393 protein-coding genes, 3 tRNA genes and 9 pseudogenes (2 of these 405 cut by a window edge) are annotated in these 452775 nt (G+C 73.6%); 173 read left to right on the plus strand and 232 right to left on the minus strand.

Going from position 1 to position 452775, the window contains the following annotated elements; genetic code table 11:
* The 3 genes from AMK16_RS02640 to AMK16_RS02650 form a co-directional block, all read left to right on the plus strand.
* Nucleotides 1–922, plus strand: partial view of a sulfite oxidase gene (locus tag AMK16_RS02640; protein WP_073907991.1) — the 3' portion only. Its footprint begins 197 nt before the window's first position; only the last 922 of its 1119 coding nucleotides appear in the window; the start codon falls outside the window, past its left edge; the stop codon is at nt 920–922.
* A gap of 90 nt (nt 923–1012) precedes the next feature.
* Nucleotides 1013–1086, plus strand: a tRNA-Met gene (locus AMK16_RS02645).
* A 133-nt stretch (nt 1087–1219) separates the two neighbouring features.
* On the plus strand, nt 1220–1630 hold the full coding sequence (locus AMK16_RS02650) for a VOC family protein (RefSeq protein ID WP_073907994.1): 411 nt from the start codon (nt 1220–1222) through the stop codon (nt 1628–1630).
* Here the strand turns inward: AMK16_RS02650 and AMK16_RS02655 are convergent.
* Nucleotides 1627–2604 carry an ArsR/SmtB family transcription factor gene (locus tag AMK16_RS02655; protein WP_079191278.1) on the minus strand — a complete coding sequence of 326 codons (978 nt, stop codon included), beginning with the start codon at nt 2602–2604 and terminating at the stop codon, nt 1627–1629. The genes AMK16_RS02650 and AMK16_RS02655 overlap by 4 nt on opposite strands.
* 170 nt (nt 2605–2774) lie before the next feature.
* Here AMK16_RS02655 and AMK16_RS02660 point away from each other — a divergent pair, with 170 nt between their 5' ends.
* The 3 genes and pseudogenes from AMK16_RS02660 to AMK16_RS38470 all read left to right on the plus strand — a co-directional run.
* Nucleotides 2775–3716, plus strand: coding sequence for an aldo/keto reductase (locus AMK16_RS02660; RefSeq protein ID WP_242438532.1), 942 nt, complete (start codon nt 2775–2777; stop codon nt 3714–3716).
* Nucleotides 3717–3811: 95 nt separating this feature from the next.
* Nucleotides 3812–4118, plus strand: a pseudogene (locus AMK16_RS38280) (sigma factor); the annotation flags it as partial.
* A 39-nt stretch (nt 4119–4157) separates the two neighbouring features.
* Nucleotides 4158–4253: pseudogene (locus AMK16_RS38470) on the plus strand (hypothetical protein); the annotation flags it as partial.
* A gap of 136 nt (nt 4254–4389) precedes the next feature.
* Here the strand turns inward: AMK16_RS38470 and AMK16_RS36945 are convergent.
* The 3 genes from AMK16_RS36945 to AMK16_RS02685 all read right to left on the minus strand — a co-directional run bounded on the left by AMK16_RS36945 (nt 4390) and on the right by AMK16_RS02685 (nt 7246).
* Nucleotides 4390–4770, minus strand: a complete 381-nt coding sequence (locus AMK16_RS36945; RefSeq protein WP_073908003.1) for a PRC-barrel domain-containing protein — start codon at nt 4768–4770, stop codon at nt 4390–4392.
* A 132-nt stretch (nt 4771–4902) separates the two neighbouring features.
* Nucleotides 4903–5880, minus strand: coding sequence for a hydroxyacid dehydrogenase (locus AMK16_RS02680; protein ID WP_073910289.1), 978 nt, complete (start codon nt 5878–5880; stop codon nt 4903–4905).
* Nucleotides 5881–6286: 406 nt separating this feature from the next.
* Nucleotides 6287–7246, minus strand: coding sequence for a LysR family transcriptional regulator (locus AMK16_RS02685; protein WP_073908006.1), 960 nt, complete (start codon nt 7244–7246; stop codon nt 6287–6289).
* Nucleotides 7247–7426: 180 nt separating this feature from the next.
* Between AMK16_RS02685 and AMK16_RS02690 the strand changes: the two genes are divergently transcribed.
* Nucleotides 7427–10912: a M28 family peptidase gene (locus AMK16_RS02690; RefSeq protein WP_073908009.1), complete on the plus strand. Its 3486-nt coding sequence runs from the start codon at nt 7427–7429 to the stop codon at nt 10910–10912.
* Between the two features lie 242 nt (nt 10913–11154).
* Here the strand turns inward: AMK16_RS02690 and AMK16_RS02695 are convergent, their stop codons facing one another.
* The gene (locus AMK16_RS02695) at nt 11155–11442 is read right to left on the minus strand and encodes a hypothetical protein (RefSeq protein ID WP_073908012.1); all 288 of its coding nucleotides are present in this window, start codon (nt 11440–11442) and stop codon (nt 11155–11157) included.
* 113 nt (nt 11443–11555) lie between these two features.
* Between AMK16_RS02695 and AMK16_RS02700 the strand changes: the two genes are divergently transcribed.
* Nucleotides 11556–11984, plus strand: a complete 429-nt coding sequence (locus tag AMK16_RS02700) for a response regulator (protein ID WP_073908015.1) — start codon at nt 11556–11558, stop codon at nt 11982–11984.
* A gap of 199 nt (nt 11985–12183) precedes the next feature.
* Here AMK16_RS02700 and AMK16_RS02705 read toward each other — a convergent pair whose 3' ends face one another.
* From AMK16_RS02705 to AMK16_RS02720, 4 genes are all read right to left on the minus strand, one after another.
* Nucleotides 12184–12594 (minus strand): rodlin, encoded by a 411-nt coding sequence (locus AMK16_RS02705; protein WP_073910292.1) that lies wholly within the window; start codon nt 12592–12594, stop codon nt 12184–12186.
* A gap of 131 nt (nt 12595–12725) precedes the next feature.
* Complete coding sequence (locus AMK16_RS02710) at nt 12726–13880, minus strand: serine hydrolase domain-containing protein (RefSeq protein WP_073908018.1); 1155 nt, start codon at nt 13878–13880, stop codon at nt 12726–12728.
* Between the two features lie 172 nt (nt 13881–14052).
* The gene (locus AMK16_RS02715) at nt 14053–14247 is read right to left on the minus strand and encodes a hypothetical protein (protein ID WP_338014402.1); all 195 of its coding nucleotides are present in this window, start codon (nt 14245–14247) and stop codon (nt 14053–14055) included.
* A 224-nt stretch (nt 14248–14471) separates the two neighbouring features.
* A complete protein-coding gene (locus AMK16_RS02720; RefSeq protein ID WP_143196784.1) occupies nt 14472–14672 on the minus strand; it encodes a hypothetical protein in 201 nt (66 codons plus the stop codon).
* 179 nt (nt 14673–14851) lie between these two features.
* On the opposite strand from AMK16_RS02720, the gene AMK16_RS02725 reads away from it, so the two are divergent.
* The 3 genes from AMK16_RS02725 (at nt 14852) to AMK16_RS02735 (ending at nt 17224) form a co-directional block, all read left to right on the plus strand.
* Entirely contained in the window at nt 14852–15283 is a 432-nt protein-coding gene (locus AMK16_RS02725; RefSeq protein ID WP_073908024.1) for a GNAT family N-acetyltransferase, read from the plus strand.
* 197 nt (nt 15284–15480) lie between these two features.
* Nucleotides 15481–16311: a PhzF family phenazine biosynthesis protein gene (locus tag AMK16_RS02730; RefSeq protein WP_073908027.1), complete on the plus strand. Its 831-nt coding sequence runs from the start codon at nt 15481–15483 to the stop codon at nt 16309–16311.
* Nucleotides 16312–16723: 412 nt separating this feature from the next.
* Nucleotides 16724–17224, plus strand: coding sequence for a hypothetical protein (locus AMK16_RS02735; protein ID WP_073908030.1), 501 nt, complete (start codon nt 16724–16726; stop codon nt 17222–17224).
* A 156-nt stretch (nt 17225–17380) separates the two neighbouring features.
* Here AMK16_RS02735 and AMK16_RS02740 read toward each other — a convergent pair whose 3' ends face one another.
* Nucleotides 17381–18136 carry a lysophospholipid acyltransferase family protein gene (locus AMK16_RS02740; protein WP_073908033.1) on the minus strand — a complete coding sequence of 252 codons (756 nt, stop codon included), beginning with the start codon at nt 18134–18136 and terminating at the stop codon, nt 17381–17383.
* Nucleotides 18137–18710: 574 nt separating this feature from the next.
* Here AMK16_RS02740 and AMK16_RS38020 point away from each other — a divergent pair.
* Together AMK16_RS38020 and AMK16_RS35680 are read left to right on the plus strand one after the other, a co-directional pair.
* A complete protein-coding gene (locus AMK16_RS38020) occupies nt 18711–21320 on the plus strand; it encodes a D-alanyl-D-alanine carboxypeptidase family protein (RefSeq protein ID WP_274535329.1) in 2610 nt (869 codons plus the stop codon).
* A 62-nt stretch (nt 21321–21382) separates the two neighbouring features.
* Nucleotides 21383–21565: a hypothetical protein gene (locus tag AMK16_RS35680; RefSeq protein WP_143196785.1), complete on the plus strand. Its 183-nt coding sequence runs from the start codon at nt 21383–21385 to the stop codon at nt 21563–21565.
* Between the two features lie 347 nt (nt 21566–21912).
* Here AMK16_RS35680 and AMK16_RS02750 read toward each other — a convergent pair whose 3' ends face one another.
* Together AMK16_RS02750 and AMK16_RS02755 are read right to left on the minus strand one after the other, a co-directional pair.
* The gene (locus tag AMK16_RS02750) at nt 21913–22713 is read right to left on the minus strand and encodes a hypothetical protein (RefSeq protein WP_073908036.1); all 801 of its coding nucleotides are present in this window, start codon (nt 22711–22713) and stop codon (nt 21913–21915) included.
* Nucleotides 22713–23990 carry a VWA domain-containing protein gene (locus AMK16_RS02755; protein WP_073908039.1) on the minus strand — a complete coding sequence of 426 codons (1278 nt, stop codon included), beginning with the start codon at nt 23988–23990 and terminating at the stop codon, nt 22713–22715. Before AMK16_RS02755 ends, AMK16_RS02750 begins: the two co-directional genes overlap by 1 nt.
* A gap of 152 nt (nt 23991–24142) precedes the next feature.
* Here AMK16_RS02755 and AMK16_RS02760 point away from each other — a divergent pair, with 152 nt between their 5' ends.
* Nucleotides 24143–24517 carry a DUF6204 family protein gene (locus AMK16_RS02760; RefSeq protein ID WP_073908042.1) on the plus strand — a complete coding sequence of 125 codons (375 nt, stop codon included), beginning with the start codon at nt 24143–24145 and terminating at the stop codon, nt 24515–24517.
* Between the two features lie 57 nt (nt 24518–24574).
* Here AMK16_RS02760 and AMK16_RS02765 read toward each other — a convergent pair whose 3' ends face one another.
* Nucleotides 24575–26329: an FAD-dependent monooxygenase gene (locus tag AMK16_RS02765; protein WP_073908045.1), complete on the minus strand. Its 1755-nt coding sequence runs from the start codon at nt 26327–26329 to the stop codon at nt 24575–24577.
* Between the two features lie 76 nt (nt 26330–26405).
* Nucleotides 26406–26816, minus strand: a complete 411-nt coding sequence (locus tag AMK16_RS02770) for an organic hydroperoxide resistance protein (RefSeq protein WP_073908049.1) — start codon at nt 26814–26816, stop codon at nt 26406–26408.
* A gap of 132 nt (nt 26817–26948) precedes the next feature.
* Between AMK16_RS02770 and AMK16_RS02775 the strand changes: the two genes are divergently transcribed.
* Entirely contained in the window at nt 26949–27425 is a 477-nt protein-coding gene (locus AMK16_RS02775) for a MarR family winged helix-turn-helix transcriptional regulator (RefSeq protein WP_073908051.1), read from the plus strand.
* Here AMK16_RS02775 and AMK16_RS36535 read toward each other — a convergent pair.
* Complete coding sequence (locus AMK16_RS36535) at nt 27385–27744, minus strand: hypothetical protein (RefSeq protein ID WP_199885331.1); 360 nt, start codon at nt 27742–27744, stop codon at nt 27385–27387. The two genes, AMK16_RS02775 and AMK16_RS36535, sit on opposite strands and share 41 nt — an antisense overlap.
* Nucleotides 27745–27909: 165 nt before the next feature.
* Between AMK16_RS36535 and AMK16_RS02785 the strand changes: the two genes are divergently transcribed.
* On the plus strand, nt 27910–28941 hold the full coding sequence (locus tag AMK16_RS02785) for a PHP domain-containing protein (RefSeq protein ID WP_073908054.1): 1032 nt from the start codon (nt 27910–27912) through the stop codon (nt 28939–28941).
* Here AMK16_RS02785 and AMK16_RS02790 read toward each other — a convergent pair.
* Nucleotides 28928–29797 carry a UbiA family prenyltransferase gene (locus AMK16_RS02790; RefSeq protein ID WP_242438534.1) on the minus strand — a complete coding sequence of 290 codons (870 nt, stop codon included), beginning with the start codon at nt 29795–29797 and terminating at the stop codon, nt 28928–28930. The genes AMK16_RS02785 and AMK16_RS02790 overlap by 14 nt on opposite strands.
* Nucleotides 29798–29873: 76 nt before the next feature.
* Between AMK16_RS02790 and AMK16_RS02795 the strand changes: the two genes are divergently transcribed.
* The 3 genes from AMK16_RS02795 to AMK16_RS02805 all read left to right on the plus strand — a co-directional run bounded on the left by AMK16_RS02795 (nt 29874) and on the right by AMK16_RS02805 (nt 32621).
* Nucleotides 29874–30935, plus strand: a complete 1062-nt coding sequence (locus tag AMK16_RS02795; protein WP_073908057.1) for a type III polyketide synthase — start codon at nt 29874–29876, stop codon at nt 30933–30935.
* Between the two features lie 85 nt (nt 30936–31020).
* A complete protein-coding gene (locus AMK16_RS02800) occupies nt 31021–31599 on the plus strand; it encodes an isoprenylcysteine carboxyl methyltransferase family protein (RefSeq protein ID WP_079191374.1) in 579 nt (192 codons plus the stop codon).
* Entirely contained in the window at nt 31596–32621 is a 1026-nt protein-coding gene (locus AMK16_RS02805) for an NAD(P)/FAD-dependent oxidoreductase (protein ID WP_073908060.1), read from the plus strand. Before AMK16_RS02800 ends, AMK16_RS02805 begins: the two co-directional genes overlap by 4 nt.
* A gap of 259 nt (nt 32622–32880) precedes the next feature.
* On the opposite strand, the gene AMK16_RS02810 is transcribed toward AMK16_RS02805, so the two are convergent.
* Nucleotides 32881–33888 (minus strand): hypothetical protein, encoded by a 1008-nt coding sequence (locus AMK16_RS02810; protein WP_073908062.1) that lies wholly within the window; start codon nt 33886–33888, stop codon nt 32881–32883.
* 380 nt (nt 33889–34268) lie between these two features.
* Here AMK16_RS02810 and AMK16_RS02815 point away from each other — a divergent pair, with 380 nt between their 5' ends.
* Nucleotides 34269–34982: an HNH endonuclease family protein gene (locus tag AMK16_RS02815; protein ID WP_242438536.1), complete on the plus strand. Its 714-nt coding sequence runs from the start codon at nt 34269–34271 to the stop codon at nt 34980–34982.
* A gap of 64 nt (nt 34983–35046) precedes the next feature.
* Here AMK16_RS02815 and AMK16_RS02820 read toward each other — a convergent pair whose 3' ends face one another.
* Nucleotides 35047–35580 (minus strand): GNAT family N-acetyltransferase, encoded by a 534-nt coding sequence (locus AMK16_RS02820; RefSeq protein WP_073908066.1) that lies wholly within the window; start codon nt 35578–35580, stop codon nt 35047–35049.
* A gap of 229 nt (nt 35581–35809) precedes the next feature.
* Here AMK16_RS02820 and AMK16_RS02825 point away from each other — a divergent pair, with 229 nt between their 5' ends.
* A complete protein-coding gene (locus AMK16_RS02825) occupies nt 35810–36556 on the plus strand; it encodes a VOC family protein (RefSeq protein ID WP_073910309.1) in 747 nt (248 codons plus the stop codon).
* Nucleotides 36557–36694: 138 nt separating this feature from the next.
* Here the strand turns inward: AMK16_RS02825 and AMK16_RS02830 are convergent, their stop codons facing one another.
* On the minus strand, nt 36695–37540 hold the full coding sequence (locus AMK16_RS02830) for a class II glutamine amidotransferase (protein ID WP_073908069.1): 846 nt from the start codon (nt 37538–37540) through the stop codon (nt 36695–36697).
* A gap of 164 nt (nt 37541–37704) precedes the next feature.
* Between AMK16_RS02830 and AMK16_RS02835 the strand changes: the two genes are divergently transcribed.
* The 3 genes from AMK16_RS02835 (at nt 37705) to AMK16_RS02845 (ending at nt 39381) form a co-directional block, all read left to right on the plus strand.
* Complete coding sequence (locus AMK16_RS02835) at nt 37705–37893, plus strand: DUF6381 family protein (RefSeq protein ID WP_073908072.1); 189 nt, start codon at nt 37705–37707, stop codon at nt 37891–37893.
* A gap of 209 nt (nt 37894–38102) precedes the next feature.
* Complete coding sequence (locus tag AMK16_RS02840) at nt 38103–38552, plus strand: SRPBCC family protein (protein WP_073908101.1); 450 nt, start codon at nt 38103–38105, stop codon at nt 38550–38552.
* 4 nt (nt 38553–38556) lie between these two features.
* The gene (locus tag AMK16_RS02845) at nt 38557–39381 is read left to right on the plus strand and encodes a DUF1206 domain-containing protein (protein ID WP_073908104.1); all 825 of its coding nucleotides are present in this window, start codon (nt 38557–38559) and stop codon (nt 39379–39381) included.
* A gap of 127 nt (nt 39382–39508) precedes the next feature.
* Here the strand turns inward: AMK16_RS02845 and AMK16_RS02850 are convergent, their stop codons facing one another.
* Nucleotides 39509–40888, minus strand: a complete 1380-nt coding sequence (locus tag AMK16_RS02850; RefSeq protein ID WP_073908106.1) for a M64 family metallopeptidase — start codon at nt 40886–40888, stop codon at nt 39509–39511.
* 139 nt (nt 40889–41027) lie between these two features.
* Between AMK16_RS02850 and AMK16_RS02855 the strand changes: the two genes are divergently transcribed.
* Nucleotides 41028–42407 carry a helix-turn-helix domain-containing protein gene (locus tag AMK16_RS02855; RefSeq protein ID WP_073908108.1) on the plus strand — a complete coding sequence of 460 codons (1380 nt, stop codon included), beginning with the start codon at nt 41028–41030 and terminating at the stop codon, nt 42405–42407.
* A gap of 238 nt (nt 42408–42645) precedes the next feature.
* Nucleotides 42646–43143: a DUF6328 family protein gene (locus AMK16_RS02860; RefSeq protein ID WP_073908110.1), complete on the plus strand. Its 498-nt coding sequence runs from the start codon at nt 42646–42648 to the stop codon at nt 43141–43143.
* Nucleotides 43144–43173: 30 nt separating this feature from the next.
* Here the strand turns inward: AMK16_RS02860 and AMK16_RS02865 are convergent, their stop codons facing one another.
* From AMK16_RS02865 to AMK16_RS02940, 17 genes are all read right to left on the minus strand, one after another.
* Nucleotides 43174–43425, minus strand: a complete 252-nt coding sequence (locus AMK16_RS02865) for a DUF6158 family protein (RefSeq protein WP_073908111.1) — start codon at nt 43423–43425, stop codon at nt 43174–43176.
* Between the two features lie 98 nt (nt 43426–43523).
* Nucleotides 43524–44585 (minus strand): hydrogenase expression/formation protein HypE, encoded by a 1062-nt coding sequence (gene hypE, locus AMK16_RS02870; protein ID WP_073908113.1) that lies wholly within the window; start codon nt 44583–44585, stop codon nt 43524–43526.
* Nucleotides 44578–45723, minus strand: coding sequence for a hydrogenase formation protein HypD (hypD, locus tag AMK16_RS02875; RefSeq protein ID WP_073908115.1), 1146 nt, complete (start codon nt 45721–45723; stop codon nt 44578–44580). Before hypD ends, hypE begins: the two co-directional genes overlap by 8 nt.
* Nucleotides 45720–46070 carry a HypC/HybG/HupF family hydrogenase formation chaperone gene (locus tag AMK16_RS02880; RefSeq protein ID WP_073908117.1) on the minus strand — a complete coding sequence of 117 codons (351 nt, stop codon included), beginning with the start codon at nt 46068–46070 and terminating at the stop codon, nt 45720–45722. The genes hypD and AMK16_RS02880 overlap by 4 nt, the downstream gene beginning before the upstream one ends.
* The gene (gene hypF, locus AMK16_RS02885) at nt 46039–48462 is read right to left on the minus strand and encodes a carbamoyltransferase HypF (RefSeq protein ID WP_073908119.1); all 2424 of its coding nucleotides are present in this window, start codon (nt 48460–48462) and stop codon (nt 46039–46041) included. The genes AMK16_RS02880 and hypF overlap by 32 nt, the downstream gene beginning before the upstream one ends.
* Nucleotides 48462–49298: a hydrogenase nickel incorporation protein HypB gene (hypB, locus tag AMK16_RS02890; RefSeq protein ID WP_079191280.1), complete on the minus strand. Its 837-nt coding sequence runs from the start codon at nt 49296–49298 to the stop codon at nt 48462–48464. Before hypB ends, hypF begins: the two co-directional genes overlap by 1 nt.
* A 3-nt stretch (nt 49299–49301) precedes the next feature.
* On the minus strand, nt 49302–49697 hold the full coding sequence (locus AMK16_RS02895) for a hydrogenase maturation nickel metallochaperone HypA/HybF (protein WP_073908121.1): 396 nt from the start codon (nt 49695–49697) through the stop codon (nt 49302–49304).
* A gap of 111 nt (nt 49698–49808) precedes the next feature.
* Nucleotides 49809–49916, minus strand: a complete 108-nt coding sequence (locus AMK16_RS38475; protein WP_443333526.1) for a DUF6893 family small protein — start codon at nt 49914–49916, stop codon at nt 49809–49811.
* Nucleotides 49913–50431, minus strand: coding sequence for a hydrogenase maturation protease (locus tag AMK16_RS02900; protein WP_073908123.1), 519 nt, complete (start codon nt 50429–50431; stop codon nt 49913–49915). Before AMK16_RS02900 ends, AMK16_RS38475 begins: the two co-directional genes overlap by 4 nt.
* Nucleotides 50428–51942 carry a hypothetical protein gene (locus tag AMK16_RS02905; RefSeq protein ID WP_242438538.1) on the minus strand — a complete coding sequence of 505 codons (1515 nt, stop codon included), beginning with the start codon at nt 51940–51942 and terminating at the stop codon, nt 50428–50430. The genes AMK16_RS02900 and AMK16_RS02905 overlap by 4 nt, the downstream gene beginning before the upstream one ends.
* On the minus strand, nt 51939–52646 hold the full coding sequence (locus tag AMK16_RS02910; protein WP_073908125.1) for a DUF6084 family protein: 708 nt from the start codon (nt 52644–52646) through the stop codon (nt 51939–51941). The genes AMK16_RS02905 and AMK16_RS02910 overlap by 4 nt, the downstream gene beginning before the upstream one ends.
* A complete protein-coding gene (locus AMK16_RS02915; RefSeq protein WP_073908127.1) occupies nt 52643–53323 on the minus strand; it encodes a DUF5947 family protein in 681 nt (226 codons plus the stop codon). Before AMK16_RS02915 ends, AMK16_RS02910 begins: the two co-directional genes overlap by 4 nt.
* Nucleotides 53320–53838 (minus strand): hypothetical protein, encoded by a 519-nt coding sequence (locus AMK16_RS02920; protein ID WP_073908129.1) that lies wholly within the window; start codon nt 53836–53838, stop codon nt 53320–53322. Before AMK16_RS02920 ends, AMK16_RS02915 begins: the two co-directional genes overlap by 4 nt.
* Complete coding sequence (locus tag AMK16_RS02925; RefSeq protein ID WP_073908132.1) at nt 53835–55619, minus strand: nickel-dependent hydrogenase large subunit; 1785 nt, start codon at nt 55617–55619, stop codon at nt 53835–53837. The genes AMK16_RS02920 and AMK16_RS02925 overlap by 4 nt, the downstream gene beginning before the upstream one ends.
* A gap of 63 nt (nt 55620–55682) precedes the next feature.
* Nucleotides 55683–56738, minus strand: coding sequence for a hydrogenase expression protein HypE (locus AMK16_RS02930; protein WP_073908135.1), 1056 nt, complete (start codon nt 56736–56738; stop codon nt 55683–55685).
* A 76-nt stretch (nt 56739–56814) separates the two neighbouring features.
* On the minus strand, nt 56815–58608 hold the full coding sequence (locus AMK16_RS02935; RefSeq protein ID WP_073908138.1) for a hydrogenase maturation protein: 1794 nt from the start codon (nt 58606–58608) through the stop codon (nt 56815–56817).
* A 252-nt stretch (nt 58609–58860) separates the two neighbouring features.
* A complete protein-coding gene (locus AMK16_RS02940; RefSeq protein ID WP_073908141.1) occupies nt 58861–59466 on the minus strand; it encodes a TetR/AcrR family transcriptional regulator in 606 nt (201 codons plus the stop codon).
* 287 nt (nt 59467–59753) lie between these two features.
* Between AMK16_RS02940 and ligA the strand changes: the two genes are divergently transcribed.
* Nucleotides 59754–61865, plus strand: coding sequence for an NAD-dependent DNA ligase LigA (gene ligA, locus AMK16_RS02945; RefSeq protein WP_073908144.1), 2112 nt, complete (start codon nt 59754–59756; stop codon nt 61863–61865).
* 648 nt (nt 61866–62513) lie between these two features.
* On the opposite strand, the gene AMK16_RS02950 is transcribed toward ligA, so the two are convergent.
* A complete protein-coding gene (locus tag AMK16_RS02950) occupies nt 62514–64307 on the minus strand; it encodes an ABC transporter permease/substrate binding protein (protein WP_073908147.1) in 1794 nt (597 codons plus the stop codon).
* Nucleotides 64307–65359, minus strand: a complete 1053-nt coding sequence (locus tag AMK16_RS02955) for a quaternary amine ABC transporter ATP-binding protein (protein ID WP_073908150.1) — start codon at nt 65357–65359, stop codon at nt 64307–64309. The genes AMK16_RS02950 and AMK16_RS02955 overlap by 1 nt, the downstream gene beginning before the upstream one ends.
* A gap of 251 nt (nt 65360–65610) precedes the next feature.
* Here AMK16_RS02955 and AMK16_RS36955 point away from each other — a divergent pair, with 251 nt between their 5' ends.
* Nucleotides 65611–66348, plus strand: a complete 738-nt coding sequence (locus AMK16_RS36955; RefSeq protein WP_242438540.1) for a VanZ family protein — start codon at nt 65611–65613, stop codon at nt 66346–66348.
* Between the two features lie 16 nt (nt 66349–66364).
* Here AMK16_RS36955 and AMK16_RS02965 read toward each other — a convergent pair whose 3' ends face one another.
* Complete coding sequence (locus AMK16_RS02965; RefSeq protein ID WP_073908153.1) at nt 66365–67330, minus strand: SigB/SigF/SigG family RNA polymerase sigma factor; 966 nt, start codon at nt 67328–67330, stop codon at nt 66365–66367.
* Between the two features lie 145 nt (nt 67331–67475).
* On the opposite strand from AMK16_RS02965, the gene AMK16_RS02970 reads away from it, so the two are divergent.
* Nucleotides 67476–67904 (plus strand): MarR family transcriptional regulator, encoded by a 429-nt coding sequence (locus AMK16_RS02970; protein WP_079191281.1) that lies wholly within the window; start codon nt 67476–67478, stop codon nt 67902–67904.
* Nucleotides 67905–68045: 141 nt separating this feature from the next.
* Here AMK16_RS02970 and AMK16_RS36960 read toward each other — a convergent pair whose 3' ends face one another.
* On the minus strand, nt 68046–68963 hold the full coding sequence (locus AMK16_RS36960) for a winged helix-turn-helix domain-containing protein (RefSeq protein WP_073908156.1): 918 nt from the start codon (nt 68961–68963) through the stop codon (nt 68046–68048).
* A 115-nt stretch (nt 68964–69078) separates the two neighbouring features.
* Nucleotides 69079–70704, minus strand: a complete 1626-nt coding sequence (locus AMK16_RS02980) for an IucA/IucC family protein (RefSeq protein ID WP_073908159.1) — start codon at nt 70702–70704, stop codon at nt 69079–69081.
* A 109-nt stretch (nt 70705–70813) separates the two neighbouring features.
* On the opposite strand from AMK16_RS02980, the gene AMK16_RS02985 reads away from it, so the two are divergent.
* The 4 genes from AMK16_RS02985 (at nt 70814) to AMK16_RS38025 (ending at nt 76139) form a co-directional block, all read left to right on the plus strand.
* On the plus strand, nt 70814–72328 hold the full coding sequence (locus AMK16_RS02985) for an IucA/IucC family protein (RefSeq protein ID WP_073908162.1): 1515 nt from the start codon (nt 70814–70816) through the stop codon (nt 72326–72328).
* Between the two features lie 33 nt (nt 72329–72361).
* Nucleotides 72362–73057, plus strand: coding sequence for a class I SAM-dependent DNA methyltransferase (locus tag AMK16_RS02990; RefSeq protein ID WP_073908165.1), 696 nt, complete (start codon nt 72362–72364; stop codon nt 73055–73057).
* 329 nt (nt 73058–73386) lie between these two features.
* Entirely contained in the window at nt 73387–74901 is a 1515-nt protein-coding gene (locus tag AMK16_RS02995) for an FAD-binding oxidoreductase (protein ID WP_073908168.1), read from the plus strand.
* 38 nt (nt 74902–74939) lie between these two features.
* Complete coding sequence (locus tag AMK16_RS38025) at nt 74940–76139, plus strand: trypsin-like peptidase domain-containing protein (protein WP_143196786.1); 1200 nt, start codon at nt 74940–74942, stop codon at nt 76137–76139.
* On the opposite strand, the gene AMK16_RS03005 is transcribed toward AMK16_RS38025, so the two are convergent.
* Complete coding sequence (locus tag AMK16_RS03005; RefSeq protein WP_073908174.1) at nt 76093–76485, minus strand: hypothetical protein; 393 nt, start codon at nt 76483–76485, stop codon at nt 76093–76095. The two genes, AMK16_RS38025 and AMK16_RS03005, sit on opposite strands and share 47 nt — an antisense overlap.
* Nucleotides 76486–76831: 346 nt before the next feature.
* On the opposite strand from AMK16_RS03005, the pseudogene AMK16_RS36970 reads away from it, so the two are divergent.
* Nucleotides 76832–77231 (plus strand): annotated as a pseudogene (locus tag AMK16_RS36970) (acyltransferase family protein); the annotation flags it as partial.
* Nucleotides 77232–77350: 119 nt separating this feature from the next.
* Here the strand turns inward: AMK16_RS36970 and AMK16_RS03010 are convergent.
* Nucleotides 77351–77773, minus strand: a complete 423-nt coding sequence (locus tag AMK16_RS03010; RefSeq protein ID WP_073908177.1) for a DUF350 domain-containing protein — start codon at nt 77771–77773, stop codon at nt 77351–77353.
* A 96-nt stretch (nt 77774–77869) separates the two neighbouring features.
* Between AMK16_RS03010 and AMK16_RS36975 the strand changes: the two genes are divergently transcribed.
* Nucleotides 77870–79876, plus strand: a complete 2007-nt coding sequence (locus AMK16_RS36975; protein WP_073908180.1) for a GNAT family N-acetyltransferase — start codon at nt 77870–77872, stop codon at nt 79874–79876.
* Here the strand turns inward: AMK16_RS36975 and AMK16_RS03020 are convergent.
* Nucleotides 79831–81966 carry an AMP-binding protein gene (locus AMK16_RS03020; RefSeq protein WP_073908183.1) on the minus strand — a complete coding sequence of 712 codons (2136 nt, stop codon included), beginning with the start codon at nt 81964–81966 and terminating at the stop codon, nt 79831–79833. The two genes, AMK16_RS36975 and AMK16_RS03020, sit on opposite strands and share 46 nt — an antisense overlap.
* Before the next feature lie 138 nt (nt 81967–82104).
* On the opposite strand from AMK16_RS03020, the gene AMK16_RS03025 reads away from it, so the two are divergent.
* Together AMK16_RS03025 and AMK16_RS03030 are read left to right on the plus strand one after the other, a co-directional pair.
* Nucleotides 82105–84042: an ABC transporter ATP-binding protein gene (locus AMK16_RS03025; protein ID WP_073908186.1), complete on the plus strand. Its 1938-nt coding sequence runs from the start codon at nt 82105–82107 to the stop codon at nt 84040–84042.
* A gap of 74 nt (nt 84043–84116) precedes the next feature.
* Nucleotides 84117–84503: a VOC family protein gene (locus AMK16_RS03030; protein ID WP_073910319.1), complete on the plus strand. Its 387-nt coding sequence runs from the start codon at nt 84117–84119 to the stop codon at nt 84501–84503.
* A 157-nt stretch (nt 84504–84660) separates the two neighbouring features.
* Here AMK16_RS03030 and AMK16_RS03035 read toward each other — a convergent pair whose 3' ends face one another.
* Entirely contained in the window at nt 84661–85044 is a 384-nt protein-coding gene (locus tag AMK16_RS03035; RefSeq protein ID WP_073908189.1) for a hypothetical protein, read from the minus strand.
* A 262-nt stretch (nt 85045–85306) separates the two neighbouring features.
* Between AMK16_RS03035 and AMK16_RS03040 the strand changes: the two genes are divergently transcribed.
* On the plus strand, nt 85307–86191 hold the full coding sequence (locus AMK16_RS03040) for a sigma-70 family RNA polymerase sigma factor (protein WP_242438542.1): 885 nt from the start codon (nt 85307–85309) through the stop codon (nt 86189–86191).
* 191 nt (nt 86192–86382) lie between these two features.
* Here AMK16_RS03040 and AMK16_RS03045 read toward each other — a convergent pair whose 3' ends face one another.
* Nucleotides 86383–87093 carry a FadR/GntR family transcriptional regulator gene (locus AMK16_RS03045; protein ID WP_073908195.1) on the minus strand — a complete coding sequence of 237 codons (711 nt, stop codon included), beginning with the start codon at nt 87091–87093 and terminating at the stop codon, nt 86383–86385.
* A 160-nt stretch (nt 87094–87253) separates the two neighbouring features.
* Between AMK16_RS03045 and AMK16_RS03050 the strand changes: the two genes are divergently transcribed.
* Together AMK16_RS03050 and AMK16_RS03055 are read left to right on the plus strand one after the other, a co-directional pair.
* Nucleotides 87254–87748 carry a gluconokinase gene (locus AMK16_RS03050; RefSeq protein ID WP_443333536.1) on the plus strand — a complete coding sequence of 165 codons (495 nt, stop codon included), beginning with the start codon at nt 87254–87256 and terminating at the stop codon, nt 87746–87748.
* A gap of 12 nt (nt 87749–87760) precedes the next feature.
* Nucleotides 87761–89158, plus strand: coding sequence for a GntT/GntP/DsdX family permease (locus tag AMK16_RS03055; protein ID WP_073908201.1), 1398 nt, complete (start codon nt 87761–87763; stop codon nt 89156–89158).
* Between the two features lie 38 nt (nt 89159–89196).
* Here the strand turns inward: AMK16_RS03055 and AMK16_RS34790 are convergent, their stop codons facing one another.
* From AMK16_RS34790 to AMK16_RS38030, 4 genes are all read right to left on the minus strand, one after another.
* Entirely contained in the window at nt 89197–90216 is a 1020-nt protein-coding gene (locus AMK16_RS34790) for a hypothetical protein (protein WP_073908204.1), read from the minus strand.
* A gap of 265 nt (nt 90217–90481) precedes the next feature.
* Nucleotides 90482–91918, minus strand: coding sequence for a cytochrome P450 (locus tag AMK16_RS03065; protein WP_158071200.1), 1437 nt, complete (start codon nt 91916–91918; stop codon nt 90482–90484).
* A 577-nt stretch (nt 91919–92495) separates the two neighbouring features.
* A complete protein-coding gene (locus tag AMK16_RS03070; protein WP_073908209.1) occupies nt 92496–93545 on the minus strand; it encodes a hypothetical protein in 1050 nt (349 codons plus the stop codon).
* 124 nt (nt 93546–93669) lie between these two features.
* Nucleotides 93670–97233: a S8 family serine peptidase gene (locus AMK16_RS38030; RefSeq protein WP_073908212.1), complete on the minus strand. Its 3564-nt coding sequence runs from the start codon at nt 97231–97233 to the stop codon at nt 93670–93672.
* Between the two features lie 368 nt (nt 97234–97601).
* On the opposite strand from AMK16_RS38030, the gene AMK16_RS03080 reads away from it, so the two are divergent.
* Together AMK16_RS03080 and AMK16_RS03085 are read left to right on the plus strand one after the other, a co-directional pair.
* The gene (locus AMK16_RS03080) at nt 97602–98993 is read left to right on the plus strand and encodes an MFS transporter (protein ID WP_443333527.1); all 1392 of its coding nucleotides are present in this window, start codon (nt 97602–97604) and stop codon (nt 98991–98993) included.
* A 287-nt stretch (nt 98994–99280) separates the two neighbouring features.
* A complete protein-coding gene (locus AMK16_RS03085; RefSeq protein ID WP_073908215.1) occupies nt 99281–100933 on the plus strand; it encodes a GMC oxidoreductase in 1653 nt (550 codons plus the stop codon).
* A gap of 65 nt (nt 100934–100998) precedes the next feature.
* Here the strand turns inward: AMK16_RS03085 and AMK16_RS03090 are convergent, their stop codons facing one another.
* The 5 genes from AMK16_RS03090 to AMK16_RS03105 are packed head-to-tail and all read right to left on the minus strand — an operon-like array spanning nt 100999 to nt 105168.
* Nucleotides 100999–101478: a carboxymuconolactone decarboxylase family protein gene (locus tag AMK16_RS03090; RefSeq protein WP_073908218.1), complete on the minus strand. Its 480-nt coding sequence runs from the start codon at nt 101476–101478 to the stop codon at nt 100999–101001.
* The gene (locus tag AMK16_RS03095) at nt 101475–102557 is read right to left on the minus strand and encodes an NAD(P)H-dependent amine dehydrogenase family protein (RefSeq protein WP_073908221.1); all 1083 of its coding nucleotides are present in this window, start codon (nt 102555–102557) and stop codon (nt 101475–101477) included. Before AMK16_RS03095 ends, AMK16_RS03090 begins: the two co-directional genes overlap by 4 nt.
* A gap of 56 nt (nt 102558–102613) precedes the next feature.
* Nucleotides 102614–102877, minus strand: coding sequence for a DUF6126 family protein (locus tag AMK16_RS38480; RefSeq protein ID WP_143196787.1), 264 nt, complete (start codon nt 102875–102877; stop codon nt 102614–102616).
* A 22-nt stretch (nt 102878–102899) separates the two neighbouring features.
* Nucleotides 102900–103562 (minus strand): helix-turn-helix domain-containing protein, encoded by a 663-nt coding sequence (locus AMK16_RS03100; RefSeq protein ID WP_073908224.1) that lies wholly within the window; start codon nt 103560–103562, stop codon nt 102900–102902.
* Between the two features lie 58 nt (nt 103563–103620).
* Entirely contained in the window at nt 103621–105168 is a 1548-nt protein-coding gene (locus AMK16_RS03105; protein WP_073908227.1) for an ATP-dependent DNA ligase, read from the minus strand.
* A 207-nt stretch (nt 105169–105375) separates the two neighbouring features.
* Between AMK16_RS03105 and AMK16_RS03110 the strand changes: the two genes are divergently transcribed.
* Entirely contained in the window at nt 105376–108114 is a 2739-nt protein-coding gene (locus AMK16_RS03110) for an alpha/beta fold hydrolase (RefSeq protein WP_073908230.1), read from the plus strand.
* Nucleotides 108111–108983, plus strand: a complete 873-nt coding sequence (locus AMK16_RS03115; RefSeq protein WP_073908233.1) for an ABC transporter permease — start codon at nt 108111–108113, stop codon at nt 108981–108983. Before AMK16_RS03110 ends, AMK16_RS03115 begins: the two co-directional genes overlap by 4 nt.
* 35 nt (nt 108984–109018) lie before the next feature.
* Here AMK16_RS03115 and AMK16_RS03120 read toward each other — a convergent pair whose 3' ends face one another.
* The 5 genes from AMK16_RS03120 to AMK16_RS03140 form a co-directional block, all read right to left on the minus strand.
* Complete coding sequence (locus tag AMK16_RS03120) at nt 109019–110014, minus strand: D-2-hydroxyacid dehydrogenase family protein (protein WP_073908235.1); 996 nt, start codon at nt 110012–110014, stop codon at nt 109019–109021.
* A 5-nt stretch (nt 110015–110019) separates the two neighbouring features.
* Nucleotides 110020–110970, minus strand: a complete 951-nt coding sequence (locus tag AMK16_RS03125) for an aldo/keto reductase (RefSeq protein WP_073908238.1) — start codon at nt 110968–110970, stop codon at nt 110020–110022.
* Between the two features lie 256 nt (nt 110971–111226).
* Complete coding sequence (galK, locus tag AMK16_RS03130; RefSeq protein ID WP_073908241.1) at nt 111227–112384, minus strand: galactokinase; 1158 nt, start codon at nt 112382–112384, stop codon at nt 111227–111229.
* Complete coding sequence (gene galT, locus AMK16_RS03135; RefSeq protein ID WP_073908244.1) at nt 112381–113418, minus strand: galactose-1-phosphate uridylyltransferase; 1038 nt, start codon at nt 113416–113418, stop codon at nt 112381–112383. Before galT ends, galK begins: the two co-directional genes overlap by 4 nt.
* A 14-nt stretch (nt 113419–113432) precedes the next feature.
* The gene (locus AMK16_RS03140) at nt 113433–115232 is read right to left on the minus strand and encodes a glycoside hydrolase family 35 protein (RefSeq protein ID WP_073908247.1); all 1800 of its coding nucleotides are present in this window, start codon (nt 115230–115232) and stop codon (nt 113433–113435) included.
* A 244-nt stretch (nt 115233–115476) separates the two neighbouring features.
* Here AMK16_RS03140 and AMK16_RS03145 point away from each other — a divergent pair, with 244 nt between their 5' ends.
* Nucleotides 115477–116604, plus strand: a complete 1128-nt coding sequence (locus AMK16_RS03145; protein ID WP_073908250.1) for a substrate-binding domain-containing protein — start codon at nt 115477–115479, stop codon at nt 116602–116604.
* Nucleotides 116605–116741: 137 nt separating this feature from the next.
* On the opposite strand, the gene AMK16_RS03150 is transcribed toward AMK16_RS03145, so the two are convergent.
* Genes AMK16_RS03150 through AMK16_RS03160 form a run of 3 tightly spaced genes read right to left on the minus strand, consistent with a single transcriptional unit; the run spans nt 116742 to nt 118470 of the window.
* Nucleotides 116742–117548, minus strand: a complete 807-nt coding sequence (locus AMK16_RS03150; RefSeq protein ID WP_073908253.1) for a sugar phosphate isomerase/epimerase family protein — start codon at nt 117546–117548, stop codon at nt 116742–116744.
* Complete coding sequence (locus AMK16_RS03155) at nt 117545–118120, minus strand: substrate-binding domain-containing protein (RefSeq protein ID WP_073908256.1); 576 nt, start codon at nt 118118–118120, stop codon at nt 117545–117547. Before AMK16_RS03155 ends, AMK16_RS03150 begins: the two co-directional genes overlap by 4 nt.
* Before the next feature lie 44 nt (nt 118121–118164).
* Nucleotides 118165–118470, minus strand: coding sequence for a hypothetical protein (locus AMK16_RS03160; RefSeq protein ID WP_073908259.1), 306 nt, complete (start codon nt 118468–118470; stop codon nt 118165–118167).
* Nucleotides 118471–118481: 11 nt separating this feature from the next.
* Here AMK16_RS03160 and AMK16_RS03165 point away from each other — a divergent pair, with 11 nt between their 5' ends.
* Both AMK16_RS03165 and AMK16_RS03175 read left to right on the plus strand, forming a co-directional pair.
* Entirely contained in the window at nt 118482–120119 is a 1638-nt protein-coding gene (locus AMK16_RS03165) for a N,N-dimethylformamidase beta subunit family domain-containing protein (protein WP_242438544.1), read from the plus strand.
* A gap of 412 nt (nt 120120–120531) precedes the next feature.
* Nucleotides 120532–120756: a hypothetical protein gene (locus AMK16_RS03175; protein ID WP_143196788.1), complete on the plus strand. Its 225-nt coding sequence runs from the start codon at nt 120532–120534 to the stop codon at nt 120754–120756.
* A gap of 145 nt (nt 120757–120901) precedes the next feature.
* On the opposite strand, the gene AMK16_RS03180 is transcribed toward AMK16_RS03175, so the two are convergent.
* Nucleotides 120902–120975, minus strand: a tRNA-Trp gene (locus AMK16_RS03180).
* 585 nt (nt 120976–121560) lie between these two features.
* Between AMK16_RS03180 and AMK16_RS03185 the strand changes: the two genes are divergently transcribed.
* The 3 genes from AMK16_RS03185 (at nt 121561) to AMK16_RS03195 (ending at nt 126435) form a co-directional block, all read left to right on the plus strand.
* Nucleotides 121561–123204 (plus strand): sigma-70 family RNA polymerase sigma factor, encoded by a 1644-nt coding sequence (locus tag AMK16_RS03185; RefSeq protein ID WP_073908268.1) that lies wholly within the window; start codon nt 121561–121563, stop codon nt 123202–123204.
* Between the two features lie 107 nt (nt 123205–123311).
* Entirely contained in the window at nt 123312–123989 is a 678-nt protein-coding gene (locus AMK16_RS35690) for a hypothetical protein (RefSeq protein ID WP_143196789.1), read from the plus strand.
* A 22-nt stretch (nt 123990–124011) separates the two neighbouring features.
* Entirely contained in the window at nt 124012–126435 is a 2424-nt protein-coding gene (locus tag AMK16_RS03195) for a DEAD/DEAH box helicase (protein WP_073908272.1), read from the plus strand.
* On the opposite strand, the gene AMK16_RS03200 is transcribed toward AMK16_RS03195, so the two are convergent.
* On the minus strand, nt 126432–127823 hold the full coding sequence (locus tag AMK16_RS03200; RefSeq protein ID WP_073908275.1) for a glutamate decarboxylase: 1392 nt from the start codon (nt 127821–127823) through the stop codon (nt 126432–126434). The genes AMK16_RS03195 and AMK16_RS03200 overlap by 4 nt on opposite strands.
* A 285-nt stretch (nt 127824–128108) precedes the next feature.
* Here AMK16_RS03200 and melC1 point away from each other — a divergent pair, with 285 nt between their 5' ends.
* Both melC1 and melC2 read left to right on the plus strand, forming a co-directional pair.
* The gene (melC1, locus tag AMK16_RS03205) at nt 128109–128513 is read left to right on the plus strand and encodes an apotyrosinase chaperone MelC1 (protein ID WP_073908278.1); all 405 of its coding nucleotides are present in this window, start codon (nt 128109–128111) and stop codon (nt 128511–128513) included.
* A complete protein-coding gene (melC2, locus tag AMK16_RS03210) occupies nt 128510–129355 on the plus strand; it encodes a tyrosinase MelC2 (RefSeq protein WP_073908281.1) in 846 nt (281 codons plus the stop codon). Before melC1 ends, melC2 begins: the two co-directional genes overlap by 4 nt.
* Here the strand turns inward: melC2 and AMK16_RS03215 are convergent.
* Nucleotides 129313–130014 carry a response regulator gene (locus tag AMK16_RS03215; RefSeq protein ID WP_073908284.1) on the minus strand — a complete coding sequence of 234 codons (702 nt, stop codon included), beginning with the start codon at nt 130012–130014 and terminating at the stop codon, nt 129313–129315. The genes melC2 and AMK16_RS03215 overlap by 43 nt on opposite strands.
* Nucleotides 130011–131651: a sensor histidine kinase gene (locus AMK16_RS03220; protein ID WP_073908288.1), complete on the minus strand. Its 1641-nt coding sequence runs from the start codon at nt 131649–131651 to the stop codon at nt 130011–130013. The genes AMK16_RS03215 and AMK16_RS03220 overlap by 4 nt, the downstream gene beginning before the upstream one ends.
* A 105-nt stretch (nt 131652–131756) precedes the next feature.
* On the opposite strand from AMK16_RS03220, the gene AMK16_RS03225 reads away from it, so the two are divergent.
* Both AMK16_RS03225 and AMK16_RS03230 read left to right on the plus strand, forming a co-directional pair.
* Nucleotides 131757–133112, plus strand: a complete 1356-nt coding sequence (locus AMK16_RS03225) for a cation:dicarboxylate symporter family transporter (protein ID WP_199885333.1) — start codon at nt 131757–131759, stop codon at nt 133110–133112.
* Between the two features lie 273 nt (nt 133113–133385).
* Nucleotides 133386–135158: a S8 family serine peptidase gene (locus AMK16_RS03230; protein WP_073908294.1), complete on the plus strand. Its 1773-nt coding sequence runs from the start codon at nt 133386–133388 to the stop codon at nt 135156–135158.
* Between the two features lie 65 nt (nt 135159–135223).
* Here the strand turns inward: AMK16_RS03230 and AMK16_RS03235 are convergent, their stop codons facing one another.
* Nucleotides 135224–135892, minus strand: a complete 669-nt coding sequence (locus tag AMK16_RS03235) for a (2Fe-2S)-binding protein (RefSeq protein ID WP_073908297.1) — start codon at nt 135890–135892, stop codon at nt 135224–135226.
* 56 nt (nt 135893–135948) lie between these two features.
* Nucleotides 135949–136851, minus strand: coding sequence for an MFS transporter (locus AMK16_RS03240; protein ID WP_338014406.1), 903 nt, complete (start codon nt 136849–136851; stop codon nt 135949–135951).
* Nucleotides 136852–137640: 789 nt separating this feature from the next.
* Here AMK16_RS03240 and AMK16_RS03245 point away from each other — a divergent pair.
* Nucleotides 137641–138327, plus strand: a complete 687-nt coding sequence (locus tag AMK16_RS03245; RefSeq protein WP_073908300.1) for a GNAT family N-acetyltransferase — start codon at nt 137641–137643, stop codon at nt 138325–138327.
* Nucleotides 138328–138372: 45 nt separating this feature from the next.
* On the opposite strand, the gene AMK16_RS03250 is transcribed toward AMK16_RS03245, so the two are convergent.
* The 3 genes from AMK16_RS03250 to AMK16_RS03260 all read right to left on the minus strand — a co-directional run bounded on the left by AMK16_RS03250 (nt 138373) and on the right by AMK16_RS03260 (nt 141708).
* On the minus strand, nt 138373–139401 hold the full coding sequence (locus AMK16_RS03250; protein ID WP_073908303.1) for a TolB family protein: 1029 nt from the start codon (nt 139399–139401) through the stop codon (nt 138373–138375).
* A gap of 106 nt (nt 139402–139507) precedes the next feature.
* Complete coding sequence (locus tag AMK16_RS03255) at nt 139508–140836, minus strand: MFS transporter (RefSeq protein WP_073908306.1); 1329 nt, start codon at nt 140834–140836, stop codon at nt 139508–139510.
* A gap of 2 nt (nt 140837–140838) precedes the next feature.
* A complete protein-coding gene (locus AMK16_RS03260) occupies nt 140839–141708 on the minus strand; it encodes an alkaline phosphatase family protein (RefSeq protein WP_073908309.1) in 870 nt (289 codons plus the stop codon).
* Between the two features lie 289 nt (nt 141709–141997).
* Between AMK16_RS03260 and AMK16_RS03265 the strand changes: the two genes are divergently transcribed.
* On the plus strand, nt 141998–143377 hold the full coding sequence (locus tag AMK16_RS03265) for an alpha/beta hydrolase-fold protein (RefSeq protein ID WP_079191284.1): 1380 nt from the start codon (nt 141998–142000) through the stop codon (nt 143375–143377).
* 22 nt (nt 143378–143399) lie between these two features.
* Here the strand turns inward: AMK16_RS03265 and AMK16_RS03270 are convergent.
* Nucleotides 143400–144882: pseudogene (locus AMK16_RS03270) on the minus strand (carboxylesterase/lipase family protein).
* Nucleotides 144883–145014: 132 nt separating this feature from the next.
* On the opposite strand from AMK16_RS03270, the gene AMK16_RS03275 reads away from it, so the two are divergent.
* Nucleotides 145015–145356, plus strand: a complete 342-nt coding sequence (locus tag AMK16_RS03275) for a hypothetical protein (RefSeq protein WP_073908312.1) — start codon at nt 145015–145017, stop codon at nt 145354–145356.
* Between the two features lie 98 nt (nt 145357–145454).
* Nucleotides 145455–145736 carry a chaplin gene (locus tag AMK16_RS03280; protein ID WP_073908315.1) on the plus strand — a complete coding sequence of 94 codons (282 nt, stop codon included), beginning with the start codon at nt 145455–145457 and terminating at the stop codon, nt 145734–145736.
* 128 nt (nt 145737–145864) lie between these two features.
* On the opposite strand, the gene AMK16_RS03285 is transcribed toward AMK16_RS03280, so the two are convergent.
* The 5 genes from AMK16_RS03285 to AMK16_RS03305 all read right to left on the minus strand — a co-directional run bounded on the left by AMK16_RS03285 (nt 145865) and on the right by AMK16_RS03305 (nt 150837).
* Nucleotides 145865–146728 carry a tyrosinase family protein gene (locus AMK16_RS03285; RefSeq protein WP_073908318.1) on the minus strand — a complete coding sequence of 288 codons (864 nt, stop codon included), beginning with the start codon at nt 146726–146728 and terminating at the stop codon, nt 145865–145867.
* 16 nt (nt 146729–146744) lie between these two features.
* On the minus strand, nt 146745–147116 hold the full coding sequence (locus AMK16_RS03290; protein WP_073908321.1) for a tyrosinase family oxidase copper chaperone: 372 nt from the start codon (nt 147114–147116) through the stop codon (nt 146745–146747).
* A 339-nt stretch (nt 147117–147455) separates the two neighbouring features.
* Complete coding sequence (locus AMK16_RS03295; RefSeq protein ID WP_073908323.1) at nt 147456–148589, minus strand: acyl-CoA dehydrogenase family protein; 1134 nt, start codon at nt 148587–148589, stop codon at nt 147456–147458.
* Nucleotides 148586–149866, minus strand: a complete 1281-nt coding sequence (locus AMK16_RS03300; protein WP_079191285.1) for an acyl-CoA dehydrogenase family protein — start codon at nt 149864–149866, stop codon at nt 148586–148588. Before AMK16_RS03300 ends, AMK16_RS03295 begins: the two co-directional genes overlap by 4 nt.
* On the minus strand, nt 149863–150837 hold the full coding sequence (locus tag AMK16_RS03305) for an NADPH:quinone oxidoreductase family protein (protein ID WP_073910337.1): 975 nt from the start codon (nt 150835–150837) through the stop codon (nt 149863–149865). Before AMK16_RS03305 ends, AMK16_RS03300 begins: the two co-directional genes overlap by 4 nt.
* A 118-nt stretch (nt 150838–150955) precedes the next feature.
* Between AMK16_RS03305 and AMK16_RS03310 the strand changes: the two genes are divergently transcribed.
* On the plus strand, nt 150956–151201 hold the full coding sequence (locus AMK16_RS03310) for an SDR family oxidoreductase (RefSeq protein ID WP_443333528.1): 246 nt from the start codon (nt 150956–150958) through the stop codon (nt 151199–151201).
* Here AMK16_RS03310 and AMK16_RS03315 read toward each other — a convergent pair.
* The 4 genes from AMK16_RS03315 to AMK16_RS03330 form a co-directional block, all read right to left on the minus strand.
* Nucleotides 151188–152021 carry an enoyl-CoA hydratase/isomerase family protein gene (locus tag AMK16_RS03315; protein ID WP_079191286.1) on the minus strand — a complete coding sequence of 278 codons (834 nt, stop codon included), beginning with the start codon at nt 152019–152021 and terminating at the stop codon, nt 151188–151190. The two genes, AMK16_RS03310 and AMK16_RS03315, sit on opposite strands and share 14 nt — an antisense overlap.
* 66 nt (nt 152022–152087) lie before the next feature.
* Nucleotides 152088–152852: a PIG-L deacetylase family protein gene (locus AMK16_RS03320; protein WP_073908325.1), complete on the minus strand. Its 765-nt coding sequence runs from the start codon at nt 152850–152852 to the stop codon at nt 152088–152090.
* Nucleotides 152853–152966: 114 nt separating this feature from the next.
* The gene (locus tag AMK16_RS03325; RefSeq protein ID WP_073910344.1) at nt 152967–154271 is read right to left on the minus strand and encodes an alpha/beta fold hydrolase; all 1305 of its coding nucleotides are present in this window, start codon (nt 154269–154271) and stop codon (nt 152967–152969) included.
* A gap of 125 nt (nt 154272–154396) precedes the next feature.
* Complete coding sequence (locus tag AMK16_RS03330; protein ID WP_073908328.1) at nt 154397–155485, minus strand: S-(hydroxymethyl)mycothiol dehydrogenase; 1089 nt, start codon at nt 155483–155485, stop codon at nt 154397–154399.
* Between the two features lie 578 nt (nt 155486–156063).
* Between AMK16_RS03330 and AMK16_RS03335 the strand changes: the two genes are divergently transcribed.
* Nucleotides 156064–156723, plus strand: a complete 660-nt coding sequence (locus AMK16_RS03335) for a transglycosylase SLT domain-containing protein (RefSeq protein ID WP_073908330.1) — start codon at nt 156064–156066, stop codon at nt 156721–156723.
* Between the two features lie 39 nt (nt 156724–156762).
* Here the strand turns inward: AMK16_RS03335 and AMK16_RS03340 are convergent, their stop codons facing one another.
* The 9 genes and pseudogenes from AMK16_RS03340 to AMK16_RS03380 all read right to left on the minus strand — a co-directional run bounded on the left by AMK16_RS03340 (nt 156763) and on the right by AMK16_RS03380 (nt 166061).
* Nucleotides 156763–157362, minus strand: a complete 600-nt coding sequence (locus tag AMK16_RS03340; protein ID WP_073908333.1) for a response regulator transcription factor — start codon at nt 157360–157362, stop codon at nt 156763–156765.
* Complete coding sequence (locus AMK16_RS03345) at nt 157359–158558, minus strand: sensor histidine kinase (protein WP_079191375.1); 1200 nt, start codon at nt 158556–158558, stop codon at nt 157359–157361. The genes AMK16_RS03340 and AMK16_RS03345 overlap by 4 nt, the downstream gene beginning before the upstream one ends.
* Before the next feature lie 69 nt (nt 158559–158627).
* A complete protein-coding gene (locus tag AMK16_RS03350; protein WP_073908335.1) occupies nt 158628–159560 on the minus strand; it encodes a phytoene/squalene synthase family protein in 933 nt (310 codons plus the stop codon).
* 180 nt (nt 159561–159740) lie between these two features.
* Entirely contained in the window at nt 159741–161480 is a 1740-nt protein-coding gene (locus AMK16_RS03355) for a serine/threonine-protein kinase (protein ID WP_073908337.1), read from the minus strand.
* Nucleotides 161481–161507: 27 nt separating this feature from the next.
* Nucleotides 161508–163025: pseudogene (locus AMK16_RS03360) on the minus strand (peptide-N4-asparagine amidase); the annotation flags it as partial.
* A gap of 444 nt (nt 163026–163469) precedes the next feature.
* The gene (locus AMK16_RS03365; protein ID WP_073908339.1) at nt 163470–163736 is read right to left on the minus strand and encodes a GlsB/YeaQ/YmgE family stress response membrane protein; all 267 of its coding nucleotides are present in this window, start codon (nt 163734–163736) and stop codon (nt 163470–163472) included.
* A gap of 77 nt (nt 163737–163813) precedes the next feature.
* Complete coding sequence (locus AMK16_RS03370) at nt 163814–164137, minus strand: hypothetical protein (RefSeq protein WP_242438546.1); 324 nt, start codon at nt 164135–164137, stop codon at nt 163814–163816.
* A 5-nt stretch (nt 164138–164142) separates the two neighbouring features.
* Nucleotides 164143–165150: a hypothetical protein gene (locus AMK16_RS03375; RefSeq protein ID WP_073908344.1), complete on the minus strand. Its 1008-nt coding sequence runs from the start codon at nt 165148–165150 to the stop codon at nt 164143–164145.
* Nucleotides 165147–166061, minus strand: coding sequence for a phosphatase PAP2 family protein (locus AMK16_RS03380; RefSeq protein ID WP_079191288.1), 915 nt, complete (start codon nt 166059–166061; stop codon nt 165147–165149). The genes AMK16_RS03375 and AMK16_RS03380 overlap by 4 nt, the downstream gene beginning before the upstream one ends.
* Nucleotides 166062–166213: 152 nt before the next feature.
* Here AMK16_RS03380 and AMK16_RS03385 point away from each other — a divergent pair, with 152 nt between their 5' ends.
* Complete coding sequence (locus tag AMK16_RS03385) at nt 166214–166822, plus strand: TetR/AcrR family transcriptional regulator (RefSeq protein ID WP_073908346.1); 609 nt, start codon at nt 166214–166216, stop codon at nt 166820–166822.
* 240 nt (nt 166823–167062) lie between these two features.
* Here AMK16_RS03385 and AMK16_RS03390 read toward each other — a convergent pair whose 3' ends face one another.
* Together AMK16_RS03390 and AMK16_RS03395 are read right to left on the minus strand one after the other, a co-directional pair.
* On the minus strand, nt 167063–167602 hold the full coding sequence (locus AMK16_RS03390; RefSeq protein ID WP_079191289.1) for a TerD family protein: 540 nt from the start codon (nt 167600–167602) through the stop codon (nt 167063–167065).
* 232 nt (nt 167603–167834) lie between these two features.
* Nucleotides 167835–168959 carry a hypothetical protein gene (locus tag AMK16_RS03395; protein WP_073908348.1) on the minus strand — a complete coding sequence of 375 codons (1125 nt, stop codon included), beginning with the start codon at nt 168957–168959 and terminating at the stop codon, nt 167835–167837.
* A 213-nt stretch (nt 168960–169172) separates the two neighbouring features.
* Between AMK16_RS03395 and AMK16_RS03400 the strand changes: the two genes are divergently transcribed.
* A complete protein-coding gene (locus tag AMK16_RS03400) occupies nt 169173–169985 on the plus strand; it encodes a glutamate ABC transporter substrate-binding protein (protein WP_073908350.1) in 813 nt (270 codons plus the stop codon).
* Nucleotides 169986–170094: 109 nt separating this feature from the next.
* Here the strand turns inward: AMK16_RS03400 and AMK16_RS03405 are convergent, their stop codons facing one another.
* The gene (locus AMK16_RS03405; protein WP_073908352.1) at nt 170095–170661 is read right to left on the minus strand and encodes a DJ-1/PfpI family protein; all 567 of its coding nucleotides are present in this window, start codon (nt 170659–170661) and stop codon (nt 170095–170097) included.
* A 214-nt stretch (nt 170662–170875) separates the two neighbouring features.
* Here AMK16_RS03405 and AMK16_RS03410 point away from each other — a divergent pair, with 214 nt between their 5' ends.
* Nucleotides 170876–171715, plus strand: coding sequence for an endonuclease I family protein (locus AMK16_RS03410; RefSeq protein ID WP_242438548.1), 840 nt, complete (start codon nt 170876–170878; stop codon nt 171713–171715).
* A 120-nt stretch (nt 171716–171835) separates the two neighbouring features.
* Here the strand turns inward: AMK16_RS03410 and AMK16_RS03415 are convergent, their stop codons facing one another.
* Nucleotides 171836–172906: an alkene reductase gene (locus AMK16_RS03415; RefSeq protein ID WP_073908354.1), complete on the minus strand. Its 1071-nt coding sequence runs from the start codon at nt 172904–172906 to the stop codon at nt 171836–171838.
* 235 nt (nt 172907–173141) lie between these two features.
* On the opposite strand from AMK16_RS03415, the gene AMK16_RS03420 reads away from it, so the two are divergent.
* Nucleotides 173142–173681, plus strand: a complete 540-nt coding sequence (locus AMK16_RS03420) for a MarR family winged helix-turn-helix transcriptional regulator (protein WP_073908356.1) — start codon at nt 173142–173144, stop codon at nt 173679–173681.
* Here AMK16_RS03420 and AMK16_RS03425 read toward each other — a convergent pair.
* The 3 genes and pseudogenes from AMK16_RS03425 to AMK16_RS03430 form a co-directional block, all read right to left on the minus strand.
* On the minus strand, nt 173678–175342 hold the full coding sequence (locus AMK16_RS03425) for a beta-N-acetylhexosaminidase (RefSeq protein ID WP_443333529.1): 1665 nt from the start codon (nt 175340–175342) through the stop codon (nt 173678–173680). The genes AMK16_RS03420 and AMK16_RS03425 overlap by 4 nt on opposite strands.
* A gap of 118 nt (nt 175343–175460) precedes the next feature.
* Nucleotides 175461–175611: pseudogene (locus AMK16_RS36995) on the minus strand (heme-binding protein); the annotation flags it as partial.
* Between the two features lie 4 nt (nt 175612–175615).
* On the minus strand, nt 175616–176863 hold the full coding sequence (locus AMK16_RS03430; RefSeq protein ID WP_073908359.1) for an MFS transporter: 1248 nt from the start codon (nt 176861–176863) through the stop codon (nt 175616–175618).
* A gap of 188 nt (nt 176864–177051) precedes the next feature.
* On the opposite strand from AMK16_RS03430, the gene AMK16_RS03435 reads away from it, so the two are divergent.
* Together AMK16_RS03435 and AMK16_RS03440 are read left to right on the plus strand one after the other, a co-directional pair.
* Nucleotides 177052–177513 carry a MarR family winged helix-turn-helix transcriptional regulator gene (locus AMK16_RS03435; RefSeq protein WP_073908361.1) on the plus strand — a complete coding sequence of 154 codons (462 nt, stop codon included), beginning with the start codon at nt 177052–177054 and terminating at the stop codon, nt 177511–177513.
* A gap of 89 nt (nt 177514–177602) precedes the next feature.
* Nucleotides 177603–177902, plus strand: a complete 300-nt coding sequence (locus AMK16_RS03440; RefSeq protein ID WP_073908363.1) for a hypothetical protein — start codon at nt 177603–177605, stop codon at nt 177900–177902.
* Nucleotides 177903–178113: 211 nt separating this feature from the next.
* Here the strand turns inward: AMK16_RS03440 and AMK16_RS37000 are convergent, their stop codons facing one another.
* Both AMK16_RS37000 and AMK16_RS03450 read right to left on the minus strand, forming a co-directional pair.
* Entirely contained in the window at nt 178114–178878 is a 765-nt protein-coding gene (locus AMK16_RS37000; protein ID WP_242438549.1) for a SigE family RNA polymerase sigma factor, read from the minus strand.
* A gap of 7 nt (nt 178879–178885) precedes the next feature.
* Nucleotides 178886–179350 carry an LAETG motif-containing sortase-dependent surface protein gene (locus AMK16_RS03450; RefSeq protein ID WP_073908364.1) on the minus strand — a complete coding sequence of 155 codons (465 nt, stop codon included), beginning with the start codon at nt 179348–179350 and terminating at the stop codon, nt 178886–178888.
* Between the two features lie 602 nt (nt 179351–179952).
* Between AMK16_RS03450 and AMK16_RS03455 the strand changes: the two genes are divergently transcribed.
* Nucleotides 179953–180144, plus strand: coding sequence for a hypothetical protein (locus tag AMK16_RS03455; RefSeq protein WP_073908365.1), 192 nt, complete (start codon nt 179953–179955; stop codon nt 180142–180144).
* A 483-nt stretch (nt 180145–180627) separates the two neighbouring features.
* On the opposite strand, the gene AMK16_RS03460 is transcribed toward AMK16_RS03455, so the two are convergent.
* On the minus strand, nt 180628–181254 hold the full coding sequence (locus tag AMK16_RS03460) for a class I SAM-dependent methyltransferase (protein ID WP_073908367.1): 627 nt from the start codon (nt 181252–181254) through the stop codon (nt 180628–180630).
* A 371-nt stretch (nt 181255–181625) separates the two neighbouring features.
* Nucleotides 181626–182000, minus strand: a complete 375-nt coding sequence (locus AMK16_RS03465; RefSeq protein ID WP_073908368.1) for a YbjQ family protein — start codon at nt 181998–182000, stop codon at nt 181626–181628.
* A gap of 346 nt (nt 182001–182346) precedes the next feature.
* Here AMK16_RS03465 and AMK16_RS03470 point away from each other — a divergent pair, with 346 nt between their 5' ends.
* The gene (locus tag AMK16_RS03470) at nt 182347–182940 is read left to right on the plus strand and encodes an SH3 domain-containing protein (protein WP_073908370.1); all 594 of its coding nucleotides are present in this window, start codon (nt 182347–182349) and stop codon (nt 182938–182940) included.
* 10 nt (nt 182941–182950) lie between these two features.
* On the opposite strand, the gene AMK16_RS03475 is transcribed toward AMK16_RS03470, so the two are convergent.
* From AMK16_RS03475 to AMK16_RS03500, 5 genes are all read right to left on the minus strand, one after another.
* A complete protein-coding gene (locus AMK16_RS03475; protein WP_073908371.1) occupies nt 182951–183304 on the minus strand; it encodes an NTP pyrophosphohydrolase in 354 nt (117 codons plus the stop codon).
* A 3-nt stretch (nt 183305–183307) separates the two neighbouring features.
* Nucleotides 183308–185683, minus strand: coding sequence for a phosphatase domain-containing protein (locus tag AMK16_RS37005; protein WP_242438550.1), 2376 nt, complete (start codon nt 185681–185683; stop codon nt 183308–183310).
* 94 nt (nt 185684–185777) lie between these two features.
* Nucleotides 185778–186212: a VOC family protein gene (locus tag AMK16_RS03490; protein WP_073908372.1), complete on the minus strand. Its 435-nt coding sequence runs from the start codon at nt 186210–186212 to the stop codon at nt 185778–185780.
* Between the two features lie 70 nt (nt 186213–186282).
* Nucleotides 186283–187236, minus strand: a complete 954-nt coding sequence (locus AMK16_RS03495) for a tellurite resistance/C4-dicarboxylate transporter family protein (protein WP_073908374.1) — start codon at nt 187234–187236, stop codon at nt 186283–186285.
* 317 nt (nt 187237–187553) lie between these two features.
* Nucleotides 187554–187961, minus strand: coding sequence for a hypothetical protein (locus tag AMK16_RS03500; protein ID WP_073908375.1), 408 nt, complete (start codon nt 187959–187961; stop codon nt 187554–187556).
* Nucleotides 187962–188468: 507 nt separating this feature from the next.
* On the opposite strand from AMK16_RS03500, the gene AMK16_RS03505 reads away from it, so the two are divergent.
* Nucleotides 188469–188921: a DoxX family protein gene (locus AMK16_RS03505; RefSeq protein ID WP_073908377.1), complete on the plus strand. Its 453-nt coding sequence runs from the start codon at nt 188469–188471 to the stop codon at nt 188919–188921.
* A gap of 40 nt (nt 188922–188961) precedes the next feature.
* Here AMK16_RS03505 and AMK16_RS03510 read toward each other — a convergent pair whose 3' ends face one another.
* The 3 genes from AMK16_RS03510 to AMK16_RS03520 form a co-directional block, all read right to left on the minus strand.
* Entirely contained in the window at nt 188962–189678 is a 717-nt protein-coding gene (locus tag AMK16_RS03510; RefSeq protein WP_073908378.1) for a response regulator, read from the minus strand.
* Nucleotides 189675–190865 carry a sensor histidine kinase gene (locus tag AMK16_RS03515; protein WP_073908380.1) on the minus strand — a complete coding sequence of 397 codons (1191 nt, stop codon included), beginning with the start codon at nt 190863–190865 and terminating at the stop codon, nt 189675–189677. The genes AMK16_RS03510 and AMK16_RS03515 overlap by 4 nt, the downstream gene beginning before the upstream one ends.
* A gap of 757 nt (nt 190866–191622) precedes the next feature.
* A complete protein-coding gene (locus tag AMK16_RS03520) occupies nt 191623–192039 on the minus strand; it encodes a DUF5997 family protein (RefSeq protein ID WP_199885334.1) in 417 nt (138 codons plus the stop codon).
* A gap of 58 nt (nt 192040–192097) precedes the next feature.
* Here AMK16_RS03520 and AMK16_RS03525 point away from each other — a divergent pair, with 58 nt between their 5' ends.
* The 6 genes from AMK16_RS03525 (at nt 192098) to AMK16_RS03550 (ending at nt 198391) form a co-directional block, all read left to right on the plus strand.
* Nucleotides 192098–192898 (plus strand): LysR family substrate-binding domain-containing protein, encoded by an 801-nt coding sequence (locus tag AMK16_RS03525; RefSeq protein WP_073908383.1) that lies wholly within the window; start codon nt 192098–192100, stop codon nt 192896–192898.
* Nucleotides 192899–193115: 217 nt separating this feature from the next.
* Nucleotides 193116–194216, plus strand: coding sequence for a PP2C family protein-serine/threonine phosphatase (locus AMK16_RS03530; RefSeq protein WP_073908384.1), 1101 nt, complete (start codon nt 193116–193118; stop codon nt 194214–194216).
* Between the two features lie 154 nt (nt 194217–194370).
* Entirely contained in the window at nt 194371–194625 is a 255-nt protein-coding gene (locus AMK16_RS03535; protein ID WP_073908386.1) for a hypothetical protein, read from the plus strand.
* A 252-nt stretch (nt 194626–194877) separates the two neighbouring features.
* Nucleotides 194878–195663 (plus strand): tRNA(His) guanylyltransferase Thg1 family protein, encoded by a 786-nt coding sequence (locus AMK16_RS03540; RefSeq protein ID WP_073908387.1) that lies wholly within the window; start codon nt 194878–194880, stop codon nt 195661–195663.
* Nucleotides 195664–195796: 133 nt separating this feature from the next.
* Nucleotides 195797–197290 (plus strand): glycoside hydrolase family 18 protein, encoded by a 1494-nt coding sequence (locus AMK16_RS03545; RefSeq protein ID WP_073908389.1) that lies wholly within the window; start codon nt 195797–195799, stop codon nt 197288–197290.
* 213 nt (nt 197291–197503) lie between these two features.
* Complete coding sequence (locus AMK16_RS03550; protein ID WP_073908390.1) at nt 197504–198391, plus strand: isocitrate lyase/PEP mutase family protein; 888 nt, start codon at nt 197504–197506, stop codon at nt 198389–198391.
* Between the two features lie 295 nt (nt 198392–198686).
* Here AMK16_RS03550 and AMK16_RS03555 read toward each other — a convergent pair whose 3' ends face one another.
* On the minus strand, nt 198687–200798 hold the full coding sequence (locus AMK16_RS03555) for a SpoIIE family protein phosphatase (RefSeq protein WP_073908392.1): 2112 nt from the start codon (nt 200796–200798) through the stop codon (nt 198687–198689).
* Nucleotides 200799–201002: 204 nt separating this feature from the next.
* On the opposite strand from AMK16_RS03555, the gene AMK16_RS03560 reads away from it, so the two are divergent.
* On the plus strand, nt 201003–202646 hold the full coding sequence (locus AMK16_RS03560) for an AMP-binding protein (protein ID WP_274535332.1): 1644 nt from the start codon (nt 201003–201005) through the stop codon (nt 202644–202646).
* Between the two features lie 194 nt (nt 202647–202840).
* On the opposite strand, the gene AMK16_RS03565 is transcribed toward AMK16_RS03560, so the two are convergent.
* A complete protein-coding gene (locus tag AMK16_RS03565) occupies nt 202841–203467 on the minus strand; it encodes an endonuclease (protein WP_073908395.1) in 627 nt (208 codons plus the stop codon).
* A 513-nt stretch (nt 203468–203980) separates the two neighbouring features.
* Here AMK16_RS03565 and AMK16_RS03570 point away from each other — a divergent pair.
* The gene (locus AMK16_RS03570) at nt 203981–204832 is read left to right on the plus strand and encodes a class I SAM-dependent methyltransferase (RefSeq protein WP_073908397.1); all 852 of its coding nucleotides are present in this window, start codon (nt 203981–203983) and stop codon (nt 204830–204832) included.
* 217 nt (nt 204833–205049) lie between these two features.
* Here the strand turns inward: AMK16_RS03570 and AMK16_RS03575 are convergent, their stop codons facing one another.
* The 3 genes from AMK16_RS03575 to sigK all read right to left on the minus strand — a co-directional run bounded on the left by AMK16_RS03575 (nt 205050) and on the right by sigK (nt 206936).
* Nucleotides 205050–205535 carry a peroxiredoxin gene (locus AMK16_RS03575; RefSeq protein ID WP_073908398.1) on the minus strand — a complete coding sequence of 162 codons (486 nt, stop codon included), beginning with the start codon at nt 205533–205535 and terminating at the stop codon, nt 205050–205052.
* A 73-nt stretch (nt 205536–205608) separates the two neighbouring features.
* Nucleotides 205609–206355 carry an anti-sigma factor gene (locus AMK16_RS03580; protein WP_073908400.1) on the minus strand — a complete coding sequence of 249 codons (747 nt, stop codon included), beginning with the start codon at nt 206353–206355 and terminating at the stop codon, nt 205609–205611.
* On the minus strand, nt 206352–206936 hold the full coding sequence (gene sigK / locus AMK16_RS03585) for an ECF RNA polymerase sigma factor SigK (protein ID WP_073908401.1): 585 nt from the start codon (nt 206934–206936) through the stop codon (nt 206352–206354). The genes AMK16_RS03580 and sigK overlap by 4 nt, the downstream gene beginning before the upstream one ends.
* 404 nt (nt 206937–207340) lie before the next feature.
* Here sigK and AMK16_RS03590 point away from each other — a divergent pair, with 404 nt between their 5' ends.
* Nucleotides 207341–207742: an SHOCT domain-containing protein gene (locus AMK16_RS03590; RefSeq protein ID WP_073908403.1), complete on the plus strand. Its 402-nt coding sequence runs from the start codon at nt 207341–207343 to the stop codon at nt 207740–207742.
* A gap of 11 nt (nt 207743–207753) precedes the next feature.
* Here AMK16_RS03590 and AMK16_RS03595 read toward each other — a convergent pair whose 3' ends face one another.
* A complete protein-coding gene (locus AMK16_RS03595) occupies nt 207754–209031 on the minus strand; it encodes a DUF2254 family protein (protein ID WP_073908405.1) in 1278 nt (425 codons plus the stop codon).
* 406 nt (nt 209032–209437) lie between these two features.
* On the opposite strand from AMK16_RS03595, the gene AMK16_RS03600 reads away from it, so the two are divergent.
* The 8 genes from AMK16_RS03600 (at nt 209438) to AMK16_RS03635 (ending at nt 220825) form a co-directional block, all read left to right on the plus strand.
* A complete protein-coding gene (locus AMK16_RS03600) occupies nt 209438–209989 on the plus strand; it encodes a YceI family protein (protein WP_073908407.1) in 552 nt (183 codons plus the stop codon).
* A gap of 466 nt (nt 209990–210455) precedes the next feature.
* Nucleotides 210456–211793: a ClC family H(+)/Cl(-) exchange transporter gene (locus AMK16_RS03605; RefSeq protein WP_073908409.1), complete on the plus strand. Its 1338-nt coding sequence runs from the start codon at nt 210456–210458 to the stop codon at nt 211791–211793.
* Between the two features lie 226 nt (nt 211794–212019).
* Nucleotides 212020–213327 carry an ion channel protein gene (locus tag AMK16_RS03610; RefSeq protein ID WP_073908411.1) on the plus strand — a complete coding sequence of 436 codons (1308 nt, stop codon included), beginning with the start codon at nt 212020–212022 and terminating at the stop codon, nt 213325–213327.
* A gap of 185 nt (nt 213328–213512) precedes the next feature.
* Complete coding sequence (locus tag AMK16_RS03615; RefSeq protein WP_073908413.1) at nt 213513–214997, plus strand: aldehyde dehydrogenase family protein; 1485 nt, start codon at nt 213513–213515, stop codon at nt 214995–214997.
* Between the two features lie 13 nt (nt 214998–215010).
* The gene (locus AMK16_RS03620) at nt 215011–216600 is read left to right on the plus strand and encodes a GMC family oxidoreductase (protein ID WP_079191292.1); all 1590 of its coding nucleotides are present in this window, start codon (nt 215011–215013) and stop codon (nt 216598–216600) included.
* Nucleotides 216597–217709 (plus strand): quaternary amine ABC transporter ATP-binding protein, encoded by a 1113-nt coding sequence (locus AMK16_RS03625; protein WP_073908414.1) that lies wholly within the window; start codon nt 216597–216599, stop codon nt 217707–217709. Before AMK16_RS03620 ends, AMK16_RS03625 begins: the two co-directional genes overlap by 4 nt.
* A 52-nt stretch (nt 217710–217761) precedes the next feature.
* Entirely contained in the window at nt 217762–219822 is a 2061-nt protein-coding gene (locus AMK16_RS03630; protein ID WP_079191377.1) for an ABC transporter permease subunit, read from the plus strand.
* Between the two features lie 121 nt (nt 219823–219943).
* Nucleotides 219944–220825 (plus strand): ABC transporter substrate-binding protein, encoded by an 882-nt coding sequence (locus AMK16_RS03635; protein ID WP_242438643.1) that lies wholly within the window; start codon nt 219944–219946, stop codon nt 220823–220825.
* Nucleotides 220826–221008: 183 nt separating this feature from the next.
* On the opposite strand, the gene AMK16_RS03640 is transcribed toward AMK16_RS03635, so the two are convergent.
* Nucleotides 221009–222223, minus strand: a complete 1215-nt coding sequence (locus tag AMK16_RS03640) for a S8 family peptidase (protein WP_073908417.1) — start codon at nt 222221–222223, stop codon at nt 221009–221011.
* 374 nt (nt 222224–222597) lie between these two features.
* On the opposite strand from AMK16_RS03640, the gene AMK16_RS03645 reads away from it, so the two are divergent.
* The 3 genes from AMK16_RS03645 to AMK16_RS03655 are packed head-to-tail and all read left to right on the plus strand — an operon-like array spanning nt 222598 to nt 224851.
* Nucleotides 222598–223233, plus strand: a complete 636-nt coding sequence (locus AMK16_RS03645) for an ABC transporter ATP-binding protein (protein WP_073908419.1) — start codon at nt 222598–222600, stop codon at nt 223231–223233.
* Nucleotides 223230–224096 (plus strand): metal ABC transporter permease, encoded by an 867-nt coding sequence (locus AMK16_RS03650; RefSeq protein WP_073908420.1) that lies wholly within the window; start codon nt 223230–223232, stop codon nt 224094–224096. The genes AMK16_RS03645 and AMK16_RS03650 overlap by 4 nt, the downstream gene beginning before the upstream one ends.
* The gene (locus tag AMK16_RS03655) at nt 224054–224851 is read left to right on the plus strand and encodes a metal ABC transporter solute-binding protein, Zn/Mn family (RefSeq protein WP_073908422.1); all 798 of its coding nucleotides are present in this window, start codon (nt 224054–224056) and stop codon (nt 224849–224851) included. Before AMK16_RS03650 ends, AMK16_RS03655 begins: the two co-directional genes overlap by 43 nt.
* Before the next feature lie 111 nt (nt 224852–224962).
* Here the strand turns inward: AMK16_RS03655 and AMK16_RS03660 are convergent, their stop codons facing one another.
* On the minus strand, nt 224963–226642 hold the full coding sequence (locus AMK16_RS03660) for a class I adenylate-forming enzyme family protein (RefSeq protein ID WP_073908423.1): 1680 nt from the start codon (nt 226640–226642) through the stop codon (nt 224963–224965).
* Nucleotides 226639–228600: a CoA transferase gene (locus AMK16_RS03665; RefSeq protein ID WP_073908425.1), complete on the minus strand. Its 1962-nt coding sequence runs from the start codon at nt 228598–228600 to the stop codon at nt 226639–226641. Before AMK16_RS03665 ends, AMK16_RS03660 begins: the two co-directional genes overlap by 4 nt.
* Before the next feature lie 204 nt (nt 228601–228804).
* Between AMK16_RS03665 and AMK16_RS03670 the strand changes: the two genes are divergently transcribed.
* Complete coding sequence (locus AMK16_RS03670) at nt 228805–229956, plus strand: acyl-CoA dehydrogenase family protein (protein ID WP_242438555.1); 1152 nt, start codon at nt 228805–228807, stop codon at nt 229954–229956.
* 9 nt (nt 229957–229965) lie between these two features.
* Here the strand turns inward: AMK16_RS03670 and AMK16_RS03675 are convergent, their stop codons facing one another.
* Entirely contained in the window at nt 229966–231231 is a 1266-nt protein-coding gene (locus AMK16_RS03675; protein ID WP_073910375.1) for a sugar ABC transporter permease, read from the minus strand.
* Nucleotides 231228–232448: an MFS transporter gene (locus AMK16_RS03680; RefSeq protein WP_073910372.1), complete on the minus strand. Its 1221-nt coding sequence runs from the start codon at nt 232446–232448 to the stop codon at nt 231228–231230. The genes AMK16_RS03675 and AMK16_RS03680 overlap by 4 nt, the downstream gene beginning before the upstream one ends.
* Before the next feature lie 397 nt (nt 232449–232845).
* On the opposite strand from AMK16_RS03680, the gene AMK16_RS03685 reads away from it, so the two are divergent.
* Together AMK16_RS03685 and AMK16_RS03690 are read left to right on the plus strand one after the other, a co-directional pair.
* On the plus strand, nt 232846–233667 hold the full coding sequence (locus tag AMK16_RS03685) for a hypothetical protein (RefSeq protein WP_073908428.1): 822 nt from the start codon (nt 232846–232848) through the stop codon (nt 233665–233667).
* 137 nt (nt 233668–233804) lie between these two features.
* The gene (locus AMK16_RS03690; RefSeq protein ID WP_079191293.1) at nt 233805–234512 is read left to right on the plus strand and encodes a sigma-70 family RNA polymerase sigma factor; all 708 of its coding nucleotides are present in this window, start codon (nt 233805–233807) and stop codon (nt 234510–234512) included.
* Nucleotides 234513–234811: 299 nt separating this feature from the next.
* Here the strand turns inward: AMK16_RS03690 and AMK16_RS03695 are convergent, their stop codons facing one another.
* Both AMK16_RS03695 and AMK16_RS03700 read right to left on the minus strand, forming a co-directional pair.
* On the minus strand, nt 234812–235357 hold the full coding sequence (locus tag AMK16_RS03695; protein ID WP_073910379.1) for a GNAT family N-acetyltransferase: 546 nt from the start codon (nt 235355–235357) through the stop codon (nt 234812–234814).
* 321 nt (nt 235358–235678) lie between these two features.
* A complete protein-coding gene (locus tag AMK16_RS03700; protein ID WP_073908434.1) occupies nt 235679–236515 on the minus strand; it encodes an alpha/beta fold hydrolase in 837 nt (278 codons plus the stop codon).
* Between the two features lie 330 nt (nt 236516–236845).
* On the opposite strand from AMK16_RS03700, the gene AMK16_RS03705 reads away from it, so the two are divergent.
* The 5 genes from AMK16_RS03705 (at nt 236846) to AMK16_RS03725 (ending at nt 243771) form a co-directional block, all read left to right on the plus strand.
* On the plus strand, nt 236846–237841 hold the full coding sequence (locus AMK16_RS03705) for a LacI family DNA-binding transcriptional regulator (protein ID WP_073908437.1): 996 nt from the start codon (nt 236846–236848) through the stop codon (nt 237839–237841).
* Between the two features lie 345 nt (nt 237842–238186).
* Nucleotides 238187–239956: a ribulokinase gene (locus AMK16_RS03710; RefSeq protein ID WP_079191294.1), complete on the plus strand. Its 1770-nt coding sequence runs from the start codon at nt 238187–238189 to the stop codon at nt 239954–239956.
* Nucleotides 239957–239963: 7 nt separating this feature from the next.
* Nucleotides 239964–240626 carry an L-ribulose-5-phosphate 4-epimerase gene (locus AMK16_RS03715; protein WP_073908439.1) on the plus strand — a complete coding sequence of 221 codons (663 nt, stop codon included), beginning with the start codon at nt 239964–239966 and terminating at the stop codon, nt 240624–240626.
* A gap of 18 nt (nt 240627–240644) precedes the next feature.
* Nucleotides 240645–242153, plus strand: coding sequence for an L-arabinose isomerase (gene araA, locus AMK16_RS03720; protein WP_073908442.1), 1509 nt, complete (start codon nt 240645–240647; stop codon nt 242151–242153).
* A 130-nt stretch (nt 242154–242283) separates the two neighbouring features.
* Nucleotides 242284–243771: a family 43 glycosylhydrolase gene (locus tag AMK16_RS03725; protein WP_073908444.1), complete on the plus strand. Its 1488-nt coding sequence runs from the start codon at nt 242284–242286 to the stop codon at nt 243769–243771.
* Between the two features lie 124 nt (nt 243772–243895).
* On the opposite strand, the gene AMK16_RS03730 is transcribed toward AMK16_RS03725, so the two are convergent.
* The 4 genes from AMK16_RS03730 to chvE form a co-directional block, all read right to left on the minus strand.
* Nucleotides 243896–245992, minus strand: a complete 2097-nt coding sequence (locus AMK16_RS03730) for an ATP-binding SpoIIE family protein phosphatase (RefSeq protein WP_073908447.1) — start codon at nt 245990–245992, stop codon at nt 243896–243898.
* Nucleotides 245993–246223: 231 nt separating this feature from the next.
* Nucleotides 246224–247468: a multiple monosaccharide ABC transporter permease gene (gene mmsB / locus AMK16_RS03735; protein WP_073908450.1), complete on the minus strand. Its 1245-nt coding sequence runs from the start codon at nt 247466–247468 to the stop codon at nt 246224–246226.
* Nucleotides 247469–247471: 3 nt separating this feature from the next.
* Nucleotides 247472–249019 carry a multiple monosaccharide ABC transporter ATP-binding protein gene (gene mmsA / locus AMK16_RS03740; protein WP_073908452.1) on the minus strand — a complete coding sequence of 516 codons (1548 nt, stop codon included), beginning with the start codon at nt 249017–249019 and terminating at the stop codon, nt 247472–247474.
* Between the two features lie 98 nt (nt 249020–249117).
* A complete protein-coding gene (gene chvE / locus AMK16_RS03745) occupies nt 249118–250170 on the minus strand; it encodes a multiple monosaccharide ABC transporter substrate-binding protein (RefSeq protein WP_199885370.1) in 1053 nt (350 codons plus the stop codon).
* A 493-nt stretch (nt 250171–250663) separates the two neighbouring features.
* Between chvE and AMK16_RS38035 the strand changes: the two genes are divergently transcribed.
* Together AMK16_RS38035 and AMK16_RS36120 are read left to right on the plus strand one after the other, a co-directional pair.
* Nucleotides 250664–253117: a protein kinase domain-containing protein gene (locus AMK16_RS38035; RefSeq protein ID WP_073908458.1), complete on the plus strand. Its 2454-nt coding sequence runs from the start codon at nt 250664–250666 to the stop codon at nt 253115–253117.
* A 425-nt stretch (nt 253118–253542) separates the two neighbouring features.
* Nucleotides 253543–255003, plus strand: coding sequence for a hypothetical protein (locus AMK16_RS36120; protein ID WP_073908460.1), 1461 nt, complete (start codon nt 253543–253545; stop codon nt 255001–255003).
* Between the two features lie 60 nt (nt 255004–255063).
* On the opposite strand, the gene AMK16_RS03760 is transcribed toward AMK16_RS36120, so the two are convergent.
* Nucleotides 255064–255588: a hypothetical protein gene (locus AMK16_RS03760; protein ID WP_073908463.1), complete on the minus strand. Its 525-nt coding sequence runs from the start codon at nt 255586–255588 to the stop codon at nt 255064–255066.
* A gap of 158 nt (nt 255589–255746) precedes the next feature.
* Nucleotides 255747–256097 carry a hypothetical protein gene (locus AMK16_RS03765; protein WP_073908465.1) on the minus strand — a complete coding sequence of 117 codons (351 nt, stop codon included), beginning with the start codon at nt 256095–256097 and terminating at the stop codon, nt 255747–255749.
* Between the two features lie 207 nt (nt 256098–256304).
* On the opposite strand from AMK16_RS03765, the gene AMK16_RS03770 reads away from it, so the two are divergent.
* Complete coding sequence (locus AMK16_RS03770; protein ID WP_073908467.1) at nt 256305–257102, plus strand: SDR family NAD(P)-dependent oxidoreductase; 798 nt, start codon at nt 256305–256307, stop codon at nt 257100–257102.
* 139 nt (nt 257103–257241) lie between these two features.
* Here AMK16_RS03770 and AMK16_RS03775 read toward each other — a convergent pair whose 3' ends face one another.
* Nucleotides 257242–258735 carry an aminotransferase class I/II-fold pyridoxal phosphate-dependent enzyme gene (locus tag AMK16_RS03775; protein WP_073910382.1) on the minus strand — a complete coding sequence of 498 codons (1494 nt, stop codon included), beginning with the start codon at nt 258733–258735 and terminating at the stop codon, nt 257242–257244.
* Nucleotides 258736–258868: 133 nt separating this feature from the next.
* Between AMK16_RS03775 and AMK16_RS03780 the strand changes: the two genes are divergently transcribed.
* The 3 genes from AMK16_RS03780 (at nt 258869) to AMK16_RS03790 (ending at nt 261726) form a co-directional block, all read left to right on the plus strand.
* A complete protein-coding gene (locus tag AMK16_RS03780) occupies nt 258869–260062 on the plus strand; it encodes an amidohydrolase (RefSeq protein WP_242438557.1) in 1194 nt (397 codons plus the stop codon).
* Nucleotides 260063–260150: 88 nt separating this feature from the next.
* Nucleotides 260151–261431 (plus strand): cytochrome P450, encoded by a 1281-nt coding sequence (locus AMK16_RS03785; RefSeq protein WP_073908470.1) that lies wholly within the window; start codon nt 260151–260153, stop codon nt 261429–261431.
* A 103-nt stretch (nt 261432–261534) separates the two neighbouring features.
* Nucleotides 261535–261726 carry a hypothetical protein gene (locus AMK16_RS03790; protein ID WP_073908472.1) on the plus strand — a complete coding sequence of 64 codons (192 nt, stop codon included), beginning with the start codon at nt 261535–261537 and terminating at the stop codon, nt 261724–261726.
* A gap of 67 nt (nt 261727–261793) precedes the next feature.
* On the opposite strand, the gene AMK16_RS03795 is transcribed toward AMK16_RS03790, so the two are convergent.
* From AMK16_RS03795 to AMK16_RS03855, 13 genes are all read right to left on the minus strand, one after another.
* The gene (locus tag AMK16_RS03795; protein ID WP_242438559.1) at nt 261794–263959 is read right to left on the minus strand and encodes a S9 family peptidase; all 2166 of its coding nucleotides are present in this window, start codon (nt 263957–263959) and stop codon (nt 261794–261796) included.
* 935 nt (nt 263960–264894) lie between these two features.
* On the minus strand, nt 264895–266676 hold the full coding sequence (locus AMK16_RS03800; protein WP_073908477.1) for an N-acetylglutaminylglutamine amidotransferase: 1782 nt from the start codon (nt 266674–266676) through the stop codon (nt 264895–264897).
* Nucleotides 266677–267290: 614 nt separating this feature from the next.
* On the minus strand, nt 267291–268574 hold the full coding sequence (locus AMK16_RS03805; protein WP_073908480.1) for a peptide ligase PGM1-related protein: 1284 nt from the start codon (nt 268572–268574) through the stop codon (nt 267291–267293).
* Between the two features lie 82 nt (nt 268575–268656).
* Nucleotides 268657–268893 (minus strand): DUF3072 domain-containing protein, encoded by a 237-nt coding sequence (locus tag AMK16_RS03810; protein ID WP_073908483.1) that lies wholly within the window; start codon nt 268891–268893, stop codon nt 268657–268659.
* 89 nt (nt 268894–268982) lie between these two features.
* Nucleotides 268983–269579 (minus strand): Rv1733c family protein, encoded by a 597-nt coding sequence (locus tag AMK16_RS03815; RefSeq protein ID WP_073908486.1) that lies wholly within the window; start codon nt 269577–269579, stop codon nt 268983–268985.
* Between the two features lie 111 nt (nt 269580–269690).
* On the minus strand, nt 269691–270377 hold the full coding sequence (locus AMK16_RS03820; RefSeq protein WP_242438560.1) for a helix-turn-helix domain-containing protein: 687 nt from the start codon (nt 270375–270377) through the stop codon (nt 269691–269693).
* A 5-nt stretch (nt 270378–270382) separates the two neighbouring features.
* Nucleotides 270383–271459 carry a zinc-dependent alcohol dehydrogenase family protein gene (locus tag AMK16_RS03825; RefSeq protein WP_073908490.1) on the minus strand — a complete coding sequence of 359 codons (1077 nt, stop codon included), beginning with the start codon at nt 271457–271459 and terminating at the stop codon, nt 270383–270385.
* Nucleotides 271460–271897: 438 nt separating this feature from the next.
* Nucleotides 271898–272650 (minus strand): class F sortase, encoded by a 753-nt coding sequence (locus tag AMK16_RS03830; protein WP_079191296.1) that lies wholly within the window; start codon nt 272648–272650, stop codon nt 271898–271900.
* Complete coding sequence (locus AMK16_RS03835; protein WP_073908492.1) at nt 272647–273474, minus strand: hypothetical protein; 828 nt, start codon at nt 273472–273474, stop codon at nt 272647–272649. Before AMK16_RS03835 ends, AMK16_RS03830 begins: the two co-directional genes overlap by 4 nt.
* Before the next feature lie 71 nt (nt 273475–273545).
* Complete coding sequence (locus AMK16_RS03840) at nt 273546–274283, minus strand: ribosome-inactivating family protein (RefSeq protein ID WP_107417040.1); 738 nt, start codon at nt 274281–274283, stop codon at nt 273546–273548.
* A 243-nt stretch (nt 274284–274526) separates the two neighbouring features.
* Nucleotides 274527–276065, minus strand: coding sequence for an alpha/beta fold hydrolase (locus AMK16_RS03845; protein WP_242438561.1), 1539 nt, complete (start codon nt 276063–276065; stop codon nt 274527–274529).
* A 78-nt stretch (nt 276066–276143) separates the two neighbouring features.
* Nucleotides 276144–277439, minus strand: a complete 1296-nt coding sequence (locus AMK16_RS03850) for an alpha/beta fold hydrolase (RefSeq protein ID WP_073910395.1) — start codon at nt 277437–277439, stop codon at nt 276144–276146.
* A gap of 489 nt (nt 277440–277928) precedes the next feature.
* Nucleotides 277929–278894, minus strand: a complete 966-nt coding sequence (locus AMK16_RS03855; RefSeq protein ID WP_073908497.1) for a pirin family protein — start codon at nt 278892–278894, stop codon at nt 277929–277931.
* Between the two features lie 152 nt (nt 278895–279046).
* Here AMK16_RS03855 and AMK16_RS03860 point away from each other — a divergent pair, with 152 nt between their 5' ends.
* The 6 genes from AMK16_RS03860 to AMK16_RS03885 all read left to right on the plus strand — a co-directional run bounded on the left by AMK16_RS03860 (nt 279047) and on the right by AMK16_RS03885 (nt 283369).
* A complete protein-coding gene (locus tag AMK16_RS03860) occupies nt 279047–279397 on the plus strand; it encodes a tetratricopeptide repeat protein (RefSeq protein ID WP_073908499.1) in 351 nt (116 codons plus the stop codon).
* Between the two features lie 112 nt (nt 279398–279509).
* Nucleotides 279510–280703 (plus strand): methyltransferase, encoded by a 1194-nt coding sequence (locus tag AMK16_RS03865; RefSeq protein ID WP_073910398.1) that lies wholly within the window; start codon nt 279510–279512, stop codon nt 280701–280703.
* Nucleotides 280704–280731: 28 nt separating this feature from the next.
* Nucleotides 280732–281490: a MerR family transcriptional regulator gene (locus tag AMK16_RS03870; RefSeq protein ID WP_073908502.1), complete on the plus strand. Its 759-nt coding sequence runs from the start codon at nt 280732–280734 to the stop codon at nt 281488–281490.
* Between the two features lie 108 nt (nt 281491–281598).
* Nucleotides 281599–282240, plus strand: a complete 642-nt coding sequence (locus tag AMK16_RS03875; RefSeq protein WP_073908505.1) for a DUF6230 family protein — start codon at nt 281599–281601, stop codon at nt 282238–282240.
* The gene (locus AMK16_RS03880; RefSeq protein WP_073908508.1) at nt 282231–282722 is read left to right on the plus strand and encodes a DUF6114 domain-containing protein; all 492 of its coding nucleotides are present in this window, start codon (nt 282231–282233) and stop codon (nt 282720–282722) included. The genes AMK16_RS03875 and AMK16_RS03880 overlap by 10 nt, the downstream gene beginning before the upstream one ends.
* A complete protein-coding gene (locus AMK16_RS03885; RefSeq protein ID WP_073908511.1) occupies nt 282719–283369 on the plus strand; it encodes a hypothetical protein in 651 nt (216 codons plus the stop codon). The genes AMK16_RS03880 and AMK16_RS03885 overlap by 4 nt, the downstream gene beginning before the upstream one ends.
* Before the next feature lie 149 nt (nt 283370–283518).
* Here AMK16_RS03885 and AMK16_RS03890 read toward each other — a convergent pair whose 3' ends face one another.
* A complete protein-coding gene (locus tag AMK16_RS03890; RefSeq protein WP_073908514.1) occupies nt 283519–286263 on the minus strand; it encodes a penicillin acylase family protein in 2745 nt (914 codons plus the stop codon).
* 212 nt (nt 286264–286475) lie between these two features.
* On the opposite strand from AMK16_RS03890, the gene AMK16_RS03895 reads away from it, so the two are divergent.
* Nucleotides 286476–286844, plus strand: a complete 369-nt coding sequence (locus tag AMK16_RS03895; protein WP_079191298.1) for a DUF2087 domain-containing protein — start codon at nt 286476–286478, stop codon at nt 286842–286844.
* A 6-nt stretch (nt 286845–286850) separates the two neighbouring features.
* Here AMK16_RS03895 and AMK16_RS03900 read toward each other — a convergent pair whose 3' ends face one another.
* From AMK16_RS03900 to AMK16_RS03920, 5 genes are all read right to left on the minus strand, one after another.
* The gene (locus AMK16_RS03900; protein WP_073908517.1) at nt 286851–288293 is read right to left on the minus strand and encodes a dihydrolipoyl dehydrogenase family protein; all 1443 of its coding nucleotides are present in this window, start codon (nt 288291–288293) and stop codon (nt 286851–286853) included.
* Nucleotides 288294–288334: 41 nt separating this feature from the next.
* Nucleotides 288335–288754 carry a thioredoxin family protein gene (locus tag AMK16_RS03905; RefSeq protein ID WP_073908520.1) on the minus strand — a complete coding sequence of 140 codons (420 nt, stop codon included), beginning with the start codon at nt 288752–288754 and terminating at the stop codon, nt 288335–288337.
* A 93-nt stretch (nt 288755–288847) separates the two neighbouring features.
* The gene (locus tag AMK16_RS03910; RefSeq protein WP_073908523.1) at nt 288848–290287 is read right to left on the minus strand and encodes an aldehyde dehydrogenase family protein; all 1440 of its coding nucleotides are present in this window, start codon (nt 290285–290287) and stop codon (nt 288848–288850) included.
* 209 nt (nt 290288–290496) lie between these two features.
* Nucleotides 290497–291693, minus strand: a complete 1197-nt coding sequence (locus tag AMK16_RS03915) for a thiolase family protein (protein WP_073908526.1) — start codon at nt 291691–291693, stop codon at nt 290497–290499.
* Nucleotides 291694–292050: 357 nt separating this feature from the next.
* The gene (locus AMK16_RS03920; RefSeq protein WP_073908529.1) at nt 292051–293265 is read right to left on the minus strand and encodes an amidohydrolase family protein; all 1215 of its coding nucleotides are present in this window, start codon (nt 293263–293265) and stop codon (nt 292051–292053) included.
* A gap of 101 nt (nt 293266–293366) precedes the next feature.
* On the opposite strand from AMK16_RS03920, the gene AMK16_RS03925 reads away from it, so the two are divergent.
* Nucleotides 293367–293834 (plus strand): MarR family winged helix-turn-helix transcriptional regulator, encoded by a 468-nt coding sequence (locus AMK16_RS03925; protein WP_073908532.1) that lies wholly within the window; start codon nt 293367–293369, stop codon nt 293832–293834.
* A 159-nt stretch (nt 293835–293993) separates the two neighbouring features.
* Here the strand turns inward: AMK16_RS03925 and AMK16_RS38485 are convergent, their stop codons facing one another.
* Nucleotides 293994–294167 carry a hypothetical protein gene (locus AMK16_RS38485; RefSeq protein ID WP_158071201.1) on the minus strand — a complete coding sequence of 58 codons (174 nt, stop codon included), beginning with the start codon at nt 294165–294167 and terminating at the stop codon, nt 293994–293996.
* 275 nt (nt 294168–294442) lie between these two features.
* Between AMK16_RS38485 and AMK16_RS03935 the strand changes: the two genes are divergently transcribed.
* Nucleotides 294443–294910: a type II toxin-antitoxin system PemK/MazF family toxin gene (locus tag AMK16_RS03935; RefSeq protein ID WP_073908534.1), complete on the plus strand. Its 468-nt coding sequence runs from the start codon at nt 294443–294445 to the stop codon at nt 294908–294910.
* 108 nt (nt 294911–295018) lie between these two features.
* Here AMK16_RS03935 and AMK16_RS03940 read toward each other — a convergent pair whose 3' ends face one another.
* Nucleotides 295019–295879, minus strand: coding sequence for a TIGR02452 family protein (locus AMK16_RS03940; protein WP_073908537.1), 861 nt, complete (start codon nt 295877–295879; stop codon nt 295019–295021).
* Between the two features lie 106 nt (nt 295880–295985).
* Between AMK16_RS03940 and egtA the strand changes: the two genes are divergently transcribed.
* Genes egtA through egtD form a run of 4 tightly spaced genes read left to right on the plus strand, consistent with a single transcriptional unit; the run spans nt 295986 to nt 300329 of the window.
* The gene (egtA, locus tag AMK16_RS03945; protein ID WP_073908540.1) at nt 295986–297281 is read left to right on the plus strand and encodes an ergothioneine biosynthesis glutamate--cysteine ligase EgtA; all 1296 of its coding nucleotides are present in this window, start codon (nt 295986–295988) and stop codon (nt 297279–297281) included.
* A 20-nt stretch (nt 297282–297301) separates the two neighbouring features.
* Nucleotides 297302–298582, plus strand: a complete 1281-nt coding sequence (egtB, locus tag AMK16_RS03950) for an ergothioneine biosynthesis protein EgtB (RefSeq protein ID WP_073910404.1) — start codon at nt 297302–297304, stop codon at nt 298580–298582.
* Nucleotides 298582–299358: an ergothioneine biosynthesis protein EgtC gene (gene egtC / locus AMK16_RS03955; RefSeq protein ID WP_073908543.1), complete on the plus strand. Its 777-nt coding sequence runs from the start codon at nt 298582–298584 to the stop codon at nt 299356–299358. Before egtB ends, egtC begins: the two co-directional genes overlap by 1 nt.
* Nucleotides 299355–300329 carry an L-histidine N(alpha)-methyltransferase gene (gene egtD, locus AMK16_RS03960; protein ID WP_073908546.1) on the plus strand — a complete coding sequence of 325 codons (975 nt, stop codon included), beginning with the start codon at nt 299355–299357 and terminating at the stop codon, nt 300327–300329. The genes egtC and egtD overlap by 4 nt, the downstream gene beginning before the upstream one ends.
* Here egtD and AMK16_RS03965 read toward each other — a convergent pair.
* From AMK16_RS03965 to AMK16_RS03975, 3 genes are all read right to left on the minus strand, one after another.
* Nucleotides 300212–301150: a lysophospholipid acyltransferase family protein gene (locus AMK16_RS03965; RefSeq protein WP_073908549.1), complete on the minus strand. Its 939-nt coding sequence runs from the start codon at nt 301148–301150 to the stop codon at nt 300212–300214. The two genes, egtD and AMK16_RS03965, sit on opposite strands and share 118 nt — an antisense overlap.
* Nucleotides 301147–301962 (minus strand): GNAT family N-acetyltransferase, encoded by an 816-nt coding sequence (locus AMK16_RS03970; protein WP_073908551.1) that lies wholly within the window; start codon nt 301960–301962, stop codon nt 301147–301149. The genes AMK16_RS03965 and AMK16_RS03970 overlap by 4 nt, the downstream gene beginning before the upstream one ends.
* A 168-nt stretch (nt 301963–302130) precedes the next feature.
* Nucleotides 302131–303393, minus strand: coding sequence for an extracellular solute-binding protein (locus AMK16_RS03975; protein WP_443333530.1), 1263 nt, complete (start codon nt 303391–303393; stop codon nt 302131–302133).
* Nucleotides 303394–303559: 166 nt separating this feature from the next.
* Here AMK16_RS03975 and AMK16_RS03980 point away from each other — a divergent pair, with 166 nt between their 5' ends.
* The gene (locus AMK16_RS03980) at nt 303560–303775 is read left to right on the plus strand and encodes a dodecin (RefSeq protein ID WP_073908555.1); all 216 of its coding nucleotides are present in this window, start codon (nt 303560–303562) and stop codon (nt 303773–303775) included.
* A gap of 135 nt (nt 303776–303910) precedes the next feature.
* Here AMK16_RS03980 and AMK16_RS03985 read toward each other — a convergent pair whose 3' ends face one another.
* Nucleotides 303911–304402 (minus strand): phosphatase domain-containing protein, encoded by a 492-nt coding sequence (locus AMK16_RS03985; protein ID WP_073908558.1) that lies wholly within the window; start codon nt 304400–304402, stop codon nt 303911–303913.
* A 103-nt stretch (nt 304403–304505) separates the two neighbouring features.
* On the opposite strand from AMK16_RS03985, the gene AMK16_RS03990 reads away from it, so the two are divergent.
* Both AMK16_RS03990 and AMK16_RS03995 read left to right on the plus strand, forming a co-directional pair.
* A complete protein-coding gene (locus tag AMK16_RS03990; protein WP_073908561.1) occupies nt 304506–305495 on the plus strand; it encodes an LLM class flavin-dependent oxidoreductase in 990 nt (329 codons plus the stop codon).
* A gap of 10 nt (nt 305496–305505) precedes the next feature.
* On the plus strand, nt 305506–307953 hold the full coding sequence (locus tag AMK16_RS03995) for an excinuclease ABC subunit UvrA (protein ID WP_073908563.1): 2448 nt from the start codon (nt 305506–305508) through the stop codon (nt 307951–307953).
* A gap of 7 nt (nt 307954–307960) precedes the next feature.
* Here AMK16_RS03995 and AMK16_RS04000 read toward each other — a convergent pair whose 3' ends face one another.
* The 4 genes from AMK16_RS04000 to AMK16_RS04015 all read right to left on the minus strand — a co-directional run bounded on the left by AMK16_RS04000 (nt 307961) and on the right by AMK16_RS04015 (nt 312450).
* Nucleotides 307961–308608: a hypothetical protein gene (locus AMK16_RS04000; RefSeq protein WP_242438563.1), complete on the minus strand. Its 648-nt coding sequence runs from the start codon at nt 308606–308608 to the stop codon at nt 307961–307963.
* Between the two features lie 400 nt (nt 308609–309008).
* Nucleotides 309009–309749 carry a succinate dehydrogenase/fumarate reductase iron-sulfur subunit gene (locus tag AMK16_RS04005; RefSeq protein WP_073908566.1) on the minus strand — a complete coding sequence of 247 codons (741 nt, stop codon included), beginning with the start codon at nt 309747–309749 and terminating at the stop codon, nt 309009–309011.
* A complete protein-coding gene (locus tag AMK16_RS04010; RefSeq protein ID WP_073908569.1) occupies nt 309746–311743 on the minus strand; it encodes a fumarate reductase/succinate dehydrogenase flavoprotein subunit in 1998 nt (665 codons plus the stop codon). The genes AMK16_RS04005 and AMK16_RS04010 overlap by 4 nt, the downstream gene beginning before the upstream one ends.
* 2 nt (nt 311744–311745) lie before the next feature.
* The gene (locus AMK16_RS04015; protein WP_073908572.1) at nt 311746–312450 is read right to left on the minus strand and encodes a succinate dehydrogenase cytochrome b subunit; all 705 of its coding nucleotides are present in this window, start codon (nt 312448–312450) and stop codon (nt 311746–311748) included.
* 92 nt (nt 312451–312542) lie between these two features.
* On the opposite strand from AMK16_RS04015, the gene AMK16_RS04020 reads away from it, so the two are divergent.
* Nucleotides 312543–313421 (plus strand): LysR family transcriptional regulator, encoded by an 879-nt coding sequence (locus AMK16_RS04020; protein ID WP_073908575.1) that lies wholly within the window; start codon nt 312543–312545, stop codon nt 313419–313421.
* A 60-nt stretch (nt 313422–313481) separates the two neighbouring features.
* Here AMK16_RS04020 and AMK16_RS04025 read toward each other — a convergent pair whose 3' ends face one another.
* Nucleotides 313482–314126, minus strand: a complete 645-nt coding sequence (locus tag AMK16_RS04025; RefSeq protein ID WP_073908579.1) for a TetR/AcrR family transcriptional regulator — start codon at nt 314124–314126, stop codon at nt 313482–313484.
* A 111-nt stretch (nt 314127–314237) separates the two neighbouring features.
* Here AMK16_RS04025 and AMK16_RS04030 point away from each other — a divergent pair, with 111 nt between their 5' ends.
* Nucleotides 314238–315314, plus strand: coding sequence for an FAD-dependent monooxygenase (locus AMK16_RS04030; RefSeq protein WP_073908582.1), 1077 nt, complete (start codon nt 314238–314240; stop codon nt 315312–315314).
* 194 nt (nt 315315–315508) lie between these two features.
* On the opposite strand, the gene AMK16_RS04035 is transcribed toward AMK16_RS04030, so the two are convergent.
* Both AMK16_RS04035 and AMK16_RS04040 read right to left on the minus strand, forming a co-directional pair.
* Nucleotides 315509–317728, minus strand: coding sequence for a putative bifunctional diguanylate cyclase/phosphodiesterase (locus AMK16_RS04035; protein ID WP_073910414.1), 2220 nt, complete (start codon nt 317726–317728; stop codon nt 315509–315511).
* Between the two features lie 137 nt (nt 317729–317865).
* Entirely contained in the window at nt 317866–318699 is an 834-nt protein-coding gene (locus AMK16_RS04040; RefSeq protein WP_073910418.1) for an SAM-dependent methyltransferase, read from the minus strand.
* Between the two features lie 962 nt (nt 318700–319661).
* On the opposite strand from AMK16_RS04040, the gene AMK16_RS38040 reads away from it, so the two are divergent.
* From AMK16_RS38040 to AMK16_RS04055, 3 genes are all read left to right on the plus strand, one after another.
* Entirely contained in the window at nt 319662–319787 is a 126-nt protein-coding gene (locus AMK16_RS38040; protein ID WP_274535333.1) for a hypothetical protein, read from the plus strand.
* Between the two features lie 36 nt (nt 319788–319823).
* Entirely contained in the window at nt 319824–320594 is a 771-nt protein-coding gene (locus tag AMK16_RS04050) for a bestrophin-like domain (protein ID WP_073908587.1), read from the plus strand.
* 245 nt (nt 320595–320839) lie between these two features.
* The gene (locus tag AMK16_RS04055; protein ID WP_073908590.1) at nt 320840–321412 is read left to right on the plus strand and encodes a hypothetical protein; all 573 of its coding nucleotides are present in this window, start codon (nt 320840–320842) and stop codon (nt 321410–321412) included.
* A gap of 81 nt (nt 321413–321493) precedes the next feature.
* Here AMK16_RS04055 and AMK16_RS04060 read toward each other — a convergent pair whose 3' ends face one another.
* Nucleotides 321494–321994 (minus strand): hypothetical protein, encoded by a 501-nt coding sequence (locus tag AMK16_RS04060; RefSeq protein ID WP_073908593.1) that lies wholly within the window; start codon nt 321992–321994, stop codon nt 321494–321496.
* A 396-nt stretch (nt 321995–322390) separates the two neighbouring features.
* On the opposite strand from AMK16_RS04060, the gene AMK16_RS04065 reads away from it, so the two are divergent.
* On the plus strand, nt 322391–323053 hold the full coding sequence (locus tag AMK16_RS04065; RefSeq protein ID WP_073908596.1) for a class F sortase: 663 nt from the start codon (nt 322391–322393) through the stop codon (nt 323051–323053).
* Nucleotides 323054–323084: 31 nt separating this feature from the next.
* Here AMK16_RS04065 and AMK16_RS04070 read toward each other — a convergent pair whose 3' ends face one another.
* Together AMK16_RS04070 and lysX are read right to left on the minus strand one after the other, a co-directional pair.
* Nucleotides 323085–323996, minus strand: coding sequence for a polysaccharide deacetylase family protein (locus AMK16_RS04070; RefSeq protein ID WP_073908599.1), 912 nt, complete (start codon nt 323994–323996; stop codon nt 323085–323087).
* A 105-nt stretch (nt 323997–324101) separates the two neighbouring features.
* Nucleotides 324102–327401 (minus strand): bifunctional lysylphosphatidylglycerol synthetase/lysine--tRNA ligase LysX, encoded by a 3300-nt coding sequence (gene lysX / locus AMK16_RS04075; protein WP_073908602.1) that lies wholly within the window; start codon nt 327399–327401, stop codon nt 324102–324104.
* A 60-nt stretch (nt 327402–327461) separates the two neighbouring features.
* Here lysX and AMK16_RS04080 point away from each other — a divergent pair, with 60 nt between their 5' ends.
* Complete coding sequence (locus tag AMK16_RS04080; protein WP_073908605.1) at nt 327462–327923, plus strand: universal stress protein; 462 nt, start codon at nt 327462–327464, stop codon at nt 327921–327923.
* 31 nt (nt 327924–327954) lie between these two features.
* On the opposite strand, the gene AMK16_RS04085 is transcribed toward AMK16_RS04080, so the two are convergent.
* A complete protein-coding gene (locus AMK16_RS04085) occupies nt 327955–329172 on the minus strand; it encodes a CapA family protein (protein ID WP_073908607.1) in 1218 nt (405 codons plus the stop codon).
* A 292-nt stretch (nt 329173–329464) separates the two neighbouring features.
* Here AMK16_RS04085 and AMK16_RS04090 point away from each other — a divergent pair, with 292 nt between their 5' ends.
* Both AMK16_RS04090 and AMK16_RS04095 read left to right on the plus strand, forming a co-directional pair.
* Nucleotides 329465–330004 (plus strand): sigma-70 family RNA polymerase sigma factor, encoded by a 540-nt coding sequence (locus AMK16_RS04090; RefSeq protein WP_073908609.1) that lies wholly within the window; start codon nt 329465–329467, stop codon nt 330002–330004.
* A gap of 228 nt (nt 330005–330232) precedes the next feature.
* The gene (locus AMK16_RS04095; RefSeq protein ID WP_073910421.1) at nt 330233–330697 is read left to right on the plus strand and encodes a hypothetical protein; all 465 of its coding nucleotides are present in this window, start codon (nt 330233–330235) and stop codon (nt 330695–330697) included.
* Between the two features lie 86 nt (nt 330698–330783).
* Here AMK16_RS04095 and AMK16_RS04100 read toward each other — a convergent pair whose 3' ends face one another.
* The 4 genes from AMK16_RS04100 to AMK16_RS04115 all read right to left on the minus strand — a co-directional run bounded on the left by AMK16_RS04100 (nt 330784) and on the right by AMK16_RS04115 (nt 335679).
* Entirely contained in the window at nt 330784–331215 is a 432-nt protein-coding gene (locus AMK16_RS04100) for a hypothetical protein (protein WP_073908612.1), read from the minus strand.
* Between the two features lie 50 nt (nt 331216–331265).
* Nucleotides 331266–332126 (minus strand): Fpg/Nei family DNA glycosylase, encoded by an 861-nt coding sequence (locus AMK16_RS04105; RefSeq protein ID WP_073908615.1) that lies wholly within the window; start codon nt 332124–332126, stop codon nt 331266–331268.
* 186 nt (nt 332127–332312) lie between these two features.
* Complete coding sequence (locus AMK16_RS04110) at nt 332313–334376, minus strand: SpoIIE family protein phosphatase (RefSeq protein ID WP_073908618.1); 2064 nt, start codon at nt 334374–334376, stop codon at nt 332313–332315.
* A 7-nt stretch (nt 334377–334383) separates the two neighbouring features.
* Complete coding sequence (locus AMK16_RS04115) at nt 334384–335679, minus strand: DUF6777 domain-containing protein (protein ID WP_199885336.1); 1296 nt, start codon at nt 335677–335679, stop codon at nt 334384–334386.
* A gap of 160 nt (nt 335680–335839) precedes the next feature.
* Here AMK16_RS04115 and AMK16_RS04120 point away from each other — a divergent pair, with 160 nt between their 5' ends.
* Genes AMK16_RS04120 through AMK16_RS04130 form a run of 3 tightly spaced genes read left to right on the plus strand, consistent with a single transcriptional unit; the run spans nt 335840 to nt 338852 of the window.
* Nucleotides 335840–336862 (plus strand): YndJ family protein, encoded by a 1023-nt coding sequence (locus tag AMK16_RS04120; protein WP_079191303.1) that lies wholly within the window; start codon nt 335840–335842, stop codon nt 336860–336862.
* Nucleotides 336859–337392 carry a DUF1990 family protein gene (locus AMK16_RS04125; protein WP_073908621.1) on the plus strand — a complete coding sequence of 178 codons (534 nt, stop codon included), beginning with the start codon at nt 336859–336861 and terminating at the stop codon, nt 337390–337392. The genes AMK16_RS04120 and AMK16_RS04125 overlap by 4 nt, the downstream gene beginning before the upstream one ends.
* Nucleotides 337393–337412: 20 nt before the next feature.
* Entirely contained in the window at nt 337413–338852 is a 1440-nt protein-coding gene (locus AMK16_RS04130) for a lipase maturation factor family protein (RefSeq protein ID WP_073908624.1), read from the plus strand.
* Here AMK16_RS04130 and AMK16_RS04135 read toward each other — a convergent pair.
* The 3 genes from AMK16_RS04135 to AMK16_RS04140 all read right to left on the minus strand — a co-directional run bounded on the left by AMK16_RS04135 (nt 338838) and on the right by AMK16_RS04140 (nt 342553).
* A complete protein-coding gene (locus AMK16_RS04135) occupies nt 338838–339821 on the minus strand; it encodes an NAD-dependent epimerase/dehydratase family protein (protein ID WP_073908627.1) in 984 nt (327 codons plus the stop codon). The two genes, AMK16_RS04130 and AMK16_RS04135, sit on opposite strands and share 15 nt — an antisense overlap.
* A 215-nt stretch (nt 339822–340036) precedes the next feature.
* On the minus strand, nt 340037–340210 hold the full coding sequence (locus tag AMK16_RS36130) for a hypothetical protein (protein WP_158071202.1): 174 nt from the start codon (nt 340208–340210) through the stop codon (nt 340037–340039).
* A gap of 867 nt (nt 340211–341077) precedes the next feature.
* Nucleotides 341078–342553: an SDR family oxidoreductase gene (locus AMK16_RS04140; protein WP_073908630.1), complete on the minus strand. Its 1476-nt coding sequence runs from the start codon at nt 342551–342553 to the stop codon at nt 341078–341080.
* A 317-nt stretch (nt 342554–342870) separates the two neighbouring features.
* Between AMK16_RS04140 and AMK16_RS36545 the strand changes: the two are divergent.
* A pseudogene (locus tag AMK16_RS36545) lies at nt 342871–343683 on the plus strand (DMT family transporter); the annotation flags it as partial.
* A gap of 24 nt (nt 343684–343707) precedes the next feature.
* Here AMK16_RS36545 and AMK16_RS04145 read toward each other — a convergent pair.
* Nucleotides 343708–345027, minus strand: coding sequence for a transglycosylase family protein (locus tag AMK16_RS04145; RefSeq protein ID WP_073908633.1), 1320 nt, complete (start codon nt 345025–345027; stop codon nt 343708–343710).
* Between the two features lie 185 nt (nt 345028–345212).
* On the opposite strand from AMK16_RS04145, the gene gndA reads away from it, so the two are divergent.
* Nucleotides 345213–346658: an NADP-dependent phosphogluconate dehydrogenase gene (gene gndA, locus AMK16_RS04150; RefSeq protein ID WP_073908636.1), complete on the plus strand. Its 1446-nt coding sequence runs from the start codon at nt 345213–345215 to the stop codon at nt 346656–346658.
* 474 nt (nt 346659–347132) lie between these two features.
* Here gndA and AMK16_RS04160 read toward each other — a convergent pair whose 3' ends face one another.
* The 3 genes from AMK16_RS04160 to panD are packed head-to-tail and all read right to left on the minus strand — an operon-like array spanning nt 347133 to nt 348558.
* Nucleotides 347133–347762: an aspartate/glutamate racemase family protein gene (locus AMK16_RS04160; RefSeq protein WP_073908642.1), complete on the minus strand. Its 630-nt coding sequence runs from the start codon at nt 347760–347762 to the stop codon at nt 347133–347135.
* Nucleotides 347759–348124: a GNAT family N-acetyltransferase gene (locus tag AMK16_RS04165; RefSeq protein WP_073908645.1), complete on the minus strand. Its 366-nt coding sequence runs from the start codon at nt 348122–348124 to the stop codon at nt 347759–347761. The genes AMK16_RS04160 and AMK16_RS04165 overlap by 4 nt, the downstream gene beginning before the upstream one ends.
* Before the next feature lie 14 nt (nt 348125–348138).
* Nucleotides 348139–348558 carry an aspartate 1-decarboxylase gene (gene panD / locus AMK16_RS04170; RefSeq protein ID WP_073908649.1) on the minus strand — a complete coding sequence of 140 codons (420 nt, stop codon included), beginning with the start codon at nt 348556–348558 and terminating at the stop codon, nt 348139–348141.
* A gap of 499 nt (nt 348559–349057) precedes the next feature.
* On the opposite strand from panD, the gene AMK16_RS04175 reads away from it, so the two are divergent.
* On the plus strand, nt 349058–349390 hold the full coding sequence (locus AMK16_RS04175; RefSeq protein WP_073908652.1) for a hypothetical protein: 333 nt from the start codon (nt 349058–349060) through the stop codon (nt 349388–349390).
* 391 nt (nt 349391–349781) lie between these two features.
* Nucleotides 349782–350867 (plus strand): DNA polymerase III subunit beta family protein, encoded by a 1086-nt coding sequence (locus AMK16_RS04180; RefSeq protein ID WP_073908655.1) that lies wholly within the window; start codon nt 349782–349784, stop codon nt 350865–350867.
* 42 nt (nt 350868–350909) lie between these two features.
* Here the strand turns inward: AMK16_RS04180 and AMK16_RS04185 are convergent, their stop codons facing one another.
* Nucleotides 350910–351263, minus strand: coding sequence for a deoxyxylulose-5-phosphate synthase (locus tag AMK16_RS04185; protein ID WP_073908657.1), 354 nt, complete (start codon nt 351261–351263; stop codon nt 350910–350912).
* A gap of 286 nt (nt 351264–351549) precedes the next feature.
* Here AMK16_RS04185 and AMK16_RS04190 point away from each other — a divergent pair, with 286 nt between their 5' ends.
* Nucleotides 351550–352863: a hypothetical protein gene (locus tag AMK16_RS04190; protein WP_073908660.1), complete on the plus strand. Its 1314-nt coding sequence runs from the start codon at nt 351550–351552 to the stop codon at nt 352861–352863.
* Nucleotides 352864–353225: 362 nt separating this feature from the next.
* On the opposite strand, the gene AMK16_RS34105 is transcribed toward AMK16_RS04190, so the two are convergent.
* Nucleotides 353226–353717 carry an ATP-binding protein gene (locus AMK16_RS34105; RefSeq protein WP_242438565.1) on the minus strand — a complete coding sequence of 164 codons (492 nt, stop codon included), beginning with the start codon at nt 353715–353717 and terminating at the stop codon, nt 353226–353228.
* Nucleotides 353718–354025: 308 nt separating this feature from the next.
* Here AMK16_RS34105 and AMK16_RS04200 point away from each other — a divergent pair, with 308 nt between their 5' ends.
* Together AMK16_RS04200 and AMK16_RS04205 are read left to right on the plus strand one after the other, a co-directional pair.
* Nucleotides 354026–354811, plus strand: coding sequence for a helix-turn-helix domain-containing protein (locus tag AMK16_RS04200; RefSeq protein WP_242438566.1), 786 nt, complete (start codon nt 354026–354028; stop codon nt 354809–354811).
* Nucleotides 354808–355014 carry a DUF397 domain-containing protein gene (locus AMK16_RS04205; protein WP_073908665.1) on the plus strand — a complete coding sequence of 69 codons (207 nt, stop codon included), beginning with the start codon at nt 354808–354810 and terminating at the stop codon, nt 355012–355014. The genes AMK16_RS04200 and AMK16_RS04205 overlap by 4 nt, the downstream gene beginning before the upstream one ends.
* A gap of 379 nt (nt 355015–355393) precedes the next feature.
* On the opposite strand, the gene AMK16_RS04210 is transcribed toward AMK16_RS04205, so the two are convergent.
* Nucleotides 355394–356608, minus strand: a complete 1215-nt coding sequence (locus AMK16_RS04210) for a PP2C family protein-serine/threonine phosphatase (protein ID WP_073908668.1) — start codon at nt 356606–356608, stop codon at nt 355394–355396.
* Between the two features lie 274 nt (nt 356609–356882).
* On the opposite strand from AMK16_RS04210, the gene AMK16_RS04215 reads away from it, so the two are divergent.
* The 4 genes from AMK16_RS04215 to AMK16_RS04230 all read left to right on the plus strand — a co-directional run bounded on the left by AMK16_RS04215 (nt 356883) and on the right by AMK16_RS04230 (nt 363218).
* Nucleotides 356883–359549: a SpoIIE family protein phosphatase/ATP-binding protein gene (locus AMK16_RS04215; RefSeq protein WP_073908670.1), complete on the plus strand. Its 2667-nt coding sequence runs from the start codon at nt 356883–356885 to the stop codon at nt 359547–359549.
* Nucleotides 359550–359669: 120 nt separating this feature from the next.
* Entirely contained in the window at nt 359670–360815 is a 1146-nt protein-coding gene (locus AMK16_RS04220) for an ABC transporter substrate-binding protein (protein WP_073908673.1), read from the plus strand.
* Between the two features lie 342 nt (nt 360816–361157).
* Complete coding sequence (locus AMK16_RS04225; RefSeq protein WP_242438568.1) at nt 361158–361823, plus strand: DUF4142 domain-containing protein; 666 nt, start codon at nt 361158–361160, stop codon at nt 361821–361823.
* Between the two features lie 9 nt (nt 361824–361832).
* Nucleotides 361833–363218 carry a DUF1996 domain-containing protein gene (locus AMK16_RS04230; RefSeq protein ID WP_073908678.1) on the plus strand — a complete coding sequence of 462 codons (1386 nt, stop codon included), beginning with the start codon at nt 361833–361835 and terminating at the stop codon, nt 363216–363218.
* A gap of 687 nt (nt 363219–363905) precedes the next feature.
* Here AMK16_RS04230 and AMK16_RS04235 read toward each other — a convergent pair.
* Complete coding sequence (locus tag AMK16_RS04235) at nt 363906–365090, minus strand: PucR family transcriptional regulator (protein ID WP_079191304.1); 1185 nt, start codon at nt 365088–365090, stop codon at nt 363906–363908.
* Between the two features lie 24 nt (nt 365091–365114).
* On the opposite strand from AMK16_RS04235, the gene AMK16_RS36140 reads away from it, so the two are divergent.
* The 8 genes from AMK16_RS36140 (at nt 365115) to AMK16_RS04275 (ending at nt 373261) form a co-directional block, all read left to right on the plus strand.
* On the plus strand, nt 365115–365411 hold the full coding sequence (locus tag AMK16_RS36140) for a hypothetical protein (RefSeq protein WP_073908681.1): 297 nt from the start codon (nt 365115–365117) through the stop codon (nt 365409–365411).
* A gap of 479 nt (nt 365412–365890) precedes the next feature.
* A complete protein-coding gene (locus AMK16_RS04245; RefSeq protein ID WP_107417043.1) occupies nt 365891–366688 on the plus strand; it encodes a hypothetical protein in 798 nt (265 codons plus the stop codon).
* Entirely contained in the window at nt 366685–368133 is a 1449-nt protein-coding gene (locus AMK16_RS04250) for an NADH-quinone oxidoreductase subunit NuoF family protein (protein ID WP_073908687.1), read from the plus strand. Before AMK16_RS04245 ends, AMK16_RS04250 begins: the two co-directional genes overlap by 4 nt.
* 161 nt (nt 368134–368294) lie before the next feature.
* Nucleotides 368295–369293: an SCO0930 family lipoprotein gene (locus tag AMK16_RS04255; protein ID WP_073908690.1), complete on the plus strand. Its 999-nt coding sequence runs from the start codon at nt 368295–368297 to the stop codon at nt 369291–369293.
* Between the two features lie 91 nt (nt 369294–369384).
* Nucleotides 369385–369894, plus strand: coding sequence for a hypothetical protein (locus AMK16_RS04260; RefSeq protein ID WP_073908693.1), 510 nt, complete (start codon nt 369385–369387; stop codon nt 369892–369894).
* Nucleotides 369895–370040: 146 nt separating this feature from the next.
* Nucleotides 370041–371627, plus strand: a complete 1587-nt coding sequence (locus AMK16_RS04265; protein ID WP_073908696.1) for an alpha/beta hydrolase — start codon at nt 370041–370043, stop codon at nt 371625–371627.
* Between the two features lie 255 nt (nt 371628–371882).
* Nucleotides 371883–372653 carry a helix-turn-helix domain-containing protein gene (locus tag AMK16_RS04270; protein WP_079191305.1) on the plus strand — a complete coding sequence of 257 codons (771 nt, stop codon included), beginning with the start codon at nt 371883–371885 and terminating at the stop codon, nt 372651–372653.
* A 143-nt stretch (nt 372654–372796) separates the two neighbouring features.
* Nucleotides 372797–373261, plus strand: a complete 465-nt coding sequence (locus AMK16_RS04275) for a hypothetical protein (RefSeq protein ID WP_073908699.1) — start codon at nt 372797–372799, stop codon at nt 373259–373261.
* Between the two features lie 14 nt (nt 373262–373275).
* Here the strand turns inward: AMK16_RS04275 and AMK16_RS04280 are convergent, their stop codons facing one another.
* From AMK16_RS04280 to AMK16_RS04290, 3 genes are all read right to left on the minus strand, one after another.
* Complete coding sequence (locus AMK16_RS04280) at nt 373276–374559, minus strand: MFS transporter (protein WP_073908701.1); 1284 nt, start codon at nt 374557–374559, stop codon at nt 373276–373278.
* On the minus strand, nt 374556–374969 hold the full coding sequence (locus AMK16_RS04285; RefSeq protein ID WP_073910431.1) for a PaaI family thioesterase: 414 nt from the start codon (nt 374967–374969) through the stop codon (nt 374556–374558). Before AMK16_RS04285 ends, AMK16_RS04280 begins: the two co-directional genes overlap by 4 nt.
* 61 nt (nt 374970–375030) lie before the next feature.
* Complete coding sequence (locus AMK16_RS04290) at nt 375031–377064, minus strand: NADPH-dependent 2,4-dienoyl-CoA reductase (protein ID WP_073908704.1); 2034 nt, start codon at nt 377062–377064, stop codon at nt 375031–375033.
* A 225-nt stretch (nt 377065–377289) separates the two neighbouring features.
* Between AMK16_RS04290 and AMK16_RS04295 the strand changes: the two are divergent.
* Nucleotides 377290–377880 (plus strand): annotated as a pseudogene (locus AMK16_RS04295) (alpha/beta fold hydrolase); the annotation flags it as partial.
* A 98-nt stretch (nt 377881–377978) separates the two neighbouring features.
* Here the strand turns inward: AMK16_RS04295 and AMK16_RS04300 are convergent.
* The 7 genes from AMK16_RS04300 to AMK16_RS04330 all read right to left on the minus strand — a co-directional run bounded on the left by AMK16_RS04300 (nt 377979) and on the right by AMK16_RS04330 (nt 386481).
* On the minus strand, nt 377979–381011 hold the full coding sequence (locus tag AMK16_RS04300) for an alpha-mannosidase (RefSeq protein ID WP_073908707.1): 3033 nt from the start codon (nt 381009–381011) through the stop codon (nt 377979–377981).
* A 60-nt stretch (nt 381012–381071) separates the two neighbouring features.
* Nucleotides 381072–381947, minus strand: coding sequence for a carbohydrate ABC transporter permease (locus tag AMK16_RS04305; RefSeq protein ID WP_073908710.1), 876 nt, complete (start codon nt 381945–381947; stop codon nt 381072–381074).
* Nucleotides 381944–382819: a carbohydrate ABC transporter permease gene (locus AMK16_RS04310; protein WP_073910439.1), complete on the minus strand. Its 876-nt coding sequence runs from the start codon at nt 382817–382819 to the stop codon at nt 381944–381946. The genes AMK16_RS04305 and AMK16_RS04310 overlap by 4 nt, the downstream gene beginning before the upstream one ends.
* 50 nt (nt 382820–382869) lie before the next feature.
* Nucleotides 382870–384204, minus strand: coding sequence for an ABC transporter substrate-binding protein (locus AMK16_RS04315; protein WP_079191306.1), 1335 nt, complete (start codon nt 384202–384204; stop codon nt 382870–382872).
* A gap of 182 nt (nt 384205–384386) precedes the next feature.
* Entirely contained in the window at nt 384387–384752 is a 366-nt protein-coding gene (locus AMK16_RS04320; protein ID WP_073908713.1) for a hypothetical protein, read from the minus strand.
* A 122-nt stretch (nt 384753–384874) separates the two neighbouring features.
* Nucleotides 384875–385816 carry a serine/threonine dehydratase gene (locus AMK16_RS04325; RefSeq protein ID WP_073908716.1) on the minus strand — a complete coding sequence of 314 codons (942 nt, stop codon included), beginning with the start codon at nt 385814–385816 and terminating at the stop codon, nt 384875–384877.
* 14 nt (nt 385817–385830) lie between these two features.
* Nucleotides 385831–386481, minus strand: coding sequence for a TetR/AcrR family transcriptional regulator (locus AMK16_RS04330; protein ID WP_073908719.1), 651 nt, complete (start codon nt 386479–386481; stop codon nt 385831–385833).
* 167 nt (nt 386482–386648) lie between these two features.
* Between AMK16_RS04330 and AMK16_RS04335 the strand changes: the two genes are divergently transcribed.
* The 4 genes from AMK16_RS04335 to AMK16_RS04350 all read left to right on the plus strand — a co-directional run bounded on the left by AMK16_RS04335 (nt 386649) and on the right by AMK16_RS04350 (nt 393293).
* The gene (locus AMK16_RS04335; protein WP_242438569.1) at nt 386649–388337 is read left to right on the plus strand and encodes an alpha-galactosidase; all 1689 of its coding nucleotides are present in this window, start codon (nt 386649–386651) and stop codon (nt 388335–388337) included.
* 22 nt (nt 388338–388359) lie between these two features.
* Nucleotides 388360–390969, plus strand: a complete 2610-nt coding sequence (locus tag AMK16_RS04340; protein ID WP_242438570.1) for an alpha-N-acetylglucosaminidase — start codon at nt 388360–388362, stop codon at nt 390967–390969.
* Nucleotides 390970–391106: 137 nt separating this feature from the next.
* Nucleotides 391107–391307, plus strand: coding sequence for a hypothetical protein (locus AMK16_RS04345; RefSeq protein ID WP_143196792.1), 201 nt, complete (start codon nt 391107–391109; stop codon nt 391305–391307).
* Nucleotides 391308–391685: 378 nt separating this feature from the next.
* Nucleotides 391686–393293: a molybdopterin-dependent oxidoreductase gene (locus tag AMK16_RS04350; protein WP_073908725.1), complete on the plus strand. Its 1608-nt coding sequence runs from the start codon at nt 391686–391688 to the stop codon at nt 393291–393293.
* 239 nt (nt 393294–393532) lie between these two features.
* Here AMK16_RS04350 and AMK16_RS04355 read toward each other — a convergent pair whose 3' ends face one another.
* Nucleotides 393533–394804 carry a cytochrome P450 family protein gene (locus tag AMK16_RS04355; RefSeq protein WP_242438571.1) on the minus strand — a complete coding sequence of 424 codons (1272 nt, stop codon included), beginning with the start codon at nt 394802–394804 and terminating at the stop codon, nt 393533–393535.
* Nucleotides 394805–394958: 154 nt separating this feature from the next.
* Here AMK16_RS04355 and AMK16_RS04360 point away from each other — a divergent pair, with 154 nt between their 5' ends.
* Nucleotides 394959–395882 (plus strand): SDR family oxidoreductase, encoded by a 924-nt coding sequence (locus tag AMK16_RS04360; RefSeq protein WP_073908731.1) that lies wholly within the window; start codon nt 394959–394961, stop codon nt 395880–395882.
* Between the two features lie 245 nt (nt 395883–396127).
* On the opposite strand, the gene AMK16_RS04365 is transcribed toward AMK16_RS04360, so the two are convergent.
* Nucleotides 396128–397177: an enoyl-CoA hydratase/isomerase family protein gene (locus AMK16_RS04365; RefSeq protein WP_073910447.1), complete on the minus strand. Its 1050-nt coding sequence runs from the start codon at nt 397175–397177 to the stop codon at nt 396128–396130.
* A gap of 240 nt (nt 397178–397417) precedes the next feature.
* Between AMK16_RS04365 and AMK16_RS04370 the strand changes: the two genes are divergently transcribed.
* Nucleotides 397418–397981 carry a dihydrofolate reductase family protein gene (locus AMK16_RS04370; protein ID WP_073910451.1) on the plus strand — a complete coding sequence of 188 codons (564 nt, stop codon included), beginning with the start codon at nt 397418–397420 and terminating at the stop codon, nt 397979–397981.
* A 256-nt stretch (nt 397982–398237) separates the two neighbouring features.
* A complete protein-coding gene (locus tag AMK16_RS04380) occupies nt 398238–398825 on the plus strand; it encodes a hydrolase (RefSeq protein WP_073908737.1) in 588 nt (195 codons plus the stop codon).
* On the opposite strand, the gene AMK16_RS04385 is transcribed toward AMK16_RS04380, so the two are convergent.
* From AMK16_RS04385 to AMK16_RS04395, 3 genes are all read right to left on the minus strand, one after another.
* Entirely contained in the window at nt 398803–399258 is a 456-nt protein-coding gene (locus tag AMK16_RS04385) for an ATP-binding protein (RefSeq protein WP_073908740.1), read from the minus strand. The two genes, AMK16_RS04380 and AMK16_RS04385, sit on opposite strands and share 23 nt — an antisense overlap.
* Nucleotides 399259–399334: 76 nt before the next feature.
* Nucleotides 399335–399703, minus strand: a complete 369-nt coding sequence (locus tag AMK16_RS04390; protein WP_073908743.1) for an STAS domain-containing protein — start codon at nt 399701–399703, stop codon at nt 399335–399337.
* A gap of 318 nt (nt 399704–400021) precedes the next feature.
* Nucleotides 400022–400095 (minus strand) — tRNA-Pro (locus tag AMK16_RS04395).
* Nucleotides 400096–400188: 93 nt separating this feature from the next.
* Between AMK16_RS04395 and AMK16_RS04400 the strand changes: the two genes are divergently transcribed.
* Nucleotides 400189–400710, plus strand: coding sequence for a DUF309 domain-containing protein (locus AMK16_RS04400; RefSeq protein WP_073908746.1), 522 nt, complete (start codon nt 400189–400191; stop codon nt 400708–400710).
* A 43-nt stretch (nt 400711–400753) separates the two neighbouring features.
* On the opposite strand, the gene AMK16_RS04405 is transcribed toward AMK16_RS04400, so the two are convergent.
* From AMK16_RS04405 to AMK16_RS04420, 4 genes are read right to left on the minus strand one after another with little or no spacing between them, the layout of a single operon-like run.
* A complete protein-coding gene (locus tag AMK16_RS04405; RefSeq protein ID WP_073908749.1) occupies nt 400754–401146 on the minus strand; it encodes a VOC family protein in 393 nt (130 codons plus the stop codon).
* Between the two features lie 4 nt (nt 401147–401150).
* On the minus strand, nt 401151–401789 hold the full coding sequence (locus AMK16_RS04410) for a LutC/YkgG family protein (RefSeq protein ID WP_073908751.1): 639 nt from the start codon (nt 401787–401789) through the stop codon (nt 401151–401153).
* On the minus strand, nt 401786–403300 hold the full coding sequence (locus AMK16_RS04415; RefSeq protein ID WP_073910455.1) for a lactate utilization protein B: 1515 nt from the start codon (nt 403298–403300) through the stop codon (nt 401786–401788). Before AMK16_RS04415 ends, AMK16_RS04410 begins: the two co-directional genes overlap by 4 nt.
* Before the next feature lie 29 nt (nt 403301–403329).
* On the minus strand, nt 403330–404088 hold the full coding sequence (locus tag AMK16_RS04420; RefSeq protein ID WP_073908754.1) for a (Fe-S)-binding protein: 759 nt from the start codon (nt 404086–404088) through the stop codon (nt 403330–403332).
* 18 nt (nt 404089–404106) lie between these two features.
* Here AMK16_RS04420 and cobF point away from each other — a divergent pair, with 18 nt between their 5' ends.
* Nucleotides 404107–404859 carry a precorrin-6A synthase (deacetylating) gene (gene cobF, locus AMK16_RS04425; protein ID WP_073908756.1) on the plus strand — a complete coding sequence of 251 codons (753 nt, stop codon included), beginning with the start codon at nt 404107–404109 and terminating at the stop codon, nt 404857–404859.
* A gap of 4 nt (nt 404860–404863) precedes the next feature.
* Here the strand turns inward: cobF and AMK16_RS04430 are convergent, their stop codons facing one another.
* Nucleotides 404864–406018, minus strand: a complete 1155-nt coding sequence (locus tag AMK16_RS04430; protein WP_073908759.1) for an aminotransferase class V-fold PLP-dependent enzyme — start codon at nt 406016–406018, stop codon at nt 404864–404866.
* A gap of 329 nt (nt 406019–406347) precedes the next feature.
* Nucleotides 406348–407964, minus strand: a complete 1617-nt coding sequence (locus tag AMK16_RS04435; protein WP_073908763.1) for a glycoside hydrolase family 71 protein — start codon at nt 407962–407964, stop codon at nt 406348–406350.
* A gap of 469 nt (nt 407965–408433) precedes the next feature.
* Between AMK16_RS04435 and AMK16_RS34860 the strand changes: the two genes are divergently transcribed.
* Nucleotides 408434–408895 (plus strand): hypothetical protein, encoded by a 462-nt coding sequence (locus tag AMK16_RS34860; protein ID WP_143196793.1) that lies wholly within the window; start codon nt 408434–408436, stop codon nt 408893–408895.
* Nucleotides 408896–409218: 323 nt separating this feature from the next.
* On the opposite strand, the gene AMK16_RS04445 is transcribed toward AMK16_RS34860, so the two are convergent.
* The 6 genes from AMK16_RS04445 to AMK16_RS04470 form a co-directional block, all read right to left on the minus strand.
* Complete coding sequence (locus AMK16_RS04445) at nt 409219–411438, minus strand: NADP-dependent isocitrate dehydrogenase (protein ID WP_073908769.1); 2220 nt, start codon at nt 411436–411438, stop codon at nt 409219–409221.
* A 227-nt stretch (nt 411439–411665) separates the two neighbouring features.
* Nucleotides 411666–412019, minus strand: coding sequence for a DUF805 domain-containing protein (locus AMK16_RS04450; protein WP_073908772.1), 354 nt, complete (start codon nt 412017–412019; stop codon nt 411666–411668).
* 364 nt (nt 412020–412383) lie between these two features.
* Entirely contained in the window at nt 412384–413232 is an 849-nt protein-coding gene (locus tag AMK16_RS04455) for a chitosanase (RefSeq protein WP_199885339.1), read from the minus strand.
* A gap of 171 nt (nt 413233–413403) precedes the next feature.
* Nucleotides 413404–414486, minus strand: a complete 1083-nt coding sequence (gene corA / locus AMK16_RS04460) for a magnesium/cobalt transporter CorA (protein WP_073908776.1) — start codon at nt 414484–414486, stop codon at nt 413404–413406.
* Nucleotides 414487–414599: 113 nt separating this feature from the next.
* Nucleotides 414600–414992, minus strand: coding sequence for a TOBE domain-containing protein (locus AMK16_RS04465; RefSeq protein ID WP_073908779.1), 393 nt, complete (start codon nt 414990–414992; stop codon nt 414600–414602).
* Nucleotides 414993–415002: 10 nt separating this feature from the next.
* On the minus strand, nt 415003–415920 hold the full coding sequence (locus AMK16_RS04470; protein WP_073908782.1) for a LysR family transcriptional regulator ArgP: 918 nt from the start codon (nt 415918–415920) through the stop codon (nt 415003–415005).
* A gap of 69 nt (nt 415921–415989) precedes the next feature.
* Here AMK16_RS04470 and AMK16_RS04475 point away from each other — a divergent pair, with 69 nt between their 5' ends.
* Together AMK16_RS04475 and AMK16_RS04480 are read left to right on the plus strand one after the other, a co-directional pair.
* A complete protein-coding gene (locus AMK16_RS04475; protein ID WP_073908785.1) occupies nt 415990–416613 on the plus strand; it encodes a LysE/ArgO family amino acid transporter in 624 nt (207 codons plus the stop codon).
* A 22-nt stretch (nt 416614–416635) separates the two neighbouring features.
* Nucleotides 416636–416895: pseudogene (locus tag AMK16_RS04480) on the plus strand (potassium-transporting ATPase subunit C); the annotation flags it as partial.
* Between the two features lie 221 nt (nt 416896–417116).
* Here AMK16_RS04480 and AMK16_RS04485 read toward each other — a convergent pair.
* Complete coding sequence (locus AMK16_RS04485; protein ID WP_242438575.1) at nt 417117–418220, minus strand: magnesium and cobalt transport protein CorA; 1104 nt, start codon at nt 418218–418220, stop codon at nt 417117–417119.
* Between the two features lie 314 nt (nt 418221–418534).
* Here AMK16_RS04485 and AMK16_RS04490 point away from each other — a divergent pair, with 314 nt between their 5' ends.
* Nucleotides 418535–419680 (plus strand): magnesium and cobalt transport protein CorA, encoded by a 1146-nt coding sequence (locus tag AMK16_RS04490; RefSeq protein WP_073908790.1) that lies wholly within the window; start codon nt 418535–418537, stop codon nt 419678–419680.
* Nucleotides 419681–419732: 52 nt separating this feature from the next.
* On the opposite strand, the gene AMK16_RS36550 is transcribed toward AMK16_RS04490, so the two are convergent.
* Nucleotides 419733–420029, minus strand: a complete 297-nt coding sequence (locus AMK16_RS36550; protein ID WP_242438577.1) for an amidohydrolase family protein — start codon at nt 420027–420029, stop codon at nt 419733–419735.
* On the opposite strand from AMK16_RS36550, the gene AMK16_RS04500 reads away from it, so the two are divergent.
* Nucleotides 420001–420732 (plus strand): LLM class flavin-dependent oxidoreductase, encoded by a 732-nt coding sequence (locus AMK16_RS04500; RefSeq protein ID WP_242438578.1) that lies wholly within the window; start codon nt 420001–420003, stop codon nt 420730–420732. The two genes, AMK16_RS36550 and AMK16_RS04500, sit on opposite strands and share 29 nt — an antisense overlap.
* A 74-nt stretch (nt 420733–420806) precedes the next feature.
* Nucleotides 420807–422048, plus strand: coding sequence for an erythromycin esterase family protein (locus tag AMK16_RS04505; protein WP_073908793.1), 1242 nt, complete (start codon nt 420807–420809; stop codon nt 422046–422048).
* A 7-nt stretch (nt 422049–422055) separates the two neighbouring features.
* Here AMK16_RS04505 and AMK16_RS04510 read toward each other — a convergent pair whose 3' ends face one another.
* The 21 genes from AMK16_RS04510 to AMK16_RS04610 all read right to left on the minus strand — a co-directional run bounded on the left by AMK16_RS04510 (nt 422056) and on the right by AMK16_RS04610 (nt 445808).
* Complete coding sequence (locus AMK16_RS04510; protein ID WP_073908796.1) at nt 422056–422589, minus strand: hypothetical protein; 534 nt, start codon at nt 422587–422589, stop codon at nt 422056–422058.
* Nucleotides 422590–423139: 550 nt separating this feature from the next.
* Nucleotides 423140–423853 (minus strand): alpha/beta fold hydrolase, encoded by a 714-nt coding sequence (locus AMK16_RS04515; protein WP_073908800.1) that lies wholly within the window; start codon nt 423851–423853, stop codon nt 423140–423142.
* A 169-nt stretch (nt 423854–424022) separates the two neighbouring features.
* Nucleotides 424023–424823 (minus strand): helix-turn-helix domain-containing protein, encoded by an 801-nt coding sequence (locus AMK16_RS04520; protein WP_242438579.1) that lies wholly within the window; start codon nt 424821–424823, stop codon nt 424023–424025.
* 149 nt (nt 424824–424972) lie between these two features.
* Nucleotides 424973–425824, minus strand: coding sequence for an alpha/beta fold hydrolase (locus AMK16_RS04525; RefSeq protein ID WP_242438580.1), 852 nt, complete (start codon nt 425822–425824; stop codon nt 424973–424975).
* Between the two features lie 168 nt (nt 425825–425992).
* Nucleotides 425993–427255 (minus strand): PucR family transcriptional regulator, encoded by a 1263-nt coding sequence (locus tag AMK16_RS04530; protein ID WP_073908808.1) that lies wholly within the window; start codon nt 427253–427255, stop codon nt 425993–425995.
* Between the two features lie 137 nt (nt 427256–427392).
* A complete protein-coding gene (locus AMK16_RS04535; RefSeq protein ID WP_073908812.1) occupies nt 427393–430266 on the minus strand; it encodes a helix-turn-helix transcriptional regulator in 2874 nt (957 codons plus the stop codon).
* Nucleotides 430267–430326: 60 nt separating this feature from the next.
* Nucleotides 430327–430941, minus strand: a complete 615-nt coding sequence (locus AMK16_RS04540; protein ID WP_073908815.1) for an FMN reductase — start codon at nt 430939–430941, stop codon at nt 430327–430329.
* Nucleotides 430938–432023, minus strand: coding sequence for an LLM class flavin-dependent oxidoreductase (locus AMK16_RS04545; protein ID WP_073908818.1), 1086 nt, complete (start codon nt 432021–432023; stop codon nt 430938–430940). The genes AMK16_RS04540 and AMK16_RS04545 overlap by 4 nt, the downstream gene beginning before the upstream one ends.
* A gap of 104 nt (nt 432024–432127) precedes the next feature.
* Nucleotides 432128–432964, minus strand: coding sequence for an alpha/beta fold hydrolase (locus AMK16_RS04550; protein ID WP_073908821.1), 837 nt, complete (start codon nt 432962–432964; stop codon nt 432128–432130).
* 134 nt (nt 432965–433098) lie between these two features.
* Nucleotides 433099–435876 (minus strand): AAA family ATPase, encoded by a 2778-nt coding sequence (locus AMK16_RS04555; protein WP_079191310.1) that lies wholly within the window; start codon nt 435874–435876, stop codon nt 433099–433101.
* The gene (locus tag AMK16_RS04560; RefSeq protein ID WP_073908824.1) at nt 435873–436760 is read right to left on the minus strand and encodes a carbohydrate ABC transporter permease; all 888 of its coding nucleotides are present in this window, start codon (nt 436758–436760) and stop codon (nt 435873–435875) included. Before AMK16_RS04560 ends, AMK16_RS04555 begins: the two co-directional genes overlap by 4 nt.
* Entirely contained in the window at nt 436757–437722 is a 966-nt protein-coding gene (locus AMK16_RS04565; RefSeq protein WP_073908827.1) for a carbohydrate ABC transporter permease, read from the minus strand. The genes AMK16_RS04560 and AMK16_RS04565 overlap by 4 nt, the downstream gene beginning before the upstream one ends.
* The gene (locus AMK16_RS04570; RefSeq protein ID WP_073908830.1) at nt 437722–439053 is read right to left on the minus strand and encodes an ABC transporter substrate-binding protein; all 1332 of its coding nucleotides are present in this window, start codon (nt 439051–439053) and stop codon (nt 437722–437724) included. Before AMK16_RS04570 ends, AMK16_RS04565 begins: the two co-directional genes overlap by 1 nt.
* Before the next feature lie 104 nt (nt 439054–439157).
* Complete coding sequence (locus tag AMK16_RS04575; RefSeq protein WP_073908833.1) at nt 439158–439883, minus strand: alpha/beta fold hydrolase; 726 nt, start codon at nt 439881–439883, stop codon at nt 439158–439160.
* Between the two features lie 88 nt (nt 439884–439971).
* Entirely contained in the window at nt 439972–440286 is a 315-nt protein-coding gene (locus AMK16_RS04580; protein ID WP_073908836.1) for a GNAT family N-acetyltransferase, read from the minus strand.
* 45 nt (nt 440287–440331) lie between these two features.
* Nucleotides 440332–441069 carry a GPR1/FUN34/YaaH family transporter gene (locus tag AMK16_RS04585; RefSeq protein WP_073908839.1) on the minus strand — a complete coding sequence of 246 codons (738 nt, stop codon included), beginning with the start codon at nt 441067–441069 and terminating at the stop codon, nt 440332–440334.
* Between the two features lie 16 nt (nt 441070–441085).
* Nucleotides 441086–442972, minus strand: a complete 1887-nt coding sequence (locus AMK16_RS04590; RefSeq protein WP_073908842.1) for an amidohydrolase — start codon at nt 442970–442972, stop codon at nt 441086–441088.
* Complete coding sequence (locus AMK16_RS04595; RefSeq protein WP_073908846.1) at nt 442969–443922, minus strand: alpha/beta hydrolase; 954 nt, start codon at nt 443920–443922, stop codon at nt 442969–442971. Before AMK16_RS04595 ends, AMK16_RS04590 begins: the two co-directional genes overlap by 4 nt.
* Before the next feature lie 41 nt (nt 443923–443963).
* A complete protein-coding gene (locus AMK16_RS04600) occupies nt 443964–444542 on the minus strand; it encodes a Dps family protein (protein WP_073908848.1) in 579 nt (192 codons plus the stop codon).
* A gap of 92 nt (nt 444543–444634) precedes the next feature.
* Nucleotides 444635–445141 (minus strand): DoxX family membrane protein, encoded by a 507-nt coding sequence (locus AMK16_RS04605; protein WP_073908851.1) that lies wholly within the window; start codon nt 445139–445141, stop codon nt 444635–444637.
* A gap of 4 nt (nt 445142–445145) precedes the next feature.
* The gene (locus AMK16_RS04610) at nt 445146–445808 is read right to left on the minus strand and encodes a hydrolase (protein WP_073908853.1); all 663 of its coding nucleotides are present in this window, start codon (nt 445806–445808) and stop codon (nt 445146–445148) included.
* A 659-nt stretch (nt 445809–446467) separates the two neighbouring features.
* Here AMK16_RS04610 and AMK16_RS04615 point away from each other — a divergent pair.
* The 7 genes from AMK16_RS04615 to AMK16_RS04645 form a co-directional block, all read left to right on the plus strand.
* Entirely contained in the window at nt 446468–447655 is a 1188-nt protein-coding gene (locus AMK16_RS04615; RefSeq protein WP_073908856.1) for an ATP-binding protein, read from the plus strand.
* Nucleotides 447652–448500, plus strand: a complete 849-nt coding sequence (locus tag AMK16_RS04620) for a roadblock/LC7 domain-containing protein (protein WP_242438585.1) — start codon at nt 447652–447654, stop codon at nt 448498–448500. The genes AMK16_RS04615 and AMK16_RS04620 overlap by 4 nt, the downstream gene beginning before the upstream one ends.
* Nucleotides 448493–448894: a DUF742 domain-containing protein gene (locus tag AMK16_RS04625; protein WP_073908858.1), complete on the plus strand. Its 402-nt coding sequence runs from the start codon at nt 448493–448495 to the stop codon at nt 448892–448894. Before AMK16_RS04620 ends, AMK16_RS04625 begins: the two co-directional genes overlap by 8 nt.
* A gap of 3 nt (nt 448895–448897) precedes the next feature.
* Nucleotides 448898–449458 (plus strand): GTP-binding protein, encoded by a 561-nt coding sequence (locus AMK16_RS04630; RefSeq protein ID WP_073908861.1) that lies wholly within the window; start codon nt 448898–448900, stop codon nt 449456–449458.
* Nucleotides 449459–449468: 10 nt separating this feature from the next.
* Nucleotides 449469–450857 carry a cytochrome P450 gene (locus AMK16_RS04635; protein WP_073908864.1) on the plus strand — a complete coding sequence of 463 codons (1389 nt, stop codon included), beginning with the start codon at nt 449469–449471 and terminating at the stop codon, nt 450855–450857.
* 119 nt (nt 450858–450976) lie between these two features.
* Nucleotides 450977–452224: a cytochrome P450 gene (locus tag AMK16_RS04640; protein ID WP_073908866.1), complete on the plus strand. Its 1248-nt coding sequence runs from the start codon at nt 450977–450979 to the stop codon at nt 452222–452224.
* On the plus strand, nt 452221–452775 hold the 5' portion of the coding sequence (locus tag AMK16_RS04645; RefSeq protein WP_073908869.1) for an enoyl-CoA hydratase/isomerase family protein. The gene runs 231 nt beyond the window's last position; the window shows 555 of its 786 coding nt (coding positions 1–555); its start codon is at nt 452221–452223; the stop codon falls past the right edge of the window. The genes AMK16_RS04640 and AMK16_RS04645 overlap by 4 nt, the downstream gene beginning before the upstream one ends.

Raw genomic sequence — 452775 nt, forward strand, 5'->3', positions numbered from 1 at the left:
GCGGCTCTGCGTCGGCGGCCGGGTCCGCACGCCGCTGGAGCTGTCCCCGCGGGACCTCGCCGGGTTTCCCGCCGTCACCCATCGGGTCACCATGGAGTGCGCGGGCAACGGCCGGGCCCGGCTCTCACCCCGGCCGGTCAGCCAGCCCTGGCTGGTGGAGGCCGTGGGCACGGCGGACTGGACGGGCGTGCCGCTGCGGACCGTGCTCGCCGAGGCCGGAGTGGAGCCCGGCGCCGTGGAGGCCGTCTTCACGGGCGCCGACCACGGGGTCGAGCGCGGGGTCGAGCAGGACTACCGGCGCAGCCTGCCGCTGGCGGTCGCCACCGGGGACGACCCCGAGGTGCTGATCGCCTACGCGATGAACGGCCGGCCGCTGCCTCCGCAGCACGGGTACCCGCTGCGCCTGGTCGTTCCCGGCTGGTACGGCATGGCGCATGTGAAGTGGCTCTGCGGAATCACTCTGGTCGATGCTCCCTTCACCGGCTTCCAGCAGGTCGTGGCGTACCGCTACCGGCTGGTCTCCGACGGCCCGGACGACCCCGGCGAACCGGTCACCCGGATGGCGCCGCGCGCCCTGATGGTCCCGCCGGGCTTCCCGGACTTCATGTCGCGCGTCCGCATCGTGCGCCCCGGTCCCGTGCCGCTGGAGGGGCGCGCCTGGTCCGGTCACGGCCCGGTCGTACGAGTGGAGGTGAGCGCCGACGAAGGCGCTTCCTGGACCGTGGCCGAGCCGGCGCCGCCGGGAGCGCACCGGTGGGCGTGGCAGGGCTGGCGCTGCACCTGGACGGCCACTCCCGGCCGGCACGACCTCCTGGTCCGGGCCACGGACGCCGGGGGCCGCACCCAGCCCCTGGAACAGCACTGGAACCGCGGCGGCTTCGGCAACAACCTGGTCCAGCGGGTTCCCGTCCTGTGCTGCTGAACCGGGCGCGCCGCGGGCGTCGGCGGAGCAACGGGGGGCAGGGGGGTGGTCGGCGGCGCTCCCGCAGTGCCGTAGGGTGAGGTCTACCGACGCGGGGTGGAGCAGCTCGGTAGCTCGCTGGGCTCATAACCCAGAGGTCGCAGGTTCAAATCCTGTCCCCGCTACTGAAGACAAGGGCCCGGATCCTCATGGATCCGGGCCCTTGTGCGTGCGCAGCCCGGGGTGGCACCCCCGTGCGGGACGCGGTGCGGCGGGAGCAAGATGAAAGAGGGGCCGCCCGCGGCTACAGGAGTGATCATGTTCCAGGACAGCAAGGCGTTCAGCGGCTTCTCGGTGGACGACGTCAAGAAGGCCAAGGAATTCTACGGCGGCCCGCTCGGCCTGCGGGTGTCGGAAGAGAACGGCATGCTCTTCCTCCACCTCGAAGGCGGCGCCGGTGTGCTGCTGTATCCGAAGGCCGACCACCGGCCCGCGGACTTCACCGTGCTGAACTTCCCGGTGGCGGATGTGGAGAAGTGCGTCGACGACCTCTCGGGCCTCGGGGTGGCCTTCGAGCGGTACCCCGGATTCGACCATGACGCGAAGGGCATCGTGCACGGGGAGGGCGGCATGCCGACGATCGCCTGGTTCAAGGACCCGGCCGGCAACGTGCTGTCCGTACTCGACCAGCCCGCCTCGGCCGGGGCGGACGGAACCGCCGCCGCTTAGCGCGCGGACCCCGCCGCCCCCGCCCGGCCCGCGGCCGGGAGCGCCGCCGGGCGGCCCGCGGCGGCGAGGAGGGCGTCGGCGACCGAGGTGCGGGCGTAGAGCACCGACCGCCCGGCCCGGTGCGCACTGACCAGCCCCGCGGCGCGCAGCGCGGTGAGGTGCTGGGACACCCCGGCCGCGGACAGGCCGGTACGGTGCGCCAGTTCGGTGGTGGAGGCCGGGGTCTCCAATTCCGTCAGCAGCCGGGTCCGGGAGCGGCCCAGGACGGCGGCCACCGCATCCGTGCGGGCGAGCGGCCGCGGCTCCCACAGCGCGCCGACCCCGCGCGCCGGGTAGGCGAGCTGCGGCGGCTCCGGCGGGCCCACCCGGGTCAGCACCCCCGGTCCGGTGAAGGCCGAGGGGATGAGCAGCAGCCCGGCCCCCGCGGTCGGGCGGGACAGGACGCGCCGCCCGCGCGTCAGCCGCAGTTCGTTGTCGTCCCAGCTGACGGAGGGGTGCAGGTCGTTGAAGAGGCGGGCCGTGCCGTGCTCGGCGACCTGCCGGGCCCGGTGGAAGACGTCGGCGTCGAGGGCCGTGCGGATCCGCGCCCAGTAGGGGGCGAGCGCGACCTCCCAGTAGGTCTCGACCTCCTCGACGACGCGCGGCAGGCGGGCCGCGGGGTCGGCGTACAGGGCTCGCGCGCGGGGGCCGCGGCCTCCCCGCTCGCGGGCCAGGCGGTCGAGGTCGCGGCGGACCCGGTCGGCGGGGGCGGCCAGGATCCCCGCCAGCTCGCACTGGAGGGTGGGGGCCGGTCCGGTCGGCGCGGGATTGACGAAGTCGGCGACGTAGCCCGCGGGCGGCACCAGTTCGGCGAGCCAGCCCCGGTCCAGCCCGGCGGCCGCAACCCGCGGGCGCACCTGCTCGGCCCAGGTCCGGTGCACGGGGTGGGCGGCGCCGGAGCTCAGCAGCCGGAAGCTGGTCCCGACCTCCCACATCGGGGAGACGGCGAAGCGCGTCTGCGCGAGGTCGCTCGCGGAAAACGCCAGCTCCTCCAGGACGGCCCCCTCGTCAGGATTCGGTCAGAGCTTAATCAATGGTGGCGACAGTACCCCGTGGAGATCATTTCCCCATGACCTCACAGACTCCCATGACTTCACAGACCCCCATGAGCTCAGAAACCCCCAGGACCCCCGCCGCCGGAGCGGCCGGTACGTGGACGCTCGGCGACCGGGAGGTCAACCGGCTCGGCTTCGGCGCGATGCGGCTGCCGCAGGACGGCGCGGCGTTCGACCCCGACGCCACCCCGGGCGACCGCGACCGGGCCGTCGGCGTGCTGCGCCGGGCCGTCGAGCTCGGCGTCAACCACATCGACACGGCCGCCTTCTACTTCTCCCGGCTGCGCTCTGCCAACGAGCTGATCAACCGGGCCCTCGCCCCCTACGCCGACGACCTCGTCATCACCACCAAGGTCGGCCCCGGCCGGGACCTGTCGGGCCGCTGGCTCCCGCACGCCGGTCCGGAGCAACTGCGAGGCCAGGTCGAGGAGAACCTGCGCCAGCTCGGCCGGGACCACCTGGACGTGGTAAACCTGCGCGTCGTGGGCACCGGTTCGATCGCCGAGCGCTTCGGCGCCCTGGCCCGGCTGCGCGAGGCGGGGCTCATCCGCCACCTGGGCATCTCCAATGTCACCGCGGCCCACCTCGACGAGGCCCGGGCCATCGCACCGGTGGTGTGCGTGCAGAACCCTTACGGTCTGGGTATACGGCCCGAACAGGACGAACTCCTGCGCACCTGCGGGGAGCTGGGCATCGCGTTCGTCCCCTTCTACTCGATCGCCGGCCCCGGCGGTGAGACGGGCGTGGTCGCCCCCGATCCGCAGGAGGTGCGCGCCGTGGCGCGGGCGCACGGGGTGAGCCCGGTCCAGGTGCGGATCGCCTGGACCCTGCACCGGGGCCCGCACGTGCTGTCCATCCCCGGCACCGGCAACCCCGACCACCTGGCCGCCAACGTGGCGGCGGCCGCACTGCGCCTCTCGCCGGCCGAGCTGTCCCTGCTGGATCGCCTGCACGCCCCGCACACCCCCGCGCAGGCCCGGTCGCCGAAGTAACGCCGCGCCCAGGGCGTGTCCGTCCGCACCCGCTGTGACGGCACTCACAACAATCCTCCCCATCCGGTGTCGACCGGATGCGCTCCGGCGGGCGTATGCCCGGTGAGAGGGACACACGGATCCGGGAGCGATGCTTGACCGTCGAGGAGTTCGAACAGTTCTGCGCGCAGGCGGCGGGACGGCTGACAGGCCAGTTGTACGTGATGCTCGGCGACCACCACGAGGCACAGGACGTGGTCCAGGAGGTCTTTCGTCAAGGGGTGGAGCCGACGCCGGCAGCTGGACCGGGACGGCCGGCCCGAGGCGTGGATCCGCACCGTCGCGTGGCCGCTAGCGGTGAGCCGGTGGCGCGGTCACCCCCGTACCGCCGACGCCTGGCAGCGCAGCGGCCCGGAGGCGGGCCGGCGCACGGTGCTGTTCTTCCTGCTCTCCCCGTGCGCCGTGTTCCTCGCCGCCGGCTACACCGAGTCGCTGTTCCTGGCCCTGGCCCTGCCCGCGTGGCTCGCGGCGCAGCGCGGGAGCTGGCCGGCGGCCGCGGCCCTGGCCTGTGCGGCCTGCTCGGTCCGGGTGACCGGGCTCGGACGCGCCGACCGCCACCGCTACCGCCAAGGGGGAGCCCGGCACACCGTGCCGGGCTCCCCCGTCCATCTCTGCGGCCGTGGCGGCCCGGGCCTCAGGCCCGGTGGCTGCCGTACTCGCCGCCGAGCGGGCCTCCGATGTCGTAGTACGTGCCGACCTCCGCACGATAGCCCGCGTCCTGGAGGTGCTCCTCCCGGTGGAACTCGGGGGCGGCCTTGATCTGGTCCTTGGTCCGGTCCACGTGGATGGTCCCGGCCGTCAGATCGATCCGCGTCACCGTGCCCGCCGGGAGGAGGACCTCCTTCCCGAAGATCCACACCCCGGTGTCGACGACCAGGTAGGCGTCACCGGCCTCGCCGTTGTGCTTGTCGACCTTGCCGATGGTGCCGTCCGTGGCCTCCACCGTGAAGCCGGTGAGGTCGGTGCCCGCCAGATAGCCGGCGGCCGACTGGTAACTCCACACGTGCTCGGTCACGCGAAACAACTCCTCCGGTGAGCGGGCGGCGGGCCCTTCCCGCCGCACCGGGGCGCCTGCCCGGTAACCGAAGCGGTAACCGCGCCCCGCCGCCGTCGCGGGAGGGCGTTGCCGTGGATCCGGCGCGGCTCCTCAGGCGGACCGGGACAGCTCTTGCGGACCGACGCCGTGGGCGAAGGGGTGCCCGTGGGCGTACCGCTCCACCTCGTCGACCGCCCAGTGCGCCATGCGGGTCAGCTCATTGCCGAGGGAACCCGCGATGTGCGGGGTGAGCAGCACGTTGGGCAGCGTGTAGAGGGCCGAACCGGCGGGCGGCTCGTCGGGGTCGGTGACGTCGATGACGGCGTGGATGCGCCCGGTCCGCAGTTCGGCCACGAGGGCGCCGGTGTCGACGAGTGAGCCGCGCGCGGTGTTGATGAGCGTGGCTCCGTCGGCGAGCCGCGCGAGCAGGGCGGCGTCGAACATGCGCCGCGTCCCGGGCAGTTCGGGGGCGTGGATGGACACCACGTCACCGTGCGCGACGACTTCGGCCAGCGGGAGCGGCCGTACCCCCAGGGCGGCGGCCTCGTCCGGGCCCACGTACGGGTCGTAGAGCAGGACGTCGAGGTCGAAGGGGCGCAGCAGTTCGATGACCCGGCGTCCGACCCGGGAGGCGCCGACGATGCCGACGGTGCGGCGGTAGTTGCCGTGTCCGGCGAAGTGGGGCAGGAGTTCGTACGCCGCCTGTTCGCGGCGGTAGCGCCGGGCGCTCTCCAGGACCCGTTTGTTCGCGAACAGGATCGCGGCGAGGGTGAACTCGGCCACGGGCAGGGCGTTGGCGGCGGCCGCCGAGGAGACGGCGATCCCGCGTTCCCAGACGGCCGGGGTGACGTGCTGCTTGACGGAGCCGGCGGCGTGGACGACCGCCTTCAGCGCGGGCAGCCGGCCCAGTGCGTCCTCGTCGAGGAGCGGGGAGCCCCAGTGGGTGAAGAGGACTTCGGTGCGGGCGAGCAGCTCCGGGTCCGCGGACCGGTAGTCGGTGACGAGCAGGCCGGTGTCGGCGTCCGCGACACGGGGCAGGCGCTCCAGCGCGGAAGCGGCGAGGAGGGTGCGGTGGATGCGGGCCCCCATGGCCAGAAGGGTGCGCGGGCGCCGTTCCCCGGGGGTGGGCGTGGTCACGGTCACTTCACCGCGCCCGCTCGCCGGCGCCGCCCACGCGGACGGGCGGCTGCGGCTGCGGCTGCGGCTGCGTGGAACGAACGTGCAGTGCGCGGCATGGCACGGCTCCGGCGGACCTCGTACGGAGGGAGTGGGCGGACGGGCACCATCGTTCGTCCAGAACCGATCACGGTCAAGAGCGAACGCACAGCACAATCGGACCGGTCACCACAGCAGCGTCATGGGCGGGTCACTTTCACGGCGGGATCTCTCCGGGGACAGGATCGGGGTGCCCAACGAGCCGCTCCCCCTTCCGGTCGCGCAGGTGATCACCCGCTCACCTTGATGGAGGCCCGCGCGGGGCTTTCGACGGGTGCGGTCAGTCCAGTACGGGGTGCACCTCGGGGTGGGCGTCCCACCAGTCCTTGTGGAAGGCGTTGTTCTCCACATTGGCCAGGTAGGCGAGGGCGGCGGCGCGGTAGAGCAGCTCCGCCTGCCCGGCCGAGACCGCCGCGCGGTTCCAGGCCAGGCGGATCCGGCCGCTGACCGGAGCCCCGGCCAGCGGGCGCATGACCGTGCCCTGCGCCGTGGGGGCCGTGGGCTGGCTCAGCGAGATCGCGCGGCCGGCGGCGATCAGGTCGTAGTGCATCTTGCGGTCGGTGATCCGGTAGCGCAGCGACGGGCTGAACCCGGCCTTCGCGCAGGCGGAGACCAGGGCCTCGGGCCCTCCGTCGTCGTCCTCGACCAGCGTCATCCACGACTCGCCGGCGAGGTCGGCCAGCTCGATGCGGTCCAGGCCGGCCAGGGGGTGCTGCGCCGAGAGCCGGATGCAGAAGGGCTCCCTGGGGATCAGGGTCCTCGCCAGCGCCCCCGCGGGGAGCGGCACTTCGTGGTCGTTGACCTCGCCGTACACGATGGCGTCGTACCGTCCGGCGCCGAGCATCCGGGCCAGTGCGGTCACCGAGTCCTCAAGGTCCACGGTGATCTCCTGCCCGGACATGGACAGGTCGGTCTGCGCCAGCAGCCCGTCGAGCAGGACGAGCAGGATGCAGCCCAGCCGCAGCGGGGTGCCGGTGGTGATGGCCCGCGCCTCCGCCCCGAGGGCGTCCATCTCGCTGAGCACGCGCCGCGCCTTGGCGAGTACGAACTGCCCCAGCGCTGTGGGCTCGACGCCGCTGCGGCCCCGGACGAACAGCTCGCCGCCGGTGACCCGCTCGATCCGCCTCAGCTGCGCCGAGAGCGCGGGCTGGGAGACTCCGAGCCGCCGCGCCGCCGCCCCCAGGCTGCCCGCCTCCGCGATCCGGCAGACGGCTTGCAGGTGCCTCAACTCCAGCTGCATCCGGGCAGCGTACGCAGCGCACCTCCACCGCACCATAACGCCGGTCTTATGCCTGCCGGGATGTCCCGTTCTCGTCATGTACACGCTCATACTCGGCCCCGAACGCGCACTTATTCCCCGCTTACCTCCCCCCCACGACGATCGGAGTGGACGTTGCAGCCCACCAGATGGACGGCGGCCGTGGCAGCGATGGCGCTGACCGCGAGCCTCGCCGGCGCGCTGGCCGGGACGGCATCGGCAGCGCAGCAGGCGCAGCCGACGCCGTCCCGGAAGGACACCCCCGCCGCACGCGCGGTCGCGGCCGCCGACCAGGCCGTCACCAGCGGTCTCGACTCCCTGGTCAACTCCTCGCAGGAGCAGTACGAAAGGCGCCTGGTCACCCCCTGGGTGAAGGACCTCTACTCCGTGGCCTACGAGCGCAGCTACCGCGGCCTGCCGGTCGTCGGCGGCGACGCGGTCGTGCTCGCGGACGGCGAGGGCAAGGTCCGCGCCCTGCAGTCCGCCTCCTCCGTACGGATCGACGTGGCGACCCGGCCGTCGGTCGGCGCGAAGGACGCCGAAGTCGCCTCCCGGGCGAAGCTGGCGTCGGTCGACAAGGTCGAGAGCAGCCGACTCGTCGTGCGCCTCAAGGACGACAGGCCGGTCCTTGCCTGGGAGACGGTCCTCTCCGGCCGCACCAGGACGGCCCCCAGCAGGCTGCACGTCTTCGTGGACGCCCACACCGGAACCTTCGTGGACGGCTACGACGACGTGGTCGCCGGCAGCGGCAACAGCAAGTGGAACGGACCCGGCCCGGTCACCATCGACACCACCGGCTCGGGTTCCACGTACACGCTGCGCGACCCGAACCGGACCGGTCTGAGCTGCGCGGACTACAGCAGCGGCACGGTCTTCACGAAGTCCTCCGACTCCTGGGGCACGGGCAACCCCACGAGCAAGGAGACCGGCTGCGTCGACCTGATGTTCGCGGCGCAGAAGCAGTGGGACATGCTCGGCCAGTGGCTGGGCCGCAACGGCGTGAGCGGCAACGGCCGCAGCTTCCCGGGCAAGGTCGGGCTGGGCGACCTCAACGCCTACTGGGACGGCAGCTCGGTCACCATCGGGCACAACAGCGCCAACGAGTGGATCGCCGGTGTGGACGTGGTCGCCCACGAGTACGGGCACGCCATCGACAGCAACACGCCCGGCGGCACCAGCGGCCAGGAGTCCGGGCTGGGAGAGGCCACCGGAGACATCTTCGGCGCGCTGACCGAGGCGTACGCCAACGAACCCTCCCCGTACGACACTCCGGACTACACGGTCGGCGAGGTCATCAACCTCCAGGGGCGCGGCCCGATCCGCAACATGTACAACCCGCCGGCCGTCAACAACGACCCGGCGTGCTACAGCTCCGCGATACCCGGAACCGAGGTGCACGCGGCCGCGGGCCCGCTCAACCACTGGTTCTACCTGCTCGCCGAGGGCACCAGCCCCGGCGGCGGCAAGCCCTCCAGCAGCACCTGCAACCAGTCCGCGCTGACCGGCGTGGGCATCCAGAACGCCGGCAAGATCTTCTACGGCGGCATGCTGCTCAAGACCAGCAGCATGTCGTACAAGAAGTACCGGACGGCGACGCTCAGCTCGGCCAAGTCGCTCGACACCACCTGCGACCTGTTCACCAAGACCAAGGCCGCCTGGGACGCCATCAGCGTCCCGGCCCAGGCCGGTGACCCGACGTGCACTCCGAGCGGCCAGAACGGCGACTTCTCACTGGCCCTGAACCCCTCGTCGGGCACCCTCCGGCAGGGCGCCTCGGTCACCACCACGGTGGCCACCAGCACCACCACCGGGAGCGCCCAGCAGGTGACCCTGACCGCCACCGGGCTGCCCGCCGGGGTCAGCGCCTCCTTCACCCCCGCCACGGTGCAGTCCGGCCAGTCCTCGGTCCTGACCCTGACCGCCACCGCCAACGCGGCGCCCGGCGCCTCCACCGTCGTCGTCAAGGGCCAGGGCGCGGCCCTCGCCCACACCGTCGACTACGCGCTCAACGTGGGCGGTACCCAGCCCGGCAACGACCCGCCGGACATCAGCGTCGCCGGCATCCAGGCGCACCTGACGGAGCTGAACACCATCGCCTCCCGGAACGGCGGCAACCGCCGCGCGGGCAGCGCCGGCTACAGCCAGTCACTCGCGTACGTGAAGGGGAAGCTGACGGCCGCCGGGTACACCGTCGCCGAGCAGAGCTGCACCTCCTGCACCTACCCGTCCAACAACCTGATCGCCGACTGGCCGGGCGGCCCCGCCGACCAGACCGTCATGTTCGGCGCGCACCTCGACAGCGTCGCGGCCGGCCCCGGCATCAACGACAACGGATCGGGCTCCGCGACCCTGCTGGAGAACGCCCTGGTCCTCGCGCAGAAGAACCCCACCATGACCAAGCACGTCCGCTTCGCCTGGTGGACGGACGAGGAGCAGGGCCTCAACGGCTCCGAATTCTACGTCGCCCAGCTCAGCGGCGCGCAGCGTTCGGCCATCAAGGGCTACTACAACTTCGACATGGTCGGCTCGACCAACGGCGGCTACTTCATCAACAACGTCGACTCCGCCACCGCCGCACCGCTCAAGGCGTACTGGACCTCCCTCAACCTCGCACCCGAGGAGAACACGGAGGGCCAGGGCCGCAGCGACGACTACTCCTTCCAGCAGGCCGGGATCCCCACCTCCGGCTACGCCGCCGGGGCCAGTGCCCGCAAGACCCCGGCCCAGGCAGCCAAGTGGGGCGGCGCCGCCAACGCCGCCTACGACGCCTGCTACCACAGCTCCTGCGACACCACGAACAACATCAGCGCGACGGTCCTGGACCGCAGTGCCGACGGTGTCGCGTACGCCGTCTGGAAGCAGGCCGTCGGCGGGGAGACGCCCGCACAGGACTTCTCCCTCTCCACCAGCCCCGCCGCGGGCACGGCGGCCCCCGGCGGTTCCACCACCGCCACGGTGAACACCCAGACCGTGAGCGGCGCCGCCCAGACGGTGGCCCTGTCCGTCTCCGGCGCCCCCGCCGGGGTGAGCGCCGTGCTCAGCCCCGCTTCCGTCCAGTCCGGCAGCTCCTCGACGCTGTCGGTCCAGGTCGGCGCGAGCACGGTGCCCGGCACCTACACCCTGACGGTCACCGGTTCCGGCACCGTCAGCCACGGCACCACCTACACGCTGACCGTCACCGGTGGCGGCGGCACCTGCACCCCGCGCCAGCTCGTCGCCAACGGCGGCTTCGAGAACGGCACCAGCCCGTGGACGGCGACGACGGGCGTCATCACCAACCAGTCCGGCGAGGTCGCCCGCACCGGCAGCTACATGGCGTGGCTGAACGGCTGGGGATCGTCCCACACCGACAGCGCCTCACAGCAGCTGACCGTCCCGGCCGGCTGCTCCGCCTACCAGCTCTCCTTCTACCTGCACATCGACACCGACGAGACGGACAGCGTGGTCTACGACCGGTTCACCGTCTCGGTGGGCGGCCAGACGCTGGCGACGCTGTCGAACCTCGACGCCAACTCCGGCTACACGCAGAAGACGTACGACCTGTCCCGGTTCGCCGGTCAGAGCGTCACCCTGAAGTTCGAGGGCACGGAGGACCAGTCCCTCCAGACCTCCTACGTCGTGGACGACGTCACGGTCCAGGTGAGCTGAGGAACACCCCGGTCTCCGGGGTGCGGCCCGGTCCCCGCGCGGCGGGGGCCGGGCCGCACCCCTGCCCCGCGGCCCCTCCCCTCCCGGCCACACCCCTGCCCCGCGGCCCCTCCCCTCCCGGCCACACCCCTGCCCCGCGGCCCCTCCCCTCCCGGCCGCACCCCTCCCGGCCGCACCCCTCCCGCGCCGCCCGTCCCGGCCGCGCCCCTACCGCGCCGCGCCGTCCGTCGTCCGTCGTCCGCTCACCGCCGCCCGGCCGCTCCCCCGCGGTCCTCCGGGGCCACCAGGGCCGTCAGTCCGGGGTCCAGCTCGGCGCCGTCCACGAGCAGGGCCTCGACCGTACGGGTGGCCGGGTCGATGTCGGCCTCCATGCCCTGGCCCGCGTAACGGGGGTAGCCGGAGGCGCCCAGGCCGCCGGTCGCCTCGACCACGGCCGATCGCAGGGGGCGGTCCCCCTGGGGAGCGCCGCTCCTGTTCTTGACGTGCTCGGGTACCAACAGGATCTCGAAGCGCTGCGGGTCGGTGGTCATGGCCCGACGCTAGACACCGTCCTGACGGGCGCGCAAGAACCCGTAGGCTCTGTGGGGCCTCCAGCGGGCAAAAGTCACGAGGTCGGCTCTGTGACCTGAGGGAAAAGGACACCATGAGCGGCGCTTCCCCGGCCAAGATCCTCCTCATCGCGAAGGACCGTACGCTCCGGACCCTGCTGGAGCGCCTCCTCGTCGGCGGGGGCTTCGCCGTGGTCGACGGCGGGAGCGGCGCGGACACCGTGGCGCTCCTCGGCAGCGAGGGGCCCATCGGCCTGGTGGTCTGCGAGCGCACCGGCCCGGGGCTGGACGAGGTGGCACTGTTCGAGGAGGTCCGCCGGTCGCCCGCTCACGGGCGCGTGCCGATCCTCGCCCTGCCGCCGGCCGACCCGGAGTGCACGGCCCGGGCGCTGGAGGCCGGTGTGGACGACTGCCTCGCCAAGCCGTTCCACCCCAGGGAGTTCCTGACCCGCGTCGAACGGCTCGCGCGGCCGGCGACGAGCACCCGCTGCCCGCACCCTTCCGGCACTCCGCCGTTGCCGTAGCGCCCCGACAGCACGTGACAGAGCCCCCCGTCCCAGTGGACGGGGGGCTCTGTGACGTGGGGACCGGTGCCCGCCCCGGCAGCCGCTCGGCAGCCGTACGCCTGCGGAAGGTGCGGATCCGCGGATCCGGTGGAACAAGCCGGGGCCCCGTGGGCACTCGCGCAGGCGTCTGAGGCCCCGGCTCGCAAAGGGGTGTGCGTCAGCTGCCGGCCGACAGGTTGCCGGAGAGGACCGGGATGTTGTCCAGGATGTGCGAGAGCGGCTCGTCGCCCTTGGCCTGGGTGGAGTTCTCGGTGCACTGCTGGTTCTGCGGGTTCGACAGGACGTTGATGTCCTGGACACCGACGTTGACCAGGGCGATCAGGGACTGCGCGTTGAGCTTCGCCGGCAGACCGATGCAGGGCTTGTTCAGGCTGCCCTGGACAAGGCCGAGCTGCGGGCTCAGGTCACCGCTGGTCTTCTGGTTGCCGTAGATCTGCGAGGCACCATTGCCGTTGACGGTGTTGATCCCGTTGTCGTTGCCGATGGCCATGGCCGGGGCGGCCACCGCGGCGCCCGCGCCGAGGATGGAAGCGGTCGCAGCGGCGGTGGCCATAATCTTCTTGATCATCATTGGTCTTTCTCTTGCACGAGTGCACGGTGGTGAGCGCCTTGATCAACGCCCGGATCCGGCGCAGGTTCCGCGGGTTCACCCGATCGGCCCTGCCCGGCCGCGCACCCGCAGCCGCCCCGCCCCGCCGGTCAGCGGGTGGCTGCGTAGGTCCAGAACTCCCGCATCAGCGCCGGCGAGGCCGGGCCGCCCAGTTCCCGCTGGGTGAGCAGGATGGTGACCGCACCGGTGCCGGGGTCCACATGGGCGGCGGTGCCGGTGCCGCCGATCCAGCCGTAGCGGCCCGGTGCGTTCCACGGGGCGAGGAGGGCCACGTCGACGGAGCCGCCGTACCCCCAGCCCTGGCCCTCCAGGAAGAGGGCTCCGCCCTCGCGTTGCGGCGCGCTGAGGTGGTCGGTCGTCATCCGCCGCACGGAATCCGGCGAGAGCAGCCGGCCGCCTTCGTACGCGCCCTCGGCGAGCAGCATCCGGCCGAAGGCGAACCAGTCGTCGGCCGTCGACACCAGCCCGCCCGTCCCGGAGGGAAAGGCGGGCACGCTGTTCCACTGGCCGTCGGGGGCGTCGACGAGCTCCAGCGCTCCGCCGTCGGGAGCGGCCCGGTAGTAGCTCGCGAACCGGTGGAGCTCGCCCGGCGGCACGGCGAACGCCGTGTCCCGCATGCCGAGCGGTGCGAAGACGCGCTCCGCGAAGAGGTCCGGCAGCGACCGGCCCGTCGCGCGGGCGAGCAGGACGCCGAGGATGTCGCAGCCCGTGTTGTAGAGCCAGGCCGCCCCCGGCTGGTGGAGGAGCGGGATGCGTGCCAGGGCCGCCATCCATTCGTCGGGCGGGGCGATGCTCTGGGGCTGCGGCGGTCCCTGCTTGAGCTCGCTGAAGAGCAACTGCACGGCGGGCAGGGAGAAGTCCGAGGGGAAACCGTGACCGGCGCGGAAGGTGAGGAGGTCCTCGACGGTGATCGCGCGCTCGGCCGGGACCACGTCGTCGACCGGTGAGGACGGCGTACGGACGACCATCGGTGCGGCGAGCTCGGGCAGCCAGCGCGAGACCGGCGAGTCGAGGGCGAAGAGGCCGTCCTCGATCAGCATCATCGTGGCCGCGGCGGTCACCGGCTTGGTCAGCGAGGCGATCCGGAAGAGGGAGTCGCGCGTCATGGGAGTGCTGGCGGCGGTGTCGAGGGAGCCGACGGCCGCCACCTCGACGTCCTCGCCGCGGGCCACCAGCCCCACCGCGCCGGGCAGCGAACCGTCCTCGACGTGTGCCTCCAGGAGGCTGCGCAGGTCGCTCGTCATCCACCTTCTCCTCCGTACGGCGCCGCAGGAGAGGGCCGGCGCGGATGCCCGTGGAAGAGACTGCCGCCGGCCCCGCGAATCATCGGTGCGACACGACACGTCAGGGCACGCCGTGTCACGTCACGTCATGTCACCACGAGTGCGCGGCCGGGGGACGACGGGGCGGCCGGGCTTACGCAGCCGGGACGACCGAGGCCCTTATCGCCGCGGCCCACTCGGCGAGGAGCAGTGCGTGGCGCAACCGCTCGGCGTCGGTGAGACGGCCTTCGGCACGGGCGAAGAGGCACCGGATGTCGGCGTTGATCTCGGCGAGCGGGCGCTCGGGGGCCTGGCCGGCCGGGGTCGGGTCGTCGGGGATCGGGCTCACGTGATCAAGGGTAGGGGCGGGGTCCGACAATCGGGCACGGTGTCCGTCATGCGGACAGGATTTTCCGGAGCGTGGAGAGCTGTGCGGCGGCCTGCGGCGCGCCGCCTCGGGGAAACCCCATGCGGGGTCGAACCAGGCCGCCGGGAGCTCCGCGCACGGCGCCGGACATCGGTGGGCGGCCCCCGGACCGCTGGTCGCGGACCGGGAGCCGTCGGGGGCCCGGATCAGTTGTTGGAACCGACCGTGTTGTCGTGGCCCGCGTTGAACACGTCGTCGGCGGCGAACTGGAACCAGTCGCCGAAGACGAAGGTGTAGGAGTTCTCGGCCGGCGCGTAGACGGTCACGTCGGCGGCGGCCACGGAGGCGCCACCGAGGACGATCGCACCGGCGGCGAGGACGGACAGCACGCAACGGACAGAACGCATGGATCCACCTTTCGAAGGGGGTTGGGAGCACCCAAAACCTAGAGAAGGCACGCCATGCTGTCCCGCCACCGTGCCGGTCACGGCCAACTCCAAGCCGATTGGCGGATCCCGGACAGCCCCGCCGGGGCCGCCCGGGGGGCCGGGAGTGTGCCGCCCCGCTCCCCCACTACGCTGCCGACATGAAGATCATCGACTTGGAGCCGGGCGACGCGCGGCTGACCGAGGACCTGCTCCCCGTGCTGCTCGAACTGCGTCCCCACCTCACCGAGGACCTCTTCCTCTCGATCCTGGCGGAGGGCCGGGAGCAGGGACTGCGCTTCACCGCCGCGTACAGCGGGGAAGGCGTGTGCGTGGGGGCGGCGGGCTGGCGGATCACCGCGAACACCGCCCAGGTCCGCAAGCTCTACGTGGACGACCTGGTCACCGCGGCCACCGCACGCTCCACCGGAGTGGGCCGCGCGCTCCTCGCCCACCTCGAAGCGCACGCGCGGGCCGCCGGCTGCACCGCGCTGAACCTCGACTCCGGAACCCACCGCACGGACGCCCACCGCTTCTACTTCCGTGAGCGCATGGCCGTGACCGCCTTCAACTTCGACAAGCCGCTGACCTGAGCTGACCTGCCCCGCCCTGACCTGAGGTGACATGACGTGAGCTGACCTGACGTGAGCTGACCTGACGTGAGCCGGCCCGACCCGGCGGGGCGCCGCGGGCGGGGGCGTCGCAGGCGGGCCGTCACAGGCGGGGCCACAGGCCACTTGCCGCGTATTGGCCTTGCCCCGGCGGCGATTGGCCCCGGTACGTTCGCGGCATGCGCATCCAGATCGTAGACGCCTTCACCACCCGGCCCTTCGCCGGAAATCCCGCCGGGGTGTGCCTGCTTCCCGCCGGAGAATGGCCGGACGACCCTTGGCTCCAGCGCGTCGCCGCCGAACTGAACCACCCGGAGACGGCCTTCGCCCGGCCCCTGTCGGTCGGCGGTGGAGCCGAGTGGGAGATCCGCTGGTTCACCCCGCTCGTCGAGGCCAGCCTCTGCGGCCATGCCACTTTGGCCACGGTCCACACCATGCGCCGCGAAGGGCTGCTGACCGGTCCGGTGCGGTTCCGGAGCCGGTTCAGCGGCCTGCTGGCCGCCCGCGCCAAGGACGACGGAAGCATCACGCTGGACTTCCCGGCCGCCCCCTGCACCGAGACGGCCGTTCCCGAGGGGCTCGCCGCAGCCCTCGGCATACGGCCCGAGGCCGTCCTGGGGACCGGCGCACTGGGCGACCTGATCACGGTCCTGCCCGACGAGGCCACCGTCCGGGCGTTGCGGCCGGACCTCGCCGCCCTTGCCGCACTGACGCCCCGCGAGAACCTGCGCGGTGTCGCCGTCACCGCGCGGGCCGCATCGGCGGGGCTGGGGTACGACTTCGTCTCCCGCTACTTCGCGCCCGCCAACGGCATCCCCGAGGACCCGGTCACCGGCAGCGCCCATACCGCGCTGGCCCCGTACTGGGCTGCCCGGCTGGGCCGCACCGACGGCCTCACCGGGTTCCAGGCCTCGGCGCGCACCGGCCTGGTCCGGACCGCGCTGCGCGGTGACCGCGTACTCCTGACCGGGCACGCGGTCACCGTCCTGGAGGCGACCCTAGCCACCTGACCACCTGACCACCTGACCGCGGGGAGCCGCGAGCCCGCGGCCGCCGACCGGTCACCGCAGGGTCGCGCGCGGTCCCGCCGTGACCGAAACGACGCCGGCCCGAGGCCCGTTCGTCCTGGTCGTGGCGGTGGGTCGGTTGCTAGGTTCCTGCCTCATCCGACCTCGGGGGAACCGATCCATGCCCGTACTTGCCGGACCCCGTGGGGTCCTGTCCGCCGCGGTCGCGGCCGCCGTCCTGCTGGCGGGAGCGACCGGTTGCACGGGTACGGCGGGTAAGGAGGGAACGTCCCCGGCGGCTGCTGCTTCCCCGCCACCGGCATCCGCTTCCGGGGCGGCCACGGCCGCCGCCCCTGCCTCACCGTCGGTCTCCGGATCCCCGGCCGCCGCCTCGCCTTCCCGGACGCCCGCCGCCATGTCCTCCGCGCCGGCGACGCCCGCGACCGGCCGCACCACGACCCCGCCGCCCGCCCCGACCTGGCTGACGGTCTCGGTCGACACCCGGGCGGGCCGGCTCGCGCTCGCGCGCGGCGGCCCGGCGCAGGAGTTCACCGTCACCCTGCGGAACGGGAACTCCGACGAGTACCGGCACCTGCTGGTCGCCTTCCAGATGGAACCCCCCGGCAGCCCGCCGGTCGGACAGGATGGCGGGCCCGGCTTCACGCTGGAGCGCTTCGACCAGACTTCGGGCACCTGGCACCCGGCGGCGCTGCGCGTCGCCAACGACCGCCTTCCGGAGTCGATGCTGGACGGCGGCACACCGCTCGCCCGTTCCGGCGTGCGCGTCGAGCGCTACCGCCTGCGCGCGGCGGCGGGCGGCCCCACCGGCAGCAGTCCCCTGGTCGTGTCCTTCGTCGACACCGACGCCGACCGCGAAACCGCGGCCCACGCGGTCCTGGCCCACACCACCCGCTGAGGGCCTCCCGCCGGCGGGGGGCCTCCGGGGCGGGCGAACCTCCGGGGCGGGGGGGGCGGAGCAGGCACGCGCAGGCTCGCCCCCGCCGCGCGTCGGCAGCGCGTCGGCCGCCTGCCTGCCGTATCCCGCCGGAACAGGATCGGGCGCAGGCAGCGCCTACCGAGGGCAGCGCGGTCCGGGGGCGGCGGCCGAGGCGTTGCAGACGCCGCACCGGCGCCGGCCGGAGGAGGCCGCGGGATCGGCTTCGTGCCGCCCGTGCCCGTCACCGTGCGCGCCGAGCGCGACCGAGGCGGTGTGCCAGGCGGCGGTGACGGCGCGGCGGGCCCGCTCCGTCGCCTCGGCCACACCCCCGTGGAGGTGGAGCGGCGCGCCGATGTGGACGTGGAGGCGGGGCCTGCGCAGCGGGGCGGTGAGGGCGCCGGCGAGCTGTTTGGCGCTGCCGCCGGAGCACAGGCGGCGCGAGCCCGCCTGGCCCACGGGCACGACGGGTGCGCCGGTCGAGGCGGCGAGCCGGGCCAGTCCGCTGCGGAAGGGGCCGGGGGCCGATTCGCCCGCGTCGCGGCGGCCCGGGAGCCCGCCCTCGCCGTAGAGCAGCACGTGGCGGCCGGCGGCGAGCGCGGCGGCCGCGGCATCGAGGGAGTCCGCGGCGCGCCGGGTGCCGCGGTGCACGGCGATGTGGCCTTCGCGCCGCAGGGCGGCCCCGAGCAGCGGCACCCGCCACAGGCCACTGGTGGCGAGGATCACCGGCTCGATCCCGTGCCGGCGCAGCGCCGCGACGACGACGGCGGGGTCGGCGAGCGAGGTGTGGTTGGCCACGAGGATGCTGCCGCCGGCGGGCAGCCCGCCGGCTTCGGCGGTGACCGTGAGCCGCCCGCAGGCGGGTACGACGGTGGCGGCGATTCGGCTGAGCATGGACGACCCCGTTCGGCTGGCACGGCGCCGGCGCCGGCGCTGGTGCCGTCCATGCTCGACCGCTGCGGCGGCCGGGTCATGAGTAGCCGTACTCACCCCGCGTAGGTGGGGCGACCACCGCACCGGGGCGCCACGCCGCGGGTCTGCCCGGGCCGGTGAGCTCGGGGAGCCGATCGCGCAGGCCAGGAGGGGGCGGGCGTCGGGAGCCGGGCGGCCCGCTGCCCGCGGCGGCCGCACGCCACCTGCGGCTGACCTTCACCGGCAACACCGGCTGGCCTGCCGGTCAGCTGTCCGGACTGGAGGCGTACAGCTCGTAGGAGGACCGGTCCGAACGCACGGCGGCCGGCGCGGCATCCGCGCCGGCCGCCGTGCGTCTTCGGTTCGCCCGCGCGGAGTATGACCGAACGGTCACAGGTTCGGGCCGGCGGAACGGGTGGGGCGCGGCGGACATCTAGGGGGTCGGCGCGGCCCCGCGGAGGGCCGCGTCCGACGTATCGGCAAGACCGGCGCGCTACCGGACACCGCGTGCGCGGTGGCGGCGGCGGCCGGGTGTGAGTGGCAAGGCGGGGCTGGGATGAAGGCGGTAACGGTGGCGGGCGGTTCCCCGGACACTCCGGAAACAGAGAAGGAGGCGGCGGCCGGGGAGGCGGTACGCGACGCGGTGGTCGAAACCCCGGCCGAACCGGCGGAAGCGCCGGAGTCCGCGGTAGACCACCTCCCGCAGGACGGGCGCTCCCCCGCCGCCCGCCCCGATCCGGCCGAACCCGCCGAACCGGCCGGACAGCCGGCCGCCAAGTCCGCCCAGCCCGCCGAACCGGCCGGACAGCCCGAGGCCGCCAAGTCTGCCGATCCGGGCGAACCCGCCCAGCCCGCCCAGCCCGCGGAATCCGCCGAACCGGCCGAACCCGCCCAGTCTGCCGAGTCGGCCGGACAGGCCGAGTCCGCCGAGCGCACCGGTCCCGTCGAACGGGCCGAGGCCGCCGAACCGGCCGGGCAGGCCCGGCAGGCCGCCCGGGAGCTCGACCGCGAAGGCGCGGCGGAGACCGCGGACCGTACCCCGCGCGAGCCCGACCCCGAACCGGTCGCGGACACGACGCCCGAATCGCAGCAGCCGGAGCACGCCACCACCCCGGCGGAGGAGCCGAACAGCGAGGACACCGCTGACGGGCGGGCCGAAACGCCCACCGCCGACGCATCGCAGGACGAGCCGGACAGCGAGGACGCCCTCGACGGGCCGGGCGAAGCGCGCCCCGCCGAAGAGGCGGACCCGTCCGGGTCCGGGGACGGCGACTCCGACGACGGCGTGGCGGTTGCCGGGCCCGCCGCCGACGGCACCGACGGCACCGACGGAGAGAGCGCGCTCCAGCCCCCGCAGCACACCGCGCCCGACGCCGGCCCCGTGACCGGCGAAGAGGGAACCCCCGAAGCGGCGCGGCCCGAGCACGCCGCCCCGGCGCAGGAGCCGGACGGCGAGGACGCCCCGGCCGAGCCCGCCGCAGCGCAGACGGCGGCGCAGGGCCCGGAGGGCTCGGACGCAGCGGAGGACGGTTCCGCGCCGCAGGAGGAGGACGGCGGCCCGCAGGACGAGGACGAACCGGCCACCGCGGCGGTCGTCCCCGCACAAGATACGGACGAGGGCGACGGCACGTCCGGCCATAAGGAGGCCGCGCCCCGGCGGACGCCGTCCTGGGCCCGGGGAGAGGGCAGCGACGCCGGAAGACCGAGTCGGTTCGTCGCCCTCAAACCGCTGGACGGCTCGCCCCGCACCGCCGCCCCGGCACCCACACCCTCCCCGCACCTCGCACCCGCACCCGCACCCACCTCCACCTCCGTCCCCCCGGTCGGCGCCGTCGCCCCGCCGGCCCCGCTCGACCTGCTCGCCGGGCTCACGAACACCGCTTCCGCGCCGGAGACGCGCCGCCGGACCGCGCTGCGCCGCGTCGCGGTGTGGAGCCCGGTCCTGCTGCTCCTCGCCGGAGTCTTCACCGGCGCCCAGCTGCTGCGCCCCCTGCCCGCCCCCACCGTCATCGCCGCGCAGAGCGGCCACACGCTCGACGGGCAGTTCTCCGTTCCGTGGCCCGCAAAGGGCCAGGGCGCGGTCCGTGTCCCCGGCTCCGGCGACATCGGGACCTTCGGCGAGCAGAAGCCGGTCCCCACCGCCAGCGTCGCCAAGGTGATGACGGCCTACGTCCTCCTCAGGAACCATCCCCTGAAGAAGTCCGAGACCGGTCCGGACATCGAGATCGACGCGAAGGCCGTGGCCGACGGCACCTCGGAGAACGAGTCCCGGGTCGTGGGGCTCACCGCCGGGACGAAGTTCAGCCAGCAGGACATGCTCAAGATGCTGATGATCCCCTCGGCCAACAACATCGCCCGCCTGCTCGCCCGCTGGGACACGGGCAGCGACTCCGAGACCGCGTTCGTCGGGAAGATGAACGCCGCCGCGAAGGAGCTCGGGATGCGGGACACCACCTACACCGACCCCAGCGGTCTGGACGCGGGCACCGTCAGTACGGCCGTCGATCAATTGAAGCTGGCCGAGGCGGTCATGAAGGACGAGGCCTTCCGCGCGGTCGTGACCCTGCCCAGCGCCCCGGTCAAGGGGCTCTCGCAGCCGCTCGTCAACAACAACACCCTGCTCTCCAGCACCGGACTGAGCATCCGGGGGATCAAGACCGGTTCGAGCACGCCCGCCGGCGGCGCGCTCATGTGGGCAGCGTACAAGTCGGTCGGGGACGAGACCCCGCTGATCCTCGGCACGTTGATGGACCAGCGCGTGGACGGTCCGGATCTCAACGCCACCAAGAGCCTGGCGCTGGTCCAGGCGAACAGCAAGAAGATCATCGAAGCCGTACGGGAGGCACTCGCCGCGGCGCCGGTCGCCCGCAAGGGCCAGACCGTCGGGTACGTCGACGACGGGCTCGGCGGCCGGACGGCGCTGGTGGCGACGAAGGACCTCGACGTGATCGGTGTCCCCGGCCAGCAGCTGAAGCTCGTCCTCACCACCGGCAAGGGGCCCGGCACCGGAGGGGGCGCCCCGCCCCTGCCGCACACCGCGAAAGCCGGAACCGAAGTCGGCGTCCTGACGGCCGGTGAGGGCGAAGGGGCGAAGAGCGTGCCGGTGGCGGTGCGGGGCGCACTGGCGGAACCTTCGCTCGGCGCCCGGCTCACCCGCCTCCGGTAGCGGCCGGCGGCGGCCCGGAATCGCGGCCCTTCGGGTCGGCCGGACAGCACTAGAGCCCACCCGTGAAGAGGAGCTCGTTCGGCGAGCTCCTGATCGCGATCAGGGCCGCGGTGGTCAGACGCGCGAGCGTGCGCATGGAGGGGGCTCCTGGAGGGTGGGCGGTCGTCACCAGACGGCCGCTGCCCCGGCAGGCGCTGCGGGGCGCGACCAACCTCACCATCGGGTGCCTGGGCGGTGCGGCTTGAGCCGGCTCTTCGTCTCTTGCCCGCCCGGGACCCGACCCGGACCCGACCGGGGCCCGCCCGGGTGCGGCCGGAGCGGCCCTTGGCGCCCAGCGCAGACCGGACCGCCCCGGCCACCATTCGGCGCAGGCGAGGGGTCCGGGCGGCCCGTGGGCAATCACCCGCACGGGCTCACCTGGGGAGAGCCGTACGGATGACGGACCGGGACGCGACGGACCGGGATGCCGGGCGGGCGCGCCCCGGGGGTGCCCCGGGACGCGACCGACCCTTGTACTCCTCCCCTGCCACCGTGTGCCGCGCTGCCGTGTCCCGGACACCGGACGCCTGCCGGTGTCACGGGCCGGCTGCGGTCACGCGCCCGGCGGCACCCGGGACGGGCGGCCCGAGCCGCGCGTGAGGCGGTAGCCGAAAATGCCCGCGAGGGCGCCGAGCACCCCTCCGGCCGCCGTCCAGAGCCAGCGGTCCGACCACCAGCCGCCGGCCCAGCCGTCCTCCGGCTCGCGCAGGGACGAGGTGACGGTGGCCGGGACCAGCGGAGCCGCCAGGCTGCCGTCGACGGCACTGGCGCCGCCGGTCTCCTCCACCGCGGCCTCGACGGCCGCGCGCACCGGCAGCCCGAGGTCCTCCTCGGGCAGGCCGACGACGGTCAGGCGCACGTAGTAGCTGCCCGGCAGCGGGTCGTTGGCCCACGGCTCGGCCGCCGCCCGTACGGTGCGCAGGGTGCAGGACAGCTGCACGGACGCCGCTTCCTTGGCTGCGGCCCGCGACTGCGTCCCGTAGGTGCACGCCTGCCGGCGGCGCAGCCCGTCGTACACGTCGAGCCGCCAGGTCGCGGCGCCGTGCCGGGTCGCGGAGTCGGGCAGCGTGACGGTGGCCTTGACCGTGGCGCGCTGCTGCGCGTCGACGGGCAGGACCCAGTACAGGTAATCGCCGGTGGACGCGCCGGCCGTGGCCTGCTGGCCCGGGCGGAACGCGGTGGCGGTGCGGAAGCCGGTGCCCGCCTCGGTCGGAGCGGCCTCGCCCTGGCCGGATTTCGGGCCGGCGCTGGAGCCGGGGCCGGCCGGGGAGGTGTCGGCGGCGGCCGTCCCCGCCGCCGTGAGGGCGGCTGCCGCGACCAGCAGGGCGGCGCTCAGGGTGCGTACGGTACGCATCAGTTGGTCCTCCAGACGGAGATGCGCCAGCGCGAGATCCATCCCCACACCAGGCCGGCCAGCAGTCCGGTGAGGACCAGGACGGCCAGCAGCCACCAGCCGCGGCCGAGGCCGAAGGCGGCGGCGTCGGAGGTCGTGCCGGGGCCGTCCACCACCTCGATGGTGAGCTCGACGGGCATGCCCGGGGTGGTCTTGACGAGGGCGGGGGCGGAGAAGGAGTTGCTGACCTGGAGGCAGACGGTCTCCGCCGCCTCCTTCGCCCCGTCGTCCGCTCCGTCGATCTCGGCCTTCGGGTAGCGCAGGCCGGTGGAGAGGACGTCGGTGCGCCCGTCACCGGCTTCCGAGCCCCGTACGATCTCGCGGCCGTGGACGGTGGTGGCGCGCAGCAGGACGCCGTAGTCGTTGTTGACGGCCCGGTCGGCGGCGATGCTCACCGAGGCGCGCAGCTCCTGGCCCGGGCGGACGTCGACGCGATACCAGCGGTGTTCACCGAAGGTCTCGCGGTCGCTGTAGAGGCCGGGCGTCAGCTGCGGGGCGCTCGCGCACTGCTTGGCGCCCTCGGTGGCGACGGGGTTGACGACCGGGTCCGCCGCGCGGTCGACCAACTGGCGGACCCTGCCGGACAGTTCCGCCGTGTGCTGGACGGAGGTGTAGGTACCGCCGGTTGCCTCGGCGATGCAGGTGAGCTGGGTCCGGGTCTTGGCGTCGGGCACCAGGCCGAGGGTGTCGATGACGAGGTGGATGCCCTTGGCGGCGATGTCGCGGGCCACCTCGCACGGGTCCAGCGGGGCGCAGGTGTCCTCGCCGTCGGTGATGAGCACGATCCGTTTGGTGGCGTTGCCGCCGTCCAGGTCCTGGGCGGCGCCGAGCAGGGCGGGGCCGATCGGGGTCCAGCCGGTGGGGGCGAGGGTGGCCACGGCGGTCTTCGCCTCGGTCCGGTTCAGCGGCCCGACCGGGTAGAGCTGCCTGGTGTCCTTGCAGCCGAGCGCCTTGTCCTCACCGGGGTAGGTGGCGCCCAGGGTGCGTATGCCGAGCCGGACTTCGTCGGGGACCGCGTCGATGACCTCGTTGAAGGCCTGCTTCGCCGCGGCCATCCGGGACTGGCCGTCGATGTCGGTCGCCCGCATGGAGCCGCTGACGTCCAGGACGAGGTCGACCTTCGGGGGTTCCTTCGCCGTCGGACCGTCGGCGGCGGTGGCGCTCGCCGGGAAGAGCCCGACGGCCAGGGCGGCGAGCAGGCCGCACGCCCCGGCCGCCAGCCGTTTTCTTGTGATCATCGCCGGATCGTATTGAGGATCGCGCGGCAATCCAAAACGTGCCGGTGGGGCCGTCCTTGACGGACCGGCGGCTCGTGCCCGGGCATCCGGGGGGTCTTCGGCGCCGGGAAATCCCGGTGCGGGGGACGAGGGGTGTTACCTAGGGTGCGGGGATGAGCTCCCGCACTTTCCGCATCACCGTCCGCGGCTCCTTCGACGGCCTCACGGCCGGCCAGCGGGCCGAGCTGCTCGCCGACGCGCCCGCGCACGACATGCTGCGCGCGGCCTTCACCGAGGAGGGCCACCTCACCTACGACGTCGCCGCCCGTCCCTTCTTCACGTTCCGGTTCCTGGATTCGGGCGAGGCCGAGGAGGACATCCTCGACGCGACGGCCCGCGCCGAACTGGCTGCGGAGAGCTGGCTGACCGAGCGGGGCTACGGCTTCAAGCAGCTCAGGTCCCAGGCCCAGGACCTTTCGACGGCTCCGCTGGGCAAGCGCCGCCGCCAGGAGGCGGCCCGCGCCACGGGCACCGGGCCCGCCGCCTGAGGACCGCCCGCGCCTCGTCCACGGGCCTGCCCGAGACCCGCCCGGGGCTCACCGGTGTCATCGCTGCGTGGTGGCCTGCTCGCGCTCTCTCCCGGCCTGCTCCCGGTCCGCTGCGGTGTCCGGGGTGAAGGTCTTCCCGAGGTGGGCGGCCAGCGAGTCGGGGGCGGGCGGGGAGAGCCGGGCGGCGAGGTGGCCGTCCGGGCGGATCACGAAGGCGGTCGGCCCTTCCACCCCGTAGAGGAGCGCGAACTCGCCGCCGGTGTCGTGGTAGGCGGGCGGTCCGGCCGCCGGGGCGGGGGCCCCGGCTTCGAGGACCACGAAGGTGTCCAGAGCGCCTCCGGAGGCTTCGCGCGCCGTCCTGGCCAGGGCGTCGGCCCAGTCCGGGTCCCCGGCCTCCCGGCCGTTCGCGTACAGCAGCAGGACGTGTCCGCGCTCGCGCAGGCAGTCGTAGAGGCGCAGTGGGTAGGCGGCGATCGGCCCGGTGAGGCCGCTGCAGTCGGGCGCCCGGTCGCCCGGTCGCGGGCCGGGGCCTTCGCCCGGGGGGTCGACGATGGGGCTGCCCCGGTAGCCGACGAGCAGTTGCGCCTCGCGCAGCATCAGGGTGGCCGGGTCCTCGGGGTCGGCCTGAATGCCCTGCGCGGCGTGCCGCACGGTGCGGGAGACGACCTCCTCGCCGACGGGGCGGCGTTCTGTGTCGTAGCTCGCGAGCAGCCCGGGGCGGTGTCGTCCCTTGACCGCGAGGGCGAGTTTCCAGGCCAGGTTCCAGGCGTCCTGGATGCCGGTGTTCATGCCCTGGGCGCCCGTCGGCGGGTGGATGTGCGCCGCGTCCCCGGCGATGAGGACACGTCCGTCGCCGTACCGGTCCACGATCCGGTGGCTGATGCGGAACACCGAGGCCCAGCGGATGCCGGAGGCGGTGGCCGGCCGGGGTGACAGCCGGTCCAGGACGCTCTGGACGTCGGGCAGGCCGGGAGCGCGGACGCTCTGCAGGCCGTGGACGACACCGTCGGAGGCGCCCTGCCCGGCATCGAGGTCGCCCTGCCCGCCGCCGGGGTCGTCCTGCCCGCCGTCGGCGTCGCGCTGCCCCTCGGCCGAGAGTTCGGGCGGCACCAGCATCGACATGCGGTAACGGCCGTGGCCGGGCAGCGGGATGCACACCAGCAGGTCGTCGACCGCGCCGTCCTCGCCGCGGTGCATGGAGCGCACGCCGTACCCGTGCGGCAGGTCCCAGTCGACGGCCACGTCGGCGAGCATGTACTCCTCGGGGAACGCCCCGCCGCCGAAGGCGAGTCCGAGCCCCTTGCGGACGACGCTGTGCGCGCCGTCGCAGCCGACGAGGAACCGGCTGCGCACTTCTTCCTCCGCGCCGCAAGAGGTGCGCAGCCGGCTGGTGACCCCTTCGGCGTCCTGGGTGAACGACACGAGTTCGGTGTCGCGCTCGACCCGGGTCCCGTAGCGCGTCAGGAACGCGTCCAGGATCCGTTCGGTCTCGTACTGGGGCAGCGCGGCGAAGCCGTACGGCACCTCGGGCGGCAGGACGAGGTCGATGCGGGGCTGTTCGGCGCCGTTGACGTAGGTCAACTGCCCGCGCATCGGGACGGCCGCCTCGAGGGCGGCCCGGGCCAGGCCCATGAGGTCCCAGATCTCCAGGGTGCGCGGCTGGATGCCCACCGCCTTGGCGAAGGGCAGCGGCGCGGGCAGCTTGTCGACGATCCGGCAGGAGATCCCGTGTCTGCGCAGCTCCGCGGCGGCGGTCAGCCCGACCGGGCCGGCCCCCGCGACCAGGACGTCCGTTGCATAGGTGTGCGCCATGGGCGCCTCCCGGCATGCGGCCCCCGTGCGGGCCGGTGTACGTCCATGGTCGCCGGAGGTACGGCGCCCGGCATCTTTACTCGATCACGAGGTCCACGTCGATGTTGCCGCGCGTGGCGCGGGAGTAGGGGCAGACCTCGTGCGCCTGCTTGACCAGCAGGGCGCCGGTCTCGCCCGCCAGGGACTCCGGCAGCTCGACCCGCAGCACGACGCCCAGGCCGAAGCCGGCGCCGTCCTTGCCGATGGAGACCTCGGCGGTGACCGAGACCTCGCTGGTGTCGGCCTTGGCCTGGCGGCCGACGAGGCCGAGCGCGCTGGCGAAGCAGGCCGCGTAGCCGGCCGCGAAGAGCTGCTCGGGGTTGGTCCCCTGGCCGTTGCCGCCGAGCGCCGGCGGCATGGCCAGGGCGAGGTCGAGCTGGCCGTCGGAGCTGACGGTGCGGCCTTCGCGGCCGTTGGCGGTGGCGACAGCGGTGTACAGCGCGTCCATCGGAGTTCCTCTCGCAGGGGTGGCCCTTTGGCGGGTGGCGGCCGGTGTCGACCGCGCCACCCCAGTAGAGCACGCAATTCAGTTGCGCACAACTAAATGCCTCGCAAGGCACCTCCGGGTACACTGGCCACCATGACCCAGAAGCCGACCGACACCCACGCCGACCAGGACTTCCTGCGCCTGGACGGCCAGATCTGCTTCGCACTGAACGCGGCGAGCCGTGCGTTCGGGGGTCTGTACCGCGTCGTCCTGAAGGACCTGGGCCTGACCTATCCGCAGTACCTGGTGATGCTGGTGCTGTGGGAGCACGGCGAGCTGCCGGTCAAGGAGATCGGTCAGCACCTCCGGCTGGATTCGGGGACGCTTTCCCCGCTGCTCAAACGGCTGGAGGCGGCCGGCCTCGTGCGCCGTGAGCGCAGCACCGAGGACGAGCGGTCCGTGCGCGCCCGCCTCACCGACGAGGGCGCCGCCCTGCGCGCCCGCGCCGTCGAGGTGCCGCGGCGGATCGCCGCCGCCACCGGCTTCGACCTGGCCGAGATCCTCGACCTCCAGGACCGCCTGACCCGTCTCACCGCCGCGCTCGACGCCGCCGCCCCGCAGGAGGTCTGAGGGGCGGACCGGTGTCAGCGGGCGGCCGCCGGTTCTCGCGGGCGGTCAGCTGCCCCTGGACGTAGGCGTCGGTGTCGGGTGAATAGGGGCCGCCGTGGTCGAAGAGCACGTCGGTGATGCGCTGCCATTCCGCCACCGCGGCGCGCGTGCCCGCGTCCGCCGCCGCCAGGTCGCCCGCGGCGTCCTCGGCTGCCTCCAGCGCTTCGGCGGTCTCGTGGTGGGTCATGCCGCCGGCCTGTCGGCGCACCCGGTCGCGGGCGGCGCGCTCCTGCGGGGAGGGCTCGTGCGGTTCGGCCGCCTCCGCGGTCTCCTCGGTCATGGCTCCTGCGCCTTTCCGTCCGGCATCCGTCGTCGTCCCCGCCGATACCCCGGACCGGCGGGATCATGACCTCGGCGCCGCCTCCGTGGCCGGCTTCGCTTCCTGCGGCCGTCGCGCCGTGCGCGCTCCCGACCGCCTTGCCACACTGTGACGAGGAGGTACGCCATGGACCCGGTTGCCGCGCTGGACCGGATCGCCTTCCTGCTGGAGCGCTCACAGGCGCCCACCTACCGGGTCCGGGCCTTCCGGACGGCGGCGGGGGCGCTGACGCGGATGGGTGAGCGCGAGACGGCCGACCGGGCCGCCGCCGGCACCCTGGAGGCGGTCAAGGGCATCGGTCCGAAGACGGCTCAGGTGGTGCGGGAGGCGCTCGGCGGGGCGGTGCCCGACTACCTGCGGAAGCTGGAGGACGAGGCCGCCGCGATGCCGGAGGGGCCGCCCGCCTCTGCGGCCGCCACCGCGCTGCGTGCGGCACTGCGCGGCGACTGCCACGTGCACTCCGACTGGTCCGACGGCGGCAGCCCGATCGAGGCCATGGGCCGGGCGGCGGCCGCGCTCGGGCACGAGTACGCCGTGCTCACCGACCACTCGCCGCGCCTGACCATCGCCCGCGGCCTCTCCCCCGAGCGGCTGCGCGAGCAGCTGCGCGTGGTGGCCGAGCTGAATGAGGCGTGGGCGCCCTTCCGGCTGCTGACCGGCATCGAGTGCGACATCCTGGACGACGGGTCGCTGGACCAGGAGCCGGAACTGCTGGAGCGGCTCGACCTCGTCGTCGGTTCCGTCCATTCGAAGCTGCGGATGGAGGCCCCCGCGATGACGCGGCGCATGGTGGCGGCCGTGCGCAATCCCCTGATGGACGTACTGGGCCACTGCACCGGTCGGCTGGTGACCGGCCGGGGCCGCCCGGAGTCGCGGTTCGACGCCGAGGCGGTGTTCGCGGCCTGCGCGGAGGCGGGCACCGCCGTGGAGATCAACAGCCGCCCCGAGCGCCTCGACCCGCCGCGGCGGCTACTGCGCCAGGCCGTGGCGGCGGGGACCCTGTTCGCGATCGACACCGACGCGCACGCCCCGGGCCAGCTGGACTGGCAGATCACCGGCTGCGAGCGGGCGGTGGAGTGCGCGGTCCCGCCCGGGCGCGTCGTGAACACCTGGCCGGCGGAGCGACTCCTGACCTGGACCGGCACTAGGCAGGCCTGAGCTGGAGGAGCAGCAGCAGGACATCGGCCCCCGCCACCGCCATCACGGCCAGGAAGGGCAGCCGCCCGGCGGGACGGCCGGCGGCCAGGGCCGGCGCCGGCGCCGTCACCGCCAGCAGGCCCCAGCCGTACGGCGTCACGCGCCCCGGCGGCCCGAGGACCAGGACGGCGGCGGAGCCGAGGACGAGCAGGCCGGCCAGCGCCCCCGACCAGCGGGCGCCGAGCCGCTGCGGCAGCCCCACGACCCCGGTGGCGAGGTCGTCGGCGATGTCCGGCAGGACGTTGGCGAAGTGCGCGCCCACGCCCAGCAGGGCGGCCGCGGCCGTGAGCCAGGGCGGCGGCCACGGCGCACCGGGCAGGCCGAGGGTGACGAAGGCGGGCAGCAGGCCGAAGGCGAGGGCGTACGGGAGCCAGGAGACGGCCGTGCCCTTGAGCCGCAGGTTGTAGGCCCAGGCGGCCGCGACACCGGTGAGGTGGACGGCGCCCGCGAGCGGTCCGCCCGCCAGCGAGAGCGGGACGCACACCAGCAGCGCCATCACCGCCGCCCAGGTCACGGCGGCGGGGCGCACCGTACCGGCCGCCAGGGGTTTGTCCCGTCTCCCCGCGGCCCGGTCGCGCCGCAGGTCGGCCCGGTCGTTGCACCAGCCGACCGACAGCTGGCCGGCGGCCACGGCGCCGACGGCCACGGCCCCGCCCACCGGGCCGCGGCCCGCGGCGGCCGCGAGCGCGGCGGCGAAGAGGGTGACGGCCGCCGCCGGCAAGGGGTGACAGGCCGCCAGCAGCCCGGCTGCCGGACCGCTCCGGCGGAGGGTGGCGGGCCGGGACGCCGGTCCGGTCTCTGCGAGGGGTGCGGGCACGGCGCCACGGTATGCCGCGCCGCGCCCGGTACGCAGGATTCATCACGATGTGTCCGTTTTTTTCTATGGTGCATCAATGACACGTGTCCTGGCAGTGAGCAGCGTGTTCCCGCCCCATCGCCACCCCCAGGGCGAGATCACCGATGCGCTCGCGCGTTTCCTGCCGCCCGGCTCGGATGACGCCCTGCTGCGCCGGGTGCACTCCTCGGTGCGCGTGGAGACCCGCCACCTCGCGCTGCCGCTGGAGCGGTACGGGCCGTCGAACGACTTCGGCACCACCAATGCCCTGTTCCTGGAGACGGCACTGGACCTCGGCGCCCGGGCCCTGGAACTCGCCCTTGCCGCCGCGGGTCTGGCGGCCGGGGAGATCGACCTCGTCATGTCCACCACGGTGACCGGTCTCGCGACGCCCTCGCTGGAGGCCCGGCTGGCCGCGGGCGCCGGCCTGCGGCCCGACGTGAGGCGCGTGCCGCTCTTCGGCCTCGGCTGCGCGGCGGGCGCGGCGGGAATCGGGCACCTGCACGACTACCTGGCCGGCCGGCCCGGGCACGCGGCCCTGCTCCTGTCCACCGAGCTCTGCTCGCTCACCCTGCAGCCCGCCGACACCTCCATGGCGAACCTGGTGGCCGGGGCCCTCTTCGGGGACGGCGCGGGCGCGCTGATCGCCGTGGGCCCCGGACACCCCCTGCACGGGGCCGGCGGCGGTCCCTCGGTGATCGCGGCGCGCAGCCGGCTCTATCCCGGCACCGAGCACCTGCTCGGCTGGGCCATCGGCCACTGGGGCATGCGCATGGTCCTCGGCCGTGAACTGCCGGAGCTGGTGCGGCTGCACGTGGCCGAGGAGGTCGAGACGTTCCTGGCGTCGCACGACCTCAAGCCCTCGGACGTCGACGCGTGGATCTGCCACCCGGGCGGGCCGAAGATCCTCGACGCGCTCACGGACGCCCTGGCCCTGCCCGCGTCGGCGTTCGCCGCGAGCCACCGCTCTCTGGCGGCCGTCGGCAACCTCTCCTCGGCCTCGGTGCTGCACATCCTCGGCGAGGTCCAGCGCGCGGGGCCGCCGCCGCCCGGCTCGGTCGGTCTGATGCTCGCCTTCGGGCCGGGCTTCGCCTCCGAACTCGTGCTGCTCCGCTGGTGAGCGGCCCGGAAGACCACTGACGACCATTGACGCCCTGACGATCCCTGACGACCGATGACGACCGATGGCTGGTGACCGCATGTCCCTGACCCTGTACCTGCTGATCGTCGGCCTGGTCGCGGCCGAGCGGCTCGCCGAGCTGGTGACGGCCCGCCGGCACACCGCGTGGAGCCTGGCCCGGGGCGGCCGCGAGTACGGCCGCGGCCACTACCCGGCCATGGTCGCCCTGCACACGGCGCTGCTGGTGGGCTGCGCGGTGGAACCCTGGGCCGCCGGCCGTCCGTTCGTCCCGGCGCTCGGCTGGGCCGCCCTGACCCTGGCCGGCGCGGCGCAGGCGCTGCGCTGGTGGTGCATCGCGACGCTCGGGCCGCGCTGGAACACCCGGGTGCTGGTGGTGCCCGGCCTGCCGCTGGTCGCGGCGGGACCGTACCGGTTGCTGCGCCACCCCAACTACGTGGCGGTCGCCGTGGAGGGGCTCGCCCTGCCGCTGGTGCACACGGCGTGGCTGACCGCGCTGGGCTTCACGGTGCTCAACCTGGCGCTGTTGCGCGTGCGGATCGGCTGCGAGGAGGCCGCCCTGACGGACGGCGGGCGGCTGCGCGCCCCCGCGTCCGTACCGTCAGCGGGATCGGCGGCCGGTTCGGCGGCGGGCGCCGCTTCGTGATCGACCTGCTGATCGCGGGCGGCGGACCGGCGGGCCTGGCCACGGCCATCCACGCGTCGCTGGCCGGCCTGGAAGCCGTGGTCGTGGAGCCGCGGCCGACCCCCATCGACAAGGCGTGCGGTGAGGGCCTGATGCCCGGGGCGGTGCGGCGGCTGCGGGAGCTGGGGGTGGCCGTCGGCGGACGGCCCTTCCACGGCATCCGCTACGTCGACGGGGTGAGCGGGCGGCACGCCGAGGGACTCTTCCGCCACGGTCCGGGCCTCGGCACCCGCCGGACCGAGCTGCAGGCCGCGCTGGCCGCACGGGCCGCCCAGCTGGGCGTACGGGTGGTCCGACAGCGCGTGGAGGAGATCAGGCAGGACGACGGGGGCGTCGAGGCGGCCGGGCTGGCCGCCCGGTACCTCGTCGCGGCCGACGGCCTGCACTCGCCCGTCCGGCGGCGTCTGGGCCTTGCGGTACCACCGGTGGCGGGCCGCCCGGCACGGTACGGTCTGCGCCGCCACTACGACGTCGCACCGTGGAGCGAGCTGGTCGAGGTCCACTGGTCGCAGCACTGCGAGGCGTACGTCACCCCGCTGGGGCCCGACCGCGTCGGCGTGGCCGTCCTGACGACGCGACAGGCCCCCTTCGACGAGCAGCTCCTACGGTTCCCCCTGCTGGCCTCGCGGCTGCCCCCGTCCCCCGCGGCGGCGGTGCGCGGGGCCGGGCCGCTGCGTCAGGGCTCCCGCCTGCGGGTCGCGGGGCGCGTGCTGTTCGTCGGGGACGCGGCGGGCTACGTGGACGCCCTGACCGGTGAGGGCCTCACGCTGGCCGTGACGGCGGCGGGCGAGCTGGTGCGCTGCGTGCGGGCGGGACGGCCGCGGGAGTACGAACGGGCCTGGCGGGAGCTGTCGCGGGGCTACCGCACGCTCACCGAGTCCCTGCTCTGGGCCCGCGACCGGCCGGGGCTCGCCCGGCGGATCGTGCCGGCGGCCGCCCGGCTCCCGCGCCTTTTCACGCGGGCGGTGAACCTGCTCGCCTGAGGGCGGTCCCGTCATCCCCGGCGGGTCGGCGCCCGGCGTCGGATGCGGTGCATCGCACGGCGGAGCGGCCCCTACCGGGCCTGTCCGGGCGTCGCGGCAACGCGGGGGTACCTCCCCGCGATAGCCGGGTTGAGGCGCCGTCGCCGGCGTCGTGCGCCCTGCCGGGATGATGACGGGACAGCCCTCGGGGGCTGTCCCGGGACGGCGACGCACGGGCGGCGCCCCGCGCCGAGCGCCGGGCGCCGCCTCCGTGCGGTCGTCAGGCGTGGTCGGCGGCGGGCTGCCGGTCGGGCTCGGGGCGCAGCGCCACGCCCGCGAGGACCGCCGCCACGGCGGCGCAGAGCACCGCGACGACGCCCGCCCACGGCACGGCCCGGCCCATCGCTCCGGCCAGGGGGTCGTAGTGGGCCGCGCCCCCGATCAGGTGCACGGCGACGACACCGATGGCCGCGATGGCACCCGCCCGCCAGGCGCGCGCGCTGTCCCGTACCACCAGCAACAGGCCAAGGCCCAGGCAGAGCACGGCCACGAGGAACGGAATCAGGTGGCCGGGGGTCGCGGAGGGCAGGACCGCCGGCTCCTCGGGAAGGTGCAGCGCGCCGATGCCCAGCAGGGCGGCCGCCACGGGCAGACGCAGGACCTGCCGGAGTGTCAGGGGCGTGCGCGGGATGGCACGGGCCGCGGGCACCACGGCCTCGGCGTCGGTGGAGCCCCCGGGGCCGGGCGGGTCGTGGTCCGGCGGCTGGTGCGGCGCGTGCGGCACCTGCGGCACGTGCGGTTCCTGCGCCGCCGCGGCCGCTTCGCCGGGCGCCTGCTCCTGCGGTTCCTCGGCGGCGAGGATGGCCACCAGCTGGGCCACGTCCTCGATGGACCGGCCGAGGGCGGCCGCGCGCAGCGTGACGTCCGCCTCGACCACCTCCTGCGGGGACTTGCCCAGCAGCGCGACCAGCTGGCGCACCTCCTGCACAGGACGTGCGACGGCGGCCGTGCGCAGCGCCTCGTGAACGGGGTTGGGGTGCTGGCCGGTCTCCTTCAGGAGGGTGACCAGTGCGGCGACCTCTTCCAGGGGCCGGCAGGTGGCCACCGTTTCGAGCAGGGTGTGTATCGGCTCCGCGCCCGCCTCGGCGGGTACGCCGCATTCGGCCGCGGGGTCGTCGGGGGCCGCGGGGTCGTCGGGGGCCGTGGGGTCGTCGGGGGCGGCCGTGGGGTCGGTGAGCTCGTGGCGTCCTGCGTCGTCCGTCGCCGCGAGTGTGGTGGGGTCGTTCATCGAGGGCTCCGTTCGCCGACGCACGGGTCTACGCGATCGCGCGCCGGTCATCGCGCGTCATGGGAATCGCACGCTTTGTTACATTGACCGGGACTTGCGCTCACTGCGCCATACGGGGCGGGCAAACGGGGGTTCCCCCGCGGTACGGGCGGCCCCCCGGGGGCGGTCGGGGCGTCGCGGGTCGGCGTACTCGACGCGCTCGGCGTCCGTGGTCCGCAGCGGCCAGGCCGCGATGTGGTCGCGGGTCCGGCCGACCACGGCCCCTTCCACGCCACGCGGGTGCGGCGGCCGTCCCGCCCGCCGGACGGAGCCCCGGTTGAACGTCCGGTTCTGGGTAAGGTCCAGGGGACGTTGACGCGGAGTCGGTTTGGGGTGGGGTCATGGTTCGTCAGATGCGGTTGCCCGGGGCGGTGGTGGCGGCTTCGCTGCTGCTGACGCTCGCCGGCTGCTCCGGTACGGCCGTACCGGGCGCGGACCCGAAGCCCTCCGCACCCCGCAGCGGGTCGCCGGCCGGCGACGGCAAACCGGGCAGTGGGGACGTCCTGCCGGGACTTGTCACCGCGGCCGTTGCGCGCTCGAAGCTGGCGGAGCTGAAGGTCGCACCCGTGGGGACCATGGCCGGCTACAGCCGGGACAAGTTCACGCACTGGGCGCAGCAGGGCGACAAGTGCGACACCCGCGAGGTGGTCCTGCAGCGCGACGGCACCGACGTGCGGCGCGACGCCGAATGCCGGGCCCTTTCCGGCACGTGGAAGAGCCTTTACGACGGATCGGTCGTCACGGACGCGGCGAAGATGGACATCGACCACATGGTGCCGCTCGCGGAGGGCTGGCGCTCGGGGGCGGCCGGGTGGGACGCCGCCAAGCGCAAGGCTTTCGCCAATGACCTGACCAACCCGCAGCTGCTGGCGGTGACCGCGGCCTCCAACCGGTCCAAGGGCGACCAGAGCCCCGACCTGTGGCAGCCGCCGGACCGTGCGAGCTGGTGCCAGTACGGGCGGGCGTGGACCACCGTCAAGTCGGCCTACGGCCTGACCGTCACCGAGCCGGAGAAGAAGATGCTCACCACCATGCTGGACACCTGCACGTCCTGACCGGCGGCGGGCCGCACCGGGCGCCCGGCACCTACCCGGCGCGGCCGGGACGCGCGGGGTGGGCTCAGGCCTCGTATTCGGTGAGGTCGATGCTGTGGATCTGGAGGAGGTGGCCGTAGCGGGGGTGGGTGGTGTCGCGCTCCGGCACCATGCCCAGCTTGCGGATGACGTTCTCGGACTCGTCGTTCCCGGCTCGGTTGACGGCGACGACCCGGTCCAGCCCGCGGTCCTGGAGCGCGTACTCCAAGGTGGCGTGGGCGGCCTCGGAGGCGTAGCCCTGGCCCCAGTACTGGCGGCCGAGCCGCCAGGTGATCTCTACGGCCGGCAGCACCTCGGGCAGGTACTCGGGCACGGAGAGCCCGACGACGCCGATGAGCTCGCCGGATCCGAGGAGCTCGACGGCGAAGAGCCCGAAGCCCTCCTCGTCCCACTCCTCCTCCCAGCGCTCCAGGTCCTCGGCGGTCTCCTCCAGGTCACGGACCGAGCCGTCGCCGATCCACCGCATCACCTCCGGGTCCCCGTTGATCTCGGACAGGGGGACGAGGTCGTCGTCGTTCCAGCGGCGCAGGATGAGGCGGGGGGTGAGGATCTCGGTCATACCGCCATCCTGCCGAACGCCGGTGCGCAGCGGTAATCGGGGGCCCCCGTGCCCCACCCCCGACCGCCGGTGACGGTGGGTGACGAAAGATCGCAGGGGCTGACCGCGTGGAGTGCGCCGAAACGTACCAGAATGAGACCTGGGAACCCGGGCCTCACGAGGGACGGAGCGAGCTGTGGTGGAGATTTCGACGAAGGAGGTCTTCGGAGCTCCGTGCTGGGTGAGCCTGATGGCCCGGGACCTCGACACGGCCCAGCGCTTCTACGGCGCGGTCGCCGGCTGGCGGTTCCGGCGGGCCCGTCTCGGGGACGCCTTCTCCGTGGCCGAGCTGGACGGGGTGTCCGTGGCGGGCATCGGGGCGCTCGCCGCCGACCTTGGGGTCGCCGTGGCCTGGACGCCCTACTTCGCCGTCGACGACCCCGACGCGGCCGTGGACCGGGTCCGGGAGCGCACCGGCACCATCGCGGTCGGGCCGGTCTCCTTCCCTTCCGGCGGCCGGGCGGCGCTGCTCGCCGACCCCGACGGCGCGGTCTTCGGCATCTGGGAGGGCGCCGTCTCCTCCCACTGGCGGGTGGGCAAGGGCCCGGCCCCGGCCTGGCTGGAGCTGCGCGCCAGGAACGCCTTCGACTCGGCGATCTTCTATGGCGCCGTGCTGGAGTGGGCCACCGGCCGCTCCGGCTGCTGCGAGGTCTCGTACGAGGAGGACCAGGTCGTGCTGAGACAGGGCGGCGAGCCCGTCGCCCGGCTCAACAGCGGGCCGGTCGAGCTCGGCTCCTACTCGCCGCACACCCGGCCGCGCTGGCACGTGCACTTCCGCGTCCCGGCGCTCCGGCCGGCCGTCGAGGCGGCCCTCGCGCTCGGCGGGCGTGCGGTCTCGGACGTCGCCTCGAACGCCACGGAGCGGTGGGTGGCGCTGCGCGACCCGGACGGGGCCCTCTTCACGCTGACGACGTCGCTGGCGACGGACCGGGACTGACCCGGACGGCCCGGACGGACCGTGACGGACCGAGGGGGCCGACCGGGCGTCACCGGAACCGACCGGGCCCGACGCCGTGCGACCTGCCGGCCTCGGGCACACGGCCGCCGCCACGGCCCCGCGCCACCGGGCCGTCGGTCAGGGCAGTTCCGGCACGAAGGGCAGGTACTCCTCCCCCTGGGCCGCGGGGACCACGGTGTAGCTGGCCTCGGGCAGTTCGTTCCACAGTCCGGGGAGGTCGCCGAGGGGCTCGGAGACCACCAGGCGCGTCTCGTCGGACACCTCGCCCAGGAAGGCCAGTTCGGGGTGGAGGTGCCGGACGGTCTCGGCCGCGCTGCTGTAGAAGAGCGACCTGGACCTGCTCCGGCTGGAGTAGCGGAACGCCCAGAGGCGTTCGCCGTCGCTCACCGCCACCGTCATCTGGAGCGGATCGGCGACCCCGTGCTCCTTGCCGAGGTGCTCCACCAGGCCCGCCATCCGCGCCACGGCGCCCGGCGGGTCCTGGTCGAGGCCGTAGGTGACCGCGAGATAGAACATCACCTCGGAGTCGGTGGAGCCTTCGATGCAGGGGAAGAGTGCCGGGTCCACGGCCATGCACAGGTCCCGCTGGAGGCGGTGGAAGTCCATGATGGCCCCGTTGTGCATCCACAGCCACCGGCCGTGCCGGAAGGGGTGGCAGTTGGTCTGCTGGATCGCCGACCCGGTGGAGGCGCGGACGTGGGCGAAGAACAGCGGCGAGCGGACGTGGGCGGCCAGCTCGCGCAGATTGCGGTTGTTCCACGCCGGTGCGATGTCCCGGAAGACCGCGGGGGTACCCCCGCCGATGCCGTCCGGGCTGTACCAACCGATCCCGAAACCGTCACCGTTGGTCGTCTCCACGCCCATCTTGGCGTGGAGGCTCTGGTTGATGAGCGAATGCTCCGGGCGGTAGAGCACCGCATCGAGCAGCAGCGGCGAACCCGAGTAGGCGAGCCAGCGACACATGGACACCATCCCCTTCTGGCCTGGTCCGAGCCTAAGCCCCCGGACGGAGCCGGGCGCGCCTTGGCGTCCGTACGGGTCACGCTCGGTGACGGTTCGAGATGCGCGGGCACGGCGCTGCTGCTTCGCTGATTCCGCCCGCTTTCCCCGTGATCCAAGGAGTGAACGTGAGTGTTGCAGGTGAGTCCCGCGGCCGGTCACAGCAGATGCGTGCCAAGGCCCAGGAGCTGAACGACGCGGCCGACCGCTCGACCGACCCTGACGAGAGCCAGCGCCTGCGCGACAAGGCGCGCCGGCTCCAGGACCAGAGCGATCAGGAGCGCGCCCTGGACGACCCGGGCATGGACTACAGGTAGCCGCCTCCGTCCTCTCGGCCCGCCTCGCACCCCCCACTCCCGCAGCCCCCGTGCCGGCCGGGTGGGGGGGTGCGGGGCGGGGCGGGCATGCGACATCGAGCGGGCATGGAGCGGGCACCCCCGGGTAACCGCGCCGTCAGAACGGCAGGCAGCCGGCGGGGGGCGCACCAGGACCCCCGACCGCTCCCGCCATGACGGAGAGGTCGCAGATGTCGCACGTCGAGGAATGCGTCGAAGTGAACGTCCCGGTGCGGACCGCCTACAACCAGTGGACCCAGTTCGAGGAGTTCCCCGCCTTCATGGAGGGGGTCGAGCGGATCGACCAGCGCAGCGACACCCTCACCCACTGGGTGACGAACGTGAACGGGGTGGAGCGCGAGTTCGACGCGCGGATCACCGATCAGGTCCCGGACGAGCGGGTCGCGTGGATGACCGAGGACGGCCAGCCCCGCCAGGCCGGGCTGGTGACCTTTCAGCCGGTCGACGCCACCACCACCAGGATCGAACTGCACATGAACTGGATCCCCGACGGCCTCGCGGAGAACGCGGCCGACAAGCTCGGCTTCGTCAAGCGCCAGGTGGCGGGCGACCTGAGGCGCTTCAAGACGTTCATCGAGTCCCGCGGGGTCGAGACGGGCTCCTGGCGGGGCGAGGTCTGATCGCATGGGCGTCGACATAAGACGTGAGGGGCTGCGGACCGCGTCCCGGGGCGGCAAGGGCCGCGAGGTGGTGGCCCGCTGCGGGCTGGCGACGCGCGGCGTGCTGTACGTGCTGGTCGGCGTGATCGCCGTCCGGGTGGCGTTCGGTGACGGCGGGCAGGAGGCCGATCGCCGGGGCGCCCTGCAGGAGCTCGCGGCCAGGCCGTTCGGCGGTTTCCTGGTGTGGGCCGTCGGGCTCGGCCTCGTGTGCATGATGCTGTGGCGGCTGTCGGAGGCGGTGTTCGGCTCCGCCGGCCCCGACGGGGGCAAGGCCACGAAGCGGCTGGCGTCGGCGGCGCGAACGGTCTTCTACGGGGTCGTGGCGTTCTCGGTGCTCTCCTTCGCGGCGGGCTCCGGCGCCGGCCGCTCCAGCGACGAGCAGTCGCGCGACGTGACGCGCAAGGCGATGGAGCTGCCGGGCGGCCCGTGGTGGGTCGGCGCGGTCGGTGTCGCGATCGCCGTCGCGGGCGTCGTGATCGCGGTGCAGGCGGCCCGGCGGAAGTTCCGCAAGCGCCTCGCGATGACCGGGGTGTCGCAGGGGGTCCGCAAGGCCGTCGAGTTCCTCGGGGTCGCCGGGGGCATCGCCCGAGGCGCCGTCTTCGCGACAGCCGGTGTCTTCCTCGTCTACGCGGCGGTGCGCTACGACCCCGCGCAGGCCAAGGGTATGGACGACACCCTGCGGGCCTTCAGCCAGACCCCGGCGGGGCCGTGGCTGCTCGTGGCGGTCGGTGTCGGGCTCATGCTCTTCGGAGTCTTCTCCTGGGCCATGGCGGCCTGGCGCCGGGTCTGAGACCCACCCGCAGCCGTGGCGCCGTGACCGGTGGACACCCCCGGTCACGGCGCCACGGCTGTCATGCGTGAGGACGGCGCTGCCGCGCGCCGGTCCCGCCGGATCGCCGCTCTGCCCGGACACCGTCTCAGAGCCGGACGGTCCACTCGGCCGTGGAACGCAGGGTGCCGGCGATCCGCGGGTCGCGCACCGAGGGCGTGCGGTCCTGCGCCGTGACCGACAGCCGGTGCACGCGCAGGTCGAACAGCCACAGCTCGGCGACCGGCACCGCCGTGCGGCCCTCGAACCTCCTGAGCTCCCGGCCGTCCAGGAACCACCGGACGACGAGCTGACGTCCGTCCGCTGCGGCCAGGCGGGGCACGGCCGCCTTCGCCGTGTGGCGCACGCGCAGGGTGCGGTCGGTCGGGGTCAGCGGGGTGACGGTCCTCGCGTGCCGGTGGAACCCGGCGATCATCGCTTCGACCCCGGGCAGGTTGAAGGGCTTGCCCAGCACCCGCATGATCGAGTTGTCCGTGGGCCGGTACAGGCCGCCCACGTAGTAGCCGCCGCCCTCGTAGGCGCCGACCGTGCCGCCGTCCGGCGACGGCTCGCCGAGCCAGCGGTACCACTTGGCCCGCTGTGCGGCCATCTCCTGCGCGGCGAGGGTGGAGGTGTTGGCCTCGGCTGGTTCGGGCCCGGTGTACTGCTCGTAGCCCGGGACACCCGGGTAGAAGTACTCGTCGGCCAGTTTCCCGAGCGAGTGGCCGGTCTCGTGGATGGCGACCTGTCCGGACTTGGCGTGGCCGGCCGACGCGGTCGAGATGCCCTCGTAGCCCAGGGTGGCGCTGCGCTCGTTGTAGCCGGCGCCGCCGTACTTGGCGCTGTTGGCGAGGACGACGACCAGGTCGGCCGCCGGTGCCTTCGCCACGTACGCGTCGACCTTGGGCTGGTCGACGCAGAGCAGCCGCTCGATGTCCTCGCACCAGAAGTACGAGCCCAGCGCGGTGTCGCGGACCTCGCCCGCGCCCGGGTCGCCGGACACCCCGGACTCGCGGGAGACGGCGTCGACCGTCCAGACGTTGAAGAGGTTCCGGTAGGTGGTGTAGGGCTCGACGGCCGTCACCTCGTCCCACTTGCGCCGGGCGTCGGCGTGGAAGCGGTCCAGCTCGGCCGCCGTGTAGCCGTCACCGATGACGACGACGTCCAGGCGGTCCGCGACGGGGCCGTTGTCGATCATCTTGGCGACCGCGCCGTCCACCGCCCGCTCGGCCGCGGAGAGGCCGCGCGCGGTCTTGGCGCGGACACCTGCGGCCGGTACGCGGGTGTGGCCGGACCCGGCGTCGCCGCCGTGCTCCGGCCCCGGTATCTCGACCTCCACGCCGGCTTTCACCGGCACGTCGGCCGCGGCCACCTCGGCGGCCGCCGGTCCGGCGGCCGCGAGCACCGCGGCCGCGCACACCGTCGCGACGGCGCCGCGCAGGGCCGAGCGGATGGCGGGCCGGCCGGCAGGGCGTCTGGCTGGACGCATGAAGTCCTCCCCCTGGGAACGAAGTTAAGTGCTGAGACAAGTGGAGTGAAGCGGTTGCTTAAATTAGGTGGCCCGCGGGACGTGCGCAATGGCCCGCTCCCCCTGAATACTGGGGAGTTCGAGCAACCAGGGGGATTCCATGGACGAACCGGGCGTCATCGGCCGCAGGGTTCAGCGGATGCGCGGCGAACGAGGCCTGACGCAAAAGCAGTTGGCTGAGCCGGCCTACACACCCGCCTACGTGTCGACCCTGGAGTCGGGCAAGGTCCGCCCCTCCGAGGCGGCGCTGCGCTTCCTCGCCGGCCGCCTGGGCACCTCGTACGAGGAGCTGGCGACGGGGCGCCCCGCCCACCTGGCCACCGAACTGCGGCTCGCCCTCGCCGACGCCCAGCAGACCCTGGCCACCGGCGCGGCCGACGAGGCCGCCGTCCGCTACCGGCAGCTGCTCGACGAGGCGGAGGACCTCACGCTGGTGCCCGAGCAGGCCGAGGCGCTGCTAGGGCTGGGGGACTGCGCCCTGGAATCCGGGGAACTCACCCTCGCGATCACTCACTTCGAGGCCGCGGAGCGCCTCCTGGCGGACGAGCCGCTCCCCCGCCGGGCCCGCCCGATCCGCGGTCGCGCCGTCGCTCACCTGCTCACGGGCGAGCTGCGCTACGCCTGCTACCTGCTGGAGTCCACCATCGACGAACTGGGGACGAGCGGACTGGCGGACCCGGAGGCGCTGGTCCTGCTCTACGCCGCGGTGATCGGCCCGTACATCGACATGGGCGCGCACGCCCGCGCCGCCCACGCGGCCGAGCTCGCCCTCGCGCTGGCCCCGCAGGTCAGCGATCCGGCGCTGGTGGCGGGCATGCACCGGCAGGTGGCGCGGACGTTCCTCGCCGAGGGCCGGGTGGCCGATGCCGACGCCTCGCTCGCCAAGGCGCAGTCGATCTACGGGCAGCTGCGCTTGCGGGCCGATCTCGCCCAGTGCCACTGGATGCGCGGCTACGTGCAGGCCCAGAACGGCGAACTGGAGGTGGCGGAGCGGGAGCTGCGCACGGCCCGGGAGATGCTGTCCGCCCGGCGTGCCGCCCTGTACACGGCACAGGTCGAGGTCGAGCTGGCCGACGTGCTGCGCCGGCTCGGCCGGTACGGAGAGGCCGCGGAGCTGCTCGCGGGGGTGCTGGAGCTCGGGGACCGGCACGGCGCCGTGCACGCGGGCGGCGCGCACCGGCTCCTCGGCCTGATGGCCGAGGAGCGCGGCGAGCCGGAAGCCGCCGAGGAGCACTACGTGCAGGCACTGGCCCTGCTGGAGCGCAGCGGGGCCACGGGCGACCTCGCCGACCTGTGCAGACTGCTGGGCGACCTGCTGCGCCGCACCGGGCGGACCGAGGCGGCCCTGGACGCCTACCGCACCGGTCTCGGCCACCGGGCGGCTCCGGGCACGACCACGCTGGGCCCGGCGCCCGCCGCGCCCGCGTTCCGGCCGGGCGGGGTCAGTGGTTCTCGGTGGGTCGGAGGTCGCGCGACATGAGCGCCCCGGTGGTGGCCGCAAGACGCAGTGGCCTCCCTCGGCCGGTCCGCGGCGCGATCCGCGGCGGGGAGGGCCGCGCGGCGAGCTGCCGCCCTATGGGACCTGGCACTCGGCGGGTCGGGCGCGGGGTCCACGGCGGCGCGTTCCACGCCCCCGCGGCGGGGCCGCGCCGGGCATGAGCAGGGAAGACCCGGGTAAAGGGCTGGCATATGAACACACCGCAGGGGAGGGTCACACGATGACGGACGGCAGGGACGCCGTGCGGGGCGACGGCAGGGACGAGAGCGAGGAGGAACGCGCGGACCGGCGGTGGCAGGAGCTGATCCAGGAGATACGCGTCGCCCAGACCGGCGTGCAGATCCTCTTCGGCTTCCTGCTCACCGTCGTCTTCACCCCGCACTTCGAGGGCCTGCCCCAGACGGACAAGACGCTCTACATCGTCACCGTCGTCCTCGCGTCACTGGCGACGGGCGCGCTGATCGGGCCGGTCGCCTTCCACCGCATCGTCTCGGGCCGCCACATCAAACCGCAGGCGGTCGCCTGGGCCTCGCGGATGACGTTCGTCGGCATCGTCCTGCTGCTGGCCACCCTCACCGCAGCCCTTTTCCTGGTGCTGCGGGTGGCCATGCACAACGCCGTCGTGCCGTACCTGGTGGCCGGTGTACTGGCGTGGTACCTGACGTGCTGGTTCGCCCTGCCGCTGTGGGCGCGCGCCCGCTACACCCGGCAGGACTAGCGGGTACCTGCCACGGGTGGCGGGAACCTGCTACGCGCCGGGCTCCTCCCCCGTACGGGCCCGGGCGCCCGAGCGGGTACGGCCGGCGAGCGGGGCCCGCTCGGGGTGGCGGCGTACGTACTCGTGCTCCAGCTCGTTCATCCGCCGCGTGTGGGTGACCAGGGCGTCGTCCGATCCGTGCAGCAGGGTCTCGTGACGCGTGCGGTGGATGGCCTCCAGCTCCTTGAGCAGGCGGCCCTCCTCCAGATTCCGCGCCGCCGGACCGCCGTCGTGCTCCGTCATGGCACGCACACCTCCTCCGCGCTGGGGTCGGCCCTGGGCGAAGCGGCCCTCCGCCTCCATCATCCACCGCGCCGGGCGCTTCGTCCCGGTCGGGCGGCTCAGCAGATGCGCGGCAGCTGCTCCCCGATCGGCAGGTCGACCACTCTGGTGCCGCCGAGGCCGGTGCGGGCCACGACCATCCCGGGGTGGTCGGCGACGGCTTCGCCGATCACCGCCGCGCGGCGCCCCAGCGGGTGGGCGCGCAGGGCGTCGAGGACGGCGTCGGCGTGCTCGCGGGGGACGAAGGCGACCAGCTTGCCCTCGTTGGCCACGTAGAACGGATCGAGGCCGAGGATCGCGCAGGCGTTGGCGACGGCGGAGGGGACCGGCACCCGGCCCTCCTGGATGACGACACCGGTCCCCGACGCGACGGCGATCTCGTTCAGGGAGGCCGCCAGCCCGCCGCGGGTCGGGTCGCGCAGCACGTGGAGGTCCGGGGTGACGGCGAGCATGCTCTGGACGAGACCGCCCAGCGGCGCGCAGTCGCTCTCGATGTCGACCCCGAACTCCAGGCCCTCGCGGACGCTCATGATCGCCACTCCGTGGAGGCCGATCTCGCCGCTGACGATCACGACGTCGCCGGGGACCACGCGCTGGGGGCGCAGGTCCACCCCGTCCGGGATGAGCCCGATGCCGGCGGTGTTGACGTAGATGCCGTCGCCGTGGCCCGCCTCGACGACCTTGGTGTCGCCGGTGGCCACCTCCACGCCGGCGGCCCGCGCGGCGGCGCCGAGTGCCTCGGCCACGCGCGCCACCACGGAGACCTCGACGCCCTCTTCGAGGATGAAGCCGCAGGACAGGTAGGCGGCCTGGGCCCCGCTCATGGCCAGGTCGTTGACCGTGCCGTTGACCGCCAGGTCGCCGATGCTGCCGCCCGGGAAGAACAGCGGGCGCACGACGTAGGAGTCGGTGGAGAAGGCCAGGCGGACACCGCCCAGGGACACGGCCGCGGAGTCCCCGAGCTGTGCCAGCACCTCACCGCCGAAGGCGGGGGCGAAGAGGTGCTCGACCAGCTCGGCCGAGAGCGCCCCGCCGCCCCCGTGGCCCATCACCACACGGGGACGGTCGCGCAGGGGGGCCGGGCAGGTCCAGCCGGTGATGTCGAGTGCGGTCTCAGACAACGGGGCTCGCCTCCAGCGGTGCGGCGGTACCGGCCTTCGGGGCCGGGGTGAGTTCCAGTCGGCGGTAGAGGTAGTACGCGGCGCACGCGCCCTCGCTGGAGACCATGGTGGCGCCGAGCGGGCTGCGCGGGGTGCACAGGGTGCCGAAGGCCTCGCACTCGTGCGGCTTGATCAGTCCCTGGAGGACTTCGCCGCTGCGGCACGCCGCGGGCTCGCGGGTGTTGATGCCGGACACCTGGAAACGATGCTCGGCGTCGTACTCCCGGTAGCGGTCCGACAGCCGCCAGCCGCTGTCGGGGATGGTTCCGATGCCCCGCCAGGCGCGGTCGGTGACCTCGAAGACGTCCCGCAGCATGGCGAGCGCGGCCGGGTTGCCCTCAGGGCGCACGGCGCGCGCGTAGGCGTTGTCCACGGTGTGCTCGCCGCGCTCCAGCTGGTACACGGCCCGCCGTACGCCTTCGAGGATGTCGAGCGGCTCGAAGCCCGTCACCACGATCGGCACCCGGTGGCGCTCCGCCAGCTCCGGGTACTCCCCCGTCCCCATCACGCTGCACACGTGCCCGGCGGCCAGGAAGCCCTGGACCCGGCAGCTCGGCGACCGCATGATCGCCTCGATGGCGGGGGGAACGCGGACATGGGACACCAGCAGGCTGAAGTTGGGGATGCCGAGCTTCTTCGCCTGGTACACCGTCATCGCGTTGGGCGGCGCGGTGGTCTCGAAGCCGATGCCGAAGAAGACCACCTCGCGCCGCGGGTTCTGCTGCGCGATGTTCAGCGCGTCGAGCGGTGAGTAGACGACCCGTACGTCCCCGCCCTCGCTGCGCACCTGGAAGAGGTCGCGGCCGGTGCCCGGCACGCGCAGCATGTCGCCGAAGGAACAGAAGATCACCTCGGGACGGGAGGCGATCTCCAGGGCTTTGTCGATGACCTCCAGCGGGGTGACGCACACCGGACAGCCCGGTCCGTGGATCAGCTCCACCAGGTCCGGCAGCAGCTGGTCGATGCCGTGCCGGATGATGGTGTGCGTCTGGCCGCCGCAGACCTCCATCAGGGCCCAGGGACGGGTCACGGTGGCGTGGATGTCGTCGAGCAGGCGGCGGGCGAGCTCGGGGTCCTGGAACTCCTCGATGTACTTCACTTCTGGGCCTCCTCCTGCCGGATCGGCGTGTGCGGTGCCTTGTGCTCCGGGTCGTCCGCGAAGGGCCACTCCCCGCCTCCGGCCGCCGCGGCCGCCTCCCAGGGATCGCCGAACTCCTCCTGGAGCATGCCGAGCTGGGCGAAGAGGTCGAGGGTCTGCCGGGCGGACTCCTCGTCCAGGCGCTGGAGGGCGAAGCCGACGTGCACGATGGCGTACTCGCCCACCTGGAGGTCCGGCAGGTACTCCAGGCACACCTCCTTCTGTACGCCGCCGAAGTCGACGGTCGCCATGCGGGTGCCGTCCCTCTCCCCGATGTCAAGCACTCGGCCGGGTACCGCCAGGCACATGGGTCTCTCCTCGCTGTGGTGGGTCTTCCGTGGCCTGCACCGCTGCCGCCACCATGAGCTGGCCGAGGGACAGGCCGCCGTCGTTCGGGGGGACGTGGGAGTGGCGCAGGACCGTGAAGCCGTCCTCACCCAGGCCGCGGGCACAGGCGCAGGACAGCAGGGTGTTGGCGAAGACGCCGCCGGTCAGGGCGACGGTGTCCAGGCCGTGGCGCTCGCGGGCCCGCCGGCACAGCGCGCCGACGAGCGCGGCCACGGCGGTGTGGAAGCGGAGGGCGATCACAGCGGCACAGGCGCCCGCGCGGAGGTCGGCCACCACCGCGGCCAGGACCGGGGCCGGATCGGCGACGACCGGACGGTCCCCGCCCTCCGGGGGCACGCGCAGGGCGAAGGCGTACGCGGATCCGGGCCCGGCGCCGGCCGCCGCGGAGGCGGCGCGCGTGCCGGGAACGGCGTGCGCGGCGGACTCCAGCTCGATGGCGGCCTGCGCCTCGTACCCGGAGTGGTGGCAGATGCCCGCCAGGGAGGAGACGGCGTCGAAGAGGCGGCCCATGGCGGAGGTGGGGACGCAGTTCAGGTTCCGCCCCAACTGGCGCTCCAGTACCCGTAGCTCGTCGGGCGGGCAGGCGGCGACACAGGGCAGGTCCGGGGTCCAGGCCAGGCCGGCGGCGCGCAGGTGGGACAGGGCCATGCGGTACGGACGCCGGACGGCGGCGTCCCCGCCCGGGAGGGGGACGTAGGCGAGGTGTGCCAAGCGGGTGAAGCCCGCGTAGTCGGCCAGGAGGAACTCGCCGCCCCAGACGGCGCCGTCGTCGCCGTAACCCGTGCCGTCGAAGGCGACGCCGATCACCTTGCGGCGTCCGTCCAGGCCGTGTTCGGCCATCGCCGAGGCGATGTGCGCGTGGTGGTGCTGCACACGGACCAGCGGGCGCCCCCCGGCGGCGCGCCGGGCCCACTGGCCCGAACGGTAGCCGGGGTGCCGGTCCGCGGCGAGCAGCGCGGGGGCGACGCCGGTGACGGACTCCAGCTGCCGCTCGGCGCGTTCGAAGGCGTACTGGGTGGAGAGGTCGTCCATGTCGCCGATGTGCGCGGACAGCCAGGCCCGGCGCCCCTCGCCCAGGCAGAAGGTGTTCTTCAGGTCCCCTCCCACGGCGAGGGCCGGGGGGACGGGCAGCGGGAGCGCGAGGGGCAGCGGGACGTAGCCGCGCGAGCGCCGTACGGTCAGCGGCTCGCCGTCGCAGACGCGGACCACCGAGTCGTCGCAGGGCACGTGGATCGGGCGGTCGTGGGTGAGCCAGGCGTCGGCCAGGGGCCCGAGCCGGTCCAGGGCCTCGTCGTCGTCGGTGACGATGGGCTCGCCGGAGAGGTTCCCGCTGGTCATGACGAGCAGACAGGGGCCGGGCGGGTCGCCGGGCAGGCCGAGCAGCAGGTGGTGCACGGGCGTGTACGGGAGCATCACACCGAGGTCGGGGCAGCGCGGGGCGACCCCCTCGGCCAGGGCGTGCGCGGGGGCGTCCGCGTCGGCGCGGCGGCGCAGCAGCACGATCGGCCGGACGGGTCCGGTGAGCAGGGCCCGCTCGCGGGGGCCGGTGTGGACGAGGTGCTCGATGTCGGCGGGCTCGCGGGCCATCAGGGCGAACGGCTTGTCCCCGCGGCCCTTGCGGCGGCGCAGCTCGGCCACGGCGCCGGGGTGGCCGGCGTCGCAGGCCAGGTGGTAGCCGCCGAGGCCCTTGACGGCGAGGACGGCTCCGGCGGCCAGCAGGCGGCGGGCCTCCGCGACGGGGTCGGCCCCGGTCACCTCGCGCGGCGGGTGTCCGGAGAGGAGGCGCAGGCGGGGTCCGCAGGCGGGGCAGGCGACGGGCTGGGCGTGGAAGCGCCGGTCGGCCGGGTCGGCGTACTCGCGGGCGCAGTCGGGGCACATGGGGAAGCCGGCCATGGTGGTGTGGACGCGGTCGTACGGCAGTCCGGTGACGATGGTGAAGCGCGGCCCGCAGTGCGTGCAGGTGATGAAGGGGTGCCGGTGGCGGCGGTCGGCCGGGTCCGCGAGTTCGGCGAGGCAGTCGGCGCAGGTGGCGACGTCCGGGGAGATCAGGGTGCGGGCGGGACCCCCGGTGCGGGAGGCGACGATCGTGAAGCCGGCGCCGCCGGCGACCGGCATCTCGCAGTGGTCGACGGCGTCCACGACGGCCAGGGGGGGCGCCTCCGCGGCGAGGCGCTCGCAGAACCGCGTCACGGCGTCGGGCGCGCCCTCGATCTCGGCGACGACCCCTTCGGGGGTGTTGGTGACGTGCCCGGCGAGGCCGAGGCCGGTGGCACGGGTGTACACGTAGGGCCGGAAACCCACGCCCTGCACCACGCCGCGGACGGTGACCCGGCGGCGCTGGACGGCCTCCATCAGGTTCGCACCATGGTGTGCGGGTGGTCGTGGCCGGGGTCGGGGCCGTCGCCCTCCGCGTCGCCGTCGCCGTGCTCGTGCTCGTCCTGATCGCCGTCGCCGTGATCGTGGCCGTGGAGGTGCCCGTGGAGGTGCCCGTGGCCGTTCTGCCCTCGTGCCATGACCGGGGTGTGCGGCGTCCCGCCCGCGCCGACCGCCAAGGCACGCTCCAGCAGCACCCCCAGGCCCTCCCCCGCATGGGCGGAGGTCAGCACCACCTCCACACCGGGGTTGACGCGCTGCACGTTCGCCCGGAAGGACGCCTCGTCGAAGCCGACGGCTTCGGCGATGTCCGTCTTGGTCACCACCACCAGCTGGGCCAGGCCGAAGGCGGTCGGGTACTTCAGGGGCTTGTCCTCCCCTTCCGTCACCGAGGCGAGGACCACGCGCAGCGACTCCCCGAGGTCGTAGGAGGCCGGACAGACCAGGTTGCCCACGTTCTCCACGAAGAGGATCCGGGTGTCCCCGGGCAGCCAGCCGTCCAGGTGGCGGCCGAGCATCCCGGCCTCCAGGTGGCACAGCCCGTCGGTGAGCACCTGCTTGACCGGTACTCCCGAACGGGAGAGGCGCACCGCGTCGTTCTCGGTGGCGAGGTCGGCGGTCAGCGCGGCGACCGGCACCCCGCGCTCACGGGCGAGGAGCAGTTCGCGCTCCAGCAGCGCGGTCTTGCCGCTGCCTGGGCTGGAGAGCAGATTGACGACCGCGGTTCCGCGTGCGGTGAGTTCGGCGCGCAGGGCGTGCGCGACCCCGTCGTTCTTGGCGAGCACCGCCTGCCGCAGATCGACCACTCGGCACATGGTTCAGGCCTCCTCGGAGATCGGTTCACGGGTGGCGGCGCGGGCGGGGGCGTCTTCCCAGTCCACGCTGACGATCTGCAGCTCCCGGCCCGCGAGCAGTTCGACGTCGGTGGCCCGCCCGCAATCGGGGCAGCACAGTCCGGGGGGCATGCCCGTGGGCCATTCACGCGCGCACGCACCGCACCGGGCGCGGGCCGCCACCGTCTGGGTGTCGAGTGCGGCGCCTTCGAGCACCGTGCCGGCGCAGGCCAGTTCGAAGCAGAAGGCCAGGGCGTCGGGTACCACTCCGGCCAGCTCTCCGATCTGGAGCCTGACCGCGGTGACGGCGCTCGCACCACCGGCCCGGGCCGCTTCTTCCACCTGGCCGACGACGGCCATGGCGATCGACATCTCGTGCATCGGACTCCGTCCTGCCGGGGCTCATTACACCGGCAGGACGGGGGCGGGGCGGGCGGGCACGCCGAGGCGCGGCACGCCCCTACGCCGTTCGGGTGGCGGGGCGGGCCGGGCTCACATCCGGGACATCCGCAGGTAGCGCTTGATGTCGGGGAGGACCTGCATCAGGACGGCGACGAGGACGACGGCGGCCGCGGCCCCGCCGATGACGGTCTTCTTCATGGGGTTCTCCTCAGTTCGCGTAGGGGACTCGCGGCCTCGGGGCCGAGCAGCTCCAGGACCATGCGGACGGCCTGCGGGACGGCCGCGGCCACCGGCCCGCTCAGGCCGATGCCCTCCTCCACGCAGGCGGGTTCGCAGCCGACGACCAGGGTCCGCCGGGGCGGCGAGGTGCCGGTGCCGGCGCACAGGGTGCCCAGCAGCGCGAGGACGGCGTCGGGGGACATGTGGTGGCCGTCGAGGACGGCGCCGCCGGCCGGGGCGGCGCCGCGGCCGTCGGCCTCGATGAGGTAGAGCGTGCCGGGGGCGCCGCCGCGTGCGGTGGCGTCGACGAGGACGAGCGTGTCGTAGCCGTCGAGGAGCTGGTAGGCGAGGTGGACTCCGCGGACGCCGAAGTCCACCACCTCGACGCCGTCCGGGAGCGGGTGGGCGGACAGCTCGCGTACGGCCTCGACGCCGAAGCCGTCGTCGCCGAGGAAGACGTTGCCGATGCCCGCGACGAGCGTCCTGCCGCTCACGCGTCCTCCAGGGGGGTGAGCTCGTCGGGCTGGAAGTAGAGGAAGCGGCCCTGCTCGCGGCGGATGTCCGCGCCCGGGTCGTCCTCGACGGTCACCGCGAGGTGCACTCCCCCGTCGACGTCGTGCAGGACTGCCTCCACCCGGGCCGCCATGCCCTGGAGGAAGAGGTCCTGGGCGTCGGTGCGGCGCAGTCCGGGGCGCAGCAGTACGCGGCTGCCGACGCCCACCGGGACGCCGTCGATCGGGATCCGGTCGCGGGCCGGGTCGGGGGTGTCGGCGCGGGCCGGGTCCCACCAGGGGGTGTCCGGCCTGAACACCCCCTCCTCCGCCTCCCGGTCGTCGTCCGGGACCTCCCGGAGGAGTTCGGGCAGACCCGGGGGCGGGTCCGCCGCGCCCGGACCGGTGATCTCCCGCAGGGCGCGCACCGCGCCGTGCAGCCGTTCCAGTACCTCGGGGGGCATGGAGTCGGCCAGGTCGATCACGGCGGCGGCGCGGGCGTCCGTACCGCGTGCCTCGCGTTTCTCCTGGTCGGTCAGTGCCGCCGTGCGCAGGGCGAGGATCTCGTCGATCTCCGTGGCGTCGTACATGGCGCCCGCGCTCTCGGGCGCGATGGCGGGGTGGTCCTCCAGGATGATCGGGGAGGACAGGACCACATCGGCGCGGCCGGGCTCGCCGGCCAGCACCGGCCAGGTGTGCCGGTTGACGCAGGCGGCGACGGCGCCCTTCGCCCACTCGGGCGGGTCGGTCATGGACAGGAAGGAGCCGGCGTCCAGGCCCAGCAGGAGATGGGCGGCCACCAGTGACCGGGGCAGGGCGGCGTCGCGGTCGGCGTCGCCGTCCGAGGGGGTCCACGGGCTGGTGTTCTCCACCACGGCGGTCAGCCGGGACACCCGGTAGGGGCCGTCGAGTTCGGCGGCGCGCAGCCGGATGACGCCCTCGACCTCCTCGGTGCGCCGCAGCAGGCGGCCGACGGGCCGGCCGGCCGTGTCGAGTACGGGCTCGGTGTGTTCGCGGGCGGGGCGGCGGAAGGGGAGGGTGACGCCCTCCCCCGCCAGTTCCGCTGCCGTGACGGTGAGTTCGACCCGCTCCTCGGCGCCCTCGTCCCAGGGGACCAGGACCCGGTCGGGCAGGTGCAGTTCGGCGACCTCGGCGAAGGTGCCGTCCTCCAGGAGCCGTTGGACGGTACGGCGCTGCGCGTGCAGGAAGCGGAGCTCGACGTGCAGGCCGGGCCCGCCCTTGGGCTCCATCAGGATCTCGGTCTGCATCCGCGCGTGCTCGTCGTGGGCGGGCCCCCACGCGGGCGGGACCAGGACGCCGAACTGCCAGCGCAGCCGGTTCTTGGCGGCAGAGGCCCGGTAGGGGTAGAGCACGTAGCCCTCGAAGAGGACGGCGTCGGCCACCTGCCGGGCGGTGGCGAAGCGCGCGTCCGTCGCCTCCGCGCGGGTCGTCGCGGCTGTACCGGCCGTGGCGGTCGTCGCATCCGTGGCGGTCGTCGCGGCCGTCGTCGTCATGTCGGGGTCCTCTCGGTGACGTCCGGCCGTACGCCGCCCAGTCGCAGGGGGCCGGGGGGCGCGGGCAGCGGCTGGGGGGCCGCCGCCGCGTCGAGCAGGGCCCGTACGGTCGTCTCCCAGGAGGCGAGGGCGTGCCGGGAGCGGAAGGCGAGCAGTTCGGCCATGGTCTCGCGGGGCAGCCGCAGCCAGCCGCAGCCGGGGAAGTGCTGCTCGACCATCTCCCGCCACACGGCGACGGGCATGCGGTAGGAGGCTTCGCGGTCCCAGGGAACGGGTTCGACGCGGAAGCCGCCGGCTCCGACGAAGGCGGTGCCCGAGAACAGCATCAGCAGCGGCGCCTCGCCCTCTTCCAGGGCGCTGAAGTAGCGGCTCGCCGCGATGTCCATGTCGTAGGTGCAGGGGACGACCAGGTCCGTCTCGGTCTCCCCGGTGAAGCCGGGCACCATGAGCGCGACCTGCGCGAACTGGACGGGTTGCAGGGTGGTGCCCCAGCGGCTGCGCTCGCCGAACAGGTCGGCTAGCCCTTCGGCCTCGGCGGGGCCGTAGCCGCGCCGGGCCGGTTCGATGCGGATCTGGCAGCGCAGTGCGAGGGCGTGCACCCGCTCCTCCCCGGCGGCGGTGATCCGCAGCCGGAAGACGAGCGTGGGGCCGGCGGCGTGGGCGTCGGCCCGCACGCCGGTGCAGGCGAAGGTGAACCGTGTCATGGCAGGCGTGCCTCCGCCGGGCTCGCGACGGCTGCCCTGGACCGGCGCTCGACCTGCTCGAAGAACTCCGACAGGGCGGCGCGGGCTTCGGCGCCGCCGTCGAAGCCCTGCCACAGCAGCCGCATGCGGCCCACCAGTTCGTAGCAGACGTCGATCGGCACGAGGTAGCACGCGGTGCGCCCCTCGAAACGGCGCAGCAGCAGCGCCTCCACGTCGGATTCGAGCAGCGTGGCCAGCCGTCCGGCGCCGAGCGCAGCCTGCCAGGTCTCGGGGTCTAGTTCGCTCTCGGTGGCGCCGGCCGGGCTCGGGTAGAGCGCGACCAGGCGGTCGAGTGCCGCGTTGTGGAAGAAGAAGGCGACGCCGACGGGGATCTGGAGGCGTTCCCAGGCTGCGTCGTCGAGCCGGTGGTCGGGGTCGGTGAGGTAGCGGTCGGGGACGGCGCGGAAGCGCCCGGTGACGGCGCCCGGCCGGTCGAACAGCAGGGCGCAGGCGGTGCAGGCGCAGACCAGAGCCCGCTGCTCGGTCTCCACGAGGTGGCGGTGGCCGTCCTGCGGCACCGCCACCCCGCACAGTTCGCAGGTTTCGGGGCGCGGCGCGCGGGGGCCCGTGAACCGGCGCAGTCCGCCGCGTGCGGCCGGTGCCGCCGCGCCGCCGGTGCGGGCGGGGTGCCCGTTCACGGCACCTGCGCCGGGGTGGGCGGCCGGCGGGAGATCTGGAGCAGGGCGGGCTGGGGGGCCGCGGCCGGCTCCCGCTCCACCCGGGTCACCTCGGGCGCGAAGCAGGCCAGGGAGTCCTCGACGGCCTGCCCCGCGCCGGTGCCGGCGCAGCCGCAGCCCGTGCCGGCGTTCTCGGTGCGCAGCCGCAGGACGCCGCTCGTCCCGTCGAAGCCGAGCACTTCGACGGGCTCGTCGGCGGCGGCGAGGGCGCGGGCGATCCGGGTCTGCACGTCCTCGGGGTTGAGGTCGTGCAGGGCCAGCAAGCTCGCGACGAGCTCGTCCTCCAGCAGCGGGCGCAGGGACTCTTCGCCGAGGCGCCCCACGATGCGGGCGAGGCCGGCGCCGTAGAAGTCCATGAGGACGCGCACCAGTTCCTCGGCGGCGGCGCACGCCTCCCGCTCGCCGGTCGCGGCCAGCCGGTCGAGTACCTCTTCGACGCGTCGTCCGGCCTGCCGGGCGTCGACTGCCGCGCTCATCCGCCCAGTCCGCTCAGGCCGGTGGGCACATGCATCGTCTTGACCGTCTTGCCGCCGCCCACGTACATGTGGACTCCGCAGGGCAGACAGGGGTCGAAGCTGCGTACGGCGCGCATGATGTCGATCCCCTTGAAGTTCTCCGGGGTGTTCTCCTCGAAGATCGGGGTGTTCTGGACGGCGTCCTCGTACGGTCCCGGGGTTCCGTAGGTGTCGCGGGTGCTGGCGTTCCACGGGGTCGGCGGGTAGGGGTGGTAGTTGGCGATCTTGCCGTCGCGGATCACCATGTGGTGGGAGAGCACGCCCCGTACGGCCTCGGTGAAACCGACGCCGACCGCCTCGTCCGGCACCTCGAACTTCTCCCAGGTCTGGGTGCGTCCGGCGCGCACTTCGGCGAGTCCCTTCTCGGCGCAGTGCAGGGCGATCGCGGCCGAGTACGCCTGGAAGTACGTGCGGGCGCGGTTGCGCTCCAGCGCGTTGCTCCACTTCGGGATCTTCCACTCGAAGCGGGTCTCGGGCTTGGTCATCGTGCGCGGCAGGTTGATGACGACGCTGTGGCCGGTGGCCTGGACGTAGCCGACGTCGACGAGTCCGGCCAGGGCCGTGGCCCAGAGGCGGGCGATGGGGCCGCCGCCGGTGTCGAGCGCGAGGTGGTCCTTGCCGTCGAACCAGCGGGGCGACATCACCCAGCTGTACTTGTCGTCGAAGTTGCGCTTCTGCGGGGCGGGGATGGTGTGCTGGTTCCACGGGTGGCGGGGGTCGACCGGGTTGCCGAGCGGGTCGTGCGTGACGAACTGCTCCTGGCCCTGCCAGTCGTCGTAGTACGAGCTGCCGAGCAGGATCCGGATGCCGAGGTTGATCTCGGTGAGGTCGGTGGTGACCAGCTTGCCGTCGACGACGACGCCCGGGGTGACGAACATCTTCCGTCCCCAGTCGGTCATGTTGGCGTAGGTGTAGTCGCAGTGCTCGGGGTCGTTGAGCGCGCCCCAGCAGCCCAGCAGCACCCGGCGCCGGCCGACCTCCTCGTACCCGGGCAGTGCCTCGTAGAAGAAGTCGAAGAGGTCGTCGTGGAGCGGGACGACGCGCTTCATGAACTCCACGTACCGCATGAGGCGGGTCATGTAGTCGGTGAAGAGCTGGACGGAGCCGATGGTGCCCACGCCGCCCGGGTAGAGGGTGGAGGGGTGCACGTGGCGCCCCTCCATCAGACAGAACATCTCGCGGGTGTAGCGGCTGACCTGGAGGGCCTCGCGGTAGAACTCGCCCTCGATGGGGTTGAGGGAGCGCATGATGTCGGCGATGGTCTTGTAGCCGTGCTCGCCGGCGTGCGGCGCGGGGGTGCGCTCGGCCAGCTCCAGGACGCCGGGGTTGGTCTCGCGGACCATTTTCTCGCAGTAGTCGACCCCGACCAGGTTCTCCTGGAAGATGTTGTGGTCGAACATGTACTCCGCCGACTCGCCCAGGTTGATGATCCAGTCGCCGAGCGGTGGCGGCTTCACCCCGTAGGCCATGTTCTGGGCGTAGACGGAGCAGGTGGCGTGGTTGTCGCCGCAGATGCCGCAGATGCGGCTGGTGATGAAGTGGGCGTCACGGGGGTCCTTGCCGCGCATGAACACGCTGTAGCCCCGGAAGACGGACGAGGTGCTGTAGCACTCCGCGACCCGCTTCTGCTTGAAGTCGATCTTCGTGTGGATGCCCAGGCTGCCGACGATCCGGGTGATCGGATCCCAGGCCATCTCCACCAGGCCGCTGCCGTCCCCGGCCGGTTGCGTCTTCGGTGCCATCGTGTCTGCCGTGACCCTTCTTCGGTGCGGAGTTCGAGAACGGGATGAGGACCGCCCCGGCGGTCACCAGGGCGGGCGGTAGCCCGTGGTCAGCTTTTCGCCGGTGTGGCGCCACTTCGGCTCCTGGTCCACGGTGTGCCCGGTGACCGAGCGCAGCCGGCGCACCACGGCCCCGTACGCGCCGCTGGCCTTGCTGGACAGCTTGGCGCCGGGGGGTTCGTCCATGAACGGCATGAACTTGTCGGGGAAGCCGGGCATCGTGCAGGCGATGCAGATGCCGCCGACGTTGGGGCAGCCGCCGATGCCGGCCATCCAGCCGCGCTTGGGGACGTTGCACTTGACGACGGGACCCCAGCAGCCCAGCTTGACCAGGCACTTGGGCGAGTCGTAGGTCTTGGCGAACTGGCCCTGCTCGTAGTAGCCGGCGCGGTCGCACCCCTCGTGCACGGTCTGGCCGAAGAGCCAGGTCGGGCGCAGTTTGTCGTCGAGGGGGATCATCGGGGCGGAGCCCGCCGCCTGGTAGAGCAGGTAGGTCAGGGTCTCGGAGAAGTTGTCCGGCTGGATGGGGCAGCCCGGTACGCACACGATCGGGATGCCGGCCTTGGATGTCCAGTCCCAGCCCAGGTAGTCGGGCAGGCCCATGGCGCCGGTCGGGTTGCCCTCCATGGCGTGGATGCCGCCGTAGGTGGCGCAGGTGCCGATGGCGACGACGGCCAGGGCCTTGGGGGCCAGCCGGTCGATCCATTCGCTGGTGGTGATGGGCTGGCCGGTCTCCGGGTTGTCGCCGAAGCCGCACCAGTAGCCTTCGGGCTTGATCTTCTCATTGGGGATCGAGCCTTCGACGACGAGCACGAACGGGTCGATCTCGCCCCGCTCCCCCTTGAAGAACCACTCGATGAAGGTGTCCGCTCCGCCGACCGGCCCGCATTCGAAGTCGATCAGCGGCCAGTGCACCGCGATCTTGGGCAGCCCGGGCAGCGCGCCGGTGACGATCTCTTCGATGCTGGGCTGCATGGCTGCTGTCAGGGAGACCGAGTCGCCGTCGCAGCTGAGGCCCGCGTTGATCCAGAGGATGTGGATCGGGGGATCCTCTGCCGGCGCCGGGGTTTCTTGAACCATGGAGTGCCTCCTTGGGGAGGGGTTCGGGGAGGGGTACGGGAGCGAGGCGGTGGCGTTCCCGGCCTCACCCTTCTTGCTAGCAGCCGCGGGCCCCGCGTGCTGCGTCATGTGCGGCCAGTCCAGTGACGCGGGCGCGCCGGGAGGGCAGCGGGGCGGTGTGCCGGCCCGCCGCGGGACGCGCGAGGTGCGGCGGGGTGCCGGCCTGGGGCTCCTTGCGCACGAAGGCGCGGCGCAGGGCGTGATAGGGCGCCTGCGGGTCGAAGAAGGTCCGGCGCATCCGCTCCAGCTCGGCCTCCCGGTAGGCGGACAGGGGCTTCTCGGCCTCGTCGCGGTCGCGGAACGCCTTCTTTCCGGCGATCCGGGCGGCTGCGCCGGGCAGGGCGGCCAGCTGGGCGGCGAGCCGTGCGGTCTCCCCGGCGAAGGCCCCGGGGGCGCAGGGGATCGTGCGGTCGACGAGGCCGAGCCGCTGGGCTGCGTCGGCGCTCAGAGGCAGGGCTTCGCTCGTGAGGCGGTCCGCGACGCCGGCGCCGACGCGGCGAGGAAGGGTGTACGTCCAGTACTCGGAACCGTACAGGCCCATCAGGCGGTAGTGCGGGTTGAGGACGACGCCGGAGCGGCACCAGACCTCGTCGGCGGCGAGGGCGAGCATGACCCCTCCGGCGGCGGCGTTGCCGCCGAGCGCGCTGACGACCAGGCGGTCGGTGGTGGTGAGGACCGCCTCGACGAGGTCGTCCATGGCGTTGATGTTGGCCCAGGATTCGGCGGCGGGGTCGGGGGCCGCCTCGATGACACCGAGGTGGATGCCGTTGGAGAAGAAGTCGCGGCCGCCGCCCAGGACGAGGACGCCGGTGGGGCGGGCGCAGGCGGCGCGGTAGGCGTCCAGCAGCCGGCGGCACTGGTCGGTGCTCATGGCGCCGCCCGGGAAGGAGAACGACAGGAAGCCGGTCCGCCCCTCCTCCCGGTAGCCGATGTCGGACCAGGCGCTCTCGCGCGGGCCGGCATGGAGCGGGGCGGAGAGCGGGGCGGGGAGCTCCGGCAGCGGGGGCAGACGGTGGGCGAGGGCCACGGTCGCGGGCAGTCTGGGCGCGGCGGGGCCGCCGGGCGCGCGCGGGGCCCGCAGCTCCGGGATCCAGACGGCGCCGTCGGCGGTGGCCCGGCAGATGGCACCCGCCCGGGTCGCCAGCAGTTCCCCGGGGCGGCCGCGCAGGCCCTCGTGCGGGTGGACCGGGTGGCCGCCGTGCAGGAACCACTGCTCGCCCAGCAGCTCGTCCCGTACGCCGGGCTGCGAGTCGGCGGCGCGCAGGGTCCGCAGGACGTGTGCGGTGGGGTCGGTGCGCCAGTCGATGCGCCGGTGTTCCTGCCGCATGGCGGGACGGGCGCGTCCGCCGGTCTGCGGCCGGGGCGCGTAGGTGCCGGAGGCGAAGCGCTCGACGGCGAGGACGACGGCCTCCAGGGCCGCGTCGGCGATCTCGCCGCGGTAGAGGTCGCTCTTGCCGACGGGCGGCAGGGGACATGCGGCGTGGGCCCAGACGGCGCCGGCGTCCATCTCGGCCTCGGCCTGCAGGACGGTGACGCCCCAGGTCGCCGCCTGTTCCCGGATGGCCCAGTCCAGGGAGGAGGGGCCGCGGTCGCCGACCGGCCCGGGATGGACGATCAGGCAGGTGTGTGCGGTCCAGACCTCCTCGGGGATGGCGGTGCGCAGCATGGGGGCGATCACGAGGTCGGGCCGGTGGTGGCGGACGACGGAGGCGTCGAGCGGGGCGGCGGGCAGGGCGATCTCGACCGCCACGCTGTGGCCCAGGTCGCGCAGTTCGGCGTGGACCCGCTGTGTCAGGCTGTTGAAGGCGCTCGCGACGAGCAGGACGTGCACGTGATCTCCCAGCGGCGACCCGGAGCCGCGACGACGGGCGCCCGGCTGATCATGACCGGAGCATGACCGGCCGCCTGAGATGGTCGGGTACGCGGGCCGCGGCACGCCCGGAGCCGAGCGGTGATGTCACTCGAAAGCGCGTGCACCGGCGGCCACTCGGCGGCAGCCCGGGCACGCGGAACGGGCGTCGACTCCGCCAGCGGCCCGGGTACACGGAACAGGTGCCGATTCGGCGGCGCCCGGGCACGCGGATCAGGCGGCCGGGAAGATCCGGTCCAGGTGGTGGCGCAGGACCGCCGCGGCGGAATCCGGGGTGCGCTGGCCCACCAGGACGCTGGTGCCGAGCCCCGCCGACAGGGCGAGGAGGGTGATCGCCTCGGTCCGCGGGTCCGTGCCGGGGGCGGCCTGCCCCGCCTCGACGGCCTGTTCCAGGAGGCCGGTCACGGCGTCTTCGGCGGCGTTCGGGGCGTCGATGAACGGCTGGGCGGCCAGCGCCGGATCCGTCAGCGCCAGTGCGGCGTACGCGGTGTAGACGATGTGAAAGGTACGGCCGGCCTCATCGGTGGGCAGCGCCTCCGCCAGCAGCGCCTCGATGGCCAAGCGGGGGCCGGGCTCCTCCCCGGCGGCCCGCATCCGCGCGGCGACGCGGAGGCCGAAGCCTTCGGCGAGGTGGCGCAGCCCGTAGAGGAGGAGCTTCTCCTTCGTCTCGAAGTAGTACTGGACCAGGCGCAGGGATACCCCCGCCTCGGCCGCCACGTCGCGCATGCCGACCGCGTGGAGCCCGCGCCGGGCGGCGACGGCGACCAGGGCTTCCGCGATCTGGCTGCGCCGCTCCTCGTGGTCCACGCGCTTCGGCATCCGGTCCGTCTCCGCCCGTCGGTGCGGCCCGCCCGCGGGGCCCCCGTGCAAATTTCATGGTACCGACGTACCAACGCCACCCCGTCACGGGGCGGCGTGGAGGTGGACGCGCCGAGGGGAGTCGGCGAGCGCCCGCGGCAACCCCGGCCGGGGGCCACCCCCTCGGCGGGTCCGCCGGCAGGCCCGGCCGGCGGCCCCGCCGACGCCTGACCACTGCGGCGCCCCCGCCGGGCGCCGTGCGGCCGCTCGCACGGGGCGTTGTCAGACCCCTGCGCGAAGATCACGGCATGACGACGACCACCCCTCCCGCCCTGGCCGGCCGCGACGAGTACGCGGATGCGATCGGCGCCGCCCTCAGGGCGTCCGCCGCGTATTACGGCAGCGGGGAATCCGCCCTGGACGACGCCTCGTTCGACCTGCTCCTCGGACTGATACGGGCCTACGAGGAGCGGTATCCGCAGCACGCCGACGTCGCGTCGCCCACGGGCAAGGTGGCGGGCGGGGCCGTGCCGGCCGGGGACGTGGCGCACACGGCGGCGATGCTCTCGCTGGGCAACGTCTTCGGCCCGCAGGAGCTGCTGGACTGGGAGGCCTCGCTCGTGCGGCGGCTCGGCGCGCCCGTCACGGGCGGGTACGCGGTGGAACTCAAGCTCGACGGGGCCTCGCTGGCCGCGCGCTACCGCGACGGCCGGCTGGTCCAGCTCGTCACACGGGGCAACGGCGCCGGCGGCGAGGACGTCTCGCACGCGATCGGCACGATCACCGGTCTTCCCCGCGAGCTGGCCACGGCCGCCTCGTTCGAGGTGCGCGGCGAAGTCCTGCTGACCACCGAGCAGTTCGAGCGGGCGAACGCCGTGCGCGCCGAGCACGGGGCCGGCCCCTTCTCCAATGCCCGCAACGGCGCGGCCGGCACGCTGCGGGCCAAGGGCCGCCCCTACACCGTGGAGATGAGCTTCTGGGCCTTCGGCGCGGTCGGCCAGGACGGCGGCGACACGCTCCCCGGCGCCACGCACGCCGAACTGATGGCGTACCTCGGCGCGGCCGGCGTGCGCACCGCTGCCGACACCCCCGCCGGTCTGACGGTGGTGGACACGATCGCCGGGGTGCAGGAGCAGGTCGACCGCATCGCCGCGCTCCGCCCCCGGCTGCCGTTCGGGATCGACGGGGTCGTCGTCAAGCTGAACGCCGTGGAGGAGCAGACGGCCGCCGGCAGCGGCTCGCGCCATCCGCACTGGGCGACGGCCTACAAACTGCCCGCCGCGCAGCGGCGCACCCGGTTGCTGGAGGTGACCTGGTCCGTGGGCCGCACGGGCGTGCTCGCGCCCACCGCGGTCCTCGAACCGGTGGAGATCGACGGTTCGGTGGTGCGGCACGCCACGCTCCACAATCCCGCCGACATCGAGCGCCGGGGGCTGCGCATCGGGGACGTCGTGACCGTCTGCAAGGCAGGGGACGTCATACCGCGCGTGGAGGCTCCGGTCGTGGCTCTGCGCACCGGGCAGGAGCGGCCGGTCGAGCCGCCGGCCGTCTGCCCCGGCTGCGGCGGGGAGATCGACCGCTCCCAGGAGCGGTGGCGTTGCGCGCAGCCGGCCGACTGCGGGCGGATCGCAGCGGTCCTGTACGCCGCCGGGCGCGACCAGCTCGACATCGACGGCCTGGGCGAGAAGTACGTACGGGCGCTCGTCGAGGCGGGCGCGGTCCGGGACGTGGCGGACCTGTTCACGCTGGACCACGCCCGCCTCGCGCTGGCCGCCGGCAGCGACAAGCGGGCGGTGAGGCTGCGGGAGCAGATCGAGGCGGCCAAGGACCGGCCCCTGTCACGGGTGTTCTGCGCCCTCGGCGTCCTCGGCACCGGGCGCGGCATGTCCCGGCGGATCGCCCGCCACTTCGGGACCATGGAGGCCGTCCGGGCCGCCGACGCGGCGGCGATGACGGCGGTGGAGCTGGTCGGCGACGCGAAGGCGGCGGCGATCGTCGCCCAGGTCGCGGCGCTCGGGCCGGTCATCGACAAGCTCGCGGCCGCCGGGGTCAACCTGACGGAGCCGCAGGCCGGGCCCCCTGTCGGGGCGGGCGCCGGTGAGGCGGGCGCCGGTGAGGCGGGGGCCGGTGGCGGTGCGGAGGACGGGGCCGCCGAAGGGGCCGCACCGCTGGCCGGCCAGACCGTGGTGGTCACCGGCCGGATGGCGGGTGCGCTCGCGGCCTACGACACCCGCGACAAGGTCCGCGAGCTGATCGAGCGCGCGGGCGGCAGGTCCGCGAGCGGCGTCTCGGGGCGGACGACCCTGCTCGTGGCCGGCGAGAAGGCGGGCGGCAAGGTGGCCAAGGCGCAGCAGGCCGGGATCGAGATCGTGGGCGAGGACGCCTTCGCCGAGCGGATCGCGGCCTTCCTCACCCGCTGAGCCGGTTGCGGTGGCCCGCTCCCCGGGCCCGGCGGCGGCCGTGACGACCTTGGTGACCGCCAGGACCGGCGGGGCCGGTGAGACCCACCGGTGGCCGCAGGGGTCGAAGGCCACTACCACCGGTTCTCCGGGCCGCTGGCGCCAGGAGATCCGGTCCGGGGCGCCCTCGCACACCGGACAGCCGGGCAGCGGACCGGGCTCGGGGGAGCGCTCGGGTGCGGCCACGAGCGGGGTGGGGTGCGGATCGCGCATGAGGGCTCCCTGGTCGTGCGGGGGGACTGATCGCGTGCCATGGACCGGTCCCCGTCCGCACGGGCGGATCCTCCAGTGTTCCGGCTGGTCGGAGGTGTGACCGACCGGTGTGTTCCGGTCCTCTCCAGGGCCCTTGGTGACCGCCCGCGCCCGCCGCCGGGCCCGGGCTCCACCGCGGCCCGTACGGGACGGGACGCCGGCACGGGGCCGGAACCGTACGTACGGAAGCGCCGCCGAGCCGGGACCGTACGTACGGAAGCGCCGGCCGAGCCGGAACCATACGTGCGAAGACGCCTGCCGAGCCCGGACCGGACGTGCGAAGGCGCCGACGGGCGCGGGACCGTACGAGGTCCCGCGCCCGTCGGCGCCTGGCGTTCCCGACTGCGGGGCCGCCGGTCAGGCCGGTGTGCCGACCTCGGGGTGGTCGGCCAGCCAGGCGCGGACCGCCTGCTGCTCCTTGCCCTTGCCGGTGGTCTGGATCTTCGCTTCCAGACTGGTCAGCTGCTCCTCGGTGAGCTTGAAGGAGCGCAGCCACTCGGCCACCTCCGGCTCGTCGGCGGCGAAGCCCTTGCGCGCCAGGGTGTGGATCCCGTCGCCCTTGCCCCAGGCGCCCTTCGGGTCCTCCAGCTTGGTGAGCTCGTAGGAGGAGTACGCCCAGTGCGGCGACCACAGCACGACCGCGACGGGCTCCTTCTTCTCGTACGCCCGCTTCAGCTCGGCGAGCATGCCGGGGGTGGACCCGTCGACGACCTGGTACTCGCCCTCCAGGCCGTACTCCTTGAGGACCTCGTCCTTCAGGATGGACATCTCGCCGGCGCTCGGCTCGATGCCGATGATGCGGCCCTTGAACTGGGCGGACTTGCCCTTCAGATCGGCGAGGGAGCGCACGTCCTTCACGTAGGAGGGCACGGACAGCTCCAGCGAGGTGGGCCCGTACCAGGAGCCGAGGTCCTCCAGCTTGTTCCCGTACTTCTCCCAGTACTGGGCGTGCGTCACGGGCAGCCAGGAGTCCGTCTGGAAGTCGAGCTGCCCGCCGGCCAGGCCGGTGTAGAGCGCCCCGGCCTCCAGCTGGCGCGCATCGACCTCGAAGCCGCGCCGCTCCAGGAGTTCCTTCCACAGGAAAGTGGAGGCGATGCCCTCGTCCCAGGGGATGTAGCCGAGGGAGAGCGTGCGGCCCTTGCCGACGTCCGCGGCGCCCTTCGGGCCGGTCTTCCCGGCGGAGCCGGCGAAGGTGCTCATGCCGCCCGCGACGAGGGCGAGGACGACGGCCCCGGTGATCGCGTAGGCGGGCCGGGGGCGGTGGTTCCAGAGCTTGCACGCGCCGGTGGCGGCGGTCCGCGCCTTGGCGAGGGCGCGCCGGCCGAGCGGGGAGACCTGGCGGCCGAGCGCCCCGGTCATGCGGTCGAGGTACATGGCCAGGATGACGATGGAGACGCCCGCCTCGAAGCCGAGGCCGATGTCGACGTTGCCGATGGCCCGGTAGACGGCGCCGCCCAGTCCGCCGCCGCCGACCATGCCGGCGATGACGACCATGGACAGGCCGAGCATGATGACCTGGTTGACGCCCGCCATGATGGTGGGCAGGGCCAGCGGCAGCTGGACGCGGACGAGGGTGTCCCGCGGCGTGGTGCCGAAGGCGTCGGCGGCCTCGACCAGTTCCGGGTCGACCTGGCGGATGCCGAGTTCGGTCATGCGCACGCCGGGCGGCAGCGCGAAGATGATGGTCGCGATGATCCCGGGCACGACGCCCACCCCGAAGAAGATGATGCCGGGGATGAGGTAGACCATGGCCGGCATGGTCTGCATGAAGTCCAGGACGGGCCGCAGGACGGCGCTGACCCGGTCGGACCGCGAGGCCCAGATGCCGAGCGGGAGGGCGAAGACGAGCGTGACGAGCGTGGCCACCAGGACCAGCGACAGCGTGGACATGGCGTCGTCCCACAGGCCGACGGAGTCCACGAGTGCGAAACCCGCGAAGGCCAGCAGGCCCGCGAGGAGCCCGCGCAGCCACCAGGCCGCGACGGCGAGGATGCCCGCGAACAGCAGCGGGGCGGGCGCCGACAGGACGGCGTCGATGCCGTCGTAGAGGCCGGTGACGAGCGCGGTGATGGCGTCGAACAGCCAGGACAGGTGGCGCTGGAGGAAGTCGACACCGCTGTCGACCCAGTCGCCGAGGTGCAGGTGGGGCATCAGGCCGCCACCTCCGCGCAGGCCATCGGGGGCCGTTGTTCGTCCCCGATGAAGGCGATGAGACGGTCCTGCGGCACGGAGCCGACGACTTCGCCGTCGGTGCCGGTGACGGCGACCGGGTGCGGGACGCGGGCGCTGACGGCGCACAGGTCGGCGAGCGGGGTGTCCGCGGTGACGGTGGGGCAGTCACAGGCGTCCGCGTCGGCGGGGGGCCCGTCCATGACGGCGTCCGCCGTGAGCACGCGCGAGCGGTCGACGTCCTGGATGAAGGAGGCGACGTACTCGTCGGCCGGGCGGGTGAGGATGTCCTCGGCCGTGCCCTGCTGGACGATGCGGCCGTCGCGCATGACCGCGATGCCGTCGCCCAGGCGCATGGCCTCGTTGAGGTCGTGGGTGATGAAGACGATGGTCTTCTTCAGGCGCTTCTGCAGTTCGAGGAGCTGGTCCTGCATGTCCCGGCGGATCAGCGGGTCGAGGGCGCTGAAGGACTCGTCCATCAGCAGCAGGTCGGCGTCCGTGGCCAGCGCGCGGGCGAGGCCGACGCGCTGCTGCATGCCGCCGGAGAGCTCGTCGGGCCAGGACTTCTCCCAGCCGCCGAGCCCGCACAGCGCCAGTGCCTCGGCGGCCCGGCGTTCGCGCTCGGCCCGGGGGACACCCTGGACCTCCAGACCGTAGGCGGCGTTCTCCAGGACGTCGCGGTGCGGGAAGAGCGCGAAGTGCTGGAAGACCATGCTGATCTTGGTGGAGCGTACGCGGCGCAGCTCGCGCGGGCTGAGCCCGGTGAGGTCCTCGCCGTCGAAGAGGATGCGCCCTGCGGTGGGCTCCAGCAGTCCGTTGAGCATGCGCAGGAGCGTGGACTTGCCGGATCCCGACAGACCCATGACGACGAATATCTGGCCGGGCTCGACGCGGAAGGAGGCGTCGATGACCGCGGCCGTCGTCCCGTCGGCACGCAGCTCGTCGCGGTCGGCGCCGGCCGAGAGCGCTCGTACGGCGTCGTCGGGTCGTCTTCCGAACACCTTGTAGACGTGTTCGGCCTGGAGCGTGGACACATACACCTCGCGGGTCGTACCGGGTACGGCGCGCCGGGCGGGGCGGCGTGCCGCGGAGCGGGACGGGATCTGCCCGCGTGCGCCATGCCAGGGCCCGAGAGGGCCGGAAGGCATGGTTCCGCTCCAGCTGCGCTGGTTCCCGTCGTTCACGAGAGCAAACGCAAAGGTGACTCACCTCACGCCGGCGTCCCGCATCCCGGACCGTCGGGACCGACGCGGATCGAACGGCCCCGGGCGGGTATCTGCGGCCCATGAAGCCAATCAGGATCACGCAGCTGAAGCCGATGTGGGGCAGGCGGGCGACGCCGGAACCGAAGGCCCCGGTGGCCTCCGCCGGGCCGGGTGCCGTGGTGCGGGAGCGGAGGGAAGCCCCGCCCGCGGCGGGAGGCGCTGCGGTGCGGGAGCGGACGGAAGCCCCGCCCGCGGCGGGAGGCGCTGCGGTGCGGGAGCGGACGGAACCCCCGCCCGCCACGGAAGGCGCTGCGGTGCGGGAGCGCCCGCCCGCGCATCCCGTGGTCCGGGCGGTGGCGATGGTGGCGGCGCTCGCCGGGATGGTGGCCTTCAGCGTGGTCCTCGCGCGCCTGACGCTGGAGCCCTCCCCGGCCTCTACGGCGCTGACCTACAGCAACGTGCACCCGGGCCAGTCCATACGGGCCTACCTGGACCACGGGACGTTCCGGGAGACCATGCGGCAGGTCGGCGGGAACCTGCTGCTGGGTGTGCCGTTCGGGATCCTGCTGCCGGTCCTGGTGCCGCAGGCGCGGGGCCTGGCGCGGGTGGCGGTGTGCACGACGGTCGTGATGACGCTCGTCGAGCTGGTCCAGGGGGCGCTGGTCACCGGCCGGGCCTTCGACGTCGACGATGTGATCCTCAACACGGCGGGGGCCCTGCTGGGCTACCTGCTGCTGGGGCGGCGACTGGGCCGCGCGGTGCACCCGCGGCGCCACCACTGGTGGCACCGTTTCACCCGGCGGTCCTCCGCCGGGTGAGGAGTGCGTCCACCGGTCAGGCCCGGACGGCGGCCGTGGCTCCGGCCGCGGCCGCCGGCCCGTCCTGGAGCATGGAGGCGCGCAGGTGCCCGAGCAGGCGCGTCAGCAGCCGGGAGACCTGCATCTGGGAAATGCCCAGCTCGGCGCCGATCTGGGCCTGGGTCAGCTCCTGACCGAAGCGCATCCGCAGCATCTGGCGCTCCCGCTCGGTGAGCTGTTCCAGCAGCGGCGCCAGGGTCTGGATGTCCTCGACCAGCTCCATGGCCGGCTCCTCCTCGCCCATGACGTCGGCGAGCGTGTGCCCCTCGGACTGGCCGCCGTACTCGGCCTGCACGCCCTGCGGGGCGTCCAGCGAGCCGCTCGTGTGGCCGTTCGCCGCGAAGAGGCCCTCGATGACCTCTTCCTCGGAGAGGCCGAGGTGCTCGGCGAGGTCCGCGACGGTGGGCGAGCGGTCGAGCTCCGTGGTGAGCGCCTCCTTCGCCTTGGCGATGTCGATGCGCAGTTCCTGGAGCCGGCGCGGGACCCGCACCGCCCAGGTGGTGTCACGGAAGTGCCGCTTGATCTCGCCCGTGATGTACGGCATGGCGAGCGTGGAGAACTCGTTCTCGCGGCTCGGGTCGAACCGGTCGATGGCCTTGATGAGCCCGATGGTGCCGACCTGGACAATGTCCTCGAGGTCGCCGCCGTCGCCGCGGTTGCGGAAGCGCCGCACCGCGTACTGGACGAGTGAGGCGTTCATCTCGATGAGGGTGTTGCGGACGTACTGGTACTCCGGGGTGCCCTCGCTGAGCTCGCGCAGCCGCCTGAAGAAGACCTTCGACAGCTCCCGGGCGTCCGAGGGGGCCATCTCCCGGGGGTCGTCGATCCGGGGCAGGCCGGCCGTGCGTGCCACCTCGGCGCTGCGGCGCGGGGCGGGGACGACGGCGGACGCGGGGGCGGTGCTGGGGTCGGCGGCGGAGAGGGACGGGGCAGGGACCGGCATGGGGTTCGCTCCTTGGGCTGGTCGGCTTGCGGCGCGGGACCTTGACTGCGGTAGATAGTGGTCGGCTTCAGCTCTTACGTCAAGAATTACCGGAAATGCATTTCACGTCTTGCATCACATGAATGATGTAACGCATCATGAGCCCATGGGGAGTATGTCTCAGCGTCAGAATTGGACATTCCTGACCAATCACGCCCGTGTTCTGGTGGCCATCGCCCGGGACCCGGCCGTTAGGCTCAGGGACGTCGCCGCGGTCTGCGGACTGACCGAACGCACCGTGCAGACGATCGTCACCGACCTGGAGACGGACGGGTACCTGCGGCGCGTCCGCGACGGCCGGCGCAACCGCTACGAGATCTCCCCCGGCGCCGTCTTCCGCCACCCGGCCGAGGCCGGCGTCCAGGTCGCCGGCCTGCTCGCCCTCCTCACCGGCGCCCCCGCGGACCCCGACGCGCCCGCGCCGAGCCCCGACACGGACCCGGACACGGACGGCCCCGAGGAGGCCGGGGAGCCCGAGGGAGGGCTCATAGGCGGCGCTCCCTTGCCGGAACTCGCTTCGGACACCGCTCAGTAGCCCCGTTCGCCCCTCCCCCTGCGGGGCCGACTCCCCTTGTGCCGCCCGCCGCCGCCCCAGCCGTGCCCGCATGACCACGAGACCGCACTCATGGCGTCGCCGCGTCGCCGGCTCGCGCTCGCGTCCGCGCTCGCCGGGCACCTACGGGATCACGCGGAAGCCGGTGGCCGCCTGGTCTCCGCGGTCGCGGTGGAAGGTCAGGCTGTCCCGGGCGGGGTAGGCCAGGTCGGTGACGGCCAGCAGCCGCCCGCGGGAGTCGTGCAGGGTGCGGCGCACGGTCAGGCCGCCGGCCCGGGAAGCGGCCCGCGGGTGGGTGGTGCGGGTCATGGTGAGGGTCTCGGCGACCCGCCCGGCCGAGGCGGCGCGCTCCAGCCAGCGGTGCAGCGGGCCGAGGTCCTCGTCGCGGACCGAGGCGGGCCGGTCCCGGTAGCGGGCCAGTTCGGGGCTCTGCTCGAAGACGCCGGGCCCGAGGTAGGTGACGGCGTGCCGCAGGGTCTCCCCCGCTGGGCCGCGTTCGCGGTGGTGGTGGACCAGGGTGTGCTCGCCCCCGCCGAGGCCCAGCAGCGCGGCGAGCGATGGCGGCACGGTGACCACTGTGAGCCAGCTGTGCGCGAGGACGGGGACCGGCACGTATGGGGCCGCGGTCGCCGGCTCCGTCTCGGGGAGGGGCGGGCCGGCCGGCGTGCCGGATTCGGCAGCCCGGGCGTCGCCCCTGGAGCCGGCGCCGCCGCCGCCCCGGCCGGCCGTCGCGGCGGCCCGGGCACCGGCCTCACCGACGGCGAGGACGCCGGCCTCACCGGCGGCCCCCGCACCGGACGCACCGGCCGGGCGGGTGCCGCGGCGGCCGGTGACGACGAGGCCCTCCTCGCGCAGGTGCTGGAGCGCGGCCCTGATGGTCTGCCGGTTGACCTCGTAGCGGGCGGCCAGGCTGCGTTCGGAAGGCAGCCGGCCACCCGGCGTGAGGGCGGCGCGGTCGAGTTCGCGCCGCAGCTCTGCGGCGATCCGCTGGTACTTGGGCAAGGCGGCGGCCGGGCCGCCGCCCCGCGAAGGGGAGGGCATGGCTACTCCTCTGACGGATGGTCAAGGACTGCGCGGTCTGCCCGGCCAACCTAGCATTGGTCTATACCTCTGAGTGGGCGGGTGGGGAGGTACGCGCACCACCTTGGCCGATTCCCTACCCCCGCAGCGGGTTCGGCAGCGGCAGATAGCGGGCGTCCGCGCCGTCCGCCCCGGTCCAGCGCAGCAGCAGGTTGGTCTTGGCCGGCAGGCTGGGAGCGCTGAGCAGCTCGGCGATCTCGGGGAGCCCGCGCGTCGCGTCGTAGCGCAGGAACTCCTCCCGTACGGCCGGCCACAGGAGCGCGGAGATGTCCGGATGCCGATGGGACAGCGCTCCCGCCATTTCCGCCAGGTTGTTGACGACCAGGCAGTACACCAGACGCTGCCAGGCCGCCGCACGGCCCGCGTCGGGCAGCAGCTTGACCCCCTCCGCGTCGCGGAAGAGGGCCTGCACCGGCAGGCCGTCCGCGCCGACGGCGATGAGGGTGTTCTGCAGGTGGGCCTCCAGCACGATGCCGTGGCGGGCGAACAGCTCCAGCACCGGCGCCACCACCTGCCGCAGGTATGCGCGCCACCACCCCGCCGGGTCGCCGCCCCCCACCGTCGGGCCGCCGTCGTGGCCTTCGGCGAGGGCGGCCGCCAGCAGCGGGGTGGCCCCCGGGAGCGTGTGGGCGTGCGCGTCGTGGAGGCCGTCGCGGACCAGGACGGCGAGTTCCTCGAAGGCGAAGCCGGCGGTGCGGTAGCCCCGGTCGCCGAGCCAGGCGGCCGGGGAGCCGGCGTGGCGCAGCGCGGCGAAACCGGCCTCGACCGCCGCGTCGGTGCGGCGCAGCTTCAGCAGGTCGTGGCGCCACAGCCGGCGCACGTCGTTGGTGATCCGGACGTCGAGGCTGAACTTCACGAACAGGTCGGCCTGCCCGGGGACGTACAGGGTCCGGATCGAGGCGGTGGGCCACGCCGGCAGACGGCTCGGGCCGAGGTGCAGCAGCCGCCCGTCCGCGAGGGCCTCGCGGACGGGCGTCCGCGAGCCCACCAGGTCCAGCTGCCACGGGTGCGCGGGCAGCAGCCGGTATCCGGCGGGCGGGCGCGGCCCGTCGAGGGCGTCGGCCAGGGAGTCGAGGGCGGTCGCGGCGGCACGCCCGCCCTCCTCGGCCACCTGGTCCTCGCGCACTCCCAGGAAGACCAGCGGGAAGCGGGCGTGGGCCTCCGGCGCGTAGGGCAGCCAGCTCCCGGCCGGCGCCCCGCCGCGGGCCTTGGGAGCGGGGTGGTGCGGGTGGCCCATGACGAGGGACTGCTCGGAGAGGACGTACGGGTCCGCGGGCGCGTCGGCGGTGGCCCGGGCGGCCAGCAGCGCGGCGACGGTGTCGCGGCTGTCGGTGATCTCGACGGGCAGTTCGCCGTTCGGGACGCCGGTGTACTGGCGCAGCTCGTCGGCGACCAGTTTGACCAGCTCGGAGTGGTCGAGCAGGTGCCAGCCGTCCGCCGTGCGCACCTCCGGCCGCTCGGGCCGGCGGCCGCCCCGCACCCGGAGCATCCGGCCGCTGCCGAGGAGCCGGTGCACCGCGGTCCCGTGCGCCGCCTCCTCGTACGGGGCGGCGGCGTGGACCCCGGCCGCGGGCCCGGCATCGTGCGCCGCGGCCGCCGGTGCGACCGGCTCGGCGGCCTCCCGCAGCAGGCAGTTCAGGAGCGGGGTGGCGGCGTACGCGTCGGCGGCGGCGTTGAGGTCCACAGGTTCCATTCGGTCCATCCGGGTGCGCCGGCGGTGCGCGGGACGCGACCACCGGCCGTGATCTTCAGTATCCGCGATGATGACGTGATCATCACGGAGAACGACCTCCCGACGTCCGGAGCCCCGCATGTACCTTCCCGCCTCCCCCGCCGAAGAGGCCGTCGCGGCGGAGCTGGCCGTCGTGCGCCCCGAGCTCGGGACCGCCTACGCCGCTGCGCTCGGCGGCGCCCGGGCCGCCGTGCTGACCCGGCTGTGGCGGGCCCTCGCCTGCGAACCGCTGCCCTGGATCGTGGGCCGCGAAGCGGGTGCCGGGGGCCTGGCCGTGCTGCTGGCCGGAGGCGGCCGGCTGGAGGGCCCGGCGCCGGACCCTTACGCCACCGGTGCGTACGTGGAAGAACTACTGCTCGACGGGAAGGGCTACCGGCAGGCCGCCCGGCTGGTGGCGGCCCTCAAAGTGCCGCACGGCGAGGAGTTCGCCGCGGAGCTGGACGCCGGCACGGCCTCCCTCGCGCTCTCCCGCGCCGGGCAGCCGTCTCCCGGTCGCGACACCGCCGCGGCGGCCACCTGGGAGTGGGAGCAGCGGGTGGTCGACGGGCACCCGTACCACCCCAACTGCCGCTACCGGCCGGGCTTTTCGGTGGCCGAGGAGCTGGCCTACGCGCCCGAGCACCGGCCGGTGGTGCGGCTCGGGCTGGTCGCCGTACGGGCGCGGGAGTGCCTGGTCACGGGCGGCTGGCCGGCTGCGCTGCGCGACGGCGGACGGATCCTGCTGCCGGTGCACCCGTGGCAGGCGGAGCACGTGCTGGGGCGGGAGCGGGCCCGGCCGGGCCCGGCCGGACATCCGCTGATGGCCCTGCGGACCTTCGCCCCGGTGGCGGGCGGCCCGCACGTCAAGACGGCGTTGAGCACCCGGCTGACCTCCTCCGTACGGGACATCTCCGGCTACTCGATCGAGACGGCTGCGGCCGTCTCCGCCTTCGCCCAGACGCTGTCGCAGCGGCTGGAGGGCCGGCTGCACATCACCCGCACGCTGGGCGCCGTCACCGCGCACAGCCCGGACCTGGCGGCCGTGCTGCGCGAGCCGCCGGAGACCTACGCGGACGCGGCGGCCGGCGAGCGGGTGGTGCCGGTGGCCTCCCTGGCCTCGCTGCCGCAGGCGCGCTCGGCGGTGTGGCGGGGCGCCTTCGCCCGGCTCGCGCTCTCGGTGTGCCTGCGCGTGCTGGAGCTCGGGGTGGCCCTGGAGGCGCACGGGCAGAACCTGCTGGTGGTGCTCTCCCCCACCGGCGCTCCCCTGCGCCTGGTCTACCGGGACCTGGCGGACATCCGGATCAGCCCGGCCCGGCTGGCGCGGCACGGACTGCCCGTGCCGCCGCTGTCGGGCCGGCTGGTCACCGACGAGGTGCCGGCGCTGCGGCGCAAGCTGTTCGGCTCCCTGCTGACCGGGGCGCTGGCTGCCACGGCCGGCTCTGCCGGTGCCTTCGCCGAGGACCTCGGTGTGGCGGCGGGCCTGCCGGCCACCCCGGACACCGAGGCGCTGCTCACCGGGCCGCTGCCCACCAAAGCGCTCACGCTGATGCGGCTGAGCCCGGCTGTTCCGGGCGACCAGTGGGCGGAGCTGGCCAATCCGCTGGCCGGGGCGTGAGTCGCGGGCCCGGGCGGGCTACTGTCCAGGGGCATGACAGAGACCTCGTACCTGACCGCCGTACGGGCGTCCTACGACGCCGTCGCCGTCGACTACGCGCGCCTGGTCGGACGGGAATTGGACCACAGACCGCTGGACCGGGCCATGCTGGCGGCGTTCGCGGAGTGCGTGCGCGGCGGTGAGGGCGGCGGCCGGGCCGTCGCCGACCTGGGCTGCGGTCCGGGCCGGTTGACGGCGCGTCTGGACGGCATGGGTGTACGGGCCTTCGGCGTCGACTTGTCTCCGGCGATGGTGGCGGTGGCCCGCCGGAGCTATCCCGGGCTGCGGTTCGAGGTGGGTTCCATGACGGCACTGGACATCGCCGACGGCGTGCTCGGCGGGGTCCTGGCCTGGCATTCCACGATCCATACGCCGCCCGCCGGTCTGCCACCGGTGTTCGCCGAGTTCGCCCGGGTGCTGGCGCCGGGCGCTCACGCGCTGGTCGCCTTCGAGGCGGGTGACGAGAGGGTCCGGGTGGAGCAGGCCTACGGGCACCCCGTCGACCTTCCCGTCCACCGGGTCCCGCCGGACCTGGTGGCCGGGCTGCTCGCCGGGGCGGGTCTGACCGAGGTGGCCCGTCTGGTGCGGGCGCCGGACGGTGACGAGGAGTCCCCGCGGGGGTTCCTGCTCGCGCGAAAGGCCCCGGACACCGCCACCGGCGCGGGCGAAGCCGGGGCACGCCCCGCGTGAGGTTCCCGGCTCCCGGCCGCGGGGGTCGCCCCGCCCGTCGGGCGGATCGCCGGTCGGCCTCCGCAGCCTCCGGGCACGTCCACGTCGGGGGCCGAGACGGTCCGGGGTCACCCCGGACCGGACCGGCTTGGCGTGGCCCGGTCGGCCTGGCCTGGCGTGGCCTGACCCGTCTTGCCGGCCTGGCGTGGCGTGGCCCGGCCCCGCCGACATGGGGTGGCCGGAACATATGACAAGCCGGATGGTTCCGGCCGTGGGCCGTTCGGGGGTCAACGGGAGGCGTGTGGGCCCGCCTTCGCCGTGATCGGCGCGGGCGGTGGGAGGAAGGAGGCATGAGCCTTCATCGGCGCCGGGTCCTGGGCGGCGCGGTCGCTGCCGTCCTCGCCGGCGTCGGGGCGGCGGCCGGGCGGGGCCCCGACTACGGCGCGCTCGCCCGCGGGATCGACGGGCGGCTGGTGCTCCCGGCCGACGGGGACTACCCCGAGGCGCGGCAGCTCTTCCAGCCCCGCTACGACGCCGTCGCTCCGGCCGCGGTGGCCTACCCCGCGCACGTGGGCGACGTCGCCGTCTGCCTGGACTTCGCCCGCCGCTCCGGGACGCCCGTCGTCCCGCGCGGCGGCGGGCACGGCTACGCCGGCTGGTCCACCCGCGCGGCCGCCCTGGTGATCGACACCGGGGCCATGGCCGCCGTGGAGGTGGAGGGGGACGGCGTCCGGATCGGTGCGGGCGCCCGGCTGGGGGACGTCCACTCCGCCCTCGCCGGGCGGGGTCTCGCCGTCCCGACCGGGCTGTGCCCCTCCGTCGGCATCGCCGGGCTGACCCTCGGCGGCGGCCTCGGGCCGGCCTCGCGGGCGCACGGCACCACGGCCGACCGGCTCATCGGCGCCCGGGTGGTCACTCCCGACGGGGCCGTCCGCGAGGTGTCCACCGACCGGGACCCACAGCTGTACTGGGCCCTGCGCGGCGGCGGGGGCGGCAACTTCGGGATCGTCACCGAACTGCGCCTGCGCACCCACCGGGCCGACGACTGCGCCTTCGCCGAACTGCACTGGCCCGAAGCCGACTCGGCAGCGGTCCTGCGGGGCTGGCAGCGCTGGCTGGGCGCGTTGCCGGACCCGTTCTGGAGCCAGGTGGAGTTCACCGCAGAGGCCGGCGCGGCCGCGGGGCCCCCGGCGGTCCGCGTCGCGTGCCTCGACGGACGCGGCGAGCTGGAGCGGCAGTTGACCCGGCTGTCGGACCTGGTCGGCCCGCCGCTGCGGGACAGCTGGGTCGTCGTGCGCGGCTGGGGGGAGACCGCACGGGCCCTCTCGGGCTGTGCGGACCTGACCGCCGAGCAGTGCCGGCTGCCGGGGACCCTGCCCGGCCGCGGCCCGCGGGGCCTGCTGGAGCGGTCCTCGTACGCGGCGCGCTCCGACTTCTGGGCGGGTCCCGGGCTGCCGGACGCGGCGGTCCGCGCGGTGCTGGCCGGTGTCCGGCGGTACGCCGCCTCGGTTCCCCCCGGCGGCCGGGGGGTGGTGCAGTTCGACGGCGTCTGCGGGGGCGCGGTGAACCGGGTCCCGGCCGCCGCCACCGCCTTCGTCCACCGCGACAGCGCCTTCCTGGCCCAGTACCTCGCCTACTGGCCCGAATCCGCGCCGGCCGCCGAGGTGGCCCGCCACCAGGGCTGGCTCGACGGGCTCTGGCAGGACCTGCGCCCCTGGGCGACCGGCAGGGCGTACCAGAACTATGCCGACCCGAAGCTCGTCGGCTGGCGCGAGGCCTACTACGGGCCGAACCTCGCCCGGCTGGAGGAGGTCCGGCGCACCTACGACCCCGACCGGCTCTTCCGTTTCCCCCAGGCCCTCTAGTCCCCGGGCCCGCCACCGGGCCCTCTAGGAGTACCGCGATGCGACGTACGTTGACGATGGCCGTTGCGGCGGCCGCCCTGCTGCTGACGACCGGCCCGATGCCCGTCGCCGGGGCGGGCGGCGCCGCTCATGCGGCCGTGGGCCGCTGGTCCGCCCGCGAGGCGCAGTCCTTCTGGACCGCCGAGCGGATGGCCTCGGCCGTCCCGTTGCCCCCGGCGCATCCCGCACCGCCGGGCACGGAGCCCGTGACCGGACCCGCCGACGGCCCGGACCCGGCTGCGGCCGCGGCGCCGGCGGACGGGGTGCGGACGGAGCCGTCCGAGGTCCCCCTGCCGGCCGTGCCCCCGGCCCCGGACCCGACGGCGGCGGATCCGGCCGCACCTCCCGTCCTCCCGGCTCCGGCGCCGACGCCCAGCCCCACCGCGACGCCGGCCCCGAACCCCACTCCGGCCGCGACCGCCGCCCAGGTGGTGAAGCCGGTCGTGAAACCGGCTCCGGCCCCGCCCGCCTTCGCCGGGCCCGGTGTCGGCCAGGACTTCGACGGTGTCCCGGCCGTCGGCCGGATGTTCGTCGTCAAGGGCGGGGGTGCGTACTTCTGCACGGCGAGCGTGGTCGCCTCCCCCGGGCACAACCTCGTGCTGAGCGCGGCGCACTGCCTGACCGGCTCGGACACCCAGCGCGTTGCCTTCGTACCGCACTACACCCGCGCGAACCCGCAGCCGTACGGGATGTTCCCGGTCCTGCAGTCCGGCGGCCACTCCAGGATCTGGATCGATCCGCGCTACCGGTCGCGGGGCCCCGACCGGGCGGCAACGCTCGACGTGGCCTTCGCCCAGGTGGGCCCGGGCCGCGACGGCTTCGCGGTGGAGGACGTGGTCGGCGCGAACAGGCTGCTCACCCGCTCCGGTTACGCACACGCGCAGGTCACACTGATCGGGTACCCGGCCGCGGCCGCCCGCCCGCGGCTGTGCGTCAACCGGACGACGAAGTTCACCAGCGCCGATGCCCGGATCCCGGGATCGTTCCAGCGGATCGACTGCACGGGCTACCCGGGCGGGACCAGCGGCGGACCGTTCCTGCTCCACTACGACGCACGGACCGGGACCGGTGACGTGGTCGGCGTCATCGGCGGCTGGAAGACGGGCGGGGACAACGCCGACACGTCCTACAGCTCCTACTTCGGCGCGAGCGTCAGGAAGTTGTACGAGAAGGCGGCTGCCGCGGCGAAGGCGGGGTGAGGGCCCGGATCCAGCGTGTGCGGCGCGGGTTGCCCACCGCGCGCGGGGTCGCCGGGAGCCCGGCGGCGGTCAGGGGGTCGGCGGGCGCCAGCCCGAGCCGCCGGCGCAGCTCGGCGACGGCGGCGTGCACCGGGGCGAGGATGACCTCGGCGTCCGGAACGGTGTGCGCGAGGGCGTGGGCGGTGGTCTCGATCGTCTCGGCGGCGTCCTCGGCCGCGGTCCGGCTCCACCCGCCGAAGGCGCCGCCGCTCCGGGGCGCGACCGTGTCGTAGAGGTGGCAGGCGGCATCGGCCGCGGCGTCGGCCCGTTCCCCGACGCCCGGCGCCGCGATGGTCGGCAGTTCCATGCCGGGTCAACGATCGGCGTCCGCCGGGGGAACGGACGGCCCGGACCCGGCCGCCGGGCAACACGCGTGCGGACCGGCGTGCGGACCGGTGTGCGGACCCGTGTGACGGGTTGTCGGTGCGCTCAGGAGGCCACGACCTGCAGCCACAGGCGGAACAGGACGAGGGACACGAGGGAGGTCTGTTCCCCATGAAGGCGGCTCCGTCCAGGACGACGGCGGGGAACGGCACCGACAGCAGGTTGAGCACGATGGCCGCGTTGCAGGCGAGGACCAGCGGGGTCGCGAGCGAGGGGGCGACCGCGCGGGCCGGGCGCCGCACCGGGCCGCCCGTCTCCGGACCGGCCCGGCCCTGGCGGCGGCCCAGTCGGAGGCCGCGATCCTGCTGCGCGACCCGCTCGCGCGGCTGCCGGCCCGGCCGGCGCTGTGGGCTCCGGTCGCCGCGATCAACCTGTGTGCGATGACGGTCCTGTGCTGGCACCAGACGGCCATGCCGGCCGCGGCCGTGCCCGGTTCCTTCGCGGGCGGGCTCGCGGGCCTGACGACGGCGCCGGACCCACCGGGCTGGATCGCGGCGCGCCTCGCGTGGATGCCGGTCTTCGCGGCGCTGCTGGTGGGCATCGCGCGGTACGCCCGCCGGTTCGAGGGCCGGCCGCGGGCGCGGCCCGCGGCGGGGCGACGGCCGTGCGCGGGCCGTGGCCGGTCTGCTGCGCGCCGGCTTCCCGGTGTTCGCGCTGGGCCTGGCGTAGCGCGCGGCACATGACGAGAGCGCCGCTCCCCGCGGGGAGCGGCGCTCTCGTCGTGTCGTGCGGGGACTCGCGCGCCCCGCGACGTAAGGCGTGAGGCGTGAGGCGTCAGGCGTCAGGCGTCAGGCGATCGAGGCCGCCACGATCGCGGCGACGGCGAGGTTGCAGGAGGCCGTGACCCAGACCGCCGGGTGCGGCTCGGGATCCACGACTATGGCACCGAGCTTGCCCGGGGTCACCAGGTCGAGCACGAGGAAGGCGACCGCCATCAGCACGAGGCCGAGCACGCCGAAGGCCGCGGTGGACAGCAGGCCCTTGCCGAAGTCGTCGTACGTGGTCCAGATCGAGGTGAAGACGATGCCGCCGATGCCGAGGAGGGCGGAGCTGAGCAGGAGGGCGGCATTGCGGTTGCGCTCCTCCCAGATCTGCTTGGGGAGCTTCCCGGGCGTCAGCACGTCCACCAGGACGATGCCGAGGATCAGCAGGACCAGGCCGAGGGCGCCGTAGGCACTCGTGCGGCCAAGGCCGTTGACGATGTCGCTCATTGAGAAGCCTGTCTGCGCGGGGGTGGGATAAGCATGTGCCGTGGGGAGGCCGAATGTATCGCACGGCCTCGGCCCCTTCCATCGGGAGGTCAGGACATGGCAGAGCTCAGGGCCGCGCGCGTGGACCAGGCGGAGGCACTGACCGGGCTGGTACGGCGGTCCAAGGCGTACTGGGGGTACGGGCCCGACTTCCTGGACGCCTGCGCGCCGGAACTGCGGATCCGGCCCGACGAGGTGACGGCGCGCCGGATCGTGGTGGCGCAGGACGCCGGGGGGAGGGTGCTCGGGCTCGCCTCCCTGGAGGGCTCGGCCCCGCGGGCGGCGCTCGGGCTGCTGTTCGTGGAGCCGCGGGCCATCGGCCGGGGGGTGGGCCGGTTGCTCTACCGGGACGCGCTGCGCCGGGCGGTGGACCTGGGGGTGCGCCGGCTGGTGATCGACGCCGATCCGCACGCGGCCGGCTTCTACCGGGCGATGGGGGCGGTGGCCGCGCCCGGCGGCCCGGAGGGGCTGGTCCGCTTCGAGGTCGCGCCGGTCCCGCTCGCCGCCTGGGCTCGGGCATGGACCGGGGGCCGGCGCGGCGTACACGTGGGGAACGTCGCCGAGTTCAACGCGCAGTTCGCCGACGCCTCGCTCGGCCGGGACCAGCGGGCCGCCCACCACTACGCCTGCCTGGCCGCCTTCTACAGCCCCTACCCGGCGGCGCTGGTGCTGCCGCGGACCGTGTCGCGTCACTGGACCGGGCTGGTCTGCCGCCAGCTGGGGTGGGCCGGGGTCGAGGTGTTCGACGGCCTGGCGGAGGCCGGTCCCGGCCTCAGCGAGGCCGTACGGGAGCGGCCGGCGCTGGCCGCGCTCCTCACCGCGGCCGGGCTGCCCCTCGTACCGTGGGGGCGGACGCGGCAGTTCGCCCTGCTGTCGGGCCGGCCGTGGCGCGAGGGGGAACTGCGGTACGAGTCGAAGTCCGCGGCGCACGGGCTCTTCGCGCGGATCCTGTCGGACGGCGGCCATCCGGGGATCGTGTTGCCGGCGCAGTGGCGGCCCCGTACCCGGTGGGGGGCGGCGCGGCTGGTGGCCGCGCGCGCCGGGGCGGGCGAGAGCACTGTTCTGAAATCGGAGCACGGGGTCGGGGGTTCGGGGACCACGGTGCTGACGCCCGGCTCGATCCGCGCGGCCGGCGGGGCACGGGCCGCGCTGCGGCACCTTCCGCGCGGGCCGCTGCTGGTGGAGGAGTTCGTGGGCGGCCCGGACGGGGCGGACGGGCCGGACGGGCCGGGCCGGGCGGAGGGGCCGGCCGAACCGGATACGCCCCCCGGACCGGGTGTGTCGTCCGGACCGGATGCGCCGTCCGGACCCGCGTGGGGCGACTGCCCGCGGGATCTGACGTACGACGGCTTCGTGGACGCAGACGGCGGGTTGCACTCGGTCGGGGCGGCTGTCATGGACGTCGAGGACGGCGGTTACCGGGGGGCGACGGTGGGCCCCGGTGTGGTGCCCGGGTGGGCGCGCGGGCCGTTGCTGGCCTTCGGGGAGGCGGTGGGGCGGGAGTTGGCGGCCGACGGCTACCGGGGCTGGTTCGACGTGGACTTCGTCACCGACGGAGCGGGGCGGCTGGCGCCGACCGAGACGAACCTGCGGCTGACCGGGCCGTCGGTCGCCTTCCTGGTGGCGGCCCGGCTCGACGTGCTGCGGGGCGCGGGGCACCTCGTACGGATCGCCGACCGGGTGGAGCTGGGCGCGCGGCTGCCGGAAGCGCAGCTGGACGAGCTGTGCGAGGGCCTGGCCCGGGAGTGCGCGGAGATGGGGGCGGTGTTCGTCCCCGCGATCCCGACGGCCGCCTTCGACCCGGCGCCCTGGATCGCCGTCCTGGTCGCCGCGCACGGCAGGGAGGTATTGGACGCGGCCGAGGCGCTGATCCGGGCGCGGGTCCTGGCAGTCGGCGACGGGTTCGAGATCGCATTCGCATCCGGATCCGGGTCCGGGTCCGGGTCCGGGTACGGGTCCGGGTACGGGCCCACGGCAAACGGCTTCGCCGCCGGGCCCGGCGGCGCGGCGCGAGCCGGTCAGTCGCCGAAGTCGAAGTGGTGGGTGCGCCGCCGGGCGACGTAGTAGGCCACCACCGCGGCGGCGATCATCAGCGGGACGTTGAAGGTGTAGACGAGGGCGGCCTGGCGGGGCCAGTCGTGCTTGGCTGCGAGCCGGTACAGGTTGTCCTGGGGCCACCAGGCGACCAGCAGGTAGACGATGGCGAGGTGGGCGGCCTTCGTGAGGAACCGTCCGTGGCCCTGGGCCGGCATCCGGGCGCGGCCGGCGAACAGGAAGACCACCCCGAGGCCGAAGGCCAGACACTCGAACAGGTAGAGGACGTTGAAAAGGAACGCCCAGGGCTGCGGCACGCCCGTGACGTCGGTCGAGCCGGGCCACAGGGCGAACGTGGTGCCCCAGGCGATGCCGCCGAGCAGGATCGACCCACAGCCCAGTACGCAGGACAGCGACTGCTGCCCGGCGTGGGGGGCGCCGCCGTACTTGCCGGAGCTGCGCGGGCCGGCGTGCGCGGCCCCCGGCCGGGCCGGCTGGGGCAGGGCGTCGCGGTCCTCCTGGCCGGCCGCCGTGCGGGGCAGCGCGCGCAGCCGCACCACGGCGCGGGGCCGCTCCCCGGCGGGCAGCCGGTCCGCGAGGTGCTCGCGCAGCGCTTCGGCATCCGGCAGGCCGGCGCCCGGGGGGCTGGAGGGGTCCGCGGCCGGCGGGACGAGGTACGCGACCAGGCGCGGCACCTGCGCGGAGCCGGGGACGGCGCTCACGATCGCCCCGCCGACGCCTTCGTGGCCGCGGATGACGGATTCGACGCGGTGCGGGTCCAGGGTGCGGCCGGCCAGGGTGATGCGGTCGCGGAGCCGGCCGCCGAACTCCAGCAGTCCGTCACTGCGGAGCCGGGCGAGGTCCCCGGTGGGGATCGCGTCACCGCCGTCGGGCGGGGTGAGGTGGACCTGGCCGTCGCGCAGGTCCACGCGGAAGCCGGGGAAAGGGGTGCCGAGGAGGCAGAGCTGTTCCGGATCGTCGACGGGGCCGGACAGCTGGGGCAGTTCGAACCGGGTGCCGGTGCCCGCCGTCTCGGTGGGCCCGTAGACACCGATCAGCCGTGCGCCGGTCCGCAGCCTCCCTTGCAGGGCTGCCTGTTCGTCGAGGTAGAGCCGGTCGCCGGTGACGGTGACCAGGCGCAGTGCGCGCGGTCCGGCGGAGGCCGCAGCCCGGGCCTTGGGGACGCCGGCGGGCGCCGCGGGCCGGGGGACGGGGCCCTCCAGGAGCAGCCGGGCCGCGCCGGCGGGGTCGGTGTGCAGGACGGACACCTGCTCGGCATCGATGGCGCGGCGGATCGCCTCGGGTTCCCACGGTGCGCGCTCGGGCACGACGAGGCTCCCGCCCGCGCACAGTGCCTTGGTCCAGCCCGCCGCGAAGGCGGTGACGGCGGATCCGGCGGTGATCAGGTGGCGGTCCTGCGGGGTCGGGTGGGCCACCTCCGCCCAGCTGTCGTGTGCGGCGAGCAGCCGCGCGTGACTGACGGGGACCGGGCGGGGCACCGCACCCCCGGTGAAGAGGTACGCCGCGGTCCGCTCGTGCGCGGGCCAGGCGGACGCCGGCCGGGCGGGCGGCGCCGTGGAGCGGGCCGCGATCTCGGCCGCCTCCGCCCCGAGGCGGACCACCCGCAGCCCGCGGCCGCCGTCGAGGCGCGCCTGGTGGGCGGCGTGCGTGAGCAGCGCGAAGGGACGGACCGCGGCGAGCTGGCGCTGCCCGGTGTGCGGCGCCTCGACGTCGATGACGGTGTAGGCCGCCCCGGCCTTGAGTGCGGCGAGGACGGCGACGAGGAGTTCGGCCTGCCGGTCTGTCCCCACGGCGACGAGGCCGCCGGGCGGCAGTCCGGCGTCGAGCAGGTGGTGAGCCAACTGGTTCGCGCGGGCTTCGAGTTCGCCGTAGGTGAGGCTGTCCGGACCGGCCGTGACGGCGCGGGAGCCGGGGGCCCGGCGCACCCACCGCTCGAAACGCTCCAGGACGGTGTCCGACGGCTCGTGGGTGTCCGTGGTGGCGGCTGCGTCCCTGCTCGCTGCGGTGTCTGCGGCGGAGGCGCTGTGTGTGACGGAAGCGTTGTCTTCGGCGGCTTCGGGCTGTCCGGCTGAGCCGGTGGGCTCGGATCCCAGCGTCATGGACCGATGATGCCACCGGGTACCGGTGGCGGAAGAGGGACGGGAAAAATCCTCATACGAGCGGGAGTTGGACTCGGGAAGGGCAGGCCGGCGGAAAACCTTGACCTGAAGTTTGGTTGAGGTCATACCGTTTCGGCCATGGACATGGAAGTCACCGCTTGGACATCGCTGCACAGCGCGATCAACGCCCAGCAGGACCGGCGCCCGGTCTCCCGGGCGAGCCTGCGCCGGGTCGCCGCCTTCGCCCGCCCGCACCGCCGCGGGCTCACCCTCTTCCTGCTGCTCAGCATGGTCACGGCGCTGCTGGCGGTGGCCACCCCCGTACTCGCCAGCCGCATCGTGGACGCCATCGTCGGCGGCCGGGACAGCGGCACGGTCACCCGCCTCGCCCTGCTCATCGCGGTGATCGCGGTCGCCGAGGCGGCCCTGGGACTGCTGACCCGCCGGCTCTCCGCCACCCTCGGCGAGGGGCTCATCCTCGACCTGCGGACGGCCGTCTTCGACCACGTGCAGCGGATGCCGGTCGCGTTCTTCACCCGGACCCGCACCGGGGCCCTGGTCAGCCGCCTCAACAACGATGTGATCGGCGCGCAGCGGGCGTTCAGCAACACCCTGTCCGGGGTGGTCGCCAACACGGTGACCCTGCTGCTGACGCTCGCCGTGATGCTGAGCATCTCCTGGCAGATCACCCTGCTGGCGCTGGTGCTGCTGCCGGTGTTCGTCCTGCCGGCCCGCCGGATGGGGGCCCGGATGGCGGCCATGCAGCGCGAGGCGTCCGCGCTCAACGCGGCGATGGGCACCCAGATGACCGAGCGGTTCTCCGCTCCCGGCGCGACGCTGGTCAAGCTGTTCGGGCGGCCCGCCGACGAGTCCGCCGAGTTCGCGGCCCGGGCGGCGCGGGTGCGGGACATCGGGATCCGTACGGCGATGGCGCAGTCGGCGTTCATCACCGCCCTGACCCTGGTCTCGGCGCTGGCCCTGGCGCTCGTCTACGGACTCGGCGGCCACTACGCCCTGCGCGGGACCCTGGAGGCAGGTTCGGTCGTCGCCCTGGCGCTGCTTCTGACCCGGCTGTACGCCCCGCTGACCGCGCTCGCCGGCGCCCGCGTCGAGGTGATGAGCGCGCTGGTGAGCTTCGAGAGGGTCTTCGAGATCCTCGACCTGAAGCCGCTGATCACCCAGAAGCCGGATGCCCGTCGGGTCCCGGAGGGTCCGGTGGCGGTCGAGTTCGACGGGGTCTCTTTCGCCTACCCCTCGCCAGAGAAGGTCTCGCTCGCCTCCCTGGAGGAGGTCGCCACCCTCGACACCCGGGGCGGCACCCCGGTCCTGCACGGGGTCTCCTTCCGGGCGGAGCCCGGGCAGATGGTCGCCCTGGTCGGGTCGTCGGGGGCGGGCAAGTCGACCATCGCGCAGCTGCTGCCGCGGCTGTACGACGCCGACGAGGGAGCGGTCCGCCTCGGCGGCGTCGACGTACGGGACCTCACGGCCGACTCGATCCGCGAGACGCTCGGCATGGTCACCCAGGACGGGCACCTCTTCCACGAGTCGGTCCGGGCCAATCTGCTGCTGGCCCGCCCGGAGGCGGGCGAGGAGGAGATCTGGGAGGCCTTGCGCCGTTCGCGTCTGGACGGACTGGTCGCCTCGCTGCCGGACGGACTGGACACCGTCGTCGGCGAGCGCGGCTACCGGCTGTCGGGCGGGGAGCGGCAGCGGCTGACCATCGCGCGGCTGCTGCTGGCCCGTCAGCGGGTGGTGATCCTCGACGAGGCGACCGCACACCTGGACTCCACCTCGGAGGCGGCGGTGCAGGAGGCACTGGACGAGGCCCTGGCCGGCCGGACGGCGGTGGTGATCGCGCACCGGCTGTCGACCGTGCAGGCGGCGGACCTGATCCTGGTCGTGGAGGACGGGCGGATCGTGGAACGCGGCACGCACACCGAACTGCTGGCGGCGGGCGGCCGGTACGAGGAGCTGTACCGCACCCAGTTCGCCGCGGCGCAGACGACTGCGCCGGAGGCGGCGCGGGAGGCGGCCGGGCGAGCCACGGGCGGCGCCGCGCCGGTGGCGGGAGCATGATGGCCGCCGGGCCCGCGACCCGCGGCCCGACGGCCCCCCACCGGGCCCCGACGATCCTGGAACAGGAGCACTTGATGGACATCAAGCTGGAGCTGGTCGCCGTCCCCGTCACCGATGTCGACCGGGCCAAGGCCTTCTACGAGGGGCTCGGCTTCCACGCCGACCACGACGTGACCGTCAGCGAGGACATCCGCTTCGTGCAGCTGACCCCGCCGGGCTCGGCCTGTTCCATCGCCCTGGGGCGGGGGCTCACCCGGATGGTGCCGGGATCGCTGGACAACATGCAGGTCGTGGTCGCCGACATCGAGGAGGCGTACGCCGACCTGCGCGGCCGGGGCATCGAGGTGACGGAGATCCAGGACATGCCGTGGGGTTCCTTCGTCTACTTCTCCGACCCGGACGGCAACGGCTGGGCGGTCCAGCAGACCACTCCCCGCGCCGGCACCGGGAGCCCCGCGTGACGCCTCCTGCCCGAACGGTCCGAGCATCACGCTCATGGGGGCGGGGCACCTGAACCCGAACTGATGGGCAGCGAACGGGTGAGCATCAGTGCGTTCGCCCGGCGGGTCGGGCTCGCCCCCAGGTCCCCGAGACGCCTTGGCCGGGAGGAGGCGCTGGTCAGCCCTCGGCCGGCGCGGGAGGCGCGGCCGGTCCGGGGGCGGCGGCCGGCGCCGGGGCCGCGTCGAGTTCCCACGCGTGGCGCTTGAACTCGCGGCGGAAGTCGGCGTGGTCCTCCCACTGGCGGGCGATGCCGCGCAGCACGTCCCAGTTGTGTTCCACCGACTGGTCGATGACGCGGCGCATGGCCGGCTCGGCCGACTCCCGCTTCGCGAGGAGGCCCTTGACGGCCGAGGCCTCCAGGACGGCGTTGCGCAGCGCGCGCAGCGCACGGGAGGTGTCGTCCATCCCGAAGCCGTACTCGCTGCCGGTCTCCGCGTCGAACAGCGGGGTGAGCCGCGCTTCGATGAAGGCGGTGATCCGCTCGAAGTGCTGCACGTCCATCGGGGCGCTCCCTCTTCTGCCGGACCACCTCGTGTCCCCGGCGTCTCCATTGCCTGCGCTGTGCCCAGCGGTCGTCGGCCGCCCACTGCGCCCCGCCATTATCCAGCAGCGCCCTCCGCGGCCGGACCGGACCGCGGGGACCCGAGCCGGGGTGGCCCGCAGGCGCGTCGCCGCTGACGGGCGGTGCTCCAACTCCCCGCCCGTTCCTGCGGTTTTCCGGTGATCTACGGTGATGACCGGCCGCGACGAAGGGATCTGCCCGGTGAGTGACAGTTCAGCGCTGACGGAGCGTTTCGAAGAGCACCGTTCGCATCTGAGAGCGGTGTCCTACCGCATGCTCGGTTCGCTCAGCGAGGCCGAGGACGCCGTGCAGGAGGCGTGGCTGCGCCTCGACCGCTCCGACACCAGCGAGATCGAGAACCTCGGCGGCTGGCTGACCACGGTCGTGGCGCGCGTGTGCCTGAACATGCTGCGCACGCGCGAGACCCGGCGCGAGGACTCCATGGAGACCTGTCCGGCCGACCCGGCCGTCAGCCGCCAGGACGCCGTCGACCCCGAACAGGAGGCCGTCCTGGCCGACTCCGTCGGTCTGGCGCTGCTCGTGGTGCTCGACACCCTCACTCCGGCGGAGCGGCTCGCGTTCGTCCTGCACGACCTGTTCGCCGTGCCGTTCGACGAGATCGCCCCGATGATCGACCGCACCCCGGCGGCGACCCGGCAGCTGGCGAGCCGCGCCCGGCGCCGCATCAAGGGGGCCCCGCCGGCGCCCGAGGCCGACCTGACCCGTCGGCGGCGCGTCGTGGACGCCTTCCTGGCCGCCACGCGCGGAGGGAACTTCGACGCCCTGGTCACGCTGCTCCATCCCGATGTGGTGCTCCGGGCCGACAAGGCCGTCGTGCCGTCGCCCGCCCCCGTCTTCATCAGTGGCGCCGTCACCGTCGCCCAGGGTGCGATGGCCGCCATGCGGCGGGCGCAGGCCACGCAGCCCGCGCTGGTCAACGGCGCGATCGGCCTCGTGATGGCCCCGCTGGGGCGGCTGAACCTGGTGCTCCGCTTCACCATCGAGGACGGTCTGATCACCGAGATCGACGTGGTGGCGGAAGCGGACCGCCTGCGCGAGCTCGACCTCGCGGTCCTCGACGCCTGACCGACCGCGTCAGGAGCTCCCGGCCCGGGGGCAGGGGTCTCGGGCCGGGCGCGCGGGTCCTCGGGGCGGCCGCCACGGTCTCCTCGGGCCGGCCACCGCGGTCCTCTGGCCGGGCGCGCGGGTCCCCCGCGGGCCGGGCGGCGCGACCGTACCGGCGGGCACGGCCGTCACCGCGGCCGCGGCCGCGGCCGTCACGGCGCCAGTACGTCCAGCTCCTCCAGGGCGCCCTCGGCGATCTGCCGGGTCAGCGCCTCGGCACGGGCCGCGTCGCCCTCGCGTACGGCCTCGGCCACCCGGACGTGCAGGGTGACGGCCGCCGGGTCGGGGTCGTGGAACATCACCGCGTGCTCGGTGCGGCCGGTCAGCACCTCGGCGACCACGTCCCCCAGGCGGGCGAACATCTCGTTGCCGGAGGCGTTCAGCACGACGCGGTGGAAGGCGATGTCGTGGCGCAGGTAGCCGTCGAGCTGGTGCCCGCGCGACGTGCGGACCATGCCGAGGGCCGCTTCGGTGAGTTCGGCGCACTGCTCGGGCGTGGCGCGGACGGCCGCGAGCCCGGCCGCGACGGGCTCGATCGCCGAGCGCAGCACGGTGAGGGAGCGCAGCTGGCGGGGCCGGTCGGCGCCGGCGAGCCGCCAGCGGATGACGCGCGGGTCGTAGACGTTCCACTCGTCGGTGGGGCGCACGGTGACCCCGACCCGGCGCCGGGATTCGACCAGGTGCATCGATTCCAGTACGCGTACGACCTCGCGCACCACGGTGCGGGAGGCGTCGAAGCGCTCGGCGATCTCGTCCGTGCGCAGGACGCTGCCCGGCGGGTACTCGCCGGCGGTGATCGCGAGGCCGATGGTGTCCAGCACACGGGAGTGGAGGCCCTGGCCAGGACGGCCTTCGGTGGTCATGGCGCAAGCGTACGGTGACGCCCCACCAGACCAAAGATGTGATGTTTCAGACCAGGGTCTTGAATAAGTACTACTTAATAAGCTTCAGTGGTGCGCGCACGGAACCAGGTCGACGAGGACAGCGAGGTACGACGTGAGCTCCCAGCGCGTCATTGTGGTGATGGGTGTGGCCGGCACCGGCAAGACGACCGTGGGCCGGCTGCTCGCGGAGGCGCTCGCCCTCCCCTACGCGGAGGGCGACGCCTTCCACCCGGCGGCCAACGTCGCCAAGATGTCGGCCGGCACCCCCCTGGACGACGCGGACCGGTGGCCGTGGCTCGACGCCATCGGCAGGTGGATCCGCGACCGGGCGCAGCCGCGCGGCGCGGTGGTGGCGGCTTCGTCGCTCAAGCGCGCCTACCGCGACCGGCTGCGCGCAGCAGCTCCCGGGGTGGTGTTCGTCCACCTCACCGGTGACCGTCCGCTGATCGAGGAGCGGATGGCCGCCCGCACCGGCCACTTCATGCCCGCCACCCTGCTGGACTCGCAGTTCGCGGCGCTGGAGCCGCTGCGCCAGGACGAAGCCGGCGTCGCCGTGGACGTGTCCGGATCCCCCGAAGACATCACCGAGCGGGCGCTCGCCGCCCTGCGTCGGCTCACCGCCACCGACACTTAAGGAAACGTCACCGTGACCAGTCTCAGCGTCGAGACTCTGGCAGCGGCCGGCACCGGACCGATCACCTCGGCCGGGAACACCCAGCTGGGGATAGCCGTCCTCGCGGGCATCGCCGTCATCGTGCTGCTCATCACCCGGCTCAGGCTGCACGCCTTCCTGGCGCTGACGGTCGGTTCGCTCGCCCTCGGGGTGTTCGCGGGCGCGCCGTTGGCCAAGACGATATCCAGCTTCACCGCCGGTCTCGGTTCCACCGTCGCCGGCGTGGGCGTACTGATCGCCCTCGGCGCCATCCTCGGCCGGCTGCTCGCGGACTCCGGCGGGGCGGACGAGATCGTCGACACGATCCTCGCCCGCGCGAAGGGCCGGGCCATGCCGTGGGCCATGGTGCTGATCGCCTCGGTGATCGGGCTGCCGCTCTTCTTCGAGGTCGGCATCGTGCTGCTGATCCCCGTGGTGCTGCTGGTGGCCAAGCGGGGCAACTACTCCCTGATGCGGATCGGCATCCCGGCGCTGGCCGGCCTGTCCGTCATGCACGGGCTGATCCCGCCGCACCCCGGGCCCCTCGTCGCCATCGACGCCCTCCACGCCAACCTGGGCGTCACCCTCGGCCTCGGTGTGCTCGTCGCCATCCCCACGGTGATCATCGCGGGGCCGCTCTTCTCCCGGTACGCGGCGCGGTGGGTGGACATCCCGGCTCCCGAGAACATGGTCGTCGAACGCGCGTCGGCCGACTCCGAGCACCGGCCCCGCTTCGGGGCCACGGTCTTCACCGTGCTGCTTCCCGTGGCCCTGATGCTGATCAAGGCTCTCGTCGACATCGTGGTCAATGACCCCGACAGTGCGGTCCAGCGCGTCACGGACGTCGCGGGCTCGCCACTGATCGCCCTGCTCACGGCGGTGCTGGTGGGCATGTTCACCCTGGGCCGGGCGGCCGGCTTCACCAGGGAGCGCCTGTCCGGCACGGTCGACAAGTCCCTGGCCCCGATCGCCGGCATCCTGCTGATCGTCGGCGCGGGCGGCGGCTTCAAGCAGACCCTCATCGACGTGGGCGTCGGCCAAATGATCATGGACTTGTCGAAGGGGTGGGCCATCCCGGCCCTGCTGCTGGCCTGGTTGATCGCCGTCGCCATCCGCCTCGCCACCGGCTCCGCGACGGTGGCCACGATCTCGGCGGCCGGGCTGGTGGCCCCGCTGGCCGCCGGGATGTCCACCACCGAGACCGCACTGCTGGTCCTGGCCATCGGGACGGGCTCGCTGTTCTTCAGTCACGTCAACGATGCCGGGTTCTGGCTGGTGAAGGAGTACTTCGGGATGACCGTCGGCCAGACCCTCAAGACCTGGTCGGTGATGGAGACGATCATCTCGGTGGTCGGCCTGGGCTTCGTCCTGCTGCTGTCCCTGGTCCTGTGAACCTCCGGCCCGGACGCCGCGTGCGTCCGGGCCGGCGCTCAGAACTTCACTCGTTCCTCGCCGAGTTGGTCGGCTGCCAGCACGAAGCCGTGCGCCGCGGTGGCGCAGCGGCCGGCGAGGTCCGCGACTTCGGCGCGCAGTGCGGCGGCCCGCGCGCCGCGCCAGGCAGGTGTGGCCGTCGTCGCCCGGAGCCGCACGGCGTGGGAGCGCAGCGCGGTGGCGTGGCCGCGCAGACTGCCGGGCACGGGCACGGGCACGGGCTTGGGTACGGGCACGGGCTTGCGCTCGTGCCCGTACCCGTGCCCGTGTTCGGGGCCGTCGGGGTGCGCGTACGGCTCTGGACGGACTCGCCCGAGTGCTCCCGGCGGCCCGGAAGCGCAGCCGGCCGGCTCCCCGGCGGACGCAACCGGCCCGCGGTCGCAGAGCGAGCGGAAGGCGGCGCCCAGCCCGAGGAACGGCTCGGCGGGCACGGCCCGGCCGGTGGCGACCTGCCATCCGGCGTGGTCGTTGAAGGGGTTCGCGTCCGTCAGCGCGTTCCAGGCGAGGATGTCGGCGAAGGCCGGGGCCAGCAGCGCGAAGGCGTGCTCGGCGCCCCGCTCGCGCATGATGCGCCGGAACAGGCGGACCGCCTCCCCCTGCCGGCTCTCCTCGGCGGCGGCGAGCACCGCGGCCGCGCCCGGGTCCCGCAGGAGTTCCGGGCGGCGCGCGCTCATGGCCCGGATGCGGAGCCGGAGCCCGCAGACGGCGACGCTGACCGCGAGGCTCTCCCGGCCGGCCAGCAGACCGACGAGCCGGCCGGCCAGCGCCACGCCCCGGCCGCGCGGGGCCCAGCCGAGGCCCGCCGGATCGGCCAGGGTGTGCAGCAGGATGCGCCACCCGAGCCTGCGGCGGCCTCCCCGGGCCAGGGCGGAGACGGGCAGGCGGGCGCCGAGGGCCAGCCCCGAGGCGTAGCGGGCGGCCTCACCGACCGCGTCGGCGGTGTGGGCGAGTTCGCGGCACAGGTCGTCGAGCAGGTCGACGTCCGCTTCGGCGGACGCTGAGGTCGCGGCGTCGGGCATGGGTTCCTCGCGTGGTTCGGCGATGGGTCGCGGGTGGTGGGGTGGTGGTGCTTCGGTGGGGCGGTGCTGCTTCGGTGGGGCGGTGGTGCAGTGCTGACGGAGCCGGAGCCGGAGCCGGCAGCGCGGTGGAGCCGGGGCGGGCGAACAGGAACGCGGCGAAGCAGCAAGACCGTGGAGCGGCCGGAACGTGAAACAGACGGGGCGGTCGAGGCGTCGGGCGAGGCGTCGGATGCGGGCGACTCGTGCGCCACGGGGAGGTGAAGCGTCAGCGGCGGGTGAGGGTGAGCCGGATCCCGTGCGGGTCGAGCTCGGCGGGCAGTGGTCCGACCGGGTCCAGGACGGGCCGGGTACCGGAGATTCGGTGGCCCCGCAGCACCTCGGCGCAGAACGCGGCCGTCAGAAGCAGCCCCAGCCGGTCCCCCGGGCAGCGGCCGGGGCCGTGTCCGAAGGGCGCCATCCGGATGTCCTGGTCCGCGCCGGGATTCTTCCACCGTTGCGGCACGAACACGTCCGCGGCCGGTACCCGTTCGGGGTCCCGCTGGTGGAACGCGGCGGGCAGCAGTACGGCGGTGCCCGCCGGGTAGCGCACGCCCCGCCACTCGGTCTCCGTGCGGGTGAGCCGGATCAGGTCGGGCACCACCGGGTACAGGCGCAGGGTCTCGCGCACGCAGGCCCACAGCCGGGGCAGGTCACCCCGGGCGCCCTGCCCGGCCGCTTCGGCGGCGGCCGCGTGCTGTTCGGCGGGGTGCGCGCCGAGCAGGAGCAGGGTGCGCAGGAGGGTGGCGGGCAGCGAGTCCATGGCCAGGAGCCACCGCTGGGCCTGGCCCACGGGATCCGGGACGCCGGCGGAACCCGCGAGGCCAGGCGCGGGACCCCGGCCGTCGAGCCGGTCCTGCATACCGGGGGCGCCACGGGCCCCGAAGGGGTCCGCGGCCAGCAGGACATCCGAGGCGTCGAAGGGAGCGCAGGCGCCGAGGGGGTCGGCCGGGCCGGTGTGGCGGAAGGCCTGCCCGATGAGGGTGTGCGGGTCGGCCTGCCGGACGTATTCCCTGATGCGGCGGGCGGCGCGGGCCGAGCTTCTGGCACTGTTCTGCCCGATCCGGCCGGCGAGTTCCTCGTCGGCGGCGGCCGCGTCGCCGAGCACGATGCGGCGGGCGGCGCGGCCCATCGCGTGCCGGACGCGGGCGAGTTCGAGGGTGCCGGAGGCGGAGGCGGAGGCGGTCAGGTGGCGGGCCTCTTCGGCGACGGCCGTCAGGAACGGCGCGCACGAGGGGCGCGCGGGGACGGCCGCGGCCAGCGCCTCGGCGCCGGTCCGGCGCTGCTCCGGGCCGCTTCCGCCGTGGGGGCAGCCGAGGCCGGTCGTGCCGGGGGGCGGATCGTCGGCGAGGACGCCGACGGGTTCGGCGTAGAAGCGGTCGATGTCCGCGGGGGCGAGCAGGACGAGGACGGTGCGGCCGGATCGGGCGCGCACCAGGACGGGCGCGTCACCGTGACGGGCGCGCAGGGCGCGCAGTGCGGCGGCGGAGGTGCGGACGGCGCCGGGTCGCGGCCGTGCGGGGACCAGGCCCCGGACGAGCGTGGCGGCGGTGGCGGTGACGGCAGCGGCGGACGCCGGAAAGGACGACGACTTTACGGATGTCCGCCGGTCGGCGGCTTCCGCGCCGAGGCCCGGCACGGCCGGCCCGCGGCCCGCGAGCGGCATCTCGCCCCGGGGCGCCCGACCGCCCCCCTCAGCACCCGTCCCGGCCCCACGGCGCCGAGCGGTCCCGCCCCCGGCGCCGTCCCTCAAGCCGGTGCCGGCCCCGTTCCCGGTGCCGGCCCCGTCCTCGGTCCAGTTCCCGGGCCCAGTGGGGATCGCGTCCTCGGTCCTGGTCCTGGTCCCGGGTCCGGCGCCAGTCCCGCTCCCGGGCCGGATCGCGGCAAGGTCCTCGGTACCGGCCCCGTTCCCCGCCCCGGTGTCCGTGCGGGTCCCGGCAGGCGCCCCGCGCCCGCTCCCGGGCCCGTCCTCGGTGCCGGTCCCGTGCCGGGTCCGGGTGCCGCTCGCGTTGTCCGTGCCCCGGGTACCGCCGGGCCAGGACCGCACCGGCAGTCCGTACCGCAGCGCGAGGGCACGTACCCGTGCCCTGAACCCGTCGAGGGCGGCCGCATGGACCGTACGCATCCGTGTACCTCCGCCCAGCCGGGACCAACGGTCGGTGACATCGGCTTCACCGTACGTGGCTACGGTCGGCTCCGCGCTCCGAGTGCCGGGGGCCCTGCGGCCACCCGTGGGACACCCCTCAGTGCGGGCTCGGTGCGAAGGCTGCGTCGCGGAAAGCCGTGCGCAACCGGGCGGAACCGGCCGTCGGCAGCAGCACCGCCCAGCGGCGGTGGCGCGGGGACACCCACAGGGCCGGTCCGCCCGGAGCCGGCGCGGAGTGGGCCCAGACTCCGTACGGGGCCGGATGCCACAGGAGGCCGCGGGCGGGGATCAGCTCCCCCGTGCGGATGCGCAGGGACTCGGTGGTCCAGGCGCGGGTGATCCCGGTCGGGACGACCGGCCCTGCCGCTGCCGCTGCCGCTGCCGCCGGACCCTGCGCAAGCAGCAGGGCCGGTCCCCCACCATCCACCGGGCCTGCCGAACCCACCGGGACAGCCGGGACAGCCGAGCCCAGCGGACCGACCGGAGCAGCCGGGCTCCCGACCGGAGCAGCCGGGCTCACCGGGCCCGCCGGGGCAGCCGGTACCGGCAGGCCCTCCGGGGCGGGGCCCGTCGGGGGTGTCGCCCCCTCCGGGGCCGCCGTGCGCAGGAGGTGGCGCAGGAAGAGGACGAGGTCGCCGAGGGGCGCGTGCAGGGTGCCGTCGGCGAACCGGGTGCCCGTCATGCCGAGGGGGTGCCAGACCCGGGTGGTGGCGAGTTCGGCCAGGGGGCAACCGGAGAGGTGCTCGGCGAGACGGGTGAGGGCGTCCGCGCCGTCGGAGCGGGTCAGCAGGTGGTGGGCGGTGGCGCCGGCGGGGGTGCCGGCGGCGGCCTCCTCCCCGTAGGCGGCGAGCGGGGTGTGCAGCCGCAGGGCGCCTTCCTCCACGAGATTCCCGATGGCGGGCCACAGCGCGAGGACGGCCCCCAGGGCGCCGACGTCGTGCACGGCGTCCGCACCGCTCTCCGGACACCCGGCACCCACGGCGCCCCCCGCGCCCCCGGCGACCCTGGTGGCTCCGGCGCCCCCGCCGCCCCCGGGGTGTGATCGTGCCTGGATGCCCTCCGGGCCGCCGACGGCCCAGACCGCCCCGGGGTCGGTGGAGCCCACGAGGGCCCGGATGTCGTCGGCCTGGTCGCTCAGGAGCGTCATGGTTCCTCACGTTAACGAGCCGGGGGCGGCTGGAGGGGAGCGCCGGGGCCACGTCGGGGCCGCCCACCCGAATGCGCCGCGGGGGCGGGACGCTCCGTGCGCCCCGCCCCCGCGGACCGGGTCGTCAGCCCCGGTCGGGGCGGTCGGTCACCCGCAGGGTGTTGAGCAGGGGCTTGCCGAATCCGCTGTGCGTGACGAAGCGGACGTTCAGCACCCCGTCCGTCACCGTGACCGTGTAGCTCCGGGTCAGGGCCGTGTACGTGCCTGCCTCCAGGGAGACGTCCAGCGAGGGCAGGACCTGCGCGCCCTCGGCCAGGACGTCGAAGACGCGCTTGTTCGGCTTGGTGGAGGAGAGCTCCGCGAAGCCGAGTTCGACGGTGTAGGTCCCGTTCGGCACGTTGTCGAAGCGGTACTCGTACATGCCCTCGCGCGCGCTCCGCAAGAGCCGCTGGTCGTCCGTGCCGGCGATGGTGCGGCCGGTGGACTGCACGGAGGAGTTGCCCTGGTAGCCGTACGAGCCCGCCGTGTACTTGCGGTCCGGTGACCACGCGTCGCCCAGGGCGTCGGTGGCCGCGGAGGCGGATCCCGCGTCCAGGGCGACCTGGTAGCGGGGGACGACCACCTTGACGGGGACGGTCAGGACGGGGCTCCGGCCGCTCGCCGAGGTGATCTTCAGGTCGGCGCTCAGCACTGCGCCCGGGGTCAGACCGGCCGTGTCCACCGCGAGGGTGAGCGCTGTCGTGGCGCCGGTCGGGAGGTTTCCGGTGGCGGGGGTGGCGGTCAGCCAGGCCGCGTCCTCGGTCACGGTGAAGGCCGTGCCCAGGCCGGGGTTGGTCAGCTCCAGGGTCCGGTTCCGCTTCTGGCCGGCCGGCAGGACCACCTCGACGGCGGGCCTGGAGAGCGTCACCCTGCCGGTGCGCAGCGACTGCGTCACGGCGGACACGTCGGCGGCCTTGACGTCGACGGTGGTCTGCGCGGGCTCGTACTGCGGCGCGGAGAGGGAGAGGGGCCTGGAGCCGGAGGGGCTCTGGACCACGTATCCGCCGTCGGCTGCGGTGGTCGCCGAGACCGCGGTGTCGCCGGTGCCGACGGTCACGGTGGCGCCGGCGACGCCGTTGCCGTCGTTGGCGTCGAGCACGCGGCCCGCCACCACGCCGCTCCTGGTCGTACGGAAGGCGATGGACTGGCCGTCCGTGAGGACGGGGGTGTTGAAGGAGTACCTGAAGGCGTCGGTGCCGGCGGCGTTCTCCACGCCGATGGTGGCCGTGGAGCCGCCCTTGATGCCGGTGCCGCCCGTCCCCTTGTAGGTGTAGGTGACGGTGCCGTCCTCGCCGATGGCCGCCGAGAAGGAGAACGTGTCGGCCTGTGCGGACCAGTGGGCCACCTGGCGCCACTCGATCACGTAGCTGCGGTGCGGGGCGGTGCCGGTGACGGCCGTGAAGACGCCGGACCCGCTGCCCGCGGCGCCGACGACGAGATCGTCCCAGAAGGGGTAGAGGGCCGCGTTCGGGGTGGCCGTGCTCGGGATGTCCCCGTTGATGTCACCGGTGTTGTTGCCGCCGAAGCTGACGGTGCCGTTGGTCCCGATCCATGCCTGGCCGTACGTCTTGCCGTACAGCGGCAGCGGGAAGGGGAGGTCGACGCGCTCGGTGGTGTTGTCGCCGGTGAGGGCGAGCCGGCCGCTGCCGGGGGCGTAGGGGCGGTCGCTCCCGGTGGCGCAGGCGTAGCCGTAGGCGTCGGTGCGCTCGGGCAGGTTCACCGTGACGGTGGTGTCGCCGGCGACGGTCGCCCTGGCGGTCGCGCCGGTGAGGCAGCGGGAGGAGTGGGTGGCCTGCACGTCGTAGGTGCCGTGCGGGAGGGTGACCTCGAAGCGGCCCTGTGCGTCGGTGGTCGCGGTCACCGGGGTGTCCGCGATGGTGACGGAGGCGCCCGCCGCGGGTCCGGCGGCGGAGGAGACGGTGCCGGTGAGCTTGCCGGAGGGGGCCTGGGCGAGGGTGAAGTCGCCGGTGGCGGTGGCGTTCTCGGTGACCGCCACGGTCGCGGTCTGCTGCCCGTAGCCGAACTTGGCGGCGCTCAGGGTGTAGTCGCCGACGGAGAGGGAGGCGAAGCGGTAGCTGCCGTCGGCCGCGGTGGTCGCCGTGCGGTCGATGGGGCCGTCCGCGGTGACCTTGGCTCCCGCGACGGGCTCGCCACCGGCGGAGCGAACGGTTCCGGCGAGGGCGCCGATGGCGCCGCGCGGGGCTGCGTTCACGGCGGCGAGGGCGTCGAGCCTGCCCTCGCCGAAGACGTTGTTGTCGGCGGCGCTGCCGCCGCACTGGCCGCTGTCGGTGTCCTGGGCGGTACCGTCGAGGAGCGACTCCGTCTGCGTGATGTCGCCTTCGAGGGCGGGTGCGGCGGACCAGAGCAGGGCGACGGTGGCCGCGGTGTGCGGTGAGGCCATGGAGGTGCCGGAGAACGCCTCGTACCCGCCGCCGGGGACGGAGGAGCGCACGTTGACGCCCGGGGCGGCGATGTTCGGCTTGATGATGCCGCCGGGGCCCGCTCCGCGCGAGGAGAAGGACGCGACGGCGTTGTCGATGTCGAAGGCGCCGGAGCTGTAGGAGGCGGCGTAGTCCCCTGGGGAGCCGCTGGTGGCGCAGCCCGGTCCGGAGTTGCCGTTGGAGAAGGCCGGGAAGATGCCGGCGGCCCGCCAGGTGTCGACGATCTGCCGGTACCAGTCGTCGTGCGTGGAGCTGCCCCAGGAGTTGTTCACGATGTGCGGGGCGAGGTCGGGGCGGGGGTCGTGGCCGGCGAGGTCGGTCGGGGCGACGATCCACTGGCCGGAGGCGAGCAGCGAGGCTTCGGAGCAGGAGTTGGTCTCGCAGCCCTTGGCGGCGATCCACGTGGCGCCCGGTGCGACGCCGATCTTGTTGGCTCCGCCGTCGTCGCCGACCATGGTGCCCATGGTGTGGGTGCCGTGGTCGTTGTTGTCGCAGGGGGCGGCGGTGGGGCAGACGCCGGCCGGATCGAACCAGTTGTAGTCGTGGTGGTAGGAACCGTCCGCGTTCTTGCCGCGGTACTGGTTGTTGACGGCCGGGTGGGTGTAGTCCACGCCGCTGTCGATGTTGGCGACGACGATGCCCTCGCCGCGCACGCCGGCCTGTTCCCAGACCTGGGGGGCCTTGATGCGGTCGATGTTCCACTCGACGGCGTCGGCCGCTGCTTGTTCGCGCTTGCCCTCGGCGGGCTTGGGGAGCTCGACCTTGTCGTCGGCGTCGATCCTGGACACCTCGGGGCGCTGCGCGAGTGTGCCGGCGAGTTTTTGGCTGCCGACGACGCGGACGGCGTTCACGATCCAGTACGAGGTGTAGTCGGCGCCGGCACCCTGCAGGGCCTTGACCACTTCGGCCTGGCTGCGCGCGGCGTGGTCCTGCTTGGCCTTGAGCACCGTACCGGCCTTGGCCGCGCGGGTGCGCTGCCTGCCCGCGGCGCTGAGGTCGGCGGCGCTGTCGAGGTAGACCCAGAAGACGGCCTTGGCCGAGTCGTCGAGCTGGGCGCGGAGCTTGGGCTCGATCTTGCGTTCGGCCGCGGTGGGGGTGGGGCCGGGGTCCGGTGCGGCCGCGGCGACGCCCGCCCCGAGCGGGAGGAGCAGGACGGAGGTGAGGGCGGCGAGCGCCGTGCGTAAGGGTCGTATGGTGCGTCGGGCCACGTGTGGTCTCCTCGTTGCGCCGTGTGCAGGCTGTGCGGGAAGGATGTGCGCGACGTGCGCGGGTCATGGTGATTCAGTGCCATGTCCATTACAAGAGGGCCTTATGAGCCGCACCCGCTCCGCCGGCCGCCCCCGGGCCCCCGGTGGCCCTTCCCGGCCGCGCGGTCCAGCCTGAAGTCATGACCGCGCCCGCCGAACCGCCCGAACCGCACGAACCGGCGTCCCAACCGCACGGACCAGCGCCGGAGCCGGGGCCGGGGCCGACGCGGGGGCCGACGCCTGGGCCGACGCCGGGAGCCCGGCCCGAAGTACCGATCGCCTCCGCGCGGGGCCGCTGGATCCTGCTGGCCACCGTGCTGGGGTCGGGCATGGCGCTGCTGGACTCGACGGTGGTCAATGTCGCCCTCCCGCGCATCGGCCGGGACCTCGACGCCGACATGGCGGTTCTCCAGTGGACGGTGAACGCCTACCTGCTGACGCTGGCCGGACTGATCCTCGTCGGCGGCGCGCTCGGCGACCGCTTCGGCAGGCGCCGCGTCTTCGTGCTCGGCGTGGTGTGGTTCGCGGTGGGCTCCCTGCTGTGCGGCCTCGCGCCGAACGCCGGGGTACTGGTGGCCTCCCGCGCCCTGCAGGGCGTCGGCGGAGCGCTGCTCACCCCCGGCTCTCTGGCGCTGATCCAGGGCTCGATCCGGCCCGGTGACCGGGGCAGGGCCGTGGGCCTGTGGTCGGGGCTGGGCGGGGTCGGCGCGGCCGTCGGGCCCTTCCTCGGCGGCTGGCTCGTGGACGGCCCCGGCTGGCGCTGGGTGTTCCTGCTGAACGTGCCGGTCGCCGCGCTGTGCGTGCCGGTGGCCCTGCGCCACGTGCCGGAGTCGCGCGATCCGCACGCGCACGGCCGCTTCGACGTGGCCGGTGCGGTCCTGGCCGCGGGGGCGCTGGCGCTGGTCACCTACGCGCTGATCGAGGCCCGCTCCGGCAGCCCGCTGGTGATCGCCTCCGCGGTGGGTGGTGTCCTGCTGGCGGTGGCGTTCGTGTGCGTCGAGCGGCGGCGGGCCCATCCGATGGTGCCGCCGGAGATCTTCGCCTCCCGGCAGTTCACCGCCGTCAACCTGGTGACCCTGTGCGTGTACGCGGCGTTCGGCGGCTTCTTCTTCCTGGTCGTCCTCCAGCTCCAGGTGGTCGCCGGCTACTCGGCGCTGGCCGCCGGGGCGGCGCTGCTCCCGACGACCGCGCTGATGCTGCTTCTCTCCGCCCGCTCGGGGGAGCTCGCAGAGCGCATCGGGCCGCGGATCCCGCTGACCGTGGGGCCGCTGCTGTGCGCGGCCGGGATGCTGCTGATGCTGCGGGTGGGGCCGGATGCCTCGTACGTGGCGGACGTGCTGCCCGCGCTCCTGGTGATGGGGGCGGGGATGGTCACTTTGGTGGCGCCGCTGACCTCGGCCGTACTGGCGTCGGTGGATCCGGGCCGGGCGGGGCTGGCCAGCGGGATCAACAACGCGGCGGCGCGCGTGGCCGGACTGCTCGCGGTGGCGGCGCTGCCGCTGCTGTCCGGGATGGGGCCCGAGGCGTACCTGTCGCCCGTCGAGTTCGACGCCGCCTTCGGCCGGGCCATGCCCTGGTGCGCGGGGGTGCTCGTGGCGGGCGCGACCCTGGCCTGGGCGACCGTACGGACTCCGGCACCCGGAGCGCCGCACCCGCAGTGCCGCACCCAGTGCGCGGTGACCGCTCCGCCGCTGGAGTCCCCCGGCGCGGCGGAGCGCTGAGCCCTGCCGGATGCGAGGGGGCCAGCGGGGCCGGACGGGCGGCCGGTCGTCGCGGTTCAAGGTGCGGTCCGCACGGCGCTCCGGGCGGCTGGAATTCGCCTGCGCCCGGTGCGCCTGCGCGGCGGTCGCTTCGCTGCTGGTCCTGGGCGGGACACACCCTCGGCGGCGCCGCCGGCCCTGTTGCGCGACCGGCTTGAAGTCACGAAGTTACCTCGCCGTATGTAGTGACTTCACACGTGCGCAGCAGTAGAACTCGTTCTCATTCAGCCGAGAGTGAGGAACGTCACATGAGTGACAATGGCGTGCCCGGCAACGGTTCCCCCGGATCATCCCGTCGCGGATTCCTTGCGAGAACAGGTTCTCTTCTCGGGGCGGCGGCCCTCTCCGCTCACATGACCTCCACCCCGTCCGCGCGGGCCGCCACCACGGCCGGCACCGCCGTGGTCGAGGACGGCGCCCGCGTCCCGGTCCTGGTGATCGGCACCGGCTACGGCGGCTGCGTCGCCGCCCTGCGCCTGGCCCAGGCCGGTGTCGACGTGCAGATGGTCGAGATGGGCATGGCCTGGGACGCCCCCGGCAGCGACGGAAAGATCTTCGCCAACACCACCAGGCCGGACTACCGCTCCTACTGGCTGCGCACCAGGACCAAGGCGCCGCTCAGCAACTTCCTCGGCTTCCCGATCGACAAGGACGTCCCCCGGTACACCGGCATCCTGGACGCCGAGGAGATGGGCGGGATCATCGTCTACCAGGGCCGCGGCGTCGGCGGCGGCTCGCTCGTCAACGGCGGCATGGCCGTCACCCCCAGGCGGCAGAACTTCGGCGCCATCCTCCCGTCGGTGGACGCCGGCGAGATGTACGACACCTACTACCCCCGGGCCAACGCCGGCCTCGGGGTGGGGCTCGTCGACCCCGCCTGGTTCGACACCGTCGACTGCTACCAGTTCGCCCGTGTGGGCCGCAAGCACGCCCAGCGCTCCGGCTTCCCCTTCGTCTTCGTCCCGGACGTGTACGACTGGGACTACATGAAGAGGGAAGCGGCGGGCACCGTCCCCAAGTCGGCCGTGGACGGCGAGATCCTCTACGGCAACAACTACGGCAAGAAGTCGCTGCAGAAGACCTACCTCGCCTCCGCCAGGGCCACCGGCAGGGTCACCGTCTCCCCCTTGCACCGGGTCACCTCCGTCGCCCCGGCCGCGGGCGGCGGCTACACCGTCGGCATCGAGCAGCTGGCCACCACGGGCGATGTCACGGCGACCAAGACGCTCACCGCGACCAGGGTGTTCTTCGCGGCCGGCAGCGTGGGCACGAGCAAGCTGCTGGTGCGTCTGAAGGCCACGGGCGCCCTGGCGAACCTGAACGCCGAGATCGGCCAGGGCTGGGGCGACAACGGCAACGTCATGTGCGGCCGGGCCAACCACATGTGGGACCCGACCGGCAAGGTGCAGGCCGCGATCCCCTGCGGCGGCATCGACAACTGGGACGCGGGCGGCGCCTTCGCCGAGGTGGCCCCCCTTCCCACGGGGATCGAGACGTACGCCTCCTTCTACCTCTCCATCACAAAGAACCCGCACCGCGCCCGGTTCACCTGGAACGCCGCGGCGGGCAAGGTCGACCTGGACTGGCAGACGGCGTGGAAGCAGCCGTCCATCGACATGGCCAGGACCATCTTCGACAAGATCAACTCGAAGGAGGGGACCATCTACCGGACCGACCTCTTCGGCCTGAACAAGATCTGGGGCGACCACCTGACCTACCATCCGCTCGGCGGCGCGGTGCTGGACAAGGCCACCGACAACTACGGCCGCCTGCACGGCTACACCGGCCTGTACGTGATCGACGGTGCGCTCATCCCCGGCAACACCAGCGTCAATCCGTTCGTCACCATCACGGCGCTCGCGGAGCGGAACATCGAGAAGATCATCGCCACCGACCTGTAGCCGCTCCCGGTCGCACGGGGCGGGGCCGGGGCCGGTCGGATCCACCGAGCGGCCCCGAACCCGTGTCAGTGACCGGGCAGCACGCACACGCTGTCGAGGCCGAGCACGTGGTTGAGCCGTCCGAAGGCCAGCCAGGACCCGATGCTCATCGTCAGTTCGACGATCTCCAGCTGGCTGTAGTGCGCGGACATCCGGTCCCAGAATTCGTCGTCGAGACCGTGGTGGTCGAGGGTGTACCGCTCGGCGTACTCCGCCGCCAGCCGGGTGCGGTCGTCGAACGCCTGCGTGGTGCGCCACTCGGTGACCGCGCCGGAGAACTCCTCCTCGACCTTCTCCCCCTCCCGCTCGGTACGCCAGTCCAGACAGAAGACGCACCCGTTGATCTGGGCGACGCGCAGCCGCGCCGCCTCGAACTCCCGCAGGCCGAGAGTGCTGTGGGCGTACACCGACAAGGAGAAGTTGGCCGCGGCCGTGCCGATGCCGGGAACCATGTCGCCCCATACGTACTCGATCGGGTGCCGGCCTTCGGGGATGTCGATCCTCATGACTGTTTCCTTCCGAGTCTGCCGATGGCGGGGCGGAGCGGGACGTCGAGCGCGTCGTACAGTCCGGGCGGCGCCCCGGCGAGCCAGTCGATGGCGCCCACCAGGCGCCCGACGGCGGTGGCGTTGCCGCCCGCCGAGCGGTTCTCGCCCTCGTCCGTGGCCTCGATGGTGACCTCGATGCGGGGACGGCCCTCGATGACGACCCGGTGCGCGCCGTCGCCGCCGTCGGGCGGCGCCGGCCAGTCCGGTGCGCAGGAGGCGTGGATGCGGGTGACGTGCTCGATGACGATGCGGGGCTCGCCCTCGACGATTCCCTGGACCTCGAACCGGATCGCTCCCTGGGTGCCGGCGTCGAAGACGCCCATCGTCCTGGTGGTCACGGTGGTGTCGAGCGCGCGCCGGTCCACCGTCTCGCGGATCCCGTCGAGTTCGACGCCGAGGGCGCGGGCCATCATGCGTATCTGCCCGCCCCACACCATGGTCGGGACCGAGGGCATGAGCATCATCGGCTCGTACTCCATCGGCCGGCCCATGCCGACGAGGTGGCGGACGGAGTCCGGCTGGTCGTAGGTGGAGTAGTCGAAGATCTCCTGGCAGCGGATGGCGTCGATGGTGGTGCCGAGCCCGCTGAGCAGCAGGGGGAGCACGTCGTTGCCCCAGCCCGGGTCGACGCCGGAGGCGAAGAGCGATCCGCCCCCCTCCGCCACCGCGGACAGCACCGGGTCGCGGAACTCCGCGGGCGCGCCGCGGTGGTCGTACAGGGGGTACAGCGCGGGGCTGACGACCACCGCGCCGGCGCGGATCGCCCGGGTGATGTCGGCGAGGGCGCCGTCGGGCCGGACGTCCCCGGAGGCCGCGTACACCACGGCCCGGGGGCGGGCGGCCAGTACCGCTTCGACGTCATCGGTGGCCGCGACCCCCAACGGGCGTTCGAGCCGACCCAGTTCGCCCGCGTCGCGGCCGACCTTGGCTGGATCGTGGACGATGACCGCGGAGAGTTTCAGCTCGGGATGGGCCTCGACGGCGCGGATGGCCAAGCGGCCGACGTTGCCGGTGCCCCAGACAACCGTGGGAATCATGCGCGGAGGGTAGCGGCAGGACCTGCACGTTTCCAGAGGCGAGCGCCCGGGTGGTGTTACTGGTTCTGGCCGCCCAGTACGAAGAGGAGGTAGACGAAGAACGCGAAGAGGTGGCCCACGAACAAGTAGGCGATCAGCCGGATCACCAGACCGCGGGGGAACTTCGACTCCATGCGCATCCGCACGGAGACCGGCGCCCGCTCCGGCAGCGGCTCGGCCTGCGGCGGCACGTCGTCCGCCCGGGACGGGGACGTCGCGGGGGAAGCGGAAGGGGAAGGGGTCGGGGTCGGGGTCGGGGTCGGGTGAGAGGCAGGTGACACGGGTAGGGCTCCTCGGCTGGCGCTAACGGTGGCGTGCGGGGGCGGGGGCGGAGGGAGCGGCGCCGAGGCACAGCCCGGCGAGGCTGCTCTGCAGCAGGGTGTGGACGAACAGCAGGTCGCATCCGCCGGGTCCGGCGGCCGCGATCCGGTGCGGGGTGAGCGAGTCGAAGTGCGCGCTGTCGCCCGGCTCCAGCAGGTGCTCGCCCTCCCCGAGGTGCAGCCGGAGCCGACCGCTCAGCACGTACAGCCACTCCTCCCCCGGATGGACGCGGACCAGCTCGCCCTGCCCCCGGCCGTGCGGGACGTGCACCCGCAGCGCCTGCATTCCGCGTCCGGAGCTGCCGGCCTGCCAGTACGTCCACCCGTCGGCCTCGCGGGCGCCCGGGGCGCCGGCCCGTACGATGGGATCGGCGACGGCGGGTGTCTCGCCGAGCAGTTCGGAGACGGTCGTGCCGTAGGTGCGGGCGAGGGTCAGGAGCAGCGGCAGGGACGGCTGGCGCCGCCCGGTCTCCAGGCGGGAGAGGTGGGCGGGCGAGAGCCCGGCCCGCGCGGCGGCGGCCTCCAGGGTCAGCCCGGCGCGGCGTCGCAGCTCACGCAGTTGCGGGGCTACGGCGGCCAGCTCGCCGCCGGGTGCCTCCTCGGGGCCGGCCGCCTCGTCGGGGCCGGTGGCAGGACCGGGTGTCATGCTCCGATTGAGCCAGATACTTACCTTCCTGGCAACGCGCTTTGCCTCTGAGGCAAAATCACTCGGTGTCCTCCCGCACGGTGCCCTGACCGAGCACCGTCTCCACCGTGTCGGCCTGCCCCGCGGTCTTGTCCGGGCGGTGCCTGAGCACCCGCGCGAAGCGCAGGGCGACCCCGGCCGGGTAGCGCGGCGAACGCTGGAGTCCGTCGTAGGCGATCTCCACCACCAGTTCGGGGCGCACCCGGACGGTGAAGCCGTCGTCTGAGGTGGCGAGCGCGCGCAGGGCCTGCGTCTGCCAGCGCAGCATCTCGTCGGTGAGCCCCTTGAAGGTCTTGCCCAGCATGGCGTAGGTGCCGTCGGCGGCGCGGGCGGCCAGGTGCAGGTTGGAGAGCAGTCCGGTGCGCCGCCCGTGGCCCCACTCTGCGGCGAGGACCACCAGGTCCAGGGTGTGCACCGGTTTCACCTTCAGCCAGTTCCTGCCGCGCCGCCCGGCCGCGTAGGGGGAGTCGAGTCCCTTGACCATCACCCCCTCGTGGCCGCGGCGCAGGGTCTGCGCCCAGAACTCCTCGGCCTCGGCGCCCTGGGCGAGCGGGTCCCCGACCACGAGGCGGCGGACGCGCGCGGTCTCGGGGACGAGGGCGGCCAGCGCCGCGTACCGCTCCCGGACCGGAAGGTCGAGCAGGACGTCCTGCCCGGCGGCGAGGACGTCGAAGAAGCGGACGGCGACCGGGAGCGTCCGCCGGGCGGCCGCGACGTCGATGCGGGAGCCGACACGGCTCGCGATCTGCTGGAAGGGGACCGGGCGCCCGTCCGCGGCGACGCCGACGACCTCCCCGTCGAGGATGAACCGCTCCCCCGGCAGCGCCCGGGCCAGCTCCGTCACCTCCGGCAGCCGGTCGGTGATCTCGTCCAGGGAGCGGGTGTAGACGCGCACCTCGTCGCCGTCGCGGTGCACCTGCACCCGGATCCCGTCGAGCTTCTCCTCCACCGCGCAGGGCCCGACCGCGGCCAGTGCCTCGGCGAGCGACTTGGCGGTGCCGGCCAGCATGGGCTGTACGGGCTGCCCGACGCGGAGGGTGAAGCCGCCGATCGCCCCGGCGCCCTGGGCCAGCACGGCCGCCGCGACCCGGGGCAGCGACCCGTCGAGCATCACCGCCCGCCGCAGGTCCGCGGCCGCCACCCCGGCGGCCGCGGCGACGCCCTCCAGGGCCACCGCGTCGAGCGCGCCCTGGCGCACCTCCCCGGACAGCAGGCTGCGCAGGAACCGCTGCTCCCCCTCGGTGGCCGCGCCCAGCAGGCCGGTCAGGATCCGGCGGCGCTCGGCCTGCGACCCGGTGCCCGCGACGGCCGCCAGCTCCGTCACTGCCGCGTCCACGGCCGGGACGGTCAGGGTGGGGTCCGCAGCCGGCTGCACATCGTGCCCGAGGGTGCGCCAGCCGATGCCGGGCCGGCCCTGCGGAAGGCGCCCCGCCAGGTAGGAGATCACCAGCGCGGCCTCTTCGGGGGGCGCGGCGGCGAAGAGCTCCGCGAGCAGGGCGGTCTTTCGGGACCGGGCGGAGGTCTCGGCGACCTCCCGGGACACACGGGCGACTTCGGCGAGCAGCATGCGGCCATCCTGCCGCCGGGAAGCCCGTGGCGCAGGTCGGACCGTCGGGAAGCGCACCGCGGGCGCCCCGACCACCGCGCGGACCGGTCCACGGGGGCGGCGTACCGCGGGCGCGGTATGGAGGACGGCTCGCGTACTCCTCGGGAAGGTGGGGACATCCCCCTGCGGGCTCTCGGGTGCGCGGCGCCCGGCGTCTAGGGTTCCCCTATGAAGCTCCGACTGCCCGGACGCCGCCGGGACCGCCTGCTCGCCGGCGCGGCCGCGCTCGCCGTCGTCGCGGGGGCCGGCACGTGGGCGGCGGCCGCCCCGGCCGGTGACGCGCCGGCCGTGCACCGCGAGGACCAGGTGCTGGACATGCCCGGCGCCGCGATCGACACCTCGTACTTCACCTCCGGCGGCGGGGCGGGTGAGGGAGGCAAACGTCCCGCCGTGCTGCTCGCGCACGGTTTCGGCGGCAGCAAGGACGACGTGCGCGCGCAGGCGGAACGGCTGGCCCGCGACGGGTACGCCGTCATGACCTGGTCGGCGCGCGGCTTCGGCCGTTCCGGCGGCCGGATCGGGCTGAACGACCCCGCCTACGAGGTCAAGGACGTCTCCCGGCTCCTCGACTGGCTCGCCGCCAGGCCCGAGGTGCGGCTCGACGCGGCGGGCGACCCGCGTGTCGGCGTGTCCGGAGCCTCCTACGGCGGGGCCGTCTCGCTGCTCGCCGCCGGTCACGACCGGCGGGTGGACGCGATCGCCCCGCAGATCACCTACTGGAACCTCGCCGACTCGCTCTTCCCGAACGACGTCTTCAAGAAACTGTGGGCGGGCGTCTTCTTCACCACCGGCTCCACCGGCGGGATGCAGGGCGCGCCGCAGGGTCCGCAGGGCCCGCAGGGCCCGCAGGCGGTGCCCGATCCGCTGGCCGCGCCCGGCTGCGGGCGCTTCCAGCCGGAGCTGTGCTCCATGTACGAGCGGGTCGCGGTGGCCGGGAAGCCGGACCCGCAGGCCCGTGCCCTGCTGGAGCAGCGCAGTCCGTCGGCCGTCGGTGACCGGATCAAGGTGCCGGCCCTGATCGTGCAGGGCCAGGACGACTCCCTCTTCCCCCTGGACCAGGCCGACGCCATGGCCAAGGCCGTCGCGGCGAACGGCGCTCCCGTCTCCGTCGACTGGGCGGCCGGGGGCCACGACGGCGGGATGCGGGAGACCGGCCGGGTCGAGGCCCGGGTGACGGCCTGGTTCGACCGCTATCTGAAGGGCGACGAGGGGGCGGACACCGGTCCGGCCTTCCGCGTCTCGCGCTCGGGCGGCATCGACTCCACCGACGGGGAGGTGAAGCTGCGCGGCGCGAGCGGCGAACGTTACCCCGGGCTCGCCTCCGGCCCGCGGCGGTTCCCCCTGACCGGACGCGAGCAGACCTTCGCCAACCCGGCGGGCGGCGCACCCCCCGCGCTGTCCTCGCTGCCGGGCATCGGCGGGCAGCTGGCGGCCTTCGGCGCCGGGATCTCGCTGGACTTCCCCGGGCAGAACGCCCGCTTCGATTCCCGTCCGCTGAGCGAGGGCATGCGGATCACGGGAGCGCCGACCGTCACCCTGAAGGTGCGGTCGACGGCCGCGGACGGTACGGCCGTGCTCTTCGGCAAGGTGTACGACGTGGGACCGGACGGGCGCCAAGCGGTGCTGCCGAGCCAGCTGGTCGCGCCGGTGCGGGTGGAGGGCGCGCAGGAGGGCGCGAGCGTCGAACTGCGGCTTCCCGCGATCGACCACCAGGTCGAGGCCGGACACCGGCTGCGGCTGGTCGTCGCGGCGACGGACCTCGGCTACGCGACCCCGGCCGCGCCGGCCGCGTACACGGTCTCGGCTCAGGGCCCGCTCGCCGTCCCCGTGGCCCCGGAGGTGCGGACCGCCTCGGCCGCACTGCCCGCCTGGACGTGGGGGCTGCCGCTGGGCGCGGCGATGCTGGCCGCGGCGCTGCTCGGGACCCGGCGCACCGGGCGGGGGCCGGCGGGGACGCCGGCCGGGGCGGCGCAGCCCGGGGCCGCACCGGCCGGCGTACCGCTGGAGATCACCGGCCTGACGAAGCGCTACGCGAAGGCCCAGGACCGGTACGCGGTGCGGGACCTGTCCTTCCGGGTGGAGAAGGGGCAGGTGCTGGGGCTGCTCGGGCCCAACGGCGCCGGCAAGACCACCACCCTGCGGATGCTGATGGGGCTGATCTCGCCGGACGCCGGGGAGATCCGGGTGTTCGGGCACGTGGTGCGGGCGGGGGCGCCGGTGCTGTCGCGGGTCGGGGCCTTCGTCGAGGGCGCGGGATTCCTGCCGCACCTGACGGGCCGCGCCAATCTGGAGCTGTACTGGCAGGCGACCGGACGCCCGGCCGGGGACTCGCACATGGCCCGGGCGCTGGAGATCGCCGGGCTCGGCGACGCGCTGGAGCGCGCGGTGCGCACCTATTCGCAGGGCATGCGGCAGCGGCTCGCGATCGCGCAGGCCATGCTCGGGATGCCGGACCTGCTGATCCTGGACGAGCCGACGAACGGTCTGGACCCGCCGCAGATCCGGGAGATGCGCGACGTGATGATCCGCTACGCGGCCGGCGGGCGGACGGTCATCGTCTCCAGCCACCTGCTGTCGGAGGTGGAGCAGTCCTGTACGCACCTGGTGGTCATGGACCGCGGCAGGCTGGTGCAGGCGGGGGCGGTCGCGGAGATCACCGGTGGCGGGGACACGCTGCTGGTGACGCTGGCCGGGCCGGTGGAACCGGTCGTCGTCGAGAAGGTGGCGGCGCTGGAGGGGGTGGGCTCGGTGGTGGCCGCCGATGACGGGCTGCTGGTACGGCTGGAGGGTGCGACGGCGGCGGGGCTGATCGCCGAACTCGTGCGGCTGGAGGTGCCGGTGACCGGAGTGGGACCCCACCGCCGGCTGGAGGACGCCTTCCTGACCCTGATCGGAGGTGCGGCATGAGCGCCGCGGAGATCGTCCAGGAGGTGGCCCCGGGCTACCGGGCCGCCCGTACGCTGCCGCTGCGCGTGGAAGCACTGCGGCAGTGGCGCCGGCGGCGGACGCTGGTGATGGGCGGGGTACTGGCCGCACTGCCGTTCATCATGGCCATCGCGTTCGCGGTGGGCGGCGGCCCGGACGGGCCCGGCGGGGGCAACGGCAGGATCACGCTGATCGACACGGCCACCGCCTCGGGCGCCAACTTCGCCGCGACCTGCCTGTTCGTCTCGGCGGGCTTCCTGCTGGTGGTGCCGGTGGCGCTGTTCTGCGGTGACACCGTGGCCTCGGAGGCGAGCTGGTCCTCGCTGCGCTACCTGCTGGCCTCACCGGTGCCGAGGGCGCGGCTGCTGTGGAGCAAGCTGGTGGTGGCGCTCGGCTTCAGCCTGGCGGCGATGGTGCTGCTGCCGGTGGTGGCGCTGGCGGTGGGCACGGCCGCGTACGGCTGGGGGCCGCTGAAGCTGCCGACGGGAGGCGCGCTGGCGGCCGGGGACACCGCGGCGCGGCTCGCGCTGGCGGTCGCCTTCGTCTTCGTGTCGCAGCTGGTGACGGCCGGTCTGGCGTTCTGGCTGTCGACGCGGACGGACGCGCCGCTGGGTGCGGTGGGCGGCGCGGTCGGGCTGACCATCGTCGGCAACGTGCTGGACGCGGTCACCGCGCTCGGGTCGTGGCGCGAGTTCCTGCCGGCGCACTGGCAGTTCGCGTGGGCGGACGCGCTGCAGCCGCAGCTGGAGTGGGGCGGGATGGTCAAGGGGGCGGCGGTGTCGGTGTCGTACGCGCTGGTGCTGTTCGCCCTCGCCTTCCGGGGCTTCTCCCGCAAGGACATCACCTCCTGAGGGAGCGCGGTGCGAGCGGGAGGCCCCGGGGAGGCTCAGGTCAGCAGGCGGACGGGTGACCCCTCGAGGAAGGCCTGGATGTCCTCGACGGCCTGCCCGTAGTACGTGGCGTAGTTGGCCCGGGTGACGTAGCCCAGGTGGGGGGTCGCCAGCAGCCGGGGTGCGGTGCGCAGGGGGTGGTCGGCGGGCAGCGGCTCGCTGTCGAACACGTCGATGCCCGCGCCCGCGATCCGGCCCGAGTGCAGTGCGTCGAGGAGCGCCGGCTGGTCGATGATCGCCGCCCGGGAGGTGTTGACCAGGTAGGCGGTGGGCCGCATGAGGGCCAGCTCGGCGGCGCCGACCAGGCCCCGGCTGCGCTCGCCGAGGGCGAGGTGGACGGAGACGAAGTCGCTGCTCGCCAGCAGCTCCTCCTTGGACGGGGAGAGCTGCACCCCCACCTCGTCGGCGCGCTCCGCGGTGAGGTTCGGGCTCCAGGCCGTCACCTCCATGCCGAAGGCGAGCGCGACCCGGGCGACCCGGCTGCCGATCTTGCCGAGGCCGAGCAGGCCGAGGCGCCGCCCGTGGAGGTCGGCGCCGACGGTCTGCTGCCAGGGGCCGCCTTCGCGCAGGGCGGTGTTCTCGCGGACGAGGCCGCGCGCCAGGCCCAGCAGGAGGGCCCAGGTCAGTTCCACAGGCGGGGTGGAGGAGCTGGCGGTCCCGCAGACGGTGACGCCGTGGCGGCGGGCGGCTGCGAGGTCGATGACCGAGTTGCGCATGCCGGAGGCGACGAGCAGGCGCAGGCGTGGCAGCCGGTCCAGGAGCGAGGCCGGAAAGGCGACCCGTTCGCGCAGGGTCACGACGATGTCGAAGCCGGCCAGCCGGTCGGCCAGCACGTCCTCGTCGTCGAGGTGGTCCGGGAAGCCGACCACCTCCACGCGGCCGGCCAGCGGCGACCAGTCGGCGGCGGTGGTGGCGACGCCCTGGAAGTCGTCGAGGAGCGCGCAGCGCAGGACCGGCCGCCCGGGCACGGCAGGGCCGCTCTCGGCGGGCATGGCCGTCACGCCGGGACCCCGGGGGCGATGGCGTCGATCTCGGCGAGGAGTTCGGCCTCCAGGGGGCGGTCGGCGACGGCCGCGTTGGCGCGTACCTGTTCGGGGGAGGTGGCGCCCGCGATGACGGAGGCGCAGCCGGGCTGGGCGACGAGCCAGCCGATGGCGAGTTCCAGCACGCTGCGCCCGTACTTCTCGGCGAGGGCGGCCAGCGCCTCGACCACGTCGAGCCGTTCCGCGGTCAGGTAGCCGTCGCGGCCCTCCAGGCGGGAGCCGGCCGGGACGGGCGCGCCCCGGCGGATCTTGCCGGTCAGGAGACCGTTGGCGAGCGGGAAGTACGGCAGGACGCCGACGCCGTAGTGCAGGGCCGCCGGGACGAGCTCGCGCTCGGCCGACCGCTGCAGGAGCGACCATTCGTTCTGCGAGGACACGAAGGGGACCGCGCCGGTCTCGCGGGCGGTGTGGGCGGCTTCGGCGAGCTGCCAGCCGGTGAAGTTGGAGTGGCCGATGTAGCGGACCTTGCCCTCGGCGACGAGTTCGGTGAGGGCCGCGAGGGTCTCGGCGAGCGGGGTGGCCGGGTCGGGGCTGTGCAGCTGGTAGAGGTCGATGTGGTCGGTGCCGAGGCGGCGCAGGGACTCCTCGACGGCGCGCCGGACGTAGGCGCGGCCGCCGCGGGCGCCGGCGGCCGGCCCGTACTTCATGTCCATGCCCGCGAAGCCGAACTTGGTGGCCAGGACGACCTGGTCGCGGCGGCCCTTGAGGGCTTGGCCGAGGTGGCCCTCGGAACCGCCGAGGCCGCCGTAGATGTCGGCGGTGTCCAGGAGGGTGATGCCCGCGTCGAGGGCCGCGTCGACGACGGCGCGGGTGGCGGCGGCGTCGAGGCGGCCGCCGAAGTTGTTGCAGCCGAGTCCGACGGCGGACACCCGAAGACCTGAACTGCCCAGGGGGAGATGGCGCATGTGTTTCGTCCTCCACACTCGTCGCACTCGTCGCACTCGTCGCACTCGTCGGGCAACCGGTACATGATCGACCGCTGGGTCAGTCTAGGCGGGCCGGGAGACGGGCATCCGTGGCCGGCGGGAACCGGCCGGGCGCGCCCGGCCGGTTCCCGCGGCACGACACCGGTCCCGCCCGCCCCGCCCGCCCCGCCCGCCCCGGCTGCCTGGCCGCCCGGCCGCCCGGCCGCCCGGCCGCCCGGCCGCCCGCGGCGGCGTCCTACCGCAGGCGTGCGGCTCCGGCCGAGGGGGCCGCCGCCGTGATGCGCGGGGGCGTGTGGCCCGCCCGGCGGAACGCCTCCGTCACCGCGTCCGCCACCGCCTGCTGCGCGTCCGCGTCGACGAGTGCCAGGGCCGAGCCGCCGAAGCCGCCGCCCGTCATCCGGGACCCGTGGGCGCCCGCCGCGTCGGCCGTGGCCACCGCGAGGTCCAGCTCGGGACAGGAGACCTCGTAGTCGTCGCGCAGCGAGAGGTGTCCTTCGGTGAGCAGCGGGCCCGTCTCACGCAGCCGCCCGGCTGCCAGCAGCTCCTCCATCCGCCGGACGCGTTCGTTCTCGGTGACGACGTGCCGCACACGCCGGCGCCCGACCGGGTCGGCCAGGCGGGCCAGCGCCTGCTCCAGCTCGCCGTACGGGATGTCGCGCAGGGCCCGTACGCCGAGTGCGGCGGCCGCCTGGTGGCAGGAGGCCAGGCGCCGGGCGTACGCACCGTCGCCCAGGGCGTGCTTGACGCGGGTGTCGATGACCAGGAGGCTCAGACCCGCCGACGCGCAGTCGAAGGGGATGTGCCGCTGTTCGAGGCTGCGGGTGTCGAGCCGCAGGGCGTGCCCCTCGATGGCGCACGCCGAGGCCATCTGGTCCATGGCTCCGCAGGGGACGCCGACGTAGGCGTTCTCGGCGCGTCGGGCGAACGCCGCCAGTTCGGGCCGGGTGAGCGGCAGTTCGTACAGGTCGGCCAGGGCCAGGGCGGTGGCCACCTCCAGGGCGGCGGAGGACGACAGGCCGGCGCCGGCCGGTACGTCGGAGCGTATGTGCAGGTCGGCGCCGCCGACCGGGAGTCCGGCGTCGCGAAGGGCCCAGAAGACCCCGGCCGGGTAGGCGGCCCAGCCGTCCGGGCCCTGGGGAGGGTGCCCGGGACCGAGCTCGGCGAGGGTGAGGGTCACCACGCCGGACGGGGCGCCGTCGGAGTGCAGCGCGATCGTGCCGTCGGTGCGCCGGGCGGCGGCCACTTCGGTGCGCTGCGGCAGGGCGAAGGGCAGGACGAAGCCGTCGTTGTAGTCGGTGTGCTCGCCGATCAGGTTGACCCGGCCTGGAGCCGCCCAGACCCCCTCGGCCGGGTACCCGTACAGCTCGTGGAACTCCTGGGCCGTCCGGCTCACGGGGTCGCCACCTCACGCAGCCGCGCGGCCGCGTCCTCGGGCCGGACGTCGTTCATGTAGGCCTCCATACCGGACTCGGTCCCGGCGAGGTATTTGAGCTTGTCGGCCGTGCGCCGGACGGTGAAGAGCTCCAGGTGCAGGGCGAAGTCCTCGCGGCCCTCGCCGACGGGGGCCTGGTGCCAGGCGGAGATGTAGGGGGTGGGGCCGGTCAGGCCGAAGAGGCGGTCGAAGCGGCGCAGGAGTTCCAGATAAATCCGGGGGAACTCGGCGCGGGCGGCGTCGCCCAGCGCGGGCAGGTCGGCGACGCGGTCGTGCGGGTGGAGGTGGACCTCGTAGGGCCAGCGGGCGGCGTAGGGGACGAAGGCGGTCCAGTGCTCGCCCTCCAGGACGATGCGCGAGCCGTCGGCCCGTTCGGAGGCCAGCACCTCTTCGAAGAGGTTGCCGCCGGTGGCGGCGCGGTGTGCGACGACGGTGGCGAGCATCCGGGTGGTACGGGGGGTGACGAAGGGGAAGGCGTAGATCTGGCCGTGCGGATGCGCCAGGGTGACGCCGATCTCGGCGCCCCGGTTCTCGAAGCAGTAGACCTGCCGGGTTCCCTCGCGGGCGGAGAGTTCGGCGGTGCGGTCGGTCCATGCGGCCAGCACCAGCGCGGCGCGCTCCTCGTCGAGTTCGGCGAAGGAGGTGAGGTGGTCGGGGGTGAAGCAGATGACCTCGCAGCGGCCGGAGTCGCCGGCGAGGGAGGGGAAGCGGTTCTCGAAGACGGCCACTTCGTAGTCGGGGGCCGGGATCTCGCTCGCCCGCCCTTCGGTGGAGGGGCACAGCGGGCAGGCGTCGGCGGGCGGGTGGTAGGTGCGGCCCTGCCGGTGCGAGGCGATGACCACGTGGTCGCCGAGCAGCGGATCGCGCCGTACCTCGGAGGTGGTCGCCGACGCGTCGAGCGGCCGGGTGTCGGGGAATGCGCGGGCCGCACCGTCGCCGGTGTCGTAGTAGAGGATCTCGCGGCCGTCGGCGAGACGGCTGATCGTGCGCTTCACGTGCGGAACTTCTCTCACTGGAGGGTGACGACCGTGGGACGGCCGAGGTCGGGCTGGTCGCGCAGGGGCAGTTCGGTGCCCGGGCGCTCCAGTTCGAGGACGATGATCTCGTTGGTTCCCTGCTCGCGGGTGCGCCACAGGGGGCCGGGGGCGTAGAGGCTGCGCTGCGGGCCGCGGAGGGTGTCGTAGTGGCCGAGGAGGAAGCCGTTCAGCCAGACGAGGCCGGTCCCCCAGCCGGACATGTCGAGGAAGGCGTCGGCCGGCGGGCCGGCGGGGGCGTGGGTGAAGCGGTGGAAGACCGGCTCGCCGGGGGCTTCGGGAAGGCCGGTGGCGAAGTCGAGGCCGCTGAGGTCCGTGAGCGGCAGGGGGCGGATCTCCCATTCGAAGAGCTGCTGGTGGCCGTGGCGGACGCCCCGCCAGATGCCCTTGCGGTCGTCGAGGAGCGGGCCGTAGTTGACCCGGCCCTGTGCCCGGACGAGCACGTCGAGGACCGCGCCCGCCTCGCCGACGGGCAGGTCGAGCCCCTCGTCGGGGGCGTTGCGGTCGAGGATGCCGAGGGGCACTTCGTCGGCGAAGACGTAGGCGCGGTCGCCGAGGCCGTCGATCCTGACGGGCATGGCGGGGCGCGGGCCGGTGATCGTGGTGCGGTAGTGGATCAGTCCGTGGCTCTGACCGAGCCGTTCCATGGACTCGGGCGCGGGCCGCAGTACGGGGGGCCCGCCCAGGAGGTCGAGGCGGTCCAGCAGCGGCGCGGCGCCGGCGGGGGTGGCGAGGGCGGGGGTGATGCGCGGCAGGGGCTCGGGCAGGGGCGTGTCGGGCAGCTCGACGTACTTGCCGATGACCTCGCGGAAGGCGTGGAACTTGGGGGTGAGCTCGCCGGCTTCGCCGATGGGCGCGTCGTAGTCGTAGCTGGTGACGGTGGGCTGGTAGCCGGCCTCTCCGGGGCGGGACCCGGTGTGGTTGGCACCGGCCCAGAAACCGAAGTTGGTGCCGCCGTGGGCCATGTACAGGTTGACGGAGGCGCCGGTCGCCAGCAGCTCGTCGAGCGACCGGGCGGCCTCCTCGACGGCGCGGACGTGGTGCTCCTCGCCCCAGTGGTCGAACCAGCCGATCCAGAACTCCATGGCGGCGAGCGGGCCGGTCTTCTGGTAGCGCCGCAGGACGCCGAGGCGTTCGGCCGGCTCGGCGCCGAAGGTGGCGGTGGCGAGCCGGCCGGGGAGCGTGCCGCCCTGGAGCATGGCGTCCTCGGGGCCGTCGGCGGTGAAGAGCAGGCAGTCCACGCCTCGTTCGACGAGGGCCCGCTCGACGTGGGCGCGGTAGCGGGTGTCGTCGCCGTAGGAGCCGTACTCGTTCTCGATCTGCACCGCGACCACGGGACCCCCGCGGCCGGCGAGGAGGGGCAGCAGCTCGGGGACGACCTGGTCGAACCAGCCGTCCACCTCGGCCTCGAAGCGCGGGTCGGAGCAGCGCAGGTGCAGGCCGTCCACGGCGAGGAGGCGGGCGGGCAGGCCACCGAAGTCCCATTCGGCGCAGATGTAGGGGCCGGGGCGGACGATCGCGTCGAGGCCGAGGTCCTGGGCGGTGCGCAGGAAGCGGCCGAAGTCGCGCCAGCCGGTGAAGTCGGCCTTGTCGGCGGCGGTCTCGTGGAAGTTCCACGGGACGTAGGTGTCCACGGTGTTCGCGCCCAGCGCGCGCAGCCGCTCCAGCCGGTCTTTCCACAGGTCCGGGTGGATCCGGAAGTAGTGGACGGCCCCCGAGACGATGCGGTGGGGGCGGCCCGCGCGCCGGAACCCGTCCTGATCGTGCGTGAGCATGCGCTGGCTCCCGAGAGGCGTCGAGATGCTGGGAATGCGGGACTCCGCCGAATATATGAACGTACCGACCGCGCCGTCAATGAACAGTTGATCGCAACCGATCGAATCGATCGGTTCGATTCCCTATCATGACGCTCGCACGCACGCGGGCGCGAACCTGCCGGGTACGTGTGCCTATAGGCACCAGCAGACCTCGCGCGCCGACCACGGTCCGGATCCGGCGCGCAGACCGCAGGGGGACACCTTGAGACCACATGTGGACCGGCGTCAGGCGCAGGTGCTCGCGCTCGTGCGGGCGCGGGGCAGCGTACGCGTGGCCGAGCTGGCCCGGGAGTTGGGCGTCTCCCCCGTCACCCTGCGGCGGGACATCGAGGCGATGGCGGCCCGGGGCGAGATCCGGCGCATGCACGGGGTGATCACCCGGGTGGAGCGGGGGCGGGACGCCGCCGGGCGGGACGCTCCGCCGGGGGCGGGGGCGGGGGCTGCGGACGGGCGGGTCCCGGGGGGCGCGCTCCGGGACGGCGGGGGCCTGCTCGTCGGGATGGTGGTGCCCACGACCGACTACTACTACGGGGACGTCGTACGCGGCGCCCGCGCGGCCGTCGAGGCGCGCGGCGCACGGCTGCGGGTCGGGCTGACGCGGTACCTGCCCGACGAGGACCGGACGCAGGCGGACCGGCTGCTCTCCACCGGGGCGCACGGACTGCTGCTGACCCCGAACTGGGAGGCGGGGTCGCCCGGTCCCGGCGAGGGGGACTGGACCGCCGGACTCCCGGTCGCGACGGTGCTGGTGGAGCGCTGGGCCCCGCCGGGGCATCCGGCGGCGGAGCTGGACCGGGTGGCCTGCGACCACGCGCACGGCGCGGCCCGGGCGGTGCAGCACCTGGCGGGGCTGGGACACCGGCGCATCGCTCTGGCCAGCCGGACCACCCCGACCACGGAGCGGCTGCGGGCCGGGTACGGGGCCGCCGTGGCCGCGCTCGGGCTGGAACCGGCGCCGGCGTGGCCGCCGACGGGGCACGGCCCCCTCTCGGACGCGGACCTGTTCGCCCGCACCCTGGACTACCTGTGCGACGCGGTGACGGCGGGCGGGGTGACGGCGGCGCTGATCCACAGCGACACGGACGCGATCATGCTGATCCCGCGGCTGCAGGCGCGGGGGGTGCGGGTGCCGGAGGACCTGGCCGTGATCACCTACGACGACGAGGTGGCCGGGATGGCCGACGTACCGCTGTCCGCGGTGGCGCCGGCGAAGCGCGAGGTGGGGGCCCGGGCGGCAGACCTGCTGCTGGACCGGCTGTCGGGCGGGAGCGCGCTGGACGGGCCCCGCCAGCACCTGGAACTGCTCCCTCGCCTGACGATCCGCCAGTGACGCACCGGACGCCCGGGGCGCGCCGCCCGTAGCGGCCCGCCCCCGCGGGTCCACGCTGGAAGCCCGCGCCGGGCCGCCTGTACCGGTCCGCACGACGCGGCTGTGGGGGCCGCCCCGTCTGTCCCGACCGGGCGGTGCTACCCGGCCTCGGCCGAGGGGGCGGCTGCCGCGACCAGACCCGCCAGGTGCGATCGGCCCCGCGCGAGCAGGCCGGGCAGTTCGGCGGCTTCCGGGTACCAGCGCTTCTCGTACTCCCAGCAGAGCCAACCGTCGCGCGGCGCGGCGGCCACCGCCCGGGCCAGCGGCAGCGCTCCCCCGCCGAGCCCGAGCGGGGTGAGATCCTGCGCCGAGGCCACGTCCTTGACCTGCACGTACCCCAGGTGCCCGGCGAGGGCCTGCCGCGAGCGCTGGGGATCCTCGCCTCCCAGCCAGGTGTGCAGGACGTCCCACAGCGCGCCCGCGGCCGGATGCGCAACCTGGTTCAGCACCCGGGCCGCGGCGACGCCGGTCCGGTGGGAGTCGTGGGTCTCCAGCAGGATCCGCACGCCGTGCCGCCCGGCGAACGGCGCGGCGGCCCGCAGCCTGCGCACGGCGTTGGCGTCGGCGGCCGGCCCGGACAGGGAACCGCCGCCCGGGAAGACCCGTACGAAGGGCGCTTCGAGATCGGCGGCGAGCCGTACCAGCGCGCGCAGTTCGGCGAGCACCGCGCCGTCCGCACCGGCGGCGGCCACGTGTGTGTAGCCCGCGACCGCGAGGACGGCGACGCCCGCCCCGGTCAGGGACCGCAGCGCGGCGGCGCGCGCGGCGGCCGGGCTGCCGGGGTGCAGGGGCTCCTCGGGGTGGGCTCGCAGCTCCAGGCCCGCGAACCCGTGCTCGGCGGCCAGTGCGGCGCAGCGCTCCAGTGGCGCTCCGGGCAGGCCCAGCGTGGAGAAGGCGTACTTCACGGGCGGCTCCCCCCGGGCGGGGGCGGCGCCGTGGAGGCGCGCACCAGCAGCTCGATGGGCAGGGTGGTCCTGCCGCCGGGCGGGGGCGGCCTGCGCCCGGTGATCTGGTGGGCGGCGAGGGCGGGGGCGGTGTCCGCGCAGAACGGCAGGTCGTCGAAACCGGCGACGGAGACGTCCGCGGGGATCCGCAGGCCCGCCTCGCGCAGGGCGGCGGCCACTTTGGTGGCGACGGTGTCGTCGGCCGCGGCGACCGTGGCGAAGGGGGCGCCGCGGCGCAGCAGTTCCCGGGTGGCATCGCCCCGGCCGGTGGGTGCGAGGGCGCTCTGCAGGGAACCGGCGAGGATCCCGAAGAAGCTGTCGGCGACGTCGTGGACGAGGACGCCGACGAGGTCGGAGGTGGCGGCGGCGAGGGCGCGGGCGGGGCCGTTGGCGATGTAGCCGAGCTCCTCGACGGCCTGCCCCACGCGGATCCGGGTGCCGCCTGCCAACGGGTAACCGCCGCTCTGCACGCGCGAGACGGTGGCGGGCGACACTCCCGCGTGCACCGCCCCTTCGGCGAGAGTCACCGCCATCGCGCACCCCTCGTTCTGCTGGTCCCGTGGCCCCGGTCATCGTCTCATCCACCGTAGGGATCACCCCGCTGTTCGGTGACGCGGCGGGTGAGGCGGGACGGCACGGCCTCGGCCTCGGCCTGCGTCTCGGATCCGGCGCGTGCGCTCAAGGGCCCGCCCCTGGTGTGGAACCAGCCGCTGTCCGCGATGCCGTCCCGTCCGGCGAGTGTGGCCTCGCAGTCCACGGGGGCGGTGCGGCGGCCGGCTTCACGGATCTCGGCGCGACGGCGGGTGCCGTCCAGGAGAGGGTGGTGCGGCCGGCATGAGTGCTCGGCGCCGGGCCGGTGGGAGCGTGGTCCGAAGGGTGACATAACGTGCCCGCATGGATCAGGAGCACATATCCGGGGGCGGCGACGGCGCGGCGAGGCGGCGGTTCCTCACCCTTGCGACGGGTGCGGCCGCGGTGGCCGGCCTGGGGACCGTGGCGGGCTGTGCGGGCGGGGGCGCCGGTGCGGACGGGGGCGCCGGTGCGAACGGACACGGCGGGGGCAGGGCCGGCGGGTCACCCGCGCCGAGCGGCAAGCCGCCCGCGGCCGGGCCCGGCTCCTTCGACGTAGCGGCGGAGAACGCCCGGCCGGGCCACGCCGACTGGCCGGTGACCAAGGCCGGGCCGTCCCGGGCCGTCGAGGGCTTCGCGGACCGGGTCAGCGTGCTGCCCGGTGAGTCCTTCGGGCTGTACGTGTCCACCACCGCGCCGCGCTTCACCGTCTCCGCCTACCGGATGGGCTGGTACGGCGGGGCCCGGGCCCGGCTGGTGTGGCGCTCCGAGGCCGTGCCGGGCGCGCGACAGCCCGAGCACACGGTGGATCCCGGCACCCGGATGGTCCGCACGCGGTGGACCCGGACGGCCACGGTCGACACCAAGGGCTGGCCCGAGGGCTGCTACCTGCTGCGACTCGACGCGCAGGGCGGGGAGGGCCAGCGCTTCGTGCCGCTCACGGTCCGGTCGGCGGCGACGGCCGGCCGTACGGTCGTGGTCAACGCGGTGGCGACCTGGCAGGCCTACAACCGGTGGGGTGGTTACGGCAGTTACGACGGGCCCGGTGGCGGCTACGCGGCGCGCTCCCTGTCGGTGACCTTCGACCGGCCCTACGAGTACGACGACGGCGCGGGCCTGTTCCTCGTCTACGAGGCTCCGCTGATCGCGCTCGCCGAACGGCTCGGGATACCCCTGGCCTACACGACGACCACCGATGTGGCCCGGGAGAAACGGCTGCTGGAGGGGGCCGCGGCGGTGCTCTCCCTCGGCCACGACGAGTACTGGTCTCCCGAACAGCGGGCGCACTTCACGGCCGCCCGGGACGCCGGCACCAACCTCGCGGTCCTGGGCGCGAACTGCTGCTTCCGCCGGATCCGTTTGGAGGCATCCGATCTCGGGCCGGACCGCACGGTCGTCTGCTACAAGTCCTCCTACGACCAGGATCCGGGCTTCAAACGGGGCCATCCGGCGACGGTGGACTTCCGTTCCGCGCCCGGCGCGGACCCGGAGAGCTCACTGCTCGGCGTGATCTACGACGGCTATCCGGTGGACGCGCCGTATGTGGTGACCAACCCGGGCCATTGGCTCTTCGAGGGCACCGGGGTGAAGGCGGGGGACCGCTTCGAGCACCTGGTGGGGGTGGAGTACGACAAGGTCGACACGGGTTTCCCGACGCCCCGGCCGATCGAGATACTGGCCCACTCCCCCGTCGTGTGCGAGGGCCGGCCCAGCCACCAGGACACGGCGTACTACACGGTGCCCAGCGGGGCGGGGGTCTTCGCGACGGGCACGATGCGGTGGGTGGAGGCGCTGGACGCGAAGGGCGACGGCCGCGGCGGCGCGAACCACGGGCTGGACGCGCGTGCCGGTGCGCTGACCACGCGGGTGACGGAGAACCTCCTGCGGGTGTTCGCGGCGGGTCCGGCCGGGCGGACGCATCCGGCGCAGGACAACGTCAAGGCGGTGTACGGGGGTTCGTGAGAGCCCCGCGGGTGACACCCGACGGGTGGGATCCACCGCCACGACGGGGCTCGGCCGGACGGCAGACGGTGTTCGGTGCGCCCGTGTCCGGGCGGATCCCGATGCAGGCGCCGCCCGTGTCCGGGCGGATCCCGATGCAGGCGCCGCCCGTGTCCGGGCGGATCCCGGTGCGGGCGCGCACCCCGTACACCTCGGCCGGCAGCTGCTCGGGGGGCACCTCGCCGGGCGGTCCGGAGGCGACCACCCGCCCGCCGGCCGACACGTACACCCGGTCGCAGAGGCGGCACCGAGGGGGGCTCCGGCGTCGCCCCGGCGGCGGTGAGGGGGCGCGACCTCCGCCAATCGATGAACCTTGGCCGTGGCCGGGCGGCGGGCGGCGCTCATCCGGCGCCGATCAGGGATGATGGAGCCCATGAGCGACCAGCCCTCCCTCCGCCACAACCTCCACTTCGAGAACCTTGAAGGCGAGAGCAGGACGAGCTCCGACGGCCATGTCCTGCGAGCGCTTTCCGGCCTCACCGTCGTGACGTGTGCCTGCGGCTTCAAGACCGAGGCCATGCCGAGCGACGACGCCCGCCTCGTGTACGAACAGCACCGTCACCTCATCAAGGACGAGACAGGTGCTGCCGGGGCCTGACACCCGCCGACCGCACCGCGCGACCCGCCACGGGTCACCGGCCCCGCACGCATGCACGCACGGAACCCCACCGGATCCCGGTGGGGTTCTGTGTCGGGTTCTCTGTCGTCGCGACACGGAGGGCCAGAGCCCTCCGTCTTCTGTGCAGGGGCGGCAGGATTCGAACCTGCGGCCTTCGGTGTTGGAGACCGGCGCTCTGACCAGCTGAGCTACACCCCTTCGGCGAGACCAACCATGACATGCCCCGCCGCCGAGATCCATTGAATAGTGCGGGCAACCGGGTGGAATCCGCGCGTCCGGGTGCGGTCCGGATGCCCGCCGCCGGTCGAGCGGCCCGGCGTTCCGCGGGGGTGGCGGTCGCCCGTCCCCCCGTCCGCGCCGCGCAGCGGGAGCCGCCGCCCCCGGCGCGCCCCGGCCTCCGACGCCGCACCACCCGCGCAGCCGTCCCCGCGCACCGGCGCCCGCCCGCGTACCGGCGCAGCCGCCCCCGCGCACCGGCGCCCGCCGCCAAACCCCGCCGCGCAGCAGCCCGTTGCCCGGCCCGGACGGCCCCGCCGACGGGCCGCGGGATCCACCGGAACGGGCGGTGGTGAACACCGCGCCGGGGGATGCGATGCTGGCGGCCGTGCGCCGGCCCGCCCAGCAGGCTCTTCGGTCCGGCGCAGCCCGCTGCCGCCCGTCCCGGGGGAGGCGGCGGGGCCGACTTCGGGATAAGTGTTCGGGATAAGTGTTATCGAGGCCCCTCTCGATGGTCTCCCACACATCGGGCATCATCGACCGCCGGTACGGACAGGGAACATCAACATGAGCACTCAGCACACGGCAGCGCTGGTGGCAGCGGCCCGCGCGGGCGATCCCCGCGCGCAGGACGAGCTGGTCGGCACCCACCTGCCGCTCGTCTACAACATCGTCGGACGGGCCCTGAACGGGTCGTGCGACGTGGACGACGTGGTGCAGGACACGATGCTGCGGGCCCTCGACGGGCTGGGCGGCCTGCGTGCGGACGAGAGCTTCCGGTCCTGGCTGGTGGCGATCGCCATGAACCGGGTGCGGGCCTACTGGCAGGCCCGCCAGAGCGGTTACGGCGAGAGCACGCTGGAGGACGCCGGCGACGTGGCGGACCCGGGGGCCGACTTCGTCGACCTGACGGTCGTCCGCCTCAACCTGGCGGGCCAGCGCAAGGAGACCGCCCGCGCCACCCGCTGGCTGGAGCCCGACGACCGGGCGCTGCTGTCGCTGTGGTGGCTGGAGTGTGCCGGGGAGCTGACCCGGACCGAGGTGGCGGCCGCGCTGGAGCTGTCCCCGCAGCACGCCGCGGTGCGCGTGCAGCGGATGAAGGCGCAGCTGGAAGCGGCGCGCGTGGTGGAGCGGGCCCTGGAGGCGCGGCAGGGCTGCGAGGAGCTGAGGGTGGTGCTGGCGGGCTGGGACGGCCGGCCCTCGGCCTTGTGGCGCAAGCGAATAGCCCGGCACGCGCGCGAGTGCATACGGTGCTCCGGCCTGTGGAGCGGTCTGGTTCCGGCGGAGGGCCTGCTGGCCGGACTGGCCCTCGTACCCGTCTCTGCGGCCCTGCTGGCAGGGGTGCGCGCGGCGGGGGCGGCCGGCTTCGACCCGGCGGACGCGGCCTACGCCGACGGCCCGGGGGCGGACTTCGCGGACGCGGTGTCCCACCTGGACGCGGACGGCACGACGGTGGTCGGCAACCGGGGCGCGCTGCGCAAGCGCAGGCGCAGCCGCAGCCGCCGCCGGGTGATCGGCGGCGCGGTGCTCGCGGCGTGCGTCGCGGGCGGCGGCCTGGTGTACCTCGGCACGCTCCCCGGTTCGGGGACCACGGAGGCGGGCGACGCCGCGACCCCCGCTCCCCCGGCCGCCCTGTCGGCGACGGAGGCCCCCCTGGCCTCGCAGTCTGCTTCGCCCTCCGCTTCCGCGTCCCCGTCGGCGTCGGCGTCGGCGTCTCCCTCGGCCTCCGCTTCCGCCTCGCCGAGCGCCTCCGCGAGCCCGACCCCGGCGCCGAGCCGCAGCAGCGCCCCGTCCCCGCGGCCGTCCGCCCCGGCGCCGGCTCCCGCTCCGCCGGGGGTGGCGGGGCAGGTCGTGGCCCTGGTCAACTCCGAGCGGGCGGCGGCCGGCTGCGGCCCGCTGAAGGAGGACCCGCAGCTGCGTGCGGCGGCGCAGGGGCACTCCGACGACATGGCGAAGCGGGACTTCTTCTCGCACACCAACCCGGACGGCGCGGATCCCGGCAAGCGGACGACCGCCGCCGGGTACCGCTGGTCGACGTACGGGGAGAACATCGCGAGGGGCCAGCAGACCGCGCAGTCCGTCATGGACTCCTGGATGAAGAGCCCGGGACACCGCGCCAACATACTCAACTGCTCGTTCAAGGACATAGGTGTCGGCATCCACCAGGGTGCGGGCGGCCCGTGGTGGACCCAGAACTTCGGCGCCCGCTGACCTGGGCGCACTTCCGGACGGGCCGGCGGGGCGGTGTCCCGCAACGCCGGCCCGGGCGCCGGACACCGGCGGTCTCCCGGAGGGCGGGCGCCGCGCCCTGAGACCCGGTGAACCTTTCCCGGTCACAGCACTGGCATCAGGCTTCCCGGTGGCGCCCCGAACTCCCCCACCCCGGCGAGATCACCGTGCGGATGCCGGCCGCCACCACGACCGGCTACGCGGACTACGTCCGGGGCCCGCAGTTCATCGCCGCGCTGTACGAGGATCCGTTCCGGCAGTGGACGGCGCAGGAACGCGTGCGGATCTCGGTGTCCAAGCCCCTCGTGAGGCCGCCGGGTTCGGGCTTCGCCCACTCGCACGCGAACTGGGTGCCGATCGCGACGGCCGCCACCCAGGGCAAGGGCGGCACCGTCCAGAACACCGGCACGGAGGTCCTCGGCGCCCCGCCGACCACCTGGGCCCGGAGAAGGAATTCACGCCGGCCGGGTAGGCCGTCCCACCCGGATCACCGGACCGTCGCCTGCCCGCGCGCCAAGTCCCGCGCCCCGCGGATGCCCCGCGTGCCTCCCATGCCCCGCGTGCCCCCGGCCCCGGCGGCCCGACCCTGTGCCCGCGGCGCTGTGCCCGCGACCCTGCGCTTCCCGCTTCCCGCCACCTGCCGGCCCCCGCCCGCCCGCCACGTACGGGAGCGGCGCCGCGCTCAAGGGCGGGTCGAGACGCCGCCCCGGATGTCCTCCCGCGGATCACAATGGGGGCAGGATGGGGACTGGAGACAAAACGGCTGATCACGGCGGTGAGGTGACGCGCATGGCCAGGCGGATCCTGCGGCCGCATCAGCGCGAGGCCGTCGACGCGGTGGTGCGTGCACTACAGCTGCCCGCCCACGGACGGGTGCCCGCGACCGGGCTCCGCACCCAGGTGATCATGGCCACTGGTTCGGGCAAGACCCTCGTCGCCGTCCGCTCCGCCGAAGAGCTGCGGGCCCGCCGGGTGCTGGTGCTGGTTCCCTCCCTGGACCTGCTGGTGCAGACGGTCACGACCTGGCGGGAGGGCGGCCGCACCGGCCCGGCCCTGGCCGTCTGCTCGCTGCGCGAGCAGGACGCCGGGGTGCCCACCACCACCGATCCGGCCGTACTGGCCGACCGCGGCGGCCCGTCGGTGGAGCGGATCACCGTCTTCGCCACGTACGCCTCGCTGGGCATGGGCACCCTGGAACGTGCCCACCGCGCCGGACTGCCGGGCTGGGACCTGGTCGTCGTCGACGAGGCGCACCGGACGTCAGGGCGGATCGGCAAGCCCTGGGCGGTGGTGCACGACAACGCGCGGATCCCCGCCTCCCGCCGGCTCTACCTGACGGCCACGCCGCGCGTCTGGCAGGACGGCGAGGAGCGACCCGGCGCGGACGGCGGACCGCACCGCCGCGGCGCACTGCTGGCCTCCATGGAGGACGATCCGACGGGGCCGTTCGGGGCGCGCTGCCACACGCTGTCGCTGTCCGAGGCCATCGACCGCGGGATCTGCGCCCCGTACCGGGTGGTGTGCGTGGACGTCACCGATCCGGATTTCCGGGCGGCCGTGCTCCTCGGCCGGGAGGGGCGCTCGGACGCGGTGCGCGGGGCCCGCCTCGCGGCCCTGCAGACGGCCCTGGTCAAAGCCGCCGCGCACGAGGGGTTTAGGCGGACCCTGGTGTTCCACCACCGGACCCGGGAGGCCGAGGCCTTCGCGGCCGGCCTGCCGGCGGTGGCGACCCGGCTGCGGCTCGGCAGCCGCAGTCCCCGGCCGGCCTACCCCCGTACGGTCTGGGCGGACTGGCTGTCGGGGCAGCACACGGCCGCGCACCGGCGCCGGGTGCTGGGCGCGTTCGCGGACGCCCGGATGGCGGACGCGGCCTTCCTCGGCAGTGTCAGGGTGCTGGGCGAGGGCGTGGACACCAGGGAGTGCGATTCCGTCTACTGGGCCGACGTACGGGGGTCCATGCCCGATCTGGTCCAGGCGGTCGGGCGGGCGCTGCGGATCCGGCCGGGCGAGGGCAAGGTCGCCTCGCTGGTGGTGCCGGTGCTGCTCGGACCGGACGAGACTCCGCAGACGATGCTCACCTCGCGGGCGTACGGGGACCTCGCGCGGCTGCTGGAGGCCCTGCGGGCGCACGACTCCCGCCTGGTGGAGGCCCTGGCCCAGCCGCAGGCGCAAAGCCGGACGCCCGCCCCGGCGGCGGCCCCGGGAGGCGGAGCCGCGGCGCAGGCGCTGCTGCGCTTCTCCACGCCCCGGGACCCGGCGCTGCTGGCCGCCTTCGTCCGGCTCCGCGTCCTGCACCCGGAGCACGAACACTGGCGGCGCGGGATCGAGGCCGCCCGGATCTACGCGGCCACGGCCGGCGACCTCAAGGTGCCGTTCGGCTTCCGGGTGCCGGCGGGCGAGGGGGCGTGGCCGCCCGCGCTGGCCCGGTTCCCGCTCGGCCAGTGGATCGCGGACGCGCGCCGGACGTACCGCCGGGGCGCGCTCGGCCGGGAGCGGGTGGCGCTGCTCGAGGAACTGGGCATGGTGTGGAGCCACTTCGGCGTGGCCTTCGAGGAGGGACTCGCCTCGGCCCGCGCGTGGGCGGCGGAACACGGCCATCTGCTGCCGCCGGTGGAGGCCACCTGGCGCGGCGCGCCGGTGGGGGTGTGGGTCAAGAACCAGCGGGCCGCGGCCCGCCGTGAGGGGCCGGGCGCGCTGTCGGCGGAGCGGCGCGAGGCGCTCGAGGCCATCGATCCGTCCTGGTGTCCCGCCTGGGAGATCTCCTGGCAGCGCGCCTTCCATCTGACCCGGGTCCATCTGGACGCGGGCGGCCGGCTGCCGCTCGCCCCCGGGGAGGTGCTGGTCCAGGGCGAGGACCTGGGCGGATGGGTCCGCCACCAGCAGGTGAACTGGGAGCGGCTCTCGTGGGCTCAGCGCTGGCTGCTGGAGCACACGCTGGGACTGGCCCCGGCGGCTGCGGCGCAGCGTCCGCCGCCGCGCCGCAGCCATGCCGAAGCCTGGGCGGCGCACCTGGAGGCGGCCCGGCAGTTCCGCGACCGGGAGGGCCACCTGCGGGTGCCGCGTGCGCAGGTGGAGCGCGTCGGGGACCGGGAGGTGCGCCTGGGCGCCTGGATCGCCAACCAGCGCTCGCGCGCGGCCTCCCTCGCCCCCGAGCGGGTCGAGGCGCTGACCGCCCTGGGCATGCGCTGGCCGGCGGGGCGGGAGCGCCCTTAGTGGTGGAAGCCGGATCGGGGTTCGGTCGCGGGCGCGGGCTGCGGTGTGGCCCGGAGGTGTTCCAGGGCGCGGCGCATGTCGGCGACGAGCAGGGCGATCTGGTCGCGGGTGACGCCGTGCCGGATCAGGACGCGTTGGATGACCGTGTCGCCGCGGGCGGGGGGCAGCGGGTACGAGGGCACCTGCCAGCCGCGCATCCGCAGCCGGTCGGAGAGGTCGTAGAGGGTGAAGCCCGCTCCGGCCGGGTCGTCGAGCGTGTAGGAGACGGCGGGGAGCGCGCCGCGGCCGTCGTAGAGGAGGGTGAAGGGGCCCATGGCGGCGATCTCGGAGGCCAGGTACTGGGCGGTGTCGGCGCACGCCTGCTGCACGCGGCGGTAGCCGCCCCGGCCCAGGCGCAGGAACAGGTAGTACTGGGCGACGACTTCGCCGCCCGGGCGGGAGAAGTTGAGGGCGAAGGTCGGCATGTCGCCGCCCAGGTAGTCCACGTCGAAGACGAGGTCCGCGGGCAGCAGGTCGGCGGTGCGCCAGACGATCCAGCCGACGCCCAGGGGCGCCAGGCCGTACTTGTGGCCGGAGGTGTTGACGGAGGCGACTCGGGGCAGCCGGAAGTCCCACACCACGTCGGGGTGGAGGAAGGGTGCGACGAATCCGCCGCTCGCGCCGTCCACGTGGATGGGGATGTCCCAGCCGTGTTCGGCCTGGATCCGGTCGAGCTCGGCGGCGATCGCGGCGACGGGTTCGTAGTCGCAGGTGTAGGTGACGCCGAGGATGGCGACGACGCCGATGGTGTTCTCGTCGACGTACTCGGCGAGCTGGTGGGGCAGCAGGCCGGTGGCGCCGGGTTCCAGGGGGATCTGGCGCAGTTCGACGTCGAAGTAGCGGGCGAACTTGTCCCAGCAGATCTGGACCGGTCCGCACACCAGGTTGGGGCGGTCCACGGGGAGGCCCGCGGCGCGGCGGCGGGTGCGCCAGCGCCATTTGAGGGCGAGTCCGCCGAGCATGGCGGCCTCGCTGGAACCGGTGGTGGAGCAGCCGGTCGCGGTGGCTTCGGCGGGGGCGTTCCACAGGTCGGCCAGGATGTTGACGCAGCGGGCCTCGATCTCGGCGGTCTGCGGGTACTCGTCCTTGTCGATCATGTTCTTGTCGAGGCAGTCGTTCATCAGGCGGTGGACGCCGTCGTCGGACCAGGTGGTGCAGAAGGTGGCCAGGTTCTGCGCGGCGTTCCCGTCCAACAGGAGTTCGTTGCGGATGAGTTCGTAGACGACCTCGGTGGGCGAGTGGTCGTCGGGAATCCGGTATTTGGGGAGGATCTCGCCGCTCAGGGCGGATGCGAACACGTCCGTGTCGGGATCGGTCCCGCCGGCGTCCTTGGTCGTGTGGAGAGCCATATCGGGACTATAGGTGACTAACTCTCATATCACCCTCAAATGGCCACCTGCGCGGCCGCTCCGCCGCGCACCTTCCGGCCTTCTCTGCGGGTGTGACCCCTCCCATAGGGGTTCATGTCGGCCGTAGAAATTACCGTCAAGTAGGGTTACCCGCGTAGATCTTCCCGTCCGGGGCGCTGAGGCCGATCCGGACGGGAAGATCATCCAACTTGTTCTATTGGCAACTTATCCGTTGATGTCCGGATACAGAGCAGGCGTCCCCGCGGCCCTGATAGCTCTTCCGCCATGAACACGATCACCCGTCGGCAGGCTTTGGGTACCACTGCCGGTGCACTCACCGTCCTCGGTCTCACCGCCGCCGCCACCACCACAAGCGCGAGCGCCTCCCCCACCCCCGCCACCCCACCCTCCGGTGCGGACCGGGTCGAGGAGGTCTACCAGGGCCGCCGCATCCAGATCACCCCGGGCTCGGGCGGCGGCCACCACGGCGGCCACCACTCCCCCGGGCTGCCGACCGTCCGCATAGACGGGCAAGAACTGCACGTGATGCGCAACGCCGACGGCAGCTGGATCAGCGTCGTCAACCACTACGAGACGTTTTCGGACCCCGCCTCGCTGGCCCGCGCCGCCGTGCGCGAGCTCCAGGGCGCCACCCTCGCGCCCTTCGCCCCGATGGGAGGCGCGGCATGACCGTCCGCAAGAACCAGGCCACGCTGACCGCCGAGGAGAAGCGCGCCTTCACCGCGGCCCTGCTGGAGCTCAAGCGCAACGGCACCTACGACCGCTTCGTGACCACCCACAACGGTTTCATCATGAGCGACACCGACTCCGGTGACCGGGTCGGCCACCGCTCCCCCTCCTTCCTGCCCTGGCACCGGCGCTTCCTGCTGGAGTTCGAGGCGGCGCTGCAGAAAGTGGACGCGAAGGTCACGCTCCCGTACTGGGACTGGACGGCCGACCGCACCTCCCGCTCCTCCCTCTGGGCCGCCGACTTCCTCGGCGGCACCGGCCGCGCCCGCGACGGACAGGTGATGGACGGGCCGTTCGCGTACGCCACGGGCAAGTGGGACATCACCGTGCGGGTGGACGGGCGCGCGTACCTGCGCCGGGCACTCGGGGCGGGCGTCGCCGAGCTGCCGACCAAGGCGGAGGTGGAGGCCGTACTCGCCATGCCCGTCTACGACACGGCTCCCTGGAACAGCTCCTCCAGCGGCTTCCGCAACAACCTGGAGGGCTGGCGCGGCGCCAACCTGCACAACCGGGTGCACGTCTGGGTCGGCGGCCAGATGGGCACCGGGGTCTCGCCCAACGACCCGGTGTTCTGGATGCACCACGCCTTCGTGGACAAGCTGTGGGCCGACTGGCAGGCCCGCCACCCGCAGTCCACCTACCTGCCCGCCGCCGGCACGCCGAACGTGGTGGACCTGGCCGACACCATGCGGCCGTGGAACGACGTGACCCCGGCGGACATGCTGGAGCACCGCAAGTTCTACACCTTCGACACCGAGCCGTCCGCGGCGAGCCAGCGGTAGTGCAGTTCGGGGCGGCCGACCTGGCCGTACCGGGGGGTGCGGTCCGCGCGGCCGGTGTCCACCAGGTGCTCCAGGTAACGGCGGGCGGTGATCCGGGAGATCCCGGCCGCCTCGGCCGCCCCCGCCGCCGTCAGCCCCGCGGCGGCCGCCCGCAACAGCGCGGCGACCCGGTCCAGGGTGGGCGCGCTCAGCCCCTTGGGGAGCTGCGCCGGGCGGGGCGCCCGCAGGGCGGCCATGGCGCGGTCCACGTCGTCCTGGCCGGCCGCCTCCCCCGCCGTGGCACGGAACTCGGCGTAGCGCAGGAGCCGTTCGCGCAGCGTCGGGAAGGCGAAGGGTTTGAGCACGTACTGGACCACGCCCAGTGAGACGCTCTCGCGGACCACGCCCAGGTCCCGCGCCGAGGTCACCACGATCACGTCGACGGGGTGGCCGGCGGCGCGCAGCCCGCGCGCGAAGCGCAGGCCCTGCCCGTCGGGCAGGGTGAGGTCGAGCAGGAGCAGGTCGGCCCCGGTCCGTTCCAGGGCCCGGGTGGCCTCGGCGATCGAGTGCACCGTGCCGACCGCGGTGAAACCGGGGACCCGGCCGACGTAGAGGGCGTGCGCGTCGGCGGCGACGGGATCGTCCTCGACGATCAGGACCCGCACCTCGGACGCGCTCACGGCCGCCGCTCCGCCGCGGTGGGCGTCCGCTCGGCCCCGGCCGGCGTCCGCTGCGCCCCCAGGGGCAGCCGTACGGTGAACTCGGCTCCCCCGCCGGGCGGCCGGAGCGCCTGCGCGCTGCCGCCGTGGCGGTGCGCCACCTGCCGTACGAGGGCCAGCCCCAGGCCGCGGCCCTCGCCCTTGCCGGACCAGCCGCGCCGGAACACGTCCACGCCCTCGGGCAGGCCCGGGCCGTCGTCTGCCACGCGCAGGAGCAGCTCGTCCGCACCGGCGCGCACGGTGACCGAGATGCGGCCGCCGGGGATGCCGGTGAGCGCGTCCATGGCGTTGTCCACGAGATTGCCGACCACGGTGACCAGGTCCCGGGCCGGCGGGGTCCCGGGACCGGCGTCGACGGCCGTGCTGTCGGGGGTCACGACCAGCTCCACCCCCCGCTCGTGCGCCTGGGCGGCCTTGCCCAGCAGCAGCGCCACCAGCACCGGCTCCCCCACGGCGGTGACCACCTCGTCCGTGAGGGCCTGGGCGAGTTCCAGTTCGGCGGTGGCGAACTCCACCGCCTCCTGCGCGCGGCCGAGCTCGATGAGGGAGACCACCGTGTGCAGCCGGTTCGCCGCCTCGTGGGCCTGCGACCGGAGGGCCTGGGTGAAACCGCGCTCGTGATCCAACTCCCCGGTCAGATCCTGTAGTTCGGTGTGGTCGCGCAGGGTGACCACGGTGCCGCGGCGGCCGCCGCCCGCGACGGGCGAGCTGTTGACGACGAGGACGCGGTCACGGGTGAGGTGCACCTCGTCCACCCGCGACCGGTCGGCGAGAAGGGCCCCGGTGAGCGGCGCGGGCAGCCCCAGCTCCGCGACGCCCGTGCCCGTCGCCGCCTCCCGCAGGCCGAGCAGTTCGCGCCCGGCGTCGTTGATCAGGATGATCCTGCGCTGCCCGTCGAGCAGCAGCAGCCCTTCGCGCACGCCGTGCAGGGCCGCCTGGTGGTAGTCGTACATCCGGCTGAGCTCGGCCGCGTTCATGCCGTGGGTGTGGCGGCGCAGCCGGGCGTTGACGATGTAGGTGCCCGCGCCGCCGAGGGCGAGGGCGGCCGCCGCGACCCAGGCGAGCGCGGAAAGCTGTGCGGCGAGCCGGTCGCTGACGGCGCGGACGGTGATCCCGGCGCTGACCATGCCGATGACCCGGCTGCCGTCGGTCAGCGGGGTGACGGCGCGGATGGAGGGACCGAGGGTGCCGGTGTAGGTCTCGCTGAAGGTCTCGCCGCGCAGGGCGGGGGCCGTGTTGCCCAGGAAGGGCTCCCCGATCCGGCGCGGGTCGGGGTGGGTCCAGCGCCGGCCGGCCGGATCCATGATCGTCACGAAGTCCACGCCCGAGTCGGCGCGGACCCGCTCGGCGTAGGGCTGGAGCGCGACGGAGGGATCGGCGCCGAGCGCCGCGCCGCGTACCGCCTCCTGGACCGACGGGGAGTCGGCGACCGCGCGGGCCACGGCCCCGGCCTGGCGGCGGGCGGCGTCCTCGGCCTGGCCGCGCGCGGTGGCGTAGGCGAAGACGGCGCAGCCGGCGACGACCACGGTGACCAGCAGCACCTGCATGGCGAAGAGCTGGCCCGCGAGGCTGCGCGGCGGCCGGGGAAAGCGGAACATGCCGCTCAGTCTGCACCCGGCCGTGAACTCAATGAACGCAAGGGTGACCGGGGTCACAGGCTCGGGTGATGGTCCTCCCGGGACGTATCCACCACAGGAGGCATCGTGGCCGCCAGGCGCGACAGAACGCACTATCTCTACATCGCGGTGATCGCCGCGGTGCTGCTCGGCATCGCCGTCGGCTTCGCCGCACCCGGCGTGGCCGTCGAGCTGAAGCCGCTGGGCACCGGTTTCGTCAATCTCATCAAGATGATGATCTCGCCCGTGATCTTCTGCACGATCGTGCTGGGCATCGGCTCGGTCCGCAAGGCCGCCAAGGTGGGGGCGGTGGGCGGTCTCGCCCTCGGCTACTTCATGGTGATGTCCACGGTGGCCCTCGCCATCGGCCTGCTGGTCGGCAACCTGCTGGAGCCGGGCAGCGGCCTGCACCTGACCGAGGCGGCGCGCAGCGCCGGCGAGGCGCAGGCCAAGGCGGGCGGGGCGCAGAGCACCCCGGAGTTCCTCCTGGGGATCATCCCGACCACGCTGGTGTCCGCCCTCACCGGCGGCGAGGTGCTCCAGACCCTGCTGGTCGCCCTGCTCGTCGGATTCGCGCTCCAGGCCATGGGACCGGCGGGCGAACCCCTGCTGCGCAGGATCGGGCACGTGCAGAAGCTGGTCTTCCGGGTGCTCGCGATGATCATGTGGGCGGCGCCGGTGGGTGCCTTCGGCGCGATCGCGGCGGTGGTCGGGGCGACCGGCATGGACGCGCTGAAGTCCCTGGCCGTCATCATGATCGGGTTCTACACGACCTGTCTGATCTTCGTCTTCCTGGTGCTGGGCACGCTGCTGCGGGTGTGTACGGGGGTCAACGTGTTCTCCCTGCTGCGCTACCTGGGGCGGGAGTTCCTGCTGATCCTGTCGACCTCCTCCTCGGAGTCGGCGCTGCCGCGGCTCATCGCGAAGATGGAGCACCTGGGGGTGTCACGGCCGGTCACCGGGATCACGGTGCCGACCGGGTACTCCTTCAACCTGGACGGCACCGCGATCTACCTGACGATGTCCTCGCTGTTCATCGCGGAGGCGATGGGCAAGCCGCTCGCCCTGGGTGAGCAGATCTCGCTGCTGCTGTTCATGGTCATCGCCTCCAAGGGCGCGGCCGGGGTGACCGGCGCGGGCCTCGCCACGCTGGCGGGCGGGCTCCAGTCGCACCGGCCGGAACTCGTGGACGGCGTCGGCCTGATCGTGGGCATCGACCGGTTCATGAGCGAGGCGCGGGCGCTGACGAACTTCGCGGGCAACGCGATCGCGACGGTGCTCATCGGGACGTGGACGAAGGAGTTCGACCACGGGCGGGCCGCCGAGGTGCTGGCCGGGCGGCTGCCCTTCGACGAAACCACGCTGGTCGACGACGTGCACGGCGAGCCGGAGGGCGCCGTACCGCCGCAGCCGGCGGGTGACAAGGACGGCGTGCCGGTCTGACGGTCGCGCCCCCGCGGGGGGGGGGGGCACCGGGCAGGGCTCGCCCCCACGGTGCCCAGCCCGGCCGGCCCCCACACCTCCGACAAGGGGCTGTTTTCAGCCACCGCCCGGACAATGCGCCTGCTGTAAAAGGTACTTCCATATCGGGGCACGCGTCTGACATCTTGCGTCCACCACTCGTTTCGTACGGCCCGCCAGGTGTCTTCCGCACCCGCCGGGTCATCGGAGGACGCATTGATACCCCACATATCCGGCCGACCTCGACGCACCCTCGTGCTGGCCGCCACGCTCGGCGCCGCACTCGCTTTCGGGGCTCCCGCCGCGCTCGCCGGCACCGCCCCCGTGTCCCCCTCCGGCACCGCCTCGGCCCCGGCGGCCGCGGCGCCCAAGGCGGCGGCCCCGACTTCCCAGAGTGCGACCTGGGTTGCCGGCATCCGCTCCTACCTCGTCATCACGGCCCCCGGTGACAGCTCGGCGGTACGCTCGGCCGTCACCGCCAACGGCGGCACGGTCTTCGCGAACTACGACGCGATCGGCGTGATCGTCGCCCACTCGTCCTCCGCCGGCTTCGCCGCCGCCATGCGGGGCGTCAGCGGGGTCCAGCAGGTCGGCGCCACCCGCACCTCGGACGTGCCCGCGGACGCCTACAACCCGGCGCTGCCCGCCAATCCGGCGCAGTCCACCACCCCCGCGGGCGAACCGGTCCGCGCCGACATGGCGCAGATCAAGGCCGACCAGGCCTGGGCGGTCAGCATCGGCTCCGCATCGGTCAAGGTCGGCATCCTGGACACCGGTGTGGACGACCAGCACCAGGACCTGGCCCCGAACTTCAACGCCGCGGACTCGGCGTCCTGCGCGTACGGCAAGGCGGACACCCGCGCCGGCTCCTGGCGGGACGTCGGCTCCCACGGCACGCACGTCGCCGGTACGGTCGCGGCCGCCAAGAACGGCAAGGGCGTCATCGGAGTGGCCCCGGGCGTGAAGATCTCCTCGGTGCGCATCGCCGAGCCCGGCTCCTCGCTCTTCTTCGCCGAGAACACCGTCTGCGGTTTCGTCTGGGCCGGTGACCACGGGTTCAAGGTCACCAACAACAGCTACTACACGGACCCGTGGCAGTTCAACTGCCCGGACAACGCCGACCAGGCCGCGATCATCGAGGGCGTCAAGCGCGCCCAGGAGTACGCGGAGGGCAAGGGCTCGCTCCAGGTCGCGGCCGCGGGCAATTCCAACATGGACCTGGCCAACAAGAAGACCGACACCGAGAGCCCCAACGACTCGACCCCGGTCACCCGCACCATCACCAACGCCTGCCTGGACATCCCGACCGAGCTTCCGGGCGTGGTCACCGTCTCGGCGATGGGCACCACCGCGAAGGCGTCCTACTCCAACTACGGCCTCAACGTCGTCGACGTCACGGCCCCGGGCGGCGACGCCACCGGCATCTACAGCACCCAGCCGGGCGGCAAGTACGGCACCATGAGCGGCACCTCGATGGCCTCCCCGCACGTGACCGGTGTGGCCGCGCTGCTCGCGAGCACCAACCCGGGCATCACCCCGGCGCAGCTGCGCGACAAGCTGGCCACCCAGGCGGGCGACGTCGCCTGCCCGTCGGACAGCCGCTGCACCGGCACCACCGCGAAGAACGGCTTCTTCGGCGAGGGCCAGGTCGACGCGCTCAAGGCCGTCGGCGCCACCCCGCCGCCCGGCAAGTACTTCGAGAACGCCGGTGACGTCGCCATCGGCGACAACACCACGGTCGAGAGCCCGATCACCGTCAGCGGGATCACCGGCAACGCCCCGGCCACCCTCAAGGTGGGCGTGAACATCGTGCACACCTACATCGGTGACCTGAAGGTCGACCTCGTCGCGCCCGACGGCAGCGTCTACACGGTGCACAACCGGGCCGGCGGCGGCACCGACAACATCAGCCAGGTCTACACCGTCAACGCCTCCTCGGAGGCCGCGAACGGCACCTGGAAGCTCCGGGTGAACGACAACGCCGGCGGCGACACCGGCAGGATCGACTCCTGGAACCTCACCTTCTAGGACGTCCGTCACCACCGCCGGGGCCACCGGGCAGCGGTTCGACCGCTCCCGGTGGCCCTGTGGCGTCAGCGGGTCCGCAGCACGCAGTCCCCGCAGAACCCGCCGCCGGGCACCCTGTAGTAGAGGCAGCAGCTGCGCCGTACGAAGGCCACCCCGAGGCCCGGTTCGTGGACGAAGGCACCGGCGCCCGCCAGTGGACCGTCCCCGGTGAGCAGGGCGGCCGCCGACCGCACCGCCGCCTCCCCCTCCACCCGGTCGGTGAGCACCCGCAGCGCCCCGACGAGTGCGGAGGCGGCGTTGCCCCGCAGCACCTTCGGCGAGATGCCGAAGCCCTCCCGCAGCCCCGCGCCCAGCACCGCGAGGTTCCCGAGGACGGTCGTGCCCAAGGACTCGGCGGGCAGTGCCACGGGGCCGGGCAGCCACAGCTCCAGCGAACCCCCGGCGGGCAGCCGCCACCGCACGTGGCCGGGATCCAGGTCCGGCACCCGCCCCGCGAGGGCCACGCACCCCAGCCCGACCGACCACAGCCGCGCGGCGATCCCGAACTGCGCCGTCGATGCGGCCACCCGGTCCGGCCCGGTGCCGGTCCGCCGGCCGACCTCGGCCACGTACGAACGCAGTCGCTCCCCGTAGAGCTCCCCCAGCGGCCGGAAACCGGGGCCGGGGGGCTCCTTGCCGTACGGCACGGCGAAGAAGGGGCCCACCGCGGCCAGAGTGCGCAGTACCTCGTCCATCCCCGGATGATCTCAGCCGGGGGCGGGGGCAACGTCTCCGGGCGGCCCGGCAGGAGTCACCCCGGCCGTACGACGGCCGCTGGGGGCCCGGCCTCCCGCCGGACCGCCGCGGCCCGGCGCACCGCCGGGCCCATCCCGTAGGAGGCGGCCAGCAGGACCGCGCCGAGCAGCAGCCAGCCCGGGATGCCCCAGCCGAGCAGCAGCCAGGTCAGCACCAGCGGGCCGGCGGTCCTCGCCAGCGGGACCCCCGTACCGAAGAACCCCTGGTACTGGCCGATCCGGTCCGCGGGGGCCAGCGCGAAGCCGATCTGCCAGGAGCCGGCGGACTGCCGCATCTCGGCGTCCACCTGGAGCGCCGCTGCCACCACCAGCAGGGCCGCGGCCGCCCGGCCGGAACCCGGCAGCGCGGAGGCGGCGAACACCGCACAGGAAGCGGCCATGACCAGCCCGGACATCCGCACCGCCCGCCGCGCCGCGTCCAGGCCGCTCACCGGACGGGCCGTGCGCACCTGCAGCAGCATCACGGCGACGGTGTTCAGCACGAACAGTGCCGACACGAGCCAGCCCGGCGCGTGCGTGCGCTCCACGATCCACAGCGGGACGGCGAGGCTCAGCAGCGGCATGCGCAGCAGCAGGACCGCGTTCAGCAGGGTGACCAGCGCGTACGGACGGTCGCGGAGCACGGCCAGCCGGGGCTCCCCGGCCGCCCGGCCCGCCACCGGGGCCACCGGCGGCAGGCCCAGCAGGACGGCGGCGCAGACCAGGAAGCCCACCCCGTCCAGGACGAACACCGCGAGGTAGGCGCGCGCAGTGTCCGCGCCCAGGGCGAGGCCGCCGAGCGCAGCGCCCAGCGCCAGCCCGCCGTTGAGCATGGACTGGAGGTGGGCCAGCACCCCCGTGCGCTGCTGCGGCGGGACCAGCCCCGCGAGCAGCGCCTGACGCGCGGCCGCAAGCCGCACTGGGCGGTGGCGTACACGGTGACGGCGAACAGGAAGGCCCAGAAGGACCGGATGAAGAGGAAGGCGAAGACCGAGGCGGCGGTGGCCACCGCCAGGGCCGCCGAGGTGCCTCGGGGCCCCCGCCGGTCGGCGAGCGCCCCGAGGGGCACCCCGGCGACGGAGCCGACGGCCCAGGCGAGCGTCAGCCCGAGGCCGATCTGCGCGGGCGAGAGACCGACCACGCGGGTGAAGTAGAGCGCCGAACAGACGTAGTAGGCGCCGTCTCCGACGGAGTTGCTCAGCTGGGCTGCGGCCAGGCGGCGCGGCGCCCCGGGCGGGGGCAGGATCCGTATCGTCACCGGCTCATTGGACCAGCCGGACGGCGCGCTCCACTGGGCCATTCGGCGCCCCTTTCGGCGTACCACTGCGTCCTTCGCTCGCAGTCCGGCGGGGAACGCCGGCAGCCATGCCCGCCGACGCCCGACCCTCACCGTATCCGCGCAGGTCAGGGGCGGTTTTACGGAAGCCGGCGGCGGCCGGCGCGACCGTCCGGCACACCCTCGTCGTACGGGGCGCGGGAGCCTGCGCGGACCTGGATCACGGGCGCTGCGCAGCGGGGACCCGAGGCGTCGGAAAAGAGTCTTGCGCCATTGCCGGATCGGGGGTTCATGAGAGGACTTCCAGGAGCTACATTGAGCCACTCGCGTTCACGTGACAGCCCGTTGCCTTTCACCCGTGTTTTGCACGGGGGGCGACGTCAGGGACGCAGACTGTGCAACCACCCCACCGCCCAGAAGGACCGAAGGCTCCGTGCCCGTACCCGTACACCTCGCGGGCCGCACCGTGCGGCTCGAGCCCCTCGCCCCCCGCCACACCGAGGCCCTGGCCGTGGCCGGGGCCGAGGATCGTACGACTTACGCCTTCACTCCCGTGCCCCACGGCGTGCAGGCGTCCCACGAGTACATCGACCGTGCCCTCGCCGATCAGGCGGCGGGTCGATCACTCCCGTTCGCGGTGGTCAGAGCCACCGACGGGCGGGTCGTCGGTTCGACCCGGTTCCTGGAACTCGACTACTGGCAGGGGCCCCTGGTGTGGCCCGCCGTGCCCGGTGTCCCGTTCGGCGATCCGGCGACGGCGGTCCCCGATGCCGCCGAGATCGGCAACACCTGGCTGTCCCCGGGCGCCCAGGGCACCGGCATCAACACCGAGGCGAAGCTGCTCATGCTCCGCCATGCCTTCGAGACGTGGGGCGTGCGGCGCATCTCGCTGCGCGCGGACGCCCGCAACGCTCGCTCGCGGGCCGCGATGGAACGTCTCGGCTTCACCTGCGAGGGGGTCCGCCGGGCCCACTCGCGGGGGCTCGACGGCGCGGTCCGCAGTACGGCCTTCTATTCGGTCCTCGACGAGGAGTGGCCGGCCGTGCGGTCGGTCATCGAGACGAGGCTGTCGGCCGGTGCGCCGCGCAAGCGGCGCCGCAAGACGCTCGTCCCGGCGTAAGCGGTCCGGCTCGCCCGCGCCCTCGCCGCCCGCCCCTCCCCGGTGTCAGCCGAGGAGGGCGGGGGCGAGGGCCGACGTCATCAGCCGGGCGGGGGCGCCACTGCCGTCGGCCGCGGTCGCGTACAGGTCGGATCCGAAGTCCCCCGGCAGGGAGTAGACGACCGTCCGGTCGTCGGTCCACACCACCTGGTCGTCCACGCTGCGCTCCTCCGCCAGCGGGGTCTCCCGCATCGTGGGAAGGTCCAGGGCGTACAGGCGCCACGGCGCGTCGGCCGGCAGGCCGGGGACGCGCTTCTTGAACACCAGCCGGGTGCCGTCGGGCGACAGCGACGGGCACTCCAAGTTCTCGCGCAACACGGTGACCGTGCGCTCCGCGAGGTCGCCGCGTACGAGGTGGGTCCGGCCTTGCGTCGCGAGGGTCGCGTAGAAGGTCTTCTCATCGGCGGCGAAGGTGACCCCCCAGAAGTTCACGTCGGCGTTGCGGTAGGTCCGCCCGTCCTTGCGGATCGTGAAGTCCTCCAGCGAGGCGTCGAGCTTGCCCGTGCGCAGGTCGAGCAGCGAGGTGCGCGTGGAGAAGTCCGTCCCGGCGTACGAGTCCCCTCCCACGAAGACCGTCCACGCGGCCAGGTGTCCGCCGGGCGAGACCCGCGCCCGGGTGGGGATGCCGGCGAGCGGATGGCTGGAGACCTCCCTGAGGCGGGAGTCGAGGACCACGGCCCGGTAGCCGTCCTGGACGCCGCTCTTGTCGGTGCGCAGGCAGATCCCGGTGCCGGCTGCCGCGTGGAAGCGCAGGCAGGCGACGCCGGAGGCGGTACGCGCCCCCTCGGGCGAGGCGGCCGGGACGGTGGCGAGTTCGTCGCGGTGCGGGCCCCACGCCATGTTCCGGAAGACGATCCGCGGGCCGCCTTCGCCCGGAGCCAGGGAGACCGCGCCCGCGGTGACCTGCGGCCCGCCGGCCTGGGCCCGGTCCTTCGCCTCGGCCCGGGAGGAGGCCCGCAGGAAGGCGAGCGCGCCCACGGCGGCGAGCAGGACGAGTGCGGCGGCCAGGATCAGGATCCGGCGCTGGAGGGTCATGGGGGGCGGGCCTTTCTCTCGTGCGGCGGCGGTGCCGGACGGCGGGGGCAGCCGGACCGGCGGCGGTGTCAGGTGGCGGCGGGGCGGCCGACCGGCGGCGGTGGTGTCACGTGGCGGCGGGGCGCAGTCGGGCGCAGACCGCCACGGCCGCGGCCAGCAGGACCGCGGCGGCGCCGAGTGCCGGGCGGGCGCCCCAGAGGGTCCAGGCGGCGCCGAAGCCGAGGGCGGCGGCGAAGCGGGCGAGGGCCTGGCCGGTCTGGACGAGGGCGAGCCCGGCCCCCCGGTGTTCTTCGGGCACGGCTCCGGCCGCGGCGGCCATCAGCACGCCGTCGGTGGCGGCGTAGAACCCGCCGTGCAGCAGGAGCACCGCGTACGGCAGGGCGGGGTGGTGGCCGCCGGCCAGGAGCAGTCCGTAGGCGAGCAGCAGGGCGAGGTGGCCGCCCAGGAAGACGCGGCCGCGGCCGATGCGGTCCGCGAGCCGCCCGAGGGGCAGGGCCAGGAGGAAGAAGGCGGCGGCGGTGCCGAGCGGCAGCAGGGCGAACCAGCGGTCTGCGATCCGGGTGGCGTGCTGGAGCAGCAGGAAGACGAAGCCGTCGCTGACCGTGCACAGGCCGAGGAGCAGGGCGCACAGACCGGTCCGGCGCAGGTCGCGGCGGCGCAGCAGGCCGAGGGAGGCGCGCAGCGAGACCCGCTCCTCCCCCGGGTCCGGGCGGCCTCGCACACCGGGGCGGTCCGCGCGTTCGGCTCCGCCGGTGGTGCCGGGTCCCCCGGTGGCACCGGGCCGGCGGCCGGGGACGAAGAGGACGAGGACGAGCACTCCGAGGGCGGCCACGCACGCGCTGACGGTGAAGACGGCGTCGTAACCGTCGGCGGCGCCGCGCAGGATGAGGAAGGCGAGGACCGGGCCGATCAGCGCACCGGCGGTGTCCATCGCCCGGTGCACCCCGAAGGCGCGGCCGCGGTCCTTGGGGGCGGCGGCGAGGGAGATGAGCGCGTCCCGGGGGGCGGTGCGCAGGCCCTTGCCGGTGCGGTCGAGGGCGAGGACGGCGCCGATGGCGGGAAGGGTGTGCGCGAGCAGGAGCAGCGGCTTGCACAGGGCGGAGAGGGCGTAGCCCAGGCCGGCGAGGGTCTTGTGGCGGCCGAAGCGGTCGCCGAGGTGGCCGCCGGTGAGGCGGACCAGCGCGCCGACGCCGTTGTAGACGCCGTCGAGGAGGCCGAATCCGAGCGGGGAGAGCCCGAGTCCGGCGACGAGGTAGAGCGGGAGCACGGCCGCGACCATCTCGGAGGAGATGTCGGTGATGAGGCTGACCGTGCCGAGGGCGAGCACCGTGGGCGCGAGCGCGGCGCGCCGCCCGGGCGGGGTGCCCGGGACGGCGGCCGGCTGCTCGGGGGGCACGGCGGGCGCGGGGGTACCGCGGCTGTCCGCAACGTACATGGTCAGGAAGCCCAGATCCCCGTGATGTCCTTGGCGGTCGCCGCGTTCCCGGCGTGGGTGGTCAGACCGGCCAGGCCCTCCAGGGTGCGCAGCATGTCGTAGTGGTTGTAGGTGGTGCTCGCCGTGCTGCCGGCCGTCACGGGCTGGCCGTAGAGCACGGTGGGGATCTTGTTGCCGGCGAGCCGGTTGTCCTCGTCGAAGGTGACGACGAGGACGCTGTTGTGGGTCTTGGCCCAGTCCGCGTAGGCCTTGAGGTTGTTCTTGAGCCAGGTGTCGCCGGTGCCGACGGAGCAGTCGTGCATGTCGCTGCAGAGGTTCGGCACGACGAAGGACACCTTGGGCAGGGTGGTGAAGTCCGTCGGGAACTGGGTCATGGTCTTCGCGGTGCTGGTGGGCACGTTGGAGAAGGCGAACCAGGGGTTGTGCTTGCGGGCGTAGTTCCCGCTGCTGCACGTGGTGGAGCCCTGGGCGGGGAGGGTCTCGTTGTAGCTGGCCCAGCTCTTGCCCGCGGCGATCAGCTCGGAGGCGAGGTTGGGCGCCGAGCTGAAGCCGGGGGTGTAGCAGCTGTCGCCGGTGACGCCCTGGTGGGAGCCGGAGAAGAGCTGGAGGTAGTTCGGCTGGCTGGGGTGGGTGATGCCGTAGGAGTTGGTGAGGTTGGCGCCCCCGGTCTTCAGGGAGTTGATGTAGGGGGCGCTGGAGCTGCCGATGACCTGGTTGTAGGCGTGGTTCTCGAAGACCACGACGACCACGTGGTCGGGGGCAGGCAGCGCTGCCGCGTGTGCGGGCTGGGCGGCAACGGTGCCCGCCCACAGGGCCGCCGCGGCGACGGTGAGACCGAAAGCGGTGGCGAGGGCGGTCCCACGACGGGACATTGGCAAGGGCATGCCAAACACGGATACCTCCGGGCGGGTGGGGGTTCTGGGGGCGGCGCGCAGGCACCATACCCAGGGGCATGTGCATGGGCCAGGGATGGCGGGCGAACAGAACGGGAACTCCGCGGGCCTTTCCGGAGCAGGGCAACGGCCTTCCCTAGAGCACCCCAAGAGAAGGGAAAATCGGGAACCCTGGCATGCTTTCGTTCATCCTTCGAACAGAAGGATCAAGCCGCCAGACCAGACCACCCGCCCCCTCGGGGCAGCACCAGCCGGAGAGCCACCGCACATGTCGTACGCACCCGACGGGCAGCAGTACCCGCCGTACCGGCCGGAAGGGCAGCAGCCGCAGCAGCCCCACGGCGACCAGTACGGCGGGCAGCCGTACGGAGGACAGCAGCCGTACGACCCCCGGGGCGGGCAGCAGCCGCCCCAGGGGCAGGGGCCGTACGGTCAGGGACAGTACGGTCAGGAGCAGTACGGCCGGCCCCGGCAGGAGCAGGAACGGTACGGCTGGCAGGAGCCCTACGGGCAGGAACCGCGGGAGCCGTACCGACAGGAGCCGCAGGACCCCTACGGGCAGGAGCCGGGCGAGCCCGATCCCCGGCGCCGCTCCCGGGTCCGCCGGTGGGTGATCGCGGGCGTCAGCGTCCTCGCGCTCGCCGGTATCGCGGCGGGTGCGATGTACCACTTCGAGATACCCCCCTTCACCGACAAGGGCGCCGCCGTGTCCTTCGGCCAGCCGTCCGCCGGCGGTGACGGCAAGAAGAAGGACGCTCCCGTACAGCCGGCGAACTCCAAGATGCTGATGCCCACCGGGCCGGCCTCCGACTTCAAGAACTCGATGACCCTGCCCGACGGCACCCACGTCGCGGTCACCACGCTGGACGGCAAGAAGTCCGGCTTCAAGGGCAAGGTGTGGGTCTGGGCGCCCAAGGAGTACAACGACCCGAAGTTCGCCAAGAGCGGCTTCCCGGTCATGATCGCCCTGCCGGGTGGCGCGGGCTACCCCAGCAACTACTGGATGGGCACCGACCTCGGCCTCCAGACGAGCATCGCCAAGTGGTACGCGCAGGGCAAGAGCAAGCCCTTCATCCTGGCCATGCCGGTGCTGAACCCCGGGCCGGACGACAAGGGCGTCTACTGGGACGGCTCCGACATCCCCGACCAGCCCAAGATGGGCACGTGGCTGACCGAGGACGTCCCGGACCTGATGAAGGCGAACTTCCGCACCGTCAAGTCACGTGACGGCTGGGCCTTCATGGGCTCCTCCACCGGCGGGTTCGCGGGCCTCAAGGCCGTCCTGAAGCACCCGGACAAGTTCAAGGCCGTCATCGCCTCGGGCCCGGACATCGTCCCGGACTCCTCCCTGTGGAAGGGCCACGACAAGGAGAAGGCCGAGAACAACCCGGAGATCCTGGCGAAGCAGCTCATCGACCGCAAGGGCCCGGACGTGTACCTCGCCTTCCAGGTCGGCGACAGCGAGAACAACAAGAAGACCCTGCCGGACGTGCAGAAGTTCATCGCGACCTTCGGCAACAAGGGGCCGGTCCACACCGAGCTGAGGATCATCAAGGGCGGCCAGCACAACGCCAAGACCTACGTCCCGAACATGGGCGAGGGACCGGTCCAGTACATCAGCAAGGTCATGGAAGGACCCGTCGAGTAGCCTGCGGCTCCCGCGGCCGCACCTACTGCGGTGACTGCGGTCGCGACCGCCCGGCCTCCGGCCCGCCGAACACCTTCGGCGGGCCGGAGCCGTCGCAGGGCTCCCAGCCCGGGTCCCCGTCGACCGCGAAACGGACCCAGGCCCCGTGCATCTCCTCGGCGAGCGACTGCGGAGCGTCCGGCCCGGCCAGCCAGGACGCCTCCGGCACCCCCAGCGTGTCGAACACGAAGCCCAGTTCCAGGGCGTGGCACGCACCGAGCCCCGGCACCCCCGAGGACCAGGCGAACTCGTACAGGAAACTCGGCGCCGCCCGCCGGGCCCCGGCGAGCCGCCGCAGCGGATCGCGCAGCAGCAGGTCGGTGAGCAGCTGCCCCGCCAGCTCGGCCGGTCCGTCCTGCGGCCGGGCCGCGCGCAGCGCCCGTACGGCGGCCCGGTCCTTGCCGCCGCGCAGGCGCGCCAGCTCCACGGCGAGCGGACCGAGCCGGTCCAGCACCCGCATCGCGCCCGTGGGCGCGAGCCAGAGCCGGTACTCCTCGGTGGTCCACCCCAGCAGCAGGGGCACGCCGGTGGCGGCCGCCGCGGCGGCCGGGTCTTCGGGGAGCGTGTCCGGATCGGCGACCAGGCCGAAGGCGGGGCCACCGGCGAGGGGGCTCGACCTGCGCAGGGCGGCGGCCTGCGCGGCGAGCAGGACGGGCAGGGCGGTGGCCGCGAAGGCTCCGGCGGTGGCGTCGGTCTTCAGCAGCGAGGCCATCCGCCGGACCACCGCCCGGACCCGGTCGCGGGGCAGTACCTCGGGGGGGCCCGCTCTGCAGGGCCGCCCGGGCGAACAGCCCGTCGGCCTTCGGGGCGGCGAGCAGGGCGCCGGTGCTGACGGCTCCGGCGGACTCGCCGAAGACGGTGACGCGGGCCGGGTCGCCGCCGAAGGCGTCGATGTTGTCCCGGACCCACTCCAGCGCGGCGATCTGGTCCAGCAGGCCCCGGTTGGCGGGCGCGTCGGGGAAGAGCCCGTAGCCGAGGACACCGAGACGGTAGTTGAGGGAGACGAGCACGACCCCGTCGCGGGCGAAGGCGGAGCCGTCGTAGACGGGTACGGCCGAGGAGCCGCGGGTGAGCGCCCCGCCGTGGATCCACACCATGACGGGCAGCCGGGCCCCGGGCGCGGGTTGCGGCGTCCACACGTTGACGGTCAGGCAGTCGTCCCCCGGGATCTGCGGATCGGGCAGCAGGGCGGCGAACTTCGGCGGGTAGGGCACCTTGGGCGCGGTGGGCCCGTAGGCGCCGGCGTCGCGCACGCCGTCCCAGGGCCGCGGGGGCGCGGGCGCGGCGAAGCGGAGGGCGCCGACGGGCGGGGCGGCGTAGGGGATCCCGCGGAAGACGGCGACGCCGCCCGGCCCCGTACGGCCCTCGACGACGCCGTGCGCCGTGCGGGCCCGGGGCCGGAGGCGTCCGTCGCCGCCCCGGCCCGTGCCCCTGCCGGTGCTGTCGTCGCCGCCGGCTGCGTCCATCGTGTCCTCCTGCTCCCCGCTGCCGCATCGGCCCGGCGCCTTCGCGGACCCGCGCCGTGCGCGCACGGTCGCACAGCCGTCCCACGGGTGACAAGCCGTGTCCGTGTCCGGGTGCGGCGTGGTTGGACCGGCATGCGAACCCTGCGTATCCACCACGCCCTGCGGGGCGTCGTCCTGGCCGGGCCGGTTCCCTGCGTGCTGCTGGTGGCGGCGCTGGCCCCTGCCCGGGCCGCCGCCGGGCCGGACTTCCAGTACGTGGGCCAGGACGACCGCGTCCACGGCCTGGCCGCGCCGAAGGGCTGCGCCGAGGCCCCGGGCGGCGGTGCCCGCGCCGTCACCAACGGGACCCGGGGCACGGCGACCCTCTACCGGGACCCGGGGTGCAAGGGCCCGGTGGTCGGGGTCCTGTCGCCGGGCGCCGTCACCCAGGTGCGGCCGTACTTCGCCTCCGTCCGCTTTCCCGTCACCGGGTAGGCCCAGGGGCCGTGACCCCTCGGCCTGCGCGGCGTTGTATGCCATGTCAAATGCCGCAGGCTCTCCTGCGGCGCCCCACATCTCACGAGGAGATCTTGATGTCGCGTATCGCGAAGGCATTCGCCATCACCGCTGTCGCCGGTAGCGTCATGGCCACCGGTGCGGGTATGGCCGTCGCCGATGCCGGAGCGCAGGGTGCGGCGGTCGGCTCCCCCGGTGTCCTGTCGGGCAACCTGGTCCAGGTTCCGGTGCACGTCCCGGTCAACGTCTGCGGCAACACCGTCAACGTGATCGCTCTGCTGAACCCGTCGTTCGGCAACACCTGCATCAACCAGTCGGGCGACGTCGAGCACCACACCGAGGGTGGCTACGGCCACTGATCGCCGCTGATCGCCTGATCCGGCTGATCACCTGCTCCGAGCGAAGGGCCCCCGCCGTACGGCGGGGGCCCTTCCCCTGTGCGCCGCCCGTGGCGGTGCCACTCGTAGCGCTACCACCCGTGGCGGCGTCACTCGTAGCGGTACAGGCCCCGGTGACCCAGCATGTCGCGCGGAGTGACGTCCCACGGGGGCATCGGCTCGTCGAGCGCGATCACCCGGCCGTGCTGGAGGTCGCCGAGCGGGGGCTGCGTGGCCGGCAGGTAGCCGGAGCGGGGGTGCTTCTGCTGCCAGCGGTCCCAGATCAGGTCCACGAAGGCGTGGTGCAGCCAGAAAGCGGGATCGTTGGGCGCGGTGCCGCCCGTCATGTGGCCGCCGATCCACTGGTGCACCTTGTTGTGGTTGCGCCAGCGCTCGCTCTTGGGGGCGGCCCAGCCCTCCAGCTTGTTGCGGAACCCCCCGGCGGTGGCCGTGGAGTCCCAGGGCGGGACGTCGTAGGTCGGATCGTCCAGGGCCCACTGGAGTTCGGCGGGCGTGGGCAGGGCGATCGGGTTCTGCGGGCGGCCGAGGTTGCGGGTGAGGAAGCGGGACTCGGTGATGCCCACCGTCACGGTCCAGTTGCCCTTGGCGTAGGCGAAGGGACCGGTCATCACCTGCCGGTCCTCGGCGCGGCCGGTGCCGCCGAGGAAGTCGTCGGCCCACAGGGAGGAGACCGGACTGTTGTCGGTGGTCCAGTCCCAGTACGGGACGCAGACGCCCGGGTCGACGGCCTGCAGGTGCCGCTCGAACTCCAGCAGGTAGCGCCGGTGCCACGGGAAGAAGGACGGCGACATGTGCCCGACGCGGAGCCTGCGTTCGCGATCGGGCACGAAGTACTTGTCGTGGGTGCGCACGAGGGAGTCGTAGATCCCGTTGCGCTTGAGCTCCAGCACGGCCGCCGTGAACCGCTTCTTCTGGGCGCTGGTCAGGTTCTTCTGGTTCTGCCGGGTGTACAAGGCGGGGCTCCTCCCGTCAGACGTGGTGCGGGGCGGCCGCCGCCGGCGCCAGCTGGGCGCCGGCCAGCTCGTCGACGGCCGCGCGGGCCAGCTCCAGCGGCGTCCCGAAGGACTGGAAGTGGTTGATCCCGCTGAGGTAACTGCCGTCGGCCCGGCGCATCACGTGCAGCGGGCGGCCGTCGATGCGGATCCCGGCGTGGTCGACGGCGATGTGCCGGCCCCGGTACGTCTCCTCGGCGAGCGGGGCGGGCGTCAGGGTCTGGCGGGGGCGCCGGGCCCGCAGTACGGGGGCCAGCGCCGCGGCCGTGCCGGCGAGCACGGCCGCGCTGAAGGCCGTACGGAGGAACGCGCGGCGGGTCGGAAGTGCGATGGCAGGGGCTGCGGACATTCGGTCTCCCTCGCTCGGTGGCCGGCGCCTACGGGGGCTTAACGCGGCGCGGCGGGCGAGGTCACCCCCGGCGGTGCTTGTAGAAGAGGGTGGTGGGGCGCAGGCGGCCCTGCGGGTCGGCGGCACGACCCCGGCGCGGGCCGCGGGCGGTACCGCGGCCGCGGACCGGCGGGCCATCCGGGGCGGCGGGGCCCCCAGGTGCGACGGGGCCCCCAGGTGCGGCGGGAGCCCCGCCCCGCCGACGGCCGGGGCGGGCCGGGGCAGGGCGGGGCGGAGTGCCGGGCCGATCACGGCGCCTTCGGCAGCCGCCCGCTCGGGTCCGTACCGGTCCGTACCCCCTTACGGCGCCGGGAGTTCCGCGAAGTCGGCGACGAGGCCGCGGTGGTGGCCCGCCGTGCCCAGGGCGAGGGAGTCGGCCTTGGCCCGCTTGAGGTAGAGGTGGGCCGGGTGTTCCCAGGTCATGCCGATGCCGCCGTGCAGCTGGACGCACTCCTCGGCGGCCCGTACGGCCACGCCCGAGCAGTAGGCCTGGGCGACGGCGACCGTGAGGGGCGCGTCGCAGGCCCCGGTCGCCAGCGCGTCGGCCGCGGCCCTGGCCGCCGCCCGGGCGGATGCCACGTCGAGCCACAGCCGCGCCAGGCGGTGCTTGATCGCCTGGAAGGAGCCGACGGGCCGGTTGAACTGGTGGCGGACCCGGACGTATCCGACGGTCTCCGTCAGGCACCACTCGGCGATGCCGAGTTGCTCGGAGGCGAGCAGCCCGGCCCCGGAGAGCAGGGCCCCGGCGACGGCCGCCCGGGCCGTGGCCGGGTCGGCGAGCCGGGTGCCGGCGGCCGCGTCGAGAGTGACGGTCGCCGTCGGGCGGGTCAGGTCCAGGCAGACCCGGGGGGTGATGCGGGCCGAGGCGGCCGGTACGGCGTACAGCCCGGTGTCGGCGAGCACCAGCAGGACGTCCGCGGCCACGGCGTCCGCGACGGAGGTGACCGTCCCGCTCAGGATGCCGCCGCCGGCGTCCCGTACCGCGGCGGGCAGCGGGGCGCCCGGGGCCAGTGTCAGCGGTACGGCCGGTACGCACACCCGCTCCCCCGCGGCCAGCTCCCCCAGCAGCGGGGCGACGTCGGCGGTGTCGCAGCCGAGCAGGATCTCCGTGGCGAGCACGGAACTCGTCAGGTAAGGGACGGGGGCGACGGCGCGGCCCAGTTCCTCCAGGACCACGGCCGCCTCGCGGTGGCTCGCGCCCTGCCCGCCGAGCTTCTCGGGCACGAGGAGCCCGGCGGCGCCGATCCCCGCGGCCAGTGGTCGCCACAGGGCGGGGTCGTGGGGCTGGTCGGTCTCGATCCGGGCGAGGACCGACGCGGGGGCGCAGCGGTCGGCGAGCAGCGACCGCACCGCGGAGCGGAGTTCGTCCTCCGTTTCGGAGTAGAGCAGGTCGAAGGGGGCGTTCGGGGCGGTCCGGCCGCCGGGCGTCGTCATCGGGCCAGGTCCTTCCAGGCGAGGTCCTTGTCGTCGCGCGGCTCGGGGGGCAGGCCGAGGACGCGTTCGGCGACGATGTTGAGGAGGATTTCGCTGGTGCCGCCCTCGATGCTGTTGCCCTTGGCGCGCAGGTAGCGGTAGCCGGCGTCGCGGCCGGTGAAGTCCACCAGTTCGGGGCGGCTCATGGTCCAGTCCTCGTACGACAGGCCGTCCTCGGCGAGGAGTTCGACCTCCAGTCCGCTGATCTCCTGGTTGAGGCGGGCGAAGGTGAGCTTCATCCCGGACCCCTCGGGGCCGGGCTGGCCGACGGCGAGCTGCTGGCGCAGCCGCTCACCGGTGAGGCGGGCGACCTCGGCCTCGACCCACAGGTCCAGCAGTCGCTGGTGGAGGGCGTGGGTGCGCAGTTCGGGGCGCTCGCGCCAGGCGGCGGCGACCGGCGCGATCATGCCGCCCTCGCGCGGGATGCGCATCCCTCCGATGGAGACGCGTTCGTTCATCAGGGTGGTGCGGGCGACCGCCCAGCCCTCGCCGACGGCGCCGAGGCGGTGGGCGTCGGGGATGCGGACGCCGGTGAGGAAGACCTCGTTGAATTCGGCCTCGCCGGTGATCTGGCGCAGCGGGCGGACCTCGACGCCGGGGGCGTGCATGTCGCACAGGAAGTAGGTGACGCCCCGGTGCTTGGGCAGCGAGGGGTCGGTGCGGGCGATCAGGATGGCCCAGCGGGCGGTGTGGGCGCTGGAGGTCCACACCTTCTGCCCGTCGACGACCCACTCGCCGGCCTCTTCGTCGAGGACGGCGCGGGTGCCGAGCGCGGCGAGGTCGGAGCCGGCGCCCGGTTCGCTGAAGAGCTGGCACCAGACTTCCTCGCCGGCCCACAGGGGGCGCAGGAAGCGCCGCTTCTGCTCTTCGGTGCCGTAGGCGAGGATCGTCGGGGCGGCCATGCCGAGGCCGATGCCGATCCGGCGCGGGTCGTTGTCGGGGGCGCCGGCGGCTTCCAGTTCGGCGTCGACGACGGCCTGGAGGGAGCGGGGGGCGCCGAGGCCGCCGAGGCCGTGGGGGTAGTGGACCCAGGCGAGTCCGGCGTCGAAGCGGGCGCGCAGGAAGTCGGCGCGGGGCGTGCCGGCGGGCGGGTGCGAGGCGAGCAGGTCGCGGACGCGTGCGCGCAGGTCGTCTGCGGTGAGGGTGACGGGCGCCGGTGCGGCCCCGGGGTCGGCCTGCGGCTGTGTCGTCGGGTCCGTTGCCGGGTGTGTCTGCGGGCCCGCTGTCGGGTCGGTCATCGGGGTCCTCCGTCCAGGGCCGGTACGACGGCGATGCGGCCGGTGGTGGTTCCGTCGGCGAGCCGCTGCACGGCGTCGGCGGCCGCGCTCAGCGGGACGCGTTCGCTGACGAGCGGCTTGACGAGGCCCTCGGCGGCCAGTCGGGTGAGCTCGGTGTGGCAGGCGAGGACGGAGGCGGGCTCCTTGGCCGCGTACAGCCCCCAGTGCAGGCCGAGGATGGCGTAGTTCTTCACGAGTGCGTGGTTGAGCGCGGGGGCCGGGATGGTGCCGCTCGCGAAGCCGACGACGACGATGCGGCCCTCGAAGGCCACGCACTTGGCGGAGGCGGTGTAGGAGTCGCCGCCGACCGGGTCGTAGACGACGTCGGCGCCGCGCCCGCCGGTGAACTCCTTCACGTGGGAGACGAGGTCCTGCTCCGTGCGGTCGATCACCAGGTCGCAGCCGAGTGCCTCGGCGGTGCGCGCCTTGGCCTTGCCGCCGACGACGCCGATGACGGTGGCTCCGGCGGCCTTGCCGAGCTGGACGGCGGCGCTGCCGACTCCGCCGGCGGCGGCGTGCACGAGGAGGGTTTCGCCGCTCTGGAGGCGGGCCCGGCGGTGCAGGCCGAACCAGCCGGTCTGGTAGCCGATGTGCAGGGCCGCCGCCTCGGCGTCGTCGAGCGTGTCCGGGGCGGGGAGCAGGGCGTGCGCGGCGGCGGTGACGTACTCGGCGAACCCGCCGTGGGGCAGGCTCGGGGTGGCGATGACGCGCCGGCCGTCCTCGGTCTCGCCGCAGATCTCCACCCCGGGGGTGAAGGGCAGCGGCGGGCGGATCTGGTACTGCCCGCGGACGAGCAGCGCGTCGGGGAAGTTGACGTTCGCGGCGAGCACCCGGAGTTTCACCTCGCCCTCGCCGGGGACGGGTTCCGGAACCTCTTCGAGGCGCAGGGCCTCACGGGGTTCACCGGGGGTATGTACGCGCCATGCCTGCATCCGGGGCCTCCAGCCGCCGTCGAGGAACCACACTGCACGGGCATACTAAGCGGTCGCTCACCCTCCTGTGAACCCACCGGCCGATCACCACCCCGACCCCAGCCCGCAGGAGAGGGCGATGCGGCAGCCCGCGCTGCGGGTGGGGGCGCCGCGCGAGCTGGGCTGGGCGGCCACCTTCCTGGCCTCGCCCTACGCCCGCTTCGTGACCGGCCACACCCTGGTCGTGGACGGCGCGAACTGGCAGCGGCGGGCGCTGGTCAATGCGCCGGTGGTGCCGGTGCGGGAGCAACTGGGCCGCGGCCCCCTTCAGGCCGTGACCTGCCGGCGCGCGGGACCGTACGCCCTCCCGCTCAGCTCCCCGTGAAGCGGGGTGGGCGGCGGGCAGCTCCGGCGCCGTAGCCCTCGCGGCAGTCCTCCGAGGTGAGGGTGAGCGCGGCGGTCATCGCGACGCGGTCCAGGGCCGCGGGCAGGGCGGCGTCGGCGTAGGCGTCGATCGCGCGCTTGATGCCCTGGACCGCCAGGGGGGCGTTCGCGGCGAGCTCCGCCACCACCTCCCGCGCGATGGCTTGCAGTTGCGTTGTGGGGAGGACCAGTTGGAGCAGGTTCAGCCGCAGGGCGGTCGCCGCGTCCACGCGGCGGCCGGTCAGGGCGAGGTACTTGGCCCACCCCGCGCCCGCTTCGCGGGCGATGCGGAGGTCGCCGCCGGCGTCCACGGCCACGCCCAGCCGCGCCTCCGGCAGGGCGAAGACGGCGTCCTCGGCCGCCAGCCGGATGTCGGCCATCAGCGCCAGTTCGAAGCCGAAGCCGAGGCAGTAGCCCTGGACGGCGGCGACCACCGGCTGGGGAAGCCGGGCGAAGACCGCGAACCGCTCGTGGGCCCAGCGGATGCCCTCGTAGTAGTTGCGGGTCCGCTCGGCGGCTGAGCCGACCGTGATCCCACCACCGGGGGCGGTCACGTCGATGCCCGCGCAGAAGGCCCGCCCCTCGGCGCGCAGCAGGACGGCCCGCACGCAGGGGTCGAAGCGGATCCGGTCCGCCAGCAGGCCCAGCTGGCGGGTGGACTCCCAGCTCCAGCCGTTGAGTTCGGCCGGACGGCACAGGGTGAGGACCGCGATGCCGTCGGCGACCTCCAGGCGGATCCGCTCCTCGCCCTCCGCGATCTCCGTGGAGACGGTGTCGATCACCCTGGCCCACCCCCGCCGGAATCCCCGCCGCCCCATCTGACGGTTCGTCAGCCTAGGGGGCCGGGGTCAGCGGGGGAAGACCTCGAACGGAACGGCCGGCCGGCCGCCGAAGCGGGCCGCCGCCTGCTGGACGTTGCCGGTGAGGAAGGTGCGGACGTACTCCTCGGGCTCCTGGTCCGTGAGCACCTCGATGTACGCCTTGTGCTCCAGCAGGGACCTGATCGAACGCTCCAGGCCCGGACCGGCGTCCGCCGCGTGCGTCGGCGTGCTGGAACCGGCCACGGCCACCCAGCGCACGCCGTTCCACGGTTCGAGGCCCTGCCCGGAGATGAGCTCGGGGAAGATCCACCGGTTCCCCGCGTCGCCGGCGGCGTCCAGCACGGCCCGGCCGACGGCCTTGTGGTCGGGGGTGTTCCAGAAGCCGCCGCCTTGATCACCGCCCCACGTGTCACGGTGGTTGAGGGTGATCACCAGCTCGGGGCGGTGGCGGCGGATGGCCGCCGCGATGTCCCGGCGCAGGCCGAGGCCGTACTCGACGACGCCGTCGCGGTGGTCGAGGAACTCCACCTGCGAGACGCCCACGACGGCCGCGCTCGCCCGCTGCTCCGCTTCCCGCAGTGGGGCGCACGCGGCGGGGGCGATGGTGTCGATGCCCGCCTCGCCGCGGGTGGCGAGGAGGTAGACGACCTCGCGGCCGCCGTCCGTCCAGTCCGCGATGGCCGCCGCGCAGCCGTATTCGAGGTCGTCCGGGTGGGCGACGACGGCGAGGGCGCGCTGCCAGTCGGTGGGCATGGGCTGCAACGGGCCGGGTCCATCTGCTGCTTCGCTCATGCACCGCACGATAGGCGAACGGACCGGCGCGGACGAGGAGCCGACTCGCCGGGGGCGCCTACCGGGGGCGGCCGCCCCCGCCCCGGTCAGACCTCGCCGGTCAGACCTCGCCGGTCACGCCTCGCCGTGCACGAGGGCCAGCAGGCGGTCCAGGACGCGGGGGCCGCCCGCGCGGACCCCGTCGTGCTCGAACTCGTCCGTCACCCAGGTCCGCAGCCCCCGGACGGCGCGGGCGGTGGCAAGGGAGTGGCCGGTGTCGACGTACATGTCGTCGTGATAGACGGCGGCGGCCACCGGAACCTCGTTGGCGGCGAGCCGGCCGGTGTCGTACAGCGGCTCCCAGCCGGTACGGGCGGCCAGCAGCTCGGCGGTCTCGCGCAGCGGAGCGAGCGCGGGGTCGACGGCGAAGTGCCAGGGGTGGATCGTCTCGCCGGTGAAGAGGAGCGGGTCGTCGCCCGCCAGGGTCTTGGCGGCGTCGAAGCGGGGGTGCCGGGCGCGCACCCGCTCGGCCGCCCAGGCGGTGGGCACGGCCGGGTCCTGGGCGTAGATCGACTCGTGGACCAGGGCGTAGAGGGGGTGTCCGGCGAAGGAGAGCAGCGCGCGGACGCCCTCCAGGAAGGCGTCCGAAAGGGCCGGCCCGCCGGGCGTCGGGACGAAGGCGTCCTCCAGGAGGTAGTGCAGCTGGTGGCTGCCGTCACCCCCGCCGAGGAGCAGGCCGAGGGACTGGAACGCCTCGACGGTGAGGCGGTAGCCGCCGGGGAGTTCGGCGGGGCGCTGCGCCAGGTGGTCCGCGATCCGGCGGGCGCGGTCGACGTCCATGGGGTACCGGGCGTAGTGGGCCAGGTTCTTGCGCGCGATGCGGGGGTAGGCGGCCTCGTACACCTCGTCGGCGGTCGCGGTCAGCGAGGGGAGTCCCCCGGTGATCAGGGCAGCGGTGAGGCCCTCGGGAGCGGTGGAGAGGTAGTGGGTCGCGCAGAACCCGCCGAAGCTCTGGCCGAGTACGGTCCAGGGGGCGCCGCCGGTCAGCCCGGGGCGGATGGCCTCGGCGTCGCGCACGATGGAGTCGCTGCGGAAGTGGGCGAGGTGGGCTGCCTGCTGGGCGGGGGTCCCCCGCAGCGGCAGGGTCTGCCGGTTCAGCGGGGTGGAGCGGCCGGTGCCGCGCTGGTCGAGCAGGAGGACGCGGTAGTCGGCCAGGGCCCGCTCCAGCCAGGCCTGCCGGCCGGTGAACCGCCGTGCTCCGAAGCCTGGTCCGCCCTCCAGGTACAGCAGCCACGGCAGGGTCGCGGGGTCCTTGCCGCAGGCGACGACCTCGCGGGCGTAGAGCTCGATCTGTTCGCCGTTCGGGCGGTCGTGGTCCAGGGGGACGGTGAACCGGTGGTCGGTGAGGACCGTGCCGGGCTGGCGGTAGCTGTACTCGATGGTCACGAACGGCCCCTGGGATACGAGGTGCGAAGGACGGGCGCCCGCCCCCGGCCGGGTCGCGGCCGGGGGCGGGTGTGGCGGTCCGAGCGAGTCTAGTACGGGTCCCAGCAGCCGACCGGGGCTTACGGGAACTCGACCACCGAGCGGAGGACCTCGCCGCGCTCCATCCGGGCGAAGGCGTCCTCGACCCCGTCGAGCGGGATGGTCTCGGAGACGAAGGCGTCCAGGTCGAGCCGGCCCTGGAGGTAGAGGTCGACGAGCACCGGGAAGTCGCGCTCGGGCAGGCAGTCGCCGTACCAGGAGGACTTCAGGGCGCCGCCGCGGCCGAAGACGTCCAGGAGCGGGAGTTCGAGCTTCATCTCCGGGGTCGGTACGCCGACCAGGACCACGGTCCCGGCCAGGTCACGGGCGTAGAAGGCCTGGCGGTAGGTCTCCGGGCGGCCGACGGCGTCGATGACGACGTCGGCTCCGTTCCCGCCGGTCAGTTCCTGGACGGCCTTGACCACGTCCTCGGTACGGCCGTTGACGGTGTGGGTGGCGCCCAGCCCCCGCGCCCACTCCAGCTTCCGGTCGTCGAGGTCCACCGCGATGATCCTGGACGCGCCGGCCAGCCGCGCCCCGGCCACGGCGGCATTGCCCACTCCCCCGCAGCCGATGACCGCGACGGAGTCGCCCCGTCCGACATTGCCCGTGTTCAGGGCGGCGCCGAGGCCGGCCATCACCCCGCAGCCGAGGAGTCCGGCGGCGGCAGGGGAGGCGGCGGGGTCCACTTTGGTGCACTGGCCGGCGGCGACGAGCGTCTTCTCGGCGAAGGCGCCGATCCCGAGCGCCGGGGAGAGCGGGGTGCCGTCCTCCAGGGTCATGGACCGGGTGGCGTTGTGCGTCGCGAAGCAGTACCAGGGGCGGCCGCGCCGGCAGGCGCGGCAGGTTCCGCACACGGCCCGCCAGTTGAGGACGACGAAGTCACCGGGGGCGACGGAGGTGACGTCCGCGCCGACCGATTCCACGATCCCGGCGGCCTCGTGGCCGAGCAGGAAAGGGAACGCGTCGTTGATGCCGCCTTCGCGGTAGTGCAGGTCGGTGTGGCAGACCCCGCAGGCCTGGACGCGCACGAGCGCCTCGCCCGGTCCCGGGTCGGGCACGAGGATCGTCGTCGTCTCCACCGGTGCGCCCTTGCTCCGGGCGATGACCCCTCGTACGCGATGCGTCACGTCCTACCCCACTCTCGTTTGGCTTCCACCCGAACGTACACGGGCGCCGCACCGTAGGGGAGTTGCGTTGCCGCGCGGCCCGGGTGGTGGCCGGTTTCCCGCGTCCGGACGGCGCCGGGGTGACCCCCCGGCGCCCCCGGCGCCCTCGGCGGCGCGGGGACGGGCGACGGTGCCGAAGGCATGCGGTGGCGCCGGAAAAGGTCCTTGATGGGCGTTTCGCCACCAAAGCGCATGTAGCCCGATTCGCCTGAGGGGAGGCCGACTTGTCCCCATGCGCCTTGACGTCGGCGGAGTCCCGGCAAACCGTGATGTCAATCACTAAGGGCGCGCCAACATCATTTCCTCCGCGGACCTGCGCGGCCACGATTCTCTTTTCCCCCAAAGAAAGTTGGCTATTGCTCAAAGGCGGCCTCAAGGTCATTTCCCGGACCGATAGGAGGAAGTCGATCTACCGGTGGAATTCTGGCCTTGTCCGGGCCCGGCGGACTCGCTTACGGTCACCCTCGTTCCCGGTGGTCAGCTGCCGAATACGGCCACCCCCGGGGCCTCTCCCGTCCCCCCACGTGAGGAATTCCGCCATGCCCGCAAAGGGTAAGCACCGTCGGCCCAAGAGCAACCGGATCACCCGCAGGCTGGCCTTGGCCGGCACGGGCGGCGCGGCCCTCGCCCTCCCCCTGATCAGCGCCACCACCGCCGGTGCGGTGGAGGCGGCCGTTCCCGCGACCTATTCCGTGGTCTCCGGCGACAGCCTTTCCAAGATCGCGGCGGAGCATTCCCTCAGTGGCGGCTGGCAGCAGCTGTACGCGGCCAACCGGAACATCATCGGTGACAACCCGTCGGCCATTCGCCCCGGCCTCAAACTGACCATCGGCGCCCAGGCGAAGACGGCCGCCGCCGCCCAGCCCGCCACCGCCTACCCGAACAATCTCGACGGCTGGATCCGCGAGTCCCTGGACGTCATGGCCCGCCACGGCATTCCCGGCAGCTACAACGGAATTCACCGCAATGTGATGCGCGAGTCCTCCGGCAATCCGCTGGCCATCAACAACTGGGACTCCAACGCCGCGGCCGGGATCCCCTCCAAGGGCCTGCTCCAGGTCATCGATCCGACGTTCCGCACCTACCACGTGCCCGGAACCTCCCTCGACTCCTACGACCCGGTCGCCAACATCACTGCCGCCTGCAACTACGCGGCCGCCCGCTACGGCTCCATCGACAACGTCAACGGGCCCTACTAGAACGCCCCGACCGCCCGGTCCGCCGGAGGCCGCTCAGAGCTAGCCCTGGCGCCGGGCGGCCCGGACGGCCTCCATGCGGTTGCGGGTGCCCGTCTTGCCGATCGCCGAGGACAGGTAGTTGCGTACGGTCGACTCGGACAGGTGCACCCTCGCCGCGATGTCGGCGACGGTGGCTCCGTCCACCGCGGCCTGCAGGACGCCGACCTCCCGCCCCGTCAGTGGATTGGGCCCCGCGACGAGCGCGGCCGCCGCGAGGGCGGGGTCGATCACCGTCTCGCCGGCGAGCACCCGGCGGACGGCTCTGGCCAGTTCTTCCACCGGGCCGTCCTTCACCAGGAAGCCTGCGGCCCCGGCCTCCATCGCCCGGCGCAGGTAGCCGGGCCGGCCGAAGGTGGTCAGGATCAGCACCCGGCACCCGGGGCACCGCGTCCGCAGTTCGGCGGCCGCGTCGAGGCCGCTGCGCCCGGGCAGTTCGATGTCGAGGAGGGCCACATCCGGCCGCGCCTCCAGGGCGGCGGCCACGATCCGGTCCCCGGCGGCGACCTGCGCCACCACCTCGATGTCCTCCTCCAGCCCGAGCAGCAGGGCCAGGGCGCCCCGCATCATGCCCTGGTCCTCGGCCAGCAGCAGCCGGATCATCCGCACTCCTCGTTCGCCGTCCGCACGGCCGCGCCGGACTCGGACCGCTCCAGCGGGAGTTCCGCCGTCACCCGGAAGCCTCCGCCGGCGGCCGGGCCGCCGCGCAGAGTGCCGCCGGCCGCCGCGAGGCGTTCGGCGAGGCCGGTGAGGCCGCTGCCCGGCGGCGCCGAGCCCACGCCCCCGCCGCCGTCGTCCGTGATCACCACCCGGGCCCGCTCGGCGGTGCCGCCCACCTCGATCTCGCAGGTGGCGGCGGCGCTGTGGCGGATCACGTTGGTGACGGACTCGCGGACCACCCAGCCCAGCAGGGCGGCCGTCCGCGCGGGCAGCGCAGGCCCGCACTGGCGTACCCGCGGCTCGATGCCGGCGGCGGTGAGCGCGCCGCACGCCCGGTCGAGCTCGTCCCCGAGGCTCGCCTCCCGGTAGCCGGTGACGGCCTCGCGGATCTCGGTCAGTGCCTGGCGGCCGACCGATTCGATGTCGCCGATCTGGACGAGCGCCGCGTCCATGTCGCGGGGTGCGATCCGCCTGGCCGCCTCCGCCTTCACGACGATCACCGAGAGGGTGTGCCCGAGCAGGTCGTGCAGGTCGCGGGAGAAGCGCAGCCGTTCCTCCTCGACCGCGGTGCGGGCCAGTTCCTGCCGGGTCTCGCGCAGTTCCCGGACCGTCTCGGACAGGGCCAGGATGGCCGCGGTCACCATGCCGGACAGGAAGGTCCCGTAGACGACGCCGATCGCGTCCCAGCCGTCCCGGTATCCGGCGACCGCCCCGGCCACGGCGCTCAGCGCGATCATGACCGGCCCCAGGCTGCGGCCCCGGACCACGGTTCCGGTGGCGAGGCCGAGGAGCGGGAAGAACAGCAGCCAGCTGCCGCCGTACGCGAGGGCGAGTCCGCCGGTGACCGCGCCCATCACCGCGAGGCTCCAGCGGGTGCCGGCGCTGCGGCGCTTGCGCGCGTCGAAGGAGCGGAAGACGACGCTGATGTAGAGGGAGTTGAAGACGAGCACGCCGAGGCCGCCGGCGAGCGGGTTCGGGGTGTCGCCCTTGATGAGGTTCGAGACGGCGCCCATCCCCATCAACAGCCAGGGCAGCAGGGTGAATCCGCTGGGCGGGCCGAGCGGGCCGCGGGCAGGGCCGGCGGGCCCGGCGGTGTGCCGCGACCGCAGGACGGTCGGGATGAGGGGCGACTGCTTCATGACCACCACGCTACGGAGGCGGGCCGCCCCGCGGCAGGTCCGCGCGTACCGGAAGCACCGGTACGAATGTCACTGCCCGCGGTCGGCGGCCGTACGGGGCCCGGCCGCCCGGGAGCGGGCGCGCAGGAGGATGCGCAAGGGGGCCGAGAGGCCGTAGCCGGTGTCGCGGCGCAGGACGGCGGCGCCCGCGCGCTCGACGGCGGTCAGCTGGTGCGCCATCAGCTGCGTCATGGCCGCGATCACCGGACGCAGCCCCGGCCCGGCCAGTTCGAGGATGCCGTCGGTGGCGTCGAGTGCGGTCCGGGCGCGCCGCGTCTCGGCGGCGAGGAGGGCCCGTACGGCCGGGGTGTCGTGGGCCCGTTCGAGGTCGGCGCGGGTCACGGAGTGCTCCGCGAGGCTGGCCCGGGGGATGCACAGGCGGCCGTCCGCGAGGTCCGAGGCGAGATCGGCGAGGAAGTCGATCCGCTGGGCGGCGTCGACGAACCGCCGCCAGCCCGCGGCCTGTTCGAGGCCGGGGCCGCCCTGGTACTGGAGGCCGGTGAAGACCAGCACACCGGGCCAGGCGTATTCGTCGAGGTAGGTCTGGAAGTCCTCCTCGTCGGCGAAGCCGTCGAAGACGGCCTCGGCCGTGGCGGCGCCCGCGAGGAAGCGGGAGACCCAGTGCGCGGGAAGGCCCCGGGAGTGCACGGCGTGGCTGTAGGCGCGCAGCAGGGGGTCGGGGCTCTCCCCCGACGCCAGGGCCGCCTCGACGCGGCCGGACAGGGCGGCCAGTGCGGTGGTCCGCTGCGCCGGGGTCCCGGTCTCGGCCGTGTCGTCCACCAGGTTCATGAAGGCGAGGCCGGCGGCGAGGCAGGGCACCAGGGGTGGCGCGGCGAGCAGGCGCAGGGTGAGGTAGGGGGCGGGCTCGCGGCGCAGGACCCCGCGGGCGGCGTGCGTGTAGTCGTCCCGCAGCCGCGTCCCGGAGATCCCGGCGGCCGTGAGCGTGGTGCGCCAGCTCGGCATGGTGCTCGTGCTCCCTCGGGACGTCTCTCCGCGGACGGACGGAGATCAGCATCGCAGGCCCCCGGGCCTGCGGGGCGGGCCGGGGTGGGCGCGTGGCGGGGCGGCCGGGGGCGGGGCGGGCGCGGGGCGGGCCCGAGGCCGGCGCGGGGCGCGCCCGAGGCCGGCGCGGGCGGCCGCGCTTCAGGAGCGGTAGACCTTCCTGACCTTGCCGTCGATCCCGGCGAGGACGTAGCCGCCCTGGCCGTACTCGTCACTGAGGTAGGGCCGCATGCAGGGACTCTGGTCCATCATCCAGGGCTCGACGATCACGTAGCGGGAGGTCGGGGCGGCCACGCCCAGCTCCTGTCCGGCCTGCTGCATGAGGGCGGGCAGGGCGTCCCACTGGACCGTGGCCATGTCGATGAGCGGGACGCGGTCCTTGACGGTGCCCTCCGGGCCGGTCCGGGTGGCCTCGCCGTCGCGGTACTGCCAGGAGTCGACGGTCTTGGCTCCGGGGGCAGTGGGGATCGAGGCGATGACATAGGCGTCGTAGATCCGCAGGTTCACGAAGGTGGTGGTGCCGGTCTGCTGCTTCAGTGACGCCAGCGCGGTCCGGATGTTGCCGGGGGTGAGCAGGCTGCCCTGGGGCGCGCTCGCCTTGGGGGCGACGGCCTTGGGGGTGCTCGCCACCGGTCCGGGCGTCGAGACGGCGGGTGTGGTGGCGGCCGGGGTGGTGGCGCCGCCCTTCGCGTTGCCGGCGCCGGTCGCGGTGCCGTCGGGCAGCCATCTGACGATCCCGACGGCGCCGGCGACCAGTACCGCGACGAGGACGGCGCCGAACAGGGCCCGGCGCCGGGGTGCCGCCCCGGCGGGGAGCGGCGCGGTCGGCGCATAGGGGTGCGCCGGCGGTCCGAACGGCGGGGGTGTGGGCGGCCCGTACTGTCCCAAGGCCGGGCCTGCCCCGGCGCCGACCGCACCGCCCGGGCCGACCGCACCGCCAGCACCGCCAGCACCGACCGGGCCGACCGGGCCGACCGGGCCGACCGCACCGACCGCACCGACTGCGCCGCCGGTGGAGACCGCCCCGCCGTCGAGAGCGGTGCTCGCGTCGCGGAGCAGCTGTTCCAGGCGGGCTCCGTCGGGGCGCGCGGCCGGATCCCGTACGAGGAGCCGTTCCAGTACGGGGGCCAGCGGGCCGGAGCGGACGGGCGCCGGGATCGGCTCGTCGAGCACGGCGACGACTGTGGCCAGGCTGCTGGCCCGGCGCAGCGGATGGACCCCCTCCGCGGCCACGTAGAGCAGCATGCCCAGCGACCACAGGTCGGAGGCGGCCAGCCCCTCCTCCCCGCGGACGCGCTCGGGCGCGATGTACTCGGGCGAGCCGATCAGCACGCCCGTCGAGGTGAGACCCGTGGAGTCGTGCAGGGCGGCGATGCCGAAGTCGGTGAGCACGGCCGACCCGTCGGGGCGCAGCAGTACGTTGGCCGGTTTCACATCGCGGTGGAGGACCCCCTCGGCGTGTGCGGCGCGCAGCGCGGACAGCACGTCGCGTCCGAGCCGCAGTACGTCGGGGAGCGGCAGCGGGCCCGCGGCCAGCCGCTCGTGCAGGGAGCCGCCCCGGACCAGCTCCATCACGATCCACGGGTGTCCGTCCGAGCCGGCCGCCGGTTCGACGATGTGGTGGATCGTCACCACGTGGGGGTGGGCGAGGCGGGCGAGCGCCCGGGCCTCGCGGACGGCCCGTTCGCGCAGCTGGGCGGCGAGACCGGGCTGGGCGGCGGCGGTCGCCGGGTCCGGCGGGCGCACCTCCTTGAGTGCGACCTCGCGGTGCAGGGCGATGTCGCGGGCGCGCCACACCGTGCCCATGCCGCCGCTGCCCAGGGGCGCGACGAGTTCGAAGCGCCCGTCGATCAGCCGTCTGCCGGCCTCACTCGTGTCCATGGCCGGACATCGTAGGCGGCGGCGGTGTCAGCAGCGGAGGCGGTCCACCGTGACGGTCCCCTGGACGGTGGTGACCGTACGGTCCCAGCACCCGCCGGGGACCTGCGCCCCGTACTGCCGGGAGCGGGCGGTGGTGGTGGCGACGGCGTGCCGCTGGTCGCGCGGGACGTTCGCGGTGTAGGTGGCGTCGCCGGTGTAGCTGTCGTCGAGGCGGGCGGCCTCGACGCTGCGGCCGCCTCGCAGGGTGGCGGTGTCCGCGCGGTCGCCGAGCGACAGGACGGTGCGCAGCCGGTCGCCCGCGCCCAGGGTGGTCCGGCCGTCCATCGTGTAGGTCCGGGCGGTGCGGGTGCCGGTGGCGCCCCGGGTCACGGTCTCCTCGTCGGTCCAGGTGGCGGTGAGCGTGTCGCGGCTCTCGCCGTCGGTCCAGCGGTGGACGGAGGTGTGGTGCACGGCGCGGGCGACGCTGGTGGTGACCCGCCCGTGGGAGGTGTCCAGGTATCCGGCGACGGTCAGCCGGTGGCCGCCCTCGGTGTCGAGGCGGTGTTCGGCGCCGGGTGCGGCGGGCGTCCAGTGGGAGGAGTTGGCCGGATCGCTCTGCTCGTGGCGGGTCAGGGCGCCGGTGACGACCTCACGGGCCTCGTCCTGCCAGAGCAGCAGGTTGGCGGGGGTCGACCAGCCGCTCTGACCGGTCGGCACCCCGGCCACGGACACCTCGATCCGGTGGGAGCGGCCGTCGTTGAGGGGGGCTGCGAAGGGGGTCAGGTCGTAGAGGACCGGTTGGACGTCGAAGGCGCGGGGTCCGGGCGTGACGTACCACAGGAAGGGGTTCGACCATCCGCCGGTCCAGACGGTGGGGAAGGGCGCGGCGATGCCCGCGAGCCGTCCGTCCACGGCGATGCGGACTTCGCGGTAGGGGCCGTCCGCCGCCTTGCACGAGTACGGGGCCGCATCCGGGACGGTCATGTACCAGTACTCCTCGCAGCCGCCGCCCGAGCCGGTGGCGTAGACCTCGGCGAGGAGCCGCTCCGTGTTGCGCGGGGTGGTGATGTCCGGGGAGGTGAGGGGGAGGACGCGGTCGGGGGTCCCGGCCGCCGGGGTGCGGCCTTCGGCGGCGTAGAAGGTGAGGGTGACCTTGACGTCGATGACACCGGTGTAGGTGTCGTCGACGACGTTGCCGATCAGCATGTCGACGGGCTGGGGGCGGGCGAGGGTGTCGCGGTAGCGGGTGACGTCCTTCTCGACGGACCAGGTGATGCCGTCGGGGGATGGCTGCGGGGTGGAGGTGCGCAGGATCTCGACGCCGCCGAGGGAGAGGTGACCGAGCCGGTCGTACTGGCGGCCCTTGACCTTGCCGTCGAGGCGGAGGACCACCTTGGCCCACTGGCCGGCGCCGCAGTCGGCGGGCGGGGTGTAACCGCCCCGGTAGGGGGTGAAGTCGCGGAACTGCGCCTCGGCGAGGAGCACCTCGCAGGACCGGGTCGCGGGCCGGGCGACGGGCGCGGCGGGGGTGAGGGGGTCGTGCCAGTCGCTACCGAACTCGGCGGGCGGCCCGCCGGGGGCCGGGGCGGGAGCCGGGGCTGTGAACCGGGCCGGGGCGGCAGGCGGGGCTGTGAACCGGGCCGGGGCGGGAGGCGGGGCTGTGAACCGGGCCGTGGTGGTGGGCGCCGCCGGGGCGGGAGCCGGTACCGGGGCGGGAGCCGTGGCGGTGGTGGTGCGGTTCGTGGTCGCGCCGTGCGCGGGTCCCGCGGCGGCGAGGGCGCCGGCGGCCAGCACGATCGCGCCGATGAGGCCCGTGATCCTGTGTCGTCTCATGGACCCGCAGTGAAACCCCCGCCCCCCGGCCCCGCCAGGCCCGGAAGACGGTCGGTGGCCCGATCTCGCCGCTGGCGCGAGTCGGGACGCGGGCCGGCCCGGCCGGCGAACAGCGCTCGGCCGCCCGGGCGCCCGGCAGACGGTGGCCGCAGCGCCGTCAACGACGCAGGGCCGGCGTCAGTCGCGGGAATTGCCGAACAGGATCCGGTAGCCGATGAGCAGGACCAGGGAGCCGGCGATGGCGGAGCCCCAGGTGGCGAGGTCGAAGAACTGGGTCTGGACCGGCCGGTCCAGGAACTTCGCCGAGAGCCAGCCACCGATGAAGGCACCGGCGACGCCGATGAGGGTGGTTCCGATCAGGCCACCGGGGTCCCGTCCAGGCAGCAGGACCTTCGCTATGCCTCCGGCCAGCAGTCCCAGGATGATCCAGCCGACGATCCCCATGCCCGTCACTCCGTCTCTCGGTGGTTCGGATGTTCTCCGGGGAGGACGCAGGCGGGGCCTGAACGGTTCTGCGACGCTCAGCGGCGGTGGGTCGTCCGCGACAGCGCGAGCGCGCCGAGGGTCACGGCCGCGACCGCTCCCGCCGCCATGAATCCGCCGCGCGAGCGCCAGGAGAGCACCGAGAACGTCGACTGCGCGGAGAGCAGCGAGCCCGTGCTCAGCCAGGAGGCGGTCGAGGCGAGCGAGAGGGCCGAACCGATCGAGGCGGCGGAGAGCACCGAGCCGACCGAACCGACCGACAGCACGCTGCCGACCGAACCGATGGACAGGACGGAGCCGGCCGAACCGATGGAGAGCACCGAGTCCTTGGACCAGAGGGAGAACGACGATCCGTCAATCATGCGGGTCATGCTGCCACACGGTCCGCGGGCACGGTCGGCGCGGCGGCCCCGGCCTCGGCGACGGCCGTGGGCGGCACGGCGGGGCCGGTCCCGGCGCAGGACGCGGGTGGCACGGCGGGGCCGGTCCCGGCGCAGGACGCGGGCGCGGCAGCCGGCGCGGACGCGGGGAGCGCGGACGCGTCAGCCGGCCGGGGCGCGGCCGGGGTGCGGGTGAGCAGGAGCACCCCGCGGACCGCCGCGAGGGCTCCCGCCACCGCGAGCAGCACGCCCGCCGCGCCGCCCTGGAGCCGTTCGCCGAGGAGCACCATGCCGATGGCGGCGGCGGCCAGCGGGTTGGCGAGGTTGACCACGGCCAGCGGCGCCCCGAGGCCGCCCCGGTACGCCCGCTGCGACAGCAGCATCCCGCCGACCGCGAAGACGACCACGAGCCCGGCCACGGCGACGACCCGGAAGCTGAACAGGGAGCCGCCGCGCCCGCCCGCCACGGCCACGGTCTGCGTCAGGGCGGAGGCGGCCGCGGAGGCGAGCCCGGAGGCCGTGGCGTGCCGCAGCCCCGAGCGGGGGTCCTTCACGGCGGTCAGCATCAGGATCACCGCGGCCGTGGCACCGGAGACGGCCAGCGCCTCGGCCAGGGTGAGGGTGTCGTCGGGGGCCGGCCCGGAGGCCGGGAGCAGCAGCAGGCCCAGCCCGGCAACGGTGGCCAGGGTGCCCCGCCACTCGGTGCCGGCCACCCGCCGCCCGGCTCCGCGCGCCCCGAGGGGAACGGCGGCGACGAGGGTGAGCGCGCCGAGCGGTTGTACGAGGGTGAGCGGGCCGTACCGCAGGGCCGCCGCGTGCAGCAGCGCCGCGGCGGCGTTGAGCCCGGCCGACCACCACCAGGCGCCGGAGCCGAGCAGCGCCCGGGCGCTGCGGGCGACGGCGGCGCGGGCGAGCCGCTCCTGGGCGACGGCGGCGGCCGCATAGGCCACGGCGGAGGCCAGGCAGAGGCAGACGGCGAGCAGGGTGGCGTTCACCGCTCGGCCCCCACGACAGCGCCGGCGGTCCGCCGATCCGGCAGCGCCCGTACGCCGACGTCCCAGGTCCCGGCGACGGACCCGGCGGCGGACCCGGCGACGGCATGCGCATCCGCAGCCCCTACACCCGCGCCCTCACCCGCACCCGCACCCGCACCCGGGGCGGGAACCTCGTCCGTCCCCGGCGCCACCGGCCCCGGAACCAGCAGCAGGGCCGCCCCGAGCAGGAGCGTGGCCACGATCGCGTCGAGCCAGTAGTGGTTGGCCGTACCGACGACCACCAGAAGGGTCACCAGCGGGTGCAGCAGCCACAGGACGCGCCACCGAGAGGATGTGGCGGCGATCATGCCGAGCGCGAGCATCAGCGCCCAGCCGAAGTGCAGGGAGGGCATCGCCGCGAACTGGTTGGCCATGGAGTCGGTGGCCGGCGCGGCCCCGTAGACGGTGGGGCCGTAGACCTGCCCGGTGTCGATCAGGTGCGCGGCGTCCAGCATCCGCGGCGGCGCGAGCGGGAAGGAGAGGTGCAGGGCGAGGGCGGCCGCGGTGAGCACGGCCAGGACCCGGCGCGTCCACAGGTAGTGGGCGGGGCGGCGCAGGTAGAGCCAGATCAGGAAGAGCGCGGTCGCCGGGAAGTGCACGGCCGCGTAGTAGGTGTTCGCTGTGTGCACGAGGGCGTCCCCGTGCAGCAGCAGCCGCTGCACGGCGCCCTCGCCGGGCAGGTGCAGGGCGCGCTCGGCGTCCCAGGTCCGCGCGGCGTTGCGGAAGGCTTCTCCGGTGCGTCCGGTCGAGAGCGCCCGGCCCGCTTTGTAGACGGTGAAGAGCCCCGCGACGAGCAGCAGTTCGCGTACGAGGCGGCGGCGCGCGGCTCTCCGTCCGGCCGGCGCACCGGCGGGTGTGGTGTGGGAGGTCATCCCCCGGCTCTCTTCCTGTTGCGCACGATCGACACGCCAGTGTATCGATACATTCGCGTATCGATACGCCGGTGTACCGATACGCTCGCGTTCCCGTACACTTCGGTACTGGAAGACGCCGCCGAGGAGATCCCCGAGGAGAGCCGCACCCCATGACGTCGACGCCGAGCACCGCGCGCCGCTCCAAGATCACCCCGGAGCGGGAGCAGGAGTTCTACGACGCCGTTCTGGAGCAGCTGCGCGAGCACGGCTACGAAGCCCTGACCATGGAGGGCGTCGCCGCCCGGGCGAGCTGCGGCAAGTCCACGCTCTACCGGCAGTGGAAGACCAAGCCCCGGCTCGTCGCCGCGGCCCTGCGGGCCGGGCGGCGCGGCACCCTCGTCGCTCTGGACACCGGATCACTCGCCGGCGACCTGCGCGAGGCCGCCCGGATCGCGGCCTGCACCTCCGGGCGCGACACGCGGCTCACACAGGCGCTCGGGCACGCCGTGCTCAGCGACGAGGAGCTGCAGGCAGCCCTGCGCGAGGCGCTGGTCGAGCCGGAGCTGGCCGCATTCGACGCGATGGTGGCGCGGGCGGTGGAGCGCGGGGAGATCGTCGCGGACCACCCGGCCGTGGAGTTCCTGCCGGCGCAGCTGATGGGTGTGCTGCGCATCCGGCCGGTGCTCGAAGGACGGTACGCCGACGCCGACTACCTGGTCCGGTTCGTCGACTCCGTCATCCTTCCCTCCCTGGGCCTGACAGGGCCCCAGGCCCCCTGAACCGGCGGGCCGCCGTCCCGATGACCGGACGGCGACCTGCCCGCGCTGCCTCGTGGGGACGGCGGCAGCGCGCCACCCGGACCGGGCGGCGGTCACACACGCGAGAGTGACCGCCGCCCGATCCGAGCCGGTGCCGGGCCCGGCACGACCCCGGCCCCGCTCCTGTCCCAGCCCGTCCCCGCCTCCACGCGTCCCCGCCTCCGCGTCGGCGGGCCCTTCGCCGGGGCAGGGCCGCCTGCGTCAGCGCAGCGCGCCCATGGTCCGGGTGAACTCGTCGGGGCCGTCTTCGGAGCCGTGCAGCCGCGCGTCGAGCGACCAGGCGCCCGAGTCGTCACGGGTGAACTCCGCGACCGTGGCCGCCGTGGCGTTCGGGACGGAGCCGAAGCCACCCAGGGCGAGGTCGGTGTGCCCCTCGCGGATCCGCAGCCCCGTGCCGTGGATGTCGGCGAAGGTCTTGGCACGGCCCTCGGCCCCGCCGGTGTCCTGGATGACCACGCCGACCACCACCCGCCGCAACTCCGAGGACATCCGGTCGAGTTCGAGCGTCATAACCTCGTCGTAGCCGAAGCCCTGGCCCGTGTGGCTGTCGCGGTTCAGGGTGATGGTGCCGTCGGGCGAGCGGCTGCCGAAGTGGACCAGGTGGACGGGAACGCCGCGCGGGTCCGCGGCGCTGTAGACGGCGGCGACTATGTCGAGGTCGTGCGCGGGCGTGCCGGACGGACTGGGGTCCCAGCGCAGCGCGACCTCCACTTTGGCCAGCCCCTTGCGAACAGCTGTCACCGAACTCCCCCTCCACTCACCGGGTATTGCCCGGCCATGCTCCCACGTGTCCCGGGTCGCGGGCCGAACGACCGTACGTTCCAAGCCAGTCCGCTCGCGCTGCGGCATCGGCGCGATGGCCCCCGCGCTCGCGCTCCGGGCCCGGAACGAAGGCGGCCACGCCGGGGAGCCGGCCCGCCGCCGGACACGGCCGGGCCGGCCCCCGCCCGGCCCGAACCCCCAGCTCGGCGGCCTACCAGTCGCCGTCCTGGACCGGCTTCCCGGGCCTGGGCGCGTTGCCGAGGGGCTTGACCTGGCCGGGACCCGGCTCCGCCCACGGGGTGTGGTCGTCGCCCAGCCACTCCCCCACCGGCTTGACGCCGGACAGGGCCCCCGAGGGGGCCAGGTCGGCGGCGGAGTCGTCGTAGTAGTCGAACCACGGCAGCCCGGCCCTGGTGTAGGCGGCCCGGTCCACCGGTGACGGCGGGGCCTGCTCCCCGGTGATGCGGCGCCAGGCCGGCGGGGTGACCAGGTGGACGAAGACCCGCGCGGCCGGCTCCGGCGCCCAGGCGGAGAGCGGCCGGTCGTCCCGGTAGACCTCCTGGCGCATGGAGCCTCCGACGCCGAGCCCCATCGCCGGCGCGGCGGGCGGCGCCCCCCGGGCCGGGGCCGCGCCCGGAGCCGGGAAGCCGCCCGGGGCCGCCGCCATCGGCGGGGGCGGCGGCCCGCCGTAACCGCCGAACGCAGCCGGGGCCCCGCCGGGCGCCGCCGGAGCTCCCCCGAATGCGCCGGGCGCCTGCGGCGGCGCACCGTACCGCGGCTGCTCCGCGCGGGCCCGCTCCGCGCGCCGCCACTCGGCCAGCGCGCCCGCCTCCAGCGGGAATGCCTGGAGCTGCACTCCGCCGGTGGTCTCCTCGCCGGTGACCTGCCCCTCGACGGTGGCCCCGAAGCCGAGCGGTACGGCGACGAACTGGCGCACCGTCCCGTCGCCCGAGTTGATGCCGTCCAGCCACGGCTGGCGGGGCGGCACCACGTAGTTCTGCGGGTCCCGCGCGAGCCGGCCCGTCCAGCGCTCGCCGGATACGGCGCACACCTTGCCGACGCCGACCTGGAGCGCGGCCGGCTCCCTGGTGCCGCCGAAGCTGAGCCACATCGCCTCGCGCAGGTACACGGGCAGCATCACACCGCCCTTCGCCAGCCATTGCGGCGGAGCCGTGTCCGGGTAGTCCTCCACGCGCCGCAGGGGGAACTCCCCCAGCCCCGGCGGCAGCGCGTGCGTGCCCGACTCGGGCAGCCGCAGCGTCCGGATGAAACGGATCTGCACCCCTTCGCCCAAGAGCAGCGCATTTCCGTCGACCCGTACCGAACCTGTTCCCATGCCCGCCCTTTCTCCCGCTCCGGCCTGGAGACACCGCAGGATCTGCGGCAGATCCGGATCGTTATCCTCAAGTTTTGCTCAGATGTAGTGACGCTGCGCCCGTCACCTTCCTAGCTTCCTCGTACACATGTCTCGACGTCCCCCCACGACCCGCGGTTCCCCGCGCCCCGGCGATCCCGGTGCGCGCCCCGCGTTCCAGGAAAGAGTGCAGCAATGAAGGTTCCCCAGGCCTGTGCGGTCGCCGCTGTGATCGCCCTGACCCTGACCACCTCCGGGTGCGGCGGTGACGACAAGGCCGCGGGAACCCTGTCCATCGGCATCAAGTTCGACCAGCCGGGCATCGGGATGCGGGAGACGGACGGGACCTTCACCGGCTTCGACGTGGACGTCGCCACCTATGTGGCCAAGGAGCTGGGCTACACGCCGGACCGGATCGAGTTCAAGCAGGTCTACAGCAACGACCGCGAACTGCTGCTCCAGTACAACGAGGTGGAGTTCGTCGCCGCGAGCTACTCGATCAACGACAAGCGCAAGGAGAAGGTCGACTTCGCCGGCCCGTACTTCCTGGCCCATCAGGATCTGCTGGTCCGCGCCAACGACACCTCCATCAACAAGGCCGAGGACCTCAACAGCAAGCGCCTCTGCTCCGTCACCGGCTCCACCTCCGCGGAGAACGTGAAGAAGAACCTCGCCCCCAAGGCGAGCGTGCTGGAGCTTCCCGGGTACTCGGAGTGCCTCGTCGCCCTTGAGGACAACCTGGTCGACGCCATGACCACGGACAACTCGATCCTGGCCGGGTACGCGGCCCGGAAGGGCAACGAGGGCAAGTTCAAGCTGACGGGCCAGTCCCTCAGCAACGAGAACTACGGCATCGGCATCAAGAAGGGCGACAAGGAACTCCAGCAGAAGATCAACGCCGCGCTGAAGAAGATGGTCGCGGACGGCTCCTGGGAAGCGGCGGTGAAGAAGAACTTCGGCCCCGGCTACAAGTACGAGCCCGCGCCGGCGGTCACCGCGGTCGGCTGACGGGCGGGCAACAGTCCGGCGCCCGGCGCCCGGCGGGGCAGCCCGCCGGACCACCCGGTCAGGCCACCCGCTAGGCCACCGGGTCAGACCACCGGGTCAGGCCACCGGGTCAGGCCACCGGGGCCTTGGCGCGCAGCACGGTCAGGAACTCCCGCATCCAGCGCGAGTGGTCGGGCCAGGCGCGGGCGGAGACCAGCGTGCCGTCGACCACGGTCTCGGAGTCCTCGAAGTCGGCCCCGGCCGCCTTCATGTCCGGCTCCAGCGCCGGATAGGCGGTCACCCGGCGGCCCGCCAGGCCCCCGGCAGCCGCGGTGATCAGAGGGCCGTGGCAGATCTGGGCGATGGGCTTGTCGGCCTCGGCGAAGGCGGCCAGGATCCGCCGCACCTCGGGGTCGTTGCGCAGGTACTCCGGCGCCCGGCCGCCCGGGACGACCAGGGCTGCGTAGTCCTCGGTCACCACCTGCGCGAAAGCCAGGTCAGCCGGCCAGGTGTAGCCGGGCTTCTCGGTGTAGGTGTCGAAGCCGTCCTCGAAGTCGTGGACCACGAACCGCAGTTTCTTGACGGACGGGGCCGCGATGTGGACCTCGTAGCCCTCCTCGCGCAGGCGCTGGTACGGATAGAGGACCTCCAGCGACTCGGCCGCGTCTCCGGTCACGATGAGGATCTTCACTGCCATGGGCTGCTCCCAGGGAGGGCTGTTCACGGTCGGCTCGGCCCCGCCGGGGCCACCGCTACCCTTCCCGCGGCGCGCGGACGGCACACACCAAGGTCCGCACTGCCGACACATGGTTTTTACCTGTAGGGCACATGACAATGTGAGCCTCGCTCTGCCACCTGACATCCCGCCAATTCCCCGGGCGGGAGCGGTGCGTGTGGAGAGGTACCCCCACGTGAAGAGAATCTCCCGCCTGACCCCCTGGGCGGCCGCCCTCGCGGCCGCCGCCCTGTTCGCCGTACCGGCGGCCGCCTCCGCCGGCCAGCAGCGGACGGCGGACGCCCACGCCGCCACCGCCGGATCGGCGGACGCCCACGCCGCCTCGGCCGCGTACGACTCCTACTACGCGGCGGCCGAAGGCAAGACCGGGGCCGCGCTCAAGACCGCCCTGCACAACATCATCAAGACGCAGTCCAAGGTGACCTACGACGGCGTGTGGAACGCCCTGAAGGTGACCGACCAGGACCCGGCGAACCCCAACAACGTCATCCTGGTCTACTCCGGCCGCTCGCAGTCCAAGAACACCAACGGCGGCGGCGTCAACGACTGGAACCGCGAGCACGTCTGGGCCAAGAGCCACGGCGACTTCGGCACCGCCACCGGCCCGGGCACCGACCTGCACCACCTGCGCCCCGAGGACGTCACGGTCAACAGCACCCGGGGCAACAAGGACTTCGACAAGGGCGGCAGCCCGGTCGCGGAGGCCCCCGGCAGCTTCACCGACGGCGACTCCTTCGAGCCGCGCGACGCGGTCAAGGGCGACGTGGCGCGGATGATCCTCTACATGGCCGTGCGCTATGACGGCGGAGACGGCTTCGCGGACCTCGAAGTCAACGACAAGGTCAACAATGGTTCGGCACCGGCCATCGGCCGGATCAGCCTGCTCAAGCAGTGGAACCAGCAGGACCCGCCGGACGCCTTCGAGCAGCGCCGCAACCAGGTCATATTCGACACCTACCAGCACAACCGCAACCCCTTCGTCGACCACCCGGAGTGGGTCAGCTCCATCTGGTGACGATCCTGACGCCGGGCACGGCGCTGCCGCTCACCGGGCCCCCGGGCCCGCTGTCGGCGGCAGCGCCGGACCGGCCGGCTCGTTCAGCAGCGGCAGGCGGCAGTGCCTGCGGGACAGCCCTCAGCGGGCGGGGTAGTCCGTGTAGCCGCGGGCGTCGCCGCCGAAGAAGGTGGAGGGGTCCGGGGTGTTGTACGGGCCCTGCGTCCGCAGCCGCTCCGGCAGGTCGGGGTTGGCGAGGAAGAGGGCGCCGAAGGCCAGGACGTCCGCGGTGCCGTCCTCGACGAGGGCGAGGGCGCGGTGGTCGGTGGGCCCCTCGGTGGCGGGGTTGAGCACGAGCGGGCCGGAGAAGTGCTTGCGCAGCGCCAGGGTTGTCTCCCGGGCGTCGGGCCCGTACTCCATCAGGTGCAGGTAGGCCAGGCCCAGGCCGTCGATCTCCTTGACCAGGGCCTCGTAGAGGGGCTGCGGGTCCGGCTCGGCGCCGGCCATGTCGTTGTACGGGTTCCCGGGCGAAAGGCGCAGGCCGGTGCGCTCGGCTCCGATCGCCGCGGAAACGGCCTTGACGAGCTCCACGGCGCAGCGGATCCGGTTCTCGGTGGTGCCGCCCCACTCGTCGTCGCGCCGGTTGGTGCCCGGCGCCAGGAACTGGTGGATCAGGTAGCCGTTGGCCCCGTGCAGCTCCACCCCGTCGAAACCGGCCTCCACCGCGTTGCGGGCGGCCTCGGCGAAGTCGGCGATGGTCGCCCGCACCTCGGCGCCGGTCAGCGCGCGGGGGGTCACGAAGTCCTGGGCGCCCTCCGCGGTGAACACCTGCCCCTTCGGGGTCACCGCGGAGGGCGCGACGGGGACGAGGCCGTCGGGCAGCAGGGACGGGTGGCCGATGCGGCCGGCGTGCATGAGCTGGGCGAAGATCCGGCCGCCCGCCGCGTGCACCGAGTCGGTGACCCGGCGCCAGGCCGCGACCTGCTCCGCGCTGTGCAGCCCGGGGGTGTAGGGGTAGCCCTGCCCGACGACCGAGGGCTGGATCCCCTCGGAGATGATCAGGCCGGCGGAGGCGCGCTGGGTGTAGTACTCGACGACCAGATCCGTCGGGAGCCCGCCCTCCGCGGCGCGGCTGCGGGTCATGGGAGCCACGGCGATCCGGTTCGGGAGGGTGCCGCCGGCGATGCGAATGGGGTCGAACGCGCTGGTCATATGCGCCTCATAAAGATAGTTGGTCGGCCAATGAATGGCCATGGGGTTGCACCCTACCCCATTACTTGGTCGGCCAAGGTAAAGAGCGTGTGACGGTAGGATCCAGGGACGGGGCACGGAGTGCGTCCGGCCGCCGTCGACCGGACGCGATCGCAGTCGCCGCGACCAAGACACCGTGAACGAAGACGCCGTGAACGCAAGGACCGCAAGGACCGCAAGGAAAGGGAGCGCTGCCATGACCGCGCCAACCGCCCGGGAACCCCGCTCGCCCGCGGAGTGCGCCCCGGTGCCCAGCGCCGTGCTGGACGGGCCGGTCAGCCACGCCATCAGCCGCGTCGCCCGGCTCCACCGGATCGCGGCGGGCCGGGCCCTGCGCGAGCTGGGGCTCCATCCGGGACAGGAGTTCCTGATGATGCACCTGTGGGACTGCGGCGCCGTGCGCCAGTCCGAGCTGATCAAATCGGTCGGGCTCGACCCCTCGACGGTGACCAAGATGCTCCAGCGCCTCGAACAGGCCGGACACGTACGCCGCCGCCCCGACCCCTGCGACCGGCGGGCGTCACTCGTCGAGGCCACCGACACCAGCCGGGGGCTCCTGGCCCGGGTGCGCACGGCCTGGGGCGAGCTGGAGCGGCAGACCCTGGAGGGGCTGGACGAGGCCGAGCGTGCGGAGCTGACCCGCCTGCTGGGCAAGGTGGAGGCGACCTTGTGCACGGGGGCCGCACAAGCCGGCCCGGCGGAGTGCGACGCCGCCTTGCGGGGCCCCGCGCACTAGTCAGCCGGCGCCGAGGAGCCGCCGGGCGGGTCCAGCCGGTCGGCGAGCGTCTGGAAACCGGTCCAGGGAAGTGCGGGCGTGCGCGCGTCCCAGACCTTCTGGGAGAGCGCGGCGAGCGGCAGGCGGATGCCCGCCGCCACCTGGTCCTGGGTCTGTGCGCCGGCCAGGTCGGCCCAGACGGCGAGCCGGCCGCCCAGGATCTGCTTGCCGTACTGCGCCGGGACCGCGGTGGTGCCGCGCAGGACCAGCGGGGTCCACTGCTCGTAGATGCGGCGTCCGGTGGGGTAGGCGAAGTCGTTCGGCTCGCCCAGCACGTAGTACAGGTACTCGTCGTTGAGGTTCACGACCTTGCGGCCCTCGCGCAGGTACTCCAGCGGCGGGCGGGCGCCGATCTCCTTGCCGGTCCAGTATTCGACCTGGAGGTCCTTCGCCGCGCTCGCGACGCCGCCGCGGAAGAAGCCGTCGTTCCACGCCTTGAGCGTCTTGCCCGAGGGACGCACCACGGCCGCGCGGTCGTTGAGCCAGCCGGTCGCCAGGTCCTGGACCCGGGCCGCGGCCCCGTACCGCTGCCGGGCGGCGCGTGCGAGCTGCGGGAAGGAGGCTTCGGGGTCGCGGACCACCAGGGCCTGGTACTCGTCGGCGCCCAGGTGCCAGGCCCCTCCGGGGAACAACGGCTGGTACTCGCGCAGCAGTTCGTCGACGAGCTTGGCGGAGGCGGGGTTGGATATGTCCACCGCCCCCTTCACCGCCCTGCCCTGTGCGTCACGCAGTTGCAGTTCAGGGTGGGCCCGCAGCACCGCGCCGAGGTGTCCGGGCGAATCGATCTCGGGGACGACGGTGATGTGCAGCCGCGAGGCCAGTGCGGTGATGCCGCGCACCTGGGCCTTGGTGAGGTGCGGGGTGGAGACGATCTCGGGATGGCTGTCGGATGCGATCCGGAAGGCCTGGTCGTCGGAGAAGTGCAGGCCGAGCTGGTTCAGTTTGAGGTCGGCCATCTCCCGCAGCCGGTCCTCTATCCAGTCCGGGGTGAAGTTCTTGCGGGCTATGTCGAGGTTGAGGCCGCGCTGGGGCCGCGCGGGCCCGTCGCGCACGGTGCCCTCGGGGGCCGAACCGGCGCTGCGCACGGCCTGTTTGAGGGTGCGGGTGCCGTAGAAGACGCCCGCTTCGTCGGGGCCGGTGATCCGGACCCGGCCGTCCGCGACGGCGAGCGTGTAGGACTCGGCCGGACCTGACTCGCGCGTTCCGAGGGCCAGTTGGACATCCCCGGGGCGCGCCTCCTTGGACTCGGCGTATCCCATGCCGAGTTCACGGGCGAGCAGGGTGCCCTCGTCGGACAGGGCCGCCTTGTCCGCGGGCGCCACGACCACGCGGGCCGCGGCGGCCGGCTTCCAGCCGGGACCCCGCGCGGGGACGTGCTCCCGTACGGCCGGGATGGTGCGCGGAGCGGCGGACAGCGGGTAGGTCGGCGACGGGGACGGGGTGTCGCCGGGGGCCGTGGCCGGGCCCGGCGTGCCGCCGCCGGGGCTCTGGGCGGCGGGACTCGGGGCGGCGGGGGCGTCGGAGGCGGCGGAGCAGCCGGGGACGGCAAGGGCGACCAGCGCGGCGGCGGTGGCCGTCGCGCTGACGTGGACCCTCCTGTGAAGCCTCGGTTTCCGCATCATGCACCAGTGTTCCCCGTACCAAAGTGGCACGGGGGGCACGGACGCGCGACCCGGCGGGCCCGGCTCCGCGGGTCGCGGCGGGGCGTCGGACCGGGGCAGCGGACCCCGGACCCGGGCATCAGGTCAGGGTGTCGAGCGCCGCGGCGGCCAAGCCCTGGTCCTGCTCCGGGGGCGCCGCCGCCGACTGCGAGGGCGCCGATGAGACGGCCCTCGCGGTGGACCGGCAGCCCGGCCGCGATGGACGGCAGCGGCCCGTCGAGGGGAACCGGTCGGTCAGTGGCGGGCGGCGGCGCATCCCGCCGGCTCGGGCGCCGCCGGCCGGGCGGCCGCCGGCTCGGTGACCGCGGCGGCCCTGCCGCCGGCTGCACGTCCTGCCGTACGGCGCTCCAGCGCTCCGGACAGGAGCGCGAGGACGAGGGCGGAGGCGGCCAGTGCCGCGCCGACCCAGTTCGGGGCGGTCCAGCCCAGTCCGGCGGCGATCACGAGGCCGCCGAGCCAGGCGGCGAGGGCGTTGCCCAGGTTGAAGGCGCCGATGTTCACGGCGGAGGCCAGGGTCGGCGCACCGGCGGCCTGGTCGAGGACGCGCTTCTGGAGCGGGGGCACGGTCGCGAAGCCGAGGGCGCCGATGAGCACGACGGTCACGGCGGCGCCGGCCTTGGAGTGGGCGGTGAGCGTGAAGAGGGCCAGTGTGACGGCGAGCGCGCCCAGGGAGACGTACAGCATCGGCATGAGGGCGCGGTCGGCGTACCGGCCGCCGATGAGGTTGCCTGCGACCATGCCGAGGCCGAACAGGACGAGCAGCCAGGTGACGGAGGAGCCGGCGAAGCCGGCGACGTTCGTCATCATCGGGGTGATGTAGGTGATCGCGGCGAAGACGCCGCCGAAGCCGAGGACGGTCATCGCCATCGCGAGCAGCACCTGGACGTTGCGGAAGGCGGCCACCTCGCGGCGGATCCGTACGCCGCCTTCGGGCCGGGGCAGTTCGGGTACCAGGCGGGCGATGCCGAGCAGGCCGAGGACGCCGAGCGCGGCGACGATCAGGAAGGTGATGCGCCAGCCGAGCGTCTGGCCGACGAGGGTGCCGAGCGGGACGCCGACCACGTTGGCCACCGTCAGGCCGGTGAACATCATGGCGATCGCTCCGGCCTTCTTCTCGGGGACGACGAGTTCGGCGGCGACGACCGCACCGATGCCGAAGAAAGCTCCGTGGGCGAGGGAGGCGACGACGCGGCCGGCGAGCATGATCCCGAAGGCGGGGGCGAGCGCGGAGAGCACGTTGCCCGCGATGAAGAGGCCCATGAGCAGCATCAGCATCCGCTTGCGCGGGATCCTCGTGCCGAGGACGGTCATCAGGGGCGCCCCCAGGACCACCCCGAGGGCGTACCCCGTGACGAGGAAGCCCGCAGTGGGGATGGACACGCCGTAGTCGGCGGCGACCTCGGGGAGCAGGCCCATGATCACGAACTCGGTGGTGCCGATCCCGAAGGCCCCGATGGCAAGGGCGAGGAGTGCGAGAGGCATGAGGGGAAGGCGCCCTTCAGGAAGGTGGAAGTACGGGCGGCCCGGGCCGCCGGGGGCGCGGCATCTTTGCCGTCGCTGCTTACGTGCGTCCACATTAATTGCAGACGCGGGATATTTGCAAGCGCGGGCTATTGCATAGGTGGCCTATCCTGGTGACACACGACCAGACGCCTCCAAGGAGGAGCCCCATGACGGCCACGGACAGCGCGCTCACCGCCCTCGCGCAGGGCTGGTGCGCCCTCTCGCTGCTCCACGGGCGGATCGAGGCGCACATCGAGCGGGCGCTCCAGGCGGGCCACGCCCTCAGCGTGCGCGAGTACTCACTGCTCGACGTGCTGAGCCGCCAGCACAGCGGTCCGGGCGGGCACCTGCGGATGCACCAGGTCGCCGAGTCGGTGGTGCTCAGCCAGAGCGCGACGACCCGCCTGGTCAGCCGGCTGGAGGACCGCGGGCTGCTGAGCCGCTACATCTGCGACACCGATCGCCGCGGCATCTACACCGATGTGAGCGGGGCCGGCCTGGCCCTGCTGGCCGCGGCCCGGCCCACGAACGACGCCGCCCTGCGGGAAGCGCTGGACGAGGCGGCGCGCAATCCCGAGCTGGCCCCGCTGGTCGCCGCGGTGGAGAACACCCGGCCGACGGCCTCGTAGGTCACGGGCGCTCCCGCGAGGGGGCCTGCGCGCGGCGGGCCAGGGCCCTGCCCTTCCCTTCCACGGGTCACCCCGCGGACGGACTCGTCGTGGCCGGCACCGAGGCACTGGGCCGGCTCGGCGAGGGTGCCCGGAGCGACGACGGCGAGGCGGACGGCTGCGACGGCGGTAGGGCGGACGAACTCGCCGACGGGGTGGAGTGGGTGGGCGCCGGCGAGGCTCCGGCCGGCGTCGAGGGCGACGCGCTCCCGGACACCGCGCGGGTGGAGGGCGAGGGCCGTGGGCTCGGGGACCGCGGCGCGGGCTCCGGACCCGGAGCGGTGATCTCCGGCGGCGAAGCGGGCGGTACCGGGCGGGCGGGACCGGTGTCCGGAGCGAAGACGGCGTAGCCCACCACGACGGCCGCAGCCCCCAGCGCTGCCAGGGGTGCCCCGAAAACCCGCAGCCGCGACCGCCACCGCATCGGGAAGAGCCGCCGTGCGTGCGCGGCCGGCGGATCGGCGGGGCGCAGCTCCCGGACGGTGATCCCGGCCGCGCGTGCGTCGAGGGCCCGCCGCAGCCGGCGCTCGACGGGGCGTTCGCCCTCCTGGGCCGTGCGCGTCATATCCGTCCCTCCAGGATCCGTTCCAGGGCGTCCAGGCCACGGCTCGCGTTCGACTTCACGGATCCCCGGCTGATCCCCAGGGTGGTCGCGATCTCCGCCTCGGTGAGGTCGCCCCAGTACCGCAGGACCAGCACCTGCCGCCGGCGCGGCGTCAGCCGGCCGAGAGCGGCGAGCACCTCGCGGTGCGCCTCGTCGAGGACCACGTGGTCCTCGGCGGACGGTTCGTCGGCCTCCCCCGGCGGGGTCCAGGCCCGGGCGGTGCGCCGGCGGCGCAGCACGGAGCGTGAGGTGTTGACGACGGCGGTGCGCAGGTAGCCCAGCGCGTTGTCCACCTCGGTGATGTGCTCCCCGTGACGGCGGTACAGGGCGGTGAAGGCGTCCTGTACCACGTCCTCGGCGGTGGCGAGGTCGTCGACGAGCAGCACTGCCAGCCGGACCATCCGCAGGCGGTGGGCGTGATAGAGCGCGGTGACGGTCGGCGGCTGGTGGTGGGCGTGGCCGAAGCCGCCGCCGGCGGGCCCGTGTGCGGGGGCACGGCGGTGGTCCCGGGCGCGGTCGGGGTCGAGGTCGAGGTGAGGGCCGTGACCGAAGCCGTGATTGAAGCTGTGATCAAGACCGTGATCGGAGGCGTACGGGTCCCCGAAGCGGCGCGGGGAGGCCGGCCGGGTGGCACGGTCGCGGCGCAGGAACGACCACAGGCCCCGCCACACCCGGTCGGGCACGGGCATGGCGGGGCCGGCGGTCGGTAGGACGTGGAGCACGGGTTCCTCAGCCGTTGGCGCGGCGCCGCACGGTGTACAGGGCTCCGGCGCCGACGACGATCAGACCGGCGGCCCCGGCCGCGAGGGCGGTGGTGGTGGCGGAGGAGCCAGTATGCGCGAGCTCGGAACCGCCGGGCGCAGCGGGCGCCGCCGGGCCGGGGGCCGCGCCGGGAGACCCGGGGGACGCGACGGACGGGGAGGCCGAGGGCGTCTCGGAGGAGGGCCGGGACGGAGACGCGGAGGGCACCGCGGAGGGCGCCGCGGACGGGGACGTGGCAGAGGGCAGGGAGGGGGACGCGGAGGGTACGGCGGGCGTCGCCGGTGCGGGGGCCGCGCTGGGAGTGGCGGCGGCCGGGACCGCCGGGGCCGCGTACGCGGCGCAGGCGGGGCCGGCCAGAGCGACGGCCACCCCGGCGGCGGCCGCGGCGACGGCAGCCCGGCGGACGGTGCGGGGGGCGCGCTTCAGGTTCATCACGGTGGTTCTCCACGGTCGGGACGGGGGCGCCGGACTGCGCCCCTCACCCCCGCACGACGCGCGACCCCCGCGGAGGTTGCCGCCGTTGCCGGAAAACTTTTCGGGCGACGACGCCGGGGCCGGGCGCGACGGCCCACCCGCCGGGGCCCGTGCGGCCCGATCACCGGCCCCACGGCAGAAGAAGGTTCGCGCAGGACGGCGCGCGGGACGGGCGGCGCCCTCCCCGGGCTCCGGTGGACGGGTGGACGCCCCCGGCCCGCGCCGTGCGGGGAGCGGCGGCCCCTCGATGGCGGCGGCCCTCGTGGATCACCATCCGCAGAGGGCGACGCCCCCGCAGCGCAGCTGGACGGCGTACCTCTCCCCCGCCGCCGACTACCGCCGGCTCGGCCTGGCCTGCCTTGGCGTGGGGATGCAGCAGGGCGAACTGCCCCTCGTGGGGCCGCGCGGGTTCGAACACCACGTCACCGTGGTCGCCGCGCGGCCGGGGCTGCGTCCGCCAGGGCGGCCGCCCGGCCCACCGGGTGTCCGCGCCCGCGCGTGCCGGGGCGGGTGGAGCACCCCTACGGCCCGGCCGGCGAACCGGCTGGGACGAGTGCTTCGTGGACTTCGCGAGCGCCGCCGTGGAGGCGTACACCGTCCTCGGCTGCGTGACCCCGGACGGGCCGCTGGCGCCGCCGAGCGGGACGGCCGGGATGCAGCACGTGGTGGACGGAACCGCCAGGGCCGCCCGGCACGGCGGCCCGCTGCGGGAGGCCGAGGCGGCCGACCGCCGTGCCCGGGCTGCCGGGTGACGCTGCGCCGCGCCCGCGCCGGGGTGTCCGGGCACGGGGACGTCAGGGCCGCCCGGCGGGCAGACCGCTGCCGGAGGTCGAGGCCGCCGGCCGCCGCGCACGGGCTGCCGGGTGGCGCTGCGCCGCGCCCGCGCCGGGGTGTCCGGGCACGGGGGCGCCGGCGTGGAGACCCTGGCGCGGGGCGCACTGCTGCCGGTCACGGTGGCCGGGTACGCGGCCCGGCTCACGATGCCGCTGCGTCGGCTGGGGTGCGCGGTGCGGCGCAGTTCCGGGAGAGAGGCCAAGGAGTGTGTCCCGGGGATCGGACCGAGCCGGGCGACGGTTCTGCCGGCCCCCGCACCGACCTGCCGGTCGCCGGGGTCGCCCGGCGGGGCGGGGGCGAGCATCCTGTGTACTCCAGTCGGCTGTTCGGCCGCCGCGGGGGCGTGGCGCCCTACGGTTCCGGGCCCGGCTGTCGGTGCGAGGGCCGGCTGGCGAGCCGCCCTACGGCCGCCGCGCGTAGCAGAAGAGGTGCTCCTCGGGGACGGCGAGGGCGTCCCCCGGCCGGAAGAGCGCGGTGTGGTGGTGCAGCACCTCCAGACCGGCGTCCGCGAGCCGGGCGAGGTGGTCCTCGGTGGACAGGCTGCTGACGGTGACCTCGTGGCCCATCCACTCGATGTCGAGGCCACGGATGTCGCCGGGGACGGTCGCCATCACGAAGTAGCCGCCGGGGGCCACCCACGACGCCATGCGGTCCAGCGCCTCCGCGACCTCCGGCTGGTCCATCACGAGCAGCGGGAAGAAGGCGCACACGGCGTCGAACCCGGCGCTCCCAGGGGCATAGGTGCGCACGTCGGCCTGTTCGAAACGCGCCTGCGGCACCCTGGCGCGGGCGAGTTCGACCATGGCGGCCGAGACGTCGATACCGGTGACGGCGCAGCCGGCCCGTACGAGCGCCTCGGCGGTGGGCCGGCCGGTGCCGCTGCCCACGTCCAGCACCCGGGCCCCGCGCGGCAGCCGCTCCGTGAGCCATTGGAGGGCGGCCAGCTGGCCGGGTACCCGCCCGAACACGTCCTCGTAGCGCTCCCCCAGCGCGTCGAACACCTCTGCCGCGGACTTTCGACCACTCATCGGGACCCCTCAACTCCTGGAAACCGCCGGGCGTCCACCACCCTGTAGCGCAGCATGCCCGCCCGGCGGCCGGGGCGTACCCGGGACGGCGAAAAGCACCGCCGTGCCGGGGAGGACAACGCTCCTCAGGGGCGGGCGGCAGCCGACGGCGAGTGCTTGCGGACCTGGGGCCGGGCAGGCCCATGGACACAGCGGTGCGCCGTCCTGGACTTACGGGGCCGCCGGCTGGTCAGTACGCGGTCGGACCGGAGATCGGGCGGATCGTGACGCATCCACGGTCCACGGGCGGATGCACGGGCAGGACCGGACGACCCGGCCTAGTGGCCGCAGGCGGGACGCCAGTTGGAGCGTGACGTCAGATGAGCGTGACGTCAGTCGGAGGCGGGCCCCAGGACGACGGCCGTCCCGTACGCGCACACCTCGGTCCCGATGTCGGCGGCCTCGGTGACATCGAAGCGCATCATCAGGACCGCGTTCGCGCCCCGCGCCTTCGCCTGTTCGATGAGCCGGTCCATGGCCTGGTTGCGGGTCTCCACCAGGGTCTTGGTGAGGCCCTTCAGCTCTCCGCCGATCATCGACTTGAGTCCCGCGCCGATCTGGCTGCCGAGGTGGCGCGAGCGCACGGTGAGACCGAAAACCTCTCCGATGACCCGCTCCACGCGGTGGCCGGGGACGTCGTTGGTCGTCACGACGAGGACGCCGGTCTGGTGCGCGCCGGGACCGCCGCCGTAGTCATCGATACCCATGGCCCCACTCTCACCCGCCCCGCGGCCACCCGCATCCGGAGGGCGGCCGTGACCGTTCCTCCACGGCAGGCGGAGCGCCGTCACCGACGGGCCCTGCCGACGGGCCCTGCCGACGGACCCCGCCCGTCCGGAGCCCCTGTGCCATGAACTCCGCTACCCCGCCACCCGGGGAGCGCGGGCGCACCGCCATCCGGCGGGGGGTCGATTGGGCATATCGGGCTAAAAGACGGTGAGCCACCAGGGCGAAATGCCCCGCCTTCGCCATAGTCGTCCGTGGCGACCGCCTGGTCGTCGCCCCGTGCCGCGCGCCGCGGCCGGGTGGATGTCTTCGTAGAGGAGCCGGCTCATGCTGAAGCCCACCAGGACCATCCTCGCTCTCACCGCCGGAAGCCTGGTGCTCGGTCTGGTCGGGGCGGGGAACGCGGTCGCGGACGACGACTACGCGCGGAAGCACGCCACCGGCAAGGTCATCTCGCACAACCCGCTGAAGATCCGCAGCAAGCCGACCACCCGCTCGCAGATCCTCGGCCAGATCGCCCCGCACAGCAGGATCGAGATCGACTGCAAGACGCGCGGCGAGGCGGTCGACGGCAACCGTCTCTGGTACCGCCTGCAGGACAAGAACGAGAACGGGGACAACGACGGCCGCGACGACGACGGGCGTGAGAACAACGGCCGCGACGACGACGGGCGTGACAACAACGGCCGTGACGACAACGGCCGCGACGACGACGGGCGTGACAACAACGGCCGTGACGACAACGGCCGTGACAACGACGGGCGCATCGACGAGAACGACGACTGGGGCAGCGACACCGGCCGCGAGACGGGCCGCGAGACGGCCGCCGGCCCCGCCAAGAAGCGCAAGGCCTACGGCCAGGACCGCTGGGTCTCCGCCCGCTACGTCGAAAACCTCAGCCCGGTGAAGTACTGCAGCTGACCCCGGGCGGTCACAGGTCCGGGCGTACGGCACGCGGCCCCACGCACCGCGCGCCGTATGCCCGGACCCGTTCACGCAGTTCCCGGTCGGCCGTGACCACGACGCAGCCGCGTCCCGCGTGGGCGGCGGCCAGCTCCACGATCCGGTCGTCCCCGCTCCCGGGCGCCGGATCCACCCGTACCCCGGGCACGGACCTGATGCCCCGGGCGGCGCCTTCGACGACCAGGATGACCTCCTCCTCGTCGCCGTCCCGCGCCGCCAGCAGGTCCCGCAGCCGCTCGGCCGCCCCGCGCCGGTCCCGCCACCAGCCGTCCGGGACCGAGCCGACGACGTTGGCACCGTCCACGATCAGTACGCCGGCCACGGTCTAGAAGTCCCCGTAGTTGACCTGCCAGGTGGGCAGGCCCATGCGGCGCCAGACCGCCACCACCCGGTCCCGGTCGTCGAGCGAGATCCGGACCGCGTACCGGTGGCGTACGTGTGCGTCGAACAGCTCCGCCTTCACCACGTCGTCGCGGCGTGTGTCGCCGGCCGCGCGCATCCACAGCTCGTCGTACGGCACCTCGTGCCGCCGCAGCCAGGACTCGGTCTGCGGGCGGTGCTCCTCGCTGCGGCCCGACAGCAGCACGATCGTGTCCCCGCCGGCGCGCCGGAAGGCGTCCAGCGCGTGCTTGACCGACTCGTTGAGCAGGTCGAGTTCGCAGCGCGAGAAGTCGTACGGCCCCCGGTCGCCGGTCAGTGCCAGCGTGCCGTCGATGTCGCACATCACCGCGGTGGGCAGCGCCGGATCGGGGACGTACGCGGTCACGGGCGGTACGGCCGCCCCGGCGGAACCGCCGTTCAGCCACTGCGCGGTGAGCCGCCAGCCGCCCTTGCGGGCTTTGCGGTGCTTCTCCGCCAGGACGCGGATGACCTCCTCGCCGACCTGGCGCTCGCGGGCGGCGTCCCGGCGCACGCACTCCTCCAGCGGGACGTCCGTGAAGTCGTGCACGACGAAGGTGGCGAGCCCGCCGACGGCCGCCTTCAGCCGCTTCGGGATGTGCTGCGTCAGGTGGGTGTTGTCGACGACCACGTCGAAACCGCCGTCCACGGCCGCGCGGACCGCCGCGTCCTGCACGGCGAGGACGGTCTGCTCGTGCGCGTGGGAACGGCCCCGCTCGGGGTCGGGCAGGTCGAGCATGCTGCGCAGGTCGTCGAGGTTGACGCGGCGCATCCGGCCGCCCGAGCGCGCCTGGAGGGCGCGCGCGGCTGTCGTCTTGCCGGAGGCCGGCAGCCCCGTCATGACGTGCACGACGGGCAGCCGGGGCTCGTCGGGGACGGTCTCCGGCCCGGTCTGCGGCGCGGGTTCACGCGCAGAGGCCGCCGCCGGCAAGGGCACGGGGGCCGGCCCCGGCGCGGGCACGGGCTCCGGCGCCGCCTCGGAGGCCGGTGCGGGAGCGGCCACGGGCACGGGAGCCGGCGTGGACTTCGGCGCGGACTCGGGCTCGTGCGCGAGCCGCTCGGGCTCGCGCACGGACACTTCTTCTGACACTGCCCAGTTCTCCTCGTCGGTGGTGTACGGGTCGGCCGTCTGCGGACGCACGTGGCGCCAGGTGGTGAGTTCGGTCGACCTGCCGTCGAGCCGCAGGAACATCGCCGGGCGGATCCCCGGATCGGCCAGTTCCCTGACGGCCCGGGCGAAGGCTCCCCGGTCGGCGGCCAGCGGGGCGAGGCCCGCGTACGCCTCGTCGACGGCCCGCTCGTGACGCTCGGCCGTGCTTTCCAGCCGGGCGATCACTTCGCGCACCCAGGTGTCGAACTCGTCGGGCACCTGCTCCAGCAGCGCGTCGAGCGGCTTCCCTCCCGAGGCGCCGAGGTCGGCGACCGAACAATTCAGGCCCTGGGCGACCTGCTTGGCGGGCAGCCCCGCGAACCGCTGGATGCCGTGGGCGCGCCAGATGTCCCGCTCGGTGACCCCGGTGAGCACCTTGTGGAGCCGTACGTACTCGGACAGCTTGGCCTTGGCGCGCACGCCGGAGGCGAAGCGCAGGACGAAGCCTTCGGCCTCGGTGCCGGTCGCCGGGGCGCCGCCGGGCAGGGTGTTGGACTCGGTCAGCGCGATCAGCTCGTCCAGGGGCATGGCGGGCCACACGGTGACGACGGCTCCGATGCCCTCCCAGTGGGGCGCGGCCTCCGCCAGTGGGACCTCCGTGCCGTCCGGCCCGAAGGCGGCGAGGAGGACCAGGTCCCGGCGGTTTCCGTAGTCGACGACGATGCGGTTCTGCGGGTAGAGGATCTCGGCGAGGTACGTGGTGCCGGGGCGCAGGGCCGTGGTGTCCCTGGAGTCGAGGAGGCGCTGCGCCCAGGTCGCCTGGGCGCTGGTGAAGGACCCCTTGGAGGCGACCCGCCAGCGGTCCGCGTAGTGGAAGACCACCGCGAGGCTGCCGTCGACCTTGTCGTAGACCTCGAACGGCTCGTCGGGCAGGGCGGGGGCGTAGGGCTGGCCCGTCTCGTGCTCGCCGACGTTGAAGAACTTCGGCAGCGGCAGCGCGACGACCGCGCCGGTGGTGTCGTCGGCGACGAGGCCGCGGCAGCGCGTGGTGACCCGGTTCCACACGCGCTCGTACTGGGCCGTCCTCGTGTACGTGTAGAGGGACAGTGGCAGTTCGGGGTGCGTCTTGCGGGTCACGTACCCGGCGTCGATCGAGTCCGCCAGCGCCTGTGCGGGCAGCAGGTCGTGCAGAGTCAGGTGGTCCTGGCTCATGGGGTCCTCCCGGTTCGAGATGGCTCATTCTCGCCTGTGGGAGGTGCCGCGCGGTACCTGATTTCGGCTGGTCGGGAGCGTTGTCGTGGCCGGATCAGTGGGTGATGCAGAGCTCGTTGCCCTCGGGGTCGGCGAGGGTGGTCCAGGCGAAGGGGCCCTGCCGCTTCTCGTGGAGGAAGGTGGCGCCCTTGGCCATCAGCCGCTCGACGACGTCCTTCGGGTCGTCGGATCCGGTGCGCACGTCCAGGTGGACGCGGTTCTTGACCGTCTTGGGCTCGGGCACGAGCTGGAACAGGATGCGGGGCGCGCGCTCCAAGCCCTGGGGGTGGCGGATCGCGCCGCCGACCTTCCACACGAGGCCGCCGCGGTGGGTGGTGGTGTCGGACTCGCTCGCCTGGCCCGCCGCGATCAGGCCGCGGATGAACTCCTCGTCCTGGGCCTCCACTTCCCAGCCGAGGGCGTCCGCCCACCAGTCGGCGAGCGGGTGGGGGTCGGCGCAGTCGATGGTGACCTGGAAGGTGTATGCCATGCCGGGACCTTACTGAGGAGACCGGTCGGCCGCCAGCGCATGCCGTCGGCTGCGCCGCGGCGGGCCGCGGTCAGCGGGAGCCCGTCACCGCAGCCGCCCGGCGGGTGGTCAGGAAGGCGGCGCAGGTCAGCAGGCAGGCGGCCACCGCGACCCAGAGCAACACCTCGCCCGCCGGGCGCAGCCAGGCCACCCCGGTCGGCCCGGCGGCGGAGAGGCAGGCGGTGGCCGTCATGCCGAGCGGGAAGACGGTGGCCCAGCGGCGGACGTCGTAGTGCGGCCGGGGATGGCGCAGTTCGGCGCCGAGGAGGACGGCGTACCAGACGAGGGAAAGGGCGAGCGCGGCCAGGGTGAGAGTCCGCAGCGCGGTGTGCGCCGCGCCGGTCCAGACGGGCGAGGCGGTGAGCTTGGCGCCGGCCAGCGCGGAGATGGAGAGCGCCCCGCCGGCCACCCAGTGGTCGCCGGCGCCGCCCACGACCTCGCGGAGGTCGAAATGGCGCAGGGCGGCGACGTAGAGCAGCAGCCCGAGGCAGAAGGCCGCCAGCGCGGACCGGGCCAGCCAGTCCCGGTGGGCGGAGGCGGCGAGGACGGCCGCGAGCACGGCGAGCCCTTGGGTGGCCACGCAGACGAGGAACGCCACCCCCGGCATCCGGCGCCCCCAGCGCCGTAGGACGCCCAGCAGCAGCCAGGGCCAGAGCGCGGCGGACAGCACCAGCAGGGCGGCGGCCGCACGCTGCCATCCGAGCATGGAGAGCCGGGTCCCGAGCACGGTGCTGGCCGCGACGGCGGTCAGGGCGGCCGGGGTGTCGGCCTCGGCGCGGAAGCGGCCGCGGTCGCCCAGCAGGCGGATCGCGAAGTCGGCGGCGAGCACCAGCCACAGCGCCGCGGCGACGACGAGGAACACCAGGGAGGCAACGGCGCGGCCGGTCAGGTGCAGGCCGGCGGAGATGATGCCGGCGGCCATGACGGCGGCGCCGGCCGCGGGGGTGAGCCCGGCCCACCAGCCGCACCCGGAATGTGGCCTCACCTCTCCAGCGGACCCCACGGCGCAACACCCCGCCACCGGACCGGCCACCTCCCGGGCTCCGGCGCTCCCACCGGGCCGCGGCCCCACCCTGAGGACGGTCCCACCGGGCCGGCCGACCCTCCGGCTGCGTTCGCTCGGGGCCCCTCCCCGCCTCACGTCGGAACCCCACTCGGCGGCGCCGGTCCGCGCCGGCCGCGGCCGGGCACGGGGCTGCGGGCCGCCGCGGGCACCGCGTGGTGGCGGTCCCGCAGCCGGGTGGGTGGGTGTCGTCCTGGCCCGGCAGGGGCTGGTGGGGGTGTGGTGGCGGGAGACGCCGCCTACGGTGCGTCCGGGTCGCAGCTCTCGCGGCGGAGGCCGATCGCCCGTAGGGCGTGCATCAGGCCGCCGGTGTCCCCGTCGCGAACGATGTGGACGGCGCCGTCGACCTCCAGACCCGACAGGGCCCGGTGGGCGTCGGAGGCAGCGTGCAGGACCACTCCGCTCGGCGGGTCCAGGGCGCGGACCCCCTGGAAGACGCCGAGGACGTCCGGGTCGCCGTCGAGGCTGTCCAGGCCGTCGGGCAGGGCGAGGACCGTGATGTCGGGCAGCAGGGCGCGTGCGTGCGCCAGGGCGACGGCCTGCCCGTTGGCGTGGGAGATGACCCGGAAGTGCGGGCTGCTCTGGATCCGCGACCGCAGCCGCTCCAGCTCTTCGCCCTCCGGCACGCCCACCACCAGCACCGTCATCACAACAACCCATCCTCCGTCCCCACCGCCGCCGCGGCGAGTCGGCGGGCGGCCCCGGCCCCCGCCCCTGCCCCGCCCCTGCCCCTGCCCCTGCCCGGACGGCACCCGCACCGGCCCGTGCACGGCGCCGCCGCCCGTCCCGCCCCGCCCCGGGGGTTCGGGGCCGTCGGGGGCGTCCCCCCGGGGCGGGGCGGGGGCCGGGTGGATGCTTGCGCCGTGGAGGGGAACCGCTTGCGCGCCGTCCGGGTCGGGGCAAGGGTGGCGGGTAGCGTCGGGCTGCGCGGCCGTGGGCCGGGGTCCTCGCGCAGCACGCGTCGGCGATGGACCGGCCGTACGCCGTCCTGCGCCGCACCGCCCCGGCGGGGGCCGGAAGTCGGGCCCGCCAGCCAGGTCAGGCCGATCCGATCACGGGCTCGCCGTGTGCCGCCCCACGCCGCCCACCGCACCCGGCTCCTCCTCCACCGCCTCGGTACGACGTCGGAAAGCTTCCCCGCCGAAGGAGCCCCCATGGCCTCAGGTCTCGACCGCCACCAGCGCTACGCCGTCGCCCTGTTCCGCATCGTCACCGCCCTGCTGTTCGCCTCGCACGGCGCGGCTTCCCTCTTCGGCGTCCTCGGCGGCGCGCGCGGCGGTGGCACCATCGCCGCGGGTACCTGGCCCGGCTGGTACGCCGCCGCCATCCAGCTGGTCGCCGGCGCCCTGGTCCTCCTGGGCGCCGGTACCCGGCCGGCGGCCTTCGTCGCCTCGGGCTCGATGGCGTACGCGTACTTCACCGTCCACCAGCCGGGCGCCCTGTGGCCCCTGCAGAACGGCGGCGAAGGAGCGGCGATGTTCTGCTGGGCCTTCCTCCTGCTGGGGTTCACCGGCCCGGGTGCGCTCGCGGTGGACGGCCTCGTCGCCTCGCGCGCCTCCGGACGAGGCCACCGGGACGAACGCGGCCCGCAGGCCGCAGCGGCGTAGCGGGAGTCCCCGCCCCGGCCGCCCCGCTGGTCGCGCCGCCTCAGCGGGGCGGCGCGACCAGGCCCATCTCGTAGGCCGTGATCACCAGGTGGACCCGGTCGCGGGCGCCTAGCTTGCTGAACAGGCGCGCCACGTGCGACTTGGCCGTGGCCGCCGAGATGTAGAGCTCTTCGGCTATCTCCGTGTTCGACCGGCCCCGCCCCACCAGGGTGAGGACCTCCCGCTCGCGCTCGGTGATCCCCGCGCCCGGCGGCCGGGCGCCGTCGTCCGCCGCCGCGGCCCCCGGGCCGGGGGCAGGACCTGAGCCCGGCCACGGGCCGCGCACGATGTCGGCGATCAGGCGGCGGGTCACCCCCGGCGCGATGAGCGCGTCCCCCGCGGCCACCACGCGGATCGCCGCGAGGATGTCCTCCAGGGCCATGTCCTTGACCGCGAACCCGCTCGCGCCGGCGCGCAGGGCCCCGTAGACGTGGTCGTCCTCGTCGAACGTGGTCAGGACGAGGACGCGCACCGCCCCGTTCTGTCCGGTGATCAGACGGGTGGCCTCGATGCCGTCCATACCGGGCATGCGGATGTCCATCACCACGACGTCCGGGCGCAGTTCCCCGGCGAGGCGGACCGCTTCCGCGCCCGTCCCGGCCTCGCCGACGACGTGCAGGTCGGGCGTATCGGCCGTGAGGACCCGCAGCCCGGAGCGCACCAGCGGCTGGTCGTCGACGAGCAGGACGCGGATCGCCCGGTCGGGGCCGGTGGTCATCGGCCCGGCTCCGCGGCGTCCGCGGGGACGGGGAGCGGGAGCACCGCTTCGACCAGGAAGCCGCCGCCGGGACGCGGTCCGGCGCTGAGCCGGCCGTGCAGCAGCCCGACGCGCTCGCGCATGCCGGTGATGCCGAAGCCCGTGTCCCCCGGGCCGGCGGGAGTCCCGCGGCCCTCGTCGGCGATCTCCACGGTCAGTTCCCCGACCCCGTAGCCGATCGTCACCCGGCAGTGCCCGGTCGCCGCGTGGCGGACCACGTTGGTCAGCGCTTCCTGGACGATGCGGTAGGCCGAGAGGTCGATGTCCGGCGGGAGCCGGCGTTCCCGGCCTTCTGTGCGTACGTCGACGCGGACACCGGCGGCCGCCGTGGTCGCGACGAGCCCGTCGAGGTCGGCGAGCCCGGGGGCGGGTCCCGGCGGCGGCTGCACACGGCCCTCGCCTGGCTCGGACCGGCGCAGGGCGACCAGCGTGCGGCGCAGGCCGGACAGGGTCTCGCGGCTGGTGGCCTCGATGGCGCGCAGGGCTGTGCGGGCTTCCGCGGGCTGTGTCTCGATGACCCGGCTGCCCACCCCGGCCTGGATGGCGATCACGCCGACGCTGTGGGCGACCATGTCGTGCAACTCCCTCGCTATCCGCAGCCGTTCGGCGGTGACGGCTTCGGACACCTCCTGGGCGCGCAGTTTCCCCGCGTGCTCGCGGCGCTCCTTGAACAGCTGGCCCGCCATGGCGGAGGTGAGCAGCGCCAGCAGCGAGATCAGGCCGGAGCTCATCATGTCGTAGGGGCCGGACGCCAGGAGCGGAACGGCCGGCAGTTCCACGCAGAACACGACGGCTCCGGCGGTCACGGCGTCCCGGCGGGGCCGTGTGGCGACGATGAAGCCGAGGATGAGGTCGGACGCGAGGAAGACCAGGAGGCGGCCGGGGCTGTGGTCGTGGGTGGCCGCCGCCACGAGCGTCGCGCCGAGGAGGGCCGCCGCCAGGGCTGTCAGGGGGCGGTGGCGCAGCAGCCCGGCGAGCAGGCTCGCGCCGAGCAGCAGCACGGCCGCCATGAGCGGGCCGCCGGCGTACGGCACCCCTCCGATCAGCAGCAGGGCCACCACGAGGTAGAGGGCGCCGCCGCCCCAGGCCGCGAGGGGTGTCCTCGCCGACGGTGACGGACCGTGCGTCGGGGGTGGTGAGTTGTCCATGCCGTGACCGTAGCGAGCGGGCCGGGTGCGGACATCGGCCCCCGGATGTACGCCCCGGGGGCGGTGTCACCGGGCCGGTACGCCCCCGGGCCGGTACGCCCCCCTGACCGGTACGCCCCCCGCGATGCCGCCACTGGACCGATGTACCCCGCGTAGCCCTCCGGGCAGGCCGGGCACGAGCGAGGTCGGGGACTCACCGAGCTGCACGGGGCCGCGGTGGCCGGCGACCGGCGACGGCTGTCCTTCACGGCCGGGCGCGGCGCCGTCACCGCACTGCTGGGGCCGGCGGGGGCCAGCAGGACCGCGCGCTCCGGCTGGTCCTGGGGTCGGAGGGCTCGGACGGCGGGGTCGGCCGCCGTGGGCGGGGTCCCGGCGGCCCCGCAGCCCGCACCGGGTCGGGGCGCTGTCGGCCGCCGACGCACAGCGCGGCCGGCGTACGCCCGCGGCGCAGCTGTCGGCGCTCGCCCGCGGCCGAGGCGCCGGACCGGGGCTGGTGGCGGAGGTGCTGGAGGAGGCGGGCCCGTCGCAGGAGTCGCGGCGGCGGGTGCGGACGTACTGCCCCACGCAGCGGCAGCGGCAGCGCATTGCCCGCGGCGCTGCTGGGCGATCCCCCGGTGCTGCTCCTCCGACGAGCCCTTCGCCGGGCGGGACGCCGCCGGCGTGCGGTGGGCCCGCCGACTGCTATGGGCCTTGCGCCGGCCGCCGGCCGGGCCCGCCCCCGAAGGGGACGGGCCTCAGGACCGGACGCGAGCCGAGATCAAGGACGCGCCTCGCCGTCCTCGCCGGCTCGCTCGGCGCTCTTGGCGGCGTTCTTCTCCTTGATGCGCACCGCTTCCTTGCGGACGTCGGCCTGGGTGGCGCGCTCGCGCTGGAGCCACTCCGGGGATTCCTTCTTCAGTTCTTCGATCTGCTCGGTGGTGAGGGGCTCGGTGACCCCGCCGCGGGCGAGGCCGGCGATGGAGACGCCCAGCTTCGACGCGACCACGGGACGGGGGTGCGGCCCGTTGCGGCGCAGTTCTTGCAGCCACTCGGGCGGGTCGGCCTGCAGCGCACTCAATTCACTGCGCGAGACGACACCCTCCTGGAACTCGGCGGGGGTGGCCTCGAGGTACACGCCCAGCTTCTTCGCCGCGGTTGCGGGCTTCATCGTCTGGGTGTTCTGGTGCGACGTCATGGTGTCAAGGGTATCGAGCATGTGCGCTACCTCCGACCACGACCGGTAACCTGGCGGGGTGACAGGCTCGGAAGTACCGCATTCGTTCCGGCTCGCTTACGTCCCCGGGGTCACACCCACCAAGTGGATCCGGATCTGGAACGAGCGACTGCCCGATGTCCCGCTGACCCTGGTGGCGGTGTCCCCCACCGAGGCCTTCGGCGCGCTGCGCGACGGTGACGCCGACGCCGGTTTCGTACGGCTTCCGGTGGACGGGGCCGATCTCAGCGCGATCCCCCTCTACACCGAGACCACGGTGGTAGTGATCCCCAAGGACCACCTCGTGGCGGCGGTCGAAGAGGTGTCCACGGGGGACCTGGCCGACCAGATCGTGCTGCATCCCCTCGACGACACGCTCGACTGGGAGCGGCTGCCGGGACTGCCCGCGATCGAGCGTCCTGCCACGACGGCCGACGCGATCGAGCTGGTGGCCGCCGGGGTGGGCGTGCTCCTCGTACCGCAGTCCCTCGCGCGGCTGCACCACCGCAAGGACCTCACCTACCGGCCGGTCTCGGACGCCCCCGAGTCGCGCGTGGCACTGTCGTGGCCGCAGGAGGAGACCACCGATCTGGTGGAGGAGTTCATCGGCATCGTGCGCGGGCGGACCGTCAACAGCACGCGCGGCCGGCAGCAGGGCGCGGCGCAGCCGAAGGTCAAGGCCAAGGACAAGGCGAAGGCGAAGCGGGCTGACGCCGGCGGTGGCGCACAGCGCAAGTCCGCCTCCGGAAAGCCCGCCGGCAAGGGCGGCGCCCGCGGGAGTGCCGGCAGCTCCGGTGGCCCCAAGGGCGGCAGGAGCGGCAAGCCCCGCCGCCGGCCGTAGACCACGGGAGCGGGAGCGTCGGGGCCGCAGCCGCCCCGCAGACCACGGGAGCGGGAGCCTCGGGGTCAGGGCCGCCCCGGAACCGGGCGCCGCGCAGCGGCGTCGCCGGAGTGGCGGATGCCGCGAAGCGACCGCGCCGGGGCCCGGCCGGGACAGTGGCGGACCGCGACGGCCGGGTCTGGCGGGTCCGGATCGCGACGCGGTGTATGCAGGAGGCATGGACAACCGGCCGTCGCGTGCTCCCCGCCACCGGTCCCGGCAGGTGCGCCACGCGCAGCTGGCGGTCCCTTTCGCACTGATCGCCCTGGTGACGGTGGTCGACGTGCTCGCTCCGCCCGAGGTCCACCTCGGTCCCTTCCTGGTCGCCGCACCGGCCGTGACGGCCTCGTTCGCGGGCCCCCGGATGACCGGGTTCGTCGGCCTGGTCGCCGTCGTGGCGCAGGTGGCCGTGGCAATGGCGCGCACCACCCTGACCGACCTGAACCACACCTTCCAGATCGTCGCGCTGATCATGATTTCCGTGTTCGTGACGCTCTTCGCCCATCTGCGCGAGGTGCACGAGAGGGAGCTGGTCCAGCTGCGGTCGGTGGCCGAGACCGCGCAGCAGGTGGTGCTGCGGCCGCTGCGCGACCGGATCGGCCCGCTGCACGTGGCTTCCCTCTACCTGGCGGCGGCGGCCGAGGCGCAGATCGGCGGAGACCTCTACGCCGCTGCCCGGACGGCCACCGGGACCCGGCTGATCGTCGGGGACGTCCGCGGCAAGGGGCTGGAGGCCGTCGGCGAGGCGGCGCTCGTGCTGGGCGCCTTCCGGGCCGCCGCCCATCAGGAGGCGGGCCTGCCGGGACTGGTGAGCTACCTGGAAGCGGCGGTCTCCCCCGACCTGGACGATTCCGGGGGCCAGGGCGAGAGCTTCATCACCGCGGCCGTCCTGGACATCCCGGACGCCGAGCCGTTGGTGCACCTCGTCAGCTGCGGCCATCCGCCGCCGCTGGTACTGCGGCGCGGCCGCCCGCCCGTCCTCCTGGCGGTGGAGCAGCCCGCGCCGCCGCTGGGTCTTGGCGCACTGGCGCCGTCCTCGGTCACCGCACAGGACTTCCCCTTCGCGGTGGGGGACGTACTGCTCCTGTACACGGACGGGGTTCTGGAGGCCCGGGACCGGACGGGGGCGTTCTACCCGCTCGCCGAGCGGGCGGCGGCCTGGTCGGACCTGCGCCCCCGGGCCCTCCTGGACCGGCTGCGGACGGACCTGCTCGCCCACGCGGCCGGCAGCACCCTCGGCGACGACGCCGCGATGGTGGCGATCGAGCGGCTCGCATAGGAGTGCCCTGCCGGTCGGGGCGGGCCCCTCCCTGGCTTCCGGCCGGCCGGCTGCCCGCGCCCGCTGCCGCCGTCTGCCCGCTGCCCGCTGCCCGCTGCCCGCCGAACGCTGCGTTCGGAGTGCCGCGCCGGGCGGGGGACCCCAGTCTGGACGTATGGAACACGCGCCGATCGTCGTCCACCCGGTCTCCGCCTCGGGCGGGCGGCGGGTGACCATCCGGATCCAGGGCCATGACACCATCCTCGGCGTCGCCCACTCGGACGCCGACGTGATCGAGTTCCTCCGGCGCATCGAGCTGCCGGACCCGGACGAGCTGGTGCTCGGGGATTCGGCCGCGATCGGCTGGAAGGTCGACGCACCGCACGTGTACGAGGCCGAGGCCGGACCGCCACCCGCCGACCTGCCCTGAGACCCCAGAGGCACTGGCGGGCCCACCAAGCACCACCAGGCACCACCAGGCACCGCCGGGCGCGCGGCAGCCCTCCCGTGGGGAGCCGGGAGGGCGGCGGGCCCGGGTTGGTCCGGAGCCACACCTTAAGCACGGCCGCGGGCGGGCCGGTAGGCATATGACAGGGGAGATTCCGGATCGGGCAGGAACGGGCGGGGCGGCCCGGGTGCCGGCCGATAGGCTGGGTGCGACGTTCACGTCAGGGGGCACACCATGGGTGACTCGACCGCACTCGGCGACCGCATGAAGCGGTACGAGGCCGCGCACCGTGCGGTCCTGCCGCGCCGCACGTACACGATCCTGCGGCTCGACGGCCGCGCCTTCCGCACCTACCTGCGCGACGCCGACAAGCCCTTCGACATGTCCTTCACCGCGGACATGGCCGCGGTGACCGAGGCGCTGTGCGCCGAGGCGGCCGGAGCGGCCCTCGCCTACACCCAGTCCGACGAGATCAGCCTGCTCCTGACCGACTTCGCGTCGCCCGGCACGGAGCCCTGGTTCGGCGGGGTCGTCGCCAAGCAGCTGACCGTGGCCGCCTCGCTCGCCACCGCGGTCCTCAACGAACGGCGGCCCGGCAGGCGGGCGCTCTTCGACGCCCGCCTGTTCACCATGTCCGACCCGGTGGAGGTCGCGAACTACTTCGTGTGGCGGCAGCGGGACGCCGTCCGCAACAGCATCTCTATGGCCGCGCAGGCGCACTTCTCCCACGAGCGGCTGCACCGGGTGTCGACCGGCGCGATGCGGGAACTGCTCTGGTCGCAGAAGCGGATCGACTGGAACGACTACCCGGACGCGTGCAAGCGGGGCCAGGTCGCCGTGCGGCACTCCGGGGAGCGCGAGGCCGGGTACGTCGACGGGCGGACCGGGCGCACCGAGCAGGCGACGACGGCCCGCTCCTGGTGGGAGGTGACGGCCGCCCCCCGTTTCACGGCCGACCCGGCGGCTTGGCCGGCCCGCCTCATCCCGCCCCTCCCGGTCCTCTCCCGCACCTCTTCCTGAGCGCTTTCTTACCGCCGCCTTAAGCGGAACCTAAGGTTCGTCAGCACCGCCCCGAAACGAACGGATGTCCGTTTCGGGGCGGCTAGCGTGCTGCCTCATCACCAACTCCCCAGTAACACAGAGGCAGGACGCCATGAGCAGGACAGTGGGCCACCGACGCAGGACGAGCCGGGCCGCGAAGGCCGCGGGCACGATCGTGGCGGCGGCGGTGATCGGCGGGGCGGCCTTCGCGTTCACCGGGACCGCCCAGGCCAGCTCCGTCGGAGCCGTGTACACCAAGTCCAGTTCCTGGAGCGGTGGTTACACCGGCCAGTACGTCATCACGAACAACACCGGCCAGGCCCAGTCGGGCTGGACGCTCCAGTTCGACCTGCCCTCCGGGGTGAGCATCGGCTCCCTGTGGAACGGTACCCACACGGTCGACGGGCAGCACGTCACGGTGCGGCCCGCGAGCTGGAACGGGCAGCTGGCGGCCGGGGCCTCCGTCACCGTCGGCTTCGTGACCAGCGGATCCGGCACCCCGGGCAACCCGACCGGCTGCCGCATCAACGGGCTGAAGTGCTCGGTGGACCAGGGCGCCACGGCCGGCCCGAGCGGGCGGCCCACCGTGCGCCCCACGCCGACCTCCACGCCGGCGCCCACGGCGACGACCGGCGCCCCGACCACCTCCGCGCAGCCGACCCGGACCGCCACGCCCACCGCCACCGCCACCGCGCCCGTTCCCGGCACGCCCGGCGGCGCGCGCTTCGCCCCCTACGTGGACACCTCGCTGTATCCCGCCTACGACCTGGTCGACACGGCGGCGAAGACCGGCGTGAAGGAGTTCCACCTCGCCTTCATCACCTCCGCGGGTGGCTGCGCACCGCTGTGGGGCGGGGCCACGGACCTCGCGAGCGACAAGGTCGCGGCCCAGATCGGCGCCCTCAGGGCCCAGGGCGGCGACGTCCGGGTGTCGTTCGGCGGCGCCGCCGGACACGAGCTGGCCCTGAACTGCGCCACCGTGGACGATCTGACCGCCGCCTACGGCAAGGTCGTCGACCAGTACCGGCTGACCAAGGTCGACTTCGACATCGAGGGCGCGGCCCTGCCGGACACCGCGGCCAACGCGCGCCGCGCCCAGGCCATCGCCCGGCTGCAGAAGTCCCACCCGGGCCTGGACGTGGCCTTCACCCTGCCCGTGATGCCCGAGGGGCTGACCCAGCCCGGCGTGGCGCTGCTGGCCGACGCCAAGAAGAACGGCGTGCGGATCGACGCCGTCAACGTCATGGCGATGGACTACGGGCCCGCGTACAACGGCGACATGGGGCAGTACGCGATCCAGGCGGCGACGGCCACGCAGGGTCAGCTCAAGGGCGTGCTCGGGCTGTCCGACGCGGCGGCCTGGAAGGCGGTCGCCGTCACCCCGATGATCGGCGTGAACGACGTCGCGAGCGAGGTCTTCAGCGTCTCGGACGCCTCGCAGCTCGTGGACTTCGCGGCGGCGAAGGGCATCGGCCGCCTCGCGATGTGGTCCGCGGCCCGGGACCGGCAGTGCGCGGCGGGAGCCGTCAACTATGCCGATCCGACGTGCAGTTCCATCCTCCAGCAGCCGTTGGCCTTCACCAGGGCGTTCGCGGCGCTGAAATAGCCGCACCGCAGGCGCGATACCCGCCGCAAGCCGGCGCAGGAGGGTCCGCCGTGCCGCTCGTGCGGCGCGGGGGGCCGTGGTCGGGGCCGGGCGGCTCATCCGGGTGAAAGCCGCCGCGGCCGGATCGGCCGGATCGTTCCTGCGCCGGCCCGGCCCGCGAGGATCGCCGCGACCGGGCCCGATCGGCGGCCCGGCAGGTGAGGAGGCTGCGTCATGGTGGGCGGGCAGTTCGGAACGGCGCTGAGGGCATCGGTGGCGGAGCCCGGCACGACACCCCTGATCGGGGTGTACGACATGTACTCGGCCTCGGTGGCGGCCGGCCACTACGAGGGCCTGTTCGTCTCCGGCTTCGGCTTCGCCGCCTCCTTCTACGGGCTTCCGGACATCGGCTTCATCGCCTGGCCGGACATGGTGGCCTTCACCGAACGGCTCCGCGCCGCGTTCCCCGGCCACCACCTGCTGGTGGACATCGACGACGGGTACGGCGACCCGGAGGTGGCCGCCCACGTGGTGCGGCGGCTGGAGCGGGCCGGGGCGTCGGGCGTCGTCCTGGAGGACCAGCAGCGCCCGCGCCGCTGCGGGCACGCGGACGGCAAGCAGATCCTGCCGCTGGGGCAGTACCTCGACAAGCTGGAGCGGGTCCTCGACGCGCGCGGGGACCTGTTCGTGGTGGCGCGCACCGACGCCACGCAGGAGCCGGAGATGCTGCTGCGCGCCGGGGCCCTGGCGGCGACGGGCGCCGACATGGTGCTGGTGGACGGCGTGCGCAGCTCCGCGCAGCTGGAGCGCATCCGGGCCGCGGCCGGGGACAAGCCGCTGCTCTTCAACCAGATCGCCGGGGGCAGGTCACCGCGGTTCTCGCTCACGGAGCTGTCCGGCCTGGGCGTGGACGCGGCCGTCTACAGCACGCCCTGCCTGTTCGCCGCGCACCGGGCCATGGAGGCCGCGCTGACCGAGCTGAAGTCCGGGGACGGCCGCCTGCCGGAGGTCGACGGCGCGGCGGTCGACGGCGCGGCGGTCGGTGTCGCCCTCTCGACCGACCTGCTGACCCGCAACCTCGGGCGTCCCCGCCCGGCCGCCCTCCCCTCCCCGGCCCGCTGACTGCCCAGCCGGCGCCGACAGCGGCCCGGGCGCGCCCGGGCCGCGGCTCGCCACGGTCACCGGTTCCGGCCGGCGCCGCGAGTCACCCCGTCCCGGCCGGCGCCGCGAGTCACCCCCGTCCCGACCGGGAAGGCGACCCGGTTTCGGCCGGCATACCGATGGCCCTCCACGCGGACGGCACACGGGCGGGAAGCCGTTCCCACGGGCATGCGACGGGGGGGATCGAGCCCGCCGGGGCAGGGACCCGCCCCGGTACGCGCAGGCCGCCACCCCCGCCCTGAGGGCGGGGTACCGCTCAGGTGCCGGCCGGCCCGCGGCCGGCGGCCGCGGGACCGACGACGCCGCCGGGGACCCGGCCGACCTTCGCCAGGACCAGGACCGTGTCGTCGGCCGGGCCGGCGGGGAGCAGGTTCGCCAGGATCCGGTCGGCGGCCTCCTCCATGGTGCCCTCGGCTCCCCGCAGTTGGGCGCGCAGGGCGTCCATCCCCGCGTCGATGTCCCGGCCCCTGGTCTCGATGAGACCGTCGGTGTACAGGGCCAGCGTGGAGCCCTCCGGGAGCTCCAGTTCCGTCGTGGGGAAGGGGAAGCCGCCCACGCCCAGCGGCACCCCGCAGGCGGGGGCCACCGTCTCGACGGCGCCGTCCGGGCGGCGGACCAGGAGCGGCGGGTGTCCCGCGTTGGCCATCAGGGCCGTCCCGGTCGCGGGGTCGTAGAGCAGGTAGAGACAAGTGGCCAGTTCTATTCCGGCGTCATGGGCGCAGGTGTCGAGTTCGGCGAGCAGCGCCCCCGGGTCCGGGTGGTGGCGGGCCAGCGCCTTGGTGGTGATCCGCAGCCGGCCCATGGCCGCGGCCGCCGCCACCCCGTGCCCCATCACGTCCCCCACGACGAGGGCCACCCGGTCGCCTGGCAGGCTGATCACGTCGTACCAGTCGCCGCCCACCTCGGTGACGTGGCCGCCGGGCAGGTACCGGTGCGCGACGTGCACGTAGGGGCCCGCTCCCGTGGCACTGGGGAGCAGGGCCCTCTGGAGGGTGAGCGCGATGTCCTGGACGCGGTTGTAGAGGCGGGCGTTGTCCAGGCAGAGGGCGGCGCGCGAGGCCAGCTCCGCCGCCAGGGCGAGGTCCTCCTCGGTGAAGACCGGGCGGGCCGAGGACCTGCCGAACATGGTGATGCCCTGGACCGTCCCCCGGGCCACGAGCGGGGCGACCAGGATGCGGGCCAGTCCGCTGTCGCGCAGGAGCCGGGCGCGTTCCCGGTGTGCGACGGTCCGGGTCACGAAGTCCTCGTTGACGGGGACCGACAGGGGCCGGCCCGTGCGCAGCATGGCGTGGATGGCGGAGCCCGGTGGGTAGGTGACGCGCTCCAGGCCGCCGACCAGTTCCTCCGCGGGCGGTGGCAGGCTGGTCCCGGACGCGATGCGGCGGGTCACCAGGGGCCGCTGCGGATCGAAGGCTTCCGACTCGTCCGCCCATTCGACCAGTTCCACGACGGAGCCGTCACAGAAGTCCGGGACCGCCGTGTCGACCAGTTCCTGTGCGGTCACGTGGAGGTCGAGGGTGGTGCCGATGCGGGCGGCGGCCCGGTCCAGCAGGGCGAGCCGCCGGCGCGCGGCGGTGGCCTCCAGGATGGCGTGCTCCCGGTCGGTGACGTCCACCAGCAGGCCGCCGACCCCGGGCCGCGTGTCGACGGCCCCGCTGAGTGCGAACAGGCTCACGGAGCGGACCTGGTCCCGGTCGGGACGGCCCGGGGTGCGCAGGCCCACGAGGGTGCCGACCACCGGGCGGCCCTCCTCGGCAACGGCCCGCAGCGTGCGCTCGTACTCGCCCCCGTCGGAGGTGAGCATGACGTCGCACATGCGGCGGCCCAGGTGGTCGCCGATGGACATGCCGTCCATGTCGGCCAGGGCCTGGTTGAGGTGGACGTACCGCAGCTCCTCGTCGAGCATGACCAGGCCGATGGGGCAGGTCTCGAAGAGGGCGTCGAGGAACGCCAGGTTCGTCTTCACCCGGTCGAGGTCCTCGCCGCGGCTGGCCAGGCCCATGACGACGGAGCTGCCGCCGGGGCCGGTGACGGGGAAGACCCGGAAGCCGCAGTCGAAGACCGTCCCGTCGCGGTGGACGACGGGCATGCGTACCCGCCAGTACCCCAGGGTCCGTCCGCGTTCCGTCAGCTGGGCGGCCGGGCTGCCGGCGCCCGGGGACGGATCGGGGAACAGGACGTCCGCCGGGCGGGCGAGCACGGTGTCCGCCGGATAACCGAAGAGGCCCTGGGCGCCGGGCCCCCAATAGCAGACGCGGTGCTGGTCATCCAGCCCGAAGACGGCCACTGCCACGTGCTCCAGCAGCGTGCCCGGCTCTGACCTCAGGAGGCCAGGGGCATCCTCGCCCCCCGGCGGAACCGTCGGCACCAGACGCCCCCTTTCGGGCTTCCCGTCAATTCTGCCCCCTACCCGTCCCGGGGACCCACCTCAGCGCTTCCGGCGGCCGGTGGGTCCGGCGCGGCCGGCGCTCCCGCCCGTCCGGGGACTGGCCACCGCTGCGGGCGGCGGGGATCATGAGGGGACGCCGGGCCGCCGGGTCCCGCGCACCGCCTGCGAGTCCGGGAGATCCGTGTGTCCTGCGAGTCGAGTTATGCGTCGGGGGTCTGTGACGTGCCGCTGCTGGGCGACACGATCGGCGAGAACCTGGACCGTGCCGTCCGGCGGTTCCCGGAGCGGGACGCCCTGATCGACATGGCCGCCGGACGCCGGTGGACGTACGCGGAGCTGGCCGCCGACGTCGACGCCCTGGCGCTGGGCCTGCTGGACCTCGGCATCGGCAAGGGCGACCGGGTCGGCATCTGGGCCCCGAACCGCGCTGAATGGACGCTGGTGCAGTACGCGACGGCGCGGATCGGGGCGGTCCTCGTCACCGTGAACCCGGCCTACCGCTCGCACGAACTGGAGTACGTCCTGCGGCAGTCGGGGATCCGGCTGCTCGCCGCTGCCGACCGTTTCAAGACCTCGGACTACGCGGCCATGATCGAGGAAGTGCGGCCGCGCTGTCCGGAGCTGGAGTTCGTGGTCCTGCTGGAGGGGCCGCTGTGGTCCTCGCTGCTGGAGCGCGGCCGGCGCGGCGACCCCGCGGACCTCGCCCGGGCGCAGGCCGCGCTCAGCCCGGACGACCCGATCAACATCCAGTACACCTCGGGGACCACGGGCTTCCCCAAGGGTGCGACCCTCTCGCACCACAACATCCTCAACAACGGCTATTTCGTGGGCGAGTTGTGTCACTACACCGAGCACGACCGCGTCTGCATCCCGGTGCCCCTCTATCACTGTTTCGGCATGGTGATGGGGAACCTCGCGTGCACCAGTCACGGCGCGGCCATGGTGATCCCCGCGCCGTCGTTCGACCCGGTGGCCACGCTGGCGGCGGTGGAGGCGGAGGCGTGCACGTCGCTGTACGGGGTCCCGACGATGTTCATCGCCGAGCTGGCGGAGCCCGGCTTCGACGGGTACGACTTGTCCAGTCTGCGGACGGGGATCATGGCGGGCTCGCCCTGCCCGGTGGAGGTGATGAAGGAGGTCATCGACCGGATGGGGATGGCCGAAGTGTCCATCTGCTACGGAATGACGGAGACCTCGCCGGTGTCGACGCAGACGCGGGCGGACGACTCCGTGGAGCGCCGGGTGTCCACGGTCGGCCGGGTCGGGCCGCATCTGGAGGTGAAGGTGGTGGATCCGCAGTCGGGGAGGACGGTGGCGCGCGGGGAGCCGGGCGAGCTGTGCACCCGCGGCTACTCGGTCATGCTCGGCTACTGGGGTCAGCCCGAGCGGACCGCCGAGGCGGTCGACGCGGCGCGCTGGATGCACACGGGGGACCTGGCGGTCATGGACGACGACGGTTACCTGAGCATCACCGGCCGCATCAAGGACATGGTCATCCGGGGCGGCGAGAACCTCTACCCCCGCGAGATCGAGGAGTTCCTCCACACCCACCCGGACGTGCTGGACGTACAGGTCATCGGCGTGCCCGACCCGAAGTACGGGGAGGAGCTGATGGCGTGGGTGCGGATGCGGGAGGGCGCGGAGCCACTGACCGCAGCGAGCGTGCGCGCGTACTGCGAGGGCCGGCTGGCCCATTTCAAGATCCCGCGGTACGTCCACGTGGTGGAGGAGTTCCCGATGACCGTCACGGGGAAGATCCGCAAGATCGAGATGCGCGAGGCGGCGGCCCGCCTGCTGGACCTGCCGTCCGACAGAGCGCAGACGTAGGCGTAGGCGCAGGCGTTTTGTCCTGGCTCCGTGGGACATGGGCCGTGGGGGTCCGGTGTGCGCCTGCGGACCGGACCTGGGTCCCTGCCGCGCCCGGGGCAGTACCGTACGGCGGCCTCCTCGGGCTGCTCCGCGCAGGGCGCGCGGGCTCGTCCCTGCCGCGGCCGCCGGGGCAGCACCGCACGGCGGTTTCCTCAGTCGGCTTCGCGCAGGCCGGCGGCGGCTCCGCGGGTGAGGCCCACCCGGACGAGGGCGGCTGCCAGCCGCGGCAGCTCATCGGCGCCGACCAGGGCCGCCAGCGTTTCGGGCGTCCCCGGCAGTCCCAGCCCGGCCGCCGCTTGCAGGGCGCGGCGGTCGAAGGCCGGGCGCAGCTCGGGCCACACGCCCTGTGCCTCCCGGCAGAAGATGTCCGCCCCCACCGGACCGATCCGCGGGATCTCCCTCAGCAGGTCCCGCACCCGGGCCGGGTCCCCGTCGGCCGCCGCCCGAAGCTGTCGCAGATCCCCGCGCCAGCGGTCGAGGAGGAGTCCCGCGCCCTCTCCGAGCGCGGTGGCCGTGCTCTCGTCGTAGCGGCGGTAGTGCGCGCGGCCGAGGGCGCGCACCCGGTCCTGGCGGCCGGCCGCGGCCATGGCCCGCGGGGTGCGCATCCCTGCCGCGGACAGCTCCCGGGCTGCGGCGACGGCGATGTCCGCCTTGATCCGGACGGAGAACAGCACACAGAGCGTCAGCAGCTGATAGAGGGGCGCGGGCATGTCGCGCAGCCGGATGCCCGCTTCCTCGGCGTGGGTCCGGCCGTATGCGTCGAGGAGTCGTCGTGTCATAGCCCGTTGGGAGGTGTCCGCTGCCACGTCACGAGCCTAAGGGTTGCCCCGTGATCCCCGGGGCGGGCGCACGACGCCGGATTCGGCACCTCGCCGCGTTGTTTCGGAACGCCCGAATACGCCCGGTACGGGGCGCCCTCCGCCGTGCGCCGACCCACCGGGGATCATGGGACGGCCCTTGGGCCCTGTGGTGACGAGTCCCGCCCGGTCCGCGCTGCCCGGCACCGCACCTCCCGTCAGGGAGGCTACCGCTGGGAGGTGCCCCCGGTGTCGTCGGAGCACCCCGAGTCACGTCCGGTCGTCGCGAGCTCCTGCGCCTCGGGGTGTGCAGGCCGGATCAGCCCGCCCCGGGCCGGGGCCCCGCCCGGCCTGGCTCGGCCCGCCTCGGCCCGGGAGATACCCCCAGGGGTGTTCGGCCGGGGTGCGGGACACGGCGCGGATGGGGGGCCATCATCGTGTCGCCCGGTACACGCACGCGGCGCGGCCGGTGGGAGGGAGGCGGACGTCCGGACCATGACCGAGGACCGGTACGACAGCTGGGCCGCCGGGGAGGCGTACGAGCGGTACATGGGCCGGTGGAGCCGTCCGCTGGCCGGCCGGTTCGTGGCGTGGCTCGATCCGGGGGACGGGGGTCGGTGGCTGGACGCGGGGTGCGGCACCGGGGCCCTGACCGCGGCGCTGGCCGCGCCGCCGGCCCCCGGGGCCGGGCCCCGGGAGGTGGTGGGGCTGGAGCGCTCCCCCGCCTACGCGGCTTTCGCCGCCTCGGCGCACGGCGCCCCGGGTGCGCCGTGCGTGGTGGGCGACGCACAGGCGCTGCCCTTCGCCGACGGGGCCTGCGACGGCGTGGTCAGCGGGCTGGTGCTCAACTTCCTGCCCGAGCCCGGGCGGGCGGTCGCCGAGGCGGTCCGGGTCGTACGGGCCGGTGGAACGGTCGCCGCCTACGTATGGGACTACGCCGGGGGCATGGAGCTCCTGCGGTACTTCTGGGAGGCGGCCACGGCGGTGGACGCCTCGGCCCTGCCGCTGGACGAGGGCCGCAGGTTCCCGCTGTGCCGGCCGGAGCCGCTGCGGGCACTGTGGGAGGAGGCCGGGCTGGCTGACGTGGAGGTGGCCGCGCTGGGGGTGGGCACCGTGTTCGGCGGCTTCGCGGACCTCTGGGAGCCGTTCCTGGCCGGCCAGGGGCCCGCGCCCGGTTACGTCGCCTCCCTCGCCTCGCCCGGCCGCGACCGGCTGCGGGAGCGCCTGCGCGCCTCCCTGCCGGTCGCGCAGGACGGTTCGATCGCCCTGCGCGCCCGCGCCTGGGCGGTCCGAGGCCGCCGGCCACCGGCCGCCCCGCCACCGCCTGACGGAGCGGCCGGCGTCTGACGGACCGGCCACAGTCTGACGGGCCGGCCAGCGCCTGACGGATTGGCCGCCGCCCGGGGCCTGCCGGCGCCCGAGGCCCGCGCCGCCCGGGTCTCGACGGGTGACCCCGGAGGCCTGTCGGGTCCGGAGGTCGCCCGCGGTCCCCGAGGTCGCCCGAAGTCCCCGAGGTCGCCCGAGGTCGCCCGAGGTCCCCGAGGTCGCCCGAGGTCGCCCGAGGTCAGCGTGCGCCGGCGGTGGCGAGTTGTTCGGCCAGGACCTTGGCGGCGGGGAAGGTCGCACCGAGAGTGCCCACGCGCTTCCAGTGCAGCCTGCCGTCCGGCGCGACGATGAAGACGGAGCGGCGCAGGCCGATGAGGGGCGCGTCGATGCCGAAGGCACGGGCGACGCTCCGCTCCGCGTCGGCGAGCAGCGGTATCCGCAGCCCCCGCTCGCGGGCGAACCGCTCGTGGCTGTCGACATCCTGCGGGCTGATGCCCCAGACGGTGGCGCCGCAGGACCGGAGGTCTTCGAGCCCGTCCGAGTAGGAGCACAACTGCGCCGTGCAGACGGGGGTGTTGTCCCCGGGGTAGAAGGCCAGCACCACCGGCTTCCCCCGCTGCTCCCGGAGGCTGTAGTCCCCCCGCTCGAAGCGGTCCTCCGTGAGGCAGCCTCCGGGCAGGGAGAAGTCGCCGATGATGTCGCCCACTGCGGGGGTGCGGCCCATGGAGTCGTTCCTTCGGTAGCGGTAGCGGTGGCAGGTGGTGGGAGCACCGAGTCTGCCCTACTTGCGCGCGGGCTCACGCGGGAAGGTTCAGGAGCATCAGCGGCGCGGTGGTGGGCCGGGGGGAGCCGCCCGCCGGTTCGAGGGTCAGGCCGACCGCGCGAGCCCGGCCGGGGTCTCCGTCCATGAGGACGGCTCCGTCGTGCCGCAGCAAGCCGGCCGGGCGCATGGTGCCGTGGTCGTCGAACCACAACTGGTAGGCCTTGCCGGCGGGGGCGGCCGGCATGCCGGACCCCACGAAGACCGACTTGTTCAGCCGCGCCGAGGTCACCACGGAGGCGGCGGCGCCGCCGCTGGTGCGGCCGTGCACCGTCCGGGCGTCCGGGGCGGCCATGACGGCGGCCAGGTCCCGGACCTGGCGCTCGGCGTGCCGGGCCGCCAGCCGGGCCTGGTCCGCCTGCTGGTGCTGCCAGGCGGCCAGCCCGCCGAAGGCCGTCGCGGCGGCGACGCAGGCCGCGATGACGAACGGCCCCGTCCGGCGCGTCAGGACCGCGGCCAGCCTGGCCGGTTTGGCCGCCCGGGTGTGCGGGGGGAGGCGGCGGACGGTGTCGATGCGGCGCAGGACCGTCTGCTTCATCCCCGGCGGCGCAGGCACGGCGACGGCTGCCGCCAGCCGGGCGGAGGTCGCCGCGAAGCCCGCCACCTCCTGGAGGCAGGAGGCGCAGTGCGCCAAGTGCGCGCTGAAGGCCTCGTGTTCCTCGCCGGTGAGTGCGTCGAGGGCGTACGCGCCGGTGAGGGTGTGCAGGTCCGCTTCGTGCTTCATGTGGTCACCCCCATGCAGTCGCGCAGCCGGATGAGTCCGTCGCGCATACGGGTCTTGATGGTGGGGAGCGGGGTCCCCAGCGTTTCCGCGACCTCGCGGTAGGTCAGGCCCTGGTAGTAGGCGAGCGTGACGGCCTCGCGCTGCAGCTCGGTCAGACCGCCCATGCAGCGGCGCACCTGCTCCCCCTCCAGGCGCTTCTCCACCTGCTCGACGACCTCGTCGTAGGGCCGCTGCCCGTCCCGTACGGCCGTGTCGTGGTCGCGGTTCGCGGCGGCCTGGGCGGAACGGACCCGGTCGATGGCGCGGCGGTGGGCGATGGTGGCCGCCCACGTCATGACGGAACCCTGCTCGGGGCGGTAGCGGGCGGCCTGGCGCCACAGGTCGATCATCACCTCCTGCGCCACCTCCTCCGACTGCGCGCGGTCCCGTACGACGCGTAGCGCGATCCCGAAGACGGTGCCGGCGACGGCGTCGTAGAGGGTGGCGAAAGCGTCCTTGTCGCCGCGGGCCACCAGCTCCATCACCTCCTCCAGCCCGGGGCCGGCGGAGCTGTGGCCGGCGAACGGCAGGGGCTGCCTCACGGGCACTCCTTCCCGAACTGCGGTACCGGGCGCCGCGCCGCGGCGGCGAGGTGCCCGCGGTCGTGGATCCATCGCATGAGCAGTCCTTCACTGACGAAAGGACCGGCCCCCTGGTGCCGGTGGGGCCGGCCGCGGGCTCGCTTCGGTGCGGTCCTGCCCTTGCTTCGGAGCGGGCGCGCGGACGGATTGGTCCGCCGGCCAGAACGCGAGCACCGAGGGAGGGAGGTGCCCCGCCAGGATGCGCCGGCGCTGTCGGCGGCTCGGTGCGGCGGCTTCGTCGCCCCGCACCCTCCATCGGGCGGGCGGGGCTCCCGGTTGTGGCAGCGCCTCCCGCACGGCCCCGCATGCGGGGTGATCGGGCCGGGGGTATGAATGGAGGACCAGCGGCATGATCGGAGTCGAGCATGGACGACTACCCGCTTCTCAACCTGTTCTGGACGATGTTGTGGATCTTCCTCTGGGTCATGTGGTTCTTCCTGCTCTTCAAGGTCATCACGGACATCTTCCGTGACCCGGGCCTCAACGGCTGGGCGAAGGCGGCATGGCTGATCGTGATCCTCCTGCTGCCGTACCTCGGTGTGCTCATCTACCTCATCGTGCGCGGCAGCAGCATGCACGAGCGGGACGCGAGGCAGCTCAAGGCCCAGGAGGAGTCCTTCCGGCAGTACGTCCAGAGCGCGGCCGGCACCGGCACGGGCACCGGTGCCAGTCCGGCGGAGGAACTGCACCGGCTCTCCGCGCTCAAAGACAAGGGCGACATCACTGCGGAGGAGTACGAGCGCGCCAAGGCCAAGGTCCTGGCCTGAGGCAGGCGCTGCTAACGGCCTTCGGAGGCCGCCCAGACGAGCGGGTAGGCAGCGTTTCCCGCCCCGTCGGCCCAGTGCAGCCGCTCCTCCAGGACGGCACGCCGGCCGGGCGGGCTCTGCTCGGCCAGCCGGGCCAGCAGGGTGCGCAGGCGGCGCAGGGCCATCGGGGAGCCGGCGGCGGCGAAGAGGAGTTCGTCGAGGGCGGTGCGGACGTACCGGTCCCAGTCGGGCAGCGGAACGGTCAGCCTCGTCCGGCCCGTCCCGTCGGTGAACCGGCCGACTTCCAGATCGCGGCCGGCGAGCCGTCCCAGCAGGTCCTCCATACGGTCCATGCTCTCCACCGCCGTGGCCGGGTCGTTCACGGCCGGGGACAGTGCCCGCAAGGCGATGTCGGCCAGGAGGCGCAGCGGCAGCTCGGGATCCTGGTCGAAGGTGCGCTCGACGCCGGTCACCATGGTGTCGCGCAGTGCCGTGTCCGGCATCGGGCCGCCCGTGACGTCGACGAGGGGCCGGCCCTGCCAGAGGGTCGTCCCCGGGGCCGCCCGGAACGCGAGCGTGCAGTCGTGCTCCTGCGCCGTGCGGATGAGCGAGCGGGCGTCGATCTGCTGGAGCACGGCGGACGGCCCGGACCACCGGACCGTGACGACCGCCGCCGACGGGGCCGGGGTCTGGGGGGCCGGCGCGGCGGGCGCCCGGCCCGGATCGTACGGCCGCACGTACAGCGCGTCGAAGAGCCGGTGCGCCCGGGTGACGATGGCGGTCAGGGAGTGGGCGAGCTGGATCGAGCTGAAGGCCCTCATCTGGAGCGTCCGCATCAGAGCGAGGGCGACCAGCGCGAGGATCATGGCGGCGCAGGGCACGAGCACGGAGACGGTGCCGCGGGTCCCGATGGTGAGACCGGCCGTGATGGTGAAGACGAACACCCCGACGGTGAAGGCGAAGGTGCGCCAGACGATCGGCTCGTCCCGGAAGAGCCCGAGGCGGGGCGTGAAGGTGCTGGCGGAGAACTGCACCACCAGGAACAGCATGGAGTAGATGATGCTGACCAGGCTGATGACGCCGAAGCCGAGGGTGAACAGCAGGCTGACCACCCGTCCGGCGTTCACCTGCGGTCCCCCCGTGATGAGCGGTGCCGGCAGGCCCAGCCCCAGCCCGGCGAGGGCGCAGACGAGCTGTGACAGGTCCCGGCGCACGGCACGCGTGCGGCCATGGAACAGCGGGCTCCGCCCGACCCGCCGCCGCTTCCGGGCGGAGGCGTGCCGCCCGGGATCCTCGGCCGCGCCGGACATCCGGCCTCCTCACCGGTCCCGGCGGACGCGGGCCCGGCTGGAGATGCAACCACGGGAGCGGACGGAGCGGGCGGCGCAATGCCGCACGGGCCCGCAGGGGCCGCCGGACGGCGGTGGCGGCTGCGGCCGAACGGGGGCCCGCCGCACGGAGGGTACGGACGGGTGGGGGGCGCGGCGACCGTACGGCGGGCCCCGGCGTTCGTACGGCGGGCGTTCGTACGGCGGGCGGCAGGCGGCAGGCGGCAGGCGGCGGGCAGGGGCTACGAGCCTCGGCAGGCGGCGGCCCGGTGTGCCCGGGCCGATCGGGTGACGTGCGGGCGCGGTCGGACGCCCCTCACGACGGGCCTGGCTAGCGTGGGCGCGTCGTCCTCGTCCACGCGTCCCCGAGACCCCGCGGAGCAGGTCCATGACCACCCCCCTCGCCTCACTCACCGGCGACTACGTCGTCGACCCCGACCACACCCAGATCGGGTTCGTGGCACGGCACGCCATGGTCACCAAGGTCCGGGGCGCGTTCAACGAGTTCGAGGGCACCGGGCACTTCGACGGTGAGGACCCATCCAAGTCCCAGGTGTCCGTCACCATCAAGACCGCGAGCATCGACACCCGCAACGAGCAGCGTGACGGCCACCTGCGCACCAACGACTTCCTGGACGCGCCGACCTACCCGGACATCACCTTCGCGTCCACCGGCGTGGAGCAGCTCGACAGCACGCATTTCCGGGTGACCGGCGACCTCACCATCAAGGACGTCACCCGGCCCATCGACATCGACTTCGAGTTCCAGGGCAGCGCCCAGGACCCGTTCGGCAACCTGCGCGTCGGCTTCGAGGGCTCGGTGCCGATCAGCCGCAAGGAGTTCGGGATCACCTGGAACGCCGCGCTGGAGGGCGGCGGCGTCCTGGTCGGAGACAAGGTGGTGCTGGAGTTCGAGGTGTCCGCGATCCGGCAGCCCTGACGCGGCCACTCGGCGCGCCGGAGCGGAGTAGTAGCGGCGGCAGGCACGCAGCATGCCCTCGGGAAGGGGACCGGCTCCACCGGCGCCGGCTGCCGGGCCTGCGCGGGGTGCCGCAGGGCAAGCACCGCGGCCGGGGGCGAGACGAAGGCGATGACGCCGCACAGCAACCGGGTGGTTTGCCGGATCGACGGCGTGGTCGGTCCGTTCACCCCGGCCGGGCGGCCCGTGGGTGCACCGTCCCGGCCGCCGTGAACCGCCCGGCGTGGAGACGCCGTTGTGCCGCCGGGCGGGCCGGGTCCGGGCCGCCGCACGCGGTGAGGTGTGGTCGGCCGCCGCCGCGGCGGGGCGCTGCCGTTGGTCCGGTCGGGGCGGGCTGCGGCGGGGCCGTGGCGACGTCCGACGCGTCGCGCCGACGGCGGGCCAGTCTCGGGCGGACGCGAACCCACGGCTCGGCGGAGGTCTGTGCATGGCCGGTACTTCCCGTGGCGGCGGCGCCGCCGTCCATCTCGTCGCGGCGGTCGCCGGCTGCCTCGTCGGGCTGGTGGGCGGCAGCTTCCGCTGGTGCCTGGCACGGGCGGAGGAGCTGCGCGGTTCGCTGCCCGGGGCCGCCGAGCGGCTCGGCTGCCCGGTCTGGCTGCTTCCCGTCCTGCTCACGGCGGCGGGAGCGGCCCTCGCGTGCGCGATCGCACGGCGGGTCCCCCGCTCCGCGGGCAGCGGCATCCAGGACGTCGAGGCCGTGTGGCGCGGGGAGCGGCCGCCCGGATCACCGTGGCTCCTGCCGGCCAAGTACGCCGGCGGCCTGATCGCCCTGGGCTCGGGGCTGGTGCTCGGGCGGGAAGGCCCGACGGTGCACATGGGCGCGGTGATCGGGGCGGAGGCGGGGCGCCGTGCGCGGATGGGCGCCGGGGACGTGACCCTCCTGCACACCTCCCTCGGCGGCGCGGGTCTGGCGGTGGCCTTCACCGCGCCCCTCGGCGGAGTGCTGTTCGTCTGCGAGGAGGTGACCCGGGTGGTCCGGGCGCGGCTGGTCCTCGTCACGCTCATCGGTACCGCCACGGCCGTCGGGTGCTCCCGGCTCCTGGTGGACGGCAGGCCCCTCTTCCCGGTCGCGGCCCCGGTCGGGCCGCCTCTCGCGCTGCTGCCCGTCTTCCTGCTGTTCGGCGCGGCCACGGGCGTCGTGGGGGTGGCCTACAGCCGCCTCGTCGTCGGGGCCCTCGCCGTCTGCGACCGCGTCACCCTGGTCCCGCCGGTCGCCCGGGCGGCCGTCATCGGGGGCGTGGTCGGCCTCCTGCTCGGCATCGACCCGGCGCTGGCCGGCGGTGGTGACCCGCTGAGCGGGCGGCTGCTGGGCGGCGAGGTCCCCGTGGTCCCCCTCCTGGCCGGTTACCTCGTGGTGCGGTTCGTGGCCGGCCCGCTCAGCTATGCCTCCGGCGCACCGGGCGGCCTGTTCGCTCCCCTGCTGGCCCTGGGGGCCCTGTGGGGGGCGCTCGTCCACGGGCTGGCGGCGCCGCTCCTGCCCGGAGCGGGCGCCGGTACGGTTTCGGGCGCGGTCGTGAGCGCGGTCCCGGGTGCGGCCCCGCCTTCGGGCGCGGTGGTCTTCGCGGTCCTCGGCATGGCCGCACTGTTCGCCGCCGTCGTCCGCGCGCCCGTCACGGGACTGGTGCTCGTCGTCGAGATGACGGGGGCCACCTCCCTGCTCGTGCCGCTGCTGACGGCCTGCTTCGCCGCGGCCCTGACCGCCGACCGGATGGGATGCGCCCCCGTCTACGACACCCTGCGCCTGCGCGGCGCCCGTTCCTCCTGAGGCGTCGGCATTCGGTCGCTGGCCCTCTCCGTCACCACCCGGACCGGCAAGGACAACAAGCCCGCCCCGCCGGCCCGGCTCCGCACGGTGCGGGAGGACCTCGCTTGCGCCCTGCTCAAGGAGAGCTGACTGGCCGTAAGGGGCCCGGCGCCGGGCCGCTCTGCCCCCGACGGGCACATGATGGCATTTGAGGGGTTTTCGGGTGATTCACCGCTACGTTGTTCCGGTGACCGCCCCCGCACAGCCCGTCGCGGCCCCCCGGCCCTCCCCGGCCCGGGCACTGCTCCCCCTCGTCCTGCCCGCCCTCGTCATCGGCGTCGGTTCGAGCCTGCTGCTCTACGGCGTGAGCGAAGTGGCCGACCTGCTGAAGAACGTGCTGTGGCAGACCCTGCCCGATGCGATCGGCGTCGGGCGCTGGTCCGTCGCGTGGATCCTGGCCGTGCTGACGGCGACCGGTCTCGCCGTCGGGATCGTGGTGGGGAAGGTCCACGGGCACGCCGGGCCCGACCCGGCGACCACCGGGCTGGTGGATGCGCCCCTGGCACCCGCGGTGGTTCCCGGACTGCTGCTGGCGACCGCGCTGTCCCTGGCCGGCGGGGTGAGCCTGGGCCCGGAGAATCCGATCACCGCCGTGAACATCGCCCTCGCCTGCTGGCTCGGCCGGCGGATCTCGTCCGCCCGGCCGCCGCAGGTGTGGGTGGCGCTGGGCGCGGCGGGGACGGTGGGGGCGCTGTTCGGGACCCCGGTCGCGGCCGTGCTGATCCTCACGGAATCCATCGCGGCCGCTCCCCGGCAGGGGCCGGCCGTGCCGGGCGGGCGGGCGCCCACCCTCTGGGACCAGCTCTTCGCCCCGCTGATCGCGGCGGGTGCGGGCGGGCTGACGAGCACGCTGGTCGCCGCTCCCGTCTTCGGCCTGTCCCTGCCGCGCCTGGTCGGCCCGCACTGGCCCGACCTGCTCGCCGCGCTCGTGATCGCGACGGCGGCGGCCGCGCTCGGCATGGCCGGCGTATACGCGTTCCCGCACGTCCACCGCCTCTTCCGGCTGCTGCCGCACCCCGTGCTCGCGCTGACCCTGGGCGGTGTGGTGCTGGGGCTGCTCGGGGCGCTCGGGGGCCGGCTCACCCTCTTCAAAGGGTTGGAGCAGATCGGCGAGCTGGCGGCCGATCCGGGCGCGTACTCGGCAGGCTCGCTCGCCCTGATGAGCGTGGTGAAGCTCGCCGCCGTGCTGGTCGCCTGTGGCTCCGGCTTCCGCGGCGGGCGGATCTTCCCGTCCGTCTTCGTCGGGGTCGCGTTCGGCCTGGCCGCGCACGCCCTGGTGCCCGGGGTGCAGCCGGCCGTTGGGGTGACCTGCGGGGTCCTCGGCGTGCTGCTGGCCGTTACCCGGCAGGGCTGGGTGAGCCTGTTCACCGCCGCGATCCTCGCCCCGGATCCCGGTCTGCTGCCGCTGTTGTCCGTGGCGCTGCTGCCGGGCTGGCTGCTGGTGACCGGCCGCCCGCAGATGCAACTGGACGATGCCGGTGCACCGTTGCGCTGAGTGACCGTTCCCTCGCGCAGCCCGGCCCTTCCGGCATCCGGAGCCTCCCGTACGCACGCTCCGGGCGTGACTCCGGCCACTTCGAGTGACTGGTGGGACATGATCGCGGGGGGCGGGGGCATGCGCGGCGATTACGAGCTCGCCGTGGGTCCGCCGCGGTGGCGCAATCGGAGGTACAGCGCGTCGTGTCGGAGCACAAGACCATTCATACGGCCGGGACATGGCGGTCCGCGGCCTCAGGAGCCTCACGGGAGGTCCTGGACCCGGCGGACGGCACCGTCCTCGCGGTGGTCGCCGAGGGCGGCACCGCCGACACCGACGCCGCGGTCAGCGCCGCCCGGCTCGCCTTCGACGGCGGAGAGTGGCCCGGGACCCCGGTCGCCGAGCGGGCGGCGCTGCTGCGCCGCACGGCCGACCTGCTCCAGCGTGACCGCGAGCGCATCGGGCTCCTGGAGAGCCGGGACGCCGGAAAGACCCTCGAAGAGGGCCGCATCGACGTGGACTGCGTCAGCGACGCCTTCCGCTACTTCGCCGACCTCGTGATCGGTGAGGGCGCCGGCCGGGTGGTGGACGCCGGGTCACCCGACATCCACAGTGTCGTCGTCCACGAACCGGTCGGGGTCTGCGCCCTGATCACCCCGTGGAACTACCCGCTGCTCCAGGCCAGCTGGAAGGTCGCCCCGGCCCTGGCGGCGGGCAACACCTTCGTCATCAAACCGAGCGAGATCACCCCGCTGTCCACAGTGGCCCTCATCGAGCTGCTGGTGGAGGCGGGCCTGCCGGCCGGAGTGGCCAATCTGGTCACCGGGCCGGGCGATCCGGTCGGTGCGCGCCTCGCCGCCCACCCCGACGTGGACCTGATCTCCTTCACCGGCGGCCTCGCCAGTGGTACGAAGGTCATGCGCGCCGCCGCCGAGACGGTCAAGAAGGTCGCCCTCGAACTCGGCGGCAAGAACCCGAACGTCGTCTTCGCCGACGCCTGCGCCACCGAGGACGGCTTCGACACCGCCGTCGACCAGGCGCTGAATGCCGCCTTCATGCACAGCGGGCAGGTGTGCTCGGCGGGCGCGCGCCTGATCGTCGAAGAACCGCTGCGCGAGCGCTTCGTCGCCGAACTCGCCCGTCGCGCCGAGAAGATCCGTATCGGCCGCGGCACCGACCCGGGCGTCGAATGCGGACCGCTGGTCTCCGCCGCCCAGCGCGAGCGCACCGAGTCCTACGTTGCCTCCGCGCTCGCCGAGGGCGCCGTGCTGCGGGCCGGGGGCGAACGGCCGGACGGGCCGGGCTACTTCTACCGCCCCACCGTTCTCGACCGCTGCCACCGCCGCATGCGCGTCGTCCGCGAGGAGGTCTTCGGACCGGTCCTGACCGTGGAGACCTTCCGTACCGAGGACGAGGCCGTCGCGCTCGCCAACGACACCGAGTACGGACTGGCCGGCGGCGTCTGGACGTCGGACCAGGGGCGCGCCCGCCGCGTGGCCGGCCGGCTGCGCCACGGCACCGTCTGGATCAACGACTTCCACCCCTACCTGCCGCAGGCCGAGTGGGGCGGTTTCGGGAAGTCCGGCATCGGGCGTGAACTGGGGCCGGCCGGTCTGGCCGAGTACCGCGAGACCAAGCACGTGTACCAGAACCTCGCCCCGCGCCCCGTGCGCTGGTTCGCGGGCTGAGGCAGGAGGACCCATGAACACGACCACCACGCACCACGCCCTGCACGAGCGCGAGGGCGAGGGCGCACCCGCGGACGCGCCCGTTCACGAATACGACTACGTCGTCGTCGGCGGCGGCACCGCCGGCTCGGTGATCGCCTCGCGCCTCACCGAGGACCCGGACGTCACCGTCGCCGTCATCGAGGGCGGCCCCAGCGACGTCGACCGCCCCGACGTCCTCACGCTGCGCCGCTGGATGGGCCTGCTCGGCGGCGACCTCGACTACGACTACCCCACCACCGAGCAGCCGCGCGGCAATTCGCACATCCGGCACAGCCGGGCCCGGGTCCTGGGCGGGTGCTCTTCGCACAACACCCTCATCGCCTTCAAGCCGCTGCCCTCGGACTGGGACGAGTGGGCGGAGGCGGGCGCCGAGGGATGGCACTCGGCCGCGATGGACCCGTACTTCGACCGGCTCCTCAACAACATCGTGCCGGTCGACCAGGCGGACCGCAACGCCATCGCCCGCGACTTCGTGGAGGCCGCCCAGGACGCGCTGGGCGTGCCCTTGGTCGAAGGCTTCAACCGGGGGCCGTTCCACGAGGGCGCCGGTTTCTTCGACCTCGCCTACCACCCGGAGGACAACAAGCGCTCCTCGGCGTCGGTCGCCTACCTCCACCCGGTCATGGACGACCGGCCCAACCTGCGGATCTGGCTGGAGACCTGGGCCTACCGGCTGGAGCTGGACGGCACCCGGGTGTGCGGCGTGCACGTCCGCGCCGCGGACGGCACCGAGTCGCTGGTCACCGCCCGCCGCGAGGTACTGGTGTGCGCGGGCGCGGTGGACACCCCGCGGCTCCTGCTGCACTCCGGGATAGGACCCCGCGAGGACCTGGAGGCCCTCGGCATCCCGGTGGTCCACGACCTGCCGGGCGTAGGCGAGAACCTCCTCGACCACCCGGAGTCGGTGATCGTCTGGGAGACGGACGGGCCCATCCCGGAGAACTCGGCGATGGACAGCGACGCGGGGCTCTTCGTCCGGCGCGACCCTGCTTCGCCCGGTCCGGACCTGATGTTCCACTTCTACCAGATCCCTTTCACCGACAACCCCGAGCGCCTCGGCTACGAACGGCCCGCGCACGGTGTGTCGTTGACCCCGAACATCCCCAAGCCGCGCAGCCGCGGCCGGCTCTACCTCACCAGTGCGGACCCGGCCGTCAAGCCGGCCCTGGACTTCCGCTACTTCACGGACGAGGACGACTACGACGCCCGGACCCTGGTGGACGGCATCAAGCTGGCCCGCCGCATCGCCGCCGCCGAGCCGCTGGCGGGCTGGCTGAAGCGCGAGGTGTGCCCGGGCCCGGAGATGACCGACGACGAGGCGCTGAGCGCGTACGCCCGTTCGGTGGCGCACACCGTCTACCACCCGGCCGGCACCTGCAAGATGGGCGCCCCCGGTGACGAAAGGGCCGTGGTGGGGCCCGACTTGAAGGTAAGGGGCCTGGAGGGCATCCGCATCGCGGATGCCTCCGTCTTCCCGACGATGCCCGCGGTCAACCCGATGATCGGAGTACTCATGGTCGGCGAGAAGGCCGCGGAGCTGCTGGGTGGTGAGGTCCGGTGACCGCGGTCCACCCCGGTGGCCTCACGGCCGGCGCCGGCGGCGCGTCCGGCTCCGGGAGCTCTCCGGTCTTCTGCGTCGACGGTCTGTGGAAGGTCTTCGGCCCCGCGCGCAAGGCCGCCAAGGTGCCCGGCTCCGAGGACGCCGCGCTGTCCCCGGCCGAGCTGCGCGAGCGGACCGGCTGCACCGCGGCGGTGCGGGACGTCACCTTCGACGTCCGCAGGGGCGAGGTCTTCGTCGTCATGGGCCTGTCCGGCTCCGGCAAGTCCACGCTGGTGCGCTGTCTGACCCGGCTGATCGAGCCGACGGCCGGGACCCTGGCCATCGACGGCGAGGACGTCCTCGCCATGAATGCGGCCCGGCTGCGCGAGCTGCGCCGCCACCGCGCCGCCATGGTCTTCCAGCACTTCGGGCTGCTGCCGCACCGCAGCGTCCTGGACAACGTCGCCTACGGTCTGGAGATCCAGGGCATGGGCCGCGCCGACCGGCGCGCCAAGGCGGCCGAGATGGTCGCCAAGGTAGGCCTGGACGGCCTGGAGGACCGCCGCCCCGGCCAGCTCTCGGGCGGTCAGCAGCAGCGGGTGGGGCTGGCGCGCGCACTGGCTGCCGACCCCGAAGTCCTCCTCTTCGACGAGCCGTTCAGCGCGCTGGACCCGCTGATCCGCCGCGAGATGCAGGACGAGGTGGCCCGGCTCCACCACGACGAAGGCCGCACGATGGTCTTCATCACCCACGACCTGTCCGAAGCGCTGCGCCTGGGCGACCGGATCGCCCTGATGCGCGACGGCCGGATCGTGCAGCTCGGCACCCCCGAGGAGATCGTCGGCTCGCCCGCCGACGACTACGTACGGGACTTCGTCCGCGACGTGCCGCGGGAGCAGGTGCTCACCGTGCGCAGCGCGATGCGCCCGGTGGCGGCCGGCGAAGCCGGGCAGGGGCCCGCGCTCACCCCGGCCACCACCGTGGTGGAGGCCATCGAGGCGGTGGCCCGCAGCGGTGGGCCCGCGCGGGTCGTCGACCACGGCCGGTGCCTGGGCGTCGTCGACGACGCCGGGCTGCTCGCGGTGGTGGCCGGCCTGCCGCCGGCGACGGGCCGGGGGGTGGCGGCATGATGCGCCCCGCCCCCTGCGCCGCCCCTGTCCCCGGTACCGGGCGGTGGTGCGGATGACCACCACCACACCCGTACGGGATCCCGACCAGCGCACCGGGGCCGGTGACGCGCAGCGGCAGGGCGGCGGCGAGCAGCCCGGCCGCCCCCGGTCCGCCGCGGACGCCGGCGCGCCGGGCAGACGGCGCAGGGTCCTGCTCCACCACCGCGCCGGCCGCAGGTTCCTGCCCCTCGTCGTCGCCGCGGCGCTGCTGTTGCCGCTCGCGCTGCTCTTCCCCGGCGCCGGAAGCTGGCCCTCCGCCCTGGCCGTCGACGTGTCCGGGCCGCTGGGCCGGGCCGGCGACTGGATCATCGACAACCGCGACAGCCATCCGCTCTTCCTCTACTTCTTCGGGCACGTCAGCAACGCCGTGGTCGTGTCCGTCCGCGCGGTGTACGTCGTCCTGCTCGGCGCCGGCTGGGCCGGGGTGACCGCTCTGGCCGGCCTGACCGCCCTGCGGCTGGCGGGCGTCCGGCTCGCCCTGACCTGCGTGGCCGCCTTCGCCGCCTGCGGGCTGCTCGGCATGTGGGTGCCGACGATGCAGACCCTCGCGCTCATGGTGGTGGCCGTGGCCGCCTCCGTCGTGGTCGGCGCTCTCCTCGGTCTTGCGGCCGGCCTCTCGGCGCGCGCCGACCGTGCGCTGCGCCCGGTGCTCGACACCATGCAGGTGCTGCCCGCCTTCGCCTACCTGCTGCCGATGGTCCTGGTCTTCGGCATCGGTGTGCCCGCCGCCGTCCTCGCCACCGTGGTGTACGCGGCCCCGCCCATGGCCCGGCTGACCGCGCTCGGCCTGCGCGAGGCCGATGCCGGGGTGCTGGAGGCCGCGGCCTCGCTCGGCGCGACCGGGCGTCAGCGCCTGCTCACCGCGCGGCTCCCGCTCGCCCGCCGGCAGCTCCTGCTGGGCGTCAACCAGGCCATCATGATGGCGCTCTCGATGGCCGTCATCGCCTCCGTGATCGGTGCGGGCGGCCTCGGCGACCGGGTCTACCAGGCCCTCGCCTCGGTCGACGTCGGCGCGGCCCTCGCGGCCGGCATCCCCATCGTGCTGCTCGCGGTGGTCCTCGACCGCACCGCCGACGCGGCGGGCCGCCGCCTGGGCAACCCCGCCGTCGCCCCCTGCGAGCCGTCGCTGCTGCGCCGGGTGTTCGCCGGCTGGTACGGCAGGCTGCTCACGCTCCTCGCGGCCGTCGCCGTCGCGGTGGCGGGCCGCATGGCCGGAGCCTCCCTGTGGCCCGGCTCCTGGACGGTGCCGATAGCGGAGCCCGTCAACCGGGCCGTCGCCTGGATGACGGACCACCTCTACTCCGGGGTGCCCGTCATCGGCGGCACCGCCGACTGGGCGGCCCGCTTCACCGGCTGGATCCTCGACCCCCTGCGGTCCGGGCTGCAGGCCGCGCCCTGGTGGCTGCTGCTGCTCCTGGTCGCCGCGCTCGGCCTGCTCGCCGGGACCTGGCGCACGGCCCTGACCGCCGTCCTCGCCCTGGCCGCCATCGGTGTGCTGGGGGTGTGGGAGCCCTCCCTCGACACCCTGTCGCAGGTGCTGGCCGCCGTCGCCGTCACCCTCGTCCTCGGCTTCGCGATCGCTGTCGCAGCCGCCCGCAGCTCCCGCCTCCAGCGGATGCTGCGTCCGGTGCTCGACGTCTGCCAGACCATGCCGCAGTTCGTCTATCTCATCCCCGTGGTCGCGCTGTTCGGCGTCGGCCGCGCACCGGCCGCCGCGGCCGCCGTCGTCTACGCGCTGCCCGCCGTCGTCCGCATCACCGCCGACGGCCTGCGCGAAGTGAGCCCGGCGGCCATGGAGTCGGCCCGGTCGCTCGGCGCCACCGGGTCGCAGCAGCTGCGCCAGGTCCAGTTCCCGCTGGCCCGGCCCGCGTTGCTGCTCGCCGTCAACCAGGCGGTGGTCCTGGTCCTCGCCGTCGTCATCATCGGCGGCCTCGTCGGCGGCGGCGCCCTCGGCTACGACGTCGTACTGGGCCTCGCCCAGGGCGACCTGGCGACCGGCCTGGTGGCCGGCGCCGCGATCGTCTGCCTCGGGCTGATGCTCGACCGCGTCACCCAGCCCGCGAAGGAGGCCTGACATGCCGGTTCGACACCACCGCCCCGGCCGGGGCGGGGGCCGGCGCGTCCCGGCCGTCCTCGCGGTCGCACTCGCCACCGGAGCGGTCGCCACCGTCCTCACGGGCTGCGGGGCGGCCGACATGACCCGCCAGGCCTCTCCGTACGCCGCCGCGCAGGGCGCGAAGACCGTCACGCTGTCCGTCCAGTCCTGGGTCGGCGCGCAGGCGAACACCGCCGTCGCCTCCTACCTTCTGGAACACGAGCTGGGCTACCGCGTCGACACCGTGCAGGTGGACGAGGTGCCCGCGTGGGACGCGCTCAGCCAGGGCCGGGTCGACGCGATCCTGGAGGACTGGGGCCACCCGGAGCAGGAGAAGCGGTACGTCCAGGAGAAGAAGACCATCACCCCGGGCGGCGAACTCGGTGTGACCGGCCACATCGGCTGGTTCGTCCCGACGTACTTCGCCGAGGAGCATCCGGACGTCACGGACTGGAAGAACCTCGACAAGTACGCCGACCGGCTGCGCACGGGCGAGAGCCGCGGCAAGGGCCAGCTGATGGACGGCTCCCCGTCGTACGTCACGAACGACAAGGCGCTGGTGAAGAACCTGAGCCTGGACTTCGAGGTGGTCTTCGCGGGGTCCGAGGCGGCGCAGATCACCCAGATGAAGCAGTTCGCCAAGGAGCACAAGCCGTTCCTGACCTACTGGTACAAGCCGCAGTGGCTGTTCGAGCGGGTCCCGATGACGGAGGTGAAGCTGCCCGAGTACCAGGAGGGCTGCGACGCCGACCCGGAGAAGGTGGCCTGCGCCTACCCCCACACGCCGCTGCGGAAGTACCTGAACACCCGGTTCGCCGGGTCGGGCGGGACGGCGGCGGCCTTCCTGAAGAAGTTCCACTGGACGGTGGAGGAGCAGAACGAGGTGGCTCTGATGATCGCCGAGGAGAAGCTCCCGCCGGAGCAGGCGGCGAAGAAGTGGGTGGAGCGCAACGAGCAGGTCTGGAAGCCGTGGGTGCGGTGACCGGCGCGCCGGGCTGACCCGGGCTCCCCGCTCCCCCGGCGCACCGCGCGGACCCGGGCGCCGATCCCCCGGCGCACGGCGCCGGACCCGGCCGCCCGCCGGGACGGGGCGCCGCCGAAGGCCGAGGCCGTCGCACCCCCCCTCGGGTGCGACGGCCTCGGCGGCCGGGCGGCCGGCTCGCGCCTACTGCGCGGCGACCTTCAGCAGCTTGTTGGGGGTTCCGCCGCTCGGGTTGGTGATCTTGCCTGCGGTCGCGCCCGCGGTCAGGGCCTGCTCGACCTGGGCGGGCGAGGCACCCCGGTGGCCGGCCAGGTAGACGGCGGCCGCCCCCACGACGTGCGGCGTCGCCATCGAGGTGCCGGAGATGGTCTTCGTGCCCGTGTCGCTGTCGTTCCAGTCGGAGGTGATGTCCGAGCCGGGAGCGTAGAGGTCCACCACGGAGCCGAAGTTCGAGAAGGAGGACTGCGCGTCGGTGTTCGTGCTGGAGGCGACCGTGATCGCCTCCCGGACCCGCGAGGGCGATCCCTGTCCCGCGTCGCTCGACTCGTTGCCCGCCGCGACGCCGAAGGTGACACCCGCGGCGATCGACCGGCGCACGGCCTCGTCGAGCGCCTCGTCGACGCCGCCGCCCAGGCTCATGTTGGCCACCGAGGGACCGGTGTGGTGCTGCGTCACCCAGTCGATGCCCGCGACGACCTGCTCGGTGCTGCCCGACCCGTTGTCGTCGAGCACGCGCACGGCCACGATCTTGGCCTTCTTCGCCACCCCGTGGGACTGCCCGGCGATCGTCCCGGCGACGTGCGTGCCGTGGCCGTTCCCGTCATCGGCGCTCTGGTCGTTGTCCACGGCGTCGAAGCCGTGCTCGGCGCGGCCGCCGAAGTCCTTGTGGGTGATCCGCACGCCGGTGTCGATGACGTACGCGGTGACGCCCTCACCGCCCGCGTCCGGGTACGTGTACTTCTTGTCCCCCGCCGTCGCGGTCTGGTCGATCCGGTCGAGCCCCCACGAAGGGGGGTTGTCCTGGGTGCTGTTGATGGAGAACTTCTTGTTCTGCACGACCTTGCCGACGGCCGGATCGGCGGCCAGGCGCTTGGCCGCGGTCTGCGAGAGCCCGGCCGCGGAGAAGCCGTTGACCGCGGAGCCGTAGCTGCGCTTGAGCTCACCCCCGTACTTCTTGGCGAGCGCCTGCTTGTCGGCGTCATGGTCGAGGATGACGATGTAACTGCCGCTGAGCGCTCCGGGTGCGCCGAGCCCGTACACCGTTCCCTCGGCCGGGGCGGCCGCTCCCGCGAAGGGGGACAGCATCATGCACAGGCCGGTTGCAGTGGTAACTCCCGTGGCCACTGCAAGGGTTCGGAAACCGCGGGAACCTATGCGGGCGTGCTTGCGAGTTGACATGAAGAGGGTGCTCCTCGTGTTGACGTGTGGGGCGTCAAAGCGTTTTCGCGCACCCCCGGAAGAGCCGGAAGATCTCCGGGGGTTCGTTCGAAACCCTTGCCGATTACCGGGGTTGATTCAAGGGTGTCCCGGCCGTGGGGGTTGTTCGACGAGCTTTCTCGAAGAGACCTCCGCCGCAGCCCCGCACAATGACCACACTCTTCGAATCACCCACACATGCGCGACATCTTCCCGATGCATTAGCGAACTGACCTGTCGCAGGCGAACGGTTGTCAGGACCCGGGAACCCGGTGCGCCCTCCGTCCGACTACTGGAGCGTGGGTGGGCGGAGGTCCCGTCGCGCCCGCACGGCCACGAGGAGCGGGGGGCGTGTGATGGGCGGGCTGGATGTGCGCATGCGGCAGGTGGGCTGCCGGCACGGGCGGGTGGAGGCGGTCGCCGGTGTGGATCTGGAGATCGCGGCCGGTGAGCGGGTGGCCCTGACCGGAACCAACGGCTCGGGCAAGACCACGCTGCTGCGGGCCGTGCTCGGACTGCACCGGCAGGTGGCGGGATCGATCCTGGTCGGCGGACGGGACGCCCGGTCGCCGGCGGAGTGGGCCTTGCGGCGGCGCGCCTGCGCCTGGATCCCGCAGAAGCCCGCCGCGGGCCGCTTCCCGCTGCTCGGCTCCGAGTTGCTGGCCGCCGGTGCCGCACCGGCGGACGCCGCCGAAGCGGCTGCCCGCCTCGGGGTGGGCGGGCTGACCGGCCGGCCCCTGCACACCCTCTCCGGCGGCCAGTTGCAGCGGATGTACCTGGCCCGGGCGATCGGCTGCGTCGCTGCCGGCGCCCAGGTGCTGCTGGCCGACGAACCCACCGCCGCCCTCGACTTCGACGGGCAGGCGGAGGCGGCCGACGTCCTGACGGCCCTGCCGGTGACCCTGGTGGTGGTGACCCACGACCGCACGCTCGCGGAGCGCTGCGACCGCGTGCTGGAAATGGCCGCCGGCCGGCTGCGGGAGGTCCGGTGACCCTCGCCACCGCCGATCTCGGCGAACTCCTGGGGCTCCTGCCCGTTCAACGGGCCGGGATCGCCCTGCTGCTGGCCGCGGTGGGACTGCCCGTCATCGGCGTGGTCATCGTCGGACTGGACATCATGCCGGTGCGTTTCGCGATGATGCACGTCGCCCTGCTCGGCATCGCGGTCGGCCTGCTCACCGGGGTCGACCCGATGGTGTGCGCGCTCGTCGCCTGCGCGCTGGCGGGCGCCGGTGTCGCCCCGCTCGCCCGGACCCCGGACGGCCTGTCCGGTGCGATGGGCCTGCTGATGAGCCTGGCCATCGCCGGCGCGCTCCTGCTCCTGGCCGTCTCCGGGGTCAACGCCTCCGGTGCCTTCGCCCTGTTGTGGGGCTCGATCCTGTCCGTGGCCGGCGCGGACCTGGCCGTCCTGGCGGTGCTGGCGGCCCTGGTGCCCGGCCTGTTCTGGTGGCGCCGGCGTGAGATCGGCCTGCTGCTGTACGACCGGGAGCTGGCGCAGTGTTCGGGCGTGCCGGTGCGGGCGCTGACCGCGGCGCTGCTGGTGCTGGTCGCGATCGCGGTCGCCGGGGCGATCAAACTGACCGGCGCCCTGCTGGTCGACGCCCTGACACTGCTGCCCGCCCTCGCGGCCCGCCGCCTGGGCAGCTCGCTCAAGTCGATCGCGCTCTGGGCTGTCGGCATCGGCGTCGTCGTCAATCTGACGGGGTTCCTGCTGGCCCTGTGGCTGGACTGGCCGCCCGGCCCCGTCCTCGTCCTGACGGCGGGGGCCCTGGTCCTCGCCGTGCACTTCCTACCCGAACGGAGAACCAGCTCATGGCGCGTACCCGCGTCCACATCCCTGCCCTCCTCGCACTGAGCGCAGCCCTCTTCCTGACCGCGGCCTGCGGCACCGGGCCCTCCTCCGCGGAAGGCGGCCGGGCGGCCGGCGGCAAGCCCGTGGTGGTGGTGACCACCACCTGGGAGGGCGCCTTCGCCAAGGCGGCGGGAGCCGAGGACATCGAGGTCATCGTGCCGCAGTCGGTGCACCACGCTCCCGACTACGACCCCAAGCCCTCCGACCTCGCGGCCGTCGCCAAGGCGGACTTCGTGCTCTACGCGCCCTTCGAACCGTACGCCGCCAAGATCAGGCAGGCGGCGGGCTCCAAGGCCGAGCTGGTCGAGGTGGGTCTCGACAACGACCCCGACAAGGCGAAGGCCGAAGTGGACCGGCTGAGCGTCCTGTTCGGCACCCGTGACGCCGCCGCGCAGTGGCGCGGCGGCTTCGACGCCGAGTACGCGAAGCTCCACGAGGAGCTCCGGGCCGCCTGGCCGGGCGGCGCGAGCCCGTCCGCCGTCACGCAGGTCTTCACGGCCTGGTCCGCGAAGCTCGCGGGCGCCACCACCGTGGGCAGCTACGGACCCGAGGCCGTGACTCCGGCGCAGCTCGCCGAGCTCTCCGCGAAGAAGCCGGCGCTGGTCCTGGACAACGCCCACATGTCGACCGGGACGGTGCTGCCCGACACGGGAGCCAGGCAGGTGAAGATCGTCAACTATCCGGGCGAGGACCTCGACCTGCTGCCGGTGTACCGCAACGCCGCGGCCGAGCTGAAGAAGGCCATGGGCGGCTCCTGAGCGGTCCGGCGCATCTGCGCGCGGACACGACGGCAGGCGGTCCCGCCGGCAGGTACCGGGGGGCCGCCGCCGCGCGGGGTCCGGCGCCAGGGCGCGGCCGGGCCCCGCCGTTCATCCGGCCTGCGCGAGCGGGGCCGCCCCGGCGTACGACGGGGGCCGGACCCCGCCGAGGAGCCGGCGCAGTGCGGGCCGGTCGGGCTTGCCCGCCGGGGTGAGCGGCAGCTCCCCGACCACGAGCAGCCGTTCGGGGTGCTTGCGCTGCTCCAGGCCCCGGCGCTCCAGGTGCGCGCAGAGGTCGTCGAGCGTGGGCGTCCTGCCCGGGCGGGGCACGACGCAGGCCGCCAGCCGCTCCCCCATCACCGCGTCCTCGACGCCCACGCACACCACGTCGCGCACCGACGGGTGACGGGCCAGCTCGCGCTCGACCTCGGCGGGGCTGATGTTGGCGCCGCCGCGGATCACGATGTCCTTGAGCCGTCCGACGAGGTGGAGGGTTCCCTCACCGTCGAGGAACCCGAGGTCTCCCGTGCGCACCCAGCCGTCGGGCGTGCGGTAGCGGGCGTCGAGGTCGGGGGCGGCCACGTAGCAGAGCGGGGTCATCGGCCCGCGCGCGATGATCTCCCCGACTGCGCCCTCGGGGAGCGGCTCGTGGGTCTCGGTGTCGGCGATGCGGATGTCCGCGACGCGCGGGTCCGGGCGGCCCGCCACCACTCCGTGTCCCTCCGCCGCCGGGGCCGCGACAGCCAGCCCGGTGTGGCAGTTGACGCCGTCGGCCGAGCCGTACAGGTTGACGACGGGGCAGCCGAACGCGTCGGCGGCCTCCTTGGCCGTCGCCTCGTCGAGTGCCGACCCGCCCAGGACGAGCGCGGTCGGGGCCGGCGGTGCGCCGGCCTCCGCGTCGAGCCGGTCGAGCATCATCCGCACCATCGTCGGTACGCCGAGGACGTGCGTGGGTGCGTGTTCCCGTACGGCGGCCAGCGCGCCCTCCGGGGTGAAGTGGTCGAGCAGGACGAGCGTGCCCCCGTGCCTGGCCAGGGTGACGGCCGTGCCGTTGGAGCCGAAGGCCGAGGCCAGCGGCACCAGGAACAGGCAGCGCGGCGGCGTGCCGCCGGGCATCAGCGAGGCGAGGAAGTTGCCCCGGCCGCCCGCGAGGGCGTTGTGCGAGTAGGCGACCATCTTCGGCTCGGCTTCGGAGCCGGAGGAGACCAGGATGCGGGCCGCGCCGTCCGGATCGGGGCGGGCCGGAACGAACGCGCGCCCGTCGCGGTGCAGCAGTGCGGAGAAGGGCACCGTGCCCTCAGGGGCGGTCCCCGGCCCGGCCGCGATCACGTGGCGCAGGGCGGGCAGGGACGGCGCCAGGGCGTGGAGGCCGGCGGCGTGCGGGCTGCCGCGGTGGTCGGTGGCGGCGATGACCGCGACGGCTTCGGAGCGGCGCAGCAGGCACTGTGCCTCCAGGCTGCCCCGGCCGACCGGGAAGGGCAGGGCGACCGCGCCGAGCGCGGCCAGTGCGAGGTCGGCGATCACGGCGTTGCGCGTGTTGGGGAGTTGGACGCCGACCACGTCGCCGGGGCCTATGCCGAGGTCGCGCAGTCCGGTGGCCAGACATCGCACCTTGCGGTCCAGGGCGGTGTAACAGAGCGCGCCCTTCGCGTCGATGACGGCGGTGTGGTGCGGGTCGGCGATCCGGTGGGCCCGGAAGAGGCTGTAGAGGTCGAGGTCCGGGCAGGTGCCGTCGGCCGCCCAGGAGCGACGGAGTTCGGCGGGCAGCAGGTCGTGCAGGGCGACGGTCATCTGAAGCTCCAGGGGTCGGGAACGGCAGGGGCGCCGTGCGCGTCGCGGCTGATCGAGCCGGCGAAGCGCGCATCGTGGTGCAGTGCGGACAGGTCGGTGGTGACCGCGGTGGCGGCCAGTCCGTGGTCGCGCAGCTGGGACAGGGCGGCCGCGGTGGGCAGCTCCCGCAGGTCGTAGGCGGCCGCGGCGGCCGCGCAGGCGTCGCTGGGGGCGATCCATCCGTCGGCCGTCGCCAGCGGGTAGCGGTAACCGGCCGGCGGGCGGGGGTCCTGGCCCCGGGCCGCCCGCCTCAGGGCGGGGCCGGTCAGGGTGTCGGCCGCCCCGAGCAGGGAAGAGTCCACCCGTACGCCGTGCCCGGTCCGCAGGGCGAGCAGCAGCCCCGCCAGGACCGCCTCGGTGCCGTGCAGGCCGCCGAGCACGTCGAGGAGGGTCATCAGCGAGGGGGCCGGGGGCTCACCGGCCGGGCGTACGGCCTCGCCGACGCCCGTGCGGGCCTGGACCATGAAGTCCGTGCCCATCGGGGCGTCGGGGAGGCGGCCGCCCCAGCCGCCCGTGTACGCGTACACCAGGGACGGGTTGACCGCGGCGAGATCGGCGTGGTCCAGGCCCAGTTGGGCGGCTTTGCCGGGGGCCCAGTTGTGGAGGAAGACATCGGCTCCGGCGGCCATCCCGCGCAGTCTGCGCCGGTCCGCCTCCGACTTGATGTCGATCTCGACGGCTTGTTTGCCGCGGTTGAGGGCGAGCCAGCGGGCCGAGGTGCCCGAGCAGGTGGGCGGCATGCCGCGCAGCGGGTCCCCACCCGGCGGCTCGATGCGGATGACCTCGGCGCCCAGCAGGCCCAGCAGGTGCGCGGCGAGCGGCGCCTGGATGCGGCGGCCCGCTTCCAGCACCGTCAGCCCCGCCAGCGGCAGCGCGCCGGGACGGGCCGGGCCGGTGGCGCGGGCCGTGGCCCGGGGGCGGGCGTCCCGGGCGACGCGGGGGGCGTTCGGGGCAGTGAGGAGGGCGTGCCGGGTCCCGAGGAGGGCGTCCCGGACCGTGCGGTCCGTGTAGGCGGCCATGCGGCGGGTGCCGTCGCCGGCCCCGGGGCTGGTCTCGCCGGGTCCGGGGCCGATCGGCCGGAAGGACCACGGCGCGGCTCCGTCGTCCTCGGCGGCGCGTTCCGCCAGCGTGCGCAGGACGCACACCTCGGCGTCGGCGCGGGCTGCGGCCTGCCGGATCCGTTCCAGGGGACAGGAGCGGGTCACGGTGTGGAGGACCTGGGGAAAGGGGGCGCAGGCGGTGGCGTAGCGGAACTGGAAGGGCCGCCACCCGGCCCGGATCGCTTCGGCGGGAGCCTCCAGGGCCCGCCAGAAGGCGGCCCAGGCGCCCGGGTCGAGCGTCTCCAGTTCGAAGAGGATCCCTTCGGCGGAGGTGAAGGGCGGTCCGCCGGCGGCGGTTTCGGCCGCCTCCTCCTCATCGGCTCCGGCGGCGGCGATGTACTGGGCGACGGTCAGCAGCCCGGCCCGGTCCGCGCTGGTCGCCACCTGGGCGGGGGCCAGCCCCCGCGCCTGGCCGATCAGGCCCGCGAGCAGGCCCTGGACGGTGAGGACCGCGGTGGCGGTCGCCGCGTAGTCGGTCCCCAGGCCGCGCGGGCTGCCGTCGCGGCGGCCGTGCACGGCCATGATGCCGGTGGCGGCCTGCACGGTGGCCTCGTCGACGATGCCGCTCGCGGGATCCGCCCAGGCGACGCGGGCCCCGGCGGGTTCGAAGCCGCCGCCGTGGAGCGTGATGCGGCCGTCGGAGGGGCGCCCCCGGGGGGCGCCGTCGGCGCGTGCGCCGAGCAGCCGCAGGTGCTCCGCGACGACGCTCGTGATCTGCGGCGGCGCCGAAGTGCCGTGGCCCGTCGCGTCGTTGCCCGGCGGGGTGAACCGCAGTGTGTCGAGCGGCCGGACCGTCCGCGTGGTTGCCGGTGTCGCCATGCCTCTCCTCTCCTGGCGCGGCGGTGGCCGTCGCCGGATTCGCTTCCGAACGCGGGAACCGGGGAGCGTGCGCGCCCGACCAGTTCCACGGACAGAGAGTCGGACTGCTGTTCCCACGGGTTCCCGGAAAACTGGAGAAATGCAGTGGCCGATCCACGTACAACGAGCAGCACCCAGAGCCAACAGCACTGCGAACTAACGGAGTTGAGGGAGCGCATCACCCGTTTCGTGCAGTCCGGGGTGATCCCGTACGAGCCCGTACTGGACGCGGGCGGCCCCCCGGCGGCCGCCGCCCTGGACGAGCTGCGCACCCGCGCCCGCGAGGCGGGCCTCTGGGCCCTGCCGCTCCCCCGGGAACTGGGCGGGGGCGGTCTGGACCTGCGCGCATACGCCCCACTGGCCGAGGCGGAGGGAGCCAGCGACCACGGACCGGCCGCGCTGGGCTCCGCGCCCCTGCTCGACGTCACGATGCTCGCGCGCCACGGCGGGGCCCGCGTCCGCGAGGAGTACCTCGCGGACCTGGTCTCCGGGCGGACGCGCACGTGCTACGCCATGACCGAGCCGGACGTGCCGGGCACGGCCCCCGCGCTGACCGGTACCCGGGCCGAGCGCCGGGCGGACGGAAGCTGGCGCGTGAGTGGCCGCAAGTGGTTCACCTCCGGGGCGGCGGGTGCGGACCTGGTGACCGTACTGGCCCGCACCAGCGGGTCCGCCGGCGAGCGGGCCGGGCTGTCCCTGCTGCTGGTGCCCACCGGCGCGCCGGGCTTCCGGGTGGTGCGCGAGCTGCCGGTGCTGGGCGCGGGCGGCCAGTACGAGATCGAACTCGACGGGGTCGTGGTGCCGGGCGACCACCTCCTGGGCGAGCCCGGCGGCGCCCTCGCCGTGGCCGGTGAGCGGCTCCAGCTGGGCCGTACGCTGCGCTGCCTGCGCTGGCTCGGTCAGGCGGGGCGCGCCTTCGACCTGATGTGTGAGCGCGCGGCCACCCGCGAAGGCGCACGCGGACCGCTGCGGGATCACCAGCTGGTGCAGCAGCACGTCTTCGATTCCCTGCTCGCGCTGCGGGCCACGCGCCCGCTGGTCCAGCAGGCGGTGGAGCTGATCGCCTCCGGGCAGGACGCGCACGTCGAGGTCGGACTCGCGAAGGTCGCTGCCGCGCGCATGCTCCAGCAGGTCACGGACAGTGCCATCCAGGTGCACGGCGCCGCCGGACTCGGGCCGGACACCCCGCTGCCCGCGCTCTTCCGCGGTGGGCGCGCGGCCCGCATCCTCGACGGGCCCGACGAACTGCACATCACCTCCGTGGCCCGGCGCGTACTGCGGGGCTACGGGCAGGACTCCTCCCCCATACCCGGGTGAGGTCGACGGCTATACCCGGGTGAGGTCGACGGCGCCGGCGAGCGCGGCCAGGGCGAGCGCCAGGAAGAAGTCACCCCAGACCAGTTCGTGCCGCACGGCGAGGCCCTTGCCGGCGTCGTAACACCCGTCGAGCAGCATCCCGGCGGGGCGGGCCCGCCCCGGACCGGAGAGGTGGGCATCGACCAGCCTGCGCAGGATCGCGCGGGCCCGGTCCGAGCACTCGGCCGCCCGGGGCCCGGGCAGCACCCGGGTGAGCTTCAGCAGGGCCACGGCGGTGATCGCGGCGGCCGAGGTGTCGCAAGGACCAGCCGCCCTGCCCACGTCGGCCGCCGGTACGAGCGGCCCGCCCGCCAACTCCCCGTCCACCAGCAGCCGCTCGACAAGACCCCGCAGCCGCTCGGTGCCGCCAGGGCCGCCGGACGGGTCCGGTGCGCCGGCCGGCGCTGCCCCGCCGGCCGGCCCGGTCCGGCCGTGGGCGGCGGCCGTCGTCGGGGGCAGGGCACGGACGACCTCCGGGAGGAGCAGGGCGTCGGCGACCGCCAGCAGCAGCCAGGCCCGGCCGCGGCTCCAGCCCGCGGGCGGGTCCTCGCAGGGCAGCCACCCCGACTCCCCGTCGAACCGCCAGACCGGTGGCGGCAGCGGCCTCGCGGCCGGTTTCCCGGTTGCGCCCCCGGGCAGCTCCCGGGGCGGATCCCCGGCCGGATCCCCGCCCTCCAGGCACAGGTCGAGGTGCCGGTGCAGATGGGCCGCCGCGGCGACCGCTCCGCCGGGTCCGGCTCCGGCCAGCAGCGGCACCATGCCGGGCACGCCGTCCACCCGGGCCAGCATGCGCGGCCCGCCCAGGGCGTCCCCCCAGGGCACGAGGCCCAGTCCGGGGTCGCGGGCCGCCAGGCAGGCGCGGGCCGCGCCGGCCCGCAGTGCGGCGGCTGCGGTGTCGTCGCCCGCCAGGGCGGTTCCGTACCAGAAGATCAGGCCCCGGGTGGCCGTGTCCGCGCCCACCCATGGCGCCAGCCGGGCCGTGCACGCGGCGGCCGCCCGCCGGTGTGCCTCGCCGCCCGTGGTGCGGGCCCGCAGCCAGAGCAACCCGGCCCAGAAGCCGCCGGTCCAGGAACCGCGGCCGGTCGTCGTCCACCGCCCCGTACCCGGTTCGGCGTACAGCGGGAAACGGGCACCCACCTCCGCCTCGGTCACCGAGATCCGCTCGACGACCGCCGCCAGGGCCGGCCCGACCCACTCCTCGGCACGCCCCGTGCCCCGCTCCTCCGCGGCGCTCACCGCACCCGCCCCGCCCGCGCGCGACGGTCCCGGGCGGCCCATACGAAGCCCACCGCGGCGGCGGCGGCGAACTCCGCCGCCACCAGCAGCCAGCCGGTCCCGTAGCGCCCGCTCTCCGCCAGCAGTCCGAACAGCGGGGGGCCTGCCGCGAATCCGGCGAAGAACCCCGCCGCCACCAGGGCCGAGTCCTGGCCGGCCCGCCCCGGCGCGGCCCGCTGCATCACGATCACCATCGTCACGGCGTTGCCGGACACCGCGAAGACCCCGACGGCGACGGCGCCGGCCCACACCAGCGGCCGCGCGGGCCCGGCCGCGGCCGCGAGCAGCACCGCCGCGCCCAGCGCGCCGCTCCCCAGCCAGCCGGGCAGCCACTCGGCCCGGCCCGGCCGGGCCGCCTTGGACCAGCCCACGCGGCCCGCGATGCCCGTCACTCCCAGCACGGCGACCAGGGTCCCGGCCGTCGTCGGGTCCATCGCCAACTCCCGTACGCCGAAGAGCGCCAGGTAGGTGTTGACGGAGGCGATGCCCCCGCCGAGGAACAGCGAGAAGCCCGCCAGCCAGGCCACCGGCCCGCACGGGACCCACGGCGTGCGGGGACCGGCGGCGGGCGCGGGCGGGTCGTTCGGCAGGGCGCACGCCGCCCACACCCCGGCGAGCAGCGCCGCACCCGCCGCCGTCCCCACAGCGGCGCGCCAGCCGAGGCCGCCGGCGAGCGCCGCGAGCGGCAGCCCGGCGGCGAACGCCCCGAGCTGCACCCCGGACTGCTTGAGCCCGGTCACCGCGCCCCGCCGGGCGGTGGGTACGGCCGCCAGGATCGCCTTGTTCGTGGCCGGGTTGGCCAGGGCTTGCGGTACGCCTCCCAGCGCGACGGCGCCCAGCAGCAGTCCGGCGCCGGGGGCGGCGGCGATCAGCGCGAGGGCGGCGGCGGCCACCAGGAGCAGGGCGACGAGCGAGCGCCGGGGACCGAACCGGTCCACGATCCGCCCGCCGACGGGTGACAGGACGGCGGCCGTCCCGAAACCGATCGTGGTCGTCAGCCCGAGCACGGTGGGCGTGATGCCCAACTCGTCGACCAGGCGCGGACCGAGGGCTCCGAGCAGGAACAGCTGGAGCATCGAGAAGGCCATGGCGCAGGTGAGCAGCACGGTCAGCCGCCGCACGGCCGTGCGTTCCGCCGCCGCCGTCCCCGTGCCCGTGCCCGTGGCCGTCCCCGCCACCACCGCCGTCCCCGTTTCCGTCCCCGTCCCTGTTTCCGTCCCGGACACGGGCACGGGCGCCGCCGCGCTCGCCGTGCCCGTCGGGCGGGCGGCGCCCGCCGAGCCCCCCGCACCGGGTGCCGCACCGTGTGCCGCCGCCACAGACGCCTCCCTTTCCCGGTGTTGAACGGTTTGCCGAACGGGAAGTCAGTCGGGTGGACCGGCGGATCAGTTCCTTCCTCCCAGTGTGTGCCGCGTCACACGCAACGCGGCACACGGGCCGCCTGCCCGGGGCGTGCCGCGCCGAGGTTCCTGGAGTTGCTCAGATCGTGCGCACCTTCGTGCGCGGCCCCGATTGGTGGTGCAGGATGGGCCCGCAATGACGCCAGGCCACTGTTCCCGAGCCGTTCGGGCTGCGATGTTCGCAGCCGTCTGCGTGCTGCTCGCGGCCACCGGCCACATCGTCATGTCGGGGACTGCCGTGCCCTGGTGGGCGATCGCCGCCTCGCTGGCATGCACGACCGCGGCGGCCTGGGCCCTGGCCGGCCGGGAACGCGGGCTGCCCGTGGTGACCGCGTCGGTCATCGCTGTCCAGGCCGCGCTCCACGCGTGCTTCTCGCTCGTCCAGGCCGTGGTCCATCCGGCCCTGCCGACCGGGAGCTCCTTCGCGCGGCAGTGGGCCGAGTACCTGACGTGCGGAGAGGGCGCGACCGGCGCGCTCTCCTCCCGGAACTCCCTGCGGGTCCTCACCGACACCCTTCCGGGCGGCGCGGCGTCCCAGCCGCCGCCGATGCCCGACATGGCGGACATGGGCGCCCACGTCCACCACGCCGCCCACACCGCCCACGCCCTGCACGGAACGGTGGACTCGGCGGTGGACGTGACGGCGGGCGCGACCGCCCCGGTCTCGGCCGCCGCGGCGGCGGCGGCCGGCGCCGGCCTGCCGGGCGGCCACGACATGACCGGCATGTCCCCGTCCGGGATACTCGCCGCGCACCTGCTGGCGGCCTTGCTCGCCGGCCTGTGGCTGGCCTACGGGGAGCGGGCCGCCTTCGGCCTCCTGCGCGCCCTCGCGGCCTGGCTGCGGGCACCGCTGCGTCTGCTCCTGGGGACCACGGCCGCGCCGCACCGTCCGACGCCCCGCGTACGCCGCCGGCGCCAGGTGCGTGCTCCTCGGCGGCTCTTCCTCGTCCACGCCATCACCTCACGGGGTCCGCCGACGGGAACCGCTGTCCTCTGACAGCCGGTTCCCCGAGCGCGCACCGGCCACCGCGCCGCGCCTCGGGCATCGGCCGTGCCCTCCGGCACGCCGTACACCCTTCACCGGTCCGCCCTGCGCGGAGCCGGACACCCCTTGCTCGTAAGGACGTTGTGGCGATGAGCCCTGCCCTGACCACCCAGCAACCCGCCGCCGGCCGAAGGCCGAACCGGCACGCGCACACCCCCGACACCGACAGCGCGGTGACCCGGCTGGCCCTTGCCGCGCGCGACGGCGACCCGGCGAAGGCGGACCGGTTCGTCCGCGCGCTCCACCGGGACGTCTGGCGCTACGTCGCCTACCTCAGCGCCGACCCCCAGGCGGCCGACGACCTCACCCAGGACGTCTTCCTGCGCGCCCTCGCCGGCCTGCACCGGTTCGAGGGCCGCTCCTCCGCCCGCACCTGGCTGCTGTCCATCGCCCGGCGCACCGTCGTGGACAGCCTCCGCCACGCCGCCGCCCGGCCCCGGCTGTGCGACCGGCACGACTGGCAGACCGCCGCCGAGCAGGCACAGCCGCACGGGATACCCGGCTTCGAGGACGGCGTCGCCCTCGCCGAGCTCTTGACGGCCATCCCCTCCGAGCGGCGCGACGCCTTCGTCCTCACCCAACTGCTGGGCCTGCCCTACGCGGAGGCGGCCGAGGCCATCGGCTGCCCGGTCGGCACCGTCCGCTCCCGAGTGGCCCGTGCCCGTACCGCGCTCATGATCCTCCTGACGGACACCGAGCCGCCGGCCACCACCCCCGCCCCGGGCCTCCCGTCACCCACCGGCAGGGACACGCCCCCCACGCCGAAGGACCGCCGCCCCCTGGCACTCCTCGGCTGAACCACGTGACGGGGCGCGCCTGCTCATGGATCCGGCCCGAGGGGCAGGAGGAGGACCACCCCCGACGGTGGTGAAGCGTGGCGCGCATGGCTGTGGGCCGGACGGGTCGGGCCGCGGCCCGCTGCCCGGCCCTGCCCGGCCTTGCCCGGACGGGTCGGGCCGCGCGTGGGTCCGGACGGGTCGGGCCGCGGCCCCGACCCGATTCCGAATGCCACTTTCCGACCGGCGCGGGCTCTTCGAGCCCGCGCCGGATGCGGAGACCACCCCGGGGTCCCGAATCGGATGCCTGCTCCGGGCCGTCAGAGGACGTCGAGGAGCATCAGTGCCTCGTCCCGGGTGTCGTCGGGTGCGAGGCGCAGGGCTCCGGGCCAGCGGCCGATTTCACGCCATCCGAGCCGGCTGTAGAAGTCCTCCAGCCCTTCTCCTCCCCGGGCCGCCAGATGGAGCTGTTCGAGGCCCAGCTCATCACGGGCGATCTTGCGCACCTCCTGCATGAGACCGGAGCCCACACCGCGGCCACGGCATCCGGGATGGGACTGGAGGTGGTGGACCGTGCCCCAGTGGCCGACCAGCCGGGAGGGGGCACGATCGAGGAGAACCCATCCGGCAAGAACGTCGTCGAATCCCGCCACGACGAGTCTGCTGTGCTGCGGGTGGAGACGGCCGAGGAGCTCGTCCGTGACGGGCGCCACGTCATCGTCGCGGACGGGTGCGAAGGGGAATCCCGCGGCGCCGCCCGAGTTGGTGACCGCGACCCAGCAGTCGATCAGCTGACGTCGCAGTTCCGGAGTGACCTCGCGGCCGCCGGTGATCTGGGCGAGGTCGGGTGTGCGCTCTGGCGTCATGAGACGGAGCATGGCAGTGGGTCCTGACCCGCGTAAGGCTCGCGGCCGAGAGGGCCGACTGCCCAGCCCGGCGCCGCTCCCTGCGAGCGGCGGTGGGCTGCCGCACGGGTCCGCAGCCACCCCGGAAGACAACGCGTGCGCCCGCTCCCTCGGCCGCCCGAGGAGTCGGTGGCGGTCGCACCCGCGCGAGCGTACGTACCCCCGGCCCCCGGCCATGGCGCGCCGCCCGGCCACGACGGGGGCACGGACCCCGTGGACGGCGTACTCGGTGTGCCCGGCCGACCGTCCGACCGTCCGACCGGCTGGCGAGTGCGCCGGCCCTCAGCGGGCGAGGAAGTCGAGGAGGTGCCGGTTGAACTCCTTGGTGTGCGTGACGTTCAGCCCGTGCGGCCCTCCCTCGATCAGCGCGAGCGTGCTCCCCTTGAGCGCCTCGTGCGTACGCATCCCGCTGACCTCGAACGGCACGATGGCGTCCTGCGTGCCGTGGATCACGAGCACCGGCACGTCGATCCCGGCCAGGTCGCCGCGGAAGTCGGTGCGGGCGAAGGCGTCGATGCAGTCCAGCGTCCCCTTGGGTGAGGCCGCCTCGGCGAGGTGCACCTGGTAGCGGTGCTGCGCCGGGCTCACGAGACCGGTGTTCTCCCCGGCCTGGAAGAACGCGGTGACGAAGCCGTCGAGGAAGGCCGGCCGGTCGTCGCGGACGCCGTCCTGGAACTGTCCGATGGCGGCGTCGTCGAGGCCGCCGTCCGGGTTGTCCGCGCTCTTGTAGAGGTACGGGGGGACGGCCGCCGCGAGGACGGCCCGGCTGATGCGGCCGCTGCCGTGGTTGTTGAGGTAGCGGACGACCTCCCCGCCGCCCATGGAGAAGCCGACCAGGGTGACGTCCCGCAGGTCGAGGTGGGTGAGGAGCGCGTCCAGGTCGGCGGCGAGGGTGTCGTAGTCGTAGCCCTCCCAGGGCTGGGACGACGAACCGAATCCCCGGCGGTCGTAGGTGATCACCCGGTGGCCGGCCTCGACCAGCGGTCCGATCTGCGGCTCCCAGGAGCGGCCGCTCAGCGGCCAGCCGTGGATGAGGACGACCGGCGGGCCGTCGCCGCGGTCCTCGAAGTGGAGCTCGACGGCACTGCCCTTCTGGGTGCTTGCGTTGATGCGCGGCATGCTGAAAAGAGCCTTTCGTAGGGGGGTGTGCGGGAGGTGTACCCGGGCGGGCCGCCGATGAGGCCGGATTGCGCTGACCGCCGGCCGCTGACCGTCGACCGTCGACCGTCGACCCTTGACCGCCTCGGCGCCCGGGCCTGCGGGCGGGCCCGGGCGTCCCGCGCCCGCACGCGCGCACGAAGACGCCGGGCGGGTAGGCCCACCACCGCTGCCGTGTGATCGTGAACAACTAGACTCCCGGCAGCGCACTGCGCAGGTTCGCGGGTTTCGTCGACGAGAGGGCTGCCAGTGGGAACGGGAAACACGGAACCTGAATCCCGCCAGCCTGTGATGGCCGATGTGGCCCGGGTCGCAGGAGTGTCCCACCAGACGGTGTCGCGGGTGCTCAACGGCGCGCCGCACGTCCGGCCCGGTACGCGCGAGCGGGTGCTCGCCGCCATCCGCGAGCTGGACTACCGTCCCAACGTCGCGGCCCGGACCCTGGTGACCCGCCGGTCCCAGACCCTCGGCGTGGTGAGTTTCGGCAGCGCCCTGTACGGACCCGCCTCCATGCTGGACGGCATCGAGCAGGCCGCGCGCAGCGCCGGCTATTTCGTGAGCGTGGCGAGCATCCGGTCGCTGGACACCCGCTCCGTGCAGGAGGCCGTGGACCGGCTCCGGGACCAGGGGGTCGAGGGCATCGTGGTGATCGCGCCGCAGACCTCCGCGGAAAGCGCGATCGCCCAGCTGTCGACCGCGGTGCCGGTGGTGGCGGTCGGGGCGGGCAGCGGTTCGCGCGTGCCCACGGTGTCGGTCGACAACGAAGCGGGCGCACGGGCCGTCACCCGCCACCTCCTCGACCTCGGGCACGCGACGGTCCACCACATCTCCGGGCCGCCGGGCTGGCTGGAGACCACGACCCGCGAGACCGGCTGGCGCACGGCCCTGGAGCGGGCCGGAGCACGGGTACCGCCGGTGCATCCCGGCGACTGGAGCGCCCGGGCCGGCTACGAAGCGGGCCTGCGGATCGCCGGGGACCCCGCGGTGACCGCGGTGTTCTGCGCGAACGACCACCTGGCGCTGGGACTGCTGCGCGCGCTGTACGAGGCCGGCCGGGCGATCCCCGAGGACATGAGCGTGGTCGGCTTCGACGACATCGCCGAAGCCGGCTACTTCGCCCCGCCGCTGACCACCGTGCGCCAGGACTTCGCCGTGCTGGGCCGGCGTGCGCTGGAGTTGCTGGTCGAGGAGCTGACGGGGCCGGACCGTGCGGAGCAGCCGCGCGGGCACGTCCTCGTACCCGCGGACATCGTCCTGCGCCGCAGCACGGGCCCGTCCCCCCGATAACTCCCCCGACCACTCCTCCCCACCCCCACTCCGGCCCGTCCCGGTCCCGCTCCGGCGGCCCGTGACGGCTGCATCGGTGGTGCGACCCGCACCCGTCGGCGCGGGCGCCCGCCCCCCGGATCCGGGCTGATCAGCGTGGTCGTCCGGCGGTCGGTGGTCCCCGCGCGTGACGGTCAAGATTGGGTAACGCTGCGCCCGAGCGCTCTTGCGCAGCCAATTGTTAACGCTAACAATCTGTCCAGGGTCACGCCTCCCGGTGTGCCTGCCGGCGGGGGCCCCGACGGCAACCCCGCGCCCGCGCCCCGGCTCCACTCCCGGTGCCGGCTCCGAACCAAGGCGGTGAACATGACCCCGACTCCACCCACCCGCAACCCCGCGGCCTACGTCGTCGGCGTCGACTTCGGCACGCTGTCCGGCCGGGCCGTGGTCGTCCGCGTCGACGACGGCGCGGAGCTCGGCTCCGCCGTCCACGCGTACCGCCACGGCGTCATCGACCGCGAACTGCCCACCACCGGCGCCGCCCTGCCGCCCGACTGGGCGCTCCAGCACCCGGACGACTGGCGCGAGGTACTGCGCACGGCCGTTCCCGAGGCCGTCAGGGCCGCCGGCGTGGACCCCGCCCGGGTCATCGGCATCGCCACCGACTTCACCGCCTGCACCGTCCTGCCGGTACGGCGCGACGGCACGCCGCTCTCCGAGACCGGCCTGGGCCACCGACCCCACGCCTGGCCCAAGCTCTGGAAGCACCACGCCGCCCAGGGCCAGGCCGACCGGATCAACCGCCTCGCCCACCTGCGCGCCGAGAAGTGGATCACCCGCTACGGCGGCAAGATCTCCGCCGAATGGCAGTTCGCGAAGGCGCTCCAGGTACTGGAGGAGGACCCGGAGACCTACGCGGCCACCGAGCGCTGGATCGAGGCGGCCGACTGGATCGTCTGGCAGCTCACCGGAGCCGAGAGCCGCAACACCTGCACCGCCGGTTACAAAGGCATCCACCAGGACGGCCGCTACCCGAGCGAGGACTACCTCGCCGCGCTGCACCCGGACTTCGCCGACTTCGCCCGCACCCGCCTGGAGCACCCGCTCGTACCGCTGGGCTCCCGGGCCGGTTCCCTGACCGCGGAGGCCGCCGGCTGGACGGGCCTGCCCGAGGGCATCGCCGTCGCGGCGGGCAACGTCGACGCCCACGTGGCCGCCGCCGCGGCGAAGGCCGTCGAGAACGGCCGGCTGCTCGCGGTCATGGGCACCTCCACCTGCCACGTCGTCAACGGCGCGGTGCTAGCCGACGTCCCCGGCATCTGCGGCGTCGTGGACGGCGGGATCGTCGAGGGTGCCTACGGGTACGAGGCCGGACAGAGCGCCGTCGGCGACATCTTCGCCTGGTGGCTCGCCCAGGGCGTCCCGGCCGGCTACCAGGCCGAGGCCGAAGCGGCCGGCGAGGACCTGCACCAGTTGCTGACCCGCAAGGCCGCCGGTCAGCCGGTGGGCGGCCACGGTCTGGTCGCCCTGGACTGGATGAACGGCAACCGCTCCACCCTGGTCGACCACCACCTCTCCGGCGTCATCGTCGGCCTCACGCTGGCGACGCGGCCCGAGGAGATCTACCGGGCCCTGCTGGAGGCCACCGCCTTCGGCACCCGCACCATCGTCGACGCCCTCGAACAGGGCGGCGTACCGGTGCACGAGTTCATCGTCACCGGCGGCCTGAAGAAGAACGCCCTGCTGATGCAGATCTACGCCGACGTCCTGCGCCGTCCCGTCTCCCTGGCCACCTCCGCGCAGGGCCCGGCCCTCGGCTCCGCCATCCACGCGGCCGTCGCCGCCGGCGCCCACCCGGACGTCCGCAGCGCGTCCGCCGCCATGGGCAGCCTCCAGCGGGCCGCCTACCTGCCCGACCCGGGCCGGGCCGACGCCTACGACGCCCTGTACGCCGAGTACCGCGCCCTGCACGAGCACTTCGGCACCGGCGCGGACAAGCAGCTGCACCGATTGCGCGCCCTGCGCAACGCCGCCCTGCGCAGCGCGGCCCCGCACGACACCGACGCGCACGACACCGGCCCGCACGACCCCGACGCGCACGACACCGGCGCGACCACCCCGACCGAGAGGCCCTGACCCCCTCATGACGTCACCGATCGAGCAGCTGCGCCGCGAGGTCAGCGACCTGCACCGGGAACTGGTCCGCTACGGCCTCGTCGTGTGGACGGCCGGGAACGTCTCGGCCCGCGTGCCGGGCGAGGACCTGATGGTGATCAAGCCCAGCGGCGTCCCCTACGACGAGCTGACCCCCGACAACATGATCGTCTGCGATCTGGACGGAAAGGTGGTCGAAGGCGGCCACGCCCCCTCCTCCGACACCGCCGCCCACGCCTATGTCTACCGGCAGATGCCCGAGGTCGGCGGCGTCGTGCACACGCACTCCACCTACGCCTGCGCCTGGGCGGCCCGGGGCGAGGCCGTGCCCTGCGTCCTGACGGCCATGGCCGACGAGTTCGGCGCCGAGATCCCGGTCGGTCCCTTCGCGCTGATCGGGGACGACTCCATCGGCCGGGGCATCGTCGCCACCCTGCGGGGACACCGCTCTCCCGCCGTCCTGATGCAGAGCCACGGTGTCTTCACCATCGGCAAGGACGCCGAGGCGGCGGTCAAGGCCGCCGTGATGTGCGAGGACGTCGCCCGCACGGTCCACATCTCCCGCCAGCTCGGGGAGCCACTGCCCCTCGCGCAGAGCGACATCGACGCACTCAACCACCGTTACCAGAACGTGTACGGCCAGCAGCGCTGACCGGTGAGGAGCCCTTCCGTGACGACGTCACTCCAGGAACGCGAGATATGGTTCCTGACCGGCAGCCAGTCCCTCTACGGGGACGAGACCCTGAACCAGGTGGCCCGGCAGTCCCAGCAGATCGCCGAGGCCCTTCAGAACGATCCGGACGTCCCCGTCCGGATCGTGTGGAAGCCCGTCCTCACCGACGCCGAGGCGATTCGCCGCATCTGCCTGGAGGCGAACTCCGACGACACCTGCATCGGGCTCATCGCCTGGATGCACACCTTCTCCCCCGCCAAGATGTGGATCGCCGGCCTGGACGCCCTGCGCGAACCCCTGCTCCACCTGCACACCCAGGCCAACCTCGCCCTGCCCTGGTCGTCCATCGACATGGACTTCATGAACCTCAACCAGGCAGCACACGGGGACCGGGAGTTCGGCTACATCCAGTCCCGCATCGGCGTCACCCGCAAGACCGTCGCCGGGCACGTCAGCGATCCCTCCGTGGCCGCCCGCATCGCCTCCTGGGCCCGGGCCGCCGCCGGCCGGGCGGAGCTGCGCGGCCTCAGGCTGGCCCGCTTCGGTGACAACATGCGCGACGTCGCCGTCACCGAAGGCGACAAGGTGGAGGCGCAGCTGCGCTTCGGGGTCTCCGTCAACACCTACGGCGTCAACGACCTCGTCGAGGCCGTCGACGCCACCGCCGAGGCCGACGTCACCGAACTGGTCAAGGAGTACGAGGACACCTACCGGGTGGCTCCCGCGCTGCGCGGCGGCGGGGACCGTCACGAATCGCTGCGCTACGCCGCGCGCATCGAGCTCGGCATGCGCGCCTTCCTCACCACGGGCGGATTCCGTGCCTTCACCACCAACTTCGAGGATTTGGGAGGGCTGCGGCAACTGCCCGGCCTGGCCGTGCAGCGGCTGATGGCCGACGGGTACGGCTTCGGCGGCGAGGGCGACTGGAAGACCTCGGTGCTGCTGCGCACGCTCAAGGTGATGTCCGAAGGGCTGCCGGGCGGCGTGTCCTTCATGGAGGACTACACCTACCACCTGGAGCCGGGGAGGGAGTTGATCCTCGGCGCACACATGCTGGAGGTGTGCCCGTCGATCGCGGCGCGGACGCCTACCTGCGAGATCCACCCGCTGGGGATCGGCGGCCGCGAGGACCCCGTCCGTCTGGTCTTCGACGCGCACACCGGCCCCGCCGTGGTGGTCGGGCTGGCCGACATGGGCGACCGCTTCCGCCTGGTCGCCAACGAGATCGACGTGGTGGAGCCGGTGGAGCCGCTGCCGAACCTGCCGGTGGCCCGCGCCGTGTGGCGCCCCCGGCCGGACCTGCGGACCTCCACCGAGGCCTGGCTGATCGCCGGAGCCCCGCACCACACCGTCCTGTCCAGTGCCGTCGGCACCGAGGAGCTCGGCGACCTCGCCGACATCCTCGGCACCGAGCTGCTGGTCATCGACGGGGACACCGGCATCCGCCGCTTCACGCAGGAGATCCGCTGGAACCAGGCCTACCACCGCCTGGCGCAGGGGTTCTGACGCCTGCCACCACCACGCCCGCCGTTCAGAAGGGACACAAGTGATCCACTTCCGCTCGCGCCGTACCGGGTTACGCCGCGCAGGGTTACGCCGTACCGCGGTACGCCGCATCGCAGTACGGCGTACCCCGGTGCGGCGTCCCCGCCCGCCGCTCTGGGGCGCCCTGGCGGTCGTCCTGCTGGCGCTGCTCCCGGCCACGGCGGTCACCGGCGGCCCCGCCGAGGCCGCGGCAGGCCGTACGTACACCAACCCGGTGAAGGCCCAGAAGGGCGCCGACCCCTGGATGCAGTACCACGCGGGCAACTACTACCTGGTCGCCTCGACCTTCACCCTCGAGATCACGATGCGCAAGTCGCCGACGCTGGAGGGGCTTTCCACCGCCCCTAGCGTACGGGTGTGGTCCGACGACACCCCCTCGCGCAGCACCAACATCTGGGCGCCGGAAATGCACTTCGTCGACGGGCGCTGGTACCTCTACTACTCCGCCGGGCAGGCCGGGGCCGCCTGCTGCGACTCGCAGCGCACCCACGTGCTGCAGAGCGCCGGCAGCGATCCGATGGGCCCGTACACCTACAAGAACATCCTGACCGGATCCGACCTGGTGCCCGGCGGGTGGCTCATCGACGCGAGCCTGCTGCGGGTCGGCGGAAAGCTGTACCTGCTGGGCAGCGGCTTCATGGGCGGCAGCCGCCAGAGCCTGGTGATCGCCCCCCTGAGCAACCCCTACACGCTCAGCGGCCCCTTCAGGATCATTTCCAGTCCCACGTCGGGCTGGGAGACCCAGGGCGGATCGGTCAACGAAGGCCCCGAGCCGCTGTACCACGAAGGCCGGACCTTCCTCACCTTCTCCGCCTCCAGCTGCAACACGCCGGACTACAAGCTCGGCCGGCTGGAGCTCACCGGCGCCGACCCCCTCAGCGCCGCGTCATGGACCAAGGCACCCGCCCCGGTGTTCCAGCGCAGCGACGCGGCAGGGGTGTACGGACCGGGGCACAACGGGTTCTTCACCTCCCCCGACGGCAGGGAGAGCTGGCTCGTCTATCACGCCAACGACACCAAGGCCGGCGGCTGCGACAACCGGCGCACCACGCGGGCCCAGAAATTCACCTGGCGCCCGGACGGCACCCCGGACTTCGGTACTCCGGTGCCCGTCGGCACGCCACTGCCCGCCCCGGCGGGCGAGACGGCGGCCACCCCCGACTCGTACACGCTGGTGAACCGCAACAGCGGCACATGCCTGGACCTCGCGGACGGTTCCTCCGCCGACGGGGCGGAGGTGAGGCTGTGGTCGTGCAACGGCAGCACCGCTCAGAAGTGGCGCTTCGAGGACCAGGGTGACGACACCAGCCGGCTGGTCAACGTGGCCGGGGGCAAGGTGCTCGACCTGGCGGACTGCTCCGCCGCCGACGGAGCGCACCTGCGCCAGTGGACCTGGCTGAACAACGCCTGCCAGCGGTTCCGGCTCATCGCCGGCGCGGGCGGCACGGTGCGGCTGGAGAACGCGCACAGCGGGAAGGTCGCCGACGTCGCCGGCTGCGGCACCCGCGACGGCACGGAAGTCCGCCAGTGGACCTGGCTCGCCAACCCCTGCCAGGAGTGGCAGCTGCGGACCGGCTGACCACGTCACTCCGTACGGAACACTCCGTACGGAAGAGGTGAAGCCACCGCCGACGCCGCCTTCCTCCGGGAACGGCCGCGGCGCGACCACCGCCCGGCGCCGCCCGGGCGGTGGTCGCGGAACGTCAACCGCCCGTCAGGAGCTGTTCGGTCCAGATGGTCTTGCCGCTCGGGGTGTACCGGCTGCCCCAGCGGTGGGTGAGCTGCGCGATGAGGAAGAGCCCGCGTCCGCCCTCGTCGGTGAGCTGGGCCCGGCGCAGGTGCGGCTGGGTCTGGCTGGGGTCGCAGACCTCGCAGATCAGGACCCGGTCCTTGATCAGCCGCACGCCGACGGGGCCGCCGGCGTAGCGGATGGAGTTCGTGACCAGCTCACTGACGATCAGCTCGGTCGTGAAGACCAGCTCCTCCAGCCCCCAGGCGGTCAGCTGGCCGGTGACGAGTTCACGGGCGCGCCCGACGACGGACGGGTCGGCGGGCAGCTCCCATGCCGCTGTGGCGCCGGGCTGCACCTGCCGGACCCGCACCACGAGGAGCGCCAGGTCGTCCTCCGGCGGCTCGTGCAGCAGTTCGCCCAGGATGCGGTGTCCGATGTCGGCGGCGGGGCGGCCGCTGTCGGCGCCCTCGCGGGCCCCGTCGCGGATCATCCGCAGCTGCCGTTCCGCCTGGTCCGTGCCCTGGGCGAGGGCGCCGCCGTAGAAGGCCAGCACGTCACCGGGGTGCAGGTGGAGCTCCACCTGTTCGAAGGGCTGTCCGCCCGTGCCGAGGACGGGGCCGGGCTGGTAGGTCACCGTGTGGGCCTCGGGCTGTCCCGTGGCGGCGAGCACCGGTGGCGCGTGGGCCGCGCCGGTCATCAGGCACGTGCCGGAGACGGGGTCGTAGACGGCGTAGAGGCAGGTGGCGCCGGTCAGGGCGCTCGGGGCGTCGCGATCGGGTTCGCGCTGTCCCTCGTCCTCGGCGAAGCGCAGGACCAGGCCGTCGAGGTGGGCCAGCAGCTCGTCCGGGCTGAGGTCGAGATCGGCCAGCGTCTGCACGGCCGACCGCAGCCTGCCCATGGCCGCCGTGGCGTTGAGGCCGTGCCCGGCGACGGTGCCCATGACGAACGCCACCCGCGTCGCGGACAGCGGGATGACGTCGAACCAACTGCCGCCGATGCCCGCCGCCGTCGCGGCGGGCACGTACTCGCCGGCGGTCTCCGCGGCGGTGACGTCCATGACCGGCCGGGGCAGCAGGCTGCGCTGCAGGGCTTCCGCGGTACGGCGCTCGCGGGTGTAGCGGCGGGCGTTGTCGATGCTGAGCGAGGCCCGCGAGCCGACCTCCTCGGCGAGCGTGGCGTCGGCCTGGTCGAACGGGCGGCGCCCCGCCCGGCGCCACAGGACGACGGCGCCCAGGACCAGGCCGCGCGCCTGCAGCGGCACCACCATGAGGGAGACCGCCCCGGGGGGCAGGATCAGCCGTGAGCGGTCGTCCTCCCCGTCCAGTACCGCGCGGAGCTCGGTCAGGTCGGGCAGGTAGACCGCGGACCCGGCGCGCAGGTGCTGGCTCTCCACGCTCTCGATCCGGACGGCGTCGCCCAGGGCGTATATCTCGGCGGGCCACCGGCCGTCGGCGGCCATGACGGCCACGCGGCGCAGCGGAGCGCCGGCGACGAGGTCACCGGGCTCCTCGCCGAGCAGGACCGGTTCCGTCAGGTCCACGGCGGCCAGATCGGCGAAGGCCGGGACGAGGACGGCGGTGAGCTGCTCCGCATTGACCACCATGTCGAGGGACCTGCCGATCTCCGCGGCGGCCGCGTTGACCAGCGCGAGACGTTCCGCGGCCCGCGCTCCGGCGGCCGGTGGGGCGGGTTCGCGGCGGACGTCGGCGGCTTCGGTGGCCGGTACGTGCGGATCGGCCGGGCTCAGGCGCAGCAGGAACCGTGCCGGGGATCCCGCCATGAGGGCGACGACGTCGACGTATGCGGCGGCCTGCCCGCCGTCCGGCCGCAGCAGCCGGCCGTGGGCCGTGCGGCGGGAGCCGCCCACGGCTCCGGCGACGAGGCGCGCCCAGAGGGCCGGGTCGGCGAAGAACTCCTCCGCGTTCCGGCCGGCGAGGGGGTCGGGCGAGCCCAGGATCGAGGACGCGGATCGGGTACTGGTCAGGACCGTACCCGCGGCGTCGAGCACCAGAACCGCCGTCGGGAAGATCGCTGAGGCGATGGGATCCCTGCGGCCGTTGTCGCTCACTCGTCCCTCTCTCCGGCAGCTCGGCAGCGGCCCCTCATCTCATTGAACACCTCCGCCGCGGTGCCCGCGCGACGGTCGCCGGGGGCCCCGCCGGCGGGGGCCGCCGGGCGGTGTCCGTGGACGTCCGGGTGTCCCTGTGCCCCCGTACGCCTCCCCGTCCGGGGCCGCTGCGCACGGCGGCCCGGCCCCGGGCGGGGCCGGGCCGGGCCGTGTCGTCTCCCGCTGCGGCCGTCAGGAGCCGGCCTTGCGCTTGTTCCACACGTCGAATCCGACGGCGGCCAGCAACACCAGTCCCTTGATCACCTGTTGGTAGTCGGTGCCTATGCCGACCAGCGACATGCCGTTGTTCAGCACGCCAAGGACCAGTCCGCCGATGATCGCGCCCAGTACGGTGCCCACACCGCCGGAAGCCGAAGCGCCACCGATGAACGCCGCCGCGATCGCCTCCAGTTCGAAGTTGATGCCGGCCTGCGGCGTGCCCGCGTTGAGGCGCGCCGCGAAGACCAGGCCGGCCAGCGCGGCCAGGACGCCCATGTTGACGAAGGCGAGGAAGACGATGCGCTTGCTCTTGACGCCGGACAGCCGGGCGGCGGGCTCGTTGCCGCCGATGGCGTAGGTGTGGCGGCCCAGGACGGAGTTGCGCATGACGTAGCCGAAGGCGACCAGCAGCACGCCGAGGAGGAGCAGCACGATCGGGAAGCCGTGGTAGCTCGCCAGCAGCAGGGTGAAGACGGTGACGGCGGCGGCGACGGCCGCCAGCTTGACGAGGAACAGCCCTGCCGGCAGCAGGGGGAGCCCGTAGGAGGCGGCCTGGCGGCGGCCCCGGACCTCCTGCACGAGGGCCAGCGCCAGGACGCCGAAACCGAGCAGGAGGGTGAGGTTGTGGTAGTTGGTGTGCGGGCCGGCCTCCGGGAGGAAGCCGCTGCTGATCTGGCGGAAGCCGGTGGGGAAGGGGGCCACCGACTGGCCCTGGAGCAGGATCTGCGTCCCGCCGCGGAACAGCAGCATGCCCGCGAGGGTGACGATGAACGACGGGATGCCCACGTAGGCGATCCAGAATCCCTGCCAGGCTCCGGCCACCGCGCCGATCAGGAGCGAGAGGGCCACGGCGACCGGCCAGGGCATGTCGTGGTGGACCATCATCACGGCCGCCGCGGCGCCGACGAAGGCGGCCAGGGAGCCGACGGACAGGTCGATGTGGCCGGCGATGATGACGATCATCATCCCGATGGCGAGGATGAGGATGTAGCCGTTCTGCTGGATCAGGTTGGTGACGTTGAGCGGCTTGAGCAGCGTCCCGTCGGTCCAGATCTGGAACAGCACGACGATCAGCGCGAGGGCCACCAGCATGCCGTACTGCCGGACGTTGCCGCGCAGGAGGTGCACGAGGAGGGTGCGCGGGCCGTCGGCCTCACGGGGGCCCTTGTCCCCGGTCGAGGAGTCGGCCCCGACGGCCGTGCTCTGGGTCTGGGTCATGCGTCACACCTGCTCGTTGTGGGTGGCTGCGCTCACGGTCATGAGGCGCATGAGGGATTCCTGCGTGGCCTCCGCACCGGGCACCTCACCGGTGATGCGCCCCTCGGCCATGGTGTAGATGCGGTCGCACAGGCCGAGGAGCTCGGGCAGTTCGGAGGAGATGACGAGGACGGCCTTGCCCTGGGCCGCGAGATCGGCGATCACGGCGTAGATCTCGGCCTTCGCCCCGATGTCGATGCCGCGGGTGGGCTCGTCGAGGATGAGCACCTCGGGCTCGGAGAAGATCCACTTGCTGAGGACGACCTTCTGCTGGTTGCCGCCGCTGAGCTTGCCGGTCTGCGCGAACACCGAGGGCGTCTTGATGTTCATGGTCCTGCGGTACTTCTCCGCGACGCGCGTCTCCTCGTGCTCGTTGACCCAGCCGCGCCGGGAGACCTTGCCGAGGGCGCTCAGCGAGATGTTGCGGCGGATGTCCTGCTTGAGGTCGAGCCCGAGGTGCTTGCGGTCCTCGGTGACGTAGGCCAGGCCGTGTCCGATCGCCTCGGGGACCGTGCGCGTACGGATCTCCTTGCCGTCGAGCAGGACCTGCCCGCCGGTGCGGCGTCCGTAGGAGCGGCCGAAGACGCTCATGGCGAGCTCGGTGCGGCCGGCGCCCATCAGGCCCGCCATGCCGACGATCTCGCCGCGCCTGACGGTGAGGGACGCGGCGTCGACCACCTTGCGGTGCACGTCGATCGGGTGCAGGACGGTCCAGTCCCGGATCTCCAGCGCGACGTCCCCGATCTGCGGGCTGCGCTCGGGGTAGCGGTGTTCGAGGTCGCGGCCGACCATGCCGCGGATGATGCGGTCCTCGGAGACGTTCCCCGCATCCACGGCGAGGGTCTCGATGGTGCGGCCGTCGCGCAGGATGGTGACGGTGTCGGCGACGCGCGCGATCTCGTTCAGCTTGTGGGAGATGACGATGCAGGCGATGCCCTGGGCCTTGAGTTCGAGGATGAGGTCGAGGAGCTTGCGGCTGTCCTCGTCGTTGAGCGCGGCCGTCGGCTCGTCCAAGATGAGCAGCTTGACCTCCTTGGCCAGGGCCTTGGCGATCTCGACCAGCTGCTGTTTGCCCACACCGATGTCCGCGACGCGGGTCTGCGGGTTGTCGGGGAGGCCGACGCGCTCCAGCAGGGACTTGGCGTGGGTGAGCGTCCGGTGCCAGCTGATGAAGCCCCGCGAGGCGTGCTCGTTGCCGAGGAAGATGTTCTCGGCGATGGACAGGTAGGGGATCAGGGCCAGTTCCTGGTGGATGATCACGATCCCGCGGCGCTCGCTGGCGCGGATGTCCCCGAAGGCGCACGGTTCGCCCTGGAAGCGGATCTCGCCCTCGTAGGAACCGTGCGGGTGGACCCCGCTCAGCACCTTCATCAGGGTGGACTTGCCCGCGCCGTTCTCGCCGCAGATGGCGTGGACCTCGCCTGCGGCGACGGTCAGGTTGACGTCCGAGAGCGCCTTGACGCCGGGGAAGGATTTGCTGATCGAACGCATCTCGAGGACGGGTCCGGCCATGGTGGTGGGTCCGTTCGGCTGGGGTGGTGCGGCCGGCCGTGCTGGGGGGCCGGCCGCGCCACCGGTTCTTCGGCCCGGATCTGGGGGCCCGGTGGCGGCTACTTCAGCTGGTCGGCGGTGTACTGGCCGGAGTCGACGAGCAGCTTCTGGTAGTTCTCCTTGTCCACGCTGACGGGCTGCAGCAGGTAGGCAGGCACGACCTTGACCCCGTTGTCGTACTGCTTGGTGTCGTTGACCTCGGGCTTGCCGCCGGTGAGCATCGCGTCGCCCATCTGCACGGTCACCTTGGCCAGTTCACGGGTGTCCTTGTACACCGTCTGGGTCTGTTCGCCCGCGATGATGGACTTCACCGACGCCAGTTCGGCGTCCTGGCCGGTCACGATGGGCAGTGCCTTGCCCGCGGCGCCGTAACCGACCCCCTTCAGGGAGGACACGATGCCGATCGACATGCCGTCGTAGGGGGAGAGCACCGCGTCGACCTTGGCCGACGTGTAGGCCTTGCTGAGCAGGTTGTCCATCCGGGACTGGGCGACGCCGCCGTCCCAGCGCAGGGTCGCGACCTGGTTGAAGTCGCTCTGGCCGCTCTTGATCACGAGCTTGCCGGCGTCGATGTGGGGCTTCAGGACGCTCATCGCGCCCTGGTAGAAGAACGCGGCGTTGTTGTCGTCCGGCGATCCCGCGAACAGCTCGATGTTGTAGGGGCCCTTGCCGTCCTTCAGACCGAGCCGGTCGGCGATGTAGGTGGCCTGCAGGACGCCGACCTTGTAGTTGTCGAAGGTGGCGTAGTAGTCGACGTTCCCGGTGCCGCGGATCAAGCGGTCGTAGGAGATGACCTGGATCTTCGCGTCGGCGGCCTTCTGGAGCACATCGCTGAGCGAGGAACCGTCGATCGGGGCGATGACCAGCAGCTTCGCACCTTTGGTGATCATGTTCTCGACCTGGGCGACCTGGTTCTCCACGACGTTGTCGCCGAACTGGAGATCGGTCTTGTAGCCCTTGGCCTGGAACTGCTTGACCATGTTGTCGCCGTCGGCGATCCAGCGCTCGGAGGACTTGGTCGGCATGGCGATCCCGATCAGCCCCCCCTTGGCGTCACCGGCGGACGCGCCGTCGCCGACACCGTTCGCACTCTGGCCGCATGCCGCGAGCATGAGCGTGAGGGCCCCGATGGCGAGACCGGTCGATATTCTCCGCACGTTTCCTCCAGTGGTGTGCCGCGACCCGGCGTGACGGGGCGGGGGCCGGCCGGGCGGCCCCGGGCGAACTGCCTGCGGCCGGGTCCGCTTGGGTGGCCGGGGTGCTGTGGACCGGCCTCGTGACTGTCGCTCCGGCCTGGCGTTACACGAGTGTTAACGCTAACAACGAAGCCGTCAAGGCCCCTGGGATCACCTTTGTGTACCCCTTGCCGCCGAGGTCCGGCGCCGTGCGACGGGCTCGGCCGCGAGCCTGGAACCCTGCCGTCCGTATACGCCCGCGCGCGGGCCGGGGCGCGATGGGCGGGGCCCCGGGGCGGGAGGCGGACCGAGGCGGCGGGCACGGCGCGGGGCGGCGGGCCCGTGGCGGCGTCCGGACGCCGCTTGACTGGTACCTCGCGCTGCCGGTAGGGAGAGGCTGTCACCGCGCAGGGTTGGAAACGGGGGAAACATGAAGCCGCTCGAAACGGGCGATCCCACCTCGGTCGGCGAAGGCCGCTACCGGCTGGTGGGGCGGCTCGGCCAGGGGGGCATGGGCGTGGTCTACCTCGGCCGGTCCCGGTCCGGCCGTGCGGTGGCCGTCAAGGTGGTGCGCCCCGAGCTGAGCACGGAGCCCGGGTTCAGACGGCGGTTCGCCGACGAGGTGTCGGCCGCGCGCAGGGTCGGCGGCTTCCACACGGCTCCGGTCGTCGATGCCGATCCGGACGGGGAACCGGCCTGGCTGGTGACGGCGTTCGTGCCCGGCCCCACGCTGCGGGCGGTCATGGCCCGCGTCGGCTCGCTGCCCGTGGACACGCTCACCGTGCTGGCGGCGGGCCTCGCCGAGGCGCTGGAGGCGATCCACCGGGCCGGGGTCATCCACCGCGACCTCAAGCCCGCCAACATCATCGTCGCGGAGGACGGGCCGCGCGTGATCGACTTCGGCATCGCGCGCGCTCTGGACGGGACGGCCCTGACCCAGACCGGCATGCAGATCGGCACGCCGGGCTTCCTCGCGCCCGAGCAGCTCACCAGTGGCGCGGTCACCCCGGCGGTGGACATGTTCGCCCTGGGGGTGGTGCTCGCCCAGGCGGCGGGCGGCTCCCCCTTCGGCGACGGACCGTCCGCGGCGCGGCACTACAAGGTCGTCCACGAGGAACCGGACCTGACTGCGGTCCCCGACGAGCTCCGCGAAGCCATCGCCGCCTGTCTGTCCAAGGACCCGGCGGCGCGGCCCACTCCGACGGCCTTCCTCGGCCGGCTGGTGGTGCGCCACCCCGCCGGTGACCACTGGCTGCCGGACGCCGCCACGCAGCTCCTCCCCCGCCAGGAACCCCCGACGCCTCCCGCCGCAGCGAACGGCCCGCAGCCCCGTACGGCGCCGTCCCCCGGACCCGGGTCCGGGCCGTCCCCCGCCGCCACCCCCACCCGGGCCGCCTTCTCCACGCCCGATGCGGCACAGGCGGGTCGGCTCGGAGCCGGGCCGTCCCCCTCAGCCACGCCCGGCTCTTCCCCCGCTGCCACGCCCGGGTCAACCGCCCCCTCCACGCCCGGCGCCGCGCGGCCGGAAGCCGGAGCCGGGCCTTCCCCCGACTCCACCCCCGCCCGGGCCGCCTCCTCCACACCCGGCGCGGCGCAGCCGGATGCGGCGCGCCCGCCCGTGGATCCCCGATCCGGAGCCGCCGGCCCGGCCGCGCCCTCCCCAACGGCCGCCGTCGCCCCGGCGGCCGGTCCGGAGCAGCCCGCCACGGTGGCACCCGCAGTGGAACCGGGCGGCGGGGCCGGTCCTGCCCCCACGGTGGTCGCGGCGCCCGCGGTCTGCGCGGCCCCCGGGTCCGGGCCCGTATCCGGCGGCGCCCCGGCAGCTCCGTCCGCCGGGCAGGAGCGACCGGTCGCCGCACCCGGGGCGCCGGACCCCGGACGGCCCCGGCCGCCGGGGCGGCGCAGGCGCCGCGCCGTGGCGGGGGCGGCGCTCCTGGCGGTCCTCGCGAGCGCCGGCCTGCTCGTCTGGCACCCCTGGACCGGCGCCACCGAGGACGACGCCGAGCCCGGCGCCGGCAAGGGCGCGCCCACCCGCTCCGCCCCGACTCCGGCCCCCTTTTCCACCGCCCCCCTGCTGATCCGGCAGGACACCGCTCCCGGCTGGCCCGCGACCTGTCACGGCGTCATCGCCCTCCGCGACACCGCGACCGACGCGCCCCGGCAGCTCGTCGCCGCGGGCGGTGCGTGCGACACCCTGCCCCAGTGGTCTCCGGACCACGCGTCCTTCGCGTTCACCCGCACCACGTCCGACGGCGCGGCCGTCTGGACCGCGAACGCCGACGGCTCCGGCGCCCGCCGGATCACCCCCACCGCCGGAGGGCGGGTGTCGTGGTCACCGGACGGCACCCGGCTCGCCGTGCTGCGCAAGAAGGACGGCGTGCAGCAACTGTTCGTGGTGTCCCTTGCCGACGGCTCCGCCCAGCAGCTCACCACGGGCGCCCGCCCCGTGGAGGATCCGGCGTGGTCGCCGGACGGCAAGCGCATCGCCCTGTGCCTGGAAACGGGGTCCGGCAACTGGCAGATCCACGTCGTCGACCCCGCCGCGGCCGACCGCGCCCCCCAGCAGGTGACCCGGCTGCCCCACCCCGCGCTCGACCCGGCCTGGTCCCCCGACGGCACCACGTTCGCGTACACCGCGGGTACGTACGGCACGGGCACGCAGGGCGACATCCGTCTCGTGGGGGCCGACGGCGCGAACGACCGGGATCTGGTGGTGACCGACGCCCACGAGATGGACCCGGCGTGGTCGGCGGACGGCACCTGGGTGGCCTTCGTCCGCGGCCCGTACGAGAAGCCGGTGGTCTGGGCCGTTCGCGCGGACAAGACCGGCGAGCGCGCCCTCACCCCCGGCGGCGCCGCGGAAGGGCATCCCGCCTGGCGCTGAGCCCGGCGGGCACACGCACCGGCCCCGCGGGTCCGGTCGCTCCTTCAGTCCTTGGCCCAGTCCTTCACCGCGCCGCCCGGCCGCCGGCCGGGGCCGACCGGACGGCGCCGGGGTCGGGGTCCCTGGCCTGCGGCCGGGCGCCGAACTCCGCTCTGCCGTGGGCGAGTCCGCCGTCCGCGCCGCGACCGGGCGGAGCGTCCCGTACATGGAACGGCGACGCCGTCCCGGGGCGGACCGGGGGGACCGGACGCCCGACGGTGGAGGCGGTTCCGCCACCGCACAAAATGAATATTCAACGACCTTGTGGCGCAAGCGAGTTGGCCGGATCCCGGGATGACCGCCGGCGCGCGCCCATGGCATGATCAACCTTCCTGTTACTTACGAGTAACGCCCCTCTCCCCTCCCCCTGTGAAGGTCACACGCACGTGCGCACGCTCGCCAGACGCCTCCTCGTCCCCTGCCTGACCGCTCTGGCGCTCACGGCCACCGGCTGCTCCACCGCGGCGCACACCGGCGCTGCCGGGCCCGCGGCCCCTGCCGGTGCCACCACGGCGGCGGCGGACGCCGGGTCGCAGCGGCTCGACGTGGCGGCCGCGCCGCAGGGGTCGGCCGCCCCCACGGCCATCGCCCGGACCCGTACCGGAAAGGGGCCCGAGAAGTCCCCGCTGAAGGTCGCCTCCTACGACAAGGCGAGCGGACGGGCCGTCATATCGGGCCCGGGCCCCGGCAACGGACCCGCTTCGGGCAACGGCAACGGCTCCGGCGCCACCGCTTCACCGGGCCGCTCCCCCGCGCCGGACGCACCCGCCACACCGGCCACACCCGACGCGCCCGTCACCGTGGGCGACGTCATCGCCAGCGCACCGGCGCCGGGCGCCCCGGACGGCCTGCTCGCGAAAGTCACCGAGGTCGTCGGGAAGACCGGTCGCGGTACCGAGGTGAAGACCGCCCCCACGACGCTGTCCTCCGTCCTCAACGACGACAAGGCCGACGGCAAGGTCCCGGTCGACCCGGCCTCGGTCACCGTCGAACCCCTGATGAAGGGCGTCACGCTCTCCTGGGCCAAGGGCCAGGGCGCACGGTTCGGACCCAAGGGCGCGACGCTGCCCCTGGGCAGCCTGCGGCTCGACGTGGACGCCTCGGTGGACACCGCCGCGGGCGCCCCGCTCTCCGCCGGCGCCTCGGTGTCGGGCTTCGTCCAGCTGGCCCCCGAGGTGGAGTTCTCCTACGACGGCGCCTCGGGCGCCGCTCTGGCCCCCAACTCCGCCTTCCTCGGCATGAGCGGCGCCTGGTCGTCCCAGTGGGAGCTCAAGGGCCGGGCCGCCGCGAGCACCGGCGCGCCCCGGCGCATCCCCTTCGCCAAGCTGCACAGCGCCCCCGTCATCCAGGTCGGCCCGGTCCCCGTCGTCGTCACCCTCGACCTGACCTGCTACGTCCAGGTGGAGGCCGACGGGCGCGTGACCCTGGACGTCCGGCAGGACGTCCGGGGCGACTTCCGGGTCGGCGGGGGCTACGCCCCGGGCAAGGGCTGGACCCCGGTCGCCACTTCGGCCGTGCAGAGCTCCCCGGTGAAGGCGGGCGTCACCGCGGCCGGGAGCGTCAAGGCCGCCCTCGGCGCCGAGGCTTCCGTCGGCCTGTACGGAGCCGTCGGCGTCACGGCCGACTTCGCCCCCTACCTGCGCGGCGAGGCCGAGGCCAAGGCGACGGCGGCCAGTGGCGGCAAGCCCGCGCCGTCCGTCTCCTGGGCGCTGCACGGCGGCTTCGACCTGAGCGGTCAGCTCCAGTTCGCCCTTTCCCTCTTCGGGACACCGGTCCTCGAACACCGCATCCCGCTGGGCGCCCTCCACCGTGAGTGGCCCCTCACGACGGGCCGCACCGGGTCGTAGGCGACCACCGGCCGGGCGGGCGATGCGGGGGGTGCGGGCGCGCCGTACACCTGGCCGGGGTCAGGAGAACTGCGGCTTCTCCGGGGCCTTCTCCGCGGCCTGCTCGGCTGCCCGTTCGGCCGCCCGGACCTGAGCCGCGAAGTCCTTGGCGGGGACGCGTTCCAGGATGCCGCCGTGGCGGCGGGCGAGATCGTCCGCCGGCTGCGGCGAGGACTCGTGCACGTCGAGGACGAGCAGCGAGGCGCCGTCGTCGACGCGGCTGCTCAGCATGATCAGACCGGCGCCGTCCTCCCGCAGCTGCTGGTTCTCCGCGGCGCTGCCGAGGGCCGCGCCCGCCGCCGTGCCCAGGAACACGCCGACGGGTCCGCCCAGCAGGCCGACCAGTCCCCCGGCGAGGCCACCACCGGCGGTCGCGATCCCGGAGCCGTGCACGTGGCTCTCCGGCACGTGGAGCAGCCCGTCGGGCGAGCGTTCCAGGACCGCCGCCTGCCGGAGCCCCGGCAGGCCCAGCGCCTCCTGGAACGCCGCACGGCCCGCCGCCGGACCGGTGAACGAGATCAGCAGCATCTGGTGGCTGTCCGCCATGTCGTATGTCCTCCTGTGTCACGCAGTACGCCGTACGAGGGCCCGCGCCCTTCCGCTACCCGTTCCCGGCGCGCCGACACGGGTGACCCGGGTGACGCTCCGCCGCTGCGGTGCCGATCCGTCCGCACCGCGCGCACCGCACCCGCACGACGCCCCGCCTATACCGGATCCGGCCCTCCCGTCAGGGCCGGGGAGGGGTCGTGGGACGGCCAGGCGGCCTCCCGCAGGACCGCGATGGCGTGCAGGGTCCCGCCCGTGCGGCCGGCCAGCAGGCCCTGCGGGGTGTGGACGCTCCACAGGCTCTCCGAGCAGGGCTCGGCGCGGCCCAGGGGGAACGGACGGGTGATGTCGGTGACGTCCTGGATGACGACCGCCCCGTCCGACCGTGCGGCGCGGTAGCTGCGCCCCATGCACTTGAACGGCAGCGGCCGGGCGGTGATCTCATCGAGTCCCAGGCCGCCCGCCCCCGTTCCGGGCTGCGCGTCCGGAACCGGACCCAGACCGATCATGACGCCTCCGTAACACCGCGCGACCGCATGTGACCTCATCGTAGTCACTCCGGCGGAACCGGCCTGGCGGGGGGGGTGTGGGGGGGGCCAGCGCGCGCGAGGGGCGGGAACGGGCGGGAGGGGGCCGCCGGTCGGACCGGGGATGGTTGAACGGGGGACGGTCGGACCGGGGACGGTTGGCAGGGCCCGGACGGGTAGGCGCTGCGTATGGACACACTCAACCCTCTGGCGGTCGTCACCGGTGCGTCGAGCGGCATCGGCTACGAACTGGCCAAACAGTTCGCCGCCCACGGATTCGACCTGATCATCGCGGCGGAGGACGACGCGCTGGACGTGGCTGCCGCCGCTCTGACCGCCCAGGGCGGGCGCGCCCAGGCCGTCCGGACCGATCTCACCACGCGCGAGGGCGTCGAGAAGCTCCTGCGCGCCGTCACCGCCACCCGGCGGCCCGTGGCCGCCGCCGCGCTCAACGCGGGCGTCGGGCGGGGCGGCCCCTTCCTGGAGACCGACCTGGCCGATGAGCTGGAGATCATCGACCTGAACGTCACTTCCACCGTCCACCTCGCGAAGGGGCTGCTGCCCGGCATGGTGGAGGACGGGGAGGGGCGGGTGCTGATCACGTCCTCGATCGCGTCCACCATGCCCGGTTCCTTCCAGGCCGTCTACAACGCGAGCAAGTCGTTCCTCCAGTCCTTCGCCCAGGCGCTGCAGAACGAACTGAAGGACACCGGTGTCACGGTCACCTCGCTGATGCCGGGTCCGACCGAGACCGAATTCTTCGAACGTGCCGGCATGCTGGACACGAAGGTCGGCCGGTCGGAGAAGGATGACCCCGCCCAGGTCGCCGCGCAGGGCTTCGAGGCGATGATGGCCGGCAGGGACAAGGTCGTCGCCGGCTCCTGGAAGACCCGGGCGCAGGGCCTGGCCGGCCGCGTACTGCCCGACAGCGTCAAGGCCCACGTCCACCGCGGCATGGCGGCCCCGGCCTCCGGTACGGACGGCTGAGCCGGCCGGTCCGCGGGGAGCCGCACCAGTGGACCGCCGGGCCGGGTTGGCCGGGCGGTCCCCTGGTGCCGGGCGACCTGCGGGCCGGGGCCGGCCGGCGGCGCGCCCGGCCTGTGCCGCCCCGGCCGGCCGCTCTGCCTCACCGCTCCGACTTCACCACCCGCACGCTCTTGACCTCGGAATCGACCGCGTCCGGGACCACCATGCCGGCGTCGACCCCGCTGCGCAGGTAGCGCAGGACCTCTTCGTTCATCCGCTCCCCGGGCAGCACGACCGGGATCCCCGGGGGGTACGGAGTGATCATCTCGGAGGCGACGCGGCCGACCGCCTTCTGCCAGGGGACCTGCTCCGTCTCGGCGAAGAACGCGTCGCGGGGCAGCAGCACCTGTTCGAGCCGCAGAGCCGCGGGCGACGGCACCTCGACCGGGCCGGCGGCCCCCGCCGGGCTCTGAGAGCCCCGCCGGTGCTGCGGGCCGGAGACGGAGAGGTCCTTGAGCGCCGCCAGCAGCGTTACGGTCGTCTCCCCGTCGTCCGCATGCGTCAGCTGCGCGCTGATCCGGCGGTGGTCGGACAGGTGCAGGTCGATGTGGTGCTCCTTGCGCAGCCAGTCGGCCGCCGCGTACCCGGTCGTGCCGAGGGCGGTGATGTCGATGATGATCTGGAGCGGGTCCATGTCGTCCGCCCGGCCCGGCGCACAGAAGTCGTCCCTGCCGTGCACGTGCAGGCCGGGGATCTCAGCGATGCGGGCCCGTACGGAGTGGGCGAGGCCGAGGGCGTCGTCGTAGATCTCGCGACCCTGCTCCACCATCTGCCGGCGCCAGCCGTCCAGCGCCGCGTAGATGAGGACGGACGGGCTTGTGGTGCCGAGGAGGTCCTCCCGGCTGGAGAGCACCTCGGGGCGGACCAGATCGCCCTGGAGGTGGAACACCGACGCCTGCTCGATGCCCGAACCCATCTTGTGGACGGAAGTGACGCAGACGTCCGCTCCCGCGTCCATGGCCCAGGTGGGCAGGTCGGGGTGGAAGGGCAGGTGCGCGCCCCACGCCTCGTCCACGATGAGCGGCCTGCCGTGTCGGTGGCAGACCTCGGCAATGGCCCGCAGATCGGAGCAGGTGCCGTAGGGGGTGGGGGTCGTGACGAGCGCTCCGCGGGCATCGGGGTGTTCGCGGAAGGCCGCCTCGAACGCCTCGGGCGACGGCGGGTGGGCCAGGTGGAGTTCCGGGTCCCACTGGGGGTCGACCCAGATCGGCTCGATGCCGGAGAGGACCAGGCCCGACACCACGGCCTTGTGCGCGTCGCGGCCGACGAGGAGCTTCTCGTGCGGGCCCGCCACGGACAGCATGGCGGACTTCACGGACAGGGAGCTGCCGCAGGTGGAGAAGAAGGCGTGTTCGGCCCCGACCGCGTCGGCCATCAGCGCCTGGGCCTCTTCGAGGATCCCCCGGGAGGCGGTGCGGTCGTCCAGTCCGCTCGTGGCCAGCACGTCCGAGAGGAACACGGCCTCTCCGAGGACGGCACTGACCCGCGGATCCACCCCGCGCGTCAGCTTGTGCCCGGGAGGTGTGAAAGCGGTCTCCCCCCGACGGTGGTAGGCGGCCAGAGCTTCCAGCACCGGGGCTTTCGAATGATCCATGCCGTGCATTTGCCCCCTCTCCCGGGAGGAAAACGGCCCGTCCGCGCGGCACGCGGGCCTCGCGCGGCCCGGGCGGACGCGTGAGCGGCCGCCGAATGGACACAAGCACCGACGGAGCTGCCGAGGAGGAAACGTGGGCGACCCGTCCGAAGACCTGTACACGCGACTGCGCCGGGAGTGCGCCCGCCGGGCGGACGACCTGTGGGAGGTCGGCCGCGCCCTGCACGCGAATCCCGAGCCCGCCTACGAGGAGCACGGCGCTGCCCGTCTGCTCGCCGGCCAGCTCCGCCGGGCCGGGTTCGAAGTCGAGCGCGGGGTCGCCGGGCTCGACACGGCTTTCCTGGCCCGCTCGCAGAAGGGGCCCGGGCGGTGCGTGGCGCTGCTCATGGAGTACGACGCGCTGCCGGACCTCGGGCACGCCTGCGGTCACAACCTGATCGCCGCGGCCGGGCTGGGAGCCGCGCTCGCGCTGCACGCCGTCCTCGGCGAGGACTCGGGCAGCGTCCTGGCCGTCGGGACTCCGGCCGAGGAGCGGGGCGGGGGCAAGGTCGCGCTGGCCGACGCCGGGGTGTTCGACGGGGTGGACGCGGCGCTGATGTTCCATCCGGGCGTGCACGACTGGTCGTGGGCGCCGCTGACGGCCCAGACCCAGGTGCGGGTGGGCTTCCACGGCCGGGCCGCGCACCCGACGGGCGATCCGACCGGCGGGATCGACGCCCTGGCCGCCCTCGTCCAGTTGTTCAACACCGCGGCGGTGGTGAGCAGGCGCCTGCCGCCGGCCTCGCACGTGCAGGGGATCGTGACCGAAGGGGGCACCGCGACCAACATCGTGCCGGCCTACGCCGAGGGCCTGTTCGGACTGCGGGCGGCCACGACCACCGCGCTCGACTCCCTGGTCGCCGAGGTCGGCGGCTGGGCCGAAGGTGTGGCGGCCGCGACCGGCACCACGGTGGAGGTGACCCGTCTGGGCCGGGGCTACGCCCACTTCCGCGACAGCGACGTCCTCTCGGAGCGGTTCGCCCGGCACATCGCCCGGTCCGGCATCCGGCTCACCGAGCCCGTCGGCGGGGTGTTCCTCGGTTCGTCCGACATCGGCGACGTGAGCGTGCGGGTCCCCGCCATCCATCCCTTCGTGGCCATCCTGGGCGATGGGGCATCGGACCACACCCCCGCCTTCGCACGGGCCGCGGCCTCGGGGCGCGGCCGCGAGGTGATGCTCGCGGCCGCCGAGGCCCTGGCCTGCACGGCGGCTGATGTCCTCACCGACGCGGGGCTCTCGGCCCGGGCCTGGGAGCGGTTGCGCGAGCAGGAGGCGGCCGGGCTCTGAGAGGGACACCCGGACGAGTGCGGCGGGGAACCGGGTGACGTGAGGTCATCGGGCGTGTGCCCCCCGTCGCGCCGGGTACGCGCCCCCCATGCCCCTTCTCAAGAACTCCGTGGCTCCCTGGAGCGACAGCACGCTCGCTCTCCTGGCCCACGGCTACGCCTGGATGCCCAACCGGATGCGGAACGCGGTCGACGGCACGTTCAGGACGCGCCTGCTCGGCCGGCCCACGATCGCCCTGCGCGGCCCGGAGGCGGTGGACTTCTTCTACGACGAGAAGCACGTCCTGCGGACCGCCGCCCTGCCGGATCCCGTCCTGGACACCCTCTTCGGCCAGGGCGCCGTGCATACCCTCGACGGCGACGCGCACCGGGTACGCAAAGCGATGTTCCTCGCTCTCCTGCAGGACGAGGCGGGTGTCGCCGCGCTGGGCGAGCACGTCGGCCGGCGGTGGCGCGAAGCGGTGTCCGGGCGCGCGCCCGGCCGTGTGAAGCTGTTCGACGTGGCCGCCGAGGTCCTGGCCCGCGCCGTCTGCGACTGGGCGGACGTGCCGCTGTCCGACGCGGCGGCCGCCGAGATGGCGCGCGACTGCGCGTCCATGGTCGACGGCTTCGCCACACCCGGCCCCCGCCACCTGCGCGCCCGGCGGGCCCGGCGCCGCCAGGAGGAAGCGCTGGCGAGCCTGATCGCCACCGTCCGCGGGACGCCGCGGGCCCCGGCGGCCTCCGAGTTCCCGGAGACGGACGGAGCGGGCTCGGCCCTGGAGGCCGTGGCCCGCCACCGCGACCTGGACGGGAACCTCCTGGACCCGCACACCGCCGCCGTGGAGCTGCTGAACATCATCCGGCCGACGGTGGCGGTCGCCTGGTTCGCCACCTTCGCCGCGCACGCGCTGCACCGCTGGCCCCCCCACCGCGACCTGCTGCGCTCCGACCCCCAGGGGGCCTACGCCGAGGCGTTCGCGCACGAGGTCCGGCGCTTCTACCCCTTCGCCCCCTTCGTGGGCGGCCTCGCGGCCCGGGACCTGACCTGGCGCGGCGAAAGCGTCGCGAAGGACACCCTGGTCCTGCTCGACCTCTACGGCCAGAACCACGACCCCGCGCTGTGGGAGCACCCGTACCGGTTCGACCCCCACCGCTTCACCGGCCCGCAGGACCCGCAGGGCAGGCTGGACGACCTGGTCCCCCAGGGCGGCGGCGATCCGGCGCGCGGCCACCGCTGCCCCGGCGAGGCCGTCACGGTGACGGCGCTCGCGGTCATCGTGACGGAGCTGGCGCGACTCGACTACGGCGTCCCCGACCAGGACCTGACCATCTCCCTGTCCCGCATGCCGACCCTCCCGCGCAGCGGTTTCGAGCTGGACCTGGCCTGATCGCTCCCCGCCGGACGCGGAAACCGCCGCGGGACCGCCTGCCGCGGCCGAAGACCGCCTCCGGCCGCGGAGTGCGCCCGGAGGGGACGGGTAGGGGCTGGGCATGAACGAGACGAATCGGTGGCGTCCCGGTGAGATCGTGCCGCAGAGCGGGATCTACGCCTGCGACTGCGGCCGGGAACACCTGTGGAGCAAGAGCACGGATGTCCGCGGACACCACTTCCCGCCCCTGCCGTACGACTGCTCGGGCAAGGCCTGGACGCTGCGCACGCAGGCGCACCCCGACGACGACTGAAGGCCGGCTCCGGCTTCCCGGGCACGGCTCCCGGGCTCCGGGCCCGGGGCCCGGTCATGAGGCCCGGTCATGAGGCCGGGCTGCGGCCGAGGTGCCGCTCCAGCCAGTCCGCGGCGGCACGTCGATAGAGCCGCCGGTTGTCCGCTCGCAAGAACTCGTGGCCCTCGTTGCGCAGGGTCAGCTGCCGGGCCGGTACGCCGCGCTCACGCGCCGCGCGGACGAACTGCTCCGACTCCGTCGGCGGCACGTTGGTGTCGTGTTCGCCGTGGACGGCCAGCAGGGGGGCGCGCAACTGGTCGACGCGGCTCATCGGGGACAGGGCCCGCAGCAGCTCGCGGTCGTGTTCCGGGTGGCCGTACTTGGCGGCGGCGGACTGCGCGATCCACGGTTCGGTGCCCGAGAAGAAGGTGGCGAAGTCCGACATCCCGCAGACGGCGACCCCCGCCCGGAACAGTTCCGGATGCCACACCAGCGAGGCCATGGTGAGGTAGCCGCCGTACGAGCGGCCCATCACCCCCAGCCGCAGGGGGTCGGCGTACCCGAGGGAGACCACGTGCGCGGCGCAGTCGGCGACGTCGTCGATCGCCGCGAACCGGCCGGCGCCCAGGTCGGCGTCCACGAAGGACCGCCCCCAGCCGCCGGAGCCGCGGACGTCGGGGGCGAACACGTCCAGGCCCCTGCCGAGGAGCTCGTGGTAAAGGGGGCTGAACACGGGCCGTTCCTGTTCTTCCGGCCCGCCGTGGAGGTGGATCACGCACGGGGCGGGCCGGCCCGGTTCTTGATCCGGAGCCCGGTAGTACCAGCCCCCGAGCACCAGTCCGTCCCGGGCCCGGCAGCGCAGGGGCACCGGCCGTACGGGAGGGCGCCCGGGCGGGGCCGCGTCGGCGTCCCGCGCCGACCAGCCGACGCGCGCGGGTTCCAGGACGCCGTCGAGCCGCCAGATGCCGGGCCTGCGGCGGGATCCCGACAGGGCGGCGAAGAGGCCGCCGCGTTCCAGTGCCGCCATGCGGGTGACGACTTCGTGGGGTAGGACCGGGCGCTGGTGCGGTACCACGTCCCCGTCGGTGTGGGTGAGGGGGAGCCCGACGCTCTCCAGCCGGCTCGTGCCGTGCGCGTTCCAGGCCAGGACGGCCCACCGGCCGTGGTCGGGGACGGCGAGGAGGTCGAGCCCGGACTCCTCGCGCTCGACCGCGACGGAAAGGCCCCGGCAAGTCCCCTCCTCGTCCAGCCGGGCCCGCAGCAGGGCCGCGAATTCCCGTTCGGCGTCGCTGCGCAGCCACAGGGTCCGTGCGTCGGCGGAGAACCGGCCGATCCAGGGGTCCCCGTCGGCGACGTGCAGCGCGAAGGTGGTGCGGCCCGAGGCGGTGTCGAGGACGAGGGCCTCGCGGCGGCCGCGCGGGCCCCGGCGGACGAGCGCGAAGCGGCCGTCCGCGCTCATGTCGCACACGCGCAGGGAGGCTGCCCCGGCCTCGCTGTACAGCAGCACGGGTGCGTTCGCTCCGTCCGGGTCGACCAGGTAGGCGGCCAAGCCGCCACCGCCATCCGCGCCCAGACCCGGGACCGCGGCACGGGCTCCGTCTGTACCAAGACCCGGCACCGCGGCGCGGGCACCATCCGCGCCGAGACCCGGAACCGCGGCGCGGCCATCGTCCGTGCGGGCCGGGCCGGTCAGGGGCGGCATGGTGCCCGGCCGGGCGGCTGGGTGCGGGGCACCCGCGCCGAGCAGGGTCGCGGGGCCGCCGCGTTCGGACCAGGCGGCCCCGGGAGCGCTCGCCCCGGCGCCGGGCGCGCCGCCGGCGTCCGGCGGCAGGTGTCCCGGCCCGGCGTGTTCCGCGCCCGTCGCGGAGGGCTGGGCGACCGTGACGGTCAGTGCGGCGCCGTCCCGCGTCCAACAGCCGAGGTGCGCCGAGCCTCCCGGTTCGGCGCCCGCGAGCACCTGGCGTCCGGTTCCGTCCGGACGCACCACCAGCACACGGGTGTGCTCGCCGCCGCCCGGCGCCGAGGTGTAGGCGATCCAGCGCCCGTCGGGTGACCAGGAGACCTCGGTCACCGGCTCCGGGTCCCCGTCCAGCACGTGGGCCTCGGTCCCCCGGGCGGGTCCGCTCCACAGCTGCGGGACGCCGGCGCGGTCGCAGATGAACGCGACGTGCTCGCCGGTGGGGTCGGCGGAGGGGTACCAGCACCCGTGGGCGGTGAGGAGGGTCGGCGGATCGGCGCTGCGGTGGTCGGACATCCGGACCGGCACGGGGGCGGGCGCGGGCGGCCCGGCGGACGGCGCGCCCCCCACCGCGCCAACCGCAGCCGACGGGCCCTCCAGGCCCCCCACCCCAAACCCCGACACGGAGCCCGGCACGTGCCCGGGCGCCCGGCCCGACGCGGAGCCGGCGGCTGGGCCCGAGGCTGACCCCGGCGCCCGGCCCGACGCGGTACCCGAGGCTGACCCCGGCGCCCGGCCCGACGCGGTGCCCGAGGCTGGCCCCCGCGCGTTGCCCGACGCGGTGCCCGGGACTCGGCCCGGCGTATGCCCCAGGGCGGAGCCGGGCGCCTGACCCGACGCAGACCCCGCGGCTCGGCCCGGCGCCTGGCCCGGCGCGGAACCCAGGGCTTGGCCCGGCCTGCCGCTCAGCGCGGAGCCCGGGGCTTTGCCCGGCCCGGAGCCCGGCTCTCGCCCCGGCGCATGGCCCACTGGGGAGCCCGGCACGTGTCCCGGCGCCCGGCCCGACGCTGATCCCGGCACCGGGCCCGGCATGGAGCCCGGGCCTTGACCCGGCGTTTGGTCCGACGCTGATTCCGGCGCCCGGCCCAGCGGGGATTCCGGCGCATGGCCCAATGGGGAGCCCGGCACGTGTCCCGGCGCCCGGCCCGATGCTGATCCCGGCACCGGGCCCGGCATGGAGCCCGGGCCTTGACCCGGCGTCGGATCGGACGCTGATTCCGGCGCCCGGCCCGACGCTGATTCCGGCGCGGGGCCGGACGCGGGTGCCGGCGTCCGGCCCGACACGGGTGTCGGCGCGGGGCTCGGCGGGTGGTCCGGCGCGGGGCCCGCCGCAGGCGGCACGGCATTCGGCGCCCCGAGCGCGCGCTCCGGCGGTTTCGTGTGGTCCGGGGGCATGGCCCGCCTCTCCGCGGTGTGCGTCCGCTTCCGGGGTGTTGCGACCGCTCGGGTGATCAGTGGATGCCGTGCGCCTGGAGCCAGATCTCCAGCGTCGCCACCTGCCACAGGGTGCTGGCCCCGCGTTTCGCGCGGTAGCGGTCGGGTTCCGCCAGCATCCGGGCCACGTGGCGCTGGTCGAATATCCCCCGGCGGCGCGCCTCCGGGGCCGTCAGGGCGTCCCGTACCCGCGCCAGCACCGGCTCGGCCATGTGCCGGACGGCCGGCACCGGGAAGTAGCCCTTCGGGCGGTCGACGATCTCCCGGGGCAGGATCGTGCGTCCGAGATCCTTGAGCACGCCCTTGCCGCCCTGCGCCAGCTTCAGCTGCGCAGGACAGGCCGCGGCCAGTTCGACGAGCTCGTGGTCCAGGAACGGGACCCTCGCCTCCAGGCCCCACGCCATCGTCATGTTGTCGACCCGCTTGACGGGGTCGTCGGCCATCAGCGCGTGGACGTCCATGCGCAGGGCGGCGTCCAGGGCGGTTTCGGCCCCCGGGGCCGCCATATGGGTGCGGACGAAGTCCCGCGAGGCGTCGTGGTCCGCCACGGCGTCCGGGTGCAGCATGGCGCTGAGTTCGGTGTGCGTCCGGTCGAAGTAGGCGTCGGCGTACGCGTCCGCCGCGCCCGCCCGGGGGGCCGCGGCGATCTGCGGGTACCAGTGGTATCCGGCGAACACCTCGTCCGCGCCCTGGCCGCACAACACGACCTTGACCTCTTTGGAGACCTGTTCCGACAACATGTGGAACGCCACGGCGTCGTGGCTGACCATCGGCTCGCTCATGGCGCCGATCGCCGCTTCCAGCGCGGCCGGGAGCCGGTCGGACAGGATCATGAACTGGTGGTGGTCGGTCGAGTAGCGGCGGGCGATCAGGTCGGAGTACCGGAACTCGTCCCCCTCCTCCCCGTGCTCCGATTCGAAGCCCATCGCGAAGGTCGCGAGGTCCGCGCGCCCCTCCTCGGCGAGCAGCGCCACGATCAGGCTGGAGTCCAGGCCGCCCGACAGGAGCACGCCCACGGGGACGTCCGCGACGGTGCGCCGCCGTACGGCCGTGCGCAGCGCGTCGTGCACCGCTTCCTGCCAGAGCGCCGGGTCCTCGCCGAGTTCGGAGTGCCGGGTGTAGGAGGGCTGCCAGTAGCAGTGGTCGTGGTGGGTGCCGTCCCGCTCGATGACGCGGACGGTGGCCGGCGGGATCTTGCGCACTCCGGCCAGTACGGTGCGGGGCGCCACCACCGTGCCGTGCCACGTCAGGTACTGGTGGAGCGCCACCGGGTCGAGGGACGTGTCGACGCCTCCGCCGGCCAGCAGGGCGGGCAGGGTGGAGGCGAAGCGCAGCCGGTCGCCGTCCTCGGTGACGTACAGGGGCTTGATGCCCAGCCGGTCACGGACCAGCACGACGCGGCCGGTCTCGTGCTCGACGAGAGCGAAGGCGAACATGCCGACGAGGTGCTGGACGCACTCCCGTCCCCACTGGCCGTACGCCTTGACGACCACCTCGGTGTCGGAGTCGGAGAAGAAGCGGTGGCCCAGCGCTTCGAGCCGGGCGCGCAGCTCGCGGTAGTTGTAGATGCAGCCGTTGAAGACGGCCGTCAGTCCCAGCTGTGCGTCGCTCATGGGCTGGGAGCCGCGCTCGGAGAGGTCGATGATCTTCAGGCGCCGGTGTCCGAGGGCCACCGCCCCCTGCGACCACGCGCCTCTGCCGTCCGGTCCGCGCGCCTCCAGCGCGTCGGTCATGCGTTCGACCGCGGCGAGGTCGGGTCGGCCGCCGTCGAAACGCACCTCTCCGCTCAAGCCGCACACGGGGCACCTACCGCAGCCGGCGCGTTCACCACGAGGACGGCGCTTCGCGGGCAGCGCCCCCTCACGACCTCAATCTCCGTGGAGGACCAGGTCACGTACGACATTCTTCACTCCTGTGCCAGTTGGGGCCGGCGCTTGCGGGCCGGTCCGCTCGGGCGATGGACATACGGGGCCCCTGCCCGCCCGAAGGTCACTTAAGCGGCCGCCCACCCCACGCGCCACGGACCGTAGGCCCTGTTTCGGGGTGTACGGGGTGGCCTTCTCCCGGGACGGGACAGCGGACGAGCGGGTGTGAGAGCGCTTTCGGGGAGCCCCGCCCGCGCCGTCAGATCCGGCGGATCCCGGAGGCCGACGGCAGAACCAGGCCCCCGGGCGCTTCGGATCCCGGACTCCCGGACTCTCCGGCTCTCGGGCCGCCGGGGTCCCGAGCGCCCGGGCTCCCGGGGCGGTGCGTCGTACCGCTCACGAGGCGGCTCGCCACGAGCGGGACCACCGTGGCCGTACCGGCACCCGCCCGGCACCCCTCCGGTCCCGGGCGACGACACGCCGCGCACCGCGCGCTGCGCGCTGCGCACCGCACGCCGGCCACTCGACGCGGCCGACGCAGGCGCGGCTCAGCCGTCCTCGAACTCCAGGGCCCGCGCCAGTCCCTCTTCCCGCTCGCGCACCCCTTCCTCGTGCGCGGCGATGACCGCGTAGCGCCAGGAACGGCCGTCCTGCGGCGCATCCGCGTAGAGCACGACCCCTTGACCGTGCTCCGGGTCGAAAGCCAGGCCGTGCACGCGCAGCCGGTCGAGGGCTTCCTCGAAGCCGAGGGGGCGGCGCGTCCGTCTCTTCGCCACCACCCAGGCCGGGTCGGCGAGGCCGGAAGCCGCCGCCAGCCGCATGACCATCGCGTGGGGCGTCGTCGTCGCCGTACGGCGGACGTTGCTCTCACTGGCGTACGCCACGCCGTCCGTGCCGACGAGGGCGTCCACCCCGAACGGGCCGAGGTAGCCGTGGCCGGACAAGTGACGGCCCAGCCGCATCCCCCACTCCTCCAGTTCTGCGGCCACGTGCGCGCAGGACGGCGGCAGCGGCGACACGTAGCCAGTGAAGGCGCCCCGTTCCGTGCGCATCGCACCGCTGAACAGGGCGCGCGTTCCGGAGGGGGTGTTCTCCATCTGGATGCTGACGGACTCGGCGACGGGCACGCACTCCTCCACCACCCACGTGCCCTGCGGGCCGCCGACCGTGTCCAGCGCCAGGTCGGTTTCCCGCACGTCCGTCCGCGAGAGGAAGCGCAGCCCGTGGCCTCCCGCCGAGCGGTCTGGCTTGACCACCACCCGCTCGTGCCGCTCCAGCAGCTGCCGTACGACCTCCTCGACTTCCGGGCGCAGGCACACCCGTCCCGCCGGCAGGCGCATGTCCAGCTGCTCGGCGGCGTGGCGGAAACCGGCCTTCGTGTTCAGCAGCATGATCGTCAGCAGTGCGGCGGCCGCATGGTCCACCGTGGCGTAGGGGTGCACGGTGAGCCCGAGTTCCCGCGCGAAGGCGATGGCGGAGGCGTCCAGGGCGGTGGGCAGCAGAGCCGTGCCCGGCCGGCCGGCGTAGGTCCGTACCCGCTCCAGGAGCCCGGCCCGGTGGACCGCTTCCGCGAGGGGGACGACACCGGCCGGTGGCACTTCGATGACAGCGGTCCGCTCGCCGGGCACTCCCGTCAGGCGGCTCACGTAACGGCGGAACTCGTCGCTGAGGGGCCCCGGGGTCACCAGCACGTCCCCGGCCCGCAGCAGCCAGGCCTTGCGCGGTGCCTGCTCGGCCCACCGCTCCAGCACCTGGCCCTCCTGAAGATCGACCGCAAGGTCGGAGAGGAAATTGGCGAAGACCACCAGGGGCGCTGCGTCCGGTTCGTGCACGGCTCTTCCTCCCACTGTCACCTGAGGCCACCGCACGGTGGCAGGACCACGGGACCGCCCCCTGCCGCCGCCGGCCGGGCCCCTACGAAGAAGGGTCCTCCCCGGTACGGGGCGACGCCTGCTGCAGGCGGTCGATCAGTGTGGACGCCTCGGCCTTGGTCAGCATCTCCGGAAGCTGCTCACCGGCTTCGCGGGCCAGCGTCCGGAGGTAGCTGAGCTGGGGCGCGGTCGCTGGCTCGTCACCGGTCACCCAGTCCTCCACGTCCTTGGCCGGGCTGCCCGCGTCGTCCTGGGGGGTCGGGTTCTCTCGCTCGTTCATGCGGTGCGGCTACCCGATTTCCGCCCGGCCATCCGGCAGGCGTCCGCCGCGAATGACGCCCGCGGTCGTGAGCCCGGCCGGCGGTGGTGTCAGTCGTCGCCGGCTTCCTGTCCGGGCCGCAGACGGCCGGACCACCGGGGCTCGACGCTCTCCCATTCGCTCTCCCACGCCCGTCCGCTGCGTGCGTCGACGGACCGCAGGCGCACGCAGATGGCGGCGCCCGCGGTGAGCACGATGAGGGCCGCCGCCCCCGCGGCGAGCCCGAGGGCGTTCAGGGCGATGTCGGACGTGCCGGGCGGGTCGGCGGCCGCGTTGCCGTTGTCGTCGACCCGGACGTGCACGGTGTCTCCGTTCCTGGTCGCCGCCGGGACGGAGACGGTGGCCGTATGGACGCGGTGGAAGCCATCACGCCAGGTCGCGCGGGCCACCGGGACGGGGCGGGCGCCCGGTCCCGTCCCGGCCAGGTAGGTGGTCCGGCCGACCGTCACGGCCGTGACCGAGTGCCGGTGGCGTGCGGTCTCCTCGGCGGCGCGGCCGGCGTCCGTCCAGGCAGTGCGTCCGACGGCGGCGCCGCAGATCACGGCCAGCAGGCAGGCCAGAAGGAAGGCGACGTGCAGGCGGGCACGCGTGCGGTCGGCGTCACGCCTGAGCGGATTGTCCCGGGCCCCCGGCGTGCGGTGGGGCATGACGCGCCTCCGTGATCCGTCCCAGTCGGCCCGCCGGCTCGGGCGGCGAGCTCGGCGCTGATGTCGTGGGCCCGGGTCCGCGTCGTGGGTCCGGGTCCGCGCCCCCTTCGCTCATGACTCGTGCGTGACGCGACGGCCGGTGAGCCGCAGGGGGGTGAGTTTCATCCAGTGGGTGCGCGGGCCGCCGGCCCAGGGCTGGGACCGCGCGATGGCCACCAGGTGCTGGATCTCCTCGGGGTCCGTGACGGCTCGCAGTTCGCCCACGGCCAGGACGCTCCAGCCGCCGGCGGTGACGTCGTCGATGTTGTCGATCTCGAAGGCGACCTCGGTCCCCTCCGCTTGGGCCGCGAGGGTTTCCGCGGCGGTGCGGAACGCGATGTCGGCCCCCGCGATCAGGTAGTTGACCGGGAAGACGGCCGGACCGTCGGGGGTGTAGACGGCGATGCGTCCCACTCCGTGCGTACCGAGCAGTCCCCGGCACTCGTCCTCCTCCAGCGTGACCAGCGCGGTGTCGCGGCGGGCTGTGGAACGGCCGCGTACGCGTCCGGCGTTCGCGCCGGTCAGGTCGTCGACCGTGACGCCGAGTACGTCGGCGACGCGGACGAGGGTGCCGAAGGACGGAGAGGCCGCGTGGTCCTCCAGGTAGGCGATGTAATTGGCGTCGGCCCCGCACTTGCGGCCCAGTTCCTCACGGCTGAGGCCGAGGGCGGTGCGGCGGGCCGCCATGCGGCGGCCGAGGTCGGTGCGTCCGGCCCTCTCGCCAGAGTGCTGCGGGTGCGTGCCCGGTGTGCTCTCCACGGCAGTCACTGCTCCTGGGGCGCTACGGCGACGATGTCGTGCCGGGACCCGCCCAGCACGACCTTGAGCGCGCCGGTGTCGGCGGCGCGCGAGAAGACGTCGTACGCCTCTTCCATCCGGTCCAGCTCGAAGCGGTGGGTGACCATCGCGGCGCCGGGCAGGCGGCCCGCGGTCATCATGCGCAGCAGCATGGGGGTGGAGTGGGTGTCGACGAGACCGGTGGTGATGGTGACGTCCTTGATCCAGAGGTCTTCGAGGTGCAGGGTGGCCGGCCTGCCGTGGACGCCGATGTTGGCGACGCGTCCGCCGGGGCGGACCATGCGGGTGCACATCTCGAAGGTCTCGGGGGCACCCACGGCTTCGATCACCACGTCCGCGCCGAGACCGCCGGTCAGGTCCTCGACCAGCCGCTCCGGCTCCTCCCGCGCGCTGGCCGTGGCATCAGCGCCGAGGTCGCGTGCGGCCGCCAGGCGGGAGGCGTCGAGGTCGACGGCGATGATCCGCCCCGGGCTGTAGAGCCTCGCGGTGGCGATGGCGGCCAGTCCCACGGGTCCGGTTCCCACCACGGTGACCGTGTCGCCGGGGCGCACGTTTCCGTTGAGCACGCCCACCTCGTAGGCGGTCGGGAAGACGTCGGCGAGCAGAACGGCGTCGGGTCCGTCCACGGCCCCGGGGAGCGGGTGGACGGAGAGGTCGGCGAAGGGGACACGGACGTATTCGGCCTGGGTGCCGTCGATGGTGTGCCCCAGGACCCAGCCGCCGCCGCCGCGGCACAGTCCGTAGTGGCGCTCGCGGCAGAAGCGGCAGCGGCCGCAGGAGGAGATGCAGGAGATGAGGACGCGGTCGCCGGGACGGACGCTGCGCACGTCGCCGCCGGTTTCGACCACGCTTCCGACGGCCTCGTGGCCCAGCACGCGGCCCGGCGTCACTTCCGGTACGTCGCCCTTGACGATGTGCAGGTCGGTGCCGCAGATGGTGACGGCTTCGATCCGGACGATCGCGTCGGCAGCGTCCTTGATCGCGGGGTCCGGGACGTCCTGCCAGGCGGTCTGCCCGGGGCCCTCGAAGACGAGTGCCTTCATGACTGCGGCCTCTCTGTGCTGTGCGGGAACGGGTCACCGCCAGGCTCCGTCCACGTACCTCCGTCCCGCTTCGGCCGACCGGTCCCTGCCGGGGGGCCGGTCGGGTCCCGTCGGGTCCGGTCACCCGCCTGCCGTCCGGTCATGCTGCGGTTCCCCGGCCGCGGTCGGACCGTCGCCTCGCCGAGGTTGCCGATCGAGGGCGACCACGCCGGGACCTCCTCGACAGCCGTCTCTTCCAGGGTGTCGCGGACCCGCGCCGCCGCAACCGGGGCGAGCGGGCCCTGCCACCCCCGGCGCACGGGAGGCAGACCGGGTCCGGTCCGGTGCGCTCCGGTCCGGTGCGCACCGGGCCACGCCACGCCACTCCACTCCACTCCGGTCCGGTCCGGTCCGGTCCGGTCCGGTCCGGTTCGGTCCGGTGCGTCGAGGCGGCCTTGGTCACGCGGTCCCCGTCATGCGGGCGAACACGACCACGTTGCTGTCGTAGTAGTGCTTCTTCGGGTCGAAATCGCCGCCACAGGTGACCAGGCGTAGGCCCGCGTGGTCGAGGTTCTTGTAGACCTCCAGCGTGGGGAACCTGTCCTTGGGGTACTCGGCGACCCGGTCCACCGTGAAGGTGACCTTCTTGCCGTCCCGCCGGGTCACCTCGATGGTGTCACCGGCTTTCATCGTCTTCAGCTTCTCGAACACGGCCGCGGCGCCGTTCCACGTGACATGGCCCGCGATCACGGCCGGCCCCTGGGAGCCGGGCGTCGGCCCCGGCTCGTACCAGCCGGCGAGAGCCGGATCCTTCGGGGTCTGCATGGTTCCGTCCTGGTTCAGCCGCAGCGTCTCCAGGGAGCTGGAAAGACCGAGGGACGGAATGGTGATCTTCTGCGGCTCCGACCGGGCGAGGACGGGCTCGGCCTGGCCCGGACCGCTCTGCGCCCCACCCGCGGCCGATGCGCCGTGGCCGCTGTGGCCGCCGGCGGACGCCGCCCCGGACGGAGTGCTTTGGGCGCCACCGCCGGCCGGCGTCGTCGCGCTCTGCGGGGCCGGGCCCCGAGGGGCGGGGGCTGCCCCCGTGTCCCGGCCGGCGCACCCCGTCAGGAGCAGTGCGGCCAGGGCGCCGGCGGCGAGGAGGCCCGCGGTGCGGCGGCGCCGGGGCCACGCGGCGGACGCCGCCGGCGGGAAGGGGCCGGTGGACTTCACGCGGCGCCCCCCGGGGTCTCCCTACGGCCGGGGACCACGGCGGCCCGCCTCCGCGCGGCGGCGATCGCACCCGCCGTCGCCGCGTACACGAGGACCGTCACCCCGGCCAGCGTCGCGATCGGCAGCGCCGCGCTCTGCGGCGGGCCGCCGCCGGTCTCGATACCGCCGACCGGTACGGACCCCACGGCCGCGCCCTTGACCTCTCCGCAGTTGGTGGGCGCCGTGGCCTCCTGGGGCAGTTTCGGGTCGAGCTCGCTCTTGCCGGCGCCCTCGAAGTCGTACTTGTCGTTGTTGTTGCGGTCGATGCCGTGCTGCACGACGTGCAGGTCCTTGATGTGGTCGACCACGTCCTGACCGACGGTGATCGTCCGCTCGTAGGAGACCTTGCCCTGCTTGTCGGCGACGGGCATGCGATCCACGGCCAGCCCGCTGGCCGCCTTGGTGTCCCCCGAGGTGGTGAGCGAGATGTTGATGTCGCCGTAGTCGACGGTGGCCTCGGTGTTGCTGAGGACTCCGTCACCGTCGGTGTCGTCACTGGCGTCCGGGCAGTGGAAATCGTGGCCCTTGGTCGAGCCGTGCAGATGCTGGGCCGACGGCTGTCCGGGCACCATGCCCTCGGACTCTATTTGCACGGTCAACTGGTTCGCCTTGAGGCTGAGCATGACGGTGCCTCGGGAACCGGAACCGTTCAGCTGCGCCAGGTCGATCTGGTACGCCTTACCGGCGTCGGCGAGGGCCGGAACGGAAAGGCCCAACGTCAGGAACGCGGCGGCGGGCAAGGTGGCCACTGCCACGAGACGGCGACCAGCGCGCTTGGCTGTCACATTCACTCCTGTTCCATGGACTCCCGGGCGGGAATCGCAGATCGTACGGGGGCGGATTGATCGTCCGCCGGTTACGCGGCCGCCCATGCCGCAGTCGACAAAGGCCCGCCGGTCATCCATATGCGTGACACGTCGTCCGCCAGCACGGGGGAAAGGGCAGCCGCGCAGAGCATCTCCGAGAGCACGAGAATTCCGCGTGCGGTGCACTTGGGATCGCTGTTCCGGTGCAACCAGATGACCGCATTGACCATGGGGCGGCGCCCGAGGGGAAGGACCGTCCGCCGGCAATCCGCCGCAGCTTCCAGAGCGGAGGGTTCCCCGCCGAACGGCAGTGCTGCCGACCGGGGAATGCCCGGCGGGGCAACCGAGTCCCGCACGTGACGGAAGTACGCTTCCGGCGGGGCCTGCCCGTCCTCGAAGGTGTTGCGGAACCCGACGATGCGAACGCCCCGCGTCGAGCCGGAGTCCCGCGAGTGGAACGCGACGTAGAGCTCGACGGACAAGCCCCTCAGCTGAATGTTGACGGGAAGATAACGCACCCTCCGCTCCCCCCGCCTCCCTTTCCCGGAAATTCCCGGCGCCTCTGCCGCTCTGGACCGGATGGCGGAGACGAGGAGCCGGTAATCCTCCACCGGGGCGACCTCGACGGAAAAGGATACGGATTCCAGCAGGACGGCATCCGTCAGGTGGAGGAGCTCGAAATCCGGGCCCCCGGGAAGGTATTCGACCGCAGCCGGTTCGATCCTGCTGCACTGGCACACGACACATCCACCGCCTTCGACATGAACCCGATCGACGACGGCGCGCATCGTCCGTGTCTCCGGGGCTCGTTCGGTCCGGTTCTTTGTAGTCGTTCACCGAGCGCAGGAGCGCATACTTGACCTCTGATGCTAAGAACTCATCGTGATTGAGCCGGACGCAAGCGAACCCCGTGCTGTGCGCCCCTGCGTCGATGACGCCCGACTGCCCCGCGAAGCGGGATCGTCCCCGCGGCCGGGACCACCGACGGCGCTGGTGGTCTCGAAGCGGACCACCAGCGCCACGAGCGGTGGTCAGGGAGCGATCTCGAACGCGGGCGGCTCCAGGCCCTTCAGGCATGCGGTCTTCGGCGAGTCCGGGGTCTCGAAGAAGGAGACGGCGATCTCTTGAGCGCACTTCGACGTGGCGATCACCACGTGCGGCTGGTAGGGGATCGTGACGACCTTGGCCTTGCTCAGCGTGCGGGCGACGTACGGCCCGTTGTCCGCCCCGGTCTGGGAATCGAAGCTGCCGGACAGGGCGAGGGTGGGGATGTCGCCGCGCGTGACGTCGCGGATCGAGGGCTCCGCAGGGGGGACGTTCCAGACATCGCAGTCCGGGTGGAGGAAGGGGAGCTGCGGAGCCTGCGCCTGCACCGAGCGGGGGAACGACGGGAAGGCTTCCTGTCCGCCCTTGAGTGCCTGCTCCCGGCTTTCGTACGGCGTCCACTCGCTGCAGAAGACGCCGTAGGCGAGACCGTGCGCAATCCTGCCGATGGCCGCCGGGCTGAGCTTGCCGCCCGCCCACTGCCGGGCGATCCGCTGCGGCTTGCCGTTCGCCAGTTCTTCGAGGGCGGCGGGCACCTGGGGTGCCACGTGGGTGGCGGAGGTCATCCAGTTCACCAGGGCTCCGCCGTCCAGCACGACCTTCACCGGCTTGTCATTGCCGGGGAGCGTGACGGTGGTGGTGACCGGCTTGGCTTCGAGGTCGCTGACGAGCTTGTCGAAGGTGCCCGACAGGTTCGGGTAGCGCTTGTTGCACGCCGGCTGGTCCGCGCAGGCCTTGAACAGGCCGTCGAAGCCCTGCCGGGCGCTGCTCCATGTCGCCGCCGACCCGGCCCTGGACGGCGGCAGTATGCCGTCGAGGCCCACTGAGCGGAGCCCCTCGGGGTGCAGGCGCATGTAGACCAGTGCCAGGTGGGTTCCGTAGGAGATGCCGTACAGGTTCCACTGCTTGATGCCCAGCGTGGCGCGCAGGTCCTCGTAGTCGGCGGCGCTCTCGGTGTCGTTGTAGGCGCTGAGGTCGAGCCCGCGGCCCGCCAGTTGGTCGCGGCAGGCCTTCGTGGCCTCGACGTGCTGGCGTCCGGTGGACGGAGCGTCGTAGACGAGGCCGACCGCGCGTGCGTTGAATTTGTCGATGTCGGGGCACAGGGCCGTCGGGTCGGCCGAGTAGGTACCGCGCTGGGACATGAGGATCACGTCACGGTCGCGGTTCAGGCCGCCGTCGACGACCAGTTTCGCCTCGCCCACGGCGTCGTCTCCCGGTCCGCCGGCGAGCCAGACGACGGGGTCGGGTTTCGGTGTGCCGGCCGCGGCGGGCACGATCGCGACACCGAGTTCGATCGTTTTGCTGCGTGGTCCGGCGCGGTTCTCGGGCACGGTGAGCGTTCCGCAGCGGGCCCCTTCGAGCTCCTCGATCGGTTCCGGTGTCTTCGGGCAGGGGCCCGGCTCGTAGCGGGCGTCGCCCACCGTCCGGGCGACGGTGCCGATCGGCGCTCCGGTGCCGTCGTCGGCGTGTGACTGCGTCTGAGCGGCCGCAGTGAGCAGGCCGGTGACGAGGAGGCCGGTCGCCATGCCGGCCGACGCGGTTAGGAGTCGTCGTGCGGTGCGGCGACGACGGTGCGCTCGATGGCGTCTCATCTGCCCTCCCGGCTACCTCGGGATGATCGTGAACGGTTCGGGCTCCAGACCGTCCACGCAACCGGTGTCGGGCGCGGTCGGGCGAGCGAAGAACGAGGCCAGCACGCTTTGCGCGCAAGGCGACTGCGGGACCACCCAGTGGCCGATCCCGGGGACCTGGATGTCGGTCGAGCCGGACAGGTTGCGTGCGACGCCCTTCGCCCAGCTCGCCCCGGTCTTCACGTCGAACGTGCCGGAGATGACGAGCGCCGGTACGGAGCTGACCGTGGCCACCCGCTGGACGGAGGCTCGGTCCGCAACGTCCCAGATCCCGCATGCCGGGTACTGGAAGGGAAGTTGCGGCACCTGGGCCAGGACCGTGTCCGGCCAGCCGGGGAATGCCTTGCGCCCCGCCTTCAGCACGTCGGGCTCCGAGTACCCCGGCGCCCACTCGCTGCACGCCACCGAGTTCGTCAGGCCGTGGGCGAACTCGCCGACCTTCTGGACCGAGCCGGCCGCACGGGCCTTCGCGAAACGCTCCGGGTTCCCGTTGGCGAGTTCCTCCAGCGCCGCCGGGATGTCCTTGGGTCGGGGGGTGAAGGCGACGATCAGGTTCAGCAGTGCGCCTCCGTCGAGGACGACCTTGACCGGTTTTCCTCCGCTCGGCGGCGGGACGTTCAGCGTCAGGGGCCGTGCCTCCAGCTTGCGGACCTGCTCCGTCAGCGTGCGGCGGAGGTCCGGGTACCGGTCCTTGCAGGCGGGCTGCGCCGCGCACGCGTCGAAGATGGTGTCGATGCCCTCGGCGGTGCTGCCCCATGTCCACGGCAGGGTCACGACCTGGGGAGGGGCGACCGAGTCGATCGCCACCGCGCGGATTCCCTCGGGGTGCAGGCGCAGGTACGTGAGGGCCAGGTTGCTGCCGTAGGAGTACCCGTAGACGTTCCACTCGGGGATGGCCAGAGCGGTCCGCAGGTCGGCGAAGTCGGCGGCGTTCTGCGTGGTGTTGTAGGCGCTCAGGTCGGTTCCGTCGGCCGTCAGGCGGTCCCGGCAGTCCTTCACCGCTTTCAGGAAGAGCTGTTCTGCCTCCTGCGCGTCGTAGCCCAGGCCGACTGCCTGCGCGTTGGACCGGTCGATCTCCGGGCAGGCGAGGTCCGGCTGGTCGTAGAGGTTGCCGCGCTGGGCCATGATGATCAGTTCGCGGTCCTTGTTCAGGCCGGAGTCGACGAGGAAGGGAATGTCGTCGAACGTGTCGGCACCGGGGCCGCCCGCCATGAACACCACGGGGGCCTGTGCGGGCTTCGCCGGGGTGACAGCCGCAATGACGGCCACGGCCAGCTTGATGGTCCGGCCGCCGGGCCTGGAGCGGTTCTCGGGAACTTCCAGGGTGCCGCACCGGGCGTCGCTCAGCGCTTCGATGGGTTCGGGCGGCTTCGGACAAGGGCCGGGCACGAACCGGGACGAGCCTGCCGGGCCGGTCCGGACGGGTGCTGACGCGGCGCTGCCGGGTTGAGGGCAAAAGGCCGCGAGACAGACCAGAGCTGCACCGGCAGCCACCGCGGGGATGCTGTGCTTCGGCATGGGGTCTCGTTCCTCTGCCATCGGCGGCGCCCCTGACGGGCCAGGCCGCAGCGGATTGCACGGACCGCGCCTTTTCGACGCTACCGGGTGGCAGGTGCCCCCGCCACGCGGATCAGTAGCAGCCCATGACCGGGGCCGGCCCCCCGCCGTCCACCGGGAGTTCGCCTCTACGAGGCCGCTGGAAGCGGAGCGGCGGCGCGGCCACGGCACCGCACTCCACCTTCAGGGCATACGCGCAGTTCAGCGCACCCTCCCCCTGGGCTTCAGACGGGTCGCCGGAAGTTCAGGAGCGGGAATCGCAGGGCCGTCGTAGCCCTTCACCTCGCCGTAGCGGCTGCCCTGCATCCAGTCCGCGCGGAACTGCTCGATCTCCTCCTGGGACCGTCCGATCCAGTTCCAGAACATCACGATCTCCTCCTCGAACGGTTCGCCGCCCAGCAGCATCAGGCCCGCGTCCGAGGCTGCCCGCAGTGGCAGTTCCGTGCGGCCGCAGCCGAGGTAGAGCATCGAGCCCGGGAGGACCGGGACGCCGTCGACGTGAGCTTCGCCCGACATCGACAGGACCGCGTACTCGAAGTCCGGGTCCAGCGGGAGGCGCGTCTCGGTGCCGGCCTCCAGGGCGAGGTCCGCGCCGACGATCGGGCTGTACGCCGTGCCCGGCGAGGTCGCGGTGTCGAGGGTGCCCAGGATGACCGTCGCGGTGAAGCCGGGGGCGGTCACCGTCGGGAGCTGCGCGTGGTGCTGGAAGTGCGGCTCGACGTCGCGGTGGGCGTCGGGCAGAGCCACCCACAGCTGGGCGCCGTGCAGGAGGCGGGCGTGCGGGTGCGGGCTCTCCTCGGAGTGGCTGATGCCGCGGCCGGAGGTCATCAGGCCCAGCTCGCGCGGGCGCACGGTCGCCAGGCTCCCCACGCTGTCGCGGTGCAGCACTTCGCCCTCGTGGAGCCAGCTCACGGTCTGCAGCCCGGAGTGCGGATGCGGCGCGACCTGCATGCCCGGCTCGTCCGCGATGTCATCCGGCCCGTAGTGGTCCACGAAGCACCAGGCGCCGACCATCCGACGGCCCAGGTTCGGCAGGAGCCGTCGGACCTCGGTGGACTCCCCGAGCCTGACCGTGCGCGGGCTCAGGAGCTCGCGGACCGGTTCGGCCACGACGAAACCGCGGCCGCCGCAGGCGGAGAGGGCGGGCTGGCGATCAAGATTGCTCATGCGGACAACCTAACCGTGTGGGGGCGGCTGCGTTGAGCGGAATGTTCGGCGCTACGGACGCGTTCGAGGCACAGGACACACACAGAACCCCGACACGCACGGAACCCCGACTCACACGGAACACACGCACCCGGGAAGGGAACGCGATCGCGATGAACGCGCCGACGACGTACTTCGAGCACGGGACGGCAGCCGAGCGCTGGGCGCGGGCCCGGCTCTTCTTCGACGCGAAGGAGTACGCGACGGCCGCCCTCATCCTGGAGCCCCTGGCGGGCGAGGTCCCCGAGCAGCTGGCGCCCCGCCTGCTGCTGGCCCGCGCCTACTACCACTCCGCCCAGCTCTCCCGCGCCGAGCGGGAACTGCGCGCCATCCTGGAGCGCTGGCCGGTGGAGGACTACGCGCAGCTCATGCTGGGTCGGACGCTGGAGCGCGCCGGGCGGGCCGCCGAGGCGCGCCCGTACCTGCGGATGGCCGCCGCGATGGCCGGCGACCTCCCCGAGTAGTCCCGGTCCGCGGGGCCCGTCCGGAGCGCCGGAGGGGCCCGGCCGCGGGTCGCGGCCCGTCCGTGCGGGGCCGGGGCTCCGGCTCGGTTAGCCTGGGTCGCATATGAACCGCCTGACCACGCCCTTCGGCTCCTACGAGCTCACCCGCTTCCCCGAGGATCCGCGCGACCGGCTCCGCGCCTGGGACGCCGCCGACGAGTACCTCCTGCGCCACCTCGACTCCGGTACGGGGGACCGCGGGCCGGTGGACCTGGCCGGCGCCGGGCAGGTCACCGTGCTCGGGGACCGCTGGGGGACGCTGACGACGGCGCTCGCCGCGTACCGGCCGACGCAGATCACCGACTCCTCCCTGACCCGCTCCGCCACCGCGGCGAACCTCGACCGCAATGGGATCGGCACGTCCAAGTCGACGGTGACGCTGCTGACCACGCAGGACCCGCCGCCGGAGCGGATCGACGTCCTGCTGGTGCGCGTCCCCAAGAGCCTCGCGCTGCTGGAGGACCAGCTGTACCGGCTGGCTCCGCACGTGCACGCGGGGACCGTGGTCGTGGGCACCGGCATGGTGAAGGAGATCCACACCTCCACGCTGCGGCTCTTCGAGAAGATCCTGGGCCCGACGAAGACCTCGCTGGCCGAGAAGAAGGCGCGGCTGATCTTCTGCACGCCGGGCACTCCGGGTGCCACCCGGCCCACCACGCCGGGGCCGTGGCCGCTGACGTACACGGTGGACGAGGACGCCGGCTCGGGTTCGGGGCTGACCGTCGTGAACCACGCGGGCATCTTCTGCGCCGACCGGCTCGATGTCGGCACCCGCTTCTTCCTGCAGAACCTGCCGACGAACACCGACGGCGCCCGGGTCGTGGACCTCGGCTGCGGCAACGGCGTCGTCGGTACGGCGGTCCAGGTGGGCGATCCGGACGCCGAGGTCGTCTTCACCGACGAGTCCTACCAGGCGGTCGCCTCGGCACAGGCCACCTACCGGGCGAACGTCCGCGAGGGCCGGCGCACCGCCGAGTTCCTCGTCGGGGACGGGGTGGCGATGCTGGCCCCCGGCTCGGTCGACCTGGTGCTGAGCAACCCGCCCTTCCACTCCCACCAGGCCACGACGGACGCGACGGCGCTGCGGATGTTCGCGCAGTCGCGCAAGGTGCTGCGTCCCGGCGGGGAGCTGTGGATCGTCGCCAACCGGCACATGGGTTATCACACCCACCTGCGCCGGCTGTTCGGCAACAGCGAAGTCGTCGCGAGCGAACCGAAGTTCGTGGTCCTGCGCGCGGTCAAGCAGGACCGCCCGCGGCCTATGTGACCTGCCGGTACGTCCTACACTCGGCCGCGTGAGCAACCAGGCGGCCAGCAGTGGCGAGACGGCGAGCGGGCGCTACCGCCGGGAGGAGGTGGCCCGCGCGGCCGGCGTCAAGGTACGCAACCTGCGCTACTACCAGGAGCGCGGGCTGCTGCCTCCCCCGCGCCGGGAGGGCCGGATCGCCTGGTACTCCGACGACCACCTGACCCGGTTGCGGCTGATCAACGACCTGCTAGGGCGGGGTTACACGGTCAACGGCATCGCCGAGCTGCTGCACGCATGGGAGGAGGGTGGTGGCCTGTCCGGGCTGCTGGGCCTGGAGCGGGAGATGACCCGGGACTGGGTGCACGAGGAAGCCGTCACGATGACCCGGGCCGAGCTGCGCGCGCTGTTCGGTCCCACGGCCACCGCCGAGGACACCCGGCGGGCGGCGGAGCTGGGTTACGTGACGGTCGACGGGGACCTGGTGACGCACCCGAGCCGCCGGCTGCTGGACGCCACGCTCGCGCTGGTGCGCCAGGGGGTGCCGCTGGCGGAGATCCTGGACGCGGGGGATTTCGTACAGTCCCAGGCGGCCGCGCTCGCGGACCGGTTCGTCGGACTGTTCCGGCAGCACGTGATCGGTGCGCAGGCACTGGAGCACCTTTCGGCCACGCAGCTCCAGCACGTCACGGCGGCGGTGACGGCCCTGCGTCCGGTCGCCGGTGAGGTCGTGGCCACCGAGTTCGCGCGGGCGATGGCACGCCGGGTGGACGCGGAGGTCGCCGAACTGCTGCGTACGGAGCAGTAGGAGTCGGCCGAAAGGGTGCGCTCGCACAACCTTGCCAACCTCCATTGGCACTCTTACATTCAACTCGTCGGTAACAACGGTGCACAGCCGAAGTTAAGGGACGATCTCATGGCAGGTTCCCCCCAGTTAACCGATCCACCCGGCGACGCCGGCCACGACGGCGGCCGGGTCCGCTGGCGCAGGTTCGCCGTCCTGACCGTGCCCGCCGTCGCCGTCACCGCGGGCCTGGGCATCGCCCTCGCGCAGGGAGCGCTCGCCGCCTCCTTCGCGGTCTCGGGACAGCAGTTCAAGGTGTCGGCGAAGAGCCTGGAGGGCGAGGGCTTCGCGCAGTACGGCAGCGTCGACGTCAACGCCCGCGAAGAGCTCATCCCCGTCGCCGTCACCGCGATCCGGGAGGCCAAGCTCCACAGCCTCTGCCAGTCCGTCGTCACCACCCTCCCGGTGGTCGGGGACATCTCGCTCAACCTCACCGCCGGCCAGAAGAACCCGGTCGAGGCCAGCAACCTGTTCGTCGACGCGACGCAGCTCTCCGGCGACGCCGTCTTCAGCAACATCGAGATCGGCCGCGACGCTTCCACCCTCGACAAGGGTCCGGCGGAAGCGGTGGGCATGCAGGACCTGTTCGCCCAGCAGGCCGACACGGTCAGCATCACCGACCTGCACCAGACGGCGTGGGCGACCAACGCCGGCACCTTCAAGCTCTCCGGGCTCAGCATGAACATCAGCAAGGGCAAGAAGGAATGCTTCTGACCCGCCCCACCGGTCGCCGTCCGGGCCGCTTCCGCCGCTGGCGGCGGAGCAGACCGTTCTGGGGAGGGCTCCTCGCCCTCCTCGCCGGCGCCGAGATCTGCGTCCTGCCGCTGGCACCGATGAAGGTCATGCTCCAGCAGGGCGTGGCGGGGATCCCGTCCGTCCTGATGGGCATCGTCATGATCGTGCTCGGGCTCACCGCCTGGTTCTCGCCCCCTCAGCGGAATCTGGCCGGCGTCCTGACCACGCTGATCGCGACCGCCGCGCTGGTCCTGTCGAACCTCGGCGGGTTCCTGATCGGCACCCTGCTCGGCATTCTCGGCGGCGGCCTGATGTTCGCCTGGCAGCCGTACGCCGCACCGCCCGCCGGGGACGCGGACCCCGTCACCCCGCTGGCCGGGGACACGGTCTCCGCGGCCCCACCCGCAGCCCCATCCCCCACGCCCACCCCGCACCACGATCCCCAAGGAGCTCAGTCATGAGCCGTTCGCGCACCGCGCTCGCCCTCGGGATAGCAGCCGCCGGGGCCCTGTCGCTGGCCTCGGCCACCGCCACCGCCGCACCCTTACCGCTGGCCGGCTCCACCACCGTCACCCCGGCCGGGCACTCCTTCAAGGCCACCCTCAGCGGGAAGGCCACCCTCAAGGCCGGATCGGTGACGGTGACTTGTACGGTCTCCGTCTCCACCGGCACGGTGCCGGCCGCGCCCGGCAACACCAATCCGGCCGGGGCGGTCTCCTCGCCCATCTCGCCGCCCACCTACACCTCCTGCACCTCCAGCATGCCGGGCGTGACCCCGACGGTCACCACCAGCGGTGCCTGGACGGTGTCCATGCAGAACGGCTCCCCGATCACCGCGACCATGAAGGTGCCGGTCGGCGGGCTCGTCGTCACCACGAGCGGCCTGGCCAACTGCACCGTCACCGCGGCGCCCACGGCCCCGGCGAACGTCGGCGGCAGCTGGGTGAACGGCGCCCCCTCCACCCTGACCTTCACCAACGCGTCGGTGCCCGTCACGGTCACCGGCGGCTTCGGCTGCCCGACCAGCGCGACCTCCTCCACCTTCAACGCCGTGTACAAGGTGGCCGACACCACCAACCCGGCCCAGCAGATCACCGTCGGCCCCTGACCCCGGAGCCGCCCGTCGCGCCCGTACCCGCACCCACGCACAGGCACCGGCGCAGGCGCTGACGGGCGGGAACACAGAAACACCGGCACATGGGCCCGCCCGGCCCCGGAGGACTCCGGGGCCGGGCGGGCCTTCGTGCGCCGCCCGTCTCAGCGGTGGGCGGCGAACTCCGCCACCTGCTGGTAGGTGGGCCGGTTCTGCCAGTTGACCTGCGGGTGGGCGAGGCCGCCGACCGGCCGCTGGACGATCGAGTCGGCGCACCACTGGTTGCCCGCCGCGCAGGTCCCGTCGGCCGGGTACACCGCGGCGGGAGTGGCCGCGGCCGCCTGCTTCAGGGCCGCGGCCAAGGCGTCGCGGCACGCGGCGAGGGAACCGCCCCCGCAGTACACGCGGGAGGGCGGATCGGCCACGGGCCGGCCCAGGACCATGCGCAGGTCCTCGTCCGCGTAGCTCCACCAGCCGTACTGGAAGGCCGACCCGGCATGCGCGCCGGTCGGCCCGTGACCGGCGCCTGGCGCCTCGTCGACGGTCAGGGAGGCGCGCAGGGCGTCGTACAGCGGGGCGCCGAGGCCGGGCTTGAACTCCGCCTCGATCAGCAGCGGCCACCAGGCGTCCATGATCCGGACGGCGTCGGCGTGCGCGTACGTCTTGGAGCCCCGGGCGGTCTCCTTGCGCTGGGCGCCGCTCGCCTGCCACGCGGCCAGCTTGTCGACGGCGGCGGAGAGCGCCGGGTCGGTGGACGGCAGGCTGCGCAGGACGGCCAGGAGTTCGGGCAGCAGGTTCTCGGCCCGCAGGTCGGTGACGGCGGCCTCGGCCATGGCCCGGGTGAGTTCGGCCCGGGTGACTCCGCCGGCCGCGACCAGCGGTTTGACGCGGCGGTCCAGGAGGTCGCCGCGGTGGACGGCGCCCATGCCGAAGCCGGCCGCGCCGTAGTCCTTGGCCTGTTTGTTGTTCCAGCTGATGTAGTAGTCCTGGCCGACGGACTGCGGGTGCTCGGCGGCCGGCGTGTAGGCGGCGGTGTTCGCCGCCGGGTCGAAGCCCTGCCACTCGTACTGCTGCCGGGCGTGCACCGGCAGGGCGGCGTCCACGCCGGTGGCCCGGACGGGGTTCGATCCGCTGTTGTAGTACGCCGCTTCGCGTGAGTCGGCGTAGAACCAGTTGAAGGCGTAGCCGATGTGCTGGGCCGCCTGCTGGAAGGTCCGGGCGTCCTTGACGTACGCGGGGTCGTTGAGCATCTGGAAGCCGATGATCGAGTCGGCCTCGTGGCGGTAGGTGGAGCGCAGCGCGGCGTAGGCGACCGGCTTTCCCTCGATGGTGGCGCGGTGGGTGACGATGCCGTAGTTCGTGCGCCAGACCTGCATGCGGTAGGAGCCGTCGGGGGTCGCGTCGGCGACGGTCTTCTTCCAGGCGTTGGTGCGCTCCAGCTTCTCCATGGGGGTGCAGGTGCCCCGGTAGAGGTAGGAGGTGCTGGACCGGGTGGGCAGACCGCCGCCCGGTTCGCAGAGCTCGACGGCGAAGGTGTCGGTGATGTCCTGGCCCGCGGAGGTGGCGCTCCAGGCGTAGTCCTGGCCGCGGCCGAGCTGCACGTACATGCTGACGCCCGCGAAAGAGGCGCCGCGGGCACTGATGCCGGGGCCCTGGAGCTCCTGGAGCATGAGGAGCTGGGGCGCGAGGTAGCCGGTCTGCGGGCCGAAGACGGCGACCGGATGGCCGCTCGCGGTGTGGGCGCCGGAGACGAGCAGGGCGTTGGACATGCTCTGCTTCACGGGCCTGGGCGGATTCGCGGCCTCCGCCGAGGCCGCCGCGCCCGTGCGGTCGTAGACGAGTTGCTCGGCGAGCACGGAGCCGGCGTCCGGGAGGGCGGTGCCCTGCGGGTTCGCGGGCTTGCGGGCGTAGGGGAAGCTCGTGCCGTCGTGGACGGTGAGCACGGCCTCGGCGTCCTCGCGCTGGCGGAAGGACTCCCAGACCCGGGTGCCCTCCTCCAGGCCGTACTTCTGCTGTGCGGCGAGCAGGGACAGCGCGGCCTGGACCTCGCCGCCGCCTCCGCCGCCGAAGAGGCCGCCGACGACGGAGGCGAGCGCGATGAGGTCGGTCAGCTCGAAGGGCCGGATCTCACCGGCGTTGGTCACGGAGTCGATGTGGCCCGTGAGGACGTACTCACCGGGGAAGTAGCGGCCGTTCTTGGACTGCGTGCGGTAGGTGTTGATGCCGTCGACGTAGGCCTGCGCATCCTGCATGGCGAGACGGCCGCGCTCGCCCTCGGTGGTGCGGATCCGGTCCACCTGCGCCTGGAGGTCGGCCTCGGTGTACGGGGCCTGCGGCCAGAACTGCTGCTCCAGGCCCTGGTTGGCGAGGGCGCCGCCCGCGAAGGGGGTCAGGTCGCCGCGTCCGACGTGGCGGAAGAGGTCCATCTGCCAGAGGCGGTCCTGGGCGGCGGCGTAGCCCGCACCGAACGAAGTGCCGTAGCGCGTGGTGCCCTTGATGTGGGGGACGCCGGTCTTCTTGTCGCGGGTGATGGTGACGTCGGGGCGCGGGCTGGTGGTGGACTCCACCTGGTCGGCCGGCACGCCGAAGGAGGCGTCGTTGAAGAAGTCGTTGACCTTGGCGTCGGTGAGCCCGGGGTATCCGGACACCAGCGAGTCGTAGCGCGCCAGTTGGTCGGAGGCGTGCGCGGGCATGGTGCCGAAGGCCTTGTGGAGGAGGATCTGGGCGAGGGTGGCGTTGCCGTTCTGGCCGGGCGGCAGGATGTCCGAGCACTGGCCGCCGCAGTAGTCGGCGGCGGGGGGCGGCACGGGGTCGGCGGCGGCGGGGGCGAGCGGGGAGAGCAGGGTGGCTCCGAGCGCGATCAGCCCGGTGGCGACGGCTGTTCTCAGGCGAGCGGTGGGACGTCGCATACGTGCTCCTCCGTGGGGGGCAGGAACCGGTCACGGGGAGGGTACTGGCGGGCGTACCACTCAGTAAGATGAACGGTCGTCACTTTTTGCGGCCGGGGCAACGCGAGCCCGAAAGTGGCCGGATGGCGCCGGCGCCGGCGGAAAACGCGTTGCCCCGGCGGCGGGGCGCGGGGAAGGCTGGCGGCATGTCACAGAACAGCGGGCGATCCCGAATGACGCCGACCGAACCCCCGACCGCGACCGAACCCCCGAACGCGACCCGCCCCGGGACCGGGACCGGGACCGCGGCCGAGCCGCGCGCCGCGACGGGCCCCCGCACCGTGCGGGACGTCGGCGACCTCTTCTCCGGCGGACGGCTCACGGCGATCCCCCGGAAGGCGGCCCGGCGCGAGCAGTTGCTCGCCCACCTCGCCGAGACCCTCTTCCAGCCGTCGCGGGACTACACGGAGCCCGAGGTGAACGACGCCCTGTGCACGGTGCACGAGGACTGCTCGGCACTGCGGCGCTACCTGATCACCTCGGGCCACCTCACCCGGACCCGGGACGGCAGCAGCTACCGGCGGGCGACGCCCGCGCGGTGAGGCCGCTCAGCCGGCCGCTCCGTCCCGGTATGCCTCCAGCAGGCGCAGCCACACCTCGCTGATCGTGGGGAAGGCCGGTACCGCGTGCCACAGCCGGTCGACCGGCACCTGCCCGGCCACCGCGACGGTCGCCGCGTGGAGCAGTTCCGCGGCGCCCGGTCCGACGAAGGTGACGCCGAGCAGCACCTCGCGTTCCAGGTCGACGACCATCCGGGCACGGCCGCGGTAGCCGTCGGCGTACAGTCCGGCGCCGGAGACCTTGCCCAGGTCGTAGTCGACGGCCCGCACCCGGTGGCCCGCCCGTTCGGCCTCGGCCAGGCTGAGGCCCACGGAGGCGGCCTCGGGGTCGGTGAAGACCACCTGGGGGACGGCCCGGGTGTCGGCGGTGGCCACGTGCGCGCCCCAGGGCGCGGTGTCGAGCGACGGGGCGCCGGTGGCCCGGGCCCCGATGGCGGCGCCGGCGATGCGGGCCTGGTACTTGCCCTGGTGCGTCAGCAGCGCGCGGTGGTTGACGTCTCCGACGGCGTACAGCCAGTCGTGGCCGGGGACCCGGCAGCTGTCGTCGACCCCGATCCACTCGCCGGGCGTCAGGCCCACCGTGTCGAGCCCGATGTCCTCGGTCCGCGGCGAGCGGCCGGTCGCCATCAGCAGTTCGTCGCCCTCCAGCGTCTCGCCGCCCTCCAGCACGACCGTGACGGGGCCGGTCGAGCCGTCCCGTACGACGGCCTCGACGGCCACGCCCGTACGGACGACGGCGCCCGCCTCGCGCAGCGCGTCGGCCACCAGCTCGCCGGCGAAGGGCTCCATTCTCGGCAGCAGCCGCGAGCCGCGGACCAGGACGGTGACCTGCGAGCCCAGGCCCTGCCAGGCCGTGGCCATCTCGGCGGCGACCACCGAGCCGCCCACGATCAGCAACCGGCCGGGCACCTCCTGCGCGGAGGTGGCCTCGCGGCTGGTCCAGGGGCGGGCCCCGGCGATGCCGGGCAGGTCGGGGATCACGGCCCGGGTGCCGGTGGCGACCACCACCGCATGGCGGGCCGACAGCACGTGGTGCTCGCCCTCGGGGCTGCTGACGGCGACCTTGCGGATCCCGTAGAGCCTGCCGTGGCCCCGGTACAGGTGCACGCCGACGGAGTCGAGCCAGCCGATCTGGCCCTCGTCCTTCCAGTTCGCGGTCCAGTAGTCGCGGTGGGCGAACACCGCCGCCGCCTCCAGCGGCCCACGGACGACCCCGGCGAGCCCCGGCACCCTGAGCGCTTCGGCCCGGGCCAGCACCGGGCGCAGCAGCGCCTTGCTGGGGATGCAGGCCCAGTACGAGCACTCGCCGCCCACGAGCTCGCTCTCGACCAGGGCCGTACTCAACCCGGCGGCGCGGGTCCGGTCGGCGATGTTCTCGCCGGCCGGCCCCCCGCCGAGCACCACGACGTCGTACTCCACGGCTTCAGTCATACGGGCCAGTGTCACCGCCCGCGTGGGGCCGCGTCACGCACTCACGCCTCCGGCGTGCCGGGCTCCCGCGTGGGCGTCTGCTCCGGAGCCTGCTGCCCGGGCTTCTGTTCCGCCGCGATCTTCGCGCGCACCTCGTCCATGTCGAGCTGACGGGCCTGGGCGATGAGGTCCGTCAGGGCCGCCTCCGGGAGCGCGCCGGGCTGGGCGAAGATGGCCACCTGGTCCCGGACGATCATCAGCGTGGGGATCGAGGTGATCTCGAACGCGCCGGCCAGCTCCTGCTGGGCCTCGGTGTCGACCTTGGCGAAGACCAGGTCGGGGTGGGCCTGCGAAGCCTTCTCGTAGACCGGGGCGAACTGCAGGCACGGCCGGCACCAGCCCGCCCAGAAGTCGATCAGAACGAACGGGTTCTCGCTGACCGTCCGGTCGAAGTTTTCCTTGGTGAGCTCGACTGTAGCCACGGTGTCCGGACCTCCTGTTTGTGCGTCTGCTCCTTGAACGAACGATCCGTCCGCATCATTCCGCGCCCGGGAAGGGGGTGCGGATCACCCGGCCTAGAACGGATGCCCCGGGGGGCTGGTGCGGGCCGTGGTCCAGCGCAGTTCCGTGAAGGCGTCCAGGTTCGCCTCTCCGCCGAAGCGCGCACCGGTGCCGGAGGCCCCGACCCCGCCGAAGGGGGCGACGGCCTCGTCGTTGACCGTCTGGTCGTTGACGTGCACGATCCCGGTCGGGATCCGTTCGGCCAGGTCCAGGCCGCGCGCCGCGTCCCGGGTCACTATGCCGAGAGAGAGTCCGTAGGGGCCCGCCGAGGCCAGCTCCACGGCCTCCTCTTCCGTCGCGAAGGACCGTACGGGAGCCACCGGGCCGAAGACCTCCTCCGCGTAGGCGGGGGTGTCGTCGGCCACCCCGGCCAGGACGGTGGGCCGGTAGAACAGTTCCCGGTGGGTGCCGCCCGCGACCAGCTTGGCCCCCTGCCCGGTGCTCGCCTCCACCAGGGCGTGGACGCGCTCCAGCTGACCGCGGTCGATCAGCGGGCCCAGGTGGACCTGCTCGCGGTGGGGGTCCCCCACGGCCAGGGCCTCGGCGCGCACGGCGAGGCGCTCGACGTACTCGTCGTAGAGCGAGGCGTGCACGAGGTGGCGGCCGGCGGTCATGCAGATCTGGCCCTGGTGGAAGAAGGAGCCCCACGAGGCCTGGGCCACGGCGGCCTCGACATCGGCGTCACGGAGCACGACGAGAGCGGAGTTGCCACCCAACTCCAGATGTGCACGGGTGAGGTGACGTCCCGCCAGTTCTCCGACGGTCCGGCCGGCGGCGGTGGAGCCGGTGAAGGACACCACCCGGACCCGGGGGTCGGCGACCACGGCGGCCCCCGTCCCGGCGCCGCCCGGCAGCACGTGCAGCAGACCGCCCGGCAGACCGGCCGCGGCGAAGACGGCGGCGAGCGCGAGCCCGCCGCAGACGGCGGTGCGCCGGTCCGGCTTGAGGAGCACGGCGTTGCCGAGCGCCAGCGCCGGGGCGACCGAGCGGATCGAGAGGATCAGCGGGGCGTTGAACGGGGCCACGACCCCGACCACCCCGGCCGGCACCCGGCGGGTGAAGGACAGCCGCGGGGCCTCGCTCGGCAGCACCTGCCCGGTCGGGCGCGAGGCCAGCGCGGCCGCCTCGTAGCACTCCTGGGCGGCGACGTGCAGCTCGAAGTCGGCCTTGCCGGGAATCGAGCCGGACTCCCGGACCAGCCACTCGCGGAGCTCGTCGGCGTGCGCCCCGAACAGATCGCCGGCGCGGCGCAGCACGGCCGCCCGCTGGAGGTGGGTGGCACGGGCCCAGTCGCGCTGGGCGGACCGGGCCCGTACGGCGGCTTCCGCGACGTCGGCGGGAGCGGCCAGGTCGATGGTGGCGAGGGTGAGGCCGGTGGCGGGTTCGACGACCGGGGAGGCGCCGCCGGTGAGGGTGGGTCCGTCCTGCCAGAGCGTCGGGTCGAGGAGCGGCATGGCGCGGGGCCTCCGGTGGGGATGGGCGGGGCGGGGGGCGGCAGCACGCGCCATCGTGCCAGACCGGAGGCGTCACTTCTGTTCAGTTATTGGGCAGTTGGGAGACCGCGGTGACCGGAAACGATCGACGACCCGGGGCCGGGGCGGGTCCGGACCGGCAAGCGTTCCGTACCCGTCAGCGTTCCGTACCGGTCAGCGTTCCGTACCGGTCAGCGCTCCAGGACGAGGGCGATGCCCTGACCGACGCCGATGCACAGCGCCGCCATGCCGGTGCCGGATCCCGCCGCCGCCAGCTGGTGCGCGACGGAGCCGGCCAGCCTGGCTCCCGACGCCCCGAGGGGATGGCCGATCGCGATCGCGCCGCCGCGCGGGTTGACCACGGCCGGGTCCAGTTCGGGCCAGGCCGCCAGGCAGCCCAACGCCTGCGCCGCGAAAGCCTCGTTCAGCTCGAAGACGGCGAGGTCGGTCAGGCTCCGACCGGCCTTGTCGAGTGCCCGCTGGACCGCGTCCACCGGCCCCAGACCGAAGAACTGGGGCTCGATACCGGTGACGGCACAGGCGCTGATCCGGGCGAGCGGCTCCCGGCCGGTGGCGGCCAGCCCCGCTTCGTCCGTCAGCAGCAGGGCCGCGGCTCCGTCGTTGAGGGGGGATGCGTTTCCGGCGGTGACGGTACCGCCCTGCGTCCGGAAGGCCGGCTTCAACCGGGCCAGCGCCTCGGGGGTGGAACCCTCCCGGATCGACTCGTCCCGTACCAGGTCGGCCCCCGGGTACGGCACGACCTCGTCGTCGTAGAGTCCGGCGGCCCAGGCGGCCGCGGCGTTGCGATGGCTCGCCAGCGCGAAGGCGTCCTGCGCCTCGCGGGTGATGCCGTGCTTGTCGGCGATGAGCTCGGCGCCCTCGCCGAGCGATCCGGTCCACTCCGCGGGCATGCGCGGGTTGGTCATCCGCCAGCCGAGGGTGGTGGACCACATCTGCTGGTGGGCGGCCGGGAAGGCACGCTCGGGCTTCTGCACCACCCAGGGGGCGCGGGTCATCGACTCGACGCCGCCCGCGATGGCGACAGAAGCGTCGCCGAGCGCGATGGCACGGGCGGCCTGGATCACGGCTTCGAGGCCCGACCCGCACAGCCGGTTGACGGTGACGCCGGGGACGGTCACCGGGAGCCCGGCCAGCAGCACGGCCATCCGCGCGACGTCGCGGTTGTCCTCCCCCGCCCCGTTGGCGTCGCCGAAGACGACGTCGTCGATGCGCGCCGGGTCGAGACGGGGCGTACGGTCCACGAGCGCGCGCACCACGTGCGCGGCGAGGTCGTCCGGCCGGACTCCGGCGTATGCGCCGCCGAACTTGCCGATCGGGGTGCGGACGGCGTCGACGACGTAGACGTCGCGGACGGTGCGGATGCTCATGGGGTCTCTCCTGGGCGGATCCGTACGGGAGCCGGCGCACCGGTGTGCGTGTGGCACCGAAGACGCCGCCGGGCGCGCCCTGTGGGGCGCGCCCGCAGTCTCCGTCCGCAGGTCACCGCCTGTCAACGGTCCCCCGCCGCGCCCGGTCCCGCGGGGACGGCGTCAGGAGGAACCCGTGGGCGCTGGAGCGGGGTCGGAGCGGGGTCAGGTCGGAGCGGGGTCGCGGCGGGCCGAGGTCGCGGCGGGCGGGGTCAGATCGGGCCGGGGTCGGGGCGGCCCGGGGTCGGGGCGTGTCGACGTCAGGGCGTGGCGACGTCAGGGCGATCGAGTCCCTCCCTCGAAGGGGAGGGACCGCGGTCATGCGGCCAGGCGGGTGCCGCGGCGCCAGACGGCACGGGTGTTGAGGGTGTCGCCGATGTTGCTGGTCGGGTCGCCGTCGACCAGCAGGAGGTCGGCGCGGAGGCCCTCGGCGATGCGGCCCCGGTCGCTGAGGCGGAAGCGGCGGGCCGTGGTCGCCGTGGCCGCGCGCAGGGCCCGTGCGGGTGTGAGGCCGGCCGCCACGAGGTATTGCAGTTCGTGGTGCAGGCTCGCTCCGTGTGCCAGGCCCCCGAAGAACGTCTCGGGTATGGAGACGTCGCTGCCGGCCAGCACGTCGACACCGGCGGCGTCCAGCGCGCGCACGGTGTCGTACACGTCGTGGAGCTTGCCCTGCGGGTAGCGGTTGAAGCTGGAGCGCAGGGTCCGGTCCCAGTCGGCGTCGAGGCGTGCGGCGACCCGGGGGTCATCCGCGAGTTCGCTGCCGGTGATCCCCATCATCGAGGCGTTGAGAGTGATGCAGGGGATGACGAACATGCCCGCGTCCTTGATCAGGCGGATGATCTCGGCGGTGTGCGGCTGGTCCATGAACACGTGGGTGAGGCCGTCGATGCCGGCTTCGGCGGCCGTCCTGGTGGCCTCCACGGTCAGTGCGTGGGCAACGGTCAGTGCGCCGTACTTCTTGGCTTCGGCGACACCAGCGCACACGGTGGCCTGGTCGAGCACGGGCAGCCCGGGGTGCCCCTCCACGCTGCCGTCGTCGATCATGAACTTGATGAAGTCGGAGCCCCGGGCGAGGAGTTGCGGCACGAAAGCGGCGGCCTCCTCGGGTGTGGTGGAGAACGGCATCAGGGGCATCACCGGGGGGAGGTCCCACTTGGGCCGGAACCCTTCGGGCATCAGCTCGCTCGGGTGACCACCGGGCGGTGTGATGGCGAAGCCGGAGGAGCGCACGTCGGCCTGTGTGTCGTCGTCGGTGATGGCCCCGCGGTTCTCCCGGGTGTTCATCCCCTGCATCTCCAGTTCGGTCGTCACCCCGAACCGCAGGGCGAGCGCGAGGGAGCCCGGGGCGGAGTGGACGTGGGCGTCGATGAGTCCCGGCAGCAGTGTGGCGCCGCTGCCGTCGACGATCTCGCTGCCCGCGGGAGCGTCGCCACCGACGCGGGCGATCCTCCCGCCGTCGATGACCACGGTCCGCACGCCGACCGCCTTCTCCCCGTCGAAGATCTGCGCGTTGGTGATCGCGGTGAGCTCCATGGCGGTCCGCCTCATTTCCTAGTCGTTCAATATTTACATACCTGATGCTATGCACTTATCCCATGGTATGCAAATGTGCCGGCCGGGTCTAGACTCGGCACATGAGCAGCACGTCCTCCTCCGAGCCGCCCCCCGACGACCCGGCACTGGATCAGATCGGCCCGGCGCTGTCCCGTCTGCGGCGACGCGCACCGGCATCGGGCAAGGACCTCTCCCGCAACCTCGTGCTCAACGTCATCGCCGATGCTCCGGGCGAGACGACCGTCGGCGGACTTGCCGCCGAGATGGGCGTCGCGCAGCCGGTGGCCAGCCGGACCGTCGCCGCCTGCATAGCGGACGGTCTGCTGCGGCGGGCGGCATCCCAGTCCGACGGACGCCGCACCGTGCTCGAACTCACCGAGCACGGCGAGGCCGAACGCAACCGCTTCGCCGCCGAACAGCGAGAAGCGTTCCTGGAGATCACCGTCGCCTGGTCACCGGAGGAGCGGATCCAGTTCGCACGGCTCCTGACTCGATACGGAGCCGACGCCACCGCCTGGTCCAGGAAACGGACCACAAGCCGCGATTGAACGAGCAGCGCCCGCACGGTCGCCGACGCGGCCCTCTTGCCGGACGCCGCGAGCGGCCCGCACCCGGAGGGCCTGCACCGGCCGCCCGCATCTCGGCCGTCGAGGTGGCCGGCCGCACACCCCGGCCGCTGCGCGCAGCCCTCTCCTTCGCCATGCCCTTCACGGGACGGCGGAGTCCCTCGATCCCGAGGTCCATTCGGTGGTCGAGGGAGCCCTGGCGTGCCTCGGCGCGATGGCCACGGACCGGGCGATGATCGCCGCATGCCCGTACGCCTGGACGTGGAACGTCCCGGGCTGGCCGGGAGTGAACATCCCGGCGGGCTTCACCCGCACCGGCCTTCCCCGGGGAGCCCACCTCCTCGGCCCGGCCCACTCGGATCCGCCCCTACTGAGCCTGGCGGCACACCTGGAGTCCACGGAGAACCGGGCGGCGCAACGCCCGAAGCCCCCACCCAGCCGCCCGACCCCGACCGGCACACACCCCGCCCCCGAACCCCGCCACGCCCATCGACCCCGCCCCCGCCCCCGCCCCCGCCACACCGACCGCACCACCCCCACCCAGTACCCTCACCCGGATGACGGCACTTCCCCAGCACGGCAGCGACCACATGGACCACATCGACCAGCCCGGCCAGCCCGGCCGCCTCGACCAGCCCGGCCGGGGCGGCGCCACCGGGACCGTCGAGGCCGATCCGCGTGCCATCGGGCCGGTGCGGACCTCGTACGCCCCGGATCCCGACGGTGATCCCGACCCGGGAGAAATCGTCTGGACCTGGGTTCCGTACGAGGAGAACGACGGCCGCGGCAAGGACCGCCCGGTGCTGGTCGTCGCCCGCGAAGCGGGCGGGCGGACGCTGCTGGCCGTACAGCTGTCCAGCAAGCCGCACGACCATGACCGGGAGTGGGTGCCCATCGGCACGGGCCCGTGGGACAGCGCCGGGCGGGAGTCCTGGGTCGCGGTCGACCGGGTGCTTCGCGTGCACGAGTCCGGGATGCGGCGGGAGGCCTGCGCGCTGGAGCCGGGACGCTTCCAGCTGGTCGTCGACCGGCTGCGCGAGCGTTACGGCTGGCAGTGACCCCGCCGGGCCGGGCAGGGCGGCAGCCCGGCCCGGCCCCCTCCTGACGCCCGACCCCCCGACCCCCCTGCCCCCCGCCTCGCCCCCGCCCCCGCCCTCCATGCCCTCTCAGCCCCCGACCCCGGCAGCCCCCCACCCCCCGAACGCCCGCTCGAATGCCTCGCGCGTGTCCGGATTGCGGTCCAGGATGCCGAAGACCACCTGCTCGAACGCCCCCGCGAAGCGCCCCGCCAGCAGGCTCCTGAAGGCTTCGGCGACCTCCGCCGGGTCGTTCTGGAACACCCCGCAGCCCCACGCCCCCAGCACCAGCCGCCCGTATCCGTGCAGTGCGGCCACCTCCAGCACGCGCTCCGCGCGGCGGGCCAGCGCCCGGGGGATCTCGGCGGCCCGTTCCGGCTCCTGGCGCCGGATCGTGCCCGCGTTCGGGGCCGGGGAGGTGAGGAAGCCGGCCCGGAACGGGGTCTCCAGCAGCTCGCCCCGGTCGTCGCGGAAAACGGGTACCCCCGGCGAGTGGATCACCCGGTCGGTGTAGAAGGTGCTGCGTTCCGCACGGTGCGCCTCGTAGTACTCCGGCGCCTCCAGCAGCGTCTCGTAGAGCGCCGAGGCGCGGCACAGCGCCTCCTCCTGGGCCTTGGCGCCGCGGACGTAGCCGCCCCCGGGATTGCGGGCCGAGGCGAAGTTCAGCACCGCCACCGCGGCCCCCTCCGGGGCCCGTTCCACGCCGGGTGCGGCGAGCCTGCGGGCCGCGACCGTGCTGCTCTCGGCGGTGACCTCGACGGCCGTCCCACCTCCCACCACCAGGCGCATTTCGCCTGGAATGACCGGCTTCGGTCCATATATCCTGGTTCCGGCCTTGGCGTCCGCCAGGGCGGCGGCCAGTGCGACCTGCCGTCCCGTACGCGTCCGGTAGCCCCCCGACGCCAGGATGTCCGCGTTCTCCCGCGCGATGGCGCGCAATCTGCTGCTCACGCCGCCATCCTGCGCACCCCGATCCCCGGCGGCAAAGGAATTCTTGCCCGCCGGACGGGTAGGGACGGGTGATGTCACGACCGACGAAGGAGACGAGGACCCGGTCATGTCACTGGATTCGCCCGACCACCCGCCCCCTGCTTCCCTTACGGAGACACAAGCCGAGGAACTGCTCCACGGCATCTGTTTCAAGACCGGCCCGCCCCGCCTCCTCGGCGCCGAGCTCGAATGGCTCGTGCTGGACGCGGAACGGCCCGGTCGGCCCTTGCCCCCCGAACGGCTGCGCGCCGCGCACGCCGCCGCGCACGCCCTGCCCCTGAATTCCGAGGTCACCGTCGAACCCGGCGGTCAGCTGGAGCTCAGCTCGCCACCCGCGGCGTCCCTCAGCGCATGCGTGGACAGCCTGCAGGCCGATCTCACCGCCGTGCGGGCCGCCCTCCTCTCCCAGGGCCTCGTCCTGGACGGCAGCGGCTGCGACCCCCGCCGCCCCTACCGCCGGATGCTGGCGAGCCCGCGCTACGACGCGATGGAGAGCTACTTCGACCGCACCGGACCGGCCGGGCGCGCCATGATGTGCGGCTCCGCCTCCGTCCAGGTCTGCGTGGACGCCGGGTACGAAGAGCCCGGCATACTCGGTCACGGCCGGCGCTGGCGGCTGGCGCACCTGCTGGGCGCGGTGCTGGTGGCGGCCTTCGCCAACTCCCCCGCGCTGGAGGGTCCGTACGCCGGCTGGCGCTGTGCCCGCCAGGGCATCTGGGCCGACATCGACGGCCGGCGCGCGCTGGCCCCGCCCCTGGACCGCTCCCCGCGCGACGGCTGGACCCGGCAGGCGCTGGACGCCGAGGTGATGTGCGTCCGCTCCGACGCGGACGAGCCGTGGGCGCTGCCGCGCGGGCTGACCTTCCGCGACTGGCTGCGTACCGGTGGTGGCTCCCGGGGTCTGCGGCCGCCCACCGCGGAGGATCTGGACTATCACCTGACGACGCTGTTCCCGCCGGTGCGGCCGCGCGGTCACATGGAGCTGCGGATGATCGACGCGCAGCCCGGCGACGACGGCTGGCTGGTGCCGGTGGCCGTCGTGCACGCGCTGTTCGACGACCCGGAGGCCGCGGAGACCGCGTACCGGGTGACGAAGGCGCTGGCGGACACCTACGGGTCCGGGCCCGCGCCCCGCAACCCGCTCTGGCGGTCGGCCGCCCGTCGCGCCCTGGCCGATCCGGAGCTGCGGGCCGCCGCCAAGGCGTGCTTCCTGGCGGCTGCCGAGGCGCTGCCGAGGCTCGGCGCGAGCGCGCACGTACGCGAGACGGTCGGTGCCTTCACCGAGCGTTTCGTCCTGCGCGGCCGCTGTCCGGCCGACGAAGCCCCCCATCAGCTGCCCACCGGGAGCGAGGCCCGCCCGTGACCACCGAATCGCATCCCGGCATGCGGGAGCGGGCGGCAGCCGCGCTGACCGCTGCGCGGGCCCGCACGGCCGCGCTCACCGATCCCGTCACCGACGAGGACCTGACCGCGCAGCACTCCCCCCTGATGTCCCCGCTCGTCTGGGACCTGGCGCACATCGGGAACATGGAGGAGCTCTGGCTGCTGCGCAACGTCGCCGGGCGCGCGTCCATGCGCCCGGAGATCGACCCGCTCTACGACGCCTTCGAACACCCCCGCTCCGAGCGTCCGAAGCTGCCGCTGCTGGGGCCCGACGAGGCCCGGCGGTACGCGGCCGAGGTCCGGGGCCGGGTCTTCGACCTGCTGGAGAGCACCGCGTTGGAGGGTACGGCGCTGCTGGACTCAGGATACGTGTTCGGCATGATCGCCCAGCACGAACAGCAGCACGACGAGACCATGCTGATCACGCACCAGCTGCGCCGGGGCGGACCCGTACTGTCCGCCCCCGAACCGGACGCCCCGTACGATCCGCCGGCAACGGCGGAAGTGCTGGTTCCGGGCGGGCCGTTCACGATGGGGACCTCGGCCGAGCCGTGGTCGCTGGACAACGAACGGCCCGCGCACACCAGGCAGACGGCTCCGTTCTGGATGGACACGCTGCCGGTGACCAATGCCGCGTACGAGGTGTTCATCGCGGACGGCGGCTATGACGAGCCGCGCTGGTGGGCTGCGGAGGGCTGGGCGCAAATCCGCGAACACGGCATCAAGGCGCCGCTGTTCTGGCACCGGGAGGGCGGCCAGTGGCTGCGCCGCCGCTTCGGCGTGACCGAGCCGGTACCGGGTGAGGAGCCGGTCCTGCACGTCAGCTGGTACGAGGCGGACGCCTACGCCCGCTGGGCGGGGCGCCGGCTGCCGACCGAGGTGGAGTGGGAGAAGGCGGCCCGGCACGATCCGGTGAGCGGCCGTTCCCTGCGCTACCCGTGGGGCGACGCGGATCCGACGCCCGCCCACGCGAACCTGGGCCAGCGCCATCTGCGTCCGGCGCGGGCGGGCAGCTATCCGGCCGGCGCCTCCCCGCTCGGGGTGCGCCAGCTCGTGGGCGACGTGTGGGAGTGGACTGCTTCCGACTTCCTGCCGTATCCGGGCTTCCGGGCCTTCCCGTACCGCGAGTACTCGGAGGTCTTCTTCGGCCCCGGGCACAAGGTCCTGCGCGGCGGCTCCTTCGCGGTCGACCCGGTGGCCTGCCGCGGCACCTTCCGCAATTGGGACCTTCCGGTGCGCCGGCAGATATTCTCCGGCTTCCGGACCGCGAGGGACGTCTGATGTGTCGTCATCTCGCTTATGTAGGACCTGTGGTGGCGCTCGGGCGGCTGCTGAGCGATCCGGAGCATTCACTGGTGCGCCAGTCCTGGGAGCCGCGCCGCCAGCGCAGCGGCACGGTCAACGCGGATGGTTTCGGGGTGGGCTGGTACGCCGAGGGCGATCCGGTTCCCGCCCGTTACCGCCGGGCGGGGCCGGTGTGGTCCGACCTGACCTTCGCCGATCTGGGCCGGGTGGTGCGCAGCGGGGCCGTGCTGGCCGCCGTACGGGATGCCACGCGCCCCGGCGCCGACGGGGAGGCGGCGGCGGCGCCGTTCGCGGACGGACCGTGGCTGTTCAGTCACAACGGTGCGGTCCGGGACTGGCCGGACGCGGTGGGGCCGCTCGCCCTCGGCCTGCCGCCCGAGGAGTTGTTGCAGTTGGCCGCGCGCACGGATTCGGCGCTGCTCTGGGCGCTGGTCCTGCACCGGTTGCGGGCCGGCGACGACCTCGGGACGGCGCTCGCGGAGCCGGTGCGTGAGGTGGCCGGGGCCGCTCCCGGTTCGCGGCTGAACCTGCTGCTGACGGACGGGTCCCGGATCGCCGCCACGGCCTGGGGCGATTCGCTCTGGTACCTGACCGACCCGTCGGCCGAGCGCACGGTGGTGGCGTCGGAGCCGTACGACGAGGATCCCCGCTGGTGTGAAGTGCCCGACCGGACCTTGCTGACCGCCACCTGTTCCCGGGTCGAGCTGACCCCGCTCAAGGAGTCCCCCGCGGGGGAGAAGGAGCGCTTGTGAGTGACTTCGAAATGACTCGGACCCTCGACGAGCACGCGGCGGAGTCCGCGCTGCGCGCGGACGTGCTGCACGGACTGACGCGGACGCCCAAGGTGCTGCCGCCGAAGTGGTTCTACGACGCGCGGGGCAGTGAACTCTTCGAGGAGATCACGCGGTTGCCCGAGTACTACCCCACTCGTGCGGAGCGGGAGATCCTGCTGGAGCGGGCGCAGGAGATCGCGTCGGCGAGCGGGGCCCGGACCTTGGTGGAGCTGGGTTCGGGCTCCTCGGAGAAGACGCGGCACCTGATCGAGGCGATGCCCGCACTGGACACCTACATCCCGGTGGACGTGAGCGAGAGCGCCCTGGCCGGTGCGGCCGGAAAGCTCCTGGAGGAGCATCCGGGACTGCGCGTGCACGCGCTGCTGGCGGACTTCACGCGCGCGATGCGGCTGCCGGAGTCTCCGGGGCCGCGGCTGGTGGTGTTCCTGGGGGGCACGATCGGCAACCTGCTGCCGCCGGAGCGTGCGCAGTTCCTGGCGTCCGTACGGGAGATGCTCTCGCCCGGGGACACGTTGCTGATCGGCACGGACCTGGTGAAGGACGAGGCCGTGCTGGTGGCGGCCTACGACGACGCCCAGGGGGTGACGGCCGAGTTCAACAAGAACGTGCTGGCCGTGATCGACCGGGAGCTCGGGGCGGACTTCCACACCGCCGATTTCACTCATGTGGCGGTGTGGAACCGTGAGAGGGAGTGGATCGAGATGCGGCTGCGGGCCCGGTCGGATGCCGTGGTGAAGATCCGCGCGCTGGATCTGGTGGTGCCCTTCGCCGCGGGCGAGGAGATCCTGACGGAGGTGTCCGCGAAGTTCCGTCAGGAGGGCGTGCGCAGGGAATTGGCCGCCGCGGGGCTGGAGCTGACCCAGTGGTGGACGGATGCGGCGGGCCGCTTCGCGCTGTCCTTGTCGGTGGCCGGAAGGGAGGCGGGCTGAGCGGGGATGCCGGGCAGGAGCGAGTGCGGTGAGCCGGCCGTGACGGCCGTCTGAGCCGCGGTCGCGAGATCCCGCCGGTCCGGGTGGCGGCCCGGCGGGATCCGCGGCAGCAGGGTGACCTCGGCCCGCACTCCGCGGGCCCGGGCGATGCGCCAGAGGGAGGCGGTCAGCGGGTCGTCGCCGACGAAGGCGGGCGTCCCGGCCGGGGCGCCGTCGGCGTGCAGGTAGGCGAGTCGTACGGGCTGCACGGGGACCCGCGCGTCCAGGGCCGCCTGGAAGGCGGCCCTGCGGAAGGGCCCCTGGGCGCGTCCGCACCAGGTGGAGCCCTCAGGGAAGACGGTGACGCGGTCGCCGGCCAGCAGGGCGCGGGTGAGGGCTCCGACGGTGGCGGGCAGGGAGCGGATCCGGTCGCGTTCGATGAACAGGGTCCCGGCCCGCGCGGCGAGACGGCCGAGGACGGGCCAGGCCCGGATGTCGCTCTTGGCGAGCATTCGGCAGGGCAGGACGGCGGCGACGAGCGGGATGTCCAGCCAGGAGATGTGGTTGGCGACGACGAGGCGGCCGCCGTCCGGGCCGGGGTTTCCGTGCACGGTGATCCGTATGCCGAAGGCCCTTACCAGCGCGGCCGACCAGGCCCGTACCAGTGCGTGCCGGGGGCGGTCGGGCAGCAGCCGCAGGGGCGGGGAGGCGAGGATGCCGGCCAGGATCAGGGCGACGGCCGCGGCCAGGCGCACCACGGCGCGCGGGATGCCGGCGATGCTGCCCCGGTGGCCGGCGCAGGCTTCGGGGGTGCAGGGCGAGGTGGGCAGCCAGACGTTCATGCGGCGGGGGCGAGCGTGAGGAAGTGCTTGAGGTAGCGCGGGTCGGTGCGGCGCAGGGAGAGCAGTACGTACAGGTCGGCGCAGCCGAACGCGGCGTCGAGGGCGGGTTCTCCGCAGACCCAGGCGCCCAGGCGCAGGTAGCCGCGCAGCAGCGGGGGAAGCCCGGTGCGGGCGGGAAAGGCGATGCCTTCGGGGTTCCAGGGCAGGTGGGGGCTGACCCGGTACTCCTCGGGGGCGAGGGCGCGGGCGAGCGCCCGCTCGCGGGTGGCGGCGGCCAGGACCCCGCCGTCGGCGAGCGGCACCGAGCAGCAGCCCGCGACCCAGTTGTGCCCGGAGCGGTCCATGTACCGGGCGAGGCCGGCCCAGATGAGGCCGATGACGGCGCCGTTGCGGTGATCGGGGTGGACGCAGGAGCGGCCGGCCTCGACCAGGTCGTTGCGGATGGGGGCGAGGGCGGAGAGGTCGAACTCGCTCTCGGAGTAGAGGCGTCCGGCGACGGCGGCGCGCTCGGGGGGCAGCAGCCGGTAGGTGCCGACGACCTGTCCGGTCTCCTCGTCGACGACGAGGAGGTGGTCGCAGTACGCGTCGAAGGGATCGGCGTCGAGACTGGGTTCGGGGCCGTCCAGGCGGGCGCCGAGTTCGCCGGCGAAGACCTCATGGCGCAGCCGCTGGGCGGCGCGCACCTCATCTTCGTCGCGGGCGAGGCGTACGGCGTAGCGGGGGGCGGGGGCGGGAGCGGTACCCGTGGCGGTGGTGGGAGCGGTACCCGTGGTGGCGGGGAGGGGGGACGGGGACAGGGGTGCGATGGTCATGGCGGCTCCTGATCCGGGCACGGGAGCCAGTCCCGCAGGCGTGCGGCCTGGCTCCTTTACTTCTTCCGTGACCGGCTGGATTCGACATGACCGCGCAGCGGCCCGCGGATGTGGGGACGCTGAACTCGGCGGTGGGGGGCGGGCGGGGCGGGCGGCCGCCCGCTGCGGTCAGGGACCGGAGTTGAGCACCCTGCTGATGGTGTCGGAGGCCGCCCTGGCCGCCTGCCTGGGGTCCTGGCCGGTGAGGACGGCCGTCATGAAGGGCTTGATGGGGTTCTTGGCCTCGACTTCGGCCCAGTGGGCCGACTTGGGGGTGGCCCGGCCCTGGGCTGCGCCGACGGCCATGGTGGCGGCGCCCTCGTTGCCCTCGACCACGTGCGCGAGCGTGGTCTTGTTCGGTACGTAGCTCATCGTGCGGGCCAGTTCGGTCTGCCACTTCTCGCTGACGAGCGCGGTGATCACCTCGACGGCGTGCTTCCGCTGCCCGGTCTTCTCCGGGATGATCAGGTCGGAGCCGCCGGTGAAGACGGCGCCGGGCCTGTCGGAGGTCTTGCCGGGGATCGGGAAGTAGCCGAGCTTGCCCTTCAGCGCGGGGTTGGCCGCCTCGATCTCGGCCGCCTGGCCGGGCGGGGCGATGATCTGGGCCACCTCGCCGCGGGCGAAGACCCCCGACTGCGGGGGCGTCTCCTCGTCGGCGTCCTTGGGGCCGTCGCCGAGGGCCTGGAGCTGCTTGTAGAAGTCCATGCCGGCGAGGGCCTTCTCGTCGTCCAGGGTGCCGGTCCACTCGCCGCTGTTCTCGACGGCGAGTTCGCCGCCCTCGTCCCATATGAAGCCGGACAGGACGTACCAGTTCTGACCCGCGAGGTAGATGCCCTGCTGGTCGCCCTTGTCGAGCTTCTGGGTCGCCTGGATCCACTCGGCGCGGGTCCTGGGCGTGGTCTTGATCCCCGCGTTGGCGAAGAGGTCCTTGTTGTAGATCACCACGCGGTTCGCCGCGTACCAGGGGACGCCGTACTGGGCGCCGTTGATGCTTCCGGGGTCGGACAGGCCCCTGAGCCAGTCCTTGCTGCCCCATTCGCGCAGGCCGTCGAGGGTGAGCTCGGAGATGCCGCCGGTCTCGATGTACTGGGCGACCTGGGTGTTGCCGACCTCGATGACGTCGGCGCCCTCCGGGCTCCTGCCCTCCAGCACGGCGTTGACCTTGTCGCCGATGCCGCTCCACTCCTGGATCCGGACGTCCAGGTCGACACCGGGGTGCTCCTTCTCGAAGGAGGCGGTGAACTTGCCGGTGAAGTCCTCGGACGCGCTGCCCTTCATCAGCCAGAGGGTCACCTTCTGCGACCCCCCGGCCTGACCGTCCGACTGGCCGCAGCCCGTCAGGGCGGCCGCGGCCACGAGCGCGGTGCACAGGACTGGGAAGCGCATCTTCACGGAGGTCACCTTCTGGGAACGGGACTCGGATGGCTTGAAATTGGCATAGACCAATGGGTAGGTCAAGGGTTTTGGGTACGGGAGTGTTCGCGCAAAGTTCGCGCGGTCGGACTTACTGGGGCACCGTGGAAAAAGGCAAAAGCCACCCACTTGTCGGGAGACCCCCATGTCCAACCACACGTACCGGGTGACGGAAATCGTCGGCACCTCCACCGACGGCATCGATCAGGCCATCCGCAACGGGCTCGCCCGGGCGGGCCAGACCGTGCGCAACCTCGACTGGTTCGAGGTCGTCCAGGTGCGCGGACACATCGAGAACGGCGAGGTCGCCCACTACCAGGTCGGGCTCAAGGTCGGTTTCCGCCTCGACGGCGAGGAATAGACCTGGGGTCCGAGCGGCGCGCGGCCGGCCCGGTGGGCGGCGCGGCGGCCGGCCGGGTGCGGCCTCCGGCCGGCTGGGTGTCCGGGGTCCGGGGTCCGGCGTCCGGCGTCCGGCGTCCGGCGGCGCCCGAACGGCTCAGGTGCGTCCCTCGTCCTCCTGCGCGCTCTTCAGTTCCGGCGCGTCCGCGGCCCAGTCGGCCAGTACGGCGTGGAAGCCCGCGGCGCGGACCGCCTGGTGCACGAGCTCGTCGTCGTCCACGACCATGCGCACGTCCCGGCCCCGGGCGATCCGCTTCAGCACCTCCAGCTTGGTCGTCCGGGCCGGCCTGCGGTCCTGGTTCCCGCGCATCCACACCCGCCCCTCGGGCAGGCCGTGCCGTACCAGCCACTCCTCCGTGTCCGCCCGGCACCGCTCCGGACGCCCGGTCAGGTACACCACTTCGCAGTCCGCCGCGCTCTCCACCGCCAGTGCCACCCCTCGCCCGATCGGCGGATCGGCCGGAGCCGCGCCGAAGAAGCCGTTCCAGTCGCGGGGGCGGCGCTCCAGGAAGTGCTGGCGGTGAGCCGTGTCCGCCAGGGTGTTGTCGATGTCGAAGACTGCCAGCGGCCGGCGCGGGTTCTCACTCATCCCGCAACCCTAGGGGGTGGCAAGTCGGTCGGGCCGGGGGCCCGTGGCGCGGTGGGGCCCGCCGGCGCGGGAATCCCCACGGCCCGTCGGCGTTGACACCTGTGTGATCCGAAAACTCTCCGTCCTCGACCGGTCCCGCACCCGCGAGGGCCACCCGGCCGCCGAGTCCCTGCGCGACACCGTGGAGCTCGCCCGTACGGCCGAAGGGCTCGGCTACCACCGCTTCTGGGTGTCGGAACACCACAGCGTGCCCGGAGTCGCCGGTTCGGCGCCGACCGTGCTGGCCGCCGCCGTCGCCGGAGCCACCCGGCGCATCCGCGTGGGTACGGGCGGGGTCATGCTGCCCAACCACCAGCCGCTCGTCGTCGCCGAGCAGTTCGGCGTCCTGGAGGCGCTGTTCCCCGGTCGGATCGACATGGGGCTCGGCCGTTCGGTCGGCTTCACCGACGGCATCCGGCGGGCCCTGGGGCGCGGCACCGGTGACGCCGACCGCTTCGAGGAGCAGCTGAGCGAGCTGCTGGGCTGGCTCGACGGCAGCCAGCGCGCCCATCCCGAGGTCCATGCCCGCCCGGCGGAAGGGCTGCGCATCCCGCCCTACGTGCTGGCCGTCGGCGAAGGCGCCGGGATCGCCGCCCGCGCCGGGCTGCCGGTGGTCGTGGGTGACCTGCGCAGCCGCGGCCGCGTCACGCAGGTCATCGAGCGCTATCGCGAGGAGTTCCGCCCCTCCGCTTGGGGCGCGGAGCCCTACGTGGTGGTGTCGGGGACGGTGGCGGTGGCCGCCACCGCGGCGGACGCCCGTCGGATCCTGGTGCCGGAGGCGTGGTCCCTCGCCTACTCCCGCACCCGGGGCAGTTTCCCTCCGCTGCGTCCGGCCGAGGAGATCGAGGCCCTGGAGATGACCCCGAAGGAGCGCGAGCTCTACGAAGGGGCCCTGTCCGGGCACCTCCACGGCACCGAGGAGCAGGTGGCGGCCGGGCTGTCCGAGGTCGCCGCCCTGACGGGGGCGGACGAGCTGCTCGTCACCACCTCCACCCACGACCGTGCGGCACTGCTGGACTCCTACCGCAGGCTGGCCCGGATCGCGGGCCTCTAAACTGGGACGAATGCACCAGTCCGCCGATCCTCATGCCGCCCGTCATTCCCAGGTACGCGTTCGGGGGGCCCGCGAGCACAACCTGCGCGGTGTCGACGTGGACATCCCGCGCGACGCGCTGACCGTCTTCACCGGGGTCTCCGGCTCGGGGAAGAGCTCGCTGGCCTTCGGCACGATCTATGCCGAGGCCCAGCGCCGGTACTTCGAGTCCGTGGCCCCGTACGCCCGCCGGCTCATCCACCAGATCGGCGCTCCGAAGGTGGACTCCATCACGGGTCTGCCCCCCGCCGTCTCGCTGGAGCAGCGCCGCTCCTCGCCCGGCTCCCGGTCCTCCGTCGGGACGGTGACCCTGCTGTCCAACTCCCTGCGGATGCTGTACTCCCGGGCCGGCACCTACCCGCCCGGCGCCGGCCGGCTCGACTCGGACGCCTTCTCCCCCAACACGGCGGCCGGCGCCTGCCCCTCGTGCCACGGCCTCGGACGGATCCACCGCACCAGCGAGGAACTGCTGGTGCCCGATCCGGAACTGTCGATCCGCCAGGGCGCGATCGCCGCCTGGCCGGGCGCCTGGCAGGGCAAGAACCTGCGGGACGTCCTGGAGGCACTCGGACACGACGTGGACCGGCCCTGGCGTGAGCTGCCGGCGAAGGAGCGGGAGTGGATCCTGTTCACCGAGGAGCAGCCGGTGGTCACCGTGCACCCGGTGCGGGACGCCGACCGGATCCAACGGCCCTACCAGGGCACGTACATGAGCGCCCACCGGTACGTGATGCGGACCTTCGCCGACAGCAAGAGCGCCACGCTGCGAGCCCGGGCGGAGGGCTTCCTCACCGACTCCCCCTGCCCGGTGTGCGCGGGGAGACGGCTGCGGCCGGAGGCCCTGGCCGTGACGTTCGCGGGCCACGGCATCGCCGACCTGGCGGGCATGGCACTGACCGAACTGGACCGCGTGCTGGCCGACGCGGTCACGGGAGCGACGACGACGGCAGCGGCAGATGCAGATGCAGATGCAGCGGCGACCGCAGCGAGCGGGGAGGCGGCCCGGGTGCTCGCGGAGGACCTGCGCTCGCGCATCGGGCCCGTCGTCGAGCTCGGGCTGGGCTATCTGAGTCTGGACCGCGCGGCGCCGACGCTGTCGGCGGGCGAGCTCCAGCGGCTGCGCCTCGCCACGCAGCTGCGGTCGGGACTGTTCGGGGTGGTGTACGTCCTGGACGAGCCGTCGGCGGGGCTGCACCCGGCCGACACCGAAGCGCTGCTCGGCGTACTGGACCGGCTGAAGGAGGCCGGGAACACGGTGTTCGTCGTGGAACACGACATGGCGGTGGTGCGACACGCGGACTGGCTGGTGGACGTGGGGCCGCTGGCCGGGGAACACGGCGGCAGGGTGCTCTACAGCGGGCCGCCGGAGGCCCTGGCGGGGGTGGAGGAGTCGGCGACGGGCACGTACCTGTTCGGCGCGCCCGAGCCGGCGCGGTCCCGCCCGGTGCGGGCCGCGACCGGGTCCGTCCGGGTGAGCGGGGCCGGCCTGCACAACCTGCGCGACGTCGAGGCCGAATTTCCGCTCGGGGTGTTCACCGCCGTGACCGGCGTCTCGGGCTCGGGCAAGTCCACGCTGGTCGGGCAGGTGCTGGCCCGGGAGGTCACAGAACGGATGGCGGAGCCGGACTTCCCGGTCCGGCGGCTGGTGGAGGTCGACCAGAAGCCGATCGGCCGCACCCCGCGGTCCAATCTGGCCACCTACACCGGGCTGTTCGACGTGGTGCGCCGGCTGTTCACGGCGGCGCCGCAAGCACGGGCGCGCGGATGGAAGGCGGGCCGCTTCTCCTTCAACGTGCCGGGCGGCCGGTGCGAGACGTGCCAGGGCGAGGGCTTCGTCTCGGTCGAGCTGCTGTTCCTGCCCAGTACGTACTCCCCCTGCCCGCAGTGCCGGGGCGCGCGGTACAACGCCGAGACCCTGGAGGTCCGGTACGCGGGACTGAACATCGCGGAGGTGTTGGCGCTGACGGTGGAGTCGGCCGCCGGTTTCTTCGCGCAGGTGCCGGCGGCGGCGCGCAGCCTGCGGGCCTTGCAGGAGATCGGGCTGGGCTACCTGCGGCTGGGGCAGCCGGCCACCGAGCTGTCGGGCGGCGAGGCGCAGCGGATCAAGCTGGCCACCGAATTGCAGCGGATGCGCCGGGACCACACCCTGTACGTGCTGGACGAGCCGACGACGGGGCTGCACCCGGCCGATGTGCGCGTGCTGGTGCGGCAGTTGCAGGGGCTGGTGGAGGCCGGGCACTCGGTGGTGGTCGTGGAGCACGACATGGCGGTGGTGGCGGACGCCGACTGGGTCGTCGACCTGGGACCGGGCGGTGGCACGGAGGGCGGCCGGATCGTGGCTGCGGGCACCCCGGCCGAGGTGGCGGCGGCGGGCACGGGACGCACGGCGGTCTATCTGGCGCGGGCGCTGGCGGTTTAGGCGCAGTTCAGGCGTCTTGGGGAAGCAGGTGCTGCGGCAGTTCGCGGAAGCTCCAGTGCCCCTGCCGGCGGGTGAACATCCAGACGAGGTCGTAGCGGTCGGGCCAGTACGCGGGGACGCCGAGGACCTGGTGGGCACCGAGGGCGCGGACGAGCCGGGGAATGCCGCTGTGCTCCCAGCAGACGAGCACGGGCATCGGCGAGAGGAGCGCGGCCTGGGCGAGGGCGGGTTCGGCGCCGACGGCGAAGCCGGTGCGGACCGGGACGCGCAGCGCGGTGGCCAGGGCGGCCACGGTCTGCCTGGACCGGGCGGGGGCCGGGGTCTTGCCGCCGGCGGCGAAGATGGTGGCGGGGCGGGGCAGGGAGGCCCCGCGGGTCGGCGGGAAGAGGCGGCCGAGCGCTTCGGCCCGGCGCCAGCCGCGGCCGGCCAGCGAGCCGGGGTCGTCCTCGCCGGTCTCGTCCTGGCCCGAGTCGCCGGTGTACGGCTTCTCCGCGTGCCGGATCACCATGATCAGGGCGTCCTTGGCGGCCTGCGGGCCGGAGGCGGGGTCGGCCGGGGCGTCGTCCGTGGAGCAGCCGGCCAGCGCGAGGGGGGCGAGAGCGGCGGTCAGCACGGTCCGGCGGCGCGGTCCGGAACCGGCGGGGGCTTGTGGCATGGGGCCACTGTCGGCCATGCGCCGGGCCGGGGCTGGGCGCGGCGCGTCGTACGGCCCGTACGAGCGCCCGGTCGGCGGAGCGGGGCGGCCGATCGGATGAGCGCACCCCGTCACCACCGGGCTCGCGCACCGGACGGCGCAGCGGGCCTGCGCACCATGACGCCCGACCGGACCTGAGCATCGGATGGGGCCACCGGACGGGTGTCCGGACGGGCGGCCGGATGGGCCGATCAGGCCGGTGCATCCGGTCGGGCGGGTGGTGCGGGCGGCCGGGCGTGCGAGCGGGCGGCTCTCGGCGCCGGTTTCCGGTCGGGCAGACAGGCGGCGGGCAGTCGGGCGGGCGGGGCGGCAGGCGTTCGGCCCGCCCCGCCATCGCGGGGCGGCCCTGCGATCAGGGCGGTCAGCCCTTGCGGACCGCCCGCAGCCACTCCTTGTTCATGGCGGCGATGGAGGGGAGCGGGATCCCCTTGGGGCAGGCCGTGGCGCACTCGCCGGTCAGGGTGCAGCCGCCGAATCCCTCCTCGTCCATGCGGGCCACCATGTCCAGTACACGGGTCTCGCGCTCGGGCGAGCCCTGCGGCAGGACATTGAGGTGGTTGATCTTGGCGGCGGTGAAGAGCATCGCCGAGCCGTTGGGGCAGGCCGCCACGCAGGCGCCGCAGCCGATGCACTCGGCGTGTTCGAAGGCGTGGTCCGCGGCGGCTTTGGGTACGGCGGTGGCGTGCGCCTCGGGGGCCGCGCCGGTCGGGGCGGTGATGTAGCCGCCCGCCTGGATGATCCGGTCGAAGGCGCCGCGGTCGACGACGAGGTCCTTGACGACGGGGAAGGCGGCGGCCCGCCACGGCTCGACGTCGATGGTGTCGCCGTCGGCGAAGGACCGCATGTGAAGCTGGCAGGTGGTGGTGCGTTCGGGGCCGTGGGCGTCGCCGTTGATGACGAGGCTGCACGCGCCGCAGATGCCCTCGCGGCAGTCGTGGTCGAAGGCGACCGGGTCCTCGCCGCGCAGGATGAGGTCCTCGTTGAGGGTGTCGAGCATCTCCAGGAAGGACATGTCCCGGGTGATCCCGTCGACCTCGTACGAGGCCATGGCGCCGGGGGCTTCGGGGTTCCGCTGGCGCCAGACGCGCAGGGTGAGCTTCATGCGTAGCTCCGCTGGGTGGGGTGGACGTACTCGAAGACGAGGTCTTCCTTGTGCAGGACGGGGGCGGCGCCGGCGGGACCGGCGCCTCCTCCCGGGGGCGGGCTTGCGGGCGCCCGGTACTCCCAGGCCGCCACGTACGAGAACTCCTCGTCGCGGCGTTCGGCTTCGCCGTCCGGGGTCTGGGACTCCTCGCGGAAGTGGCCGCCGCAGGATTCTGCGCGGGCGAGCGCGTCGAGGCACATCAGCTCGGCGAGCTCCAGGTAGTCGACGATGCGGTTGGCCTTCTCCAGGGACTGGTTGAATTCCTCGCCGGTGCCCGGAACCTTGACGCGCCGCCAGAACTCCTCGCGGATCTCCGGGATCCGGGCGAGCGCCGTGCGCAGGCCCTCTTCGGTGCGGGCCATTCCGCAGTACTCCCACATGAGTTCACCGATCTCGCGGTGGAAGGAGTCGGGGGTGCGGTCGCCGTCGACGGCGAGCAGGCGGGCGAGGCGTTCGCGGGTGTCCCGGAGGGCTGCCCGCGCCTCGGGGTGGGTGTCGTCGATGGCGTCCTGGTGCGGGTGGCGGGCCAGGTAGTCGTTGATGGTGGAGGGGAGGACGAAGTATCCGTCGGCGAGGCCCTGCATGAGGGCGGAGGCGCCGAGGCGGTTGGCGCCGTGGTCGGAGAAGTTGGCCTCGCCGATGGCGAAGAGCCCCGGCACGGTCGTCTGGAGGTCGTAGTCCACCCACAGGCCGCCCATGGTGTAGTGCACGGCGGGATAGATCCGCATGGGGACCTCGTACGGGTTCTCCGCCGTGATCCGCTCGTACATCTCGAAGAGGTTGCCGTACTTCTCGGCGACCTTGTCCCGGCCCATGCGGCGGATGGCGTCGGCGAAGTCGAGGTAGACGCCCTGACCGCCGGGGCCGACGCCGCGGCCCTCGTCGCAGACGTTCTTGGCGGCCCGGGAGGCGATGTCGCGGGGCACGAGATTGCCGAAGGAGGGGTAGATCCGCTCCAGGTAATAGTCGCGCTCCGCTTCGGGGATGTCGGCCGCGGGGCGGGTGTCGCCCTGGGCCTTGGGGACCCAGATGCGGCCGTCGTTGCGCAGGGACTCGCTCATCAGGGTGAGCTTGGACTGGTGGTCGCCGGTGCGCGGGATGCAGGTGGGGTGGATCTGGGTGAAGCAGGGGTTGGCGAAGTAGGCGCCGCGCCGGTGCGCCCGCCACACGGCGGTCGCGTTGGAGTTCATGGCGTTGGTGGAGAGGTAGAAGACGTTGCCGTAGCCGCCGCTGGCGAGCACCACCGCGTCGGCGTAGTGGGTGGAGACCTCGCCGGTGACGAGGTCGCGGGCGACGATGCCGCGGGCCACGCCGTCGACCGTGATCAGGTCGAGCATCTCGGTACGGGCGTGCATCTCGACGCCGCCGGCGGCGATCTGCCGGGAGAGGGCCTGGTAGGCGCCGAGGAGGAGTTGCTGGCCCGTCTGGCCGCGGGCGTAGAAGGTGCGGGAGACCTGGACGCCGCCGAAGGAGCGGGTGTCGAGGAGACCGCCGTACTCGCGGGCGAAGGGGACGCCCTGGGCCACGCACTGGTCGATGATCTCGACGGAGATCTGGGCCAGGCGGTGGACGTTGGACTCGCGGGCGCGGAAGTCGCCGCCCTTGACGGTGTCGTAGAAGAGGCGGTGCACCGAGTCGCCGTCGTTGCGGTAGTTCTTGGCGGCGTTGATACCGCCCTGGGCGGCGATGGAGTGGGCCCGGCGCGGGGAGTCGGAGAAGCAGAACTGGACGACGTGGTAGCCCTGCTCGGCCAGGGTCGCGCCGGCCGCGCCGCCCGCCAGACCGGTGCCGACGACGATGACGGTGTGCTTGCGGCGGTTGGCCGGATTGACCAGCCGGGCCTCGAAGCGGCGGCGGTCCCAGCGCTCCGCGATGGGGCCGTCGGGGGCCTTGGTGTCGACGAGGGGTTCGCCGGTGGTGTAGCGGGTGTAGTCGTTGACGGTGTCGCTCATGGTCAGTTCACCACTCCGGCCATCACGGCCACGGGGACGGAGACGAAGCCCGCGAAGAGGACGAGGGCCAGGGCGTTGGCCAGGAGCTTCAGGGTCCGCTCGCGCCGGGCGTTGCCCGCGCCGAGTGTCTGGGCGGCGCTCCAGAAGCCGTGCCGGACGTGCAGGCCGAGAGCTGCCATCGCCACGATGTAGAGGGTGTTGCCGTACCAGGTGGAGAAGGTGGCGAGGACGTTCTCGTACGGGTGCCCGGCCCAGGCGCGCTCGTTGACGGTGAGCGTGGTGAGGTCGAGCAGGTGCCAGACGATGAACAGGCCGAGGATGACGCCGCCCCAGCGCATGGTGCGGGTGGCATAGGCGGCGCGGCGGCGTTTGTGCGCGTACTTCACCGGGCGTGCCCCGATGGCCAGCCGGCTGAGCTGGTAGGCAGAGACGGCGTGGGCGATGACGGCGGCCAGGAGCACGACGCGGACGATCCACAGGGCCCACTCGTGGTGGAGGAAGGGCGAGCCGAGGGTGCGCAGCCAGTGGGCGTAGCCGTTGAACTCCTCCGGCCCGAAGAAGATCTTGAGGTTGCCGAGCATGTGCGCGACGAGGTAGCCGAGCATGATCAGGCCGGAGACGGCCATCACGGTCTTTTTGCCGACGGACGAGTCCCAGAGCGTGCGCGTGGTGGACGGCCGTCGGCCCGTCCGCGTTGCCAGAGCCATACGACGACCGTAAGGACCGAGGCCCCGAAAGGTCCAAGACATGATGGGGCTGATCGCGATAGTTTTTCCCTATCGGGCGGTAGCCTGGAGGGATGCAGTTCCAGCAGCTCCTGTATTTCGTCGCCGTCGCAGAAACCCGGCACTTCACCCGTGCTGCCGAGCGGGTGCACGTGGCCCAGCCGTCGCTGTCCCAGCAGATCAAGGCGCTGGAGCGGGAGCTGGGGGCCGAGCTGTTCAGCCGGGCGCGGGGCAACATCACGCTGACCGACGCGGGTGAGGCGCTGCTGCCCCTGGCCCGGCGGATCCTCGCGGACGCGGACACCGCACGGCTGGAGGTACAGGAACTCGCGCAGCTGCGCCGCGGCCGGGTCCGGCTGGGCGCCACACCGAGCGTGTGTACGGGCCTGCTGCCGGACGTCCTGCGCACGTTCCACACGGCGCATCCGGGGATCGAGCTGCTGATCGAGGAGAGCGGCTCACTCGACCTCGTGCGGGAACTGGCTCGCGGCGCCCTGGACCTGGCGCTGGTCGTCCTGCCGCTGCCGCCCTCGGCTCCCTCGCTGACCACGGTGGAGCTGCTGACGGAAGACCTGGTGGTGGTCTCGTCCGCCGAGCTGCCGGCGCCCGGCGGGGGCGCGCCTTTGACCATCTCGGGGCTGCGCGACGAGCCGATGGTCATGTTCCGGCATGGGTACGACCTGCGGGAACTGACGGTGGCGGCATGCCGCGCGGCGGGTTTCGAGCCGGCGTTCACGGTGGAGGGCGGTGAGATGGACGCGGTGCTGGGCTTCGTACGGGCGGGGCTGGGTGTCGCGGTGGTCCCGGCGATGGTCGCGGACCGGCCCGGATCCGGCCTGCGGGCAACACCCCTGGCGGCCTCGCCGCTGCGCCGGACGATCGCCCTGGCCCATCGCACCGATGTGGCTCCCCCGCGCGCGGCACGCGAACTGAAACGCATCCTGGTGGGCTGACAGGCGGCCGCGGCGGCGCCTGCGCCCGTGCCGATGGCGGTGCGGGTGGCGGTGCGGGTGTCAGAGGGTGCGTATGGGCAACACCCGGTCGAGGCCGCCCGCCAGCATCGCGAACGCCGCGTCGGCGTCGGCCACGGCGGCCGGATGGGCCGCATCGGCGCTCTGTCCCGACTGGATCCGGCGCCAGTTCTCCCGGCCCAGCTCCTGACGGACGGCCACCAGGTGCTGCGCCGCCAGTCGCGCGGTGAGCGCGGGGGCGGACTCCGCCTCGAGGACGGCGGCCAGCAGCTCCTTCTCGCGTGCGGTGTAGTGGGCGAGCCGGCTCTCCAGGCTGGCGGTGGAGTAGAGCAGCTGCTGGAAGGCCACGACGTCCGGGTGGTCGCAGAGCCCGGTGATCGGGTCCCGCCGGTCGAGGGCCTCCAGGAAGTGGGCGTGGACGGCGCCGACCGGCCCCCGCCCGGCCGGCCGGTCGCGCACCACGCGCGCCGCCTCGTCCTGGTGGTCGGCGAACCGGTCCAGCACCAGGTCCTCCTTGCTCGGGAAGTACCGGAACAGCGTGGGCTTGGAGACCTCCGCCGCGGCGGCGACATCCGCCACCGAGACGGCATCGAAGCCCCGTTCCAGGAAGAGCTCCAGCGCCGTGGCCGCCAACTGGCGACGCGTACGCAGTTTCTTGTTCTCGCGCAGACCCGTCGTGTTGTCCATGCGTGAAGACTAGCACGGATTCGTGACCGGGTAATTTTTTTTACCGGGTTGCTTTTTCGGTCGGGAGCCGGTTTCCTTGAGGCAACGACGACGGCGATGAGAGGACTTCCGATGACGGACGTACTGATCGCGGGCTCCGGCCCGACCGGCCTCACCCTGGCCTGCGAACTGGCACTCCGCGGCATCCCCGTCCGCGTCCTGGAGCAGCGGGAGGGGCCCCACCGCGAGTCGCGGGGCAAGGGCCTCGACCCCGCGTCCCTGGAGGTCTTCGGCCGGATCGGAGCGGCCGAGCGGATGTGCGCGGCCGGCGCGCGGAAGGTGATCCTGCGCAAGTACTTCGACGGCGCACACGTCAAAGACACTGCGAGCGGCGACGGCCTCCTGATCGGTCAATGGCGGATCGAGGAGGTCCTGCGCGAGCGGCTGGCCGAGCTGGGCGTCCGGGTCGAATACGGGGCGGAGCTCGTCGGCATCGCCCAGGAGGCGGCGGGGGTCACCGCACGGCTGGCCGACGGCCGCACGGTCCGCACGCGCTATCTGGCCGGCTGTGACGGGGGCCGCAGCTCGACCCGGACCCTCCTGCGGATCCCGTTCGAAGGACATACCGAGGAGGCACTGATGATGGTTCTGGGCGATGTGAGGGCGCCCGGCCTGAGCAGGGATTACTGGCACCAGTGGTTCACCTCGGACGGCGGGGGGATCATGCTGTGCCCGATACCGGGGACGGAGACCTTCCAACTACAGGGCTCGCCGGAAGAGGACGGCGAAGGCGGGGCAATGCCGCCCACGCTGGAAAGCTTCCAGCGGCTCTTCGACCGGCACGCGCGGCTGCCGGGGATCCGGCTGGCGGATCCCACCTGGCTCTCCGCCTGGCGCAGCAACGTCCGCATGGCTGCCCGGATGCGGGAGGGCCGGGTCTTCCTCGCCGGGGACGCGGCACACGTCCATCCGATAGCCGGGGGCCGTGGCATGAACACCGGGATCCAGGACGCGGCCGCCCTCGGCCGGACGCTGGCGGCGGTCCTCACCGACCCGGGCGGATCGCTGCGGGAGGACGCGCTCGACGCGTACGAGGCCGAGCGCCTGCCGGTGGCGGCAGAGTTGCTGGCCGACACCACGCGCCGGATGGAGCGGGTCCTGGCGGCAGTCCGCGAGCCGGGGGTCGGCACGGAGGCGGGCATGGACTGACGACCTGGCCGGCGCCGGCCTTCCCACCACCGGCCTCCGGCGACCGCCGGTCGCCCTCCGCCGCTCACCCCCGCCGGTCCCGGTCCCCCACTGCCGTCGCTCGCCGCCCGGGAGCACGCGTCGGGCCGGGGCGGCGGCCCAGGTCCGGACCCGGGCCCGGGCCCGACCGACGCCCGCGCCGGGCGGTGCGGGCGTCAGGAGGGTGCCGGCGCGGCGTCCGAGAGGGAGAGGGTGTGGATGCGGTCCGGTGAGCCGGGGCGGGCGTAGTACCAGCCCTGGGCGGTGTCGCAGCCGAGGGCTCGCAGCTGGGCGGCCTGCACACCGGTCTCCACGCCCTCGACCGTGACGGCCAGTTCGAGACTGTGGGCCAGGGCGACGATACCCTCCACGATCTTGACGTCGACCGGGTTGGGCGGGCTGTGCTGCATCCCCTGGGTGAAGGAGCGGTCCAGCTTCAGGACGCTGACCGGGAGGCGGCGCAGGTTGGCCAGATTGGAGTAGCCGGTGCCGAAGTCGTCGAGCGCGATGTCCACCCCCAGGGCGGCGAGCCGTCGCAGGGGTTCGAGGAGTTCGTCGTCGGCGCCTATCAGGGCCGATTCGGTGACCTCCAGGCACAGCGCGCCCGGGGCGAGGCCCGACTTCTCCAGCACGGCGACCGTGTCGGCGACCAGGCCGGGGTGGTGCAGCTGGGTCGGTGAGAGGTTGACGTTGATGCGCAGGGCAGAGCCGCCGTGCTGGCGCTGCCAGTTGCGGGCTTGGCGGACGGACTCCTCCAGGACCCAGCGGCCGAGCGGCACGATCAGCCCGGTCCGTTCGGCGAGCGGAATGAAACGGTCCGGACCGAGCACCCCGTACTGCGGGTGGGACCAGCGCACCAGCGCCTCCGCGCCGTGCACGCTGCCGTCGTGCAGGTGCACCAGCGGCTGGTACTCGATGAAGAACTCGCCGCGTTCCAGCGCCGCCGGCAGCGCGTTGGTCAGTCCGTGCCGGGTGATGGCGCGGGCGTCGGCCTCGGCGTCGGCGAATTCGAAGCGGTTGCCGCCCGCAGCCTTGGCCCGGTACATCGTGATGTCGGCGCTGCGCAGGACCTCCGCCGGCGTGCGCTCCTTGGCCGGACCCTCCACGATGCCGATGCTGCCCCGGACGGTCAGCTCACGACCCTCCAGCCGGATCGGCGTGGCGAGGGCGGACAGGATGCGCACGGCGAGGTCGGTCACCTCCTGCTCGGTGTCCGAGCCGGTGGTCAGGGCGACGAACTCGTCGCCGCCGAGCCGGGCGACGACCTCGCCGGGGCCGGTCGCGCAGCTCTGGAGCCGGTCGGCGACCTCGACCAGCAGCCGGTCCCCCGCCGAGTGGCCGAGGCTGTCGTTGACCGCCTTGAACCCGTCGAGATCGAGGTAGCACAGGCCGAAGCGCGCGCCGCCGGCCCCGCTCAGGGCCTTCTCCAGCCGCTCGAAGAACAGTGTCCGGTTGGGCAGGCCGGTCAGGGCGTCGTGGGTGGCCTCGTAGCGCAGGCGCAGGTTCAGCAGCCGGCGTTCGGTGGTGTCCTCCATCAGTGCCAGCTGGTATTGCGGCACGCCGTCGGCGTCCCGGAGCAGCGACACCGTCAGGTTGGTCCAGAGCACGGTGCCGTCGTGCCGGTAGTACGGCTTCTCGACGCGGTAGTTCTCGCGCTCGCCCCGCACCAGTTCGCCGTACATCTTCCAGACGTGCGGAGTGTCGTCCGGATGGCCCCACTCGCTGACCTTGCGGCTGCGGACGTGGCCTTCCAGGCCGCCGAACATCTGCAACAGCGTGTCGTTGACCTCAAGGATGTTCCCGTCGAGGTCGGCGATTCCGATCCCCACGGCCGCCCCCTCGAAGACCGCCCGGAAGCGCGCCTCGCTGGCGTGCAGGGCCTGCTGGGCGTCGATGCGGGCGGTCAGGGCGGAGCGGGCGATGGCCTCCTGCTCCTTGAGGGTGCGTTCGCGAAGAGCGCGGGCGAATCCCGCCGCGATGCCGTGTTGCAGGCGGGCGCAGCGGGACCGGTACTCCTCGGTGTCCTCCACGCCGGAGGCGCCGGGTCCGCTCGGGCTGCGACCGGCGCCCGCGCCGCAGTAGAGCACCAGGTAGGACTCGACCACCCCGAGGGTGCCGGCGAGGGCCTCGGGGTCGGTGCAGTGCACGGCGACGAGTTCGGCCCCCACCCGCTGGCCGACGGCCGCGTCGAAGGGCCGGGCGTGCAGGGCCTCGGCGAGCGTGCGGGTGAGCGGTACGAGGTGCAGTTCGAACTCGGCGCGCGTCAGCGAGGTCGCCGTGACGGGGAAGATCGCCCGTCCCCAGATCGTGGCGAACCGGGCGATCCGGTCCTCGAAGCCGCCCTTGGGAGTCGCGGCCGGCGCGGGCGCCGCCCCGGGCGCCGGGGCAGCGGGCACCGGGGACGCCGGAGCCGGGGCATGGGCCTGGGCAGCGGGGGCCTGGGCACGGGACGCCGGGGCAGGGGGCACCGGGGCCGGGACGTCCGCGGCCGCCACCGCGGTGTCCGGCGCGCCCGCCGTCTGTGCCGGGAGTCTCACGCCTTGCGTCCCACGCCACCGAAGCCGGAGAAGGCGTACGGGTCCTCGGCACGCGCTTCGGCGTCGCCCTCGGCCCCGTGTCCGTCCGGCCGCCAGTCGGGCATCGACACCAGCCCGGGCTCCAGCAGTTCGAAGCCGTCGAAGAAGCCTCGGATCTGCTCCCCGCTGCGCATGACGAGGGGGTTGCGGATCTCCCGGTAGACGCCGACGGTGCCGCCCGCGACCTCCTCCGTGAGCGGGATGCCCTCGTAGGAGGCGTGCGTGACGATCAGCAGGCTGCCTGGAGCCAGCGCGTCGCGCAGCTCGGCCACGGCGGCGTAGGGGTCGTCCGCGTCCTCCAGGAAGTGCAGGACGGCGACGAGCAGCAGCGCGACCGGGCGGTCGAAGTCGAGCAGCCGTGCGACCTCGGGCGCGGCCAGGATCTCCTGCGGCTTGCGGAGATCGCCCGCGACGACACCGCTGCGCTCGTCGCCGGCCAGGACCGCCTGGCTGTGCGCGACGGCCACCGGGTCGTGGTCGACGTAGACGACGTGTGCCTCGGGGCTGGCGGCCTGGGCGACCTCGTGGACATTGCCGAAGGTGGGGATGCCGGAGCCGATGTCGAGGAACTGCGTGATGCCCTCGCCGACGGCGTGGCGGACGGCGCGGCGCATGAATGCCCGGTTCGCCTGCATGATCTTGGGCAGGCCCGGCATGAATTCCATGGCGCGGCGGGCAGCCTGGCGGTCGACCTCGAAATTGTGGGAGCCGCCCAGGTAGTAATCGTAGATGCGGGACACGCTCGGCACCGATATGTCGATGCCCGGCGGGGCCCAGGCGGGGCGCTCCATCGAGGTCTCCAAGCCTTGTTCATGCGGCGGTCCGTGCGGGGTCGGACTCCTGTCCGAGCCGAATGTACTGATCATTTCCCAACAGGGCGAGCAAAAGCGGAAATTGGCGGTCCGTTCTTCGTCACACACCAAAGGCCCCTGCCGCCCCTGACCGGCGAATGATCGATACCGACACATCCCTTTTGGGAATTGCCCGACAGGGGCTCGCAGTCGCCCGCCAACCGGAACCGGAGTGGCTCAAACCTCTATGGTCGACACTCCACCCGTTCAGGCGAACCCGGGCGGACCTGCGGGTGCGCGGGCGCGTGCGGGCCCATGCTCCCCGGGTGAACAAAGCCTGTGCCAGGCGCCTGCTGGCGGTCCCGGTCCTGCTGTGGGCGGCATTGTCCGCCACGCCGGCCGTGGCTGATAGCCGCGCTTACGCGACGACCGGTCCCGGCGACGGCGCGGCCGTCGCCGCAGTGGTCGCGGTGGCTGCCGGCGGCGGTCACGGTGGCGCTGCGGGTGGCGGACATCACGGCCGCGATCACCACGACGGTCAGGTCGACCACCGCGGAGGGAGCCCCGCCGAAGGCCACGGAAGAGGCCACAGAGGGGGCCACGGAGGAGGCCACGGCGAAGGCCACGGAAGAGGCCACGGCGGGCACCCGCACGGCAAGCCCCCGTGCCCGCCTCCGCCTCCCCCGCCGTGCCCGCCTCCCCCACCACCGCCCAAGCCCACACCTCCGCCCACACCCCCGCCTCCGCCTCCGCCTCCGCCGAAACCCACCCCACCGCCCAAGCCCACTCCCCCACTCCCGCCCCCGCCCGTACCGGCACCCGCGCCCAAGCCCGTCCCGAAGCCCGTCGCGCCCGCACCCCCACCGCCCAAGCCGGCCCCCGCCCCACCCCGGGTGATCCGGACGCCTCCCCCGCCGGAACCGGCGCCCGCGGCGGCGGCCCCGTCTCCCGCGCCCAGGCCGGTGGCCCGTCCCGCCTACCACGCCCCCTCCCGCAAGCCGGCCGAGCACCACGTCTCGCCCGTGACCTTCACCCTGATGACCGCCGCTCCCGCCGTGCTCGCGATCGTCGCGCTGCGCCCGCGGTAGCCCTTACGCCCCACCCTTGACCGATCGGGAGTCATCTTGTCGGAATGGCTCGTCCTGTCCCTCGCGATGGCCGCGGCCTGCGCCGTGGTGCTGTCCATCGCCTCCTTCAACCACCGCCGGATCGGCGAGGACGACGATCCGAGCGAAACCCCGGACGTCATCGAGTACATGACGATGATGATCGGCGTGATCTACGCGATCGTCCTGGGCCTGGCGATCGCCGGTGTCTGGGAGGGTCGCGGCGCCGCCCAGGAGTACGTGCGCCAGGAAGCGCAGGCCCTGCACGAGATCAGTACCCGCTCCGAGGTGTACCCGGCCGAGGTGCGCAAGAAGATCCGGTCCGATGTCGACGCGTACGTGACGTACGTGGTGGACACGGAGTGGAAGGAGATGGCCGACCACGGCACGCTGGCGGACCGCGGCGGGGAACTGCTGGAACGCATCCGCCGGGACGTCACCGACTACGAACCGCACACCGACCACGAGGGGCAGGCGTACCAGCCGCTGGTCGACCAGGTCGCGGTGGTGGACGACGCCCGCAGTGCCCGCGGTCAGAGCGCCGGGGCGACGATGCCGGGGGTCGTGTGGTTCGGGCTGATCGCCGGGGCCCTGGTCACCGTGGGCCTGATCTTCACCCTGCAGATCCGGCGGTCCTTCCGGGAGCTGCTGCTCGCCGGCCTGTTCAGCGCGCTCATCGCCTTCCTGCTGTTCCTGATCTGGGACTTCGACTCGCCGTTCGGGCGGGGCATCGCGGCCACCGCCGAGCCGTTCCTCGCGCAGTTCCCGCATCTGGGCCTCGACGACTGACCGGGGCGGCTGCGACCGCGGCGTACCGTCCGGCTCCGGTCCGGCTCCGGTCCGTACCGGCCGGCGCCCGGGTAAACCGGGGACGGGCCCCCCGTCCCCGGTTCGGCCTACAGCCGTGCCCCATTCGCCCGTTCCTGATCGCGGCGCACCCTGCCCGGACCTAGCGTGGCGGGCATCGAGGCGCACGACCCCCCACGTGCGGAAACCCTTCCGCGGCTGCTCCTCGGGGATCCGGAGAATCAACCATGGGTGCGATACGTACCTCCGCCACAGCCCTGCTGAGCGCCGGCGCCACGGGCGCCGTACTCGCGCTCGGCCTCCTCGGCGCGCCCGCGGTGTCCGCGGCCGAAGCCCAGATCACCTCGTTCGGGTTCGCCATCACCCCTTCGACCGTCGCACCCGGCGGTCAGACGGTGCTCTCCGTCACCGGCTGCAACGCCGCCTACGCCACCGCCTCCTCAGGGGTCTTCGACACCGTGAGCATCGCCCGGGGCCGGAGCGTGCGGGTCACGGTGGACCGGGACGCCCGCCCCGGCGCGCTGTACTCCGTCTCCTTCACCTGCAACGGGGAGACCGGCTCGGCCGACCTGACCATCGCGGGTGGCACCAGCAGGCCGACGACGAGTTCCACGCGGACCACGACCCCCGCCCCCTACACGGTCCCCTCTTCGGCGCAGGGGGTCCGAGGGGGCATCGGCGGCAGCGTGGCCGGGATGGATCCCGTCGAGCTGGCTGGGGGCGCCGGTCTCCTCCTGGCCGCCGCGGGCGGCACCGCCTACGCCGTCCGCCACCGCAGCGGCGCGGGCCGGGACCATTGAGCCCACCGCCGGTCGCCCCGGGTCCCGGCCAGGACCCGGGGCGACCGGCGGTGAGGGCGACCGACCGGGGAGGCCGGCCGGTCACACCCGGCCGCGGACCGGGCGGCGGCGGCGCAGCACGTGGGCGCCCGCGCCGAGTGCCGCCGCACCGACGAGACCCGCTCCCATGGCGGTCTCGGCGGTGGACGGGCCGAAGGAGCCGCCGATGCCGCCCTGGGAGGGGTTGCCCTCCAGGATCGTGAAGCGGTGCGTCGCGACGAGGCTGTTGTCGTTGCACTTGACCGACAGCGTGTGGTGGCCCGGCGAGGCGTGGTTGAAGATCCGCACCGTGGCGAAGCCGATGGAACCGGCGGACAGGTTGGCCGGCGGAAAGTTGCCGTGCGAGGTGACGGTGCCGCCGTGGCCGCAACCCGACGCGCTCACCTGCATCGTGGATCCCTGGTGCACGGCGTACGGGTTGACCGAGATGTTGCTGGGCCCGCCGCCCCCACCGAGCGGGGTGCTGGCAGAGGTGAAGGGGGCACTGAGGCCGATCGCGGCGCAGGCTGCCGCCGTCACGGTGAGAGCGCGCAAAACACGCATGGTGGAACCTCCAGCGGGAAGCGCCCCGGAGCGTCGGCCCCGGATGATCGACGAGAACGCCTCCCACGTCGAACCCTCCGGGCGGCCCGCAAGCTCCGCATTTCCGACTTTGGGCCGCCCGGTTGACCGACACGCCGAAGCGCGGGCAGGTGAGCTGACGGATCCGCAGGTCACGACCCGTCAGGCGTTTATGTGACGATTACCTGGATGGGCGCACCCCTTACGGCCCCCCGAAGGCCCTGCTGCCCGTTCGCCGCTCCCCCCTTGCGCTGGGCGCCACCCGTTCGGGCTTCCCCCCTCGCCGTCCTGTGGGAGCAGCCTTAACGTGCGTGAAGTAGGGCGTACGGGGCGGGACGGGAACGCGGGTCGGGACCCCCGCGTCGGGAAGGGAGAACGATGGGCGAGGACGAGACCGGGCAGTCGCGCAAACGCTCACCGTGGGGCGTACTCGCCCTGGTCATGCTCACGGGCCTCGCCATGGTGCGCAACGGTGTGGACATGGGCGACGGGCCGCCCCAGCCCACCGCGGCCTCGGCCGTCGCGGTGAGGGCCGACCAGTTGCCGGCCGATCCGCCGTCGGCTCCGCCGGACATGGAGGTGCTGGAGCACTCGTCGGTGCAGCGCATCCGGATCCCCACGATCAACGTGGACGCGCCGGTGATGACGGTCGGGCTGGACGCGGAGGGCTGGATCGACGCCCCGCCGCCGCAGGACCGCAACCTCGCCGGCTGGTACCTCAACGGCATCTCGCCGGGCCAGCGGGGCTCGGCGGTGATCGTGGGCCACGTGGACAACGCGCAGGGCCCGGCCGTCTTCTACGGCCTGGGCTCGGTCAAGCCGGGCAACCACATCGAGGTGGAGCGGTACGACGGGCGCACGGCGGTGTTCGAGGTGTACGGCGTCGAGGTGTTCTCCAAGGACGCCTTCCCCGGAGCCCGGGTGTACGGGGACACCGGGCACCCGGAACTCCGGGTGATCACCTGCGGCGGCGGTTACTCGAAGGGCCGTGGCTACGACGGCAACGTGGTCGTCTTCGCCCGGATGGTGGAGGCGCGCTGAGCGGCGCCGCCCCGCCGGGGGAAACGTTCCCTCAGCGAGGCGGCAGCGTCGGCAGGGTCATCCGGTAGCCGTTCGCGAGCAGCTGGGGCAGGTACGAGGAGATCGCCTGGACGCTCTGGGTGCGGTTGCCGCCCGCGTCGTGCGAGAGCACGATCACGCCGGGCGCGGCCCCCGCCACGATCCGGGAGACGATCGCGGTGGTGCCGGGCTCCTTCCAGTCGAGGCTGTCCACGGTCCAGGCGAGCGGCTCCATGCCGAGTTCCGCGCCGATCTCGAAGGCGGCCCGGTTCCACGCCCCGTACGGCGCCCGGAACCACACGGGCGCCTCGCCCACGGCCTGCTGGACGACCTCGCTCGTGCGGCCGATCTCGGAGACGAGGGCGGGCCGGCTGAGGCTGGGGATGAGCGGGTGGGTCCAGGTGTGGTTGCCGATGACATGTCCTTCGGCGGCCATCCGCCGCAGCAGGTCGCGGTTTTCGGTGGCCATCTCCCCGCAGACGAAGAACACGGCGCGCACGTCGTGGCGGGCGAGGGTGTCGAGGATGTGCGGGGTGTAGCGGGGGTCGGGCCCGTCGTCGAAGGTGAGCAGCATCGAGCGGCGGGCCGTGTCCGGACCGGGCGGGAGTTCCAGGATGGGGCGGGTGCGGACGGCGGGCTTGACGACGGGTGGCCGCAGCGGCGCCTCGGCGGTCATGGGCCGCAGCCGGTAGGACTTCTCGGCGGCCAGGCCCGCGGGTCTTCCGGGGGGCCCGGCGGCGGGGCGCGGCCCGGCCCCGCCCGCGGATCCGGCCCCCGGCGCTCCTCCGGTCGCGCCGGGCGCCGGGGCTCCGCCCTCGCCGCCCTTGCCGCCCGAGTTGATCAGCCCGGCGGCGGCTGCGATTGCGAGGAAGACGGCGCTGCGCAGGAGTACGCGCCGCCCTGCTGTCGTCTCGTCATTTGTCATTATTACTACGTATCAACGACATCCGGACTGATGGGGCGGGGCGCGGACGAGCCCGCTGCCCGTCACCCGCACGGACGACCGGGCGGCGTCCGGTCGCGCGCGTCCTCAGCCGCGGCGGACGAGGGGGAAGGGGAGGGTCTCGCGGATCGTCAGGCCCGTGAGGAACATGACCAGGCGGTCCACGCCGATGCCCAGGCCGCCGGTCGGTGGCATGGCGTACTCCAGGGCGTCCAGGAAGTCGTCGTCGAGTTCCATGGCCTCCGGGTCGCCGCCCGCGGCGAGCAGTGACTGGGCGGTGAGGCGGCGGCGCTGTTCGACCGGGTCGGTCAGTTCCGAGTAGGCGGTGCCCAGTTCGGTGCCGAAGGCGACCAGGTCCCAGCGTTCGGCCAGACGCGGGTCCTTGCGGTGCTGGCGGGTGAGCGGGGAGACGTCGGTCGGGAAGTCCTTGTAGAAGGTGGGCAGCTGGGTGCGTTCCTCCACCAGCCGTTCGTACATCTCCAGCACCACGTCGCCGCGGCTGTTCTCGGGGGTGTGCGGCACCCCGGCCCGGTCGCACAGACGGCGCAGCCGGGTTTCGGGGGTGTCGGCGTCGACCTCTTCGCCGAGGGCCTCGCTGATCGCCCCGTACATGGTCTTGACCGGCCAGGGCCCGGAGATGTCGTGGACGACGAGCCGGCCGTCGGGCCCCGCCTTGTGGGCGAGGGGCGAGCCGAAGGCGGCGGTGGCGGCGCCCTGGATCAGTTCGCGCGTGAGGTCGAGCATCACGTCGTAGTCGGCGAACGCCTGGTAGGCCTCCAGCATCGTGAATTCGGGGTTGTGCTTGTAGGAGACGCCTTCGTTGCGGAAGGTGCGGCCCATCTCGAAGACCTTCTCCATGCCGCCGACGCAGAGCCGTTTGAGGTACAGCTCGGGGGCGATGCGCAGGTAGAGGTCGAGGTCGTAGGCGTTGATGTGGGTGCGGAAGGGGCGGGCGTTGGCGCCGCCGTGGATCTGCTGGAGCATCGGGGTCTCGACCTCCAGGTAGCCGCGCTCCAGCAGCCCCTGGCGCAGGGCCTGCACGGCGGTCGAACGGGCCCGCACGACGTCCCGTGCCCCGGGGCTCGCGACGAGGTCGAGGTAGCGGCGCCGGACGCGGGCCTCGGGGTCGGCCAGTCCTTTGCGCTTGTCGGGCAGGGGGCGCAGGCATTTGCCGGTGAGCTGCCAGGACCGGACGACGAGGGACGCTTCGCCGCTCTTGCTGGCGCCGGCCTCGCCGCTGGCGATCACGTGGTCGCCGAAGTCGACCTGCGCGGTGAAGGCCGCCAGGACCTCGGAGCCGGCCTCTTCCCTGGTGAGCATCAGCTGTGTGTCCCCGGACCAGTCGCGCAGGACGGCGAAGACCACGCCGCCCAGGTCGCGCACGATCATGACGCGTCCGGCGAGGGTGGCCGTCTGTCCGGTGCGGGCGCCGGGCGCCAGGTCCGGGTGGGCGGCCCTCAGCTCGGCCGCGGTGTGGGTGCGCGGGCGGATGCCGACGGGGTAGGGGTCGGTCCCGGAGGCCCGGATGCGTTCGAGCTTGGCGTGGCGCACGCGCACCTGCTCGGGCAGGCGCTCCTGGCGGGCGGCCGCGCCCTCCTTCCCGGTGTCCAGGTTCAGGGAGTCGATGGAGGGCAGCCCCGCGGTGCTCGCGGGGTTGGTCAGACCCCCGGCGTGGCCCTTGCCCCACAGTGTGCGCAGGCTGGGTACGGAGACGAAGCCTTCGGCGATGCCGGAGGCGAGGCTGACCCGGGCGAGCGAGCCGGCGTCCTGGTAGCAGAGGAACCGCGGGTACCACTCGGGGCCGTACTTGACGTTCGAGCGGTAGAGCGCCTCCAGCTGCCACCAGCGGGAGAAGAAGAGGAGCAGTTTGCGCCACAGTTTGAGGACGGGGCCCGCGCCGATCCGGCCGCCCTCCTCGAAGGCGGACCGGAAGACGGCGAAGTTCAGGGAGATCCGGCGCACGCCGAGGGCCGGGGCGGCGGCGCAGAGCTCGGCCACCATGAACTCCATGACGCCGTTGGGGGCGGCGCGGTCGCGGCGCATCAGGTCGAGGGAGATGCCGTCCTTGCCCCAGGGGACGAAGGAGAGCAGGGCGATCAGCTCGCCCCGGGCGTCGAGGGCTTCCACCAGCAGGCAGTCGCCGTCGGCGGGGTCGCCGAGCCGGTCGAGGGCCATGGAGAAGCCGCGTTCCGTCTCGGTGTCGCGCCATGTGTCGGCGCGGTCGACGATGGTCCGCATCTCCTCTTCGGTGAGGGTGCGGTGGCGGCGGATGACGGTGGTGGCGCCGGTGCGCCGGACGCGGTTGACGGCCTGGCGGGTGACGCGCATGTCGCGGCCGTCGAGGTCGAAGTGGGCGACCTGGAGGATGGCCTCGTCGCCGAGCTGGAGGGCGCTCAGTCCGGAGCGGGCGTAGGCGGTGGCGCCTTCCTCGGAGGCGCCCATGACGGCGGGCTGCCAGCCGTGGCGGCGGGCCACGGCCAGCCACGCGTTGATGGCGGGGGTCCAGGCGGCGGGGTCGCCCACCGGGTCGCCGCTGGCGAGGCAGACGCCGGCTTCGACGCGGTAGGTGACGGCGGCCATGCCGTTGGGGGCGAAGACGACGGCCTTGTCGCGCCGGGTGGCGAAGTAGCCGAGGGAGTCGCCCCGGCCGTAGGCGCCGAGGAGGGCGCGGATGCGGGGCTCCTCGTCGCCGTGCAGGGCCGCGGTCAGGCGCTGCGAGCGGAAGAGGGTCATCGCGGCGTTCAGCAGGGCGACGGCGCCGAAGAGGCCGAGCAGGAAGTAGAGCGGGCGGGCCGGGCGGCCGTCGAACTGCCGGGCGGAGAACAGGCCGCCGAAGACCTGTTTGGCGGCCCAGTCCAGCCACTGGCCCTTGGGCAGGGTGCCGGGGAAGAGGGCGACGAGGCCCCAGCCGACGAGGACGGCCGCGAGCAGCCCGATGCCGAGCACGAGCATGGCCCGCCACAGGGCTCCGGGACGGGAGGCGGCGTAGAACTCGCCCCGGGCGGCGATGAGGACGGCCGTGGCGGCCACCGCCAGGGCCATGGAGGGGACGCCGGTCCAGTAGTCCCCGACGCCCATCGTCAGTACGTCGACGAGCATCAGCAGGGCCAGATAGGTGACGACGATCCACCAGGCGACCTTCTTGCGGGTACCGAGGGCCGCGGCGAGCAGGAAGAGGAAGACGGCGTAGGCGAGGTTCGCGCTGACCGGGACGACGATGTCGTCGAGGAAGCGCACGACGGGCCGCAGGAGCCGCCGCAGTCCCGGGGAGAGTGCCAGCAGGGCGCAGAGCAGGCCCAGCGTTCCGAAGAACGCGGCGAAACCGTCGGGCACCCGGTTCAGGAAGCGGTTCCGGGTTCCGCGCGTCTCCTCCACGGTGGCACTCATGGTTCGCACTGTAGGGAGGCCCGCGCGGGTGCGCGCGCCGAGCCCGATAGCCTCGGGAGGGTGACTGAGCACGGGAACACGGGATTCGAGCGCGGTACGGACGGTCCGAAGGTGATCCTGGCCGGGGTCGACGGGTCGGAGTCCTCGCTGCGGGCGGCGGCCTACGCGGCGGGACTGGCCCGGAGGCAGAACGCGCTGCTGGCGCTGGTGTACGTCCAGCCGGTGATGCCGGCGGGGGCCTCGCTGGGCGTGCCGGTGGCCGACACCACCGGGGAGATCGCCGCGGGCCTGGTGGCGGAGATCCGCGAGTCGGCGGAGCGGCTCAAGGGGATATACGAGGTCCGCTGGCAGTTCCACACCTTCCGCGGCGACCCGTACGCGGGTCTGGTGAGCGCCGCGGAGGAGCTGACGGCGGACGCGGTGGTGGTCGGCGCGTCCGAGCAGGCGGGGCACCGCATCGTGGGCTCGGTGGCGATCCGCCTGGTCAAGGCGGGCCGCTGGCCGGTGACCGTGGTTCCGTAGGGCCGGCGCCGGGGCCCGGGCGTCTCCCGGGTTACTTGGCCATGGTCAGGCCGTCCTTGGCCGCGCCGCGGCCGAGCACGGCCTCGCCGATGGCGTCCTGGGCGGTCTCGTACTCGCTCTGGTCGGGGTCCTTGGCGAGGGCGGCGGGAAGGTTGACGACCCGGCCGCTGGACAGGTCCATCATCTGCGGGACGAATTCGGCCCTGGTGACCTGCCAGCGCTGTCCCGCGGCGGCCGGCGGGGCGAAGGTGAAGCGGCCGATCGAGCCGTAGTTGCCGCGCAGGTCCCGCGCGCCCGAGTGGTTGAACATCTCGCCGGCGACCTGGTCGCCCATGCCGTAGACGATCCAGGTCCCGTTGACCTTCTCGTAAGCCTGGGGGATGTGCGCGTGCGTGCCCAGGATCATGTCGATGTCCGGGCGCCCGCCGGTCTGCGAGGCGGTGAGGGCCTTGCCGAGGGAGAGCTGGGTCTCATCCGGCTCGGTCTGCCATTCCGTGCCCCAGTGCACACTGACCAGGACCACGTCGGCGCCCGCCTTCCGGGCGGCGCGCGCATCGGCGATGATCTTGTCCTGCTTCATCGGGTTGACGGCCCAGGGCTGCCCCTCCGGCAGGGGGTAGCCGTTGGTGTCGTAGGTGTACGCCAGGTGCGCGACCTTGGCGGAGCCCGCACCGTACGTCGTCACCGTCGCCGCCTCGGCGGCCGTGCGGGCCGATCCTGCGTGTTTGAGGCCGACCTTGTCGAAGCGGTCGAGGGTGCGGCGCACTCCCTCGCGCCCGTCGTCCAGGGTGTGGTTCGAGGCCGTGGAGCAGCCGTCGTACCCGGCGTCCTTCAGCGCGTCGGCGACGCTGGGCGGGGAGACGAAGGCGGGGTAGCCGGAGAAGGGGCCGTCCTCGTCCCCGTAGATGGTCTCCATGTGGCAGAGCGCCAGGTCCGCTCCGGAGACCAGCGGCTTGACGCCCGAGAACATCGGCCGGAAGTCGTGCCCGTCGCCCGGCGGGTCCCCGTCCGCGCTGTCGGCCGCGTCGTCGGCCGCCCGCTGGATGACCGAGGTGTGCGGCAGCACGTCACCGCTCGCGACCAGCGTGAACCCCTTGCCCGCGGGAGAGCCCGCCGTGCTCGCGGAGGCCGGGCTGCCGGACTGCGCGAGGCGGGCGGGGGCAGGCCGCCCGGCGGCCGTGCAGCCGGCCGCCGCCGCCAGCAGGAGGGCCGACAGGAGGGCGACGGCCTGCGGGGGGCGCTTGGTCATCTCAGCCGGCTCCCATCGGTACGACTATCCGATCTTCAATCCATATGACCAGACGTCGGAAGTCAAGGAACGGGTCCGGCGACGATCCGTCAGGCGGGCGCGCACCACCCGGACGGCTCCCTGCCGTTCGCCGCGCCGTTCGACCGTTCACCGCCCCGGCCGTCCGCCCACCGGATGAGCCGGGTGGTTGGGCGCACCGGCGGGACCGGACGGTTCCCGGGCGGCCCGGTGCAGGTCAGGGTGGATGCGTCCCCTCCCCGACGGACCTCCGCACCCCCGGAAGGAGCCCACCGTGCCGCTCTCCCCGACCCTCCGGCGTACGCATCCCGAAGCACTGGCCGAACTCCAGCGCGACCACGGGCGGGCCCTGTTCGGTCTCCTGCTGGGGCTGACCGCCGGGGACGCCCAGCGCGCGGAGGACCTCGTGCAGGAGACCCTCGTACGGGTCTGGCAGCACCCCGACGTACTCACGAGCGGGCACGACTCCCTGCGGCCCTGGCTCTTCACGGTGGCCCGGCGACTCGCGATCGACGCACGCAGGGCCCGCCTGTCCAGGCCGCACGAGGTGGGTGCGGAGGGGCTGGAACACCTCCCGGCCCCCGAGGACGCGGTCGCCGGCTCGGTCGCCGCCATCGATGTCCGGCGGGCCGTCGGATCCCTCGGCGCGGAGCACCGCGAGGTGCTGGTGCAGGTCTACTTCCGCGACCGCTCGGTGGCCGAGGCCGCAGCGGTGCTGGGGATTCCGGCCGGGACGGTCAAGTCCCGCACGCACTACGCCCTGCGCGCCCTGCGCAAGGACCTCCAGGGGTACGGGTACGGCCTCGGCGCCTGACCCGGTGCGCGCGGACGGGATCGGAGAAGGCCTCGAATGGGCGCGGACCGGACACCAAGCGCATCGAATTCGGTATCGGACCGTTCAAGTTGAGTAAACATCCCCCGCCCGTCGAGCCGCTCGGTGAAGGCTCTGGACTGACGACGGGACGCTCGACGCGCGGGAGAAGGTGGAACGGTGCAGCCCGAGGGTACGAACGGCACCAGTGACGGCGGGCTCGCGGTGCCCATGGCCTGGCTGTACGCCGAGTACATCGCGGACGAACTGCTGCGCACGGGCCGGCTGATCCCGGTCAGCACCCTGGAGTTCCGGGCCGGACGCGACACGCTCGCGCTGACGATCTACCTCTCGGACGCGGCCGGGGAACTCTCGGGGATCCGGGTCGTCTCCCAGCTCGACGAGTGGCTCTCGCTGACCGCGTACGGCCACCCCTGGCGGGACTGGGTGCACACGCGCTTCCTCGCGCTGGACGAACAGGCCCGGGAGCGCGGCCGCGCAGGAGAACCGGACCTGGAACTGGCCCGGGCGGCCTGGCGCTGGCTGGACGGCACCGAACTGTTCGCCACCAATCTCGACCCCGGACGGCACGGCCGGGCCGACACCCCGCCGGGGCTGGACGAGAACGCGCGCGTCTGGACCCCGGCCTGGCAGCTCGGTCTGCCGCTGGGCCACTTGGCCATGCACCTGTTCTGAGGACCGGCCCCGGACCGGTCCGCCAGCCGGGGGCCGGTCCACCCGGAGCGGGGTCCACCCGGAGCGGGGTCTACTCAGAGCCAGGCCTACTCAGATCCGGTCCGACCGGAACCGGTCCAATCGGGTCGGCGGGGGCCCGGGTCCTCGGCCGGGTCCGTCACCAGCCCGGTGAAGTCCTGCTCGTTGCGCTCGGCCCGGGTGACGTACCAGCGGGCGGTCAGCCACATCACCGGGTACACCAGCACCCCGAGGGCCAGCCAGACCAGCGGCCCGGACCCGGTGCGCGGCAGGAGCAGCACCAGCGGCAGCGTGCCGACCAGCAGGGCGAGCGCGGCCAGCGCCCCCATCGCGGCCCGCAGCTGGCTGCGCATCAGGGCCCGCAGGTAGGTGGCGCCCAGCGTGGTCTGCTCGGTGATCTCGGAACAGGCCGGTGTGTGCGCGGGCGGCCGGCGGCGTGCCGCCCGGGGGAGCCCGGTGACGACCTCGCGCCGGGGCGGCGGCTGCTGCTCCTCGGCCATGGCCTGGGAGTCTACGCAGCGCCGCCGGACCGGGCGAGGCGCGGAACCGGCTATTTGAGGAGGCGGGAGAGGCGGCGGTCGGCGAGCGGCTTCCCGCCGGTCTGGCAGGTGGGGCAGTACTCCAGCGAGGAGTCGGCGAAGGACACGGAGCGGACGGTGTCCCCGCACACGGGACACGGCTCCCCCGCCCGCCCGTGGACCCGCAGTCCGCTCTTCTTCTCGGCCTTGAGCTTCCCCGCGGCCACCCCGTGCGCCCGCTCGACGGCCTCGCGCAGGGTGTCCTGGACGGCCGCGTAGAGCTGGGTGACCTGCTCCCCGTCGAAGGAAGCGGCCAGTTTGAAGGGGGAGACCCGGGCCCGGTGCAGGATCTCGTCGCTGTAGGCGTTGCCGATCCCGGCGATGACGCCTTGGTCGCGCAGGACGCCCTTGATCTGCCGGCGCTCCCCCGCGAGGAGGGCCGCGAAGGCGTCCCGGTCGAAGGACGCGTCGAGCGGGTCGGGGCCGAGGCGGGCGATGCCGGGGACCTCCTGCGGGTCGCGCACCACGTACACCGCGAGGCGTTTTTGGGTGCCCGCCTCGGTGAGGTCGAACCCGCCGCCGCCCCGGAGCGCGACGCGCAGCGCGAGCGGGCCCTTGCCGGGACGCGGCGGCTGCTCGGGGAGGGCGTCCTGCCAGCGCAGCCAGCCGGCCCGGGCCAGATGGGTGACGAGGTGGAGCCCGCCGATCCGCAGGGCCAGGAACTTGCCGTGGCGGGCGGTCTCCCCGGCGGTCTGCCCTTCGAGGGCCGTCAGGGGCGGGTCGTAGGTCTTCAGCACGCTCACGGCGACGGGCAGGACGCGCTCGACCACCCGCCCCGTGAGGTGCTCGTCGAGGTACTCCCGCAGGGCCTCGACCTCGGGCAGCTCAGGCATGGTCCCAGCCTGCCCCCGCCTGCGGCGCGGCGCGAGTGCTGCCGCTCCGCCCGGGGCCGCCCGGACGTGCGCTCAGAGGGCAGGGGGCAGAGGGCAGGGGCAGGGGGCAGGGGGCAGGGGGCAGGGGGCAGGGGGCAGGGGGCAGAGGGCAAGGGACAGGAGGGCAAGGGGCAGGAGGGGCGGGGGTCAGCCCAGGACGAACTCGCACCACACGCACTTGCCGCTCCCCCGCGGCTCCACGCCCCACACGTCCGCCAGCCGGTCCACCAGCATCAGGCCCCGCCCCGAGACCCCCGCCCCGCCCGCGTCGCGCCGCCGCGGCAGGGCGCTGGAGCGGTCCGCCACCTCCACCCGGAGGCGCCGTTCGTGGCCGGTGAGCACCCGCAAGGTCACGATCGCCGGGCCGTCGGTGTGCATCATGGCATTGACGATCAGCTCGTCGGCGACCAGCTCGATCTCATCCGCCCGTTCCCGCGCGCCCCACGCCCGCACCGCTGCGCCGATCATGTGGCGAGCCGCCACCAGGGCTTCCGGGTCGCCCGGCGCCACGTGCTGCTGGAGGCGTCCGCCGCCCTGCGGGACGTCCTCGGCGCGGCGGCGCAGCAGGAGCAGGGCCATGTCGTCGTCCCCGCCCCGCTCGTCGACGATCCCGCACAGCCGGTCGGCGAGGAGCTGGAGGTCGGCCGGGCCGCTGCGGATCAGCGAGGTGAGGAGCCGGATCCCGTCGTCGAGATCGGCGCCGGGCTGCTCGACGAGGCCGTCCGTGCACAACAGGATCGTCTCCCCCGGATCCAGTTCGACCGTCGTCACCGGGTACTCCAGGCGGCCGAACTCCGCCGAGAGGCCCAGCGGCATCCCGCCCTGCACCGCCAGTCTGCGGCAGTCGCCGTCCCTGGTGCGCAGGAGCGGGTCGATGTGGCCCGCCCGGACCAGCTGGAGCACTCCCGTGGCCAGGTCGGCCTCCGCATAGGTGCAGGTGGCGAAGCGGTCGGTGTCGAGTTCGTGGAGGAACACCGAGGCGCGGGCCATGACCGTGCCGGGCGAATGGCCCTCGGCCGCGTAGGCGCGCAGGACGATGCGCAGCTGGCCCATGACCGCAGCCGCGTGGGTGTCGTGGCCCTGGACGTCGCCGATGACCGCGCCGACCCGGCCGCCCGGCAGCGGGATCACGTCGTACCAGTCGCCTCCGATGTCCTGGCCCATCCGGGCCGAGCGGTAGCGTACGGCGATCTCCGCGCCCGGCACCGAGGGGATCCGCCGCGGCAGCATGGCCTGCTGGAGGCCCTCGGCGAGGTCGTGCTCCTGCTCCAGCAGCATGGCCCGCTGCAGGCTCTGCGCGATGCTGCTGCCCAGCGCGACGAGCAGGTTGCGCTCGTCCTGGGTGAAGCCGTCCTTGTCCTGGTAGAGCAGCCCGATCGCACCGATGGGGCGGGCCTGGGCGATCAGCGGCAGATAGGCGGCCGCCGAGATCGCCATGTACGAGATCTTCTCCCACAGGGAGGGGTAGTCCCGGGCGAACTCCTCGGCGGAGTCGAGGAAGCGGGGCTGGAGCGAGCGGACGACCTCGCTCATCGGGTACTGCTCGTCCACGCGGGTGTAACGGGTGCCGGGGACGAAGCTGCCCTCGGGCCCTTCGGCGACGAGGTGGATCCGCCCGGCCTCGACGAGGCCCATCACCATGCCCATCGAGCCGAGGCGTTCCAGGCCGTGGGCGTCGCCGAGGGCGTCGATGACGTCCTGCACGGTCCGGGCGTGGGCGAGGGCGGCGGTGGTGCTCTCGACGACCGAGGTCTGGCGGCGGCGTTCCTCGTCGAGGCCGAGGCGTTCCGCCGAGTGGCTGAGCTCCTCGGTGGCGTCCCGCACGATACCGATGATCCGGTACGGGCGCCCGTCCGGGCCGCGCATGATGCGGCCCTGGGTGTGCGTCCAGCGCAGCCGGCCGTCGCGGCGGCGGATGCGGAAGTAGGCGCCGTAGTTGTCCTCGCTGCTCTTGAGGGCGCTGGACACGAGGGCGTCGAGGCGGGTGGCCTCGGCGGGCGGAACCCGCGGGGAGAGGGATTCGGGGCGGCCGTCGTACTCGTGGGGGGCGGTGTCGAAGACGTCCAGCGCTGCCGCGTCCATGTGCATGAGGCCGGTGACCAGGTCCCAGTCGAAACTGCCCATGCGGTTCAGTGCGAGCGACCGGTCCGGGTGGGCGGGCCAGTCGTCCGGCAGGGATACGGTGCTCGGCACCGGTCCACCATGACACACGGACCGGTCAGGCGCTCTCCCGTGTGTGGCCGGGGTCGGAGGGCGGCGGCTGCTGTTGGTCCGGTACGGCGTGCGGGTCCGCGGGGCCGTACGGGTCGTCCGGCAGCGGCAGCGGGCCGTCGGGCGGCGGCAGCGCCGGATCGCCCGGGATCTGTGACGGGTCGAAGGGGACGCCGGAGGGGATGTCCGACGGGACGTCCATAGGGGCATCCAGGGGGGCGTCCGGCGGCAGGTCGGTCGGCACGTCGGAGGGCGGCTGCTGCGGAGGCAGGGCGGGGGGCGGCGGCACGCCCGGGCGCTGCGGCCGGGGCTCGCCGGGCGCCGGGGGTGAGGGCTGCCCGGACGGTACGCAGTCCGCGGCGGGGGGCGGGGAGGTCGCGGCGCCGTCGGGGGTGGCCGGGGGCGCGGTGCGGGCGAGGCTGTTGCTGTCGGGGGTGGGGCAGGGGTCGGCCGGCTCGGTCCCGGGCGGGGTGAGGGGGCCTTCGGGGATGCCGTCCGCCGGGTCGTAAGGGGGCGCCGTCTGCGGAGGCCGGTCCTGGGCGCCGTCGTCGCCCCGCTTGCGCTCGATCCAGGTGTTGTCGGCGATGTTGACGATGACCAGGTTGTTGATCACCTGGCTGGTGGGTTCGATGACGACGACCTGGTTGGGCTGGTAGCCGTTCCACGGCTCGCCCTTGTGCACCGGGGAACCCTTGGGGGCGCGGGGCGGTAGCAGCGGGTTGCCGCAGGCGCAGCGGACCCGCGGCATCCCGTGCTCGTCGACGAGGACGGCGGTGCCGGCCTGCAGGACGGACTGGAAGCTCTCGGCCCTCCCGTCGCGGAAGCCGTGGCTGGTGACCCGGGTGTCGGCCCGCAGCACGACGGGGGTCAGGCCCCGCAGGAATTCGGGGATCTTCGCCTGTTCGATGTCGGAGGCCTGGGCGAAGGCCCGGGCCTTGGCGTTGTCGGCGGTCAGGTAGCCGACCTGCTGCTCCACGTCGCAGCTGCCGAGCCGCTCGGTGCCGCCGTACAGGCCGGGGGTGGCCGCGTTGACGGTGCGGATGCCCTGCCCGGTGGGATTGGGCAGCGGGGGCTGTACGGGGGCGGACTCGCCGGTGGCCGAGGAGGCGGTGAAAGGCGCGGGACCCGCCGAGGCCACCGGCTGGAGGTGGACCTCCTGGCTCTCCGCCCCCGCACTCCCCCGGTTCTCCTCGGGGCCGCCGCAGGCCGCGGCGAAGAGGCCGAGGACGGCGAAGAGGGCGGCGCCGGCCGGTGCGTGACGACGCGGCGCCTGACGAGGAGTCGGAGGTGTCGGTGCGTGCACGTGTGTCTCCCTTTTCGCCCCGGTTGCTTCCTCTTGTCTGCCGCATCCGCGCGAGAGCCGCAACCGGAGAAATTCTTGAACATGTTCAAAGCACCTCGTAGAGTGGCGTCTGTGAGTTGAACGCGTTCAAAGCATCGGCAGCACTGGAGGGGAGTGTGCGGTGACGGCATTGGTGAACGTGATCGTGACCCTGGGCATGCTCTGCGTCGTCCCGGCCGGACTGCGCCTGATCGACCCGCTCGGTTTCCGCCGGACGGCCCGGCTGTGGCCGCTGCCCGCCGCACTGGGCGCCCTGTGCCTGTGGCTGCCCCGGGGAGCGCCCGCCACGGCGCTCGCCGCCGTCTACGCGGCGGCCTGCCTGACCCTCGCGGCGCGGGCCCCCGGCGTCCTGCTGCGGCGGCGCCGGCCCGCCGGCGCTGCCCCCGGTGGCGCCTCGGCCGCCCGGACCGGGAGGACCGGCTTCAGGACCGGCTCCGCGGCGGGCGGGGCGGACACCCCGGGCCCGGCGCGGCTCGCGGTGGCCACCGCGCTGGTCTCGCCGTCGGTCGCCGGGACCGCCCTGGTCGCCGAGCGGGCCGGCCGCCGGCTCTTCGGCTTCGACCTCGACGTCCTGGCCCTCACCGTGCCCCACTTCCACTTCGCCGGGTTCGCGGCCGCCCTGGTCGCCGGGCTGGTGTGCCGGTCGGCCGCGCCGGGGCCGGTCCCGCGCTGGGCGGCGTACAGCGTCCCGGCCGGCACCCTGCTCGTACTGCTCGGCTACTTCGTCGACGACTGGGCCGAACTGGCGGGCGCGGTGGTCCTGACCGGCGGCATGTGGGCCGTGGCCCTGACGACCTGGCGGGAGATCCGGCCCCGCGCCCGGCGCGACCGCACCACCAGGACGCTGCTCGCGACCTCGGCGGTGATCCTGGTGGCCACCATGCTGGGCGCCCTGTGGTGGGCGCTCGGTGAGGCCACCGGGATCGTGCACCCCACCCTGACCTGGATGGCCGCGACCCACGGCCTCGGCAACGCCCTCGGCTTCGCCCTCTGCTCGGTGCTGGCCTGGGGCCGGCTGACCCGCGGACCCGGCGGACCGGGCACCGCCGACCTGCCGGACCGCCGAACTGCTGAACCACTGCACTGCCCCACCGCCGCACCGCCGAGCAGTCGAACCGCCGACCGACAGGAGACCACACCATGACCCGCCTCACCAGCGCCGGCCGGGACACCCTCACCTACCCCGACCGGGGCGCCACCGCCCGGCAGCCGCTGCCGGGCGGCTACAACCACCTGAACCACCGCGCCCGTATCGGACACGGCCGGGCCGCCTTCGAGGCCGCCGGAGCCGCGGTGACCACCTTCCACGCCCACCGCGCCTCGGGGATGCTCGTGCGGGCCGGCTACGGAGCCGTCCGCCCCGGCGCCCGCGTCGAAGTGGGGATCGGCCTGGGCCCGCTCGCGATCACCGTGCCGTGCCGGGTGATCTGGACGGCGTACGGGCCCGCGCGCACCGGTTTCGCCTACGGGACGCTGTCCGGGCACCCCGAGAGCGGCGAGGAGTCCTTCGTCGTGGACCTCGACGCCGACGGCGCGGTGTGGTTCACGGTGACCGCCTTCAGCCGCCCCGCCTGCTGGTACACCCGGCTCGCCGGCCCGGTCGTCCCCTTCCTCCAGCTGCGCTACGCCCGCCGGCTGACCCGCCGCCTGCGCAGGCTGGCGAACGCCGCCTGACCGGTCCGATACTGGAGGCGATGGACTGGTTCACGGCGCCCGGCTACTGGCCGGCCCGGCTGGTGTTCCAGCGGGCCCTCGCCGGCGTCTACCTCTTCGCCTTCATCGGTGCCGCCCTGCAGTTCCGGGCCCTGATCGGAGCGCGGGGCATGCTGCCCGTGCCGCACTACGTGCGGTACGTGCCCTTCCGGCGCGCCCCGAGCCTCTTCCAACTGCGCTACGGCGACGGGCTCTTCGCCGCGTGTGCCTGGACAGGGGCGGCGCTGGCCGCCGCGCTGGCGGCCGGGGCCGGCGACGCGGTACCGGCCGGCGCGGCGATGGCGATGTGGGCCATGCTGTGGCTGCTCTACCTCTCCATCGTGAACGTGGGCCAGACCTGGTATTCCTTCGGCTGGGAGTCGCTCCTGCTGGAGGTGGGCTTCCTCGCCGTCTTCCTCGGCAACGCGCGGACCGGACCGCCGGTGCTGGTGCTCTGGCTGCTGCGCTGGGTGCTCTTCCGGGTGGAGTTCGGTGCCGGGCTGATCAAGATCCGCGGGGACTCCTGCTGGCGTCGGCTCACCTGCCTCTACCACCACCACGAGACGCAGCCGATGCCGGGACCGCTGAGCTGGTTCTTCCACCACCTGCCGAAGCCGCTGCACCGGGTGGAGTGCGCGGCGAACCACGTGACGCAACTGGTGGTCCCGCTGTTCCTCTTCACCCCGCAGCCGGTGGCCTCGTACGCCGCCGGCGTCATCGTGGCGACGCAGCTGTGGCTGGTGCTGTCGGGCAACTTCGCCTGGCTGAACTGGCTGACGATCACACTGGCCCTGTCGGCCGTGGACTTCACCCGGTTCGCGGGCGAGCCGCCGGCCGCCGCCTCGCGCCCGGCGCCGGTGTGGTTCGTGGTCCTGGTCTGCGCGGTCACCGTGCTGGTGCTGGTGCTCAGCCGGCACCCGGTGCTGAACATGGTGTCGCGCCGCCAGGTGATGAACCGCTCCTTCGACCCGCTCCACCTGGTCAACACCTACGGGGCGTTCGGCACCGTGAGCCGGGTCCGCGAGGAGGTGGTGGTGGAGGGCACCGCCGACCGGGCGCCCCGCGCGGACGGGGACTGGCGGGAGTACGGCTTCCGGGGGAAGCCGGGGGAAGTGGGCCGCCTCCCGCGCCAGTTCGCCCCGTACCATCTGCGCCTGGACTGGCTGATGTGGTTCGCGGCGCTCTCCCCCGGCTACGCGCGGGACTGGTTCGGTCCGCTGGTGGAGCGGCTGCTGGCGGGCGACCGGGACACGCTGCGGCTGATCCGCCACAACCCCTTCCCGGATGCGCCGCCCCGCTACGTCCGCGCCCTGCTGTACCGCTACCGGTTCACCACCTGGCGGGAGCTGCGCGAGACGGGTGCCTGGTGGCACCGCACGCTGGTGCGCGAGTACCTGCCGCCCACCCGTCTCGGCGGCGCGGCCCGGTCAGAGCCCGAGTAGCGCGGCCTCCCGCTGCGGGTCGAGGCCCGGCGCCGGCCGGTCGGGGCGTTGCGGGGCGCTCCCGCCCAGGGTCTGGAGCCAGGCCCAGGTGTCGGCGACGGTCTCCTCCACGGGGCGGCAGGTGAGGCCCGCCGCCACGGCCTTGGACACGTCGCCGCCGTGCATGAAGTCGTGCGGCTCGCCGGCCGGGATCCAGACCGGCAGCTCGGTCCAGGGTTGCACGCCGGCTTCCTGGATCGGCTCCGGGGCGGTCCAGCGCAGTTGGGCGGCGTTGCCGGTGGTGGACGCGCAGGCGTCGAGGAGGCTGCCCATCGTGGCGTGCCCTGCGGGGGAGACCACGTTGTAGGCGCCGCCGAGGCCTGCTGCGGCGGCGTCGAGGGTCCAGCGGGCGAGGTCGCGGACGTCGATGTACTGGAGGGGCAGTTCGCGCGGGCCGGGGGCGAGCACCGGGCCGCCGCGGGCGGTGCGGTTCAGCCACCAGGGCAGCCGGCCGACGTTCTCGTACGGGCCGAGGATCAGTCCGGCGCGCACCAGCAGGGCGCGGTCGCCGAAGGCGTCGAGGGCGGCGAGTTCCGCGCCGCGCTTGTCCTCGGCGTAGGCGACGGCCCCGGCGTCGGGCGAGCCCTCCACGAGCGGGCCGTCCTCGTCGAGGCCCGCGGGGGCGGGGTAGGCGTAGACCGAGCGGCTGGAGACGTAGACGTAGCCGCCGGTCCTTTCGCGCAGGAGGCGGGTGCTGTCGCGCACGGCCGTGGGGGCGCCGCCCCAGGTGTCGACGACGAGGTCCCACGTGCCGTGGGCGAGGGCGTCCAGGCCGCCGGGCGTGGTGCGGTCCCCGTGCAGGGCCGAGGTGCCGGGCGGCGGAGCGTGGTGGCCGCGGTGGAAGACGGTCACCTCCCAACCCCGGTCGAGGGCGTCTTCGGTGAGCGCGCGGCCGACGAATTCGGTTCCGCCGAGCATCAGCAGTTTCATGCGGTTCAGCGTGCCGGGGCGGCCGGGACGGCGGAAGCCGTGATCGCCGTCAGCGATGACGCCCAGAGCGTACGGGTTGCGGGAACCGGGCAGGGCCCCCCGGCCCCTGTGGGGGCCTGCCCGTGCGGGACGCCCAGCCCGCCGCCCCAGGACGGGGTACGGCAGCGCCCCCGGTGCCGGTGGGCACGGGGGGCGCTGCCGTCACGCTGTTACGGCTAGTCGATCCCGGGGAGGATGTGCGCTTCCGCCAGGTCGTCCTCGTACCCGGCCAGCCGGATGGGGGCGGACCGTGCCCAGACTTCGAGGCTTCCGAGTTCGTCGGACTTCGGCTTCGTCCGCGACCCCGTCCGCTCCACCAACGTCGGTTCGGGTTTCGTCATTTCAGTCACCGCGCACTCCTTTGTGTCGCGTAACCCGGCGGGCTGACCGCTCGCCGGGCAGGGATAAAAGGGTTTCCGGACGCGGTGGCGCCTTGGTGGAGCGTGGCCCTGATGGGGCCTTCTTGATGCCCCACAGTACACATATGAGCGGACCCCCGCTCGATGGAAAGGCAAAATCCGCGTCGCCCTTTTGGTTTCGCCGCGAGTTCAGCCGGTCGTCGGCCCGCGGGTGCGACAAGCATGGTCCGCCCGGCGGTGGGTGCGCGCGGGGACGGCGGAGGGAGCGGCAGGGGAAAGGGGCGGAGCACGCGGGTCCGAAGTGCCTTGCGCAGCAGGCGTTCCCGAGCTGATGGACCTGCTCCGCACCCCTCCCCGCCTGCCACCACGGCCCCGGAATGCGGACGGCGGCGCTGCCGCGGCGCACCCGCCCCCCGCGATGAGGCACCCCGGATCTCCGCTTTCACAGCGACCTCGGCGAACTGCTCCTTCCGGGTGACGCAGTGTCCACCTGCGGTCACGCAGACGGCCCGGGGCGACCGCTGCGCGCCGATCTCACGGCCGAGGCGGTCCGCCCGCTGTCGGGGGGACCGGGTGGCCCGGCTCGTGAGGTGGTGCGGACGGCCCGGGCCGTCAGGGGGTGCGGACGGCCCGGAACCGGCGCGGCGAGGACGCCGACGCCGCGGCGGCCCTGCGTCAGGCCCATGGAGGAGGCCGAAGCGGCCGGCCTGGACGCGGGGCGGGCTGGGGCCTTGCCGCCGGTGCGGGAACCGGTCGCGGCGGCGCCCGCCGGACCGCGGCGGCACACGACGGCCCCGTCCCCCACGGCGGTGTGCCGAGGGGGCCGGGGCCGGTCGGGCGGATCGGCAGGGGCGGGGCCTACCAGTTCGCGGGGGCGTAGTCCTTCAGGAAGACGCCGAACAGGTCCTCGCCCGCCTCGCCGCGGACGATCGGGTCGTAGACCCGCGCCGCGCCGTCGACGAGGTCGAGCGGGGCGTGGAAGCCCTCCTCGGCCAGGCGGATCTTGTCCGGGTGCGGGCGCTCGTCGGTGATCCAGCCGGTGTCGACGGCGGTCATCAGGATCTGGTCCTTCTGGAACATCTCCTGGGCGCTGGTGCGCGTCAGCATGTTCAGCGCGGCCTTCGCCATGTTGGTGTGCGGGTGTCCGGCGCCCTTGTAGCCGCGGCTGAAGACGCCCTCCATGGCGGAGACGTTGACGACGTACCGGCGGCCGGCTTCGGCCGCGGCCATCGCCGGGCGGAGCTTGCTGATCAGGATGAACGGCGCCGTGGAGTTGCACAGCTGCACTTCGAGCAGCTCGATCGGGTCCACCTCGGACACGGTCTGGATCCAGCTGTTCGTGTCGTGCAGGTCCGGGACGAGGCCGCCCGCGTCGATGGCGGTGCCGGCCGCGATCCGCTCCAGTGAGGCGGAACCGGAGACCAGCGCGAGCTCGGTGATGTCCTGGGCACTGAGCTTCTCGCCCTTGCCCGTGGGCAGGGCGGCGACGCGGTCGACGGTGCCGCTGCCGAAGGTGCCGATCACCTCGGCGGAGGGGAGCTCACCGGCCGGCAGGGGGGCGTTCTCGGCGGCGACGAGCTCGCTGTAGGCGCCCGGCGAGCGGCGGACGGTCTGCGCGGCGTTGTTGATCAGTATGTCGAGGGGGCCCTCTGCGGCCACCGAGTCGGCGAGCGCGACGACCTGGGCCGGGTCGCGCAGATCGATGCCGACGATCTTCAGGCGGTGCAGCCACTCGGGGCTGTCGGGCATGGCCTTGAAGCGGCGGATCGCGTCGTTGGGGAAGCGGGTGGTGATCGTGGTGTGCGCGCCGTCGCGCAGCAGCCGCAGCGCGATGTACATGCCGATCTTGGCGCGGCCGCCGGTGAGCAGGGCGCGGCGGCCGGTCAGGTCGGTCCGCGCGTCGCGGCGGGCCCGGTTGAAGGCGGCGCAGTCCTGGCACAACTGGTGGTAGAAGGCGTCGACCTCGACGTACCGGGTCTTGCAGATGTAGCAGGAGCGCGGGCGCTGGAGTATTCCGGCGATCGGGCCCTTGGTGGCGGCGGTCAGGGCGTTGCCCTGGGTCTCGTCATCGATCCGTTCGGCGGAACCGGTGGCGGTGGCCTCGGTGACGGCCTTGTCGTTGGCGGTCTTGGCGGCGCGGCGCTCCTGGCGGCGGCGCTGCTTGACCGTGCGGTAGAGACCGGCGGTGGCGCGGCGTACGGTGACGGCGTCGGGGTGGTCGACGTCGAGCTTGTCCAGCTCGTCGAGCACGCTCAGGCAGAGGGCCAGCCGCTCGGGGTCGATGCCCGGTCCGTAGGCGTGCTCCTGGGCGTGGCTGTCTTCGGTCACCGTCATGGCCGCTGCCGTTCCTTGATCACTCGTCCGCATCCGCCTGCTGCGGAAGTCCCCAAAAGGGAAACTGTACGGATCCCACGCGCCCGGGGCCAAACCCGATCTCCCCCGCCTCACCGACCGCGAGCGGAGCGTCACGGCACGCGTCCGGGCGGGCGCGGGGAGGGCCGCTGGGCATGCGGTCACGTGCGGCCGTGCGGACGCTCGCGCCGCACCTCGCCGGCGCCCCGCGGGCGTACTCCCGTACTACGCCCGGAGTACGACCGGTGACCGCCTGTGGACGGAGGAATAGCCACGTCGGGCCCGGCATTGTGGGATTCATGAGTGCACTGGCGCTGTCGGTCCTGCTCTGCATCGTGTCCGCCCTCGCGTACGCGGGTGGCGCGATCCTCCAGGAGCGGGTGGCGGCCCATACGCCGGACCGCCCGTACGCTCCGCTGCGCCGTGCCGGCTGGTGGGTTGCGGTGGGGCTCAACGGCCTCGGCGCGCTGCTGCACGCGGCGGCCCTGGCCTTCGGGCCGCTGAGCCTGGTCCAGCCGCTGGGCGCGCTCACCATCGTGTTCGCCCTGCCGATGGCCGCCGTCTTCGTACACCGGCGCGCCGGCGCGGCGGCCTGGCGCGGAGCGGGGCTGGCCAGCGTCGGCCTGGCCGGCTTGCTGGCCCTGACCGGCGGGGGCGGCCGGGGGCATCAGTCCCTGGCGGGCCGCGAGGAAACGCTGCTCCTCGCGGTGACCGGGGCGGCCGTCACGGTGCTGTTCCTGACGGCGCACCGGATGCGCCGTGCGGTACTGCGCAGCGTGGTACTGGCCGCGGCGGCCGGTATCGCCTTCGGCATGGCCTCGGTGTTCACCAAATCGGTGACCGGCGCCGTCTCACCAGGGGCTCCGGGGGTCCTGGGGCCAGGTCTCGTGGCGATCGCGGTCCTGGCCTGCGCCGGGCTGCTGCTCTCGCAGGCCGCCTACCGGGGCGCGGGGCTGACCGCGCCGCTGGCCACGGTGACGGTGGTCAATCCCGTGGTCGCGGCGGCGATCGGCATCTCGCTGTTCGGGGAGGGGTTCCGGTTCGGGACGGCCGGCGCGGCGGCGGCCGTGAGCAGCGCCGTCCTGACGGCGACCGGGCTGATCCTGCTCACCGCCGTGCCGTCGCACGTGCGGGGGTCAGATGTCGACCCCGTGGCCGCGGAGGTACTTGAGCGGGTCGATGTCGGAGCCGTAGCCGGGGCCGGTGCGCATCTCGAAGTGCAGGTGCGGCCCGGTGGTGTTCCCCGTCGAGCCCGACCGTCCGATCCGCTGACCTCCGGAGACCTGCTGGCCGGCCTTGACCGAGAGCGCCGAGAGGTGGGCGTACTGGGAGTAGCGGCCGTCGTTGTGCCGGATGACGACCTGGTAGCCGTACGCACCGGCCCAGCCGGCGGAGACCACCGAGCCGGGCCCGACGGACTTGACGGTGGTCCCTGTCGCCACCGGGAAGTCGACGCCGGTGTGGTAGCCGCTGGACCAGGAGGATCCCGAGACGCGGTAGCGAGTGCCGAGGGAGCCGTCGACGGGGGCCGTGAAGCCGACCGAGGCCTGCTGCTGCTGCGTTGACGCGGACGGCGCGGCCGGTTTTTCGGCAGGCTTCTCCGCGGGCTTCTCGGCCGGCTTGGGCGCGGGCTTCGGCGGGGCCGGGGCGGGCTTCTCCGCGGCGGGCTCCACCGGCTTGACGGGCTCGGCGGTGCGGGGCGGCTTCTCCGGGTTCTGCGCGGGCGGCGCCGCGGTGATCCGCAGGGTGAGCCGCTGCCCGGGGAAGATCAGGTCCGGGTCGGCTCCCACGGTGGAGCGGTTGGTCTCGTAGAGCGCCTGCCAGCCGCCCTCGACGTGCTGGTCGGTGGCGATGGCCGAGAGCGAATCGCCGGGCGCGACGACGTACGGGTTCGGCAGGACGGAGGTCCCGGTCGGGCGGGGGGCGGTGGCCTGTGGGCTGGCCGCCGCGGGCTGCGCGGGCCGGACCTGGGTCCGGACCTGCGTCTGGACCTTGACGCCCTGACCCTGGCCCTTGCCCTGGCCCTGGCCCTGGACACCGTGACCCTGGCCCTGCTGCCCGGCGGCGGGCGCCGGTCCGCTGCGGCTCAGTCCGGCGCGCTTGCCGCACTGCGGCCAGGCCTGCGGACCCTGCCCCTTCAGGACCTTCTCCGCGACGGCGATCTGCTGGTCCTTGGTCGCCAGGTCCGCGCGGGCGGCGTAGGCGCCGCCGCCGAAGGCCCGCCAGGTGCTCTGGCTGAACTGGAGGCCGCCGAAGTAGCCGTTGCCCGTGTTGACGTGCCAGTTGTTCGTGGACTCGCAGGCGGCCACCTTGTCCCAGGTGTCCACCGAGGCGGCGTGCGCGGCTCCGGCTCCCATGAGAGGGAGCGCGATCCCGGCGCCACCGGCGGTGACGGCGAGCGAGGCCCGGTTGATGCTGCTCGGCTGATACCGGCGGTGCCGGCCCCGTACGCGCATGGGAGCCCCCATTGAAGACATCAGGAAGCGCACAACCTAACGGCACGATCGGGGCATGACAAGGGGCGCAACCCAGGGCCCTAGAGCGGAATTTGACGCTCCATCGACGCGGGAGAGACCGGCGGCGGGCCGTGTCGGGGTAGCGTCGGTGCTCCCCGCACATCGACGCACGCAGGAGCGCACGCATGAGCACCAGCACAGCCCAGATCGGCGTCACCGGGCTCGCGGTCATGGGCAGCAACCTCGCCCGCAACTTCGCCCGCAACGGTTACACCGTGGCCGTCCACAACCGCACCGCCTCGAAGACCCGGGCGCTCGTGCAGGAGTTCGGTCACGAGGGCACCTTCGTGGCAGCAGAGTCGGCGAAGGAGTTCGTCGACGCGCTGGAGCGCCCCCGCCGTCTCGTCATCATGGTGAAGGCCGGGGATCCGACCGACGCCGTGATCCGCGAATTCGCCCAGCTCCTGGAGGAGGGCGACGTCATCATCGACGGCGGGAACGCACACTTCGAGGACACGCGGCGCCGCGAGAAGGAGCTGCGCGAGCAGGGCATCCACTTCGTGGGCGCGGGCATCTCGGGCGGCGAGGAGGGGGCACTGCTCGGCCCGAGCATCATGCCCGGCGGCTCGAAGGAGTCGTACGCGTCGCTCGGTCCGATGCTGGAGAAGATCGCGGCGAAGGCCGCCGACGGCACCCCGTGCACCTCGCACATGGGGCCGGACGGTGCCGGACACTTCGTCAAGATGGTGCACAACGGCATCGAGTACGCCGACATGCAGCTCATCGCCGAGGCGTACCACCTGCTGCGCGAGGTCGCCGGCTACTCCCCCGAAAAGATCGCGGACACTTTCCGGTCCTGGAACCGGGGACGCCTGGACTCGTACCTGATCGAGATCACGGCCGAGGTACTGGCCCACACGGACGCCGCCACGGGCCGGCCGTTCGTGGACGTGGTGGCCGACGCCGCGGAGCAGAAGGGCACCGGCCGCTGGACGGTGCAGATCGCCCTGGACCTGGGAGTCCCGGTGTCGGGGATCGCGGAGGCCGTCTTCGCCCGCGCCGTGTCGGGCCACGGTGACCTGCGCGCGGCCTCGCGCGGGCTCGCCGGGCCGTCCGCCGCGGCGCTCTCGACGCAGGAGGCGGACGCTTTCGCCGCCCAGGTCGAGGAGGCCCTGTACGCCTCGAAGATCGTCTCCTACACGCAGGGCTTCCACCAGATCCAGGCCGGCAGCCAGGAGTACGACTGGGGGATCGACCTGGGGGCGGTGTCCTCGCTGTGGCGCGGCGGCTGCATCATCCGGGCCGCGTTCCTGGACCGGATCCGGGCGGCGTACGACGCGCAGCCCGAGCTGGTGAGCCTGCTGGCGGACGCGGACTTCGCGGCCGAGATCGGGGCGGCCCAGGACGGCTGGCGGTCGGTGATCGCGGCCGCGGTCCGCCAGGGCATCCCGGTGCCTGCCTTCTCCGCGTCGCTGGCGTACTACGACGCCCTGCGGGCGGAGCGGCTGCCGGCGGCCCTCACGCAGGGGCAGCGCGACTTCTTCGGCGCGCACACCTACCGGCGCACCGACCGCGAGGGCTCTTTCCACACGCTCTGGAGCCGCGACCGCTCCGAGATCCGTACGGACTGACCGGCCGGCCCGCGCCCCGCATCGGTGCGGGGGGGGCGGGCCGCGCCCGGCCGCGCATACCGGCGGCGGGACCGTCCCGGCATACGGAGGGATGCAGTCAGCTCAGGGGCCCAGTCCGCTCAGGGGACAGGGCCGCGCCCGGGTGCGCCTGGCTGACCACGCGGGGGCAAACCGCCTCCGGCATACCGCGCCGCGGAACCGCCGCGGCATACGGAGGCCCCGGCGTACGGAGGGTGTGGAGCGGGGTGGTCAGCTCAGGGGGCCGGGCTGCGGGATCGGCGCGGGTCCCGGGGGCGCCGGGACCGGATCCGGCTCGGGTACCGGGGCCGGTACGGGCGGTGCCGGCTGCGGACCGGGGTCCGGGAAGGGGGTGGGCGCCGGAACCGGGTCGGGGCCGGGGACCGGCGGCTGCGTCTGCTCTGCGTTTCGTACCATGCCCCCCGCCTTCCCCCGATCGCACGGGGTACGCCCGCCCTACCGGGCCAGGGCCAGGCCCGCCGCCAGGCCGGGAGCCGGGCTGGCCAGCACTGGGATCCGGGTCGTCACCAGATTCGCGGCGCCGGCCATGGATACCTGGGCCAGCACGATGACGTCCGCACCGGTGACCGCGTCGGCGGCGTCGGCCACGCGAGCCAGGCACCCGGCGGTATCTCCCGCGGCGAAGCGCTCCCAGGCCCCGGCGACGAGGTGCGTACGGACCACCAGCGGCGCCCCGCCCGCCTCCTCGGCCAGCAGGTCCGCGGTCGGGGCGAAGGTCGACTCCAGGGCGGCCAGTACGGCGATCCGCCGCCCGGCGCGCACGGCCGCGGCCGCCATGGGCCGGTCCACCCGCAGCACCGGCGCGCCGTGCTCGGCGGCCAGGCTCTCCGCGACCGCCCCGATCGTCGAGCAGGTGACCAGGACGGGTACCGGTCCGGCCTCCGACAGGAGCCCGCGCAGGTCGCCGGCGACCGACTCCGGGCCCGCGGCGCGCGCTCGCTCCAGCAGGTCCGGAACCACCAGGTGCCGCAGGACGGCGCCCGGGTGGTTGCGGTCCCGCAGGGCGTCGAAAACCGGGACGTGCGCGGGCGAGGTGTGCAGGAGGACGAGGCCGGGAGCGCTCACCCCCGGCCCCGGTGGCGGGCGCGCTGCGCCTCGGCCGCGGCCACGACCCCGGCCGGCGCCTCGGGCGCCCGGTCGGGGTGTTTGGCGGCCCAGCTCGCCGCATACGGACAGAGCGGAACCACGGGCACGTCCTCGGCGGCGGCGATGGCGTAGAAGGTCTCCACCAGCCGCCCGGCGATGCCGCGGCCCTCGTGGCCCGGCTCGACGACGGTGTGCACGGCCACCAGGGCGTGCGGCGGCTCGTCGAGCACGAAGTAGGCGATGTGCCCCACCGCCGTCCCGGCCTCGACCGCCAGCAGCCTGCCGGTCTTCCGGTCGTCCTCGAACCCGATCTCCGCGCCCGGACCCGCACCCTGCGCCATGGTTCCGACTCCCCTCAGACGGCCACGGCGTGGGGGCTGCGCTCCTGGTCCGTACCGGGCACGGGCGCGGAGGGATCCGCGCCCAGCTCCACGATCCGGTTGTCCGCGTCCACGTGCACGACGCGCGGCCGCAGTGTCCGCGCCTCGGCGTCCTCGACCTGCGCGTAACTGATGAGGATGACCAGGTCGCCGGGGTGCACGAGGTGCGCGGCGGCTCCGTTGATCCCGATGACCCCGGAACCGCGCTCCCCCTCGATGACGTAGGTCTCCAGGCGGGCCCCGTTGGTGATGTCCACGATGTGGACGAGCTCTCCGGGCAGCAGGTCCGCCGCGTCCAGCAGATCGGCGTCGATGGTGACGGACCCGACGTAGTGCAGGTCGGCCTGGGTGACGGTGGCCCGGTGGATCTTGGACTTGAACATGGTGCGAAGCATGGAAACACTCCCGATTCGTCTGCTCCCTGCCTGCTTCACGCAGGTCAAGGGCGGTCTCCGGAGCTTACAATGATTCGCATGTTCGGTCAGCTTTCTCCAGGTCTTTCAGGACTCATGCTGACCGTTTGCCGACAAGGACGCGAACGGCTGGGCCCCGACCTCCTGCTCGCCCTCGCCACCGGCGGCGGGCGGCGCCTGGTGTGTGGCGGCAGCGCGGCCAGAGCCGCCCTGAAGCACCTGACCGACCGCGGCCGCGCCCTCCCGCGACGGCAGTGCCGGCGGCCGAGTGGACGGGGAGCCAGGCACGTACGCCAAGTGCGCGACGACAGTGCACCACCGGCGAACCGATCGACGTAGCCACGGACGAGATGGTCACGTCCGCCACCGACACCTCCCTTCCCCCAGCCGTCCCCCTCATCCTTGCCCGCAGCTTCGTCTCCGGGCACGTGGACGACCTGGACATGAAACGATTCCACATCCCACAGCATGGGAACTGAGCATGGTGAATGACGACGAGTACCGCCGAGAGCTGGACTATCTCAGCCAGTACGCACACGACGACTGGCTCGGTTTCTCGGTCGTCAGCGGAGCCGTGGGGAGTTTGCTCGGACGGGGCGCCACGTTCGAGGAACAGCTGGGACTGCTCCTACGGATCGTCGCCGATCTGTACGGCGCCGGGGCCCGACCGGGAGACCTGACGGAGTCGGAACAGGACCCCTTCCTGCCATGGAATTCGGACAGGGCCGGGACTTTGGCGCGCGTCGCAGCGGAGGTCCATGCGCATTCCCGGTTGCCCGACTCCGGTGACATCTGCTGGTTCACAGTGCCGTGAGGCATGTCACGGTCGTGACTGACGTTCTGAGAACCAGGCGACAGCGCCAGGCTGTCCTGTGGATGGCGATCAGGAGCGAGTGCATCCGCGGACGACCCATCGCCACCAGAGCCGAAGCGAACTTCGCGCTCGTGAGTGGATGGGCGGCGGCGTTGGCCGAGCAACGAGGAACTACGCCAAGGGGTCCACACCGAACCGCTCTACTGGTCCGGACGCCCCCCCAACGCAGTTTCAACCTGTGCCGCCTGAGGGGAGCCTTCGGTACCCGGGCAAGTACGGCAGCGGCTCCCCGTCATCCCGCAGAGGAGAGCGCGGGGAGTGCGGGGCGCGACTGGCCGCACTTGACCCTCGACCTTGTCGAGGGCCCAGAGTCACCGATGTGGAGAACGACATGCGCAGCATCGGGGAGATGGCCCGGGACGGCGGACTGAGCGTGAGCGCGCTGCGGTTCTACGACCGCGCCGGTGTGCTGGTCCCCGCCTGGGTGGACCCGGTCAGCGGCTACCGCTGGTACGAGCCCGAGCAGTTGGAGGAGGCCCGGCTGCTGGCCCGGCTGCGCCGGGCGGGCATGCCGCTGGCCGACATCCGGCTCGTGCTGGCCGGCTGGGCCGGCGCGGACACGGACCTGGTGCGGGGTCTGCTTCGGGCTCACCTGCGCCGTCTCGAGCTGGGGCTGTCCGACGCCCGCAGCGAGTTCTCCACGCTCCGAGCGCTACTCGACCACAGGGAGACAGACCCCATGAGCTCACTCCACACCGCCACCGCCCGGTTGTCCATCCTCGCGCCGGAGCTGGCAGCCGCGCTGGACGCGGTGCGTTTCGCCGCCGGGAACGACGCGGAGTTGCCGATGCTCGGCGGGATCCTGTTCGACGCCGAGGGGGAGGAACTCCACCTCGTGGCCACCGACCGCTACCGAATGGCTGTCGCACGAGCACGCACCATCGGACACGGCGGGCCCCGGACGCAGGTCGTCGTACCGCTTCCGCTCGCCGACGCGATGCGGGCGCTACTGACCGGCGAAGAGCCGGTGGAGCTCTCGCTGGACCGTGACCGCGTGACGCTGGAGACCGAGGACCGGCAGACGGCCGGCCGGAGCCTCGGCCACGAGTTCCCCGATTATCGCCGCCTCGTCCACCTCCCGGCCGGTCACCGCGCCCACGTTGATACATCGGTCTTTCGCCAGGCCCTGGAGACCGGTCCGGTCCGCCCGAGCGCAACACGGGAACAGGACGCCGAGCCTCACGACCTCAGTGTGCTCAGGGTGGCGGAGAACGGGACCGTGGTCGTCTGCGACGACGGTGACGACGACCGGAACAACGTGGCAGTCAACCGGGCGTTCCTGCTGGACGCGCTCGCCGCCGGAGGCCGGGACGAGCTGATCCTGGAGCTGGGCGCGCCCACGGCGCCGCTCGTGATCCGCAGGCCCGACGACGAAGGCGCCTTCTCACTCCTGATGCCGGTCCGCTTGGAGAGCTAGCTTCCATACCGGTCGAAGTGGCCTCGTCCGCAACCGCTGCCCTCAGCCGCGCGGCGGGGCAGAGGGCACTTCGTACCGTACGAGTGACCTCGCGAAGGGCTCGCCGCTGCGCCGGGCGTACGTCATCCGTTCGCGGACCTCGCTCAGGGTGCGGGGACGGTAACCGGGCCCGCCACAACAACTCTTGCGGAAGCGGACGCCGGCGTGCAGCAGCACGGACAGCGTCCGCCAGGCGGCGACGTCCCGGCGCCGGGGTGCGGCGAAGGCGGAGCCCACATGGATAAGCGGCTGCGCGCAGCGGGGACAGATCCGCGTCTGCCTGTCCCTGTCGTCGTAGGGCTGCTTGTACGAGGCCCTGCAGGGCAGGCAGACGTACGAGGTCTTCGCATGAGCCATGTCGCCAGGGTAGGCGTCGCCCGGGCGGAGATCGAAGGGGTTTCGGTTGCGGGTCGGGTGTGGACGCCTGTAGGCCGGCGTATCCGTTCAGCGCCGTCCGCGTGGGACATGCGTGCGCCTGCCCGACGAGGTTCTTCTCGTCTGCCCAAACCATGAGCCGCCGGCCTCACTCACTACCCCTCGTCTTCCGGGCGCCCCGTTTCGTGACGTTCTTGATCTGGTCATGCCTTCTTGCCGGACGCCAGCCGTAGGCTCTTGTTGGAGAGCAAGGGGAGACGGTGAGACGATGATTGACTACCGCAAGACAATCGTTCCGGTGTGGACGCTGGCGACCGGTGACGTCCGGGTGTCCGCATTCGGCGGAGACGAGCCGATGACGGCCGAGCGCCTGGCTGAACTGCGCGGTGTGCTGGCCTGCCTGGCCGACCAACCCATCGCCACACTTGAGGTACATCCGCTACCCGACGAACTCGACCGCAGCCGAGGTATCCCACTCGATGCCGTAAGTCCCCTGGCACAGCACCTGTCCCAGCTCATCACGCAGTCAGCGCGGAGTTCCCCTGTGGCGGCCAAGGCGACCGCTGCCGGCGAAGGTCTGTATCGCATGGTGGTTCCGGCGAAGGTTGCCGCCCAGTTCGGTCAGGGCATCGTTCGCCCGATGGCGGCGAAGGGGGCGGACGGTGGCATTCACAGTGCGCTCATGAACGCAACGGGCATCGCCGCCCAGGCGAAGTTCATTCCGGTCGGTACAGCGGCAGCAGCAGGCGCAGTCGGCGGAGCCGGTGCGACAGCCGGCGTCGCGGTCGCCGGCAGCGCGGCGCTCACCGTGGCCGCGCCGCTCGTGCTCATGGCCGTAGCGGTGGGGGTGAGCGCGAACGCCGACTCCAAGCGCCAGCAAGCCATCGAACACATCACGGAACTGCTTGAGCAACTGCACGAAGACAAGCTCGATGAGGAACACAGCGAACTCGACGGCTGCCGCGATGCCATCGACAAAGCCACCGCCATTCTGCTCGACCAGGGCAAGCTCGGTATCTCGCTGGGACTGGACTCGGCAGTGCATGCCATCAACACGGCGCTGGGTGCCGCTGACCGCCGCCTTGCCCGGTGGCAGCGCGCACTCGACAAGCTGCCCGACGGCAAGGCCGTCGACATCGACACGCTGACCAAGTCGTTCCCCGGCGTCGACGACCACGGCGGCAGGTTCCGAGCCCACCTCGAACTCGCCGCTTTGGCCCTTGCGTTGAAGCGGCGGGTCGTCGTCTTGCAGGCCGTCGAGCATGCCCAGAGCGACCCCGACAACTTGTTCGAGAACTTCGCCCGCGCACTCAAGGCCGACCAGCAGCGCCTCGACAAACTGGAGTCAGGCATCGCCAGTGTCCTGATACGCCTGTCGGCGCTGGAGCTGGCTCGCCCGAACGGTTTGCGGCCCGTCTTCACGACCGGTGAAGTCGATCGCCTGATGCGCGTGGCACACCGGATTCACAGGCTGGGTGACGACGTCGTGGTCAACAACCCTGCGACAGACGTGGCGATCGAGATGGCCCGCGACAAGGACGGCTCGGTGGTCGTGTTCCCCGCGCTGCCCGCACAGGCATAGGCGCGTCCGCACTCGCTCGGTGAGTCGCGCGACTATCTGCGCAGGACGTGCGACGAGGGGTGGGTCATCAACCTGTCGCCGGAGGGGCAACGGTCGGAGAAGTTCGCCCAGCTGCGGGAGGTGAGTCTGGATGACGGGGGCTGGCGGGACGCGCATGCGCGAGGGGTGCGGCCGCGCGAGCCCGGCGGGACGGGGCGCCGCGCCCGTGGACACGGTGCCGAGGAAGGACGCCACCGCGCTCAGGCGAGCCGTCAGCTAGAGGCCGCGTGGTTCACCCAGGGCAAGCAACTGGCCTGACCCGGCGACGGCGGTGAGCCCTGCCGTGGAGACTCTGCCCGGCAGGTGGGCCGGACGCTGGGCTATTACGTCCCGCGAGCCCGATGGTCGGTATGCGGCGGGGCGTGCCCGTGGATGGGGATCTCTGCCCAGACCGTCTTCGTGTACGCGTCGCGGGCCGTGCATCCCCACCGGTCCGCGTACGCCTGGACGAGGAGCAGTCCGCGGCCCGAGGTCTCGTCGGCGGATGGTGATGTAGCGAGCAGTGGCGGGCGTTCGGGGCGGGTGTCCGTGACCTCGACGCGAAGGCGGTCGGGCAGGAGGTACAGCCCCAGCCGGAAGTCCCGACCGGGGAGGCGGCCGTGGCGGACCGCGTTGGACGCCAGCTCGGCCGTGACGAGGGCGACGGCACAGACCGGGTCGGAGTCGTACGGGAGGGCCGTCCACTCGGTGAACTGCTGCACGGCGAGGTGGCGGGCGAGGCGGGCACCTCGTCTGGTGCTGCTGAACCACAGGGTCAGTTGGCGGGCCGGAGCGTGAGCCGAATGGGCCTCATGTGTCGGTTGATGGTGGGTCACGGTTTCAGCGTGGCGGGGTGAATGGTCGGCTGACCAGGTACGACGGCCGTACGTCGTCATCGTCGTACGGCGCGGGCGGCCGGCTGTGGGTTCGGTTGTACGGGGCTTGTACGGGCGTTGTACGGGTCCGGCGCGTGTCCCGGTTGCCGCGCGTCGCGTTGGACATGGACCGGTGGCGAGCGCGGCCGTGGGCGGGGCGCGGAGCGGGATGGGAAGGGCGTGGGACTGTGAGGACGGTACGGGACGTACGGGACGGGGCGACGGGGCGGGGCACGAAGCCCAAGGACGAGGAGGCCGATGTTCCGGGCGTGTGGTCGGCCTACGGGGTGCTGTTGCAGTACCTGCGGAAGCGGGCCGGGCTGAACCAGCAGCAACTCGGGGAGGCCATCGGCTACTCACTGGAGCAGGTTGCCTCGGTGGAGCAGGGTCGGCGGCCGGCCAAGGCGGCGTTCACGGCGGCGGCGGAGCGGGCGCTGGAGGCGGGCGGGGTTCTGGAGGCACTCCAGGGGGAGGTCGATCGGGCGAAGTTGCCACGGTTCTTCAGGAACTTCGCGCTCTTCGAGGCGGAGGCCGTGAGTCGCTTTTCCTACGATCCGCTGCTCGTGCCCGGGCTGTTGCAGACGGAGGCGTACGCGCGGGTTTTGTTCGCTGGCCACTGCCCGCCGCTGAGCGCGGAGATCACCGACCAACACACAGAGGCGCGGCTGAGTCGGCAGAAGCTGCTGACCCGGGTGCCCCTCGCGGAGCTGTCCTTCATCATCGCGGAGGAGGCGCTACGGAATCCTGTGGGCGACACGGAGGTCATGCGCGGACAGTGGCAACACCTGTTGGAGGTGAACGCCTTGCGGAACGTGGAGGTTCAGGTCATGCCTGCCGCGAGCGGCTTCCACTCCGGTCTGAACGGCTCGTTCGTGGTGCTGGAGACCAAGGAGCACCGGCACCTCGGCTACATCGAGTCGCAGGAAGTCGGGTGCGTCGTGCCTGATCCCGCAGAGGTCAGCGCCTTCGGGTTGCGGTATGGCAAGCTGCGATCGCAGGCTCTGAACGGCGTCGAGTCTGCGCGGCTCATCGAACGGCTGGTGGGAGAGACATGAGCGTGGAGCAGGTATCCGAAAACGCTGGCGGGCTGCACTGGTTCAAGAGCAGTTACAGCGGGTCGGGCGGCGGCGACTGCGTCGAGGTGGCCGCCGGTCCGGACGCCGTGTACGTACGGGACTCGAAGGCCGTGGGTGGTGGGCCGGTGCTGCGGGTCGGCCGGGGCGAGTGGGCCGCCTTCGTGGCACGCGCGGTGGGGTAGGGCCGCCGAGTACGGCTTTCGAGCGGAACGACCTGCTCGTTCACGTCACCTGGGGTGACGTGAACGAGCCCGTTGTCATGCCGACGGCTCAGAACAGGGCGCCCTCAGCGCCCTCACCGAAATCCGCCCCACCTAGCGCAGCGCGCTGCTCCGTGCGCTTGCGAGCCGGCTGTCGCGGTCACGCAAGGCGGGCCGCCGCATCCGCGGCTGACCGCTCGGGCACGGGGTTGGTGCGCTACATGGGTGATCGACTTGCGGCAGGCGGGCTGACCAGCTGACCTCCTCCGGCGGGCTGCCGGCCCACACCACGGCCCCACCACGGCCCCCGAACGGCCCCCACCCCGGCCCCCACCACCGTTCCGGCTTGTCCCCGGGGTTCTCAGGACCCGCTCGGGCCGTTGCCGGACCCCGGGCCCAGGGCCGCGCCGCCGGCCGGTCCGTGTTCCCCGTCTGCGAGCCGGTCGACGAGGACGACCGCCACGTCGTCCGACAGGCGGCCCTGCGTGTGGCGCAGCAGGGCCTGGGACAGGTCCTCCAGGAACGCCTGGCGGGTGTGGTCGCGCATGGCCGCCATGGCCTCGGGCAGGTCGAAGAAGGCACCGTCCCGGTCGCGTGCCTCGATGACGCCGTCGGTGCACAGCAGCAGCCGGTCCCCCGGTGCGAAGGGATGGCTGTCGGCCCGCCCGGGAGGTCCGCCGATGAATTCCTCGAGACCGAGCGGCGGCAGGGGGGTGGTGGGCATCAGGGACCGGACGACGCCGTCGTGCAGCAGCAGCGGTGGCGGATGGCCCCGGTTGATCACTTCGAGGCGGGGGGCCGGGCCCGGTGGCGGGCCGCCGGGGACCTGGGCCACGAGAGCGGTGACGAACCCTTCGAGGAGGGCGTCGTCGCTGTCGGCCACGCCCGCGATGACGGCGTCCCGCCGCAGGGCCGCTCCGCAGTGGTTGATGACCTCCACCAGGTCGTCCTCGTAGTGCACGGCTTCCCGGAACGCACCGAGCACGACCGCGGCGGCCCGTACGGCGGGCAGGCCCTTGCCCCGGACATCGCCGACGATCATCCGGACCCCGTACCGGGTCTGGACCACGTCGTACAGATCGCCGCCGATCTGCGCGCCCGCCTCGGCGGCCAGGTACAGGCTGGCCGCCCGTAGGGGGCCCAGCCGGTCCGGCACCGGCCGCAGCAGGACCTCCTGCGTGGCCGTGGCGATCCGGCGGATCCGGTTGAGCTCGTTCTCCCGGCGGGTGCGGGCGGCGCCGCTCGTCATGAAGCTCGCCACCGAGACCAGGAACAGGGCGAGGAAGTTCGTGTAGACCTGTCGGCCACCCCAGGCATGGTTGGAGGTGGCGGTGATCACGCTGACTCCCACGGCCGCTGCCGTCGCGGCGAGCGTGCCTCTGGGGCCCGTCGTCACCGCCGCCAGAGCGGGGGTCGCGACCAGCAGGGGTCCGGTGTACACGACGTGCGCGGGCGTGAGCTCGACGAGGAGCACCAGCAGGGCGACCGCGTAGGGCAGGCACTGGGCGAGGGTGAAAAGGACCTGGTGGTGGCCGCCGGCTCCCGGTCCCGGGGTCGAGCGCGAAGGCGCTCTCATGAGTACAGCCTGCCTCGCACGGACGCATGGACGCCACCGCGGTCCGCTCCGCCCGGCGAGCGGCGCTCCCCGCTGCCGACGACCCGCAGAGGTTAGACCATGGAGTATGGGCGACTTCCTGGGAGATCTCCGGCGCAGGCTGCTCGGCTCGGCCACGAGCTCCCCCTCTCCCCCTCGGCGTCCCCGCCGAGGACGCCCCCAGGGGCCTCGGGAGCGCGCCCGGCGCCCGGGGGCCGGGGCCGGGCGGCCGCAGCGTCTGTCCTCCCTGCTGAGCGTGCGCAGCGTGGCCGGCGAGGTGTTCCTCCTGCAGCTGGCCGTGGTGATGCTCCTCGTCGCCGCCGCGGTGGTCGCGCTCGTGGTGCAGGCCCGGAGCGCCGCCATGCTGGACGCCCGGCACCGTACGCTCGCCGCCGCCGGCACGTTCGCCGAATCCCCGGGAATCGTCGCGGCGCTGCGCAGCCCCCATCCGAGCGCGGTGCTGCAGCCGCGCGCGCAGGCAGCCCGGAAGATCGCCGAGGTCGACGGCATCAACGTGTACTCCCTCGACGGGGTCACCCTCACCCACCGTGATCCACGACAGATCGGGAAGCGCGTCGTGGGCCCTTTCTCCAAGGCGGCGGCCGGCAAGTCCTTCACCGAGACGTTCCAGGGGTCCCTGGGCCGGTCCGTGGTCTCGGTGGTCCCCGTCAAGGACCCCGCCGGCCGTGTCATCGCCGTCGTCTCCTCCCCGGTCACGGTCCAGAACGTGCAGAACATGGTGAACCGGCAGCTGCCGGTCGTCCTCGGCAGCGCGGCCGCGGTGCTCGCCCTGTCCGCGGGCGGGACGGCCCTGGTGAGCCGTCGGCTGCTGCGGCGGACCCATGGCCTGGGACCGGCCGAGATGACGAGGATGTACGAGCACCACGATGCGGTGCTGCACGCGGTGCGAGAGGGCGTACTGATCGTCGGCAGCGGGGGACGGCTGCTGCTGGCCAACGACGAGGCGCGGCGGCTGCTGGACCTGCCGGCGGACGCGGAAGGGCTCCCCGTCGCGGACCTCGGCCTGGAGGAGGCGATCGCCGGTCCGATCGCCTCCGGCCGCCCCGCGACCGACGAGCTGCACATGGCGGCCGATCGGCTGCTCGCGCTGAACATCCGGCCCACCGCCCCCTACGGGCCGGCCGGGACCGTCGTCACGCTGCGGGACACGACCGAGCTGCGGGCGCTGTCCGGCCGGGCCGAAGTGGCCCGCGAGCGGTTGAAGTTGCTCTACGACGCGGGGGTCCAGGTCGGCACGACGCTGAACGTGGAGCGCACCGCGGAGGAACTGGCACAGGTGGCGGTCCCACGGTTCGCCGACGTGGTGACGGTCGACCTCCTGGACCCGGTGCTGCGCGGCGAGGAGCCTCCCGAAGCGAGCACCGAGATGCGCCGGACCGCGGTCGTCGGCCTCCGGGGCGATCACCCGCTGTCCCCCGTCGGCGAGCTGATCCGTTTCGCACCCACCGGTCCCGTGGCGGCCGGGCTGGCCGGCGGGCGGGCGGTCCTGGAGGCGGACCTGCGCGCCACCCACCGCTGGCGGGCCCAGCACCAGGCCAACGCCCTGCAGATCCTGGACCGCGGCATCCACTCCCTGATCGTCGTGCCCCTGCGGGCCCGCGGCGTGGTGCTGGGCATGGCCGGCTACTGGCGCGGGCAGGACTCCCCGGCGTTCGACGAGGAGGACGTGTCCTTCGCCGAGGAGCTGACCGCCCGGGCGGCGCTGTCCGTCGACAACGCCCGCCGCTACACCCGCGAGCACCACATGGCCGTCACGTTGCAGCGCAGTCTGCTGCCCCGGGGCGTACCGGAGCAGTCCGCCGTCGAGGTCGCGCACCGGTATCTGGCCGCGCAGGCGGGGGTGGGCGGTGACTGGTTCGATGTCATCCCGCTGCCCGGCGCCCGGGTGGCGCTGGTGGTCGGGGACGTCGTGGGCCACGGTCTGCACGCGGCCGCCACCATGGGCCGCATGCGCACCGCCGTGTACAACTTCTCCACCCTCGACCTGCCCCCGGACGAGCTGCTGAGCCACCTGGACGAGCTGGTCGCGCACATCGACACCGACGAGCAGGAGTGGCAGGGGATCACCGGGGCGACCTGCCTGTGCGCCATCTACGATCCCGTTTCGGGGCAGGTGACCGCGGCCACCGCCGGGCATCCGGGACCCGCTCTGGTCGACCCCGACGGAACCGTGTCCTTCCCCGAGGTGCCGGTTTCCCCGCCGCTGGGCCTGGGCGCGGGTCTGCCCATGGAGACCATGACCCTCACCCTGCCGGAAGGCTCCCGGCTGGCACTGTTCACCGACGGGCTGATCGAGAGCCGGGACCGCGATCCGGACGCGGGCCTGGCAGCGCTGCGCGCCGCCCTGGCCGGGCCCGCCCGCACCCCGGAGGAAACCTGCACCGTGGTGATCGAGGCGATGCTGCCCGCCAGACCGAGCGACGACGTCGCGCTGCTGGTGGCCCGCACCCGCCGGCTGGACCCCGCCCGGATCGCCGAGTGGGAGGTGCCCCCCGATCCGGCGGCGGTGTCTCCGGTGCGCAACGCCTGCGCCCGCCGCCTGGCCGACTGGGGCCTGGAGGACATCGCCTTCACCACGGAACTCATCCTCAGCGAGCTGATAACCAACGCCATCCGCCACGGCACCGAGCCCATCCGGGTGAGGCTGCTGTACGACCGCAGCCTGGTCTGCGAGGTCTCCGACGGCTCCAGCACCTCCCCGCACCTGCGCCGGGCCGAGGCCACCGACGAGGGCGGCCGCGGCCTGTTCCTCGTCGCGCAGTTCGCCGAGCGCTGGGGCACCCGCTACACCGACCGCGGCAAGATCATCTGGAGCGAGCAGGCACTCCAGGACGGGGCCGCACCGCCCTCGATGGATCTCGGGGAGGCGCTCCTGGCCGGGTGGGACGACGAGGGGTTCTGAGACGCACCGGTACGGCAGCCGCGGGAAGACGGCGGACACCACCGTCCGGGACTGCGCTGCCGGGGCCGCCGAACGTACGCTGGCTTCGATCTGTACGCGAACGCCCGTTATGGAGCCTTTGTGTCCGCACCCCGCATCCGGACAGCCTCCGTCGCCGCCTGCCTGGCCCTCGCGGCGGGGGCCCTCGGTGCCTGCGGAGACGAACCCGCCCCCGCGCCCAGAGCGCCCGCCGTGGCCACCTCAGCCGCGGACGCCGGCGGCACGGCGGCTCTGGCCGCGGCAGCGAAGAAGGAGGGCACGCTCAACACGATCGCGCTGCCGCGCGACTGGGCCGGCTACGGCGCACTGATCGACGGCTTCGAGAAGAAGTACGGGATCAAGGTGCTGGTGGAGGACCCGGAAGGTACCAGCCAGGGCGAGATCAACGCCCTGAAGGAGCACCGGGGAGCAGGCCGCGCCCCCGACGTGATCGACGTGGGCAGGTCGTTCGCCCAGTCCGCGGCCCGCGAGGGCCTGCTCGCTCCGTACAAGGTCGCCGCGTACGACGCGATCCCCAGGGAACAGAAGGACCCCCGGGCCCGCTGGTCCAACAACTACGGCGGCTACATCTCGATCGGCTGCGACGCCCACCGCGTCAAGACCTGCCCTTCGACCTTCGCCGATCTGCGCAGGCCCGAGTACAAGGGCCAGGTCGCCCTCAACGGCGACCCCACCCGATCCGAATCCGCCTTCGCCGGAGTGTACGGCGCGGCGTTGGCGAACGGTGGTTCCTTCGACGACATCCAGCCCGGCATCGACTTCTTCGCCGAGCTCGGCAAGAGCGGCAACTTCATCCCGGTCGAATCCTCACCGGCCACGATCACGAAGGGCCGCACCCCGATCAGCATCGACTGGGACTTCCTGAACCTCGGGTACGCCGAGGAGTTCCGCGAGCAGGGGTCGGACGTCGACTGGCGGACGGCCATCCCCTTCGACGGCAGCTTCGCCGAGTACTACGCGAGCGGGGTGAACAAGGACGCCCCGCACCCCGCCGCGGCACGTCTGTGGCAGGAGTACGCCTTCAGCCCGGAAGGGCAGAACATCCGGCTCGCCGCCTATGCGCGCCCCGTCCTCATGGAAGCCATGGAGAAGGACGGCACCCTCGACAAGATGGCCGCGGAGAAACTGCCGACGGTCGAGGGCACGCCGACGTTTCCGACGGAGGCACAGACGGAGAAGGCGAGGGAGACCGTCAACCGCGGCTGGGCCGAGGCCGTCCCGGGCTGAGGGCCGGGGGGTGGTCCCGGCTCCCCTGCGGCGCTCCGCATGCCAGGTCGGCGGGGGTCTCCCGGGCACACGGGGACCGGGCGCAGGGGCCGTGCGGCGCACGGTACGCGGGCGCGGCAAAATACCACCCTTTCGGGGCCCGGTCCGGTTGTTTATCCGATGGTGATGGTCCCCCTCCCCGGGCACCGGCCCTGGCACTAGCGTCCCGTGGCACCCCGGGAATGCGGGTGTGCACCGCACGGCGGCCCGTGCGGACCCTCCGGCCCCGCCTGCCCCTCCCGGCCCCCGGACCAAGGAGGCACCGTGCTGTCACTGCGACGGCGACCCATCAGCAGCTTTTCAGTGGCCGCGAGATACACGATCGGCAGCGGATTCGTCATCGCCGCCCTGGCCCTCACGCTGATCGCGCTGCTCATACCCGTCGAGAAGTTCGGCGGCCGGGCTTCGGCCGCGGCCGCGCGCCCCGCCGCCGACGACGACGGGGCCGGCACCATGAGCACGGCGTACGGGCCGCTGACCCCCGCGGACCGGGACTTCGTACGGAAGGTACGGCTCGCCGGCCTGTGGGAGCTGCCCGCCGGGCGGCAGGCCCAGCAGCGCGGGACGCGCCCTGCGGTGCGCACGGCCGGTGAGCACCTCGTGGAGGGCCACACCGAGCTGGACCGGCAGGTCATCCAGGTCGGCCAGGCCCTCGGCATCGACCTGCCCAACCAGCCTTCCGAACAGCAGCGGGGCTGGCTGGGGCAGCTGACCCGGGCCCAGGGTGACGAATACGAGCGCTTGTTCGTCCAATTGCTGCGCCGGGCGCACGGGAAGGTCTTCGCGCTCCTGGCCCAGATACGGGCCCAGACCCGCAACTCCATGGTCCGAGCCCTCGCCACATCAGCCAACACGACGGTCCTGGACCACATCACGGTCCTGGAGGACAGCGGGCTGGTCGACTTCGACGCGCTCGTCGTCCCCGACGTGACCCCCACCCCCTCCACCGACGTCCGATCGACGAAGTGAAGTGATCCCATGAACGCAAAGGGCCACAAACGCCCCCGATTGTCCAGCAAGGTCATAGCCATGGTCGCCGCCCTGGTCCTGGGCGGGGGCGGAGTAGCCGTCGTCGCGGGCAACGCGAACGCGGGCCAGGACGGAGGCCGAAGTCCCGGCGGCGCCACGCAGGTGACCGCCACCATCGACTGCCCCGACGTGGGCGACCGGCTCACCTCCGTGCCGGGCCAGGCGCGCACCGAGGTCGACGAGAGCCTCGCCGAGCTGGACGTACAGGTCGCCGACGCCTACCGGCGCCTGGCCGGCGGCGAGGCCGGGGGCAACGCCCTCCTCGGTGAGCTCCAGGGCAAGCGCGACAAGACCATCGGCCGCATGTCGGACGCGATCGCCCGGTCCGCCCCGCGTCCGGAGGAGCTCAAGTCCCTCAGCGGCTGCCAGATGAAGGAGGCGGCGGCGCAGGACGACCCGGCCGCGGCGGCCGCCGAGGACCAGGGCAGCCTCGCCCGGAACGTCGGCGGCAAGGGCGGCCCGGCGCGCAGCGACTTCGTCGCCATCGGCAAGGTCCGGCCGAACGTCCGCACCCCCGGGGCCGCGGCCGGTGCCTCTTCGGGCTCCTTCAGCTCCCAGTGCGGACGCAACGAGAACGGCCACTCCAATCCGGACAACGTGATCGTCGCCCCCGGAGTCTCCAACGGCGCCCACCACATGCACGACTACGTCGGCAACAAGTCCACCGACGGCTTCTCCACCAACGACAGCCTCGCCGCCGCCGGCACCACCTGCAGCAACGGCGACCTCTCCAGCTACTACTGGCCGGTGCTGCGGCTGCGCGACGGAAAGGCGGAGAAGGACGCGAAGGCGCCCGGTGGCGGGCAGGACGCGAACGTGGGCACGATCCTGCGGCCCAAGCAGGTGTCCATCACCTTCAAGGGGAGCCCGGTGGGCAAGGTCAAGGCGATGCCCCGCTTCCTGCGGATCATCACGGGTGACGCCAAGGCCTTCACCAACGGCACGGCCAACGCCAACGCCTCGTGGAGCTGCACCGGCTTCGAGAACCGCCAGCTGAAGGACAAGTACCCGATCTGCCCCAAGGGCAGTGACGTGGTGCGCACCTTCACCTTCCAGAGCTGCTGGGACGGCCGCAACGCCGACAGCGCCAACCACCGTACCCACGTGGCCTTCCCCGACCGCGACGGCCGCTGCCCGAAGGGCTTCACCGCCATCCCGCAGCTGGTGCAGAAGCTCACCTACGGCGTCGCCCCGGGTGCGCGGTTCGCCGTGGACAGCTTCCCGGAGCAACTGCACAAGCCGGTGACGGACCACGACGACTTCATCAACGTGATGCCGGACAAGCTGATGGCGACCGCCGTGGGCTGCATCAACGGCGGGCGCACCTGCCGCTGACGCCCGCGGTACGGCCCTGCGGACTCCCGGGCGGGGCGTGCCCGCCCTCCCCCTCGCACCGCGCGCCGCCCGGGAAAGGTGTTGGTCCGAAGCCGACTTCGGGCCAACACCGCTTCCGTGTGCCCGGCCGGGCGCCGGGGCCCGGCGCCCGGGACACGGGCGCGGCGCGGTCTGCCGTACGGGGGCCGCCGGCGGGCCGGCACACCGGTGGCCGGCGCCGGCCCGTGCGAGCTCCTGCCGCAGACGCTCGGCCCGTGCCTGTCCCTGCGGGGCGAACGGCTCCGGCCCTGGCCGCGCACGGCCTTCCGCGGGCGGCCGACGCGCACTCGGGCCGCTCGCCGAGCGCGGTGACCCGGGCGGGTGGACGGACCGGCAAGACGGGCCAGGTGGACGGGCCAGGTGGACGGGCCAGGTGGACGGGCCGGGGAGGGACTGCGCGAGGCGCGCCTCGCGGCCTCTGGACACCATGGCCGACAGCCGTGCGGCTTGCGGACGCCGCGGCCGACAGCCCGTACGGCCGATTACGGCCACTACGGCTACTACGGCCCACGTGCGTGGCGCGCCGTCGGGCGCCCCGTCCCGGCGGCTACCCGTACCGCCGCCCTCAGGGACGGGCGCGCATGCGTGCGGACCGGCCCGGTCCCCGAAGGTACGGGGCCGGGCCGGTCTGCCGTGCGCTGTGGGGGGTCACAAACCGTTGACGCGGGCCATCCGGCCGACCACGACGGGCGTGAAGTCGGCCGTGACGACGCGCCCCGCCCTGCGTCCGACCCGCGAGTGCTGGCGCCGTACCTGGGCCATCAGCCTGCGGCTGCGCAGGGCCATCTCCAGCTCGAAGCGGGTGCGGGGGTCGCGCAGGCCGGTCCCGAACAACTTCTCCAGCTGCCGCATGCGGTACCGGACGGTCTGCGGGTGCACGCTGAGGGCCTTGGCGGCCTCGGGGGCGCCGCCGCCTTCCAGCCAGGCCAGGAGCGTCACCTCCAGCCGTTCGCTCTGGCGCGGGGTCAGGTCGGCCAGCGGACGGAGCCAGCGGGCAGCCAGCGCGTGGGCCAGCGGCTCGTCCTGGAGCAGCAGCAGGGTCGAGAGGTGGTCGTCCACGAAGACGGGCCGGGCGTCCGGGCCCGTGCGGGTGGGTGTCAGCGCGAGCAGCCGCAGCGCCCAGCGCAGCGAGGAGGCGGTGTCCCGCAGGGGAACCGCGTGTCCGACGGCTGCCGGCCGTCCGCGCAGGGCGAGTTCGAACGGGGCGCGGGTGTCCGGGTCGGGGCTCGGGACGAGCAGGCAGGGGCGGCTGGCGAACGTTCCGGCGAGGGCGTCGTCCATGACGGTGGTCAGTTGCTGGACCTCACCGGGTGTGGCTGGCGCGACGGCCCGTACGGAGACCGGCAGGGTCCAGCCGGCCGCCTCGGCGAGTTCGGCGAGGGAGGTCTCGCAGGCGGCCCGGTCGTCGGTGAGGGCCTGGAACAGCTCCTGGCGGGCCTGGTCGCTGCCGGCCCGGACCCGGGCCGGGGCCTCCCCCCCGCCTTCGACCGGGACCCGGACCCCGTCCGGAACCCGACCCCCGTCCGGAACCCGGCCCCCGCTCGGCGCCGCGCCCCGGCCGAGGCCCCCCTCCTCACCCGGGCGCCCGTGCTCCCGCGCGTGCTCACGCTCGTGTTCGCGCTCGTGACCCCGCGTGTGTTCCCGCCCGTGCTCCCGCCCGTGCTCCCGCGCACCCTCGCCCCCGGGCACGGCCGGGGCCGCGGCCAGGGCGAGGGACGGGGCCAGGGAAGCGGAGCCGGCCCCGGGCGTCGCCCCGGCCCCGGCCCCGGCCCCGGTCACCGCCGCTTGCGCTCCTGCGGCCGCGCCCCGGATCCCGCCGCCGTCCTCGTCCATGTGCCTCCCGGCCGTCTGCCGCCTATGTCGCTCCTGGTCCCTGCCCGCGTGGCCGTGGCGCGCGTCGCGGTAGCCGAGAGCGGTGAGAAGGGCCTCTTCCACCCGCTGTCTGAGCAATTCGTCATCGATGGCATCGTTGTCATCGATAAGTGTGGAAAATCCCGGAATTCCATGCAGAAGCTCCTCCACTATCTCGGCGGCCAGCGCGGGGAGTTCCCTTCGCAGGACGCGGGTCCACTCTCCGCGGGGGCGGGACCAGATGCGGTTCAGAAGTTCGCACATCGTTTCCTCGTTCGTGCCGTGGTGAGGCTCGTCCGGTGACGCAGCGACGAGCCCCCCGAGGGGGCCTCTCATGCCAACAGGCTTGTACAGCAAGAGAGTTGCGATCCTCGTACTCCCTCCTGGAGGGGTCCGGCCACCAACGGTCCCGTGGTTTTGCCTTGATTTTGCCGTCGGGTACGCGTAGGCGGCGGGCGGCGCGGTGGCCTGTCGCAACCTCCGCTGGAGGGGAATCTTCCGGTGTTGTTCGATGCGCCGGAGACGCGCTGCGAGAAATTATCACGTTTCGATAAATCCCGTGGAGGCACCGGGCGGCTCCACGATGCTTCTGCACTCCGGCCCCAAGCTCCTCGGCCGGCGCAGGAATTTCACAGCGCTGCCGGGCACGAGCGACAACAACCCCCGGGTGCCGAGCGCCAGGTGGAGTGCTCGGAAGCCCAGGGCCACAGGAGATCTGGATGCCCCTGTCCCAGCCTCACACACGCCGCTCGCACCGAGCCCGTCGCAGGGGTCGATACCCCGTGGCGACCCCGGTGGTGCTGGCCGTTCTCATCTCCGCCGTCGTGGTGGTCCGCGTGGGCGCCCTGACCCACGTGACGGACTTCCTCGATTTCGGGGCGGGCGTGCTCTCGCTCGTCTCGCTCACCGCCACGGTCCTGTGGGGGCTCGCCGCCACCGACCGGGTGCTGCTCGGTCCGGGACACCGGCTGCTCGCCCAAGGGGCACACCGCGGCCTGGCCGTGTCCGGGCTGTCCTTCCTGGCCCTGCACATATGGATCAAGGTGGCGAAACAGCAGACCGGCGCGGCCTCCGCGGTCGTGCCGTTCGCGGACCGCGACCAGCCCGTCGTCATCGGCCTCGGCACCCTGGCCGGCTACCTGTTCGTGTCCGTCGCCGTCTCCGGCGCGGTGCGCAGCGTGTTCGCCACCAAGAGCCGCTCCCTGTGGTGGCGGGCGCTGCACTTCGGCGCCTACCCGGCCTGGGGCGCGTCCCTGGTGCACGGGCTGAAGGCGGGCCGCCCGGGCGGTGCCTGGGTGACGACCGCGTACGCGCTCTGCCTGGTCGGTGTCGCCGCCGTCCTCTTCTTCCGCCTCAAGTCCCGTACCCGTGAGGAGGTTTCCCGACCGGTCGTCACCGTCACCGTCCCGGGGCCGCGCCCGGGCTCCGGCCGCGGCGGGCGTCCGCTCGTCTCCGCCGGGCCGGCCGCGGTGCGCCGTCCGCGTGCCCGGCCGTACGCCGTGGCGGCCTCGCCAGGCCGGGCCGCGGGCAGGCGCCAGCTGTACGGCGAGCAGCCCGCGGCGGCGGAGCGGTGGCTGTGAACGCCGCGCCGCGCCCCGGCCTCGGCTGTGTAGGCGCTCCCCGGCTGCTGGCCGGCCTCGACCAGGTTCCGCGGCTGGACCGCGCCGCCCATCTGAGCGCGCACGGCACCCTGCCCCGGTACCGCCCGGACGAACTGGTCGAACTCGCCGACGACATCGACCTGCGCGGCCGCGGCGGCGCGGGTTTCCCCTTCGCGCGAAAGCTCCGGGCGGTCATGCGCTCGGCCCGTGGCCGGGACACCGCTCCAGCCGTCGTGGTCAACGGCAGTGAAGGGGAGCCGAGTTGTCTGAAAGACACCGCCCTGCTGCTGCACGCCCCGCACCTCGTGCTCGACGGGGCCCTGCTGGCCGCCGCCGCGCTCGGCGCGGACGACGTGGTGGTGGGGGTCACCCGGGCGGACGTGGAGCAGTCGGTGCGGGACGCCGTGGCGGAACGCGGTCCGGCCGGCCGCCGGGTGCGCGTGGCCCTGCTTCCCGAGCGCTTCGTGACGGGAGAGGGGACCGCCCTCGTCAGCGGTCTGAACGGCGGCGCCGTGGTCCCCTCGGGACGCAAGGTACGGACCAGCGAGCGGGGGCTGGCGGGTGCGCCGACCCTGCTGTCGAACACCGAGACCTTCGCCCAGCTCGCCGTGGCGGCACGGCTCGGTGCGCAGGACTACCGCGCGACCGGACTTCCGACCGAGCCGGGCACGGTCCTGCTGACCGTGGCCGGCACCACCGTCGTGGAGACGCCGACCGGGGCCTCGCTGCCGTACGTCCTGGAACTGTGCGGTACCGATCCGGGACAGGGCGTACTGGTCGGCGGCTACCACGGCAGATGGCTGGACCCGGTGGCCGCCCGCTCCGCCCAGGTGTCCCGGCAGTCCCTGGCCTCCTTCAACGCGGTGCTGGGGGCGGGGGCGGTGCTGCCGCTTCCGGAGGACACCTGTCCGGCCGGTGAGGTCGCGCGGGTGACGCGGTGGATGGCCAAGGAGACGGCGGGCCAGTGCGGGCCCTGCGTGCGCGGCCTGCCGGCCCTGGCCGACGTACTGGACGAAGCCGTCCGGGGCGGGGGCGGCGCGGCCCTGGAGGCGGTGGAGGCACGGCTGATGTCGGTCCGGGGGCGGGGCGCCTGCAGCCACCCGGACGGCACCTCGCACTTCGTGGCCTCGGCGCTCGCCTCCTTCCCCGACGAGTTCCACGACCACGCCCTGGGCAGCGGATGCGGCAGACGGGTCCTGGGGGCGCTGCCCCTGCCGCAGGACGAGAGCCCGGAGCGGCTGGTGGTCGACTGGACGCTCTGCAAGGGGCACGGGCTGTGCGTGGACGTCCTGCCCGACGTCGTCCAGCTCGACGCGGACGGCTACCCGGCGAAGGCGTCCATGCCGGTGCCGGCCCGGCTGCGGCCGAAGGCGCTGCGGGCGGTGCGGCGCTGCCCCGCCCTCGCGCTGCGGATCCAGGACTGAACCGGGCCGGTGCACGGCTCCGGACGGGGCGCGCGTTCATTCTTGGCGCGATCTGACAAATTCCAGGTGATGTGAACTCCGTTCGGCGCCGGGCCCGTATCAATGGGCGAAGGGATTTACGAAAAGTCGGCACCGAACCTGAAGGAGAGATCGTGAAGAAAATGCGTCGTGAGATATTCGCCGGGTCGGCGATCGCAGTACTGCTGCTGACAGCCGGATGTGGACTTGCCGAAAAACCCCCGGGCAAGGGGAATGCGGTACAGCCGGTCGGCGACAGCAAGAAGGTCGGGGCGGCGTACGGCGCGGACGGCGCCTACGGGTCGGACGCGGCCGTGGGAGCCGGCACGGACGGGGGGTACGGCAGCGGTTCCGGCGCCGACCCGGCGGCCGCGACCGGCAAGGCCGGGCCGGCCGGAACGCTGAAGGTGGCGCAGCTCCCGAACATCGGCGGCGGAGTCACCGACGGCGGGGGCCTGACCCTCTACCGCTTCGACAAGGACACGGCCAAGCCCCCGAAGTCCAACTGCGAAGGGGACTGCGCCACGACGTGGCCTGCGGTGGCGGCGGACGATGCCACGGCCGGCGAGGGCATCGACGCGGGTCTCCTCGGTTCTGTCGCCCGGGCGGACGGCACCCGGCAGCTGACGGTCGCGGGCTGGCCGGCCTACCGCTACGCGAAGGACACCAAGGCGGGCGACGCGCTCGGTGAGGGCGTGGGCGGCACCTGGCACGTACTGGGGGCCGACGGCAAGCCGGCCGGCGCGGCCAGGAAGCCGGAGGCGGCGACACAGGCGCAGGGCGCCGAACTGTCCGTCGCGCAGAACGCGAAGCTCGGAGCGATCATCGCCGACGCGGAGGGCCGCACGCTCTACCGGTTCGACAAGGACAGCGCCTGGCCGATGAAATTCGGTTGCCTCGATGCCTGCCTGGACACCTGGAAGCCCGCGAAGCCCGTCGACAAGACGAAGGTGACGGGAATTTCCGCCGAACTGGTCGGCTCGGTAAAACGCCCCGACGGTTCCGAGCAATTGACGATCGACTGCTGGCCGGTTTATCTCTTCACCGGCGACAAGGAGCCCGGCGATATCAACGGGCACAACAAGCAGGGCCTCTGGTTCGCCGTGACCGACAAGGGCAAGAAGGCGAAGGCGGTGAGCTAGGACCGGCCCGTACCGACCCGTGGTGCCCGGGCTCCTCCCACCCCGGGCACCACGGCCCCCGTCCCGACCGGCCAGTGAGGAAGAAGCAGCCATGGCGCCGTCGACCGTCCGCCCGTACCTCCCGCACCGCCGCCGGGTCCCGTTCGCATCGGCGGGGCTCGCCGCGCTCTGCGCCGTGCTGCTGGCCGGTGGCTGCGCCGGCGGCCCGGCGCGGGGCGGAGCCCGTGCGCAGGAGAGCGCGCCGTCCGCCGCGGCCGGGGAGGGCGCCGCGCCGTCCACGTCGATCGAGGAGATCGCCGCCGCCGTCGGCTGTACCGCGCACGTGGACGTGCAGGCCGAGGAGTTGCGGGAAGGCGGGTGCGACACCGGCGAGGGTGCGTTCCGCATGGTCACCTTCGCGGCCGACCAGGGACTGCGCTCCTGGCTCACCGAGGCCCGCGTGTACGGAGGCACCTATCTGGTGGGCAGCCGCTGGGTGGTGACCGCCCCGTCCCCCGAGGCCCTCGGCACCCTGCGCGAACGGCTCGGCGGGACGCTGGAGGCCGGCGCGGACCACGGGGACCACGCGGCCCACTCCCCCCACGCGGACGCCGGACACTGAGCCCGCGGGCGCGGCGTGTCGGCCAGTTGTCAGGATAAGACCTCCTTCGTGAGATGCACGCATCCCTGCCCTCCGGGATGATTCGCCGCAGCCGTACGTGCAACAGGGTGAGCGGGTAAGTGCCTTCACCGAAAGGAACGGCCCCCGTGCGCCACAAACGCCTCGCACCGCTGCTCGCCACCGCCGGACTCCTCGCGACGTCCCTGCCCCTGCTGACCGCCACTCAGGTCTCCGCCGCGCCGGCGGCGGAGTACCGGCCGCAGAAGCCCGCCTGGCACCGTTGCAGTCCGGACCAGCCGGCCTCGTACGAGTGCGCCACCCTCAAGGTCCCGCTCGACTACCGGCGTCCCGGCGGCCGCATGATCGACCTCGCGATATCGAGGATGAAGAGCCCGGACCAGGCCAAGCGGCACGGCGTCATGCTGCTCAATCCCGGCGGCCCGGGCGGCTCCGGTCTCGGTCTGCCCCTCGCCGTCGACGGGATCATGCCGGGGAACGTACGGGAAGGCTACGACCTCATCGGTTTCGATCCGCGCGGGGTCGGTGCCAGCAGCCCGATCACCTGCGAACTGAACGACGCCGAGCAGAACTTCGATCGGGCTTACCGGCCGGAGAGCTTCCCCGCCGATGTGGCGTGGGCGCGCACCGTCGCCGAGAAATGCCGCGAGAAGGCGGGCGCGGTGCTGCCCTACATCACCACCCGCAACACGGCGCGCGACATGGACGCGATCCGCGCGGCCCTGGGCGAGCGCAAGGTCTCCTACCTCGGGTACTCCTACGGGACCTACCTCGGGGCGGTCTACTCGCAGATGTTCCCGGAGCGCACGGACCGCTTCGTGCTCGACAGCGGCGTGGACCCGCAGCGGATCTGGCGCGGCATGATCCAGGTGTGGGCGACCGAGGCGGAGCCCGCCTTCCAGCGGTGGACGCGGTGGGCCGCGGAGCGCTCGGCCGACAACGGGCTCGGTGACACGCCGAAGGCGGTCTCCGACACCTTCTGGGGGCTGGTGGCGCGCGCCGACCGGGAGCCGGTCGACCTGGACGGGCAGAAGATCACCGGTGACGCCCTGCGCTCCGCCCGCGGGCTGTTCTTCTACCCCGCGCAGGCGACCCCGCTGATCGTGGCCGTCAAGGCCGCGGCCGAGGGCAAGCCGCTGCCCGCCGGGATGACGGCGGCCGAGGCCGGCAAGCTGCTCTCCGGCGGGCAGCCGGCCCGCCCGGCCGGCGAGCCGGCCCCGGACAACGGCACGGCCGTCTTCTGGGCCGTGGTGTGCGGGGACACCGGGTCCTGGCCCCGCTACACCGAGCAGTACGAACGGGACGCGGCCAAGGACAAGGCCAGGTACCCGCTGTACGGGGACTTCGCCTCCAACATCAAGCCGTGCGCATTCTGGGACCGGCCCGTCGAGGCGGCCACGCCGATGCGCACCCGCGCCAACGTGCTGACCGTGCAGAACGAGTGGGACTCGCAGACGCCGCTCACCAGCGGGCAGGGTCTGCACCGCGCCCTCAAGGGCTCGCGGATGGTGCTGGCGGCGGGCGGCGAGGGCCACGGCGTGTACCTCGCGGACCCGACCTCCTGCGCCAACGCCCCGGTCAGCGCGTACCTGGCCACGGGCCGGCTGCCCGCCGAGGACGTGACGTGCACCAACCCGTCCGGTGGTGCGGAGCGGCGCGCGTCCGCAGCCCCGGCCGGCCCCCTTCCGTTCCCGGCCGGTCCGCACCGCTTCTGACCGGGCCGTTTCTGACTGCGGCGCTTCTGACGCGCCGCTTCTGACCGGACTGCGTCGGACGCGCCGCCTGCGCACCGTGCCGCCTGCGCACGGTGCCGCCTGCGCACGGCGGCACTCGTGAGCGCGCGGGTCCGGTCACCTGTCACGGCACGCCGCGAAACCGCTTCGCACCGGGCACCGTCCGCGTCATGATGGGCGGTGCCCGGGTCGTGCCGCTGGGGGGCCACGGCCGGGCCGAGGAGTCCGGGGGGACCCATGGCCGCGTCCGCGCGCTCGCGCTCGTCACATCCGTCGTCGGCAGGCGGCGCCCGCGGGTCCGGCCCGGGCGGCGCCCCGGCCGGGGCGCCGCGCGGCCGGGGCGTGCTCGAAGGGGCCTTCGCCGTGCTGGAGGCGCTGCGCCGGCAGGGCGACGAGGCCGGAGTGACCGAACTCGCCCTCGCCTGCGGGGTTCCCAAGGCGACCGTGCACCGGCTGCTCGACCAGCTGGTGGCCCTCGGCGCCGTCGAACGCCACGGGGCACGCTACCGGTTGGGCGCGCAGCTCTACCGGATCGGCCAGGCCTGGCAGCCCCACCCCGGGCTGCGCGCAGCCGCCCGGCTGCCATTGCACCGGTTGCGGGCGGCGACGGGGGCCAGTGTGGTCCTGACGGTGCTCCACGACACGGCGCTCGACGACACGGTGGCCCTGACGGTGAGTTCGGTTCCGGGCGCCCTGGAGCCCGTGCTCCCCGTCCGCAACGGGACCGGCTTCCGCCTGGACACGGCCGTCGGACGGGCCCTGCGCGGCCCCCGGCGGTCCGGGGCCGTGCTCGACCGGGAGGACGTGATGGCCGGGGTGTGCTGTGCGGCGCTCCCGGTGCGCTCCCCCAACGGCGCGGTGGTGGCTGCGCTCGCGGCGCTGGTCCCGGCCGGGCAGTCGCCGGCCCGTCTCGCGCACGCCGTCGCGGAGGCCGGCGCGGCCGTGACCCGCGGTCTCGGCCGCGGGGTGCGCGGGCCGTCCGGGCTGCCGCCGGGGTTGTTGCGCTGACGGGCGGCCGCGCCGGCGCTCCGCGCGTTCCACTCAGCGGAACGCGCGTGGATGCGGGGCACCCGCGGCGTGCACAGTGGTGGACGTGCCGGGGGGACCGGCACTCCGGGTCACCGAGGGTGACACGACACACGGGGGACACCATGAGCCGAACCGCCGCACGCCTCGCGACCGCCGCCCTGCTCGCGGCCGGCAGCCTCGCGGGCTTCGCCGGGGCCGCGCAGGCCGAGCCGGTCGACTACGTCCGCATCGAGCTGCTGGAGCTGACCTGCCACAAGCAGAGCGAGGGCGACCACGACGAGGCGTACATCAAGATCACCGACGCCAACGGCAACCAGGTCAAGGTCTGGCCCGGCAGCGGCAAGTACCAGACGATGGGCACCGATTACGTCCGCCCGCTGGGGGACGCGAACGGCAACGCCGCGCTCGTCCTCGGCAAGCAGCAGGCGCGCACGCTCACGCTGTGGGACTACGACACGACCAGCCCGGACGACAAGCTGGGCGCGACGCTGGTCACCGGCAGCGAGTTCAACGGCGAGGTGCAGTACCGCTCGCTGGAGGGCTCCGGCGGCGCGTACACGATCGCCTACAGAGTGATCGACATCTGATCCGCCCCCGTTCCTCAGGGAGCGGCGGACGCCTCCGCGGCGGGCTCCCGGGCCGGGGGTCCCGCGGGGGCGGCGCCGGCGGCGCCCCCGCCGGTGCGCAGCGGCGTCAGCAGCCCGCACCCGACGATCAGCAGGCAGAACGCGCCTGCGGCCAGGCTCACCGCGGGCACGCCGTGGCGGGCGGCCAGTACGGTCAGCACGGCCGCGCCCACCGGCCCCGAGGCGTTGTGCACCGTCCAGAAGGCGGAGGTGACCCGGCCGAGCAGGTGGTCGGGGGTGACTTCCTGGCGCAGGGTCATGCTGCAGACGCCGCCCAGGGTCACCCCGAACATGAACACGGCGGCCAGGGCGGCGATCAGCGGCACGCTCGTGCTGACGCCCGTCACGCTCACGCCGGCGCCGATCATCACGGCCGAGGCCAGCCAGCAGGGTCCGAAGCCGAAGGTCCGCCGCAGTCTGCCCGCGGTGAGCGCGGCGGCGACGACACCGGCGCCGCTCACGGCGATCACGTAACCGAGGGTGGCCGCGCCGTGCCCCAGGTCGTTCTGGACCCGGTAGATCAGCAGGTCGGTGGCGCCCGTGGTGACGAAGGTCAGCAGGGTGAGCAGCACTGTCAGGGGCCGCAGCAGCGCGTGGCCCCACAGGAAGCGCAATCCGACGACGAACACCTCGCGGAGCATGGCAGTCCGGGGCGGGGGCGCGCTCTGCGCGGGGCCGTCGGCGGGCTGCCGGAACCGTACCCAGGCCAGGCTGACGGCGGAGACGAGGAAGGTCGCGCCGTCCACGCCGAGGGCCCGGTCCGCGCCCACCGCTGAGGTGAGGAAGCCGGCCGCCACGGGCCCGAGGAGGGTCCCGAGGGCGAAGGTGCCCATCAGCCGTCCGTTGGCGGTGGTCAGGTCCTGCCTGCGTACGAGGCGGGGCACGGCCGTCACGTAGGCCACGTCGAAGAGGGTCTTCAGCACGGCGATCGGGGCGGCGAGGGCGTACAGCAGCCAGATCCGCGGCCCGTCGGCCCACCACACGAGCGGCACCGCGCAGAGCAGCGCCGCGCGCCCCAGATCACAGACGATCATGAGGCGGCGGCGGTCCGACCGGTCCACCACGAAACCGGCGGCCAGTCCCGTGACGACGGCGGTGGTCCCCGAGACGACCGTGATCAGCCCCAGTTGCACCAGCGAGCCGGTGGCGTCGAGGACCAGCAGCGGGAGCGCGAGCATGGAGATGCTCCCGCCGAGGACGGACAGCGCCTGGCCGAGCCAGAAGACGTTGAAGTCCTTGTTCCGCCGCAGCGGGCTCATCCCGGCAGCGCGTACACGGTGGAGGCGGTGGCGGACGGCTCCGCCGCACCCTCGGGGGTCATGGTGATGTCGGCGAAGGCCATCCGCCTGCCCAATTTGGTGACCCGTACGTGGATCAGCACGTCGGCGCCGTTCACCGGCCGCTGGAAGCTCGTGGACTGCTGGACCGTGGTCATCGGGCCGTACTCCCCGCGCGCCGCGGAGATCGCGATGACGGTGGCGGTGTCGGCGGCAGCCATCAGGGCCTGTCCGCTCAGCCCGCCGCCGTCCCGGGCCAGGGCGTCCGACCACGGCAGCCGCAGGACGGCGTGCCGTTCCCCGGTCTCCCGGACGGTCAGGCCCAACGCGAGCACCCAGGGGGCGAAGTTGTCGGCGAGGATCTTGTCGGCTTCTGCCGGTGTCAGCGTCACCGGAAGATTGTGGCGGCCCGGGCGGGCCGCCACAACACTTTTGATCCGCCCTGCGCTCCGGTCAGAGCGCGGCGGCCAGCTCCGTGCCCTGGCGGATGGCCCGCTTGGCATCGAGTTCGGCGGCCACGTCCGCGCCGCCGATGAGGTGTGCCTCGACGCCGGCCGCGCGCAGCGCCTCGTACAGGTCGCGACGCGGTTCCTGGCCGGTGCACAGGACCACCGTGTCCGCGGGGACGAGGCGCTGCTCGCCGTCGACGGTGATGTGCAGGCCCTCGTCGTCGATGCGGTCGTACGAGGCCCCGGCGACGGACACCACCCCGCGGTGCTTGAGCTCGGCGCGGTGGATCCAGCCGGTGGTGGTGCCGAGACCGGCTCCGACCTTGGTGGTCTTGCGCTGGAGCAGGTGGACCCGGCGCGGCGGCGCGGGACGTTCGGGCGCGGCGAGTCCGCCGGGCCCGGTGTAGGCGGTGTCGACTCCCCAGTGGCGGAAGTAGACGGCCGGGTCCTGGGCTGCGCCCTCGCCGCTGTCGGTGAGGAACTCGGCCACGTCGAAGCCGATGCCGCCGGCCCCGACGACGGCGACGCGCTCGCCGACGGGCGCGCCGTCGCGCAGTACGTCGAGGTAGGTGAGGACGTGGTCGTGGTCCACGCCCTCGATGTCGGGGGTGCGGGGGGTGACGCCGGTGGCGATGACGACCTCGTCGTAGCCCTGGAGGGTCTCCACGTCCGCGCGGGTGTCGAGGCGGACCTCGACGCCGCTCTGCACGAGCTGCGTTCCGTAGTAGCGGATCGTCTCCTCGAACTCCTCCTTGCCCGGGATCCGGCGGGCGATGTCGAGCTGGCCGCCGATGTGGCCCGACGCCTCGAAGAGGGTGACGGCGTGACCCCGTCCGGCGGCGGAGACGGCGCAGGCCAGTCCGGCCGGTCCGGCGCCGACGACGGCGACGCGCTTCTTCACCCGGGTGGGAGACAGGACCAGTTCGGTCTCGTGGCAGGCGCGCGGGTTGACCAGGCAGCTGGTGATCTTCCCGCTGAAGGTGTGGTCGAGGCAGGCCTGGTTGCAGCCGATGCAGGTGTTGATGGTCTCGGAGCGGCCGGCCGCGGCCTTGGCGACGAAGTCCGCGTCGGCGAGGAAGGGGCGGGCCAGGGACACGAGGTCCGCGCGGCCGTCGGCGAGCAGTTCCTCGGCGATCTCGGGGGTGTTGATGCGGTTGCTGGTGACGAGGGGGACGGACACCGCGCCCATCAGCCGCTTGGTGACCCAGGTGTAGGCGCCGCGCGGGACGGAGGTGGCGATGGTGGGGATGCGGGCCTCGTGCCAGCCGATGCCGGTGTTGATGATGGTGGCGCCGGCGGCCTCGATCTCCTTGGCGAGGTGGACGACCTCGTCGAGGGTGGAGCCGCCCGGGATCAGGTCCAGCATGGAGAGCCGGTAGATCAGGATGAAGTCCTCGCCGACGGCCGCGCGGGTGCGGCGGACGATCTCCAGCGGGAAGCGGACGCGGTTCTCGTAGGCGCCGCCCCAGCGGTCGGTGCGCCTGTTGGTGGCGGCGGCGATGAACTCGTTGATCAGGTAGCCCTCGGAGCCCATGATCTCGACGCCGTCGTAGCCTGCGAGGCGGGCGAGGCGGGCGGCGCGGACGAAGTCCTCGACCGTGCGCTCCACCTCGATGTCGGTGAGTTCGTTGGGGACGAAGGGGCTGATGGGGGCCTGGAGCGCGCTGGGGGCGACCAGGTCCTTGTGGTAGGCGTAGCGGCCGAAGTGGAGGATCTGCATCGCGATCTTCCCGCCTTCGGCGTGCACGGCGTCGGTGATCACACGGTGCTCGGCGGCCTCCTCCTCGGTGGTGAGGCGGGCGCCGCCCTCGAAGGGGCGGCCGGCGTCGTTGGGGGCGATGCCGCCGGTGACGATGAGGCCGGCGCCGCCGCGAGCGCGCTCGGCGTAGAAGGCGGCCAGACGCTCGAAGCCGCGCTCGTGCTCTTCGAGCCCGGTGTGCATCGAGCCCATGATCACGCGGTTCGGCAGCGTGGTGAAACCGAGGTCCAGGGGGCTCAGCAGGTGGGGGTACCGGCTCTGGGGACTCTGCGGGCTCATCTGGGGTGCCTCCTCGCACGCGGGTGATGACCCTGTTCTAGCGAGGCGGAAGCGGTTTTGCAACTAGGTGCAAAACCGCTCGGGAGGCGGGCGGCCCCCGACCCCAGGGCCCCCGGGGCCGACGCGCCCGCCCGTGTGGCGGAGTTCACGACCTGCGCCCCGCCCGATGCGCTCCGACCCGCACCGGCTCATGCTGCCGCTGCCGCTCCCGGTAACGTCGCCCCCATGACGCAGCGGCGCGTGGTCACGGTGGGCGGGGTGCGGCTGGCGTACGAGGTCTCCGGGCCCCCGGACGGCGATCCGCTGATCCTGCTGCCCGCGCTGGGCGAGACGGCCGGGCACTGGGCCCCCGTACGCGACGCGATGGCCCCCGGGCGCCGGGTCTACGCGGTGGACCTGCGCGGGCACGGCCGCAGCGACCGGACGGACCGGTACTCGCTGGAGCTGATGCGCGACGACGTGCTGGGCCTCCTCGACGCCCTCGGCCTGGACCGGGTGGACCTGGCCGGCCATTCGCTGGGCGGGTTCGTGGCGTACCTGGTCGCGCAGGCGCAGCCCTGGCGAGTGGGCCGGCTCGTGCTGGAGGACGCGCCCGCGCCGTTCCCCCGTGAGCCGGTCGTCCCCGTCCGGCCCGGGGGCGAGCTCGACTTCGACTGGGCGATGGTCCTCGCGGTCCGGGCGCAGCTGGACCGGCCCGATCCGGCCTGGCTGGAGGGGCTCGGCCGGATCACCGCCCGGACCCTGGTGCTGGGCGGCGGCCCCACGAGCCACGTCCCGCACGCGCACCTCGCCGAACTGGTCCGCCGGATACCGGGCGCCCGGCTGACGACGGTCCCGGCCGGACATCTGATCCACGCCGCCGCCCCCCGGGAGTTCACCCGGGTGCGCCCTTCCTCGCCGGGGGGCCGGAGGTGTCAGGCGCGGTGGAGGCGGACCGTCACGATCTGGAAGGGCCGCAGGGTGAGCGCGGTGGCGCCGTCCGCGGCCGGGGCGGCGACGGCTGAACCCCGCAGGGGCCGTTCGAGCAGGTCGCTCTCGACCGCCGCCGTGACCGGGAATCCGGCCGTGAGGGTGGCGCTGGCGCGGCCGCCGCGCGATTCGTAGAGGCGCACGATCACATCGCCGCTGCGGTCCTCGGCGAGTTTGACCGCCTCGACGACCACCGCGTCGTCGTCCACCGCCACCAGCGGGGCGACCGGGCCCGCGCCGGTCAGGGTGCGCTCGGGCAGGTTCAGGGCGTGGCCCTCGCGGACGGCGTCGCCGATGTCCGCGCCGGGCGCGAGCGAGTACCGCAGGGTGTGGGTCCCCTGGTCGGTCTCCGGGTCGGGATAGCGCGGGGCCCGCAGCAGGGACAGCCGGACGGTGGTGGTCTGGCCGCCGTCGGGGCGCACGTCGCGGGTCACGTCGTGGCCGTAGGTGGATTCGTTGAGCAGGGCGACGCCCCAGCCGGGCTCCTCCACGTGGATCCAGCGGTGGGCGCAGATCTCGAACTTCGCCGCCTCCCACGAGGTGTTGGTGTGGGTGGCGCGGTGGACGTGCCCGAACTGCGTCTCCGAGGCCGACCGGTCGGCCTTGACGTCCAGCGGGAAGGCCGCCTTGAGCAGCTTCTCCGTCTCGTGCCAGTCGACCTCGGTGACGATGTCGAGCGTCTTGGCTCCGGCGCGCAGCGTGAGGGACTGGACCGCCTTCGAGGCGCCGAAAGAACGGGAGACCCGTACGGTCACCATCCCGGGGCCGCTCCCGGTGACCTCCAGGCCGTCCAGGCCGTCCAGGCCGTCCAGGTCGGTGACCTTGTTGCGGTAGAACGCGTCGATGTCCCAGGCATCCCACATGTTCGGGAAGTCCGGATGGATCTGGAGCAGGTTCGCGGCGGTCCCCGGCGCGACGGACTCGCGGCCCGCCTCCAGGTCGTAGGCGCCGACGACGAGCCCGCGGCCGTCGATCTCCACCAGCAGCCGCCCGTTGGCGAGGACGTGTCCGCCGCCGTGCCGCTCCTCCACCGTGACCGGCTCCGCCGCCGGGGCCGGGCGGCCCGCGCCTCCGGCCGGAATGCCGCGCCGGGCGTGCGGGGCGCAGTTGAAGACCAGTTCCCCGGCGCCCTCCCCGGCCAGCGCCGTCTGTGCGGCGAGCGTGATGGCCCGCAGTTCCGCGCGCACCTTCCCGTACGTCTCGCGCGCCTCGCGGTGCACCCAGGCGATGGAGGAGCCGGGCAGGATGTCGTGGAACTGGTGCAGCAGCACCGTCTTCCAGATCCGCTCCAGGTCCTCGTACGGGTAGGCGTACTCCGGGTCCCGCACCGCGGCGGTGGCCGCCCACAGTTCGGCCTCGCGCAGCAGCGACTCGCTGTGCCGGTTGCCCTGCTTGGTCTTCGCCTGGGAGGTGTAGGTGCCGCGGTGCAGCTCCAGGTAGAGCTCGCCGGCCCAGACGGGCGCGTCCCCGTACTCGGCGTGCGCCTTCTCGAAGAAGGCGTCCGGCCGCTCGATCTCGACGCGGGGAGAGCCCTCCAGGTCCCGCTGGCGTTTGGCGCGGGCGAGGTGCTCGCGGGTGGGGCCGCCGCCGCCGTCACCCCAGCCGAAGGGGGCCAGGGAGCGCGAACCGCGCCCCTTCTCGCGGTAGTTGCGTGCGGCGTGCGCCAGCTGCGCTCCGCCCAGGTCGCCGTTGTAGGTGTCGACGGGCGGGAAGTGGGTGAAGATCCGGGTGCCGTCGATGCCCTCCCACCAGAAGGTGTGGTGGGGGAAGGCGTTGACCTGGGACCAGGAGATCTTCTGCGTGAGGAACCAGCGGGAGCCGGACAGCTTGACGATCTGCGGCATCGCGGCGGTGTAACCGAAGGAGTCGGGCAGCCACACGTTGTGCGTCTCGATGCCGAACTCGTCGAGGAAGAACTTCTTGCCGTAGAGGAACTGGCGGACCATGGCCTCGCCGCCGACCATGTTGGTGTCGGACTCGACCCACATCCCGCCGACCGGCACGAACTGCCCGTCCGCGATCTTCTTCTTGATCCGCTCGAAGAGTTCGGGCCGGTAGGTCTTGATCCAGTCGAGCTGCTGCGCCTGCGACATGGCGAAGACGAACTCGGGGTGCCGGTCCATCAGGGCCACCACGTTCGAGGTGGTGCGGGCGACCTTGCGCACCGTCTCGCGCAGCGGCCACAGCCAGGCCGAGTCGATGTGGGCGTGGCCGACCGCGCTGACGCGGTGCGCGGAGGCGTGGGCGGGCGCGGCGAGCACGTCGGCCAGGCGGGCGCGGGAGGCGGCCGCCGCGGCGGGCACGTCGCCGAGGTCCAGCGCGTCCAGGGCGGCCTCGACGGCGCGCAGGATCCCGTACCGGCGGGCGTCCCCCTCGCCGAGCTGCGTCATCAGCTCGTGGAGGACCTCCAGGTCCTGGACCAGCTCCCAGACCTCGCTCTCGAAGACGGTGAGGTCCATCCGGCCGAGCCGGTAGAGGGGCTGCCCGCCGCTGGTCGGCCGGTCGCCCTCGTAGGTGGCCCGGTGGTCCACCAGGACCGGATTGGAAGCGGCCTCGACGTACCACTCGACGCGCTCGCCGCCGACGGCCCGGTCGGCGACGCGCACCCAGTCGTTGTGGGGATTGAGCGCCTTGACCTCGGCGCCGTCGGCCCGGTGGACGAGCCCTTCGCACTGGAAGCCGGGCATCATCCGGTCGAAGCCGAGGTCCAGGACGGCCTCGACCGTGCGGCCGGCCCAGCCGGCGGGGACGGTGCCGGTCACCTTGAACCAGGTGGTGCCCCAGGCCGGGCCCCACGTCCGGCCCGGCGCGCAGGGCTCGTACGCCGCTGCCAGGCCCTCGGCGACGGGCACGGGCTCGCCGGGGACCTCCCACCGCTCGACGGTCAGCGGGACCGCCCGGGAGCGGACGGCGGGCTTGATGCGCTCCGTGAGGACACGGCGCAGGCGGTGCTCGGTGATGCTGCGGTCGTCGTGCATGACGGCTGCTCCAGAGGGGAGGGAGGAGGTCGGCAGGTGCGGTGGACGGGCAGCGGCGGGTCAGGTCTTGACGGCTCCTTCGCCGACGCCCTTGAAGAAGAAACGCTGCAGGGCGAAGAAGAGCAGCACCATCGGGAGGAGCGCGGCCATCGCGCCGGCGGCGATCAGCCGCTGGTCGTTGACCGTGGTCGCGCCGGCCAGGGACTTCAGGCCGAGCTGGAGGGTGTAGTGGTCGCTGTCGGTCAGGACGAGCAGGGGCCAGAGGAAGTCGTCCCAGGCGCCCATGAAGCTGGTGATGCAGACGACGGCCAGCGTGCCCTTCGCCGCCGGGAGGAAGACCCGGGTGAAGCGGGCCCACTCGTTCGCACCGTCCAGCACCGCGGCTTCCTCCACCTCCCGGGGTACGGACAGGAAGGCCGCCCGCATGATCATGATGTTGAGCACGGAGACGGCGCCGGGGAGCCACACGCCGACGAGGGTGTCGACCAGGCCCATCCCCCGCACCGTGAGGAACATCGAGATCATCACGGATTCGAAGGGGAACATCAGGGTCGCCACCAGGACGGTGAAGACGGCTCCGCGGCCCTTCCAGCCGGCCCGGGACAGGGCGTAGCCGCCCATCGCCGCGCACAGCGTGTTCGAGACGATGGCCATGACGGCCACCACGAGGGTGTTGCCCACGTACCGCAGCAGCGGGAACGACGCGGCGACACGGACGTAGTTGTCGAAGGTGGGCTGCGAGGGCAGCAGTCCGTCGTACACGTTCTCGGTGCGGCCGCGGACCGAGGTGAGGAACTGCCACACGAGGGGGCCCAGCATGACGACGAGCATCAGGAGCAGCGTGGCGTACCGGCCGGCCAGGCCGGGCGAGCGGCGGCGGCCGGCCCCGGCGCGCCGCCGGGACGCCCTGCTCCCGGAGGGGGAGGGGGCGCTCACCTCTCGTCTCCCTTCGACAGACGGCGGCCCAGCAGGCTGAAGACCAGCGTGAGGAGGAACAGCAGGATGGAGATGGCCGAGGCGTAGCCGGTCTCGCCGGAGAAGCCGAGGCCGACCTGCCGGATGAGGAAGGGCAGGGTCCGGGCGCCGCCGCCAGGGCCGCCGCTCTCACCGCCGAGGATGTAGATCTCGGTGAAGACGCGCAGCGCGGAGATCGCGGACAGCGTGCCGACCAGCAGCATCATCGGTTTGACCTGCGGCACGGTGATGCTGAGGAACCGGCGCACCGGGCCGGCGCCGTCGAGCGCGGCCGCCTCGTAGAGGGAGCCGGGGACGTTCCCGAGGGCCGCGAGGTAGAAGACCATGTAGTAGCCGAGGCCCTTCCACACGGTCACGATCATCGCCGAGACCAGCAGCAGGGTGTTGTCGGTGAGGAACGGAACCGGCTCGGAGACGACGCCCAGCCCCAAGAAGACGGTGTTGACCAGTCCGTCGCTGCGCAGCACCCACTGCCAGACCAGGCCGACCACCACGGCGGAGGCGATCACCGGGGTGTAGAAGGCGGAGCGGAAGAAGCCGATGCCGGGTACCTCGGTCCGCACCAGGACGGCGAGGGCCAGCGGCAGGAACACCAGACAGGGCACGACGACCAGGAGGTACAGCACGCTGTTGCCGGTCGCGACCCAGAAGTCGGGGTCGGTGACGGCACGGGTGTAGTTCTCGAAGCCGACGAAGGTACCGCCGCGCAGGATCTGGGAGTCGGTGAAGGAGAGGACGACGGTGTTGACGAACGGCCAGAGGCCGAACAGCGCCACCATCAGCAGGCCGGGGGCGAGGAAGAGGTAGGGGACCCACCACCGGCGGTGGAGCAGACCGGTCTCGGCCTCCACGGCCCGCCGCGCCGTGCCTCCGGGTGCGCGGGTCACCTGCGGGCCGCGTGGGCGAGGATCTCGTTGGCCTCCTCCTGGGCCTTCCTCACCGCTGTACGGGGGTCCTGTTCGCCCTTGATGGCCCGCTGGACCTCGCGGACCACGGCGTCGCCGACCTGGCTGGTCCACTGGACGGGCGTGTTGGCGTCGAGCTCGGCGGTCTTCAGTTGCTCGGCGCCGACCGCGCGGGCGAGGGTCTCCGCGTCCCTGCCGTCGCCCCTGTCCGCGAAGTAGGGGTCGGTGAGGCCCCGGGCGTTCGACGGGTAGATGGTGGCCTTCTTGGAGAAGGCCACCTGGTTGGGACCGTTGGTGACCCACTTGGCGAACTCGGCCGCCGCGTCCAGGTGCTCGGTGTCCTTGCGGATGCCGAGCGACTGGGCGTAGATGCCTATGTGCCCGAGCTTGCCCGTGACGGCCCCCGCGACCTGCGTGTTCGCGTACACCTGCGGCGCGTTCTGCCTGATGTCCTTGACGAAGCCCGGCGAGCCGGGGCCGAAGACGAGCTTCCCGGCGCCGTACAGCTGGTTGATGTCGTCGGAGGCGAGGAGGGACTCCTTGGGCATGGCGCCCTTGGCGTACAGGTCCTTCATCCGCTGCACCCAGGCGACGGCCGTGTCGGTGTCGAAGGTGAAGCGTTCGCCCTTCGCGTCGAGGAGGGGGACGCCCATCTTCTGCCAGTCGCCGGGCAGGCGCCCCTTGGGGTCGGCCATGAAGGCGCAGTACCGGCCGCCGGAGGAGGCGGCGATCCGCTCGGCGTAGTCGAAGAACTGCTCCACGCTGGTGGGCGGCTCGGCCGGGTCCAGTCCCGCCTTCGCGAAGAGCTCCCTGTTGTAGGTGAGGATCTCCGGCGTCACGTACCAGGGGTAGGCGTACACGCCCTCGCCCTTGCCGGGGAGCTTGAACTGCTCCCAGGCGCCCGGCACGTACTCGTGGGCCACCGCCGCGTCGAGCTCGGCGACGTCGGCGAGCATGCCCCGGTCGCCGAGGAGCTGGAAGGAGTCGGTGGAGAGGTTGACCACGTCCGGGAGGGCGCCGGCCTGGGCGTCGGCGACGAGCTTCTCGTTGTAGCCGCCGCCCGGGACGTCCTCCCAGGTGACCTCCACCTTCGGGTGCTCCCGCTCGAAGGAGTCGATGACGCCCTGTACGTACGCGGTGAAGACGGGTTTCAACTGCAGGGTGCGGAAGGTGATGCGCCCCTCCACCCTGCCCGTCCTTGCGGCCTGTCCGGCCTTCCCCGACATGCCGCCCATCCCGCAGGCGGCGGTCGAGAGCAGGGCGCCGGCCACCAGCGTGGCCACAGCCGTCCGGGCCGGGTTCGAACGGGTCATCGTCGCCGCCTTCGCAGAAGTCCGGCCTCGTTGCCGGAGGCGGTGCCCACGGTCGTCCGCGGGCAGGTCCCCGTCAATGACGCGCGAGCCGGACGCGGCGGGAGTTGACTCCTTATCGACGGTTCCCGAAGTCGCCGGGCCGCTCTCGACCGCGCCGGGCGCTCGGCCGCCGGCCCGTACGCCTACCGCATGCGGTAGGCGGCCTTCTCCGCGAGCCGGCCGTCCTTGAAGCAGAAGCGCAGGACGGTCTCCTCACCGAGCGCGGTGTCACCACCGGCGACGTACCAGGCGCAGGTGCTGCCCTCGGGCTGCGCCGGGCCGCCCTCCTTGAGGGCGCTCTTGACGAAGGAGTCGCCGGACGGCAGCTTGGCGCGGACCACGTCCTCGGCGTCGCCGGTCTTCACGGACTCGTAGACCGCGGGATCGAGCACGGTGCTGTCCGCGATGTCCCGTACCTTCCCGATGCCGAGGACCGCAGCCGCCGCGAGGGCGAGGCCGAGTACCAGCGCCACCCCGCAGCCGATCAGACAACCCTTGCGCTGTGCCACGCCCGTTCCTCCGTGTCGCTCCGCGTCCGCGGCGCCCGCCGGGACACGACGACCTTCGCAGCGGGGCGGGGACCGGAGCAGTCCCCGAAAGTCGTCGGCCTTCGCGACGATCGTCGCCGGGGTCAGGCCGCGGGGACCGTCAGGTCCCCCGGGTCGGTGTTGGCCCCGCAGAGGATGACGGCGACGCGCTCCCCCGGCGGCCGCGGCGCAGCGTGCAGCGCCGCCAGCGCGGTGGCGGCGGCCGCCTCGACCACGATCCGGTGCTCCTCCCACAGTGCGCGCCGGGCGGCCGTGATCGCCGCGTCGGGGACGAGGACGGACCGTACGCCCTCCTGCTGTGCGGCGGCGAGCGCGTCGACCGAGACCCGGGTGGCGCCGAGGGAGTCGGCGGCCACGGAGTCCACGGTGACGTCCACCGGCCGGCCGGCCTCCAGGGCGGCGTTCAGGGCGCGGCAGTTCTCCGGTTCGGCCGCGATCACCCGGACGCCGTGTTTGCGCGCCGCGGTGGCGACCCCGGCGAACAGCCCGCCCCCGCCGACCGCGACGACCACCGTGTCCAGCCCGGGCAGGGCGGTCCGGATCTCGTCGAGCAGGGTTCCGGCGCCCGCCGCGACCAGCGGGTGGTCATAGGCGTGGCTGCTGAGCGCCCCGCTTGTGGCGGCGAACTCCCGGCAGGCGTCCAGCGCGTCGGCATAGCGGTCGCCGACGAGGCGCACCCGGGCGCCGTACCCCCGCAGCCGTTCCACCTTCACCCGGGGCGCGTTGGCGGGCAGGAAGACGGTCGCGGGCACGGAATGCGCGCGGGCCGCCCAGGCGCAGGCCAGTCCCGCGTTGCCGCCGGAGGCGATGGTGACACCGGCGGCCGGGAGGGTGCCGGCCCCGGCGTGGGCGGCGAGGAAGTTGTGCGCCCCGCGCGCCTTGAAGGAGCCGGTGTGCTGGAGGTGTTCCAGCGCGTACCAGACCCCGTCCGCCGCAGGTGCCACGGTGACGGGGCGTACCGCCCCGGCGATCCGCCCGGCGGCGGCGCGCACGGCGGCGTAGTCGAGGTGCTGTCGCGGGTGCATGGCGTGTCTCCCCATCAGGCGGTGGGCCGCGCGGGCCGGGCGGCTTCGATCAGTTGGCGCAGGGCGCCGTAGTACACCTCGTGGTCCGTCAGCGGCGGCAGTACGTCGGCCAGCCCGCCGGAGAGGACGGGGAACCGCTCGGGGTCCAGCGCGGCCAGGGCCGCCCGCGACGCGGCGGTGGCTCCGGCCGGGTCCCGGTGGTCCACGAAGGCAGCGCTGCCCAGGGTGAGCAGGTACATGCGGCGGTAGGCGGTCATCGCCCCGGCGGCGCTCATCCCCGCGGCGACACTGTCGGCGAGGGCGGGCTCCACGAGCCGGGCGAGCAGCTGCCGCCCGAGCCAGGGCCGGCCACCGCGCAGCACCAGCAGTCCCGGGTGGGCGGTCAGCAGCCGGTACAGGGCGGTGAACCGCCGCTCGGTGGCTTCGGCCCAGTCGGTGCCGGCGGGGATGTCGGGCAGCTGCGCGGCCAGGTGCTCCGTACACAGGTCCAGCAGCCCGGCCAGGTCCCGGCAGCGGCGCTGGACGGTGGCATGGGAGACGTCGAGCCGTTCGCCGAGGGCGCGGAAGCTCAGGGCCGCCGGACCCTCCTCGTCGATGATGCGCAGGGCGGCGACCGCGATCGCCTCGGGCGTGGCGCGGTCCAGGGCGACTGATCTCCTCGGCATGCGATACACCGTAACATACGGCGTAACAGGACGGGCGGGAGCTTCAGCGCGGGACCCGACTGCGGCCATATTGCTGGTCATTGACGGAGAACCACCTGCGTGCGTTGACAGCGCGTAGTCGCATCGCTGCACTGGGCGCACGACTGCCCCCACGTCTAGGAGACTCCGTGCCGTCTCGCCTGCGCGCCTCGCTCCCCTGTCTGACCGCGGCCGCCCTGCTCGCCCTGGCGCTCTCCCCCGCCCCGGCAGGGGCCGAGCCCACCGCGACCTCGGACACCCCGCTCGCGCTGACCCCGCCCATGGGCTGGAACAACTGGGCCCACTACATGTGCGACATCGACGAGGCGAAGGTGGTCGCGAACGCGGACGCACTCGTGTCCACCGGGCTGGCCGCCAAGGGCTACGACACGGTGACCGTCGACGACTGCTGGATGACCAAGAGCCGCGACGCGCACGGCGCCCTGGTGGCCGACACCCGGAAGTTCCCGCACGGCATGGCCTGGCTCGGCGACCACCTGCACGCCAAGGGCCTGAAGTTCGGCATCTACCAGGACGCCGGCTCCCTGACCTGCGAGAAGTATCCGGGAAGCGGCGCCCCCCAGGGCGGTGGCGAGGACCACTACGCGCAGGACGCCCGCCAGTTCGCCTCCTGGAACGTCGACTACGTCAAGATGGACGGCTGCAACCTGTGGGTGCCGCAGGGCAAGACGAAGGAGCAGGCCTACCGGGACGCCTACAACGCCGTCGCCGCGGCCCTGCGGGCGAGCGGCCGGGACATGGTGCTGTCGGCCTCGGCGCCCGCCTACTTCCAGCAGGGTGAGTGGGGAGGTTCCGACTGGCACAAGGTCCTGGGCTGGGTGGGCGAGACCGGACAACTGTGGCGCGAGGGCCGGGACATCACGGTGTACAAGCCCGCCGCCCCGACCGCCTCCCGGTGGAGCTCCGTCCTGGGCAACTACGGCTACAACCGCTGGCTCGGCCGCTTCGCGGGCCCCGGCAACTGGAACGACCCCGACTTCCTCATCGCCGGCGCCCCCGGGCTCAGCGCGGCCGAGAGCCGCAGCCAGGTCGCCCTGTGGGCCATGATGGCGGCCCCGTTCATCCTGTCGTCCGAGGTCTCCCAGCTGTCCCCGGCCGGGCTCGCGGCGCTCGGCAACGAGCGGCTGATCGAGCTGGACCAGGACCCCATGGGCCGTCAGGGCGCCGTGGTCTCCTCCAACGCCACCTTCGAGATCCTGGTCCGGCCGCTCGCCAACGGGGACCGGGCCGTCGCCGTGCTCAACCGTTCGGCCGCCACCCGCACGGTGAACGTACCGCTGGACGAGATCGGGCTGCCGTCCTGCACCGCGGACGCACGGGACCTGTGGAGCGGCCTGCGCCGGCGGGTCTCCGACACCCTGACCGGGAGCGTGGCCGCTCACGACACCGCGCTCTGGCGGCTCACCCCGCGCGGCTGCGCCGAGACCGTGCCGACCGGGCAGATCGTGGGCGACGGCGCCCGGTGCGCCGACGGCGCCAGCACCTCGGGGGTCGGCGCGGTCGTGCTCGGCACCTGCACCGGAGCGCCGGACCAGCGCTGGACCCTGGGCGGCGACGCCCGCCTGCGGCTCGCCGGGCAGTGCCTGTCGGCGGGCGAGGAGGGACGGGTGGAGCTGGCGCGCTGCGCGCCCGCGGCGATGGACCGGCCCGGGCAGCGCTGGGCGCACCGCCGCGACGGCGCGCTCGTGGAGGCGGCGAGCGGCCGGTGCCTGACGGCCCCGGCTTCCCCCGCCGCCCCGGACGCCCCGGCCGAGAGGCTGCGACTGACCCCCTGCGGCGACCACCGGGCCGACCAGGCCTGGTCCCTCCCGGTCTGACGGCGAACGGATGACGAACCCGATGACCGACCACAGCCCGAAGCGCATCGTGAACCCGGCGCAGAACGCGGACCGGGCCTCGGCACCGATGCCGGACCCGGCGTCGGACCCGGCGTCGGTGCCAGCGCTGGACCCGGCGTCGCCGTCGCCGTCGGCGCTGGACCCGGTACCGGACCTGGTCTCGGCGCCGGTGCCGGCCCCGGGCGCCCCCGCGCGGACCCGCGGGCGGCTGCCGTTCCTCCGCCCGGCCGGTCTGGCCGCGCTGCCCGCGGCGCTGCTGGCCCTGGTCTGCGCGGCCGCGACACCCGCCGCGACCGCCCCGAGCGCGGGCGTACGCGCCGGGGTACCGGCAGACGTGCGCGCCGGGGTACCGGCAGACGTGCGCGCCGGGGTACCGGCAGAGGTGCGAGCAGAGGCACCGGCAGACGTACGAGCGAGCGTACGAGTGGGCGCGCGGGCAGACGTACGGGCGCAGTCGCCCGCCCGGCCGCAGGGCCCCGCTCCCGCACCGCCCGTCACCGCCCGCCCCCGCACCTTCGACACCGCACCCGCCCGCGCCGCGCTGGAGCGGCTGCTGCCGCGCCACGCGGCGCAGTTCACCCTCGTTCCCGACACGGGGGCGGCCGCCGACACCTTCACCGTGTCCGGTGTGCCCGGGGCGGTCACCGTGCGCGGCAGCACCGGAGCCACCCTCCTCACCGCGGTCGGCTGGTACCTCCAGCACGTCGCCGGCGCCGACATCGGCTGGCCCGGCGACAGCATCGGCATGCTGCCCGCCCGGCTGCCGGGCGTCCCCGCCCCCGTCACCCGCAGCGCCGCCGTACCGCACCGGTACGCGCTGAACGACACCGACGACGGCTACTCCGGCCCGTACCGCACCTTCGAGGAGTACCAGCGGCAGATCGACCTGCTCGCCCTGCACGGCATCAACGAGGTGTTCGTGCAGGTCGGCGCCGAGTACCCGTACTACCGGGCGCTACAGCGCTTCGGTTACTCCGCCGAGGAGCTGCGCGAGTGGATCCCGGGGCCCGCCCACCAGAGCTGGTGGCTGCTGCAGAACCTGAGCGGCTTCGGCGGCCCGGTCTCCGAGCGGCTGATGCACGAGCGCGCCGAGCTCGGCGGGCGGATCGCGGAGCAGCTGCGCGGGCTCGGCATGACCCCGGTGCTGCCGGGCTACTTCGGCACCGTCCCGCCGCGGTTCGCCGAGCGGCACCCCGGCGCCACCACCGTCGCGCAGGGCGACTGGGCGGGCTTCGACCGGCCCGACTGGCTGGATCCGGCGTCGCCGGTGTTCGGCGAGCTGGCCGCCGCCTACTACGCCGAGCAGCGCGCGGTGTTCGGGGACAGCACGATGTACCGGATGAGCCCGCTGCACGAGGGCGGCCGGAGCGGCGCCGTCGATGTCGGCGCGGCCGCCGGGACCATCCAGTCCGCCCTGCACGCCGCCCACCCGGGAGCGCTGTGGGCGGTGCTGGGCTGGCAGGACGACCCGACCGCGGAACTTCTCGCCGGGGTGGACACCTCGAAGCTGCTGATCCTGGACGGGCTGTCGGACCGGTACAACCGCCTCGACCGCGAAACCCGCTGGGGCGGTGTCCCGTACGCCCTGGGGACCATCTACAACTTCGGCGGCCACACCACCATCGGCGCCAACACCTCCGTGTGGACCGACCGGTTCGCCGCCTGGCGCGCCAAGAGCGGGAGCGCCCTGAGCGGGATCGCCTACCTGCCCGAGGCCACCGGAACCAATCCGGCCGCCTTCGACCTGTTCACCGACCTGGCGTGGGAGCCGGGGCCCGTCGACCAACGGCGGTGGTTCGCCGACTTCGCGCAGCGCCGCTACGGCCGGCCGGACGCCGCGGCCGCCGCGGCGTGGGAGGAACTGCGCAAGGGGCCGTACAGCACCTCCTCGGGGCTGTGGTCGGAGTCGCAGGACAGCCTGTTCACCGCCCGGCCGAGCCTGACGGCGTCGGGCGCGGCCTACTGGAGCCCCAAGTCGATGCGCTACCCGGCCGGTTCGGTACGCCGGGCCCTGGATCACCTGCTGAAGGTGGCTCCGGGGCTGCGCGGGTCCAGTGCCTACCGGTTCGACCTGGTGGACACCGCCCGGCAGGCCCTCGCGAACCACTCGCGGGTCCTGCTGCCGAAGATCAAGACGGCGTACGAGGCCGGCGACCTGGCCCTCTTCCGCAAGTTGACGGGTGAATGGCGGGACGGGGAGCGGAAGCTGGACGCCGTCACCGGAACCGACCCGAACTTCCTCTTCGGCCGCTGGCTGGAGCGGGCTCGGTCCGCGGGCGCCGACCGGGCAGAGCAGGACCGGTACGAATACGACGCCCGCTCGGTCCTGAGCGTGTGGGGCCGGCGCAGCACCAGCGAGGGCGGTTTCCTGCACGACTACGCGAACCGCGAATGGAGTGGTCTGGTCGGGGAGTTCTACGCCGGGCGGTGGGACCGGTACTTCGACTCGCTGGAGGAGGCGCTGGCCCGCAGGACGGCGCCGCAGGAGATCGACTGGCACACCGTGGAGGAGGAGTGGGCCCGCAGGACCACCCGTCATCCGGTCCGTCCGGCGGGTGATCCGTACGCGTTGGCGGCCGCAGTCGCCGCGTTCCTCCCGGCGGTCAACTGACCTTCTTACAACGCCGCGTGGAGCGATGATCGCCTTATCCGTTGATCGTCACCCTGTCGAGGGAAAGTCCCGGCCCGTACGGGGGAGAGCAGACCGAGCGCTCCCCCGTACGGGGCGGGCCCGGAATGATCAGGGGCATGTCCGAGACCGAACAGGAGCGGGCCCCTGCCGTGGCGTTCGCCGAGGGGGTGGTGGAGCTCCGCAAGCGCCGGGCGATGCCGGTCCACGGCTGGAGCGAGGGGATCCGGGAAGGTCGGGCCGTGGATGCGGATGCGGATGCGGATGACGACGAGACACCGCTGTCGGGGCGCCCCGTAGCCACCCCTCCCTCCCCGTGACCCGGGCCCGGCCTCGGGGGGCGGGGGCCCGCGGCTCCGGGGCCCTGCGGCTCCGGGGCCCCTGCGCGCGCCGTCGAGGCACCCCCGCACGCAGCCACCGCGGCCCGGACACACCGTAGCCACCCGGCCCTGTCCGTCGGCCGGAGCCGCGGTCGCCGTCGCCGTCGCCGTCGCCGTCGCCGTCGCCGTCGCCGTCGCGGAGCGTAGCTGTCGGCCGTGACGGCGAGCCCACGCCACAGGGCGTACCAGCCCTCCCCGTGCGTGGCCGCGCGCAGCGGAGTCACCATGAAACGCGCAGCGGAGTCACCATGGAAGCAGTAGGGGCCAGGCGGAGCCGGGTCGCAAGGGCGCCGGCCGGCGTGAGGGCGGTGACAGTACATGGGGCGTGCGGAGTCCGCGTCGCGTGCCCGGCGGCGGCTGCTCCTCGGCGGAGCCGTCGGCGGCCTGGTCGCCGCGGTCGCCGGGCTGGCCGTCGCCGGGCTGGCCGCGGCCGCCGTCCGGCCGGACTCCTCGCCCCTCACGGCGGTCGGTGCGACGGTCGTCGACCGGACGCCCGCCGCCCTCAAGGAGTGGGCCGTCCGGCAGTTCGGCACCGCCGACAAGACGGTGCTGATGCTGGGCGTCGTCACCGCCCTCGCCCTCGTCGCCGTGGCGGCGGGGATCCTCGCCGTCCACCACCTCCCCGCCGGCGTGGCCGTCGCCGGCGGCTTCGGACTGCTGGGCGCGGCGGCCGCGCTCAGCCGCCCGGAGGCGGCATGGCCGGACGCGTTGCCGTCCCTCGTGGGCGCACTGGCCTCGGCTGGGACGCTGTACCTGCTGGTCAGGGCGTTGACGCGACCGCGACCCCGATTCCGGCCGGCCGGAGCAGAGCCCCACGGCGCCGGCGCGATGGACCGTCGCGGCTTCGGACGGCTGGTCGCCGCCACCCTGGCGGCCTCGGCCGGGGCCGCACTCGCGGGGCGGCGCCTCGGCGCCCACGGGTCTGCCGGGGCGACGGCCTCGCGGGCCGGCTTCCGCCTGCCCCGGCCGGCCGTACCCGCGCCGCCGGTGCCCACCGGCGCGGACCTCCGGGTGCCCGGTGTCTCCGCCTTCCTCACCCCGAACCGGAGCTTCTACCGGGTGGACACCGCCCTGGTCGTACCCCGCGTGGACGCCGACACCTGGCAGCTGCACATTCACGGTGACGGAGTGGCCAGGCCCCTCACCCTCGGCCTGCGGGAGTTGCTGGACCGCCCCCTGGTCGAGCACGACATCACCCTGACCTGTGTGTCGAACGAGGTCGGGGGCCCGTACACGGGCAATGCCCGCTGGCTCGGCGTGCGCCTCGCGGACCTGCTCCGCGAGGCAGGGGTCCGGCCGCCCTCCGAAGGCGGCCCGGCCGACCAGCTGGTGGCACGCTCGGTGGACGGCATGACGACCGGCACGCCCGTCGAGGCCGTCATGGACGGCCGGGCGGCGCTGCTGGCCGTCGGGATGAACGGCGAGCCGCTGCCCTTCGCGCACGGGTTCCCGGTCCGGATGGTCGTACCGGGACTGTACGGGTACGTCTCGGCGTGCAAGTGGCTGCGTGAGCTGCGCCTGACCACCTTCGGTGCGTACGACGCGTACTGGGTGCGCCGGTCGTGGGCGGCCCGGGCCCCCGTCAAGACGCAGTCGCGGATCGACACCCCGCGCCCGCACGCCGGCCTCGCGCCCGGCCCGGTCGCCGTCGCCGGCGTGGCGTGGGCGCAGCACCGGGGTATCCGCCGGGTGGAGGCCAGGGTCGACGGCGGCCCCTGGCACGAGGCGCGCCTGGCCGCCGCGGACGGCGACGACACCTGGCGCCAGTGGGTGTGGCGGTGGGACGCGGCCCCGGGCCGGCACACCCTGGAGGTGCGGGCCACGGACCGGACCGGCGCCGTGCAGACGGGGCGGCGGGCCGGGACCCTGCCGGACGGGGCGACGGGTTGGCACGCGGTGACGGTAGACGTCGGCCCCGGCCCGTGAGGAGCCCCCGCCCGGCGGGGCCGGGCCGTCTCTTTCGCCTGAGGGTCGCCCCGTGATCGCCGGGTCTGGGCGCACGCCGCCCTCCGCGGTGCACCGCACGGCGGAGGGGCGCCTCCGCGCCGGGCGCATGCGGGCGTTCCGGCAACGCCGGGGTACCTCCCAGCGGTAGCCGGGAGACAGGTGCCGGAGCTGGAGCCGGAGCCGGCGACATGCGCCCGCCGGGGACTGCGGGACGGCCTTCAGACCGCCCGGCCCCCCGCCAGGCGCACCGGCAGCGTCTCGACGCTGTTGCCGATGAAGCTGCGCTGGTGCGGGAGTTCGGCTTCCGGGGTCGCCAGGTCGAGGTCGGGGAAGCGGGTGAAGAGCCGCTCCAGGGCGATGGTGGCCTCCAGGCGGGCGAGCGGGGCGCCCACGCAGTAGTGGGCGCCGTGACCGAAGGAGAGGCTGCGGGCGGCGGTGGGCCGGGTGATGTCGAAGGAGTCGGCATCCGCGCCGTGGAAGGCTCCGTCGCGCCCGGCCGCGGTGTAGCCGGCGAGCACCGGCGTGCCCCGCGGGATCACGGTTCCTCCAACGGTCAGGTCGCGGGTGGGGTAGCGGAAGGGGAACCAGCTGACCGGCCCGTCCCAGCGCAGGGTCTCGTCCACGACGTCCGTCCAGCTCGCCTTCCCTTCCATGACGAGGGCGAGCTGGTCGCGGTGGGTGCACAGGGCGCGCACCGCGTTGCTGATGAGGTTCTGGCTGGTCTCGTGGCCGGCGACGAGCATCAGCCGCATGGTGCCGATGAGTTCGGCCTCACTGAGCCGGTCCCCGTCGCCCTCGCGGGCGGCGAGCAGGGCACTGGTGAGGTCCTCGCCCGCGTCGCCCCGCGCCTGCGCCGCGCGCCGGGCGGCCGCGATCGTGCCCATGAGTTCGACGAGTTCGCGTACGGCGGCCATCGCCTCGGCGGGGGTGGTGTCGGTCGCGACGATCACCGTGTTGGACAGCTGGTGCAGCCGGCCCCGGTGCTCGGGGTCCACGCCGAGGAGCTCGCAGATGACGCTCATCGGGAGCGGGAGCGCGAAGTGCGTGCGCAGGTCGGCGACCCCGTCGGGGGCCCCGGCCGCGGCCCGCTCCAGGTCGTCCAGGAGTCCGGCGGCCAGTTCCTCGACGCGCGGCCGCAACCGTTCCACCTGGCGGGCGGTGAAGGCCTTGCCGACCAGGGAGCGCAGGCGGCGGTGGTCGGCGTCGTCGGCGGTGTGCATGCCCTGGGCGTTGGCGAAGACCCGCAGCGGCCAGTTCGGGGGGATGGTCCCGTCGTGGAGGGCGGGGAAGTGCCGGGAGTCCTTCGCCACGTCGGGATGGGCGAGGAACTCCTTCAGCGCATCGTGTCCGAGGACGACGGCCCCGGGCACCCCGCCGGGCAGGACGACCCCGGCCACGGGGCCCTGCGCGCGCAACCGGGCGTTGAGGGCGTGCGGGCAGCCGCCGGCGGGGTCGATGACGTGCGGGACGGACGGGTGGTGGGCCGGCACGCGGATCTCCTGACCTGTTGGAACGCAACGCGGTCAACAGTGCGGCGTGGAGGGCGTGTTGTACAGGGCCGCCGCCCGGCGCCCCCGTCGCGGGTGCGCGGACCGGCCACGCGGGCCCGTGGCACGCTCCGGCCGGTCGCCGTAGGGTCGGGCCATGGAGCAGTCACGGCGCACACTCGAAGGCAAGGTCGCCCTGGTGGCCGGGGCGACGCGGGGGGCGGGCCGGGGCATCGCGGTCCAGCTGGGCGCACAGGGCGCGACCGTGTACGCGTCGGGCCGCAGCTCGCGCGCGGGCCGCTCGGAGTACGACCGGCCGGAGACCATCGAGGACACGGCCGAGCTGGTGACGGCGGCGGGCGGGCGGGGCATCGCCGTGGTCGCCGACCATCTGGTGCCGGCGGAGGTGGAGGCGCTGGTCCGGCGGATCGACGCCGAGCAGGGCCGCCTGGACGTCCTGGTGAACGACATCTGGGGCGGGGAGCTGCTCTTCGAGTGGGAGAGCCCGGTCTGGGAGCACGACCTGGACAAGGGGCTGCGGCTGCTGCGGCTGGCGGTGGAGACGCACGCCGTCACGAGCCACTTCGCGCTCCCCCTGCTGCTGCGCGAGCCGGGCGGCCTGGTGGTGGAGATGACGGACGGCACGGCCGAGTACAACGCGAGCCGCTACCGGGTGTCCTTCTTCTACGACATCGCCAAGTCCTCGGTCCTGCGGATGGCGTTCGCGCTCGGCCACGAGGTGGGACCGCGCGGGGCCACGGCGGTGGCGCTGACCCCGGGCTGGATGCGCTCAGAGATCATGCTGGAGACTTTCGGCGTGACGGAGGAGAACTGGCGGGACGCGCTGGAGGCGGTCCCGCACTTCGAGATCTCCGAAACCCCCTCCTACGTGGGCCGGGCGGTCGCGGCACTGGCCGCGGACCCACAGGTGGCGCGCTGGAACGGCCGGTCCCTCTCCAGCGGGCAGCTCGCCGGGGTGTACGGGTTCACGGATCTCGACGGCAGCCGGCCGGACGCCTGGCGGTACATGGTCGAGGTCCAGGACCCGGGCCGCCCGGCGGACACCACCGGCTACCGCTAGAGAGCGTCTTGTCGGGCCGGGCGGGCTCGGCCCGACCGGCAGGGCACCCCCATGGCACTGGCGTCGGCGGGGGCGTACGTCCCGCGGTCGAGCGGCGGACGGATGCCCGGCCGGCGGTCGAGCGGCGGACGGATGTCCGGCCGGCGGTCGAGCGGCGGACGGATGTCCGGCGGTCGAGCGCTTGCTGGGGCCGCGCCGGGGTCGTGCGCACCGCGGCGGGTGGTGGCCCGCCGCGGCGTCTCCGCTCAGCCGAAGCCGGGGTCGCCGGCGGCGAGCGGGGCGAAGAACCGTTCCACGTCCGCGTCGGCGACCTCGGCGAGGGACGCCGGCGACCACCGCGGATCGCGGTCCTTGTCCACCACCTGGGCCCGGATGCCCTCCACCAGGTCGGGCGAGCGCAGCGCATTGCAGGAGACGCGGAACTCCTGGGCCAGGGCCGCCTCCAGGGATCCGAGGGCCGCGGCCCGGCGCAGGGCCGCGAGGGTGACCTTCAGCGCCGTCGGCGACTTGGCCAGGATCGCCGCGGCGGCCCGCACGGCGGCGGGCTCCTTCCGGGCGAGCAGCCGGCCGACGATCTCCTCGACGGTGTCCGCGGCGTAGCAGTGGTCGATCCAGGTCCGGCCGTCGGCGAGCACACCGGGCGGGGGCGTGGCGGCGTAGCGCGGCAGCACCTCGTGGGCGGGCTCCGCGGCGAGAGCGGCGACGAGCTCCGGCAGCCGGTCCGCGGGGACGAAGTGGTCGGCCAGACCGCACAGCAGCGCGTCGGCGGCGCCCACGGCCGCGCCGGTGAGGGCCAGGTGGGTGCCGAGCAGGCCGGGCGTCCGGCCGAGCAGCCAGGTCCCGCCGACGTCGGGGACGAAGCCGATGCCGGTCTCCGGCATGGCGACGCGGGAGCGCTCCGTGACGACGCGGACGTCGCCGTGGGCGGAGACGCCGACGCCGCCGCCCATGACGATGCCGTCCATGAGGGCGACGTACGGCTTGGGGTAGCGGGCGATGCGGGCGTTGAGGCGGTACTCGTCGCGCCAGAAGTCCGCGGAGGCGGCGCTGCCGGCCTTGGCGTCGTCGTGGATGGCCCGGATGTCCCCGCCCGCGCACAGCCCGCGCTCACCCGCGCCGCGGATCAGGACCTGGTCGACGGCCGGGTCCTGTGCCCAGGCCGTGAGGGCCTCGTCGATCCGCAGCACCATGGGGTGGGTGAGGGCGTTGAGGGCCCTGGGGCGGTTGAGGGTGATCACTCCGGTCCGGCCCTGGCACTGGAGCAGGACGGCGCCGTCATCGTGCGCGCCCTGCACGTCACCCCGGCCGTGACCGTCGCCCGTACCGCGCTCGTGGTTCCCGTCGTGCCCGTCGCCCCGGCCGTGCGCGCGCCTCCGGTCGTGCCCGTCGCTCCCGCCCCGCGCGGCGCGGTTGCGGTCGTGCCCGTGGTTCTGGTCGTGATCGTCTTCGGTCTTCACGCCGCCCAGTATCTCCGCACCTCCGCGGCCCGCGCCGTGGCGGGTGCCGGGCGGTCCGTGGGCGTAGCCTGGGCGACCATGCGGAAGATCATCCTCATGATGTCGGTGTCCCTGGACGGCTTCTTCGAAGGGCCCGATCGGCAGATCGACTGGCACGTCGTCGACGACGAGCTGCACCAGCACTTCAACGACGAGCTGCGCACGATGGGCGGTTTCCTCAGCGGCCGCGTGACGTACGAGCTGATGGCGGAGTTCTGGCCGACCGCCGACGCCGACCCGGCGAACGCCGGGCCGATGGCCGAGTTCGCGGGCATCTGGCGGGAGATGCCGAAATACGTGTACTCCCGCAGCCTCGACCGTGCCGACTGGAACACCACGATCGTGCGGGACGTCGTCCCGGAGGAGGTCGCCGCCCTCGCGGCGGCTCCCGGCGGTGACTTCGCGCTCGGCGGGGCCGACCTCGCCGCCGCGTTCCTGCGCCAGGACCTCGTGGACGAGTACCGGATCTACGTGCACCCGGTGCGGATCGGGCGCGGCAAGCCGCTCTTCCCGCCCGTCGACGGAGCCCCGGTTCCGCTGCGCCTGGAGGGCACCCGCACCTTCGGCAACGGCGTCGTGCTCCTGCGCTACGGGCGCCCGTAGAATCCGGGCATCTCCCGGAAGAGCCGGCTCAGGGGCGCCGGCTCCGGCGCCCGAGGCGGTGGCCAGTGCGGCCGGCCCCGGCGGACCGGCCGGATCGGCGCGCCGCAGCGCGCACACCGCCGCGAGCCGGAGGCCGGCCGGGGCGGCAGCGCCTGCTCGGCGAGGCCGTTCCGCTGCTGCGCCGCCTCGCCGAGGAGTGGGCCGACGATGCCCCTGCCGCCCCCGCGCAACCCGCCCGAGCCCCCAAGGAGACTCCGTGACCGCCGGACCGAACCCCGACCACCTCGTCCTCGGCACCGACACCGCCCTGGTCCTCATCGACCTCCAGACGGGCATCCTGGGTCTGCCCACCACCAGGCCCGCCCCCGAGGTCCTCAAGAAGGGCATCGCGCTGGCCGAGGCGTTCCGCGCCCGCAAGCTGCCCGTGGTGCTGGTGAAGGTGGCCTGGTCCCCCGACGGAGGCGACCTGCCCACCGTGAACGTGGACCGCCCGGGGCCGGCGTCAGCCCCGCCGCCCTCGTTCTCGGAGATCCCCGCCGAGCTCGCCCCGCTGGGCGACGTGGTCGTCACCAAGCGCCACTGGGGAGCCTTCACCGGGACCGAGCTGGACCTCCAGCTGCGCCGGCGCGGCATCCACCGGATCGTCCTGGCCGGCATCTCCACCAGCGTCGGCGTCGAATCCACCGCCCGCACCGCCTGGGAGCTCAGCTACGACCTGGTCTTCGTGGAGGACGCCACCGCCGACACCGACGCGGACTCCCACGCCCACTCCTTCGGCAAGATCTTCCCGCGGATCGGCAGGGTCAGCGCCACCGACGAGGTCATCGCGGCTCTGGACGCGTGACCGCCCCGGGAGCGGATACTTCGAGCCAGACGCACTTGCCGTCCGGGGCGGGCCGCGATCCCCACCTGCGGGCCAGCCGGTCCACGATCACCAGTCCGTGCCCGCCGGGCTGACCCGGCCGGGACGCCGCCCGGGAGCGCAAGGGGACGGGCGGCGCCGGATTCCCGTCGGTGACCTCGATCCGCAGCCGCTCCTCGTCACAGTCCAGGAGCAGCGCGCTCGGACCGCCCCCGTGCAGGCAGGCGTTGGACACCACCTCGGACACCAGCAGGAGGACGTCCTCGGCGGCGTCCCGTCCCGCCTGCGTCGAGGCCGGGAGCCAGTGCCAGGCGGCCAGCGCCCGCCGCGCGAAGTCCCGGCTGCGCGTCACGACGTCGGTGGCCCCGTCCAGTACCAGGTACCAGGTCCGGTCGGGTGACCTCCGCTCTTCCATGACGCCTCAGACTCCTCCGTGTCGACAGCTCGACGTGGCCGCGCGAGGTCGACGTGCCCGCGCGCGCGGCAGGGCGCTATCGGGGCGGGCCGCCCGTCCCCAGGGCCTGGGCGACATCGGCGTGGACGGGGAAGACCGCGTCGGCGCCGGTGATGCGGAACATCCGGGCGACCGACCCGCGCAGCCCGGCCAGCTCCAGGGTGCCGCCCGCCTCCTGGGCGGACAGCCGGCTGTGCAGGAGCACGTTCAGTCCGGTCGAGTCACAGAAGCCCAGTCCCGAGAGGTCGACCACCAGGCGGCCGCCCCGGGCGACGGCCGCGTCGAGGGCGGCGCGCAGGGGCTGGGCGGTGTCGTGGTCGAGCTCTCCCGCCAGCTTGAGGACGACTGCCACGTCGGCGGCTCGCACCGCGACGGTGAAACGATCGTTGTCGGCTCCGGGCACCATCCGGCATCACCCTTCCGTCACGTCCCTGCACCTTCCCCGAAGCCACGGAGATACGCCTCCCCCGGCCCAGCCGGTCCCCCCGCCCGCGCACCCCCGCCCCCGGGCCCGCCCGCGGCGCGCGGGCCCGCCGGCCGGAAGTCCGGCTCGGGTCCGGCCGGTGCAGCGCCCGGCGGTCCCGCAGCGGCCCATGTCCCCGGCCGGACCGGGCACTTGCCACGCCGACCGGCCCACGGCACCGGTGACGCCGGGGTCCCGGAAACGACAAAGAGGCCGTCTCGGATTTCTCCGATACGGCCTCTGAGCTGCGACTCTTTCGAGTCGGGACGACAGGATTTGAACCTGCGACCCCTTGACCCCCAGTCAAGTGCGCTACCAAGCTGCGCCACGTCCCGTCGTGCCCCGGTGTCCCGGCGGCACATGCAGAACATTACCCCACGCCGAGGGGTGTGCACGCACCGGTGATCGGCGGGGGCGAGGATGGAGCGGTGAACGCACGGGATCGGGACGACGAGGGGCGGGCGCGCAGCGCGCGGCCGCGGGACGGACTGGGGCGGCCGCTGCCGTACGGGGTGCCCGGGGTCGAGCGGCAGGCCGAGGGGGTGGTGCGCTCGGCCGGGGAGACCGTCCGCGAGGCGCAGCGGCTGCTGGACGCCGGGATGCCGTTCCACGCGCACGAGGTGTTCGAGGACGCCTGGAAGTCGGGGCCCGCGGAGGCGGCCCCGCTCTGGCGGGGGCTCGCGCAGCTCGCGGTCGGGCTGACCCACGCCGCACGCGGGAACACGGTCGGCGGGGCCCGGCTGCTGCGGCGCGGGGCCGCCGGGATCGAGGGGCTGGACGGGCGACCGTACGGGATCGACGTGCCGGGGATGGTCCGGTGGGCCCGGGAGCTGGCCGGCCGCGTGGAGGACGGCGGGCGGCGGGAAGGCGGACCGCGGGACGGCGTTCCCCCGGTCGATCCCGTACGGGAGGCACCACGGCTCGGGGGCGGCCTGCCTGGCGCCCCCTAGTGCGGCCACAGCGCCGGCGCTGGGCGGCCGTCCCGCCCGTTCGTCACTGCGCGGGCTGCAGGAGGTCCCAGCGGTTGCCGTACAGGTCCTCGAAGACGGCGACGGAACCGTACGCCTCGTGGCGGGGCTCCTCCAGGAAGCGGACGCCCTCGGCGGTCATCCGGGTGTGGTCGCGCGCGAAGTCGTCGGTGTGGAGGAAGAAGCCGACGCGGCCGCCCGTCTGGTCGCCGACCCGGGAGCGCTGCGCGTCGTCCTTGGCGCGGGCCAGCAGCAGCGCGGCCTCCTTCGCGCCGGGCGGGCGGACCACGACCCAGCGGGAGCCGTCGGGGCGGGCGGTGTCCTCGGCGAGGTCGAAGCCGAGGGCGCGGGTGTAGAAGTCGATGGCCTCGTCGTAGTCGTGGACCACGAGGGTGGTGAGGGCGATGTGTGCGGGCATGGCCCTATTGTGCGCCGAGCAGGACCACGTCGAGGGTCCGGGGGCCGTGGACGCCCTCGACCCGGTCGAGCTCGATGTCGCTGGTCGCGGAGGGGCCGGAGATCCAGGTCAGCGGACGGGTGGGATCGAGCAGGGGCAGCGCCTGGGGGACGGAGTCCACCACCTGGTCCGGGACGCGGACGACGCAGACGTGGTGGTCCGGGACCAGCGTGATGCGGCGCCGGCCCTGGGCGGGGCCGCCGTCGAGGACGATCGTGCCGGTCTCGGCGATGGCCAGGGCGCAGCCGGTCACGACGCTGTCCACGAGGTCGAGTTGGCGGGCGGTCGAGGCGCGGCGGTCATGGACGAGGGTGGCGTCGACGGCGGCCGTCCACCCCGCGGGCAAGCCGTGCGGGATCAGCACCTGCCGCGCGTCCCGCTCGGCGAGCAGCCGCATCAGGAGGTGCGGGAGCGCGTCCTCGTCGCTGCGGTGGACCTTCGCGCGGTACTCGGCGAGGTTGGCCGCCAGCAGGGCGGTCCGCTCTGCGGGGGTGCGCACGCCGTGGACCTGGAGGTAGTCCCGGGGGACCGCGGGTTCCGGCTCCGGGCCCCGGTCGCCCGTCGCCCGGCGGACGCGGGCCAGGATGCGGTCCTTGCTGCTCATCGGGACGCCTCCCGTTCCCGGGCCCACCACGCGCGGAAGGACTCGGCCGGGAGGGCGGGCAGCTCGCGGCTGTCGGTCCAGGCCCGCCCCGGCCCGGGCAGGCGGCGCGGGCGCAGCCGGCGGGCGCGGGCCAGGAGGCGTTGGGCGGTGCGCAGCGTGCCGGGGTGGTCCAGGAGCAGCCGGGCGGCGCGCATGGCGGCCCGTTCGGCGGCGTGGCCGTGCGCCGGACGGATCGTGACGCGGATGCCGTCGCGGGTCACCGGGCCGCCCTGGACCACCCGTTCGCGCAGGTGGACCAGGACCTCGGGGATGTCGATGGCGACGGGGCAGACCTCGTAGCAGGCCCCGCACAGGGTGGAGGCGTACGGCAGGGAGGCGTCGATCGCGCTGCCCGTGCCGCGCAGTTGGGGGCTGAGGACGGCGCCGATGGGGCCCGGGTAGACGGAGCCGTAGGCGTGGCCGCCGGCGCGTTCGTAGACGGGGCAGACGTTGAGGCAGGCGGAGCAGCGGATGCAGCGCAGGGCCTGGCGGCCGACGTCGTCGGCGAGGGTGTCGGTGCGGCCGTTGTCGAGGAGGACGAGGTGGAAGGCGGAGGGGCCGTCGCCGTCGGTCGTACCGGTCCACATCGTCGTGTACGGGTTCATCCGCTCGGCCGTGGAGGAGCGCGGCAGCGTCTGGAGGAAGATCTCCAGGTCCCGGAAGGTGGGGACGACCTTCTCGATGCCCACGACGGAGATCAGCGTCTTGGGCAGGGTCAGGCACATCCGGCCGTTGCCCTCGGATTCGAAGACGACCATCGTGCCCGTCTCGGCGACCATGAAGTTCGCTCCGGAGACGGCGACTTCGGCCCGCAGGAACTTCTCGCGCAGGTGCAGGCGGGCGGCTTCGGCGAGCTCGCGCGGGTCGTCGCCGAGCCCGTCGGGCGAGGGCCGGCCCCAGTTGCCCATCTGCGAGCGGAAGATGTCGCGGATCTCGGCGCGGTTGCGGTGGATGGCGGGGACCAGGATGTGGGAGGGCCGGTCGTGCCCGAGCTGGACGATCAGTTCGGCGAGGTCCGTCTCGTACGCGGTGATCCCGGCGGCTTCCAGCGCTTCGTTGAGGCCGATCTCCTGGGTGGCCATGGACTTGACCTTGACGAGCTCCCGCTCGCCGGTGGCGAGGACGAGGTCCGTCACGATGCGGTTGGCCTCGGCCGCGTCGGCCGCCCAGTGGACGGTGCCGCCGGCCGCCGTGACGGCCGCCTCCAGCTGGAGCAGGTAGCGGTCGAGGTGGCGCAGCGTGTGGTCCTTGACGGCCTTGCCCGCCGCGCGCAGCCGGTCCCAGTCCGACAGTTCGGCCACCGCGCGGGCGCGCTTGTCGCGGATGGTGTGCGTGGCGTGCCGGAGGTTGCCGCGCAGCACCTCGTCCCGTACGGCCTCGCGCGCCGCATCCGCAAAGGCCGGGAAGGCGGAGGCAGCGGCCGGCGCGCCGGAGGCGGCAGCGGAGCCTGGGAAGGCCGGGACGGCCGGCATGCCGAGGAAGGTGCGGTCGGCTCGCGCGGTCACGGTGTGTGCTCCTCGTCCCCGGTCGCGGCCAGGATCTCGGCGAGGTGCACGGTCCGCAGCGGGGCCCCGGCCCGGCGCAGCAGCCCGTCGAGGTGGGCCAGGCAGGAGTTGTCGGCGCCGCACAGCACCTCGGCGCCGGTGGCGACCGCGTTGCCGATCTTGTCCGTGCCCATGGCGGCCGACACGTCCGGGTTCTTGACGGCGAAGGTGCCGCCGAAGCCGCAGCACTCCTGCGCGCCGGGCATCTCGACCAGGTCCAGGCCCCTGACCGCGGCCAGCAGCCGCCGCGGCCTCTCCCCCAGCCCGAGGCTCCGCAGGCCGTGACAGGACGGGTGGTAGGTGACGGTGTGCGGGAAGTACGCGCCCACGTCGCTCACGCCGAGGACGTCCACCAGGAATTCGGTCAGTTCGTACACCCGCGGCGCCAGGGATCCGGCGAGGCCGGAGAGCTCCGCCCCGCGCCCCTCGGCCTGCGCCCTGCGGCCGATGCGCGGGTAGTTCTCGCGGATCATCGCGGCGCAGGACCCTGAGGGGGTGACGACGTACGCGTACCCGGCGAAGGCCCGGGCCGTACGGCGCAGCAGGGGTTCGGCCTCGCGCCGGTAGCCGGTGTTGTACTGGGGCTGCCCGCAGCAGGTCTGGGCCGCCGGGAAGTCCACGGTGACCCCGAGCCGCTCCAGGAGGCGGACGACGGCGATGCCGGCGCGGGGGTAGAGCGCGTCGTTGACGCAGGTGACGAACAGGGCGACACGCATGACGGGCAGAATAGCCGGGTGAAGAAGTTCTCAGTGATCGGCATAGGCGCGGGCGACCCTGACCACCTGACCCTCCAGGCGGTCAGGGCGATCGGCGCGGCGGACGCATTCCTCATCCTGGAGAAGGGCGAGGAGAAGGCGGACCTGACCGGGCTGCGGCGCGCGATGCTCGACGAGCACGCGCGCCCCGGCCACCGGCTGGTGGAGGGCCGCGACCCGGACCGGGACCGGGCCCCCGCCGACTACACCCCGACGGTGGACGGCTGGCGCAGCGCGCGGGCCGAGCTCTTCGAGCGGTTCATCGCGCAGGACCTGGCGGAGGGCGAGACGGGGGCGTTCCTGGTGTGGGGCGATCCCTCGCTGTACGACTCCACGCTCGCCATCCTGGACGAGGTGCTGGAGCGGGGGCGGGTGGCCTTCGAGCACGAGGTGGTCCCCGGCATCAGCAGCGTCTCGGCGCTGCTGGCCCGGCACCGGACCCAGCTGAACCGGGTCGGCCGGCCGGTCCAGATCACCACCGGGCGGCGGCTGGCCGAGGGCTGGCCCGACGGGGTGGACGACGTGGTCGTGATGCTCGACGCGCGGCACGCCTTCACCGCCCACCTGGACCAGGACCTGTTCATCTACTGGGGTGCCTACGTCGGCACGCCGGACGAGATCCTGGTCTCGGGCCGGCTCGCCGACGTCGCCGGGCGGATCGAGGAGCTGCGCACCGAGGCCCGGGCCCGCAAGGGCTGGATCATGGACACCTACCTGCTCAGGCGCGGCTGAGGGCTCATCGCAGGTAGTCGGGGAGGGCGGCCGCCAGGCGTTCGTACTCCCCGGGCCGGTTGTAGATCTGCCCGCAGATCCGGATGCCGCCGGCGCCCGGCCAGGCCCAGATCAGCACCCGGACGCGCAGCCGCGCGGCGAGCTCCTCGCGCAGCGCGCGGGCGCCGTCCTGGGTCTGGGCGACGCCGGGCGGCAGGCGCAGCGTGCGCATGGCCAGGCCGGGGGTGTGCGGGAGCGCGGCGAGGCCGGGGATCTGGGCGAGCAGCGCGGCGCCGTGGGCGGCGAGGGCGCTGTTGTGGGCGCGCACCCGGTCGGCGCCGAGGCGCTGCTGGAGGTCCAGGCCCTCGGGCGCGGCGAGCCAGCCGGTGTAGTCGGCGGTGGCGCGGTTCTCGACGGACCGCGGGAAGCCGTGCTGGTCCTCCCAGGACGGTACGAGCGCCCGGATGCGGCCGCGGTGCTGCGGGGCGACGGCGAGGATCCCGCTGCCGGGCGGGGCGTAGCCCCATTTGTGGAGGTTCCCGAACCAGAAGTCGGCGCCGCCGGCGAGGGGCTCGGCGAGCATCCCGGGGGCGTGGGCGCCGTCGACGACCGTGGTGATCCCGCGCGCCGCGAGGTCGGCGAGGAGCCGGGGGCCGGCGATGAGGCGGGCGGTGGGCGAGCTGACGTGGTCCAGGACGGCGACCCGGGTACGGGGCGTCAGGGCGGCCAGTACGGTCTCGCGGACGGCGTCCTCGTCGGGTAGGCCGGGGTCCAGGGCCACGGTGGTGACCGGTGCGCGGCGGGCGGCGGCCGCGACCACGGTGCCGTAGCCGTGGTCGGTGACGAGGATCTCGTCGCCGTCGTCGAGCGGGATGGCGTCGAGGGCGAGGTTGGCGCCCTCGGTGGCGTTGGCGATGAAGGCGATGCCGTCGGGGTCGGCGCCCAGGTGCGCGGCGATCCGGGTCCGGGCCGCGGCGAGCCGGTCGGGGACGGCGAGGAAGAAGGCGTCGGGGTCGGCGTGGGCCTCGGCGCGCAGCGCGGCCTGGGCCTCCTGGACGGGGACGGGGACCGCGCCGAAGGAGCCGTGGTTCAAGTGGGCGACGCCCGGGTCGAGGCGGAAGAGCCCCGGGCCGCCGGGGAACCCGGCGGGCGGCTCGGCGGGGAGGGTCGGCTCGGTCACGGGTCCTCCGGGGGTGCGGCGTTCGCGGCGCGGCCTGGTGCGGCGCGGCCTGGTGCGGCGTGGCCTGGTGCGGCGTGGCCTGGTGCGGCGTGGCGTGGTGCGGCGTGGCGTGGTGCGGCTGTCCTGCGGATCATCTCCCGGCGCCGCCGTGACCGGTACCCCGTCCGTCCGGCCGCTCCCGGCATGATCCGGTCTGGTCCGGTCAGATCCGGTCAGATCCGGCGTGGTCCGGCCCGGCCCGGCCCCGCCCGGTCCGGCCGCCGACCGAGTAGGCAGGGCTCCGGCCCCCCGGGCCGGGACCGGCCCTCCATGACGGACCCGCCCGGGGGCTACTGGGCGCGGCCGCTGGTCGCCGCGTAGTACTGGAGGTCCTGGACCTCCACCTTGGGATCCACCGGGAAGGGCAGCTTCACGTCCGCCCCGGCCTTGCCGTCCCGTACCACCGCCGCCGTGGCGGTGCCCGTCTTCAGCGGCAACAGCTCGCAGTGGACTCCCGCGGGTGCCTGGTGACTGCTCTTGGCGGACCCGGTGGCCGTGCGCACCGTCGCGGGCTCGGCGAGGAAGCTGAGCACCTCCACGGTGTCGCGGGCGGCGGCGCTGCCCTTGCGCAGCGCCATCATCAGGGACTGGTCGCCCGTCGGGTCGGCGTTCGCGAACTGGGTGCGGGCGCTGAGGTACAGCGTGTCCCGGACGATCTTCGGCCAGCTGCCCGTCTTGAACTTGGTCAGGTAGTACGAGGTCAGGTCGAGGTAGGCGTAGCCGTTGTGCAGCGAGGGCGCGAAGTGGCTGCCCTCCGAGTAGTCGTTCCAGGTGGTGAGCTGGACCCAGTCGGCGCCGTCCTCGATGGCGTGCGTCCAGGTCGAGCGCAGGGTCGCGGTGTTCCCGGCCTCGTCGTAGATGCCCTGGTTGGGCCGGGCGTCCTGCACCGAGACGGGCTGCATCCAGATCTTGCCCATGCCGTGCGCACGCTGCACGTCACGGGTGTTGCCCTCCTGGCCGACGTAGCTGCGGCTGCCCCATTCCGAGAAGCCGTGACTGATCGGGGCGAACTCGCCGTTGTGCGCGCCGAAGTCGAGGAGGAGCGGGACGAAGGCGGTGCGGATGCCGTGCCGGGACTTCAGTACGTCCATGACCCGGGTCCACCAGGCCGCGCTCTTGGCCTCCGCCTTGAAGGGCGAGACGACGAGCCGTCCGTCGGGGAGCCGGTGGGCGGCGGGGGCGCCGCCGAGGGTGGCGATCGCGTCGGCGAGGACGGCGGGGTCGTCGGTCTTGAGCGAGGTCATGTCCGGCATCAACATGATCTTGAACGACGGATCCACCGAACGGGCCGCCGCCATCAGGAGGTTGGAGCGGTCCCAGTTCTTGCCGGAGAGGGACAGCACGTCGAGGGTGAAGCCGTCGATGCCGGCCGCGCGGGCCGTGCGCACCTCCTGGCGGAGGTTGGCGTACTCCCAGTCGCCGCCCTTGGGCGGTGTGGGCAGCGGCCGGTCGCGCAGCAGGCCGCCGTACCTCTCGTGCTTGCCGCTCTCGCCGTCCGGGTCGAGGTAGTTGCGGGTGTAGTAGTCGCCGTCCGCGCTCACGTTGTCGAGGGAGAGCGGGTACGGCGTGAAGTAGTGGGCGAAGACCAGCTTCCTGCCCGCCGCGCCCGAGCGCAGGGCGGCCGGCTGGGGCATGTCGAAGGGCAGGGCTCCGGCGGGGCGTTCGGCGCCGGTCTCGGCCGCGCCCTCGGGGGTGCCCTCGGCGGCCGCTCCCTCGGTCTGCGGCTCGACCCCGGTGGACTGCGGGGCGGCCGGTGCGGGGCCTGCGGTCTCGGCGGCCGCGGTCGGTGCGGTGGGCCACGGCGCGCCGGCGCGGGGAACCGGGCCGGCCTGGCCGGCGGCCGCGCCGAAGGGGTCCCAGGCGATGCCGGTGGCCGCACACACGCCGACGAGGAGGAAGCCGGTCATCAGGAGCAGCAGCGGTCTGCGTCCCCGGAAGCCGGGTCTGCGCCGGTGCGACCCCGGCCCGGCCGGCCTGCGCACCCGCTGTCGCGCCCGCCGCCCCCGCGCTCGCCGGTCCGTTCCCCGGTCCGCAGTCATCGTGTCCCTCCCGCGCATATGCCCCGGTCGGGGCTGCACAGCAGTACAGCCCACAACCGGCTTCCGGACAACCGTTCGCAGGCGCCCGGGCCCGGACGCGTACGTCACGGGGACCATGCGCACTACGCCGGGCCCGGGAGCCCGGCGCCCGTGACCTCCTGGGCGACGTCTACGGGATCATCGACGCCGCGGGAAACCGGAGGCGGCTCGGTCCCGGCCGACGGAATGCGAAATTCCCCTGGCCTTACGGCAGAAGCGGCGCATAATCGTCGTCACGCGGCTCGAATCGACCCTGTTGCCGCGCTTGGTCACGCATGCAATGGGGGGCATCGTGCCGATGAGGGAACCAGGGCCGTGCGGCACGCTGCCGGTGACGTCCGGTGAGATGTCACGGCTGCTCGCCGCCGTGCGCCGCGGGCGCGTGCTGTCCGTGACCGGCGCCCTGCGCGGACCACGGAGCGTGCTGGTGCGCGAGATCGCCCGGCGGCTCGCGTCCAACTTCTACGACGGGGTCGCGGCCATCGCCTTCGATCCGGACCACGGCGGCTACGGGGTGCGCGAACTGACGGCCGAACTCGGCTGCGTACCCGGCATGCCCTTCCTGCCGTGCGGGACCGCGAACGCCGCCTCGTGGCTGGCCGAACGGGACATGCTGCTCGTCCTGGACGGCACCGAGGAGCTGCACCCCGACGCCGCGGCGTGGCTGCGGGGCCTGCTCGACGTAGCCCCCGGCGTGCGGATCCTCGCGGCCGGTCGGTCCCCGCTGGGCTTCGAACAGGAACGGGTCCACCGGCTCTGAGGTCCGGGGGCCGGAGCGTGCAACACCGACGCGACGGCTGCACCACCGGCCGCGAGCTCCCGGCCGCCGCCGCCCGGGCGCCGGGGGCGGCCGGAGCCCGCGCCCGCGCCGGGATCCGGCGCGGGCCGACCCCCCGTGCACCGCGGGTCACGGGGCATGCCGCGGTCCCGCGTCGTGGCCGTGACGGACGGCCGCGGACACGGCTGCGCCCCGGCCGGGCGGGTGCCGGCCGGGGCGATAGGCGTAGGGCTGCCGGGACCGGGCCCCGGAGCCGCGACGGCGGCTCCGGACGGCGGCTCCGGGGCGGCGGATCCGGGGGCGGATCAGCCCAGGGTCGCGATGGCCTCGTTGAAGGTCGCGGACGGACGCATGATCGTCGACGCCTTGGCGGCGTCGGGCCGGTAGTAGCCGCCGATCTCGGCCGGGGCGCCCTGTACCGCGATCAGCTCGTCGACGATCCGCTGCTCGGACTCGGCCAGCGTCTTGGCGAGCGGGTCGAAGGCCGCCGCCAGCTTCGGGTCGTCGGTCTGGCGGGACAGCTCCTGCGCCCAGTACAGGGCGAGGTAGAAGTGGCTGCCGCGGTTGTCGATCCCGCCCAGCTTGCGGCTCGGCGACTTGTCCTCGTTGAGGAAGGTGCCGGTCGCGCGGTCCAGGGTGTCGGCCAGCACCTGGGCGCGGGCGTTGCCGGTGGTCGTGGCGAGGTGCTCGAAGGAGACGGCCAGCGCGAGGAACTCGCCGAGCGAGTCCCAGCGCAGGTAGTTCTCCTTGACCAGCTGCTGGACGTGCTTGGGGGCGGAGCCGCCGGCGCCGGTCTCGAAGAGGCCGCCGCCGTTCATCAGCGGGACGACCGACAGCATCTTGGCGCTGGTGCCCAGCTCCAGGATGGGGAAGAGGTCGGTCAGGTAGTCGCGCAGCACGTTGCCGGTCACCGAGATGGTGTCCTCGCCGCGGCGGATCCGCTCCAGCGAGTACGCGGTGGCCTCGACCGGCGAGAGGACCTTGATGGTCAGACCGTCGGTGTCGTGGTCGGCGAGGTACGTCTTGACCTTGGCGATCAGCTGCGCGTCGTGCGCGCGGCCCTCGTCGAGCCAGAAGACGGCCGGGTTGCCGGTGGCGCGGGCGCGGGTGACGGCGAGCTTGACCCAGTCCTGGATCGGCGCGTCCTTGGTCTGGCAGGCGCGGAAGATGTCGCCGGCGGCGACCTCCTGCTCCAGGACCGCGTTGCCCTCGGCGTCGACGACGCGGACGGTGCCCGCGGCGGCGATCTCGAAGGTCTTGTCGTGGCTGCCGTACTCCTCGGCCTTCTGGGCCATGAGGCCGACGTTCGGCACCGAGCCCATGGTGGACGGGTCGAAGGCGCCGTGCGCGCGGCAGTCGTCGATGACGGCCTGGTAGACACCGGCGTAGCTGCTGTCCGGGAGGACCGCGAGGGTGTCGGCCTCGGCGCCGTCCGGACCCCACATGTGGCCGGAGGTGCGGATCATGGCCGGCATGGAGGCGTCGACGATGACGTCGCTCGGGACGTGCAGGTTGGTGATGCCCTTGTCGGAGTCGACCATCGCGAGCGCGGGGCCCGCGGCGATCTCGGCGTCGAAGGACGCCTTGATCGCGTCGGCCTCGGGGAGCGCGGCGAGGCCGTTCAGGATGGTGCCCAGACCGTCGTTCGGGGACAGGCCGGCGGCGGCGAGGGTCTCGCCGTACCGCGCGAAGGTCTTGGGGAAGAAGGCGCGGACCACGTGGCCGAAGATGATCGGGTCGGAGACCTTCATCATCGTGGCCTTGAGGTGCACGGAGAACAGGACGCCCTCGGACTTGGCGCGCTCGATCTGGTCGTTCAGGAAGGTGCGCAGCGCGTCGACGTGCAGTACGGACGCGTCCACGACCTCGCCGGCCAGGACCGGTACGGAGTCACGCAGGACGGTGGTGGCGCCGTCGGCGGCGACGTGCTCGATGCGGAGCGTGCCGGCCTCGGCCATCACGGCGGACTTCTCGGTGGAGCGGAAGTCGTCGGCGCCCATGGTGGCGACGTTCGTCTTCGACTCGGAGGTCCAGGCGCCCATGCGGTGCGGGTGGGCCTTGGCGTAGTTCTTGACCGAGGCCGGAGCGCGGCGGTCGGAGTTGCCCTCGCGCAGGACCGGGTTGACGGCGCTGCCCTTGACCTTGTCGTAGCGGGCGCGGATCTCGCGCTCCTCGTCGCTCTTCGGGTCGTCCGGGTAGTCCGGCAGGGCGTAGCCCTGGGCCTGGAGCTCGGCGACCGCGGCCTTGAGCTGCGGGATCGAGGCCGAGATGTTGGGAAGCTTGATGATGTTCGCTTCGGGGGTCTTCGCCAGCTCGCCGAGCTCGGCGAGGGCGTCGGCGATCCGCTGGCTCTCCTCGAGGTACTCGGGGAAGCTGGCGATGATCCGACCGGCCAGGGAGATGTCACGGGTCTCGACATTCACACCGGCCGTCGACGCGTACGCCTGGATCACAGGCAGGAACGAATACGTCGCGAGGGCCGGGGCCTCGTCAGTGTGCGTGTAGATGATGGTCGAGTCAGTCACCGGATGCTCCGCTCCACAGTCTGCGTCTCTCGTCTGCAACATTGCTCGACATCAAGATATCTCGTGATCGGGCCGGTCCGGACAGCCCCCCGCCCCTGTCTGCGGGAGACGCGTGTCACGCCTGCGCGTGACCGTCTCGCCCGCCGGGCCCCGGGAACGGCGAAAGCGCCGCCTGCCGGCCGTTTCCGGCCGGGGCGACGCTCAGGCACTGCGACCTGCGGGGCAGGTCAGACGTGGACGGCCTTGGGGCTCGGGCCGTACTCGTTCGGCTGCGGCTGACCCTCGGTGGCCATGAGGACGAGGAGCCAGATGCCACCGATGAGGGGGACGAAGCTGATGAGCATCCACCAGCCGGACTTGCCGGTGTCGTGCAGGCGGCGGACGCCGACCGCGAGGCTCGGCAGGAACACGGCCAGGGCGTAGATCGCGTACAGCAGCGGGTAGGTGCCGATCAGGTTGTCGATGACAGCGACGATGATCAGGGCGATCAGGTTGAAGAGGACGAACATCCAGTACTCCTGGCGGCGCGCGCGGCCGGAGAACTCGGTGTACTTCTTCAGGACGTCGGTGTAGTAGTGCATGGTCCCCCCAGAGGACGGAATTTCGGCCCGTCCTGCTGGAGCAAGCCGGGGCAGAACTTATGCCCCGCTTATGGCGCGGTCAAGCCAGTTCCGGCGACACCATTTCGGCCGCACGGGCCGATTTCCGGTACGGAAAGTCCCTTTGGCCGGAGGTGACAGGGGCGCCGTGTCCCGGGAAGTCCGTAACGTCCCGGCTGCGGGGTCGCTTTGGGTCATCGCGGCGGTGCCGGTGGGCCCGCAGATCGTTACCGCACTGCGACGCGCCGGGAGCGCCCGGCGAAGGCCCGGACGAGGCGCCGCGGCCCGGGCCCTGAGGAGGGGCCCGGGCCCGGAGCGCGGCGGTCGGCGCCCCGCGGGCGGTGCGTCAGCCGATGTGGAAGGAGTCCCCGTAGACCTTCCAGTCGAGGGGGGTGTCGAGGTTGAGGTTGCCCTTCTTCAGGAAGACGCGCTGCGCGGTGTCGACGCGACTGGTGTCGCTGTGCGCCTCCTCCTGCTTCATCGCCCAGACGCGGGCGTCGAGGAAGGCGTTCAGCCAGGTGGTCTCGTTGCCGCCCTGGGCCGGGGGCTTGGCCTTGGACAGGGCGCGCTTGCGGATGTTGCGGAAGCTGGTGGAGTCGCCTCCGTCGCCGTGCATGACGATGGCGTCGTAGTAGATGAACTGGCCGAGGGCGCCGACCCCGTCGGATTTGCCCTGCTTGACCGCCGGGTTGAAGTAGACCCGGTCGCGCTCGTGGTCCTGGGCCTTCTTGAACTCGGCGTCCCGGGCCGCCTTCGCCCAGTCCTTGGTGAAGTCGGGGTCGAGGCCGGCGTGCGAGTCGGAGCCGTCGACCTTGCGCAGGGCGGGAAGGTACTTGGCGAGCACGTTGCCCGGCTTGACCTGCGTGTAGTACTCGACGAGGTCGAGCATGTCGCCCGTACCGGAACAGAAGCCGATGATGCCGGCCGTGTAGCCGCGGCCGTCGTCTATGTCCTCGATGTACTTGTACTGCGCCTTCCAGTCCAGCGAGGAGTTCTCCGCGCTGGAGACGATCTGCATGGCGATGTCCTTCTTCGCCGGATCGTCGAGCCCGACGGCCGCGGCCGCCGTCACGGTCGCGGCCGTGGCCGCGGTCGCCTTGGCGGGGGTGGCGCCGGCGGCGGTGACCGGTACGGCGAGGAGGGCGCTGCCGAGCAGTGTGCTGATCACCAGTGATGTGCGGTGAGGGGCGAACACAAGGCCTCCATGGGAGAGTTGAGGCGTTCCCGGTTTCGTTAGGAAACTTTACTACCAGAGTTCGCCACGCCTCAAGTCCCGGGCTTTGCGCAGCACTTGGCGGGCCCGGGTACGGGGGGAGGGGCGGCCCGCCGCCGGCGACCCGCCCCTCCCCTTCTTCGTCCGCCCGCGTCAGAGCCAGCCGTTGCGCCGGAAGCCGCGGTGGATCACGACGCACGCGAGCGCCATGACGACGAGGACGAGCGGGTACCCATACCTCCAGTGGAGTTCGGGCATGTGCTCGAAGTTCATGCCGTAGACCCCGCAGACCATCGTCGGCACCGCGACGATCGCCGCCCACGCCGTGATCTTGCGCATGTCCTCGTTCTGCGCGACCGTCACCATCGCGAGGTGCGCCTGGAGGATGGAGTCGAGCAGGTTGTCGTAGGCGCCGATCTGTTCGGTGGCCCGGGTGAGGTGGTCGGCCACGTCGCGGAAGTAGGCGCGGACCTCCGGCGGGATGACCGGTACGGGCTGGGTGGCCAGCTGCTCCAGCGGGCGGCCGAGGGGCGCCACCGCCCGGCGCAGTTCGAGCAGTTCGCGTTTGAGCTGGTAGATCCGGCCGGCGTCACCGCGTCCGCCGTCCTCGCTGAACACCGCGGTCTCGACGGCGTCTATGTCGTTCTGCACCGTGTCCGTGACGGCGAGGTAGTCGTCCACGACGTGGTCGGCGATGGCGTGCAGGACGGTCGCCGGGCCCTTGGCCAGCTGCTCCGGATCGGCTTCCAGGGCCTCGCGGACCGGGCCGAGCGTGCCGTGGCCCCCGTGCCGGATGGTGATGACGAAATCCTCGCCGGTGAAGGCCATCAGCTCGCCGGTCTCCACCACCTCGCTGGTGGCGGTGAGTTCCTCGTGCTCGACGTAACGCACCGTCTTGAAGACGGAGAACAGCGTGTCGTCGTACCGCTCGACCTTGGGCCGCTGGTGTGCGTGCACGGCGTCCTCGACGGCGAGCGGGTGCAGCCCGAACAGCTCCGCGAGCCCGGCCAGCTCCTCCTGCGAGGGTTCGTGCAGGCCGATCCAGACGAAGCCGTCGCCCGTCTTGCGGACGCGGCGCAGCGCCTCCTCGGCCTCCGAGCAGCCGTCCTGGCGGACGCCGTCCCGGTAGACCACGCAGTTGACCACGGCGCTGCCGAGCGGTGAGCGGGCCGGGTGGCTGAGGTCGACGGCCCGCCGGTAGCCGCGGCGCACGACCCGGCGGAGGTTGCTGAACATGGACAACGACGTGCTCCTCTTCGGCTGAACACCGGCCAGTGTGCCATCCCTCCCGGGCAGCTCCCACGGCGCCGAGCGCCCTGCCGGGCCTTCACCCGCGGCAACCGCCCGGGTCAGGCCCGGTCGATGAAGACGCTCGTCGACTTCACCCGCGCCGTGGCGCGGGCACCCACTACCAGGCCGAGCTCCTCCACCGCCTCCCGCGTGAGCAGCGAGACGATGCGGTGCGGGCCGGCCTGGATCTCCACCTGTGCGTCCACGGCGCCCAGTTTCACGCCGGTGACGATCCCCGGGAAGGCGTTGCGCACCGAGGTGTACGGAGCTTCCTCGCCGTCGCCGCTCTCCTGGGCGGCCTCCACGCAGAACGCCGCCAGGTCCGGGCCGTCGACCATTCGCCGCGTACCCTCCCGGCGTGTGCGGAAGCGGTCGGCGTCCGCCCAGCGCCGGGCCGTGTCGACGCTCACGCCGAGCAGTCGCGCCGCCTGGCCGATCGTGTAGGACTCCATGCCCCGCAGCTTAGGCGCCGCCCGCCGAAGGCCCCCGGAGCGCCTGCGCCGCGGCCCCGGCGATGATCTGCGCCACCGTGGAGAGCGCCGGCGAGTCGAGTTTCCACTGCTGCCAGTACAGGGGGACGTCCAGTGGACGCCGGGGCGCCAGCAGGACCAGCTCTCCCGTCCGCACCAGCGGATGCGCCTGCTGCTCCGGCACCATCCCCCACCCCATGCCCGCGGCGACGGCGTCCCGGAACCCTTCCGAGGTGGGCACGTAGTGCCGCACCGGCCCGGCGGAGGCCGCCGCGTCCCCCGTCAGCGACCTCACGAAGACGTCCTGGAGCACGTCCTTGCGGTCGAAGACGATCACCGGGGCCCGCGGCAGGTCCTGCCCCGGCTCCCCCGCCAGGTGGCGCGCCGCGAAGGCGGGGGCGGCGGCGGCGTGGTACCGGGCCAGGCCCAGCATCCGTACGCTGCACCCGGCCACCGGGTCCGGCGAGGAGGTCACCGCCGCCATCACCTGGCCCTCCCGCAGCAGTGCGGTGGTGTACGACTCGTCCTCGCGGTGCAGCTCGATGCAGACCGGCGGGTCCTGCGGCACCCGGGCCAGCGCCGGGAGGAACCAGGTGGCCAGGGAGTCGGCGTTCACCGCGATCGGCAGCCGCACCGGGCCCAGCCCCTCGGCCATCCCCAGCTCGGCCCGCGCGTCACGCTCCAGCCGGGCCAGCTGCCGGGCGAAACGGACGACCACCTCACCCGATTCCGTGGCCCGCACCGGCTTCGTCCGCATCAGCAGCACCCGTCCGGTGCGCTGCTCCAGCGCCTTGACCCGCTGGCTGACCGCCGACGGCGTCACGTGCAGGGCGGCCGCCGCCGCGTCGAAGGTGCCCTCGTCCACCACGGCGAGCAGGGTCCGGACCTGGTCGAGGGGAAGCTCATCCATCACGAACGCTAAAGGTACGTGAAAATCCTTAGCTGTACTGTACCGCTGCCGCTGTCTACGGTCGGAGCCATGACTCACGGCATCATCACGGCGGCACTCGCCGGCTTCGGCACCGGACTCTCCCTCATCGTCGCCATCGGCGCGCAGAACGCCTTCGTCCTGCGCCAGGGCGCCCGCCGCCACACGGTGCTCGCCGTGGTCGCCATCTGCGCCTTGTCCGACGCCCTGCTGATAGCTCTGGGCGTCGCGGGCGTCGGCGCCTTCGTGACCGCATGGCCCGCCGCGCTGACGGTGGTCGGCCTCGCCGGCGGGGGGTTCCTCGTCTGCTACGGGGTCCTCGCCGCCCGGCGGGTGCTGCGGCCCGGCCCCGAGGCCGCCCTCAGCGCGGAGGGGGCCGCGGCCGGCTCGGGCCGCCGGGCCGTGCTGACCTGCCTGGCCATGACCTGGCTGAACCCGCACGTCTACCTGGACACGGTCCTGCTGCTCGGCTCCCTCGCGGCCGACCGGGGTGACCTGCGCTGGGCCTTCGGCATCGGCGCCGGCCTGGCCAGTCTGACCTGGTTCGCCACCCTCGGCTACGGCGCCCGCCTGCTCACGGGCCTGCTCTCCCGACCCGCCGCTTGGCGCGTACTGGACGGCCTGGTCGCCGCGACCATGCTCACGATGGGCGGCCTCCTCCTCGCCCGCGCCTGACCCCTGGACCCACGACGGGGGCCAGGTCGAACCGAAGGACGTCCCGGCCGACGCCGTCACCTCCTCCGGCTCCGGCCTCGACCCGGACATCTCCCCCGAGTACGCCAAGCTCCAGGTCCACCGGGTCGCCGAGCGGAACAAGCTCGACGTCACACAGGTCGAGAAGCTCGTAGCCGACCACACCACCGACCACACCGCCGCCGCACCCTCGGCTTCATGGGCGAACCGCGCGTCAACGTCCTCGAACTCAACATCGCCCTGAAGGCGCTCTCCACGAGCTGACGTCCCCCGACGCACCGGCCGGGAGCCGCGACCCGGTGAAGCTTTCCGGTCGCCGCACTAAGGGCTGTCCCGGAATCCCCGGTGGATCAGCCCACGCCGTCAGATGCGGTGCATTGCAAGGCGGAGGGGCGTCCTCATACTGGGCGTATTCGGGCGTTCCGACAACGCAGCGAGGTGCCGTAGCTGTCGTCGTGCGCCCGCCGGGGATTGCGGGACAGCCCTTAGAGCCACTTGTTGCGGCGCAGCGCCCGGTAGACGACCGTGCACACGATCGCCATGAAGCCCCAGACCGCGGGGTAGCCGTACGGGGACCTGAGCTCGGGCATGTGCTCGAAGTTCATGCCGTAGACGCCGACGATCATGGTGGGGACGGCGATGAGTGCGGCCCAGGCGCTGATGCGGCGCATGTCGGCGTTCTGCTGGACGCCGAGCTGGGCGATGCTCGCGCTGAGCATGCCGGAGACGAGTTCGTCGAAGGACAGGATCTGTTCGCTGACCCGCTGGTGGTGGTCGGCCACGTCCCGGAAGTACGTGGCGACCTCCGACGGGACCCCGGGGACCGCGCCTTCACCGAGGCGCTGCAGGGGGCCGGCGAGCGGCATCACGGCGCGCTTGAATTCGAGGAGCTCGCGCTTGAGCTGGTAGATCCGCCCGGCGTCCACCGGGCGGCCCGGGGAGAAGACCTCGGCTTCCAGGGTGTCGACGTCGCCGGCGAAGGCGTCCGCGACCTCGACGTAGCGGTCGACGACCATGTCCGCCACCGCGTGCAGGACGGCCGCGGGTCCGCAGCCCAGCTGCTGCGGATCGTCCTGGAGCTGTCGGCGCACGTCATCCAGCGGCGGGGCGCTGCCGTGGCGGACGGTGATCGCGAAGCCGGGGCCGGCGAAGACCATGATCTCGCCGGTGTCGACGATCTCGCTGGTCGCGGTGACCGTCTCGTGTTCGACGTAGACGATCGTCTTCAGCACCAGGAACAGCATGTCTCCGTAGCGTTCCAGCTTGGGCCGCTGGTGGGCGTGGACGGCGTCCTCCACGGCGAGGGGGTGCAGGCCGAACGCCTCGGCGACCTCCTGGAGCTGCTCCTCGGTGGGCTCGTACAGACCGATCCACGCGAACCGGCCCTCCCGCGGGTCTATGCGCTTCATGACCGTGTCCAGGGTCACCTGGCCGGGGATGCGGTGCCCGTCCTCGTAGAGCGCGCAGTCCACCACCGCCGACGGCAGAACCGCACCGCCCCCGCCGCCCTCGCCACCCCGCTCCGCCGCCATGTGCTGCCTCTTGTCCCTTTGTGCCTTGTCCGATGCGTAGAGGTGCAACCTACCCACGACCGCCAGGTGATCACCCGCGTCCCTGACCGGGGTGGGCGCCGGCGCGGCGGCGGCGCCGGAACGTCCCCCTCGGCGTGTGCCGCGAGGAGGCGTCCCGGGCGTTCTCGCGGCGGGTATACCCTGCTCGATGGCCCATGTCCCGTGCGCAGCGAAAGGCAGGTGAGTTCCCCGATGTGTGGTGAACCTCCCAGTCGCGCGCCGCGGGGCGCTGCCGTGCCCGGCTCGTAGCCGGCTCTGCAGGCGGCGTCTGCGGCGTGCCCTTTGCGCATCCCTCACGCCTTGCTGCTTCTGCCTGCGGAAGGACCCCTGCCGTGTCCGAGCGTCGTCTGCGCGCCCTGCGCGCGTTCACCAAGCCCGCCAAGCGCCCCGCCGAGCCCCGCCCCGATGCCGGACAGCCCGCGCCGACCGTGGCGGCCGGCCCGCAGCCACCGCGCGGGAACAGCGTGGTCACGGCCGCGATCTACCACGACGGTGTCCGCACGAGCACCCACGACTCGCTCGCCCAGACCTTCGGCAAGCTCCGCGAGGCGGAAGGGGGCATGGCGTGGATCGGCCTGCACCGGCCGACCGAGACCGAGCTGCTGTCCGTCGCCGAGGAGTTCGACCTGCACCCCCTCGCCGTCGAGGACGCGCTGGAAGCCCACCAGCGGCCCAAGCTGGAACGCTACGGCGACACCCTCTTCGTCGTGCTCCGCGCCGCCCGCTACCTCGACGCCGCCGAAGAGGTCGACTTCGGCGAGCTCCACGTCTTCGTCGGACCCGACTTCGTCATCACCGTCCGCCACGGCGCCGCCCCGGACCTGGCAGCGGTCCGGCGCCGGATGGAAAGCAGCCCGGACCTCCTCAAGCGCGGTCCCGAATCCGTCCTGTACGCGATCCTCGACGCAGTCGTCGACGGGTACGCCCCCGTCGTGGCGGGCGTGGAGAACGACGTGGACGAGATCGAGACCGAGGTCTTCAGCGGAGACCCGAAGGTCTCCCGCCGCATCTACGAACTCTCCCGGGAAGTGGTCGAGTTCGCCCGCGCGACCCGGCCCCTGACCCGGATCCTCGAAGGGCTCTCGGCCGGGTTCGAGAAGTACGGCATCGACGAGGAACTCCGCCGCTACCTGCGCGACGTCGCCGACCACGCCACCCACGTGACCGAACGCGTCGACGGCTTCCGCCTCGCGCTCCAGGACATCCTCGCCGTCAACGCGACCCTGGTCAGCCAGCAGCAGAATGAGGAGATGAAGCAGCTGGCCCAGGCGGGCCACGCGCAGAACGAGGAGATCAAGAAGATCTCCTCGTGGGCGGCCATCCTGTTTGCACCCACGTTGGTGGGAACCATCTACGGCATGAACTTCGAGACCATGCCCGAACTGCACTGGGCGGCGGGCTACCCCTTCGCCATCCTGCTGATGGCGGTCGTCTGCACGAGCCTGTACGTCATCTTCAAGAAGCGGGACTGGCTGTAGGAGTCAGTTGACCCCTCACGCACCAACGGGGGGCACCGGCAGCGGTAGCCCGTCAGGCATGCACAAGGCCATCCGCCATCACCAGCCGAACGCGGCGCAGCGCCTGGAGATCGCTCAGGGGATCACCATCAACGACCAGGAGGTCCGCGCGGAGGCCGGGGAGCAGGCGCCCCGTGACCTTGCCCAGCCCGAGTGCCTCCGCCGCCTCGCAGGTGGCCAGGTCGACGATCTCCTGCGAGGTGCAGCCCAGATGGGCGAAGAACTCGAGACTGGACACGAAGTCATCGAAGACCGCCCGGCTCACGCCCGCGTCCGTGCCGGTGAGCAGCCGCACCCCGCGCTCGCGCATTCGGCGGATCCTCGGTCCCGCGACCCCCGACGTCGTCGCCGGACTGCACGGAAAGCCGTACGACAGCCCACGCGATGCCTGTGTGGAATACCTGACCGAGGTGCGGCGCCTGATCGGGACCGAGGACGGAGCCGCCGGACCCGGCATCGGCGCCTCCATCGGTCTGCCGGGCCTGCGGCACCCGGGAGTGGAGACCGGGCTCGGTGTGCTCCGGCCGACGCTCGCGCGGGCCGCGGGCCGGGCGGCGGACGCGGCGATCAGCTGGATGACCCCGCCCGGCTACGTCCGCGACACCCTGCTGCCCGCCATGGCGAAGGGCGCGGCCGAGTCGGGCCGCCCGGTGCCCCGCATGGTCACCGTCGTGCACGCCGCCGTCGACCGCCCGGGACGCCACGCCTACCGGCTCGCCTTCGCAGCGGCCCACGTCCACCTCGCCGGGCCGCACTACTGCGACATGCTGCGCCGCGCCGGACTGCGCGTCCACCACAACCGCCCGGGCCTCGGCGCCCGCGCCCTCGTCGACTCCGGAGTCTTCCTCTACGGCACGCCCGGGAACATCGCCGCACAGCTGGCCGAATTCGATCGGGCGGGGGTGGACGAAGTTGTCGTCAACGTCGCGGGAGTGTATTCCGAGCATGGCCGACCGGACGCCGTACGGGACCTCCAGGAGATCCTCGCGGCCTGCCGGGAAGCGACGAACTGACCCATGAACGGGTGGGAGAGGCCAGGGCACGACCGCGTGCCGCCCTCCCGCACGCGGTGAGGAGAGGCAAGACGATGCCCGACGACATCGCCCGATGGCTGAACGAGCACGCCAACCCGTTGAGTACCCTGACCCCCGGCGCGCCGGTGGAGGACCTGAAACCCCTGGGCGAGGCACTGCGGGGGACACGGATCGTCGGTCTGGGGGAATCCACCCACGGCACGGGCGAGTTCTTCCGGCTGAAGCACCGCATCGTGGAGTTCCTGGTCCGTGAGGAGGGGTTCACCACCCTCGCCATGGAGGCCAGCCAGTCCGCGGCCCGCGCACTCGACGCGTACGTCCGGTACGGCACGGGCTCCCCCGAACGGCTCGTCGCCAGGCTGGGCTTCTGGACTTGGCGCACCCGCGAGATGGTCGATCTCGTCGAGTGGCTGCGCGCCCACAATCGCGACCTGCCCGAAGAGCGCCGGGTCCGCTTCGTGGGAACCGACCCCCAGCTCTGCGCCGACTCGGTCGAGGCCGTCGCCGCCTTTCTGCTCCGGGCTGCGCCCGATCAGGCCGGGCGCGTCAGCGCCCTGGACGTACTGGCCGGGGCCCGCCCGAGCACGCTTCCGGACCCGGACAAGGCCCTGATGCGACGCGCAGAGGAGATCGCCCGCCTCATCGCGGACCACGCTGAGCGGCCGGGTCCCGGCGATGACGCCGGCGAGGCTCTGGAACACGCGCGGATCCTCGTCCGCGCCGCCGACCTGGTGACCCGGCCCTTCGCAGCCTCGGCCGGCGAGGACGGCGTGCTCGCCGCGCGTGACCGCTACATGGCCGAGGCCGTCGCACGGCTCGTGGACGACGACCCCGAGGCTCGCATCATGCTCTGGGCACACAACGGGCACATTGCGAAGGGCACGTACGGGGACCAGGTGCCGGCCCTCGGCAGCAAGCTCCGCGAACGCTACGGCGACACCTACTACGCGCTGGCCCTCCTCTTCGGCAAGGGCTCCTTCCTGGCCCGCCGCGGCAACGACCTTCAGCGCCCGCCGGCCCGCCACCGCATCGGCACCGGCCTCCGCTCCCTGGAGGCCAGACTCACGCACGCCGTACCCGGCGACTACTACGCGGACTTCCGCGCCGCGGGTTCCCCCGCCGACGCCGCGCCCTGGCTGCACGCCCCGCACGCGCAGCGCAGCTTCGGCGCCAACGTCCAACGGTTCCTCTACCGCTTGAACACCGCCCCGCTCGTCCCGGCCGAGGACTATGACGGCATCGCGTTCGTAGCACGCTCGACCTGCTCCCACCTGCTGCCCGCGGCGGAGGACTGAGGTTCTCTCACGGCCACAGGTCGAGCGCGGCGTTCAGAGTCAGCTGCCACATCGGTTCGGCACCGGTGCCGAATGCCGCAGCGAGCCCGTACCCCACGGACGTGTCGTACGGGTCCCTGGCACGCTCGGACTCGCCCGCCGCCTCCCAGTCGGCCGACACGCGCCCGTCGCCGCTCGATGTGAAGACGCCGAGCAGCCGCTCGTCCCGCAGCAGCCGGCTGGTACCGAGGGAATCCGGAACCAGCAGATAGCTGCAATCCCGCGCCCCTGAGACGACCTCGACCCGGTACGAGCGCCGGGTCAGGAATCCCTTGGACGGCCGCAGGGTCTCCTCTGCACCGTCGACGAGCAGAGTGAGGTGCTCGGGGTCGCGCGTCCCGATCGGCACATGGCTCTCCGGCATTGTGTTCGGGGCCCGCCGGATGTCGACCGGCGGCAGACCGTCCCCGCTCACGCCCAGCGTCCCGGTCTCATGGTCGAGTTCGATCCGGACCGTGCCGAAGAGCGGATCGTCGGCGGGCACGTACGCGTACGGATTCATCGGGACCCTTGCCTCCTGTTCATCCTGGTGATCGACTTCCCCCAGTCTCGTCCGGAGGCGGAGGGCCGGTTCCCTTTCCAGCCAGAGGCGGGCCGGTGGGCAGGGGCGGCGCCACGGCCTGGGCGTCGGGGAGCGCAGCGGTTGTTCCCCTGTGAACGAGCAGCCGTACCCAGCCACGAGCTACCACCAAGCGAATGACGGTCACCTACTCCTGCCTCGCTGCTGAAGCCGCGTTGTGGAGCGGCAGGGGAGGATCGGCCGTACAAACGGGCAGCACGGTGAAAGGGACGGAAAGGCTGATCGCCGCAGATCAGGGGGCCTCTCCGGGCGCTTTCCGCAGGTCAGCGGCGTGCGTGTGACGACTTCAAGAAGATTTCCTCGTGGGCCGCCATCCTCTTCGCCCCCACCCTGGTGGGAACTCCCCGGGGAGAAGTGATGCGGGTGATCTCCTCCCCCGGGTTCCGGTCTGTTCCGGTCCGAGCCCGGCCCGAGCGAGGGGTGGCACCCCGGGCGGCCCGGTCCCGCTCCTGTCGTCACGGAGGACGGTCGGTCAGCTCGCCGCCCGTACCGCTTCCCTGATCAGGTCGGCGACCCGGGTGGGCTCGGAGAGGACGACGGCGTGGGAGGCGTCCGGCAGTTCGACGACGACGGCTCCGGCCCGTGCCGCGCCGAAGCGCTGGACCTCGGGGCTGATCGTGCGGTCCGCCCCGGCCACCAGGGCCCAGGACGGTTTGGTCCGCCACGCCGCCGCGGACGCGGTCTCGGTGAAGGCGGCCGTGGCGAGCGGGCGTTGGGTCGCTGCCAGGACGGCGGCGACGTCCTCGGGCACGTCCGCCGCGAAGACGGCGGGAAAGGCCGTCTCCTCGATGGTGACCTCGACCCCGCAGTCGCCGTCGAGGAGCGGGTAGGTCCACTTCTTCAGGCTGCCCGTCAGCGAGGACTCGGGGAAGCGCTCTTGGAGCTGGCCGAGGCTCTCGCCCTCGTGGGGCACGTAGGCGGCCACGTAGACGAGCCCCACGACGTTCTCCGCGACGCCGGCCACGGTGATCAGCGCACCGCCGTACGAGTGGCCGACGAGTACGGCCGGGCCCTCGACCTGGGCCAGGACGGAGGCGAGGTAGGCGGCGTCCGCCGTCAGCCCCCGCAGCGGGTTCGACGGAGCGATCACCGGGATGCCGCTGCTGCGCAGTTCCGAGATGACGCCTATCCAGCCTGTCGCGTCGGCGAAGGCGCCGTGCACGAGGACGACGGTGGGGTTGGGCATGCGCGTTCTCTTCTCGATATCGGGCACGTGTGGGGCGTCGTCACGGCGGTCGGAGCGCGGCCCGGACGTCGGTAAGAGGTGCGTGCGACGGTTACTCACGGTAGAGCTGTGGAAGCGGCACCTCTTGTACGTGCGCGTATCCGCGCCGTCATGACGGCGCACACACCTCTCAGGCCCTTCGCTCGTCCTGGACGGCGGCAGTGGTCGATGCGAAGGCCGAGGTCGCCAGCGCCTGCCATTCGCTGGGGCTCATGCCGTAGGCCCCGCGGAACGTGCGGCTGAAGTGCGAGGGGCTGCTGAAGCCCCAGCGGCGTGCCACCGCGGCCATGGTGATCCTCCGGTTGGAGCGGCCCAGCTCGACCCGGCAGAATTCGAGCCTGCGCTGCCGCACCCATTGGCTCACCGTGCTGCCGGCGTTCTGGAAGAGCTTCTGCAGGTACCGGACGGAGATGTGGTGGGCGCGTGCGATCGACTCCGGTGAGAGGTCCGGGTCCATCAGATGTTCTTCGATGTAGACGCGGATACGCGACAGCATCTCGTTGACGGTCCCGGGCGCGTCGTCTGCCTCGTCCGTCGCGTCCGCGTCGAGGAGCTCCATGACCAGGACGGAGAGGAGATGTACGGCTGTCCGGGCGCGCCGGTCCCCGATCGTGGAGTGGCGCAACCCCGCCTCGGCGGCGAGCGCGGTCAGGAAGTCGGACACCAGCGCCCCGATCCCCTCCCCGCCGCGTACGGGTACGCCGAGCACCTGGTCCAGCTCCGACTCCGTGACGCCCAGATAGCACCGGGGCACCCGGAAGAAGATCGTCTGGCAGCCCTCGCCGAACCGCAGCAGATGCCGTCGGGCCGGGTCGCAGACGAACAGGTCGTTCGGCTCCAACAGGGTCTTGGCACGGTCGTGGACGACGGTGACGGGCCCACGGACATGGACGCCGAGGTAGACGTGGGTCCGGTCGTTCGTCTCCGGCATCTCGGAAAGCATCTGGACCAGCCACCCCGGGCGGGAGGAGGGCGGGGCCGGAGCGGGCGCTTGCCGGGGCACCCGGTGGGGCGCAGGAGACATCAGTGTGAGGGTCATGGGAATTCCTAGCCGTAGGTGCGTGCGGGCGGAGGGCGGATTCACACCCCGTTCGCCGGCTCCTCGGCCAGGAACTTCTCCACCACGGCGTTGAAGGCCGGCGGGTTCTCCAGGAAGGGGAAGTGCGAGCTCGCCACGTCGGAGGCGAAGACGTGCAGGCGTGCGCCGGGAATCCGCTCGGCGACGAAGCGCTGCGAATCGGGGTGGACGTGGCTTCCCTCACAGCCGATCACCAGGGCCGGCACATCGATCCGGGGAAGCACGTCGCGCCAGTCCTGCGCGCAGTGGTCGAACAACAGCGGTACGCCCGCGTAGGCGGGTGTGGACCGGATCTCTTCGGCGACGAAGGCCAGCACCTCTGGGTCGGGCTCGCCGGAGAACATGCCGCGCACGAAGTCGGCGCGGACCGTGTCGCCCTGCGGCCCCGCGAGGGCCGCCCCCAAGTACAAGAGCCCCGACACATCGAAGATGGCACCGGAGTCCCGCTGTTCCCGCTCGGTCATCCAGGGCACGGCGGCGACCGCCGCGGGCTGGTCGACGGCGACCAAGCGCCGGATCCGTCCGGTCCCGTACTGGTCGATCAAGCTCCACCACACCGAGACACCCATGGACCAGCCGAGTGCGTCGAACCGGTCGAGACCGAGATGGTCGACGAGTTCGAGCACATCGCGGGAGAGCCGGGCGATGCGGTAGCCGTGACGCGGCTTGCCGGACTTCCCATGGCCGCGGAAATCCATGGTGACGACGCGACGGCCGGGCGCCAACCCCTCGATCTGGTGGCGGAACATCGCCTGCGTCTGCCCCCAGCCGTGCAGCATCACCAGCGGCACGCCCTCGCCGCCGGTGTCCTGGTACGCGAGCCGTGCGCCGTCCGTCGTGATCAGTTCCTTCATGACCTCTCCCCTGGTCAGAGGCGGTACACCGCTCCCGCCCGTCGTTGACATCATCGAATGGGGCCCGCCGCCCGCACCACCGCGCGCTGTAGGAATCGGGCCGTGGGTCCTCCTCGCTTTGTCGAAGCACGTCCGTGGTCAGAGGGGCCGTGGTCAGAGGGGCCGTGGTCAGAGGGGCCGTGGTCCGACGGCCCCGTCGCCGCCCGGAGCGAGCAGTTCCTCGATCCTGAGGCCGAGGTGCAGAGTGAGCCGGTGGGCGCCGTCGTCGAGGTCGAGTCCGGTGATCTCCTGAATCCGGCGCAGGCGGTAGTAGAGCGAGGTGCGGTGGATTCCCAGCGTCTGCGCGGTCCGGGGAACCGATCCCGCGTGTTCGAGGAAGCAGTGCAGGGTGTCCCGCAGGCGGTCGCCGCCATGCGTGTCGCTCAGGACACGGAGCGGTTTCGGGACCAAAGACGCGTTCAGGGCGTGCTCGGGGAGCTGGAGCAGCACCGCGACCTCCCCGAGCAGCTCCCAGTCACCGGCACTCTTCAGGGTGGGCAGTCGGCGTGCCGCGCGTGCCGCCACGAGCGCCTGCTCGTACGACGTCCATGCGTCGTCCAGACTGGGGTGCCGGCCGCCGACGCCGACCACGGGGTCCGCCGACGGGCCCAGGAAGGTGCGGAGTTCGTCGAGGATGCGAGCGGACTGGGCAGCGACCTCGTCCGGACCGGGTGGGCGCTCGCGTAGCTGGAGCAGCGTCGCCCGCTCCTTGCCGATCGCGATGAGGCCCTGGGCGGAGCGCGTCTGCCGAAACCCTTCCAAGGCCCCCCACAGGGCCGCCTCGGACTGCCGCACGAGGTCCGTCGCCCAGTTCAGCTGGACGACGGTGACCAGGACGTGCTCCGCCGCTCCGAGCAGTCCGAGCTCCCTGCCTCGCCGCCGTGCGCTGGTACGGGCGGCGAGGTCGGTACCAACGAGTTCGAGGGCCAGGTCCCGCTCGTCGGCCTTTTGGGTGTCGGCGGCGATGTGCTCTCCGTACATCTGGGCGGCCATGGCGTCCGCGGCGCGGCCGATGGCACGTGTCTCGTGCTCCGCGAGCGTCTTCTCGGGCACGACCACCAGGAGCAGTCCGAGGAGATGCCCGCGCTCGCGCAGGGGCACGACGTACCGGGGCAGCAGTCCGAGATCGTCACGGCCGTCGATGAATCCGGCTCGGGACCACTGGGTCACTCCCTGGGCGAGGACGTAGCGGATGGACGCGTTGTCGGCGCGGCCCTGCAACAGGGTGCCGATGCGGACCGGGTCCTCGTCGCCGAAGTGGCGGCTCGTGCAGACCATGCGGACCAGCGGGTCGTCGACGGCGACGGACCGGCCGAGCCGCTCCGCGAGCTCGTCGACAAGCGCCTGGAGCTCGGGGCTGCCGGGGCGGGCTCGCTGGAGCCTTGCGGTCATACGCTGTTCCTCTTTCGACCAACGGTTCCCCGCGGACTTCTCCATTCCGCGGCTCTTGATCATTCTGAGGAAACGGCGGCGTCGGCACATCGCACGAATCGTCCATCGCCATGACGTCCACGGGGGATGCGAAGCGACTACTCTGCGCTGTCGCGATGCTTCACCAGCCGGGCCAGCTCCACGCGCGAGGTGATGTCCAGCTTGGTGAAGGCCCGGCGCAGGTGCGAGCTCACGGTGTGCGGCGACAGGGAGAGGTGCTCGGCCACCTGTTGGTTGGTCAGCCCCCGGGCCACGAGTCGTACCACCCGTATCTCCGCGGCCGTCAGCTCGGGCCATGCACCGCAGAGTCCGGGCGTCGAGGGCCGGCGGCGGACACCGGCGGCCCGCAGGCGCCGGCGGACACGTGCGACGTCCCGCTCTGCGCCCGCTCGCGCGTAGAGCGCGAGGGCCGTGTCGAAGTACGGCACCGCCTCGGACCTGCGGGTCGCCGCCAGCTTGCGTCCGGCGTCCTCCAGTGCCGACGCCCGGGCCAGCGGCCGAGGGCAGTCCTCGTACAGCCGGACGGCGCGTACGAGAGGGACGAGGTCGTTGTCGAGGAGCCCCCTGGCGTGCGCGGCGGTGGCGGCGAGCAACGTGAGGTCGGGGTTGAGCACGGCCAGTCGCTCGGCGAGCACCACTGCCTGGGCGGCCCGTTCGTGCGCGCCGCCGCGCAGCGCCAGGCGGACGAGGACCGGGGCGTCGGCGGGGTCGACCAGGCCCGCGTAGGCCGGCCGGTCCGCGGCGGGCGACGTCATCACCCCGTCGAGTTCGGCCATGGCACGGTCGGGCCGGCCTTCGGAGTCGGCCATCAGTGCCAGCATCCAGGAGCCGAAGTGCCGGACGACGGGTGCGCCGTCGCTCCGCATGCGCCTCGCCTCCGCCGCGTACGCTCGTGCGGTCTGCCGGTCGTCGGTGTGGAGGGCGACGCGCATCATCACGTACCGGAGCGTGACGTCGGCGAGGTTGCCCGGGCCGAGATCGTCGGTCGTCACGGACGCGGCTTCGGCGTCGGCCCGGGCGTCCGTCAGCCGTCCGGCCTCCAGAAGGATGCGGGAGCGGGTCATGAGCCACATGCGGGTGGCCGCCGTCCGGCCCTGCTCCCTGGTGATCCGGATGCCGTCCTCGGCGGCAGCGAGCGCCTGCGCTGAGCGTCCGGTGGTGTTCGACAGGAGAGCGTGCCACAGGGCCTCCGGAACCCACAGCGAGGTGCTGACGCCCAGGGCGTCGGCCAGCGCGGCGGCCCGCTCGGCCTGCCGGAACGCCTCGGCCAGGTCCATGCGGTGGAAACTCACGGCCGAGCGGACCGTCGTCAACGTGGCCTCGGCGGAGCGGTCCCCCGCTGCCGCTGCGGTCTCCCACGCCTCCGCGGCGACCTGCTCGGCCGCCGAGTGCTTGCCCGCCATCGACAGGCCGACAGCGAGCATGGCGAGCAGTCGCCCCCTCACGTCCACGGGGATCCCGGGCAGCGCCGCCCCGGCGCGGGCCTGCCGGACCGCCTCGGAGAAGTCGAACGGTGCGGCGAGGCGTGCCAGGGCAAGGCGTATGCCCGCCTCGTCCTCAGCTCCGAGACCGCCGGTCGCCAGGGCGGAGGCTCCCAGCTCACGCGCCTGGGCGGCCCGGCCCGTCTGCCAGAGCAGCGGGATCGTCTCGGCGATGACCCTCGGCCGCTCCGGAGCGTCCGCCGGGGTGAGTTCCAGGGCCTTGAGGCTGCGTTCCGCGGCGGGTCCGGGAGCAGTGGCCGCGAGCTGCGCCGCGGCGGTGCGCAGCCGGTCGGCCTCCGCCGCGTCTCCCGCTCCCGCTTTCCCGGCCTCCGCCGCATCTGCCGGCGCTCTCCCGGCCGAAGGCCCGGGACGCTCCGCGGGGGAGGCCGCGCTCCCCTGCGGCAGCTCTGCGGCTCGACCACGCAGGGCTTGACGCAGGGGCAGGGGGAGGCCGGCTTCGACCGCCTCGCGGATCAGGTCGTGGCGGAAGGCGAGGCGATCGCCGCTTTCGGTGAGCAGGTCGGCGTCGAGGGATTCCCGTACCGCCGTGATGAGCGCCGCCGAGGACCTGCCCAGCAGTTCGGTCAGCAGCGCGACGGTGACCGGGCCGCCCACGGCGGCCGCCGTCTGCACCAGCTCCCGCGTCTCGTCGGACAGCCGGTCGAGGCGGCGCACGACAGAGGGGAGTTCCCGCGGGGCGGGGGGTCCGGCCAACAGCCTGGCCGTGCCGTTCTCGATCGTCACTGCCTCCCGCAGCGTGCCGAGCAGCTCGACCAGCAGCTGCGGGACTCCTTCGGCGCGGCGGGCGACGCGGAGGACGTCCGGGCCGGGAGCGGCGCCGAGGACGTCCTCGGTGATCTGTGTGGCCGCCTGGTCGTCCAGCGCTCCCAGCGCCAGCTCGTGTGCGCCTGCCTGCCGGATCCGGTCCAGGGCCGTGCGCACTCCCGACGGCACGCTGCCGCCGCGCACGGCGACCAGCCACAGGATGGCGTGCGACGAGAGTCCGGCCGCGAGGGTGTTGAAGGTGAGGAGAGTCAGGTCGTCACACCACTGGAGGTCGTCGAGGACGACGAGCAGGGGGCCGTTTCGAGCCGTCTCCCGCAGGCGGTCCCCCAGTTCCTGGAGCAGCCAGAAGCGCTGGCCGGGCGTCGTGGCGAGGTCCCTGAGACGGACGGCGCCGGACAGCGGTTCCTCGCCGGAGAGCAGACCGTCGAGGAGCGGGCCGAGCGGCACGAACTGTTCGTCGGGGTCCGCCGCTCCTTCGAACACCCTCGTCCCGCGCCGCCTCGCGGCTACGGCGGCCTCCGCGAGGATCCTGGACCTGCCGATGCCGACGGGGCCTTCGACGCGGATGATCCCGCCTTCGCCCTGGTCGAGCGCGTCGAGCCGCGCCTCGATGAACGCCAGTTCGGCGTCCCTGCCGCGCAGCGGCGTCCGTAGACCCTCCAGTTCCTCGGGCACGGTCCTTGTCGTCACTCGGTTCACGCTCATACGGCGGATCAGTATGAACCATGTGAACCGCCCCTCCGGCGCCCGGCCCAGGGGCCCGTCTCAGTCGAAGCGCAGGTCGGCGATGTGCCGTTCGAGGCGGCTGACGTCGTCTGCGGGCTCTTCACCGACCGGGCGCGCCGCCATGAGCGCGGCGAGCTCGGCGCCCGCCCGGCGGACGCGGCCGGGCAGGCCGTCGGTGTACTCGTCTCCCCCCGAGCCCCAGTCCTCGGAGGCCGCGAACACGGCGGTGGGGACGACGACGGAGCGGAGATGGGCGAAGAGCGGGCGCACGGCGTGCTCCAGGACCAGGGAGTGGCGGGCGGTGCCGCCCGTCGCCGCGATCAGGACCGGCTTCCCGGTGAGGGCGTCCGGATCGATCACGTCGAAGAAGGACTTGAAGAGACCGCTGTAGGAAGCCGCGAACACGGGAGTCACCACGATCAGGCCGTCGGCCGCCGTCACCGCGTCGATCGCGGCGCTCAGTCGCGGCGGTGGAAATCCGGTCACGAGGTGGTCCGCGATGTCCCCGGCCAGTTCGCGCAGCTCCACGACCTCGGTCGACGGCGCCTGGCCCCGGGCGGCGAGTTCGTCGCGGGCCGCCTCGGCCAGCCGGTCCGCGAGCAGGCGGGTGGAGGAGGGGGTGCTCAGCCCCGCGGAGACGGCGATCAGCTTCATGCGGCGGACACCTCCTGGACGGCTCGGAGCGACGCGTGCGTGGGGGCCTCCGGCACGTCGGCCGGACGTCCCTTGGCGAACTCCCTCCGCAGGACGGGCACGACCTCTTCGCCGAGGATGTCCAGCTGTTCAAGGACGGTCTTCAGGGGCAGGCCCGCGTGGTCCATCAGGAACAGCTGGCGCTGGTAGTCGCCGACGCCCTCCCGGAACGACAGGGTCCGCTCGATGACCTGCTGGGGAGAGCCCACCGTCAGCGGGGTCTGCTCGGTGAAGTCCTCCAGCGACGGGCCGTGGCCGTACACGGGAGCGTTGTCGAAGTAGGGACGGAACTCCCTAACGGCGTCCTGGGAGTTCTTGCGCATGAAGACCTGTCCGCCCAGGCCGACGATGGCGTCCTCGGGCCGGCCGTGGCCGTGGTGCGCGAACCGGCGCCGGTAGAGCTGCACCATGCGCCTGGTGTGGTCGGCCGGCCAGAAGATGTTGTTGTGGAAGAAGCCGTCGCCGTAGAAGGCGGCCTGCTCCGCGATCTCGGGGGACCTGATGGATCCGTGCCAGACGAAGGGCGGGACGCCGTCCAGGGGCCGGGGCGTCGAGGTGAAGGCCTGGAGCGGCGTACGGAACGTGCCCTCCCAGTCCACGACGTCCTCGCGCCACAGCCGGCGCAGCAGCGTGTAGTTCTCCTTGGCGAGGTCGAGGCCCTGGCGGATGTCCTGTCCGAACCACGGGTAGACCGGACCGGTGTTGCCGCGCCCCAGCATGAGGTCGACCCGGCCGTCGGCCAGGTGCTGGAGCATCGCGTAGTCCTCGGCGATCTTCACCGGGTCGTTGGTGGTGATCAGCGTCGTGGACGTGGACAGGATCAGCTTCTCGGTGCGGGCGGCGATGTAGCCGAGCATGGTCGTCGGCGACGACGGGACGAACGGCGGGTTGTGGTGCTCGCCCGTCGCGAAGACGTCCAGGCCCACTTCCTCGGCCTTGAGGGCGATGGCGACCATCGCCTTGATGCGCTCGTGTTCGGTCGGAGTGCGACCGTCGGTGGGGTCCGGGGTCACGTCCCCGACGGTGAAGATGCCGAACTGCATGGGGTGTCTGCTCTCCTGAGCTCGTCCGGTTCCCGCGCCGGGGAACCGGGGGCCGGGGTGACGCCGGGGGGCTCCGGCGTCACCCAGTGGTCAACGGTGCGGCGTCACTTCGCCAGGAAGGCGAGGAGGGCGGTGTTGACCTCCTCGGCGTGGGTCCACAGCAGACCGTGCGGCGCGCCCTCGATCTCGACGTAGTCGGCCGACGGGAGCGCCTTGTGGAAGGGGCGCGCGGTGCCCTCGGCGGGCAGGATGCGGTCGGCGGTGCCGTGCAGGATCAAAGCCGGCACGTCGACCGCGGGGATGTCGGCGCGAAAGTCGGTGTACCAGGTCGCCGGCGCGGCGGACGCGGCGAAGGAGCCGCCGCGGGCCGCGGTGTTCCAGCTGTTGCGGACGGCCTCCTCGCTGATGCGGGTGCCCAGGTTCTCGTCGAGGTTGTAGAAGTCGCTGAAGAAGGCCGTGTAGTAGGCGTAGCGGTCGGCCTTGACGGCGGCGACGACGCCGTCGAAGAACTCCTTCGGGGCGACGCCGTCCGGGTTGTCGTCGCTCTGGAGCAGGCAGGGCTCGAGGGAGGCCAGGAAGGCGACCTTGGCGACCCGGCCGGAGCCGTACCTGGACACGTAGCGGGCGACCTCGCCGGTGCCCATGGAGAAGCCGACCAGGACGGCGTCGTTCAGGTCGAGGGTCTCCATCACGGTGTTCAGGTCGGCCGCGAAGGTGTCGTAGTCGTAGCCGGTCGTCGGCTGCGAGGACTGCCCGAATCCGCGGCGGTCGTACGTGATCACGCGGTAGCCGGCGTCGAGCAGCGCGGCGCTCTGGCGCTCCCAGGAACGGCCGTCGAGCGGGAAGCCGTGGATGAGGACGACGGGCTGCCCGGCACCGTGGTCCTCGAAGTACAGCTCGACGGGGTTGGTGTTCTCCTGGCCCACGGTGATGTACGGCATGGGGATGCGTCCTCGATTCGGGTCGGCTGGTCCGCGCGTCGAAGCGGCGCGGTATGCCCGTCACGCTAGGACCGGTCCCACGCCTCCGGTTGCCGTACCGCGCACCACACCTTGCACGGGGGCGCAGAGGTCACTCAGCCACCGGTGACCGTTCCGGCGTCGCCCTCCGCAAGCGCGATCCGGGCCAGGTGGACGCGCGAGCGCACCGAGAGCTTGCGGAAGATCGACGCCAGGTGGGTGTTGACCGTGTGCGGGGAGACGACGAGGGCCTGCGCGGCCGACCGGTTGGTGTGGCCCGCGGCGATCAGCCGGGCCACCTTGCGTTCCGAGGCCGTGAGCGCGTCCCAGCCCTGGCCGGGGCGCGGCCGGAGGCCTCCGGTGCGCCGGCCGGAGCGGCTGGTGGCCCGTTCCGGATCGGCCCGGACCCGGTCTGCCTCGACGTCGGCCCCCGCCTGGGCGTAGATGTCGTGGGCCCTGGTCAGGGCGGGTGTCGCAGCGGGGTCGCCCGCCGTGAGAAGAGCGCGCCCGAGGTCGGCGGATGCGGCGGCGAGGGGCAGCGGCCGGGGGCCGGTGAGCAGGACGCGGACCGACCGCTCCAGGAGTCCGGGGTCGGCGTTCACCAGGCCGGCCGCGTGGGCGGCCGTCCCCTGTGCGGTCGGCACGGAAGGGTTGCGGGTGGCGTGCTCTGCCGCCTGGGCCGCGAGGTCCTCGGCCAGGTTCCGGTCCCCGCCGCGCAGGGCGATCCGCACGGCCTGGACGACATGGGGGCGCAGGAGCCGCCATCGGAGGAAGGGATGGTCCCGCTGCACGGATCGGATCAGTTCGGCCGCTGCCGCGTGGTCGCCGTCGGCGTCGGCGACGACGGCCTCGAAGTACTGGTGCGTGGCGTGGTTGCCCGTGTTCGGCCGCTCGGCCACGGTCGCCCGCACCACGCCCAGGTGTTCCCGCGCGGCTTCGCGGTCGCCGCGCAGCATCGCGAGGAGGCCGCGGTTGACGCGGATGTTGACCAGGTTGCCGGGCACGTGGAGGTCTGCTTCGAGCCGCTCGGCGGTGACGAGGTCGGCGTCCGCGTCGTCGAGCCGGCCGAGCCCCATGTTCAGGGTTCCCTGGGCCCAGATCAGCATGGCGGGGCGCAGGGGAGCGTCGCCCGCCGTCCGGAGCAGTCGCCGTACGGTGTCGAAGTCGTCCATGTGGATCCGGGCGACGGCCTCCTCGGGCAGGAAGGCCGTGTCGAACACGCTCAGCGCCGTGTGGTGTGCGACGGCGGCGGCGCAGTCGCCCGCGTTGAGGGCGATCTCGCCGAGGCCCCACAGCGCGAGGACACGTGCCTCCCGGTCACCGGACCGCTCCGCCTCGGCGAGCGCCCGTTCGCCGGTCTCGCGAGCGGCCCCGAGGTCGCGCCCGCGGGAGCGGGCGAGGGCCTGCCGGGCGGTGAGCCGGGCACGGATCACCGGGTCGGTGACGGCTGCCAGGGCTGCCGTCGAGCGGCGGGTCAGCTCATGGACGTCGTCGAGGTGCCACAGCGTGTCGCCGAGTACGGACTGCAGACGGGCGAAGACGTCCAGGGGCGGCTGCCGGGCGAGCAGCGTGTCGCCGACATCCCGTGCCTGGGTGTACCGGCCCGCGCGGGTCAGCGCGACGATGGCCCGTTCTCCCACGTCGAACACCATGGGCGCATGGGGCGATGCGAGTTCCAGGGCGCGTACGGCCAGGTCGGCGGCGAGGTCGGGCATCACGGCGATCACGTCCGTGGCGGCCTCGCCGAGCAGCCCGATCGCCTCTTGGTCGCCGGGTTCGGCGCTCTTCAGCAGATGCGGGACCGCGTCGGTGGAGCTCCGGCCCGCCGCGACGAGCCGGCTCGCGGCCTCACGGTGGAGCGCCCGGCGTACGGAGGGGGCGAGATCGGCGTACACCGCCTGCCGGAGCAGGTCGTGGCGGAACACGAGGCGTTCGCCGTCGTCGTGGAGGAGGGCGGCGGCGATCGCCTCGTCCACTTCGGCGCTGAGTGCGGAGGCGGGCCGGCCGCACAGGGCGGCGGCGTCCGCGAGCGAGAAGGCGCGGCCGAGGACCGAGCCGATCCGCAGGAAGTGGAGGGTGTCCGGCCGGAGGTCGGCCAGCCGGTCGCGTACACCGAGGACCAGCCGCTCCGGCGGCTCCGTCGGCTCCGTCGCGTCCGTGCCCGACGCCGCGATGCCCGTGAGCATCTCGGCTGCGAGGAAGGGGTTGCCTCCCGCCCCGTCGAGAAGTTTCGCGACCTGCGTCGGCGCGTCCCCGCCGAGGACGTCCCGTGCCAGCTCGGCCAGGGCCGTGTCGGACAGCGGCCGCAGGGGGAGGGTCGTCGTCCGCGGCCCCTGCCCGTACAGTTCCGGGTCGTTCCTGCCCGTGAGCAGCCAGAGGACCGGGGAGCTGAGCAGCCGTGCCGGCATGACGCTCAGGGCGAACCGGCTCAGCGGGTCGGCCCATTGGACGTCGTCGACCGCGATCAGTACGGGCGTGAGCGCCGCGCGTTCCTCGATCAGCTGGGCCAGGCGTTCGACGAGCCAGATGCGCTGGTCGTGATGGCCCGCGAGGTCTGCGAAGTCCGCGCCGGACAGCAGCGGCGGGTCACCGTGCAGGAGGCCGGAGGCCAGTGAGGCGAGCGGTGCCAGCTCGTGCAGTTCCTCGGCGTGTCCATGGCTGACGACGAACCCGTGGGCCCGCGCTGTCGAGAGGGTCTCCTGCAGCAGTGCGGTCTTCCCGATGCCGGGCTCGCCCAGGAGCAGCGCGATCGCTCCTCCCTGGCCGCCCTGCACCGCCTCGACCAGGGCGCGCAGCCGTTCCAGTTCGGCTTCGCGGCCCCGCAGCCCGGGCCGGCTCAGCCCCGCGCTCCCGGGCACCGCCATGCCTTCTCCCCCGGGCCGGTCGGGGCTCATCCCTTGACCGATCCGGCGAGCAGTCCCCGTGCGAAGTGCCGCCGGAGGGAGAGGAAGACGAGCAGCGGGACGAACGCCGCCACGAAGGCTCCTGCGGTGAGCCGGTGCCACTCGTTGCCGTACGTCCCGGCCTGGCTCGCCAGTCTGACCGTCATCGGCGCGGTCTCGGCCGTCCCTCCCGACAGCGTCAGTGCCACGAGGAGGTCGTTCCACACCCAGATGAACTGGATGATGGCGAAGGAGACCAGGGCCGGCCGGGCCAGGGGCAGCACGATCCGGAGCAGCAGCGTCCCGTGGGACGCGCCGTCGACGCGGGCGGCCTCGATCAGGTCCCGGGGCAGCCCCGCCAGGAAGTTGTGCAGGAGGAAGACCGCGAACGGCAGCGCGAAGACGGTGTGGGCGAACCAGACCTGGCCGAAACGCGCGGGACCGGTGAGGTTCCACGCGGGCAGGAACAGCCAGCCCTGGGAGAACAGCTTCAGGAGGGGGACGAGCGCCATCTGGAGCGGCACGGCCTGGAGCGCGAAGATGCCGACGACGAGCGCGTCCCGCCCCCTGAAGTCGATCCACGCCAGGGCGTACGCCGCGAAGAACGCCAGCACGAGCGGGAACAACACCGAAGGGAGGGTGATGACGACGGAATTGACGAAGTACTCCGCGAGCCGCCCCGACCCGTTCCCGCCGCCGGACAGCACCTCGCCGTAGTTGTCGAGCGTGAGGTGCGGCGTACCGAACACGGTCCACCAGCCCGTCGTCTTGATCGCCTCCTCGGGGCGGAACGAGGAGAGCAGGAGACCGAGGGTCGGCGTCGTCCAGAGGACCGCGATCACCACGGCGATCGACGTGAAGGCGCGGGAGGCCAGCCGCTCCCGGACGCCGTTCACCCCGCCCTCCGCTGCGCCCGCACCTGGTGGGAGACGAAGGGGGTGACGAGGACGAACAGGAGCACGGCGAGCGCCGCGCCGCGGCCCGTCTCGCCGTAGCGGAAGGCCTGGTCGTACATCTCGTGGGCGATGACGCCGGTGTCGAACTGTCCGCCGGTCATGGTCTTGACGATGTCGAAGGCCTTGAAGGTGCCGATCGCCTGGGCGAGGACCACGACGAGCAGCGTGGGCCTGATCGACGGCATGGTGATCCGCCAGAAGATCTGCCGGGGGGACGCGCCGTCGAGTCGGGCCGCCTCGGTCAGCTCTCCGGGCACGGCCCTGATCGCGCCGGCCAGCAGGACGGCCGCGAAGCCCGCCTGTGTCCACACCATCACCACGATGAGGAACAGGACGTTCCGGGGAGAGTCCACGAGCCATTGCCCCGGTTCCCCGCCGAACGCGACGACGAGCTGGTTCAGCAGCCCGATCTGCCGGGCCTGCGCGGGACGGTAGGCGTAGACGAACTTCCAGACGACACCAGCGCCGACGCAGGAGATCGCCATCGGCATCAGGACGAGGGACAGCGCGAACGCTCTGAACCGCGACCGTACGACGGCCGCCGCGTAGAGCAGACCGACCGAGGCCGCCGACAACGGCACGAGCACCACCCACGCCAGGGTGTTGCGCACCGCCACCAGCGCCCGGGGGTCGGTGACCATCCACACGTAGTTGTCGATGCCGGCCCACGCCTCTCCCGAGCTGTCGGTGAACGACAGGACCAGGGTGCGCAGAGCGGGCAGGAGAAGACCGACCGTGAGCAGCAGCAGCGCGGGGGCCAGCAGGATCAGGGCCGCGGCCCTCCTCCGTACCGGCCCCCGGTGCAGCGCCAGCAGGATCAGGGAGACCACCGCCGCGAAGGCGGCTACGCCCTGGAGCAGGTACAGCAGCTTGGGCTGCTGGGCGACGACGTCGAACGACATCAGCGCCTCGGCCAGGACCGTTCGATGGAGTCGGCGACCTGGCGGGTGTCCGCGCCGCCGATCCAGTCGACGGCTCCCTTCCAGAACGTCCCGGCGCCGACCGACGCGGGCATCAGGTCCGAACCGTCGAACCTGAACTGTGTTCCGGGGTCCTGGAGCAGCTGGATCGAGAGCCTGTCGACCGGGGTCGCGGCGTTCGCCGGATCCACGCCCCTGTTCGCCGAGACGAACGGGCCCTTCCGCATACGCGCGTTCGCGAAGTCCGCGGAGGCCAGATACTCCTGGAATGCCCGCACTTCGGGACGGTCGGCGAACGCCGCGGTGAACACCCCGCCGCCCAGTACGGGGCGGTCGGCCGGGCCGGCCCCCGGCAGGAGGAAGGCGTAGACGTCCTTGTCCGGTCCGATCTCGGTGCCCTTCGGCCACATGTCGGCATAGAACGAGGCCTGGCGGTGCATCGCACAGTCGCCGGAGAGAACCGGTGTGCCGGCCTCCTGGAAGGAGATCGACGCCATCGAACGGGCCGGGCCGAAACCGCCGTTGGCGTACCGGTCGCTCTTGAGGATGGACCCCACGGTGTCCATGGCTTTGATCACCCGCGGGTCGTTGAACGGGATCGCGTGTGCGACCCACTGGTCGTAGGCGTCCGTGCCCTGCTGACGCAGCAGGACGTCCTCGATCCAGTCCGTCACGGGCCAGCCGGTCGCCTCGGCGGACTCGATGCCCGCGCACCACGGCTTGACACCCGACGCCGCGACCTTCTCCGTCACGGCCATCAGCTCGGACCAGGTGAGGGGAACGCTCAGTCCCCTGTCGCGGAAGAACTTCGGGGAGTACCAGACGAACGACTTCACGTTCGCGACCAGCGGCGTGCCGTAGAGGGTGCCGTCCACGGTCGCGTAGCTGTTCCAGTCGGCCGACCAGCCCTGCTTCGCGAGGGCCACGACCCCGGCGCTCGCGGGCCTCAGCTTCCCCTCCCGCGCAAAGCGTTCCAGGAGCCCGGGCTGAGGGAAGAACGCCACATCCGGCGCACTCCCGCCGTCGACCCGGAGCTGGATCCGGGCCTCGAACTCCCCGTCCCCCTCGTACCGGACGCCGATTCCCGTGCAGTGCGCGAAGTCCGCCCAGGTCTCTTCGAACAGGTCGGCCTCCCGGTCCCGGTTCTCCGCGTAGACGGTGACCTTGGTGCCGGGGTGCTTGCCGTACCTGGCGTACGGCCCACAGTCCACGGCGGTGTGCGACTGCGAACCACTGTCCTGGGGAACACCGCAGGCGGTGGCAAGGGCGGCGAGGGCTATGACCGCGAGCGCGAGCCTCGCGCCGAACCTCATGGGTGTATCTCCTCCGATCGCCCGCCGAAGGGGGCCTCGGGGGCGATCAGAAGCTACCAGCGCTCGGACATCATCGACTAATCGTTCGATCCTGAACGATCGGGTCAGTGGGCGGTGGACCTGGCCGCGTCCTGGATCAGCTCCGCCACGGCCTTGGGCTGGGCGAGCATGACCAGGTGGGAGGAGTCGACCTCGACGGTGGTCATGCCGGCGCGCTCGTACCCGTAGCGCTCCACATCGGGGTTGATCGTGCGGTCGCAGGAGGCGACCAGGCCCCACGAGGGCTTGGTCCTCCACGCAGCGACAGGCGCCGCCTCCGAGAAGGCACGTGCTGCCAGGGGGCGCTGGGAGACGGCGAGCACCGCGGCGAGGTCGGGGTCGACGTCCGCTGCGAAGAGGGCGGGAAACTTCTCGATCTCCACCGAGACGTCGGTGCCGGTCTCGGTGGAGCCGGCCACCGGGAACGGGGTGTAGACGAGCGCGTCGGCGAGACCGGAGCCGGGGAAGCGGCCCTGCAGTTCGCCCAGGCTCTCGCCCTCCTCCAGCGCGTATCCCGCGAGGTACACCAGTGCGCGGACGTTGTCCTCGGTCCCGGCGAGGGTGATGACGGCACCGCCGTAGGAGTGCCCGACCAGGATCACGGGGCCTTCGACGGCGCGGATCACCGAGGCGATGTACGCGGCGTCATCGACGAGGCTGCGGTTGGGCACCGCCGGGGCCACCACGTCCATGCCGGCGGCGGTCAGCTCGGGGATGACGCGGGCGAAGCTGGAGGCGTCGGCGAAGGCGCCGTGGACCAGGACGACGGTGGGGCGGGCGTGTCGGGACATGGGGGAACTCCTCGGTGCGTGACGGGCGATGGGGCAAAGGGTGGGGCGGAGGGTGGGGCGGGGATGCGGGAGAGGGACGCGCGGTGCTTCACAGGTCGAAGCGGGCGCGCCTCGCCTCGGGCACCAGGCCCGCGTACTCGGGATGCCTGCCGATCCAGCCCCGGATGAAGGGGCAGTACGGCAGGACGCGCAGCCCACGGGCCCGGGCGTCGTCGAGCGCCCCCTGGGCAAGGAGACCGCCCAGACCCTGGCCGGCGAACCGGCTGTCGATCTCGGTGTGGATGAAGGCGATCTCGCCCTCCGAAAGGTGGTACTCGGCGAAGCCCGCGGTCTCGGTGCCGTCGTCGCCGGCGAGGATCTCGTACCGGGACATCTGGGGCCGGTCCGTCACCTGCGGTTCCATGGGTGCTCCTGTGCGGTCGTGGTGTGACGGGGTGGGTGGGCACGGTCAGAGCGTGCGGCGTACGCCCGCCTGGCGCTCCAGGTTGCGGAGCTGGACGGCCAGGTCGCCTTCCACGGCGAGGTGGGCGGGGCCGCTGCGGCCGATGGGCAGGACCTGCTCGCTGCGCATGTCCTCGAGCATCAGGGCGAACGCCGTGTACATCGCGACCAGCGCCACCACGAGGCCGAGCGCACCGGACGTGCGTGTCAGCCATTGGGCGCCGGTGACGCCCCCGAGGCCGGTGGCCGCCCAGCGGGGTAGGGAGACCGCGAGGACGAGCCACAGCGCGCGCTTGGGCCGGGTCACGGCGGCCATCAGGGCCCCGAAGCAGAGGAGCGCCAGGTTGAACACGCCGAGGACCTGAAGGCCGTCGGCCGCGCCGCTGAGCATGATGAGCGAGTAGGGCAGCCAGCTGCCGGCGAAGACCGCCATCAGCGTCGCCGCGATCACGTCACGCGCGCCGAAGGCCAGGAAACTCACCATGAGCTGGAGGACGAAGGCAGGAAGCACGGTGAAGGCGACGGCGGCGCGGGCCGCCTCGTCGAAGAGCCCGAGCTGGAGGCAGCCCGTCATCACGGAGGCGATGGCTATCGTGAAGAAGCCGAGCGGCATGGGTGAGGCGATGGGGCGCAGGTTGATCCGTGTCATCGACCGGAGGTCCGGTTCGAAACGGCGTCCCGGGGGCGCGTCCGGCGAGGTCGCCGGGGTGTCGCCGCCGGCTGCGGCGGGAGAGGCTTCGGACATCGGGTGGATCCCTCTTTCAGTGCTCGAAGCAGGGGTCGACGAAGGACGGCGTCGTGTCGGGGACGGAGCCGCGGGCGACGCGCCAGCGGCGGTGCTGCTCGGACTCGGCGACGGCCTCGGCCACGGACACCGCCTGTTGCGCACCGCTCCGGTAGCCGCCGAAGTGGGCCACCGGGCTCCACTCAGGGCTCACCGGCGGGACTGCCTCGTCGAGGCCCTCGTACTCGGCGGTCGCGTAGACGATGCGGCCGCCGACCACGGTGAGGACGGACTCGATGTCGGGGATGACGGCCTCGGGCACGGTGAGGTAGTCGTCCGACAGGATCGCCAGGTCGCCGTAACACCCCTCTCGCAGCACGCCCTTGACGTCCTGTTCGCCGGTGAGCTCCGCCCCGCCGCGGGTGTAGAGGCCGAGGGCGGTCGCCCGGTCGATCAGGTTGCCGGCCGGGTAGAGGGCCGTGCCGCCGACGGTGCGCCCGGTGACCAGCCAGTGGAGCGCGACCCAGGGGTTGTACGAGGAGACGCGGGTGGCGTCGGTTCCGGCGGCGACGGTCAGGCCCCGGTCGAGCATGGCCCGGACCGGCGGGGTGTGGGCGGCGGCCTCGGCGCCGTAGCGGTCGAGGAACGCGGCGCCCTGGAAGGACATGCGGTTCTGGACGGAGAGGGAGCCGCCGAGGGCCGCGATCCGGTCGAGGCTGTCGGCCGAGACCGTCTCCGCGTGGTCGAAGAGCCAGCGGTTGCCGCCCGGGAAGAGCCCTTCGGCGGCGAGCTTCTCGAAGACGGCCAGGTCGCGGCGGATCGTCTCGTCGTAGGTCGCGTGGAGCCGGAAGCCCCAGCCGTTCTCCAGGAGGAGCCGGACGGCGCTCTCGAACTCGCTCTCGTAGCCGGCGGCGAGTTCGGGCCGTGGTTCGGAGAAGTTCTCGAAGTCGGCGGCGGCCCAGGTCAGGTTCTCGCCCGCGCCGTTGAGCCGGAGCCACTCGTCCCCGTCCCCGGGCTTGACCGTCTCGGTCCAGCGCTTGAGGTCGGCGAGCTCCTGGCCGGCCGTCTGCGGAAAGAGGTGGTAGGCGATCCGGAGGGTCAGCTCCCCCGACCGGGCGAGGTCGACGACCGTGGCGTAGTTGTCGGGGAAGTTCTGGAACCCGCCGGCGGCGTCGACCGCTGACGTCAGTCCGAAGCGGTTCAGCTCGCGCAGGAAGTGGCGCGTCGACGTCCGCTTGTCGGCTTCGTCGAGAGCCGGCGCCTTGGCGAGGGTCGAGTACAGGATCAGGGCGCTCGGCGCCGCGAGGAGCACGCCGCTCGGTTCGCCGTCCCGGCCCCGGACGATCTGCCCGCCGCGGGGATCCGGGGTGTCGCGGGTGAATCCGGCTGCCTGCACCGCGGCCCGGTTCATCAGCGCCGACTGGTACAGGTGCAGGACGAAGACCGGGGTGTCGGGTGCGGCGGCGTTCAGCTCCGCGACGGTCGGCATCCTGCGCTCGGCGAACTGCTCGGCGGTCCAGCCGCCCACGACGCGGATCCACTGCCCCTTCGGGGTGCGGCCGGCCTGCTCGCGCAGCATCGCGAGGGCGTGTCGGAGGCTTCGTACGCCGTCCCAGCGCAGCTCCAGGACGTAGTTCAGGCCGCCCCGGATGACGTGCAGGTGCGAGTCGTTGAGACCGGGGATCACCCGGCGGCCGAGGGCGTCGACGACCTTGGTCCCCGGCCCGACGAGGTGGGCGAGGTCGTGGTCGTCGCCGAGGGCCGCGACCCGGCCGTCGCGGATGGCGACGGCGCGGGCCTCGGGCCCGTCGGAATCACCGGTGAAGACCTTGGCGTTGCGGACGAGGAGGTCGGCGTGCTCGTGCTCCGGGCGCGGGGCGGGGACCAGGCCCGCCACCGGCATGCTGGTCGACTGCCCCGTCATGCGAGAGCCTTGCGCAGGGTGTCGGTGGCGAGACCGATGGCGAGTTCCGCGGCCTGCGTCTCGCGCAGTGCGTTCAGCATGACGAAGTCGTGGATGGCTCCCTGGACGCGCAGGGCGGTGACGGGGACGTCGGCGGCGCGGAGCTTCGCCGCGTACGCCTCGCCCTCGTCGCGCAGGACGTCTGCCTCGGCGGTGATGACCAGGGCCGGCGGCAGGCCGCTGAGCTGCTCGGTGGAGGCGCGCAGCGGCGAGGCGGTGATCTGGGCCCGCTCGGCCTCGTCGGTCGTGTACTGGTCCCAGAACCACTTCATGGCGTCGCGGCGCAGGAAGTAGCCCTCACCGAACTGGTGGTAGGAGTCGGTGTCGAAGCTCGCGTCCGTGACCGGGTAGAAGAGGACCTGCTGGACGAGGTGGACGTCGCCGCGCTGCTTGGCCATGAGGGTGAGGGCGGCGCTCATGTTGCCGCCGACCGAGTCGCCCGCGACGGCGATCCGCGTGCCGTCGAGGTCCTTGTGGTGGCCCTCGCGGGCGATCCACTGGGCGACGCTGTAGTTCTGCTCGATCGCGACGGGGTAGCGCGCCTCGGGCGAGAGGTCGTACTCGGGGAACACCACGGCCGCCCGGGTACCGGCGGCGAGTTCGCGGACGAGCCGGTCGTGGGTGTGGGCGTTGCCGAAGACCCAGCCGGCGCCGTGGATGTAGAGGATGACGGGAAGCGGGCCGGTGGCGCCGCGGGGGCGGACGATCCGGGCGCGGACGTCGCCGGTCGGGCCGCCGTGGACGGTGATCCACTCCTCGTCGACCTCGGGCAGGGGGACGCCCTCACCGCTCTGGACGCCGTCCACGGCCTTACGGCCTTCGGCGACGGGGATCTGGTAGAGGTACGGCGGCTGGGCGGTGGCGTCGGCGAAGGCCTGCGCGGCGGCTTCGAGGACCGGACGGTTCTTCATGAGGGGTTCTCCTTCGGGGGACGTACGAGAAGGCGCGTCCATCAGCCGCGCACCAGAGGGGTGTCCACGAGGTGCTCGGCCAGGAACCACACCTGCGCCTCGCCGGTGCGGATGACATCGGAGACGAGCAGGTCGGCGCTGCCCTCGTCGCCCTCTTCGGAGAGCCGGGCGGCGGCGTCCCGCGCGTCGATCAGGATCCGCTCGTGCGCGTCGAGGAGCCGCGACAGCATGACGGGCACCGGCTCGACGCCGTCCGGCGGCCGGGGTATCGCGGTCAGTTCCGCGACGTGGCGCGGGTCCCCGACGGCGACGCCGCCGAGGCTCTGGACCCGCTCGGCCAGCGCGTCCACGATGACCAGCTGGGCCCCCGCGTGCTCGTCCAGCATCAGGTGGAGCGAGTAGAAGGTCGCCCCTCGCATGAGCCAGTGGTGCTTCTTGTAGAGGGAGTAGAGGATCTGCGTGTCGGCGAGAACGCGGTTCAGCCGTTGGCAGGCGTACATGCGGGTGTCGTGGCCGAGGCCGATCGGCACCTGCTTGAGCGTGCCGAACGCCTGGGTCTCGGCGCCCTTCTGGTGCAGCAGCGGTTGGCCGCCGCCGTGCGGGGTCGTGAGGGTGTCCATCGGGTGCTCCTGTTCGGGAGGGAGGGTGGGAAGGGCCCGGCCGCCCGGTCGGGGGTACGCGGGCGGCCGGGCCCGGTCTGTGCGGCTCGCGCTCAGCGGTCGGCGACCGCCGGGGCGGGGGGCCGGTGCAGGACGAGCCGGGTGAGGAGTCCGCCGGCGAGACCGGCCACGAGCGCGGGGGCCGCCCACCACAGCGGGTACGGCGCGAGGCCGAGGGCCGCGTCGAGGGACCAGGCGCCGGGGCCGGTGGCGGCGAGGGCGGCGGCGGCGCCGATGAGGACGAGCGGGTACTCGTATCCGTCGTTCTGCACCCACAGCCCGTGGCGCCATTTCACGGTGAGCGCGACCGTCATGACCCCGATGGCGCCGGTCGCGGCGAGCGGGGTCAGCAGGCCGGCGGCGAGCAGCAGGCCCGATCCGATCTGACCGGCGCCCGCCGCCAGGGCGGTGAGGGCACCGCCGCGGAAACCGTCGGCGCGGAACTCCTCGGCGCCACCCTCGAGTCCCTTGCCGCCCAAGTGTGAGCTGACCTTCTGCACACCGTGGCCGGCGACGAGCAGTCCCACCAGCAGACGCAGGATCAGCATGCCGGTGTCCACAGGGTCAGCCGGCGGCGTGCGCGCCGATGACGCTCTGCGCGTACACGACGCCCAGGCCGTACGCACCCGCGTGGGCCTTGACGATCTCCATGACCGCGCCGTACGACTCCTGGCGCGCCCAGTCGCGCTGCAGCTCCAGGAGCACCTGCACCCAGGTCACCGGCACCGCTCCGGCGGCGATCATCCGCTGCAGCGCGTGCTCGTGGGCGGCCGGGCTGACGCCGCCGGAGGCATCGGAGACCACGTACACCTCGTATCCCTGCTCAAGCGCGGACAGCGCGGGCAGCACCAGGCAGACCTCGGTCCACAGGCCGGACAGGATGATCTTCCTGCGCCCGGTCGCCTTGACCGCCGCCACGAGCGCCTCGTCCTCCCAGGCGTTCATGGTCGTACGGTCGATGGCCTCGTGCTCGGGGAACACCTCGGCGAGCTGGGGCAGCAGGGGTCCGGAGAACGACTCGGCGGCGACCGTGGTCACGACGGCCGGCACATCGAAGGCCCGAGCCGCCTTGGCGAGACCCACGGTGCTGTTGATGATCGCGGCGCGATCGCCGCTCCCGGTGCCGAAGAACATCTGCGGCTGGTGGTCCACGAAGAGCATGACCGAGTTGTCGGGCGTGAGCAGATCCTTGCTCGGGGCGGCCTGCACCTTGTTGATGTCGAACATGAGGGGTCCTCTCGAAGCAATCGGCAACGTGCCCGCCGCATCCGCGGCTCGGCACTTCTTCACGCTATGAGCGACCCGACCGACCGGGTTGACCTCCTGCGCCCAGGGGTTGGCACGAGCGCGCACAACCGGTCAAGGACCAGAGCCGCACAGTGTCACGGGCGCGAATGCGCGAGGCAGTCCCCCGCACCGCGGGGAACCGCCTCCAGCACCATGCACCTGCGGAGGATGCCGAAAACGCATGGCCGACATCTGCTGCGCCGATGCCCGCCGACGAGGCCCGCCCTCGGTTCGATTGACGGTGCCCCATGCCGATGTGAGAGATCGACACTCCTTCCGTGAAGAACTGCTTAACGGATCGGTGGCGAGAGCGGCGGCCGAGGGCCGGCGCGGGGGGCGAAAGGCCTTGTCAACCCGCGCCTGTGCCAGTCGGGTTGGGCGAATGCGGCGCCATGGCAGGCGTCCGGGGAGGCGAAGATCCGGTGATAGCATCCCGGCATCTGTGATCTTGATCCATTTTGACCGCAGATGCTGATTTGTGATCGGCGGCATGCTCTCCGCGTAACAGCAGGTGAACCGTACCGATCGGCTGTGACGCGGGGCGGCCCCGCGAGGTGTATCCGCAGCCGTCCGCATGCCATGCGCCCGGAAAGGTTTCCATGAATCGAGACGCACTTGTGTGGTGCCTGGTTGCGGTGGCGGCGACAGCCGTTGTCGCGGTCGTGGCACTCGTCGCCCGCAACAGAGCGCTGGGGGCGAAGAAGCAGCACACCGAGGCCGAACTGAGGCACCAGCTCCTCACGGCGGACAACCAGCTGCACGCGTCGCGCGCCGAGCTGCAGAGGTTCCGCAACGAGCAGGACGCCGCGCTCCGCGAAGCCAAGGAAGCAGCGGAGGAGAACACCAAGGCCGTCCTCAAGGGTGCCGCCAGCCTTCTGCAGAGCATCGCGGCCGAGCAGACGACCCTTCTGGACGGCATCCAGCGCAAGTACGGCGGACACGCCGTCCTCAGCGATCTGCTGGACGTCAACCACGCCAACGCCCAGATGGCGCGCAAGGCTCAGGGCATCGCCGTCATGTGCGGTGCGCCGCTCGGCCGTCGCAACAGGCCCGCCAGCGTCTACGACGTCGTGCGCAGTGCCCAGGGCCAGATCCGCAACTTCCACCGGGTCGCCATCATGCAGCAGACCAGTCTCGCCCTGAAGGCGTCCGCGGTCGCGCCCGTCGCCCTCGCCGTGGCGGAGCTGCTTGACAACGCTGCCAGCTTCTCGCAGCACGACGCGCCGATCGAGGTGACGTTCCAGCGCGTCCAGAACAACCTGTGCATCGTCATCGACGACGCCGGTGTCAGCATGAACGACGAAGAGCGGCAGCGGGCGACCGCGCTGCTCTCCGGAGAAGTCGCCCCCCGTCTGTCGCAGCTCGGGACCCAGCCGAAGTTCGGCTTCCCGGTCGTCGGCCTGATCGCGCGTCAGCACGGTTTCAGGGTCGACGTCACCGGAGTCTCCCGGTACGGCGGCGTCAGGGCCGTCGTCCTCTTGCCCGAGGAGCTGTGGACCATGGAGGAGATGGCGCCCGCACAGGAGGCTCCGGTCAGCGACATCCGGCGCGCCACCGAGAGCCGGCCCCAGAGCGCGACGTCACGCACGATGCACGGTCTGCCCAAGCGCGGCGCACGCCAGGCGCCCATCGCGAGCGTCCCCGATCCCGACACCGCCTCGCCGGCGCCCCGGACCCCGGGGGAGACGGGCCGCGCTTCCGGGCGCGGTCTGGGGGCCTTCCAGCGGGGCACGCTCTCCGGCCGCAACCTTGACGCCACCTCGTTCGAAGGGCCCGAAGAGGCATGACCGCAGACCTGTCGTGGATGCTCGAGGACATCGTGCACAACGTGCCCCATGCACGGCACGCCGTCCTGCTGTCCGCGGACGGCCTCCCTCGCGGCGCGACGGAAGGCCTGACCGAGAAGGACGTGCGCACCATCTCCGCGGCCATGGCCGGGATGCAGTCGCTCAGCCGGGCGACGGCCCACTTCGCCGGCCCGGAGCAGGACAGGCAGTGGAACCAGACCGTCATCGAGTTCTCGCACGGCTGGATCTTCCTGATCGGGGCAGGGCAGGGCTCCTACCTCGCCGCCGCGGCCGCGCCCGATGTGGACATGCAGCAGATCTCCTTCCGCATGCACCGCCTTGTCGCCCGGCTGGGCAACAACCTCACCTCGCCGCCGCGGGTGAGCGCCGAGGACGCCGGAGGTCCGCGAGGCAGCGCCCCCCGGCAGGAGGGCTCCGGTGACGCGGGATTCGTCCTCGGCGCACTCGACCAGGTGATGTCCGAGGTCAAGGGCGCCCGCCACGCGGTGCTGCTGGGATCGGACGGCCTTCCCCGCGGGGCGACCGGCAAAATGAGCCGCGACCTCGCGGATACGGTCTCCGCGGCCATGACGGGCATCCACGCCTACAGTCGGGTCACCTCCCAGTTCGCGGGGGTCACCGAGGACGCGCGATGGCGTCAGACGGTCATCGAGTTCCAGCACGGCTGGATCTTCCTGATGGCGGCCGGCCCCGATGCCTTCCTGGCCGCTTCCGCCGAACACGACTGCGACATAGAACAGTTCACCACGCGTCTGCACGAGGTGGTTCCCGGACTGACCGCGGCGGCGACACCCGGGAAGGGGAAGGGGACAGGCCATGTCTGACGGTCTCGAACACGATGAAGAGCTGGAACTGACGTCCCCGTTAGTCCCCCTCTTCGTGATCACGAACGGACGAGCGCTGCCCCCGGACCACGAGTACGAGCACACGACGCTCGTGACGGCGGCGCCGACGGCGGCAGAGAACGGCCAGGCCGCCGCCCGCACGCTGTCCCCGGAAGCGGCGCAGGTCATGGACCTGGTCGCGAACGGCTTTCTGTCCGTTGCCGAGGTGGCAGGGCATACGCACCTGCCCCTGGGCATCGTCCGCATCCTGCTGGCGCAGTTGGAGGAGGACGGTCTCATCCTCACGAGGACACCGATACCGCGCGCCGAACGTGTCGACAGAGAACTGGTCAGTGCCGTGCTCGAGGGCCTGAAGAATCGATTCGGAGCGTAACGCGTGTACCTGGATCCAGATGTCTCCCACGCGGTGAAGATCCTCATAGTGGGGCACTTCGGGGTCGGCAAGACCACCTGCATCGGCAGTCTCTCCGAGATCGAGCCCCTACGGACCGAGGAAGAGATCACCGAAGCCAGCGTGGGCTTCGATGACCTGTCGGGCACGCCCGACAAGACGACGACCACCGTCGCCATGGACTTCGGCCGGCTCACCCTGAGCGACACCCTGGTGCTCTACCTCTTCGGAACGCCCGGCCAGGAGCGCTTCAAGGAGATGTGGGAGGAGCTCTCCCGGGGCGCTCTGGGCGCGCTGGTGCTCGTCGACCCGGAGCGACTGCACGAGTCCTTCCCCGTCCTGGACCTCGTCGAACGTTTCGGCTTGACGTACGCCATCGCCGTGAACCACTTCGAGGGCACCACGCACTACCCGCTCGACGAGGTGCGCGAGGCCCTGAACCTCACCGCCGAGACCCCTGTCGTGGAGTGCGACGTACGGGACGAGAACTCCTCGGCGCAGGCCCTCATCACCCTCGTGAAACACCTCATGTCCCAACTCGGCTAGGAGCGCAGGAATGCAACAGCCACGTGAACCGCAGGAGATACCCCCCGGCTGCCCCGCGCACGGGAACGTCCAGCTGTACGGCCCCTCGTTCGGTGCCGACCCCGACAGCCACTACGCGCAGCTGCGTCACTTCGGTCTCAGTGCGCCCGTGGACATCGCCCCCGACGTCCAGGTCGAGCTCGTCACGAGCTACGACGCCGCTCTGTACGTCCTGCAGAACCCCGCCTCCTTCGTGCGCGACTCCCGTCGCTGGAACGCCCTGGGCGAGGGTCGCGTCCCGGCCGACAGCCCGGCCCTGCCCATGATGGGTTACCGCCCCAATGCGCTCTTCAGTGACGGTGCGGCACATGCGCGCCTGCGCCGGGCCGTGACCGACAGTCTCGCCACGGTCAACGAGCACCAGCTCATCAGGCAGACACAGCAGTCCGCCAACTACTTGATCAGCCAGTTCAGTACCGACATCCGCGGCCAGGCGGAGCTGATGGCCGAGTACGCCCAGCCGCTTCCCCTGCTGGTCTTCAGCGACCTGTTCGGCTGCCCGCCCGAGATCGGCGACCGCGTGATCGCCGGGATCAGCGGCATCTTCGAGGGAACACCCGGGGCCGACGCGGTGCTCGGCGGGGCGCTCACCGAGCTGATCGCCCTCAAGCGGCGTCGCCCGACGGACGACCTGACGACGCGCCTGATGGAGCACTCGGCCCAGCTGAGCGACGAGGAGGTGCTGCACCAGCTGGTCACCCTGCTCTCCGGTGGCACCGCGCCGCTGGCCGCGGCCATCGGCACCAGTAGCGCCCTGTACCTCGGTGAGGACTGGCAGGTCGGCCTCCCGGTCGAGGACGCGGTCTCCCAGACCCTCTGGAACTACGCGCCGATCGCCAACTACGCGGCGCACTACCCGACGCACGACGTCGAAATCGGCGGCAGGGTGGTCCGGGCCAACGACCCGGTCCTCATCTCCTTCGCCGCGGCCAACACCGACCCCAAGCTCACCGAGCACCGCGAACAGCTCAGTGCCAAAGCACACTTGGCGTTCGGCGCGGGCCCGCACGCCTGTCCCGCCAAGGACCCGGCCTTCATGATCGCCGTGACTGCCGTCGAGACACTGCTCAACCAGCTTCTCGACGTCGAGCTGCGCGTCCCGTTCAAGGCGCTCACCTGGGCGCCGAGCCCGTGGAGCCGCTCGCTGGTCACCCTCCCGATCCGCTTCACCCCGAGGGCCGTCCCCCAGGCATCCGGGCCGTCCGGGCCCAGCGCGGGCCAGATGCCCCAGCAGCAGACAGCCGCCTCCTCGCCCTCCTCGCCCTCCGGCTCCGGACCCTCGCGTACGAACGCCGGTGTCGCGCCGCAGGCCAAGGGAGGACTGTTCAGCCGCTTCCTGGCATGGACCCGGGGCGAGTGAGGCGAGGGCGAGTGAAGCAAGTGTGACACTGGTAACTTCCTGAGTACCCAGTGGTAGTGGATGCTCTAACGATCATGTGGGTATGCATGGCGGCTGGTTCTCAGGAAGGAGCCGCCATCATGGGCGTTGCCACAATTCCGTCGTACGACCGCCGGGCGTCCGCCTCCCTCTTCTCCCGTCTGCGGACGGCTGGAGGGCAGGCCGACCCCTTCCCGATATACGCCGGACTCCTCTCACGGGGCGAGGTGGTACCCGCCCCCTGGGGCGGCTTCGCCGTGACCGGCTTCGCCGCCTGTGACCAGGTTCTGCGCACCCGTCAATGGCTGGAGCCCGACCGGGAGTGGCGGGAGCGCCAGGGGCCCGGGACGCGCTGGAACGCGCCCTCCTCACGCGAGATGAGCAACACGCTCGCCGCTCTCAACCCCCCGGACCACACCAAGGCGAGACGGGCGGCGGGCACGTTCGACCGAGCCACTGTGGAGCGCATCGGCCGCAATGTGCACCGGACCACGGATCGGCTCCTCGACGCCTTCACGGAGCGAATACGCACCGGCGAGGCGGACTTCTCGGAGCTCGTCTGCGAGGAGCTGCCGGTGGCCACCATAGGCGACTGGCTCGGGCTGCCGCAGGCCGACTGGCCCACGCTGCGGCAGTTGACCCACGATCAGGTCTTCACCCAGGAGCTGCTGCCGTCGGCCAGCCAACTGGCTTTGTCCGACGCGGCCACGGCCGAACTCCGCACGTACTTCACGGACCTGGTGCGTGATCGGCGCTCCCGCCCCGGCGATGACCCCGTCACCCGGTGGATCCGGACGTGGGACGCGATCGAGCCCGACCAGGACAAGGCCGACGAGGGCGTCTACTTCCTGGTGTTGTTCGTCCTGCTGGCCGCCCTGGAAACCACCGCGACCCTCCTCTCGACGATGACGCTCCGCCTCGTCGAGAGCCCGGAACGCTGGGACATGGTCGCCGACAATCCGGGGCTCGTACCCGGGTTCGTGGAGGAAACGCTCCGCTACGACCCGCCCACCCACGTGATCAGCAGGGTCGCATCGCAGGACTCCGTGCTGGGGGGCATCGAGATCCGCCGCGACGAGATGGTCCACCTCATGATCGGAGCGGCGCACCGGGACCCGGCCAGACACAGCCACGCGGACCGGTTCGACCCCGAACGCACACCCGGCCACCTCGCATTCAGTGGCGGCATCCACTACTGCCTCGGCGCGCCGCTGGCGCGCCTCGAAGCCCAGACCCTTCTCCGCCGACTGATCCGGCGCCTTCCCCGCCTCACCCTCGTACGCCCCCCGTCGATGGCGCCCCGTGTGGCGTTCCGGCGCCTGCTGAATCTGGACGTGGCACTCGCATGACCGAATCGGTCCCCACCCCCGCACACGCCCGGACCGCTCCCAAGGCGATACGTACCGAGCAGGACGGTCCCGTCCTGCATGTCCGCCTCAATCCCTGGGGGCAGGAGGACACGCTGGACGCCGCAGTCCTCGACGACCTCACCACCCTGCTCGACGACCTCCACGAGAGACCCGACGTCCGGATCCTGACGCTGTCGTCCCTCGGTACGGACTTCTGCCTGGGTGCCGACCGGGGCGAGTACCAGGAGGCATTGGCCGCCGATCCGTCCGGCGTGGCCCTGCGGCGCATCGCCGACAAGGCGCACCGCCTGTGCCAGGCCCTGGAGAACACCCACGCGGTCACCATCGCCCGGCTGCACGGGCGGGTCATCGGCGCGGGTCTCGCCCTCGCCTCCTTCTGCGATCTGCGCGCCGGCGCCGACACCAGCCGCTTTCGCATGCCGGAGGTCGGCATAGGGCTGCCGCCGGCGTGGGGCGGGGCGATGGGACGCCTGGTCTCCGAGGTTGGCACCTCCAGGATTCGCGAGCTCATGCTCACCTGCGACGTCTTC

The organism is Streptomyces sp. CB00455, from assembly GCF_001905445.1.
In the GTDB taxonomy this organism is placed as follows: Bacteria; Actinomycetota; Actinomycetes; order Streptomycetales; family Streptomycetaceae; genus Streptomyces.

What these genes read in the sequence shown, in the direction of transcription:
- AMK16_RS02650 (WP_073907994.1), top strand. Translation starts at nt 1,220, where the DNA reads ATGTTCCAGGACAGCAAGGCGTTCAGCGGCTTCTCGGTGGACGACGTC.
- AMK16_RS02655 (WP_079191278.1), bottom strand. Translation starts at nt 2,604, where the DNA reads ATGTGGGAGGTCGGGACCAGCTTCCGGCTGCTGAGCTCCGGCGCCGCC.
- AMK16_RS02660 (WP_242438532.1), top strand. Translation starts at nt 2,775, where the DNA reads ATGAGCTCAGAAACCCCCAGGACCCCCGCCGCCGGAGCGGCCGGTACG.
- AMK16_RS02680 (WP_073910289.1), bottom strand. Translation starts at nt 5,880, where the DNA reads ATGGGGGCCCGCATCCACCGCACCCTCCTCGCCGCTTCCGCGCTGGAG.
- AMK16_RS02685 (WP_073908006.1), bottom strand. Translation starts at nt 7,246, where the DNA reads ATGCAGCTGGAGTTGAGGCACCTGCAAGCCGTCTGCCGGATCGCGGAG.
- AMK16_RS02695 (WP_073908012.1), bottom strand. Translation starts at nt 11,442, where the DNA reads ATGACCACCGACCCGCAGCGCTTCGAGATCCTGTTGGTACCCGAGCAC.
- AMK16_RS02700 (WP_073908015.1), top strand. Translation starts at nt 11,556, where the DNA reads ATGAGCGGCGCTTCCCCGGCCAAGATCCTCCTCATCGCGAAGGACCGT.
- AMK16_RS02705 (WP_073910292.1), bottom strand. Translation starts at nt 12,594, where the DNA reads ATGATCAAGAAGATTATGGCCACCGCCGCTGCGACCGCTTCCATCCTC.
- AMK16_RS02710 (WP_073908018.1), bottom strand. Translation starts at nt 13,880, where the DNA reads ATGACGAGCGACCTGCGCAGCCTCCTGGAGGCACACGTCGAGGACGGT.
- AMK16_RS02720 (WP_143196784.1), bottom strand. Translation starts at nt 14,672, where the DNA reads ATGCGTTCTGTCCGTTGCGTGCTGTCCGTCCTCGCCGCCGGTGCGATC.
- AMK16_RS02725 (WP_073908024.1), top strand. Translation starts at nt 14,852, where the DNA reads ATGAAGATCATCGACTTGGAGCCGGGCGACGCGCGGCTGACCGAGGAC.
- AMK16_RS02730 (WP_073908027.1), top strand. Translation starts at nt 15,481, where the DNA reads ATGCGCATCCAGATCGTAGACGCCTTCACCACCCGGCCCTTCGCCGGA.
- AMK16_RS02735 (WP_073908030.1), top strand. Translation starts at nt 16,724, where the DNA reads ATGTCCTCCGCGCCGGCGACGCCCGCGACCGGCCGCACCACGACCCCG.
- AMK16_RS02740 (WP_073908033.1), bottom strand. Translation starts at nt 18,136, where the DNA reads ATGCTCAGCCGAATCGCCGCCACCGTCGTACCCGCCTGCGGGCGGCTC.
- AMK16_RS38020 (WP_274535329.1), top strand. Translation starts at nt 18,711, where the DNA reads ATGAAGGCGGTAACGGTGGCGGGCGGTTCCCCGGACACTCCGGAAACA.
- AMK16_RS02750 (WP_073908036.1), bottom strand. Translation starts at nt 22,713, where the DNA reads ATGCGTACCGTACGCACCCTGAGCGCCGCCCTGCTGGTCGCGGCAGCC.
- AMK16_RS02755 (WP_073908039.1), bottom strand. Translation starts at nt 23,990, where the DNA reads ATGATCACAAGAAAACGGCTGGCGGCCGGGGCGTGCGGCCTGCTCGCC.
- AMK16_RS02760 (WP_073908042.1), top strand. Translation starts at nt 24,143, where the DNA reads ATGAGCTCCCGCACTTTCCGCATCACCGTCCGCGGCTCCTTCGACGGC.
- AMK16_RS02765 (WP_073908045.1), bottom strand. Translation starts at nt 26,329, where the DNA reads ATGGCGCACACCTATGCAACGGACGTCCTGGTCGCGGGGGCCGGCCCG.
- AMK16_RS02770 (WP_073908049.1), bottom strand. Translation starts at nt 26,816, where the DNA reads ATGGACGCGCTGTACACCGCTGTCGCCACCGCCAACGGCCGCGAAGGC.
- AMK16_RS02775 (WP_073908051.1), top strand. Translation starts at nt 26,949, where the DNA reads ATGACCCAGAAGCCGACCGACACCCACGCCGACCAGGACTTCCTGCGC.
- AMK16_RS36535 (WP_199885331.1), bottom strand. Translation starts at nt 27,744, where the DNA reads ATGACCGAGGAGACCGCGGAGGCGGCCGAACCGCACGAGCCCTCCCCG.
- AMK16_RS02785 (WP_073908054.1), top strand. Translation starts at nt 27,910, where the DNA reads ATGGACCCGGTTGCCGCGCTGGACCGGATCGCCTTCCTGCTGGAGCGC.
- AMK16_RS02795 (WP_073908057.1), top strand. Translation starts at nt 29,874, where the DNA reads ATGACACGTGTCCTGGCAGTGAGCAGCGTGTTCCCGCCCCATCGCCAC.
- AMK16_RS02810 (WP_073908062.1), bottom strand. Translation starts at nt 33,888, where the DNA reads ATGAACGACCCCACCACACTCGCGGCGACGGACGACGCAGGACGCCAC.
- AMK16_RS02815 (WP_242438536.1), top strand. Translation starts at nt 34,269, where the DNA reads ATGGTTCGTCAGATGCGGTTGCCCGGGGCGGTGGTGGCGGCTTCGCTG.
- AMK16_RS02820 (WP_073908066.1), bottom strand. Translation starts at nt 35,580, where the DNA reads ATGACCGAGATCCTCACCCCCCGCCTCATCCTGCGCCGCTGGAACGAC.
- AMK16_RS02825 (WP_073910309.1), top strand. Translation starts at nt 35,810, where the DNA reads ATGGCCCGGGACCTCGACACGGCCCAGCGCTTCTACGGCGCGGTCGCC.
- AMK16_RS02830 (WP_073908069.1), bottom strand. Translation starts at nt 37,540, where the DNA reads ATGTGTCGCTGGCTCGCCTACTCGGGTTCGCCGCTGCTGCTCGATGCG.
- AMK16_RS02840 (WP_073908101.1), top strand. Translation starts at nt 38,103, where the DNA reads ATGTCGCACGTCGAGGAATGCGTCGAAGTGAACGTCCCGGTGCGGACC.
- AMK16_RS02845 (WP_073908104.1), top strand. Translation starts at nt 38,557, where the DNA reads ATGGGCGTCGACATAAGACGTGAGGGGCTGCGGACCGCGTCCCGGGGC.
- AMK16_RS02850 (WP_073908106.1), bottom strand. Translation starts at nt 40,888, where the DNA reads ATGCGTCCAGCCAGACGCCCTGCCGGCCGGCCCGCCATCCGCTCGGCC.
- AMK16_RS02855 (WP_073908108.1), top strand. Translation starts at nt 41,028, where the DNA reads ATGGACGAACCGGGCGTCATCGGCCGCAGGGTTCAGCGGATGCGCGGC.
- AMK16_RS02860 (WP_073908110.1), top strand. Translation starts at nt 42,646, where the DNA reads ATGACGGACGGCAGGGACGCCGTGCGGGGCGACGGCAGGGACGAGAGC.
- AMK16_RS02865 (WP_073908111.1), bottom strand. Translation starts at nt 43,425, where the DNA reads ATGACGGAGCACGACGGCGGTCCGGCGGCGCGGAATCTGGAGGAGGGC.
- AMK16_RS02880 (WP_073908117.1), bottom strand. Translation starts at nt 46,070, where the DNA reads ATGTGCCTGGCGGTACCCGGCCGAGTGCTTGACATCGGGGAGAGGGAC.
- hypF (WP_073908119.1), bottom strand. Translation starts at nt 48,462, where the DNA reads ATGGAGGCCGTCCAGCGCCGCCGGGTCACCGTCCGCGGCGTGGTGCAG.
- hypB (WP_079191280.1), bottom strand. Translation starts at nt 49,298, where the DNA reads ATGTGCCGAGTGGTCGATCTGCGGCAGGCGGTGCTCGCCAAGAACGAC.
- AMK16_RS02895 (WP_073908121.1), bottom strand. Translation starts at nt 49,697, where the DNA reads ATGCACGAGATGTCGATCGCCATGGCCGTCGTCGGCCAGGTGGAAGAA.
- AMK16_RS38475 (WP_443333526.1), bottom strand. Translation starts at nt 49,916, where the DNA reads ATGAAGAAGACCGTCATCGGCGGGGCCGCGGCCGCCGTCGTCCTCGTC.
- AMK16_RS02905 (WP_242438538.1), bottom strand. Translation starts at nt 51,942, where the DNA reads ATGACGACGACGGCCGCGACGACCGCCACGGATGCGACGACCGCCACG.
- AMK16_RS02910 (WP_073908125.1), bottom strand. Translation starts at nt 52,646, where the DNA reads ATGACACGGTTCACCTTCGCCTGCACCGGCGTGCGGGCCGACGCCCAC.
- AMK16_RS02920 (WP_073908129.1), bottom strand. Translation starts at nt 53,838, where the DNA reads ATGAGCGCGGCAGTCGACGCCCGGCAGGCCGGACGACGCGTCGAAGAG.
- AMK16_RS02925 (WP_073908132.1), bottom strand. Translation starts at nt 55,619, where the DNA reads ATGGCACCGAAGACGCAACCGGCCGGGGACGGCAGCGGCCTGGTGGAG.
- AMK16_RS02930 (WP_073908135.1), bottom strand. Translation starts at nt 56,738, where the DNA reads ATGGTTCAAGAAACCCCGGCGCCGGCAGAGGATCCCCCGATCCACATC.
- AMK16_RS02940 (WP_073908141.1), bottom strand. Translation starts at nt 59,466, where the DNA reads ATGCCGAAGCGCGTGGACCACGAGGAGCGGCGCAGCCAGATCGCGGAA.
- ligA (WP_073908144.1), top strand. Translation starts at nt 59,754, where the DNA reads ATGACGACGACCACCCCTCCCGCCCTGGCCGGCCGCGACGAGTACGCG.
- AMK16_RS02950 (WP_073908147.1), bottom strand. Translation starts at nt 64,307, where the DNA reads ATGCCCCACCTGCACCTCGGCGACTGGGTCGACAGCGGTGTCGACTTC.
- AMK16_RS36955 (WP_242438540.1), top strand. Translation starts at nt 65,611, where the DNA reads ATGAAGCCAATCAGGATCACGCAGCTGAAGCCGATGTGGGGCAGGCGG.
- AMK16_RS02965 (WP_073908153.1), bottom strand. Translation starts at nt 67,330, where the DNA reads ATGCCGGTCCCTGCCCCGTCCCTCTCCGCCGCCGACCCCAGCACCGCC.
- AMK16_RS02970 (WP_079191281.1), top strand. Translation starts at nt 67,476, where the DNA reads ATGGGGAGTATGTCTCAGCGTCAGAATTGGACATTCCTGACCAATCAC.
- AMK16_RS36960 (WP_073908156.1), bottom strand. Translation starts at nt 68,963, where the DNA reads ATGCCCTCCCCTTCGCGGGGCGGCGGCCCGGCCGCCGCCTTGCCCAAG.
- AMK16_RS02980 (WP_073908159.1), bottom strand. Translation starts at nt 70,704, where the DNA reads ATGGACCGAATGGAACCTGTGGACCTCAACGCCGCCGCCGACGCGTAC.
- AMK16_RS02985 (WP_073908162.1), top strand. Translation starts at nt 70,814, where the DNA reads ATGTACCTTCCCGCCTCCCCCGCCGAAGAGGCCGTCGCGGCGGAGCTG.
- AMK16_RS02990 (WP_073908165.1), top strand. Translation starts at nt 72,362, where the DNA reads ATGACAGAGACCTCGTACCTGACCGCCGTACGGGCGTCCTACGACGCC.
- AMK16_RS02995 (WP_073908168.1), top strand. Translation starts at nt 73,387, where the DNA reads ATGAGCCTTCATCGGCGCCGGGTCCTGGGCGGCGCGGTCGCTGCCGTC.
- AMK16_RS38025 (WP_143196786.1), top strand. Translation starts at nt 74,940, where the DNA reads ATGCGACGTACGTTGACGATGGCCGTTGCGGCGGCCGCCCTGCTGCTG.
- AMK16_RS03005 (WP_073908174.1), bottom strand. Translation starts at nt 76,485, where the DNA reads ATGGAACTGCCGACCATCGCGGCGCCGGGCGTCGGGGAACGGGCCGAC.
- AMK16_RS03010 (WP_073908177.1), bottom strand. Translation starts at nt 77,773, where the DNA reads ATGAGCGACATCGTCAACGGCCTTGGCCGCACGAGTGCCTACGGCGCC.
- AMK16_RS36975 (WP_073908180.1), top strand. Translation starts at nt 77,870, where the DNA reads ATGGCAGAGCTCAGGGCCGCGCGCGTGGACCAGGCGGAGGCACTGACC.
- AMK16_RS03020 (WP_073908183.1), bottom strand. Translation starts at nt 81,966, where the DNA reads ATGACGCTGGGATCCGAGCCCACCGGCTCAGCCGGACAGCCCGAAGCC.
- AMK16_RS03025 (WP_073908186.1), top strand. Translation starts at nt 82,105, where the DNA reads ATGGACATGGAAGTCACCGCTTGGACATCGCTGCACAGCGCGATCAAC.
- AMK16_RS03030 (WP_073910319.1), top strand. Translation starts at nt 84,117, where the DNA reads ATGGACATCAAGCTGGAGCTGGTCGCCGTCCCCGTCACCGATGTCGAC.
- AMK16_RS03035 (WP_073908189.1), bottom strand. Translation starts at nt 85,044, where the DNA reads ATGGACGTGCAGCACTTCGAGCGGATCACCGCCTTCATCGAAGCGCGG.
- AMK16_RS03045 (WP_073908195.1), bottom strand. Translation starts at nt 87,093, where the DNA reads ATGACCACCGAAGGCCGTCCTGGCCAGGGCCTCCACTCCCGTGTGCTG.
- AMK16_RS03050 (WP_443333536.1), top strand. Translation starts at nt 87,254, where the DNA reads ATGGGTGTGGCCGGCACCGGCAAGACGACCGTGGGCCGGCTGCTCGCG.
- AMK16_RS34790 (WP_073908204.1), bottom strand. Translation starts at nt 90,216, where the DNA reads ATGCCCGACGCCGCGACCTCAGCGTCCGCCGAAGCGGACGTCGACCTG.
- AMK16_RS03065 (WP_158071200.1), bottom strand. Translation starts at nt 91,918, where the DNA reads ATGCCGCTCGCGGGCCGCGGGCCGGCCGTGCCGGGCCTCGGCGCGGAA.
- AMK16_RS03070 (WP_073908209.1), bottom strand. Translation starts at nt 93,545, where the DNA reads ATGACGCTCCTGAGCGACCAGGCCGACGACATCCGGGCCCTCGTGGGC.
- AMK16_RS03080 (WP_443333527.1), top strand. Translation starts at nt 97,602, where the DNA reads ATGGCGCTGCTGGACTCGACGGTGGTCAATGTCGCCCTCCCGCGCATC.
- AMK16_RS03085 (WP_073908215.1), top strand. Translation starts at nt 99,281, where the DNA reads ATGAGTGACAATGGCGTGCCCGGCAACGGTTCCCCCGGATCATCCCGT.
- AMK16_RS03090 (WP_073908218.1), bottom strand. Translation starts at nt 101,478, where the DNA reads ATGAGGATCGACATCCCCGAAGGCCGGCACCCGATCGAGTACGTATGG.
- AMK16_RS03095 (WP_073908221.1), bottom strand. Translation starts at nt 102,557, where the DNA reads ATGATTCCCACGGTTGTCTGGGGCACCGGCAACGTCGGCCGCTTGGCC.
- AMK16_RS03100 (WP_073908224.1), bottom strand. Translation starts at nt 103,562, where the DNA reads ATGACACCCGGTCCTGCCACCGGCCCCGACGAGGCGGCCGGCCCCGAG.
- AMK16_RS03105 (WP_073908227.1), bottom strand. Translation starts at nt 105,168, where the DNA reads ATGCTGCTCGCCGAAGTCGCCCGTGTGTCCCGGGAGGTCGCCGAGACC.
- AMK16_RS03110 (WP_073908230.1), top strand. Translation starts at nt 105,376, where the DNA reads ATGAAGCTCCGACTGCCCGGACGCCGCCGGGACCGCCTGCTCGCCGGC.
- AMK16_RS03115 (WP_073908233.1), top strand. Translation starts at nt 108,111, where the DNA reads ATGAGCGCCGCGGAGATCGTCCAGGAGGTGGCCCCGGGCTACCGGGCC.
- AMK16_RS03120 (WP_073908235.1), bottom strand. Translation starts at nt 110,014, where the DNA reads ATGCCCGCCGAGAGCGGCCCTGCCGTGCCCGGGCGGCCGGTCCTGCGC.
- AMK16_RS03125 (WP_073908238.1), bottom strand. Translation starts at nt 110,970, where the DNA reads ATGCGCCATCTCCCCCTGGGCAGTTCAGGTCTTCGGGTGTCCGCCGTC.
- AMK16_RS03140 (WP_073908247.1), bottom strand. Translation starts at nt 115,232, where the DNA reads ATGCTCACGCACGATCAGGACGGGTTCCGGCGCGCGGGCCGCCCCCAC.
- AMK16_RS03155 (WP_073908256.1), bottom strand. Translation starts at nt 118,120, where the DNA reads ATGGCGGTGACTCTCGCCGAAGGGGCGGTGCACGCGGGAGTGTCGCCC.
- AMK16_RS03160 (WP_073908259.1), bottom strand. Translation starts at nt 118,470, where the DNA reads ATGTCACCCTTCGGACCACGCTCCCACCGGCCCGGCGCCGAGCACTCA.
- AMK16_RS03165 (WP_242438544.1), top strand. Translation starts at nt 118,482, where the DNA reads ATGGATCAGGAGCACATATCCGGGGGCGGCGACGGCGCGGCGAGGCGG.
- AMK16_RS03175 (WP_143196788.1), top strand. Translation starts at nt 120,532, where the DNA reads ATGAGCGACCAGCCCTCCCTCCGCCACAACCTCCACTTCGAGAACCTT.
- AMK16_RS03185 (WP_073908268.1), top strand. Translation starts at nt 121,561, where the DNA reads ATGAGCACTCAGCACACGGCAGCGCTGGTGGCAGCGGCCCGCGCGGGC.
- AMK16_RS03195 (WP_073908272.1), top strand. Translation starts at nt 124,012, where the DNA reads ATGGCCAGGCGGATCCTGCGGCCGCATCAGCGCGAGGCCGTCGACGCG.
- AMK16_RS03200 (WP_073908275.1), bottom strand. Translation starts at nt 127,823, where the DNA reads ATGGCTCTCCACACGACCAAGGACGCCGGCGGGACCGATCCCGACACG.
- melC1 (WP_073908278.1), top strand. Translation starts at nt 128,109, where the DNA reads ATGAACACGATCACCCGTCGGCAGGCTTTGGGTACCACTGCCGGTGCA.
- melC2 (WP_073908281.1), top strand. Translation starts at nt 128,510, where the DNA reads ATGACCGTCCGCAAGAACCAGGCCACGCTGACCGCCGAGGAGAAGCGC.
- AMK16_RS03220 (WP_073908288.1), bottom strand. Translation starts at nt 131,651, where the DNA reads ATGTTCCGCTTTCCCCGGCCGCCGCGCAGCCTCGCGGGCCAGCTCTTC.
- AMK16_RS03235 (WP_073908297.1), bottom strand. Translation starts at nt 135,892, where the DNA reads ATGGACGAGGTACTGCGCACTCTGGCCGCGGTGGGCCCCTTCTTCGCC.
- AMK16_RS03250 (WP_073908303.1), bottom strand. Translation starts at nt 139,401, where the DNA reads ATGACCCTCCAGCGCCGGATCCTGATCCTGGCCGCCGCACTCGTCCTG.
- AMK16_RS03255 (WP_073908306.1), bottom strand. Translation starts at nt 140,836, where the DNA reads ATGTACGTTGCGGACAGCCGCGGTACCCCCGCGCCCGCCGTGCCCCCC.
- AMK16_RS03260 (WP_073908309.1), bottom strand. Translation starts at nt 141,708, where the DNA reads ATGTCCCGTCGTGGGACCGCCCTCGCCACCGCTTTCGGTCTCACCGTC.
- AMK16_RS03265 (WP_079191284.1), top strand. Translation starts at nt 141,998, where the DNA reads ATGTCGTACGCACCCGACGGGCAGCAGTACCCGCCGTACCGGCCGGAA.
- AMK16_RS03275 (WP_073908312.1), top strand. Translation starts at nt 145,015, where the DNA reads ATGCGAACCCTGCGTATCCACCACGCCCTGCGGGGCGTCGTCCTGGCC.
- AMK16_RS03280 (WP_073908315.1), top strand. Translation starts at nt 145,455, where the DNA reads ATGTCGCGTATCGCGAAGGCATTCGCCATCACCGCTGTCGCCGGTAGC.
- AMK16_RS03290 (WP_073908321.1), bottom strand. Translation starts at nt 147,116, where the DNA reads ATGTCCGCAGCCCCTGCCATCGCACTTCCGACCCGCCGCGCGTTCCTC.
- AMK16_RS03295 (WP_073908323.1), bottom strand. Translation starts at nt 148,589, where the DNA reads ATGACGACGCCCGGCGGCCGGACCGCCCCGAACGCCCCCTTCGACCTG.
- AMK16_RS03300 (WP_079191285.1), bottom strand. Translation starts at nt 149,866, where the DNA reads ATGACCGACCCGACAGCGGGCCCGCAGACACACCCGGCAACGGACCCG.
- AMK16_RS03305 (WP_073910337.1), bottom strand. Translation starts at nt 150,837, where the DNA reads ATGCAGGCATGGCGCGTACATACCCCCGGTGAACCCCGTGAGGCCCTG.
- AMK16_RS03310 (WP_443333528.1), top strand. Translation starts at nt 150,956, where the DNA reads ATGCGGCAGCCCGCGCTGCGGGTGGGGGCGCCGCGCGAGCTGGGCTGG.
- AMK16_RS03320 (WP_073908325.1), bottom strand. Translation starts at nt 152,852, where the DNA reads ATGAGCGAAGCAGCAGATGGACCCGGCCCGTTGCAGCCCATGCCCACC.
- AMK16_RS03335 (WP_073908330.1), top strand. Translation starts at nt 156,064, where the DNA reads ATGCCCGCAAAGGGTAAGCACCGTCGGCCCAAGAGCAACCGGATCACC.
- AMK16_RS03340 (WP_073908333.1), bottom strand. Translation starts at nt 157,362, where the DNA reads ATGATCCGGCTGCTGCTGGCCGAGGACCAGGGCATGATGCGGGGCGCC.
- AMK16_RS03345 (WP_079191375.1), bottom strand. Translation starts at nt 158,558, where the DNA reads ATGAAGCAGTCGCCCCTCATCCCGACCGTCCTGCGGTCGCGGCACACC.
- AMK16_RS03350 (WP_073908335.1), bottom strand. Translation starts at nt 159,560, where the DNA reads ATGCCGAGCTGGCGCACCACGCTCACGGCCGCCGGGATCTCCGGGACG.
- AMK16_RS03355 (WP_073908337.1), bottom strand. Translation starts at nt 161,480, where the DNA reads ATGGACACGAGTGAGGCCGGCAGACGGCTGATCGACGGGCGCTTCGAA.
- AMK16_RS03365 (WP_073908339.1), bottom strand. Translation starts at nt 163,736, where the DNA reads ATGGGGATCGTCGGCTGGATCATCCTGGGACTGCTGGCCGGAGGCATA.
- AMK16_RS03370 (WP_242438546.1), bottom strand. Translation starts at nt 164,137, where the DNA reads ATGATTGACGGATCGTCGTTCTCCCTCTGGTCCAAGGACTCGGTGCTC.
- AMK16_RS03380 (WP_079191288.1), bottom strand. Translation starts at nt 166,061, where the DNA reads ATGACCTCCCACACCACACCCGCCGGTGCGCCGGCCGGACGGAGAGCC.
- AMK16_RS03385 (WP_073908346.1), top strand. Translation starts at nt 166,214, where the DNA reads ATGACGTCGACGCCGAGCACCGCGCGCCGCTCCAAGATCACCCCGGAG.
- AMK16_RS03395 (WP_073908348.1), bottom strand. Translation starts at nt 168,959, where the DNA reads ATGGGAACAGGTTCGGTACGGGTCGACGGAAATGCGCTGCTCTTGGGC.
- AMK16_RS03400 (WP_073908350.1), top strand. Translation starts at nt 169,173, where the DNA reads ATGAAGGTTCCCCAGGCCTGTGCGGTCGCCGCTGTGATCGCCCTGACC.
- AMK16_RS03405 (WP_073908352.1), bottom strand. Translation starts at nt 170,661, where the DNA reads ATGGCAGTGAAGATCCTCATCGTGACCGGAGACGCGGCCGAGTCGCTG.
- AMK16_RS03415 (WP_073908354.1), bottom strand. Translation starts at nt 172,906, where the DNA reads ATGACCAGCGCGTTCGACCCCATTCGCATCGCCGGCGGCACCCTCCCG.
- AMK16_RS03420 (WP_073908356.1), top strand. Translation starts at nt 173,142, where the DNA reads ATGACCGCGCCAACCGCCCGGGAACCCCGCTCGCCCGCGGAGTGCGCC.
- AMK16_RS03425 (WP_443333529.1), bottom strand. Translation starts at nt 175,342, where the DNA reads ATGATGCGGAAACCGAGGCTTCACAGGAGGGTCCACGTCAGCGCGACG.
- AMK16_RS03430 (WP_073908359.1), bottom strand. Translation starts at nt 176,863, where the DNA reads ATGCCTCTCGCACTCCTCGCCCTTGCCATCGGGGCCTTCGGGATCGGC.
- AMK16_RS03435 (WP_073908361.1), top strand. Translation starts at nt 177,052, where the DNA reads ATGACGGCCACGGACAGCGCGCTCACCGCCCTCGCGCAGGGCTGGTGC.
- AMK16_RS03450 (WP_073908364.1), bottom strand. Translation starts at nt 179,350, where the DNA reads ATGAACCTGAAGCGCGCCCCCCGCACCGTCCGCCGGGCTGCCGTCGCC.
- AMK16_RS03460 (WP_073908367.1), bottom strand. Translation starts at nt 181,254, where the DNA reads ATGAGTGGTCGAAAGTCCGCGGCAGAGGTGTTCGACGCGCTGGGGGAG.
- AMK16_RS03465 (WP_073908368.1), bottom strand. Translation starts at nt 182,000, where the DNA reads ATGGGTATCGATGACTACGGCGGCGGTCCCGGCGCGCACCAGACCGGC.
- AMK16_RS03470 (WP_073908370.1), top strand. Translation starts at nt 182,347, where the DNA reads ATGCTGAAGCCCACCAGGACCATCCTCGCTCTCACCGCCGGAAGCCTG.
- AMK16_RS37005 (WP_242438550.1), bottom strand. Translation starts at nt 185,683, where the DNA reads ATGAGCCAGGACCACCTGACTCTGCACGACCTGCTGCCCGCACAGGCG.
- AMK16_RS03490 (WP_073908372.1), bottom strand. Translation starts at nt 186,212, where the DNA reads ATGGCATACACCTTCCAGGTCACCATCGACTGCGCCGACCCCCACCCG.
- AMK16_RS03500 (WP_073908375.1), bottom strand. Translation starts at nt 187,961, where the DNA reads ATGACGGTGCTGGTGGTGGGCGTGCCGGAGGGCGAAGAGCTGGAGCGG.
- AMK16_RS03505 (WP_073908377.1), top strand. Translation starts at nt 188,469, where the DNA reads ATGGCCTCAGGTCTCGACCGCCACCAGCGCTACGCCGTCGCCCTGTTC.
- AMK16_RS03510 (WP_073908378.1), bottom strand. Translation starts at nt 189,678, where the DNA reads ATGACCACCGGCCCCGACCGGGCGATCCGCGTCCTGCTCGTCGACGAC.
- AMK16_RS03515 (WP_073908380.1), bottom strand. Translation starts at nt 190,865, where the DNA reads ATGGACAACTCACCACCCCCGACGCACGGTCCGTCACCGTCGGCGAGG.
- AMK16_RS03520 (WP_199885334.1), bottom strand. Translation starts at nt 192,039, where the DNA reads ATGACGTCGCACCAGAACACCCAGACGATGAAGCCCGCAACCGCGGCG.
- AMK16_RS03530 (WP_073908384.1), top strand. Translation starts at nt 193,116, where the DNA reads ATGGACAACCGGCCGTCGCGTGCTCCCCGCCACCGGTCCCGGCAGGTG.
- AMK16_RS03535 (WP_073908386.1), top strand. Translation starts at nt 194,371, where the DNA reads ATGGAACACGCGCCGATCGTCGTCCACCCGGTCTCCGCCTCGGGCGGG.
- AMK16_RS03540 (WP_073908387.1), top strand. Translation starts at nt 194,878, where the DNA reads ATGGGTGACTCGACCGCACTCGGCGACCGCATGAAGCGGTACGAGGCC.
- AMK16_RS03545 (WP_073908389.1), top strand. Translation starts at nt 195,797, where the DNA reads ATGAGCAGGACAGTGGGCCACCGACGCAGGACGAGCCGGGCCGCGAAG.
- AMK16_RS03550 (WP_073908390.1), top strand. Translation starts at nt 197,504, where the DNA reads ATGGTGGGCGGGCAGTTCGGAACGGCGCTGAGGGCATCGGTGGCGGAG.
- AMK16_RS03565 (WP_073908395.1), bottom strand. Translation starts at nt 203,467, where the DNA reads ATGACACGACGACTCCTCGACGCATACGGCCGGACCCACGCCGAGGAA.
- AMK16_RS03570 (WP_073908397.1), top strand. Translation starts at nt 203,981, where the DNA reads ATGACCGAGGACCGGTACGACAGCTGGGCCGCCGGGGAGGCGTACGAG.
- AMK16_RS03575 (WP_073908398.1), bottom strand. Translation starts at nt 205,535, where the DNA reads ATGGGCCGCACCCCCGCAGTGGGCGACATCATCGGCGACTTCTCCCTG.
- AMK16_RS03580 (WP_073908400.1), bottom strand. Translation starts at nt 206,355, where the DNA reads ATGAAGCACGAAGCGGACCTGCACACCCTCACCGGCGCGTACGCCCTC.
- AMK16_RS03590 (WP_073908403.1), top strand. Translation starts at nt 207,341, where the DNA reads ATGGACGACTACCCGCTTCTCAACCTGTTCTGGACGATGTTGTGGATC.
- AMK16_RS03595 (WP_073908405.1), bottom strand. Translation starts at nt 209,031, where the DNA reads ATGTCCGGCGCGGCCGAGGATCCCGGGCGGCACGCCTCCGCCCGGAAG.
- AMK16_RS03600 (WP_073908407.1), top strand. Translation starts at nt 209,438, where the DNA reads ATGACCACCCCCCTCGCCTCACTCACCGGCGACTACGTCGTCGACCCC.
- AMK16_RS03605 (WP_073908409.1), top strand. Translation starts at nt 210,456, where the DNA reads ATGGCCGGTACTTCCCGTGGCGGCGGCGCCGCCGTCCATCTCGTCGCG.
- AMK16_RS03620 (WP_079191292.1), top strand. Translation starts at nt 215,011, where the DNA reads ATGAACACGACCACCACGCACCACGCCCTGCACGAGCGCGAGGGCGAG.
- AMK16_RS03630 (WP_079191377.1), top strand. Translation starts at nt 217,762, where the DNA reads ATGACCACCACCACACCCGTACGGGATCCCGACCAGCGCACCGGGGCC.
- AMK16_RS03635 (WP_242438643.1), top strand. Translation starts at nt 219,944, where the DNA reads ATGACCCGCCAGGCCTCTCCGTACGCCGCCGCGCAGGGCGCGAAGACC.
- AMK16_RS03640 (WP_073908417.1), bottom strand. Translation starts at nt 222,223, where the DNA reads ATGTCAACTCGCAAGCACGCCCGCATAGGTTCCCGCGGTTTCCGAACC.
- AMK16_RS03645 (WP_073908419.1), top strand. Translation starts at nt 222,598, where the DNA reads ATGGGCGGGCTGGATGTGCGCATGCGGCAGGTGGGCTGCCGGCACGGG.
- AMK16_RS03655 (WP_073908422.1), top strand. Translation starts at nt 224,054, where the DNA reads ATGGCGCGTACCCGCGTCCACATCCCTGCCCTCCTCGCACTGAGCGCA.
- AMK16_RS03660 (WP_073908423.1), bottom strand. Translation starts at nt 226,642, where the DNA reads ATGACCGTCGCCCTGCACGACCTGCTGCCCGCCGAACTCCGTCGCTCC.
- AMK16_RS03665 (WP_073908425.1), bottom strand. Translation starts at nt 228,600, where the DNA reads ATGGCGACACCGGCAACCACGCGGACGGTCCGGCCGCTCGACACACTG.
- AMK16_RS03685 (WP_073908428.1), top strand. Translation starts at nt 232,846, where the DNA reads ATGTTCGCAGCCGTCTGCGTGCTGCTCGCGGCCACCGGCCACATCGTC.
- AMK16_RS03690 (WP_079191293.1), top strand. Translation starts at nt 233,805, where the DNA reads ATGAGCCCTGCCCTGACCACCCAGCAACCCGCCGCCGGCCGAAGGCCG.
- AMK16_RS03695 (WP_073910379.1), bottom strand. Translation starts at nt 235,357, where the DNA reads ATGACGCCAGAGCGCACACCCGACCTCGCCCAGATCACCGGCGGCCGC.
- AMK16_RS03700 (WP_073908434.1), bottom strand. Translation starts at nt 236,515, where the DNA reads ATGCCGCGCATCAACGCAAGCACCCAGAAGGGCAGTGCCGTCGAGCTC.
- AMK16_RS03705 (WP_073908437.1), top strand. Translation starts at nt 236,846, where the DNA reads ATGGCCGATGTGGCCCGGGTCGCAGGAGTGTCCCACCAGACGGTGTCG.
- AMK16_RS03710 (WP_079191294.1), top strand. Translation starts at nt 238,187, where the DNA reads ATGACCCCGACTCCACCCACCCGCAACCCCGCGGCCTACGTCGTCGGC.
- AMK16_RS03715 (WP_073908439.1), top strand. Translation starts at nt 239,964, where the DNA reads ATGACGTCACCGATCGAGCAGCTGCGCCGCGAGGTCAGCGACCTGCAC.
- mmsB (WP_073908450.1), bottom strand. Translation starts at nt 247,468, where the DNA reads ATGACCCAGACCCAGAGCACGGCCGTCGGGGCCGACTCCTCGACCGGG.
- mmsA (WP_073908452.1), bottom strand. Translation starts at nt 249,019, where the DNA reads ATGGCCGGACCCGTCCTCGAGATGCGTTCGATCAGCAAATCCTTCCCC.
- chvE (WP_199885370.1), bottom strand. Translation starts at nt 250,170, where the DNA reads ATGCTCGCGGCATGCGGCCAGAGTGCGAACGGTGTCGGCGACGGCGCG.
- AMK16_RS38035 (WP_073908458.1), top strand. Translation starts at nt 250,664, where the DNA reads ATGAAGCCGCTCGAAACGGGCGATCCCACCTCGGTCGGCGAAGGCCGC.
- AMK16_RS03760 (WP_073908463.1), bottom strand. Translation starts at nt 255,588, where the DNA reads ATGGCGGACAGCCACCAGATGCTGCTGATCTCGTTCACCGGTCCGGCG.
- AMK16_RS03765 (WP_073908465.1), bottom strand. Translation starts at nt 256,097, where the DNA reads ATGATCGGTCTGGGTCCGGTTCCGGACGCGCAGCCCGGAACGGGGGCG.
- AMK16_RS03770 (WP_073908467.1), top strand. Translation starts at nt 256,305, where the DNA reads ATGGACACACTCAACCCTCTGGCGGTCGTCACCGGTGCGTCGAGCGGC.
- AMK16_RS03775 (WP_073910382.1), bottom strand. Translation starts at nt 258,735, where the DNA reads ATGGATCATTCGAAAGCCCCGGTGCTGGAAGCTCTGGCCGCCTACCAC.
- AMK16_RS03785 (WP_073908470.1), top strand. Translation starts at nt 260,151, where the DNA reads ATGCCCCTTCTCAAGAACTCCGTGGCTCCCTGGAGCGACAGCACGCTC.
- AMK16_RS03790 (WP_073908472.1), top strand. Translation starts at nt 261,535, where the DNA reads ATGAACGAGACGAATCGGTGGCGTCCCGGTGAGATCGTGCCGCAGAGC.
- AMK16_RS03795 (WP_242438559.1), bottom strand. Translation starts at nt 263,959, where the DNA reads ATGTCCGACCACCGCAGCGCCGATCCGCCGACCCTCCTCACCGCCCAC.
- AMK16_RS03810 (WP_073908483.1), bottom strand. Translation starts at nt 268,893, where the DNA reads ATGAACGAGCGAGAGAACCCGACCCCCCAGGACGACGCGGGCAGCCCG.
- AMK16_RS03815 (WP_073908486.1), bottom strand. Translation starts at nt 269,579, where the DNA reads ATGCCCCACCGCACGCCGGGGGCCCGGGACAATCCGCTCAGGCGTGAC.
- AMK16_RS03825 (WP_073908490.1), bottom strand. Translation starts at nt 271,459, where the DNA reads ATGAAGGCACTCGTCTTCGAGGGCCCCGGGCAGACCGCCTGGCAGGAC.
- AMK16_RS03840 (WP_107417040.1), bottom strand. Translation starts at nt 274,283, where the DNA reads ATGCGCGCCGTCGTCGATCGGGTTCATGTCGAAGGCGGTGGATGTGTC.
- AMK16_RS03845 (WP_242438561.1), bottom strand. Translation starts at nt 276,065, where the DNA reads ATGGCGACCGGCCTCCTCGTCACCGGCCTGCTCACTGCGGCCGCTCAG.
- AMK16_RS03855 (WP_073908497.1), bottom strand. Translation starts at nt 278,894, where the DNA reads ATGAGCAATCTTGATCGCCAGCCCGCCCTCTCCGCCTGCGGCGGCCGC.
- AMK16_RS03860 (WP_073908499.1), top strand. Translation starts at nt 279,047, where the DNA reads ATGAACGCGCCGACGACGTACTTCGAGCACGGGACGGCAGCCGAGCGC.
- AMK16_RS03875 (WP_073908505.1), top strand. Translation starts at nt 281,599, where the DNA reads ATGGCAGGTTCCCCCCAGTTAACCGATCCACCCGGCGACGCCGGCCAC.
- AMK16_RS03880 (WP_073908508.1), top strand. Translation starts at nt 282,231, where the DNA reads ATGCTTCTGACCCGCCCCACCGGTCGCCGTCCGGGCCGCTTCCGCCGC.
- AMK16_RS03885 (WP_073908511.1), top strand. Translation starts at nt 282,719, where the DNA reads ATGAGCCGTTCGCGCACCGCGCTCGCCCTCGGGATAGCAGCCGCCGGG.
- AMK16_RS03890 (WP_073908514.1), bottom strand. Translation starts at nt 286,263, where the DNA reads ATGCGACGTCCCACCGCTCGCCTGAGAACAGCCGTCGCCACCGGGCTG.
- AMK16_RS03895 (WP_079191298.1), top strand. Translation starts at nt 286,476, where the DNA reads ATGACGCCGACCGAACCCCCGACCGCGACCGAACCCCCGAACGCGACC.
- AMK16_RS03900 (WP_073908517.1), bottom strand. Translation starts at nt 288,293, where the DNA reads ATGACTGAAGCCGTGGAGTACGACGTCGTGGTGCTCGGCGGGGGGCCG.
- AMK16_RS03910 (WP_073908523.1), bottom strand. Translation starts at nt 290,287, where the DNA reads ATGCCGCTCCTCGACCCGACGCTCTGGCAGGACGGACCCACCCTCACC.
- AMK16_RS03915 (WP_073908526.1), bottom strand. Translation starts at nt 291,693, where the DNA reads ATGAGCATCCGCACCGTCCGCGACGTCTACGTCGTCGACGCCGTCCGC.
- AMK16_RS03920 (WP_073908529.1), bottom strand. Translation starts at nt 293,265, where the DNA reads ATGGAGCTCACCGCGATCACCAACGCGCAGATCTTCGACGGGGAGAAG.
- AMK16_RS03925 (WP_073908532.1), top strand. Translation starts at nt 293,367, where the DNA reads ATGAGCAGCACGTCCTCCTCCGAGCCGCCCCCCGACGACCCGGCACTG.
- AMK16_RS03935 (WP_073908534.1), top strand. Translation starts at nt 294,443, where the DNA reads ATGGACCACATCGACCAGCCCGGCCAGCCCGGCCGCCTCGACCAGCCC.
- egtA (WP_073908540.1), top strand. Translation starts at nt 295,986, where the DNA reads ATGTCACTGGATTCGCCCGACCACCCGCCCCCTGCTTCCCTTACGGAG.
- egtB (WP_073910404.1), top strand. Translation starts at nt 297,302, where the DNA reads ATGCGGGAGCGGGCGGCAGCCGCGCTGACCGCTGCGCGGGCCCGCACG.
- egtC (WP_073908543.1), top strand. Translation starts at nt 298,582, where the DNA reads ATGTGTCGTCATCTCGCTTATGTAGGACCTGTGGTGGCGCTCGGGCGG.
- AMK16_RS03965 (WP_073908549.1), bottom strand. Translation starts at nt 301,150, where the DNA reads ATGAACGTCTGGCTGCCCACCTCGCCCTGCACCCCCGAAGCCTGCGCC.
- AMK16_RS03970 (WP_073908551.1), bottom strand. Translation starts at nt 301,962, where the DNA reads ATGACCATCGCACCCCTGTCCCCGTCCCCCCTCCCCGCCACCACGGGT.
- AMK16_RS03980 (WP_073908555.1), top strand. Translation starts at nt 303,560, where the DNA reads ATGTCCAACCACACGTACCGGGTGACGGAAATCGTCGGCACCTCCACC.
- AMK16_RS03985 (WP_073908558.1), bottom strand. Translation starts at nt 304,402, where the DNA reads ATGAGTGAGAACCCGCGCCGGCCGCTGGCAGTCTTCGACATCGACAAC.
- AMK16_RS03995 (WP_073908563.1), top strand. Translation starts at nt 305,506, where the DNA reads ATGCACCAGTCCGCCGATCCTCATGCCGCCCGTCATTCCCAGGTACGC.
- AMK16_RS04000 (WP_242438563.1), bottom strand. Translation starts at nt 308,608, where the DNA reads ATGCCACAAGCCCCCGCCGGTTCCGGACCGCGCCGCCGGACCGTGCTG.
- AMK16_RS04005 (WP_073908566.1), bottom strand. Translation starts at nt 309,749, where the DNA reads ATGAAGCTCACCCTGCGCGTCTGGCGCCAGCGGAACCCCGAAGCCCCC.
- AMK16_RS04010 (WP_073908569.1), bottom strand. Translation starts at nt 311,743, where the DNA reads ATGAGCGACACCGTCAACGACTACACCCGCTACACCACCGGCGAACCC.
- AMK16_RS04015 (WP_073908572.1), bottom strand. Translation starts at nt 312,450, where the DNA reads ATGGCTCTGGCAACGCGGACGGGCCGACGGCCGTCCACCACGCGCACG.
- AMK16_RS04020 (WP_073908575.1), top strand. Translation starts at nt 312,543, where the DNA reads ATGCAGTTCCAGCAGCTCCTGTATTTCGTCGCCGTCGCAGAAACCCGG.
- AMK16_RS04025 (WP_073908579.1), bottom strand. Translation starts at nt 314,126, where the DNA reads ATGGACAACACGACGGGTCTGCGCGAGAACAAGAAACTGCGTACGCGT.
- AMK16_RS04030 (WP_073908582.1), top strand. Translation starts at nt 314,238, where the DNA reads ATGACGGACGTACTGATCGCGGGCTCCGGCCCGACCGGCCTCACCCTG.
- AMK16_RS04040 (WP_073910418.1), bottom strand. Translation starts at nt 318,699, where the DNA reads ATGGAGCGCCCCGCCTGGGCCCCGCCGGGCATCGACATATCGGTGCCG.
- AMK16_RS04055 (WP_073908590.1), top strand. Translation starts at nt 320,840, where the DNA reads ATGGGTGCGATACGTACCTCCGCCACAGCCCTGCTGAGCGCCGGCGCC.
- AMK16_RS04060 (WP_073908593.1), bottom strand. Translation starts at nt 321,994, where the DNA reads ATGCGTGTTTTGCGCGCTCTCACCGTGACGGCGGCAGCCTGCGCCGCG.
- AMK16_RS04065 (WP_073908596.1), top strand. Translation starts at nt 322,391, where the DNA reads ATGGGCGAGGACGAGACCGGGCAGTCGCGCAAACGCTCACCGTGGGGC.
- AMK16_RS04070 (WP_073908599.1), bottom strand. Translation starts at nt 323,996, where the DNA reads ATGACAAATGACGAGACGACAGCAGGGCGGCGCGTACTCCTGCGCAGC.
- lysX (WP_073908602.1), bottom strand. Translation starts at nt 327,401, where the DNA reads ATGAGTGCCACCGTGGAGGAGACGCGCGGAACCCGGAACCGCTTCCTG.
- AMK16_RS04085 (WP_073908607.1), bottom strand. Translation starts at nt 329,172, where the DNA reads ATGACCAAGCGCCCCCCGCAGGCCGTCGCCCTCCTGTCGGCCCTCCTG.
- AMK16_RS04095 (WP_073910421.1), top strand. Translation starts at nt 330,233, where the DNA reads ATGGCCTGGCTGTACGCCGAGTACATCGCGGACGAACTGCTGCGCACG.
- AMK16_RS04100 (WP_073908612.1), bottom strand. Translation starts at nt 331,215, where the DNA reads ATGGCCGAGGAGCAGCAGCCGCCGCCCCGGCGCGAGGTCGTCACCGGG.
- AMK16_RS04105 (WP_073908615.1), bottom strand. Translation starts at nt 332,126, where the DNA reads ATGCCTGAGCTGCCCGAGGTCGAGGCCCTGCGGGAGTACCTCGACGAG.
- AMK16_RS04125 (WP_073908621.1), top strand. Translation starts at nt 336,859, where the DNA reads ATGACCCGCCTCACCAGCGCCGGCCGGGACACCCTCACCTACCCCGAC.
- AMK16_RS04130 (WP_073908624.1), top strand. Translation starts at nt 337,413, where the DNA reads ATGGACTGGTTCACGGCGCCCGGCTACTGGCCGGCCCGGCTGGTGTTC.
- AMK16_RS04135 (WP_073908627.1), bottom strand. Translation starts at nt 339,821, where the DNA reads ATGAAACTGCTGATGCTCGGCGGAACCGAATTCGTCGGCCGCGCGCTC.
- AMK16_RS04140 (WP_073908630.1), bottom strand. Translation starts at nt 342,553, where the DNA reads ATGACGGTGACCGAAGACAGCCACGCCCAGGAGCACGCCTACGGACCG.
- AMK16_RS04145 (WP_073908633.1), bottom strand. Translation starts at nt 345,027, where the DNA reads ATGCGCGTACGGGGCCGGCACCGCCGGTATCAGCCGAGCAGCATCAAC.
- gndA (WP_073908636.1), top strand. Translation starts at nt 345,213, where the DNA reads ATGAGCACCAGCACAGCCCAGATCGGCGTCACCGGGCTCGCGGTCATG.
- AMK16_RS04165 (WP_073908645.1), bottom strand. Translation starts at nt 348,124, where the DNA reads ATGGCGCAGGGTGCGGGTCCGGGCGCGGAGATCGGGTTCGAGGACGAC.
- panD (WP_073908649.1), bottom strand. Translation starts at nt 348,558, where the DNA reads ATGCTTCGCACCATGTTCAAGTCCAAGATCCACCGGGCCACCGTCACC.
- AMK16_RS04175 (WP_073908652.1), top strand. Translation starts at nt 349,058, where the DNA reads ATGGTGAATGACGACGAGTACCGCCGAGAGCTGGACTATCTCAGCCAG.
- AMK16_RS04180 (WP_073908655.1), top strand. Translation starts at nt 349,782, where the DNA reads ATGCGCAGCATCGGGGAGATGGCCCGGGACGGCGGACTGAGCGTGAGC.
- AMK16_RS04185 (WP_073908657.1), bottom strand. Translation starts at nt 351,263, where the DNA reads ATGGCTCATGCGAAGACCTCGTACGTCTGCCTGCCCTGCAGGGCCTCG.
- AMK16_RS04190 (WP_073908660.1), top strand. Translation starts at nt 351,550, where the DNA reads ATGATTGACTACCGCAAGACAATCGTTCCGGTGTGGACGCTGGCGACC.
- AMK16_RS04205 (WP_073908665.1), top strand. Translation starts at nt 354,808, where the DNA reads ATGAGCGTGGAGCAGGTATCCGAAAACGCTGGCGGGCTGCACTGGTTC.
- AMK16_RS04210 (WP_073908668.1), bottom strand. Translation starts at nt 356,608, where the DNA reads ATGAGAGCGCCTTCGCGCTCGACCCCGGGACCGGGAGCCGGCGGCCAC.
- AMK16_RS04230 (WP_073908678.1), top strand. Translation starts at nt 361,833, where the DNA reads ATGAACGCAAAGGGCCACAAACGCCCCCGATTGTCCAGCAAGGTCATA.
- AMK16_RS04235 (WP_079191304.1), bottom strand. Translation starts at nt 365,090, where the DNA reads ATGGACGAGGACGGCGGCGGGATCCGGGGCGCGGCCGCAGGAGCGCAA.
- AMK16_RS36140 (WP_073908681.1), top strand. Translation starts at nt 365,115, where the DNA reads ATGTCGCTCCTGGTCCCTGCCCGCGTGGCCGTGGCGCGCGTCGCGGTA.
- AMK16_RS04255 (WP_073908690.1), top strand. Translation starts at nt 368,295, where the DNA reads ATGCGTCGTGAGATATTCGCCGGGTCGGCGATCGCAGTACTGCTGCTG.
- AMK16_RS04260 (WP_073908693.1), top strand. Translation starts at nt 369,385, where the DNA reads ATGGCGCCGTCGACCGTCCGCCCGTACCTCCCGCACCGCCGCCGGGTC.
- AMK16_RS04270 (WP_079191305.1), top strand. Translation starts at nt 371,883, where the DNA reads ATGGCCGCGTCCGCGCGCTCGCGCTCGTCACATCCGTCGTCGGCAGGC.
- AMK16_RS04275 (WP_073908699.1), top strand. Translation starts at nt 372,797, where the DNA reads ATGAGCCGAACCGCCGCACGCCTCGCGACCGCCGCCCTGCTCGCGGCC.
- AMK16_RS04280 (WP_073908701.1), bottom strand. Translation starts at nt 374,559, where the DNA reads ATGAGCCCGCTGCGGCGGAACAAGGACTTCAACGTCTTCTGGCTCGGC.
- AMK16_RS04290 (WP_073908704.1), bottom strand. Translation starts at nt 377,064, where the DNA reads ATGAGCCCGCAGAGTCCCCAGAGCCGGTACCCCCACCTGCTGAGCCCC.
- AMK16_RS04300 (WP_073908707.1), bottom strand. Translation starts at nt 381,011, where the DNA reads ATGCACGACGACCGCAGCATCACCGAGCACCGCCTGCGCCGTGTCCTC.
- AMK16_RS04315 (WP_079191306.1), bottom strand. Translation starts at nt 384,204, where the DNA reads ATGACCCGTTCGAACCCGGCCCGGACGGCTGTGGCCACGCTGGTGGCC.
- AMK16_RS04325 (WP_073908716.1), bottom strand. Translation starts at nt 385,816, where the DNA reads ATGCACCCGCGACAGCACCTCGACTACGCCGCCGTGCGCGCCGCCGCC.
- AMK16_RS04330 (WP_073908719.1), bottom strand. Translation starts at nt 386,481, where the DNA reads ATGCCGAGGAGATCAGTCGCCCTGGACCGCGCCACGCCCGAGGCGATC.
- AMK16_RS04340 (WP_242438570.1), top strand. Translation starts at nt 388,360, where the DNA reads ATGACCGACCACAGCCCGAAGCGCATCGTGAACCCGGCGCAGAACGCG.
- AMK16_RS04345 (WP_143196792.1), top strand. Translation starts at nt 391,107, where the DNA reads ATGTCCGAGACCGAACAGGAGCGGGCCCCTGCCGTGGCGTTCGCCGAG.
- AMK16_RS04350 (WP_073908725.1), top strand. Translation starts at nt 391,686, where the DNA reads ATGGGGCGTGCGGAGTCCGCGTCGCGTGCCCGGCGGCGGCTGCTCCTC.
- AMK16_RS04360 (WP_073908731.1), top strand. Translation starts at nt 394,959, where the DNA reads ATGGAGCAGTCACGGCGCACACTCGAAGGCAAGGTCGCCCTGGTGGCC.
- AMK16_RS04370 (WP_073910451.1), top strand. Translation starts at nt 397,418, where the DNA reads ATGCGGAAGATCATCCTCATGATGTCGGTGTCCCTGGACGGCTTCTTC.
- AMK16_RS04385 (WP_073908740.1), bottom strand. Translation starts at nt 399,258, where the DNA reads ATGGAAGAGCGGAGGTCACCCGACCGGACCTGGTACCTGGTACTGGAC.
- AMK16_RS04390 (WP_073908743.1), bottom strand. Translation starts at nt 399,703, where the DNA reads ATGGTGCCCGGAGCCGACAACGATCGTTTCACCGTCGCGGTGCGAGCC.
- AMK16_RS04405 (WP_073908749.1), bottom strand. Translation starts at nt 401,146, where the DNA reads ATGCCCGCACACATCGCCCTCACCACCCTCGTGGTCCACGACTACGAC.
- AMK16_RS04410 (WP_073908751.1), bottom strand. Translation starts at nt 401,789, where the DNA reads ATGAGCAGCAAGGACCGCATCCTGGCCCGCGTCCGCCGGGCGACGGGC.
- AMK16_RS04415 (WP_073910455.1), bottom strand. Translation starts at nt 403,300, where the DNA reads ATGCCGGCCGTCCCGGCCTTCCCAGGCTCCGCTGCCGCCTCCGGCGCG.
- AMK16_RS04420 (WP_073908754.1), bottom strand. Translation starts at nt 404,088, where the DNA reads ATGCGTGTCGCCCTGTTCGTCACCTGCGTCAACGACGCGCTCTACCCC.
- AMK16_RS04435 (WP_073908763.1), bottom strand. Translation starts at nt 407,964, where the DNA reads ATGACCGGCTTCCTCCTCGTCGGCGTGTGTGCGGCCACCGGCATCGCC.
- AMK16_RS34860 (WP_143196793.1), top strand. Translation starts at nt 408,434, where the DNA reads ATGAGGGAACCAGGGCCGTGCGGCACGCTGCCGGTGACGTCCGGTGAG.
- AMK16_RS04450 (WP_073908772.1), bottom strand. Translation starts at nt 412,019, where the DNA reads ATGCACTACTACACCGACGTCCTGAAGAAGTACACCGAGTTCTCCGGC.
- corA (WP_073908776.1), bottom strand. Translation starts at nt 414,486, where the DNA reads ATGTTCAGCAACCTCCGCCGGGTCGTGCGCCGCGGCTACCGGCGGGCC.
- AMK16_RS04465 (WP_073908779.1), bottom strand. Translation starts at nt 414,992, where the DNA reads ATGGAGTCCTACACGATCGGCCAGGCGGCGCGACTGCTCGGCGTGAGC.
- AMK16_RS04470 (WP_073908782.1), bottom strand. Translation starts at nt 415,920, where the DNA reads ATGGATGAGCTTCCCCTCGACCAGGTCCGGACCCTGCTCGCCGTGGTG.
- AMK16_RS04475 (WP_073908785.1), top strand. Translation starts at nt 415,990, where the DNA reads ATGACTCACGGCATCATCACGGCGGCACTCGCCGGCTTCGGCACCGGA.
- AMK16_RS36550 (WP_242438577.1), bottom strand. Translation starts at nt 420,029, where the DNA reads ATGCGCGAGCGCGGGGTGCGGCTGCTCACCGGCACGGACGCGGGCGTG.
- AMK16_RS04505 (WP_073908793.1), top strand. Translation starts at nt 420,807, where the DNA reads ATGCCCGACGACATCGCCCGATGGCTGAACGAGCACGCCAACCCGTTG.
- AMK16_RS04510 (WP_073908796.1), bottom strand. Translation starts at nt 422,589, where the DNA reads ATGAATCCGTACGCGTACGTGCCCGCCGACGATCCGCTCTTCGGCACG.
- AMK16_RS04515 (WP_073908800.1), bottom strand. Translation starts at nt 423,853, where the DNA reads ATGCCCAACCCCACCGTCGTCCTCGTGCACGGCGCCTTCGCCGACGCG.
- AMK16_RS04520 (WP_242438579.1), bottom strand. Translation starts at nt 424,823, where the DNA reads ATGCCGGAGACGAACGACCGGACCCACGTCTACCTCGGCGTCCATGTC.
- AMK16_RS04525 (WP_242438580.1), bottom strand. Translation starts at nt 425,824, where the DNA reads ATGAAGGAACTGATCACGACGGACGGCGCACGGCTCGCGTACCAGGAC.
- AMK16_RS04530 (WP_073908808.1), bottom strand. Translation starts at nt 427,255, where the DNA reads ATGACCGCAAGGCTCCAGCGAGCCCGCCCCGGCAGCCCCGAGCTCCAG.
- AMK16_RS04535 (WP_073908812.1), bottom strand. Translation starts at nt 430,266, where the DNA reads ATGAGCGTGAACCGAGTGACGACAAGGACCGTGCCCGAGGAACTGGAG.
- AMK16_RS04540 (WP_073908815.1), bottom strand. Translation starts at nt 430,941, where the DNA reads ATGAAGCTGATCGCCGTCTCCGCGGGGCTGAGCACCCCCTCCTCCACC.
- AMK16_RS04545 (WP_073908818.1), bottom strand. Translation starts at nt 432,023, where the DNA reads ATGCAGTTCGGCATCTTCACCGTCGGGGACGTGACCCCGGACCCCACC.
- AMK16_RS04550 (WP_073908821.1), bottom strand. Translation starts at nt 432,964, where the DNA reads ATGCCGTACATCACCGTGGGCCAGGAGAACACCAACCCCGTCGAGCTG.
- AMK16_RS04555 (WP_079191310.1), bottom strand. Translation starts at nt 435,876, where the DNA reads ATGAGCCCCGACCGGCCCGGGGGAGAAGGCATGGCGGTGCCCGGGAGC.
- AMK16_RS04565 (WP_073908827.1), bottom strand. Translation starts at nt 437,722, where the DNA reads ATGTCGTTCGACGTCGTCGCCCAGCAGCCCAAGCTGCTGTACCTGCTC.
- AMK16_RS04570 (WP_073908830.1), bottom strand. Translation starts at nt 439,053, where the DNA reads ATGAGGTTCGGCGCGAGGCTCGCGCTCGCGGTCATAGCCCTCGCCGCC.
- AMK16_RS04575 (WP_073908833.1), bottom strand. Translation starts at nt 439,883, where the DNA reads ATGTCCCGACACGCCCGCCCCACCGTCGTCCTGGTCCACGGCGCCTTC.
- AMK16_RS04580 (WP_073908836.1), bottom strand. Translation starts at nt 440,286, where the DNA reads ATGGAACCGCAGGTGACGGACCGGCCCCAGATGTCCCGGTACGAGATC.
- AMK16_RS04585 (WP_073908839.1), bottom strand. Translation starts at nt 441,069, where the DNA reads ATGTCCGAAGCCTCTCCCGCCGCAGCCGGCGGCGACACCCCGGCGACC.
- AMK16_RS04590 (WP_073908842.1), bottom strand. Translation starts at nt 442,972, where the DNA reads ATGACGGGGCAGTCGACCAGCATGCCGGTGGCGGGCCTGGTCCCCGCC.
- AMK16_RS04595 (WP_073908846.1), bottom strand. Translation starts at nt 443,922, where the DNA reads ATGAAGAACCGTCCGGTCCTCGAAGCCGCCGCGCAGGCCTTCGCCGAC.
- AMK16_RS04600 (WP_073908848.1), bottom strand. Translation starts at nt 444,542, where the DNA reads ATGGACACCCTCACGACCCCGCACGGCGGCGGCCAACCGCTGCTGCAC.
- AMK16_RS04610 (WP_073908853.1), bottom strand. Translation starts at nt 445,808, where the DNA reads ATGTTCGACATCAACAAGGTGCAGGCCGCCCCGAGCAAGGATCTGCTC.
- AMK16_RS04615 (WP_073908856.1), top strand. Translation starts at nt 446,468, where the DNA reads ATGAATCGAGACGCACTTGTGTGGTGCCTGGTTGCGGTGGCGGCGACA.
- AMK16_RS04620 (WP_242438585.1), top strand. Translation starts at nt 447,652, where the DNA reads ATGACCGCAGACCTGTCGTGGATGCTCGAGGACATCGTGCACAACGTG.
- AMK16_RS04625 (WP_073908858.1), top strand. Translation starts at nt 448,493, where the DNA reads ATGTCTGACGGTCTCGAACACGATGAAGAGCTGGAACTGACGTCCCCG.
- AMK16_RS04635 (WP_073908864.1), top strand. Translation starts at nt 449,469, where the DNA reads ATGCAACAGCCACGTGAACCGCAGGAGATACCCCCCGGCTGCCCCGCG.
- AMK16_RS04640 (WP_073908866.1), top strand. Translation starts at nt 450,977, where the DNA reads ATGGGCGTTGCCACAATTCCGTCGTACGACCGCCGGGCGTCCGCCTCC.